Origin of the sequence: Candidatus Pedobacter colombiensis (assembly GCA_029202485.1) — a bacterium.
Lineage (GTDB): Bacteria > Bacteroidota > Bacteroidia > Sphingobacteriales > Sphingobacteriaceae > Pedobacter > Pedobacter colombiensis.
The window spans coordinates 461371-922743 of sequence record CP119313.1 but is presented as its reverse complement, the minus strand read 5'-3'; the positions used below and the strand labels follow the sequence as shown (position 1 = coordinate 922743).

The following is a 461373-nucleotide window of genomic DNA, read 5'->3' as shown; positions in this document are numbered from 1 at the left end:
TGCGGTTAGTGCTGTTGTAGCGGTTGCTGCATTACCGCCAATACTAAGGTTTGCTACAGGCGTAGTTGATGCTACAGTAAATGGCGCTGTGCCCGTAGTGGCAGTTGATATAAACACCGGAGCAGTAGCTGAAGTGGTAAAAGTAGGTGTAGCTTTTGGAGCCAAGCCACTTAAGTCCTGATCGCCTGTATTTGTACCTGATAAGTTAGAACCACTTACAGTGCCTGTTGCAGTTACTGATGTTGGAGTAATTGCCCCCAAACTTAGAGTAATAGCCGGTGTAGTACTTGCTGTCGCGACAGTTCCACTGATACCGTTAGCTGTAACTACTGATGTACTTGTCACAGACCCAGTTCCCTTACTGTTGAAGGTTGCAAAATCCGTTGCCTTCAAGTAACCGTCTACTGAGGCTGTAGCAGGTGTAAGCTTAGTTTTAATGCTGGCATTGGTTTCATCACCAGTATTTGTACCTGATAAGTTGGCTACCGCTCCATTGGCAAGCATTGCATTTGTTATTGCGCCATTTGCAATTGAAGTAGTATTTCCAATTGAAGTGACTACTCCAGTTAAATTTGCATTTGTGTTAACTGTTCCTGCTGTAGTGGCTGTTGCTGCATTACCACCAATACTCAAGTTTGCTACCGGTGTAGTCGAAGTAACTGTAAAAGGAGCTATACCAGTAGTAGCAGTTGATATAAATACTGGAGCCGTTGCAGAGGTAGTAAAAATTGGCGTAGCTTTTGGAGCCAGGCCGCTTAAATCCTGATCACCTGTGTTTGTACCTGATAAGTTGGCTACCGCTCCATTGGCAAGCATTGCATTTGTTATTGCGCCATTTGCAATTGAAGTAGCATTTCCAATTGAAGTGACCACTCCAGTTAAATTTGCATTTGTAGTAACAGAACCTGCAGTTAGCGCGGTAGTGGCCGTTGCAGCATTACCACCAATACTCAAGTTTGCTACCGGTGTAGTCGAAGTAACTGTAAAAGGAGCTGTACCAGTCGCAACTGTCGATACAAATATTGGAGCAGTAGCTGAAGTGGTAAATGTTGGAGCTGCAATATTTGCTTTAAGACCATCATTACCATTCAGTTTCTGAATAGCTTGAAGGATATTATCTCCAGCTACAATTGTTCCTGCACCGCTGGTATAACCTGACAACACCTTATTGATCACCGCACCGTTAGTAATCGTTGTGGCGTTGCCAACAGAAGTAACTTCACCTGTCAAGTTTGCATTTGTGGTGACAGAACCTGCAGTTAGTGCTGTTGTGGCTGTTGCGGCATTACCACCAATACTCAAGTTTGCTACAGGCGTAGTTGATGCTACAGTAAATGGAGCTGTACCTGTAGCGGCAGTTGAAACAAACACTGGGGCTGTAGCTGAAGTAGTAAAAGTAGGCATGACTTTTGGAGCCAGACCGCTTAAGTCTTGATCACCTGTGTTTGTTCCTGATAAGTTGGCCACAGCTCCATTTGCAAGCATTGCATTTGTTATTGCCCCATTTGCAATTGAAGTAGCGTTGCCTATTGAAGTCACTACCCCAGTTAAATTTGCATTTGTACTGACCGTTCCAGCTGTAGTGGCTGTTGCTGCATTACCTGATAAAGCCCCAATAAATGTTGGTGCTGTAACAGTTCCAGAGAAAATTGGCGAAGCAAGATTAGCTTTTAATGTTAACGCATTTTGTATCGCAATCTGTTTAGCATAGGGATTCAACATAGCAGCAGTATCTGCGATATTTACTTTTAGTGCAACTGCTGATTGAACAGCAGTAATTGCATTCTGCGTAGAGGCTTGTTTTGCATAAGGGCTAAGCATTGCGGCAGTATCAGCTACATTAACTTTCAAACCCAATGCTGATTGAGTTGCTACCTGCTTGGCATATGGACTTAGCATAGCAGCAGTATCTGCAATATTTACTTTTAGTGCGATTGCTGATTGAGCAGCAGTAATTGCACTCTGCGTCGCAGCTTGTTTTGCATAAGGACTTAGCATAGCAGCTGTATCAGCAATATTTACTTTTAGTGCAATTGCTGATTGAGCAGCAGTAATTGCGCTCTGTGTAGCAACTTGTTTAGCATATGGGCTTAACATCGCAGCAGTATCGGCAATATTTACTTTTAGTGCGATTGCTGACTGAGCGGCAGTAATGGCATTCTGCGTAGAGGCTTGTTTTGCATAAGGGCTAAGCATTGCAGCAGTATCAGCTACATTAACTTTCAAACCCAATGCCGATTGCATTGCTACCTGCTTGGCATATGGACTAAGCATAGCAGCAGTATCAGCAATATTTACTTTTAGTGCAATTGCTGATTGAGCAGCAGTAATTGCGCTCTGTGTAGCAACTTGTTTAGCATATGGGCTTAACATCGCTGCCGTGTCAGCTACATTAACTTTCAAACCCAATGCTGATTGAGTTGCTACCTGCTTGGCATATGGACTTAGCATAGCAGCTGTATCTGCAATATTTACTTTTAGTGCAATTGCTGATTGAGCAGCAGTAATTGCATTCTGCGTAGCGGCTTGTTTCGCATAAGGGCTTAACATCGCTGCCGTGTCAGCTACATTAACTTTCAAACCCAATGCTGATTGAGTTGCTACTTGCTTAGCATATGGACTTAGCATAGCAGCGGTATCCGCAATATTTACTTTTAGCGCAATTGCTGACTGAGCAGCAGTAATTGCACTCTGCGTAGCAGCTTGTTTGGCATAAGGGCTAAGCATGGCAGCAGTATCCGCAATATTTACTTTTAGTGTAATTGCTGATTGAGCAGCAGTAATGGCACTCTGTGTAGCAGCTTGTTTGGCATAAGGGCTAAGCATAGCGGCAGTATCAGCTACATTAACTTTTAAACCCAATGCTGATTGAGTTGCTATTTGCTTGGCGTATGGACTTAGCATAGCAGCTGTATCTGCAATATTAACTTTTAGTGCGATTGCCGACTGAGCGGCAGTAATGGCACTCTGTGTAGCAGCTTGTTTGGCATAAGGGCTAAGCATAGCGGCAGTATCAGCTACATTAACTTTTAAACCCAATGCTGATTGAGTTGCTATTTGCTTGGCGTATGGACTTAGCATAGCAGCTGTATCTGCAATATTAACTTTTAAACCTAAAGCTGATTGAGTTGCTACCTGCTTAGCATAAGGACTTAGCATAGCAGCTGTATCTGCAATATTTACTTTTAGTGAGATTGCCGACTGAGCAGCAGTAATGGCACTCTGTGTAGCAGCTTGTTTGGCATAAGGGCTAAGCATTGCGGCAGTATCAGCTACATTAACTTTCAAACCCAATGCCGATTGCGTTGCTACCTGCTTGGCGTATGGACTTAGCATCGCAGCAGTATCTGCAATATTTACTTTTAAACCTAAAGCTGATTGAGTTGCTACCTGCTTAGCATAAGGACTTAGCATAGCAGCTGTATCTGCAATATTTACTTTTAGTGAGATTGCCGACTGAGCAGCAGTAATGGCACTCTGTGTAGCAGCTTGTTTGGCATAAGGGCTAAGCATTGCGGCAGTATCAGCTACATTAACTTTCAAACCCAATGCCGATTGCGTTGCTACCTGCTTGGCGTATGGACTTAGCATCGCAGCAGTATCTGCAATATTTACTTTTAGTCCGATTGCTGATTGAGCAGCAGTAATTGCATTCTGCGTAGCGGCTTGTTTAGCATAAGGGCTTAACATCGCTGCCGTGTCAGCTACATTAACTTTCAAACCCAATGCTGATTGCATTGCTACCTGCTTAGCATAAGGACTTAGCATCGCAGCAGTATCTGCAATATTTACTTTTAGTGCGATTGATGACTGAGCGGCAGTAATGGCATTCTGCGTAGAGGCTTGTTTTGCATAAGGGCTAAGCATTGCAGCAGTATCAGCTACATTAACTTTCAAACCCAATGCCGATTGCATTGCTACCTGCTTGGCATATGGACTAAGCATAGCAGCAGTATCTGCAATATTTACTTTTAGTGCAATTGCTGATTGAGCAGCAGTAATTGCGCTCTGTGTAGCAACTTGTTTAGCATATGGGCTTAACATCGCTGCCGTGTCAGCTACATTAACTTTCAAACCCAATGCTGATTGAGTTGCTACCTGCTTGGCATATGGACTTAGCATAGCAGCTGTATCTGCAATATTTACTTTTAGTGCAATTGCTGATTGAGCAGCAGTAATTGCATTCTGCGTAGCGGCTTGTTTCGCATAAGGGCTTAACATCGCTGCCGTGTCAGCTACATTAACTTTCAAACCCAATGCTGATTGAGTTGCTACCTGCTTAGCATAAGGACTTAGCATAGCAGCGGTATCCGCAATATTTACTTTTAGCGCAATTGCTGACTGAGCAGCAGTAATTGCACTCTGCGTAGCAGCTTGTTTGGCATAAGGGCTAAGCATTGCGGCAGTATCAGCTACATTAACTTTTAATGCGATTGCTGATTGAGCAGCAGTAATTGCGCTCTGCGTAGCAGCTTGTTTAGCATAAGGACTTAACATTGCGGCCGTGTCAGCTACATTAACTTTCAAACCCAATGCTGATTGAGTTGCTACTTGCTTAGCATATGGACTTAGCATAGCAGCGGTATCTGCAATATTTACTTTTAGCGCAATTGCTGACTGAGCAGCAGTAATTGCACTCTGCGTAGCAGCTTGTTTGGCATAAGGGCTAAGCATTGCTGCCGTGTCGGCTATATTAACTTTCAAACCCAATGCTGATTGAGTTGCTACTTGCTTAGCATATGGACTTAGCATAGCAGCAGTATCAGCAATATTAACTTTTAGTGCAATTGCTGATTGAGCAGCAGTAATTGCGCTCTGTGTAGCAGCTTGTTTGGCATAAGGGCTTAACATCGCTGCCGTGTCGGCTACATTAACTTTCAAACCCAATGCTGATTGAGTTGCTACCTGCTTGGCATATGGACTTAGCATAGCAGCTGTATCTGCAATATTTACTTTTAGTGCAATTGCTGATTGAGCAGCAGTAATTGCATTCTGCGTAGCGGCTTGTTTCGCATAAGGGCTTAACATCGCTGCCGTGTCAGCTACATTAACTTTCAAACCCAATGCTGATTGAGTTGCTACCTGCTTAGCATAAGGACTTAGCATAGCAGCGGTATCCGCAATATTTACTTTTAGCGCAATTGCTGACTGAGCAGCAGTAATTGCACTCTGCGTAGCAGCTTGTTTGGCATAAGGGCTAAGCATTGCGGCAGTATCAGCTACATTAACTTTCAAACCCAATGCTGATTGAGTTGCTACTTGCTTAGCATATGGACTTAGCATAGCAGCGGTATCTGCAATATTTACTTTTAGCGCAATTGCTGACTGAGCAGCAGTAATTGCACTCTGCGTAGCAGCTTGTTTGGCATAAGGGCTAAGCATTGCTGCCGTGTCGGCTATATTAACTTTCAAACCCAATGCTGATTGAGTTGCTACTTGCTTAGCATATGGACTTAGCATAGCAGCAGTATCAGCAATATTAACTTTTAGTGCAATTGCTGATTGAGCAGCAGTAATGGCACTCTGTGTAGCAGCTTGTTTGGCATAAGGGCTTAACATCGCTGCCGTGTCGGCTACATTAACTTTCAAACCCAATGCCGATTGCGTTGCTACTTGCTTAGCATAAGGGCTAAGCATGGCAGCAGTATCCGCAATATTTACTTTTAGTGCAATTGCTGATTGAGCAGCAGTAATGGCACTCTGTGTAGCAGCTTGTTTGGCATAAGGGCTAAGCATAGCGGCAGTATCAGCTACATTAACTTTTAAACCCAATGCTGATTGAGTTGCTATTTGCTTGGCGTATGGACTTAGCATAGCAGCTGTATCTGCAATATTAACTTTTAAACCTAAAGCTGATTGAGTTGCTACCTGCTTAGCATAAGGACTTAGCATAGCAGCTGTATCTGCAATATTAACTTTTAGTGAGATTGCCGACTGAGCAGCAGTAATGGCACTCTGTGTAGCAACTTGTTTAGCATAAGGGCTAAGCATTGCGGCCGTATCAGTTACATTAACTTTCAAACCCAATGCTGATTGAGTTGCTACCTGCTTAGCATAAGGACTTAGCATTGCAGCAGTATCCGCAATATTTACTTTTAGTGCGATTGCCGACTGAGCAGCAGTAATGGTACTCTGTGTAGCAGCTTGTTTAGCATAAGGGCTAAGCATTGCGGTCGTGTCAGCTACATTAACTTTTAAACCCAATGCTGATTGAGTTGCTACCTGCTTGGCGTATGGACTTAGCATCGCAGCTGTATCTGCAATATTTACTTTTAGTGCGATTGCTGATTGAGCAGCAGTAATGGCATTCTGCGTAGCAACTTGTTTGGCATAAGAGCTAAGCATTGCGGTCGTGTCAGCTACATTAACTTTTAAACCCAATGCTGATTGAGTTGCTACCTGCTTAGCATAAGGACTCAACATAGCAGCAGTATCTGCAATATTTACTTTTAGTGTGATTGCTGATTGAGCAGCAGTAATTGCACTCTGCGTAGCAGCTTGCTTAGCATAAGGACTCAACATAGCAGCAGTATCAGCTACATTAACTTTCAAATCCAATGCCGATTGCGTTGCTATCTGCTTAGCATAAGGGCTAAGCATTGCAGCAGTATCTGCAATATTTACTTTTAGTGCAATTGCTGACTGAGCAGCAGTAATTGCGCTCTGCGTCGCAGCTTGTTTAGCATAAGGACTTAGCATAGAAGCTGTATCTGCAATATTTACTTTCAAACCCAACACGGATTGCGTTGCTGTAGAAACTGGTTTATTTAAATCACTTGTATTATCAACATTCCCTAATCCAACTTTTGAAGCACTGATCCCCATAGCAATCTTTGCATCAGATACACTCCCATCCAATAATTTTGCTGTTGTTATCGCATCATTTGCAATCTTTGAAGTATTGATAGCCGCATCGCTAATCACAGGTGTTGCTGCAGTACTACCAGTACCAGCCAAGTCTCCTGCAAGTTGTATTTTTCCTTTTACATTAGCAGTAGCATCAGGAATCGTGGCTGCACTAACCACAACTGCATCTACATATGTTTTTATAGACTTTACAGTTGGATATTTTATATCAGAAGCTCCATCAGCAGCTACATCAGTTGATTTATTGGCTAGTGCTTCCTTTAAATTGAGCGCAGCTTGAGAAAGTGTACTAACAGGTTTATCGGCATCGCTGGTATTATCAACATTGCTTAAACCAACATCTGCCTTTACAATTCCTGTGGGAGCATTAATAACCGGACTATTTAATACCTTATTAGCAAGGGTTTCTGCACCTGAAAGTGTAGCTAGTATTCCGGTTACAGGCAAGGTAACGGTTGTTGCCGCAGTTGTAATTAAATTAGTTGTATAAGCACCTATAGTCGATAAAGTTGAACCATCAGCCAATGTCAGTGCAGCATTATTTGCCGGTGCAGTAATGGTAACCTTGTTAATTGTCCCGGCATTAATCGTTCCGTTAAATATTGTCGGCCCATTAAATGTTTTAGCCCCTGCAATTGTCTGAGCACCTGTAGTAACTACACCTCCATTAGTAGCATTCGCCGGTGCCAGACTTAAAACGCCTGCATTTAATGTCATTCCATTAGGATCGGAAGTTCCACTAATAGGTCCAATTGAATTTAAATTACTAATTCCAGGAATCCCTTGTATCCCCTGCGGCCCCTGGGGACCGGTTGCTCCGGTAGCTCCGGTCTGTCCTGTTACCCCTTGAATTCCTTGCGGTCCTGTTAACCCAATCGGCCCCTGAGGACCTGTTGAAGATGTAGACTCATTACTCGGTGTCCAGGCACTACCATTCCATTTCAAAATTTGTCCCGTTAAAGGGGCGGTTATACTTATAGCAGATCCTTGTAATTTACTTACAGTAGGATTGGGATAATTTCCAATCAAATCTCCACCAGCGGTACCAGCAGGAGACGCCGAACTTGCATAAATAGCATAAGGAACAGATTGAAGCTGAGAAGTACCCATATCTACAAAACTACCTCCACCCGTAGGATCTATTTCTACTTGAAGGAATTTATTCCCCGTAGCCCAATTTATTGCTGTCATCGCTCCATTTTGCGAAAGGGCTCCGGTACTGCCAATCACAACTGTAAACAATCCGAATTTATTCGTGGTACGCTGCCTGGTTTCCGTATAAACACTGGTCCCATTTACTCCACCATCTCTGATGGTTAACCTTAACCGAATAGACTGATCAGCAACAGGGTTACCATCTGACTTCCTGGCTATCCCTTGATAATTAATTTGAGGAAGCTGCTGTGCCACAGCTCGGGTACAACAAATCACAGTAAATGCAAGAACAATTAAAAAAAATCGAGTTTGCGAAAGTTTAGACATATAACAATAAGTTCTAATTTAGAATAGTAATGAAGCCTTTGATGATTTCAAACTTGGCGTTCCTTTTAAGTTTGATGACATAGTAGTAAGTACCTTCAGCAAGTAACCTACCTGAAAGATACCCCGCCCAGTCATTTTGATAATTTTTGGTCTGAAATACAGTCCGACCAGAGCGGTCAAATACCGTTACCTCATTATCAGGAAATTTTTCGATGTCTTTAACTACCCATACATCGTTCACTCCATCACCATTTGGCGTAAGAATATTAATGGGAAAAACTAGGGGGGCACCAGCAATATTCAGGTTGCTAACAATTGGCTGTAATAAACCATTTGTAATGCTTACCTGCTTATTTAACATAGTTTCAACAAGCGCAAGTTCTCCTACACTCCATTCGTAAGTGATATCCTTTTGGGTATAAGTATTACCCGCTGAGTTTACAATAACCGCCCCCACACTTTGTGCCTTACTGCCGACAACAGCAAACAAAATGAATATAAAAAACAGCCAATACCTCATGCAGCAACTATAGTTTCTGGCATAACATGTTTGGTTAATTACAATAAATTGATTCTTTTCTTTGTATCCCGACAAATAAATTATAGAATTCGAAGCAAAGGTATTAAAGTTCTTGATTAGACTACTAAACGACTATATTAATTATCTCTAACTATTCAATAGTTGTATTAATTAGAGATAATAGCCCTTAATTTTATGGGACCGCATCTTTCCGTCATCGATTTTCTAAAGGACTTTTTAAGCAGCCTCAATTTAAGACACCATTTTTTGCAGGAAATAGGCTTTAGGCATCAATCCCGTTTCTTTTTTAAAGGCATTATAAAAAGTAGCCATACTTTTAAAACCAGATTCGTAAGCAATTGCTTCGATAGTCATTCTATCAGATTTTAGAGGGTATTCTGCTACAAAAAAATCAATCCGATGACTATTGATCCAATCGCGGAAATTCTTACCAATAAGATTGTTAATTACAAAAGAACAATGGTGCACAGGGATATTAAGCTCGTTAGCCAGATCAACAATTTGAAAATTCGGCTGAAGATATGGTCTTTTATGCTCCATAAAAGATTTCATCAAATCGGAATATATGGATACCTGATCAGGCAAAAGATTTATCTTCTTCGTTGAAACCACTGCCTTTGGATGTTCCATAACTACCCCAGCATCCTTTTCAAGATCTACCGCCACAAAAAGATAACCATAAAACAGTTTAGGCTGGTGCATAATAAATACAACTATAACCAAAAGCACCATGCAATTAAGTAGAATAAAAGAAGCATTAAACAATGGTTCATCTAAATTCCATATCGTCAATGGCAGAAAGCTGACCAATTGAAAAAAGGTAGCTGCCCGAAGAAAAAAGAAAATCCATTTTTTACCACTTGCATCAATGTTGATATCAATCACTTTTGATTTAAGAACGGCAAACCAGGTAGTAACTAGATATACCAACAACAAAAATGGTCTGCCCAGATAATAAAACCAGGGGGGAAATATCCCACTTCTTACTGTTATAAAAAGTTGTTTATTTTCAGTAATCTGATCGGCAATGACATCCCATTTTATCGTGGGAGAAAAAGGCAGTGGCAAAACATGAACAACAGCAAGTAAAGCCGGAATAAAATGAAGCCATTCAAACTTACGGAGCCGATTACGGCCATTGATAAAACCGGTCACATACAAATAAAAACAAGCAGGAGCGGCATAGTAAACAGGAGTAAAAATCTGGTAAAAAAATGAAAATATAGATTCATTCTGCGCATTCACAAGCAAAGAAACCAACACCTGACCAAACCTGGAAATAAAAATAACTGAGAGCAAACGGTTCAATAACTTTACCCCTCGCTTTGCGAAAAACAAGTGTAGCGAAAGCAGGAGCAAGAAAAAACAACTGATACTTGAAAAAAAGCTCAAAACCCCCATATTTGATGGCGCAAGTTATATGTTTTTATTTGAAATGAATATAAGCATTTTATAAAACCAGGCAAGAATCAGATTTTAATCAAAATAATTTTTAATGACATTTGGGCTTAAGATTAAGCGTCATTACTAATCTTTAAACGAAACAAAATGGATTTATTTAGTAACGAAATAGACGAGCACAATAACTTATTGCCATACGATGGTACAGTTAAATATTATGGAAAATTAATGTCTACCCAAACTGCCAACTATTATTTAGATATATTGTTAAATACCATCGAATGGAGAAATGACGAAGCCATCATTTTTGGCAAACATATACTTACCAAACGAAAAGTGGCGTGGTATGGAGATATGGAATTTGAATACACTTATTCTAACACCACAAAAAAAGCATTACCCTGGACCCCAGCCTTACTGGAATTAAAAGAAATTGCAGAAAAAACACTTGGAGAAACATTCAATTCCTGCCTGCTTAATCTTTACCATACCGGAGAAGAAGGTATGGCCTGGCATAGTGACGGAGAAAAAGACTTGAAAAAGAATGGAGCCATTGGCTCTATGAGTTTTGGAGCTGAAAGAAAGTTCGCCTTTAAACACAAACAAAGCAAGCAAACCATTTCTTTAATCCTGGAGCATGGAAGCCTATTGGTGATGAAGGACACTATCCAAACACATTGGCTGCATAGACTTCCTCCTACCAAACAGACACATAAACAAAGGGTTAACCTAACCTTCAGAACGATTGAACATTAGCTTAACCCCTCATTTTACAGCTAAAATTTACTTTTCTGTTTTTTCGTCAGCCGGCTTTTTCTTTTTCAGCTTCGAATAAAATTCGTCTACCTCCTTAGCTTTTTCTTTACCTAAAGCAGCTTCCATTTTCTCTTTCTTTTCCTGTCTTACTACCTTATTTTTTTCCTTTTTGCCAGCCTCATCCAATGCCTGATCATTTTTAATAGCGCTCATTTTAGGCCTAAACTCATCCTCGATGGCTAAAACAGATTCAATTTGAGTATCGGTTAATTTAACCTCATTCTTCAAACCCTCTTTAATTTCAGCTTTACGTTTAGCTGCTCCGCCCTGAGCAGATGCAAATGTTACAGCTGCAAGCAGCATGCAAATTGATAGAATTACTTTTTTCATTTTTTAGATGGTTTGATAAATATTTGTTGATTCATTGTTTTTAATTGCTCCCGGAATTAAAGATAAGGCTTTATGTACAATTTCAAGATCAGTTGCACTTCTAAATCCACTAAATCCAACTGACAATACAGTTCCATCGGCAAGGGAAATAGGCTGTCCTCCTTCCCATCCTACATAATCCGGTTTTCGAATTCCATACCTCGACTCTTCAATTTCATTGTTAAATACCAATCTTTCATACTCTCCGGTTTTAAATCCGGTAATCCAAACCTGACTGGCTTTAACCCATGCTACCCTAAAGGCCTCTCTTCCCCTTATCTTATCGGTTCCAAAAACTTTACCATATACCATACCTTCAGCGTCGACCAAACAAATTGCGACATTCCCATTTGCTTTGGCCTTATCTTCTTCATTTTCCATGTATAAAGGAACCAGATCTGATACATGATCAATTAAACTGGCAATTGTAGTTTTTAACTCTTTAGGTTTCATGGCGTCTAAATAAAGTCCTCCCTATGTGGGCTAAATACATCTATTAATACGCCCGGCTCCAAACATACCGAACCGTGTAAAGTATTAGGCGGTACATAAAAACCATCACCCGTTTTTAAGATCTGTTTTTCATCTCCAATAGTCAATTCAAAAACACCACTTTCTACATAGCTAACCTGTGTATGTGGGTGTTCGTGAATTGAGCCTACAGCATCTTTTTCAAATTTAACCTTTACCAGCATTACGCGGTCATCATAACCATAAATCTGTCTCTGGATACCTGGAGAGGCATATTCCCATGGAATATCCGCACCTTGCTGAAAATTCTTACTTTTTAATAACTCACTCATATCTTCTTTTCTCTAATTAAGTTAAACACTTTAAATTATACTTACCCGGTTTTTAGTACGTTCACTTTCAAAAATAGCATCTATTACTTTCATATTACTTAAGCTATCTTGCAAACCAAATGGTACAACGTCCCCATCATTAATTGCTTTCGAAAATGCATTTGCCTGAAGCGTATATTGATCTACAGCTTCAAAAACAATCTCCTTCATGCCATCTTTATCATAAACAATGAGCTTTGTCTGCTGATCCGGTAATGGATTAAATGGCAGCTCAATTTCAATTCGTCCCAACGTACCTAAAATATTTACACGTTGATAAGGCATCAACTGTGTAGCGCAGGTAAAGGTAGCAGTTCCTTTTGCAAAATTTAAAATTCCAGATGTCAAGCGATCAGTATTCATGATGGGGTCCCGCTCAATTGAGCCCAACACAGCTGTTGGTTCCTCTCCAAACAAAAACCGGGATAGCGAAATACAGTAACAACCAATATCCATCAACCCTCCACCACCAACATCAACCCGATTTCTTATGTTATCAGGACTGGCATTGTAATAAGAAAAAAAAGACTGGATCATTTTAAGCTCACCGATTTTATTTGCATTGACCAATCTTTTAGCTTGTTGCCATTGGGGGTGAAAATGATACATAAACCCTTCCATCACCTTAATTTTGGGATGTAGATTTGCAACTTCCTGTAACCTCAAAGCATCAGCATAAGAAAGACCAACAGGCTTTTCGCAAAGTACATGCTTACCAGCTTTAATACATTTAATTGCCCACTCTACATGCAAGTGATTTGGCAATGGAATGTATATTGCATCAATTCCTTTATCATTTAACAGCTCCTCGTAACTTCCATAGGCTTTTTCTATTTTTAAGAGCCGGGCTGTCTTTTTAACAGTTATTTTATTTCTGGAGGCAATGGCCATCACTTTACAGTACGGACTTTTCTGCAGAGCAGGTATTACCTTTTCGCGGGCAATTTTGGCATTCCCAAGTATCCCCCACTTCACTTTATTTCCCATCTTAATTTACTCTCCCTTCTTTGCCAAAGTTAGTGCTTTTGTTGTGGTGTAATATTTAGCAATCATATTTGGAACCTCCCAGGCTGGCATATCTCCATTTTTAAGGTACGATAAAAACCTATCCATCACTTGAGCAAAATGAGCTTCATGTCCATTCTTATAATGTTCCGGAATGATCACTTCCCATCCCTTATCCACTTTTTTCAATTCAACACCGGCGTACTTTGCTTTAAGCAAATTCATTTTATCAGACACCTCCTTTTCGTAAACCGTAGCATTTGCTGAACCTACAGGTTCGATATAGAGCGTAGGTTTATAACCCTGCGCTTCACCTTGTTTGATAATCAAGTTAGCTTTTGTACCCCTAAATACTGCATAATGCGAATCCCCGCCCGCATTTGCCTTGTAATCCCAGAGTGCTTTAACCTTCACATATACATCATGTAGCTTATAGTTGATCTCACCATTGGCATATACTTTTAAAACACTGTCTTTCACATCCTTTTTTAAATAATCCGGGAACGCCGTATTTTTGGTAATGGCAGTAAACTGGCTCAAGGTCATATGAGTAGACCACCTCCGGGCAGTATTTACCTGAACATCCTTCTCATAATTGATGATCTGATCAGGAAAGCAGCTCCATTGAACCAAATCTACAAGATGAACGGCCACATCAGCTATTCCTTCTCCCTGCTGACTAACATCCATAAACCAAGCCGGTCTGGTTAATACTTTTCCTGATACATATTTATAGAAGTAATGGATGCTTTCCATCTCTACAGCAGGATGTTCAGGGCTTCCCTTTTCAAGGGTTCCAAAAATTTCCGGTATCCCCACCAATTCACGCTGCAGTATATTGGTAATCTCCGATCGCTCGGTCATGATATCATACAACAGTAACTTTTTCTCCCTGGCTGTTGCAAAGGTGGTTTTCAGCACTTCAAAATTAGCCTCATCAATCGCCATTGGCTTATCTGCCAACACATTAAATCCAGCATCAATAGACGATTTAATGTATTCCGTTTTACGCAGATTGTTGCCGGAAATGACCACTACGTTACCCTTTTTATCCGCAATCATCCGCTTTAAATAATCTTCGCCCTTATATACATCCTCTTTCCAGTATGTAGGTTTTATGGGATCCTGGTTATAAGCGGTAATCTTATCCAGATGAAGATCAAGATCCTGACCCTCGGGGGCATATACATATACTGTACTATCTACATCCGGATACATTGATTTCTGAACCAATGCCGCATGAAAATGCCCTGGATCTAAAGTGATTAATTTAATTTTCGAATCGCTTTCTTTTGAAGGCATTTTACAAGACAAAGCAAACAAAGCGATCATTAGACAATTAGGTTTAATATATTTCATAGAAGTATTTTGTTTATAGAATAATTGGTTTCATCCGTTTGGTCAGGATTTGTATGATTAACCAGGCCAGGAAATAGGCACAACCACATATGATAAATAAAATATTATATGCGGCAGAAATATTTCCAATACCCTTGTAATAGGCCAACAGAGATCCAACCAGCAAAGGAAAAAGTGTAGAGGCTATTGAGCCCGACATCCCCCCAATACCTACCACTGAACTTACAGCCTGTTTAGGTACAATATCGGAAACAATAGTGAAAATATTCGCGCTCCAGGCTTGATGCGCCGCTGTTGCAATACTGATGATACCCACTGCTACCCAAATATTGGTGGCAAACTGCGCAAAGAAAATAGGGATCACCGCAATAGAAACAATCAATAAAGTTCTTTTTCTCGCTTTTAATACCGGCCAACCTCGTTTAATAAAGTAGGATGACAAGTATCCACCACCAATACTACCAAAAGTGGTAGCAGCATAAACTACCGCAAGATGCATACTTGGCTTTTTAAGATCTAAAGCAAAGGTATCAGCAAAGTAGGCGGGTAACCAAAACAGAAAGAACCACCAGATCGGATCGGTCAATACTTTACCCACAATAAACACCCAGGTTTGACGCAACCCCAATAACTGCACCCATTTTAATTTTACCGGCTTCTCCTGTATTTCATCATCAGGATCGCTGTGGATAAAATCAAATTCAGACTGCTTCAGTCTTTTTTGTTTCGATGGCACCTCATAAAAGATCAACCAGAAGATCAACCAGATAAAGCCCAATGCACCCGTAATCCAAAAGGCCTCTTGCCAGCCATAAACACCCAAAATCCAGGGCACTAAAATAGGAGCTACTACAGCACCTATGCTGGTACCTGAATTAAAGATCCCTGTAGCCAATGCACGTTCTTTTTTAGGAAACCACTCAGCCACAGCCTTTACACCTGCCGGAAAGTTTCCGGCTTCGGATAAGCCTAATAACCCTCTCGCCATTCCAAAGCCCACAGTACCTTTCACTATAGCGTGGAGCATTGCTGCAATACTCCATACCACAACAGAAATGCTATAACCAATCTTAGTACCTACTTTATCGATAAAACTCCCAAAAACAACATAACCAAGGGCATACATGCCCGCAAAAGCCATCACGATATAGCCATAATCGACTTCTGTCCAATTAAATTCCTTTTCAAGGGTAGGCTTTAACAAACCAATAACCTGCCTGTCAATATAATTAATGGTAGTTGCAAAAAAGAGCAGGCCGCAAACTACCCAACGGTAATTGCCAATTTTAGCTGTATTCATATCTGATCGTATCGGTTTATTCAACTGTTAAAAAAATAGCGACTTATAAATTGGCAATGGATACTTCAGTACCTCTCTGTTCTGCAGAAACATATCCCGCATAAATGGTAGCCATCACGTCTGCTGCAAGACTGCTGTTGCTTTCTACCGGATCGCCAAATGCTGCGGATCTGTAAAAAGCATCCATTTCATGCTGGTAACCATTAAACCAGCCCTCATCAGGTGATATGGACGACCAACCTTGCTTGGTTTCCGTTTTTTCTACCACATAAATATCTTTAAATTTTTCTTCATTTGGGGTATAGGCCTGCATGGCATTGTTAGGCCCTATGTTACATATCGTTCTATGATTACTGGTATTTACTTCGAGCTTATTATTTACCCCCCCCAATACCAACTCACTGGCAAACAAATCCGCAATCGTACCGTCTTCAAACACCAAATGTAGCATCGCAAAATCTTCAATATCCTTAAAGGTAGTCTGCAAATGCCCCTCGTCTTTAAAGCCAGGCATCCGGGTAATGGCATGTGTACGACAAGATACAGTTACCGGCCGGATAGGTTGTCCATTACGTGCTCTTCCCTCTACATGTTTTAAATAAATGGCAGCAGTAAGCGGATGACACCCTTTTCCAATCATTGATCCTCCACCAGAATATTTCCATTGACCATAAGCTAGAGAATGGGAACCCGAATGCGACTGTTCTCCGTGCATCCAAATGATCTGTGCCCCTGTTTTTTCCAGTATTTCCCGTTCTTTTTGAATGGCCGGTGCATAAACCCAATTTTCAGCATACATAATCCTGCCCTTACTTTTCTTCTCCGCATCCAGCATTCTTCTGATACTGGCAACAGTATGCTCCAACCCTACTTCCCTGGAGAAAGTATCTCCATTAAAACCTTCTGTACCATCACCAAAGTATCCGGTAAATGGTTTTTCTACAATAGCATGTTTATTTTGTTGTAAAGCTGCAATAACAATAGGTTCATGTGTTACAGGAGGCGTACAAATATGTATTAAATCGCAGTCAGCGATCAATTCATCAAGATTATGATATGCTTTAAGATTTCTCAATCGGGTATACTCTTCCAATTCTGCCGCTGCAACAGAATATACACCTACAATTTCCACTTTTGTGCTAAACACACGTTGTAATGCGTCGTAATGAAATCTTGCGGCAAAGCCCGACCCCACGATACCAGCTCGTATAATTTTCTTGTCCATATAATATTTACTTAGCTTAAGGATCTATTGATCCAACTGTATTATTTATTGAATGTTTTTATTGGTATTCGTTGGCGATGGCGGTTTTGAGTTCTTTTAAAAGTGCCGGCACCAATTTATTTGGTTCATAAGGTCTAAATGGGAATGCCGGTTTCGGCTGTCCTTTCATCACTTTATCACCCAAAGTTTCAATTGGCAGGTAACCTCTATATCCACTATTGTTGACAATACGCATTAACCTTGGCATATCAATACGGATGCGGCTAAGTACGCCAAACGGACTTTCCTTTACCTGAAAATTAACGGCATAAGGCATTACCTTTTCTATGTCGATATAAGGATCATCCTGAATAAAATATCCGGTATCTACAATAACGCCAAACCAATCCGAATCAACCATTTTAACCAGCTTAATTGTTTCATCAGCTGTTTTCAGGAAATCTCCATGATTTTGTACACCAACCAACACACCTCTCAATTTTCCATAATCCGCACATTCTTTTAGGGCTGCTGCCATGTATTTAGCCACCTCATTCCACTTGTTCTCATAGCCTGCCGGTACAGGTCCTGCAAACACTCTTACTACCGGTGCACCCAATTTTACCGCTACATCTATCCATTCCTTCACATGTTTTACATCGGCTGCTCTCTTTGCCGGATCAGGATCGGCAAAATTGTTTCTTACTGCAGTTCCGCTAATGTCAACGCCCTTTTTAAAGGCGTGTCTTTTTAAGTTATTGATCAGTTCATCGCTCGGTATAGCCGGATACCCCGGGAAATAATAACCAGTTAAATCGACTGCATCAAAGCCATGATCAGCTGAATAATCAATCAGATCAAACAAAGACATAGATTTATCGTTGAGTTTTTTGGCAAAAGAAAATGCATTCAAGCTGGTCTTTACGGCTGATTTTGTCACCTTCTTTTTTAAATCCTGTGCGTTTTTATGGATACTTGCCGAATTTACATCCAGGTTTTGGATACGAATATTCTTCCAGTAAACCTTCATCAGATTTTTCTCTGTTGTAGCATGTACCTGCAAGCCTATAAACCCTGAAGGGGTCATATCATCTACTAATGATGACGCCAATACACCATTGATCCAGGTATAGATTCGGTACCCCGAAGCTTCAATCCTGAAATGGTTCCACTCCCCCGGTTTAAAAGCTTTTCGGGCTTCTTCATTGTGGGTCAAGTCATTTAACCAGCCCCTACGCTTTTCATCATATATCCCACCTGTCCAACTCCGAGGTTCTTTTCCTGCCGGGATCACTTCTCCCCTGGCATTATAATTTTCAGGAGTTTTAGTATAAGCACTTTGAGCAGGATCAATTTCTACCTGATAACCATTTACAATACCATCTTTATAATTTTTGTCCGTTTTGCTTCTAAACTGAATCCCTGAATTTAAACCTTCATCTACTTTAAAATCCAGCTCCAGGATAAAATCACCATAATTTTTATCGGTAACCAGGAAGCTATTTGGGGAGTTTAATACAGTAGTACCGACAATCATTCCATCTTTCACTTCATACTTTGCAGTGCCCTGTATTTGCTTCCAACCGGTCAAAGTTTTACCGTCAAATAGATTTTCCCATTTTATGTTATCCTGAGCACTTACAAGTCCGCACATTGCTGTAAAGCAAATGAACATCATAATCTTATATGCAGTTATATCTTTTTTCATCAAGTTGTACATTAAGTTCTAATTAACCACCAAACTGTGCCCGTTGTGCAGCTTTAACCTCTTTAAGAAATGCCGGAACTATAGTATAAGGATCATAGGAAGCCTTATCTACCGAACTTGGTGTATTTTTCTTATTCTTATTTCCACCTTGTGGTGATAGTGTTTCTATGGGTAAATAACCGCGGTATCCTGTTCTTTCAACAATTTTCATGATCCTTGGCAAGTCAATCTTAATCGGACTTGCTGCACCAAAAGCACTTAATTTCAATTGAAAATTCACCGCATAGGGCATTGTTTTTTCAATATCAACATAAGGATCAGGGGTGATGAAATATCCTGAATCTACGATCACACCAAACCAATCAGAATTTACTCTTTTTACCAGACTAATGGTTTCATCAGCTGTTTTAAGGAAATCACCATGATTTTGAACGCCAACCAAGACCCCTCTCAATTTCCCATAATCTGCACACTCTTTCATGCTGGCAGCCATGTAGGCTTCAATTTCAGCATGTTTATTTTCATATCCTTCCGGGATCGGACCTGCAAATATGCGGATCACAGGTGCCCCCATTTTCACGGCTACATCAATCCATTCTTTTACGTGCTTTACATCAGCAGCACGTTTTGCCGGATCCGGATCGGCGAAATTATTGCGCACACCGGTACCACTAATATCAAGCCCTAGCTTAAAAGCGTATTTTTTTATAGAGTAGATAAACTCATCACTTGGCACAGCCGGATACCCCGGAAAAAAGTATCCTGTTAGGTCAACCGCATCAAAGCCATTTTTGGCCGACCAGTCCATCATTTCAAAAAGGGACATGCCTGCTCCACGTCCTCTCACCTTATCTAAAAGGGGTTTAGTAAAGGAATAAGCATTCAAGCTAATCTTTACATGCGCTTTCCCTTTTCTTTGTATCTCTAATTTATCCTGAGCAAACAGAGTGCTTCCACCTAAAAGCATACTTGCAGTTAAAATCCCGGCAGATAGGCCGCTCATTATTTTTTTCGTTCTTCTATTCATCGCTTTAATACTTTAATGTTCTACTATCCTTAATTGATTAGGTCTAATTTTGTGCTTGATACTCGTTGTGGATAGCTGCTTTTAAATCCTTTAAGAATGCAGGAACCAATACAAATGGATCATACGGAATGTCTGGAACAGGACGAGGCTCCCCTTTAATCTCCAGTGTCTCAATTGGCAAATAGCCTCTATATCCACTTTTATTGATGATCTTAAGTAATCTTGGTAAATCAGTCTTAATTGGACTACGGGGGCCAAAAGGGCTCTCTTTTACCTGAAGATTTACCGCATAAGGCATGATCTTTTCGATATCTATATAAGGATCTTTTGTAATAAAATAGCCTGTATCAACGATTACACCAAACCATTCTGAGTTTACCATTTTTACAATCTTGATCGTCTCATCAGCAGTTTTCAAGAAATCACCGTGATTTTGCACACCAACCAATACCCCTCTTTGCTTTCCATATTCTGCACATTCCTTTAAACTTTCAACCATATATTTGGCAACCTCATCCCATTTGTTTTCATAGCCTTTAGGAACCGGACCGGCAAAAACACGGATTACCGGGGCACCCAATTTTACAGCTACATCTATCCACTCCTTTACCAACTTCACATCAGCAGCCCTAACTGCAGGGTCAGGATTAGCGAAGTCATTTTTCACTCCTGTACCACTAATGTCGAGCCCCAACTCAAAAGCTCTCCTTTTTACATTGTTAATCACTTCATCAGACGGAACTTTAGGATACCCCGGAAAGAAATAGGCCGTAATATCAATCGCATCGAAGTTCTGTTCGGCGGCAAAATCCAGCATCTGAGACAGCGTCATGGTTTTACTTACCGTGATGTTTTTATTAAATGAGTAAGCATTTAAACTTGTTTTAACAGCCGAACCACTTTGCTTCACATTTTGTGCAAACAATCCCGAACTCAGGAGGCACAGGGCTACCATATATTTCATAATCAAATCTTTTTAGGTTCTAATTTTTATAAGCCTTATCAATTGCATCATTTACCTGTTTCAGAAAAACAGGTACTACCTGATAAGGATCATAAGCAGGTTTCTTAACTCCCGATTTATCGGCATCTTTTGAAGATACTTTTGCAGAAAGCGTCTCAATAGGTAGATAACCGCGGTACTTGCTGTCTTTAAGGATCTTCATCACCTTAGTCAGGTCAATGCGTACCTCGCTGCCACCTGGTACCGGGCTCTCCTTTAATAAAAAATTAGCGGCATATGGCATTACTTTGGCCATATCAGCATAGGGATCATCCGTTAAGAAATATCCGGTATCAACCACCACTCCAAACCACTCTGAATTTACCATTTTAACCAGTTTAATGGTCTCATCGGCTGTTTTCAGGAAGTCGCCATGATTCTGAACTGCAATGATCACCCCTCTTTTCTGAGCATAAGCAACGCATTCTTTAATATCAGCCGTCATATATTTCGCTACCTCATCCCATTTGTTTTCGTAGCCCGGAGCAATAGCACCCGAAAAGATTCTCAATACCGGTGAGCCCAATTTCACGGCTACATCCACCCATTCTTTTACATGCTTTACATCTGCGGCTCTTTTTGCAGGGTCCGGATTTCCAAAGTCATTCCTTACCCCTGTACTACAAATATCCAGGCCCAACTCAAATGCTCTTCTCTTAATATCGTTGATATAGGTATCAGCCGGAACGTTTGGATAACCGGGAAAATAATATCCGGTTAAACTCAGTCCATCAAAATTATTCATAGCAGCAAAATCCAGAAGATCAAACAATGACATCCCCGAACCACGACCTTTGGCATTGTCATTTAGCAGTTTGCTAAATGAATAAGCTTCCAAAGCAACCTTTACAGGAGGAGTCTCATTGCCGGATCCTGTTTTTTGCGCAACCCCTCTACTGCTTAGTCCAAAGCCTAAGCTAAGGACCATAAGCAGGGAGTAATATTTAAAATTTCTATCCATTCTGTTTTAGTTATTTCTTTACCGGTCCTAAACCTATTCCACCCATATCAGCATGTGTTAAGGTTTCCCATAACATGTGATGATCACCCCTTGTTGGTCTGTTTGTTGGCAAAACAGCTTTCATCTTCGGCAAGCTCATCCCCATCCTGTTAACGAAATGGTTGTAAGCAATTTCCCAGGTTGGTTGTAGTGCAAACTGCAGATTTTCCGGAGCAGGTACTTTATTTGGTGCCAAGTATTGAGCCTGAAACTCTAAAGCGGCTACCATTCTTTTTCCTTCTTCCGCATACAAATCAACACCTTGCTGGCGGGCAGTTTCGGCCGCATTTGCCATAGAGGCAAAAGCCATCCATGGGTGATGTGAATCACGGGCAGTTTCTTGCATCAACCCATCTACAAATTCAGGTGTAAAACCTTTATTACCCCATATTGCAGGGCCACAACCCGGAGGGTCGATTGGTTTTGGACCATCTGTCTTAAGGTAGATATAGGCAGGAGTTCTTCCCCTCCACATTTTTAAGCCCAAATCAAACACAGCGCGATCATCGTTAAAGACACCTATATTGATAATAGCTTCAGCCATTGCCAGCTCTTTGTTACCATTCTCGCAATCGCCATGGATAATTGAAGGCAGATATTGTACCCGCAGCATGTTCTGAAACTTAGCAATATCGCTATCAGACCAACCTTTATAAGTATACCTGATGATCTCGGCAGCTCGAGGCCATACCGATCCACACCATGCAGCCTGAACAGGACCATTTGCGTAATTGTGTCCACCTACTAAATTAGTAGACCATGCATTCATAATTTTAATTGCACTTTCAGCATAGGTTTTATTGCCTGTGATAAACCACAACAAAGCCTGTGTATAAGCTGCTGCACAATCATTCTGCTCATCTTTACAACCCAGATTTGGATTGGAATATGGACCACATGAAACTGTGTCACGTGGCTGTGGAGTATAACCTAAAGCACCCAGTGGGCTTTCCTTTAAAGCTTCAAAAGCCGACTTTTGCGGCTGGGTTCCTGCAGCAACTCTTTTTTTAATCTCTTCCAGTTGAGCAAGATTTACCAATACTCCTGGATGAGTAAACCCTGCTGGTTTTGCAGGCTTTCCACTTGCATCCGGAGTAATCATTACAGTTACAGCAGCGTAAGCAGGATTCTTCTCACCATCGTAATCAGCAGATGCATTTTTGTTGCTGCTTCCTTTCTTTTTGGCGGGCTTATCGCCTGCAGCAGCAAGATCACCTTCAGCACCACCTTTTTTACCGGTGCCATTCTTCTTACCACCGCCGCCTTTTCTACCGCCACCACCTTTCTTTACAGCACCGTCAGCAGAAGCCTGAACCGGTGTGTGTGCATTTTCAGTACCTTTAACAGTCTGGTCTATTACCCAAATATTTCTAAACTGATAAGCCGTACCATGTTCCTGTAAATAAATTGGGCCTACACCAGCTTCCCCTAAAATACCAGTAGCGCCTTTCACCTCTTCCATTGGTGCATCTTTATAAGTTTGCACACCATTGTGAACAATAGAAATACGGGCACTTTCTATCTTCTTAGTACCAGTGGCATCAAAGCGTGGTGCCCTGAATTCGATATCAAATGTTTGCCAAACCATTGGTGGATAAGCCATATTTACACTTGGATAGAAATCTGCCGGCTTAGAAATGTTGCCGAATGCCCCACTTGGAGCACCTCCAATTTGTCCGTAAGAATCCTTGATATTCATTTCATATCTCGACATCATGTAGATCCCACCATTGGTTACATCACCCAACAAGCGTACTTCTGCATGAAGCTTAAAGTCGCCAAACATTTTTCTGGTTATAATTGAGCCGGTCCCCACTCCAGCTTCTAAAATACCCCCTGGCAGAATTTTCCAACCTTCAACAGGGCCGTCTCCTTTTATCCATTCTTTTGGATGAAGTCTATACCATTCATCCAGATTCTTACCATCAAACAACACAATTGCACCCTTTGGTGGAGCTGCATTCATGGTTGGCGAAGTACGTACATAATGTACAAAAGTCAACTTTTCAGCCCCCTTGCTTAGGTTCAGTTTCTCTTTTTCAATTTTACCACTCCATCCATCCCCGGTTAAACTAAGCGCATTATCTCCCCCCGTTACCTCAAGCACTGCCAAAGGAGCTGCCAATGAATTTTGCTTATTATCCAGGTTAGCCTTACCTAAGCCTTCTTTTGTTAAGTACACCTGAAGAAAATACTTACCATCGTTCGTTTTCCAGTCGCCAAGATTTTGGTTCGTTTTACTAATTTGTTGACCATAACTGGTGCTGAAGGCCGTAATCAGCAACAGGGTCATCATTTTTGAAATACAATTAATCAATTTCATATGTAGTTTATTATTTAAGATTTGGTATGGTGACATTTAATTAAATCCAGGATTTTGAGGCATTTTTAAAGTTAGATTGGCATCAAGAACGGACTGCGGAATTGGTAAAAGAGTATCCCTAAGCGCCAGATTTTTACTGATGGTATTAAAAGTATTCGTTCTTCTGAAGAAAAAGTTAGCGCCTCCCATACGGAGCAGTGTATACCTGCGATGCTCTTCAAGCAATAGCTCTCTCGAACGCTCATCAAGGATATAGTCTAAAAAGGTTGTCAATGTAGCCCCAAAATTTGCAACAACTACCCGTTTAGCATTAGCCCTGTCCCTCAATAAATTAATATCATCTACAGCGCCATTTAAATTTCCTAAACGTCCTTTGGCTTCTGCACGCAATAAAATGGTTTCCGCCAAACGCATGTATATTTGGTCAAGATGCGACTCGGTAGTATTAGGGAAACCGGCATCACAATGTGCAAATTTCAAGCTATATGGCCAGTCGTTATTATTCGGTGTGGCCTCTGGCAGCAAAGCAAAATTAACTGCGCCACTTTTAGACTTCATTCCCGGATCAGCAATAATACTTTTTGAAATTCCGGTGGCAAGCCATACCGTATCCCCTAATTTCCAGGCTACTTTTGTAGCTGTATTGATTAACCCTGCAAAGTTATCATCGGCAGTTAGTACAAAATATTTACGCAATGCAAATTCAGAGCTACGTTGATCTACTTTTCCGGCAGGAACATCTGTAGATGCAGTATACCATAACAATGCCTGCTTGGTGATGGTTTGTCGGCTCCATCCTCTTCCACCACGGGCATCAGTTGCCGTAACAAAGCCTGATCTATTGATATACTTTGCAGTTGGATACCTCAACGTGGATTCATGTCGCATCAGATTCTCACCTCCCCCAATGGCATTACGTTCCCATTGCATCACCCACAGCGCTTCCGTATTTCCACTGGCAATATTGGTTTTAGCCGGATTAAACATATCCATAAAAGCCACACCCGGCTGATCTGAACCGGCACCATATCTTGCCTTTACCAAGGCATATGGTCCTTTGCTAATACATTCATTGCTCCAAAAAAGCGCCGAGTCCGGTTTCCCGATAGCCAGATATGTTTCCGCAAGGTAGGTTTGCGCCACACCGCGAGTCATACGTCCAGCTTTAGCTGGCAGCCAAGGCAGGTTTTCAGCAGCGTATTTAAAGTCTTCGATCATCAACCTTCTGATTACCGCAACCTTTTCACGAACCAGATCAGTTCTGATATTTTCGCCCGACACCTCAGCCGTCAACAACGGAACATCTCCCCACAAATAAGTTAGATGACGATAAGCCCAGGCTCGTACAGTACGCGCTTCAGAAAGTATTCTTTCCTTATTTCCCGTGCCCCATTTTACATCCGGGTTATCCGACCGTGTGATAATGGTGTTAGCAGAACTCACCACTTTATACAACCACAAGAACAGTTTATCAATATTTGGATCGGCAGCAGTATTTTTCGTCCAATCAGCGGTAATGGTTGATAAACCACCAGTATTGCTCCCCGCACCAATATTATCTGTTCCACTAATCATAATGGCCGCTCTTAAATCTATAGTACCAAATCCGTTGGTGTAGCTTAAGCCGTTTCTTTCATCCCTTACCAACGAATACAAACCATTCAATCCTGCATCAAAACCCTCTACCGTTGTGTACAATACATCAGCAGTTATAAAATTAGGCGGACTCTCAACCAATCTTTCTTTTGAACAAGCTGCCAAACAAGCCATTGATATCATTGCTAAAAAAACCTTATTTATCTTTTTCATGTCTTTTAACTTTATAATTATTAAAAACTAAGATTGAAACCCACAATATATTCGCGCTGAAGCGGAATAGCCCTTTGGGCATCCAGCTCAGGGTCGAGAGCTCCCCATTTAGTAATGGTAAACAGGTTTTTACCTGTAAGGAAAATGTTAAGTCTATTCAGACCTGCACTAGACATTAGCTTGCTTGAAAACGAATAATTAAGTGTAATGTCCTTTATCCTGATAAAGTCTGCATTCTCATAAACACTAGGTATGATCCCTTTACCCAGGTAACGGTTTGCCTGACTGGTGTTAGACCAAAACTCATTACTCCTGTTTTCCGGAGTCCAATAGGTTCTGGTGATTAAGTAATTTCTGTCTTTATAAGGATTTGCCTTCAAAACACCAGTTTTACCATACATAAATACCGAAAGTCCGAAGTTTTTATATTTAAAGTTATTGGTTAATCCCCAGGTAAAATTGGGTTCAGGAGAGCCTATCAATTGGCGGTCATCCGGATCATAAACACCATTGTTGTTCAAATCCTCATACCTGGCATAGCCCGGCTTCGCACCGTATTTTGCGGCCAGCTCCGCATCCTCGGCCTGCCACACACCTATAAATTTGTAATCGTAATTAACTTTGATCTGCTTTCCTAAAAACCAGTTGTTAGCAATATCATCCTTACCGTCTCCATAAAGATCTAATATCTTAGTCCGTATAAAGGTGAAATTGGCACTTGTGATCCAGGAAAAATCAGGCTTAGTGATGTTCCTGGTACTGATCGTAATTTCTATCCCCTCATTTCTCGTTTTTCCTATGTTCTGAAATACACTATTTACACCATGTACTGCAGAAATTGCCCTTTTTAGTAATAAATCATTGGTATTATTTCTGTAAACATTAATGTCGCCCGAAATTCTGGAATCAAAAAAGCCAAAATCTAAACCAAGATTAAGCGCTTTGGTAGATTCCCAACCCAAACCTGCTGTTCCTAATGTAGAAGGTATGTATCCCGGGGCTGTTACAGAACCGTCGATATAATCGCCTTCCGAAAGCTGGGATAAAGTTTGATAAGGACTAATGGCTTGATTACCACTTAAACCATAAGATGCACGAAGTTTAAGTGTATTTATGGTTTTCTTTGCACTACTCAAGAACCCTTCATTGGCAATATTCCAGCCGACTGCAACAGACGGAAAAACACCATATTTTCGGTTTGTTCCGAAACCGGAAAAACCATCCCGGCGAACAGTAAATGTAAATAGGTACCTACTGTCATAAGCATAATTGGCCCTAAACATCTGTGACAATAAGGTAGTCTTAAAATATTGATAGGAAGGAACAATTTTACTAGCCTGAGTGATGCCGTAGTACGATAAGAAGTCGTTGGCGAAGCCCTCCCCATTCAGAATACTATTTTTATTTTCCTTTTCTTCTATACTTAAAAGCCCGGTGAGAAAAATACTATGTTTTTTAATGTCTTTCTTATAAGAAAAAATACTCTCAATAGTATATGAATATTTGTTTCCGGAATTGGTTTCGCTTTCGCCCCTAAGCACCCCGCTTTTACCGGTATTCGTACCCTGATACCAGTTCTTTTCAGATGATTCGTACTGGACCCCCGTATTTAGACGGTAGGACAAGCCCTTAACAAAGGGCAAGGTAACATTCAGATAGTTATTACTGGTAACAGAATATTTCCGCTTAAGGTCATCATATAATAGGTTCTCAATCGGATTTATCTTTCTTGGATCATCTGCTATTGGAGTGATATTAACAGATCCATCCGGATTAAAAGGTACTGCTAAAGGTGATTTGTTAAATAAATCAATAAATGAAGGCTTGGCGCCGCTGTTATTTATATAACCCGCCATACTGCTACTACCAAGCGTAAGCCAGCTTTTAATATTTGAGGTTACATTGATCCTGGTGTTGATGCGTTGGTATTTATCGTTGATAACTATACCCTTTGTACCAAGATAAGACATACTTACATTATAGGTCGTCTTATCTGCACCACCGGAAACGGATAGATTGTGCTGCTGGCTATTCCCTCTCCTTAAAATCAGATCTTTCCAGGTCCATGAGTTATAAGAGCCCGAATTGTATACATCTAATTCAGATGGGGTAATTGCAGCTTCAGTATCATCATCTGGATTGGTTACTCCTTTTTTAAATTCATAATACTCCTGTCCATTCATCAGATGCGGAAAATTTGCAACATTCTGCAGGCCATATAAAAAGTCATATTTTATGGTAGGCTTACCTTTGGTTCCTTGTTTGGTTTGAATCAGGATTACACCATTTGAAGCTCTGGAACCATAAATGGCAACTGCAGATGCATCTTTTAAAATATCCAGACTTTCTATATCGCTGGAGTTGATATCCGACAGACTCCCATTGTAAGGTATACCATCAAGGATGATTAATGGGTCGTTACTGGCACTGATGGATTTCCGGCCGCGTATCAAAAGTACAGCTCCACTTTCAGGATTAGCACCTGCAGCAGTCGTAGACACATTTAGTCCCGCCGCAGCACCTTGAATGAGCTGAACAACATCCGTACGCACCATATTATCCAATCTTTCTTTGGATATGGAAGTTACGGCTCCAGTAATATCACTTTTCTTTTGAGTACCGTACCCAACAACAACCAATTCATCAAGTGTTTTGGTATCCACCAGCAGACTTACATCAATCTGGGTTTTGTCTTTAACTGCTATTTCTTTTAACAGGTAGCCAATACTTTTAAAAGTGAGGGTAGCATCTTTTGGCGCTTTTATCGTATAGTTGCCGCTTGCATCTGTAATGCTGCCAATCGAGGTTCCTTTTACTTTAACGGTTACCCCAGGTAACTTCTCCCCTTTTTCATCAGAAACAGTTCCTTGTATAGTGATGTTCTCATGCTTTTGAGAAAAGGCTTTGGAGGGAGCAATAACAGCCAAACCGCAATAAATAAGCAACAGCATGTAACTGTGCCTGGTGATGATTAAAATTTTAGGTAATCGTCTAAATTTCATAATGCCCGGTTAGTTTAGTTTATACTTGGTTGGTTTTGGGCAGGCCCTGGTTAGAGACCGACACAACTGCAATCGTTTGCAGTTTGCATATTTATACATTATTTATTTAAATCCAAAATAATTGTTGAATTTATTTCAAAAAAAAGCCTTGGTTACACATTCATAACCAAGGCTTTAAATACAAAAAAATGGATTTAAATGGACTTAAAAGCCACTCGACCCTCTTTTAATCAATTCAACAGGTGTAGTCAACGAAATAAAGCTTCTACCTGGATTAACACGTTTCTGAATGAGGTCCATCATCAAATTTGCAGCCTGCTCTCCCATCTCATGTGGGAATTGCTCAATTGAAGTGATCGTAGGAAATGAGATATCTGTACGGTTGTCATTTGAATACCCAACCACCTTTAAACTATCAGGAACAGCGATATTTCTTTTCTTCGCAAATTCAACGATAGCCAGAGCTGTCGTATCATTACTGGCGAATATCCCATCCGGCACAACTTCCTGGTCAAATATATGCGCACAGGTATGTAAAGCATTCTCTTTATTCAGCTCATGAAAGAAAGCTAAATCATTCTCAAATGGAACATTACCTTTCTTCAACGCATCCTTATAGCCGTCAAAACGCTCCTGATATTGGTTACAGGAAAGCGGCCCTCCTATATGAGCAATCCGTTTGCATCCTTGTTCAATTAGATGCAGCGTAGATAAATAAGCGCCATGATATTCATCTCCTTTGATCTTATGCGCGGGATAATTATTAGGCACCCTATCGTAAAATATGATCGGAATTTCCCCTTGCAATGAATTGTCAAAATGCGTAAAATCCTCTGTTTTAATACTACAGGATACGATTATCCCCTCCACTCTTGATCCATGGAGCAAGTTAACCAGCTTTTTCTCCTGCTCCGGATCTTCATTTGACTGACAAATGATCACGCTATAACCGTATTTATGAAGTGTATTTTGAATGGCTGTAATTACTGCAGCCTGAAAAAACATAGAAATCCGTGGTACAATCAAGCCAATTGTATTTGATTTACTATTGCGCAATGCCGCTGCCAGCGCATTATATCTATACCCAAGCTTCTGAACAGCCTCATTCACACGGGCTTTCGTCTCTTCACTAATATGTTCATGGTCGCTAAGCGCCCTTGAAACTGTCGAAGTAGACATTCCTACTTCTAAGGCTATATCTTTAATAGTTATTTGTTGCTGTTTCATTTTTCATAGTATATGCAAACGTTTGCAAATTAAATGATTTTTTAACAGATTTCACAGCTTATGCAGCACCCATTTTAGCCAACTTGTCACAAAAAACAACATAACAACCTAATCAACAGACAAATAAAAACAAAAACACATATAAAAAACTGATAATTGCAAGACAAACCCTAGCTTCTAATTTTCTTTTTTCAATTCAAAAAAGCAACAAAAAAACTAAAATGACAAAAACTGCAAACGTTTGCGGATTAGTTATAGAAAATAATGATCCAACATGAGGCAGACCAGCATTTTTTATAACTAAAAGAAGCAGCTTCTTCTTATTTTGTATTCACATATATCTTTATTAAATTTAATCAATCATCCTTATCGCTCTATATGGAAATACAATCTGGCTATGCTACACGCAGGCCCTTTCTTTTTATCATCCTGATCTACCTCACCGCAGGATTAGCCTGGCTATACCTTGGAAGCATCATGATTGGCATTGTAGACCGTAATAATCCACACGTAGATCTCCGCTATCTATACACAGGTAAAAACATAACTTTCCTACTCTTTACGGCCGCAGCTTTATACTTTCTACTCAGGGATTATCAAAAACGGCTATTACGTGCAGAGAATAACTATTTCAAATTATTTGAAGCTTCGCCAGGATCCATATATGTAATGGAAAAGTTTAGCTTCAAATTTCTTGCTGTAAATGATGTAATGGTAAGTAAGTACGGATATAGTAGACCACAGTTACTTAAAATGACGGCCATGGACATCCGTCCGAAGGATGAACGTATAAAATTAAAAAAATACCTGAATTCAACCCACGACGAAGGGCATGAAACCGGAATCTGGCTTCACCAAAAAAGAAATGGAGATTCTTTCTATGTCCTCATCTCCCATCATTCTATAAAATTCAAAGAAAAGGATGCTTATATTGTTATTGCGATTGACATAGACAGAGACCTAAGAAATGAACAAAGGCTAAAAGAAATAGCCTGGACAAATTCGCATGAGATCAGAAAACCGATAAGTAACATATTAGGGCTAGTTGAAATCATAAAAACTGATCCACCTAATCAAATAATTGATCCAGAACTACTCAGTATGCTTATTACTTCAGCACACGAATTGGATACAGTGGTAAAAAAGATCAATTCACATGCCGAAGAACTAGATACGCGAATCTAAGCCTTTACTATGCCTGAGTCTTGCTTTGGAGGCCTTGGTCCTCGCTTATAAATAACAAGGCCATTTAAAAAATTACGCAGAATCTGATCACCGCAAGGCTTAAAATTGGGGTGATCATTGTTTCTAAAAATATCTCCAAGCTCGCTTTTGCTGACTTTAAAATTTACCAGAGCCATTATTTTCAGTATATCATCGTTCGTAAGCGACAGTGCTACACGCAACTTTTTAAAGATATCGTTATTACTCATATTACATTGCTATTTCAATCTTTACCTTTTTGTTCTTTATTTTTTCGTTAGCAAGTGCAGCCAAAATACGCTTCACCATTTTACGCTTAACCGCCACGTAAGAGGACTGATCTTTAACTTCTATCAAACCTACATCTTCTTTCTGCAAGCCACCTTTTTTTAGCAGCAAGCCAACAATATCTATTTTATTGACCTTATCCTTTTTCCCTGCAGCGATATATAAAGTCTGCCATTCACTATCGCTTGGAAGAGAAAAACTCCCCTTCAGGCTTTCTACTTCAATATCACTTTTCAGAAAAGGATACTTTTCATCCTCAGCAATAATCAGGTAAGCAGTACCTTTTGCATTCATACGTGCAGTACGTCCGTTACGATGCAGAAATGCGTCCTCTGTATAAGGCAACTGATAATGAATGATGCATTCTACTTCCGGTATATCCAAGCCCCTTGAAGCCAAATCTGTTGTAATCAGAATTTTAATACTACCATTCCTGAATTTCAGCAGAGCCCGCTCACGCTCATCCTGCTCCATTCCACCGTGAAAAATATCATGCGCAAGATCCTGATCAATGAGTAAGTCACTAATCCGATCTACTGTTTCCCTATGGTTACAAAAAATCAGCATATTCTTATCACCAACCTTACAGATCAGCTTTAATAATGTAGACAGCTTATCTTCTGCTGTAGTGGATACACTTTTCAGCTTTAAATCCGGTGCCACTGCAGCATCTCCTAAAAAGTTAATCTCAACCGGTTGATCAATCCCCGTAAATTCAGGAATTTCCTCCATAGAGGTTGCCGATGTAAGCATCCTTTGTTTTAAAGAAAGTAACTTACGGATGATATAAGACATATCTTCCTGAAAACCGAACTCCAATGCTTTATCAAATTCATCCAGCACCAAAGTAGTAATCACTGACTCATCAAAATTTTCATGACGAAGGTGATAAGCAATCCTGCCAGGTGTCCCGATCAAAACCGCCGGGGCTTGCTCAAAATTGTTTCTCTCTGTTTTTACAGGATGACCACCATAACAGCAGTTCACCTTAAAACCGGTCGACATTTGTCTGAACACCATTTCAATTTGTAAAGCTAACTCACGCGAAGGCACCAATATCAGCGCCTGAACACCTTCAATATTTTTCTTTAAATTGTGTAATACCGGCAACAAGAAACCTAATGTTTTACCTGACCCCGTAGGAGCCAGCAAAACCAAATCGCGCCCTGTTTTAGCTGCAGCCAAAGTCTCCAGCTGCATTTGATTAAGGGAAGCAATCTTCAATTTCTCCAGTATCTTTTCTACCATCATGGCGCAAAGATAGTGGAATTAAGGCATTAAAACTTTAGATACTTCTTACGCAGGTACTTCAAAGAGCTATTTAATCGCATATCCAGATTCATTAACATATGCCCCCGCTCAGAAATCCAAGTCGTCATCTTACTATTAACCCGTTTAACGGGCATATAAACCTGCTCCTCCATTAATTCATGATAATCAACAGCAGCTCTGCTTTGCTGAAGCAGATAAAATTCATTTAATAATTCTGTCTTCATAATGCTTATATTTAGTTAACGATTTACTTATTTAACGAAAGCGCGCCTGCCATATTATAACAACCCTTCATCAAAAGGGTTTTCAAGCAACATAAACTGTTGAAAACTAAGTAATTGTTGACAATTAAACAACGACAAGTTAACGAGTTTTTAATTTTATCCACTTATTTTTAGGAAACCTGAATACGGGTTGTTTAAAACTAACACCAATAACGTATGAACTGGAAGAAATTTAGCGGCGAAATCATTCACTCTTCAATTCTGGAAGAGGTAGAAAATGCCATCATCAGAGAAATCGACAACGGCTACAAGCTTAAAGTTTGCATCGGAACAGACTCACAGGTAAAAGGCCCACACACTGATTTTGCTACTGTAATTGTTTTACTAAGGGAACAGCATGGAGGCTTCATGTACATTCATCAGGAAAAAACAACACAAAAAATGAGCATCAAAGAAAGAATGTTAATTGAAGTGCAAAAGTCTATCGAAACAGCCTACTCCATTTGCGACCTTTTAGACATGTATAATGTCGATCTTGAAGTTCATGCAGACATCAACACCAACCCAATGTTTAAATCAAACAAGGCTTTAAACGAAGCTATGGGGTATATTTTGAGCATGGGATTCATTTTTAAAGCAAAGCCAGAAGCATTCGCCAGCTCTACCTGTGCAGATAAAATGGTGCATTAATTGGAGCAAGGATTAAGGAGCAAGGAACCAAGAGCAAGGAGCAAGGATTAAGGAGCAAAGACTACCACTTCTGCTTGACTGGACTTACAGGTGCAGCTTTTACAACAGGTGACACAACAGCTTTACTCATCATCGCTACTTTAAAACGTTCTGCAACAACATTAACCTCTCTGGTTGTCGCCTTTAGATAACCGCCCCATTCAGCTGCATTTAACTTCCCCGGTTTAGTTTCAAGCGGAGTCCCAACAGTCGTCGAGGGCACAAAATTACCATAACGATCTCTCTGATAGGAAATAAAATTAAAATCGGTCAACCAGAAACGATATTTCCCAGCTCTGATCTCTACATGAAAATTATAAAACACCTCACCAGATGGATGACTTAAAACCAATGCTGTTTTATTGATAATCAATTTCCCAGCAGCTTGAAAAACCGAGTCTCCTTCTTCAGATTTCACCTTTAATGATTTAGTTGATTTTTTAAAAAACAGTGCAGCCCTTGCACTCAAAGAATCCTTAGGAACATCCTTTATTGTAACTACCTCATAATAGATCAGCTTCCCCCTATCATCGTTAGACAATGGCTTGTCTTGTGCAAAACCGACAATTGTAAAAAACAATAAAACAGCTAGAGTTAAGAATTTCATAACATAAAGATATAAAAAGGCCACCGGATATATTCCGACGGCCTAAGATTAAACGTAATAGAGACTAAAAGGCATAAACAGCGGCCAAAGAGAATTGTGAGGCTGATTTAGATGGTGTGACACCATTACTTTTAAAAAAGTCCTGGGTGTAATCTTTGTCATTATCAAAGCGTATTTCAGGAATGAAAGTTAAGCCACCTGCTTTGATGTTTGCAGATAAGGTCCCTGAAAGGATACTTGCATCAGCAGCACCGGCAGCACCTTTCATGTTAAAGTACTCTGCTCTTACACCTAAAGAAACCGCAGACGTAAATGCATACTGTGGATACAGTGCTACACCACTATATCCACCATTATCTTTAGAAACCGAGTAATTAGCAGCATTTAAACCCAATTTAAATTTATCCGTAACCTGATAGGTACTCACAAGATCAATGATCGTCCCAACTCCATCAGCACCTGCACCATGTCCCGTAAGCCCGTTTAGGTAAATCGTCAAGCCTTTAACCGGCGCAACCATCAACTGGCCTCCGACATGAGAGACGCCATTTAAATCACTGTAAACATTCCAGTCATTAAATAACCCCACCATTAAACTAACCTTATCCGAAAAGGCGTAAGTCCCCTTAATACCGGCATTCTGGAAAGGTCCTGCACCAAAAAGGTAAGAAGTCGAATAATTGAAATTGCCAACAGGCGAAATCACCTCATAACCAATAAATGTTCCCATATAACCGGCAGTCATGCTAAACTGATCTGTGAAAGCGTAATTCACATATAGGTTCTGAATATGAAAACTAGATGCAGAGATATCTCCGGCAGATGTATAAGCAAATGAAGCATTAGGTATCGATTGTTCCTGTCCACGTGGTCCAAAAGACAGTTCTCCAACAAACGATGCTTTACCTGTTGTTTTCTTTAAAGCCAGATCAATCATACCAATTGAAACCGAATTCTGCTCAGAAGCAAAATACGTTTTGATATTTGGCGCTTTTGCAAAGTCATACTTAAAGTAAGTATCTACCGATCCTGAGATCTGCAATGGAGCCTCTGTAGTCTCCTGTGCATAAGTTGCAGAAGTGATGGTCAATGTTGCGAAGGTGAATAGAGATCTTAATTTCATAATCAATTGGTTTGAGGTTGAGAATCTAAATGGTTGAATAATTCTTAATTAAAAAGTATTTTCTATTTCCTGACCGGTAGAAGCTACGACCAGCGTACCCTGAGAATATTTTTCATTGTGCTGACTTGCATCCAAACCTTCTTCTTCTTCTTCAGAAGTTACTCGGATTGGTTGTACCAGGTTAATTAGTTTAAAGATGACGAATGACATCACAAAACTGAATATGATCACTATAACAGCGCCTTTTAACTGTATTAAAAAGAACTCAACATTACCATAAAGCAAACCATCTACACCTGCAGGATTTACCGTTTTAGTTGCAAATACACCAGTCAACAACATACCAACTATACCACCTACACCATGACAAGGGAATACATCTAAAGTATCATCTAAAGATGTTTTTTGTTTCCATGAAACAACAAGGTTAGAAACTACAGCAGCAATTACACCGATAAAGATGCTTGAAGGAATACTCACAAAACCTGCTCCAGGAGTAATAGCCACTAAGCCTACCACAGCGCCTATACAGAAACCAAGAACTGAAGGTTTTTTACCTCTTGATACATCAAAGAACATCCATGACAACCCTGCTGCACCTGCTGCAATATTAGTGGTTAAGAAAGCGGAAACTGCTAAAGCATTTGCACCTAGGGCAGATCCAGCGTTAAAACCAAACCATCCAAACCAAAGTAAACCTGTACCAATTAAAACATACGGAATATTTGCCGGCGGAACTTCTTTATGCTCCATGTGACTTTTCCTTCTTTTAAGTACTAAAGCACCAGCTAACGCTGCCATCCCTGCAGAAATATGTACTACCGTACCACCGGCAAAATCAAGCACCCCCATTTTGAACAGGATACCATCTGAATGCCATGTCCAGTGTGCCAATGGAGAGTACACGAACAATGCGAACATTACAATAAATAAAATATAAGAAGTAAAGCGAATACGTTCTGCCACAGCACCAACTACCAGTCCTGGAGTAATGATTGCAAACATTAACTGGAAGACTGCAAATAACGAAAGCGGAATAGTCCCCCATGCCGGTCCTGAATTTACTCCCTGAAAGAAAAAGAATGTTGAAGGATTACCAATAAAACCACCGATTGAATCTCCGAAAGCAAGACTAAAACCAACCACTACCCATAAAACGGTGATTACACCTGCAGCGACCACACTTTTGATCATGGTGGAAAGTACATTTTTACGATGCACCATACCTCCATAGAAAAATGCAAGTCCCGGTGTCATCAAAAACACCAAAGCCGCAGCAACCAATACAAACGCAACGTCTGCCGCATTGTATTTCCCCTCATCAAAGTTAGGAAGCAAGGGAATAAATAGAGCAAGAATTGCAATTATTAATAAAACTGCAAACGGACCCCACTGTTTAAACAAAACTTTTGCCATAATTTTAGATTTTACTAGTTATAATTATCTGTTTATTTGATTTTTTTCATAAAACTACGGAATAATTATAAAAAACAATACACAAAAACACAAAACACCAAGTAAAACGTTGTAATTTTCATTAAAAATCAAACAAAAACATTAAAAATTCACAATTATAAGTTCAATATTTTAAAATAATCTAATATTAATACAAAAAACACATGTATTTTTTGACAAATAAATAAAAATTACACAAAAACATATAAAAAATAAAAAAATACAGACAAATCACCTCCACAAAATAAAGTTTATCATAAAAAACATAAAAAAAACAACAAACCATCAGCATAAAATCAAAAAACTACTCATTTAGATTAATCGTATATTTAGATAACATGAAATCATATCAGCTTACATTCAATCAAAAAATACCAATACCCCTACAAGAAGTTTGGGATTTCTTCTCTTCCCCCTTAAATCTGGCCAGAATAACTCCCGAAGAAATGGCATTTACAGTTACTTCAACCATGGATAATACGCAGAAAATGTATCCTGGAATGATTATTACCTATAAAGTGTCGCCAGTACAAGGAATAGAATTAGATTGGATGACAGAAATCACCCAGGTCCATATAAATTCTGGCACCACCAACACCATTTCAAGGCAATTGAAGGTGGAACAGAAATGAACGATATATTAACTTATGGATTACCCTTTGGCGTTTTAGGCAGAATTGCAAACACCATATATGTAGCCAGAAAACTGCAACAGATATTTGAATATCGCAGGAAGAAGTTGATAGAAATATTTGGAGCTTACCCCTATACAGGTATATAAGCAGAACCCTGCACAACCCCTCTTTTCTCAATCTCCTTATCAATATAAGTCTGAATGGCGGATTTATTCAATCCCCAATTGGGTGCAATCAGCAAATCCCAGTCAGATATCCCAAACAAACGTTGAATAACGACATCTGGTCTTAATAATGGAATCAATTTGCATAACAAATCAGTGTATTCTTCCAAAGAAAAGAGTTTAAATGGCTGTTTTTTATATTTAGCGCCCATTATAGAGCCTTCAACGATATGAAGATGGTGGAATTTCACGAATTTAATCTGAGGAAATCTATTGATCTCGTGGATATACCCTAACATCATTTCCTCAGTTTCCCAGGGAAAACCAAAAATGGTGTGCACACACAGATCCAGTTTGGAATTTTCAAGTAGCTTAACAGCTGCTACAAACTCGCCATGGCTACAACCTCTATTGATTTGATTTAAAGTATCATCATATATAGATTCCATGCCCATTTCCAAATCCACATCAAAACGATCTGTGTAGCTTTCCAATAAAGCGACCTTTTCGGCATCTATACAATCTGGTCTGGTGCCTACGGCAAAACCAACAATATCCTCGGTATTTATAGAAAGTGCTTCATCATACATCATTTTTAAATAATGTACAGGCGCATAAGTATTCGTATTAGGCTGAAAGTAAACAATAAACTTATCAGCTTTATAAAAACCCTTTCCTCTTTCCATCCCCTGCTCTAGTTGCTCGCGGATGGTAGGGAGCTTACGGGAAAGCTCAGGGGTAAAAGAATCAACATTGCAATAGGTACAACCTCCATAACCTTTACTGCCATCACGATTAGGACAGGTAAAACCTCCATCAACAATTACTTTAAATACCCGCTGTCCTTCATATTTTTGTTTAAGGTGCGTACCGTAATTATTATATCCTTTTATGCCTAAATCTAACAGAGTTCCCAATTGCTTATCTTTTATTTTTGCAAAAGTACGGCTTTTTAATTTATTCTGTTGCCCTCCCTTCCAAAGGACAACAGAATGAACCATAAAATTACTTTAGCAAGTTATTTGCATAGATTTCAATTGCTATTCAGCATCTTAGTGACATTTCTCATAAACCTTTGCAATAAAGAGCTTTCTTCAGTCACGATCTCTGCATCTCCCTGCATGCCATTCTTCAGCATAATTCTGTGTTCAGGATCCTTATTCTCAAAATGCTCGAAACTGATCTTTGCAATAAACACACTGTCTTTAAAGGCCACATCTGAAATGTAATTCACCTTACCCCTAATCAGTCCATACTGTTCAAACGGAAAGCTCCGCATTTTTATCAGGGTTCGCTGCCCAGTTTTCACCTTACCCATATTATACTGTGGAATATGAACCTCACCAAAGAAATCGGTATTATCTGGATTGATCATGAATATTTCCTGCCCTGCATTTACCGTCTGATTTTCTTGAACAATACCCGCATAGCTCAATCTGCCATCAACCGGTGCCCTTAAAATGTATAGATTAATCCAAGTATCAGTTTCATTGATCATATTGCTTAAAGATTGTACAAATTTTGCTTGCTCGTCCTGAATGGTATGGTCCAGTTCCAGTATCTCCTTTTGTTTAGCCGCATAACTACTATTGTTGTTCAGCAAGGCCGTTAAACTTTGTTGCAGGGGGTATTTGCCAGCCAGGTACTTATTTTCCTGTTGTTTGTATTCGCTGGTCGACACCATATTTTTCTGATATAGTTTTTTATAGGCTTCAAATTCATGCTCTATATTAGAAAATTCCTTTTCCTGTATTTTTTGCTGCTCTATAATTTGGACTTTTAACTTCTGTATTTCTTTTAAGTCTTGTTCCAGAAATTTCTTTCTGTTCAAGTAATACCCACCGTTCTGTGCCGAAACGTATTGCAAATATTGCTGATAAAAGTTCTGGTAAGCACCTTGTAACTCGCCCAGATTCATCCCCTTAACCAATAAACCTGGCGCAACCTTACTCGAAATTAATCTGCTATTCACGTTCATCAGTATTTCGTGCAATTTTAATACATCGCGGTGACTGGCTGTACTTTCCATAAAAGCTAAAGGCTGATACTGCTTAACAATCGTCCCCTCTTTAACCAAAAGTGCTACGATCTTGCCTGTCTGTTTAACCATTACAGACTTTGGAGCATTTAGTGAGTTGACTTTCAGACTAGTTTTTACCACATCTGGATACCGGATAAAGGCAGAGGCTAATACGATAGCCAGCAATATTCCAAAGATCAGAGTTATCCCCCTACGCAATATCCATGATGGCACAGCAGTAATGATCTCCTGTACTTCCTCACTGTTCACCTCAAGCCCATTGATCCTTTTGTCTGTTTCTTTGATATTTTCTATTTCTATCTCCATGTTGTTACACTCCAAGTTCCAACTGATTTTTTACCAGCTGATAATATTCACCGTTTGCAGTCACCAATTCTTGATGGCTACCCTGCTCAATAATTTCTCCTTTATCCAGCACAATGATATTGTCGGCATGTATAACGGTACTTAATCTATGAGCAACAACCACTACAGTACGGCCTTTAAAAAAGGTCTCCAGATTTCTCATGATAACTTTTTCATTATTGGCATCCAATGCATTGGTAGCCTCATCAAAAAAGATATATTCCGGATCCTTGTACACTGCCCTAGCAATCAGCATTCTTTGCCGCTGTCCCTGGCTGATACCATTCCCTGCGGCACCAATTTTGGTATTTAGACCAAGAGGCAATTCCTCAATAAACTCGCGGATATTGGCCACATTTATTGCGTTTAATAATTTTGGCATATCAGGGTATTCATCACCCACAGCAATGTTGCGCGCAATGGTATCTGAAAAAATAAACCCATCCTGCATCACGATACCGCATTTACTGCGCCAATAGCGATAGCCTATCTGATGTAAATAAGTACTTCCGACCCTAATTTCACCCTTTTCAGATTCATAAAACCTAAGCAGCAGTTTTAAAATGGTGGTCTTTCCACTGCCGCTCATTCCTACAATGGCCGTAGTCTTGCCTTCGGGGATATGAAGACTGATGTGTTTCAGAACAGGCTCGTTCCCCGCTCCAGGATAAGTAAAGCTGACATTGTTTAGGTGGATACTTTTATTTAAAGGTAGTTCTCTTAAAAACTGTTTTCCAGCAGGTTCTTCATCCTCCAATTCGTGAATTTCGTTTAAGCGTTCCAAACTGATCTTTGCATCCTGAAAGGATTGCAAAAAGCCAAGCAACTGCTCTATAGGGCTGTTCAACTGTCCAACGATATATTGAATAGCCATCATGGCGCCTAAGGTGAGCTGCCCGTCAATTACAGATTTAGCCACCATAAAAGTAATCAGGATATTTTTCCCCTCATTGATAAAAAAGGTACCAAATTGCTGGTACTGACCTAAGGCCAAGCTCTTCATACTAAATTTAAACAACCCCGCCTGAATTCTTTCCCATTCCCAGCGCTTTTGTTGTTCGCAATTGTTCAGCTTAATCTCCTGCATCCCGCTGATCAGCTGCACAATATTACTCTGGTTCTCGGAAGAAATGTCGAAACGTTTGAAATCCAGCTCCCGGCGTTTTTTAAGGAAAAAGATCACCCAGAGGCTGTAGAGGATACTGCTGACCAGGAAGATCACAAAAATATTGATATTGTAATAAGCCAACACAAAGGCAAATACCACCAGGTTGAACAATGAAAATATGGTGTTTAAGGAAGAGCCAGTCAAAAAACTCTGTATCCGGCCTTGGTCGCTCATCCGCTGCATGATGTCGCCGGTCATTTTGGTTTCAAAGAAACTCATAGGCAACTTCATCAGTTTGATCAAAAAGTCTGTAAGGATAGAAATATTGATGCGGGTGGTGATGTGCAGCAGGATCCAGGAACGGATAAAATCAACGCTCATCCTACCCAAAAACAGCATGGTCTGGGCAATCAGGATAATGTAAACGAAATTCAGGTTGCGGGTATTGATCCCAATATCGACTATGGACTGTGTTAAAAATGGTAATATCAGCTGCAATAAACTGCCTACCCCCAACCCAACAAAGAGCTGCACTATGAGTTGTTTGTATTTGTACAAGTACCTGAGCATATAACTCAAATCAAGCCCCTTGGATGGATCACCGCCTTGCGCATAAAATTCTGGTGCTGGGGAAAGCATCAACGCAACGCCTTCAGCATGTCCATTATTCTGTGTACTAAGCCAGCATCTCAAAAAATCAGTTTCGTTATATTCAATAAGTCCTCTAGCCGGATCGGAAATGTGATAAGTTCTTTTTGAGGATGATTTGGAACCGATCTTGTACAGGACCACAAAATGCTTTTGCTGCCAATGTAGGATGCACGGAAGATCTATTTCCAACAGCTTTTCCAAGCTTAATCTTACCCCTGTTGTGCGAAAACCAATTTTTTCGGCTGCTTCGCTGATTCCAAGCAAAGAAACCCCTTCACGATTAATACCGGAAATTTCTCGCAAACGCTGTAAGGTATAATTACGGCCGTAGTGTTTGGCAATTATACGCAAACATGTGGGACCGCAGTCCATCTGGTCGGGTTGTTTATAATGGGGAAATTTTGTCAAGATTGAGCGATTGTTAAGTTATAAATATTAAAGAAATACCCGAAAAAAGATGTTATTATAAAATTATCCAGACATCAAATGTATAGGTACTGGGGGGAAGAGTTTGCTCATTTTACAACAAGCCGTTAATCATCCCTTTCACTTTGTCATTTCCAGGAAAGGCTGTAAATTTATTGATGAGCGCACCTTTTTTATTATATAATAGATATGACGGAATACCCTCGAACTTAAAATGGTTCATGATGTATTCCCACTGAGCACCTGTCAGATAATAATGTTCATTTCCTATTCCTTTAATTTTTTCTTCCCATAGCTTTCGAGGAGAAGAACCGTTTGTTATATACACAAATGCAACATCCTTATCCCGAAACTCATTTTTTGTACTTCTGAATTGCTGCATTGCATCCAAACAAGGAGTACACCATGTTGCCCAAAGGTCAATAAAAACAACCTTACCCTTATGTTTAGAGACAATTGCTTCAATAACTTTATCTTCGGAAACTAATGATATGTCATTTACAACAGCTGGTGATTTGAATTTGTCCAAGTCAACAACCTGTTGATTTTTTCGAAATAGTATTTTTGCAATTTCTCCTTTTTTCCAATAATTTACGATATTCTCTTTTTGTTTTTCGGTTAGCGGTCTTACTTCTTCAGTTAGCTGTCTGGCATAGGCATTGGCCGCTAAAATATCATAGTATGGCCCATTGTCGAATCCAACTAAATCCGATAAAATAACTTTCGCATTTGCCAACCAAAAGGGAATATCACTTTCTCCAATCACAGGGAGCCCTAATATTTCATTTTGAAGAATTTCTTTTTGAAATTCCTGGAACGTAAAACAATTCAGATATTGTGGATCATTGAGATTAAAATCTTTCAAAAAATGATAATATGATCTGTCAATTTTTTGGATATCAGGGTTTTTACTTTTATCATCATTTGTGTTGTGATAATTAAGCATCATATATTTTTTGTAATCAAAGACGAATCCAACATATTGGAATAAACGGAAATCTTTGGACAAAACTCCTTTTAATTCTTTTGATATAGATGTATCGTTATTTACAATCTCTAATCTTTCCGATATAGCGGTTTTAGCATAATTCAGAAAATAATCCGTACTTTTATTATACAAAGGTTCCAGTGTTCTACCCGATCTATATTCAATCATTTTATTCATAACCTCAAAGCCTTGGGTCATATCATTTTGATTCATAGCAGGCGTAACGTCAATATTTTTGATTTCATTATCCGAATTATAAGCAATATCAAGGTTAGTGATACCACCACTTGTCAATTTAATAAGAAGGTACTTCACTGGATTTAAACTGGTATTTAAGCTAATCAGAGAAATAGCTGTTTCAACATCAACATCAATAGAGAACTTCCCTGATTGATCAACAAACGATTTATATTTAACAAACTCTCCGGAAATTGGTTGTGAAACAGTAATATTTACAAAAATGTTATTCTTGTTCGTGTCATTCGGACTTATTATTCTTCCTGTTATTTTAGATTTACCTGCTATTATAGTAGGTGTATCTATTGTTATACCAAAAGATTGTTTACTTGAGAACAAGGACAAAAGGCTGAATATGCAAAAAAGTTTTAATTTTATTATTTTAGTCATAGTTATCTTGATTTTATTCTAGCAGACCTTTCTCCAAGATCTGCTAAAATTAAGTGATTATTTACCTAAGATCTGAACAATGCAGTTCTCCGGCCATAAATGATCGACAATATCCCCCTTCTGGGATCCCATCATGTGACCAAACACAATAATCACCATCCTTCTTAAGTCTACAAGCTTCTATCTTACTAGTATCGACGACTATTCCAACACCTTCATCACAACCGCCCGGTTCTTCTATTGGCATACATCCACTATCGCTACAAGGGGTATAACCAGGAGGGCACACAACTAGACCTCCTACAATTTTCCTCATCTCAGTTTTGTTAAGCATTTTAAAATTTTTCATAAAATTACCTTATTTGTTTTAAGATTGTACCTCAATTACACCCGGACTACTTAAGCGGCATTAATTTTATAACTTTATGCTGGTTAATTGAACGGCATCGCCGCAACTCAACAATCCATTTTGTATACACAAACCCTTTAGCTCAACAAATATTTGATATCATCTAACCTATAAGGATCCGGTAACTTATAACCATTAACCAAAATAGTCGGTGTAAAAGTCACTTCTGTCAACTCACACCATTCCTTTTGTCTTTGGGTAACCACTTCCATCTCCTTACTAACCTGTATTGGATAATTTTTAGCCCAGGCTTCATAGTCTTTCTTAGTACTATTATACCAATCATTTAATCCTTGCTCAACCTTACCCCTGTCTTCCAGTAAGCTAAGCGCAGTTAAGTGCCTTGCAACTTTTGTTTTCGGATCGTCATCGTGGTTGGCTGTGGTAAAGACAATCTTTACCTGGATGTCGTCACGGGTGTTCAGCCACTGGTCAAGTGTTTTGTGTGTTGTAGCACATGGACCACAGAACGGGTTACTGACCATAGTAATGGTATTTTCTGCTTCAGCATTACCCAGTACAATCGGCATAATGTCATTGGGCACAGAAAAGCGTGGCTGATTGGTCAAAACCTGGTTAAACAGGTCGCTGTTGTATTTAAACTTTTTCAGTTGTTGTTTTAAAGGCGCGACCTGCTCAGCTTTCAGCATAAATGGTTTTACAAATGCCCATAATACAACAGGAATTGCAAAGCTAAAGAGCATGGCTACAATTGTAGTTATTTCAGGTGCAGGCACCACATATCCGGCACCTGTTACAAAAACGATGAACTGCAGCCACAACAGAGCCTGAACTGTACAGCACAGCACACACCAGTTTTTGGCCTTATACTGGTACCAGAGCGACCAGAAGGTATAAGGCAGGCAACATAAATTCAGGATCGCCAGATAAGGCAATGCATTGTTTACCAATAACAAACTAAGCAATGATCCTGCAAAGTAGAAAAAACCTACTTCGCTCCAACTTAGCCAATCGGTAACCTTTGCTTCTTTAGATTTTAAGATGGCATTACAGTCGTTCTTTTTACCCAGACTGCAAAGGTTTTGTACAAAGGGGTTACTAGCATTAACACTATAAATAAGCAATAAAACACTCACAGTAAGCCCTGCCAGCCCCAGTATAGTCAAAGCTGTAAACATCCAGGTAAAGTTATACTGGAAAAAGACATATATCAGGCAGCCGAAAACAGCAAAAACCAGTGCTGGCACCCGCACCTGATTTAAAGTTCCTTTAAAGCGTTGTGTTTTGTATGCAGCTTCACCACTTTCTGCTGTTGCCTCTGCATACAATACTATCCCACCCCATTGGGAAAGGAAATCCTTTTCGGGCATACTGGCGTTGCTTTTTTCCTCGTCGGTATAGCTCACTGATCCATTGCTGATGTTGTTGATCAGGATAAACTGCCCGGTTTTCTGAAGGTGGGCGATCAACGGAAAGGACAGGTCAACTGGATTGTAATCGCTTTTATCAATCTGATAAGCATTGTTGGGGATTTTCCATCCTGTCAGGCAATCGCTAAGGGCCAACAGGCTTGGGGAGTCAGGATGCTCATGCAGCGAAGATTTGATGGTTTCATAACTTACACGAACATTTAGTTTTTTTACCAGTGCCTGAAGAACAGCAACGACATTTTCTTTTTTTGAAAAGAGAAAGAGCATAATGTGGAATATTTGGTTAGTTTAAATGTAAAAAAGTAATTTGATTAATTAACAAAAAAATCACATAAATTACTCGTTTCATTTAACAGCTGAGAAGGTCTATTTATCTACCCGCATGGTTTCAATGTCGCTCATATACCTGGTCAAAGCAGCTTTATAGGTTAAATCCTGCCCAGCCATACTTGTCAGAAAGCTTTTAAAATCCTCCAGATCGCCGGCAGTAAACCCCATTCTGACAAATAGTTCCTTATCGGTTTCCCAACTGTCTAGGTTAACTTTCTTTAATGCCAGCTCTTTATAAAGAACCAATCCCTTTACAAAATCCTTATAGGCAATTGTCTTTTTATAGTCGTTAAAATAATCTATAAGCGTACGATAAGTAGCAGATTTTCCAATCCTAACCTGATCCAGCATTAAAGCACCTAGCATAGGGCCTTTTAGAAACACGCTATCAATAGTTTCAAAATTACCGCAATGTTTAAGGATGGTAATATCGCGTTTCAGCAGGCTGTCCTTTTCTGATGATTTGTGCTTTACAAAATAAGGCTCTGTGTCTAACAACTTTTTACAATCAATAGCTTCCTGTGCACTAGAAGCAGCACAAAAAAGTACAAATATGGAAAGGAACAGGTATTTTACAGGCATAACTTCGTATTGACTCACAAAGGTATAAGCTTCTCATTAAAAGCTCATATTAAAATCACGAATTGTACTTATATTAGATCATGAAAAAATCTGCTTTCCTAACTCTACTCATTACAATTTCTACTATAGCACTTAGCTTTTCTCAGACTGAAAGTCCCGCAAGTAAATATGCAATGGCTAAATTCCAGACCTATTATAATGCTGAGCAGCCAGATAGCATTTTCAACTTGTTTAGTTCAGAAACCAAAGTCGCTTTGCCATTAGAAAAAACTAAAGCATTTCTTTCTCACCTCAAAAGCAACTATGGCAATATAAAACAAACTAAATTCATCAATTACCAGGAACCATTTGGAGTTTATAAAACAGAACTGGAAAAAGGGACAATACAACTGAGCCTTAGCGTGGATAAAAACAAGGCAATTACGGGTATATATGCCAAACCATTCCAAGAGCAAAGTCCAGAGATCCAGAAACGAAATACAAGCAAGATGCAGTTACCATTTAAAGGAGAATGGACTGTATTCTGGGGTGGCGATACAAAAGAGCAGAATTACCATGTTGTTGCCAAAATGCAGAAGAATGCCTTTGACATGATCATCACCAATCCGGAAGGAAAAAGTCATAAAACTGACGGCAAAAAGAACGAAGATTATTATGCATTTGGCCAGAGTCTTACTGCTCCATGCGAAGCAGAAGTTGTATTTGCTGTTGACGGCGTAAAAGATAATATCCCTGGTTTAATGAATACCATGCATACATTGGGCAATTCAATACTTTTAAAGACACAGCAAAATGAGTATATCTTATTTGCCCATTTCAAACAAGGTACAGTAAGGGTCAAACAAGGAGACAAAGTAAAGACGGGACAGCTTTTAGGCCAATGTGGCAATTCGGGAAATTCATCTGAACCGCATTTACATTTCCATATTCAGGATACAGAAGATTTTAACCAGGCTACAGGGATTAAATGTTTTTTTGATAAGGTCACAGTAAACGGTACTGTTAAATCTGATTATTCACCTATCAAGGGTGATAAGATTAGTCAGCTCTAAACGAGTATGTAAATAAAAAGCCATCCGAAACGACAAAAGGTCTTTTCGGACGGCTTATAAAACTTTTCTTAATTAAAGAAGCTTAAACTCAACCCTACGATTCAAAGCTCTCCCCTCTTCTGTGGTATTAGGTACAGCGGGTTTTGTAGCGCCATAACCTTTTACAATTAACCGACTTCCGCTAATCCCTGCATTTACCAGGTATGACTTCACAGAGTTTGCTCTATCTACAGACAACGACATGTTGTGTTCCGCAGATCCTTCAATTGAAGAGTGACCATTGATCGCAAATTTTACCGATGGATCTTTCTTCATTTCGGCAGCAATCCTATCCAACACTTCAAATGACGCTGTCTTCAATACTCCTGAATTAAACTCAAACTGAACATTATGAAAGTTGTAATCAGGTTTTTCTTCTACAGGCGCTGGTTTTGGCTCAGGTGTAGGCTCAGGTTTTTTCTCTTCAACAGGAGGTGCCGGTTTTTCAACTGGTGCGGGTGGTTGAACAATTGCTTTCTTTGTTTTACAAGATTGCACGGACATTGTAAGCAGACCAATAGCTGCCAATAATAAACTGGTTCTTAAAAATTTCATTTGTGTTGTTGTATTTGTGTCCGTAATGATAAAAAATAAGTTTCACATCTTAAAAAGAATACTCAATTAAAACGAACAATTTATACAAATAGTGTTGATGAATTTAAGTACCTACTTCAAGATCTCCTCAAGTTTTACCGCTAAATCATCACCTCTCAAATTGCTGGCAATGATCTTTCCATCCGGACCAATCAAATAGTTTTGCGGAATTGCTCTAACCCCATAAAGACCAGCCACAGCATTTTTCCATCCCTGCAAATCACTTAATTGTGTCCATTCCAATTTATCCTTCTCAATAGCCTTCAACCAATCTTCCTTTTTCCCCGGATTATCTAAAGAAATGCCTAAAACTGTAAAGTTTTTATCTTTAAACTTGTGAAAAGTAGCTACAACATTTGGATTTTCAGCGCGACATGGACCGCACCAGCTTGCCCAGAAATCCAGCAATACATATTTCCCTTTGAAATCAGAAAGCTTTACTTCCTTACCGTTTATGTCGGCTTGTACAAAATCCGGAGCTATGGCACCTTTTGCTGTTGCTTTAGCTGCAGAAATTTGTTTAGCAAACGCTTGCCCGGAAGCACTGTTTTTTAGCGATGCCGATAAGGTATTAAAAACAGGCTCGATCTTTCCTACATCAAGCTGTGACCCACCTATTTCTTTTAAAGCCACCAAACTAAAGTACGAATCCGGGTTCTTTTGAATATACTCACTTTGAATCCTTTGTTTTTCCGCAGTAATAGGCTCAAACTTTGCCCTTAAGCGCTTCGCTAAGGTTCCGTCTTTTTTCTGCTCCTCAGTTCCAGCCGCCCACTCCTTATCTAAACCAGCTTGAGCCAATGTTTGTGCAGCAAAAAGCTGGTTATAACGTACGTATTCCACACTCAATTTAGCCCCAGAAACGGTCGCATATTTAATAGAATCCTTTGCTAACAACACAATTGCACCTTTATCTAAAAACACCTTGTAATTGTCGGGATCCTTGCCTCCTCTACCTATTCCGTCATGCGAAAGTGTTATCGTGCCAATACCTGGAGTTGCAACTTTACCCGAAAATGAAAACGCTCCATTTTTCAATTCAGCAGAATCTATTGTCCCCCTGTTGCCCCCAATCATGTATGTTAAATAGGCCTTAGCACCATTCTTTGCATTCGTCACTTTTCCTTCAATACTAAACGTATCATTTTGAGCCCAAACCAACAAAGGGAAGGACATCGCTGCTGTTAAAATTAATTTCTTCATTTAATATTAAGATCTATTTTTATACTTTTCTTTTGCATCGGTTACCATTTTGATTTGGTCGTCTATAGTCTTCGTAGAGCTCCCTTCTTTTACCAGATTCGCTTTAATTTCATCACCTACTATTAAAGCTTGATCCCAATGATAGTTGCGCCATAGGATATAAAAATAAGTGTTCAAATACTTAGGATCTCTATTCCGCTTGAACAGTTCTTCCATCCATTGTATGCCTGCAGCACCCTTATCCTTGCCACCAGTCCAATTGCCTAACATGCTGGTCAACGATACGGCATAAGCATCATTCTTTTTACCATATTTATTCAAGAAGTCTGTGCCTCTTTTCATATAGAGATTGATGTCATCTTTCCCGTCGGCACCTTTAGAGTCAAAGACAGCATAATACTCTGCATACTCATCGTAGAAAGGATATTTCTTATCTTTGAACAGCTTCATTTTGGCATTAAACTCGGTCATACCATCCTTACTGCTAAAACCTCCGGCTTGCAGCCCCTTAAAATACCAAAGATAAGCGGTAGCAATAGCGCTGTCGATTTTTGGTTTTCCAATGGACTTATAGAAGTCCTTTGTATTTTTCTCCATGTATTCAAAAGATGGGGAGAAAGGTCCCACATTAACAACTTTCATCAGATCATAGGTATTCCTGGAAGCTTTTTTGTCTTTGGGAAGCGATTCAAAATACTTTTCAAAATCGTAGTGCGCTTTATCACCGCGGTAAGATCTGATCAGCATCTGGAAGTACCTGGCCATAAAAGCCTGATCTCTATTACCAGCATCCCATTGTTTGACCAGAACCAGTTGATTTTTGTTGGGATCCAAGGCAGTCTTTCCTAATTCGATAAAGCCTCGTGTGTCCATACCACCCGCTACAGAGTGTACTGTGGTACCATTGGCATCCAGATACATCAGGGTAGGATAAGCCTGCACCTTGTATTGTTTGCCTAATTCTACTCCATAACCTGAATCGTCGCATTGTATCTTGACATTGATAAATTTATCATTGTAAAAGTCGCCCACAGATTTCTGTGGAAATATATCGGCCGACATAGCCTTACAAGGGCCACACCATGAGGTATAGAAATCCACAAAAATCATTTTGTTTTCCTGCCTGGCCAATTTCATGGCTTCTTCCAGGTTGTGCTGAAAGTTAATCCCTTGAGAAAACCCCTCATGCCCCAATAAAATAAGGCAGATACCGAATACTATTACTTTTAAACTTTTCATTTTTTGAACTGTTTTATTTTAATACTTATTTATTTTTGACTTCTAGCAGTCCTCACGTTAGTTTAGGTTTTGAAGGCCATAATACCTCCAAAACCTAAAAATGTATACTAAATCTGAATACCAAATGCAGTAATTCTTCCAAAACCATCATAGGTGCGGATGTAATCCGGATTGGTCACTAACCCTCCTACGCCTAATGTTTCAATAGGAATAGTGATAATCTTTCCTTCTTTGGTACTTTCATTATAAGTACTGAGTATGACCAATCGTTGAGCAGCATTAAGTGTTACACGCTTAGCCCAATTTGTGGGGTCACTTGTGCTAGGCAAATACATACGTCCTGCTCCTGGATCGTAAACCCCTGCACCATAATAAATATTCATACCTGTGATCTTCTCTCCCGGTTTTACTGTATACCGTAGACTGGTCGTTGAAGGCACTCCAATTTCGGTGATGGTCGCATAAACTTTGTATTCTGTGGCATAGAATAAGACCTGCTCCATATTGGAAGAGGTAAAGTACTTCGCAGTGCTAATTTCGGGATTTTGACTAAGGTCATTAACGGCTATTCCCATTGCCCCTGTAAAGGGATTTGTTAGTTTAATCTGGTAGGCGTAGTATTTATCCTGATCACGTTCTTTCATAATGGCAATAATACGTGCATCATAACCCTCAAATAAGTACCTGCAGGTCTTGTTGCCCATATTATTGGGATCAAATTTAGTTAAGGGATTGTTCAGATCTGTTGCATCAAAATTTCTGAGTGGATCGGCCATAGAGGTCATCCTCGGCAATAAAAGGAAGCGGTTGTTTAACTCATCGTACAAGACACCCCCAGATTGCACTACGCCCGGATTTTGTAATCCCAAAATTTTATTGGCCTGATAGCCCTTCTTATCAGATGCCAGGAAAGAATAGCCGAACTTTTGACTGTCGCCATACCGACCATAGCCTTTTCCATTATTGATGATATACTGGTGTTGATTTAGGTAGTGGGCTGTAGATATATCATCAGGTTGAATCTTATCCTGCGGAAGGGCAAAAAGTTCATTATCTAAACTTTTCTTCATATAAGAGTTGGGGTCAATACGGATAAAGGATTTGTCAGTCATGAAAGTAACATCCTTATAACTATTATACTTGTGGTAGCTGAGTCGTTTGACAATTCCGTTGATCTTTTGACCATTAGCAGTACTGTAAGCATTACGCATAATATTTGTGCTTGCACTGTCTTTTAATATTGACGTTGTAAAGTTAAAGGCCATAATCAGATTGACATCACTATTCTGCTCATCACGGGTATCTGCCACAATAAGGCCTTGACCAAATGGAGAAATAACGGTTATGTCCCAGGTAAAAAAAGCCTTGACATTATTTGTGGAATCTGTTGCCGTAAAAATCAATTTATACGAAATTGCTGAAGGCAACTCGGTGATGACGGCATTAAGATGCTCTTGGGTACCCACCACACGCTCATACCCTTGATAGGCATTCATTGTCCATTTGTACTTCAGACGCTCTCTGTAGGTATTTTCTACAGTTACAGTGGGTTTTACTGATAATGTGCCCTGTTGGAATACTGTATATTTTACAGGTAAACCTGCAGTATCAATGCCTATATTGGAGACCTTATAAAGATTCAGTGTTGACCTGTCCTTAATACAGGACCCCATTAGCACAGTGATACAAAATAATGTATAGATAATATGTCTCATTTCTTTTTGTTAAAATTTAGTAAAAGACAACTGGAAGGCCTTTTTTGGGACCATCATTGTGAATAAAAGGATCATTCGGGTGTTGCAGATTATACTCGATAAGTGCTTCTTTCACTTTCAATCCCCAGGCTTGTATTTCACCTGCCGACATCCACCAAGTTACAGGGTCAGAGCTCGCTAAGGTAGGATAGTAAGGAAAAGAGGTTCTTCCAGTTACCTGCATTACAAATTGGTACCAGCCTGTAGAAAAATCCGCCCCCAAATAATAGCGCATCCATGACCAGTTAACAGGTTGGATGATCTTAGCCGTCCAGGTTACTTTGGACATCGTACCAAGCATCGTACCCAACTCATTTGAAGGTAAAAGTCGTACAGTCAGGTTAACTAAAGAGGTATCTACAGTTTTATTACGTTTCAAGACAATGGCGACACGCCCTTCAGTGCTATTCTTGGGTAATACACCTTCTTTAATTTCGAACCATTCGGGTTTGGCAGTAGTTGTACTATCGAAGACCGTCTCTATTTTGAAGTTACGATCATAATTCTTCAGTTCACCGGATAGCCTGACCGTAAGGTAGATGGTCTTCGTTTGCGCTGTAAGATCCTCAATAAAGGAATACGAATAACCGGAAAGCCCATACAGGGATGGGGATTTATCCTCATAGATTTTCAACTGCTCTTTCTTGCAAGCGCCCAGAAGCAACAGAAGGAAGAGCGAAAGATTAAAAATTGCTTTATTTCTTTTCATAATATTTTGGTGCTAGAATTTTAACCATTAATTGCCCAGTTCGATTTCTCGTTGTGGAAGGGGTAGCACATATACGCTATTGTCCATCGCTTTGTTGGTATTTGGAATAGTCAAATTGCCTCTTCGTTTATAGAAATAGAAGAGTTGGCCTTCACTCACAAATTCTTTACGGTATTCCAGCTGTATTTCGGCCCGTACCTGCTCTTGATTTAAACTTTCACTGAGCTTGTAGGTCGTTGCAATCCCTCTATTGGTACGTACCGTGTTTAGTTGCTGTACCGCCAACAAACTATTACCAAGTTCATTATAACACTCAGCTAAAATATAAAACATCTCCGGCAGCTTGATCAAAGGCATGCGGTCTTTGAAAGTTGAATTGGTCACATAGGTAAATTTTAATAATAGATAATCCGTTTGAGAAATCTTTTTATAAAGCTCCTTATACCTATAATCAGAAAGAGACATCCCGTCCTTAGTACTGATTTCATATAAGGTATTAGCAATGCTACCGCTATGCGCTAACCTCTGGTTATTTGTATTTAATCCATCCGGTCCATATTGGTCAATATAAGGTTTAATATATTCGAACATATTCTGCACATTCAAGGCAAAGATATGCTCGGTGCTAAAGGTATAATCCTTGTTTACTGCATTCGGATCATTGATATTACCGTTGTTAAAGGATACCAGGGTACCCCACCCTTTGGTCGTTACGATTTCTGCTGCATCTCTGGCCTTCTCATAGTCTCCTTTCCATAGATACAAACGGGCTTGAGTGGCTTTAACCGCGTAATAATTAAAACGCATTCTTCTGTTATTGTAAAATTGATCCTGGTTTGGAATCTCAACACCCAGATCGAAACTTGATGTATTCAGAACAATGTCATACTTAGACATTAGGGCTTCAGACGCCAAAAGATCTTTTTCTACATTGTCCAGATAGTCTCTACCCGCCACTGGTTGTGTAATCTGCTTAGAGTAGGTATTGACATAAGGGAGTCCCACTACATTTAAACCTTGTGGTGCATTTTTCAAATTGCCATAGCCAAAAAGTCTATAAAGATCCAGGTGTATAAAAGCTCTTAAACCCAGAGCTTCGCCCTTAATCATGGCATAATGGGTTGGATGCATCTTATCCTTATAGCTATCAATGGTATTGATGATATTGTTCAAATTGGCAATAACCGAGTAGTTTTTTGACCAGATATTATCCTTCATGCCCATTACCGTTCCATTAAGATATTGGTAGGTAGAGACATTGGCATAAGGATGTCCGGAAGCTGTTGTTGGATATTGTTGAGCCAAAACATCTACAAAACCTATGGTGCTTTCAAATCCATAAGTACCTTTATCAGTCATCAATAAATATGCGCCCATCAGCGCATCTTTAAAGCCTTGTTCCGATTTAAAAAGCTCAGTGGAGGCAATTTCCGATTTAGGTGAAATGGAAAGCCATTTCTTGCAAGAGCTTAAACTCAGAATGGCTATAATTGCGAATATAATTCTTTTCATTTTTTTAGTTTTAAAATGTGGCAGATAAGCTAAATGAAAATTTTCTGGCAAACGGATAACTCAAACCGCGTTCAGTCGGTATGGTCGAAGCCGTGAATACATCATTCGTGTAAAAGGCACAACGCAAACGCTCAATCCCCATTTGTTTCAGGTAATTCCAACGATAAAAATCATAAGATAAACTCAAAGAGGCCAGTGATATTTCATTCTGATTCATCACAAAACGATCCGAAACCTGGGTGCGTACAAATTGTCTCAACCAGGAACCATCTGGCTGTTGAATTTCCACAGACCCTAATGCTTTAAATGGCTTAATATCACCCGGTTGATGCCATGTACTATTCAACACACGTTTGTCCACATTATAACTCATATCCACATTTTCAACACGATCTACCAAGGTTTGGTTGTACATCTGTCCACCGTAAAGGAATCTAAAATAAGCTGAAAGTCCCACGCCTTTGTATTCCCCATTCAGACCAAATGAACCCGATATTTTAGGAATCTTATTCCCAACAACAACCTGGTCGGCAGGAGAATAAGTGTAGGTCTTTTCGTTGTTTTTAGTCAAAAAGATTTCCTGACCGTTAGCCGGATCTATACCTAAAGAACGTACCGCCCAAATCGCATCCATCGAGACACCATCGTAGTATTTTGTTACAGGTTTATTGTTGAACCTATCTCCCGCAATTTTATCCTGAGCTTCGTTATAAGTTTTCAAGGCATCAGATATGGAAACAATCACATTCTTATTTCTGATTGCTGACCCCGTAACAGAGAAGAAAGAGCGCTGTTTGGGATCAGAATAAATATTATAAGTCAACATCAATTCCATACCTATATTCTTGATCTTACCTAAATTTTCTTTTACACTGGAAAATCCGGTAGAAGGAGGAAGTGTAAAGTCCACTAGTGTATTTTCAGTAATGGATCTATAATAATCAAACCTACCCGTTAATTTGCGTAGCATAGAAAAATCCATTCCTACGTTGTAATCCATTTTTTGCTGCCATTTCAAATCCGGATTAGCCAGTCCCTTCAGGTAAGACCCTAAAAACCCCTGGTACACCTTGTCCATAAAATAGCTGTATGTGGAGATAGATTGGTAAGAGCTAAAGTTTTGCGACCCCGTAGATCCCATGGAAGCTCTGGCTTTTAATCTTTCAAAAATATGAAGATCACTCATCCACTTTTCATTATGAATATTCCACCCCACTCCAGTACTCCAGAAAGTACCCCAACGTTTATTGGCTCCAAACTGTGAAGAGGCAGAACTGCGAATAGAAGCATCCGCAAAGAACCGGTTATCATAGGAATAACTGGCAATGGATAATATGCCCAAATCACGCGTGGTTCCTTCTGATCCTGATGGTCTGTTTTGATATTTACTGTATTGCTTTGCAAATAGAATATCATTCATCCGATCGTTAGGAAATCCCTCTGTATTGTATATGACTTCTTCAAACGTACGTTGACTAATAGTAGCCCCCATATTGACAAACAGTAAATGTTTTTCTCCAAATGGTTTGTTATAGTTGACATTGATATCGCCCGAATAGCGCATTTGTGTTCCTTCATTCTTCTTGTACGACCCTTTTCTGAAAAAGTCATCATCCTTATAATTATCAAACTTGAGGTGGTTGGCCGGATAGAATTCATCAGCTTGGTTTTTTGTATTGGTAAAACTTCCGCGCAAAAGCATTTTTAATCCATTCATCAGCATGATTTCGGAATAAAGATTATTGGTGAATTCCGTGTATTTTTTGGATAGCTTCGTATTTAACGTAGAATTATACAAAGGATTTGGGAAAGGTATTATAGCTGTTGAAGTACTTCCAACATAAGGAACAAGTCCGGTTTCTGCATTTTTCTTTAAATTTCCAAATTCATCATAAGGCGTCCAATAAGGATTCATTTTGGAATAATCAGCAAAAGTTCCGTATGGAGAATCGTTACTGGTCCCATCTGTATAGCTGATGATATTACGGAATAAGAACCCTTTAAATCGATAAGACATCATCGCTGAGGTCGCTATCACACTTCTGTCTGAGCCTTTCATGACACCAGCCACGTTATTATAAGAAAAGTCGGTAATTAATTTCAAATCACGGTCCCCAAGCTCCATGGATACACCATGTTTCTGACCAATGGCATTCCGGAGTGGCAAAGACATCCAATCGGTATTGACACCAGAAAGCACCGATTTGAGGCGTTGGTTATATTGCTGATCCAATGTCAATTGGGTGGCATAGTTGGGAGCGTATGGACTTATTTGGGAATACATACCATAAATCCTTTCTGCTTCCAGCTTTTCTGCAGAATTGGTCAGGTTATAACTGTTCAGATCTGGCACTTCCACATCCAAACTTCCATTGTAAGTAACCAGGACTTTATTCTCTGTGTTTTTCCTGGTTTCAATGACAACGACTCCATTGGCAGCTTTTGAACCATATATAGCTTTGGCTGAGGCATCTTTAAGGATAGTGATGCTTTCGATACGATTCATATCCAGATCCACAACTTTAGTCAGCCCCACTTCAAAACCATCTAAGATAAAGAGTGGTTGATTGGGATTATTGATATAATCACCTTTCAAATCACTTGATGCATCTTGAGGGAAGGATGAATTACCCCGAAGTGTCATTTGGGGCATAGCATTTGGATCTGAGCCGAAATTCAAATTGTCAAAGATCATTAAGGATGGCTCCAGAACCTTCAAACTCTGAACAATATTCTTATTGCTGACACGCTGCAGCTCTTCTTTGGTAATGCGATCAGCTGCACCGGTAAAGGTATTTAGATTTCTATCAACAATACCTGTAGAAACCACATTTACCCCCTCCAATTCGGCCGATTGCGTTTCCATGGTAATGTTAAAGGGACTGTGCTGATTGGCTGGTATTTCTTTGGTTTTAAAACCCAGGAAAGAAATAACCAATATGGCTTTATCGTCTACACCTTTAAACTCAAAATCCCCCTGACTATTGGTTTTCGTAATTTTATTGGTGTTTTTAACTTTTACAGTTGCATTAACCAAAGGTTTCCCCTTTTCGTCCAGGACCTTGCCTCTTACATCAATATCTTTTCTGAAATTAAATGTTGTGCCTGCCTTTTTAACAATAACCGTTTTCTCTTCTAATGCATAAACTAATGACAGATTAATAAAACAATAATCAAGAACATCTTTAAGATCAACTTTATTCATGTTGATACTGATGGGTTTCGTTGCTTTTATCAGATCAGAATCGTAGAAAAAATCATATCCGGTCTGTTTTCTGATCTCTTTAAACACCTTTTCAAGCGGTGCATTTTTTTCATTTAAGGTTACAAGTTGTCCTCTTGCTCCAAGAGAAACCTGTAGAAAGGTGGTAACTAAAATCAATATAGTCAAGTTAACTCGCATAAGCAGCTTTCTTCTATTGGTTTGCCTGACCCAGTTAAAAATCAAGCCCTTAACTGATAGGCATTTAATGACGTAGCCAGGAAGACTACATACAAATTTGTAAAAATTCATACATTTGAATAGTTTGGGTTTTGATCGTAAATAAGTTGTTTAGTCGCATCTTTGACGCATCGGCCCGAACGCCGTCAGGGGTGTTAGCGCATCCCTGACCTTGTTTTACGGGGGTGTAGTCCGTACTAAGAGAAGTTTTTTTCTTTCATTTTGTTTGGTTCGTTTGGTTTAGGTTACTGGATTATTAGCTGCGTTAATTTTGTGTTACTGTAATTTTATGTCCCTCTACTTTGAAGCTAACCTGACCGGTTGACTGCATAATCTTTAACACTGCGGATATATCTTTAGTCCTTGATACAATCCCTCCAAAGTGCATTTTTTTGCTAGGCTTTTCAGTGTAAAAGACTTCAACATCATACCACCTTGATATTTTGCGCATGATAGATTCCAGCTCATCACTATCAAAAATAAAGTCTCCATTTTTCCAGGCAATTTCATTCTCGACATCCACATTTTTCACTTCAATTTCGTTGTTTAACACAGCTTGTTGATTGGGTTTAAGAACAACGTGTTCCTGCTTTCCTGACACCATTACACTACCTTCAATTAAAGTAGTTTTTATACTCGCTTCATCCGTGTAACAATTAATATTAAAGTGTGTTCCCAGCACCTGAACTTCCTGACCTTTGCTCTTCACAATAAAAGGCTTGTTTTTGTCCTTAGTTACTTCGAAATAGGCTTCGCCAATCAACTCAACTTTCCGCTCTTTGAGCAAAGCAAAGCTTGAAGGAAACTTAAGCACAGATGCAGCATTAAGCCATACTTGGGTACCATCGGGCAAAACAATTCTATACTGCCCACCCCGAGGAGTATTTACGGTTAAATTTTTAGTTGGCATCTTGCTTTCAGAAACAGCAGAGCCGTCATTATAGGTTAATTTGCTTGCCTCTATTACGATCCCCATTTTAGCATCGCTTAAACTAATGGTTTTGCCGTCGGACAGTGTAAGCTTTGCTGTGTTCTTGCCCGGCGCAATACTTTTTCCTGCAATCAGCTTCTCATCTTCGGACACCTGTTTTTTATAGCTATAAAAGAACATACCTATACCCAAAACAATTAATATTGCAGCAGCCCCAACTGTACGATACCATATTCTTATGGTTTTTACAGGTTTATTTCTTTCTTTTACTGCAGCAAGTAACTCCTGATCCAAGCGGTGAAGCAACGATTGAACTGCAGCATGAGATTCATAACCATTCTCTTCACTTTCTAATTCATCTTGAATCATACTACTCAATTCATTTTCGTTCGCTGAATTGTAAAAATATTCCAACAACTCTTTCAGCTCTTCAGCCGTATAATCGTTATCCAGATATCTTTGATAAAGTGCTTTGGTGTGTTTCGAATCTTTCAATCTCTCTCTTTTTACAGCTAATACGTATGAACAAAAAAAAGTACTTAGCCTAAAGTAAAATAAACTGCTATTATTTTAGATTCCTTTTAAAATCAATGCTACTATAACCATCAAGCCCTTTCCGGAACCGGACATAAAATGCTGTTTTAAAAATTTATTGGCCTGAAACAAATGGCTGTTAATGGTTTTTGCATTAATCCCGAGAATTAGTTCGATCTCCTTGTACGATTTTCCCTCCAGCTTACACAAAATGAATACTTTTCTCCGCTGAAGTGGCATTAATTCAATTGCCTGTTGCAGCATCTCCGCATTTTCTTTTCTAAACAATTGCTCTTCTATGTGTGTATAGATTTCGGTACTGGCCAAAACCATTTTATCCCGCATTACTTTATCGCGGGCCGCTCGCCTATAATAATCGATCACCATGTTCTCGGCAATTTTAAATAAGTACGATTTAAAAGATTTTTCAGGATCAATCTGTGCTCTGGTATCCCAAAGCTTTAAAAACAACTCCTGTAAGATTTCTCTGGTCAGCTCCTCAGATTTCAATAACTTATATAAATTACCGGCAAGTCTTTCTTTGTATTGATTATACAACTCTTCAAAAGCGTATTCACTACCATCTTTTAACGAGGCTACCAATTCCTGATCAGAAAAATTGCTGTATATCATTTATGCCCCTAATTAATTTAATTATTGCGAGTGCAATCTTAAATAATTATTTCCACTTGGGACTCATTTATTTTTATAGATTGTAATGGCTCTGAAGAGAGCTAAATATCAGATAAAAGGATATTGGTAAAAAGAAAGGGCTAAGATTTATCGATCACACCAAAAACAGTGGTTTTCCATTTAATATAACCAAGCTTTGCACACTGATCAGCAACTTCAGACTCTATGCTTCCGGGAACATCGTTCACAATCTTCCAGCGCACACTGTATTTACTATTATAACCAATGTAAATCACTACATCATCAAATAAGGGTTCAACTGTTTCCAGCCCCTTCAGGTGTATATCCTGCAGCTCTTTGGCAAAGCGTACAAGTCTTTCGTTCATCACTTTTGCCAGTGGTGGTGCTGGCTTAACATCTGGTTCTATAATCGCAAGTACAGTTACGGTCATCGGCTAAAATCTCAGTAATACTACTATTTTTAGCAAAGCTAATTAATATTCCCGAAATAATTAACACCCATAGGTCATTACTATAAAAATTTAAGGCGAATTTCTCAAGCGCAGAACTTATAGGAAGCATAACGCATACCAGTGGTTCCATAGTGCTTCTATAGTGCGTCCTATGTGGTAGGATACCTTCTATGGTACTTCGTCGGGGTTGAGTCGTTATTGACACGGGGTTGTTTCGATTTCTATACCCGAACCAACCCCCTCTTTATTCCGGAGCAACTCCGGCGTAGGTATCCAACCATTATAGAAGATCAGTAAAGGCATTATGAAAGCATAAGTTCGGTGATACATTATCAACAATACGCACAACAGCAAAAAAATTCAATTAAATTTGTTGAATGAATAATGGCGGTTCTTCTAATTCAATTTTCGACAAGGTCCTATCTTTTATAGACTACAGCAACCAGAGTATTTTTCTTACCGGAAAGGCGGGAACAGGAAAAACGACCCTGCTAAAACGAATCAAGGAAACCAGTTCGAAAAAGATGGCCGTAATCGCTCCAACAGGAGTTGCGGCAATGAATGCTAAAGGCACTACCATCAATTCTTTTTTTCAATTGCCTCCTGGCTCTTTTTTTCCGGGAGACATTAGTCTTGAAAACCTCCAATCGGGTATACTCTCCATTCAATCGATGGTTTCTGATTTAAGTTACAGCAGAGAAAAAACAAGCCTTTTTAATGAGCTCGAACTCCTGATCATCGATGAGGTTTCGATGGTGCGTTGCGATTTGCTAGATGTGATTGATGCCATACTCCGTGCAGTAAGGAAAAACAATGCCCCTTTTGGTGGCGTACAATTACTCCTTATTGGAGATTTATATCAGCTGCCTCCGGTTACCAAAAGGGAAGACTGGGCATTTTTAAGCAGAGCATACCCTTCTCCTTATTTTTTTGATGCCTTGGTCATCCGCAAAAACCCTGTTTTGCAAATAGAGCTCAGCACAGTATTTCGTCAGACTGAGCCGGAATTCATCAATATTTTAAATGACATCAGAAACAACCAGATCGACGAAAGCGGACTGGAACTGTTAAACAAAAGATATAATCCTACCCCTAATACAGCAGATGAGGTAAGCCCTATCATCATCACTTCTCACAATGCGGAAGCCAATAGTATCAATAAAGAGAAGCTGGATGAGCTTACAGGTACTGAATATACTTTTGAGGGTGAAGTAAGTGGAGAGTTCAGAGATCTAGGCTTGCAGGCAGAGCAAAGCTTAAAATTGAAGGAAGGTGCCCAGATTATGTTCATCAAGAACGATACCGGCGAGAATCGTAAATTCTATAATGGAAAAATTGGCAAGGTAAAATCCGTTAAAGCAGGTGAAATCTACATTTCCTTTCCCAATGAAGAAGACTTTTTATTGGAAAAAACTTCATGGCAATCCTTCGAATACAAAACCGATACGGAAGAAGCTATTGTTCAACAACAGGTAGGTGAGTTTTCTCAATATCCGATTAAGCTGGCATGGGCAGTAACTATTCATAAAAGTCAGGGCTTAACATTCGACAGTGCCATTATTGATGCCGGAAAATCCTTTGTCGCCGGACAAGTATATGTAGCTCTAAGTCGTGTAAGAACACTGAACGGTCTCATTTTAAAATCAAAAATCAGTACTGAAAGCTTAAGATCAAATACAGAGGTTCTCAATTATATGAATCCTGCCAAGGAAACAGAACTTGACAACATCCTCATCACTGCGCAGGAAAGTTTTATCCTGCAGTTGGTACTGAATCATTTTTCTTTCAGCCGTATTTATACCGGATTGGAGACCATGGCTGCTAACCCTGACGTTGTGAAATCAATCCTGCCGGAGTTTAAATCTTTACTTGCCCAACTTAACAAATCAGTTACGGACTTATTGGCCCTGTCGGACCGTTTCCAAAATCAGGTAAAACAGCTGCATAAACAAAATGGCTTTAAGGAACAGCAAGCGCTTCAGGCCAGAATTGAATCTGCATTAACCTATTTCATTAAAGAGCTGAACTTACAGCTCATCAATCAGCTTAATAAAAATATCAGGATAAAACCAAAAAACAAGATCCAGCAACAGCTTCAGCACCTGATGCAAAAATACAGACAGGTCATAGAAAACAGAATCGCCTTGATGCAATATGCTTCGGGCTTGTTAAAGGACCCTATTAAAGCCGAAGATTATACTTCATGGATCAATAAACATAAAGCAAAGGCCAGTACAAAGCCCAGTTCTTCTTCGCCAGCACAACAGTCGGCTGTGAATTTGCAATTATTTTAAAACAAACCAAAGAATTTCTAATGCTAAAGTAAAGTGAGCGCTATGTGATAGCGCATCACTTTACTTTGTTTTATAGGAATGAATTCAACGCGCTTTAAATCATTAATTTAAACCGTTAAGATACTTATCAATGATTTGAGTAAAATTTTTCATAGCAGCTAAACTAATATCTGGACGAAGGGGGTGTGAGGTAATTAACCTTCCATCTTTATCAATGATTAATTGTTGTGGAGCACTATAAAAACCATAATGTTTTATAATTGGGTGTCCCAACCCTAGTCCATTCGTGTATAAATTAATTGTACCAGGCGAAGTATATAAGCCCGTTGAGATACTTGTTATCCATCTCTTTTTGTCGCTGTCAGAAGAGATGGTTAAAAAGACAATATTTTTATTGTTTTCGTACTTTTTAATGATCGTTTCCATCGTCTTATTTAAGATCTCACAATACCCACATCCTGTGAACCAAAAATCCACAATGACCAATTTACCTTTATAATCACTTAATTTATGAATATGACCTGCTGTATCTTGCAGTTCAAATGGAAAGACTTCATTTTGTTTCTTTTGCCAGGCCATCAATGTTTTTTTATAGTCAGGGTCAGTTATGGATTTCATCACTAATCCTAAACTTGATTGAATTTCAGCCGAAAAATAACGATTCAATTTACTGATACATATCATCAGCAATTGATCTCTTAAGGCACCCTGATATTTTTGTTGTAAAACATCATACAGCTTTACAAATGAATCTCCGGTAACTGCATCCTTAGCGTACAACCGATGTATGTTCCATTCTTTCTCAAAGATATATGCTGGATAATAGGCAGAATGCGGTATAAAATTTGAATCCACAGTCAATTCTGGTTCCTGATCAGCACGCATTTTATTTAAATTTCTAAACGCGGTCAATGCAGCTTCATCACGAGCAAATGTTACTAAGCCACTTTTTTCACTTAAGCCCCATAAACCAGCGTTGCCAATCGCATCTAAGTAAATTCTATTGTATATCGATTCACTAAATTCACCCTTATAGCTTTCCAATAACTTTAAACGTAATTTTGTCATTAAACTTACCTCATCAGCATTTAATTTAAATGCTTTATCATGGTCTTTAGCATTTTCCAGTTTAATCCATCTACTCGTTACAGCTTTTGATCCCCCTTCAATATTATAAATACCGAATTGGCAGTTTAATTTTTCTGCGCCTTTTCCAAAAAAACTAAGATACCCCTTCGGCCAAACATCCATAGTAATATCATCACCATTTTCAAACAAGTAATATTCTTCTGCGTCGTGAGGCCTCGCTGGAAAGATCAATGGCAGTAAATTACCTAGCCCAATTTCGTTATTCCCCTGATTTACAATCCAAAACGAAGCATAAGTTAATGCTGAAGCAGACTTCACATTTATATTGAATCTTCTTTTTGAATCCAATAAAACAGTGATCACTTCCCCTCCCAGCAAATTTTTCACCGGATCGTAGAGCTTTATCTGGATACTTTTGTTATTAAAATAGTCAACTATAGTTGAATCGACCCTACCTTTAATGTTAAAACTATAACTTTGCGCTTTCAATGAGCTGATCATGAAAACAATTGCGATGAGCAGTAAAAATTTTTTATAGTGATTCATATGTGGGTTTGTATTTATTTTCATAATAAATGGTAATTAATGCTATTAAAAATATCTTAATATGATTTGTCAAATATCAACGAGCTTTAAATCATTAATTTAAACCGTTAAGATGCTTATCAATGATTTGAGTAAAATTTTTCATATAATCTACACCCCCATCTGGACGAGGGGGGTGTGATGTAATTAACATTCCATTTTTATCAATGATTAATTGTTGTGGAGCACTATAAAAACCATAATGTTTTATAATTGGGTGTCCCAATCCTAGTCCATTCGTATATAAATTAATTGTACCTGGAGAGGTATACAAGCCCGTTGAGACACTTTTTATCCATGTCTTTTTGTCGCTGTCGGAAGAGATGGTTAAAAAGACAATATTTTTATTGTTTTCGTACTTTTTAATGATCGTTTCCATCGTCTTATTTAATATCTCACAATGCCCACATCCGGTGAACCAAAAATCAACAATGACTAATTTACCTTTATAATCACTTAATTTACGAATGTTACCTGCTGTATCTTGTAGTTCAAATGGAAAGACTTCATTTTGTTTCTTTTGCCAGGCCATCAATGTTTTTTTATAAGCAGGGTCAGTTATGGATTTCATCACTAATCCTAAACTCGATTGAATTTCAGCTGAAAAATAACGATTCAATTTACTGATACCTATCATGAGCAATTGATCCCTTAAGGCACCCTGATATTTTTGTTGTAAAACACCATACATCCCTACAAATGAATCTCCAGTAGCTGCATCCTTAGCATACAACCGCTGTATGTTCCATTCTTTTTCAAAGATATATGCTGGATAATAGGCAGAATAAGGTATAAAATTTGAATCAACAGTCAATTCTAGTTCCTGATCAGCACGCATTTTATTTAAATTTCTAAACGCGGACAATGCAGCTTCATTACGAGCATATACAATTAAGTTACTTTTTTCAGTTAATCCCCATAAACGTGCGTTGCCAATCGCATCTAAGTAAATTCTATTGTATATCGATTCACTAAATTCACCCTTATAGCTTTCCAATAACTTTAAACGTAATTTTGTCATTAAACTTACCTCATCAGCATTTAATTTAAATGCTTTATCATGGTCTTTAGCATTTTCCAGTTTAATCCATCTACTCGTTACAGCTTTTGATCCCCCTTCAATATTATAAATATCGAATTGGCAGTTTAATTTTTCTGCGCCTTTTCCAGAAAAAAGAAGATACCCCTTCGGCCAAACATCCATAGTAATGTCATCACCATTTTCAAACAAGTAATATTCTTCTGCGTCGTGAGGCCTCGCTGGAAAGGTCAATGGCAGTAAAGCACCTAGCATCAAATCGTTAACACCATCATTTACAAGCCAAAACGAAGCATAAGTTAATGCTGAAGCAGACTTCACATTTATATTGAATCTTCTTTTTGAATCCAATAAAACAGTGATAACTTCCTCTCCCAGCAAATTTTTCACCGGATCGTAGAGCTTGATCAGGATACTTTTGTTATTAAAATAGTCAACTATAGTGGAATCGAGCTTACCTTTAATGTTAAAACTATAGCTTTGCGCTTTCAATGAGCTGATCATGAAAACAATTGCGATGAGCAGTAAAAATTTTTTATTTTTCATAATAAATTGGTAATTAATTCTATTAAAAATAGTTCACAACAAATATCCCAAAGGCATTTACCCCTGTGCTTGTCCCAACCAGCCCTTTAATGATCAGGGCTACATTTTTAAATCTATTGCTAACCGTAGCATTAAACGTATAGCTCAATAGTAGGGCATCGGAACTTGCATCTCTTACTTCAAAAATGTATGCCGTTGTTGCCGTTGCTTTATTGGTATACCTGTTCCAATTACTGATCCCCTTGTAGGCCAAATTATCCACTTCATTGACCGCGTTATTTTTAATTTTAATTTTAACAGCCGGGCTATTGGGTGATAAGTTTACAAAGCGTACGTTGGTCACAAAATTTGCTGACGCGGGGGTGTTTACATCAGTTTTAATAAAAGGAAAATCAACCTCCTTAAGCAACATGCTCTCTACCTTTGCTGCGGTCCCGGAAATGTATAGGGTATAAAACCCGGATTCCATATGATGGGATTCGTTAAACAACAATTTTGTGGTATCCGCAGTGGGTACGGCAATCAATACTTTGTAGCCCAGTTCTGCATAATAAAATCGATTGGCACCATAAAGCACTTGATCTGTAGTTTTAGCGAAACTATAAGCTTTTCCTGTAGGATTTACTTTTAGCCCCCCAAGATCTACCGCTGCGTTAATCACATTTATTGAGCTGGTGGTCTTAAAAACCTCAGCATCCTTTTTACATGCAGCAAAATACATTGCAAATACTAATATCCAGATATTTTTCATTTTTCGTAGCTTTAATTGTATCTATCAAATATTCCTTTTACGGTATAAGCTTTGCTGCCATCTACTTGATCTGTAAATAACAAGACCAGCGCCTTTCCATCCTCAGACAGAGTCCAAATGTCATTCGTATTGCGCAGTACCTGATCAGGTTTATTGGTGTAGAGTAAACGAATGTTTTTAGTTGCACTTTTACGATCTGCTGAGATTTTAAAAGTTAGCCTGGCTTTAGTGCTATCCGATACCATAACTTCCGATGGCTTTCCGTCTAAAGCATATTTTTGGGGCTGCGTATTTGCCGTTATTTTTCCTTCAGCATAGCTGATCACCTGACTTACAAAAACAGAATCCCGACTTGTTTTCACAATTAAGCCCTTAGGGAAAACAAAGGCCGGATAACTTTCGAGGTTACTTTTTTGAGCGTTATAAATCCAGACCCCTGTAAGGTCAGGACTTGCTTGCTGCTGCTGTGCCTTCACTAATAGTCCGGTTAGCATCAAAACTACCGTTAAGGTGCTTAGTTTATTGATTTTTTTTAGGTACATCTTATTGATTTTTAGTATACTTTTTTTATCTAACGTTTTGCGCTACTCCACTCAGTGCCACTTCATCGTCTGGGATGGGCAGTACATATCTTGGACTATTGGGTTCCAACGTAAATATTTGATCGTCTAATTTTCTGGTTATGGTAATATTCCGCCCCTCCACATTTAACCTTTTCAAATCCGTCCATCTGATACCGCGAAATACAAGTGCTTTCCTACGTTCAATCAAAACTTTATCGAGCGCAATTTCAGGCGTATTGGCGGTCAGGTTTTCATAAGGTTTGGATGGACTAGTTGCCTTTGGATCCCATCGTTTTATACCCAATTGATTCAAATAACTCATGGATTGTAGCGTTTCGCCGCGTCTAGCCAGACATTCGGCCTTAATTAAATAAATTTCATCTGTGGCTAATCCTGAAAAAAGCGAGCTATTACCAGTGTATAGACTTCTAATATTGTAATTACCTAAAGTATTTTTCTGAAAATATATGGGTAGTCTTAAGTCCGAGGGATTATATAGATTGATCAATTCGGGAACGATTCCATAAGTTGTACTTAAACCAGGGGAAATCTCAGCATAATCACCATATCCACAGGTTAAATAAATTACCTCTTCACTATTAAAGGATAATGCCCCATCAGCAGTTTTACTAATTAGATTGTAATCTGTCAATGTTGAATACAAGGACAAGGTCTTGTCTGCATACGCCTCTGCCTCCGTAAATTTACCCATACTTAAGTATACTCTTGCCAGTAAAGCATAAGCTGCGACTTTAGAGGGACGTGATCTTTTATTGGAAATGATGTCCTGTTGCAACAAGTCGCCAGCCGCTTTTGCATCTAAAATGATTTGGTTATAGCATTGTTCCAGCTTGCCTCGCTGAAGAATTTCGTCAATATTAGCACTTAATTTCAAGGGAACGCCCAAATCTTGCGATGCGGTTAATGGATCATAGGCTTTTGAAAAAATACTAACTAAATTATAATAAGTATACGCTCTTGCAAATAGTGCCCATCCTTTAAGGATCCGCTTCTCATTATCATTGCTGATATCCTGGGTAGCCAATATATCCAGCACAGTATTGCAATAGTAAATTGTACTATAAGGTCCTGTCCAATCACCTACTTGAGTCTCTCCAGCAAATAGGTCCTTTTGCCAAACTGATACAGTTCTGGTTACAGGAGAATAGGTTGACTGCCATGCCCGTAAACTAGAAAAAAAATACTCATCAGCAGATACAAGCCCTATATTAGGGGTCATATTCATCACATCTGTATTATCTAAAATTAATTGGAGATCATTTGCTGATTTTGGTACGATTACACGACTATCAGGTTTCAGATCCAGTTTTTTGGTACAGCCTAGCAATGCGAAAATTCCTAGAATAATCATCATCTTTTTCATATATATAGCTATCATGATTTTAACTTATAAAGTAAGGTTAATGCCAAGGGAACCACTAAAAGGCTGAGGTACACTATTAGATCCAAAATCGGGATCTATATGTAATCTATTTTGTCTCCATAAAATACCCAGGTTTTGGCCATAAAAAAATACACTGGCGCTTTTAAATGGTAATTTGTTAAAATTATGCTTAGCTAAATTATAACTCAACCTAAGATCCTGTAATCTAATGTGGTCCCCCTTTCCAACAAGATCTTCTGAATAGGTAAAGAACTGATCCAGACCAGTAACCCCAGGATAATTTAGCGCCGGAATATGTGTCAAAAGTTCATCACCAGGTTTTTGCCAACGCTGATCGTAGGCTGTTAAGCGATAGTTCAACCCTGCTGCAGAACCATAATTACTGCCAGAAAAAACACCTACTCTTCTAAAATAATAGTCAAATTTGTAAATGATATTGAAGGTCAATTCAAAGTTTTTATAATTAAAAGTATTGATTAGACTACCAAAATATTTTGGAGTAGCTGAACCATGAAATATCAATTGACTGGGATCAAGCAGGTTGTTAATTTTACCGTAATCTTTACTCACCACTCCATTCAAATAACCCTGCGGTGCGCCAGCAGCATCCAATCCGGCAGAGGGGAAGCTAAAAATTGCATTGTAAGGATAGCCCACTAAAGGATTTTGACCGTTGTAGACTAGTATACTCGCATTTGAACTTTGTTTAACATCATATTTGGTCACCTTATCGGTATTAAAGTTGAATAAAAATGTACTCGCCCAAAGGAGTACCCCAGTCAAATTTCGACTATTCAACTGTAAATCAATTCCTTTTGTTTGTAGATTAGCGCCATTACCTCTAAATTGTGAAATGCCCGATTGCATGGCAATGAGGTTATTCCCAATTAAATCGAAAGCATTTTTTTGATAAAAATCAATATTTCCAGTAACAATACTACGCTTAAAGCCGAAGTCGAATCCTAAATTCCAGGTTTTCACGCGCTCCCATCTTAAAGAGGGGTTAGGTGGGTTTACGAGCTTGGCAAATGCATCACCATTGATATTTGATGAATTTTGTGAAGAAACTGCTGCAGTTGGATAAGCGGATACCGTTTTATCCACATTACCATTATAGCCATAAGTTAAACGAAGTTTCAATGTTGGTAACCATTCCAGATCATAAAATTTTTCTCTATCCAGGATCCATGCCATGCCTGTTGACCACAAAGGGACACCTTTTTGATTCGTTTTTACGCCAAAGATATTAGATTCGTCCCTTCTTGCGCTTCCAGACACCATGTACCGGCCTTTATAACCATAAGAAGCATTGATATAGTAGGATTGATTGATATCTATGCCTCTGCTCAAATCGGGTGCTGTATTAATACGCCCAGCGCCTTGCCCATAATAAAGCTTATATAGTTTTAAAGGATCTATAGTCCCATTGGCATTGGTTAATGTTTCAGCATCATAACCATAATAGGCCTGACCAGCTATATTTGAACGGCTGTCACTTCCTTCATAGCCGAGTATAGCAGTGATTTCATGATCATTTGCTATGATTTTGTGATAATTTAATTGTGACCGAAAGGATTGTGATTTGAGCACATTGTTGTTTTTACCAAAAATACCTCCCATTGGGATCACTCGGTTCAGTGTATTTCCAGAAATTGAAGAATATTGGTTAATTAAATTTCTGGCAGCGTAGCTATCCACCCCACTAAGCGTTTCAGTATTGGTATATTCATTCAAACTCATATAATTGGTACTCATGGACAAACCCGCTATAATTTTAAAATTTGCACCGACTTTTAGTCGATATTGATCTGCTATAACCTCTTGGTTGGGCAATAATTCATCAATAGGACGAAAATGCCAATCTAATAATTTGCCATTGCCTGCGGTATCTACATATGACATTCGATAATCTCTGACTACAGCTAATGAATTCCCATTTTCATCTACCAGGCGATCGTAAGGCGTATAAGGCTTATAAGGAGCTGTTTTCGCATGGGTTTTAATTGAGGCAATATTCACATCTCCTGATAATTCTAATCGATTGTTAAATAAACCATAGGTATTGTTCAGATTTAAGGTGAGCCGCTCATTATGAGCAGACACACTGCTTTCCAGATTCTTATTGTATCCTCCCGACATGTAATACCTATAATTTTCTGTTCCACCACTTAAATTGAGTTGATATTGTTGCTGTACCCTGGGTCTATACATATACCGATTTAGATCGGCTCTGATGTCGTAACTTTTCAAAGCATCAATTTTAGCCGCCGAATCGGCACTGGTAATTTTATTATTTTTTCTTTGATTAAAGATCTCCACCCCTGCCGACACTACATTATATGGGTTACTAAAATTGTAGGTAAAAAGACCTTTGGAAAAAAGGTATTGTTCCAAATCAATAAATTCAGCAGCCGACAATTGAGCTGGGTAATACAAATCTGGCTTATCCGTTATCGTTAAGGTGGAGGAGGCTTCAATTTTAAGTTTTTGATTGTTATGCCCGCTTTTTGTGGTAATCACAATCACCCCGTTTCCAGATCTACTGCCCCAAATAGAAGAGGCTGCAGCATCTTTCAAAATATTAATATCCTCTACATCAGCTGGATTAATTTGATCAATTGTACCATCATAAGGAAAACCGTTGACAACAATTAAGGGTTCTGCCCCTGCAAATAGGGTACTCCGACCATGTATAGAAATTTTAGGGTTGTTGCTGCCTAGACCTGAATAGCCACGCGTAAACAAAAGCCCACTCGTTACCCCATCTAACCGATCTAGAATATTGGTCGAAACACTACGGTTTATCGTTTTATTGTCGATGGTGGTAAAACTCCCCGTAGCCCGCTCCTTAGGAAGCTCCTGATAACCCGTACTTACAATTTGTACTTCATTGAGTTTTTCGTTTCTCCATACGAGTTTTATGGAATTAGACGATTCTGCCCCTTTAATTTCTAAAGTTTCATACCCCACAAAGGAAATGATTAAAATTGCTTTGTCATCCAGCCCTTTTAGCATAAACTCCCCATTGTTGTCGGTTATCGTAGTAGTTCTGGTACCTTTAATTCTGACAACCGCAGCCACCAATGGGTTATTATTTTCTCCCAAAACTCTACCACGCACATCAATTCGTGTAGATAAAGCCAGCCCCATGTCACGAAAGGCAGGCAGTCCTTCTCTCAGCTTAGGAACAACACTTAATCTCTTAATTACAAACACCTTACCATTAAGCACATAATCTAAATTCTGCCCTGGAAGGATATCTTGCAGAATTCTTTCAACTTCTGCATCAATATAGTCCACAGTTATGGCCCTGGTGTTTTTCAACTGTTCCGACTTCCAGACTACATCGTATCCGGTTTGCTGTTTGATCTGCTCAAAGACCTCTTTGAGTGTAGCATGCTTTTGTTTCATCGTCAGTTTTTGAGCAAAACCGCTTGCTGACACTTGAACAAATGTTATAAATAAAAGGAATGCCGTTATTCGCAAAACTCTAATGATTTGGAGAGGCCGTGACTTTCGAAACACGACATCCTTGTGAATAGTATAATTATTCATACTTTCGTAATGTTTGGGTTAATACATGAGTAGTTTCTGTAAATTTTTACCGGCTCTGCCGGTAAGGGTTGACTCAAACATTACGCAATTCCGATTCGCAGTCGGAGTTGCGTTTGTATGATAAGAGTCCCCTTATTGATCTGCTATTCCTAATCTGGTAGTTTTCTTTTCATGCTGTGTTTAGTTTAATTGTTTGTGGTTATTTAGTTCATTGAGAGACATAAATAGTTCTTCCTGATATCTTAAAGTGTATTTCTCCTGTAAGCTCCAGATTCTCCAATACTTTAGAAACTTCTGCAAACCGAGAGATTGATCCTCCAAATGTTTCTGCCGGATCAACACCCCGGTAAACGATATCTACGTTGTACCAGCGGGAAATTTTACGCATAATAGATCCGAGGCTTTCATTGTCAAATACGAATTCTCCCTTTTTCCAGGCTACTTCAGCATTAAGATTGACTTTAGCAACCTTGATAGCGCTACCCTTTAACTGTGCTTGTTGCCCTGGTTTTAATATTATTTCCTCTGCTCTATCTCTGCGATCTTTTCTACCTATTGTGGAAATAGGCCTTACAGAAGCGATCCCCTCTATAAGGCTGGTTCTAACGTAAGGCTCATCTGTATACGCGTTTATATTAAATTCTGTACCAATATCCTTAACTACCTGTCCTTTACTGTAAACTTGAAAAGGTTGTTTGGCGTTATGCTGGACAGCAAAATAAGCTTCACCTTCCAGTTGAACTTTTCTTTCCCCACCTTTAAATTGCGATGGAAAAATCAGTTTCGAAGCGGCATTCAGCCATACTTTGGTGCCATCGGGAAGTGTAAACTGATAAGTTCCACCTTTGGGTGTGGTAGCAGTCAATTCTATGGCTTCTATTTCATTCGTCGACGCAGAAGATCCATCATTATATACCAAATGAGTACCCTGAATGGCTACGCCTGTTTTATGATCACTTAGTTCAATGGTTTTTCCATTAGCCAAGGTCAACGTGGCGATGTTTTTGCCTGGTTTAATCTTAACGGTATCATTAAATTTAAAAAAATAAACCCCAACCACTATTGCCGCTACTGCCGCCGCAATAGTGGTTGCCCTTTTCCAAAGTGGGAAGATTTTAATTTTTGTGGGATGCTGGCTCTGCCAAAACCTTCTAAGAGATGCTGCCTCCATTGTAGAAAGCTCTTCATCTAGCTCCGGCCATTGCTCAGCATCTTTTTGAAAAGCCATGTGAAGCGCTTCACAACCCGCTATATAAAGGGCGAGCTCATGCGTTGTCGCTGTTCCTTCATTCACTTTTTCCGCTAAAGAAACTAGTTCTTCCTTATTCATCGTTTTGCCTGTTTGATGAGTAAGTACCTTAACTTCGCTTAATCTTTACAAAGCAGGAATTTATTTTTAAATAAAAAAGTACATCCAAAAATGCATTTTACCTAAATTGTTTTTCAGTTTATCTAAAGCTCTTTTAATTTGCACCCCTACGGTAGCTTCAGAAATCCCCAATTTAGCAGCAATCTCCTTATTGGTCATGTGCTCTTCCCTGCTCATTCTAAATATCACTGCACATTTATCTGGAAGCTGATGAATAAAACTAGCGATGACAGCTTTAAGCTCCTTAACTTCCAAACTTTCTTCATTTAGACTATAGTTATCTATCTGGTTTAAGCTCAACAAATGTGCATCACGCACTTTCCCCTTCCTAATGAATTTAGCAGCCTGAAACCTCACTGCGGTAAATAAATAAGGTTTAATACACTGAATCTGATGCTGATTCCGATGTTCCCAAAACCAAACAAAGACATCCTGAACCATATCACCACAGGCTTCCTTATCGCTTATTAGACTATATCCATAACGCAACAGCATCGCGTAATGACGTCTGTGCACTTCGTTAAATGCTGCATGATCATCAGCCTTCAATTCTTCTATAATTTCCTGATCAGTAAACTCAGTATAGTCAGCCATCGCTTATCCCGTTTTTATTATGAACATTTGACTCCAATGATAATTAATTATTTCTATACATAGCTAATGCCATAAAAGAAAGTCTGCAGCGTGTTGAATCAGCAATTGTTCATGCAGGCTACAAAATGCCTAGACAAAAAATTTTTAGTTAACCTTTCTCCAGCAGATGTCCGAAAAGAAGGAACGGCTTTTGACCTGCCCATTGCCATTGGGGTACTCGCAGCAATTGTTGGTAACTACCAGGCCATTCAGAGCTCCACATCATAGTGTTTCTGATATGGCATTGGTGCGAAATATCCCTGGCTCACAATGGTATTTTATTGTTATCTAGATTGATTTATGGATAAATCAATCTTTGGTGCCTTTCGATATTTAATTTTCCCTAAATACGTTTAGACTGCGTTTTCAACCAAATTTCAGCACAGTGAGATTTATCATGAATTATCTCGATAGGTTTGCTGAAAGGCAAGGGAAAAATGAGCGAAGAAACAGGTAGTATAAGAATTATCAATCCACTAAATAAGAAAGCACTTCCACGCTATATTGACCCTTATTCTGACTTTGGATTTAAACACATTTTTGGGAAAGCACCCAACAAGAACCTGCTAATCAATTTCATCAACCAAGTGCTAATAGGGAGGAAAGTAATTGTTGATATTCAGTATAATAATATCGAGTTTAAAGGTTCCGGTGAAGATTATAGGAAGACGGTATTGGATTTACACTGTACTGGCGACAAGGGTGAAAAATTTATGGTAGAAATGCAAAAAGCAAAAGCTATAAACTTTAAAGACCGAAGTATTTTTTATACAGCAAATCTGATTCAGGAGCAGGGCATTGATGTCGCTGCAAATTGGAATTATGAGATGCCTGAAATATTCTTTATAGGGATCATGAATTTTAATTTCGACGACAGCCATCCAGATCATTTTATCCATGATATAAGGCTAATGGACAACAATACGCACCAAGAATTTTATTCAAAGTTGTCGTATACTTTTATAGAAATGCCTAAATTTACAAAACTGGAAACAGAGTTGAAAAGTAAATTGGATGAGTGGCTTTACATCTTAAATAACCTAAAAAAATTATCTGAAATACCGCTATCTTTAGTAGGCAATACAGAATACGAAAAAGTATTTGAGCTTGCTGAAGTTGGCAATTTAACGCGAGAAGAAATGTGTGAATACAATCAAAGATTAAAAATACAACGGGACAACTATAGCGCGATGGAATACGTGAGAGAAGAAGGTCATGAAAAGGGAGTTAAAGAAGGAATTGAAATAGGGTTAGAAAAAGGAATTGAAAAAGGGCTTAAAGAAGTAGCTCGCAAATTAAAAGTTGAAAACATTCCTTTAAGCCTTATCTCTAAAACTACCGGACTCACCAAAGAAGAAATCGAAATTTTGTAGCCAAGAATTATTAAGATCTTTTATTACTACTCTACTACATTCTTTTGCTTAGTTAAATAGTAAACCGGTATTCCGATCAACATGATCAGTACTCCCCAACCACAGGTATTCGTTTTATAGATCAGCAAGGCAATACAAAGTGCCGAAGCCAAAACGATATACAGCAACGGAAGCACCGGATAACCGAAAGCTTTATAAGGACGATCGGCATCATGCATCTTTCTCCTTAGAATGAAAATCCCATAAATGGTCAGGATATAAAAGATCAAAACTATGATCACTACAAAATCCAGCAAGGCACCATAACGTCCGGTAAGACACAATACTGATGCCCAAGCCCCTTGAACCCATAAGGCCCAACCTGGCACGTCATAACGGTTCAATTTAGCCGCCCTTTTAAAAAACAGACCATCATTAGCCATGGTATAATACACCCTTGCTCCTGCCATAATCAAACCATTGTTGCAGGCAAACGTGGAAATCATAATCATTAGCGCGATGATAATAGTTCCTGCCTGTCCGAAAATATATTGGGCCGCTACAACCGCTACACGATCTGATTTGGCTGTCGTGATCACATCTAAAGGCAAAACCGCTACATACATCAGATTGGCGAGAACATAAATGACACTAACGATAAGCGTACCTAGAAATAAGCTCATTCCAACATTACGTTTTGGATTTTTAATTTCCCCGGCAATAAAGGTAACTCCAGCCCAGGCATCACTGGAAAAAATGGAGCCGACCATTGCAGCAGCAATACCTGAGAGCAGTAAACTACCACTAATTGGTGTCCAGGTCATTGTTTCCAGACTAAAAGAACGTGTTTCCCAGGCATTAGACCAGTTGGCATTCCAAACTTCAGCCTTTGCAGCTAAAGTAAACCCAAATACAATTAAGCCCAGCAGTGATAAAATTTTTATGATCGTCAAAACAGTTTGCAAAATCTTACTGTCTTTGACCCCGCGACTGTTTACATAGGTTAGGAAAACAATTGTAACAATAGAAACCAGCTGGGCAGCACTAATGGAATAATGTTCAGGCCAGAGGATGTTATTTTCACTAAAAGGCTCAAATAAATAGGCTGCAAACTTAGAGAAAGCCACTCCTACCGCAGCAATAGTACCCGTCTGTATAACAGCAAAAAGGCTCCAACCATATAGAAAAGCGATCAGTTTATTGTAGGCTTCTTTCAGGTAAACATACTGTCCACCGGCTTTAGGAAACATTGCACTGAGCTCACCATAGCTTACCGCAGCAATGATTGTAATTACTGCAGTTACTACCCAAACAAATATAAGCCACCCGGCAGAGCCTACCTGTCTGGCAATATCGGCACTAACAATAAATATTCCTGAGCCGATCATCGATCCAACGACAAGCATTGTACCATCTAAAAGCCCAAGCTCCCTTTTAAAAGAGCCATCCTGATTTTGTTTATCCATTTTTGTTTGGTTTGGTTGGTTACGTCAGGGCTTACCAAGCGATCAGCATTAGCCCTTCTTACAGCTAATATATTTAAAAATCACTGTTATACAGTAAAACCTAAGTTTTTTTGTTAAACCATTACGTTTCCTTCAGATTTCGATTAATTAACTTTTACCCGCTCTCCATTTAACCGATACGAAACGGACACTGGACGGCTTAGCCCGTCCAGTGTCCGTTCAATGTCCGTTCAACATCCGTCTATATGCCGTCCAGATTACGTTAACTATAAGGTAAATTACCCTTACTTTTCTGTTTTTTAAAAAATAGACATATTGAATCAGTTGCAAAATAAAAAATCAGCGCTAAATGCTATTGAAAGCACAAAACGTTATTTTTTTCAAAAAACATTTGCAATCAATTGATTAAAAATTTGTTAATTACATATACACAACTATTTTTGTTAAAGGCCGATTGTGAAAAAACGCATATTAAGAACCACCGCGAACCACAAAACGGAGAACCAAACGAACTAAACTAAACAAGTTAAACAACCTAAACGAGAAGCATTAAAGTATGGAGTTTTTACAAAACAATTTAATTTACATGATCCCTGTAATGGGCTTAGTTGGTATTCTGGTAATGGCAATTAAGAGTGCGTGGGTAAACAAACAGGATGCAGGCGAGGCGAAAATGCAGGAGCTTGCCCGTTATATCGCCGATGGGGCCATGGCTTTTTTGAAAGCCGAATGGAGGGTGTTGAGTGTTTTTGTGGTATTTACAGCCGCACTCCTGGCTTATTCGGGCACCGTACACGAGGTGAACGGTGTTGTCTTACATTCTAGCTGGATCATCGCTGTCGCCTTTATCATTGGCGCTGTATTTTCTGCCACAGCAGGATACATCGGGATGAAAGCAGCAACAAAAGCGAATGTTCGCACTACACAGGCAGCAAGAACCAGTTTAAAACAAGCTTTAAGGGTTTCTTTTACCGGTGGTACTGTAATGGGGCTTGGTGTTGCCGGATTGGCAATTTTGGGTTTAGGAGGTTTATTCATTGTTTTTCTACAAATATTTAATGTTGTTGAAGCCAACAGCACAGAAATGAGAACTGCAATAGAAGTCCTGACCGGCTTTTCACTGGGTGCTGAGTCCATCGCTTTATTTGCTCGTGTTGGCGGTGGTATTTATACCAAAGCTGCCGACGTTGGTGCCGATTTAGTGGGTAAAGTTGAAGCAGGCATTCCTGAAGACGATGTGCGTAACCCTGCTACCATTGCCGATAACGTGGGTGATAACGTGGGCGATGTAGCTGGTATGGGTGCCGATTTGTTCGGTTCCTATGTAGCTACCATTTTGGCTACCATGGTATTGGGCCAGGAAATTGTAGTCGAAAAAATAAATGGAATAGCTACAGATAACCTGAATGGCTTCTCACCGGTGTTGTTGCCCATGGTAATTTGTGGCTTAGGCATTATCTTTTCTATTATAGGCACCTGGTTTGTACGTATTAAGGGTGAAAATTCAAACGTACAAACCGCACTAAATTTAGGAAACTGGGGATCCATATTGATTACCGCTATTGTTTCCTACTTTGTAGTGATGGCTATGCTGCCTGCACATTTACATTTGCGTGGTGTTAGTTTTACGAGCCTGGATGTATATTGTGCCATTATAGTAGGTTTAGTAGTCGGTACGCTAATGAGTATCATTACCGAATATTATACCGCCATGGGTAAGGGTCCTGTAAACTCCATTATCCAACAATCAGGTACAGGTCATGCCACCAATATCATTGGCGGTTTATCCGTGGGTATGAAATCCACTGTTGCCCCTATCCTGGTTTTAGCTGGTGGTATCATTTTCTCTTATGCTTTTGCAGGTTTATATGGTGTTGCAATTGCCGCTGCAGGTATGATGGCTACTACCGCCATGCAATTGGCTATTGATGCTTTCGGCCCAATTGCCGACAATGCCGGTGGTATTGCCGAAATGAGCCAGCTACCTCCCGAAGTGCGCGAACGTACAGATAACCTGGATGCAGTTGGTAACACAACTGCTGCTACAGGAAAGGGCTTTGCTATTGCTTCTGCAGCCTTAACCTCACTAGCCCTGTTCGCAGCCTTTGTGGGTGTGGCCGGTATCTCTGCAATTGATATTTACAAAGCACCAGTACTAGCAGGCTTATTTGTAGGCGCTATGATTCCTTTTATCTTCTCTGCATTATGTATTGCAGCTGTTGGAAAAGCTGCGATGGACATGGTACAGGAAGTTCGCCGTCAGTTCCGCGAAATCCCGGGAATCATGGAATATAAAGCAAAACCGGAATATGAAAAATGTGTGGCCATATCTACCAAGGCCTCTATTCGTGAAATGATGCTACCTGGTGCAATTGCATTACTGGTGCCAATTATTGTTGGTTTCGGCTTTAAAGGAGTTTTCCCTTCGGTAAGCTCAGCCGAAATATTGGGTGGTTTATTGGCTGGCGTTACTGTTTCCGGTGTACTCATGGGGATTTTCCAGTCTAATGCCGGCGGTGCGTGGGACAATGCCAAGAAATCATTTGAAAAGGGTGTAGAGATCAACGGGGAAATGCATTATAAAAAATCGGAGCCGCATAAAGCATCTGTTACAGGTGATACCGTTGGTGATCCTTTTAAAGATACTTCAGGGCCTTCAATGAATATCCTGATCAAGTTAATGTCTATCGTTTCATTGGTTATCGCACCTTACATTGCAGTTAGCAGTTCGGTTGATAGCAGTACAAAGGTTAAGGAATACACAAAGAAGATTGAAATTGTTACTGATGCAAATGACTCATCAAAAATTATTTCCACAACTGAAACGATTAAAAGTGTTAAAGACACTGTAATTGTGAAGCCATAGTCTAAATAGTTAAAAAAATAAAAGGGATTTCTAAAAAGAATCCCTTTTATTTTTAGATATATTTTCTTTAGGTTTGACACTCACATGATAATTGTAAATTTTATACCTATCAACAAAACAGCAATTCAAATTAAACAGCAACATATAAAAAACTAACTTATTAAACTAAACCACAAATTATGAATTTTAGAAAGTCGATCGACTTACTCACCAAGGAAGCAGCAGAGAGCGGTGAGGGAACACTAAAAAGAACACTTGGGCCGGTAAACCTGGTTGCTTTAGGTATTGGAGCAATTATAGGGGCTGGCCTTTTTTCCATTACCGGTTCGGCAGCCGCCAACAATGCCGGTCCTGCTATTACCATTTCCTTTATCATTGCAGCATTAGGATGCGGTTTTGCAGGATTATGCTATGCAGAGTTTGCCTCCATGATACCTGTTGCCGGTAGTGCCTACACTTATTCGTATGCCACCATGGGCGAATTTGTAGCTTGGGTTATCGGTTGGGATCTTGTTTTAGAATATGCTTTAGGAGCTGCAACAGTTTCTATTAGCTGGAGCAGGTACTTAGTCAAATTTCTAGGATATTACGACCTTCACCTCCCGCCACAGGTAACCATGTCACCTTTTGAACATGTTACGCTATTAGATGGTACTATTGTTCATGGTATGTTTAATTTACCTGCTGTATTTATCATTGTTTTAATGTCCTTTGTATTGATTAGAGGAACAAGCGAATCTGCTTTTGTAAATGGGCTTATTGTATCCATTAAAGTGATTATCGTTTTCATCTTTATCTTCCTTGGATGGAAATACATCAATGCCGAAAATTATTCGCCATACTTTATCCCTGCTGATAAACCGGGCCACGAAAGTGTATTTATGCACGGATGGGGTGGTGTAATCAGGGCTGCCGGAATTGTATTCTTTGCCTACATAGGCTTTGATGCCGTATCAACTGCTGCACAGGAAGCAAAAAATCCGAAAAGAGATATGCCAATTGGTATCCTGGTTTCTTTATTTATCTGTACCATCTTATATATTCTTTTTGCTCATGTTATGACAGGTGTTGCCAATTACGATCTGTTTAAAGGTCAGGATGGTATTGCTCCTGTGGCTGTTGCAATTGACAATATGGGCGTTAAAAATGCAGCCGGAATTGTTACCCCAGCTTATCCATGGTTAAATAAATTAATCATTCTTGCCATCCTGGGTGGTTATGCTTCAGTAATTCTGGTGATGCTATTGGGACAATCAAGGGTATTCTTCTCCATGAGTAAAGATGGCTTATTACCTAAGGTTTTCTCAAAAGTGCACCCTAAATACAGTACCCCGGCAAAAAGTAATCTATTGTTCATGGTATTTGTAAGTTTATTTGCAGCCTTCGTACCAGCTACTGTCGTTGGTGAAATGACTAGTATTGGTACCTTGCTTGCCTTTATCCTGGTATGTATAGGTGTAGTTATTTTAAGAAAAAGGATGCCGGATTTACCGAGAGCTTTTAAAGTGCCATTGGTTCCGTTAATTCCAATTTTAGGCATAGCTGTTTGCTTAGGAATGATGGTGTTTTTACCTTTAGATACCTGGGTACGTTTATTGGTTTGGATGATCATTGGTTTAGATGTTTACCTGTTCTATGGTATGAAAAACAGTTTACTATCGGACAACAAACAAACTACCTTGATGAAAAGCACTAAAACCATTTCTTATATTGGTTTGGCTTTAGGTGTATTTTTAGTTCTGGTTGCCATTATTCACCATCACATTACAGATGGCGCTGACAGCGGATTATACTATTTCTCATTGATTTTTGCCGCTGCACATACTATTCTTTATGTAATTAAAGCGGCTACTGCCAGTAAGGTAACTGCTAAATAGCATATTTAACTTCATAAAAAAAGCTCCTGTACAAAAAAAGTGCAGGAGTCTTTTTTTTCCGTTACTTTGTATTCTAAATCTACCGCTATGGAATTCAATTTTCGTCAAATCCTTTCCACCTCAATGGTCTTATTTGCTATCATTGATATTTTGGGTGCTATTCCCATCGTAATAGAGCTTAGAAAAAAGGCAGGTCATATCCAATCAGAGAAAGCAACCATAGTAGCAACCATTTTAATGGTTCTCTTTTTATTTGCAGGAGAAACCTTACTAAAGGTAATTGGTCTGGATGTAGAATCGTTCGCCATTGCGGGCTCCATGGTGATCTTTTTTATTGCAATGGAAATGATATTAGGCTTAACCATATTTAAGGAAGGTGATGCCCCGGAAACTGTATCTATTGTTCCGTTGGCATTTCCATTGATTGCGGGTGCAGGAACCATGACTACCCTCCTGTCTTTAAAAACAGAATATGCTACTCAAAACATTATTGTCGGCATTCTGGTTAATATGTTGTTTGTTTATTTTGTTTTAAAGAATACAGAACGCTTAGAAAAGCTATTTGGAAAATCAGGCTTAAATGTTTTAAGAAAGGCCTTCGGAATTATCCTGTTAGCCATTGCCATTAAGTTGTTTAGAAACAATACAGGGCTATAACATATACCATTCATCTCTAAAACAACCATTAAAGAGAATCGCGCAATGTTAAATGAAAGGGAACATCAATATGTTCACGGGAATTTTCGCGGATCAGATTAGCGGCAAGATTTCCCATTCGGGAAAAATCTGTGGAAATGGTGGTGATACCATTCAATATGACTCGTTTTATAGGGGCCTCATTATAAGATATAATTCCAACTTGTTTTCCTATTTTCAACTTCAGCAATTGAATCCTTTCTATCAGAATCACCAAATCGTCTTCTAAAAGATTGATATAGGCTTCTCCTTCATTTATTGGCTCTTCAGCTATGTTATTGACCAAATGATAAGCAAATGCATAATGCTGACAAAATCTGGAAAATCCTTTTGCAATCTCCTTGGGGTAATAACTATTGGCCGGGAATATGAGTTTTAAGGTATGATATTTACTTAAAGAGGGGCAGGCTTCTTCCAGGGATCTATAGATATCATTTTCAAAATCTTCATATACACCCGCGTAATCTCCTGTAATACCGGGTATTCTCTTATCCAAAATGATGAGCTTTTGTTTTGGAATGGTATTGATCACTTCGTAAGCGTGGTCTTTTCCCTCTAAGAAATGTGGAATGATTACAAAATGCGAATAGCGATCTCTTTTATCTTCAAGAAAGTTCTTAAAAATTCTAAAATCATTGTTATAGATGAATAAATCGGTTGCGGCACCTTCACCTAAAGCAGATAAAAAGGAATCATAAACTATTTTTTTATAAACGCTTAGCTTATTAAAAAGCAGGCAGACCTTTAGTGTTTGTCTGAATGCAGTATCCAGGATATAAAAACCTCTACCCGGAATGGATGTTAATACACCTATATTTTTTAAATTCTTATAAGCTTTTTCGACTGTATCCCTCGAAATTTCCAGCTCATTACTAATGTCGCAAATTGAAGGAAGGATATCGTCCTTCTTAATGTGACCTGCCTCTATAGCCGACAAAATAGAGTTCGTAAGCTGGATATACTTTGGCGTTGCAGAATATTCATCAATACTGATGTATTTATAAGAATCCGTTAATTTCATGGTTATTTGGCTAGTCCTTTTCGGAACTCTAATATTACTAAAGAACAGCTAAATAGCAAGTTTATTTACGCAATCGTTCTCGGAAAGATTGCATAAATAATTATTTAAAAATTAAACGTTAAATTGACTATTATTCGTATTTTCAAACTAATTTACAGATACGAACCAAGTATATAAACCGAATTCATGCAACGCTATTCTAAATTCCAAAAGGTATTGATGGTTTTTTCCGTTTTAATCCTATTATTTTCTGAATCTTTCAATCCTTGTTTAGCCCAATCCAACCTGGTGTTTAAAGTAAAGACTGAACAACCTGCTGTAAAAATACCAGGGACCATGTGGGGTGTTTTTTTTGAGGATATCAATTTCGGTGCCGATGGGGGCATCTATGCTGAACTCATAAAGAACCGTTCTTTTGAATTTGGCAAACCACTAATGGGCTGGACCATACAGCGTAAAAAAGCTACGGAAGGCGAATTGTTGGTTGTAAACCGTAAAGATGACAACCCGAACAACCCAAGGTATCTTCAGGTTACTGTAAGTAATCCTGAACCTCGAAGCCTGGGCATTACCAATGAAGGTTTTAAAGGGATGGGGATTAAAAAGGGGCTGCGCTATGACTTTTCCATCTTGTACAGACAAACTGCTAAGGGGGTTAAACTTCATGTTGAGCTGCTTGGCAAGGACAATAAAATTATTGGGCAGGGTGAATTAGTTCCAGCTGAAAGCAGCAATACCTGGAAAAAACAAACTTCCAGTTTTTACGCCACGGAGACCGATCCTAAGGCCAGATTGACCATCTGGTTTGAAGGTAATGGAAAGATTGACCTGGATATGCTATCACTTTTTCCGGAAGATACATGGATGAAACGCCCCGGTGGATTAAGAGCTGATATGGTGCAAATGCTGGCAGATATGAAGCCTGGATTTGTACGTTTTCCGGGTGGCTGCATCGTAGAGGGTGTTGATCTGGCAAACCGTTACCAATGGAAAAAAACAATTGGACCGGTGGAAGAAAGACAAACGATGATCAACAGGTGGAATACCGAATTTCCTCACCGTGCAGCGCCAGATTATTATCAAACCTTTGGTCTTGGATTCTTTGAATACTTCCAGTTGTCAGAAGATATTGGTGCAGAACCTCTGCCCATATTGAACTGTGGTATGGCTTGCCAGTTTAACACGGGCGAGGTGGCCGCTTTAGAAGAGCTGGATCCTTATGTTAAGGATGCTTTAGATTTGATTGAATTTGCCAATGGCGATGTTGACAGTAAATGGGGAAAGGTGCGTGCAGAGATGGGCCATCCAAAGCCTTTTAATCTAAAAATGATGGGTGTTGGTAACGAAAACTGGGGACCTCAATACCTGGAACGTTTAAAGGTTTTCACAGACGCAATTAAGGCCAGATACCCAAACTTTAAACTCATCGCCAGTTCAGGCACTGATCCGGATAATGAACGTTTTCATTTTCTTAACAATAACCTCAGACAGCTGAACACGGATATTATTGATGAACATTATTACCGCCCGGCAGATTGGTTTCTGAAAAATGCAGGTAGATATGATACCTATGCTAGAAATGGGAGCAAAGTTTTTGCAGGTGAGTACGCCGTACATGCAGATAAGGCCATTATCGGCAGCGAAAGAAACAACTGGCAAAGTGCCATTGCTGCTGCAGCTTTTATGACCGGTCTGGAACGCAATGCTGAGGTTATAGAAATGGCATCTTACGCCCCTCTTTTTGCACATATTGATGCCTGGCAGTGGGCTCCGGATATGATTTGGGTAGATAACCTGAAATGTTACGGCACACCGGACTATTATGTTCAAAAACTATTTTCGTTAAATAAAGGTACCGAGCTTGCTTCAATTTTACTTGACGATAAACCTGTAACGGGGCAAGCCGGGCTTTATGCTTCCGCTGTCATTGACCAAAAGCGCAAAGAACTGATCGTTAAAATTGTGAACCATTCAGACAAATTACAGGATGCTGATTTCAGTATAGCCAATCCCAGTAAATTTATGATGAAGGGGCTTGTAGAAGAAATGACCGGCAATTCATTTACGGAGACCAATACCTTTAATCTGCCAACTGCAATTAGTCCTAAACAAACATCGGTTAAATTAAAAGACGGGCAACTCCACATGAAGCTCAAGCCTTACTCCTTTAATGTGATCCAAATCCCTTTTAAATAGTATGAACATCAATTTATAAACCAAATTATAAAACCATATAAACAGCACTTAAAATGAAATCATTACGTTTTACTCTTTTAGGCCTACTGATCCCTTTTATCAGCCCTGCTCAAAACACAACGCAATTAAATATTAAACCTGCTGACAAACAAATCATCAGCAAACATATTTACGGGCACTTTGCCGAACACCTTGGCCGTTGTATTTATGATGGTTTCTGGGTAGATGAGAATTCGACCATTCCTAATAAAGACCGCATCAGGTTGGATATTGTTGATGCTTTAAAAAAGATAAAGGTGCCCAACTTACGCTGGCCAGGAGGATGTTTTGCAGATGAATATCATTGGCGGGATGGCATTGGCCTAAGAAACCAAAGGCCCAAAATGGTAAATACCAATTGGGGTGGTGTGACGGAAGACAACAGTTTTGGTACACATGAGTTTTTGCAGCTCTGTGAAATGCTTAATTGTGAGCCTTACATTGCCGGAAACGTTGGTAGTGGTACTGTTGAAGAAATGGCGAAATGGGTGGAGTACCTGAATTTTGATGGGGTAAGTCCGATGGCTACCCTTCGTAAACAAAATGGGAGGGAAAAACCATGGAAGGTTTCATTCTGGGGTGTAGGCAATGAAAGTTGGGGCTGTGGCGGTAACATGACACCACAATATTATAGCGACTTATATAAAAGATACGCCACTTATGCGCGCAATTATGAGGGTGCTCCACTTAAAAGAATAGCCAGTGGTGCCAATTCTGAAGACTACAACTGGACAGAAACTTGTATGAAAAACATTGGGAACCGCATGTGGGGATTAACCTTGCACTATTATACCATACCTACAGGAAACTGGAAAGACAAGGGTTCGGCTACTGCATTTGATGAAAGCCAGTACTTCAATACCATGAAAAACTGCCTGAGAATGGACGAAATTGTGGCTAAGCATTCAGCCATTATGGATAAATACGATCCCTCAAAGAAGGTAGCTTTAATTGTTGACGAATGGGGAGTATGGACAAATGTAGAGCCAGGAACCAATCCCGGTTTCCTTTATCAGCAAAACAGTCTGCGTGACGCTTTAATAGCCGCCACAACCCTGAACATTTTTAACAACCATTCTGATAGGGTAAAAATGGCCAACCTGGCACAAACGATAAATGTATTGCAGGCGCTTATCCTTACCGAAAAAAACAAGATGATCCTTACCCCTACTTATCATGTGTTTGATCTTTATCAGGTGCATCAGGATGCCAAATATTTGCCGATAGATTTTGTAAGTCCTGACTATGTTTCGGGAGATAAAAAGATTCCTGCACTTAATGTTTCTGCTTCACAGGATGCCTCGGGCACCATCCATATTTCATTGGTAAACCTTGATCCAAAAAACAGCATTAAATTGAATACCGCCTTAAATGGTTTAACCTGGAAGTCTGTTTCCGGACAAATCATCACCTCAAAAAATGTTACGGATGTAAATTCTTTTACAGAACCCAATAAAGTGGGTATATCAAAGTTCAATGGTGCTAAAAAAAACGGGAACAATTTAAGTGTTGAGCTTCCGGCCCAATCTGTAGTTGTACTAGAACTTAAATCATAAGGACATGAACAAACTAAAGTACCTGTGCCTGCTGCTGTTCGCTCTGTACATACAACAGGTAAACGCACAATATCAGGTAGACAGCCCTGATCAACAATTAAAAGTTCAGGTTAGTCTGAATGGTAAAAAGCTCTATTACAACATCAGCAGAAAAGGCGTTCAGGTAATGAAAGATGCGGAGTTGGGTATTGTCAGATCTGACGAAGATTTTTCAAAGGATCTTGCATTGAATCAGGTCTCCGCAGTTTCGAGGGTAAGTGATAGTTATACGCTGAACAATGGAAAGCGACTTTTAAATCACTATGAAGCAAATAAGCGCATTTTTCATCTTCAAAATTCGGCAGGGAAAAAGATGGATATCATCTTTCAGGTATCGGATGCCGGGGTGGCATTCCGTTATTTTTTCCCGGAGCGCGATACTCAGCCTAAAACCATTACTGAAGAACGGACTTCTTTCCATTTTTTAACCGGAACAAAGGCTTGGCTGCAACCCATGGCTATTGCTAAAAGCGGATGGGAAAGCACCAACCCCTCATACGAAGAATACTATCAGAAGGAAATAGAAATTGGAAAGCCTGCGCCTACAGCTGCAGGATGGGTTTATCCTGCTTTATTCAATTACAAAGATACCTGGCTACTGGTTACCGAAGCTGGACTAGACCGCAATTACTGCGCTACGCGCTTACAACAAAATTCCCCCGATGGGAAGTACCGGGTTGGTTTGCCTGATCCCCGGGAGTCTTTCATCAACAAAACCGTTAACCCTGAATCTACATTACCCTGGTATACGCCCTGGCGGATAATTGCTGTAGGCAGTTTAAAAACAGTCACAGAATCTACTTTAGGCACCGATCTGGCCTACCCTGCTCTGGCCAAAATAGACCCCAGCGCTTTTGTAAAAGGGCGGGCTTCCTGGAGCTGGATCATCCTGAAGGACAATTCTATCAACTATGAGCTGCAAAAAAAATACATAGACTTTGCTGCTGCCATGCAATGGGAATATTGTTTAATCGATGCAGATTGGGACAGGAAAATTGGTTACGACAAAATCAGGGAGCTTGCTGATTATGCCAAAAACAAAAAAGTAGGATTATTACTTTGGTACAACTCTGCGGGCGACTGGAACACGGTAAAATACACCCCCAAAAATAAGTTGCTGACTCAGCAAGATCGTCTGAAAGAATTTGCGCTGTTAAAAGAAATGGGTATTAAAGGTATCAAAGTCGACTTTTTTGGTGGCGACGGACAACCTATGATCGCTTATTATCAGGACTTGTTTGAAGATGCAGCCAGATTTGGCTTGAGTGTAAACTGTCATGGTGCTACTTTACCAAGAGGCTGGCAGCGGACATACCCCAACCTGCTCACCATGGAATCCATTAAAGGAATGGAATTCATTACTTTCGAGCAGGCCAATGCCAATGAGGAACCGGCACATGCCACAACAATTCCCTTCACCAGGAATATTTTTGACCCTATGGACTTCACCCCTATGTGTCTTTATAAAATCCCAAAAATCAACAGAATAACCAGCAGTGCTTTTGAGCTTGCCCTGCCGGTTATTTTTCAGTCAGGCATACAACACCTTGCAGAAACACCAGAGGGAATGGCAACTGTCCCACTAGAGGTGAAAAGCTTTTTACAAAAGCTTCCGGTAAGCTGGGAAGACACAAAACTTGTAGACGGGTATCCCGGGAAACTCGTAGTAATGGCACGTAAAGCAGGCAACAAGTGGTATATAGCGGGTATCAATGGAGAAAAGACCGAAAAAACAATTCAGCTGGATCTTTCTGCTTATGCAAAAAAAGGCCGGTTAATTACCGATGGAGCAGCCGAGTTGTCATTTGCAACAAATGATATCGGACTAAAAAAAGAAACACAAATTACCATGAAACCTTATGGTGGTTTTGTAATTGTAACCGAATAAATCATCAATGATATTTAAATGAATTCAATGAATAAGTTTTTATTTACCGCAGTCCTTTATTGTACGGCCCTATTATCGGCAAATGCCCAATCTTCAAAAGACCCGTTTATATTCGCATACTTTAAAGGCAACGGAGAAGATGGTCTTCATTTAGCTTACAGCGAAGATGCCTACCATTGGAAGGCATTAAAAAATGACCAATCTTTTTTAACCCCAACAGTTAGCAAGGACAAGCTCATGCGTGATCCTTGTATTATTCGTGGGGCTGATGGTTTATTCCACATGGTATGGACGGTAAGCTGGAAAGATAAAGGTATTGGTTATGCCAGCTCCAAAGACCTGATCAACTGGTCGGAGCAGCAGTTTATTCCGGTAATGGCTAAAGAAGAGGGTGCAAGAAATACCTGGGCGCCAGAGATTACTTATGATGCTACTACCAAAACATATATGATCTACTGGGCGACCACTATTGTCGGCAAATTTCCTGAAACGGCTTCTAAAGCTGATGATGGGTACAATCACCGGATGTATTACGTGACAACGAAAGACTTTAAAACCTATTCCGAAACCAAACTCCTTTACGATCCGGGTTTTAACGTGATTGATGCTACCATTGTAAAGGACGGTGGAAGATTTGTCATGTTCCTGAAAGATGAGACCAGAGAACCCGCTCAGAAAAACCTTAAAGTTGCCTTTAGTGATCAGTTAACCGGGCCTTACTCTGCAGCAAGCGCTCCAATTACTGGCAATTACTGGGCTGAAGGGCCAACCACATTAAGAAAAGGAAATGATTGGCTGGTATACTTCGATAAATACAGGGATCATAAATATGGAGCGATCCTGTCATCGGACCTAAAGAACTGGCAGGATGTATCTGATCAAATCTCTTTACCTAAAGGTTTAAGACATGGTACAATTCTTCAGGTGAAACAAAAAGAACTTAAAAAATTACTGGCGCTATAACACGAAACACATGATCCAACACCTAAAATCCGCTTGCTTAACATTGCTGCTTGGCACGGCTTGTTTTTCTTTAGTTCGTGCACAGGAAATCAAGACCTTTAAGTCGACCGGCAACCCCATCATCAAAGATAAATATACGGCCGACCCTGCGGCCATGGTTTACGGTGATTCTGTCTATCTCTATACCGGTCATGATGAGGCGCCGAAAGGCAAAGAAAGATATGAAATGCACGAATGGCTATGTTATTCATCTGCTGATATGATAAACTGGAGAGCACATAAAGTACCGCTTAGTACAAAAGATTTTCTATGGGCAAAGGACGATGCCTGGGCTTCGCAGGTCATTGAACGTGACGGAAAGTTTTACTGGTATGTAGCCATTACACATAATACCATTCATGGCAAGGCCATTGGCGTGGCCGTATCTGATCGTCCGACTGGTCCCTTTAAGGATGCCATTGGCAAAGCGCTGATCACAAATGACATGACAACAGATACAAAGATCAGTTGGGATGATATCGATCCTACTGTCATCATAGATGATGACGGTCAGGCTTACTTGTTCTGGGGAAATACAAAATGTTATTATGCCAAACTAAAAAAGAACATGATTGAATTGGATGGTCCCATTAAAACCGTGGATATTCCTGAGTTTACTGAAGCGCCCTGGATTCACAAACGTAAAGGTTGGTATTATCTATCCTATGCTTCTCAATTCCCGGAGAAAATTGTCTATGCCATGAGCAAAAACATCAATGGTCCCTGGACTTATAAAGGGATATTAAATGAGATTGCCGGGAACTCTAACACGAACCATCAGGCCATCATAGATTTTAAAGGAAAGTCTTATTTCATCTACCATAATGGCTCAATCAATAATGATGGTGGTAGTTTTAGAAGATCAGTATGTATAGATTATCTATATTACAATAAAGATGGCAGTATGAAACGGGTAGTTATGACCACTGAGGGGGTAGAAAAAGCCAAATAGTTTTTATTTCATTAACCTTATCTCATAAATATTGGCAATTGAAGATCCTTCTTTTGCCATTATTTTTATTTCAGGGTTAGTATTCAATAGCTCCGCCGGAATCGCATATACTTCATTAAAAAACGTTGCCTCTTTTGTTCCGTCTAATGTTATGGTGGTAAGCGGTTTATTATTGATTAAAATGTCAAACATTTTGTTTTTATCCTTCCCAAAAAAGGTTAAACGCACTGTTTTTGCCGTCTGTGCTTTGTTTTTAAAGTTATAGCTGAACCAACCTGTACCGGCTCTGAAATGCCGATCCATGAATAAGCCTGCTTCTGTTTTTTCACCTTTAAAATTATGATCGGATTCTGGCTGCTGCTCACCTGTCCTCACTACATCTACAGTACGCTGTTCCAAATCGATTTCGGCCTGCTCCTTTTGTTTAATGGAGGCTAATCTTTCAGGCAGGTTTTCCTGACTGCTGTAAGGAAAATAGATGATGTAGCGGGTATCATTTAAAGTGTAAAATGGTACGAGTTTGAGATTTTTATATTTTGGCTGGTAAAATAAATCATCAGATCTTATCAGGTTATCCTTTGAACCAACAACTAAAGGCGCTTTATCTAAAGGATAGAGTTGTCCGGATGCAATGTGGCCCATCCTACTTCCATCTGCCCTTAACCCAGGCTGATCTAGTGTATCCATCGCTGCTGCCAATACAATTGGTCCGCGGACAAATGCTACCCAATCCGATTTATCCGGCAAAAACTCAGTACTGGTATGCATGGGCAGCTTTACCTTAACCACATCACCAGAATTCCATAAGCGGGTGATGCCGACATAATCATTACTATCTTTATTTATCGCTTGTTTCTTGCCATTTACATAGACTTCCATTTTATCTTTTTCTATCCAGGATGGATAACGTAAGTGAAGGGTAAAACGATTACTCCTTGCCAGCTTTAAGGTTAGCATTGTATTTTCGCTTTCGGGGAAGTTAGTTCGTTGTACCATTTCTACTCCTTTCTCTTTCCAGTTTAACGCAGAGGCGATATAAAGATTCACAAAAAGATCTTTATCAGTATGGGCGTAAATCAATTCTCCATATTTACCGTGATTTTCCAATCCGGAGCCCACACAACACCAAAAACTTTCCTGGGCCTGTGAGTATACCCGGTAATGAACGGGACGCATTGGTGTAAAATAAACAAAACCACCGTCAGGGTGTTGCGAAGAAAGAATGTGGTTATACAAGGTTCGTTCGTAATAATCCATATACTTTGACGATGCTTTTGCCAGAAACAGGTGATTGGTTAACTTAAGCATATTATAGGAATTGCAGGTTTCCGGTCCTTCCCTGGATTCCATCATGGATGAAAAATCATTAGCAGGATGAAAATGTTCATGCACACTATTTCCACCTATAGCAACGGTTCTGTTCGACACCACAGTCTGCCAGAAAAAATCTGCCGCCTTTGCCCAGGCCGAATCTGCTGAAACTTCAGCTACGCGTATAAAGCCAATCACCTTTGGAATCTGTGTGTTGGCATGTAACCCGTTTAGTGCATCTCGACTTTGCAGCAGTGGATCAAGAATTTTATGATCTGAGAACCGGCGTGCCAGTTCCAGGTATTTTTTATTCCCGGTAATTACTGCAACATTGGCAAATACTTCATTTAATCCACCATGTTCGCTTTTGAGCATGGTCTGAATTTGTTCATCTGATAAGTTGGCGACCAGTTTAACGCACCAATCCGTAAGCCGGATTAACATTTGTCTGGCTTTAACGTTACCTGTTTGGGCATAAACATCATAAAGCCCAGCGTAGATTTTATGGATGTTATATAAAGGGACCCATTTTCCATTTAATGAAAAACCGGAAGCTTTTATATTTCCATCGGCAATTTGTTTCCACATGGCCTTACCTCCCGGTATACCGCCAAGATAGCCGTCTCCATTACTGATCTGGCATTTATCCAGTTCATCCAACATATAGTCAATTCGGCTTTTTAGTTCTGCATTTCCGGTAGCTGCATACATGAAAGCAAGTGCGGATAAGTAGTGACCACCAATATGGCCATCCAAACCTGTGTTCTCCCAGTTCCCATATTGTTCGGCCTTTGGCTTTAAACCCGCTTCCTTCAGATATGGGGCCAGCAAACGATTTGCACTAAGGGATAGTATGTATTTCATATCCGTTTGCTGTGCCTGTTTAAATGGCCCATCGAGTAAACTTACCCTGCTTAATGGGAAGGATTCTAAAACTTTGCTTTCCTTTTGAGCGCTGACAGACAAGGTCAGTATTCCGAAAAATATACAGAAAAAGATTTTCATTGGCTTAATTTCCATCAGGTTTTACCACACTACTTTTCGGACTTTCCGGCCAGTGCCAGTCTTCAACAGCATCCGGTTTAGCCGGATCAAATTTAGCTTTTGGGTTGATCAGGTATTTTGCAAGATCGAGCTTAGCAGATTTTATCCCTTCAATCACACATTTGGAAATCTCGTAGGCACCATAGGTATTGAAATGTGTATTATCTGCCAGGGGTTTGTCCTGTCCCGGGTACGAGTTTGCAGGATAATGTACAAAAGCCTTTTTTGAAGACTCTTCGCCAAGGGCATTGAACAATGTTGTGGTCAGTGCATTCAAATCTATCAGTGCAACATTTTCTGAAGCTGCAACTTTACGTGCCGCATCCGGAAAATCGCCCAAAGAGTTTACAATCTTTCCATTTTCAAAAGACCTGCGGCTAGTGGATGTCACAATCACCGGAATTCCTCCCTTTTTCTTTGTTTCTATTACGAATGTTTTTAAACGTTCGGTGTATGATTTATATGCACCATCATTAGGTCCTTTATCTTTCTGATCGTTATGGCCAAATTCTATAAAAAGATAATCTCCGGACTTCATTACACTCAATACTTTCTTTAATCTTTTACTACCTATGAAAGAGCCCAATGTGAGACCTGATTCTGCATGGTTGGCAAATGACACTCCGGGTTTAAAAAAGCGTGGGATCATTTGTCCCCAGGAACCCCAAGGTTCATCATCCTGATTGACAACAGTCGAATTTCCCGCCAGGTAAACTGTAATCTGATCTTCAACTTTCGTAATTTCCATAGCTTTTAGGGCGGGCGGACCGGCAAATTCCAGCGTCAGTTTATCGTCCCAGTCTAGCTTTGTCAATTCGCGGGGCTTAAGCGCGACCTGCTCTCCATTATTGATATTCCTATCTTTTATATTTACAATAAAAGTCTTTTTTATGAACTCTCCTGCTTTGGCCGGAACGGCTTCCAGCATCAATCTGCGTGATTCGGCTTTAACTGTAGTTTGGGATGCCTTTTTCGGATCTCCAAGCGTTACCGTTATTTTATAATTTCCTTCAGGCACTTTAACAGAGAAATAAAATGGGGTGCCACTACCCGTCATAACAGTATTGAAATCAAAACCGTATCCATTTTCTTTTGAATAGCTCTGATCAGGTAAAACGCGGGTATAGCCATCAGCGATTTTGCCTGCACCAAAATCGAACTTAAATTTTACCTGTGCATGAATACCGGTGTTCCATAAAGTAAAGGCTAATAATACAGTTATAAAGGGTTTAAGGTTCATCATCATATTTGGTTGGTTTGGCAGCAAATTTATTCAGGTGAAAATTAGGAAACCCAATCCTAAAAACCAACATGGCCCATCCTGTCTGCTCAGGATGGAGCAGGTTGCAGGAACTTTAAAATGAGCTTACTTTAAGGCTTATTTCCTGTTTAAATTCACAAAACCAACCAAATGTATCTGTTTAAACGTTTATTATTATTCTTCTTATTTATTGCTCCATTTTATGTTGGGGCTCAAACCAATAAGAAAGCGCAAATTGTCCCTAAGCCACTTTACAGAGATCCTGTATATGATGGTGCAGCTGATCCGGTAGTCGTCTGGAATAAAGCTGAGCAAAAATGGTTTATGCTTTATACCAATCGCCGGGCTAAAGCGAAAGATTTGGATGGGGTTACCTGGGTGCATGGAACAAGAATAGGCATTGCAGAATCAAGAAATGGGGTTGACTGGAAATACAGAGATACTTGTGACATTCAATATCGCTTTCCTGATTACACGCATTGGGCCCCGGAGGTAATCGAAAATAAAGGTATATACCACATGTACCTGACCTACGTTCCCGGAGTTTTTGCCGACTGGAGGCACCCCAGAGACATTATCCATTTAACCAGCACCAATCTGATCAACTGGAAGTTTGAATCAAAGCTTAATTTAGCCTCAGAACGTTGCATAGATGCTTGTGTAGTTAAAATGCCCAACGGGAGCTGGCGCATGTACTATAACAATGAAATGGCAGGGAAATCTATCTATTATGCAGACAGCGATGATCTTTATCATTGGAAAGATAGTGGCAAACGTGCAATTGGCGACAGGGGTGGTGAAGGCCCTAAAGTTTTCTTTTGGAAGGATACTTATTGGATGATTGTCGACAATTGGAAAGGTTTAGGCGTATATGCTTCAAAAGACCTGACTGAATGGAAAAGGCAACCTGAAAATATCTTGCAAATACCCGGGAAAGGTGTCGACGATCAGGTGATGGGTGGACATGCAGATGTGGTGGTTAACAACGGAAGGGCTTTTATCTATTATTTTACCCATCCCGGAAGAATACCTGCCAACAAAGGTATCGACAACTATGAAACCAGACGCAGCAGTCTGCAATTGGCAGAACTCGAATACGTAAACGGAATGATTATATGTGATAGAGATAAAACCTTAAAAATAGCTTTAACCAAACCATAATAAATCTTGTGATGAAATTCAACTTTATATTTCCCTTATTTTTCCTGATTCAATCCTTTGCATTTGCACAATCCGAGAAAACAGTACGTGTGACCTATAATTTTAATCCAGGTTGGAAATTATATGTAGGTGATGACAGCACTGCTAAAGCACCCAACTTTGATGATTCAAACTGGAAGACCATTACCCTGCCACATGCCTGGAATGAAGACGAAGTCTTTAAAAAATCTATAGAAGAGTTACCCACCGGCATTTCCTGGTACCGCAAACATTTTAAAATTCCGGCATCAGCTACAGAAAAAAAGGTTTTTCTGGAATTTGAAGGTGTCCGTCAGGCAGGAGAGTTCTATTTAAACGGAAAATTTATTGGTCGCCATGAAAATGGTGTTATGGCCTTTGGCTTTGACATTACTGATGTTGTCTATCCCTCGGGCCAGGAAAATGTTTTGGCCGTACGTATTGACAATGCCTGGAATTACAAAGAAAAAGCAACCAACTCAGGCTTCCAGTGGAATAATAAGAACTTCAATGCCAATTATGGTGGACTTTCTAAAAATGTACGCTTACACATTACCGGTAAGTTATACCAAACCTTGCCTTTATACAGTATGTTAAAAACAACAGGTAATTACATTTACGCTGAGCATTTTGATATCCCTGGCAGATCTGCTACTGTAGTTGCAGAATCTGAGGTTAAAAACGACGACAAAACTGCGCTGTCGGTTCAGTATGAGGTAGAGATCAGGGATGCCGAAAATAAGCTGGTAAAGACTTTTATAGGAGATCAGGCCACTATTAATCCAGGTGAAACAAAAACCCTTACTGCCCGGGCTGCACTTAGCGGTCTTAACTTCTGGAGTTGGGGCTACGGCTATCTATATTCTGTAGCTACGAGGTTAAAATCAGGTGGTCGTGTGATCGATGAAGTAACTACCAAAACAGGCTTCCGAAAAGCTGAATTTAAAAATGGTATGGTCTATTTGAATGATCGTGTATTGATGATGAAGGGTTATGCACAACGTACCAGCAATGAATGGCCAGCCGTTGGTCTTTCTGTTCCTGCCTGGATGAGTGATTATAGTAATCAACTCATGGTTCAAAGTAATGCAAATTTGGTGCGGTGGATGCATATCACCCCATGGAAACAAGATGTTGAGTCCTGCGACCGTGTAGGCTTGATTGAGGCCATGCCGGCTGGAGATTCAGAAAAAGATGTTGAAGGTGTACGATGGGATCAACGCAAAGCTGTGATGCGTGATGCCATCATTTACAACCGGAACAATCCGAGCATTCTCTTTTATGAATGTGGCAATGAGTCGATCAGTGCGGCACATATGCAAGAGATGAAAGACATCCGCAATCAATATGATCCATATGGTTACCGCGCTATCGGATCACGCGAGATGCTGGACATTGACCAGGCCGAATATGGTGGGGAGATGTTGTATATTAACAAAAGCGCAGTGAAGCCGATGTGGTCTATGGAATACTCCAGAGATGAGGGATTAAGAAAATATTGGGATGAGTACACTCCTCCATTTCATAAAAATGGGGCTGGTCCATTGTATAAAGGTGCCGATGCCAGTGATTACAACCGCAATCAGGATTCTCATGCCGTAGAGAGCGTTGCACGCTGGAATGACTACTACCAAGAACGCCCTGGCACGGGGACTCGTGTCAGTTCGGGTGGTGTAAATATCATTTTCTCTGATTCAAATACACACCACCGCGGAGAAGAGAATTACCGGAGAAGTGGTGAAGTGGATGCAATGCGTATTCCAAAAGATGGTTACTACGCCCATCAGGTGATGTGGGATGGCTGGGTTGAGCCTAAAAAGACCGGCATTCATATCATGGGCCACTGGAACTATAAGGAAGGCGTAAAAAAAGATGTCTATGTAGTTTCGACTGGTGATAAGGTTGAGCTTGTATTAAACAATAAATCGCTGGGTTATGGAACACTAAGTGATGGCTTTCTGTACACCTTTAAAAATATTAGCTGGAAACCTGGAATTTTGAAAGCGATCTCTTATAGTACCGATGGCAAGAAATTAGCTGAAACCGAATTAAAAACAGCGGGGACTCCTGCTGCGCTACGCTTAACGGCTATTAAAAATCCTACCGGATTTAAAGCTGATGGTGCGGATGCAGTTTTAGTAGAGGTTGAAGTCATTGATCAGGATGGTAACCGTTGTCCAACTGCTCTTAATTTAGTGAAATTTGCACTTTCGGGGCCAGCAGAATGGCGTGGAGGAATTGCACAGGGACCGGACAACTATATTTTGGCTAAAGAACTTCCGGTTGAGTGTGGGGTAAACAGGGTAATTATCCGATCGACCACTACGGCTGGTAAAATTGATTTAAACGCAACTGCAGATGGATTAAAGGCTGCTTCTATTTCCTTTACATCATTGCCATTTAAAGTTGAGGATGGACTTGCTACTGCACTGCCTTCGGATGGTTTGAAATCGGATTTAACAAGAGGTGCTACACCGGCTGGCCAATCATATACGGTTACCCGCAAAGCTGTAAAGATTATTGCTGCTGATGCGGGTGCAAACGCAGACAAAGCAAAGCTAAGTTATGATGACAATGAGCTAACCGGCTGGGCCAATGATGGTCAGATTTCGACAGCATGGATAAAATATACTTTAGCTAAAGAAAGTATGGTTACAAGTGTGGGTATGAAAGTTAATGGTTTCAGGACTAAAACCTATCCGATCCGTATTCTGGTTGACGACAAAGAGGTTTTTAATGGCAATACAAAACCAGGACTAGGTTATTTCACGGCAGTATGTAAGCCTGCTAAAGGTAAGACGGTGACCATAATGCTAAATCATACCGGAGCAGTTAAAAACAATGGCAATTTTGGTGTTGAAATGAATGGAAAGAACCTGGATGATGGTATTAAAACGGCCAATTCTAATGCTAAAGGGGCATTGAGTATTATTGAAGCAGATATATTTGAGAACCCATAACGGACATTTTAAAATGTATCCAAATAATAAGGGAGTTGCAGTTTGCAACTCCCTTATTATTTGGAATTTTATTACTATTATGATCACCAATTGGGATTCTGTATCGCAGCTTTTTCTGCCGGTGTAAGCGGCTGATTATTTTTATAAATCACATCAAGAAAGAGTTGCGGAAGTGGTCGCAGGTAATGTTTATTGGCAAGTGGCTTCGCCTCATCATTGAATGCTGTTGCCCGTGCCACTAATGTTTTAGTCCGGGCAAGGTCTTCCCAACGCATCAATTCTCCCATCAATTCTCTGGAACGTTCATTTAAAATAAAACTCACAAACTTATCAAGCTGAGATGTAGCACCAACTTTGTCATAGAATTCCTTATTCGAATTAAAAATATCATTCTCACTATTCAAATGCATTGAACTTAATGTAGTTGCAGTAGTCGTAGCCAGGTTATTGGATTCAAAATAACTATTTTTATCAGAATAAGAGACAAATTTAGCCGTATTGGCTACCGGGTTATTTTTATAAGCAATTCCACCGTCTACATAAGCTGCACGATCTTCGCCCTCTTTATAGGCAGCGCGGTCTCTAACTTTATTGAGATAAGGTATGGCACTTCCAAATTGCCCCAATCTGCCATAAGCTTCTGCAGCAATCAAATAGGTTTCAGCTAACCGGGCCAAAATACCATCTCGTTGTCCAGGTTGTGCAGCTACTAAATTACGGGATCCATCCATAAATTTAGAAAGCGCTACATATTGACTCAGCCCATAATTACCATGACCACCTAGCATATTTTGGGCCTGACCATTAAAATACCGAACATACATAGATGGTGCCCGCATAGTAATATTTGCCGCCGTATATCTGCTATCACCTGCATTATTTACAATATATCGTATCGATTCCTCCCCACCAGCAAATTTAGGTTTGCCCACCAGATCCGGGCTAGGAGCAGTTACAGCAGTCCAAAGTGGCGCTCCATTAGGGTTATTGCAGAGATAGGTTGTTTTAAAGCTCTTCCAAAATCTGGAATCATTTACACGGTCATAAATATCCAACGCATAATCGGTTGAGCGCAACCTCTGAAACTCCCGATCTCCAGGGATATCACGCACCATACCCGGTAAAGTTTGATAAACCGAAGGGTAATATAAATGGACCTGATTACCATAACGTCCTTGTGTCGCAACGTTGTCAGAAAATTGGGCTGCTAAAATAATCTCTTTGTTGTTTTCATTAGGGCCGTTTACCGCAGTAAAATTCCAAAGGTCTTTAAAATCAGTAGCCAGTATACAGCCACTACTGTTAATCACCAGGTCGGCATACTTAATTGCATTGTTTAAATCAGCCGTCTTGGTATCACCATTCCAATCGTTATTAAGTTCACTGGCCCTAAATAAATAAGCCTTCGCAAGGAAATGCGCCGCAGCCCATTTGGTAATTCTTCCGGGCTCTGCGGCTGCAGCAGGAAGCAAGTTGTATGCCTGAATAAAATCCTGGATAACCTGTTCGTAAGTCTCCTTTGCTGAAGTACGTGTAAATTCCAACTCCACAGTCGTAGAAGGCGTTAATTTTAAAGGAACTCCTCCATATTGCTTTACCAGTTTAAAATAATCAAAGGCACGCATAAAATAACCTTCTCCCAAACGAGTATTTTTATTTGCTCCATTTCCATAAAACAATGGAATATTCTGGATCACAATATTTGCAGAGTTGATATTGCCATACATATTATCCCAAACACTACTTACATCCCCATTTAATGAATTTAAATTGGCATCATAAGAATTCCACATTTGTTCTGTCCGATCTCCACCTACTGTAAATTCATCTGTGCCATAATTGGTTGTTGAGTATGCCCACTCGTAATTAAAGTGGAACCTAAGGCTTTGATACATCCCTATCACCAACCCATCTAAACCATCAGGTTTTTCAAAATCCTGGGTATTCTTGGCTGTGATCATATTTTCGTCAAGAAAACTTTTCTTACAAGAAGTTGGTAGCACCAAAAAACAGGTCAGCACAAAGCTGATATATACTAATTTCGATATCTTTTTCATGATCAATCTTTTATCTATTATCAATTAAAATCCAACATTCAAGCCCAGCACAAAGCCTCTGTTAAAGGTTGAGTTACCTGTATCAGGATCAATCCAATCTACTTTAGAATAAATTAAACCAGGATTTAAAGCCTGGGCATAAACCTTCACTTTCGATAGTGTCAGTTTTTTACATAAAGCATCCGGCAAATAATAACCTAAAGAGATGTCCCTGATTTTAATAAAGGAACCACTCTGATAGTTCATTGAACTTTTATAGGGATCTCCGGCTGCACTACCAGTATTGGGCGCAGGATAATCGTTTGTAGGATTATTTGGGGTCCAGTAATCAACTACACGTTGAGCAAAACGACCCTGCAAAGATTCGGCACCTGCTTCAATTTGATAGCCCAAACGAGAGAATATAAAGCATGTTAAATCAAAATTCTTATAACGAAAGGTATTTGACATCCCACCAACCCAATCAGGATTAGCATGGCCTACAATCTGCCGGTCATTGTTGGCATCAATTTTATAGTCCCCATTCAAATCTTTAATTCTAATATCTCCCGGTTTGAATGTATTTCCATTGGCTTTAAATTTTGCAATTTCGGCCAAATCTTCAGGGGTATTTTGCCAGATTCCAATCTTAACATAATCATAGTAGACTTTTAGTCGCTGATTGATAAACCATTTATTACCTATATCGTCAATCTTCCCGTTCGCTAATTGTACAATCCGATCTCTGTTTGCTGATAAACTTAAAGTAGTGGACCAGGTAAAATCATTCTTTTTAATGTTGACCGTATTCAGTGTCAATTCAATCCCCTTATTAGCGGTGGCACCTATATTTACAAGAGATTGGGTATAACCATTAATAGAAGGAATAGATTTCATCAACAATAAATCCTTTGTCCGGGAGGTATATAAATCCAGTGCCCCGCTAACTCTTCCCTTTAAAATTGAAAAATCTAAACCAAGGTTATATTGTGTGGTATGTTCCCATCCTAAACCATGATTCGGTAATGGAATTGGTTTTGCCAATGAAGCATCAGAAGCTACATAACCTGGTTGCACCGAACTTCCAAAGGTATAATATAGCGTTTGCAAGATTCCTAGTGTTGAATATGGTTCAACAGCAGCATTCCCTGTACTTCCCACTCCTAATCTAACTTTAAATTGATCGACCCAGCTAATTCCTTTCATAAAATCTTCCTGATCTATACGCCAAGCTAAAGCTGCAGATGGAAAGAAATCCCATTTATGTCCATCTGCTAACACAGATGCACCATCCCATCTGCCAGAAACTGTTAACAAATATTTATTATTATAACTATAATTAAAGCGTCCCATATAGGAAACCAATGTAGATGTAATTAATCCAGAACTAAAACCATCTAAAGCGCTTACCGAATTTAACTGATACCACAATTGACTGTTGTAGGGTAGTTTTGTGGCCTTCATGTCTGATGTTTCCTCCCGATTTGAAGAAGAACTTTGAAGTAACGTTAGTCCAAAATCATGCTTACCCAGGGTTTTATTATAATAGAGCAAATGATCAAGTGTATAAGATAGCTTGGAATTTTGAGTTAACTGTGCAGAATTAGTAGAACCAGGCTCGCCCCCACCTCTAAGAATAGAATGTTCATCCATCCACCTTCCATTATTATAGTTATAGAAATCCGGTCCAAAATTCACCCGATATTTTAGGCCATCCATAATGGTTACTTCCGCATAAAGAGAGCCCATAGTACGCAATACTTTTCGCAGATTAATATTATACTTATCTTCACCAAGTGGATTTAAAATATTAATATCGCCACCCGGCAGATTAATCCTGTTGCCATTATCAGCAAAGGGAACAGTAAAAGGTAACATTGCCTGGGCAGCGAGATAAAGACTTGCCGGGCCCGTATTACCAGATGGAGTAGCATAACCATAATTCTGAAGTCCATACGCAACATTTACACTTCCCCCCATGCTAAACCATTTCACCGGTTTAATATCGACACTAAAATTTGAGCTATAGCGCTTGTAATCCTGGCCCAATTGTGTACCGAGCTGCGACAAATAACCAAAAGAACCATATGCTTTTATCTTTTCAGTTCCACCACTAACGCTTAAATTATGGTCCTGAGAAACACCTGTTCGCAGAACCATGTCCCCCCAGTCCGTTGTAGGAACCAAACTACCGTCAAATGTATCACCTACCCAACCTTTAAGTACATTAGCATAGGCGTAAGGATCCTGACCAAACAGCAGTTTATCGCTTGCTTGTGTAGGCGTAGTTACCTTATTCGCATCCCGTCGGAATTGGATATACTGTGCAGAGTTCATCATTTCTGTACGGTCATGCAGTTTTTCAATCGTACTAGTTCCTGCATAGTTCAATGAAAGACTACCTGTTTTACCTCTTTTCGTCGTAATGATAACCACACCATTCGCACCTCTTGATCCATAAACAGCTGTGGCAGATGCATCTTTTAAAATATCGATGGCTTCTATGTCATTTGGATTGATAGCTTCAATACCACCTGCTGCCAATGGAACTCCATCTACCACATATAATGGCACGTTCGTTGCAGTTAATGAACGGGCACCTCTGATCAAGATTTTTCCAACCTCACCTGGGCGTTCATTTGAAGTAACATCAACCCCTGCTGCTTTACCCTGTATAGCCTGCAAAGCATTTGCAACCGGCCTTGATCTGATGTCTTCAGCACTCACACTCACTGTCGCACCAGTCAAATCGGTCTTTTTTACTTGATTATAGCCAACCACTACAACTTCATTAAGACCGGCCACTGCACTTTTTAACTGGATATTAATCCTTGTTCTCCCAGATACAGCAACTTCCTGGGAAAGAAATCCCAGATAAGAAACTTCTAGCACAGCATTTGATACCGAAGCAGGAATGGTAATTGAAAAATCACCTGAACCTGTTGTGGATGTACCAATCCTGGTACCTTTAACCCGTATACTCACGCCCACCAATGCCTCCCCATTTTCATCAGTGACTTTTCCCGTAACAATTGCGTCAACCAATGCCTTGTTTACTTTATAGCTGTTTTCTGCCGCCTGAATTTTTTTTGGCAGCACAGCGATCAAAATCAGCTGACTGATTAACAACAATATACAATAACGTAGTTTATTATCATTTTGTAAATAAAATATCATAATTTGAAATGTTTTTTATTCTCGTAAAGATTTAGACAATAGAAAGCCACAGCACCCAATCAGGCACTTCTTTAATGGCTATTGAAATAATGTTTTTTGCTTTTTTTTTATTTCATAAATTGGGTTTAGTTATTGGATGTAATTAAGTTCTTGTCAACAGACAAATTGATTAGGGGGAATGATAGGGAGGAATGTTTGGCTTTATATTTGGTTATCGTTTTTAGTTCTTAATAAAAGTACAGCAAACATCTATGGACAGCAACCTGTACTGTCCTGCATCACCATTCTTTCGGAATAGAAATCACACAGATGTTCATGGAACGATTGTTCTCGGACAGCATCGCCGATTGAATTTGTATTTTTGTGCCATCAGGACTCATTGTGGGATGCGGATGATCGGCTGCTGTTTGTTTATGTCCGGCAGAAAGCAGTCTCATTTGATGAGTGTGCCTGTCAATTAAATAAATACTGCGCGAAAAATCATCTCCTACGGCCCATCTACCATCTGGTGAACCACTTACATGCCAAAGCCCACTTCCACTTGGTGTTTGACCGGCAATAGTCATTTCCCTGGTTCTTAAGTTTACAATGGCCAGTCCGGTCGGTTTCTCTCTTGTACCTGATGGTCCCCAGGCACTTTCCTGTCCCGGGTTAACTCCGTTTACAGCCGTTTGTGGAGCTGCAACTCCCACCGTACCGGGTATTTTCCGATGTCCCATAATCGCCATTGCCACTTCATCACGAGAGATCACTGCTTCGTGGGTAACCCATTCATATTCAGACTCCGGATACAATGGTCGTAAGCCGGTTCCATCAGCCATTACTGTCCAGGTTCTTTGTGGAGATTTACCACCTGTTTCCCAGCAAAACACAATTTCTCCGGGCATCCAGGGATTCGTTTGTATATGTCCAACCTGAAACGGAACTGAAACAACATACTTTATTTCTCCTGTTCTGATATTCATAGCTGCAATACCTGATGGCCCTGCCCCCATCTTTCTAGGACCAAAACTGGGTTCGAGTTTTGTCCCTTTGGCGAGGTGTTTGGCAGCTTCTTCTTTTCCAACTCTAAAATAAGCCCAATCTTCTGCTCCATCCAACGCCATATCTCCACCTGCACCAATTTCTTCTGGTGTAGTTCCACAAACACGCTCATAAAAAGATACTGGCTTCATCTTTCCTGCTTTACTATCTGCAAATACCTTTGCAAGGTCTACTTCGATAATTTTTACCGGGCCACCAAAACGTCTGGTGGTATCTACATTTCTCATGAAATACAATTTCATTGAATTTCTGGCGATGTTTAACATCCCGGTGTAACCACCTTCTGTTACCTGGATGAGATCGCCTGTTTGTTCATTCACAGCCATAGCCTCTCCATGTACACGGCCTGATCTGAATATCAGCCACTGCCCATCAGATGTCCATTGGTTGTGTGTTTGATAAATCTTGGAATCTCCAGCTGGGGTACTCGTTAAAAAAGTGAGTGTAACACCCGTTATCGGATCTTTAATAACCTTTCGCTCTGAAGGAAAGCGTCTGCCAATCTGTGCATAAGCTGCACCTGAACATAAGATAAAAATGACCAATAACCCACCTAAACAAATTTTATGTTTCATATACACTTATTTTTTGGCGATTTCAACTGCATAAACCTGGCTCTCCCCTTCAAAATTGGCTCTGAAGATGACCCATTTCCCGTCAGGAGAAAAGTGCACATTAGGTTCAAGTTTATAACCATGCGCTTTCATATTGACCAATCGTTCGGCTTCCAACTTATCTCCTACGGGACGGAAAAGGTAAATCCACATGCCATCCTCTGCCTTAGCCACTTGTTTTGGATCGCCTCCATCTCCGGCAAAAAGCTTTTGGTCCGGTGAGATGTTAAAATGTATCGACCATTCATTTCTTTGAAGCTGGTATTTCTTTTCCGCTCCTGTCTTTAGATCTACTCCTGTTAAGTAAAATGTGGTGCTCCTTGGCATTTGATGATCAAACCAGATTGTTTTACCATCAGGAGCAAAAAACTCGTGCCCGGCAATTTCCATATCCATACTGCGGTTATGCCTTTTTTTTACTTCACCATTGGCAATATTAATGGTCCAGATCCGATCTACTTTGTGCCATGGCCCTTCCTGGCAAAACATTAAAATATCTTTATCTGTCGGAGAGAACTGTACGTGTCCTAACCAGGTATTTTCAGTATGAATCTTATTGAATTTACCTGTTTTGAGGTCTACCGTGAATAAGGTATTTGGAATTTTAGCATCATAGATTCTGTTAAAATACTGACTTTTTTCAGGGTATTGCTTCAAAATTTCTCGTTCGGCATTCCCATCACTATACCTCCCGGCCAACACAGTCTCATCAGCATTCATAGTTGAAATAGTCGCCTTAAATTCTGCCGGAAATACATATAGTAACCTCGTTTTCTTTGTTATTGCACTACTGGCAAATACACTGTCTTGTATCTGATAAACGACTTCCTGTGATTTATGAGCAACAATTTCACCGCGCATAGGCAGTTTCTGATGCGTAATTTGCTCGGTTTTTAAGGTTTTCAGATCTACTGTAAAAACCTGTCGGTTGTTGTCGACCGTGTTATAAAAAAACATTTTATCGCCTACAAACGGGTTGTTATGGAAATAAAAGCTACCGCTACTGCCGGGTAAACGTGACAACCGAACCACCTTATGGCCTGTTTCCTGATCTACCCACTCCTGCGGCATTGGCTTTTTAGAACCTGTTTCCAAACGATCCTGGGCATGAACATACATCCCGGATAAGGCAACCATGCCTACTATAATAAAATTTGCTTTCATCTATTTATACATTTGAACTGAACTGTCATTAATTTCAAAAGGATGCTTTTGCAACATTCTGTAGGTTTCGGCTCCGGCCAAAAGTACCGGTCCATAACTATGGGCAGCAAAAACATTAACCGGACGGTAATAATAAAATGCAGGATCAAACCCCATCCCCGTACCTACGCAGGTACCTTCAACCTGACCATTTGCACTTATTTTAGTACTTACGGCATTCCAGGCCAACAAGGCCATCGGCCCATAGGCTTTTGCATCCAACCAGCCATTGTTAACAGCTCGTGCAATGCAATAAGCGTAAATTGCGGTAGCTGAAGTCTCCAGATAAGAATCATTACGATCCAGTAATTGATGCCAAAATCCGGTTCCATCCTGCAAACCAGCCAGTCCTTTTACATGCGCTTTTAACATTTTTAAAATCATTGGCCGGCCAGGATGATTAGCGGGCAAAGCATCCAGTAACTCAATTTTGGTCATCAGGCCCCATCCATTGGCACGGCCCCAATGAAATTGCGGATGTGGATCCATGTCCTGAACCCAGCCATGCATATAAAGACCTTTTTCATGATTAAACATTCTTTCAGCAAACAGTTGGTATTGCTTTACCGCTTCATCAAAATACTTCCCTTCCCCGGTTAAAACACCCATCTGTACAATTGCAGGTAAGCTCATGTATAAATCATCCAACCAGAGTGTATTAGGTTGGGGCCTATTTCTTGCCAACGTTCCGTCTTTTAAACGAAATTCTTTGGTCATGATGTAGTTCAGGTAATTCTCAATTATCGGACGAAGGTTTGATTTAATTTGTCCTGTTCTTTGTGCTTTGATCATTGAAGCAGCAATAGAGCCGGCATCATCTAGTGCGTGCGGATCCAATACCGAACGTACCGGAGTTACCGCGCCTGGATTTGTTTTTAGATAACTTTGGTATGCAGCAACTACATCTGCCAGGAAATCGATCCTTTTTATAGTGTAATCACTAAATTTCTTGTCGCCCGTTGCTGCAGCAGCTTCCAGCATCCCGGTATAAGTAACACCCCATTCATAACTGGTTAAACGATAATCCCCAGGTTTAAAAATGGTATTTGAATTTACTTGTTTTAAGTCTGAAACCACCTTTCCATTTGTCTTATCCACCAACTGAATGGGTGTAGTATTATCGAGGTAATTATAAACTCTATCCAGGGCAACCTTAATATCACTCGGTTTTGTTTCACCATAAGGGGTAATGTAAGCTGGTTTCAGCAGGTGTAAAGGTGTAGTTACGTCGTTCCCTTTTGTAGTTACATATTGGGCAAAAGAAGACATCGCAGAGAAAGCCAGTCCACAAACGCATAACATTTTAAGTCTGGATTTTTTAAATGATCGATTAGAAACAAACATAATTAGGTTGGATACAACAATACTTATCCATGCTAGTGAGAAAAGTACAGTAGGGTTTATAATTGGTTAATAAACCTAATCTAGAGATTTTTTATAGCAGCCCCATCCTGCTGTATCCTGTCCTCAAGGTAAAGAAGTCATTACAAAAACTAATCGTTTCTATATAAATAATGCTTAAATTACTTCAAATAAAAAAAATGAAACGTACCCTTATTCCAGTGCTGTTCATCAGCTGCTTATTCATTGCGTTAGAAGGTTATGCTCAGGCACCACTTTCCAATATCGATGAGACGAAAGTTCCTGCCTATACCTTGCCTGATGTTTTAAAAATGCAAAATGGCAAAACCGTAAAAAACAGCACTGAATGGGAAAAAGTACAACGCCCCTATATTTATAATTTGTATCAGACTATTCAGTTCGGCAAGTATCCGGTTAAATCTGTTCCTATCAGATTTGAAGTGATGAAAACTGATCATACGAAGGATGGTTTTGCAACCCGAAAACAAATTCGTATTTACCTGCATCCGACCGACAACAGTATCTATACCGATGTGCTTTTATATCTTCCAGCCAAGCTAAAAAAGCCGGTAGCTGTTTTTGTAGGATATAACTTTTCAGGCAACCACGCATTAGAAGCGGATAGCTCAATTTTACTTTCGCAAAGCTGGATGCCAGCCAGAGGTAAGGGCGTTGTTAATAACAGGGCTACAGACTTGTCCAGAGGAACAGATATCACTCAATGGCAGGTTAAAGAAATTTTATCGCATGGTTATGCATTGGCGACCGCATACTACGGCGATCTGGAACCCGATAACGCTGAAGGCTGGAAAACAGGAATTCGTACGACATTAAAAAATGTATTGAAAATACAACCTGAAGAATGGAGTGCTATGGGTGCCTGGGCGTATGGCTTAAGCCGTATCTATGATTATCTGGAAAAGGATAAAGACATTGATGCCAAAAAAATCGCAGTTATTGGTCATTCAAGACTTGGTAAGGCTGCTTTATGGGCTGCTGCATCAGATCCACGTTTCTCCTTAATTATATCCAATGAATCCGGAGAAGGTGGGGCTGCCCTTTCTAAACGATGGTATGGAGAAACCGTAAAAATCATCACAGAAAAGTTCCCGCACTGGTTTGGTGCTAATTACAAAACCTATGGCGATAAAGTGACCGACTTACCGATAGATGCTCACATGCTTTTATCTTTAATGGCGCCAAGACCATTATATGTCGCCAGCGCCGAGGGCGACACCTGGTCTGATCCGAAGGGTGAGTTTCTAAGTGCAAAAGAAGCAGGTCGTGTTTACGCCTTGTATGGCAAAAAAGGAATTCAGACAGATGAGCTGCCTGCCTTGCACCAGCCGGTTGGGAACATCCCTCGCTATCACATTAGAGCAGGAAAACACGATGTCACTTTATATGACTGGCAACAATACTTAAAATTTGCAGATGAGCAATGGAAATAGTTGTCGAATCAATAGGAATAACCATTTTTAATGTTCCCAAAATTGATAAATATCCGATCTAAAATAACTCCCGGATCAATCATATAAATGTGCAATGTATGTTTACCCGGTTTTAAATTCTGTATGTTTATCTTTCTGATGGCACTGTTCCTTAAAACATTCTGCTTCCATTCCTCAGATCTACCCTGAGTTTTAAAATCCAGCATATTTAAGGGTCCATTGTCTATCGAAACCGCGTATCGCATCCGGTAATTATTGTTAATTGGGTGACTTGGTAAGGTATAAATACTTATTTCCGGATTACTTGCAGTGGAGGTATTAAAGTCATATTCAACACAAGCATTATTTTCTTTTAGGGTTGTTGTATTTTGAAGATCAGGAATTTTAACTCCTTCAAGCGGCAAGGCCATCAAACTTTGACCAGTATACCCCAGATCATTGATAAGTGACCAGGTTTGGCCGTTTTTATTGTTAATCCTGTTAAATTTTGAAGCGGGAACGGAAAGATAATCATTAGCAGACCTGACATTTACGGTTACATTTAGTTCTTTTCCGTTTGCACTAAAGCTGATGTTGCCATTTTCCTTCTTTGCTTTATCCCAATCGATACTTACCCAAATCCGCTGTTCTCTTTTGCCCGGTTCAGGCTTTAAGGTACCTGAACTTTGAGACAACCTAATCCATGGTTCGGTTTTAGTTGTCCAGTTTAGTGTTTTGTCGGTACTCAGGAAAACATCGATAAAATAGCTTTTATTGCTTAACCGGTTAAATGCTGGTAAAACAAAACCAGCATCTGGCTTAGTAACTAAAGAAGAATCCTTGCTCACAAAACCTTCCGGGGCTATGCTCCAGATACCTGATTGATCGATCTTTATGCCAGGAATGTCAGGGGCCTGATAAACCGGTAAATTGCGTGGAATCATTGACATCATATTTTTCCATTTACCATCACTCAGCTCTATATTGTAGTATTGTGTTTCTTTAACAATATCATCATAAGCTTTTTTAACTAACAGGGCATAATCTGCGGCACTGGCCCTATTCTGCCTCGCATATAGCATTGCCTTATCCCGGTAAAGAAATTTTTTGTTCATCAGTGATGCACCTACTACAGGATAATACACCAATTGATAAAAGGCATCTGCATCTTTGCCACTTATTTCTGCCCGCAGGGCTTTCACCCTTTCCGTTAGCTGTTCATAATGATCTATCCGACGCTGAGCTTCATCACCATAGTAGAAATGGTTGTAGTCTGTATAATTAGTCTTTGTAGTGGGTTCGGTCTGGCTCCAGCCCATAAATTCGGGCTTGCGCTCAAAAGCAAGCTGGTAATACTGCCATAAGATATCTGTTATTTCAGTAGCCTTTTTATCTCCAAAAATGTTAACTATCCATTGTTGCAAATGGGTCTTTGAATAGTTGCTGTCTTTAAATGGTCCGACTTTATAAGCCATATCTAAAAACAGCTGCATGTTATATTCGCCTGGTTTTATATCTCCTATATTTAAAACCCATAAACGGTTTGACTTTGTTTGATAGGCCTTCATCATTTCTTCGCGGATCAACCCCGGATGCGTAGTACTTAACCAAAGGTAATCGTGTGGACGCCCCCAGTAAGAAGCATGGTAATAAACACCGGAGCCACCGGCACGCTCATTTTCTTTTTCATTATTTAAACGCTGGATATAGCCATAATTATCGTCGGGCCATACCAGGGTAATGTCCTCAGGCAATTTAATTCCTCCGTCATAAATATCCAGCACCTCTTTGTATACGGTAAACACTTGCGGAACTTTTTTTACATTGGGATTGATATATTTTTGAAGTAGTTTACGTTGATCCTCAATGATTGTTTCCAGCAAAGGGATAGCCTCTTTTACAGTTTTCACTCCTTCTATAGCCCCATCGTGCACGCCACGCATACCTACTGTATAAATTGCATCGTTATTTTTGCTCTCTTTTACTCTTGTTTCCCAATAGTTGTATACCCGATCCCGATTACTTAAGTAATTAAAATCACCCATGGTTTTCTGCCATTCGCCTACATTATTCCGTAGCATAGGTTCAGCATGTGAAGACCCCACTACAATAGCATAATCGACAGCAATCTTTTCATTACCTGGATAATGATAAAAGGCTTTGGTGCTGGGGTGCATGGCCGGCCAAATCAAGTTGGCTTTTAGCCGAAGTAGCAACTCAAAGATCCGGGCATAAGTTTTAGGGCCTATATCACCGGTTTCAGGTTCCAGCGTTTTTGCCGCCCATGGTTGTAAACCCCAATCTTCATCATTCAAAAATATCCCCCTGTATTTTACCGATGGGGACTCTGACACCACTGTCCCCTTTATAAAAATATTTTTTTTTAATACAGGATGGACGTCTGCCCACCAATACCAGGGCGAAACACCAATAAGTTCAGACAGCTCAAAAACACCAAAGGCTGTACCCCTGGGGTCACTGCCTACAATTACAAGCGTCTGTTTTACTCCCGGTAAAGGATTTTCAACTACGGAGATACTAAAAGTTTCCCATTTGTTTTTTACTTCAGCTATAGTGATCTTCTTATTGAGTACCAGTTGGTCTATCAATTTTGATTTCCCAATGGTACCAATAAGTACACTAAGCGGACTAACAACCTTGCTACTTGCGACAACTGCAGGCCCAATCCCTGAAACTAATTTAACATCGTTTTTCAGGGCATTTGCGGCAATATGTACAACTTCAGCATCGGCCTCATCAGTATAAATTGTAGCTGCCTTTCCTTTGTTTAATAAAGCAAAGCCACCTGAAACAGGCTGTTCTGAAACTACAATTCCTCCTTCTTCATTTTGCTGTGCTTTAGCAAAATGATTTAAAGACAGGAATAGCACTGTAATTACAAGAAATAGCCTCATTCACTTAATTTAATATTGATTTCTTAAAAGCAACCCAGATTGGGATTTTTACCTGCATAACTGAAACCTACATTTACCCCTTTATCAATTAAGATGCTCCCAGTCGCCAACCGCAAAAAATTATTCATAGGTAAGCTAAAATCAGCACTACGCTTCTGAGTTAAAAATGATTCCTTTAGACTTAAAAAGTCGGCATCAGTTATACTGGTATTCAACTGAAAATAATTATTACTAGCATCACATAGTAATAAGTCTACATTACTAATCTCTTTTGTACGAGCTTTATAACCCAAATTATTTTTCATGATGTGCCCATAACCCGGAACATCACTGGTAAACTCTGCGTTCCTGTTCAGCATATTAAAATTCACTCCATTTTTATAAGCCGTGTTGTTGTACCAGGTATCGCCTCCTAAATGATGATTGGCATAAAATCCTGAATTTTTGTTACCCACAGCAAGACAAAAATAAATTTGATGATGTGGAATTACAGCAGGTACTCTATTGGAACTTTTAACACCAAAACCTCCCATTTTAAATCCATTACCGTCGCCCAAATTAACAAATGATGATGAGTATCCATTGTAAAAAGCCCAACAGTTCTCAAAGGTAATAGCGGCCATTGCATTGATGCAATCAAAGCCATCGTCGCTATTAAACCATGCTCTACAACCTCTAAACACATTACCTACATATTCAGGACTATTGGGATGACAGCCAAAGCCATCTGAGTTACCTCCTTTTTTATTTTCTGAAACATCATCCCAGTTGTTATAAGCGTCGCAGTTTAATATCAGATTATTCCCACCTTTAGTTAAGTAGAATCCATTGGCTTTCCCATCATGCATACTAAGCCCTTCATAGATATTGTGGCTACCTTCATTTCTAAAACATTCGCTTTGTGTGTGGGAAGTTAAAGTGACCTGAACACCTTTTACATCCAATCCTTTAATGCTAACATAAGATGCTTTCACCAAAAAAGCTGTAATCCTTAATCCGGGAGGAGCAATATTAGAAAAATCGAATACCGGTTTTTCTCCAGGGTATGCCAAATAATTTATCCTGGCTTTTTCGGTCCCACTCTTATCGAGATAAGTTACACAAGCATATAAGTTATCAGTTTTAGCAATTTGACTGCTTTGCATCACATAGTTTCCACCCCGGATGTAAACGGTATCACCAGGGATACAAGCTGTCTGAGCCTTTTGAATCGTTAAAAATGGCGATTCAATTGTTCCAGGATTATCATCGCTGCCTTTAGGAGCAACATAATATGTCTTGGCCGGAAAGCTTTTTCCATTAACAATGCCGGTTATCAATAAGACTGTTAATATGGTAAGGTATATTTTCATGTTCATTATTTAAAAAAGATTAATCTTGTCTTTACCAATCGAGCTTTAACAGTGCTACACCTTGTGTTGGAAGCGTTGCTTTCACAATAGCTTTTCCGTTCACCAAGATTAATCTATCTGGCTTTCCAAAAATTTGCAATTGTCCACTTTTTTCCAATTCTGAGATTTGAGCTCCTGAAGGATTTTGTGGGGAGCCCATCTTTTTCCAGACTTCATAAGCGTTACTATGCTGATTGTCTATCAGGAATTGAGTTAGTTTAACCTCCTTTTTCTGTATCCCTTTAAGATTGATGGTGATCTCTGTTGGAGCTCCAAGAGTATCATCATCATGATAATTCCAAATCATAATTGCAGCCGTTTTGTTATCTATGGTTGCTAAACTGCCAATGTCTGATTGTGTATCCCTGATGCTTGTTGTTAAAACCTTATTGAGTGGATACATCAGATCAGTCTGTATTTTTACACGTGCTCCCGTCATCATTCCAAACATCCTGAATACATTCAAAACTGGTTTATCCACACCATTTGTAGCCAAGTCCCTGAATCCGTAAAACCATGGTTGATTTTCAAACTCAAAGGACCAGGATACCGCACCTACAAAATTGACACCTATGGAATCTGCAATAGCATATTTACGTGCAAAGGAGGCTGCTGTATAACTGGAGTACATAGTACCATTACGATAAGCATTTTCAGGATTGGTTGCCATACCGCAAGCGGCACAACCTTCTGGATCTGACTCTCCGATAATGATAGGAAGGTTTTTAATTTCAGGATAGCCGGCCACGATCTTAAAACCGCTATATATATCACGTAGTTGTTTGCCCATATCCATTCGGACGTGTCCATCAATTATTTTGGGGCTTCCCTTTGCATGAAAGGCAATAAAATCAAGCGGGGTACCAGTTACACCTGTTGCATAGTTTTTACCTGAAATACAGTGTTCAATGAATGCTTTTAAAAACTTAGCACCCCTGTTCCCCGCCGGACCAGTAACATGCGGTCCACCTATTTTTATAGTCGACAGGGCCTTTCTAGCCCCGTCGACTGTATAATCGTATAACTTTAAGTATTCCTCCAAAGTACCACCCCAATACGGACTATCGGGTTCGTTCCATAGTTCCCAGTACCAGCTCTCTACCTCTTTTTTTCCATAACGTGCTACAGAATGTTTTACCCATTCATATACCAGTTTGCTCCATTTGTTATAATCTTTAGGCGGATATGTCCAACCTTTAAATATTTCATTATACGGATCACCGGGCTTCCAATGATGTCGATATGGCTGTGGCTTTACAGATAAGGCTTCCGGCATAAAACCAATCTGTGCCAAAGGTTTCATCCCACGTTTAATATAGGTATCAAAAATACTATCCACTAAAGTCCAGCTGTAAACAGGATTGCCTTTCTCATCTTCAGTATACATATTAGTAGAACCCCACTTTAAAGCCGATGGAGGTCCATCATTGGTTACCATTAAACTATGTGTACGAACATAAACGGGGCCAGCGCTTAATGCAGCAATTTCTGTAAGCAATTTTTTACCGTCTTTCATATAGGTATAATTGGGTTCATCATACCCAAACCATGCCCATGCGGGATACATCTTTCCTATTTTTTGCTGAAAATCTATATGAACAGTTGCAGGTATTGCTACTTTCTGTTGTGCAAAAACAGCATAGTTCATGACAAAAATGCCTACTAGTAATAAACAAGAACGCTTTATAGATATAATTAATAGGGTCATTTAGCAGTGAAACGGATTACACTAAATTTTAACAATTGTATTATGGATTAATTCTTGGAAATACGTTAAACTCAGAACCTTGAGAATAATCATCCTGATTCCAGAATAAGATGCCAGCACTGATTTGGAGATCAGATGTACTACCAAGATCGCAAGAGCCAGCATATGAATACTCCGATGATATTGGGTAACTCTCACGTTCCCAACTAGGGTCGTTGCTATAATCTAATGGAGCATTCCACAAAACTTGTTTATTTGCGAACAGATTCATAGGACTTCCGTCGTTTGCTATAGTAGCCTGAAACTCACCTATCATATTTCCAGGATTAGATGGAATATTTTTCACTGTCACGTTGTAATGCAAGGTACGTCCATCGACATCCAACCAAAAATTAGCATAAAGAAAATCACTATTATAAGTATAAGAGGTATTATTGATCGTTGTCGTATAACTTCCGGAAGATACCCATGCAGTCGGCGATTCCCAGGTAACAGTTTGCGCTTTAACAGCAACAACAAGGAGAAGTAAAACAATAGAAGAAACAATTCTTTTCATTTTCTTAGATTATGGATAATTTGTGCCTACTCTTTTCAGGATTTTCGACCTACTCCTTGAAAGGAAAAAATACATTTTAAGGAATAATCGTAACTTGCAATCCAAGGCCTGCAGATTGAAAATAACCAGACTCACTCCAAATCAGTATCCCTTGAACAAACATAAGAGCATCTTCTGAACCAATATCAGTAGAACCTGAATAGGTATAGGTTGAACTGCTTGGATAACTCTCTCTTTCCCATTCTGAATCATAATAAGACGGCTCATTCCATATCGCCCGTTTATCCACCAAAGAGTTACCTGGCCATCTATCCACAAGAATACTTGATTGAAACTCTCCCATCATATCGCCAGGATTATAAGGGATATTCTTAGCTGTAGTTATATAATGCATTGTATGACCATCTGCGTCTAATCTAAAATCAAGATAAAGGAAATCACTATCAAAAGTATAGCTATTACTCGTGATGGTTTGTGTATAAGTCCCTGAAGATACAAAAGGGTTCATTGGATACCAAACAACGGTTTGCGCCTTCGCTGCCATAACAGCAAAAAGCAAGGCGATTGAAAAAGTAATTCTTTTCATTTTTTATTAGACTAAGAATGATTATTGCCTACTCTTTTCAGGATTTTCGGCTTACTCCGCAAAATTCACTTGCTTATTCTATTTCCACTTAAATGGCAAATACCAATTATTCGGATCCATTAATTTACCACGAACCATCGCCGCATCTGGATTGCCATCTTTAGATAATTTATCGTAGATCTTGTCAGCCAGATAAGCTGGATCATTTCTACGGCGCGCAATCCGAACAAGATCTGGCCAACGATTTCCTTCATAAGCCAATTCCAAAGCAGCTTCATTTATTATCTTATTTTCCATATGAAGAATCAAACCTTGTCTATCTGTTACTGCTTTTTTCGGATTCCCCGGAACACTCATGTCAAAAAAACGAGCCGAATCAATTGTGTTGGGTTTAAGATAACCTCTTGTCCTTACTCCAGATGAATTATGCCATGGATCTCTGAAATAAGGAATTGTTCCCATCCGTGCATCAAAATTATACGGAAAGGGAAGAAATGTTGCTTGTTTATTTGTCTGATCGCTATTGGCTGGATTAGTATCAAATGTATTTTTAATACCGTCATTTAAAAATGCGTAGGCTACCTTATCTTGATTGTCTCGATTAGCCGCTTCCGCATAACGTAAGAAAAGTGTTGCGGCCCTATATAGATACCAATACCCTCCTTTCTCTAATGGATTAATTGGCAGCCCCAAAGTAGTTGGATCCTGATAACGGTATATATATTTCATGATAACCGGTTGACCACTCACTGCACGAACTGTAAATCTACCACGTTGATCATAAGGGAATCCATTCATCTGGGTCTGACTATTCCAACGATCTATAGCCGATTGAGACGCCGTAACCTGATACTTCCCTCCTTGATTAGAGAACAATTCAACAAAAGGGTTTTGAGGTTGAAAGCTTTTATCAAATGGCAAGACCCATATCCATTCATGGTTAAAAAAAGCATCCGTCTGGGCGCGTCCGAATATGGAACGCCAGCCTTGATTATTATTATCTACCAATTGATTAATATCTTGCTCCCTAAAGCGGGTATAACTCACTCGGTTATCGTTATTATTCTGTACATCAGAAGCTGTCAGCTTATACCTATAAAAAGCAATATTTATATTACCATCTGCGTCATACAACGATAAAACTCTTTTATAATACTCTGCTGCGGTACGGTAGTCATTTTTCCATAAATGCAGATCACCTAAAAGACAGTTTTTATTGATAAAGAACTTCTCTGTTGCATAAGTATCCACCGTTGTAATTAATGATGTTCCTGTCGGATACATCTCTTTATAAGGCAGTGCATCAGTAAAAGTAATCAGCTTGTCCAACAATTGATCAAATGTCAATTTAGGAAATTTAGATTCATCCTTTAGATCATTGATATTTGAAATAGGGTCAGTAACATAAGGGATCCGGCCAAAATGAATGCCTAATTGTAAATACACAAAAGAACGAATGGCTCCGATGTCGGAATAACGCGTATTATATTCAGCTACCGTCATTTTGTTATCCCTCAACATTACATCAAAGTTCTTCAAGGCATCATTACAGTTTAGAATCACCTCATAAAAAGGCCTTGGATCTGCATAGGGATTATCTTCCGTTACATTACTTGTTGTAACCTGTTTCAGATACTGATCTGAATTTGCGGTTACATCCATTAAATCTGCACGCAATTCATTGAGCACTACGTATTGTTTTGCCAGATTCATAAACTTACCATAAATCCCAATCACGGCGGCGTCAGCGTCATATACGTTTCTGTAAGTTTGAATAACATCGAGCTTGTCTTTTGGCTCTACATCTAATATTTTTTTACAGGAAATGGATGTCAGGCTAGCTACCAGTAAAACACCACATGTTAATTTCGAGTATATTTTCATCATCATCTTTTTATCTGGTAAATTATAATCCAATTCTTACACCCAATTGCACAGAGCGGAACTGTGGTTCCAGAGTGGTATCTATCCCTTGCGTATAAATGCTTCCTGTTGCACTAAACTCAGGATCATATCCCAAATATTTTGTCATCGTAAATAGATTATTGGCTGTAACATATACTTTGGCATACTTTAAAAATTTGTCCTTCATTGGCAAATTGTAAGTAGCCGTTATAGTACGTAAACGGAGGTAAGATCCATCCTCAATCCACCGGTCAGAAAAACGTGAATTTCCCATAGGATCCCCGAAACTCGTTTTTGGTATGTCAGTTGCCTGTCCGTCAGCTTTCCAGCGATTGTTCATTGCCAATGTTTGATTGGCCATCGTACTCACAGATTCTATATTTCTACGGGTATAATTATACAAGTCATTGCCTACACTAAAAGTCATTTGTGCATCAAGCGACCAACGTTGCCAGGCAACATGGTTGGTAAAACTTCCAAAGAAGTCAGGATTTGGATTCCCAATTACCACGCGGTCTTTATCATCAATAACCTTATCACCATTGGTATCTACAAAACGAACATCTCCACCTGTAAAATTACGAATCGTTCCGTTTGAAGTTTTAATAGCTAATCCTGAGGTTGTAGCATCTGCATTACTGGCAAAAATGCCATTTGTTTTGTATCCATAAAACAAATTGGCTTCTCTACCAACCTGACTGATATAAGTTGCACCTGCATAATTATTAAAAATAGCATTTTGTGGAAGCTCAGTAATTTTAGTTTTGTAGGTTCCTAAGGTAATACCAGTATCCCATTTCCATAATCCATAATTTACAATCCTTGCGTTAATACCCAAATCAAAACCATTGGTTCGCATTCCTCCACTATTTGTCGTTGCAAATGCTAAGCCAGAAAAGGACTCTAAAGGTTCGTAAATTAGCATTTTTGATGTTTTATTATTGTATACATCCAGACTTAACGATAAACGTTCGTTAAACAGCGCCACATCAACGCCTAAATTGGCCTTGCGAACGGATTCCCATTGCAATTGAGGATTAGCAATATTTCCCCTTACCAGCCCTTGCATTCCCAATAAATTTTGAGAAATATAGTATTGACGAGCAGTATAATTCCCGATATCATCATTAGCCGTCAACCCAAAACTGGCACGTATTTTCAGTAAATCAACTGCATTCAAATCTTTCATAAACTCTTCTGAAGAAACCAACCAACCAGCAGATATGGCAGGTAAAACCGCAAATGTTTCTCCGCCTAATTTTAGCCCTTCTTTGGCATCTTTCCCAAATCTAGAAGAACCATCTAAGGAAATATTAGCAGAAATAAAATATTTGTCCTGATAGCTATAATCTGCAGTCAAATAATTATTTAACCATCGCCAGGAACCAATATCTCCACCCAATTTTCGCAGCGCATTTAAACCTGTTCCAACACTGATAAACTGATCCGTTGGTGAGTTGTAACCTAGGGCAAAATCCTGCTCTGCATCCGTGCTATTAAATCTGAAGCCAAGAGTTGCCGCCAATTTATGATCATGGTTAAATGATTTATTATAACTTAAACGGGTGTCATTGTATAAGGTAAATAAACGCTGCACCTGATTTGCCAGTCTGTTTTGCGCAATCGCATTGCTCAAGGTATCATTTACAGAACCCTTACGAGGAATGAATACATTTTCTCTGTTTTTATCATAATTTACACCGATTAGTGTAGATAAGGCAAATTCTTTGGACAGTTCGTATTTAAAATTAATAGAGCCAAAGAAGCGATACACCTTACTTTTCAATTGAGCATTTTCGATCAATGCAACCGGGTTGCTCACAGAAAAGGTATCTGCTTCTGCTAATAAAGGAGAAGCCACACCATTTCCATCAAAAATATTTGGAGCAACCAATGGGGACTTCACCAAACCAATGTAAACAGGATTAGTCTTTGGTGATAATCCCTGATCAAACAATTTTTGTTCGCTATAGCTAAAAGCTAAATTTGCATTTGCAGTCAGCTTCCTAGCCAGGTTAAAATCAGCATTAAATCGGGTGTTGTAACGTTGCTGATCCGTCTCTTTTGTAATGCCTTTATTGTTAGTAACGCCCATAGAGAGCGCATACTTGGCAATATCATCTCCTCCGGTAACTTTCAAAAAGTAATTTTGATTATAGCTCTGCTTAAACACCTTATCCTGCCAATTGGTATTGTTGTGATAATTATAATAACTCGGATTTGCTTTGTTATCATTCATATACGGTAAAGCAGCAATCTGGCTATCTGTATAGCCGCCACTTTTCAACAATTCGGAAACATAAATACGATAATCCCCAGCCTGCATAACCGGGATTTGCTTGGGTGTAAAATTAAGTCCGCCGTAAGCTGCAAAATCTATTTTTGTAGTAAGTTCTTTGGCATGTGAAGTCGTAATCACAATTACACCATTAGCAGAACGCGCACCATAAATTGATGCTGTAGCATCTTTAATGACAGTAATGTTTTCGATATCCTTGGGGTCAATGTTTTGAAGTGGGTTACTCACATGGCCCGCAATCATGGAATTACCGTAACTGGTATTATCGTAAACCATTCCATCTACAATAATCAGAGGCTGGTTTCGCGTATTTAGTGAATTGAATCCACGTAAAAATAATTCTGCACCAATTCCGGGAGTTCCTGAACGTCTAATCACATTTAAACCAGGAACCCTTCCCTGTAAATAACTATCTGGCGTTTCACTGTTCAAGGCCCAGCTTCCTTCAGTATTAATAGTAGAAATTGCGGCTGTGGATTTATTTAACTGTATAGGACCTGTTAAGAAAATCGCTTCATCATAAAATGAATTGAATGCGCTTTCGAATAAAGAAGCGGTTATCTCCTTATGTGACTTTAAAGCGATATCTTTTTGTTGGTAACCAGGACCTGAAATCATCAGCGTTACTTTATAATCAGGTACCTTAACAGAAAACCTACCTTTTTCATCTGTAAAACTAGATGAAAATCCAGGAACAGCAACAGTAATACCGTTCAAAGGTTTTCCAGTAAGCGCATCTTTTATTGTACCTGTTGCTTTGATCTGGTTCTTAGAAGTCTTTTTTACAGGGACTTCTGTTTTCAGAGAATCGGGTTGTTGTGCATACCCCGCTAAACCTATAACAACCAGCGCTGCTGTAAATAGCTTTTGTTTAATATTAATATTCAGATTGTGCATAATTTTATGGCTGGTTGAGAATTAATTGATTGGTACCAGTTTAACATAATCAAGACTGATCGTATTTAAACCAGCAGTAGTCACTGCATCACCGATGGCATATAGAAAAGTGTTCCCCCAAGTATTAACTGTAATGTCTCCAAGATAAACCTCAGCAAATGGAGCCCGAGGCCTGATTTTATCAGTAGGATCGTTATATGCCACAGTCGTATAAGGTATTATATCCACATAAGGTAGTGTTGAACCAATTGCGGATGAAAACCCTAGTTTCTGCTTAAAATTAACTGGAGCAGAAGGTGTTGCAGTAGACCAGGACTGGTCATTTAAAGCACGCCAATAAACCTGATATTTGGTTGAGTAAAGATTATTAATTCTTCCCCTTGCCCAAAATGAAGCGACGCCGGTTCCAGATATAAACTTATCAGAAAACTGCAAGCCATTTTCGTCTGATCGTATTCTGGTAAAAATATTGGCACTTTTATCGTTTTGAGAATAAGAAGTCAAACTTTCACCTTTAATTACAATAGGGCGAATTTTATCTTGAAGCACATTAAAATTGACCTTATTCATGATGTAAACGATACCGTTGCTTGCCCGATAAGAAGAAACGATTGCACTTTTATCTATAGGTATATTCACACCTGTGGAGGATAGCAAAGACGTGCCCAACTTTTCAATTGGAACAATCGTATTTGCCACCAAATCTTTAATCACATTCCAGGAGGTTCGGTAAACAGTTGTACTATCATACCGACTATCGGTCCTTGTAACCTTAAAATATTTATTCAACTTATTGTATTCCTGATCGAACGCATCATCTGTCAACAAAATATAAGTAAACTGACCTCGTTCATTACTTAGACGGGCTATTTGCTCAGAAAAATCATTTCTTGTCCCTGATACAGCATACACTTTATTACCAGCACCATCTAAATCATAATTTAAGGACTTGATAAAATTATTTTGCTTTTGCCCGTTCGTTGTTAATCCACTAACATATTCATACACATTTTGATGTACTTCGAGTGCTGCATCAATCTCATGAAATACGCCATTCTTTACTGCCAGATCAGCTTTAATCAATTTAGCTTCATCAACTCCATTTTGACTAAAAGTGATATACTTGCCATTTAAAGTTTGAATTCGTTCTTCGGATAAACCATTTAATTTAAGTAATGCCACGGAGTAATTCTGGTTAACAATATGATTCGCAACAAATAATTTTGCAAGCACATCGTCATTTAACGTAGCTGCCGGAACCTTTTGCAGCGCATCATTTGTTGGAGCCCATACGGTAAATGTCTTGGAAGACTCCAAAACCTGATCATAACCTGTTTTTACAAGAAGATCAACAAATCTACTCAATTCAGGCTGCTGCCTAACTTTATCTAGAAGGGTTATCGAATTATCTTTATTAATCAATTCAGTTCTTGCTGCCCAATTATCCTTACAGGAGATGAACATAATCATTGATGCGAAAAAAATTAGTAGCAATAAATGCTTCCGGAAACTATATATCATGTAATACATTTTAAATCGTCAATTATATTAAGGTCTATTTTGAAGTGTTCCATCCCGCCGAATACGTGGATACTGTTGATCCATATCTACCGGAATAAATTGAACCATATCGATCGTTACAGAACCAGCTTTTCCTCCAACTGAGGTTAAACGAAGTACATGTCTATCTGTTGTTTGGATATTGACTGTCCCCATCAAACGCCCGACAAAATTCGAATTTGACGAAGGATTATCTGCTGCATATCTTTTATATCCATAGGATTCCAATAAATTATCGGAATTGGGATCGCTAAGCGAAACACCTGAAGCCGTCAAGTAATCCAACCAAACCGCTACATTTGGCAAAATCTGTTCCTGTGAAGTACCTGGGTCCATACTAGCTTGTAAACTAGGTAAGTCCCCCCTTCTATAACACACCCAAACTTTATATTTGCCTTTAACCAACATCGGTGTGGTAAAATTCATCCAGGGTTGACGACCAGATCCAAATGCTAATACTAACAGATCTCCATTCGCATAAGGGTCAGCTAGCGGTGCTACTCTGTACAAATTATCAGTACCCGAACTTGAAGTTCCAAATGCAATACCAGCGCACAGACTAGTTTTAATACCAATAGATACATCCGGAGCTCCAAGCTTTCTAAATGTGGACAGCTTCATCAGCTCAGGTTGATCTGCAAGATCCCAATATATCGGAGTCGCCTGACGCACTTTTATAGCATAGTTCCCTGTTACAGAATGCAAGACTCCATTTGTCGCCGTATTATCACTTGCTAATCGATCTATTAGATAACCTGGCTCGCGCACACCATTGAACACATCGTCATTAATAAGAACATTTTGACCATCCAACTTGGATGTTATAATCTCTTGGGGTGCCAAAGTTGGGTGTGACGATGCAGTAACAATATCTGCCAAATAGCGGGCCTGAGGAGAAATCCGATAAGCAACAAATAACCATAAACTATCTGCATGATTAGTAGGGTCTCCTGATTTGCTATACTTTGCCTTGAGTTGTGCATAAGAATTAATTCCTGCTGATTTAAAAACATTATCAGTTTCAGCAATCAGTGTTTGAAAACGACGTGTAGTATCTCTGGTATTATTTGCTGGCAATACATTTAAAGAGTCGTAAAACTTAGTTGCTTTCAATGCTTCAAGAAAAATGGAATATTTAGTATCTCCTTCTATCATTTGGGCTAATGTCTTGGTAGCCGGAGTCAATACTTTATCTAATACGTGTATAATCCCATTTCCTGTGCGAATATTTGCTTGTATTACATTCGCCTGCCTGTTAATCGTATAACGGGTAACCCCATCTATGTTGGCTGCCCCTGTCAATAAGTACTGTCCAAACATTGTCAATTGCTGCAATTTTCCATCTTTAAAGAATGCCGTAGAAACTGTATCTACAATCGTATGTAATCGGACCAGATCTTTCAGCTCTGCAGCTGAAATCTGATCGATTGAAGATTTCCCTATAGCTTGGAGATACGATTTAACCGCATCATTAGTAGGTGCAAAAACAGTGTATTTTCCGTAAGCACCCAAAAAACTTGCTGTACCACTTTTTTCCAGTATTTTCTGAAATTCAGAAAATCGATCAGGGTTGTTTTCAAAATAACCTGTTATGTTTACATCACTAGTTGTTGTTAGCGTCATATGTTCCCTTTTGCAAGAAAACAACAAGACTATAGCCATAAGCAATGCACAAATAGTTGCGCAAATACCTTTTTTAAAATTTAGTGTTTTCATAATCATATTCTTTATAGATTATTTGTAAAATGGATTCTGTTTCAAAGTCTTGTCAGTATTGATTTCATCATCAAATATTGGGAGATAATGACTGTTCTTATCCTGATACTTTACAATAGCAGATTGTTGTAAATCACTAGGAACAGCCGCCGCAACCATGTTTAAAATCACGTCAATTCGCCTATAATTGCCTCTTTTCGCATTTCTCAGAATATCATACCAGCGCTTGCCTTCAAATGAAAACTCCCGGGCCCGTTCTTCCAAAATATAATCTGCAATTCCGTCTTTGTCCGTAATGTCCGGCTTTCTTTCTGTTGCAACCAGTGCACCTGCCCTATCGCGAACAACTTTAACCAAGTCCAGTGCCTCTTGTCCTCGACCTACTTGAGAGCAAGCTTCGGCTTTCATCAAAAGTACATCCGGGTATCTGTAAGCAAACCAATGTGCATAGGATATATCTGAAGTTCGAGTCGTATTGTAATCAACACCCATGTATTTGTAAATCATGTTGTCTTTAGGACGAACTGCTGCATCAAGCCCTCTCCGGTCTACATTCAAATCATTTACAAAATCTTGTGTATAGATGGTTTCCATTACATTTGGTGCAGCATTCAAACGTCGATTTGTAGGTAAGAACATTGCGTAAAAAGGATTCAACTTTTGTGCATCAAATTGAAATTCAAAAATACCTTCTGTTGAATTACCCTGATAAAATACATTATGATACATTTGTGCACCTGAGACAAGACTAAACTTCTTCGAATCGATCACTTTATTACACATCTCGATACACTCATTGTATTTTTCCATCCATAAATAAACATCTGCCAGCATGGTTTCGATAGTATATTTTGTGATCCTTCCAGTGTCATATTGTTTATTTCCATAAGTTGTGACAGCCAAACTTTCCGCCTTTAATAAATCTGCAATAATCTGGTTTAATATGGTAGCTTTGTCTGTTGTGCCAAGGTTTTGAATCTCCTGATCAGTAGAAGTTGACTTTAACTTCAAAGGAGCATCACCCCAAGTGCGCACTACATAAAAATACATCAGGCTGCGCAAAGCCAATGCTTCCGCCAGATATGCATCTAAACTTACTTGGGTAAATGTATTGTCTACCTTCTTTACATCTGGAGCAAAGTCAATCACCGTATTGCAATAATTAATGGTTCGATACAATGACTTCCAACTAGTTAAAGAATTACTAGACAATATATTAACGTTCATAATATTTTGTTCATCTATCGTAATTCCCAGACCTGGAGATACCATATCTGCCCTTAACTCTCCCCAAATAAAAAGATAGTCAACCAATGCACGATCTTTTATACCTATGGGTGCACCCAAAAGAGATGAATAACACCCAATCACCGCCGCTTGTACATCCTCTTTCGTTTTCCAAAACTCGTTACGAATAATTCCATCTTGAGGTTTGAGTGTTAACCATTTCTTACAGGAAGAAATCGAAAACAATAGGATGAGTAGTGAAACTCTATAAATATTTCTTTTCATGTTCTTATTCTTTATCAATTAAAACCGGGTAGATATTCCTATAGTAAATACTTTCGGTGGTGGGGTCATCGAATTATCGATTGCAATAGAGAATGCATCTGTAATTTTAGTCCCTACCTCTGGATCCTGTCCCAGGTATTTAGTGAACGTGATCAAATTTTCCCCTGTTCCGTAAATACTCAGTGCATTCAATTTAAATCGTTTAAGTATTTTCTTATCAAAATCATACCTTAAAGTAATCGTCCTCCATTTCAGGTAGGATCCGTCCTCTACGTAACGACTTGAACCTAACCAGTTGTAACCACTGCCATATAGCGCGCGTGGCACATCAGTTACGTCTCCCTCGTTCCTCCATCTTCTTAATACTGCAGTACTTTGATTGCCATAACCGGACATATTTGTTGTATTCATTTTAGTCCCATTGATCAACTGATAACCTGTTCTATAGCTAAAAAAAGCTGATAGCTTAATATTACCGTTAAAAGTAATAGATGGACCAAATCCACCTGTAAATTTCGGATTGCTGTTGCCTAAATAAACAATATCCTTATAATCAATCGTACCATCATGATTAATATCTTCATACTTGGCATCACCTGGTTGAAAGATATAATCTGTACCCGGATAGTTAAAGCGCATATATACTTTGTTGCCATTAGGATCTAGGATAGGTGCTCCGTTTTTATCTTTGGCCACAGTTTCTTCCTTATCTTTGTACACACCTTGAAATTTGAACCCATAAAATGATCCGAAAGGATTATTAATCTGCAGGAATTGTTTAAACTTTCCGTTTTCATTAATTTTAGCCTTATTTTCTGTTGGATAAAGTGGAGAGATTTCCCTTATCATATTTTGATTCTGTGCAATATTGAAACTGAAGTCAACCCGCCATTTTTTTGATTTCACAACTTGTGTATTGATGTTAAACTCCCATCCCTGGTTGTCCATAGTACCAATATTCATATCGACAGCATCAAAACCTGTGTAAGTCGCGAGCCTAAGCCCTGGAAGAAATAAGTCTTTAGTTCTGTTGCGATAAATATCGACATCACCAACTACACGACTGTTAAATAAAGCAAAACTTAACCCGTAATTTAGACCATGTACCGTTTCCCATTTTAAATTGGTCAACTCCATATTTTGTGTATAAACACCGGACAGTCCCATATAACTCCAATCGAAATTCCCATAGGTGTTATAAAAAGTATAGTCCTTTTTTGGGGCATTTCCAGATTGTGCATAACTCAAACGAAAACTTAAATCATCAATAAACTTGAACCGCTCCATGAAATGTTCTCCTGAGAAGCGGTACCTTCCAGATATGGACGGGAACAAGCCAAACCTATTATTTTCTCCAAAACGGGAATTTCCGTCCACCCGAAGAGATCCACTAATAAAATAACGATCCAAAAATCCATAATTGGCATTTACGAGACCAGCAACAGTACGGTATTGTGTTTGAACTGAACCCAACTTAATCTGATCATTTTGAGTTCTTCCCGGAATAGATGGATCCTGAAATAAAGAAGATGCAGTATTGGCATTCATCACATTCTGATTTACATAACGGTTGTCGGCAGTCTGAAAACTCATCAGCGCTTGAAACTTATGTTTATCGTTCAGATGCGGGGTAAAAAGTAAATTAGTTTTTGTACCCACATTAAAAACGTCGTAATCCAGATCTGTCGCTCTGTTAACTGTAATTTCTGTAAATGGTCTTCCTGTAGCAATTTGAGGCAAAAATGTACTTGTTTTTTGCGTATTGATATCAAAAACAACATCGGTTGTAGCCATCAACAAATCTTTAACGATGTCAAATTGCAGATTAAAATGTGGAATAATCCGATCCCCAAGAGACCTATTGGTAGCAGCCATAGCCATAGCGACTGGATTATAAGTTCCTTTGATGGCATTCTTATCATCAAAATAGAAATAGCCTTGAATGTTAGATGCCGGGGAAAAATAATTGGGTGTTAACAGTCCATAATCATTGTACTCCATGATGCTCATGTTTGGCATCTTACTATAGGCTACATCACGCACATTGCTATACAATTGATTATTGGAAACATGCGTATAAGCAAAATCTGTACGAAAGCGTAAACGATTAGATACATTATAATCTAAGTTGATACGTGTAGTGATACGGCTTAAATCTGTACCTATCGTTGTTCCTTGCTGACCAAAGTAACCCAATGAAGCAAAGTATCTTGCTTTTTCACCACCACCAGAAATAGAAACGTTATGGTCTTGAAGATTTCCTGTACGGGATATGGCCGAGATCCAGTCGGTATTGTTGCTATAATTTTTGTACCAGTATAAATCTTGAGGATCATATTGAAATTCTTTAACCGTTTGTGTATTTAGTGGAACCCCATTCCTGTTCATAAACTCTTCTGGTATCAACATGGAATACTGATCGCCCGTTAGCATTGGGATGGCACTCGGCTGTTGAGATAAGGAGCCTTTAAAAGTATAACTGATTTGCGGCTTACCTATTGAACCACGTTTCGTATTGATAATTAATACACCATTCGACCCTCTCGAGCCCCAAAGCGCAGTGGCTGCCGCATCCTTCAATACGCTAATATCCTTAATATCCGAAGGAGCAATATTTAAAAGTTGAGCATAACCCTGATCATCTGCCGTCGCAAAATTGAAACCTTCAGGAACAGCAGTTTCATAAGGCATTCCATCAACAACGATTAATGGCTCTGTTGCCCCATTAAGGGAAGAAGTACCGCGAATTCGGATTGACATCCCAGCACCCGGATCTCCGGAAGTAGCTGCAATATCCACGCCTGACAAACGGCCTTGCAATGCCTGATCTATAGACCCGGCTTGCATCTCTTCCAGTACTTTCGCATCTATGCTGACAATGGCTGTGGTACGATCCCTATCGTCTACATTCATTCCCGTTCCATTGTTAGTTTTACGTCTGGCAACCACAGTTACATCGTCCAAACTATTGGTACTTGGAACCAATTGAACATTAATGACTGCCCGTCCATTGATACTAATTTCTTTCTGCGTTACATATCCAATAAAGGATACCATGATCTTATTATTTGGATTGGAAATACGCAAAACAAAATTTCCATCTATATCTGTAACAACGCCATTTACAGTCCGCCGATCTTTATCAATCTCTACCACACTGGCGCCAATAATACTCTGCTTATCTTTCGAATCAGTTACTTTCCCCCGTACTGCGGTTATGGTTTGAGCATAACTTCCACTCCACATGAATAGCAGAGTCAACAGTATAGTAGAAATACGCGTAAATATTTTATTCATATACCTTCTCGTTTATAATTGGTTAATATGTATACTTTAAATAGCCATCAATTTGATGAATCAATGTTCGGTTTGACAAAACATTACTATTCGCTGTTATTACATTAGAAGTTCTTCCATTCATGTCGGTAACTCTTAAATTGTTTAATTGATTTTTGATTACAACAATTCCAGCATCCCCATTAGAATCTTTAAAAAGAGTTTCATAACTACCATTCTTCACCCCATCCGTTGCAATGGTGTTTCTATTTAAAATATGGTAGGCAATAAATTTGGTTACCTTAGCAATATCAACTGAAGTCGTTGGATTATACAATGGAGTAACAGTTGTTCCAGATACAGTCCCTGGCAATATGTCATCTTTAACAGCTTGTTTGATTGCAGCATCATTTGGAACAAATACAGTGTAATTTACACCCAGTGATACGCCTTGAATTTCAATCGTCGTTTTATTTACACAAATAGGATTATTAAAGAGAAATTGATAAAAACCATAAAATGGATCAGTTGGAAGTGTACCATATTTTTTTAAATGTTCGCCAACATTTTTTGTGGTAAAGGATAACAGACCATTAACGTAGAAATTTTTACCATTGGTAGCTTGTCTGAAATCAGCGCCTTTAATTTTAACAACAGGTATTGATTGCTTGCTGACATCTGTACTATCCATTGTTCCGGAAGAGGATATTCTATTATTCTTATAGGTTATATATTCACCGCCAATTGTTTCCAGAACCCCAGCGCCCGAAAAAGAACTTACTTCGCCTTCCAGAACATGTGTATTAAGCATCCTGATTACATTTGTGGGTGATGTTCCACCAATTACTGTAGTACCACCCGCAGGCGTATATTGAAAAGTTGAATTCAAATTATTCCAGTCATATCCTGCTGCCTTTAAAGAGGCGTCATTCATCATTAAAACAGTATACTTGAGTTTCGGCACTGTAATTCTTGTTTTCATAGCAGAGAGATCCATCGCCCTGATCATTAAAGAATAAGCCGGATTGAGATACGGAGCACCATAAACAGTATGAAAAACATTAGCCTTTTGAACCTGGTTCGTTCCATAAAAAAAACCATTACTTAGAATTTTCTTGTCAATTACATTAGAATTAGGATCAAATCTGGCTTCTTCTCCAAACATATTTACTGTGTTATTAAATCTTGTAGGCCATACAGCGGATTGCCACATGTGGCAATTCATTAAGTCTAAAACAACATTTAGGGGCAAACGATCAACTGTGCTGTAATACTCAAGAATATAGCTATTTAAATAGGCAGTAAAAGCAGCGTTATTTGGAGCAAATAATGTCCAGCCATTGCTTTGTCCGTCATTATCAGTTAATTTTAAATAATTTTCATTGTTAGGAGAAAAAGAAAGCAATGGGTTGTAAGTTTTAACTTTTACAGAATCTGAAGAGCCAGACAAAATCTGGTATTTTTTTGAAGCTTCAGGGCTATAAACATAGCTTACAAGAAACCTATCATATACTTTTTTGAATTCGCTGTATTCATTATGTGATGATAAGTATTGATCGATATTCTGCGGTGGTGTATTCACTTTATCAATTACATGAATTACTCCATTTTCGGCAACAATATTAGCTTCAACAACATTACCCCCAGGTACATTAAAGTTTGTATAAGCAACCTCCGGGAAGAAATAGTTAAAGTCGGCTGCTGAAAGTGCATTGGCTGCCATATATGATTTTATAAAATACGGATAATACTTATTATTGTTATCCGCAAATGCATAACTGCCATTTCTATTCGAGGCAATAATTTTGATATTCTTACCATTAACCACTTCGGTATACACTGAATCGTAATAAGCAGTACGTCTTTTAAATGCAGAATTAACAACCCAACCTGCATTGGATTGAAAGTCACCCAGACGATCAGTCTTAAATGCATTAAAAATAAGTGCATACTTCACAATACCGGTAGCTGTTATAGCATCTATCTGATCAACACCAGAAATCCCCTTCTCTTTAAAGAATTTACTAAAAGCATCATCATTTGGCGCAAACATTGTCCAATAGCCAGATTTACCTAATATATCCTTGTACCCCGCTTTATCAATGCAATACAATAAACTGGTAAAGTTACCTCTGGCCTGCAACTGCTGATATATGGGATCTGCCAGGGTAGCAGGCCGTCCATAATACGCATCAAATTCCTTCTTTCTGCAGCTTGCCAGAGCCACAATAAGTGTCAATATGACAATTAAACGTTTTTTGAAAAGTTTATCCATAGCATTTTTCATTGAAAAACACCTTAATAACTAAAAGTAGGTAAGCGACAAAAAATCTGTAATCAGTAATAAACAGACATTATATATTCACTGATTCCAAGAAAGAAAGTAGAGGTTTTTACATACAGTTTTATTTGGTTATTAACGGTGGTTAGCTCGAGTTATTTGGTTACTGGTTATTTGGTTAATTTATTATTTGGTATTTAAATTAAAAATATAGGATATTGATTTTTTTGGCAACCTGCTTCATCCTGTTTAGGTTCATCAAACCATTTAATTTTAAACACTTAGCATAAATAAGCGTTGTATAGACACTTATAAGCAGTTTTTCAGTCAAAAAAAATGTAAAAATATTTTTACATTTTTTTTGACTGAACTGAAATTCATGTATAAACCCGAATTTTTTAAACAAAAAAACCGATAAATACTTATCGGTTTTTCGCATAATTTTGTATGATCTTATCTAAAAGTAAGAAGAAATGGTAACAGGACCAATTAAACCGGAAGGCATCACCAACCAATTCGAAGCATCAAACGGCTTATAATTAATGTTCACAAAATTGATCTCATGATAATTTCTCCACTGGATTTTCTGTTGATCCATATAATGAATACGGTTAGCCATCAGGTTAACCACTTCGATTTTAATTGTATTGGTCCCTGCTTTCAGATATTTGCCTACCCGAGCTTGAAAAGGGATACTCCACAAGATCCCAACTTCCTGCCCATTAATCCAAACCCTTGCGCTCTCATCAACTTGATTCAGGTTTAATACATATTCCCTGGCTGCTTTCTCTTTAAGCGTAAAGCTACTCGTATATACACCTGTACCGGAGAACCGTTGCAGTTTAGGATCCGAAAGACTAGTCCAGGATACCAATTTATCTAATTTCTGAGCTGCCGGTAGTTCTGGTCCCCCGGAAGTAAAACTTAATGACCAGGCATTTGTCAATTCAATTTCTTTGCCGGGTTTACCTAAATAAGCCCAGGATACCATAGCAATTGGTTCCTTTTCTACAACCTTAAGTATCATGGCTTCACCAGACTTGATTTGTAGCCTCATTTTAAACTGTCCGCCTGCATTACTTGTAGCAGCCTTTCCGCTAGCCCCGCTTTGTGGATCCATAATCAACACCGTACCTTTTTCATTAAGCGGTAAATCCGTATCCAGATCTTTAGCTGTATGATTAACGATATAATAGTATTTACCCCCATTAAAACTACGACGAATAAACTGTAAACCTGTATCTGTTAGTTCTTCACGATGAACCGCCTTATAAGCTAAAGCCTTTTCCACATCTGAGGCCAGCAAAACAACTCCCTTACCGGTTTTAAATTGTTTTACACCATTCCCGGCATCCGAAAAATTCAATTTAGCGAGAATAGCTTTCAATTCGCTCCTCCGCTCTTCCAACTTGTTTAAACCCGGAACATCTTTCGGCAATTGCTGAAAAATAACCGTTGCGCCCTCATTTGCCAACTGAATGGCCTTATTGATTGTTTCCAGACTAATCAAGGTACATTCAGGAATGATTAGTACTTTATAGGGTGTGGCCTTAGGTTCAGTGCTAACCAACCCATTCTGAACAACGGATTGTCCCAGTAAACGGTCAGATGCAAAATCAAAAGAATAACCCGACTCCGCCATTTTCTTTGAAAGCTTATAAAATGCAGTGGGATGTAACCATTCATCTATGTTATGTACTTTAATGGCCATATCCATTCCCTTCGCACGATTCCATACATCATAAATTGGCCAGTAAATCAGTAGTTCATTATCGGCCTTCCCAGATTGAAGAACCGATTGACATCTGGTGAGGTAGGTGCTCAAACCATTAATTTGTGGCCACAAACTATTGTTCGGATTGAATTCTGCGGAAGCATAAAACAACCATCCCGGCCAAACCGCATCTTCAGGAGAATTGGTTGTACCATGATAAACGATATGGTTTACTCCAGAAAGAAATAGCTGCTCGGCTTCTGGTTTACATTGCGAATAAGAAGTTTTAAAATGCTCACTCAACCAGGTAAAGGTTTCAGAAGAAATCAAATTCTTAGCACCGGTATGGGCTGCAGAGGAAGCAAACTTACACATCATCGGATCAGGATCTACATTTCTAATATCTGCGCTATCTCTACGAAGTCCTGGAATAGGAAAATAACTAGAACCAAAAGTTTCTGTTTCCGGAATGTCTACTGCACCATAAAGGTCAAGTAAGTTTCCCGGAGAGCCATGGGATTGATTTCTGGTTATTGATCCATATTTGTGCGACCAATCCGTCCAGTTATGTGTAAAATTGAATAACAATAAATCACTCATTGTTTCCCTATAATCTGATTTCAGACGGGCGATATGCTCAGTAGTAGAGTCTTTTCCAACCAACTCCCTAAGGTGCTGTTTTAAATCATAGCCTCTGTTCTTCTTAAATTCATCAAAAAAAGTAGGTGTCCAGTTTGCCCCATAAACTTCATAACTATCGTTAAAGAAGGCTCTTACACCCTGTGATTTATTTCCAAAAGCATTGTCAAAACGACTCAAATAATTTGTCACCGCAGTTTTATCCAGATGATCAACAGTAAGTCCCTGTCCACCAGGTGCCGCACGTTTCACTTCTTGTCGAGTTTTACCCGAAAATGCAGCATACAATGTCCAATTACCATCTCCCGCTGTCCAATTCAAAATTCCACCAGCATCAACTTTATTAAATAAGTCTAACACCTCTCCGTTGCTACCATAAGCAGTAACGGCCTGCAATTTAGCGACATTCTGTCTTGCTTCTTTTACTTTGATAGCTTCCGTTAGCTTTTGACCTGGTTTCAGCTCATACTGCTGTACAATTAGCTTTGTGGCCGCATCCTCAGGTTTTACCATCGGACCACCAAAAGGCCAACCTGTTCCGGTATTCATATCCACGCCCATACCTAATGTATTGGATTTTTGAACCGTATAACGAAGCATTTCTACCCATCTTGGGGATAAGAAATCAATGTATCGTTTCTCAAAACCTACAGCCCCATATATTGGTGTAATTTCTACCCCTCCAATACCAGCTTGCTGATATTCAGTCAATACTTTATTGAGATTCCGTTCATCCACAGCACTTCCCATCCACCACCAACGGGTCCAGGGTTTCATTTGTTTTTCTACCACAGGCCATGGTCCAGATGCTTTAATCTTGTTTTGCGCTTGTGCCGTATTAAATAATAATACACCAATAGCTAATGTGGTTAGGTTTAGTTTTAGTTTCATCTTTAATCCAGGTGAAATACCTGCTCCAATTTTATACTCACCGGCGAATTGTCCGGATTAGTTTCCATAATATCGGCCATATAGGCCCACCATTTTTGTACAATAGCTGTAGTTCCCAAATCCTGAGACGATGCACCATCCTGTTGTTGTACCGCGAATAGCGTATTGGTTTCTTCATCCAAAAAAATAGAATAATCGCTTATTCCATTGCGTTTTAACAAAGTAGCCAGCTCCGGCCATATTTCGTCATGTCTTTTTTGATATTCCGCTTTGGCACCAGCTTTAAGCTTCATTTTAAATGCAATCTTTGACATATTCCTTTAATTTATTTGAACAGAATAATACCTGATTTTACTTTTTCATTTTATAAACTTCTGTACCTGCCAGCAGGAAACAACCCAATCCGTAATCTTCAAAATCAGGGACATTGGTGTAACTTACCGGTTGGCCATCTTTAGGTTCCTTACCCGTTCCTTGCACGTAACCCAAAAAACCATTCTCATGCACAGCATCTTTTGTCATGGCATTCCAGGCCTTTGCAATGATCGGCTGATAAACCTTCTGATCTAAAAGCCCTTGGTTTACACCCCAGGCCATTCCATAAACGAATAGTGCGGTACCAGATGTTTCTTTACCTCCAAAATGCGTTGGATCATGCAAGCTTACATTCCAAAATCCATCCGTACGTTGAACAGGTACCAGCGCTTTGATCATTTCATGATATGTTTTTAAGTATTCCTCTCTGTGTGGTGCATCTTTAGGCATGATATCCAAAACTTTAACCAAGGCTGCAACTACCCAACCATTACCACGAGACCAGTAACAATCTTCACCATTTGGTTCTTTATAAGGCGGCACGAAATCTTTGTCTCTCCACCATAAACCGTCTTTAGCATTGTACAAACCTCCACCTTCTACATTTTTACTATGCATATACATCTTGTACATATACTCATAATAAGCATTGTCGTTATATAGCACGCCCAATTTTGCAAAAACCGGCATTCCCATTTGCAAGGCATCAATCCAGGTCCAGTCATCAATTTTACCCGATTTCATCATCAGGTCCATCGAAGCTTTAATGTCTTTAATGCGTTCAGGTTTTTTATCAATGTTATATAAATCAAGGTATGTCTGACCACATGCCTGATTGTCAGCATTACGCGTACCTATACCATCTCTAAGCCCCCATTTATGTTTATCTCCCCATTGCACCGCGTAATCATAATAAGCCGGATCTGCCTTCAACTGGTATAAGCTCATTAGCCCTTCATAGTATACAGCTCTTGTCCAGATATTACTTGGCCGTTCCTTGTTGGTAATGATGGATTTGCCTGCATCTGGCCATTTGTTCATAAAATAAGCATTGGTCAATACCAATGATTTTAACACCTCTTTTTTTGAAGGATTTTTTTGAGCAACGCTAGTCTGCAGACTTAGTCCAAACAATGTCAGTGCAATAGCAATTTTCTTTTTTATCATCATTATTGTATTCTATTGTATTAAAGTATCAAGTTTTTTTAAGGACTGCTTTGGGCTTTAACTCATCCGGACTGTCCTTCGTATAGGTATTGAACATTTCTCTGGATGGGCTTTCAAAAAGATCTTTCACTACTTCGAACCTCAGTTCAGATTTTGGAGCAAATTGATTAGATTGCATATACTGCTGTAAACTAAAAAACAGTTGTTTTGAAGCTGGCCCATTGTCCTTGTCAGGTCCCAGATCCGCGCTTGAAACCACCAACTTACCTTTTCCTACTCTTGCTTCAAACAAAAGTGCTAATCGACGATTTAAAAACCAGGTATCAATGGGCTGGACAATTGGCTTAAATCCTGCAGGAAAATCTTCCAGATTCATTACCTGTGTCTTGTTTACAATTTCCCACCACTGCATATCACTATGATAAGAAGTTGGGAAATTTGCAAATGCAGGGTGCTTTGGATCACATACAAAGCCTAAAGTATGTGGTGGTCGCATTTTAAACCAGGAAGTATTCCAGAAAACAGGGAGAAAGGTTTGAACCACTTCTTTTCCTTTCACTACTTTATCTGCAGCATTGAGGAATACATTTCCACCCTCGTCAAGCACCTTTTTTGCCTGATCATCCAATGTGGTACAATAATAAAAACCGGTTTTATATTTTGGCAATTCTGCCGGGTATACCCAGAAGTCCCAGTCATTGGCAAATATTGTTCCATCTATGCTTACCTCCAGCTTTAAATGACTAGCCTTTTTAATACTGCTAAGTGGAAATTTAATGCTCCCAATTTGTATGCAATTGGTAATGGCCAGCGTTTTAGGTTCAAAAATACCTTTAGCGACAGCTGCACCATCCTCATTTTTTATCCGCCATGATAAACTGGCATTTTGCACTGGCGATTTACCATAATGTGCGACCTCAATGGCAGCTTCGAAAGTTTCATTATTTTGAAATACAAATTTAGCTATACGCGCAAGTGGGACAGTACTGTTGCAGAAGCGACTAAATTCCTTTGGTGTGATGTAACCTTTTTCGTCCCAGAAAGCATCTAAAACTCCGACAAGTGCAGTTCCCTGACCTGGATAATCATTTAAAGACAAAAGCTGAAAACCGCTGTAACCAGGTGTACGCAATGCTTTTTCAATTTCGTTTTTATAACAGAGCGCCTGTAATTTTCCCGATGCCATTAAAAAAGCTTCAGCCTGGTCTGCCATATCATGATCCTTCAAATCTTCCTGAAAGAGCTCAAAATTCTTAGCCCGATAAACACCTGTATATTTTTTTATTTCTTTGAAATCAGGGAACACACAATACTGACCCATTTCATGCGCTACAAAAGGGACATTAAACTGAGCAATCTGCTTACTATAATCTGAAATACTCTCTGGTCTTTTTCCCCAATCCAGCCCTCTTGCACCAGCGCGAACCATAAACTCATTATTTTCAATTACCGGCCAGCTACCACCTACCGAAGCCCCGGTATACAAACGTCTGGAGTCTTTCGCCTTCCAGTAATTGTTAAATTTTGTTAGGTACTCTACCTGTTTTCCGCGGGGTTCATTACCATAGGCAAGCATGCAGAACGACGCATAATTGCCATAGTTTTTAGACATTCTATTCGTTTCATCATAAATAAACTGGTCAATCGGCTTACCGTCACCAATAGAAGATCCATGATTGGCCCAACTTGGCCCTTCAGGTTGTAAGTAAAAACCAACCTGATCTGCAGCGATAAATGCTGCTTCAGGTGGACACCAGGAATGGAAACGCATGTGATTCAATCCATGTGCCCGCGAAATTCTAAAGATGCGCAACCATGATTCCACATCCATTGCCGGATAACCAGTTAATGGAAACTCGCAATTATTTACTGTGCCTCGTAAAAATATCGGTCTGCCATTAACTTCAAAATGTCTGCCCACAGCCTTAAATTCCCGCATTCCAAATTGTACCTGTCGCACATCTTTTATCCCATTCTTAGTCACCAAAGCGGCTGTTAAACGATACAATGCCGGATCAAATTCATCCCAGGTGACAATTTTATCTCCCATTGGGAGGTTTACTTCCAGCTCCCCTACTCCATTATTAATTGTAAATGGAGTAGTAACAGGTTTTACTTCCAGTATCGATTTGGTATTGAAGCTAGCTGCAGAAAGTGTAATCTTTCCTGAAGTGGAGGCAGCATCCCTTGATTTCAATTGAATTTTAACCTTTGCTGATTTGTTCTTCAGGTCAGGATAGATCTGGATGTCTTCGAAATATATAGGAGAGCCAGCAGTAAGCAATAGCTTACCAACAATACCATTCCAGTTTCCCTGAGTATGATCAGTTAAACTATGAGAATCCTGACCAACATTAATGGCCTTTATCGTATTGTCTATTCTAATACTAATGATGTGTTTACCTGGCTTTAAGCCCGCAGGAAGTTCAAAATTCTGAGCAACAACAAATGTATATTGCGGCGTTCCCAATTCGGCATCATCTAGCCAAACACGTGTTTCAGAATGTGGATATTCCAGAGAAAGTACTACCCGCTGCCCTTTCCAATTGGCGGGGATATCAATGTCCTTCTGATACCAGGCAGCTCCTGTATAATGTTTCGCAGGTGTTAACCAGAATGGGATTTTAATATTCCCTTCTGCTCTAAACTTGGCCAGACGAGGATTGTAATACCAGGAACTGTCGTATATACTGCCTGTCCATTTCGTTTTCAGGGTAATTTCATCCCCTTTAAAATTTTGAGCCATTGATCCTGGAAGATCTACAGACTCAGGTAATACCGTTGTAAACCATTTGTCTTTCAGCCCCAAATCATTTGCATCAATTTTAAAACGCCATTTTCCTTTCAGAGAAATTGTCTGAGCCTCCGCAACCGATGAAAGCAGAAAAAGCAAGCAAAAACAGGCAACAAGGCCTTTTATAAATTTGAATGGTGTAAAATGCATAATTCAGAAAAGAGCGTATCCGCAACTTTATATTTGGTTCAAGCCTCTATTATAGGATTAAACTCTTAGACAGGCAACCTGTAGCATCCTGCTAGAAGGAAAAATAATTTTCATGATGACAATTAATTTTTGAGATATTTAATCAGCGAGGAGCTATTCAGTACTTTTAAACCTTCAACAACTGAAACTGCATTTACTTTAGCACCGGCCTCGTTAGTATGTGTATGGTCCTTTTCTGTGAAAAAGGCATTTACTTTCTCAGCACCCAATGCGGCATATTTGTCTTTTATAATTTTATTGAGTGGAATAAAACCAACCTTTTCTGCTGTTGCCACTTCCTCGGCCCAGGCAGCATAGTCGTCGACCACCAGCGCCAACACTCCATTTTTTACTGGATTTCGGGGAATTGGAGAACAAACAATGGCTGTTGCACCTTTCGCTTTTGCATCATGAATAAATTTACGCAGGTACCAACCATAGGTATAAACCACTTCTTTCTGTTTAGTGATTGGATTAAAGATTTCCTTATGCTCCGGACCTATTCCTTTAATTGTTCCCCTGGCTCGGGCAGTATCATCAAGAGGACTGCCATCATTATGACCAAATTGCATGATCACATAATCGCCAGGCTTTAACTTTACCAGCACACTGTCCCACAAGCCTTTACTTTGAAAAGTCCGGGTACTGGTACCACCCAAGGCATGATTCTCTACATTGATCTTATTCAAATCAAAAAAATCAGCAAGGTAACTTCCCCAGCCCCATAATGAGCCGTCGCCTTTACCCTTTCCATTTTTAACAGTTGAATCTCCAATCAGAAACAAGGTGGGCTTCTGCGCTACTTTTACGACTACACATGAGGCAAGGAGGATAAAGGCTACAATTGATATTAGGTTCAGATAAGTTCTATTCGATTTCATTAATATATAAGGTTTAATCATTACTATTTAAGCAGGTACTTATTTAAAGGGCAATCCTTAAGTTCTTTTATGCCTTCAACTACTGATAAGGCATTAAACTTTGCCCCTTCCAGATTCGTATGAGTATGATCGCCCGGAAAGAATGCTTTCACCTTTTCGGAGCCCATAGCATCATACTTATCAGCTACAATCTTGTTCAGATCTATAAAGTAAGCCTGTTCTTCTTTAGCCACTTCCGCAGCCCACTTACCAAAATTATCTGCAACGCGAAGTACTTTTCCATTTTTAAACTGATTGCGTGGAATCATGGAAATGACAATAGGTATGGCTCCTTTAGCTTTTGCCTCAAGTACAAACTTACGGAGGTACCAACCATAGGTATGCACAGTTTCTATTTTACCATCAGGCCAGGTCAGCACTTTGGTTTCCTCGCCAATTCCTTTCAGCACTCCACGCCGACCTTCTTTCGTAGTATCCGGCGCACTCCCATCATTATGACCGAATTGCATTGTCACAAAGTCGCCGGGTTTTAAAGATGCTAATACCTTATCCCACCTTCCTTCGGAAAGGAAGGTGCGGGTACTTCGACCGGCCATCGCGTTGTTTTCTATATCTATCTTAACCGTATCAAAAAAATCTGCAATAGGTGTTCCCCAGCCCCAGGTTTCCTTATTGGAATTACGAACCGTAGAATCTCCGATGATGTGTAAAATTGGTTTTTCTATCTTTCTGAAAGCAAACACAGTAGCCACACACAGCAGGCCGATTAAAATGATCTTTTTGTTCATGACTTATTTTATTTTAATGGAAATCTTTGCTTCTTTCAATTCTGGTGATGTGGCTATAAGCTCTACTGAACCCGATAATGCTTTTGCCCTGATAATGGCCTGGCAACGTCCCTTAAAAGTTAATCTGTTATTTGCCTTATATTTTTCGTGGCTAGTTATATTACCATTACTTACTGCAATGAGATCCGTGTTTGGCGATGCATTGAAAGTAATCATTTTTGAAGCATTTGGACAAAGTACACCGTCTTTATCCACAACCTTAGCCTCAATGTAAACAACATCATCCCAATCACTGGAAATTGTGCTTTGATCTGCTTCAAGAATGAGTTGATAAGGTTCGCCCGCAGTTTTAAGCGCTTCTGAAGCCACTTCCTTCCCATTATTTTTACCAATGGCCTTGATTGTTCCTTTTTCAAAACTCACGTCCCAACTTCTTGGGCTATCATTTTTAGGTTTACTTTTACTTCCGAGCGATACATTATTCAAAAAAAGCTCTACGTCGTCACAATTGCTGTATACTTCTACTTTAGCCAAATCATAAGTATCAAAGTCTGTAGGTGTCCAATTGTTAACCCAATCACCCCTACCGGCATTGTCTTCTCTCCGTACAATGTGCACAACCGGTTTATTTGCCCACCAGCTTTGACGTTGCAAGCCTTCCGTTTTCCAGCTTCCGCTCTGGTCAAACAAGCCCTGGTTATTGACTACTTGGGGCCAGTCAGATTCACCCAGATAATTAAACCCTGTCCAAAGAAACTGTCCAGCCATATAAGGTTTATCCCTTAAAATCAACCAGGTTGCTAAAGTCTGACCATTTTCCGTACCTAAGGCTTTGGTATCCGGATGTGCTTCATGAAAATCGACCAACTCATTCTCCCGATAGTTCTGCCCAACGATATCCATGGTTTCTGCAAAACCATTGGTGTAAACTTTGGATGATGACGGACGAAATAATGCCATGGTAACCGGGGTTCCAGGACTCAATTGGTGAATAAGGTCTTGCAGGTCTTTGTATTTTTTGAATCCTTCCGGGCTGTCCAGGTTGTCTCTAATCTCGTTACCGACACTATAAACTATGATAGAGGGGTGGTTCCTATCCCTGAGTACCAAATCCCGGGTATCTTTTTCCCACCAATCTTTAAAATATAAATTGTAGCCCTTTTCTCCATTATTTTTACTAGCCGTCCAGGTATCGAAAGTTTCATTCATCACCATAAACCCCATTTTATCGCAAAGATCAAGGAAATCAGGTGCCATAGGATTGTGCCCTACCCTAATGGCATTTACACCTACTTCTTTCAGTAACTTAAACCTTCTTTCCCATGCTTTTAGTGGGACAGCTGACCCCAACGCACCTGCATCATGATGCAGGCAAACTCCTTTTAATTTAAGGTTTTTACCATTTAGCCAAAAACCTGTTGCTGCTTCAAATTTAAAAGTACGGATACCGAAGGTATTTACCTGAGCATCGATTACGGCATTTCCGGCTTTAATTTTAGTGATGGTTCGATATAATATTGGATTTTCTGGATCCCATAGTTTTGGATTGGCTACCTCAATATCCTGATTTAAAGCTGCATTTTTACCTGCTGCTATGCTTAGTTTGGACTGACTGCTGCCAAGCACTTTTCCTGAAGGATCTATGATGTTAGTTTCTACAGTTACCTGCGAAGCCTTTGTCGATTCGTTGACCACACTGGTTTGAACTTTCAGCAATGCCTTTTTCGTAGTAACCTGTGGCGTACTGATATAAACACCCCAATTGTCAATATGAACCGGATCTGTTGCGATTAATCGAACATGTCTGTAAATACCTGCTCCGGCATAGTATCGGGAAGCTGGCTGTACCTCATTGTCTGCCCTAACGGCAATCACATTAATTTTATTTGCGCCAAAGTTTAGATACTTTGACAAATCATAGTTGAAACTGATATACCCATAAGGTCTTTTGCCCAAATGATGTCCATTGATCCAAACGTCGCTATTGGCCATTACGCCATCAAACTGGATGATGAACTGTTTCCCTGCTTGCGCCTGATCTAACTTAAAAACTTTGCGATACCAACCAATACCTGTGGGTAGATAGCCTCCACCACGAGCTGATGGATTTGCCTTATCATAATCACCGCCTATACTCCAATCATGAGGTACATCGAGCTTACACCATTTTGAATCATCGAACTTAATCTCTTCAGCTCCCTTTTCATCTGCTTTGATGAACAGCCAATCTTTATCAAAATTATTTATGGTTCTGGGTTCTTCTTTAGCCCCTTGTGCAAAGGTAAACTGCGACAGACAAACCAAGGCCATCAACAATATTCCCGTTTTTAATTGCTTATTCATATCCTAAATTTCTTAGCTGTTGCTTATTTTTTTACGGGTTCTATCAATACAATATTAGGTTTTGGTGCCTTTTTCATCCCATAACCAAAATAGAAGCCAGGATGCGGAGGTTGGTTATAACCTACATTTTGCCACGCTACACTTAATCTATATTGGGGATCGTGCATTAAAGTATAAGTTCTGTGGGTTGTAGGAATGGTAGTGGTATAAATACGTAAGCTCTGATTGTCGTAAGCACGAAAAATAACTTCCTCCCGCCAGTCGCCAAAGAGATCGGCACTTAAAGCAGGAGTAGATTTGGTACCATTGTTAGAAACGCAACCATTTGCAGTAAACAAACGACCACCATTGTATTTATCAATATGGTTACCATCCAGCAATTCACGGGAAAGATCGGCATCCCACCAGATTAAAAAATTAGTAGAACGGGGCGCATCGCCTATCCTGTTACCTTTAATGTCATATAAGCCGTTGGATCCCGACCACCACATTTGCGCACCTACCCTCGTGTTGTCAATATTATCGGCTACGCCACGACCCACATCTACATCTTCAGATCCCTTCCATAGAATTTCACCTGTACGTGCATCAAAAACAGCCACTCCAGGCCCCTTAGTTCCGTCTTCAATTTCATGAATACCAAAAACTTCCAGTCCCGGGCGATCAGGATCCAGATCAGTAACATGAAGTGCATCACCATGTCTTAAGCCCGTTGTATATAGACCCTTTCCATTATCATCCACACACATAGAGCCATAAATAATTTCATCCTTTCCATCACCATCAACATCGGCAACGGAAAGACCATGATTTCCCATACCTGAGTAAGGATTTTGGCCATCTTTCGAATCAAACACCCAGCGGGATGTTAGTTTTCCATCCCGCCAGTCCCATGCGGCCAAAACTGTACGACCATAATATCCACGGCACATCACTACGCTTGGATGTATGCCATCGAGGTATGCAATACAGGCGGTAAAGCGATCTACACGATTTCCGTAATTGTCATTTTTACCATTGCCCCCACGGCCACCCCATGCGCCTATATCTCCGCGTCCCGGAATATAATCAGTAGTAGCCAGGGCTTCGCCTGTTTTACCGCTAAAAATAGTAAAATACTCAGGCCCGGATAAAACCCTGCCATTGGAGTTGTTCCAGTCTTTCGTGCCATCACCAATAACCTTCCCTATTCCATCCACTGTACCATCTGCAGTTTTACAGGCAAATTCAGCAATTCCATCCCCATCCAGATCATAGACCATAAACTGAGTGTAGTGCGCACCTTCCCTTATATTTTTACCTAGGTTAATCTCCCATAAAAAAGTACCGTCCATTTTGTAGGCCTGAAAAATTGGGGAATCAGTTGGCCCGTTAAAAGAATTATCCTTGCTACGGCCGGTTTGATGTACTATAAGCTCATACTCACCATCTCCATCAAGATCTCCTACCGAAATATCATTTGGTGTGTATCCTTTAGGTGTACGCAAAGGTATAGTTAGGTATTGTTGTACAGGTGCATTTGCAAGAAGTTTAAAAGGCACACTAGCAGGCTGTTCAACCCCCTTTAATATGGGCTTCACAAAATAAGCATACTCCTGAGTTGCCGGAGCATTCGAGTCTACATAATTTGTACTTTCCGTTAAAGGTTCCTTATTCAGCTTAATCGCTTCTGCATTACCGGTTTTTCGGTACAGATTAAAAGATATTTCATCGGGATCAGTTCCCAACATCCGCCAGCCAACATATACAGAGTCTGCTGCCTGTCGCACAGCAATAACACCGCGCCCCAATTTTTCCATTTGCCGCTGCGCATGTATGCTACCTTGAAGGAAAATTGTTAAAATGACTAGAATTACGCATTTACGATGCATTTGCTCGAACATATTTGATTATTTAAAATTTATCTGTCTTCCTAACCTCCAATTTTTCAAAAGGAATCACATCTGATCTGGAGGCCCAAGCTTCATACAAAGCATTCAACTCCTTTACTTTATTTTGGTTTTCACTGCTGAGATCATTCAACTCCGAGCGGTCATTAACCATATCATACAAATACCATTTATTAGCCGGGTAAGTCGAAACCAGTTTCCAATTTCCTTGTCTTACCGCCCGATTACCTTCATGCTCAAAAAACAAGGCATTATGACCTTTCCAGGCTTGCCCTTTAAACAAAGGCACCAAACTCAATCCTGCAGTAGCTTTAACTTTATTGCCATTGTAAATAGATGGGTACTTTGCTCCTGCCAGATCAAGGCAGGTAAACATGATGTCTATGATATGCCCAGGCGCTGATACCTGTTTTCCGGACTTTACTATTGAAGGACCATAAGCAATAAAAGGAGTAGCCGTACCACCTTCATACTCCCAATGTTTAAACATACGGAAAGGTGTGTTACTTACATTTGCACCCTCAAATCCATAAGCAGTAAACGAACCAGGATCGCTCGATAATTTTTTACTGCTTTCATAAACCTCAGGTAGAAAACCATTAGGATTTATGGTTTCATTACTGGCACCATTGTCTGACAGAAACATGATCACTGTATTTTCATCCTCCCCCATTTCCTTTAGTTTTTTTCTAAGTCGCCCAATGTTTTGATCCATACGGTCTATCATTGCAGCATACACCGCCATCTGATCATCCCAGCGAACCTTCTCTTCTTCACTGAGTTTATCCCACTCCGGCACTTTCCCATCGCGTGGCGAAAGTTTGATTTGAGGATCAATGATCCCTGCAGCCTGCATACGTTTAAAACGTTCAATTCTTAATTTATCCCAGCCTAGCATATATTTACCTTTATACTTTGCAATATCTGCCGGTAACGCCTGCAAGGGCCAGTGTGGAGCCTGGTATGCCAGGTACAAAAAGAACGGCTTACCTGTTTTTTTATTCTGATCAATAAACTCAATGGCATAATCAGTGTAAGCATCAGTTGAATAGTAGTCCTTTCCGGGGACAAACTCTTTGTCATCTAAGGCTATGGTTAGTTTTTGATTTGGACGATATGGGTAAGGACCAAAATAACTACCAGCACCATCAATTAAACCAAAATAACGGTCAAAACCACGTTTACGTGGCCAATGCTCTGGTGACTGGCCAACATGCCATTTACCTGCCATTAGCGTAGTGTAACCATAAGGTTTCAAGGCTTCGGCAATAGTCACACAGTTCTGGTTCAGATAGCCCTGGTAGGCGGGTTCTTTACGGGTATTCATCATATCACCTACACCAGCCTGATGCTGGTATAAACCTGTAAGTAAAGAAGCACGACTTGGACAACAGCGTGATGCATTGTAAAACTGTGTCATCTTTAAGCCCTTAGCCGCCATTTCATCAAGGTTAGGGGTTTTAGTTTCAGAGCCAAAACAGCCAATATCCGAATATCCCATATCATCGGCTAAAATCACAATGATGTTGGGCTTCTTTTTTGGGGGATCAATGGAGACTGCCTTAGCAAATGCGCTGCTAAAGAATAAAACTGCTGCAAACAAGCTAATTTTGTTCATCATAAATATTTATTTAACCTGATATTGTGTTACTCCAGAAACCGGTATTCCAGTGGCAGTGATTCCTTCTGCACGGATGGAAATCGTTGCCTGAGGATCGGCATTTAAAAAGCTAATTTTGGCTTCTCCCTGCTCATTTGTCCTTAATGAAGGGGCCCAAAAGATAGTTGTCCGAAGATCTTGTTTAGCCCCCAACTTATCCTGAAAGGGTGGGATATAAAACTCGCGAGCCTGGTAATAACCCGGCAATGTTGCGTTTAATACATCCAGACTTGAGCCTCTAAATGCCTCATCTTTCAAATCCAGGCTAAGGACATAAGCATCTCCACCGCCATTCCTAATCATATGCCGTACTACAATCTGATTAATCTGATTCATAGGTAGACTGTAATAATCCAACCTATCAAAAACATCCTCTCTTTTATTCACCAGAATACGAGGCGCGAGCTTTTTACCAGCCGCCATAAAAGCAATACCATCCGTCGTATCTGAAAGAGAAACTGCACCCGGAACTTTAGTAAGTAAAAAATGTTCAAGACCTTTATAATCATAATCAGCAGGAGTTATATTATATACCAAGTCCGGGTAACCAAAAGACATTAGGGTTTCATCCCTTAACACCAGTGATTTTTTATTCCCATCAATCACAACCTCTTTTAGATTAATCGCATCATTTGTTTTGGCAATACGATTAAGCGCCATTCGTCTCGCCGTTTCTGTATCAAACAAGGATAAATCAGGCATCTTTAAATTACTTGTAGCCACATTGATCTTCATCGGGTCTTTAAACAGAGAATCTACTGTAATCCAGCCACCTTTTTTTCCCTTCTCATCTTTCGAACTTAACTTAAAAGACTGATCACCAACCCAGTTTAGTCCATCCAGAAAATAGCGGCCATCTTCCATGCTTTTGGTCATATATATTTTACTATCAGCTAATCCGCCTCCAAACAAAGTAATGTTCATTCCCGGAAGCACCTTATTGCCTAATTTCTGACGAACTTTTCCTGAAATTGTAATTCCAGGTTCCGGCATATAACTCATTATCGGTTTCGAGTCTGCTAATTTTTTCCATAAATAATCCCGCCAGCCCTGGGTCATCAGTAAAAGATCGAGTTGTTTCAATCGACTTTGATTTTTTTCATCAAAATATCTTGCCGGGTCCTGTATCTTTCCTTTAATTTCAGATTCAAGCCATAAGTAGGAAACAATGCTATTTTCATTCCCAGGAACTATGGCATCTACGGCAGCGAGAGACAAATAGGTTCTAACTGGCTTCCCCTCCTGGTCAACGGTCTTTACACTTAGATTAACCTGTTCCTTCGGCTTGTAATTTGCCTTATCCGTTGTTACCAATAAATTAACTGACTTACCAGGAATATAAATCAACCTTTCGCAATGTGGTCGCCCCTGATCATCGGCAATAGAGAGACTTGTGATCCCTTGTGGCAACCCTTTTAAAGGGATCAATAAAGAGACCATCGGACTATTCATTCCGATGTGTTCTGTGTAAAATATGTTGCCACCGTGCTTTACAGAAATTGTAATATCCTTACCTTTAAGGTCATTTAACATCAGCTCATTTACCGAAATCACAGCTTTAGCATTCGCGGAATCCATAACCACATGTAAAGAAATTCCTTTACTCAATGCCTCAGGTAGTGCTGTGCTAAATTTCTTACCATTTGCATAAGTCCCTTCCACATGATATTTAATACCTGCAGTGGGCTTCACGGTAAAAAGCCCCATTCCCAGATCTGTACTTTCAAAACCGCCGGCTTCCTCCCCGGTACCGGAAATAACTTTTCCACTAACCCGAATTCCATTTCCCTCCCGATCAAGCGCTTTAAAGGCTACCATACCGGTAATACCTTCAACCAGCGATCCGCCCTCCGGAAATAAATAAATAGACTCATCAAATGTTGCTGCACCTGGCTCCACCGGCATTTTCTGTTTTTTAGATGATCCTGAGCTAGCTTTTTGCGGAAGGGTATTGGCTATATATATGCTTTTTTGAAAAACGAAAAGATCACCAAAGTTTCGCATCCAATTGGTGTATGCCCTTAACTGATACCATCCGCCAGGGATAGAATCTTTAAGTTTAAAATCACCTTTCCCCAACCCTTCATTCAAACGGATAACCTTGCGATCCATAATTTCAGCTGCAGGGGAGATCAGCTCCACATAAAGGTTATTGCTCGTTGCCGTTAGGCTTGCACTTCTGCCATTTACCAGATAAGCACTAAACCAGACATCCTCTCCACCGTTGTAGTAGTCCCGGTCTGTTTGCAGATAGGTCTTCTCGAAAAACCACTGAACTGTCTTTGGAGCCGTATTGGCAGACTGGACTTTTTGTTGTGCCTGACCAATGGCCGGCAGCAAGCTTAAAGAGGCAAAAACTAGAATTTTGCGAAGGTTCATTTCATCAGTATTTAGTCGGTTTGAAGTTCATAACTGATACCAGATTTGGTTTCAGCAACGATTTGATAGGTTACTCCCATGTTGGATTTCAATTGTTGATACCTGGCCCCAACTATGTTTATTTTTAAAGGCACATTTGATTGCAAGGTTAACCGCCCTCCATTTTTAGAAAAAATACGTGCCTTTTTCAATTTGCCAGCCTCCCAGTATAAATCTGTCTGAAAACCTCCTCTTGCCATTAAACCTTTGACATAACCGCTTTGCCAACTATCAGGCAAAGCTGGCAAAAGCTGCACAGGGCCCAAATGACTTTGTAAAAGCATTTCGGCTATACCTGCAGTTGCACCAAAATTACCATCTATCTGAAAAGGAGGATGGGTATCAAAAAGATTGTTGAGTGTTGAATTCTTCAACAATTCCTGATACATCTTATAGGAGTGATTGCCATCAAGTAATCTGGCCCAGAAATTAATCTTCCAGGCTTTACTCCATCCGGTTCCCTCATCCCCGCGGATCTCCAGAGTTCTGCGGGCAGCATTTGCATAAACGGTATCTATTAGTGGCGAGATCTCTCTTCCCGGATGTAGGCCAAACAAATGAGAAACATGTCGATGTTGAGGTTCAACATCTTCCCAGTCCCCGTACCATTCTTGTAAATTGCCCTTTTTGCCGATATGCAATGGATAAAGTCTGGCATATTTAGTTTTTAGCAAGGCTGCAAACTCTTTATCAGTTCCCAGAATTGCGGCTGCATCCATTACATTGGCAAACAAATCTCTAATGATGGACATATCCATTGTAGAAGCAATGGTTACAACTTCTTTACTCCCATCCGGAAGAATGTAACTATTTTCAGGGGAGGTAGAAGGTGCAGTAACCAGGTATCCATCCTTTTCAACCAGCCAATCCAAACAAAATAAAGCTGCACCTTTCATCAATGGATAAGCCGTATCCTTTAAATACTGCTTATCACCAGTAAATAGATAATGTTCATATAGATGTTGTGACAACCATGGGCTACCCAAAGACCAATTGGCCCATTTAGGGTCGCCGCTGCCTTCGCCTACAGGATTAGTTTGCGCCCAAATGTCAGAATTATGATGAACAGCCCAGCCCGCAGCATGGTAATAGTTTGTGGCTGTATTTTTCCCGTTCATAGCCATTTCCTTAATTTTCGTAATCAAGGGTTCTGTTAATTCAGACAGGTTACAAACCTCTGCAGGCCAATAATTCATCTGAAGATTAATATTGGTCGTAAAATTGCTTCTCCAGGATGGTCTGATCAATGGGTTCCAAATGCCCTGCAAGTTTGCAGGAATACCACCCGGACGGCTACAGGAAATTAACAAATACCTACCAAACTGGAAATAAAGCTCCTCCAATCCATAATCAGCTTTACCACTCTTATAGGCCAACAATCGCTCATCTGTAGGTACGTCAGCCAACAAATTACCGCTATTGTTAATAGAAAAACTCAACCTGTTAAAATAGCGTTGGTAATCTTTTACATGGGATTCTTTTAATTTCACAAAAGACTGAGCTGCTGCAGATTTAAGAAATTTCAACGCCGAAGCATTTTCATCCTTTCCATCCTTATCCGGATACACATTGTATCCATTATAACTGGTGGCCCCTGATATCAATATCAGGATTTCGGAGGCGTCGTTTACATGAAGCAAGCTATCTGTGTGCAGCTTCCCATCTGTACTAACCACTTTTATACGTGCCTGATAACGCATTCCATTATGCCCTAAACTATCTTTATAAATGAGTGGTTTCTGGTTACGCCTTTCATCAGAATAGATCCTGGCCTTACCTTTCAGCACCAGCTCATTATTTCCGGAAGAAATAACCTGATGTTCCAGTTCATTAAATAAAGACAAGCTCACATTTAACGCTTTTGGTTTACTTGCAGTAAGCCGCATCACAATCACCTGATCAGGTGCAGAAGAAAAGTATTCACGAGTATATTTGACCCCATCCACTGTAAATTTGGTGAATGATGTTGCATTTGAAATATCAAGTCCACGGCTATAATTGCTTACTACCCCATTTATCTTTTGTTTCAACCTCACATCACCCAATGGCTGATACATATTGGTATTTGGCCCTTGCATTTTACGCATCAGGCGCGAAGCCTGCCCACTTTGCCCATCAAAAAGTAATTTTCTAACTTGTGGTAAGTACTTCGGAGCATCCGGATTTGGGTTTTGATCAACAGGTCCACCCGTCCATAGCGTTTCTTCATTTAACTGTATCAGCTCCGAATCCACATTTCCGAAGATCATGGCACCTAATCGTCCATTGCCTATTGGCAATGCTTCGTCCCAGTTCTTTGCAGGTTTCTTATACCAAAGTACTTTATCGGGCTCTGTTTGTTTTGAAGTAATAGTTTGTCCTTTTGCAAAGATGCAAGTCAACAGTAAAACACAAAACGCTAAAGACAATCTTAAACTCATTTCATACCGATTAATAACTACTTCTTTGTTAAAATTACAACCTTACACCAACAGAATTGGTTACTTCCGGTTTAGTTTTATCATCTGATTTAATATCAACATTTTTAAAACTCCAGTTTTCGGCAAAATCAATCGTTCCGGCAGTTCCCCCCTCTACATTGATATTCAAAAGATTAAAATTCTTTAAAATTGTTTCTTTAAAGCCAATTGCATTAATCGCTTTCTTTGCCCCGGTAGCTTTAACATTATAAACCGTTACATTTTGGATTTTGGGAATACCCTTCGATTCAGGTGTTACCCTGTTTAACAATTTTGTCCAATGTGGAGGAATAGAATCTGGATTGTACCCTGACGGAAGTGTAGAGTAACTATAAGTTGGATTCCAGTTTGGATTAACCTGAATCACATTGCCCACACCATTCATGGTAATATTGCCAAAATAGATATCTTCCACAGTACCACCGCGTGTTCTTGCGGACTTAATATTTAAAGCATTACCTGTACCATAACCTACAAGGTCCGTAGCCCATACATGACGAATGCCACCTGAGGTTTCACTACCTAGTGTCAAAAGCCCGGCACCCTTTCTGGCTACACTCTTACAGATCACCACATATTCTGTTGGACGATTTACCCGAAGCCCATCCCAATCACGCCCTGCCTTTAAACAGAAATTATCATCATTGCAATCAATATCACAGTTTTGCACCAATATCCATGACGAAGAATCAATATCAATTCCATCGGTGCTAGGTCCATGCCCGCCAACATTGTTACGAATGGTAATGCCATCAACAGTTACATAAGAAGAGTAAAGCACCTGCACAGTCCAGAAACCGGCCTGCTGCGCATGAATACCACTTAAAATAATATTCTTAGCGTCTGAGATTAAAATCGTTCTTGGTCTTTTTGCATCATAGTCCACAATCCAACGCAATCCTTTAGGATCGTAATCTTCCTTACGGATTTTCCAATAATAGTCCCAAAAAACCTTTCCTTGTGCATTGATTAGTCCTTCCCCACTAATGCCCGCATTTTCCTGATTTAGAATATTTAACAAGGCAGCCGGCCACTTCATTTCTATACCGGCAACACGCGTGTCTATTTCCTTATAATCTTTAATGTTTTCGCTACCTAACAGCTCAACGTCTTTATCAATTTTAAAGTTCACCCCTTTTTTAATAAAAAGTGATCCAGTAAGGTATTTTCCCGGACCAAATGAAACCACTCCTCCACCTTTAGCGGCACAATCATCTATGGCCTGCTGAATAGCTTTGGTATTTAATGTTTTTCCATCATTTACAGCTCCATATTTATTTACATTATAAGTATTGCTTTTAAAACTAATGGCCCTGGCGCCGACTTTTGAAACCCAATCTGGCGCTTTAGGCTGAGCAAACGAAGAAACTGAAAAAAAGAGGGCAACGACAAACAACAGATTGTTAAAAAATCTCATAATGATTTAGAAATATATTTGGTTATTGTAAAAAGTTGAAAACAACTTTAGTTACTAGTAATTGGATAAACTTAAAAAGTAAACAGCTAAACAGCAACCTGCCTCATCCTGCTATTAGTCTACATCATCTTTTTAAAGCCTTCCCACTTTACCTTCCACGTTCCATCTTTAGGAAAACCCGGGCTTTGGATAGTATTTCCATCCCAGCCAGCACACATCATTGCAATGGCTGTGAGTAAGCCTCCGTTGCCGGGCAGGTATAAACGTAAACGTTCATCCTGATAATTATGGCCGTTAATCAGATAAGTGTTTGTTTGCACATCCATCATTAAAGCATCTATGGCTTTCTCCGGCATATTCAAACGCGCTGCTGTCATTGCCGTCATAGGAAAATCCCATCCCCAGGTATTACTCCAACTCCAGGTATCCCAAACCAGATTAAAGGTTTTTCTCATTACTTCCTTATCTAACAAACTGGTTTCCGGCAGCATTCCATACGTTCCCAAAACTGAGGGATGATCTGTTTTATATTCAGGATTGGTATAGGAATCAATCGCACTCTCAGTTGCCAGATATACCCCATCCTGCTTTGGCAATGGTGATAATTTCGCAATCACATCATCCCATTTTGCATTGCGAGACATTCCTAAACGGACGCGCCATTGCTGTGCAGTTTTTAATGCCCATTCCCAATAAGCCAATTCGTAAGTTGGATTAAAGGTAGTTTCAGCTTTAAAGCGTTCTTGTGCAGGAATTAAACCCGGTCCCAATACATAATGTTGTTTCGTCACATCATAATGGGCAAAAGAGGTCATAAAATCAGCCGTACTGAAAACCAAATCCTTATACTTCTGCAATATTTTCTGATCAGGATGAGCTCTGTATTCAAGCTCGGTAAAGGTAATGATATGTGGCTGCTGCCAAATCAGCATAGCGCCTACGGATGAAGGAGATTCATTACCTTCATTGTCCGTCATTTTTTGCCATCGCACTCCATCAAAACCTTGGCGTTTGGCAATGACAGCAGCTTTATCTTTCACTTTAAAATACCAGTCCACGCTTTTATTTAGCAATTCTGGTCTACCCCAAAGCGCAAAATGAACACCATGCCACCAATGCATCTCCAGATGCGGTTTGCCATACCAGCTATTATATGTTAAACCCGTTTCCTGTGGTGGAAAATCACCAGCGCACTGAATTTTCGTCAGGTACAGCGATAAGATTATTCGGCGTTCCAGTTCACTAGCCCGTTTATCGATACTTCCGCTGAAATCAACTGCGGCACCACTTAACCAAAATGCTTTCCATTTACTGATGCTGTTGGCCTGTACAATAGCAAATAATGGTACGGCAGGCATGTTTTTTTTATCACTGAAAAGACAACTGAAGTTAAACTCATTTGATTTTTTATCGGGTACAATCGTAAAATAATGCTTTGATTTTTCGATAATACGTCCACCTGTTTTCCATGAAAAAGAAGTAAAATAAGATGCAGAATCAAGCTGATGCCTTACAATTGCGCCATTCTGGTTACTATTTACAATCGCCGAATGATGGCGTTCAGGAGTAGCCCAATTGTTGCCCGCATCGGCCCAATCTCCGGTAGGATAAGGAAACCGCAGCTTGATTTTTAAACGCCCGAGTTTAATCAGATCCGATTTAACAGTTGCAGCAACAATATCCTGATCCTGATGTCCAACCGTGGTTACATTTACGGTAATGCCTTCAAATGTGAAAGAACTTTTTATTTCACCTGTCCAGGGATCTAATTGCTGGCTTATATTTTTAATATCCTCAGGAAGGGCAGATTTGCCATTGGCTTTTCTAAGCTCCAAACCAATGTTTCCTAATTGTAACCGGTGTACATTTTGTCTGTAAAAATTAACCGCTTCTTTAGCTCTTTTTGGTTCATTCAATTGAACAGTATATGGCACTTTACGGCCATATTGATTGTAATATTTATAAGCCTCCTCAATTTTATAATTGGCAGTATCTTTAAAAGTATCCCAGCCCCATTCTGATTGTGTACCAAGCGGTACACCTTTAGCATAAGCATCAGGAAAAGTCTGTAGCCCCGTTGCATCAACAGTAAAGGCAAATTTGCCATTACCAACCGAGAGGGATGACAATGGATCAATTTTATTAACCAGTACCTTATGTCTTTGAACTAATGCCTGCCTATTTATTTGTGCAAACAGACTGATAAAGGGGCAAAAAAAAGCTAGCAGCATAACTGCTGTAAATTTTCTTCCAGGAAATAGCATCTTCATATTCTTATCGTTTTACCAGGCTATTAAGATATAATTCAAGATTTGTGTAGCCTGTTGCATTAACTTTTGACCCATCAACAGGGTTATTAGGATTAAGTTTATTTTTCTTTTCCCAATCGTCAGGAATACCATCATGATCAGTATCTTTTACTAAAGAGCTAATTTCCTTTGGTATGTTCTGTCCACCTGCATCGGCCTCGGTTTTAAAAATTTGTCCACTTTTACCCAAACTTTTGAAATAGCCTATAATCCTATTGTCTATGGCATCTCGTTTTAATGAGGAACCGGCTTCCGCCATAATCACTTTACATGCCTCAGCAGCGGTACTTATCTTAACACTGCTTTTCGATAAAAGAGTTGGTTCTTTTAAGAGCGTAGCACCTTCTTTAACAAAATCTTCATCAATCACTAAACGTCCGTTTAATTCACCGTCTTTATTTAAATCTACAAAATTGTCTTTGTGATATACATGGTCTGTAGCAGAAAACATACTTAAGAAATTATTAGCCGAATTAGGTCCCGCAATAAAGTAATTACCCACAATGTCCTGATAATGGTCAGCACTGGAGTGACCGCCAACAAAGCCGCTTTTACCCCAATTGTAAATCACATTGTTAATGAATTCTATTTTTGCTTTTGCCTTGGGATTGCGGCTTTGATTTCCCGTAAACAAGCAGTGATGCATAGTTACATATTCTGGAACTTCAAGTAATGCACCAAAACGCTGCGGGTCTATACCCTCAGCCACCATACAGTATTGTAAGGTTACATTTTTACTTTTTTTGATGTGGAGATTATCCCAACGCCCCCATTCAATAGAGACATGGTCAAAAATAATGTCCGTTAAATCGTCAGCGATAACTGTGCAAGATCCTTTAGACATATTGATACTTCCTCTAAAGCGCATATATCTAACAATGGTACTATCACTAAAGGAAACACCATTGCCATACACCGTAATACCTTCACCTGGAGCAGTTTGACCAGCAATGGTAATTCTAGGGGAAACAGCTATTTTGGCTCCGATCTTGATTACACCAGAAACGTCAAAGACCACAGTTCTGCCTGGTTGACTCACTGCATCGCGAAAAGAACCCTTACCAGAGTCGTGAAGATTAGTTACCCGGTAAACAGAACCGCCCCGACCGCCAGTTGCAAACCTGCCGAAGCCTTCGGCTCCGGGAAAAGCAAGTTGTTGGGCATTAGCCGCAATAGTTAAGAAAAAAGAGGTAATTAAAACCGAAAAAGTACGTAGCATGTAGTTTGTTTTAGGATGATATATTATTTTATTTTAAAAGGTAGGTACCAATTGGCTTGATTGGTCAGGCGGGACCTGGCAATTGCAGCAGACGCACCATCACCGGCTGCCTCAAACTTAGCCGCAATTTTATCTGCCAGATAATTAGGATCAGTGGCATGTCTACGCAATGCAATACGTAACAAATCCTGCCAGCGATACCCTTCAAAAGCAGTTTCTAAAGCCTCTTCCTGTATAATTTTGTCTTCTGTATCTACAATGGCATTGGCGGTAAGGATTGGCACATCCTGATTCACCGCTCTGCCCCTGATTCCTGAATTCCGGTACCAATTACCCCTAATGGTACCGCCATCACCATTAAAATCAAACGGATAAATATCAGGAGCACCATTATATGTTGATTTGGTACCAAATTTGGCTTTGATACCACTGTTGATTAAAGCACCGGCCAACGCCGTGCGGTCTAAACGGTTCGCAGCTTCAGCATAACGCAGATGTAAAATTGCGGCCCGGTATAAAATCCAGATTCCTGTTTTTTCGAAAGGAAGTAGTGAACTATAATTTTGCGTGTATTTTAAAACCTCTGGTTGTCCGCCATTTAATCGGTACGACATATTTAAGCCTCTTCTGTCTGTTAGACTTCCATCTAACCGGATTTGGTTATTCCAGTTATTGATCGACAGGATTGCAGGTTTAACCAGGTAATTACCTGAAGCAGAAAACAGGGAAAGCAAAGGATTTCCAGGAGAGAATTTCCCACTAAAAGGTAAAGTCCACATCCGTTCCCAGTTTGGAATTTTGTCTGATAAGATACCTGTGAAAATCCTTGTCCAAGGGTTTAGTACAGCTGTTGTTTTTAAAGAGTGATCCGTTGAATTGTCATCACCAACCCTATAGGTGTCATACAAATCAACCTGCTGAGAAGAATTGTTACTCAAATTTGTTCCGGTTTCCATTACATCTTTGTAATAAGTTGCCGCTTTAAGGTAATTCCCTTTCCACAGATGCAAGTCGCCAAGAAGTGATCTTCGCTGAATGAAAAACTTAAAGACACCATCCTTGATTACATAGGTATCCATTGGCACAATCAATGTTGGACTGGCTTCGGCAGTATTTTGATTTAAAAACTCTCGTGGGGTGGCTTCGGTTTCCGCAATTAAGCGCATTAACAGCTCTTCGAAAGGGATTTTTTGAAACTTACTTTCGTCTTTAAGATCATCGATATTGGTGAGCGCATCTGTAACATAAGGCACATTACCGTAATGAATACCCAACTGGAGATATAACCAGCTGCGCAAAAACAAGATATCTGTATAACGCTGATAATACTGGTTGTTGTCCAACAACTTTTTGTCGCGCATGATGTTAAAGTTTTTCAGTGCATCATTACAATTAATGATTACCTCATAAAAAGGTTTTGGGTCCGCATAAGGGTTGTCGGCCGCTACAGTTTGTGTACCCAATTGTTTTAAGTAAGCATTTGCATTACCGGTAACATCAAGCAAGTCTGCTCTTAATTCGTTCAGCAAGATGTACCTGTCTGCAAGGCCTACAAATTTGCCATAAATACCAAGTATGGTCGCGTCTGCATCATACACATTCCGATACATTTGTGATGGCTCCAATGCATCCTGGGGCTTGATATCAAATGTTTTTTTACAGGATAACATGGTACTTAAGCCCAACACAACCAGCAAGTACTTTGTAAATGTGATGGATAAATTCTTATTCATATCAATGTTTTTTCTTTTCTATACTACAAACCAATTCTTACACCTAACACCATGGATCTAAAGCCAGGTTCTAATCCGATATCTACCCCACGGGCAAACACACTGGAACTTGCACTAAATTCAGGATCATAACCCAGGTATTTAGTCGCGGTAAACACATTATTAGCAATGGCGTAAATAGTAGCCGATCTGATAAATGCTGCTTTTACCGGTACATTATAGCTCAAAGAGATTGTTCTCAATTTAAGGTAAGAGCCATCCTCTATCCAGCGGTCAGAGAATCTTGAATTTCTGGAAGCATCACCCCAGGACGCCCGCGGCATATTAGTTACCTGTCCGTCTGTTCTCCAGCGATTTACTGCAGCCTGACTTTGATTTTCAAACCCTTTCATACTTTCTAAAGCTGCACGAGGTCCGTTATAAATATCATTCCCATAGCTAAATGTGAATAGCGCATCTAAAGACCAGCGTTTGTAAGTAATCTTATTGCTATACGACCCTGTGAATTCAGGATTCGGATTGCCAATTACCTGTCTATCCTGCTCATCAATTACATGGTCGCCATTTACATCCACAAACTTCATGTCTCCACCCTGGAAAGGAATAAAGGCACCGTCAGCTGTTTTATTGGTTAAACCCGAAGCTGTAGCCGCAGCATCTGATTCGTAAACCCCCTTCGTTTTATAGCCGTAAAATAAGTTGGCAGCTTTACCGACCTGGGTAATGATGGTGGCCCCACTGTAATCCGTAATCAGGCTGTTATTTCCACCCAGACTGCTGATCTTATTTCTGTTCAGCGCATAGGTTAATCCCATATCCCATTTCAAATTTCCAGCATTAATTAAACGACTGCTTACTGCCACCTCTATTCCCCTATTCTCCATACTCCCGGCATTACTCAGCGCGTAACTAAAGCCAGTTGAAGTATATAAAGGTTCATAAATTAGCATGTCGGATATTTTATTGCGATACAGATCAACACTTATATTCAGACGTTCTTTAAAAAATGAAGCATCTACACCAACATTTAGCTTCGCATTAGTTTCCCATTTCAAGGCAGTATTGCCAATATTACCCCTAACCAAACCTTGTCTGTTCAAAAAGTTTTGAGAAACATAATAAGTTTTAGCATTGTAATTCCCGATGTCATCGTTACCGGTTAAACCGTAACTGGCCCGTAGTTTTAAGCTTTCCACAAAGCGATTGTTTGCCATAAAATCTTCCGAAGAGATTAACCATGATCCTGCGATGGACGGTAAAACTGCCATTTTAATACCATTTAAGGTTAATACATTTGGAATATGCTGACCAAAACGTGAAGAGGCATCTGCAGCGATATTAAAAGATAAAAAGTATTTGCTATAGGCTTCATAATTCACATTAAAATAGGTGTTTAACCAATTCCATTTACCCAAAGATCCGCCTACAATTCTCAATGTATTTTGCGTACCACCTAAGGTTACAAAATCATCACTTGCCGTATTGTAACTTGTGCCGTTGTCTATTTCGGCATTACTGCTTTGATACCTAAAGCCCAAATTGGCACTCAACTTACTTATGCGGCTCAGATCTTTGTTGTAAGAAATCCAGGTATCTGTATTTACTGCAAACAGACGTTGTACACCCGCTGCGACTTTGTTATATCCTAAGGCCGTTGGCAATAAAACAGATGCGATTCCGAGTCGAGGACTAAAGTAATTCTCCCTGACTTTATCATAAGTAAGACCGATGATGGTATTTGCTTTAAAGGTCTTATTAAAAAGATAGGTAAAGCCAACTGAGCCAGAGAAACGATAATTGCGGTTTAGCGCCTGCACATTTTCAATAGCCGCACTAGGGTTGCTGATCCCAAAAACATCGGTATCGGCCAGGTTTGGAGATTGTATACCAGTTTCGGAAAGTTCATTAGCCGATAAAAACGGAGACTTCACTAAAGCAAGGTATAATGGATTGGTAGCATAAGCCTGCCCCTGATCTCTTAAATTCTGCTCACTCCGCGTAAAGGCCAGATTGGCTTGTGCCGTAAGTTTTGAAGACAAGTTAAGGTTGGCATTAAATCTGGTCTGATAGCGGGTTAAGTCGGTTTTATCAGTAAGTCCTTCATTGTTCAAATATCCTAGTGACAGTGCATAGGTAGCAACATCGTCACCACCGGTCACTTTCAAATAATAGTTTTGACTAATGCCATTGCTGATTACCTTGTCCTGCCAGTTGGTATTCTGATGATAGGCATAATAATTAGGACTCGGACCATCATTCATATATGGCAATTCTTTGATCAAAGCATCTGTCATACCAGGTTTCGTTTTCAGTAAATCTGATAAGAAAATACGGTAGTTGTCGGCCTGCATTACCGGCAGATTACTTACGGTACCATTGTAGCCACCATAAGCAGAGAAATCAAGGCGGGTTGCCACATCTTTTGCGCGACCCGTTGTGATGAGTACAACACCGTTTGCACCACGGGTTCCGTACATGGAAGCCCCGTCTTTAATTACCGTGACGTTGTCGATATCTTTGATATCAATGTTAGCCAACCGATTGGTTTGATGTCCGGAAATGATGGAACTGCCATAAGAATCTATATCATAAATTACTCCATCCACAATTACCAGTGGCTGATTGGTAGCATATAGGGAATTATAGCCCCGCAGGTATAAATCAGCACCTATATCTGGTGTTCCTGATCTTCTGATGACTTCCAGACCAGCAATCTTTCCCTGCAGGTAAGAGTCCGGTGTTTCATTGGCACGCTCCCAGGTCCCGTTAGGATTAACAGTAGCTACTGCAAATGGGGTTCTATTCTTCAATACCGTTCCAAAAGGAAGTACAGCGGCATCGTATACCGAAGTGAAATTTTCTTCAAATAATGCTGAGGTTACAGATTTACGTCCTTTAAGCGCTTCCTCTTTACTTTGATACCCTGCGCCAGAGATGACCAGCACCGCGCGATAATCCGGCACACTGATTTTATAATTTCCTTTTTCATCGGTAAGTGCTGCTGAATAACCTTTTACTGTGACGTTTATTCCGGGTAGTGGCTTTCCTGTAGCTGCATCAGTAACCACCCCTGTAGCTTGTGGGCCTGTGGCTCTCCTATTGATCACTATTTTCGTTGTACTTAGAGAATCTGTTTCCTGAGCCAACAAAGGGTTACAAATTGCAAGGAACAGTAAGCACGGCAAGATCCTGTTTATTACCGTTTTTATATATATATGCATAAGGTTCTTTTGAGGACTTAGTTAACTGGTTTTAATTTAATATAATCTAATGTTAGCGCTGTAGGTGTTGCGCTAGCTGCTCCTAATGATGATGCTAAAAACGTATACAGGGTTCCGTAATTATCGGCCGTATAGGTTCCGAGGTACACTTCTTTATAGGCATCTTTATAAGCTTGCGAAGTTTGGTCTAAACCAATAATAGAAGGAACTGTATGGTAACCTACTGTTGGCAGCGTGATCACTCCAGAACCAAAAGATCTGGTGGTATTAAAATCTACTTTCATATCCAGCGGCACGGTCAGGATATCATTTATTGCCCTCCAGTAAACTTCGTATTTTACGGAGTTCACAATGGATTTATACCTGAAATAGTAAAGTGGGCTTGGGCTGGAAGTAATACTTCCGGTTTGCATATCTGTAAAGCGCTTGCCCGAAGGGTCTACTTTAATCCTGATTTGAGTACTACCTGATACGCGCAATGAATCTGGCTGCTCACCCTGTATCATCACCGTAGGAATCTTATTTTCCATCAGCTTATAGCTAATGCTGTTTACTACATAGGCAATCCCGTTACTTAGCTGACGTGTTTCCACAATGGCACCTTTATCAAGGTGAATCTTTACTCCGGTAACGGTGGTCATAGAATCTGGCAACTCATCGATCTTGTAAACCTTATTTACCACCAGGTCTCTAACCACACTCCACCTGGTCAATGTATCAGCATAAAGCGGATTGAAATGTTTGTTATAAGTAGTCAATTTCGCTTTTTCGACATTGAAAGCCGTATTATTCAAAATCACATAGGTTATTAAACTGTCTTCACTGCTGATATTTGAAATGCGCTGAAAGTATGTATTTTTAAGTACTTTAAAAATAGTTCCATCCTGGTAAACACCTTTTTTCGTTACCGGATCTTTGTATAAAAGAACCCCTTTACTCGTGTCTATTTCCAAATGTTCCAATCCCTTAATGAAATTGAATTGCAGACTGCCGGCCGCAGTGGTTTGTAGAAATTCCCAGGCATTGGGTTTTGGCATAGGTGCCGCATTTATAACATGCAAAACACCGTTTTTCACATAAACATCGGCATGGATAATACTGGCATCTTCGAATGTTGTCTTGGTAAAAGTGATGTTTTTACCATTGAACATTCTAATCATCAGCGAAGGTTTTGCATTGGTAGTAAAGTAGCTTTGATTGGAGATATAGTTTCCAACAAAGCGTTTCAACGCTGCTGTATCATTCACGATGGCTGCATCCAGGCTTTTTAGCGCCTCATTATTTGGTGCCCATACTGTAAATGCCTTCGACGATTTCAATAAGTCATCGTAACCTGTTTTAACCAGGTAAGCAGTAAAAGTACTAAGGGTAGCATCTGAACTGATCTGCTCAAAAAGCGTTTGATCAAGCCTGGCAATGTTCAGCTCATTGTGGTTTTTCCAGGAATCTTTGCAGCCGACAAAGAGGATACCGGCTAACAGAAATGCTAAAATGAGATATATGGTTTTAAATTTGGTCATTTTTTCAGATGGTATAATATTTAAAAATTTCGTCTGTCTTTATACTGGTCATGGTCTTAAAATTAAAGATCCATCCACGTTGTATTTCCAGTACTGCTGGTCATCATTAATTGGTATAAACTGGATCATGTCAATGTTGTTGTAATCCTGATTTCCACCGATAGCCGTCAATCTTAACCAATAACGTCCGGTTTGATCAATATCTACGATCCCCATCATTCTTGCTACTTGTGAACCTACCGTGTTGGCCATATAGGTTTTAAACCCTATGGCTTCCTCTACATCAGAGTTAAGCCCTGGACGTTTCACACCGAAGTTTAAAGTCCTTGCATTGGAAAGAGGAGCCCGATCATCCGTGCCATCAAAACCTATACTGGCTGCAACTTCTGCAGGAGTGCTACTTTGAGTTTGTGTATAATAACCTATCCACACCTTATAACGGCCTTTGATCAGCAATGGGGTTCTGAACTCTACCCAGGATGCCCTGGAGGAACTTGAGCTGTTACCAGCTGGTGCTAAAGGAACTATTAAAATATCCCTATTGTAAGAAGTATTTGATGTTCCTGCGCTACCATATCTGTAAGTCAATAATTTCTCATTTCCAGAGAACTTAATTTCAGTAAGCGCCGCAGCTTCAGTATTGGTAAACTCGTAAGAATTCTTTTTATAATATTCTGTATTCTTAATCATTTCCGGGAAAGCACACACATCGAAATCAACCCGGAACGGAAAGCGTAGTTTAATAGCGAAATGCGCCGACGCCTCATGTACTACCCCATTCGTTGCCGTGATATCACTTTTAGTTCTAACCAAAGAAAAACCTTGCTCATGTATTCCATTAAAAGTATCATCGTTCATGAGTACTGTTTGACCTGATAATTTGGAAGTCAGCACTTCCAATGGCGCTAAGGTATTGTGCGCGCTGGCAGTAATGATATCAGCCAGATATTTGGCATCATATAAAATATGGTAATCCAAAAATAAATGTAGGCTATCTGTTACCAGCTTAGGATTCCCGGTATTGGAATACTTAGTTTTCAACTGCTCATAAGAATTTATTCCCGCAGCTTTCAATGTTACATCACTTTCAGGAATTACAGTCAACCATTTTTGTTTTTCTACAGGATTGTTGGCAGGTAAAATGTTTAATTTTTCATATAAGCCTGTTGCCTTTAGGGCCTGAGTAAAAATAGCATAGTCGGGGTTTGCCTCAATAGTTTGCGCTAAACTTAGCGATGCAGGTGTCAACGCGTGGTCAATGCTATGAATTAACCCATTCCCTACTGATATATTAGGTTGCACAACATTGGCCTGGCGGTTAATCCTGATCCTTGTTACCCCACCTGTATTCTCTGATGAGGTGGTCAGATACTGACCAAACATGGTTAGGTCAAATAATTTACCATCAGTAAATCTAGCTGTTGGGATAGAGTCTGCCAGCAAATGAAAGCGCACGAAATTCTTCCAGTCTGCAGCACTGATATCTTCTACTACAGCCTTACCCTTATCCTGTAAATAAGCCTTAATGGCATCATTGGTAGGTGCAAATAAGGTATAAGAGCCATAAGCATTCAAAAATGAGGCTGTGCCCGATATATCTAAAATCTTTGATAATTCTGAAAAATTAGCCGGATTATTTTTCAGATAAGTAGTCATATTTACAACGTTAGATGTGCCATGTACTAAGGTATTTTTACGACAAGCCCAAAGACATAGCAAGGAACTCAGTAAGCCCAATAACATTATTTTAACATTCCGTTTCATAACTTTATATTTTTGGTTAGCAGTTTATGGATAAAATGGATTTTGAACCAAGGCTTTATTTGTCTGCAATTCATAAGAATAGATCGGAAAATAATGGCTCCTATGATCCTTATACTTGTTTATAATCGTTTGTTGCTTTCTGGGGTCTGCACTTGCAGAAACTATATCCAGCAATAGCTTTTCATTGGCGTAATTGTTTCTTTTTGCATTTCTCAGGATATCATACCAACGCTTTCCTTCAAATGCAAACTCCCGTGCGCGTTCGTTGAGTATATATTGCGAAACGTTTTCTGTAATTGCCGGATCTGGCTTATCAATGGTTTTATCGCCTACGACATACAAAGCATGACGTGCAGTTCTAATTTTCTCAACCAGTGCAATCGCTTCTGCTGCATTCGTTGTATTTCCGGGTGACAGCCAGGTTAGTGCCTCTGCTTTCATTAACAGCACATCCGAAAAACGATAAACAAACCAATGCGCATAAGATGTGGCTGAGGTTCTGAAGTTGGTATATTTACAAATACTTGAGTTTGACTCTAGCATGGATGTATTGTTCCCGCGGATGTCTATGTTCTTAGAATCGAAAGCATCAGTTCCAAAAAGTCCACCTTCCGAAATCCAGTCGGCAGCTCTAACTTCTCTTCCTAGACCAAACATTGGCCAAAAAGGATTCAGCTTTTGATTATCAAACTGAAACTCAAAAATACTTTCCACAGAATTACCATTCAGGAATACATTGGTATAAAAATCAGATTGTGAGGTACCTTGCGGCAGCAATTGATATTTACCAGATTCAATTACCTTGTTACAGGCATCAATACTTTTTTGATATTCTTCATTCCATAAGTAAGCATCTGCAAGTGCAGCATAGGCAGAAAACTTAGTCATACGACCTCTATCCTCCATCATATTGCCAAAAGTAACCTGTCCATTTTCTACACCAAAGGTCAGATCAGCAATTACCTGCTGATACACTTCTTCTTTACTTTTCTTTGCAATGGCTCCTACCTGCGAATCGTCATAGGTTGGCTCCAATTTAAGTGGTACTTCACCAAAGGAACGTAATAGATAAAAGTACAATAAGCCACGCAGGGAATGGGCTTCGGCGAGATAAGCGTTTAAGGCAACTTTTGTTAAAGTTTTATCCTTATTGATTACATCAGGGCCGAACTTGATTACTGTATTGCAATAGTTGATGGTTTTATAGACTGCTTCCCAATTTACAAAACTATTGGTAGATGCTATTTGAGTTCGCATAATATCAAATTCATCTTTTTGCGTAGCACCTAAAATGGCTTCATCATCATCAGATAAAATATCCAATCCTGGCACCACCATATCTCCACGAAGCTCTCCCCAGATAAAAAGATATTTGGCCAGTGGAACTGTGCTTCCTCCTAACAGGGAAGCATAGCACCCCATTACCGCAGCATCTAATTGCTCCTTTGTTTGCCAGTACTTCTCACGGATTAAGCCATCCTGCGGCTGCAGGTCAAGCCATTTTTTGCATGAAGTTCCAAGAACGCTGATGAGTGTCATCAAAGCCAATATTGTATGTTTAATGTTTCTGTTCATATCAAATGATTTTAAAATCCAACGGCTGCACCTAATGTAAATGTTTTGGAAGGTGGAGTAAGAGAACCATCCGTTGCGTAAGAAAAAGGATTACTGCTACCACTGGAAGAATGATCCGGATCCTGGCCGGTATATTTTGTCCAGGTATATAAATTCTGGCCAGTCAAATAAATACTGGCACTTTTCATATTAAAGCGTTTCAAAATCCGTTGTGTGACATTATATCTCACTGTAACGGAGCTCAAACGGATAAAAGAAGCATCTTCTACATATCGATCGGAACCCAGCCAGTTATAACCAACACCATACAATGCTCTTGGCATATCAGTTTCATCACCGGGATTACGCCAACGCCTCAATACCGCAGTGCTCTGATTGTTTACACCATACATGTTGGTCGTTGCAATTTTTCCAATATTTACAATGTCATAACCGTATCTATAGCTAAAAAATGCCTGAATTTTGAAGTTTCCGTTAAAAGTTACGCTCGGACCAAAGCCTCCTGTAAATTTCGGCACAGAATTACCCAGGTAAACCATGTCTTTCTCGTCAATATTACCATCATGGTTTATATCTTCATAGATGGCGTCACCAGGCTGAAAGGTATAATCAACCGTTGGGTAGTTGTAACGCATATAAACCGTTTGACCGTTGGGTCCGATAATGGGATTGCCTTTCTCATCTCTGGCAATTGTTGCATCCAGATCTTTATAAACTCCTTTATATTTAAAACCATAATATGATCCAAATGGATTACCCAACAACAAAAAAGATTTGTACTTACCCAGTCCCGGAAGCCCAATAGAACTCTCACGCGGATAGAAGTCCGAAATAGATTGGAGACTATTCACATTGCGCGCAATGTTAAAATCGAAGCCAACAATCAATCTCTTAGTTTTAATTGGTGTGGTGTTGATCCCGATTTCCCAGCCATCATTATTCATCGTTCCAATGTTCATATCAATTTTACTGTAACCAGAAGTCCCAGCGATTTTCAAATCTTTATAGAACATGTCTTTAGTTGTATTCTGATAGATCTCAGCATCTATTTTGATTCTGCTGCTAAATAACCACAGGTTGAAACCCAAGTTTTTACCAATTACAGTTTCCCATTTTAAATGAGCAAGTCCGATATTGGAAGGATATACTGCTGGTTTACCAGCATATGACCAACCAAAGGGTGTATAATTGTTGAAATAAGCGTAATTACTCCCAGGTGCTTTACCACTTGCACCATAACTTAATCTTAAGCTGAAGTCTTCAATAAATGTATACTTCTTCATAAAAGATTCACCAGAGATCCGCCATCTTGTTGAAATGCCTGGGAAGAAACCAAAACGGTTATCGGGCGAAAATTTAGAGTTCCCATCTACCCGCCCGTTCACATTGATGAGGTAGCGGTCTAAAAATCCATACTGCCCCTGAAGCAATAGCCCAACACTTCTGGATTGAGACTGATCGGATTTTAAACTCAGGCCGGTACCATTGGTAACCGATGGATTGGATGGATCTTGCAATTCAGACGAAGCAGTATTGGAGGTTGTTACTGTATAAGAAGCTGACTTGGTATCGTTTGTTTGGAAGGACATTAAACCTTGAAAATTGTGCTTTTCATTTTTTAAATTCGGTCTGTAAATCAGGTTAATTTTTGACTGGATGTTATAAGAATCACCATCTGCATCAGAAGCCCTGTTTACTGAAGTTTCCGTACTTGGCTGTCCGGTAGCGATTTGAGGTAAAAATGTTTTTGACTTGGTATTGTTGATGTCAAACTGGACGTCTACAGTAGAAAACAAAACAGAAGAAATATCATATTGCAAATTGAATTTAGGAGTAATACGCTCCCCTAATAAATGGCTTGCCCCTTCATTAGCCATAGCCAAAGGGTTATAAGTCCCCTTTATTTCGCCTTTTTCATTTATAGAAAATGTCCCCTGAATATTAGAAAGCGGAGAAAAATAGGCTGTTGTTCTATTTCCATATTCATCATATTCATAAGGCGCCATATTTGGCATTTTACTGAAAGCAATGCCCCTTAGTGAATTACTATAATTCAAATTATTATCAACATGAGTATAGGTCAAATCTGTTTTGAATCTTAGTTTACTTGACACAATATAATCCAGGTTGATCTTAGTTGTAATCCTGGAAAGATCAGTCCCTAAAGTTGTACCTGTTTGTCCCAGATAACCTACCGAAGCATAGTAGCGGGCTTTATCACCACCCCCGCTCATAGAGATGTTATGATCCTGAGTATAGCCTGTCCGTGTAATGAGCTTAACCCAATCTGTATTGTTACTATAATTATAATAATAATAAGCATCAGATGGATCGTACTGAAAGGCTTTATTCTGACCATTATTACCCAAAAAATCGAGTGGTAAACCGGTAGCATTCATTACTGCCTCTGGTATCAACATCGAATATTGATCGCCTGTTAAAAAGGGAATTGGGTTGGGCTGTCTAGCCATGGTTCCTTTAAAGTTATAGGCGATTACCGGCTTACCTTTTTCTCCACGTTTAGTATTGATTAACAAGACTCCATTGGCAGCTCTTGAACCCCAAACGGCCGTAGATGCGGCATCTTTTAGTACAGTAATATCTTTAATATCAGATGGAGCAATATTCAGCAATTGTGCATAACCCTGATCATCTGCTGTTCCAAAGTTGAAGTCGGCTGGAATTTCTGTCTCATAAGGCATACCATCCAAAACAATTAACGGTTCAGCCGATCCAGTGATAGAGGAAGTACCCCTAATCCGAATTGACATCCCTGCTCCTGGATCACCCGAAGTAGTACCAAAATCTACTCCAGACAAACGTCCGGCTAAGGCCTGATCAATAGACGAAACTGCCAGTTCTTCCAGAGCCTTGCCACTAATGCTGGCAGATGCAATGGTTGAATTCCGTTCGGCAACGTTTAAACCAGTACCATTGTTAACCATCCTTTTGCCGGTTAAAACCACCTCGTCCAAATCGTTTGAACTGGGTTCTAAAATTACATTGATTACGGTACGATCGCCAATAACACCCGCTTGAAAGGTTTTATAACTCAAATAAGAAACGACTAGCTGATGTTTTGTATTTGATATCCGGATGGCGAAGTTTCCGTTGATATCTGTGCTAACTCCCGTAATTGTTCTTTTATTCTGATCTACCTCAATAACTGATGCTCCGATTACTCCTAATTTGTCTTTTTTATCCGTCACCTTTCCACGCACGGTAACGACCTGCTGCGCATGAAGCGATGCTGAATGCCCCAAAACCAAAATGGTCAGTGCAAAAAGACAGAAACTTCTATATAAAAATGTTTTCATATTAAACTCAGCTTGGCTTATTATTTATTGTAATTGAGATAATTGGTAATGGAATGGATAATGGTCCGGTTTGACAATTGATTGCTCGGGGTTAAATTAATCTGTGCAAAGCGGCCCTTTTTGTCGGTAATGATTAAGTTACCAGGTTGATTTAACACATTTACCAGAATGTTATCACCGGCCTCATTTTGTAGCAACGTCAAATAATTGTCGGCCTTTTTACCATCTGTTACAATAGATTCTCCATTGATGATGTGATAAAGGATGAACTTGCGAAGCAAATCTTTATCGGACTCACTGCTTGGTGCAGCAGTTGGTAAAGCTCCTGTAGTTTTGTTACCAGGAAGCAAACCATCTTTAATTGCCTGGGCAATAGCTGCATTATCCGGTGCCAGCATCGTGTATTTATTGTCAACACCAATGTTAACTCCACTAATCGCTTTGGTGGTTTTATTATAAATACTTGAATTTAACACGAACCAATAAAAAGAGGCGTAGTTGTTTGGATATTTAGTAGCTAAATTCTCTAAATGCTGACCCACATTTTTTTCCGTAAACGTTAAGGTCGCATCTATATAAAAAACAATACCATTTACAGAAGTTGCATCAGATTTAACAATATTAATGTCCGTACCTGAATCAACAGTTCCGCTGGTTTGTATTTTCCCGGCATTGTATTTTACGTAATCCCCACTTAGCGCTTCTACAATACCCGAACCGCTCAAACTTGTTAATTCGGATGTTGGCGTAAGCAAAATTCCAGTTCTGAACATGCGCAAAATATTGTCCTTATAGACATTACTGTGTGAGTAGCTCCCGGTAGGTGATGACCTGTATCCCCATACGGTGGTAGATGTACCTGCGCTACTTTCATTGTAACGATATCCTGCAGCAGTTAAAACGGCATCAGACATGACTAATAAGGTTTGTCTGGTACTAGTCTGAGTGGTATAAGTTTTGATTCCTGTTCCAGGATCGGAGTATCCTAAATAGGTTAAATTTGCTGCAGGGTCCAAATAGGGCACGCCAAATACGGTTCTGAATACATTAGCCTGATGTGCCTGGTTAACACCATAAAACACGCCATTGCTTAGAATTTGTTTGTCTACCGCATTGCCTATACTCAGCGTCGTATTTTCCATCTGATAGTTTGGCTCCTGGTTAAAATTATTTGGCCATAATGGTGCCGCCCACATGTGTGAGTTGATGAAATCAATCACAATGCTGGAAGGAGCAGTTTTAAAGAATGAATTACCATACTTGGCCAGTATTTTTTTACGATACGCTCTAAATGCATCATTTGTTGGTGCCATGATGCTCCAACTTGACCGCTGAGATTCATTTGCAAGGTAACTTGCAAGCCCTGGTTGTTGATAGTTTTCACTATTTATTGAAAATGCCAGCTGACCATTATACCCCTTTACATATACGGAATCAGTACTTCCCGTAGCTACAAAATTACGGTGCGTTTGATAGGCATTGGAAGTATAAAACTTTAAAGAATCCAGCAGACTTTTGAATTCACTATAATTGGCATTGGTACTGATATATTGATCGATGCTTTTTAGGGGCAATGTTACTCTGTCTACTTCATGAATCATTCCATTCTCTGCGGCGATATCCATATTTACTACTGATGCAGCAGCTACATTGAATCCGGTATAATTGGAGTTTGGATAAAATGTTTTATAGTCTGCCTGGCTCAATCCATTTCTTGATAAAAATAAGTCAATAAAATAAGGGAGATACTTATTGTTATTATCTCCATCTACATAGGCAGAAACATTAGTACTTACTGATCCACTTTTTATGCTGCGTACATTTCTATTGGTTGCAATGATCTTGCTGTGCGCAGCATCCCCCTTTTGCTGCACCCAGTCGTAATAAGCAGTTTTCCTTTTGAAGGCCAGGCCAAAGCCAGCTTCCGAACCACCACTCATCTGGTAAGTGGATAACTGATCTTTACGGTAGGCATTGTACACCAATGCATACTTCACAATAGAAACAGCCATGGAATCCGTAATTCCATTAATCCCCTCAATTCCCTGGTCTTTAAAAAACTGCTCAAATGCAGCGTCATTCGGTGCAAAAAAAGTCCACCAGCCGGTTTTCCCTAAAATATCATTGTAACCGGCTTTGTCAATAACTGCAGTTAAATGTTTAAAATTGCCCCTTGATTGAAGCTGCTGATAAATGGGAGCCCCCAGTCCTTTCGGACGTTCATAAAATGCATCAAATTCTCTTTTCTGACATCCCGATAAAATTCCCAATAGAAACAGGAAACAACATGAACTTGTAAAAAGTCTGGTCATAGCATATTTGGTTGTTAAAATTTTTGGCAATCCTGACCAGGAAGAAAAAACTGAGCTGTAACATTCTCTGCAGAAAAAAGGACACATGAATGCCTACTTTAAAGCAGCTTATTTATGGAATGCTTACATTACATTCCCCAGTAATGTTCAGTGTAAATCTTTAGGCTGTTGGCTTGCTCGGTTTAGTTATATATTTGGTTATTTGGTTATACAAATCTAATTGGAAAGCATATGTTGAGTTTTCAAAATTTGACCAAATGCTTTCATTATTTGATTAAAATCGTACTTAAAACATATTTCAGAAGGGAAATATTAAAATTAAAGGGTCTGCAATCACGATTTATGACGCAGACTCTTTTTTACTAAATAGTATTTTCTTTCATACTAATATTTGGGATGCTGCTGACCTTTTAAACCTGGATTAACATCTATAATGGAGGTAGCTAGTGGTAAAATTTCTATCTTCTCCTTTTCCAGACCGCGAAACAAGTTTGTAACCAAAGTTGCATTAGCTGTTAATTGTCCCTGAGAATTTAATATCGACGCACCGTGCATTCTTAAAACAACATTACCGCTTTTAGCAAGCGTGGTCGAATCTGCACTTGATAATACCTTATAAGCAGTATAAGGTATGGCCACGACATTATCTTCAAAACCGGTAGCTACTGTTCTTTTATAAACACGATATCTATCAATATCTATATAGTCACCGGTTTTATTGGCCATATCAATTAGTTTCTGCTTTGTACTAGCCAACGTTTCATATAAAATACCCCAACGTGCAAGATCCGTTCTTCTTAAGGATTCAAAGCCAAATTCAAATTTACGCTCATTAATAATGGCTTTTCTAAAACCTTGATAATCTGTCGGAGTAATTCCAATTTTGGAAGCGTTTCCCCCGAATCCACGTGTACGTACTTTTTCAAAATAGGTTTTGGCATCGGCTGTAGGACCATTGTTGTACTCATTTAATGCCTCTGCATACATTAAAAGGATATCAGAATAACGAAGTACAGGCCAATTAATGTCACGTTTATTGATAGCAGTCCCAATTTTTGTTCCCCAGTTTACCCTAAACTTACCGATGGTATTACTGGTATAGGAATTCATCTCCCTGCCATTGTCGCTGTTGATCGAATAATTACAAATGGTCACGTCCCTACGGGTATCTCCTTCGGCAAAATCGTACCAATAAGTGGGTGTTACCCCCATGGCTGGCTGGCTTTTACCAAACATACAATTGGTATGTGCATAGATTCCGTTCGTATAACCTATAGCCGAACCGTTGTTATCCGCACCATACTGTCCAAACTCCAGCATTGATTCATTGTTGTATTTTGCTTTAATAAGATCCCGGAATACGGTTTCAAAACTAGGCAACAAATTATTTTCTCCACGGTCAATAACTGCTTTGCAGGCATCAGCAGCAATTTTATAAAGCTCCTTAATACGTGGTATATCGGGACGTTGCGCAATTTTGACAGAGGCAGAAGAATAAGTATTTAAGTCCCATCGCAATGAATAACCTGCAGCGTAAAGGGCCACACGCGCAAGCATTCCATAAGCTGAATTTTTAGTAAAACGTTCTGTAGTGGGTACAAGTCCGGCACTCTTCCATGGCAATAATTCTATCGCCGTTTGCAGATCAGTAACACAACCATCATAAATTACATCACGGCTTACCCTTGAAGAGGTAAAAACACCTGACTGGGCAGCAGAAGTAGTTGAATAGGGAACATCGCCGAAAAAACGAACAACATTCAAATAGTTCATGGCACGAATGGCATATGCTTCCCCTAAAAGCATATCGATCCTGGTTTTTTCCGCAGCAGAAGCTGCCTTCATCTCCTTCAATCCCTTAATGGCCACATTTGCATACTCTATACCTGCATACATAGCTGTATAAGTAGATGTAGGTATATTGGCAGGGGTATATACATAATTAGCCACTTGATTTTTACTGTTTGTTTCACCTTCTGTAGATAAACATTCATCTGTTCCCATCCCCAACTGATAATAAAACTCACGATTAAAAGTTTGTGAGTAACATCCGACAACTACCATCTCAGCCCGGTCTACCGTTTCAAAAATGGTTTCACTATCAAATTGCGACTTTGAAGGCAAATCAAGGAATTTTTTGCATGAAGTTGTAGAAAGCATAATAAGAGCTACAACGGCTATATTTAATATTCTTTTCATGATCTAATGAGTTAAAATGATACGTTAAGACCAAAAACTACACTTTTTGCTCTTGGATAAGCTGAGTTATCAACACCCGATGTTAATAAGCTTGAAGTCGCAGAAACTTCCGGATCATAACCACTGTAACCTGTAAAAGTATGAATGTTGTTGAGTGTGCAATATGCACGGACATTTTTGATCTTAACTTTACTCAGCAGCTTTTTAGGCACTGTATACCCCAATGTAATTGTATTTATCCGAAGAAAAGACCCATCCTCCAGGTAATAGTCCAGTGCATCAGTTATTGCAATCTTATTATCAGAATGCAAACTCCACATTGCTTTCGGATCATTCTGTAGTGGATTAAGTGCAGCAAGCCTACTTAAATCAGTAGTTTGTTTTCCGGTAAGCGGATCAATTAAGGTAAAACGGCTATTCATTACCGTTAATGTATTCTGATTAGGCAAATAAGGGCCAATAAAACGTTGTGAGCTCATATTGAATAACTGATTTCCAACCGTAAAATTCATAAATACAGTCAGATCAAATCCTTTATAGGTAAAGGTGTTTGTTATCCCCCCTTGATATTTGGGTTGGGCATTACCAATCACTGTACGATCTTCTGTAGACCAAACCGGATTCCCATTAGCATCAACATTTCCTGCTGTGGTCACATACTTTACATCTCCGGGTTTAATATTAGCAGGGTTACCTGCTTTTGAACGAGGAACACCATTTTTGATCGTATATGTTCCATTTGAATTTTGTGTAAAATCATCTGTAGTATATACTCCGGCATATTTATAACCATAAAATTGTCCAAGAGGTGCTCCAACTTTTATTTTATAGTCAACACGACTATTGTAATTCATCAGGAAGTAATCATCCCCACCTAATCCATAAATAGAAAGTACTTTGGATCTATTGAATGCAATATTAAAACCCGTATTCCATTTAAAACCTCCGGAATTCAGGTTAACAGTATTGAGTACCAACTCCACGCCGCGGTTACGTATAGCACCGATGTTTTGATATTGAAATGAATAACCTGCAGAAGGAGGAATGTTGTTTTTAATTAAGAGATCATTAGACTCATTATTGTAAATATCTACTCCCAAACTAATGCGATTATTGAATAAACCAACATCTAAACCTATATTCGTTGATACCGTTTTTTCCCATCTAACTTTAGGATTACCAACGATATTACCCGGCACCAATGTTAAAAAGTTAGCATTATTGATTGCATAGCTTCCAGAACCATAATTAGTGGCATACCTATTTTCACCAATATCATCATTACCTGCAGTTCCATACCCTATACGAAGTTTTAAATTACTGATAACCTTTTGACTAGCCATAAATTTTTCTTCTGAAATACGCCATGCGCCAGCAGCTGAGGGAAAATAAGCCCATAGATTATTCTGTCCAAACCTGGATGAACCATCAGCCCGTAAAGTGAAATTTGCAATATATTTCCCTTTATAGTTATATGATCCCCTGCCAAAAAAAGAAGCAAGACTATATTGACTTAAGCCGGAACCATAGCTGTTTTTAACATTAGAAGCCATTCCTACATCATTCAACCCAAAATTATTCTTAGGGAATTCATAATAAGTATTGTCTAAATTCATGGACTCTTTATAATTAGCCTCTTGTCCTAATAATAAATTCACTTGATGACCATTAAAATCATGCCCCCAATTCAGGGTATTGGTAACTTGCCAGGTATATTTTTCTCTATTGTTTCGAGATCCGTAAGGCCCTCCATTATTTTGAGCAGTTTTGGTATTACCATCATCCCAATAGTCGTCACGTACTTGTTGCCACAAATAGCTACCACCAGTACGAAACACCACATCTTTTATTAAATCGAACTCGAATCCACCATTTGCAGAAAACTGACGGTTTCTGCTGATATTGGTCACTGCATTATTGGTGATAATTGGATTGAACACATCATATTGAGAATCATAGCCCAGCATATCATCACTCACATCCGTTCCTATTAACTGTTGATTCGTATATAGCTTACCCCCGGTGACCGGCTGCAATATGGTCATTTTTAGTGCTCCACCTAAAGAACCTCCGCCCTCAATCTTAGTGTCAAAAAAGTTAGTATTAAAATCGGTACGTACACCTTTCCATATTTCATGGTTAAGTTTAAGCCGGATACTGTTTTTGTTGTATCCGTGTTTAGACATAATCCCCTCTTGACCTGTATTGTTATAACTTAACATGAATTTAGTTTTCTCAGAGCCACTATTGATATTCAGGTTATGATTTCGGCTTGGCGCGGTGCCACCAAACACAAGATCCTGCCAGTCTATCCCCTCCCTTGAACCGTAATCATTATTTATCCGATTGTAAGCACCTGTGTAAAAATCCGGCGCAGTAATGTCTCCACCAAAATAGGAAGCCCAGTTACTTTCTTTTCCAGACAAGTTTTGAAATTCATACTGGTACTTTACATAATCCAGAACACCTAATACCGGGAGTTTTTTTCCAAGCTTCTCAAAGCTCATGTACCCGTTATAGGCCACTTCTGTCTTTCCGGTTTTAGCCGACCTTGTGGTAATCAAAACCACACCATTGGAACCACGTGAACCATATATAGCTGTAGCCGATGCATCTTTCAATACATCAATCGTTTCTATATCATTAATATCGACATCACGTAAAGCATTTTCCATTTGAAACCCATCTACGATATACAAAGGCGAAGAACCTCCTGTAATTGTACTCCCGCCTCTGATTGTAATGTTAATGGCTACTCCGGGAGCACCACTTTGTGTCACCACATTTACACCGGCTGCTTTACCCGTCAGGGCCTGTGCCGCTGTAGTAACCGGTGCAAATTTCAATTCCTCTCCACTAACAGAAACAGAGGAACCAGTTAAATCTTTACGCTTTACATTGGCATAACCAATGGCAACCACTTCATCCAAAACATTCACTTCTGCTTCTAATGAAACATTTAATTTTTGTGAAGATGTGATGATACTTTCAAAGGTTTTATAGCCTAACGATCTAAACGATAATGTAACAGGAGCATTTCCTGGAATCTTGATGCTATAAGCTCCAGTCTCGTCTGTTTTGGTTACCTGGTTTATTCCTTTAACGAGAATTGTTACTCCAGGAAGCGGCATCCCGTCAGTCTTTTCTTTTACAATACCAGAGACAACCCGATCCTGAGCCATCCCAATAGTAACCATAAAAAAAAGCGAACAAAGGATTAGTAATTTAATTCTTATTTTACTGATCATACATATTTGGTTATTGGTGGATACAAATCTATCCGGAATGCAAAATCCCGGTTTTCAAAATTTGACGAAATGCTTTTGTTATTTGACAAATCCCCTTTTAAAGGATCATCTATTAACCGCCTCGAGATCTTTTTTTATTCCTTTCATGTATTCTGACGGAGAGATCTTATACTTTTCTTTGAAACAAGTACTGAAATAAGGTAAACTGTTAAAACCTACCAGATAGCCAATCTCTGATACCGTTTGCATACCGGCATCCAGGAGTTGCTTACTTCGTTTCAATCGCATATCCCTCACAAATTCGACCGGACTTAAGGATGTCAAACTCTTCAATTTTTTATAGAAAGTGGTGCGGCCCATACCAATGGTAGTAGCGACTTCCTCAATATTAAAATTTGAGTCTTTCATACCTTCCTCTACAATTTTTATTGTTTCCTTTAGAAAGGTCTCGTCTTTCGAGGTGATCACAATTTCTTCAGGACCGAGGGTCACAATTTTTTTATTGAGCGCATTTGAAAGTTGTTCAAAAAGTTTCTTTCTGGAATTGATCAGGTTTTCGATGGATATCAATAAATAATCTGTATGAAATGGCTTGGTGATATATAAATCTGCCCCATATTTAAGTCCTTCTATCTGGCTCTCCACAGAAGACTTAGCCGTTAATAGTATCATAGGAATATGGCTTGTCCGAATGTCATTTTTCAGCTGATCCAGCATTTGAATCCCATCCATATTGGGCATCATCACATCACTGATTATCAGATCAGGTAGCAGCATAACTGCAGCATTTAATCCCTCTGCCCCATCCGCAGCACTTTTAACCTGGTATAATCCATCCAGTTTTACTGATAAGAAGTTACGTAGTTCGGGATTATCTTCCACAATCAATACCGTTGGGGTCTGCATATCCCTGATATTCTTCACCGATTTTTCAGGTATCATATCAGCAGCATCAATATTAATGAACTCGGTATTATGTACCGCATCGTCGAATTTCACCTCTGTCGTTTTAAAATGGCTTTTACCTGATTTCAACCGGAGGATAAATGTCATACCGCTGCCGGTATTTTTTTGCGCCCAAAGCTTCCCATGGTGACTTAATGCCAGATCGCGTGCCAGAGCTAATCCAATACCTGTACCATGCAAATGACGTTCTCCCGGAGTATTTCCTTCATAATAGATTTCAAAAATTTCTTCCAACTTGTCGGCCGGCACTCCTCTTCCTTCATCAATTATGCATAGTTCTATTTCCTCTGTTTCCGAAATATGGCTTATAGTTACTGTAATTGAGGTGTTTGCGGGGCTAAATTTGAAAGCATTGGAAAGCAAATTGTAAATTATGATGTCAATCTTTTCCTCATCTACCCAGGCATAGATTTCCTGTCCGGGAGGTGCTATATTAAAAATAATACTTTTCTCCTCTGCCATGCCGGTAAAATGATGACAAATATCTCTGACCAATGCGAGCAGGTCTATTTTAGCAATATTTAATTGCATTTTATCACTTTGTATCTTTCTAAAATCAAGTAACTGATTGATAAACCGGATCATCCTGTTGGCATTGCGATTTACAATATTCAAATATGCTGTACCTTTTACCGATAGGGTTTCAGTACGGGAAATTTCTTCAAGCGGACTTACAATTAGCGTTAAAGGGGTCCTCAGTTCATGTGAAATATTGGTGAAGAAGGATAGCTTCACTTCGGTTAATTTCTGCTCTACCACAACTTTATTTCTTAACCTGATCATGGTTAAAATGATACGCCTGGCGACAACCGCAATAGCCGCAACCAGTACCAGGTAGACGAAATAAGCCCAATAGGTTAAATAAAAAGGTGGTTTTACAATAAGATGTAAAATTTTTTCAGGGGTGTTACTAAAGAGATCCTCACTAGCCGCCTTGACTTTAAAAGTATATTTCCCGGGCGGTAAATTGGTATAAGTAGCCTTCCGCTGATCATTTACGTGATGCCAGCTTTTATCAAAGCCCTCCAATTTATAAGCATAGGTGATTTTGTTAAATGCCCGGTAATCCAACACGGCGTAATCTATGCTAATCGCATTCTGATCATGTTTTAAACTAAGCTCATTGGTTTCATTGATGGCATATTTTAACGGGGAGCCTTCGATACCCGGAACCATATCTTTATAATATAACTGCATTCTGGTCAGCGCCATTTCCGCATTGATCTTCTGATCTATAATATTTATAGGATTAAAAGAAATATATCCATCTATACAGCCAAAATATAATTTCCCATTGCCGGCACTAAAGCAGGCAGCTTCCGAAAAACCTGATTCCGGCAAACCATCATAAGTATCATAATTTTTAAATGTTTTATTTCCTGGATTAAATTGTGAAAGACCGCCTTCTGTAGCAATCCAGATGTTGTTTTGCTGGTCGCCCGTAATTCCGAGTACAACATCATTAGATAACCCATTCTCTGTAGTAAAGACCTCAAACTTAATGTCACCCTTATTAGCCCTGATCACTTTATTCAGTCCACCACCAAACGTACCGACCCACATTTGCCCCACCTGGTCCTTATAGATATACTGGACACTATTGTTTCCCAAGCTAGACCTGTCGCCCTTTACTTTTTGGTATTTCTGATAAAGAAACCCATTAGCTGATACCTGATTCGGATCAAAAATAAGCAGGCCATTGCTTGTTCCAACCCAAATACGCCCCTGGTTATCCTCATTTAAATGTCTGATTACATTAGCCCAGGAAAAAGGATAATTTTTAAATACATTGTAATAGTTTTTGAACGCAATCTTTCCTTCGGAGCTTGTCAATAAATTGATCCCTCCCCCAAGCGTTCCCACCCAAATCCTTCCTTTGCGGTCTTCAATGACCGAATAAACCAGGTCACTGCTTAAGCTGTTCTGATCGGACTTATCATTTCTAAAATTAGTTAGGGCATAAAAAGATTTCCCTGGGTCTACAGGACTTGCTTTAAACAATCCATCACCTTTGGTGCCCAGCCAGATATTACCTTTACGGTCTTCAATAATACTGTATACACACCCTAATTTCTGAGGGGGATTGATAAAAACAGATGCCGGCTTATTATTCTCATAAACATACACCATCGCATCTTTAGTGCAAATCCACAAACGGCCTCTTGAGTCCTTCATCATGGCCCGTACATTGTTTTCTGATCGGTTTTCCGGTTTTCCTACCAGCCTTCGATAATTGAACTTATCCGTTATGGGTACGACTTTATTTACGCCCCCATCTTTAGCACTTAACCATAATACGCCCGTTTTATCAATCAATAAACTGGTTATTATATTGGAAAACTTTTGGTCTTTAGTACCAGGTTCATCATAAAAATAAGCGATATCATCACTTACAGGATTGTAATAGCCAAAGCCCCCCCCCTTCATGCTCGTCCACAATATACCATTCGCATCAGTAACGACCTGGTAATCTCTGCTAGCGCTAATCACATCCTTTTTCTGAATAAAGTGCTTATAGATTCCGGTATGTGGATTATATTTTAAAACTCCATTCTTTTCGGGCTCAATCCAAACCTGGCCATCCTTGTCTTCATACAATGAAAGGTAAGTATCATTAGCTCCCAGGCCGGAATAAGTGCATTTAAAAGTTTTTAGATCGAGCGTAACCAGCCCCCTCCCAGTGGTAGAAATGTATAGTAAAGGTCTTCTGGAACTGCATATTGCATTTAATTTAGTATCCTTACCCAGAGGTCTTATCGAAAATACTTTTTTCTTAATGTGATAAGTAACCAGATTTCCATCTGTAGTTCCAAAAAACAGAAAGTCCTTATTTTTTGCAGAACAGGTAAAGGAATTGGCCGATAAGAACTTTGTAACCACAGGAGAAAATTTTACTACAATGTATTTCTTGTCTTTATTGGGCTGCAAACAATTCAATCCACCCTCTGTTCCTATCCAGATACGATTTCCCTCCCTCTGCAGGAATTTGACTGTATTTCCATTGATGTTAAATGAGCTTGTCCTCCTTTTAGCGTAATAGTTAATCTCCGGTTTGCCGGAAAAATTGTTCATGGCATGAAGTAAGCCCTGGTTTTCGGTAAGTAACCATACCCCATCTTCAGTATCGGGAATTATTCTATCGATAACCAAATCCTTAAAAAGATGCTTGTAGGATCCATCTGATATCGCAAGAAATTGCTCTGTTTTTTTATTAAAACGATAAACCTTGTTATCATAAGTCTTAACCCATAAAAAAGCCGCTTTATCCTCAACAATACTCCTGATTTTATTACTGCTTAAATTAGAACTATCGCCAGGCCGGCTTTTGTATACGACAAAATCGTGTCCATCAAAACGATTGATCCCGTCAAAGGTGCCGAACCACATAAAACCATCTCTATCTCGTGTGATACACAATACACCGTCATGCGACAAGCCATCACGTGTTGTATAACGCGTAATATTACTGTTAAGCTGGGCAACCGCTAATAAAGATTGTAGCAAAAAAACAACAATCAAAAAAAACTTATTCATCGCCGAATTCATTTAACGTACCAGTGTAAGCGCCATTAATCCAATTACCACATCATTACATAGGGCAGATAAAGTAATTTTGGACAAGGTTTTATTTGGATCAAGCTGAATACCCAAGGCTGTTGCAGCCCCGCCATCTATCTCTTTTCCATTCCATAAATTACCTTCTGTAGCCGTGATGATCTTTCCACTTTTTAAATGAATCCGTAAAGGCCTAGGTGCTCCGCTATCAAATGCAAATCTGTCTAAGTATAAATCTTTCTCAATTGGCCACCAATTTTCAGGGTTCTTTAAAGCCAGTTTTGTTGTACTACCATCTGTATAAAGAATATTGATCATTCCATTATCCATGCGGCTTTGCATAGGATTGGTTGATCCCGCCAGTAAAAAGAATGCGGCGTTTGCTTTTCCTGATAAAGGTAAACTCAGCTCCCCTGGATAATTGTCCCACTGAGAAGTATATATAATATTCTTCTGGTTAACATCACCAGGTGTTTTAAACCTAATTCCTGAAGGAAGGACAATTTCATTCTTTATTCCAGCCAGTTTCCTTAACCCACTATCGTTAATTTCAGGTTTCAATGTAGGGTGTGGCCAGTCTCCCACTCCTTGTACCGGTAATTGGAGCGTGGTAGTTTGCGGGCGTGGCGACAGATACTTATTATTAAAAATTTGTGTCACCTTATCATTGAAATAAGCAGAAAGATCTATAGCCTCCATCTTCTTGCCGGTCCAATCTTCTTTCTCCAGGTCTAGCTTAGATTCTTCCATTAGGCCATTTGATTTCAGTTCAAAACACAATGGAAACCAATAGTCAAACATTCCTCTTTTTAGCTGTACAAAAACGGTACGATTGCCCGGCTCACCAGTCACTTCAGCTTTTATTTTTCCACCAGAGATCACGGGAGATTTTAACACATTTTGTGGGTCAAACACTTTAGTGATCATTGCATCTTTAAAGCTGGTTTCAAAATTCTCTTTCTGTTGATATATTGGCTTCAACTCTGGTTTTGCCATTCCCTCACCCGACCATATCAGTTCAATCTTATAGCTTAGGGCGGGCTTACTCTGAATTTCAATTTCAGGTGCGCCAATAGCATTCTCCACATTGCTCCACTTCACTTCCTGCCCGTTTACTTTTACCGATTTCAGTGTGGTGCCTCTTACCTTTAACCGCATTTTTAAGTTTAAAGCTTTGCTGAATGAAGGGATTAAAGTATAAAGATCCTTGTTACCTGTCCTTTTAAAATCAAAAGAAAGATCCGGAATTTTTAAGGATGCATAATCCCAGGCGACAGGTAAACCCGGCCTGATCATTAGAGTATGATTTAAAGCATCTGGTACTATTCCGAAAAGGCCTTCAACAAGTGTTCTGGAATTGATTCCTATCGGATCAGCGAAATCGCGATAAGCCTCCCCGCGACTGGCATCATAATGGGATACCTGAACAAAATTTCCGGGACTCCCGCCCATATACATACTGCTCAGTATTTCGCTTTTCCATAATTTAAAAGCTTCCTCTGTACGACCAGCTTGCCAATTGGCCAGAGCAGTATGTGTAGATTCTGCCAGTACTACATTATTTAATGACCATTCATAAGGCATCCAGTTGGTGGTAGAAAGGGTATAATATCCTTCATCTTTTAATCCGCTAGCCTTGACAGCGATGTGAGGCAAACCTGTATCCACATAACGCAAACTTTGCCAGGCTTGAAAAGCATCGGGCACATCAGAGTCTATACTGTGATAAATTGTCCACAAAGCTGCTGCCGGATGGAGCTGCCTGAGGCCAAGTCCATCTTTATATTCGGCAAACCATCCTTTAGCGGGCATCCACAACTGGGCATTCATCGCCTTTAAGATCTTATCGGCCTCCTTTTGATAAGGTCTGGCATCTTCATTTAACAATTTAGCGATTTTTGCTGCTATAACATTCGACCGATAATTATAAGCCGAAGAATGTGTAACTGCTCCCCCACTATATTGTAAGGCATCACTTGCCCAAATTGCAGCATAGGCATCGTACAGGCCGTCATCATCCGGATCAAATGTTCGTTTTTCCCAGGCCAGGTGTCGTTTAATCAAGGGCCACATTTCCCTTACAAATTCCAGATCCCCAGTCCAGTTAAAATGCCATAGCAATTGATCAATATAAACCAGGTTCATATCATAGTGATGGGGTCGGATAGATTTTCCATTTGGATCACGGCTGATGTAGCCACTACTAAACATGGCTGTTCCAAGCGCTTCTTTAGATCGTGCTAAGTTTAAGGCTGTATCTGCTACAACCGGCCCGTTTTCAGGGCTCAACAACTGCGACTTTGCATAAGCAGTAAAATGTGTTCGGGCACGGTCGTGCCAACCCAGTGGATCGGCAGTATAAGCACCCCGCCAACCATTCAAACGCATGCGCCAGCCTATAGCACCATGCATATAAGAAGGGTCTTCCCAAATGCCATCTGAGGCCATACTTATCGTGCCCCCCAAAGTATTCATAAATGGATCGGGTGTATTGATTTGTACCCGGTCAGCAATTGCCAGTCGCGAAGCTTCAGCACGTTTAAACTGTTCTGCAGGAGTCCCCCCCTTTTTTACGGTATCACTATCAGGGTTTTGGATCAGGAAATAGAAATCCTTTGCATTCATAGCACTAAGTTTTCCCATTAAAACAGGATTTTCCTTATCATCTGATCGATCCAGATCAGCGGGTGTCTGTTGAAAAGCAGCATTTGCAATCTTTAAATTTGCAGATGGAAAAGTTCCTGCCAAAGATTTAGTCTTAGCATAACTAAGGGTAAAAGAGTTGACCTTGATCACATAGGTATTGTCTTTGCAATTCTCTGCTTTCAGATAAAATACAGATTCAGGATCAGGTCCCATGTCACCATTGCGACTAAAGTTTTTGCCGCTTGCTCCCCCAAAAGCCCATAACAGGGTTACTCCCGGATTGATATTATCAAATCGTGCTTTTACAATCAATCCTTCGGAGCTACTCAATGCCAACACCTCCAGCTGTAACGTTCCATTTCCAAGCAAAGGATCTTTAATCGAATAAATCATCTTACCTGCACGATACTTTGCTACAATATCTTCTGCTTCGATCAACCATTTGCTCTGAGGTCCAACCATTAGGCCAAACTTTAGGTTGCCACCCATTCCAGGCATATACATGGCAAATTCCGGAAGATCACCTGCCTCAACCCTAAAAGCGGTATTGGTACCATAAAGCGCCCGTGTAAAACGACGGTTTCCATTTTTAATTACAAAATCTGAACCCTCAGGATGATACCGAAGGCTCCGTTGTTCATTGTGCCAGTTACCCGGAATTAATTTAGGTGGATAAAGTTCCTGAGCAAAAAGTGAGGGAAGGAAAAAGAAGAGGAGCAGGAACAAGCCATAAAATTCCCGTTTTCTATATAGAAGGTACTGATTAATCATACGAAATATATCTGGTTATCAATAAAGCAACAAGATCTCAACTATCTTTTATCCGCTTTTATCGCTAACATAAGCAGTTATAAGGGCATTAGCAACCTGTTTCATCCTGCTTTAGCCCCTTTATCATTAAAATTAACAGCACTTATAAACAGGAAAAGACTGCGATTTCGGTTTTTTTGCAGGGCCTTTTTGCGGCGGATAGGACCTATTGCTATCCATACTCTGGGCTACATCTTTTAGCTTACCTTCAGATGGGTTTTTCCGAACCTGAGACGAACCAATCCCGAAGGAGATCCCTCTCAGGACCGGCAGTGTCAGCCACGACAATACCAAAGCGATACTGCTTTACTACTTACCCAAAAATTTTTCGATTTGATTTATGTTTCTGCTCTCTAAAGCAGCCAAAATGATATGGTTTGAATTTCAGTTTTAAATCCTAATACAATATAGATAAAAAAATAAAAATAACCTAATTGGTTTTAATTAGCCTTGCCACAAACATGGTGTCTGCTTTATGGGTATAACCTTTAATCAACTCCATTCTTTCGAGTTTTAAAGGAAGGTTTTCTAAAAGATAAGCAATCACATCTTCATTTTCCTGCTTAAAGACAGAGCAGGTAATGTAAATTAAAGGCTTCCCTTCTTTCAGGTACTTTACAACATTTTTGGCAATGCCTTGCTGGAGCTTCGAGAAATAACCGATCTTGTGTTGGTCAAAATAATACAGCATTTCGGGTGTACGTCCCCAAGTACCGGATCCGGAACAGGGTGCATCCAGTATAATTCCATCAAACTCGTAATGATGCAGATCCTGATCATTATTTTGCAACAGATCCAATACCTTTTTCTGGTACTTTTTTAATCCTGCTTCCCTAAAACGTTCATCAAGGTTATTTAAGCTATTTTCCCGCACATCGCTAACCAGGAGTTCAATATTAGGCTCCAGATCGTGTAACAATAGCGATTTCCCCCCTGAGGCCGCACAACAATCCCACCATTTGTCCCAGGCTTGGGGCTGGAAAAAACTACCTGTTTGCTGCGAGGAAAGATCCTGTACCTGGTAATGTTGCTGCCCCATTAAAACCTGATCTAATTTAGTCCCGTTGGCAACAGCGAGGGTATTATCCCCAATCTCCTCAGCAATTATGCCTTCCTTGCTCAGTACTTCAGTTATTTTTTTTAACTGTCCGCCTTTTACTCTTATAAAAAGATCAGGCTGTCTAAAAAAAGAGCTTAAGAACTCTTGTTTCATCACTGACTCAGAAAGCGCTTCATGAAAACTAAAAACATCGGTCAGCTCAAATGCAGGATAATTTGATTTAATCAGTTCCAGCTTTTCAGGTACCGAAAGCCCGACGTGTTGCTTCAATTCGGGTAACAACAATTCGATAACCAAACTACTACTTTGGTTACACAGAAAATCAGCAATGGCCAAACGCAATGCTCTTTCTTCTTTAATTAGCGCTTTGCCTAGTCTAAAGAAACTGTATATATAGCGAGAGGCCCAGCGCCGGTCTGACGACCCCATTTGCTTATTCCGTTTAAAATAAGCAAATAAAAAGCGATGAAGCGGCAATGCCCCATCATAACTTTTAAAGATCTGTTCAAATGCTCTTAGCTGGTGTTCTACTCTCATTCTATAATATTTAAAGCATAGTTTTTATAACGCAGCAGCATCAAACTGGTATTGATGTATCCTGAAGCACTATCATGTACAAAATGAAAGGAATTTTGAAGCCCCTTATAATTTTCTTTAGTGATATTTTTTATATAATCCTCTCCATAAGTAGAAAGTAGCCTTCCGAAATAGAAGCCAATATCAAATCCTTTGAAAGCGTATTCTCCTGGTTCAAAATTGAATTCCGCTCTGTATTTTTTGATGAAGGTATTTACCTCTGGCCTGGTGTAATCCACCTTATAGGAAGAAGAAACGATTGTATTTAAAGCCTGAAGCGTTTCTGTGTTGTAATTTTGCCTGATCCATTCCGGATGTCCAAAAAGCGAGATATTCAATCCCGTTTTTTTAATTTTCATCAGTTTATCCAGTGTAGGAACCACAAACTTTTTGTCAGGCGAACTTACAATAACAACATACTGTTTACCTTTTACAATCTTGGTTTCCATGGTAAAAGCAGATGCATATTCCTGAAAAGCAAATGGCTTTTTACTGCTCGCAAAATAAGCTCTTAAAGGTTTAGCGAATATCTCATCGCTTGCCGTCTTAGGATTGATTAATACAACTATAGTAGTTGCAGGATTATAGTTTTTACTGATGTAATTACCAATCTTTTCGGCATGAAGATCGATATTATTTACAATAGAGATGAGATTAGGATTCGCAAATTCTGCAGGCTGTGAGGCAGCAAGCGGATTTACAACGGATATTTCTCGAGATATAGAATAATTTGTAATGTATTTTAGCCCTTCAGGATAAACAGGGCCTACAATTAAATTACTGCCAAATAAACTACCATTAGCGATTAAATTAGCAATTTGCGCATTGTTATCCTGCGTATCATAAACTTTAAGCTTAAAATTGTGGCCTGATGCTGCCGCAGAGTCTATACCCAATTTAAATCCCTGATAGAAATCGATAGCCATGGCTGCCTTTTCTACATCTGCTTTAGTGGCTGTCTTAAGTTTGATTTCATTTAACCGAAAAGGAACAAGCAAAGAAACAGTAGCCTGCTTAGCTTTTAAAGCAGGCTTTTCTATTTTCTCGACGTTCTTTAGTGGTTCGGGCTTCTTGTTCTCAGTCCTTATTTTTGGTGAACAGGCTGATAGAAAAAGTACCGATAATAAAATGACCCAATATTTATTCCCACTCAATCGTTGCAGGTGGTTTTGAACTAATATCATATACAACGCGGTTAATTCCTTTTACTTTGTTAATTATTTCATTAGAAATTTTTGCGAGTACGTTATATGGTAAATGACACCAATCAGCTGTCATACCATCAACAGATTCAACAGCGCGCAAGGCTATCGCATTCTCGTAAGTACGCTCATCACCCATTACCCCTACCGATTGAACCGGAAGGAATATCGCTCCTGCCTGCCATACTTTATCATATAAACCAGCCTCTTTTAAATTGTTGATATAGATGGCATCCGCTTCCTGAAGGATGGCTACCTTTTCAGCAGTTACCTCACCAAGAATTCTGATGGCCAAACCTGGTCCAGGGAAAGGATGACGTCCGATAATAAAGTGTTCCAATCCCAATGATCTTCCTACTCTTCTTACTTCATCTTTAAACAAAGTATTTAATGGCTCAACGACCTTCAATTTCATGAAATCAGGTAAACCACCAACATTATGGTGAGATTTAATAGTCGCAGAAGGTCCTTTTACAGAAACCGACTCAATAATATCAGGATAGATGGTGCCTTGAGCTAACCATTTTACGTCTTGTACCTGGTGTGCTTCATCATCAAAAACTTCAATGAATACACGTCCAATGGCTTTACGCTTCAATTCAGGATCTGTAAGACCTGCAAGCTGACTTAGGAAACGTTCTTTAGCATCAACACCTTTGATATTTAATCCTAAATGTTTGTATTGTTCCAATACTGCTGCATACTCATCTTTACGTAGCAAGCCATTGTCAACAAAAATACAGTGTAAGTTTTTGCCTATAGCTTTATGTAATAAGATAGCTGCTACACTTGAATCAACTCCACCAGAAAGGGCAAGTACAACTTTATCATCACCTAATTGCTCCTGTAAAGCGGCAATGGTGGTTTCCACAAATGCATCCGGAGTCCATTCTTGTTTACATCCACAGATGTCTACCAAAAAGTTTTCCAACAACTGCTTTCCATCAGTACTGTGTGTTACTTCAGGATGAAACTGTATCGCATAGGTCTCTGTATCTTTAACCTGATAAGCGGCTACCTTTACACTATCAGTACTTGCGATCAGCTCAAAGTTTTCTGGCACTTTAGTAATGGTATCACCATGTGACATCCATACTTGCGAATCAATGGCAATGTTTTTAAATAATTTATTGCTTTCGGCAACATAATTCAGATTGGCTCTGCCATATTCACGCGTTGATGATGCTTGCACCTCGCCGCCAGATTGCTGAGCAATGTATTGGGCGCCATAACAAACAGCAAGCAACGGATAATTATCAAACTTTTTAAGATCTACCTGAGGGGCATCTTCCTGGCGAACTGAATAAGGGCTGCCTGAAAGGATGATACCTTTAACATTTGAGGTTATTTCAGGGATGTTGTTAAATGGATGAATTTCGCAATAAACGTTTAACTCGCGTACCCTGCGTGCAATTAACTGTGTATATTGGGATCCAAAATCGAGAATTATGATTTTTTCTAGCATGGCCAAAGTTAAGAAAACTTCTGCCGCGCTACAAGCAGGATTGTCAATTAACCTTGATTTTCGTACTTCACAACTTCTACACCGAACCTTTTTAAGAAATCGACACCTTCATCGCTGGGCAAACCTTTATAAGCTGCATACGAATCCCTATAATAAACGTTTTTAATACCAGATGAAAGGATTAAACGGGCACAGGCTATGCAGGGTGATAAAGTAGTATAGAGGGTTGCTCCTTCTATTTTAGAACCATTTTTTATCCCATATAATATGGCATTCTCTTCGGCATGTAATGCCAGTGAACAGCTTCCGCGTGAATCTCTGGCGCAACCAGATTCCGGCCATTCTTCATCACAATTGTGTGTTCCCGCGGGCGGACCATTATAGCCTATGGAAATGATACGTGTATCTTTTGTTAAAACTGCTCCTACCTGTGCACGTACGCAATGTGAACGAAATGCAAGATCGGTAGCTAAATTCATAAAAATATGATTGAAACTTGGTTTTACTGTCATTCTATTCATTTCTGCCCTGATACTTTAAAAATATCAAAGGCGTTTATTAATATAATTATAATGAAGGATAGATTTTTTTGAAGCTAATTTATGTTTAAAATTGCATATTAGCACAATATATACGTTAGCTGAATGTTTGAAGCAATATTACAAGGGATAGGTGCGGGTATTTTATTTTCTTTTTTAACAGGCCCCGTATTCTTTTCAATGATTAAAACCAGTATTGAAAAGGGATTCAAGGCCGGTTTTTCTCTGGCAATTGGAGTTATTTTAAGCGACATTATTTTTATTAGCTTAACTATTTTCAGTTCTCAGTTTGTTGATTATAATTCTGAATACAATCAATATATCGGTATCATTGGTGGGTTATTTTTATTTGGCATTGGCTTATACTACCTGTTAAACAAGGTAAAGGTTAGTTACAATATAGAGGAAGCTATAAAAATCAGAAGAAGCGGCTATATTTTAAAGGGCTTTTTAATGTGTCTTTTATCTCCTTCTACGCTGATGTTTTGGATTATGGTAGGTGGTATCGTATCCGTACAACTCCATTATGCTATAGCAGAAAAAGTAGTGTTCTTTGTCATTGCCATGACCACACAGTTGTCTGTTGATTGCTTAAAAACATATTATGCCGCTAAGCTGAGATATAGAATCAAGGAAAAATCCATTCAAAATCTGAACAGGATTGCAGGGGCAGTGATATTGATATTTGCGATCAGATTGTTCGTTCAGGTCATCATTAAGTATTATTCTTAAAAGTCAAAATAAACTCTTCTATTCATATTTGGTTAGGTAAACTTAGCATTCGAACACCTAATGCAAACTAAAAAGACTATTCATTGGTTGTAAATAAATTAATTGATAAAAATTAGTATTATGAAAACAACACAAGAAGTAGCTGACAGATTAGTTCAGCTTTGTCGGGGCAACAAAAATTTAGAGGCCATTGAGGAACTGTATGCCGACCATGTGGTGAGCAAAGAACCGAAAGGTTCCAATATGCCGCACACAGAAGGTAAAGCGAGTGTTAAAGATAAAACCGCTAAATGGGAAGCAAGTGTTGAGAAGATACACAGCGCCAAGATCTCAGATCCAATTGTGGCAGATAACCATTTCTCAGTAGCAATGGATTTTGATGCGACTTACAAAGAGCATGGCAGGATGCCAATGAGCGAGATTGCGGTATATGAAGTGAAAGATGGTAAAATTGTCTCAGACGAGTTTTTTTACCATATGCATTGAGCCCATCACTTAAGCTAGAAAGCCCTGTTACATTCATTTGCAACAGGGCTTCTTCTTTATATTTGCCTAATCTAGTAAGCTCTTTGGTTATTACCTTCTTTCCAGTTTACAAAAGCTTTGTTAACTACTTTGTTACCACCCGGGGTTGGATAGTTACCAGAGAAATACCAATCGCCGGTGTGATTAGGGCAAGCTATATGTAAGTTTTCTAAGGTCTGATAGATTACTTCTACTTCGGCATTGGTACCGGCCGGAGTAATGATCTTAGTAATCTGAGCAGAGATTTCCTCCTGCGTAAAAGGTCTGTAAATATCCTTAACGTGATTTACAATTTTGCCTTTAGGTAACAATAGGGAAGCTTTACATTTTTGATAAACTTCTTCAATTACATTTTCCATTCCTCTTTCCTTTAGCAATTGAATTGCAGCTTCAAATGCGACAAATTGTCCCATTTTCGACATGTCAATACCATAACAATCCGGATAACGGATTTGAGGAGCAGAAGAAACAATAATGATCTTTTTAGGATGGAGTCTGTCAATAATCTTAATGATGCTTTGCTTTAAGGTTGTACCTCTTACAATTGAATCATCAACTGCAACCAAAGTATCTGTATGATTTTTGATCACCCCATAAGTGGTATCGTAAACATGCGCAACCATATCCCCTCTGTCGGCATCCTGCGTAATAAAGGTTCTCAGTTTTACATCTTTGATAGCCAGTTTTTCTACTCGTGGACGCATAGAAAGCAACTCATTAAGTGCTGCATCGTCTAATATATCTTTGCGGTGTAGTAAGGCATCCTTTTGAAAATCTCTGATGTACCCATGCAGGCCGTCAACCATTCCATAAAATGATACCTCGGCTGTATTTGGTATAAATGAGAATACTGTATTTTTCAAATCAGCATTCACTGCTTTCAGGATTTGGTCGCATAACAACGCGCCCAGGTGTTTTCTTTCTTTATAGATTTCAGCATCGCTACCTCTTGAGAAATAAATGCGTTCGAATGAACAGGCTCTTTTTTCTTCCGGTTCTCTGAATACCTCTTGTGTTACCGTACCGTCTTTTTTGACGATAAGTGCGCATCCCGGCTCTATTTCCTTTACATTTTTAAACTGAATATTGAAGGCTGTTTGAATTGCAGGTCTTTCAGATGCTGCAACAACAATCTCGTCATCTGCGTAATAATACGCTGGACGTATACCTGAAGGATCACGAAGTACAAAGGCATCACCATTCCCCACAATACCGGAAATAGCGTAACCACCATCCCAATTCTTGGCCGATCTCCTCAGAATTTTAGCGATGTCAAGGTTCTGAGATATCTTATGTGTGATCTCTACGTTATCTAACCCTTCTTTTTTATATTCATCAAACAACAATTGATTTTCGTCATCCAAAAAGTGGCCTATCTTCTCAAGAACAGTAACTGTATCTGCTTTTTCTTTTGGATGCTGCCCTAATTCGTACAATTGCTCTAGTAGCTCATCAACATTGGTCATGTTGAAGTTACCAGCAAGAACCAGGTTTCTGGTCATCCAATTGTTCTGACGTAAAAAAGGGTGGCAATTTTCAATACTATTTTTACCGTGAGTACCATACCTTAAATGGCCAAGTAAAACCTCTCCAATAAAACTCACATTGTGCTTTAACCATTCTGCATCTTGCATCAATTCAGGGGTTTCATTCTGAATATCCACAAACTTGCCCTGAACATGCCCAAATATATCGGCTACTGCGTTCTGAGCCATTGACCGATATCTACTGATGTAACGGTTTCCGGGCTTAACATCCAGTTTAATTGTTGCAATCCCAGCTCCATCCTGTCCACGGTTGTGCTGTTTTTCCATCAAAAGATAAAGCTTGTTGAGTCCGTAAAGAGCAGTACCGTATTTTTCCTGGTAGTATGAGAGCGGTTTTAAAAGGCGGATAAAGGCAATTCCGCATTCATGTTTTATCGAGTCACTCATTCGTGTGTGTTGTTTGAGCCGCAAATTTACCGTTAATAATAATTAGAACCTAGAAAGAAATATAAAGAAAATTTCAGGTGACTTTATGGGTTAAAAAAGAAAAACAGGCTTAAAAACCAATTAAACAGGCATTTCTATCCTTCTACAATATTAAAAACAGGACCTTTTTCCTATTTTATGCAAGTCAATGACATGTAAATTTTATCGAAAGCAGCGTCAATCCTTTAGGATTTATCAATCTGACGTTCAACAACTTCCATTCTTTAAAGCAAAGCCTAAAAATTAAAAATCTATTTTACTGTATCATTTAACGCAGGGATGCATGGCTTGAAACAATTTCCTTCCCGAAAAAAATGGATGCACTGGCATCAAAAGATTGTGGGTCTCCGGAAGTAAAAAATCGGCTATGGCTTTCTTTTGAAATCTTTTCTTCAATTTCAGGATGCTTTCCGAGATAAAGGGCTAGACTGTCGGCTACAATATCATCCTGTCCCAGCAAATTAATATGTCCAGGTATTGCCGCTTTTATTTTAGGAATGAGCAAAGGATAATGTGTACAGGCTAAAACGATGCAATCAATTTCATCATCCTTATCCAGTAGCAGATCGACGTATTTCTTTACAAAATAATCAGCTCCTTCGTGCATGTGTTCATCATTTTCAATCAATGGCACCCACATTGGGCAGCTCTGCTGAGTAACTTTTATTTCGGGGAAAAACTTATTAATTTCCATCAAATACGACTCAGAATTAATTGTCCCCCTGGTCCCCATTACGCCTATTCTTTTGGTCTCTGTAAAATCACCTACAATCTCGGCCGTAGGTCTGATTACACCAAGTACCCGATGGTTAGGATATTTAAATGGAAGTACATTTTGTTGTATAGAACGTAATGCTTTTGCTGAAGCTGTATTACAGGCCAGGATAACCAATGGACAGCCCTGTGCGAATAACCACTCCACACATTCTAGCGTATATTGATAAATAGTTTCAAAAGAATGATCTCCGTATGGAGTACGGGCATTATCACCAAGGTAGATATAATTATATTGAGGTAGTTTTTTGACAATAGATTTAAATACGGTAAGTCCACCGTAACCTGAATCAAAAATACCGATAGCTTGTTTACTTTTCATTGTAAAAAAAACGGGACTGAGTTTTATGACTCAGTCCCGCAATTTAAATATTTTGTTTATGCTAACCTATTTTTTAGGTGCAGTAGTTGGAGCTGCTCCGATACCTAATTTAGTTCTTACTAAAGCAGTGATATCCTCACCACCATCCCAGTAAATTAAAGCCTGGTTTGCAGTATCAAATACATAAGCATAACCTTTTTCTTTAGCTACCGCCTTAATTGCATTATCAGCTTTTACTTGAATAGGATTAAACAATTCAGCATTTTTAGCTTCTAATTCTTGTTGCGCTTTAGTTCTGGCATCAGTAATACGTTTTTCTAAATCCTGAAGTTCAGCACCCATAGTTTGCAATTCTTTACCAACTACTTCTTTGTTAGCCTCACTCATTGTTTTTTCTTTGTCTTGAGCAGCTTTAAGCTTTGATTGATATTCAGTAATCATCTTTTCAATTTCAGTCTGCTTAGCTTTCTGAAGATTTTCTAATGTTGTGCGTGCAGTTTTAACCTCTGGCATTGCTTCGATAATTGTTGCAGAGTTTAAGTGTGCAAGTTTTTGTTGTGCATTTGCAATGTTAGCAGTAAACAATAACCCCGCTGCTAAAAAAAATGCATTGATTAACTTTCTCATTCTATTTGTCTTAATAATTGTTTTTAATTTATGTTTAATATCTCTCTATTTAATCTCTGATTCCGGTTTATATCCTAGCTTTCTAATTACGTCATTGCTGACATCATAAGCGCTGCTGGCATAAATCATCATTGTTGCTTCACTACTTTTATCAAAGATGAAATCCAACAATTTAACTTTGGCTATCTCGGCCACGGCCTTTGTTACGCTATTTTGAATCGGGCTTAGTAATTTAGTCCGGGCCTGAAATAGCTCTCCTTCCGGAGCAAATATTTTACGCTGAAATTCTTTAGCCTGTTTCTCCTTTTCAATAATGTCATTCTCTCTTCTTTTGCGCATATCTTCTGTCAGTAATACCTGATCTGCCTGATAAGCTTTATACATTTTATCAATTTCGACAAAGTTATTGTCTACTTGTTTTTGCCATTGTTGCGACAAAACATTCAACTGATTTAATGATGACTTATAATCCGGCAAATGCTTCAGAATATACTCTGTATCAACATACGCAAACCTTTGTGCAAATGCACCAAAGCTTACAAACAGCAAGATGCAAATTAAAAAATACTTTTTCATTAGTATGTGTTTATTTTTCAATGGTATTTAACGCTTCAATTGTCTTAAAGTTGTCTTTACCAACTTAAGGACCTGAAATTAAGATAGGTTTGCCAGGCTTCACCCAACAAACCTATCCTGATCTCAATTCATATTTTTAATTAAATCCTCCAAGTTGTTGGGCAATACTAAAGTGGAACTGTCCTTTATTAGCATCAGGTGATCCAGGGATTTTATCAAATCCATAACCCCAGTCAATTCCTAGTAATCCAAATATCGGTAAAAATATTTTTGCACCAAAACCTGCAGAGCGTCTAACATTAAACGGATTAAATTCAGAGAACGAGTTCCAGGTATTTCCCCCTTCAGCAAAAGCTACTATAAATGCTGTTGCCTGCTGACTTGCAATTACAGGATATCTTAGCTCCATTACATACTTTGAGAAGATTGGACTACCTGATTGCTGTGCAATATTAGGATTCGATCCTACCGGTATTACTGAGTTATTGGCATACCCACGCATAGCGATCAATTCTGAACCTTGCAAGAAGTCGAAACCTTGCATACCGTCTCCACCCAATTTAAACCTTTCGAAAGCAGACTGACCAACGGCACTGTTATATTCACCAAGGAAACCAAACTGTGCTTGTGCTTTCACAACAAACTTTCCTGCTAACCTTTGGAACCATTGCGATTCAAATTTCCATTTGTGGTACTCTGTGAATTTATAACGTTGCTTATCTGATGCAGTAGCATAGTTCACATTATTCAACAATGAATAAGGAGGAGTTGCCTGAACTGTAAATTTAAAGTAAGAACCACTTTGAGGGAAAATTGGGGAGTCTCTTGAATCCCTGCTTAGTTCCTGTGTTAAGTTAAAGTTATATGAAGTTCCTGTGCTGAATAAGAATCCACCATAGTTGTTCAATATGTACTGTTGTGCGTTAGCAGCATAAGTTAACTGGAAGTAGTTATCCGGGAAGTTTAATCTTCTTCCTAAGCTTACAGTAACACCATTTAAGCGGATCTTCGAATAATTGGGATCCGAAGGTGATAACGATTGTCCATAAATATTCGTACCCCCGTTAGACTGTAATGATGTAAATGCACTAAGTCCAAAGCTGATTGGTTTTTTACCACCTAACCAAGGTTCAGAGAAAGAGAAGCTATAAGACTGATAGTACTTACCATTTGTTTGTCCACGTAAACTTAATTTTTGTCCGTCTCCTTTTGGCAAAGGTTTATAAGCACTTAAGTTAAACAGGTTCCTTAACGAGAAGTTGTTGAATGTTAAACCTAAAGTACCGATGATGTTACCACCACCAAAACCACCTGAAAGTTCGATCTGGTCAGAAGGTTTCTCTTCTACGTGGTACTCAATATCTACCGTTCCATCAGCAGGATTTGGCTTAGGGACAGGGTTTGTTTTCGACTCATCAAAGTTACCTAGCTGGCCGATCTCACGAACACTTCTGATCAATAAATCCTTTGAGAATTTCTCTCCCGGTTTTGTACGGATATCACGTAAAACTACACGGTCATTCGTGATTGTATTTCCAACTACTGTAATTCTGTTGTTGGTATACTGAGGTCCTTCATAAATCCTCATTTCCACTTCAACTGTATCACCATAGATCTTTGTTTGAACCGGATCTACGTTAAAGGTCAAATAACCATCATTCAGGTAAATACTAGATACATCATCCCCGTTAGCACTTCCTCTTAATTTTTTCTCTAATTTTTCTTCACTAAATACCTCACCTTTTTCGATACCTAGTGCTCTTTGCAAATAATCAGTAGTATATTTTGCATTACCTACCCATGTGATATTACCGAAATAATACTTAGGTCCTTCAAACAGGTCGATATTAATACCTACCGCTTTAGGGCTGTATTGATAAATACTGTCTCTCAAAATTGTGGCATCGCGGTAACCTTTGTCATGCAGTTTAGCAATCAGCTTAACCTTATCCTCTTCGTATTTTTCTTTATTGAACTTTCCGGAACCGAATACTTTATAAAATGCCTGTTGCTTGGTTTTCTTTAGATACTTACGCAGCTTAGCGGACGAGAAGTCCTTATTTCCTGTAAAGTTGATGTTATGGACTTTAACTTTTCTACCCTTATCAATAATTACCTGTAGCACAACGCTATTGTCCTGACTAGGATCGGGTTTAGTTTTGTATTCAACATTGGTAAAGAAGTACCCCTTTCCCAGTAAAAACTTCTTAATGGTTGCGGTCGTACTACTGTACAAATTATCATTGATAATAGCCTTACCAGGTTTCTCATTAAGTTTTTCGAGAATATCCGTCTTTTGCGACTTGCTAATCCCTATAAATTCGAAAGAAGCTAAACGGGGACGTTCAACAACTTCAATATCGAAATATACAGTATCTTCAACGATTTTAACGATATCCAACTGAACATCATCAAATAAGCCCTGAGCCCAAAGATTTTTGATTGCATTTGCAGTTGCCTCACCAGGAAGCACGATTCTCTCGCCCTTGATCAGTTTTGAAAGTGTAATGATTACATCTTTATCCAGGTATTGTGTACCTGTTAAAGTGGTACCTCCAATGATATACTCTTTAGGATTGAAATAATCCAGTTCTAACCCTTTAACTTTTAAAGAAGGAGCTGCAGGATTGGACTGAGGACGGGTAATCTGTGCCATTGTTGGTAAACCAATCAACAACAATAATATAAGTTGGTATATTCTTTTCATTTACAATCTAAAAATCGATGCTAAGTTAATTTAAACACATGTTAAAAAGTGTTAAAAGTAAAATTAGTTAAGTTGTTCACTAATTTTACCAAAGCGGCGCTCGCGCTTTTGGTAGTCTACAATAGCTTCAAAAAGGTCTTCTTGTCTAAAGTCAGGCCACAGCGTATCCGTAAAATATAACTCTGTATAGGCCATCTGCCACAATAGAAAATTACTCACCCTGTGTTCACCACTGGTTCTGATCATCAATTCCGGATCGGGCATATTTAACGTAGTCAATTGAGCTGAAAACTGCTCTTCGTTAATATCTTCAATATTTATTTCTTCCTCTTTTACCAGCTTTGCAAGTTTCTTTGCAGCTTCGATAATTTCCCATTTAGCACTATAACTCAAGGCTAGTGTTAAGGTACAGCGGGTATTGTTCGCTGTCTTATCCATCGCGCTTTTTAAATCATCAATACATTTTTGAGGAAGCGAAGCAATATCTCCTATTGCATTGAGTCTGATGTTATTTTTGGTAAGCGTCTGTGTTTCCTGATTGATGGTAGAGATAAGCAATTCCATTAAAGCGTTAACTTCATCTATAGGTCTGTTCCAGTTTTCAGTCGAAAAAGCATAAACCGTCAGGTATTTGATGCCTATATCTACACAGCCTTCTACGATGTCTTTTACCGACAACACTCCACTTTCATGGCCAAAAGCCCTGAATTTACCTTGATTTTTAGCCCATCTACCGTTACCATCCATGATGATGGCAATGTGTTCAGGCAAGCGTGTGATATCTATTTGTTCTTTAAATCCCATTTATTTTCCGCAAATATGCTTAAAATGTATAACATTTTTGGGACACAAAGGTATAAGATATGCCAATACCTACAAACATATATGTATCTCTTTTTCTAAAATCACCTCTTTGTATACCTGGAGCACCATATTGACTAAGCGAAGGATCGGAAAGAAACTTACGTTCAGCTAAATAAGCATCATTTTTCCAGACATTTGGATCAGGATATTTGCCACTTACATCATCCAGATAATCGGTATAAGCTGTCCTGTATCCAATCTGTGAAAACATGCCCCAACGGTCTTTTAGCCGCAGCTTAATACCTACCCCATACGGTATACTTAAAGCATAGGATTTATAAGCTTCATCTTGCCCTTCGGTTTGATAAAATCTTAAATTATACTCTTTATTATCATACACAGCCTTTGGACTATAAAACACGCCTCCTACGCCTGTAAAGATATAAGGTGTGAATCTTTTGGTGCCGCCACCCGCAAAGTAATTCAAGAAGTTAAAATCAACTTGCAGACTGACTTCATTTAATGGGGTCTTGAAATTTAGATTCCGATCTCTAAACTGACTATTATCTGATTCGGCATCATTGCCTCTAATTTTTCCATAGGTATAATGGAGTCCTACAGCCCAATATGGATCAATGTTAATCTTGGCATATCCTCCAACAGAAATACCACTAATTTTTAAAGGTTTATCTGGATTGAGATCCCCCATATAACCGGCGCCCCCTCCTACTAATCCTAATTCAAAAGTTTGGGCGTGGGCACTTAATATTCCGAAAAAAAAAATAAAAAGATATACAAGCGGCCGGATATATTGCATATTAGTAATTACGGGTATCTATACCCCAAAGGAGTTTATTTCTTAACGTTGTCAGATAGCTTTCATTGTTAAGCCTGATCAAATTTACATGAAATTTCGCTTTGTTGAGTGTAAGTTTTACCGATCTGTCTACTGTTTCCGTTCTCGAATCGCAAGATACCAGAAATTTAGCACTTCTGGCTTCTACCTCAAAGGTTAAAGAAACATCATCAGGAACAATTACCGGCCTCACATTTAAATTATGTGGTGCTATCGGGGTAATGACAAAGTTTTGCGAACTTGGATAAATGATTGGTCCACCACAACTCAAAGAGTAAGCTGTGGACCCTGTTGGTGTTGCAATAATTAACCCATCAGCCCAGTATGAGTTCACAAATTCATTGTTCATGTAAGCATGAATGATCATCATCGCTGAATTATCTCTTCGGTGAATGGTGATGTCATTCAATGCAAAGTTTTCTTCTCCAAACAAGTTATAAGTAGATGCTAAACTAAGCAGCGTTCGTTTATCTAAGGAATATTCTTTATTCTTTAAAGCTTCAATTGCTTTCTTAATTTCATCTTTATTGATACTGGCGAGAAAACCAAGCCTACCAAAGTTAATTCCGATTACCGGGATTCCTGAATCCCGAACTAAAGAAAGGGTATCCAGCAAAGTTCCATCGCCCCCCAAACTGATCAATACATCAGTATGCCCAACAAGCTCTGTATGCTGTGTAAAAGCTGTGATATGCTCCGGTAGTTTAATTTTATCCTGTATAAAATCAAGGTATTTTTTATAAACAAGAATAGGTGTTTTATACTGATCAAGAACGTTAAACACTTCCTGAACATAAGGTAACACACTATTATTGAATTCCCTACCGTAAATTGCAATCTTCATTTAGCATCGATTTTGTAATCTTTATTTTTTAACGGCATTTATACGTTCAGGTAATTCATGAATGAATTAAACCTGTCTTCCGTCCCATCATCCGCCTTGGTACTATTAAACACTGCTTTTACCTGGTAGTTGTACCTTTCGAAAGAAGCAATAATCCCGGACAATTCTGTTTTATTAATTTTCAATGTTACTTCCAGCTTGGTAGAGTCAGGAAAGGCCTGTACATAGGAAGATAGAATTTGTGCATTGTCGGCCTCCACTATTTGAGCCATGTGCGCCAGGGAATTATTCCTATTGCTTATTTCCAAAACAATAATCCCCCCCGTTTCTTTTACGGCGAAAATATCCGCTGCATAGCTTAAAAGGGTATTTACTGATATCAACCCCAGGTAATTTTTCTTATAATCAAGCACCGGTACTGCTGAAAGATTGAGCTGTGTTAGCATCCTGATCACATCATAAACATGCGTATCTTCGTATACAAATGGATTTAAAAGGGATAAGGAAAGACTGCCGATAAGTGAATTTACATCCCTAACTTCAATTAATTCATCTTCTGCCAACAACCCCAGAAATTGGGATTCATTTACAATTGGCATATGAGACAGTTTGAACTCAGTCATCCGATCTAAAGACTTCTGAACGGTATCAGATGGCTTTAGAGGAGGGATTGAATACGATATGAGTTCAGATGCCAGCATTATTTAAGTAAAATTCTATTTAAAAATGTACCTAGATATTCATTAAAAATAGCTGGGCGTTCCATCATTGGGGCATGTCCACATTTATCAACCCAGTTCAATTCAGAGTTTGGCAAAAGTTCATGAAATTCTTCTGCTACTTCCGGAGGTGTTACTTTATCTTGTTTTCCCCAGATCAAAGAAACAGGGATAGTGATTCTGGAAAGATCTTTAGACATGTTATGTCTTATTGCAGACTTTGCCAGCGCTAGAATACGAATTACCCTTGAGCGATCATTTACAGTCTTATAAACTTCATCAACCAATGAGTCGGTAGCTGTAACCGGATCGTAAAAAGTGAATTCTACTTTCTCACGAATGTAATCATAGCTTTCTCTCCTTGGAAAAGAACCTCCAAAAGCATTTTCATATAAACCTGAACTACCTGTAAGTACAAGTGCTTTTACACTTTCCTGATGCGCCAGTGTAAATACAAGCCCAACATGCCCACCAAGTGAGTTGCCTATTAAAACAACCTGGTTAACTTTTTTATGTTTTAAAAACTTATTTACGTATTTAGACAAACTTCTCACACCAAGAGTTAAAATTGGAAGTTCATAAATTGGCAAAATTGGCACCAGGATGTGATAATTGTCTTTAAAATGATCAATTACCGGCTCCCAATTGCTCAGCTCTCCCATTAAACCATGAAGTAATACCAGGGTTTCACCTTTTCCGGCTTCTATATATTTAAACCCACCTTCGTCTATTACTTCGTATGTCATATATATTTTATGTAATAATTATTGCTACTAAGTTAGTAGAGTAAAATTAATTTAATGTAATTAAATATATTAATTTATTGAAAATAACACAATACATGTAATTGTGCAGCACAATTTATGCCAATTGCTTTTTCACAAGCTCTGCAATAAGTTTACCATCAGCCTTGCCAGCCAGCTCTTTATTTGCCAATCCCATCACCTTGCCCATATCTTTAACAGAAGCTGCGCCCGAATCTTTAATTATCTTTATAATGATCTGTTCAATTTCTGCCTCGTCTAGTTGCTTAGGCATAAACCCACTGATTACTGCTATTTCTTCTTCTTCAACGATACTTAAATCTTCCCTACCTTGTTGCTTGTAAATATCAGCAGATTCCTTTCTTTGTTTAACCAGCTTTTGCAAAAGTTTAAGTTCGGTTTCTTCCGTAATTTCCTCAGCTGTTCCTTTTTCAGTTTTTGCCAATAACAGGGCCGCTTTTATAGCTCTTAAACCTCTTAACCTAGCCTGATCCTTAGCCAGCATGGCTTGTTTTATTTCCTGGTCTATTGTATTTGATATCATTGTATTTCCGTTTATTTCCTATCTATTATAGTACCTGTTGCCTGTGCTGTCGGCATAATCAGCATATCATTGATATTTACATGTGGGGGTCTGCTTACTACAAACCAGATCGCTTCGGCTATATCATTAGCGACCAATGGTTCCAGACCATCATACACTTTTTTGGCTCTGCCTTCGTCACCTTTAAAGCGGACTTTAGAAAATTCTGTTTCTACCATCCCGGGCTGAATTGCAGTAACTTTTATACCATAAGTTAACAAATCTATTCGCATGCTTTTACTCAAGGCATCAACAGCATGTTTTGTTGCACAATATACATTGCCGTTGGGATAAACTTCCTTTCCCGCAATGGAACCTATATTAATGATATGTCCACTTTTTTCGTTAACCATCCAATTGGATACAATTTTAGTGGAATAAAGCAAACCCTTGATATTGGTATCAATCATCGTATCCCAATCTGTAATGCTTCCTTTATGAATAGGGTCTAAACCTTGGCTCAGCCCTGCATTGTTGATCAATACATCTACCTTTTTCCATTGCGCCGGTAAGGTTTCCAAATGATAAGACAGGTTTTCATAATCCCTGATATCTGCTACGATCCTTTTTACTTCGATTGCATATTTATCTTCCAGATGCTTCCCTATCTCAGTCAATAGTTCCTCTCTTCTGGCTATTAATATTAAATTATAACCTTGAGCTGCGAATAAATGTGCACATGCGGCTCCTATGCCCGATGTTGCTCCCGTAATTAATGCCGTTTTCATCTCAATAAGTTTTTTCGTTAGCATGGTTTCATTCGTAACTATTCTTAAATACTCAAATAGGTTCCATTGTTCGAAACCACCATAAAGATACTATATTGAATAATTAAGTTAGCTATTAATGGTCTGAACAACCTTAATTTTAATTTCCTTGGGCAAAGCTATAATTTTTTTCATTAGCTCATGCTTGTTTTTGATGTTGTACGTTACTCAAAAAATAAACTGAAAGTAACATGACGTAACATTAGCCTATCGATAGGTGCCGAATAGGGACTTGGATCATTTTTCAAAATATTATTCAAAGAATAGGAAAGCTTTATCTCTGGTGACATCTTAAAATATTCAAAATACAGATCGCACCCAAAGCCGGCTTCATAAGACAAAAAATTCTTTACATTCTTTAAGAATTTGTCCATCGGTGCATTTGGCGCATCATTGTTTCTTTTTTTAGATGCGATATCCATTGAATACTTTGCCCCGCCCAGGACATAAGCCCTGAAATTATTTCTTCTATCTGATTTTATTTTAATCCCAAGTGGCAGGTCGATCATAGTAGATTGCACCTTTCTTTCCATTGGGGTTTCCTCCCCTTCAAAATCATAATAAGCCAGGCGGTCGTTAAAGACGAGTGTTGGTGTAAGTCTTAAATCAGCATTTTCACCCAAGCGTTTGTTCACGACAAATCCAATTCCAAAGCCTGGAGAGGATACTGATGAGATTGCTCTTAGAGTTCGCGACACCGGCATTCCGGTTTCAGGATTAATAAACGGCTGTTGCCAGGTATCCTTTTTTAGGATCTTAAACTCTGAGGCCAGATATTGAAATGTAAAGCCAAAATGCAGGTTATCATCATCTACCCCTCCACCCCAATTCTGAGCATGAACCGTATTTACAGCTAAGCAGCACAAAAACAGCAGAAATGGTCTAATTTTATTTAACACCTGTATATATTGCACTTATTCCAAAAGTCAAACGAATATCTTTACTCTTTTTAAAACCTACCTTATCCATTAATTTAATAAAATCCGCTCCATCCGGAAATGCAGCTACAGATTCCGGCAAATAAGTATAGGCGCGCCTATCTTTAGAAAAAACCTTGCCAAAAAAAGGAAGAACCTGTTGCGCATAGAAATTATAGCCTTGTTTTATTGGAAATGCTCTAGGTTTAGAAAACTCCAGAATCACAATTTTTCCTTCCGGCTTTAACACTCTATACATGTCGGCAAGTCCTTTTTCCAGGTTCTGATAATTCCTTACACCAAAGGCTACGGTTATGGCGTCAAAATGATCATCCGGGAAATGCAAACCTTCTGAATCTCCCATTTGAACCGAGAAAATATGTTGCAGATTCCGCTCACTAATCTTTTTTCTTGCAACATTTAACATCCCTTCAGATATATCTACCCCTATTATTTTTTCGGGTTTCAAGATATTAATGGCTTCAAAAGCAAAATCGCCTGTTCCTGTAGCCACATCAAGCATAATCCGAGGTTTTATAGCTTTAAGCTCCTTAATGGCTTTTTTTCTCCATAAAATATCAATCCCCAGCGAAAGAAAATGATTTAAAAAATCATAAGTCCCTGATATATTATTAAACATTGTGGCTACTTGTTCTTTCTTAGTAGCATCTTGAGATTGGTATGGTGTAATGTTTTCGTTCATGGTAAGCAGCAAAGATAAGTATTGTTGAAAACTAATTTTCTACCTTTGTCAAATGATTATAAAATCAGCAACATTTATTTGTAGTAACACAAAGGTTTCGGCGCTGCCTATTGCCAATATGCCCGAATACGCATTTATCGGTCGATCTAACGTAGGTAAATCATCATTGATCAACATGTTGGTAAACCAGCATGGCCTGGCAAAAACCTCCCAAAAGCCTGGTAAAACCCAGCTTATCAATCATTTTTTAGTCAATGAGAAATGGTATATCGTCGATTTACCAGGTTATGGATACGCCAAGGTATCTAAGAACAGTCGAGAAAAATGGGAAAAGTTTATTCGTAACTACATTACGAAAAGAGAAAGTCTGCAATGTGTATTTGTATTGATAGACAGCAGATTGGAACCCCAAAAAATTGACCTTGAGTTTTGCTGCTGGATGGGCGAAATCCAAATTCCTTTTGCATTGATCTTTACAAAGGCAGACAAACAGTCTACTGTAAAAACTGATCAGAATGTTGCATTATTCAAAAAAGCACTGGGTGGATGGTTTGAAGAAATTCCTCCTTATTTTATAACTTCTGCAGAAAAGGGGATTGGAAGGGATAAAGTTTTAGATTTTATCAGTCAGGTAAATCTCGATTTTGTGATGCCAATCTTATCACCTAATGAAGATTATTAAATTATAGTTTATTCATGAAGAAGTATTTTTCTTTGGTATTGTTTGCGCATTCTATTTTTGCGCTACCTTTTGCAATGATTGGTTTTTTTCTTGGCGTAACAACTACAGAAAACCCTTTTAACTGGCTTAAACTAGTACTTGTTTTATTGTGTATGGTGTTTGCCCGCAATGCAGCCATGGCTTTTAACAGATATTTAGACAGAAATATAGATGCTAAAAATCCGCGTACGCAAATGCGGGATATTCCGGCTGGAAAGGTATCAGCGAATGAGGCCCTTATATTTGTGATTATCAATTGTATCCTATTTATCATCATTACTGCCTTTATCAATAGCCTTTGTTTTTATCTTTCGCCTGTAGCTTTATTTGTCGTCTTATTTTACAGTTTTACGAAAAGATTTACAGTACTGTGTCACCTTGTTTTAGGCTTAGGTCTTTCCTTAGCCCCGATTGGTGCGTATATTGCTGTAACCGGCGTGTTTAATCTTGTTCCTGTTCTTTACTCCTTTGCAGTATTGTTTTGGGTTAGTGGCTTTGATATTATCTATGCCTTGCAGGATGAAGATTTTGACAAAGGCGAAAAGCTACATTCCATTCCGGCGGCTTTAGGAATTAAAAATGCATTAAACCTATCCGTAGGCTTACATATTTTATCGGCAACATGCGTCATATTACCGGCATTCTTTACTACTTTTAGTTGGGTATATTACATTGGAGTAGTCTTTTTTTGTTTCATGTTAATTTATCAGCATTTGTTGGTAAAGCCTAATGACATTAGTAAAGTAAATAGAGCATTTGCTACAACTAATGGCTTTGCCTCAGTTGTTTTTGCAATTTGCTTTTTATTGGATGCCTTTTTAAGAACTCATTATAATTTTTAGATCCTATGATCAACCTTACCATACCAAAAAAAATACGCATTTATATTCCTCAGGATCTTCAAATCGAATGGAAAAACCTGGAACCCATTTTAAACGAGCTATTGTTGCGTCCTATCGACAATGTTAATGAGTTGGAACAATGGCTTAAGGATAAAAGTGAGCTTGAGGCTGCTTTAGAGGAAGATTTTGCATGGCGGTATATCAGGATGAGCTGCGATACAGCAAACGAAGAACTGGTAAAAAACTTCCAATATTTTGCTACTGAGATTGAGCCTAAAATCTCTCCGATTGCCAATCAGCTGAATCAAAAGTTTAACGACTGTCCTTTTATTGATGAACTGGATCAGGAAAAATATTTCGTTTATATCCGTGCGATTAGAAAAGCACTGGAAATTTACAGAGAAGAAAACGTTGACCTATTAACGAAGTTACAGGTTGCACAACAAAAATACCAGGCTACAACCGGAGCAATGAGTGTAACCATCAACGGTGAGGAATACACGTTGGAGCAGGCCTCAAACTTCATTAAAGACACCGACAGACAGGTAAGACAACAAGCCTGGGAAACGATACAACAACGCCGTTTAATTGACAAAGACAATTTAAACGTACTTTTTGATGAATTGATTGTAATGCGTCATCAAGTTGCTTTAAATGCAGGTTTTGAGAACTACAGAGATTATATGTTCCAGGCTTTGGGCAGATTCGATTATACGCCTAAAGACTGTTACCTTTTTCACGAAGCCATAGAAAAAAAGGTTGTTCCTATCCTTAAAGAACAGGCTGAAAAAAGAGCTGAATTACTGGGCATTGAATCCCTTAAACCATGGGACATGGAGGTAAGCACCACAGGAAAGCCGGCATTAAAGCCATTTAAAAATGGGAAAGAGTTAATTGACAAGAGTATTGATTGTTTCAATGCTATTGATCCAAAGCTGGGCCAAATGTTAGCCACCATGAAAGCCAATAACCTTTTTGATGTGGAGAGTAGAAAAGGTAAAGCTCCTGGAGGATACAATTATCCATTGGCTGAAACCGGCGCCCCATTTATTTTTATGAATTCGGCCAATTCACTTAGGGATTTAACCACTATGGTACATGAGGGTGGGCACGCCATTCATACTTTCCTTACAGCAAACCTTGAGCTAAACGATTTTAAACATTGTCCATCTGAGGTGGCCGAACTTGCTTCAATGAGTATGGAATTGATATCCATGGACAATTGGAGTATCTATTTTGACAATGAGGAAGATCTGATTCGCGCAAAAAAAGAACAATTAGCTGATGTACTAAAAACTCTTCCCTGGGTTGCTGTAATCGATCAGTTTCAACATTGGATCTATACTAACCCGGGACACAATTCAGCTGATCGTGAAGAAGCTTTCAAACAAATATATAGCCGCTTTGGTGCTGGGTTTGCAAATTGGGAGGGTCTTGAAAAGGAATTTGGAAATGTTTGGCAAAAACAACTTCATCTTTTCGAAGTGCCATTTTATTACATAGAATACGCGATTGCGCAATTGGGCGCTATAGCTATCTGGAAAAATTATAAAGAAAATCCCCAAAAAGCATTACAACAATATTTGGAGGCCCTTTCTTTGGGTTATACCAAACCAATTAATGAAATTTACGAAACTGCAGGCATTAAATTCGACTTCAGTCTGGACTATATTGAGCAGTTAGCATCTTTTGTTAAAGATGAATTACAGAAATTAGGTTAGTTTACAAACTAAATTTATAAGTTTGAGTAATACCAAACCAACCGGCGAAGCCAGCTTGAGCACAAAAGCTCAATAAAGCTAACCGAAAAAACCAATTTATGTTTGAAAAACTGTTCAGAAAAAAGTCTATTGACAAAATATTAGCGGACGCTGAAAAAGGATATGGTGATCATGAGGCTTCCCTAAACAAAACCCTTAGTGTTAGAGATCTGACTGCTTTTGGTATTGCGGCTATTATAGGTGCAGGTATTTTTAGTACAATTGGTAAAGCAAGTGCTGATGGTGGTCCGGCGGTAATTTTTCTATTTATTTTCACAGCTCTTGCCTGTAGTTTTGCTGCTTTTGCCTATGCTGAATTTGCTTCCATGGTGCCGGTTTCCGGAAGTGCTTATACTTATTCGTATGTCGCATTTGGTGAATTGGTTGCCTGGATCATTGGCTGGTCGCTTATCATGGAATATGCCATAGGGAACATTACAGTAGCCATTTCCTGGTCTGATTATTTTACGGGACTCCTCTCCTCTATAAAAATTCCTGCTTTAAATATTAATGGCATTAATCTGCCTGACTGGATGACCATGGACTACCTTACTGCCTATAATGGTCATAAACATGCAGATGCACTTATCAGTGCCGGTAAAAGCTATGCTAACCTTGATAATGCAACCAGAATAGCTAACAACGCCTGGATTACGGCTCCAAAAATTGGCAGCTTTCATCTTGTCGCTGACTTACCTGCTTTAGGGATCATTATATTCATCACCTGGCTGGTTTACAAGGGGATGAAAGAATCCAGAAATGCAAGTAATGCCATGGTTATTGTAAAGCTTTCGGTGATTTTACTGGTTCTTGCAGTTGGCGTATTTTATGTAGACACAAAAAATTGGGACCCTTTTGCTCCTAATGGAGTATCTGGTGTGTTAAAAGGTGTTTCTGCTGTATTTTTTGCTTACATCGGTTTTGACGCAATATCTACCACTGCCGAAGAATGTAAAAACCCGCAGCGTGATTTGCCACGTGGAATGATGTGGGCCATTATTATATGTACTATATTATATGTAGCCATTGCACTGGTGCTTACAGGTATTGTTAACTATAGCCTCCTGGCTGTTGGCGACCCTTTGGCCTTTGTATTTGATCAGATCAACTTAAAGCTCATGAGCGGCATCATAGCCGTTAGTGCTGTTTTTGCGATGGCTAGTGTACTGCTTGTCTTTCAAATGGGACAACCCAGGATATGGATGAGCATGAGTCGTGACGGCTTATTGCCCAAATCATTTTCTAAAATTCATCCTAAATACAAAACTCCTTCTTTTGCTACTATAGTGGTTGGCTTTGTCGTTGCGGTTCCTTCTTTGTTTATGAACCTGACCATAGTCACTGATTTGTGTTCGATCGGAACCTTATTTGCATTTGTGCTGGTATGTGCCGGGGTATTGGTTTTACAAAATAAACCGGATATAAAAAGGGGGAAATTCAAAATACCTTATGCCAATTCTAAGTATATTATACCCGTTGTATTTATTGGCTTATTGGTAATGGGTTTTACTTTGTATAAAAAAGAGACCTCTGCTTTTATCTTGAATACACCGACGATAAATAGCCCATTAAAGATCATTACTTCATTAAACGATGCCGAACGTATTGTGATCAAACAGGAGATCGCTGCTGCACAGGCAAAAGTTACACCTATTGAAACCAGCGTAGATGCTGAAGCTTACTTCAATAAGCTTACAGAACAGCAATATCAGGATTTTATTGACAAATCGGCTATCGACAATGCTAAAAAATATGAGACTGGCTGGGATCTATTCAAACATAAAATCCCGATGTGGATCTTCTTCTTTCTTAGTATTGCAATAACCTATTTCTGCATTACAAAGAACCTATCTCTTATACCTGTTCTTGGCTTACTAAGCTGTTTATATATGATGTGCGAGCTCGGTATTTCTAACTGGATTGGTTTTGGTATTTGGCTGATTGTTGGTTTAGTAGTTTACTTTTTATACGGATACAAACACAGTAAACTAAGTGTAGAAAATAATCCCCAATAGAAAAGTTTTTTGAGATTTATTATAATATATTAAGAATATACCATACATTAGAGTGGTAATCTATTACGGGTTACTAAATACTCCTTTCGCCCCAATTTGGGGAATTCAGATTGAGTATATTAAGTTGCCCTCCTAATTATCCCTATAGTTGTTTGGTTGGACGACCAACAATAAAGGCTCCTCCCCGGAGCCTTATTTGTGTATATATAAATTATGGACGTTTTACATTGGTTTAATAAACTGCAGCCTGCTAAAATTAAAGCCCCCGGTATCAGCCAAAACCTTTTAATAATACATTCTCACCTTTTTCATTTACAATTTTTTTCCATCCGCCCGCAGAAATCCTTGGGTTAAACCACGCAAAGGACACAAAACAGATAGCCATATGAGCAATAAAAGATTCGATTTTTGAAACATATAAAATTTATTTTTGATGAATTTAGCAGGCATTGAGCGTTACCTCCTGTTAAAGCAAGCCAGCCCCATCAATGGATTGAAAGGTCTTTGGCTTATTGGATGATGAATGTAGAAATGGAATGTGGCAGACTGGTAGTTTCGGCAGCTTTACCATCCATCCATAAATAATAGGGGATCTTATCGCTGGTTTTATTCATAACAATTACGGCAAGCTTTCCATCGGTATTCATAAAAGCCGTAGTGATTAACTTATCTCTGTTTGAGGAGCTGGCTACCCTACGGGCACCTGGTCTTACGAATTTCGAAAAATGTCCCAGGTAGTAGTAAGAATTGGTATAGATCAGTTTGCCGGTCTTAGTATCTGCATGAAGTGGGGCAAAGCAAAAATTACCAACATGGTTGGGCCCACCTTTATCATCTAAAAGCATATTCCAGTCTGTCCAGGCAGTGACACCGCTGTTAAAATCATTGATTAAGGAATAACCATAACGTTCTCCAAGGTCCCATCTTGAAACGCTGTCCAAATTGAATTTCTCTACACAGCCCTCAGTAAGCATCAGCTGTTTGTCTGGAAATGCTTCATGAACTAGCTTTACATTGTTAAAGAGCATATCGCTGCCTGTCCAGGTTTCGTACCAGTGATATCCTATCCCCCAGACATACTTTGATGCTTCAGGATCTTTGAGGATAACGCTTGCCCGCTGGTATATCTGATCTCTGTTATGGTCCCAGGCAATCAGCTTTTTACTAGCTAAGCCGCTTTTATGAAGGGTTGGCCCTAAATATCCCTTGATAAAATCGCGCTCTTCCTCGGCAGTAAAAATACAGGATTCCCATTTTTGCGTAGCCATCGGCTCATTTTGAACGGTTAGTCCCCATACCGGAATGCCCTGACCTTCGTAAGCTTTTATGAATTTAACAAAATAATTGGCCCAAGCCGACCTGTACTCAGGCAATAATTTACCGCCCCGCAACATATCATGATTACTCTTCATGAATGCCGGCGGGCTCCAGGGACTTACAAACATTGGAAGTTTTCCACCCGCAGTTACAATGCATTGTTTGATGAGTGGAATTCTATACTTCTGGTCATGTGCCAGACTAAATGATTCAAGCAAAGCATCATTGTCCTTCACATAGGTATAGCTCTCGCTCGAGAAATCACTGCTATGGATTGTGGTTCTGGCCATAGTATATCCTATACCTTTATCTTTATCATAATAAGCACTTAAAAATTCCTTTTGAGCATCTTTCGACAGCGCGGCATAGGTTTCGGCCGTTGCGTCGGTAATGGTCCCACCGATCCCGGTAACAGATTGGAATTTAGTTTGTGGATCTACAAACACGCACACCTGGGTTTCCAGTGGTTGCTTTAATTCTTTAAAAATAAGTGATCCGGAAGGTGTAAGTCTCAGATCTGTGTGGTTGGCCGTAGTATAAATAGTTGAAGTCTGGGCCAAAGCCGGCATTGTTTCCAGAGTGGCAAGCAACATTGGCACAAGACCAATTAGCTTAAACTTCGATAAGCGTTGCATCTTATTCATGGTTTTCGTTTGGTTTTATTTATTTTTTAATCTTAGTAAAGCCTCCAGATAATAATAATCCGCATAGTTAATTGGCACATCAACTTCAGAGTTTGCAGGTCTGTGGCCTGTGCTATGCTCCAGGATAAAACCTTTATTACTGCCGACTTTGTTCGTATAAAATTTGTTTAAATTGTACAGCAGGTGATCAGCTGATTTTTTATACCCGCCATTTGGCACATAATTATCCAGCTCGTAAAGTGCTGCAGCTGTAATCGAGGCAGCAGAGGCATCCCTTGATACATTGGGAATTTTTGGATCATTATAATCCCAATAAGGAATTCCATCAACTGGTGTAGATTTGTTATTTAGTATAAATTTTGCAATGGCTTTTGCCTGGTTCAGGTAAGTTTCGTTATGCGTTTCGCGGTAACACATGGTAAAGCCATACAAAGCCCAGGCTTGTCCCCTTGCCCATGCTGACTCATTACTATAGCCCTGAGCAGTTAACTTTTGGGTGACTTTACCTGTTAAGGTATCATAATCCAACACATGCCAGGAACTGTAATCGGGTCTAAAATGATTGCGAAGCGTTTGATCCGCGTGACTGACAGCAATTTTATAGAAAGTAGAATCACCAGTTAGCTTGGTCGCTTCAAACAGCAACTCAAGATTCATCATGTTATCAATAATTACAGGATATTTCCACTTAGCCTTTTGATGGTCCCATGATTTGATTACTCCGGCTACGGGGTTAAATCTTTTACTCAGCGACCTTGCGGCTTGAATGATAACCGAACGGTAGGCCGTATCGCCTGTTAATCGATAGCCATTACCAAAACTACAATACACCATAAACCCCAGATCGTGTGTACCAGTATTAAACTGTTCCTTTTTAATCTTTTCAGTATATACTCTTGCCAGCTCCATCCATTTAGGATCCTTAGTATACTCATAAAAATACCAAAGCTCGCCGGCGAAAAATCCGCTGGTCCAATCGCTCGACTTCACCATTACCAGTTTACCATTTTCAACTGTTCTGGGCGAAACCTGTTTTTTTCTTAAAGCAGCGGTATCTTCTTTTATTTCCCTTAGTAAAACTTCAGTTTGCTTTGCTGCATCGACAAAAGCTTTTGGGACATTTACTTTTTGGGCTTTTACCGTACAAGTTCCCAAAGCCATGTATACGCCCAATATCAATCTTGTTTTCATATCATTTGTTTGTGTTTGTTTATTTAAATTCTATCAACTTACAACCATATCAACGGGTGCCGGATTGGTAAATTTCGAATTACTTCTTCTACCCTAGGATCATGGTCGAGACTTTTCCAGGTTAAATACCAACTATTTTGTTTAAAAACATGAGCACAGAACAATAAGAAAGGTTGTGCCACCGGCCAGTTGTTCCAATACATTACATCCGGTTTAAGGGGCCATTCATTTTTATTTTTTACAAAGATTTATTAACGCCTAAATAAACGGCTTTTATTAACACCCCTTCTTCAGTATCTCCGGCATACTCCCAATACATTGCACCAAGCATTCCGTGAGTTAGAATATAATTGCATTTAATTGCTATAGATTCGGGATTTTCGTAGGAGCAAACAAATTCGCCTTTATCATTTTCTAGGAAAGGTACTTTGGCATCATCATCCCATTGATTTTTAAAACCATTTAACTTTACCACATCCTTATAATCAATAAAATTAGCGACACCATTTTTCCCATGCCCATAAAAAGGAATACCTAAAACTAATTTGTTTAAAGGCATTCCGGCATTTAAATGTGCTGTCATGCCTTCATCCACACTGATCCAGCCGGTATATTTCGAACGGTATAAACCGGCATTGTGATTTGGAGGATTACCCATATCATAGGTCATGATATTCACAAAATCAACCAGGGGCTCGATAGTTTTAAAATCGATATACTTTGCATCAGCAACGGATGCCAGCGTTAGCAATTTAGTTGTGCCAATTTTGCTTCTGATGGCCTTCATCATTAAGTTATAATTTTGTGTGTCCTCAGGAGAAGATGATATTTTAGCCGCTGCACTGGTAGGATATTCCCAATCAATATCAATTCCATCGAGCTTATACTCATTTATTATCCTAAGACAATCTTCAGCAAACTTATTCCTATTATCTTCAAACGCAGCCATTTCACTAAATCTTCCGCTACCCCAACCTCCAATAGAAATTAAAACTTTTAACTGAGGATATTTTGTCTTCAGGTCGATCAGGCTTCTAAGCCGATTTTCATTGTCTATACGAATTCCATTAAAATCCTTATCTACATGACCAAAGGCATAATTTATATGTGTTATATATGCAGGATCAGGCATTACACTGGTCCAGGAAGTAACATAAGCTACAGTTACCTTTTTAGAAACTGTTGTTTGTTGTTTTACCTTCTGCTGTCCCTGAGCAAAACAAGTGACCCCTGTAAGCCAGATCAACAATAAAGATTGAGTCAATTTTATCATGTTTATAGTTTTAAACGAATATTAATTTTTGAAAGTAAAATAGAAAATCCAATCATCGCCAATGCCCAGACCAGCGAACCTACAACCGCTAAAAGTTGATTTGTGTCTTGTTTATAGATAAAAATATGCAGTCCCATACCCCAACTTATAAAATAAATTACATCCGGTGCGAGATAAGTTGTTAAAGAATTTTTACCGGCAGCACCAAACATCCAGCCCCAGCCACTTTTACCTTTTATATCCACCAGGAAAAATAAAAATGCATAAATCAGCATGCTGATGCCATTGCAAACCATTCCCCAGCTCGGTGTACCATTTATTTTAGAAAGGATAAACCAAGTCCGTAGAAAAAAACCAAGTCCAAGACAAATTAATCCTAAAAAGGCGATGGTTAAAGCTATTCTTTTTAAACTCATATTCTTCTGTCCCAGTAACAGTCCCACTGTTAAACCTGCTAAAACAATTGAAGGTACATTTCCATCTATAATTACCCCGAATACCGGATTTAAAAAGCCCAGCCACCCCAGCATTCCAAGCTGCGAGAGAATATTCAATCCAATGAAAAATATCCATAAAGCTGCAATTGGTAACAGCTTTGATCTTAAAAACAAACAGCCTAACGCTGCTACAAAATACCCCCAGCCAATCAGGCCCAAAATACCCCACCATTCAACTTTCAACCAAGAGGGATGTTCAGTTTTCCCCGCTTTAAATGTAGCAATAAGCATAACCAAGCCAATAAAACCTAGTACCCTTAATCCAACAAACCAATATTTACGTCTCCTGTTTTCCGGATAATTATTCCAGATTAGAAAAATAGAAACATAAAGTAGTATTGCCCAAAGGTTATTATCCATACCTGTCAGCTCAGCATTCAGACGTCCGGAATTGAGCATTAATACTCCTATAACCAACAGGCTTATTGTTCTGATGATGAGGTGCCAGAAAATGTATGAGTTTGACTCCCCTTTCTTTCCACGCGATATAATTGCATATGGAATGGACATCCCAACCATGAACAAGAAACCAGGAAAAACCCAATCGGCTAAGCCCATTCCATCTACATTTTCTTCGGTATGCAACAGCCATTTAGGAACTCCCTCTTCATACAGATCATTTACAAAAAGCATGAGAAAAAGGGTCAGCCCTCTCATAATGTCAATCGATAAAATTCTTTGCATTTTTTCTGGAATAGCTTTGATCATAAGTTAAGCACTTTATTCTTCATATACTTAATACGTTTCAATTTACTGACATCCCTGCTACAACCTGTAAAAACCAGCCGCCATAGGATCTTACCTGATCTTGGGCTACACTACTCCCAAATAATAGAATCAGTAAATCAAAAATCAGCTATTCCATCCTCCTTCACCAGCATTTTTCAACTATAAACTAAAGCAATTCTATTACAAGATATATTCTTAAGACAAAGTAAACTTAAACCAAGAAATTTCCAACTGATATCGACAAATTATAGGTATAAAAAAAAGCAAGGTAACCAAGCATTAAATCCTGCTTAGCTACCTTGCTTTGGAAAAAAATTACCTTACTGGTTATTTTTTATTATACCGGCAACCTGGTTAATTCGATATCATCGGGTGTAACAAATATCAATGGAACTTTTTCCACATCCACATAGCTGGAATCTAATCCAAAACTACGTTCTTCAGAAAGACTCAAACGTTTAAGAATGAAATAATAATCCATAATGGTACGTTCATAAAGGCTCAACTTAGAAAACTTGGATAAATGTTTCTCTAATAGCACAAACCTAAAGTCTCCTGCTATTTTGTGCTTGTTTAAGGATGTATATTGACTGGTGATATCAACTTCACCATTCTTAACCAGTTCTTCAATTACCCTCCTATATAGTAAATTTACCCGTTGCTCTACCCTGAAACCTAGTTTAAAGTCTATTCTGATCAATTTATTTGGAATCAAAAACTCTACCTTATATTCTCTGGTAAATGGCTCATCAACCACATCAACGTGCACCAACCAGTAAACATCAGCTCGTTTAGGCTCTTTCTGAATAATTGAATAAATAATTTTCGACTCTATCTCCGTTTTGAAATTAGCACTCGTTAAGTACACCAATTGCGAAGAATATTTCGGCACAGAAATGTCCTCACTCAGTTCACTTATAATCTCATAATAATCTTCAATTTCAACATATTTAACAAATCTATTCTTGATTTTTCTGGATATATACCAGCTCCACATCACGGTAAATAAGGCTGAACCGATCATCACTGTTACCCATCCGCCATGTAAGAATTTAGACATATTACCTACTAAGAACGTCAACTCAATCATCACATAGATGAGTAAGAATATACCGATGATATACATCGGCACTTTTTTGCGTTTCATGTAGGCCGCAATCAGAATGGTGGTAGATAAAAATGTAAGGTTAATGGCCAAACCATAGGCTCCCTCCATTGCTCCTGAATTTTTAAATATTAAAACGACAGCTATGCAGCCGGCCCAAAGTATCCAGTTTATAGATGGCACATAGATTTGTCCTTTCATGTTACTTGGATAATTGATCCGCACTTTAGGCCAAAGATTTAACCTCACCGCTTCGGAGATCAGAGTAAAAGAACCTGTAATCATTGCCTGACTGGCGATTACAGCGGCAACCGTTGCCAAAGCAACCATAAACAACAGGTACGGAGCAGGAACAATCTCAAAGAAAGGGTTTAAACCGGTGTCGTAATTACCATGATGTAAGATCCAAACACCTTGTCCCAGGTAGTTCAAGATCAACATCGTTTTAACAAAAACCCAGCTCACACGAATATTTGAACGTCCGCAATGTCCCATATCAGAATACAATGCCTCGGCCCCGGTGGTACATAGAAACACGCCACCCAAAATCAACAATGCCATAGGATTATTGATCAGCAGATTAATTGCATAATATGGGTTTAAAGCTTTAAATATACTGAAATCCTGTACCACAAATAATATTCCGAGCAAACCTAAAGCTCCAAACCATAGAAACATGATAGGGCCAAATAGCTTACCAACAAGGTTAGATCCGAACTGCTGTATCACGAACAATCCGGTTATAATGGACAATACGATAGGTATTACACTTACGGTAGGGAATTTTAACTGCAAACCCTCTATGGCCGAAGTTACAGTAATACTCGGAGTGATGACGCCATCTGCTAATAAGGCACAACCTCCTACTATTGCGGGTATAACCAACCATTTGGCATTTTTACGCACCAAAGAATAAAGAGAGAATATCCCACCCTCACCTCTATTATCGGCTCTTAGTGTAATAATTACGTACTTGACTGTAGTTTGCAGCGTTAGTGTCCAGATAATACAGGAAAGTGCACCAAGAACAAGATCGGTTGTCACCTCCTGCCCGCCTCCAACTACAGAATTAAAGATTGCCTTAAGGGTATAAAGAGGTGAAGTACCAATATCACCGTATACAATGCCTAAACTTACTAATAAACCGCCGGCAGAAAGCGCATTAAAATTCTTTTGACTTGACACTATTTAAGAATATGATTTGATAGTATTTAATTAAAACAGAGGGCAAAAGTACAGTAAATAAACAAAATTTAACTCATTAATGTTTAAGAAGAAATTTTGACCTCCCAAAAATCGAAAACAGTATTCAACGGCGAAACATGTTAAATATTGTTAAATATGAAAATAGTAAACAAAATGATTGATTTTTTTATTTTATTATTTATATTTTTGGCACTACCAAACATGAAGATACAACGAAAAATTGTGCGGCTCTTGAACATTTCCTGCATATTATGCTTGAGTGTTTTGTGTAGCGTTAGTGTTTTCGGTCAAAGATCAGATAGTTCATCTGTTGGTATTCGTGCAAAAAAGATCAATAAAACACCCCAGATCAAAGCAAATGTTCCAACTTACAAACCAAAGTATAATTTGGGATATGTTCAATATAATGACCTGATTGCGGGTAACAAGAGCTTGAACAATCCTAAGCAAGAAAAAATCCTTACTGTTTTAAAAGTATACCCTAATCCTGTTGATGATCAAATTAATCTGATCCTGCGTTTGGATAGAGAGTCTAATCTTTCCGTTAAAATAATGGACTTACTGGGTAACGAGATCGTGACCCTCTCTAATGAGCGTGTGCCTGCTGGAGAACAAACAAAGACCTATACCATTCCCAACCGTTTAAATAGCGGTATATATTTTCTAAAAATAATGTCCGGCACTGAAACTATTGTAAAACGTATTTCCGTTTTATAAAAGGGCCATACCTTGTATCCTCCTATTTCTTTCGTATTTTTGATACCAGAAAACAACGTGGCTTAATCCTTGTTAGCTACATCATTTTATAAAATTCACATTCACAGTATGAAGATAATTGCCATAGGACGCAACTATGCCGAACACGCTAAAGAATTAAATAATCCCATTCCCGATAGCCCGGTTATATTTTTAAAACCGGATACCGCTTTGCTAAAAGACAACAAGCCCTTTTATATTCCGGATTTCTCATCAGATATTCATTATGAGCTTGAAGTTGTGCTAAAAATAAGTAAGGAGGGTAAACACATATCAGAAAAATTCGCACACAAATATTATGAAGAAGTCGGTTTAGGTATAGATTTTACAGCGCGTGACATTCAAACGGCTCATAAGGCAAAAGGATTGCCCTGGGAACTCGCGAAAGCCTTTGACCATTCTGCAGCAGTCAGTAGCTTCATTCCTAAAACCGGAATTGAAAATATCTACGACCTTCCTTTCGAATTAAAGATCAACAATAGTAGCAGACAGAACGGAAATACAAAACATATGATATTTTCGTTTGAAAAGATTATTGCCTTTGTATCACGTTACATCACCTTAAAAAAAGGCGACCTTATTTTTACGGGTACCCCCGAAGGTGTGGGACAGGTTCATCAGGGTGATAAGCTGGAAGCCTGGTTAGAGGAAAAACAGCTACTTAGTTTTGACATAAAATAACATTAATGATTAAAAAAAATATCCTTCTGGCTGTTGCAGTTATATTTTCACTAAATACTTATAGCCAACAAATATTTAGCAATAACAAATACCCTTTGGTAGACTTTAGATCGCCCTTAGATATTACCCCGCCAGCCTTAGCGGGCTCGTTTGGCGAGCTTCGTGCCAATCACTTTCATTCAGGAATGGACTACCGTACCAATCAGCGCGAAGGTTATCCTGTTTATGCAATTGCTGACGGCTACATTTCGCGCTTGCGTGTTCAAAACAGCGGCTTTGGATTAGCAATATACCTGAATCATCCTAATGGTTATACTTCTGTATATGGGCACTTACAACGATTTGGACCTAAAATAGCACAACAGGTTAAAGCTATTCAATACCAGAAAAAATCTTATGAGATTGATGAATTTCCTAATGCACAATTTATTCCTGTACGCAAAGGTGATATTATTGCTTATACCGGAAATACAGGTAGCTCAGGTGGGCCACACCTACATTTTGAGATCAGAGATACCAAAACCGAAGCGACAATCAATCCATTATTGTTTGGCCTTGAAATTCCCGACAACATCCCCCCTGTTATCCATGCTATGTATGTATACCGTTTAAACAAAAAACCATTTAATGAGTTTACCCCAAAACAGTACTTTCAGGTTATGGGAGCTAATGGAACTTATCATCTAAATAAGGTAAACACTATTAATCTGAGTGGTGAAGTAGGTTTTGGTGTAGTCACTACGGATAAACACAATGGTGCATCTGGTACCAATGGTGTTTATTCTATAGAACTGGAGCTAGATGGTCAAACCATTTATACCTCTGCATTAGAAAAATTTTCTTTTGAAAACAGTAAGGCCATCAACTCGCATATTGATTATCCTACTTATCTCACTACTAAGAAAAGTATCCAAAAGAGCTTTGTTGATCCGGGTAATCCATTAAAAATTTATTATAATTTGGTGAATAATGGAAAGCTGGAATTTACTGATGGAAAATTGCACCAGTTAAAGTACATTATTGCCGACGGTAAGGGCAACAAAAGTGTCCTGGCCTTTAATGTACAAGCTGACTCAAAAGCAGTTATCAATATTCCAGAGGAAATACCAGGGATTTTGAACTTTGCTTACAACAATGTAAATGAATTTAGCAATGCCGAAGTAAAGGTTGTGATCCCAAAAGGAAGCTTATACAATGATTTGAACTTTATTTATAAAAAATCTCCCAGGACTGCTGGTAATGCCTACTCTGCCGTACACCAAATCCATAATAACCTTACACCATTGCATACAGGTTTTGAACTTTGGATAAAAGCCGATAGCGCCTTAAATAAATACAAAGAAAAGGCACTTATTGTAAATACTGATCGATCATCGCAGGGTGGATATTTTGAAAATGGTTTTGTAAAAGCTACCCCCCGAAATTTTGGCAGCTTTTTTATTGCCATAGATACAGTTCCACCTACCATTACTCCTATTAATATTGCTGATGGCAAGAGCATGGCTGGAATGGGTAAAATGTCTTTTAAAATTAGAGATAACCTTTCGGGTATCAAAAATTTTAATGGGTACATTGATGGCAAATGGGTTTTAATGGAATTTGATGCTAAAACAGCCACTTTATGGCACACTTTTGATGAACGCACTGGTCCTGGAAAACATACGCTGGAAATCATTGTTTCTGACATGAAAGACAACAACAAGAACTATTCAATTACTTTTTACAAATAGACATTATGAGCGAATTAAAAGAAGGCCAAAAGGCACCTGCTATTTCTGCAAAAGACCAGAATGGGAATACTGTATCACTTGATCAGTTTATAGGAAAAACGGTTGTCCTTTATTTTTATCCTAAAGATGATACTCCCGGCTGTACCGCTGAGGCTTGTGACTTTAGAGACAACTATCAGGGATTAACCGCTAAGGGTATTGTTGTTTTAGGAGTAAGTGTAGACGATGAAAAATCTCATCAGAAATTTGTAACCAAACATAGTTTACCATTTACACTGCTGGCGGATACTGACAAAAAGATTGTAACAGATTATGGCGTTTGGGGTGAAAAGAATATGTATGGCAAGAAATACATGGGAACAAACCGAACAACTTTTGTGATTGATGAAAATGGCATGATTGCACATATTATCAAGAAGGTTGATACTAAAAATTCTACTGCACAAGTGTTGGAGTTACTTGCTTAACCAGGCCTGTAATCTTTTCGTATAATTCATTGGCATGAAATGGTTTTGAGATATAATCATTCATGCCAATAGAAAGACACTTTTCCATTTCACCTTTAATGGTATGGGCTGTCATGGCCACGATGGGTACATCTTTTTTATAGGATTTCAGATCACGGATATGAATAGTGGTTTCATATCCATCCATTTCGGGCATCTGCAAATCCATCAGAATAATATCAAAATCAGCAGTAGTATACTTCCTCAACGCGACTTTACCATTCTCAGCTACGGTAGTTTCATAGCCATGCTTCTGCAATAGTTTAATAACCAATAGCTGATTTATGGCATTGTCCTCAACAATCAACACTTTTATTCGCTTTCTTGACTCCAAATCAGGTTTTAAAGCCAATTCATTCTTATGGTGTTCATCCCAATCATCATCACAGATATTAGTTTTAAAAAAAGATAACTTAAAACAAAATTCTGACCCCTCGTTAAGGATGCTGCGTACATAAATTTCGCCTTGTTGCAATGTAATTAAATGTTTTACAATGCTTAGACCAATTCCTGTTCCCCCAAATTTCCGCGTCATATGGTTTGTTCCCTGTTCAAAGAGTTCAAAGATCTTTTCCTGCTTTTCTAACGGGATCCCTATTCCTGTATCTTTAACACTAAACTCGATTGCAATTTGATCATCTTCATCATTCGAAACTGCCTTTGCAGCTATGGAAACATGCCCAAATTCTGTAAATTTTAACGCATTGGAAGTTAGACTTAACAGAATCTGAGTAAGCCTAACTGAATCCCCATATATAATGGAATCAGGTATACTATTATCTATACTGTAGCTTAACCCTATTTTTTTAAGTTTAGCATTCGACTCCATCAGCTGATAGATCGTTGCTATAGTATCCCTTAAATTAAATGGTAGCCTCATAAAACTAACTGCACCCGTCTCTATATTGGAAAAGTCTAGAATATCATTTAATGTTGCCAATAAGTGTTCCCCCGATTTCACAATCATCCTGATAGACTCCTGCTCGTCTTTTCCTGTCAACGACTCCTGTAAATATCTGGCAAAGCCCAATATGGCATTCATAGGGGTCCTGATTTCGTGGCTCATATTTACAAGGAAGTGTTTTTTTGCCTTTTCGAAATGTTCGGCTCTTTCTCTCTCTTTAATCAGGTTATCTTCTGTAAGTTTAAGTTCTGCAATCTTTTGTTCCAACGTATTGGTCATGTCATTAAAAGCCATTGCCAAAGTACCTATTTCATCTCTGGAATGAACTTGAACTTTGCTTTGAAAACTTCCTTTTCTAATCAGATCGGCTCCTTTAGTGATGGCATTCAGATCCTTAATCAGGCTTTGACTGATGGTGATTACAGTAACTACCCCAATTGTCCCTAAAACCAATGAGAGCAACGACAGAGTTGTAATAGAAAGTCCGGAAGTATAAAGCGCAATGACAACCAATAAAGCAATAATGCTTATGATAAAATACAATTTCTTTGAAATTGATATATCCTTCAACCTCCTCTGTAAAATGGAAATGAACATAAATAGTATGCATTAAAGATTTTAAACTCCCGGTATTGTAATGCTAAAAATAGCAAGTATGACGCTGGTTCAGACTATTCATTTTGTTCAACTAAGGAGGTATAAAACGCTAAAAAGGGGTTGCACATTTTCATGATACACCCCCTTTTTAAACTTATATAATGAGCTTATGCTTTCTTTCCGATTCTATGTCCGGATACAGCAAAAAACCAGATGTATAAATAGCAAGGCAATACACTTACAAAAAATGCCAGTTGAAAATGCATACCTGCATAATCTTTCAGGTAACCGTAAATTAAAGGCCAGATGGCACCACCGGCGATCCCCATAATCATAATGGCAGAACCTGTTTTAGTGAATTTACCCAGTCCTTTTATACCCAGCGGAAAAATGGCAGGCCACATTAATGAGTTTGCTAATCCTAATAGACCAACAAATATTACTGATGTATATCCACCGGTAAAGTAAGCAGCACAAACGAATATTACCCCTGTAATTGCACAGATTTTAAGAGCCGCTTGTTGCGTAACATATTTAGGAATAGTTGCAATACCAATAAAATAACCAACCAGCATACTTGTTAAGGTTAATGTAGTAAAATACTTACTAATATCTGGGCTGATACCTAATTCTTTAGCGTAAACACCAATAATGTCTCCTGCCATTACTTCTGCAGCAACATAAACGAAAATACAGAATGCGCCTAAAAATAAGTGAGGAAACTGAAAGATAGATGTTTTAGCAGTCTTTATATCTTCACCCTCAATCACTTCGTCTTTATCCACATCTACCTCTGGTAAATGAGAATATTTAATGAACATCGCGAAAGCAACGAATACGATCGCCAAAACAATATATGGCGTATATACGCGGCCTAGAACTTCGGCAAGTAATGCTTCTTTCTCGGCAACGGTTGTTGTTACATCGTTAATTTTGGCCTCAATGCCTGAAGCATTTTTAAGGAACAGGGTACCCATGATAATTGGGACAATGATACCTGCAAATTTATTACACACGCCCATGATACTAATACGCTTTGCCGCACTTTCTATTGGACCAATGATACTTATGTATGGATTAGAGGCTGTTTGTAATAGAGATAGGGCTGCACCCTGGATAAAAATCCCTGTTAAAAACAAACCAAAACTTCTTGAACTTGCTGCCGGGATAAAAATTAGGGAACCTATCCCCAAAACAATTAAGCCCATAACCAGTCCATTCTTGAACCCTAGTTTTTTAAGTATCCATGAAGATGGTAATGACAGAAAGAAATAAGCAATATACGAAGCAAAAGTAACAAGGAAGGCTTCGAAATCGGTTTTAAGACCACAAGCAAGTTTTAGAAATGGGATTAGTGTACTGTTGGCCCAGGTTACAAAGCCAAAAATAAAGAACAAAGCTCCAATCGTTACAATGGGAGAAATTACTGACGATTTTGTTTGGTTTGTCATGATTAAGTTTACTGTTTTAATTTTGTGTGATGCCTACTTCTTGAACTATTTTAAAAACTTCAAGCTCTAAAAATATAAATTTCCATTGAATAACGTGCTTAATTAAATTATAGTAACACCATTTGTTAGCGCAAACGGTTGTCTTTATTGTACATTGTGACTGAAAACAACAGAGTTGGCTCCAATTACAACAGATGTAACTTTATTATTTAGTATTGATGCCTATTTTTTTCTGCACAAACGTTTGTTTTGATATTTTAAGCCCTATAAACCTAACATTTTGAACAGATAAAGAGATTTAACATTAATTATAATTGGTTATTGAGATGAGTGATATGATTAACAACAGGAAGGCGCTACTTTTGATACAGCCCAATGTATTTTTAATTACATTTGTCTTATTAATCAACAACCCCAATTAATGAAACATAAAATAAGTGAATTAGAGGATATCGCTGCTCAAGTTAGAAGGGATATTGTTAGAATGGTACATGCCTGCCAATCGGGTCATCCGGGTGGATCATTAGGATGTGCAGATTTTATGACTGCATTGTATTTTGAAATCATGAACCACTCTACTGATTTTAAGATGGATGGAAAAGGCGAAGATTTGTTTTTTCTTTCAAACGGGCACATTTCGCCGGTTTTTTACAGCGTATTGGCCAGATCAGGCTATTTTGAAGTAAGTGAACTAGCTACTTTCAGAAAGTTAAACTCAAGGTTACAAGGTCACCCGACAACTCATGAAGGACTTCCAGGTATCAGAATCGCATCGGGATCTTTAGGTCAGGGTATGTCTGTTGCTATTGGTGCAGCTCAAGCTAAGAAATTAAATAAAGATCATTCAATTGTATTTGCTTTACTTGGAGATGGTGAATTACAAGAAGGTCAAAATTGGGAAGCCATTATGTATGCTCCCCATAATAAAGTAGATAATCTGATCGCTTCTATCGATTATAACGGTCAGCAAATAGATGGTCCTACAGAAAAAGTATTGTCACTTGAAAACCTTCAAGCTAAATTTGAAGCTTTTGGATGGCATGTAATCAATTCTGATGGTAATGATATGGATGCTATCGTAAAAGCATTACATTACGCTAAATCATTAACGGGTAAAGGGAAACCAGTTTTAAACTTAATGAGTACACAAATGGGTTATGGTGTTGATTTCATGATGGGATCTCACAAATGGCATGGTGTTGCACCTAATGATGAACAGCTTGTAGCCGCCCTTGCTCAATTAAGTAGTACCCTTAAAGATTATTAAGAATGAAGAAGTATACATACACTGAAAAAAAAGATACACGCTCTGGCTTTGGAGCTGGATTGCTTGAAGCAGGAAAAAAAAATCCTGAAGTAGTAGCACTTTGTGCTGACTTAGTAGGCTCTTTAAAAATGGATGCCTTTATAAAGGAATTTCCGGAACGTTTTTTCCAAATCGGAATTGCTGAAGCCAATATGATTGGTATTGCTGCCGGTTTAACTATTGGCGGAAAAGTACCTTTCACAGGAACTTTTGCTAACTTCTCTACAGGTAGGGTTTACGACCAGATCCGTCAGTCGGTTGCCTACTCGGATAAAAATGTTAAAATCTGCGCTTCACACGCTGGTCTAACCTTAGGTGAAGATGGTGCAACTCACCAGATACTTGAAGATATAGGCTTAATGAAAATGCTTCCAGGTATGACTGTAATCAATACCTGTGATTACAACCAAACCAAAGCTGCTACAATAGCTATTGCCGAGCATCATGGACCTGTTTACTTGCGTTTTGGCCGTCCGGTAATTCCTGTATTTACTGATCCTGATCAGAAATTCGAAATCGGAAAAGCCTGGATGGTAAACGAAGGTAAAGATGTAACTATTATTGCAACAGGCCACATGGTTTGGAAAGCAATTGAGGCTGGCGAAAAATTAGCTGAGCTAGGTATCGATGCCGAAATCATCAATATTCACACCATTAAACCTTTGGATGACGAAGCCATATTGAAATCTGTAAAGAAAACAGGCTGTGTGGTTACTTGCGAAGAACACAACAAATTTGGTGGACTAGGTGAAAGTGTGGCAAGATTACTTTCAACAGAATTGCCAACACCACAGGAGTTTGTTGCAGTAAATGACAGTTTTGGCGAAAGTGGTACTCCTGATCAATTGATGACCAAATACGGGTTAGACAGTGTAAATATTGTTGAGGCTGCTCAAAAGGTGATGAAAAGAGCCAATAAATAATATATAAAAGGACGATTAATGAAGCAGGTTGAAGATTCAGAGATTTTAGAGAAATTCTTAAATAAAAAAACTCGCGATGAAGCCTTTAACCTGCTTCTAAATAAATATCAGCAAAAAATATATTGGCATATCAGACGACTGGTAATTGATCATGATGATGCCGATGATTTGGTACAGGATACCTTTATAAAGGTTTGGAAGAACCTTGACAAATTCCGCAGCGACTCACAGCTGTATACCTGGATTTACCGCATTGCGACCAATGAATCCATTACTTTTTTAAACAAAAAGAAACAACGGAACAATACTCCCTTAGAAGAAGTATCTGCAGAGCTGACTGAAACTTTAATTGCTTCTTCTCATTTTAATGGAGATAAAGTCCAGCTAAAGCTTCAACAGGCATTGCTTACCCTTCCTGAAAAGCAGCGTCTGATTTTCAACATGAAGTACTTCGACGATTTAAAATATGAGGAAATATCTGATATTACCGGCACCAGCGTGGGGGCGTTAAAAGCCTCATTCCACATCGCTGTAAAAAAAGTTGAAACTTTTATGCTAAATGAAGACATTACATTTTAAACCTTTTGGGATATAATGTATCAATATATTTGAAATGGATAATAAAGTAGAAAATAACGATTGGAAAAAGGAGGCCCCGACATTAGCTGGCTTATCTGTATACCATCCTTTTTCTGTTCCTGAAGAATATTTTGAGGACTTAACCTTTCATATATCGAGTGCCATATATCTCGAAAAAATGAGAGCTGAAGTTGATAAGTCAGGCTTTACTATACCTGCCAACTATTTTAATGAGCTTAGTACACAGCTAAATAGTGAGTTGGTTAAGGAAAAGATCAAAGCAGTAATGCCTGAAAGTAACGATTATACAGTTCCGACTAACTACTTTGAGCAACTACAATCAAATATTCTTAGCAAAACGATTAATGAAGTCAAATCGGCGCAATCGGCAAGGGTTGTTCGTTTATGGCATTCCAAGCTATTAAAATATGCTTCGGCAGCTTGTTTCGTGATATTGAGTACTGTGGGCTTTTATTTCTACCAACAGCATATACCAGCTCAAAAATTAACCTATAATGACCTTGCCACTGAACAAATTTTATATGACATCGATGAGGATGTAATTATTGATCATATAAAAGACAATGGCTTACAACAGACAAAACCAATGCCTACAGATGTAGCTTTGGAGAACTATATTCTTAACAATTATTCACAAAATGAAATTGCTTCGAGTCTATAAAAACAATATCAAATGAAACAATTACTCATTACTTTTCTATTCATCCTCCCTATCATGGTTTCGGCCCAAGGATTTGGAGATCGCAAAAATGAAATTGAATCGTATAAAATTGCATACTTAACCCAAAAGCTAGATCTTTCCGCAGACGAGGCTAAAATTTTTTGGCCGATTTATAATGATTGGCAGCGGGAACAGGATGAGTTGCGCAAAGAACGTTCTCAAAAAATGATCAGCTTTAGAAAAATCTCTGAAATTGAGGAATTATCTGACAGCCAGGTACAAACTTTAATTTCAAATGATTTTAACATGAGACAGCGGGAATTAAACCTCGACAGAAGGTATTACTCAAAACTGAGGGAAAACCTGCCAATCAAAATCGTTGGCAAGTTTTACAGGGCGCAGGAATCTTTTAAAAGAGAATTACTATCAAAATATAGAAATAACGGCAAACCGCAGCCAAATTAATTCGTAATTTTGGCGTATGCTTACACAACGTCAGTTATTTCTTCAACACAATGCTCAAACGACTTTAGAACCGCTTTTATTAGAATTTGTTAAAGCCAGTGGAATGTATCTTTATGATGCAGACGGCAGGAAATACATGGATTTAATTGCCGGCATTGGCGTAAGCAATGTTGGCCACTGCCACCCGGCAGTTGTAAGCGCAGTGCAACAACAAGCAGCAAGCTATATGCATATTATGGTTTATGGGGAGTTTGTGCAAAGTCCACAGGTAAACTTTGCAAAAGCCCTGGCTGAGGTATTGCCTGCCAATTTAAATTGCACCTACTTTGTAAATTCAGGAGCTGAAGCTGTAGAAGGTGCCATGAAGTTAGCTAAAAGGTACACACACCGTTCGGAAATAATTGCCTGCCACAACTCTTATCACGGCAGTACTCAGGGTGCACTGAGTCTGATGGGTAACGAGGAATTTAAACAAGCATACAGACCCCTTTTACCGAATATTAAGTTTATAAATTACGGATTTTTACCGGATCTGAACTTGATTACGACCAGCACTGCGGCTGTATTTATGGAGACCATACAAGGCGAAGCGGGAATACGAATTGCCGATAAGGCTTATTTTGAAGAGCTTAGAGCAAAATGTACAGAGACCGGGACCTTATTGGTGTTTGACGAAATACAATGTGGTTTTGGACGTACGGGTCGGTTATTTGGATTCGAGCATTTCGGAATAGTTCCAGACATACTTTTACTAGCTAAAGGCATTGGTGGCGGTATGCCTATCGGAGCCTTTATCAGCTCACGTGAAATCATGATATCTCTTGCCACAAACCCTATCCTGGGTCACATTACAACATTTGGTGGGCACCCCGTAAGCTGTGCTGCCGGCTTGGCAACACTGCAGACTATAGTAAGTGAAGACATTACAGATGGAGTAACAGAAAAAGGCTTATTATTTAAAAAATTACTTCAACATCCGGCTATTAAAGATGTTCGTGGCATAGGTTTGATGATGGCCATAGAATTTGAAAATTTTGAGATCAACAAAAAAATTATAGATGCCTGCATAGTAGATGGCCTGATCAGCGATTGGTTTTTACACTGTAGCAATTCGATGCGCTTAGCACCGCCACTTATTATTACCGAAGAAGAAATTGAATGGGCTTGTGAGATTATCTTGAAGAACATTGACGCTATAGCTTAAGCTTTTCAGCTTAATATTAGCTCATTTTCTGTCGTTTAATCAGATACGCCTGTAATATAGGGTGAAATCCTTGTGCAATATCGGCATCTACCATATCTATTTTGTACTGCGCACATTTTAGCCGGATAGCCTGTCGGTATTTCTCCATTCGGGAAAGATAAGCATCCTTAACTTTTGAGGTATGTGTTTTCAATATCGCTCCTGTTTCCATATCCACAAACTGATAAGGACGATTCTCGAACTTAAAATCGACTTCTTTGGCTTTATCTGTTACGTTAAAAATAATGACTTCATGTTTATTAAACTTCAAGTGCTGAAGGGCAGCAAACAAACCTTCAATATGATGCTCATCTTGTACTGTATTGAGCATATCACTAAAAACAACCACTAAAGAACGCTTATGAATCAATTCTGCAATCTGATGTAAAGCTAGTTCAAGATTAGTTTTTATATTCATTTGCTCCGTTTTCAGGATTTCCTCAAGCTTTGCAAACAAAAACTTCTGATGAGTTGTGGTAGATTTTGCCTGAGTATTTAAAACCAGGTGATCGGTAAACAAGCTCAATCCAAATGCATCACGCTGCCTTTTTAGCAGGTAGATCAACGCTGCGACAGATTGTACAGAAAAGTTGAGTTTATTGTATTCCTTAAGGGGAAAGTACATTGATGAGGAGACATCAATGATAAACTGGCAGCGCAGATTGGTTTCTTCTTCATAACGCTTGCTAAAAAGTTTGTCCGTGCGAGCATATAGCTTCCAATCTATGTTTTTAACATTATCTCCAACATTATAAAGCCTGTGTTCAGCAAATTCAACTGAAAAGCCATGAAAGGGGCTCTTATGCAACCCTGTAATAAAACCTTCAACTACCTGCCGGGCAAGTAACTCCAGGTTAGCATTAAAATGTAGATTTTGTTCATCAATGGGCGACTGCATAACGTAAATATAAAAAAAGCGTTCATAATGTTATGAACGCTTTTTTTATTGGTATGATATTTAAGCTGATTACAACTGTTTATCTAATTTCTGTGCAAGTACTGATTTAGGCACGGCACCAACTTGCTTATCTACTACTTCACCATTTTTGAAGTACAATAAAGCCGGGATGTTACGGATACCAAACTGAGTAGAAATTTGAGGGTTATTATCAACATTAACCTTTCCTACAATCGCTTTTCCTTCGTATTCTTTTGAGATTTCATCTACTACAGGACCTACCATGCGACATGGACCACACCATTCCGCCCAAAAGTCAACTAAAACGGGTTTATCTGATTTTAATACTAATTCCTCGAAGTTAGCATCTGTGATTTCTAAAGCCATAATTCTATTTTTTTATATTAGTTATCTTACTTAGTTTGCCCGAGCATTATCTGTCTCATCAACGTATAACACTTGCAGGCTGCAAATATATAATCAATTGTAATGCCATCAAGTTAGCTAATGCCATTATGACATTAGTTCAACTTTGAACTCAAGTTTAAAGCATCCAGTTGGTCAAGAAAATCATTAGTAGGGTTAATTCTAAATGATTTTGAAGGCATTTTCACCACTACATTTTGTTCTCTATCATATACATCAAAAAGCAATTGACAGTTTTGCTGCTCCGTGCTCATTTTATTATTTTCCAGAATGGCAAGAACCTGGTTCATAAAATCATCATTAACACGTTCTATTGGTACCTGGATAGTAACACTCTTGGCCAGCTTATCTCTCAATTCAGATAACAGATTGATAGAAGTAATTTTAAACTCCCAGTCGCCCTCTTTTCTAAACCTCTCCCCAACTCTTCCTCGGATCTGGAGAAAATATCCATCTGTTAAAAACTGCTTAAATTTGATAAAATCATCGCCAAACAAAGCCAGCTCACTGGTATCATCATAATCTTCAAAAACCATCGTCCCAAAAGGTTTTCCGGTTTTTGTCATACGCTGTGCAGACACGACAACCAAGCCACCAACAACAAGCTCTCTGTTTTTTATCGTTTCAAACTCGGCAAGCACCTCTTCATTGGTATCGCCTGTTCTTATTTTATTGACCAAAGCCAAATGCCTTACTTTATGCTGGCAGAACTCCTTTAGCTCTAGTTTATAGTTATCCAAGGGATGACCGGATAAAAAGATACCTATGGCATCCTTTTCATATTTAAGCCGGTCTATTAAGCTCCATTCAGGTGCGACAGGCAAAGCAGGCTCCAGAATCAGGTCAGCAACAGAACCGCCAAACAAAGAAGATTGTGAAGACGATTCATTATTCTGAAAATCATTGGCATATTTAATTACCTTTTCAATGCCATTCATCTTATCGTTAATCCCTACAAAGAAGTACTGTGCACGATGGTTACCAAAGCCGTCAAAAGCTCCACTATAAACAAAACTCTCGTAGGCCTTTTTATTTACGGTACGGGTATTTGATCTCCTCGCAAAATCGTACAAATCCTTGTACAGACCTTTTTCCTTACGATCTTCGATAATACTCTCTACCGCCTTATCTCCTACTCCTTTAATACCGGATAAGCCGAAACGTACCTCGCCATGAGTATTTACAGAGAATTTAGTGCCCGATTCATTCACATCCGGGCCAAGTACACGTACGCCCATCTGCTTGCACTCTTCCATAAAAAAGGCTACCTGCTTAATGTCACTCATGTTATTCGACAGAACCGCTGCCATATATTCTGCCGGGAAGTGCGCTTTTAAATAAGCTGTCTGATAAGCAATCCAGGCATAACATGTAGAGTGCGATTTGTTAAAGGCATAAGATGCAAACGCTTCCCAATCTTTCCATATCTTCTCTAATGTTGCCGCATCATGACCTTTCTCTGCTGCCTGTTTAACAAACTTAGGCTTCATCTTATCCAATACATCCTTTTGCTTTTTACCCATTGCCTTACGCAATACGTCGGCCTCACCTTTTGTAAATCCGGCAAGCTTTTGGGACAGCAACATCACCTGTTCCTGATATACTGTAATTCCGTAAGTTTCTTTTAAATACTCTTCACAGGCATCCAAATCATACTTAATCTCTTCCTCACCGTTCTTCCTACGTACGAAACTTGGGATATACTCCAATGGTCCAGGACGGTACAAAGCATTCATGGCGATCAAGTCACCAAATACAGTAGGCTTTAATTCCTTCATGTACTTCTGCATCCCGGTACTCTCGTACTGGAAGATACCGATGGTTTCACCTCTTTGGAAAAGCTCATAAGTCTTGGCATCATCGATCGGAAAATTATCCGGATCAAGATCTATATCATGTCTGAATTTAACCAGCTTAACCGTATCCTTAATGAGGGTCAATGTTTTTAACCCCAAAAAGTCCATTTTCAACAAGCCAGCACTTTCTACGACCGAGTTATCAAACTGGGTTACATACAGATCAGAGTCCTTTGCTGTAGCCACCGGAACGAAATTAGTAATATCGCTCGGTGTAATGATTACCCCACAAGCATGGATACCGGTATTCCTTAAGGATCCTTCTAAAATTTGTGCTTGCTCAAGCGTCTTAGCGCCAAGATCTCTTGCTTCCGCCAGATTTTTAAGCTCCAGCACCTTTTCGTATTCATCTGCACGTAAGGCTTCTTTTAAATTCTTTTCATCAAGTGTAAAGATCTTGGCCAGCTTCATATTAGGAATCAGCTTGGCGATCTTCTCTGCTTCAAATAATGGAAGATCCAATACTCTCGCCGTATCTTTAACGGAGGATTTAGCCGCCATCGTACCATAGGTGATGATTTGAGCTACCTGGTTAGCGCCATACTTCTTGATTACATAATCCATAACCCTGCCACGGCCTTCATCATCAAAGTCGATATCAATATCGGGCATGGATACACGATCCGGGTTCAGGAAACGCTCAAAAAGAAGATCGTACTTAATCGGATCTATATTGGTAATACCTAAACAATAAGCTACTGCAGATCCTGCAGCAGATCCCCGGCCAGGGCCTACAGAAACATCCAGATTCCTGGCTTCAGCTATAAAATCCTGTACAATCAAGAAATATCCCGGGTATCCGGTTTTCTCGATCGTCTGCAACTCAAAATCAAGTCGTTCCTCTATTTCAGGAGTAATTTCGCTATATCGCTTTTTTGCGCCTACATAGGTCAAATGACGCAAATATTTATTTTCTCCTCTTTTACCACCATCGACTTCATCTTCCTCCACCAGGAACTCATCGGAAATATCAAATTTTGGCAATAGAACCTCACGGGCGAGTTTGTAAATCTCAATCTTATCAATAATCTCCTGAATATTGAGAATGGCCTCCGGCAAATCAGCGAATAGGTTTTTCATTTCGTCAGGAGATTTAAAATAATATTCCTGATTCGGTAATCCAAACCTGAAGCCCCTTCCTCTTCCTATCGGCGTAGCTTGTTTCTCACCATCTTTAACACACAATAAAATATCGTGCGCATTAGCGTCTTTTTTATTAATGTAATAGGTATTATTGGTAGCGATCAGCTTTACATCGTGTTTTTTAGCAAGAGTAACCAGGGAAGTATTTACAATATCTTCGTCTTCCTGGCTATGGCGCATCAGCTCGATGTAAAAATCATCACCAAACTGAGATTTCCACCATAGTAAAGCTTCTTCAGCTTGCTTTTCCCCCAGGTTCAGCAACTTACTGGAAATCTCTCCATACAAGTTACCCGACAGCACTATAGTATCATCCTTATACTGTTCAATGATCGCCTTATCTATCCTGGGGATATAGTAAAATCCTTTTGTATAAGCTATGGACGACATTTTAGCCAGGTTATGATAACCAGCTTTATTTTTCGCCAATAGTACTACCTGGTAGCCATTGTCCTTTCTGCTCTTATCTTCATGATTTTCACACACAAAGAATTCACAACCTACAATAGGTTTAATAATGACCTCTTCCGGTGTTTTCCCTTCATCCAAAGCAACTTGATTCCTTGCTTCGACCCCTTTATTATGATTAAGCACCTGTGCAACAAAGTGAAAGGCGCCCATCATGTTTGCATGATCGGTCATGGCTACGGCAGGCATTTTAAAAGCCGCAGTCGCTTTAATAAGTGAAGGAATATTTATGGTAGATTGCAGTACAGAAAACTGCGTATGGTTATGTAAATGAGCAAAACTAGCAGCTGCCAATTCGCGTTTATTCTCATTGAGTGTGCTTTTTGAAACCTTAGGTGCTTCAGTTTGTTGCAAGCGTTTTCTGATTTCATCAGAAGCAGATTTAAGGTTAACATGGTTTAGGCCTACACGCTCAAATACCTGCGGTGTATTTTCCTTAAAACGTTGTATGTACGCCTGATCAACCTGTAATTGATCAAGTCTAAAGACCTCCAATTTGATCAGCTGTAAAAAACAGCGGGTAGTGGCCTCCACATCGGCAGTTGCATTGTGGGCTTCAGAAAATGGCTCACCAAAAAGATATTGGTGAAGTTCTGTTAGTGTAGGCAATTTGAATTTACCTCCCCGTCCGCCCGGAAGTTTTAACAGCTCGGCAGTGATTTCGGTACAGGTATCCAACACCGGCATTTGCGCCATAGGGCTCGTTACACCCAACCGGTGAAATTCACACCCCATAATGTTCACATCAAAGCCAATATTCTGTCCGACAACAAATTTAGCTTTGGATAATGCAACATTAAACTTCTCTAACACTTCTGCCAGTCCTATACCTTGCTCCTCGGCCAATTCCGTTGATATCCCATGGATCCGTTCGGCATCATACGGGATATTAAATCCATTGGGCTTTACCAGATAATCTTGATGCTCTATCAGGTTACCTAACTCATCATGTAATTGCCATGCGATCTGAATACACCTTGGCCAATTGTCTGTATCGGTAATTGGTGCATTCCAATTGCGTGGTAAACCGGTGGTTTCGGTATCAAATATTAAATACATAGCTGGTAATTATTCTCGTTTCCTGAAATCAAAATGAAGGAACAAAAATACGGATTTTTAGCTGCCGTTGATTAAAGCAATTGTAATTTTAAGCAGGTTCCTTTTCAGGTTCATGATGCACAGCCTTATGCTCCTGAAATACAAGTTTTGAGGTATCATACCCTTTTTGGCGGCAGCGGTCTACGATCTCTTTTAACAACTCTTTTGGCAACTCAGGCTTACGGGAAAGGATAGCAAGGATCTTATGTTTGGGATGCCCAATTACTACATAGGAATAGTCCTCCGCAAGTTCAATCACCCAATAATCATTCTTAAATGGCCAAACCAACTGTGATTTAAAAACAGCATTTCCTGTTCCTCTTACGACAAATAGCTTAGATCTGATATACTTCCGCTTTTGTTCTCCAACAACATTGTAGGTTGTAAATACCGCATAATAACCATCTGGATGGATCACATATGTCTCCACCTTTCTTCGCCAGTGTTTATCCATAAAAGTAGGAATGGAATACAAAGAATACCACTTCCCTACATAAGCCATTATATCTACTCGTTTTACTGGTTGGTTATCCATAAGCTCTCCGGTTGTTTAGTCTTAGGCAAATGTAAATTCTTTATCATAAAACCCCTAACGAAGAAGAAAGTTTTCAAAAGCATTTTTTAAACTCACGTAATTTTCTAACTTCGAAAGAAGGTAACATACATAAAAAAAATATTTATGAAGATAACAGTTGTAGGTGCCGGCGCCGTAGGTGCCACCTGTGCAGATAACATTGCCAGAAAAGAATTAGCTGAAGAACTTATTTTATTAGACATCAAAGAAGGTTTTGCCGAAGGCAAATCGATAGACATGATGCAAACGGCCGCTTTACTTGGCTTCGACACTAAAATTAAAGGTGTTACCAACGATTATGCAAGTACTGCGGACTCTGAAGTAGTAGTCATTACTTCGGGATTACCACGTAAACCGGGAATGACACGCGAAGAGCTTATCGGAACAAATGCGAATATCGTAAAAGGAGTTACTGAGAATATTTTAAAATACTCGCCTAACACGATCATTATTGTGGTATCAAACCCAATGGATACCATGAATTATCTTACCTTAAAAACATCCGGACTACCTAAAAACCGTATCCTTGGTATGGGTGGTGCATTGGATTCATCCCGGTTTAAATATTATCTGAGCCAGGAATTAGGCTGCTCTCCTGCTGATCTAAATGCAGTAGTTATTGGTGGTCATGGCGATACAACAATGATCCCCTTGATTCATCACGCAACATGGAACAGCATTCCGGTTACGCAATTATTAAGTAAAGAACAACAGGATAAAGTTGTAAAATCAACAATGGTAGGTGGAGCTACATTGACTGGATTAATTGGTACGTCTGCATGGTACGCTCCCGGAGCCGGAACAGCTGCCATGGTAGAAAGCATTGTACGCGACGAGAAAAAACTAATCTCTTCTGGTGTTTACCTGGATGGCGAATATGGACAAGAAGACATATCATTAGTTGTGCCTGTCATAATTGGTAAAAACGGGGTCGAAAAGATTCTTGATTTTAAACTAAGTGATGAAGAACAATCTGCCTTTAGTAAAAGTGCTGATGCAGTGCGCAGCATGAATACAGTGCTCACAGATATGAAAATGATATAATTTGATGAGAACAATTTCTGTTCCCCTAACCTTAATAAACTTACAAGACGACGGTTTCCACCTTTTGGTGGAAATTGTTGTTTTTGGACAAAAGTTATTCGCAGTAGTTGACACTGGCGCTTCCAGATCTGTTTTTGATAAAACGTTTATTCAAACTCATATTAAAGAACTGGAACACACTGAAGAAGCACATGCCACCACGCTCTTTACCACATCCAGCACCTTGCAGGCAAATATTCCTAAATTAAAGATAGGGAGTTTGGTTTTAAAAGATTATGAGACTGTGGCACTTGATTTAGAAGCCGTAAACCAAGCGTACGAAGGATTGGGGCATCCGCCAATCAGCGCCATTATTGGTGGTGACCTGTTGTTAAAATTCCATGCGGTTATCAATTATAAGAAAATGAAAATGTTCTTATATAAGAAATAAAAGGTATCCACAAATAAACAGCATCACTCACAAAAACTCCAATATAACAAGAAAAGGACCGCAATGGTCCTTTTCTTGTTATATTGGAGTAAAATCACTTTACCTGTTATGCGTCAATCTTCGCATACTTAGCATTACGCTCAATAAACTCTCTACGTGGAGCAACCTCATCACCCATCAACATAGAAAACGTATGATCACACTCAGCTGCATTCTCTATACTCGCTTGCATCAAAGTACGTGTAGCAGGATTTAAGGTCGTATCCCAAAGCTGCTCTGCGTTCATCTCACCCAAACCTTTATAGCGCTGAATATGTACACTTTCTTCTTTACCAGCACCTTTTAAACGTTGTACAGCAGCATCACGTTGTACATCATTCCAGCAATATTCAAACTCTTTACCTTTTTTAACCTGATATAAAGGTGGCGCGGCAATGTAAACATAACCGGCCTCAATAAGTGCTTTCATATATCTAAAGAAGAAAGTTAGAATAAGTGTAGTGATGTGAGATCCATCGATATCAGCATCCGTCATGATCACAATCTTGTGGTAACGTAGCTTAGTTAAATTCAATGCTTTATCATCTTCAGGAGTTCCTATACTTACACCAAGAGCGGTAAACATATTCTTGATCTCATCATTTTCATAGATCTTATGCTCCATTGCCTTCTCCACATTCAGGATCTTTCCTTTCAATGGAAGTATAGCCTGGAAGTTACGGTCGCGGCCCTGCTTAGCAGTACCACCCGCAGAGTCTCCCTCCACCAGGTACAACTCGCATTTTTCCGGATCACTATCAGAACAATCGGCAAGTTTACCAGGTAAGCCTGAACCGCCCATAACACTTTTACGTTGAACCATTTCGCGAGCCTTACGTGCTGCAGCACGAGCTGTTGCGGCAAGAATAACCTTATTAACGATCATCTTGGCTTCTTTCGGATATTCTTCAAGATAAATACCCAAAGCTTCACCAACGGCAATATCTACCGCACCCATCACCTCAGAGTTACCCAATTTGGTTTTTGTCTGACCTTCAAACTGAGGTTCCTGAACTTTGACAGAAACCACAGCCGTTAAACCTTCCCTAAAGTCATCACCTGTAATCTCAAACTTTACATTTTTAAGTAAGCCTGACTTATCAGCATAAGCTTTCAATGTTCTGGTTAAACCTCTTCTAAAACCAGCAATATGGGTACCACCTTCGTGGGTATTGATATTGTTCACATAAGAATGAACATTTTCAGAATAACTATCATTATACTGTAAAGCAAGCTCTACAGGAATTCCATTTTTAATACCTTCAACATAGATTGGTTCAGGAATTAATGAAGGACGAGTTCCATCAAGGAATTGAACAAATTCCTTCAGACCACCTTCTGAGTGGAACAATTCTGACAGAAATTTACCATCTTCACCTACTTCACGCTCATCGGTTAAAGTCAACTTAATCCCTTTGTTAAGGAAAGAAAGCTCCCTTAGCCTTGATGCTAAAGTATCATAACGATACTCTGTAGTTTGTGTAAAGATAGTCGGATCGGGAGTAAACGTTACAATTGTACCACGTTTATCTGTATCACCAATAGACTTAACATCATAAAGCGGTTTACCAATGTTATACTCCTGTACCCAAATCTTACCTTCACGATGTACCTCAGCTTTTAAATGCGTAGACAACGCGTTAACGCAACTTACCCCCACACCGTGCAAACCTCCAGATACTTTGTAGGTATCCTTATCAAATTTACCACCAGCATGCAGTACAGTCATTACAATTTCTAATGCTGATTTTTGCTCCTTGGTATTGATTCCTGTAGGAATACCACGTCCATTATCCTCAACCCTAATCGAGTTGTCTTTTAAAATACTTACATAAATAGTATCAGCATGGCCTGCCAATGCCTCATCGATTGAGTTGTCTACTACCTCATACACAAGGTGATGTAAACCTTTAATTCCGGTATCACCTATATACATCGAAGGGCGCTTACGCACCGCTTCCAATCCTTCTAATACCTGTATATTATCTGCCGAATAATTTGACTTTGGATCTTTTTCTTCGCTCATTTTTTTTTATAAAACAATAAGATTCAAATTTAACCAATTATGGTCAATTTAAGGCAAATGTGGATAACTATTTGACCAAATAATGGCCTAAAAACATTCTAAAAAACGCACTTCCTTAGGATACTGATTTTGAAATTTTATATTTGTTGAAATTTATCCATAAAAGATAAACCAAATGGGGATCAATTGAGCTCTATCAGGCTTATAAAACAGATATAAAAACTATTTTTTGACAAAAAAGAACAATTAATATAAATGAAGACAACATTAAAATTAGGCGGTATTGCTACTGCAGTTGCCCTGGTTTCTGTAATGGCATCATGCCAAAATAAGGATGATAAAGGCACTACTACTAAAAAAACTGACTCAACTACAGTTCCAAACAGTGAGAAAATTGTTTATGTAAACTCTGATTCACTACTAACCAAATATCATTACTTTAAAGATCTTAAAGTAAAATTAGAAGCTAAATCTAAAACCGCGCAAACAGACCTTGCTTCAAAACAACAGGCTTTTCAGCGTGAAGTTGCACAATATCAGCAACAGGTACAGGCAAATACCCTACCTGCTGATCAAAGAGCTTCAACAGAAGAAAGACTAGCACGTAAACAACAAGAGTTGCAAGCATATAGCCAAAATGCCGGAGCTGCAATTCAAAATGAACAAGCTGCAGAAAACGAAAAATTATACGATAAAGTTGCTGACTATTTAAAAGAGTACGCAAAGAAAAAAGGCTATAAAATGGTATTGGGTTACTCAAAAGGAAACGGTACAATTTTATTTGCTGATGAAAGCTTAGATGTAACCAGCGAAGTTATTGTTGGTTTAAATGAAGCTTACAAAAAATAATCATTTATTACAAAAATGAAATGCCCCGCTCAATCGGGGCATTTTTTTTGTGCAATTTAATTATGACAAAGATGAATCAACACGAAAAATTTATGAAAATGGCTATCCGACTCTCAGAAAAGAATGTCATGGATAGTACAGGAGGTCCATTTGGTGCCTTGGTTGTTAAAGATGGAAAAGTGATAGCTAGAAGCGCTAACAAGGTAACATCAACAAATGACCCAACCGCTCATGCAGAGGTATCGGCAATACGCATAGCCTGCAAAAGATTAAAAACGTTTGACTTAAGCGGATGCGTAATTTACACCAGTTGCGAGCCCTGCCCTATGTGTTTAAGCGCAGTTTATTGGGCTAGAATCGATGCAATCTATTATGCCAACACTAAACAGGATGCTGAACACATCGGTTTTAGTGATAAATTTATCTACGATGAATTGGAAAAGCCTATGAACAAACGCAAACTACCGATCAAACAAATGATGAGAGATGAAGCGCTTCAGGCTTTCAAATTATGGGAAAAAAGCACTATTAAAATAGAGTATTAGCGCTGGCAATGGATAGTTATAACTAATCCTCTTCAAACATCCCTCCTATCAAATCGTCTGTTTCGCGCCTGTCTTTTTTAGTAGGTCTGCCAGTACCACGGTCTCTCTTAAGTGCAGGTGCATGAAACATCGATTTAAAACTATGTGTTTCTTCAATGGGGGTAATATCTTTATACTTGGTAACGGCGATCTTCGCTTCTACTCTATTGTACAAAAGCTCCACTACCTCGATCACCTTCTTCTCTATTCCTTTAGATACCTGGTAAACATCCCCGGGTTTTACAATTGCCGAAGCCTTAAGATTTTGACCATTAAATTTTACACGACCGGCTTTGCAGGCTTCAGTAGCCAGACTTCTGGTCTTAAATAATCTTATTGCCCATAAGTATTTATCTATCCGTAATTTTTCTTGTTCAGCCATAAAAATCAAAAATACATTAAGAAAACACATCGTCAATACATAAATTTGATTTATTTTGTCAAAAAATAACAAACGATCATGATAGCAGAATTAAAAAAGTTGGTAGAAGCCGCTTGGGAAGACAGAACTTTATTAGAATATAGCGAACATTGCGAAGCAATTGAAACTGTAGTTATGCAGTTAGATAAAGGGGAATTACGTGTTGCAGAACCCGTACTTAACTCCTGGGGCATTAATGAATGGATAAAAAAAGCAGTTATACTTTATTTCCCAATCAGACAAATGAAGGAAATTGAAGTTGGTCCTTTTGTTTTTCATGATAAAATGAAATTAAAAACCAATTACAAAGAAATAGGTGTAAGAGTTGTTCCTGGTGCTAGTGCCCGTTATGGTGCTTACTTAGCTAAAGGTGTAATTATGATGCCTTCTTATGTAAACATTGGTGCTTATGTTGATGAAGGTACAATGGTAGATACCTGGGCAACAGTAGGCTCATGTGCTCAAATTGGAAAACACGTACACTTAAGCGGCGGTGTTGGTATTGGTGGCGTTTTAGAACCAATTCAGGCAGCTCCTGTAATTATCGAAGACAACTGTTTCCTTGGATCAAGAGCCATTGTTGTTGAAGGCGTTCGTGTAGAAAAAGAAGCCGTACTAGGTGCAAATGTAGTATTAACCGCATCTACAAAAATCATCGATGTTACAGGCCCTACTCCTGTTGAGTATAAAGGTATTGTTCCTGCCCGCTCAGTTGTAATCCCTGGTAGCTATGCTAAAAAATTCCCTGCTGGTGAATATCAAGTACCTTGTGCCCTTATCATTGGCAAACGTAAAGAATCAACCGACAAAAAAACTTCTCTTAATGATGCTTTGAGAGAAAACAATGTAGCGGTATAATATAATGAATATTGGTTTTGATGGAAAAAGAGCAGCAAATAATCTGACCGGTTTAGGTAACTATAGCCGCTCGTTAATTGCCCACCTGGCAAAATATTTCCCTCAAAACCAATATTTCGTTTATAGTCCCAAAGTAAAAAACATTCCTCAGATAAATGCTTTTACCAATACTAAGGGAATCTATCTCAAATTACCCACAAAAAAAAGACCTTTTTGGAGAAGTTTAGGCATTAAAGCCCAACTACTAAAAGACAGGATAGATCTTTATCATGGCCTAAGTCATGAGCTCCCGATTGGCATACACAAAACAGGTATCCCTTCTATTGTCACTATACATGATCTGATCTTCATCAAATTCCCGGAAAATTATGGAGTCATTGATCGTTTTATCTATAATCTTAAAACCAGATATGCCTGCAAGCATGCTGACAGGATTATCGCTATAAGCGAGCAAACCAAACAAGACATTATCCAGCTATTTAAGATCACTCCAGATAAAATTGATGTGGTTTATCAAAGCTGCGATGACAGTTTCAAATTGCCAGCAACGGAGGAAACAAAAAAGCTGGTTAAAACAAAATACAACCTACCTGATCAATACATTTTAAATGTAGGCACCATAGAGACCAGAAAAAATCTAATTAGCCTAATAAAAGCATTAAAGAACGTAGATGAATCATATAAATTGGTTGTAATTGGGAAAAAAACTGATTATTATAAGCTGGTGGAGAAAGAAATTCAGGAGCTCAAATTAAACGATCGTGTGCTATTCCTTCAAAACGTTCCCTTTACCGATCTTCCGGTAATTTATCAAATGGCCTCCGTTTTCGTATACCCATCTGTATACGAAGGCTTCGGTATCCCTATCATTGAAGCATTATATACGCATGTCCCTGTCGTTGCTGCAACAGGCTCTTGTCTTGAAGAAGCTGGAGGCCCGGATAGTATATATGTTCATCCTACCGATCATAATGCTATGGCAAACGCCATAAATAAGATATTGGCAGAGCCTCATCTTCAAGCAGAAATGAAAGAGAAAGGTTTAGCTTACGTTCAGAAATTTAATAATGAACATATCAGCAATCAGATGATGCAGTTGTATATTAAAACCTTGGCAGACAATCCCCCTTACTAATCCCCCTTGCACTCTAAATATATTAGCCATGAAAATCGTCTTTGATGCAGAAAGAATGAAATATCCGTATACCGGCTTATTTGAATATTGTCTTCAATTAGGAGAATCCTTGCTTCAACTAAAGCCAAAAGAGGATGAGCTTATTTTTTACATTCGCAAGGAGGATGAAAAATTCTTTAGTCAAAACATACATGGGCTGCATCAAAAAAGTTTTCATAAATTCATTTTCCCAAGGTATAAAGGCATTGACATATGGCATACCACCTATCAGTCCACACTATATATCCCTAAAAATAAACAAATTAAAAAAGTACTGACCATTCATGACTTGAACTTTTTATACGAAAAAAAATCTGTTGAAAAACAACAGAAATATTTAAAAAAGGTCCAACATAACGTCGATATGGCCGATCATATCGTTGCCATATCTGAATTTACCAAACAAGATATTTTAAAGCATTTAAAGATTGCGAATAAACCTGTATCTGTAATTTACAATGGCTGCGTAGTAAAATCCTTCCCGGAACACATTAATGTCAACATTAGCTCATCAAAACCATTCTTATTTGCACTTGGAACGGTAATCCCTAAGAAAAACTTCCATGTACTCCTTCCCCTGTTAGTGGAAAATGACTATGAGCTCATCATTGCCGGAAAGGCTGACGAAGCCTACAAAACACGGATTATGGAACAAGCGAAATTACTTGGGGTGGCAGACCGGGTAAAAATAGTCGGACCGATATCCAGCGAAGATAAATACCTCTACTATAAACATTGCAAAACTTTTCTTTTCCCCTCCCTTGCCGAAGGTTTTGGCATACCAGCCATTGAAGCTATGTTTTTTGGCAAACCAGTTTTTCTTTCTACTAAAACCTCTCTTCCGGAAATTGGAGGTAATCTGGCTTACTATTTCGAAACATTTGAGCCTGCAGATATGCAAAAGGTGTTTAGAGAAGGTTTAGAACATTATGAAAAGACCAATCCTGCAGAAGCGATCACACAGCATGCTATGCAGTTTAGCTGGGAAAAATGCGCAAAAGCCTATTGGACCATATATGAAAGTCTGCATACCTAAACAGTAAGGATAAAATTGTAATTTTACCCTATGTTAAGAACAGAAATTGAAAAGGCGCTTGCTGTTTTAAAAGACGGAGGAGTGATCCTTTATCCCACGGATACAGTATGGGGACTTGGTTGCGACGCTACAAACGAGCAGGCAGTCGCAAAAATCAATGACATTAAAGGACGTGCAGCCGATAAAAGCTTCATTATTCTTTTAGATACAGACGCCAAACTACAGAGCTATGTAAGTGAAATACCCGATGTGGCATATGACCTGATAGAATATGCAGAAAACCCGCTTACCCTCGTATTTCCCGGCGCTAAAAACCTCGCAAAAAATGTAATCAATGCTGATGGAAGCATTGGGATAAGGATTGCTAAACACGATTTCTGCCAACAACTTATTCAAAGATTTCGCAAGCCCATCACCTCAACATCAGCAAATATATCTGGTAGTCCAACACCACTCTTTTTCGACGATATCAGTGATGAAATAAAAGAAAGAGTAGACTATATCGTAGATTGGGAGCAAGAACTCAAAACCAATAAAAAGCCATCAACCATAATGAAATTAGCGCCTGGAGGTCAATTTTCCTTTATTAGAAGGTAAGTTTTACTACTTTTGCAATCTCATCAATGGAACAACATTTACAACATCCTGTTTTTAAAGCACTTGCCGGCATAGCCGACACACACCATATCGAAGCCTATATAATTGGTGGTTATGTAAGGGATATCTTCCTGAACAGACCCTCTAAAGACATTGATATTGTTGTACTTGGTAATGGAATTGAATTTGCGGAGTTTGTAGGTAAACAGCTGAAAAGTAAAGTTGCAGTTTTTAAAAATTTTGGCACTGCAATGCTGAAATTTCAGGATCTTGAAATAGAATTTGTAGGCGCCAGAAAAGAATCTTATCGCTCCGATTCGCGTAAACCCATTGTCGAGAATGGTACAATTGAGGATGATCAGCTGAGAAGAGACTTTACCATTAATGCACTGGCCATATCTCTAAATAAAACAAACTATGGTCAACTAGTTGATCCTTTTAATGGGATAACTGATCTCAACAACAAATTGATCAGGACACCGCAAGATCCTGAATTTACCTTTTCAGATGATCCCCTGCGCATGATGCGTGCAATTCGTTTTGCTTCCCAGCTTAATTTCACTATCGATGAGCAGGCTATAAATGCTATAAAAAAGCAAAAAGAACGCATTAGCATTGTCTCCAAAGAACGTATAACAGACGAGCTGAATAAGATTATACTGTCCCCAATTCCATCAATAGGATTTAAATACTTGTTTGATACTGGACTGTTGCACATCATATTTCCACAAATGGCAACCCTTTATGGCGTTGATATCATTAATGGAAAAGGGCACAAAGATAATTTTTACCATACGCTACAGGTTCTCGATAACATTTCCGAAACTACCCATGACCTTTGGCTCCGTTGGGCAGCAATTTTACACGATATAGCCAAACCCGCCACCAAACGTTTTGAAGATGGACATGGCTGGACCTTTCATGGTCACGAAGATAAAGGTGCGCGAATGGTACCTAAAATATTTGCCCAACTTAAACTTCCCTTGAATGAAAAGATGAAGTTTGTACAAAAGCTGGTACAGCTACACCTCCGCCCCATTGTATTGGCGCAGGAAGTGGTAACAGACTCGGCGGTAAGGAGACTATTATTTGATGCGGGCGAAGACATAGAAAGCTTAATGTTACTATGCAATGCTGATGTGACCACCAAAAATGATTATAAGATAAAAAAATACCGCAATAACTTTGAGCTGGTAAAACAAAAGCTCAAAGATGTAGAGGAGCGAGACAAGATCAGAAACTGGCAACCCCCTATCTCTGGTAACGACATCATGGACATTTTTGGTCTAAGTGCAGGAAGAGAAGTTGGCTTAATTAAAAACGCCATCCGGGAAGCAATTCTGGAAGGCGAAATAACAAACACATACGATAACGCGTTACAATTTATGCTTGAAAAAGCTAAAGAATTCGGGCTTCAGCCAATAAAGCGTTAACACCATTATATAAAATATATTTTATTTTTTAATTTTATACCTAGAAAAGAGGCTAAAATGGCAATTTATAGATTTAGAATAAGTTTCGAAGATTTCGATGAAGTAATAAGGGAAATAGATATCAAATCCACCCAAACATTTGAAGATTTACATAAAGCAGTACATCGCTCAACCGGATACTCTGCCGAAAAATCCTCATCATTTTTTGTAAGCACAGATAACTGGATAAAAGGTGATGAAATTGCCTATCTACCATCCCAACGCAAAATAGACAGAGGAGTAGCCTTAATGGAAGCTGCTAAACTAAATAAATTTATTGAAGACCCGCACCAGAAATTTTATTATATCTACAACTTCGACCGTCCATTTGATTTTCATGTAGAACTCATTAAGATCATTCTTGATCCGGATCCGAATATCGAATACCCATTCTTAGTAAAAAGTATAGGAGAAGCACCTAAAATTATTGAAAAGGATAACTTTGGAGCTGTTGCAATATCAGCTGCACCTGCATCTTCGGACTTTGATTTCTTAAATGAAATGGATTTTGTACCTGAAGATACTGAAGAGCTTGAAGCGATGGGTGGCAGAGGTATCAATGCAGAAGAAAAGTCTGATGATGTAGACGAAGATGAAGAATCTGACGATGCAGATGAATTTTCAGACAATGATGGCTATGAAGACGAAGAATATGATAACAAAGAGGACTACTAATGCCCAGCATGGCATTAAATAAAACATTAATTGTAATTGTTGGTCCAACCGGAATAGGAAAAACTGCACTGGCCATTGCTTTGGCCAAGCATTTTTCTACTGAAATTATATCTGCCGATTCCAGACAATTTTTTAAAGAAATGGAAATTGGTACAGCTAAGCCCTCAACTGAGGAGTTGGCTGCAGCCCCACATCACTTTATCAACTCCCACAGTATAAAGAACCTATTTAGTACCGGTGATTTCGAAGTACAAGCCATGGAATTGATAACTAAATTGTTTGAAAAGCATAAACTTTTGATCATGGTTGGCGGTTCAGGTCTATATATAGATGCGGTATGTAACGGACTGGACGACCTTCCGCAAACAGATATGAACATCAGGGAACAACTAAATCAACGATTGGAAAATGAAGGTCTGGAAGCTATAAAAAAACAGCTCAGCGGGTATGATCCCGAATACTATAACAAAGTAGACCAGGCCAACCCTCAGCGCATGATAAGAGGCTTGGAATTTTACCTATCTACAGGTACAAAACTATCAGCTCATCTTACCAACAGAAAAAAGACAAGACCTTTCAATATCATCAAAATAGGTATGAATATGGATCGTACAGAACTCTATAACCGAATAAATCAACGTGTAGATAAAATGATGGAGGCCGGTTTATTAGATGAAGTAAAAGGTCTGCAACCTTTCAGAAAATACAATGCGCTAAATACTGTAGGTTACTCAGAATTATTCGCTTACCTGGATGGAGAAATCACGTTAAAAGAAGCAGTCGATCAAATCAAGCAGAATACAAGACGCTTCGCGAAACGTCAGCTCACCTGGTTTAGAAGAGATGACAGCACTACCTGGTTTGAACCTGGACAGGATAATGCCGTCATCAATTATATCAGTCAAAAAACAGGCTAAGCCTGCGCCGTTGGTCCCCCAAAGTTCATAGGAAAGCCCGGAGGCTCCTCTTGAGTCTTGATGCGTCCATTTACAGCTTCATACTTTTCAATATTATCCTGCATTGCAGCTACCAGTCGCTTAGCATGCTCAGGCGTCAATATAATCCTTGATTTTACTCTAGCTTTAGGCACACCAGGCATAACCCGGATAAAATCCAATACAAACTCTGTATTTGAATGCGTTATAATAGCCAGATTGGAAAATATCCCTTCTGCGATTTCTTCAGAAAGCTCAATATTTAGTTGGTTGTCGTTGTTTTGTTCTTCCATAAAACAAACTTAGATAAAATTTTAGATTGAGTAGCCAAAAAAAATCCCCCAACTTAAAAGAAGGGGGATTTTAGAAAAATGTATTTAAATATTAAGCATCGATTTCTTCTTGTTTCGAAGCTAGTAATTTATCATATTCTTCCTGAGAACCTACAATGATACGCTCGTATCCACGTACACCAGTACCTGAAGGGATCAAGTGTCCAACAATAACGTTTTCTTTCAATCCAAGCATGCTATCACGTTTACCGGCAATAGCTGCCTCATTTAATACTTTTGTAGTTTCCTGGAACGATGCCGCCGAGATGAACGATTTCGTACCTAATGAAGCACGCGTAATACCTTGCAGCATTGAACTAGCTGTTGCAGGTCTTGCATCACGAACTTCAATTTGTTTCAAGTCTTTACGTTTCAATTGAGAATTCTCGTCTCTTAATTTACGTAACGAGATGATCTGACCAGGTTTAACAGTGTTTGAATCACCAGCCTCAACTACAACTTTTTTGTCATAGATCTCATCGTTCTCGATCATGAAGTCCCAACGATCTGCAGAGTTGTTCTCTAAGAAACTAGTATCTCCTGGATCTTCGATATGAACCTTTTGCATCATTTGGTGAACAATTACCTCAAAGTGCTTATCGTTGATTTTCACACCTTGCAAACGATAAACCTCCTGGATACCATTTACTAAGTACTCTTGTACAGCTGCCGGACCTTTAATAGCCAGAATATCTGCAGGAGAGATCGAACCATCTGATAAAGGCATACCTGCTTTTACAAAGTCATTATCCTGAACCAGGATGTGTTTAGACAATGGAACCAGATATTTTTTAACTTCACCATCTTTAGATTCGATAGTCATCTCACGATTACCACGTTTCACGCCACCTAAAGTTACCACACCATCAATCTCTGTTACTACAGCAGGGTTAGATGGGTTACGTGCTTCGAAAAGCTCAGTTACACGTGGTAAACCACCCGTAATATCCCTTGTTTTTCCAGTTGCACGAGGTATCTTAACTAAGATCTGACCTGTTTGAACCATATCACCTTCATCAATTGCAATGTGGGCACCAACCGGGATGTTGTATCCTCTGATCAATTCACCTTTTTTGTCAACGATTCTTACAGAAGGGTTTTTAGTTTTATCACGAGTATCTATAATTACTTTCTCACGGTGACCTGTTTGTTCATCTGATTCTTCACGGAAAGTTACCCCCTCAATGATAGCTTCAAATTCAATCTTACCGGCAAACTCCGAGATAATAACCGCGTTGTATGGATCCCATGAACAAATCCTATCACCTTTAGTGATTTTAGCTCCATCCTCAACATATAAGAATGAACCATAAGGAATGTTGTTGGTCATGATCACTTTGCCAGTACCTGGCTCAACAATCTTGAACTCACCTGAACGACCCAATACAATTTGTGTATCACCATCTTCAGTTTTGGTAGCAACAGTACGAACGTTTTCAAATTCAATCACACCATCAAATTTAGCTGTGATCTGAGATTCTGCAGCAATGTTCGATGCAGTACCCCCAACGTGGAATGTACGTAGTGTTAACTGTGTACCCGGCTCACCGATTGACTGTGCAGCAATTACACCAACAGCCTCACCTTTTTGAACACGTTTACCAGTTGCCAGGTTACGTCCATAGCATAATGCACAAACTCCTCTTTTGTTTTCGCAGGTTAATACCGAACGAATTTCAATGCCTTCTAATGGAGACTCTTCAATTGTTTTTGCAATCTCTTCAGTGATATCCTGTCCGGCACCAACCAATAGGTTTCCGTCTAAAGGATTAAACACATCATGTAGAGAAATACGACCTAAAATTCTGTCAAATAATGGCTCAACAATGTCTTCATTATCTTTCAGTGCAGTAGTATACATACCTCTCAATGTACCGCAATCCTCAGAATTAACGATCATATCCTGTGCCACATCATGTAAACGACGTGTCAAGTAACCCGCATCAGCTGTTTTTAACGCCGTATCCGCCAAACCTTTACGAGCACCGTGGGTAGAGATAAAGTACTCTAATACCGACAATCCTTCTTTAAAGTTTGATAAGATCGGGTTTTCAATAATCTCGCCACCTGAACCTGATTTCTGAGGCTTAGCCATCAAACCACGCATACCGCATAGCTGACGAATCTGCTCTTTCGAACCACGGGCTCCAGAGTCCAACATCATATATACTGAGTTGAAACCTTGGTTATCGCTCGATAACTGATTCATCACGAATGATGTCAATCTGTTATTGATACGAGTCCAGATATCGATAATTTGGTTGTAACGCTCGTTGTTGGTAATGAAACCCATGTTATAGTTATTCCTTACCTCTTCAACTTCTGCCGAAGCCTGCTCTAATAGCGCTTGCTTCTCAACAGGGATGTTTACATCCTGTAAGTTAAATGATAAACCACCGCGGAATGCCATTTGGAAACCTAATTCCTTAATGTCATCAAGGAATCTTGATGCACGTGCCATACCAGTGATTTTAACAACTTCACCAATGATATCTCTTAAAGATTTCTTGGTTAATAGTTCGTTGATATAACCTACTTCTTCCGGTACCATTTGATTAAACAATACACGACCAACAGTAGTTTCCATCAATTTATTAGCGATCGTACCATCTTCTAATTTAACATTTACCTTAACTTTGATAAATGCGTGAAGATCAATACGTTTTTCATTATAAGCAATGATTACCTCTTCCGGAGAATAGAAAGAGAAATCTTGTCCTTTAACTACACGTTTTTCATCTGTTCTACGGCCTTTAGTAATGTAATAAAGACCCAAAACCATATCCTGAGAAGGTACAGTAATAGGCGTACCATTTGCAGGGTTCAAGATGTTATGCGCTGCAAGCATTAATACCTGCGCTTCAAGGATTGCGGCGTGCCCTAATGGTAAATGTACTGCCATCTGGTCACCGTCAAAATCCGCGTTAAAAGCCGTACACACTAGAGGGTGTAACTGAATTGCTTTACCTTCAACCAATTTAGGTTGGAACGACTGGATACCTAATCTGTGCAACGTAGGCGCACGGTTTAGTAATACAGGGTGTCCCTTTAAAACATTCTCAAGAATATCCCAAACTAATGGATCTTTCCTGTCTACAATTTTCTTTGCAGATTTTACTGTTTTAACAATACCTCTTTCTATCATCTTACGGATGATAAATGGTTTGAATAGCTCAGCAGCCATATCCTTAGGTAAACCGCACTCGTGTAATTTAAGGTTTGGACCTACAACAATTACCGAACGTGCCGAGTAATCCACACGTTTACCTAATAAGTTCTGACGGAAACGACCTTGTTTACCTTTCAAGATATCAGAAAGGGATTTCAAAGCACGGTTACCTTCAGTTTTTACAGCATTTACTTTACGTGAGTTATCAAATAACGAATCTACAGCTTCCTGTAACATACGTTTTTCGTTACGTAAAATTACCTCTGGAGCTTTGATCTCGATCAAACGCTTCAAACGGTTATTACGGATAATCACACGACGGTACAAATCATTTAGATCTGAAGTCGCAAAACGACCACCTTCCAAAGGAACCAAAGGACGTAATTCTGGTGGAATAACCGGAACAATCTTGATGATCATCCACTCAGGGTTATTCTCAATACGTGATCTTGATCCACGGAAAGCCTCAACAACCTGCAAGCGTTTTAATGCTTCGTTTTTACGTTGTTGTGAAGTCTCGTTAGCAGCCTGGTGACGTAAGTTATAAGATAAAGTATCTAAGTCAATACGCTTTAATAAGTCTTCTAATGCTTCAGCACCCATTTTAGCGATGAATTTATTAGGATCTTTATCATCCAGGTATTGGTTTTCTTTAGGTAACTTATCAAGAATATCTAAATACTCTTCTTCAGTTAAGAAATCCATAAACTGAATACCTTCTTCAGCCATAAAGCCTGGCTGAATTACTACATAACGTTCGTAGTAAATGATCAGGTCAAGTCTTTTTGTTGGTAAGCCTAATAAGTATCCAATTTTATTTGGTAATGAACGGAAATACCAGATATGCGCTACAGGAACCACCAGGTTGATGTGTCCCATACGTTCTCTACGAACTTTCTTTTCCGTTACCTCAACACCACAACGGTCACAAACAATACCTTTATAACGGATACGTTTATATTTACCGCAATGACATTCGTAATCTTTTACCGGACCAAAAATACGCTCGCAAAACAAACCATCACGTTCAGGTTTGTAAGTACGATAATTGATAGTCTCAGGTTTTAACACCTCACCACTAGAGCGCTCTAAAATAGCCTCAGGCGATGCCAAACTAATGGTAATCGAGGTGAAATTGCTTTTTAATTTATTATCCTTTTTGTAAGACATAGCTCTTTTGTTTGAAAGTTGAAAAATTTAAAAAGTTGGGATGCTTTCAGAAAAGCCTTTGAGACATCCCAACAAAATAACTTTCAACATTAGTCTAACGTAATATCTAAACCTAATCCACGTAACTCATGTACCAATACGTTAAACGATTCCGGTACACCAGGAGTAGGAAGGTTCTCGCCTTTTACAATTGCCTCATAAGTTTTGGCCCTACCGATAACATCATCCGACTTAACAGTTAATATCTCTTGTAGGATATTGGCAGCACCAAATGCCTCCAATGCCCAAACCTCCATCTCACCAAAACGCTGACCACCGAATTGGGCTTTACCACCCAATGGTTGTTGTGTGATCAATGAGTATGGTCCAATTGAACGGGCGTGCATCTTATCATCAACCATGTGTCCTAATTTCAACATATAGATAATACCTACAGTTGTTGGCTGGTCAAATTTCTCACCCGTTAAACCATTATGTAAATAAGTTCTACCTGAAGCAGGTACACCAGCTTTAGCAATCCACTCTTCTACCTCGTCATGTTTAGCACCATCAAAAATCGGAGTTGCAAATTTAACACCCAATTCTTTACCAGCCCATGCCAATACAGTTTCATAGATCTGGCCCAGGTTCATACGTGAAGGTACACCCAATGGGTTCAACACGATATCAACAGGAGTTCCGTCTTCAAGGAATGGCATATCTTCATCACGTACAATACGGGCTACAATACCCTTATTACCGTGACGACCAGCCATCTTATCACCCACTTTTAATTTACGTTTTTTAGCTACATAAACTTTAGCCATTTGTACAATACCTGATGGCAATTCATCACCAACACTGATGGCAAATTTATCACGTTTGTAAGCACCTAGCTCTTCGTTAACACGAATACCATAGTTATGAAGCAATAACTTGATCTGATCATTTTTATCATCATCAGTAGTCCATTTGTATGGATTGATGTGTGCATATTCAAGATCAGATAAACTTTTCTGCGTAAACTTAGCACCCTTAGGGAACAACAGTTCTTTATAAACGTTGTATACACCTTGAGATGTTTTACCATTCACAATTTGGAATAGTTTATCTACCAGTTCGTTTTTCAAGTTTAAAACAGCAAGATCATATCTCTTGTCTAATTTCTCTATTGCCGATTTTTCTTCAGCTTTAGTAGTTTTCTTAGCTCTTGAGAATAATTTAGTGTCAATTACTACCCCTCTGATAGATGGTGGAGTTTTCAAAGATGCATCTTTCACATCTCCTGCTTTATCACCAAATATCGCACGTAATAATTTCTCTTCCGGCGAAGGATCAGACTCTCCCTTAGGAGTGATCTTACCAATAAGGATGTCACCCTCTTTAACCTCAGCACCAATACGGATAATACCGTTTTCATCTAAATCTTTAGTAGCTTCTTCAGAAACGTTAGGGATATCTGGTGTCAATTCCTCTTCCCCACGTTTTGTATCACGTACTTCCAATTCAAACTCTTCAATGTGTAAAGAAGTAAAGATATCTTCACGAACAATACGCTCGCTAATTACGATCGCATCCTCAAAGTTATACCCTTGCCAAGGCATGAAAGCAACTTTTAAGTTTCTTCCCAATGCCAATTCACCATTTTCAGTAGCATACCCTTCACAAAGTACTTGTCCTTTAACAACTTTCTGACCCTTCTTAACAATCGGTTTTAAGTTGATACAAGTATTCTGGTTGGTTTTCTTGAATTTGATTAATTTATAAGTTTTGCTATCACCTTCGAAAGAAACTAAACGATCGCTGTCGTTTCTAACATATTTAATAGTGATCTCATTAGCATCTACATATTCAACTACACCATCGCCTTCAGCATTGATCAGTGTTCTCGAATCGCGAGCTACGCGACCTTCCAAACCTGTACCAACAATCGGAGCCTCAGGACGCAACAAAGGTACGGCCTGACGTTGCATGTTCGACCCCATCAAAGCCCTGTTCGCATCATCATGCTCAAGGAAAGGAATCAACGATGCAGCGATCGAAGTAATCTGATTAGGTGCCACGTCCATTAAGTCTAATTTCTCAGGCTCAATAACCGGGAAGTCACCCTCATAACGTGCCTTTACACGTGATGTAGTGAAATTACCTTTATCATCATAAGAGGCATTTGCCTGAGCAATCGTTTTACCATCTTCATCTTCAGCAGATAAATAGATAACCGGTTCGTCCATGACAACAATACCATCCTCTACTTTTTTATATGGAGTTTCAATGAAACCTAAGTTGTTGATCTTCGCGTGTACACAAAGAGAAGAAATCAAACCAATGTTTGGTCCCTCTGGTGTTTCAATCGTACACAAACGACCGTAGTGCGTATAGTGAACGTCACGAACCTCGAAACCTGCACGCTCACGTGACAAACCACCTGGACCTAAGGCTGACAAACGACGCTTGTGCGTAATCTCCGCCAAAGGATTCGTCTGGTCCATGAACTGTGATAACTGGTTTGTACCAAAGAATGAATTAATAACCGACGATAAAGTACGGGCATTAATCAAATCAGTTGGTGTGAAAACCTCATTGTCACGTATGTTCATGCGCTCACGGATGGTACGAGCCATACGTGCCAAACCAACACCAAATTGAGCGTATAATTGCTCACCTACTGTACGAACACGACGATTCGACAAGTGATCAATATCATCCACCTCTTCTTTAGAGTTGATCAGTTTAATCAAATATTTAACAATAGCAATAATATCCGCTTTTGTTAAAACCTTTACATGATCAGGAGTATCCATTTTCAACTTACGGTTGATACGGTATCTACCCACATCACCTAAGTCATAACGTTTATCAGAGAAGAACAAACGTTCGATAATACCTCTTGCAGTTTCCTCATCAGGTGGTTCTGCATTACGCAAAGCACGATAGATGTTTTCAACAGCCTCTTTTTCAGAGTTAGAAGTATCCTTTTGTAAAGTATTATATATAATGGTATAATCAGCCTGGCTTGCACCATCATCTTTAGACAAGATGATCGTTTTAACACCAGCATCAATGATCATATCAATATGGTCGTCTTCTAAAACTGTATCCCTGTCCAGGATCACTTCATTACGATCAATAGAAACTACCTCGCCAGTATCTTCATCCACAAAATCCTCTACCCATTTCCTCAATACTCTTGCAGCAAGTTTACGTCCGATATATTTCTTCAAACCTGATTTGCTAACCTTAACCTCATCAGCAAGATCAAACAATTCAAGAATGTCTTTATCAGAATCGTAACCGATAGCACGCAATAACGTGGTAACAGGGAATTTCTTCTTACGGTCGATATAAGCATACATAACGTTATTTACGTCAGTAGCAAACTCAATCCAAGAACCTTTGAAAGGAATTACACGAGCAGAATACAACTTAGTTCCGTTAGTGTGACGGCTTTGGCCGAAGAACACTCCAGGAGACCTGTGTAACTGTGAAACAATTACACGCTCTGCACCGTTAATCACAAACGTACCTTTAGGAGTCATATAAGGTATGGTTCCTAAATACACATCTTGAATGATGGTTTCAAAATCTTCGTGTTCTGCATCATTACACGAAAGCTTTAATTTAGCTTTCAATGGAACACTATAAGTTAACCCACGGTCAATACACTCAGGTATATCATAACGCGGTGGGTCAATAAAATAATCCAGGAATTCTAAAACAAAAATGTTTCTTGAATCTGTGATTGGAAAATTTTCAGCAAACACCTTAAATAAACCTTCTGTGTGACGGTTATCTGAAGTAGTTTCGATCTGAAAAAATTCTCTGAATGATTGCAACTGCACATCTAGAAAATCCGGGTAATCTATGATATGCTTACTACGTGCAAAATTTACTCTTTGGTCGACTTTATTTGCCAATGGACTAAAGTTAATTTAGTTTAAGAATAAACTATTTGTTTGGTTTGCCGCTAAACAATTTCATCAACCAAACTAAATGAAATGTTTATAAACAGGTATAGACTCCGACTATACAGTCGGAGTCTATGTTTAATTTATATTAAAATTAAGTGATTACTTAATTTCAACTACAGCTCCAGCTTCTTCTAATTGAGTTTTCAAAGCAGCAGCTTCGTCTTTAGAAACACCAGCTTTCAATTCTTTCGGTGCACCATCAACTAAGTCTTTAGCTTCTTTCAAACCTAAACCAGTTAAGTCTTTTACCAATTTAACAACTGCTAATTTCTGACCACCAGCTTCTTTCAATATTACATCAAAAGTAGATTTCTCTTCAGCTGCAGGAGCAGCATCACCAGCAGGACCTGCAATTGCAACTGCAGCAGCAGCTGGTTCAATACCGTACTCGTCTTTTAAGATTTGAGCTAATTCGTTAACTTCTTTAACTGTTAAGTTTACCAATTGCTCAGCAAACGCTTTTAAATCTGCCATTTTTATAGATTTTTAAAAATTTACGTAAAAATAATTTGTTTAATATGAACTTTTAAGGTGTTCTTAACCTTCTCTTTCTTGAAGAGTTTTAACAATTCCTGCAATTTTGTTACCGCCAGACTGTAATGCCGATATAACGTTTTTAGCTGGTGATTGTAATAATCCAATGATATCTCCAATAAGCTCTTCTCTTGATTTCAAGCTTACTAAAGTATCTAATTGGTTATCACCAATAAATACTGTTGAATCGATATATGCAGCTTTAAGCTGAGGTTTATCAGATCCTTTTCTCAGGGCTTTGATCAGCTTAGCTGGACCGTTACCTACTGTTGAGAATAATAATGCTGATTGACCTTTAAGCGCAACAAAGATTTCTGATGCATCGCCTTCTAATCCTTCAATCGCTTTTCTGATCAAAGTGTTTTTAGCAACTTGCATTTCAATCCCGCTTTCAAAACATTTGCGACGGATACTGTTTACTTTCTCAACAGATAAGCTTGATGTATCGGCAATATAAAAATTACCGTATTCCTGCATCTTCACTTGAAGAGCCGAAACGACTTCGTGTTTTTCTTCTCTGTTCATAATTAGATCCCCGCTACTGATTTAGTTTCGATTGCAATTCCAGGACTCATAGTTGAAGAAACATGAATGCTCTTAAAATAAGTTCCTTTTGCAGCAGATGGTTTTAACTTAGAAATTACTTGAAGAACTTCTAAAGCATTTTCATATATTTTCTCTGCTGGGAATGATACTTTTCCTACTGAAGCGTGTATAATACCACTTTTGTCAACTTTAAAATCAATCTTACCGCCTTTTACATCAGTAACTGCTTTACCAACTTCGTTAGTTACAGTACCTGATTTAGGGTTTGGCATAAGGTTACGTGGACCTAAAACGCGGCCCAGTTTACCTACCTTTGCCATACAAGCAGGAGTAGTGATAATAATGTCAACATCAGTCCATCCACCTTCAATCTTGGCTACATATTCGTCTAAACCTACAAAATCTGCACCTGCCGCTTTAGCCTCTTCTTCCTTATCAGGAGTACAAAGAACTAATACACGTACAGTTTTACCTGTACCGTGTGGTAAAGTAGCAATACCACGTACCATTTGATTGGCTTTACGTGGATCTACACCTAATGCTACATCGATATCAACCGATGCATCAAATTTAGTTGTAGTAATCTCTTTTACCAAAGCAGCCGCATCCTTTAAAGAATACGTTTTACCAGATTCTAGTTTAGCATGTGCCTTTTTTTGATTTTTTGTTAATTTAGCCACTGTTGTAAACTGTTTTTTGTTAATTAATTTGTCCAAGGTGCATCACCGCTAACGGTGATTCCCATACTGCGTGCTGTACCGGCAACCATACTCATTGCCGATTCGATAGTAAATGCATTTAAATCAGTCATTTTATCTTCAGCAATTGACTTAACCTGATCCCAAGTCACCGAACCAACTTTCTTACGGTTGGGCTCAGCAGAACCACTCGTTAATTTAGTAGCATCCTTTAATTGGATAGCAACTGGAGGGGTTTTGATGATAAATTCGAAAGACTTGTCAGCATAAACAGTAATTACGACTGGTAATACTTTACCGGGCTTATCTTGGGTACGAGCATTGAATTGCTTGCAAAATTCCATAATGTTCACCCCCTTAGCACCTAACGCAGGTCCTACTGGTGGCGATGGATTTGCGGCTCCACCCTTGATTTGTAACTTAACAAGCGCACTGACTTCTTTTGCCATTTTCTGTTTTGTTAATTTGTAATACTCAATGTTATTATGTTGGAAGCATGTAACATTTAAGATCTTGATATTGTTTTAAATAGTTAAAACTATTCTTTCTCTACCTGCATATAGTTAAGCTCCAATGGAGTCTTTCTTCCGAAAATCTTAACCATAACTTTTAATTTCTTCTTCTCTTCGTTAACCTCTTCAATAACGCCAGTAAAACCATTGAATGGTCCATCCATAACTTTAACGTTCTCGCCTACATAATAAGCAACGTTCATGGTTTCGCCTTGCTGGCTCATCTCATCAACTTTACCTAAAATACGGTTAACTTCTGCCTGACGCATAGGAACCGGATTTCCACCCTTATCCCCTAAAAAACCAATCACACTATTAATATTCTTAATAATGTGTTCTAATTCTCCATCTAAAATAGCCTCGATCAAAACATAGCCCGGGTAATAATTGCGTTCCTTCGCAATCTTTTTACCATCCTTCATCTGATAGTATTTCTCCATTGGGATCAATACCTGTGGTACCAAATGAGAAAATCCTAAACGACTAATTTCAGAATCGATATACTGTTTTACTTTTTTTTCTTTACCGCTAACAGCTCTAACCACATACCATTTCAACTGATCTTCCATTGAGCTATATTAATTAGAAAGTGATTTATAAAAAGTATCTAAAACAAAAGTAGATCCCTTATCCATTGCAAATACAACACATGCAATGATTAATGAAGCTACCAAAACCAATACTGCTGAATTTTGCAATTCACCCCATGTAGGCCAGGTAACCTTATGGGTCATTTCCTCGTAGGATTCTTTAATAAATTGAACTACTTTAGCCATAATTATCTTTTTGCACGGGAACAAGGATTCGAACCCTGATCAAAGGTTTTGGAGACCTCTATTCTACCATTGAACTATTCCCGTGTATATTTAATTCTTATCTAAGAATTAGTGCTTCTTTTAGAACAAAGTACTTAGGCTATAAAGCCCAAGTACTTTGCTTTATGATCTGCTTATCTCTTAAAGAGCTAAGTGATTATTTTAAAATTTCAGTTACCTGACCAGCACCTACTGTTCTACCACCCTCACGGATTGCGAAACGTAGACCTTTTTCCATTGCGATTGCGTTGATCAATTTAACTGTAATTGTAACGTTATCACCTGGCATAACCATTTCAGTTCCTTCAGCTAGTGAGATCTCACCAGTTACGTCTGTGGTACGGAAATAGAATTGTGGACGGTATTTGTTAAAGAATGGAGTGTGACGTCCACCTTCTGCTTTTGACAATACATAGATCTCAGCTTTGAAATCAGTGTGAGGATTTACCGAACCTGGTTTACAGATAACCATACCACGGCGGATATCAGTTTTCTCAATACCACGTAACAATAAACCTACGTTATCACCAGCTTCACCATAATCAAGGATCTTACGGAACATCTCAACACCTGTTACAGTTGATTTAAGATTTTCTGCACCCATACCCAAGATCTCAACTGGATCACCAGAGTTGATTACACCACGCTCAATACGACCAGTTGCAACAGTACCACGACCAGTGATCGAGAATACGTCCTCAACAGGCATTAAGAATGGAAGATCAGTTAAACGTGGAGGAATTGGAATGTAGCTATCAACAGCATCCATTAATTCCATGATTTTAGCTACCCATTTTGGATCTCCGTTCAAGCCACCAAGAGCTGAACCTTGAATAACAGGGATATCATCACCAGGGAATTCATAGAATGATAACAATTCACGAATTTCCATCTCTACTAATTCTAATAACTCAGGATCATCAACCATATCCACTTTATTCATGAATACAACCAATGAAGGTACACCTACCTGACGAGCCAATAGAATGTGCTCACGAGTTTGTGGCATCGGACCATCTGTAGCAGCTACAACGATGATAGCTCCATCCATTTGCGCAGCACCAGTAACCATGTTTTTCACATAATCCGCGTGACCTGGACAGTCAACGTGTGCATAGTGACGGTTAGCTGTTGAATATTCAACGTGTGCTGTATTAATAGTGATACCTCTTTCTTTTTCCTCTGGAGCAGAGTCAATAGAATCAAATGAACGCGCCTCAGATAAACCAGCATCAGATAACACTTTAGTGATAGCTGCTGTTAAGGTTGTTTTACCGTGGTCAACGTGACCGATTGTGCCGATGTTTAAGTGCGGCTTGCTGCGGTCAAACTTTTCTTTTGCCATGTTTTTATACTTATTAGTAGGTTAACTTTTTATTTATTATTTGTTTTGATACTATTTCAACACGAAAAACCTTGTTCAGCTGCTCTACAACAGATTAACAAAGCATCTCTTTTTTGAGCCAAAGATGGGACTTGAACCCACGACCTCTTCCTTACCAAGGAAGTGCTCTACCGCTGAGCTACTTCGGCTTTTAATCTTAGCCTGCATTTATTTTAACCAGAAACAAAGGTTAAACTTTCACTGCCTGCAGACTGCCCAGCTTTTTTCCAATTTGAGCGGAAGACGAGGTTCGAACTCGCGACCTATAGCTTGGAAGGCTATCGCTCTACCAACTGAGCTACTTCCGCTTCTTTATTGTGGGGGGAGAAGGATTCGAACCTTCGAAGTCTTGCGACAACAGAGTTACAGTCTGTCCCATTTGGCCACTCTGGTATCCCCCCGCTTTTAATCACTGCATATCACTACACACTTCTTAAAAGAGCCTCCTATCGGAATCGAACCAATGACCTACTGATTACAAGTCAGTTGCTCTACCAGCTGAGCTAAGGAGGCTTATACAATGCATTACTTATAAATCAAGCAATGTTTTCTACAATATTAATCTTTCACAGAACACCCCTCTTTCTTACTGGGCCAACGCCCTCTCTGAATGGGAATGCAAATCTACAAGAATTTTAATACGATGCAAAATTATTTTCAAAAAAAAATTGGCAGAAGTAAATCTGCCAATTTCATATCAAAAAGCTAAAAAATATGTATCTAATAATCAGATACTTCATTCGCATTCAAAAGAACCTTGTGTTCGCTCAACTTAATTCTCGTCTTATCTTTATGTTTAGTAATTTGCTTTCTTAATGATTCAATTGCTAAATCCGTCGCCTCTTCAAAGGATTTACATTGCTCTTTTGCAAACATTGTCCCCCCCGGTACGATCAACTTAACCTCACTTATCTTATTCGCCTCATCGTCTACATTTTCTAATTTTAAATAAACTTCCCCACTAATGATCTGATCAAAAAACTGATCTAGTTTATCGACTTTTCTCTGGATAAAATCTAACAACTTCTGGTCTGCGTTGAAATGGATCGATTGAACTGTGATTTTCATATTTTCCTCCTTTTTTATGCCTTTGGATGGGCCTGTTTATATATTGTTTTTAATCTCTCTACTGAATTATGCGTATAAACCTGCGTAGCAGCTAAACTGGCATGTCCTAGCAACTCCTTGATCGCATTTAAATCGGCGCCCCTGTTCAACAAACTCGTAGCATAAGAATGTCGTAACACGTGCGGGCTTTTCTTATCTTGGGTGGATACATAAGTTAAATATCGCTGAACAATCCTCCTGATAAATTCAGGGTAAGCTTCAGCTCCTTTATTAGTAACGATTAAGCCCAATGTTTTGTTATCAAACTTTTGTAATGTTTTAAGCGCTACATAATTTTTCAACTGCTCAGCAAGTATTTTACTAATAGGAATGATCCGCTCCTTACTCCTTTTACCCATTACCCTGATCGTTGAATCATAAAAATTGATATCCTCCTCTTTCAGCGACAGCAATTCAGCCAAGCGCATCCCTGTACCAAAAAAAGTCTCGATAATCAATCTGTCCCTTACCGAAGGAAAACTATCATCAAAGAACTCTTCCGAATCCAGCAGCAAGTCTAACTTTGCATCATCTATAAACACCGGTAGTTTTTTAGGCACTTTAGGCGCCTTAACCAAAGCCATAGGGCTTGCTGGTATTAAATCCTGACGCAATAGAAATTTATAAAAACTACGAAGTGTAGACAACTTCCTGCCTACTGAATTCTCTCCAACCTTATTGTCCATCAGGTACACCATAAAATCTCTTATATGCACATGCTTAACCTCCGCCAATGGCATGTCGAATGTTTTTCCTATAAAATCTTCAAACTGAAGCAGATCTGTTTGGTAAGACTGGATGGTATGTGAAGAATATCTCTTCTCGTGCTGCAGATAGGTTAAAAATTGCTCAACAGTCATAGAAACTTTTGTATTGCTCGTTTAAGTGAATATACAAAAGATTAGTATAACAACGACCTTTTTTAACACAAAAAAAACGTCACCGGGTTTCGATGACGTTTTAATATGATATTAAACCTTCAGAACTAGATTGTTCCTTCAAGTTGCATATTTTGTTTATAAATAGCGTGTTTCACTAGTGTACGACGAGCTACAGATTTTTTCTCATAAGCTTGGCGGCTACGCAATTCTCTCAAAACTCCTGTTTTTTCAAACTTCTTTTTGAAACGTTTTAACGCCTTATCCAATGATTCGCCGTCTTTAATATTAATAATGATCATAACGTAAAATACCTCCTCTCGTTGTTTTTAGGACTGCAAAGATAGAGCTTTCATTTGATAATCAAAACAATATATCATATTTAATTATTAATATACTCAAACCTAACTGGTTATTTAGTTATATTTATGATCAAAACTTATATCTATGAAATCTAAAAAAACACTATTCATCGTCCTTGCCATCTTAATCATTGCCCTTGGTGGCTATTTTTATTACAATTACTATTTTGTATTCGGAGAAGGTGTTAAAGCCGGACAACTTAATTATGTAGTTAAAAAGGGATATTTATTCAAAACATACGAAGGCAAACTGATCCAGACCGGATTCCGCACCGGACAGCCCGGCGCTATACAGTCGAATGAATTTGAATTTTCGGTGAGTAATAAGGATCTTGCAGAGAAAATGATGCTAAACAGTGGAAAAACTTTCGAACTGCATTATACAGAATATGTAAAAAGTTTGCCATGGAGAGGTTATAGCCCGTTTGTGGTAGATCAGATCATCTCCATAAAATAATAAATCCGGGTATCTTTCGATACACCGGATTTACCAGTTTTATAATTGGTTAGCATATTCGTCTTAAATAGGACTTTAGTCTTTCAGCACTTCCCGTGCAATGACTATTTTCTGAATTTCGGAGGTCCCCTCTCCTATTGTGCATAATTTGCTATCGCGATAGAACTTCTCAACTGGAAAATCTTTAGTATAGCCATAGCCACCAAAAATCTGTACAGCTTCAGTAGCACACCTTACACAAACCTCTGAAGCAAAATATTTGGCCATTGCCGACTCTTTTGTCATAGGTAAACCACGATTCTTTAAATCGGCAGCCTGCCTGATCAACAAATCAGCAGCTTCAATTTCTGTGGCCATATCGGCGAGTTTAAAACTTATCCCCTGAAAGCTAGCTATCGGTTGTCCAAACTGATGACGCTCTTTGGAATAGGCAACAGCCGCCTCATAGGCACCCTTAGCGATACCAAGAGCCAATGCGGCAATAGAAATCCTTCCACCGTCCAACACCTTCATAGCTTGTTTAAACCCTTCTCCTACATTTCCTAAAAGGTTCTCTTTCGGAACGCGACAATTGTCAAATATCATCTCTGTAGTTTCCGAAGCCCTCATGCCTAATTTATTCTCTTTTTTACCGGCCGAAAAACCAGGTGTACCGCGTTCAACAACAATCGCAGAAATACCTTTAGCTTCCCCTTTTTCACCGGTACGGACCATTACAACTGCAACATCGCCACTTTTACCATGTGTGATCCAGTTTTTAGCTCCGTTAATTACATATTCATCCCCATCTAATGTAGCCGTGGTCATCATCCGCAAAGCGTCCGATCCAGTATTGGCTTCAGTTAAACCCCAGGCCCCTATCCATTCGGCAGTAGCCAGCTTAGGCAACCATTTTTGTTTTTGGGCCTCATTTCCAAAAGCCAGAATATGTCCGGTACATAAAGAATTATGCGCGGCAACAGATAAACCTATAGAACCACAAACTTTTGCGACTTCTACAATTACATCCACATATTCCTGGTAACCAAAACCAGATCCACCATAAATTTCCGGGACAAGAACACCCATCAAACCCAGTTCACCCAATTGTTTAAAAACTTCAACAGGAAAATATTGCGATTCATCCCATTCCATCAATTTTGGTTTGATATTTTTCTCGGCAAAATCTTTCACCATACCCCTGATCATCTCTTGATTTTCTGAGATACTAAAGTTGAATCCCACAGAATTATCCATCGTTTCTAACATATTTGATTGTTTGAATTTGAGCAATGATAAACAAATAAAACTACAGCATCACCAGTTAAAAATTCGCCAAAAGATAGAACGAAATGGTATTTAGTTCATTAACCTTACCCTATCATTTTAGACAAACGAATAAGGTCAAAAGTTTTTTTTATTATTTTTTTTCAAAATGCGCCATTCAGCAGCCAAGAGCTAAAGAAAACAATAAATCCGCCAAATTTTAATATGATGCAAGTGCAAAGATTTGCTCACTATAGGGCGCTAGTCTGACTCTTCCGTTCAAGAAATCCAAAGCAATAATAAAAGAATAACCTGCAACTTCGGCGCCCAGCTGCATCACCAATTTAGATGCGGCAACAACGGTTCCACCAGTGGCCAGTAAGTCATCATGGATCAAAACTTTTTGCCCGGCAATTAGCGCATCCTCATGCAGCTCTATAGTTGCCGTCCCATACTCAAGTTCATACGACTGCTGCACTGTTTTATAGGGCAGCTTACCCGCCTTCCTGATTGGCACAAAAGGAACATTTAAAAGTTGGGCCAACGCCGGACCAAATAAAAACCCCCGACTTTCGATACCCGCAACTACATCAATACCCACACTTTTAAGCTGCTCGGCCAGTGCACTGGTGATCTCCAGACACAATTGAGGCTCTTTTAATATTGGAGTGATATCTTTAAAAACGATTCCTGCTTTCGGAAAATCATTTACATCGCGTACTGTTGATTTTATTTTTGATTCGATCATGGTTAAAATTCAAGATAAGCAGCTAAACGGTTAATCGTTTCCTGATTTAAAATAGCTACTTTATTTAAGTCTGCAATATTACTATAATTTCCATGCTGTTTCCTATATTGTATCAGCGCATTTACTTGTTTATATCTGATATACGGGTGATTTTTAAAATCAGCCAGTTCAGCAGTATTCACATTTATCTTTTTTAGTTTACTAACATCAATTACGACCTGATCTTTAATCTCCTCGTACTTTACCGAATCCAGGCCAAATACTTCCATCAACTGCTCCTTTTTATAAAAACCTCCAATCCTTTCTCTATATTTAATGATGCGATTGGCAAACGTCATCCCAATTCCTTTTATTTGATCAAGTTCAGTAGTATCTGCGCCATTAACTTCAATAATAACAGGTGCAGACTTTATCGGCACTCGTTTGGTATATACTTTTGCAGTAAGCACTAAACTGCTTTCTAAATCATTTCCAATCCTGATATATGGTTCCAACCGCTCATACATCTGTTCGCTTATGGTGTACATTTTGCGCAAATCTGAATGCTTTCTAAACTTACCACCTTTCACCCTATATTTTAAAATAGCCTCAGCCTGTTTAGCTGACAAACCAAGTTTTACCCATTCTGCCACACTAATGGTATTCGGATCAAAAGTAAATAAGCTAGCTCTCCTTTTAACGGTCCGCGGTTCAGCATGATGTTCCTTTCTATTGTTGAGCTTTTTCTTTTCTAACAAGGCTAATTCTAAAACAGCTTGCACTTCACCTTCAGTTACTTGCTCCTCCTGTTTTATTAAACCATATATATAAGGAAAGCTCATTATTAGCCCAATTAAGACCACAAGCGTCATTAAGCCATTAAATTCCCTCTTAGTAAACCCAAAATAAACCGCTAACCATTTCTTCATCAGCTAATTTAATCAAGTCATTTAGAATTAACCAACTTATACTTTAAGAAATAATATATCGAATTAATCATCCAAGATCTATTGGAGTTTTGCTAAGTCCTTTATGGGGCCAGAGCCTCGGCCAGCCCCTCCAACATCCCAGCACTGCCCTGGCAAGCCCCCCACAACTAAGGAGCTTCAACCGCTTTACAAAAACCGCTTTGAATACTACTACACCACTAGTAAACAGCTTATATTTCTAGCTTGTAACGTGCTTTAAAAATATTAATCTTATTTTTGAATTTGCTTTACAATTCATTAATCCAATTTTAAATGAAGATTATTACTACTAAAGAGTTTGCAAAGGCCACAAAGATAGATAAGTTAGGTGTACCGGGTTTAGCGGCTTTACTTATGGAGATGATGAAACTAAATGACATCAACAAAGTTTTTTCTCAAAATGAACACTTTAACGGTCTCGAATTTGTCGACAAAATACTAGAAACTATAGGCGTAAGTATCGATTTTGATGAAGACGACCTTAAAAGCATACCTAAAAAAGGCGGTTTTATAGCCATAGCCAACCATCCTTATGGTGGTATTGAAGGCCTTGCACTTGTGAAATTGTTATGTACTGTAAGGCCAGAGGCTAAAGTGATGGTTAACTTCATCCTTAAAAAAATCCCTAACCTTAGCGAGTTCTTTGTAGCGGTAAATCCTTTCGAAAACGTTCAACATACCTCCAGCATAAGCGGTCTAAAAGCAACGTTCGACCTTCTGCAAAGTGGAACCCCCATTGGAATCTTCCCTGCCGGTGAGGTTTCTACCTTTAGTTTGGATAAACAAGAAATTACCGACCGCATATGGCACCCTGTAGTGGGTAAATTGATAGCCAGAGCAAAAGTACCAGTTGTACCAATTTATTTCCATGGCAACAATGGGGTATTGTTTAACATTCTAAGTTTTATTCATCCGACACTCAGAACGGCTAAGTTGCCATCAGAATTTCTAAACAAACAAGGTCTTAAAATAAAGGTCAGGATAGGTAAGCCGATCAATATCGAAGATATCTCTTACCGGAATAACACCAATAAACTGCTCGACTTTTTACGTGCCCGCACTTATGCGTTGGGTACCGGACTGGAAGAGGAGAAAAAATTGTTTAACCCGATTAACCTTTTCAAGATAAAGAAAAAGCCGGAGCCTGTTATCGCAGAGACAGACCGTAACTTAATTGTGGAAGAGATTGAGGAACTTGAAGGCTTTAGGGTATGGCAGGAAAAAAATTATGAGGTGTACATTGCACCAACAGTAGCCATCCCAAATGTGCTGAGAGAAATTGGCCGTTTAAGAGAGATCACTTTTAGAGAAGTTGGTGAAGGTACCAACAAAAAGATCGACCTAGATAATTACGACATCTATTACAATCACTTGTTTATATGGGATAAGGAACTACAAAATATCGTGGGTGCCTACCGTATAGGCAAGGGTGACGAGATATTAAATACAATGGGTCGCAGAGGTTTTTACCTTTCGGAACTGTTTAAAATTAAGGAGCCTTTTTACCCTTTGCTTAGAAAAGGTATAGAACTTGGTCGTTCATGGATCAGAAAAGAATATCAACAAAAACCATTGCCTTTATTTTTGTTGTGGAAGGGCATTTTAAAATACTTGTTAGACAATCCACAATACAGATATATGTTTGGGCCGGTAAGCATCAGCAACAACTTCTCTAAGTTTTCAAAATCCTTAATTGTTGATTACATCACCAAAAACCATTTCGATTATGAACTGGCACATTATGTAAAGCCTAAAAACAAGTTTAAGGCAGACCTGTCCGCCATTGATAAAGACCTGTTGATAGAAAGTAGTGAATCCTTAAAAGATCTGGACAGCTTGATTTCGGACATTGAAAATTCACACATTAAGATTCCTGTATTGCTAAGACAATATATGAACCTGAATGCAAAAATCATTTGCTTCAATATAGATCCTAAGTTTTCTGATTGTCTGGATGGCTTTCTAGTGGTTGATATGCAAAATATCCCAGCTGAAATGCTAGAGAAGGTTGGAAAAAATTTTTAAAACAAAAAGCCACGACATCCATCGTGGCTTTTTGTTATCAACTAAACCTAAACTTTATAAATACTAACCAAATATTTATGTCACAAAAGTAAGGTCGTGATGTTAAGACGTTGTTAATTATCAATTATGATAAAGTCATTTAAACCAACATTGGCATCAATACTGCTAATGATTAAATCAAACTAATCCATTTAACGATATGCATTCAAAGGCTTTTCTAAAAAACAATATCAAGCTATTTTTACTTCTGATCTGTTTTTTAGCCACCCTTCAACATACTTTCGCTCAAAAAAACTCCAATCCCCAAACAAAAAAGAGCAAACATCTCGCTACAGAAACAGAAATCCCACTGTTGGTTAACAAAGTACAAAGCTATTCCCTAACGGTGGACAAGAATAGTTTTATGCTAAAAAAGAGCTTTGATTTTAGTACCATTGAAAATACACTAACCGGCTTAGAACAAGGCGTTAAAACCTTTAAATTGAAGTTTGAACAGCAAGGTCAAAAAATGAACCTACGTAGTTTAAACAGTGCGGTTATCCTGTTGAAAGAACAATCAGACAATTTAACCGTAAATAAAAATGTACTCAGCGACTATAGCGACCAGCTCACAAAGAACAATGTAGAGGTTAAAAAATTACTCAGCGACCCCGACCTTAATGTCATCATACCAGATTCTATACTAAATGATCAACTGACCTCCCTATTATCCAAAGCCAGGTCTTTGGACACGCTACAAAGGCAAATGCTGTCTAAAGTAAACTTGCTCAAGAATAGGTTGTCCATAAACATGCTCCAGTTAAATGACCTTTCTTCAGACATGACCTATCTATCTATTTCCAAAAAGATAAATATGTTTTCTAAAGAAGAGCCGGCACTTTTTAACCTCAAATCCACACAATACCCACAAAGTTTTACCGAAACTATCGCCAACGCCTTTCAGCGCTCGGCAAGGATCATCAGTATTTATCTAGCCGGTAAAATTCATATTGTTGCCTTGTCATTCCTCGTTTTCATTTTTACCACCGTTTGGATATTGTCAAATATCAGGCGGATAAAAAAGCAGTCAGACCCATCAAGTGTACTACAGCAAGTAAACTTTTTAAAGCGTAGCGTATTGGTAGGATCTTTAATGGCGCTGTTTACCTATGCTCCGTTATTCTTTGGCAATCCAACCATGTCTCTACTGCATGCAATGGAAGCGTTGCGCTTAATTTGTCTGTTCTTTCTATTATGGCCATTTCTTACCAAAAGCTCCAAAGTACTCTGGATCGGACTTACCATCCTCTGGAGCTGCTATGCAGTTGACGATATATTACTCGACACCTCATTTGGTGAACGCTGGGCATTGCTTATTATGGGTCTTTCGCTCAGCTTCCTTTGCCTAAAAATGATTCGCCAAAACAAACCTTTCTTTATTAACATAGAAGAATCACCAGCAACAAAGGCATTACTTATTTTCACCCTAACTCAGGTCTTGCTATCCGTACTGTTTAACCTGTCGGGTATGCTCACACTGTCGAAAATACTTGGGGTAAGTGCCATACAAACCCTTCTATTGGGAATTACGTTAAAGGTTTTTTGTACCATGATACTCGAAGCGATCTATCTGCAAACTGAAGCTTACCAGGACAGTCGATTCTCTGATTTTATCAATTATAAAGAGCTTCAACATCGTTTTCAACGGAATTTATGGATTATCGCCTGTGTGATCTGGACCCTCGGATTGATCCGTAACCTAACCTTATATGATTTGATGATTAGATTGGGTTCCGACTTCTTCTATGCCCAACGAAGCATTGGCAGTTACCAGTTCACATTTGCCAGCATCGCCATCTTCTTTTGCATCATTTGGATATCTTCTTTAATCTCAGGTTTCATCAGCTTCTTCTTTGGACATGAGAAAGCAAGTTCAGGAGGTAAACGCAGCGGCTTAAATTCGATGATGCTGCTTGTCCGTTTGTCCATCTGGACGGTTGGGTTTTTAGTTGCCATTGCAGCTGCAGGTATTCCGATTGATAAATTATCTATCATGCTCGGTGCCTTAGGTGTAGGTATCGGTTTTGGCTTGCAGAACATCGTAAACAACCTTGTTTCGGGTATAATACTTGCTTTTGAACGACCTATACAAATTGGCGATCAAATTGAAATCGGCAATAAAGCCGGAACTGTTAAGGAAATTGGCGTACGTTCGAGCAAAATTCGCAGTGCGGATGGTGCAGACATTATAGTCCCCAATGGAGATCTACTTTCGCAACACCTGATCAACTGGACCATGCAGGACCGTAGTAAAAGGGTTGAATTTTTAATTGGTGTACATTATAATACCGATCTGGATGAAGCTAAAGCGTTAATTGCAGCAAAGCTAAAACAGAATAAAGATATTCTCCAAACTCCTGCACCAGCAATCATAGTGCAAGAATTTGGAGAATATGCAGTCAGCATTAAAGTTCTATTTTGGGTGGCAGATCTTGCCCTTGCAGGATCTATGCGGTCGGCAGCAATGATAGACACCAAAAAAGTATTGACTGATGCGGGGATCCAACTACACAGATCCGACCATTGAGTTTGGGGTTAGGTTTTGTAGTTGAGGGGTTGCTCCATGAGCTTCCCCACTAGATCATGCAGTGCAATATCTACAGCGGCCTTGGCTAAAGTAAACACATGATTAAAGTTGAGCGCGTAAGGTTTTATTTCAAAAAGTCTCTTCTATTGTTCATGGTTTAGTGGTTGTATATAATTCGTGTTGATCTATGCGTGTAATTTGTGGTGTTCCGATCCCGTTGAGCATACGCCTTGCTCCGACTAGTGTAGGCACCTGCGCATCTGCATAATCTGGTGCAGATGGCACTAAACTATTGATTCTGACCATACCGGCTGCCTGAATAAATTTTCCATCTTCCATATAAATCGCCGTATGTGTAACCCGTGGATTTACAGACTTGCCTTTTGCAGCTGCAAAAAAAAGTAAATCTCCTGCCTTTAAATTTTTAAGGCATTTGTCCAAACTCACTGTATCTCCTTCATAAATATCCACAGACTCGCCAATCAGCGCTTGCTGCGAAGCATCCCTTGGCAAAATGATCCCATTTAGGAAAAAGCAGGTCTTGGTAAAACCACTACAGTCTACTCCTTTCATGGAAGTGCCACCCCAGATGTAAGGTGTACCAATCAGTGTTTTGGCAGTAGCCAGAATCTGTGCGGCATCAGGATTAGGCCTTGAAACCCATTTTTTATAATTTTCGGCTGCTTTTACAAGGATATAGGCTATACGCCCATCAGGATAAGCCACTTTATAAAATCCACTTTCTTTGCCTATCAATTTCAGCAAATCTCCTTTCACCAAATCAGATACCCTTTGCGATTTCATATCCGATTTGCTGTAGGCAGTACCATAATCAGCTGTATACATTAATTTATCTGCTTGTTGCCAAGCTTCAAAGCCAGCTTTGTCCATCACAGCCAACGCATCTGTCTCTACCCAGGAGATGTACCGATCTGGCGACCTAACCAAGGAGTAGCCTTTTTCTCTTTTTAAAATTTGAACTGGAGTACCCATGAGCATCTGCGTAACCATTTCGGCCGGATGTGAAGGATGTTTTCTGTTATTTGCTACAGATAAACGCACTACACCATAGACCTGACCTTGTAAATCTGCAGCTGGCAGCAGGTTGGTAATGATAGAAATCATTAAACCTTCTCTTTTTAAGGCTGCTGTCAAAGCTGCTGCTCCTGTTGGCAAAGTAGTCTCCAATTTCAGTGCCGGAACATCATCTCCGGTAATTTCAAAATTGAAAACATCCGTTCTCTGATCTGGGGCTTCAATTTTTGCTACCCGCTCAACAATAGCCTTAATTTTATGAACCAACATGGTATCCAAAACTACAGAAGCCTGCATTTCGAGAGAAAAGAATAGGAGTAAAGAGAGTAAACAGCAGGCTTTCGATTGTACAGCAGTCATTTTAAACAAATTAAGGCGATGTTATGAAAAGTACGATAAGGATCAATATCTTAACCCAATTTTCTTACAAATAAAATGCAATAACCAAATTGGGCCGATTAACAAGAACTTGACATCTTCTAAAAATGAGGGCTTTTTTCCTTCAATTTTGTGACCTACGAATTGTCCTATCCAGGCAATCACAAAAATCACAGCACAAACCAGCCAAAGCGCAGGGCCACCTGCGGCTTCTACTTTCTCCAGCTGTACAATAAAAAAAGACATCGCAAAAATGAGTAGCAACATGAGGTAAGACATCACTGGCGACAAACGATAATAATAATATATAGAAAATGCGATCAGGAAAGAGGCCCAATTTATAAAACCATTGTACTTTCCTAAAAACTCCAGATGAGGAAATGGGATAGCCCATACCAAACCAACTAAGCTAAAGACAATTAATGGTACACAGATCCAGTGAATAAGTTCATTCGTACTGTTTTGATGACTTTCTGCATATTTATCAAAAAGAACATCTATCGGTCTCTTAGGTTCTCCCTTATTCACTTTATTTTGCTCCTTCTTCATGTCTACATTTATTTACCGTGTAAAAATAAAAAAAGCGATAGAATAATCTATCGCTTTCCCTAAATATAACAACGTTGTTGCTGTTTATTTCGCAAATGAAACTGATCTGGTTTCCCTGATCACGGTTACTTTAATCTGTCCCGGATAAGTCATTTCAGTTTGTATACGGTTAGAGATATCTGCAGCTAATAGTTCAGCCTGCTGATCTGTTACTCTTTCACTCTCTACTACTACACGTAGTTCTCTACCCGCCTGTATGGCAAAAGTTTTTTCTACACCAGGGTATGAAAGCGCTAGCTCTTCTAATTCTTTTAAGCGTTTGATATAGCTTTCAACAACTTCACGACGGGCTCCTGGGCGGGCACCTGATATCGCATCACAAGCTTGTACAATTGGTGAGATCATCGAAGTCATTTCTATCTCATCATGGTGAGCACCGATGGCGTTACAAATTTCCGGATGCTCTTTATATTTTTCAGCCAGCTGCATACCTAAAATTGCGTGCGGCAATTCAGGATTATCATCAGGTACTTTACCTATATCATGTAATAGCCCGGCACGCTTTGCCATTTTAGCATTCAAGCCTAATTCTGCAGCCATTGTAGCACAGAAGTTGGCTACCTCACGCGAGTGATGCAATAAGTTCTGGCCATAAGAAGAACGGTAACGCATACGTCCAACCATTCTGATCAGTTCTGGGTGTAGGCCATGGATACCAAGGTCTATTACAGTACGCTCACCGATCTCTACAATTTCGTCTTCGATCTGTTTCTTGGTTTTAGCAACCACCTCTTCAATACGCGCTGGGTGAATCCTTCCATCTGTTACCAAACGGTGTAAAGCCAAACGCGCAATTTCTCTTCTTACCGGATCAAAGCCTGATAATATAATGGCTTCCGGAGTATCATCTACGATGATCTCAATACCTGTTGCTGCTTCCAGCGCACGGATGTTACGTCCTTCACGACCAATTACACGGCCCTTTATTTCATCACTTTCTATATGAAAGATGGAAACCGTATTTTCAATGGCAGCTTCTACAGCAGTACGCTGTATAGTTTGAATCACTACTTTTTTAGCTTCTTTAGTTGCAGTAAGCTTAGCTTCATCCACAATATCCTTTACCTGGATCATGGCTTGAGTACGAGCTTCCTGCTTCATGCTTTCTACCAATTGGTTTTTTGCTTCATCAGCACTTAAGCCGGCAATAGTTTCCAATTGTTTAACATGTTGATTTTTTAAAACATCTACTTCTTCTTGTTTCTTTACAGCAAGTTCAGTTTGTTTCTCCAGGTTCTTTTTATGGTTATCAATTTCCTGTTCCTTACGGTTGAAATTCTCTAAGCGCTGGTTGATGCTTTGTTCCTTTTGTTTAATTGCATTTTCACGCTGGTTGATCTGGTTGTTTTTATTATTTACTTCCTGCTCATGCTCAGATTTCAATTGCAAAAACTTTTCTTTTGCTTCCAGTAACCTGTCTTTTTTCAAGATCTCAGCTTTGCTCTCTGCATCCTTAAGCATCTTTTTCACTTTGGTCTGGGCCGCAATCTCCTGCGTTTTTAGCAGGTTTCTTAGCAGGAACCTCCCAACCAGAACGCCGATTGCAAGGCCGGCCAGTACATATCCTATTATTCCTAATATTTCCATTCTCTATTTGTATTTATTGTTTAATCAGATACAATCCTTTTGATCGTTATCAATCCCACCGGGATGTTAATCCTATCTGATTACTTATATTTTATTTTGAGCAGCTCTTCATTTCTGTTTAACATGCCCATATTCGTTTCAAAAAAAAACCGCAACTAAATTTAATAAGTCCCAAGTTTTAAAAACCTCAACTAATTATAATTAGGATTTAAGTCATTTTCAGGTACATAAATGTAAATGAAATACACCCTCTTAATCCTATAAATATTGAAGTGTTAAGTTTTAAAAATAGTGAAACTCAAAAACGTAGCTGCGGCTATATCTTCGTGCTAATCTTAACTTATGTAAAGAACGTACTTATTTTGAAAAAAATCCGTTTAATAAACTATCCAATTCCTCCACCTTCTCGGCAACTGCAGTATCCTGATTCTGGACTTTATTCTCTACCCTCAATACTGCCGTTGCATAGTGCAGTACTGCCATAGAGAGCAAATCCTGCTTATCTCTAACCGCATAATTTTCCTGATAGTCCTTTATGCGCTCATTAATAATCTTGGCTGCCCGCCTTACAATTTCTTCCTCTTCAGTATTTACCTTTAAAGGGTAGATACGATCGGAAATAGTTATTTTTATCGAGATTTCTCCCATTTCTTAGCTTTGTTTCACTTTTCAGGTATTCCTTATTTTTTAAGCAATACTACACACTTGTCTATTTCACGCACAAAATCGTTAATTTTTTGCTTTATATCAAGTGTCTTTTCACTTGTACCTTCAATACTTTTCGCCAATTTCAAAACCCTTAGCTTTTCTTCCAGGTCTGCATTCTTGTTTTTTGAAGTATCAAGCGCAACTTTTATCGATTCATTTTCCAGCTTTAGCAGCTCATTTTCTTCTTGTAATGCACCACAAAGCTCTATTAAACGAGCAGTTTTCTGCAATACGGAGGTTAATTGATCTGCAACTGATGACATGAATAGTATTTTTTATTTCTTATTTTCTAATTTCTGCTTTTACTGTTTGTGCTAAGTTATGAATAATCTTTTGCATAACGGCATCAATTTGCTTATCGGTTAAGGTTTGCTCCTCATCCTGTATCGTAAAGTTCAAAGCATAAGACTTTTTACCCTCAGGTAATTTATCGCCTACATACACATCAAATACCTGTATATTTTTAATCAGCTTCTTCTCTGCCTTAAAGGCAACAGTTTTCAAAGCCTCAAAAGTTATATCAGTATCAACCAACATAGACAAATCTCTTCTTACAGCAGGGTATTTAGGAACTTCTTTATTGATAATTTTGTTCTTTCTTACCATATCAAGCAACAATGCCCAATCAAAGTCTGCATAATAAACATCTTTATCCACATCAGCTTTCTTTTTATCGGCTGCTGTTGCAGCACCAAAGCTTACAATTACTTTATCACCTCTAAAATATTTCAATCCAAAAGCAAAGCTTTCATCTTTGATCTCATCAGATTGATAGCTGGTAATCCCCAATCGACCTACAATTGCATCAACTACAGCTTTTAGATGATAAAAGCTAACCGGCACTTGTTTTTGATTCCATTGCTCTGCCTGGTTACTGCCCGAAAGCACGACCAATAAACGCGGACGCTCAACATACTTCTCGTTAATCAGGTGATAGGTTTTACCAAACTCATAAAACTTGATATCAGAAGTCTTTCTGTTTTGGTTATAGGCAACGCTTTCCAAAGCAGGCATTAATAGCTCCTGACGCATTACATTCAAGTCAGAACTCAATGGATTTAAGATCTGAACTGCTTCCGCTGGATTTTTTGAATAGGCACCTTTGGTTAATGAGTTGCACCAGATCTCTAAATAGCCATTAGCAGTAAGCATATCAGCAATCACATGCTGTGTTTGTTCTTTATCAGGTTTTGAACTGTACGATAAAGATGCATTTATTTTACTTGGAATCTCGATATTGTTATAACCATAAATCCTCAATACTTCCTCAGTAATGTCGCACTCACGTGTTACATCCACTTTAAAAGCAGGCACCTTTAAGCTCAGCCCTTCAGTAGTTTCTGCGGTAACAGCAATACCCAAGGCAACAATGATGGCTTTAATCTCTTCAGTGGCAATTTCAGCACCAATTAACCCATTGATATTTTGATATTTTACTTCAACATCAAAAGCCTGTACCGGATTAGGATAGATATCAGAAACCTGCGAAGCAATCTTTCCGCCGCCAAGCTCTGCAATCAATAAGGCTGCACGCTTTAAAGCAGTAACAGTCATATCAGGATCGGTACCACGTTCAAATCTGAAGGAAGCATCTGTTTTCAATCCATGTCTTTTCGAAGTTTTACGTACAGATACGGCATTAAAGTAGGCACTTTCCAAAAATATATTAGTCGTTGTCTCACTTACCCCAGAGTTTTTACCGCCAAATACGCCGGCAATACACATAGGTGCTTCTGCATTGCAAATCATCAGATCTTCTGAAGAAAGTTTACGCTCCACACCATCAAGTGTTACAAAAGGTGTTCCTTCTGCACATTTCTTAACATATACTTGTCCACCTTTAATCTGATCTGCATCAAAAGCATGAAGTGGCACACCAAGATCATGCAGTACATAATTGGTAATGTCTACAATATTGTTAATCGGCCTGATGCCTATCACTTTCAATTTATCTTGTAACCAGTCTGGAGAGGCCTTAACCGTAACACCACTAATGGTAACACTGCTGTATCTTGGGCAGGCGACGGTGTCCTCTACTTTCACATCTATCAGCAGACTTTCGTTATCTGTTTTAAAACCTGAAACATCAGGCATCTGTATATTGGTACGGAAATAAGCGGCTAAATCTCTCGCCACACCTAAATGCGATGCTGCATCTGCCCTATTTGGGGTAAGGCCAATTTCAAAAAGATAATCATCTTCCAAATTGAAATAAGCTTTTGCAGTTGTCCCCACTACGGTATCTTCAGGCAGTACCATAATCCCGTCATGAGACACACCCAAACCGATCTCATCTTCGGCACAAATCATCCCTTCAGATGCTTCTCCTCTTATTTTTGATTTATTAATTTTGAAAGGCTCGCCTTCATTCGGATAAACCGTAGTACCTACAGTTGCAACCACAACTTTTTGTCCCTGGGCTACATTTGGTGCGCCACAAACAATCTGCAAAGGTTCCCCAGTACCAACGTCTACAGTTGTTACGTGCAAACGATCAGCATTAGGGTGCTGCACGCAACTCAATACATGACCTATAACTAATCCTTCCAAGCCACCTGCAACAGGCTGAACCGTTTCCAGGCTTTCAACCTCCAAACCTATATTGGTTAATATTAAAGAAAGCTCCTGTGGTGTTTTATCTGTCTGAATGAACTGTTTTAGCCAATTGTATGATATCTTCATTTTTATTCTATAAAACGCAAAGATATTATTTAATGCTGAAAGGAGAAAGCTAAGGAATTAAATTAAACCCTCGTCGCCGAAACTAAAAAATACTTTATCTGTTACAATCAGATGATCCAGCACATGCAGATCAAGCACCCTCCCGGCCTCAACCATTTTTTTGGTAATATTTATATCCTGTTGACTTGGTTTTAAACTCCCTGAAGGATGATTATGGGCCAGGATTACATAAGCTGCATTGTGTTCCAGCGCAGTCTTAAAAATAATCTTTGGGTCGGCCACAGTACCTGCCATCCCACCTTTACTAATCAACTGTTTACCAATTAAATAATTGGCTTGATTTAGTATCAATATCCAAAATTCCTCATGATTCAGATCAGCAAAAACCGGCAGCAACACAGCAAATGCATCTGCTGATGTTACGATCTTAACCAGGTTACGACTGGCAGTTTCCTTTCTTCTCCTCCCAAGTTCCAAAGCCGCCACTATAGCAACAGCTTTAGCTTCACCTATCCCCTTAAACTTCGAAAGATCTTTTACAGACACTTTTCCAAGCGCATCCAGATCATTGTTATAAAACCCAAGGATGCGTTTACTTAGGTCTACCGCAGTTTCGTCCTTATTGCCGGAACCAATTAAAATAGCGATCAACTCTGCATCTGTAAGATACCTCCGACCATTCAACAATAGTTTTTCGCGGGGCCTGTCAGCTTCCGCCCACATTTTTATTCCTATTTTTTCCTGGTATCGGTTCATCTTTACAAATTCAGTTTTTGAACAAAAAAAAACGGGATATGCAATGCATATCCCGTCTATAATATTGTAAAGCTATTGTTATTTTAAGCCATTAACAAATTTAGTCAGCTTAGATTTGTTGTTAGCTGCTTTGTTTTTATGAATAACATTCTTTTTGGCTAAACGATCTAGCATAGAAATTACTTTAGGAAGTAATTCTAATCCAGTTTTTTTATCTTCAGCGCCACGCAATCTTTTGATAAACGTACGAGTTGTTTTTGCCTGGTATCTGTTACGTAAACGTTTAGTTGCGTTTGCTCTAATTCTTTTTAATGAAGATTTATGATTTGCCATTTTTTGTTATTAAAGTATTTTATAGTTAGAGCAAAGCTCTGTTATTCTTTCTGTTTTTCGGACTGCAAATATAGAATTAATGTTTTTAAAATACAAAAGCATTGTATAAATATTTTTTGGTTAATTGCTTTTTGTCCAATTATTTCAATTAACCAAGTATAATTCCTTTAGGCCTTAAACTCGTATTTAATGATAAAACCCTGTTAAGACGAAAATAGCTGCAACTATTTGACATTAAAGAAGTTTTATATATTTTTACACATAAACCATCAAAAAAGCTCAATCTATCTTGTTTTAGATTTCAAACTCTTAAAACCATAACATCATGAAACATTTACAACTTTTATTAATTCTACTATTTGCAGTGCTACAAACACGCAGTCAAATTAAAGTTGAAAAGGCAAAAGAAATTGAAGTTTACAAAGGACGATCGCTTGAAGCAGACAACAACATTAAAACCAAACCTACTGTTGTTGAACAAAAATCTGACCTAAGCTTCTTTACACGTAAATGGCGAACAGGAGTAACCAATGCTTTTTATACGACTCAAACCGGTGGATATACCTATTTACACATCAGCGCTAATGCTCAAACCAAGCCACTATACATCAATGCCGACGGAACCTATTACTGGGAAGCCTATGGTGAAAAACGTAAAGGCTACTGGCAAAAAACAGACGACAAAGATTACCCTATTGTTCTTAAAAACTCCATAGAGGGCAAGAATTGGTATGTATGCCAGAATGAAAAGAATGGCATTTATATCTGGGATAAAAATGCCATAAGCTATACTGGTGTTCCTCTATAAATACCTTTTCCCTACCAAATTCCAATCTACCGTATTCCACCAGTTGGCAATATAATCCGGACGTCTATTCTGATATTTAAGGTAATAAGCATGTTCCCACACATCTAGCCCCAACAAAGGCACTCCTTTTACTTCTGCATTGTCAAACAAAGGGTTGTCCTGATTGGCCGTCGAACATATCTTTAAAGTCCCATTATCATTTACCAGCCATGCCCATCCAGATCCAAAACGTGCTGCTGCAGCAGCGGAAAATTGTTCTTTAAATTTATCAACAGAACCAAATGCTTTAATAATTGCATCTTTTAATTTTCCTTGAGGTTCAGTTGAAGCACCTGGTTTTAAAGTCGCAAAAAAGAAATTGTGATTCCATACCCCGCCCCCATTGTTACGTGCTTTGGCCGAAAGCTTTGAAGCATTATTAAAAAACTCGATTTCTGTGGTATAGGGTATGTTTTCAGCCACAATTGCATCGTTTGCATTTTTAACATAAGCGGCAAGGTGCTTTGTATAATGAATCTCCATCGTAAGCGCATCAATATTTGGCTCCAGCGCATTGTACTCATATTTTAAGGGAAGCTGTACAAACTTCAACGGGGCAAGACCGATATTTCTTTCACCAGTTACAGCAGCGGCCAATGCAGCACCTCCATTTAACAAAACTGGGGAACCTACAGCAGCCACCAATGAGGCAGTTAACGTAGTTTTAATAAAATCTCTGCGGGTGTTTGTTTCCATGATTATGGTATTTATAGGTTTTAAACAAAAAATGAAGGGAAAGCAAAATATACTCTCCAATGAAAGTAACTTATTTCACCCCAAAATGTTCTTTAATCCTATTATTTTTACAAAGGCCGAACATTTATAGATGGTAGTGATAATTTTTTATCTTTGAGCACGAATAAAGGGGCTTATTATAGCTTTATTGCAAAAAAACATCACACTAACTGAAAAACGTCATGAAGAAGCGCATCGCCATATTTGCCTCAGGATCAGGATCAAATGCTCAAAAAATAATGGAGCATTTTAAACGAAGTACGGAAGTTGAAATCGCTTTGGTGCTGACCAACAATCCTGACGCGTATGTTTTACAGCGGGCCGACAACTTCGAAATCCCTTCTCATGTGTTTGACAGGCATGAATTTTATCAGACCGACAACATTATCGACTTATTAAAAAACCTGGAAATAGATCTGATTGTACTTGCAGGATTTTTATGGCTGATCCCTAAAAACCTCATTGCCGAATACCCTGGCCGCATTGTTAATATCCACCCTGCCATTTTACCTAAATTTGGTGGTAAGGGTATGTATGGCGACCATGTACACCATGCTGTAATGGAAGCCAAAGAAACCGAAGGAGGCATCACCATTCATTATGTAAATGAGCATTACGATGAAGGCGAATACATTTACCAGGCTAAATACCGCATAGAAAAAGATGACAACCTGGAGATGATTAAATTCAAAGGTCAGCAATTAGAACACCTACATTATCCAAGAGTGGTAGAGAGTATTTTGAAAAAGATAAAAAAATAAAAACCTCTCCTCTTAGTACGACACTGTATAGCTATAATAGAACGAGACAACACTCAATATGCGCTCGGTGTAAATCCGCAATGAGTCCGCCATGAGTCCGCGGTGAGTCCACCTTTTTCCAGTAAAAAGGCGGACTCACCGCGCTCTAATTGCATTAGGAAGGCGGAGTTACCATAAACTATTATTAAACCTATATTAATCCTAAAAAAACCGGATCCAAATCTGCTATTTATAAACACCTTTATAAACAATCATCTAACACATCAAACCTAGTTTACGACACTATAAATAAGCATTTGACATTAAAGGAAAAACAGGTAACTTTGCGGCTCAAAATTTTTCTCCAATGAGTCAATCTATAAAGATCAAAAACGCTTTAATTTCAGTTTATTATAAGGATGGTTTAGAGCCATTAGTTCGTTTACTTGCCCAGCAAGGTGTGCAATTATTCTCTACCGGAGGTACTGAACAATTTATTAAAGATCTGAATATTCCCGTTACGGCTGTTGAAGACCTTACAGGTTATCCTTCAATTTTAGGAGGAAGAGTAAAAACATTACACCCTAAAGTTTTCGGTGGCATTTTAAACCGCAGGGCTCTTGGATCAGATCAGGAGCAGATTGCACAATATGAAATTCCTGAAATAGATTTAGTAATTGTTGACTTATATCCTTTCGAGGAAACCGTTAAAGCCGGTGGTTCTGAATCAGACATTATCGAAAAAATAGATATCGGTGGTATTTCCCTAATCAGAGCTGCTGCAAAAAACTTTAATGATGTAGTGATTCTAGCTTCTAAGGATGATTACTCAACTTTACAACAACAGTTGGAAGCACAAAATGGAGAAACAACTTTAGCTCAACGTAAAGCTTTTGCTAAAAAAGCGTTCCACACTTCTTCTCATTACGATACTGCAATCTTCAATTATTTCAATAACGAAGAGCCACTTAATGTATTTAAACATAGTATCAACCAGGCGCAAACATTAAGATATGGTGAAAACCCACACCAGCAAGGTGTATTTTATGGTGATCTGGATGCCATGTTCACTAAATTAAATGGTAAAGAGCTTTCTTACAACAACCTTGTTGATGTTGATGCTGCAGTTGCCTTAATTGATGAGTTTGAAGCACCAACCTTTGCGATATTAAAACATACCAATGCTTGTGGTGTAGCTTCAAAAGCAACCATTTTAGAAGCATGGAATGTAGCACTTGCCTGCGACCCGGTTTCAGCATTTGGCGGTGTACTGATCGCCAACAGAGAAATTGATCTGGCTACAGCTACTGAGATCAATAAACTTTTCTTTGAAGTTTTGATCGCTCCTTCATATCAACCGGAAGCTGTTGAACTTTTCCGCGCTAAAAAGAACAGAGTAATTTTACAACGTAACGAAGTTGAACTGAGCAAAAAACAGTTTAAAACTTTATTAAACGGTGTAATTGAACAAGATAAAGATTTAATTATCGAGGGTCCTGAGCAAATGATTGCCGTAACAGAAAAAGTACCTACTACACAAGAGTTACAAGACCTTTATTTTGCCAATAAAATTGTAAAGCACACTAAATCAAACACTATTGTTTTTGTTAAAAATGATCAGTTATTGTCAAGTGGTGTGGGTCAGACCTCAAGAGTTGATGCTTTAAAGCAAGCGATTGTTAAGGCTGATGCTTTTAACTTCGACTTAAAAGGTTCGGTTATGGCATCTGATGCATTTTTCCCTTTCCCTGACTGCGTAGAGATTGCTGCCGAAGCAGGCATTACGGCTGTCCTACAACCGGGTGGATCGATTAAAGATGCGGATTCGATAAATATGGCTAATGAAAAAGGAATTGCCATGGTTACTACTGGTGTTAGACATTTTAAACACTAATTTATTTATCCTCGAATACAATAAAAAGCTGTAGTTTTACATTAATATAGTACATAGAATTATTAATACTTAAATTATCACCTATAGATGGGTCTATTTAATTGGTTTACACAGGAGGTTGCTATCGATTTAGGCACGGCAAACACCTTAATTATACATAATGACAAAGTAGTAGTTGATGAACCTTCAATCGTTGCTTTTGACAGACAAACAAATAAAATTATTGCTATTGGGAGACAGGCCATGCAAATGGAAGGTAAAACCCATGATAATATTCGTACCGTAAGACCCTTGAAAGATGGTGTAATTGCAGACTTTAATGCTGCTGAAGCCATGATTAAAGGAATGATTCGTATGCTGAATGGCGGTAAAGGATGGATGTTCCCTTCATTAAGAATGGTCATCTGTATTCCTTCAGGAATTACTGAGGTTGAAAAACGTGCAGTAAGGGACTCGGCTGAAATTGCCGGTGCTAAAGAGGTATACCTGATCCATGAGCCAATGGCTGCTGCAGTAGGTATTGGTATTGATGTGGAAGAGCCTATGGGTAATATGATTATTGATATCGGTGGTGGTACGACCGAAATTGCAGTAATTGCATTGTCAGGTATTGTTTGTGATCAGTCTATCCGCGTTGCCGGAGATAACTTTGACTCTGATATTGTAAACTACATCCGCCGTCAGCATAACATCATGATTGGTGACCGTACAGCTGAAAAGATTAAAATTGAAGTTGGCGCGGCATTACCGGAATTAACTGATCCTCCTGCAGATTTTGCAGTTCAAGGAAGAGACTTGATGACGGGCGTACCTAAACAGATCACAGTGTCTTATACCGAAATTGCGCATTGCCTGGATAAATCTATCTCAAAAATCGAAGAGGCGATTCTTAAAGCTTTAGAGATCACTCCTCCGGAGTTATCTGCAGACATTTATCAAACCGGTATTTATTTAACAGGTGGAGGTGCTTTACTTCGTGGACTGGATAAACGTGTAGCAGCCAAAACCAAACTTCCTGTCCATGTGGCCGAAGATCCACTTCGTGCTGTTGTACGTGGAACTGGTATCGCCTTAAAAAATATTGGCGGCTTTAAATTTTTAATGCAATAATTAAATGAATAACAGCTCAATGAAGGTTTCTAAGTCAAACTAGAAACCTTCATTATATATCTCCCTGAATATGCGTAACCTTTGGATTTTCATAAACAGATATAACGCATTTTTCTTATTCATTATTTTTTTTACAATTGGGGTTATCTTAACTGTAAAAAACAATGCCTATCAGCGCAGTGTAACGGTAAACTCTACCAATAAAGTGGTTGGCGAAGTTTACCAGAATCTGAATGTACTAAAGAAATATCTTAATCTGGGATCTGTAAATGACAGCCTTGCTGTTGAAAACGCCAAGCTAAAAACAGAACTGCTTGCACTTAAAAATATTGATAGTGCTAAGAAAATTGTAGTTAAAGACTCACTTAATAAACCGCAGTATACTTATTTATCTGCCCGGGTAATCAAAAACTCGATTACGTTACGCAACAATGTCATCACGATTAATAAGGGCTCCGCAGATGGGATTGCCCCTGATATGCCTGTAATCTCCCCAGGCAAAGGCGTTGTTGGCTTTGTGATGGATGTTTCTGAACACCTGGCTACCATCCGCTCTTTATTGCACAAAGACACTAAGATTAGTGTGAGTATTAAAAAGAGCGATGCTCTGGGATCTTTGGTATGGGGTGTTGGCAACTCAGACTACACAAAAGCTTTTGTTAAAGAGATTCCAAATCACTTTAAGATTAATCTTAAAGATACCATCGTTACTTCAGGATTTTCATCTTTCCCTCCGGGTATTCCTGTAGGACTTGTAACCAATACCGGTGTAGCTACCGGCGACAACTTCATGTCTATAGAAATAAAACTTTTCAATGATTTCAGTACCTTACAATATGTGTACGTTATTCTTGATAAATATGCCACAGAACAAAAAGAATTAGAAGCAAAGTTGCCACATGAATAGCAGATTAGCATTAGTAAATATAGTCAGGTGGTTTGTCCTACTCTTAATTCAAATCCTTTTACTAAGGAATTTGAGTTTCTATAATATGGCTACCCCTTTTGTGTATATCATCTTCCTCTTACTTCTTCCGTTTAACACACCCAATATACTGCTGTATCTCATTGCTTTTGTTACCGGATTAACGCTGGATGCTTTTTACGATACACTCGGCGTACATACTGCAGCCTGTGTGGCTCTGGCCTTTGTAAGGATTTTATTTATTTCCGTAACCATGAACCGTGATGGTTTTGATGAGCCCGAACCGACATTGGGTAATATGGGTTTTAAGTGGTTTATCATCTACGCCTTTTTATGTACCATGGCACACCATCTGGTACTTTTCTTTTTAGAAACTTTTAGATTGGCAGAGTTTTCCTATACCTTGCTGAGGTGCTTTTTTAGCATTATATTTACCTTGTTTACTGTTGTATTGATAGAATTTATATTCTATAATAGAAAAATGCGCTAATGGATAATCTGTTTAATCGGAAATATATTATACAGGGGTTATTCATTCTTATTGGCTTAATTTTACTTGGAACACTTTTTTACATTCAGGTAGCGACCGATAAATACTTCATTTCTGCAGAGAGTAATGTGTTGCGTAAGATCTATACTTTCCCTGCTCGAGGTGTTATTTTTGATCGCAATGAAAAGCCATTAGCTCAAAATGAAGCTGTGTACGACCTGATGGTTATTCCCAATCAGGTAAAAGCCTTTGATACTGCAGCCCTTTGTCGAATTATAGACATCGACAAGGAACGCTTTACACGAAACTTCAATAAAGCGACCATTCAATCAAGGTACCAGCCAAGTATTTTTGAGCGTCAATTGTCTATACAGGTTTATGCAACCTTATCGGAGCAACTGTCTCGCTTTCCCGGCTTTTTTGTACAAAGCAGAACCATCAGACATTACCCCGATAGTATAGCTGCCCATTTTCTGGGCTACATTAAAGAGGTATCCCCTACCGATATCAAAAACTCGGACGGTTATTACCGTCCGGGTGATTATATTGGTAAATCAGGTGTGGAAAAATCTTACGAAACTTTATTAAGAGGTGAAAGAGGTGTAGTAAATATGCTTTATGATGCCCGAAACGTCCCTAAGGGAAGTTATGCCGAAGGTAGATTTGATACAGCAGCTGTTTCCGGAGACCAGTTAATTTCATCATTGGACTTAAAATTACAAAAACTTGGAGAGGAATTGATGTCGAATAAGGTGGGCAGTATTGTTGCAATAGAACCAGCATCAGGAGAAATTCTCGCTTTTGTAAGCAGCCCAAGTTACGATCCAAATTTAATGGTTGGTAGAAACCAGGGGAATAATTATATGGACTTATTGACAACCCCAAATCGTCCACTTAATATCAGACCAATTCAAGGTTACTATTCGCCAGGCTCGTCCTTTAAACCTTTAGATGCACTAATTGGGCTTCAGGAAGGTGTAATTGACCCAAACACAACATTTAATTGTCCGGGCTACTTCCGTGTTGGAAACCATACTGTAAAATGTGAACACGTAGACGGCAATATCTCCTTGCGAAGAGGTTTAGCCAGATCTTGTAATACTTATGCTTGTCATGTTTTTCAACAACTACTTACCCAACGTAAATTTCCAAACCAGCGCGTAGCTTATGATGATTGGCAAAAGAAGGTTAGAAAATTTGGGCTTGGAGGAAAATTAGGAATAGACCTCCCTTCAGAGCGTGAGGGCAGGCTATATGATGCAGCTTATTATTCGGGAAAATACAGCAAATATTGGAATTATGGTACCGTAATTTCCCTGGCCATTGGACAAGGTGAGATGGATGCAACCCCGTTACAGATGGCCAACATCATGGCTATCATTGCCAATCGTGGCTATTATATCAAGCCCCACCTGGTAAAAGCGATTGGTAAGAACAAAGTAATCAAAAAGGAATACGTTAAAAAGAATTACGTTGATGTGGAAGCCCGCCACTTTGAGCCTGTAATTGATGGAATGCAGGATGCTGTAAATGCGCCTTGGGGAACAGCAATCCAGTCAAGGATAGATGGTATTCTGATGTGCGGTAAAACCGGTACGGTACAAAATCCACGTGGTAAAAATCACTCGGTATTTATTGGCTTTGCACCAAGAGACAATCCTAAAATTGCTATTGCAGTAATTGTAGAGAATGCGGGTTTTGGTAGTCAATATGCTGCACCTATAGCCAGTTACATTACCGAACAATATTTAAGAGGCCAATTACCTAAAAACAAGCTTGCTCAGGTAGAATGGATGAAGAAACAGGTGATTTTGCCGGAACCGCCTAAGCCTAAAGTTAAGCCAAAAGCAAAGGATGCAGATTCAGTCACAACTCCTACACCTTCTACAGCTCAGGTTACCACAAATAACACAACAGCAACAAGCACACCTATTCAGACTACAAAATGATCAATCAGCAAAGCAGCAACAGGTTCTTCTTTAACGTTGACTGGATTAGCATCCTCATCTACGTTGCATTGTGTACCATTGGCGTTGTAAATATTTATGCTTCTGTATATACCGGTTCAGAATCCGCTGTCTTTAACTTCACTACCAATTATGGTAAACAGCTTATTTTTGTCATAACAGGTCTGATATTGGGCTTATCTATATTGTTGCTGGATGCCAAGTTTTTCAGCATCTTTTCTCCCATCATTTATGGGATTACGATGTTTCTATTGGTAGTAGTGCTGGTTGTTGGACGTAATGTTGGCGGAAATCAGGCATGGATCCCTTTGGGAACCTTTCGTTTACAGCCCTCTGAACTCGCTAAATTTGGGACCGCACTTTTACTGGCAAGATACATCAGTTCTTTTAACCCAAAGCTAAATACTTTAAAACCGGTATTAATTGCTGCAGTAATCGTCGTTATCCCGATGTGCCTGATCATGTTACAGCCTGATGCGGGTTCAATGCTTGTGTTTCTGTCCTTTATGTTCCCACTATACCGGGAAGGGTTACCAGGTTATTTACTCGGTATATTTTGGGGGATGGTAGTTTTATTTATCCTTAACCTTTTTCTTGCTCCATGGGTATTGATATCGTCTATCCTGGCACTTAGTGGATTGTTTATCTATTTTAACAAGAAAAAGCAGCAAAGGATGATTATGATTGGCGTCATTACCCTTGCATCCATTGGCTACCTCTTCATCGCCAAAATCATGTTCGAAGATATACTACGTCCACACCAGCGTACCCGTATTGAATTGATCCTTGGTCTTAAAACCGATCCTAAAGGAGCCGGATACAATGTTAACCAGTCCAAAATAGCCATTGGTTCAGGTCAACTTACCGGTCGTGGCTTTTTAGAGGGTACACAAACGAAATATGGTTATGTACCGGAACAGAGTACAGATTTCATATTTTCTACAATTGGAGAAGAATGGGGATTTACAGGATGCTTTATTGTGATTGCTTTGTACCTATTTTTACTCCTCAGGGTCATCAACTTAGCCGAGCGACAGCGATCTTCATTCTCAAGGGTTTATGGCTACTGTGTGGCTTGCATCATCTTCTTCCACGTATTTATCAATATAGGGATGACCATTGGGATTATACCGGTGATAGGTATCCCATTGCCCTTTATCAGCTACGGTGGATCTTCATTATGGAGCTTTACAGTATTGTTGTTTATCTTCCTTAAGCTAGACTCAAACCGGATGGGCTTTATTTAGCCGGAAAACGTTGATTTAACAATTCATAAAACTGATCAACAGTAGCTTGCTTCGAGGCCCAGTTATTTTTCACTGCATAGTTCTGCTGTAAAAAGCTATCAACAGTTTTAAAATCAGGCATTTTATTGATCACATCGATGGCTTCAGCATATGCAAGATTGTAACCGTTAAATAGATCTTTGATATAAAGTAGCTTCTGATTTAGGTTTATAGCCTGTTTTAAATCCGTTATACCAGTTTTATTACTTTCTTCATTCAGACTTGCCGAAAAGGCACCTTTTCCTCCCAGCATATCATTTAATGTGGGTCTGGGCTGATTTACTTCCGGTTCTTTTACAACTTGTGGAGCTTCTTCAGCTTTATCAATTACAGGTATAGCAACAGGCTGTACAATGATCTTTTCCTCAACCTTTTCAACTATCGGCTCCTGCACAGGGATACTTTTTTCTTCTTCTGGAGCTACTTTTTCAGTCGACTGCTGTTGCAACTGACTATCTCTTAACCTTTGCTTTTCAGCAATAATCTCCTCTTCCTGTTTACTTAAAGGTCTATCGAAAATTGTACTCACAGGTTGCTCTTCAAACTCAAACTTATCCGTTAAAGGCTCATCATTTAGTAGAAATTCAAATTTTAAAGGTTCACGCGCTTCTTCTACCTCTTCATTTGCCTCAACATATTCAGCTTCCAGTTCTTCAAGTGTTTTTTCTTTAGCTATTTCAGGCACTTGAATAATTTCAGGTTCCTTTGTTATAACCTCAGAGATTGTTACAACCTCAGGGATGACCGGGGTTTGATCTTCGGCCCGCTCCGGTATTGCTTTTATAGCTTTATTGCTATTTATTTTTCTTACAATCTGAACATGATCAGATAAAAAGTTTGCATTTGCCAGAAAGAGCTCCAATTCTAACTCATTGAGTTGGCTAGGATTTTGAGCTAAAAACTCATACTGATCCTGAAGCTCATTTAGTATATGTCCTACTTTTTTAAAAATATCCTCTTGGTTCATCATAATGTAATAACGGAAGAATTGATGTTTTATGTTGGTAACTTGACGCTCAAAAGTACTACAAAATTCTGATATTAGCAGGCTCTTAAATCCTATTAAGCATGTTATTCAGCGAACAAAATTACAGACGAGGAGAGTATTGCGGCAGTATTGAGGTAATTTGCGGCTCTATGTTTTCGGGCAAAACCGAAGAATTATTAAGAAGACTAAAGCGTGCGCAGATCGCGAAGTTAAAGATCGAAATCTTCAAACCAAAAACCGATACCCGCTACGATGAAACCGCTGTAGTTTCACATGATCTGAATTCAATTGAGTCCACTCCTGTGGAAACGTCAACCGCAATCTTACTCTTAAAACCGGATACTCAGGTTGTGGGTATTGATGAAGCTCAGTTTTTTGATGATAACCTATCAGAAGTTTGTAATCAGCTTGCCCAAAAAGGGATAAGAGTAATTATTGCCGGTTTGGATATGGATTATATGGGCAAGCCTTTTGGACCTGTACCTGCATTAATGGCCATTGCCGAGCTAGTCACAAAGGTAAATGCAGTATGCGTTCGTTGTGGAAGTCCGGCCGTATACTCCTACCGTACTGCCGCCAGCGAAAGTAGGGTACTATTGGGAGAAAAAGACAGTTATGAGCCGAGATGCAGACATTGTTATCATCTGGGCGATATTGATTAAGATTAAACAGCCTGATCATATTAGTGCCATAGATCTCTTTATATTGGCTTATGATGTTAAAATTCCCGTCCTTTGCAGGTTAAGCAAATGAGATGAATATTTTTATTGAAAAAAAGGACATTAAAGAGGTTTACGAAACAGCGATTATACAACAAACAGCATTTTGGTCGGAAGTAAAAACCAAGCAAGGCCTGCAATCAAAAGCATTTAATTTTAAAGTTGAAGATGGCAACATTTACAACAACGCCTTAAAAAACTCCTATACACACGCAGATTTCCTTGTCCTGTTACAACCGTTAGACAATGAGCATTCCGTTGCTTATGTACCTTACGGTCCTGAAATAGAACCTAATGAGGAGTATCAAGGCAAATTTCTTGAAGAACTTTCTGAATCTCTCCGTTCTTACCTACCATCAAAATGTATTTTGATCAGATACGATCTGGCCTGGCAATCCCATTGGGCTAAAGAAAGTGACAGCTTTGATCAATCAGGAAATTGGACTGGTCCGCCTGAGAAGAAATACCAGGAATTCCGTTTTAACTTTAATACCACTAACTGGAATCTAAAAAAAGCCAACTCCGATATACTCCCCTCTAACACCATATTTTTGGATCTCCAGCGCGATAACGACATCATGCTTGACGCTATGAAGCCAAAAACCAGATACAATATCAATCTGTCGTTTAGGAAAGGGATCAATGTTAAAAAAGTAGGTATGGAAAACCTGCATATATGGTATGCACTATATCAGGAAACTGCGCTTAGAAACAGAATCCATATTAATGACATTAACTACTTTAAAACAGTATTAACTGCACGTGCTGAAAACACTGCCTCACCTGCGGATGTTGAATTGCTTCTTGCCGATCTGGACGGGGTTCCACTGGCGGCAATGTTTCTGGTAATATCCGGTAATAGAGGAACTTATCTTTATGGCGCCTCATCTTCTACAAACCGGAATTACATGGCTACTTATGCACTGCAATGGGAGGCTATGAAAATCGCCAAAGAACGCGGTTGTATAGAGTATGACCTGTTTGGTGTGGCGCCACGACCAGATCCTTCGCACCCCCTTTACGGTTTATACAAATTTAAAACCGGATTTGGCGGACAATTATACCATAGAATGGGTTGCTGGGATTATCCTTTGGACGATGAGCAGTATAACAGATTTATTGCTACGGAGATGCATAGTCAGGGTTATCATCTTTAGAAACAGTATACTTTGTTTTATTAACCGTTCGGGCAATTTTTACAGCGTTTTCCCGTCAGGTACTTTTCACAGCATTCCTTTTTCTTTTTATCCTTTTTTTTCTTTTTATCTTTTTTCTTTGACATGGCCTCTAGGATAATCAATAAACAAAAAAAGGTACATACTGTTTTGCTTTTCGCATAAGTATGTACCTTATATAGATACTTCCCGGAAAACCGGCAATGTTGGTATTTAATCCTCGCTATAGGTGATTTGACCAACATGTTTGTCGATCTGCCATCTGCCGGTCCCCTCTTCACCAATTATGTCAAATAACTCAACCGCTCTTCTGGCTTTATATTCTTCTTCTCTTTGTTCTTTAAAGAACCAGTTTAAAAATTCGATAGTAACAAAATCCTGCTCCTTATAGCAACGGGCAGCAATGTTCTTGATCGACTGTGTTACGCTAATCTCCTGCTCCAGGGCTTCTTCAAAAACCTCACGGAATGAATTATACTCTGCTTTAATATGAGTAATTTCCGGAGAAACTGCGTTACCTCCCATATCTAAAACATACTTAAAGAATTTCAATTGATGCAACCTCTCTTCTTCTGCCTGTGCAAAGAAATAATTTGCAGAAAAATCATAACCGTTTCTATTACACCATGAAGCCATAGATAAATAAATTGCTGATGAATGTGCTTCTTTTTTTATTTGCTGGTTTATAAGTGTCTCCACATCTGATGAGAGTAAACACTTAACACGCATAATGTCTTTCATATATTGTATGTATTAAGTTCCTGTTTTCTAATACAAAAATACGGCTAACTATCCACAATAGTTAAAATAAGGTTAATATGGAAAGAATCTAATTCCAGCGTAATCAGCTGATTATACGGTGCAGACGGTCGTAGATGATGTGGTTAAGCTCCAGCATCACAAATGTACCTTGTAGCAATTCCTTTAAAGCAATGATCTCAATTAAGGATAAAACATAGCAATGATCACAAGCACAAATGAAAAGGATCTCTACATCAGGAGACTTTGTATTATTGAGCAACAAATCCTCGATATCAATCTGGTAAACAGCTTTCTTTAACTTTAGGATATTGCGATAATCAAAACGGGCGAGTTTCCCTGCAAAATCAATATACCAGCAATTTTCCTGATCAGACTGATAGATTGCACCTGCCTTAGTGCTAAACACCTCAACAAAATCGACTGAAGACTGAATGGTTAAATTTTGCATTAATAAATATTGATTGATACAAAGGTGATTATTATTTAGATTTATTCCAAATCAAGAGAAGATATTTTATAATTTTTATTTAGCGGTTACAATAAGATATCCCTATCAACTATTTCGCCGGTATGACTTCATCTCAATCTTATAATCATTCTAAATAAAAGAAAAGTACTTTAGCACTCATAAAATTACATTGTATTTATAATGCAAGAACTAACTTTACAAAATTATGGCTTAGGGTTTGATAACATCGTTTATGTATGATACACAACCCTTTGCATTTAAGCACCGCTACTAAGATAATTATGATATTAAGCCTTATTCATGGAGAACAAAGCTGAAAATCCATCCATACCTAACGCAGAAGTTAAAGCCCCGGGCAAATTGGCACGTATGTTTTTAACTTTATATGATGTTTATAAATTCATAACCCGATTTTTTAAAGAGGGTTTTCTACCTCCCTACGAGGCAAGAGAACTGTTTCGCCAGTGTTATGAAATTGGTTACCGTTCGGCCTTGCTTATTTCTACTACAGGATTTATTACCGGAGTCGTATTTACCAAACAATCGCGTCCGTCATTATCAGAGTTTGGAGCGACTTCCTGGCTTCCTTCACTGGTTGGAATTGCCTTGTTAAGAACGCTAGCTCCTTTGCTTACAGGGCTTATTGCAGCCGGAAAAGTAGGGTCCAGCATAGGTGCAGAATTGGGTTCTATGCGAGTTACTGAACAAATAGATGCAATGGAAGTTTCGGCAACAAATCCATTTAAATTTTTAGTTTCTACCCGCGTGATGGCAGCTACCATTACCATCCCTATCCTTACATTTTATACGGCTATGGTTGGAATGCTAGGGGCATTGCTTAATGTATCCATGAGCGAAGGCACAAGTGCACGCGCCTTTTTTCAATCTTCATTAGAGCAGATCACCTTTCTTGATATTACCGCCTCAACCATTAAAGCAATTCTTTTTGGGTTTACCATCGGAATGGTTGGCTGTTACCAGGGCTATAATTCATCAAAGGGAACAGAAGGTGTGGGTAAGGCCGCAAACTCTGCCGTAGTTATTGCCATGTTTCTTATTTTTATTGAAGAAGTGGTTTCAGTACAATTTTTTGGCCTATTTAGAAGCTAATTTTAACAATGGAAGAAAAACCAACATTTAAAAGCAGCGAAAAAGTAATAGAGATCAAAGGATTATATAAGTCTTTTGGAAATTACCATGTGCTTAAGGGCGTTGATCTTGAGCTGCACAAAGGTGAAAACCTTGTTGTTCTGGGAAAATCGGGTACCGGTAAATCTGTACTCATCAAAATCATAGTAGGCTTACTTACGCCTGGTGCAGGTGAGGTGAAAGTTTTGAACCAGTACGTTGATCAGATTACCTATAAGCAACTCTTGGCTTTAAGGCTAAAAGTAGGCTTCTCGTTTCAGAATAGCGCGTTATATGATAGTATGACGGTAAGGCAAAACCTTGAATTTCCATTGGTAAGGAATCAAAGAAACCTAAGCAAGGCAGAGGTTAACCTCGCTGTTGAGGAAATGCTAGATGCCGTAGGCTTATTGCAAACAATTAATCAAATGCCTTCTGAATTATCAGGTGGACAAAGAAAAAGGATCGGTATTGCACGTACACTTATCCTGCGTCCGGAAATCATGCTTTATGATGAACCGACAGCAGGTTTGGATCCGATCACCTGTCTGGAAATTAATAGCCTGATCAATCAGGTTCAGGAAAGGTTCCATACCAGTTCCATTGTAATTACCCATGATCTTACCTGTGCCAAAGCTGTTGGCAACAGAGTCGCTATGCTTTTAGACGGACAATTCCAGCGTCTTGGAACATTTGAAGAAGTATTTAACACAAACGATAAAAGGGTTAAACCTTTTTACGATTATAATTTTATTCAGTAAAAAAATATGCAAGTAACAGACAACCGTAAACAGATAACAGTAGGTGTATTTATACTCATTGGCTTAGTCATATTCGTTTTAGGGGTATTCACTTTAGGAAGCCAAAGAAAAGCATTTGTAAAAAGCTTTTCTGTAAATGCTGTTTTCAATGATATACAAGGTTTAAAAGCCGGAAACAATGTTTGGTTTTCGGGAGTTAAAATCGGTACCATCAAAAAAATCCAGTTCTATGGCATCTCGCAGGTTCAGGTATTTATGAATATTGAAGAGGACGCCCACAAATACATCCATAAAAATGCATCAGCAGGTATCAGCTCTGATGGATTGATTGGAAATAAAATTATTGTCATTACAGGTGGTAGTCCGAAATTCCCTTTTGTAGAAGATGGTGATCAGTTGCAGGTAGCCAATACACTATCTACTGATGATATTATGAAAACTTTCCAGGTCAACAATAAAAACCTGGTTGATGTGACTTCAGACTTTAAAGTATTAGCCAGCAATCTTGTTGAAGGAAAGGGCGCCGTAGGTGCTTTACTTACTGATGAGCAAATCGCTAAGAACTTTAAAGCTATTGTAGAAAATCTTAAAACCACAACTGAGTCGACAAACAGAATGGCGGAACAAATGAATACGTTTAGCAAAACCTTGAATACCAAAGGTGGCTTAGCGGATAAATTAATGACTGATACTGCCGTGTTTGCCCAACTTCAACAGGCAGTACATGAGCTGCAGAAAACTGCACAATCCGCTTCGGCAATGACTGAAAACCTGAATAAGGCAACGTCTAAGTTTAATAAGACAGATAACGCAGTGGGTTTATTGATCAACGATCAAAATACTGCAGATCAGGTTAAAGTTATCATGCACAATATGGAAACAAGTAGCAAGAAACTGGATGAGAACCTGGAAGCCCTTCAACACAATTTCTTGCTAAGAGGATTTTTTAAGAAGAAAGCGAAAGCTGCTGCTGAGGCTCAAAAATAACCATTCTCATCAAAGACTGGAATCTTTTGCCTGAAGAAGGCAAAATTTCCTAGGTCTTTTCTGAGAAGGTAATTTTTGTCTGAAAGCATGATGCCTAAGCGGGAATACCATAGCAAGCAGGATAACAATTAAGCTTTGCAGACCCTTAGTTGATTACGGTAAATTCCTTTTTCAATCTGATGTCTTCTGATGAATTGCCAATCATGACCCGAAATTTACCGGGCTCAACTGTCCAATTCATGTTTTTATCTAGCAGTGCTAAATCGTCAGGGTGTAGGACAAATTTTACGGTCTTGGTTTCTCCAGGAGCAAGACTTACTCTTTCAAACCCTCTAAGCACTGACTCATAAGTTGTTACGCTACTCACCACATCTTTAAGGTACAATTGTACGACTTCATCGCCCTTGCGTGCTCCGGTATTTTTTACATCAACACTGATTTGGATGTCTGCTTGGTGGTGGATTTCATTTTGACTTAGCTGTAAGTTATTGAACTCAAAAGTAGTATAGCTTAATCCATATCCAAAAGGATATAAAGCTCCTAACACGCGAGTTTTACCATTTCCATTGGGATCATCATTTTTACCCTGTCCCGCTTGAGAACCCGGTTTAAAAGGGAAGTTCAGCTCAATCTGACCAATGGATTTTGGATAGGTCATAGTTAGTTTACCGCCAGGATTATTTTCACCAAACAAGGTTTCTGCAACCACTTTCCCTGCCGATGGTCCCGGGAATCCAGCTTGAAGGATTGCTGGTAAATAACGGTTTTCCCAGTTAATCGTCAGAGGACGACCATTTACCATCACCATTACGATAGGTTTTCCAGTTGCATGTAAAGCCTGCAACAATAGCAACTGACGACCCGGTAGGTTTAAACTCGTCCGTGATTTACTTTCGCCAACCTGACCGTCTGTTTCACCTACTACTGCAATTACAATGTCTGACATTTTTGCATCAGCAACTGCTTTATCGATCTGCGCCTTTTCTTCTGCTGTAAGGTCTGTAGGGATAATCTCACTTTCAGGCCATTTGGCATCAATCACATCGCATCCTTTACTATAATTTACTTTTGCAGTTTTGCCTACAAAAGCTTTAATTCCTTCCAGAATAGAGGTAATAGGATTATTAGATGGTCCGTACCTACTTGTCGTGTAATCTACTTCCGTTGCCAATGGCCCGGTAACCAATATATTTTTGTATTTGTTAACATCAAGGGGCAACAGGTTCTTTTCATTTTTAAGTAAAACCATTGACTCTCTGTTTAACTGTACAGCCAGTTCTTCATCGGCTTTGGTGTGTACCTTTTTATCGGAAGATGCAGGGTCTTTTACATAAGGATCGTCAAACAAACCCAATTTAAATTTCACTCTTAGTACATCACCAACGCGTTCATCCAACGTCTTCATGGATATAGAACCTTCTTTAACCAGCTCCCTTAGTGGAAGTATAAAATTCTCGGGCATGGTAAAGTGCGTACGCACATTCAATCCAGCCTGGATAGACTGTCTCACGGCCTCTTTGTAATCTTCAGCAACATGATGTTTACCCGAAAGAAATTCTACAGCCTCGCTATCCGAAACCACATAACCATCAAAGCCAAATTGTTTACGCAAAAGCTCGGTCAGGAAGTAATAACTTCCCGTTATTGGTTCTCCATTCCAATCGTTATAGCTACTCATGATCCCCATTGGCTTGGCTTCCTGTATCACCCTTCTAAATGGATAAAGAAACATCTCGTGCATTTCTCTTGGAGCCACATGTGGGTCAGTACGTGCCTGACCATCCCGTCCGCCTTTAGGCACACTATATACAGCATAATGCTTTAATGTAGCAGCGGTCCCCTGGTCCTGAATCCCTAATGTCATTTGCTTGCCCAACTCTGCAATCAGGAATGGATCTTCAGCATAACATTCCACTACCCTGCCCCAACGTTGATCTCTAGCCACATCAAGTATTGGTGCATACACATTGGTATAGCCTAAAGCTCTGGCTTCTCGACCTACAATACTTCCTGCCTGATACACCAGTTTTTTATTCCATGTGCTGCCAATATTTACGGGAGCAGGAAAAGGAGTAGCCCTATCGTGGCACAAGCCATGAATCCCTTCATTACTAAAATCTACAGGAATGCCCAAACGCGTTTCCTCCACAAACCATTTTTGTACGGTATTGATGGCATTGGCATGTTTGCTAAAAGGGAAAGAATATTCTGTTACAGCCTTTTTATTATATGGGAGACTGTTTAACTCCTCATCTATATTTGCAATACCATCTTTCCAGATCTTTGTTTTCCATTCGGCAGTTGGCATTTCATCTTTCAATACCCTACCATAGCCATATAATGTGGCTGTCTGACAAGTTTTTTCGTCAACGGTCATCTGACTTAATAAGTCTTTTACCCGGGCATCAATAGGTTTTGAAGGATCTTCAAAAACATCCATTTTCCCATTTTTATTAAAATCTACCCAACCTTTATGGTAGATATTTTTGTTCTGAGCAATAGCGGAATCCGCTAAAAACACCAATGCAATAAATGCAAGCGGTTTGTATTTCATCATGTATTAAAAAATTATGGCAAGTATTAGCGGTCCTAAATTACTTTTTTAAGCCAATCATAAATTGGCTAAATACTCAGGTATTTTTACATTATACTAAGTTGAACAGATGGTTCGTAGATTTATTTACCTATTAAAATCAGGTCAATGTACCAATACCCGGCAAGCACATCACCTACAGGAGACGGATAAGTTCTAAATACCTTTTCTCCAATGGTAAAGTTTATAGGCTTTTTAAATATAGGCCCATCAAAGACAAAAGTATGGAACTCCCCATTCTCCCCACATGGATCTATACCTGGCGGCAGATCTGCAATGAAACTATCATCAATTACTCTTCCACAAAAATCCTCGAGACCTTCTTTAGCACACACAACAATTGTTTTATATCCGAGGCCAATAAATTCCTTTAAAATTTCTGTAGTTTCTCTTTGCCAAAGTGGAAAAACAGCTTTCATGCCAATTTCCGCCAACTTAGCCTCCCTGTAAGCTTTTAAATCTTCCAGAAATATATCCCCAAATATAGAATGTGTAATGCCCTCCGATTTAAGCTGCATCAAATGTCTGTGCATATATTCCTCATAAACCTTCATCTCTGGTGATTCGGGCAAACGAATTTGATACAATGGAATGCCTATACTTTTGGCCTGAGCGATTAACAAGCTTTCCCTTACACCGTGCATACTTACCCGGTTATAGGCTTCATTAACTGTAGTCAATAAATAACGAACATCGAAACTTTTATCTTGTAGAATATGATGCAAGGCCAGGGTACTATCCTTGCCACCACTCCAATTAAATACACTAATTTGTTTATTCATTGCTTTAATTAACACCTAATACCTTGCTAAGATAACATTAGCCCTAAAAATACCCATAAAAAAAGGTGGCCAAACATTTAGACATGTCTGGCCACCTTGCTTTAGATTAAAATTACCTTCTCCGAAAGCGCCTAGGAAATTTTGTCCTTTTTCAGGGCAAAAGATCCAGCGATTGAGGAGAATGGTTATTTTAACCCTTTAATTTGTTGTATCTCAACAACGCCTCTAAGAAATAATAATCTGCATAAATTAAAGGCACGTCAATTTCAGATTTATGAGGAAGACTACCTACAGAATGCTTTAAGATAAACCCAGAGTTTGTCCCAGGTTTAGCTAGATACTGATCACCCGACAATGATTTCAACATCAGCTCAGCCTGAGTAAAGTATTTTTTACCATCCTTAGCGAAAGTACTCAACTCCAATAACCCTGATGCAACAAGCGATCCCGCCGAAGCATCGCGAGGGATGTAGGATAATTTATTGGCATTATAGTCAAAGTCAGGGTTATAACCTTTTTGCTCGGCGTTAAAATCCCAGTAAGGAATTTTATCCTTTGGCAAATTAGGATGGTTGATGTAAAAATCTGCAGCTTTTTCTGCTGCTTCTAAAAAGCGTTTGTCTTTTGTCTCTCTGTACATCATGGTGAAACCATAGATGGCCCATCCCTGTCCTCTAGCCCATGTTGAATTATCTGCATAACCTTGATTGGTTTGCTGGTGTAACACTGTACCATCTGGAGCGTAGTCTACCACGTGATAAGTACTAAAATCAGGTCTAAAATGATTCTTCATTGTGTTTAAAGCGTGACTTATTGCCACATCCTTATACTTAGGATTACCGGTTAATTTAGAAACATAGCAAAGCATTTCCAGATTCATCATGTTGTCGATGATTACCGGATATTGCCACATGGTCTTTTTATCCCATGACATTTTAGGGTTCCATGATTTTATCAAGCCCACTTTAGGGTCAAATCTGGTCAATGCAGACTCTGCCGATTGGATCAAGATCTTATGATATAGTTCTATTTTTTTGGGGTCTTTTTCAAACCTTAAAGCATTACCATAAGAACAGTACATCACAAAGCCTACATCATGGTGCTGTGTTAAAAATTGTGCTTGTTCAAGGGCCTCAGTCCACTTCGTAGCCGCAGCTTTCCACTCTGGCTTCTTCGTATATTCATAGATATACCATAAGCCTCCCGGAAAAAAGCCTTGTGTCCAGTCCCAAATATCTGTTGTTTTTACCGACCCATCTGTGTTGGTCGTACGTGGGAATTGGGTCAAATCCTTAGACGTTTTAAGCATTTGGCTATATTGTTTTTCGGCAACAGTAAAATCTTTTTTAATCAATTCTGTTTTTGGCGAGAGCAATAAGAATGATGATGCAGTCACAGAAACTGCTAATGCTGATGCCAGCAACAGGTTGCGTCTTTTCATTTTAAGATTGGTTAATTTCATTTGTGTGTTTTTGAATATAAAAGATTTCTAAAAAGGTTAAATAACATCTACTTTAAAAACGTATACAGGTATTCCTGCAGGCAATTTTTTAGGCATTTCAATGTATAAATGATTGCTTTCCTGTTTCCATGCAATACGGTCTTTAGCACCCAAAAGCTGTATAGACTTAATGGACTCCGCTCCTGCTTTCAAGCTTTTAACCATTAAATTGGGAGCAGTCCAACTGCGCGCATAAACGTAAATGCTCCGATCTTTTTTTGTAAAGTATATATCCGGACTAGTGGTTTTAGCCGTATTGTCATTATCTGTATCCACCAATCCGGAGGCGTTTTTTTGCTTTTCATCTGTTGCTGCAGAAACTACCTCATTAGTAACCGTCCAGGGTTGTGTACCATAAATTGCTTCCTGATTTACCTTCATCCATTGCCCTATGCTTTGCAGATTTTGAATACTCTGTTCAGGAAACTCACCGGCCCCATCAGGATTTACATTTAACAAGAAGTTCCCGCCCTTACCCACAATCTCAACAAGTTGCCTGATCAATAATTCCGGAGATTTCCAGGCTTTATCATAACGGTTATAACTCCACTTACCACTCATGGTAATACAAGCTTCCCAAGGTTTCGACAGCTTTGTAGCTGAAATTTGCTGCTCCGAGACTAGATAATCACCCAGTCCATTACCTATGCGGCTGTTAATAATGCAGTTTGGTTGAAGCCCCCGAATAAACTGTTCCAGTTCCAGACTTTCAGATTTACTGATCAGCTCAGGGGTATCAAACCAAATGATACCGATCGGACCATAGTTACTTAAAAGCTCTTTAATCTGTGGTTTTACTTTTCGTTCAAAATACCTGGCAAATACCTTTCCATCTTCATTTGGAAAATCCCAGGTATTACTTCTCCCAGCTTTTTCGGGCCAGTTTGTTGGAACATCAGGATCTTCCCAATCGCGGCCCAGCGAATAATATAGACCTAGTCTTAATCCATATTTTTTACATGCAGCAGCAAGTTCCTTTATTGGATCTCTATGCCACTTTGTAGTCTTTCCAATGTTATAGTCACTGGCCTTAGAGTCGTACATGGCATACCCGTCATGATGTTTACTTGTAAACACCACGTATTTCATCCCAGCATCTTTAGCACGCTTAACCCAGGCATCGGCATTAAACTTAACAGGATTAAAATCGTCCGCTATTTTAGCGTATTCCTTAACAGGAATACGCTCGTATAACATAAAATGTTCATTCCCCTTTGATGGTTTTCCTTTCCATTCCCCAGCAGTGACAGAATAAAGTCCCCAATGCACGAACATGCCAAATTTAGCATCCTTCCACCATTTCATATCCGCCCCTGGTCCGCGAACCTCTTGAGCAGCTAAGGAACCACCTAAGAAAATCAGTATTAAAATACCTTTTAGTACCTTCTGCATTTATCTTTTTAAATTAAGGTTTAGTTACCTTTATTGACAGTGCTTTCACTACAGTAGCAGAACCATTAACGACATTATTTGAGGCTACAAAAGTTGGTTCGGACTGAGTTACTGATGGGTATTTATATAGATATTTTTCCAATTTAGCGGAGATAGATTTAAGGCCTACTCCAACATCCGGACTAACTTTCTTTAAGTTAATTGGTCCCATGATTGCCCATGCTTCTGTTGGAGCTGTTGCCGCTCCTACAGTTGCGGCACCAGTAATGACTAAGCTGGTACCTGCAGTAAATACCCAAGGATATTTATTCATGTTTTTCGTTTCATCATAAGAAACCCACCAACCTGGACTATAAGTAATCGCACTGTAATTTTTAATTTCTGTATTTGGCGCGCCCAGATTCCCTATCGTATAAATTGACTCATCTGCTAGCTTATTTGTAAGTGTTAATAATGTAATGGTCCATTTATTTTGAATCGTTCCTGCAGTAGCTACATATTTAAACGCGATGTATACTGGCTTACCTAAGTTTGCAAAGGAAGATAGATTGATATCTCCTGAGGTGGTTGCTGCTCCGGTCGACAAAGTTGCCTGATCAGTAATATCTGACCATTGTGCATTTGCAATGTTAGCATTCGTAATAACCGTATCTCTAATTGTTGTACCAGGTTTTAATGCAATCCCCTTAAAATCAGAAGACACCATTAATGACAGAGAATTTGGCTGCATTCCATTAGCCCTTAACGAAGTAAACTGCAAAACAGGCGTTCCATCCGCAGATGTTCTATCTTTATTAATATACTGTCGACTAATTTCCCCGGAATAAAATGTAATCACGTCAGGGTTGCCCTTGAAAACAAAATTCAAAGAATCTGAAGTAGTGTAAGTATTGCTAATCACACCGTTGGTTTTGGATGCGGTAACATCAAAATTAAGCGATTTTACTTCTATTTCTTTACTACAGCTTGCAAAAGTGAATGCAATTGCTGTAACTATTATATATCTATTGATCATAAATAAGTTCTTTTATTGGTTAATGGCTCTTATACAATTACCAGCCCGAATTTTGTGTCATGTTTTTATTTACAGATATTTCTGATGAAGGAATTGGGTATAGCAAATTTCGCTCAGTGATACTTGATCCTGCTAATCCACCATAAGAAGTTGCACCAGCATTGGCTTTCATATCTAAACCTAAATCATTCATCGTTTTCACCCATTTCCCCCAACGAATCAAATCCGGCCTTCTCAAAGTCTCGTAACAAAGTTCTCTTGCGCGCTCATCTTCTATTGCCTGCTGAAAGTCATCCAATGCTGCAAAATCTACCACAGAGGTTGCAATTGTAGCGGTAGCGGTTGCTCTTGCTCCTGCATAAGTAAAGACCGCCCCTGTTACCGCAGCAGATGAAGCTCCACTTGCTTGTGTAGGAGCGGTAGCTGTTGAGGTCCCTGCTGTTGTAACAGTATACAAATTACTGCCATTAAAGACTTGTGTTCCTACTACGTAGATAGTGCTGGCCGTCCAGGCCGAACCAATAGTAACCGTTGGTGCACTTGTATAACCTTTTCCCGGTTTTGTTAAAGCTAATGCGGTCACCTTCGCTGTCGAAGCCGTAGCTGAATAAACAACTAATGCCTCTCCTGCCGCATCCGCACCTCCGCCACCAGTAATGGTCACTGGAATGTTATTTACACCTGCTGTTAGATAACCAGTGTTACCAGCGGTGGCTAAAGTTAAACCACTTACTACAGATATCGAGGTAACGGGCGTTTGAGGATTCAAACCAAAACCGCGTCTTCTAACCTGGTTTAACGCCTCATAAGCAAGTGGAGTTGCACCATTAACATGGAATTCTGCTTCCGCTAACATGAGTAACACATCAGAATACCTTAAAACAGGGAAATTTATAGGTGTAATATTTTTTCCTTTAACCGCAGAAATTTCATATTCTCTTCTCCATTTGCCTGCATTACGACCATATAGATTGGATGCTGTGAAATAGTTCTTATAAACTGTATTTGTGACCGTATTGAATCCATAGGTATAAGGACCAATGGCCCAATCCCTTCTTAAATCACCAGCAGAATAAGAATTGTATAGCTTAGCTGTAGTATTAATAAATCCATAGCTGTAGCCTATTGTGGCTACTATATTGTCAGCTGTAGCGACAATACCATTTGTATTTCCCAAACGATTTGCATTACCATAGCCATCAGATCCATTCCCCTTATTTTCAACTTCCCACATACTCTCCTTCACATCATAACGATCCTGATGTGCATTGATAAATACCTGGCTATAACTTGAGTTCAAACTATGCAATCCTGAATCTTTTACCTTTGTAGCCCATTTCAGTGCTTCAGCATATTTACTTTGATCTTTTAAAGGAAAACCAGCCATTGTTAAGCAAACTCTGGCTAAAATACCTTCAACGACTGTTTTTGAAACTCTTCCACTAAACCCAAGCTGATCAGATGTATACACCTTACCTTCAGCCAACTCCATATCTGCAAGTATTTGCGCATACACTTGTTTTGCAGGTGTCCTGGTTACAAATACATCAGTAACTGATGGCGTAGGTTCTGTTTTTAATGGCACGTCTCCAAAGTTACTTACCAACAAGAAGTGGTAATATGCACGCATAAAATAAGCTTCACCTAATATTGCATCACGTTTTGTTTCATCTAGTGAAGCTACATTGATGTTTTTGATGAGAATATTTGCTCTTTCAATACCTTGATATAGCTGAGTCCAGAAACTATTCAACTCCGCATTTGTGTAATCAAAGTTATAAACCATAACACCGGTCGTCTGTCCGCTCCTGGCATAAAAGCCTTCATCTGTTGCCGCACCCAATTGGTCGAACATATTGTCACCATATATTCCGGCGGTCCCTAAAGGTTGATACACACCAGCAAGTGCACTTATCAATTTAGATTCCGTATTGTAATATTCCTTCTCTGTTAATGAATCAGTTGGTACTGTATTTAAAAACTTCTTACACGAGCTAAGTCCAAGACCGATCAATATTGCTATTATGAATATGTTTTTCATAAACTACTTTTTTTAAAATTAAAAACTCAGATTAGCGCCAAAAGCAATTGTCCTGCCGCGGGGATAAGCACTATAATCAAATCCTGCGGTTAATGCTGAAGCATAACTATTTACTTCTGGGTCAAGGCCAGTATATTTTGTGAAAGTGTATAAGTTCTGACCTGACACGTAAACTCTCAAGGACTGAACCTTCACCTTTTTCAACAAATTAGCTGGTATGTTGTATCCAAAGGATACTGTTTTTATCCTTAGGTACGAACCATCTTCTACGGTACGAGAAGAGTAACCTCCACCAAAAAATCCATTTACCCTATAATTGGGTGCATTTTGATTATCAGGCGACCACCTATCATTATAACTGGCGAACTGTTGCAAGTATGTTTTGTTTAAGCCATTTCCTTCAAACACCATCCTGTTCGTATTTTGTATATCATTACCATAAGACCATTGTAAGAACACATTCAAGTCAAAGTTTTTATAGCTGAAGTTATTCCCAAAACCGCCAATATGTACAGGCAAACCATTTCCTATTATAGTATAGTCCGATGCATTTACAACACCATCGTTATTCAGATCTTTATACTTAATATCACCGGGCTGTATCAGTGCACGAGCATTTCCGTTTGTAGGAACATTATCTTTCAAGAGATAAGCTCCACCACTCGTAACAGTGAAGTCACTGTACTGGTAGTTACCATCCCATACAAACCCATACATATCTCCTAAAGGCCTTCCTATTTTTGCTATATAAGCAGGGGTATTCTGATAATTATTATCCCATCTTACAGCCGTAGTAATGGCCTCCTGATTTTCTGCAAGAGCCAGGACTTTATTACGATTAAATGAGATATTAAAACTACTGGTCCATTTAAAATTTTTCTGGTCAATATTAACCGTATTAAACGCAAACTCCAGTCCTTGATTTTGTACTTTTCCAATATTTTTAAATGCCCTATTGTAACCTGAAGATGTGGGAATATCAGCTGCCAGCAAAAGATCTTTTGTAATTTTCCGATAGGCATCAACCGTAAGGTTTATCCGGTTCTTAAAAAATGAGATATCTAAGCCCGCATTATACTGGTCAGTTGTTTCCCATTTTAGATCCTTATTACCGATGAAGTAATACCTGGTATCATTAATATTGTAACCTGGTATCACAGATGAAACATAGGTATCATTAAATGAATAAGATAGTGTTACCGGCAATGCTGAGGTAGACAGGTAAGAAAAATCCCCTACCCGATTGTTTCCAGTCTGACCATAACTTAATCTCAACTTACCGTCAGAAATGACAGAAATATTTTTAGCCCAGTCCTCCTGTTTAAATCTCCATGCAAATGCCGTTGCTGGAAAATAAGACCAGTGATGCTCTTCACTAAACTTAGATGATCCATCTGCACGATAAGAGACTTCTGCATAATATTTAGACTTATAATTATACTTTATACGCCCCAAAAATGACGCTGCCGTCCACAAAGAACTTACAGCCCTGGTATAGGCAGGATTTGATATCCCTTCATCCAATCCACTTAAGCCCAAAGATTCATTCGGTAAGAAATTAGAGCCAAAGCCATAAGCACTGGATGTATTCCCCTGTTGGGTAAAACCAGCTAAGACGTTCAGATTATGGATCTTATTATAGGTTTTATTCCAGGTTAATGTATTCTCATTAGCCCAATTAAACGACTTAGTTGTAAGAATACTACCGTTTACACCATTGGTCATTCCAGGATTCGTTTTGGGATTACCATAGTAAGACAGAGAGTTATTAAATGATTCGGCTACTATCGTATTGTCTGTTAAAACCCCAGTTGCACGAAATTTCAAAGTAGGAGAAAGTGTCAGTTCAGCATACGTGTTCGCACTAATGTTTCTCGTTATGTTATCCCTGATTAAGTTCTTCTGATTGAGCAGTGGATTATATTTATAATCATTAGTATTGTTAGTGGTTTCATCTATAGGCACTGTTTCCGAAAGCGACGAAGTAGGACTAGAACCCCATACACTATATAAGATATTAGTTGTGCCGCTATTTGTAGATGCCCCTACACTATTACCTGATTGTTTAAGATAAGAGTAGTTGGCATTAATACCAACCTTAAGGTATTTACTTAATGTTTGATCAAGTGTAATCCTTCCCTGGTAACGTTTGTAACTGGTATTAATAATCGTACCATCCTGTTGATTTGCAGAGCCTGAAATTGAATACAATGTTTGTTGACTACCACCCCTTATCGCAAGGTTATAATCCTGTAAACTTCCGGTTTGAAAGAATGGTGACTGCCAATCTGTAGCTGCTACATTTTTGTAATCTTCTAGTGTTTTACCCGGTCTGGTTAAGAAATAATAAGTTGGTGTAGGATTTGCCGCAGTTCCAATGGCAGGATCACGTTCTAACTGATATTTCACAAAGTCGTAGCTACTCATCAGATCCATTCTTTTATTATTATTTGTAAAACTCTGGGTTGTACTAAGCGTAATAACGGGATTGCCTGTTTTACCTTTTTTTGTGGTGATCATAATTACCCCATTAGCCCCACGAGCTCCATATATTGCAGTTGCTGCAGCATCCTTTAATACATCCATAGATTCTATATCTTGTGGATTGATCACATTGTTATTAGCCCCTTCTATTGGAAATCCATCTATAACATACAAGGGTGAATTATCCTGAGTAATAGAATTGGCTCCCCTTATTACAATGCTTACTTGCGATCCAGGTTGACCATCTGAGGAAGTAACCTGCACACCAGCAACTCTTCCTGCCAGCGCCTCGTCAAATGAACGAACCGGAGCATTTAGCATATCCTTCATGTTTACCTGACCTACCGAACTCACCAAATCCGCTTTCTTAGATGTACCATATCCAATCACCACTACGTCGCTCAGCGTTTTGCTATCTTCGGCCAGAATTACGTTAACCGTTGATCTATCGCCAACAATAATCTCTTTCTGTAAATAACCAATATAAGTAAAAACGAGTGTTGCATTTCCTGTCTTAGGAATCATAATCGAGAACTTTCCATCCTGAGCAGTTGACGCTCCCACTTTACTCCCTTTAACCAGCACACTTACGCCTATCAGGGGAATCCCGCTTCCTTGTTCTGTTACCTTACCATCTACCTTTCTTGTTTGTTGGGCAGATGCTGTAATGGCAAAAAACAGGCACATAAAAATCATGTAAATTTTTCTCATACTTCAATAAGTTTAAATTTGGTATACTCCGTTGTAACCCTGGGATTACTTCAATCAAATTTGAGCATCAATAGAATAAAAAAAGGGGCACTAATTAATTTAAAAGAGGGTAATAATTAGTTAACATAGCTGTTTTAACCCTTTATTACCCTCAATTTCAATTTACTTAAGCGTTACCGTTGAACCGGCAAATGCTTGCTGAGGGAAACTAACCGGGTAATCCGTTGTCCTTCCATCCTTAATATTTGTAATGCTAATCATAGCATTTGTTTCTTTTTGTAAGGGGTCTGCAACAGAAATCACCATCTTACTATTCAGATCTTTAATTAACAACACACAGGCCTTATCCGACTTAATGGTATAATCTGATGTTTTCAATACACCCGGCTCATAAAAAACAGCTTGCAACATATTTAATTGCTCATTACTTACTGCCTGTACTTGTGCTGTATTGGATAGAATCTTAATGCCAGATTTGTTAAAATTAGTTAAAGGTGTAGTATTCTTAATACCCGGTAAAACGACATAAGCATATTTTGCGCCTTCGGGTTTTACACCGTGATTAATCCATAACTTAAAAACACTACCGGAAAGCTCTCCCTTTGGATGAGCTTTATTGATGCGGGACCAGCTACCTTTTTGGATATTTGTACTCAAACTCACATCAGCAGCTTCTGGAAATACATAACCAATCCCATCGTGTAACATCCAGTTTTGTTGATCATTTTTAAACACCTCCATTTTCCCTTTCCCAAACTTGCCTTTTATAGCAGAACCTAGCACATCACCATTTAACCAGCTTTGGTTAATTGTAGTCACAATCGGCTCTGGTGTATTACTATGAATATCTGCCCCCAAACATACAATTTCCTGATCAAAAAAGAACCATGCCTTTTTTGCAGAAAGACTATCGTAGTTCAATGCATAAGTGCTCGCACCATACACACCATCCGAAACACCACCAGCAAATGCATTGCTTCCATCTTCCCCCCAGAATCTGGAAGTAAGGCGATCCTCCTGATAATCTCTGGTCGTTGTTCCCGGAATCTTGTCCCATTCCCAAATCGGCATAATGTTGTAGTATTCCGGTCCCCGAACCTGAATATTGGTTGCTCCGTCTGACAGGTACCTACCAAATAAATTCTCATTATTACCCGACTCACTGCGCTTAGTCCTGTTACTTACCATTCTTACGTTAAAAGAATAGCCCGGTCTAAGGTGCATCACATAGTCCCCAATCCAGAATTGTTTATGTAGTGGTTCAATCTTATAATCGGGTGCCTCAGTGCTATCAGTACGTGCAATTGCACTTTTCCACTCGTCGGCATGCATCGGATCAACCATAGCAGCAATAACCAACCTGTTTTTCTCCCCATTCTTTCTTAAAATGTTAGGTCTGCTCACCCCACGGCCCTCAACATTAAAATCCATATAACTACCCCTAATAGCTTTTAAGTAAGTCTCACGGTAATACTTGGAAAACATCTGTAATTTCTCTTTATTGATTGCATACGGCGTTCCCTGCACATAATTAATCATTTTCAACACCCCAGTAATAAATACCGCGCCATAACTTGATATTTGTAACTGCGGACCATGCTGCAAATAAGAATAATCATACTGCAAACCCTCTTTGTAGTGAACAAACTTAATCGGATCAAATAGTTCAGCAGTTGAAGTAGCCAATAAAGCTTCATTATTGGTAAGCAAAGCCCTATAAAAATAATGCAGAGCGATATCTGTCTTATTGGCTCCTGTTTGTTTTTCAGGATCTCCACGCTTCATTCTTTCAATTAACAAAGCCTCTAAATCAGCAGGTATTCTGTTTTCGCCATTGCGGAGCAGAATCAGTATTTCGCCTAAAGCCTGAGGGGTAGCAATTTCATTATGCCACCAGTTGCTACTTTTCGGATCCTGATCGTACCAATACTTAAGTGCACGGGTAATGGCATCATATGCCTGATCGCTGCTATAATAACGGCTATCTTTTGTTATATATGCCTGAGCAAGGCTTTCTAACCTTAATAAATGCTCACCTGGCTGCCAATTGGTAATCGTTGTAACTTTATAATCAATATCCTTCCAGCTTCCATTAGCCTGCAAGGTAGCCAGGTTCTTTTCTGCGGCTTTATCTATAAATCGTAGTGGCTTTTTAAGATCCAATACAATTCTTTGCATAATTAATCCGGCAGCATCACCAGACTGTGCCATTGTTAATCTCGGTATCAGCATACTCAAGACCAGTGCAGTTATTAACAATATTCTCTTCATTGAGCTATAAATTTAGTTGGTTTATTTTGTTAAGGATACATTCTTTCCATCTCACGACCTGTAGTTTCCATGCGGTGTTTCATGATCTGGTTCTGATCTCCATAAGGGCTGGTCCAATGTGGGGTATCCAGGCCTTTTTCCCATTGGGCAAGTTTAGCCAACATTTCTTTTATCTTAGCCGGGTATTTAGCGGCCAAATTGGTAGTTTCAGAAATATCTTTGTTCAGATCGAACAACAACACATTATCCTTTACACGGATCAGTTTCCAGTTGTTTTCTCTCATGGCCGCAGCAACTCCTCTTCTCCAGTAAAGAGCCTCGTGCGGAGATTTCTTATCCCGTCCACTTAAGTATGGCAATAAATTTACCCCATCTAGTTTCTTACTACCCTTCTGTTTACCATTACCCGCAGCAATTGATGTGGGTAATATATCCAATGCACTTACAGGAAGGCTATAGGTTTTATTTTCAGCAATATGTCCGGGCCATTTCATCATCATTGCTACGCGGATACCACCTTCCCATTTTGATCCTTTCATTCCCCTCAATGGTCCGTTGTCAGATGAATTTACCGTAGCGCCACCATTGTCATTCACAAAGATGATTAGGGTATTCTTATCCAGATTATACTGTTTGATGGTAGCCAATACACGGCCCACACCATCATCCAAAGAAGTCATCATTGCTGCATAAGCTCTCCTACCAGTATCAGGAATAGCTGCGTAACGTTCCATCAAATCTTTCTTTGCATTCATCGGTGTATGAACAGCATTATAGGCCAGATACATGAAAAAGGGTTTATCCTTATTCTCCGCGATAAAGCTGGTTGCCTTATCCGTAAACATATCCGTTAGATAAGTGATCTTACTTTCCGGAACAATCTCATTATTGTTATACAAAGCATGTTCGTTAGTCCGTTTGCCCTTGTAGGCAAAGAAATCTCTATGTCCGCCGGTAAAACCATAAAATTCATCAAAGCCACGTTTTAGGGGAAAATGCTTTGGCTCATCCCCCTGATGCCACTTACCGATGGCGATGGTTTTATAACCATTGGCTTGCATCTCATTACCAATCGTTTGCTCAGAAGGATCCATACCTACATCAGTAATTTTATACCCTGGGGCAACTAAATCAGAAGTATTGTGTTCAAAACCAAAACGCTGCTGATAGCGGCCTGTTAAAATACCTGCTCTGGAAGGTGCACATACCGAGGCTGACACATATGCATCAGTAAAACGAATCCCCTGACGGGCTATAGCATCAATATTTGGTGTTGGAATTTGTTTACCTCCGTAACACCCAAAGTCAACATACCCTGCATCATCACTAACAATAACAATAACATTGGGCTTGTTTGATATCTTACTTTGTGCCCCTGCAGTACTTACTGAAAATATGACCAGTAAAGCACATAAGATCGTATTCTTCATTTTATATTCTCCTTTTACTTTCTTTTAAACAATTCAATTTTTGAAGCTACCCCGTCTGCGCATTTTACACTAACCATTGTATTCCCATCAGACTGCAAGGTTACCTTCAAATCATCTTTACCTGTTTTCACTTCCCAGTTGCCTTTTATCAACAGTTCTACAATTGATGGTTTAGCCGGTGAACGGTACCATTTACGGGAGTAAATGCTCACTTCTTTTCTTTTACCATCCGCCGTTAGCGGACTATCATCAGGCCCTTCATAAAAGGCAAGATCAGGATCGGTAACCGACATAGACAACTGCTTTTCCTTTTGTTGGTACATTAGCAAGCATGGTCTGTTATTACCCATTAGTAAAGAATCCGAGAGTTTGTTGTTACTTCCAAAAACAGCGAGTGCGGTAATCTGTTGTGGAGCATACCATACAATATGCGCAGCACTATCCTTTTGCAAGACTTTGTATAAAGGTTTAGTGCTTTCCTGCGACAAAGCTAAAGTTTCCAGCGCTTGTTTATTCGTTTTTATCAACATAGCATACTCGTACCCAGCGTTTATAGGTGCATTTCCATGTTGCAAGATCAACTTAGCAAAGTTACCGGTAGTTTTACGGCTATCCTTTTGATCACGAGAAACCTGCGTTGCTTTCGTTAACAACGTATTTCCTGCATTTGGAATATAATAACCAATATTTCGGTTGTCAATAATCGTTAAGGACTTTCCAGCTTCTCCCTTTTTTGTGTATGGAAATGAATTTACTGCTGCACCATTTATAGTGAGCACATCAGTTGAATCTTTCAAATAATTTTGGAATAATGTAGTTTCTGTAGGATAGGCAGCTATGGTATTTTGAATGCCGGAGCCCAAACTTACCACCAGGTTATCAAACATAAACCATGATTTAATAGCCCTAAAACTACCCATATCATATTTATCATGACCATGCAGTTTCATGGCAAACATACCCTGTTTATTAAATGTTGTACCACCTGCAAAACGCTCGTCCGAGATCAGCATTTCTTCTATTCCACTATAATCATCAGCATTGATAATGTTTGCTCTCAACTTATTTAGAGGCAGATGCAAGGTTGTGGTCCCCGGAATGTTGTTCCAGTCCCAACCCTCATCTTTAAAATTGCTGCCATCATCAGCTTTAGTATCCGGATACAGTACTTCCAGCTGTCCATAGGCAATATATCGACCGTACATATTTGCACCTGGATATGATTCATTACTAATAAAATACCGATTATGACTGCGTATAGTGAGCAACCAATCCTGACGACGGTGTATATCAAACAAACCATAATTAAGGTTCCAGTGACCATTGGTATAACCTATGGGTTTGATCTGGCTATTTTTAAAAACCGCAGTCCATTTATTCTGCTTACTTCCGTTTAGTTTAAGGTATATTGATGCCATTAGCGTATCTGTTTTTGAGCTCCCATCAGGCGTTCCGGCCATAGCCATATAAGCATAAGGGACATCTGGAATACGCCAGTTTCCTGTCGGATGACGACCAGACACACTAATTGGCCATTTATAAGGATTGGTATAATAGTGGATCATTAACAAACTATTTCGTAAACTTTCATGGGCATACTGCTCAACCCTAAATGAAGTTCCGCTAAGTGCATATACGATTGGCGCAATACCGGTATAACCACCAATACCATAAGCCGGGTAAAGATTACCATGATGAAAAACTGCTCCATCAGGTTTAAAAGCCCCCTCAATAGTGTGATCAGGTTCTATATTTTTAGATAGCCAGTTCGAGAAACTATGCAGGTACTGTAGTTTTTTTGGAGAATCATCCATTATTAAAATAGCCGACAGCATGCTCTCCAGTAGGGTATTGAATACGTCAATATTAGAAGCCGGCAATTGATCAGGGAGTTGTAAAGTACGCCCCAATCCGCTAAACCAGGCCATACTTTTAAATGTACGGTCTAGCTTATTATGCTTTTTAATAACATCTTTCATCAGCAAACAGGCCGGATAGTAGCCTCCAAGGTTATAACCATGATGATGCAATGCACCCATACCACTACCAAAAGCCCAACCTTGATCTTCAAGATGATCAAGCAAGTCCATAAAAATCTGCTCCATTCTTTGTTTATCTGCAATTTCCGGAGAAGTATGGTAAGCCTGAGCAACCTGTAACATCAATTGCGTATAGGCTTTTATACCTGATAAGCGGTTGGCTTCTTTCACGCCCTCGTCTGGCGACAAAGACACCAACTCTACATCATTCATAGAATAAACTGGTCTCCCTGTTATTCGATCACCATTCCTGCTGATGTTCCAATAGCTAAAGGCCTTTTCAATATTTTGCAGTGTATTTTTTCCGGGATTTTTTTCTGAAGGAAGTATCTGTTCCTTAAACCTTTGACTGATCTGATCCAGATCAACCCGATCAACCTCCCCTAATTTTGCTTGCAATGGCAGGTACTGGGGCGTTTTATTAAACAAATACAATGAGGTCCAATGGGCATTCGCAGCTTTATCTGCATCCGGATTGATAAAAGGCAATTGCTCATCTCGCATTGGTGAGCGTGGATTGATGGTTACATCATACATCAACTGATCAATAAACAAGCTCCCCTTTTTGATAGTTGCAGGTGCAGCTATAGTCAACAGATCCATGTCCGCCTGAGGCCTGCCCACCATATCTCTGTGATACATTACCCAAGCCGTTCGCCACCCTTTAAAATTAAGTTTAAAATCAAAGCTACAGGCTGTTTTGTCATTAGTTCCAAATTTAAATACCAACCTATCATTTACAGGTGTTTCATTATATATCCATACTACAAAGGTGCTTCTTGGATTTGCCGCAACAGCTTTGAAAGCAGAGTTCTGAATTTTCAATACACTTTTCCCGGCAGTTATCCAGTCCCACTTTATGGCCTCTTCACCTAATTTAAAGTGGTCAGTGGTAATAGATAACCTGCCATTAATGGTGCTCCAATTATTTGGTACGCTATTTTCACAAATGTCGGTTTGTATTTGTGCATAGCTGCCTATAGATTGACAGCAAACAAATAAAAAAAAGAAAAACAAACGGCTCATATTTGGTCTTTTCTGAAATAGTGGTTCATACAAGATTCAAATATTCATTTTAATCTGTCTAAAAAAGGCGACAAATCAGTTCAAAAGGGGGGTCTAATCTGTTTTTTGATGATAGTCTGATGGGGCTACCCCAAATTGTTTACGAAACTCTTTACTAAAATACTTTCTATCATTAAAACCAACAGAGTAAGCGACTTCAGCAATATTCAATTTATTTTCAGACAATAGCTGGGCTGCCCTTTTTAATCGCTGAGATTTGATAAAATCTGTGATAGATAAACCCGTGATGGCTTTGATCTTTTTGTACAGTACAGTCTGACTCATCCCAATATTATCAACCAGGCTACCTACATTAAAATCAGGATCTTCCATATTCTCCTCAATTAAAAGCATCAGCCTATTTAAAAACTTCTCCTCAGGTGATTCGGTTTCAAGCTTCCTTGGGGTCAGCATCACCTGACGCATGTATTTCTGCTTAAGCTCTTCGCGCCCCTGTAAAATATTACGTACACTCAGTTCCAAAACCTGAATACTGAAAGGTTTAGTAATGTAAATGTTAGCTCCAGCCTCTAATCCATTAACCTGGTGTAGCTGTGATGCCATGGCGGTAAGCATGATTACCGGGATGTGATTGGTTCTTTCTTCCTTTTTTAATCTGATACAAAGTTCCAGGCCGTTCAACTCAGGCATCGTCACATCACTAACAATCACGTCAGGAACATGCGTTATGGCTATTTCCCAGCCCTCTAATCCATTAACTGCTTCCAGAATGTGATAAGTATTCTGCAACGATTGTACAATAAATCCTCTTAATTCGTCATTATCCTCTACAACCAGAATGGTATATTTTTTCTCTCCGGCTACAGACTCCCTTTCCTCATCAGCTTCGGCTACCGTTGATATAGAAATGTCGCCAACAGCCTTCATAACCACATCCGGGTTCAGCATTTCGTCGTCAGTAAAATGAGCTCTGCCCAGTAAAATGGCAACAGTCAAACTCGTTCCACCGTCTTTTCCATTGATAGCAGGCACGCTGGAAACCGAGATCTCTCCTTTATGCAGATCTACAATATTTTTAACCAATGCCAAACCAATCCCCCAACCTTCGGCTGTAACAGCATCCGATTTCACCTGATAAAAATTGGTAAATATCTTTTCTTGTGCTGCTGCAGGGATACCTATACCGGTATCAGCAATCACCACCTTTACCTGCTCCTTTTCCAAACGAACAGAAAAGCTTATTTTACCCCCATCAGGGGTATATTTAAACGCATTGGAAAGGATGTTATAAAACACTTTCTCCATCTGGCTGACATCAAAATATACCGGGATTTGCGGTTCAGTACAGCTAAAGCTATAATCTATATTTTTAATCTCGGCCAAACTCTTGTAAGCATCATAAATGTTGCGACAAAAGGCAACCAGCTCATGCTCCGAAACCTGCAATTTGGCATGTCCTGTTTCGATCTTCCTAAAGTCCAGCAATTCACTAATCAACCGCAGCAACCTGTCTGTATTCCTCTTAATCCCTACCAACTGTTGGTTAACTGTATTGTTTTCCTTGGTTAGTTTGATTAGCTTTTCAAGTGGTGCAAAGATCAAGGTAAGTGGTGTACGGATTTCGTGAGATATCCGGGTAAAGAAATCGAGCTTCATCTGGTAGAGCTCCTGCTGCCGCTCGTTGTTCAGATGTTCATAATACAACTCCGATTCCAGTCTCTGTTGTCTACGGGTAAAGCGCAATACGAAATAAAGTAGTACAGTACCTGCAATAAAATAGAGCAGGTATGCCCACCAGGTACGCCATACCGGGGGTAAAATACGAATCTCCAGACTGGCTGGCTTATCGTTCCAAAGGCCATCATTATTACTCCCCTTTACTAAAAACCTATACTTACCGGATGGCAGGTTGGTATAGGTTGCTGATGGAATGCTTACATAATTCCAGTCCTTTTCAAAGCCTTCCAACTTATAGGCATACTTGTTACGCTGTGGCTGTATGTAGCTTAATGCCAAGAAATCAATGGTAAAAATATTCTGCCCTGCCGAAAATGTAATCTCTTTGGTGAAGCTAATGTCCTCTTTTAACAAATGATCCGGGCCATTGATAGCGACCGGTTTGTTAAATAATTTTAAACCGGAAAATACAACTTTCGGCACATAAGTATTCTCCTTAATATCACGGGGTGTAAAAGTCACTAATCCATTGTAACTACCAAAATAAAGCTTTCCACTTTTATCCTTGTAAGCCGAGTTAAAATTGAATTCATTAGCCGGTAAGCCGTCCGTAATGTTATAGTTTTTAAAGAACTTCCGTTGCTTATCAAACTTAGTCAAGCCACGGTCTGTACTCAACCACAAGTTCCCCTCATTATCCTCTAAAATATCAATAATATTATCACTAGCCATACCGTCTGCTTTGGTATAGGTAGTAAAAGAATTGGTTTTAGGATGAAAAAGACTAAGTCCACCTCGCAAAGATCCTATCCAAATATTATGCAAATGATCCTCTTTGACACAATTAATCTGACTGGATCTCAGACTATCCTTATCCTTACTTTTAAAGAAATGCTTAAACTGCGAGCTTTGATAGTTAAGTAAATTAAGTCCTCTAGGCGTACCTACCCATAAGTTTTTCTTTGAATCGGTATAAGCTAAACGAATGTAACTACTGCTTAACCGAGGTTTTGAGCCTGGAAGATCACTAATCACCGAAAAGCGCTCCAGTTGCGGATCAAATACATTTAATCCTTTTGATGAGGTCCCAATCAATAAACGTCCCTCAGCATCTTCAGCAATACTACTCACATAACCATAGCTTAAAGAATTGGGATTATCAGCATCATGAGTATAGTGTTTGAACTTTCCCGTAACGGGATTAAAAAGCTCAAGTCCACCCTGAAACAAGCCTACCCAAATCCGGTTCTTACTATCTTTAAATATAGCCTTAATGGTATTGTTACCTAAGCTACCCGGATCACGTGGATCATTCACATACTTTTTAAATTCGCCGGTTTTGGTATTGAAATAATTAAGTCCCTGCCCTTCGGTACCAATCCACAGGTTTTCTTTTTCATCTCCGGCAATCACACTTATAATATCGCTACTAATGCTATTCCGATATTTACTGTATTTATATACCATGAAAGGAATGGTATTGCTGTGTGTTACATTTACGCCGCCAAACATAGTGCCTACCCATACAGAACCTTGGTTGTCTTCGTAAATATCTTTAATAGAGTTATCACTTAAGCTCTTACGGTTATCCGAATCGTGCTTAAAGCTGGTAAATCGAAAGGTATGAGGGTCTAAAATATTCAGCCCGTTCATGGTAGCAACCCATAGCTCACCCTTTTTACTTACTGTTATTTTACGGACAATATTGTTACTTATACCATAGGTATCGGCAAGACTATATTTAAAACGAAGAAAAGACTGTGTTTCCGGCACAAAGAGATTTAATCCATCATTGTCTGTTCCTATCCATATTCTTCCTTGTTTATCCTCAGCGATGGTTCTTATAAAATTTCCACTTATGCTCCTATGATCCGTAGGATTGTTACGAAATGTAGTAAATGTGTATTTGCCATTTTTTAAGCTCATCCGGGTCAGCCCTTCTGTAGTACCTATCCAAATACCACCTTTACTATCTTCAAAAACTGCATATATAGAATTTCCTGCGAGCCCATCTTTTTGAAAAAACTTTTTAAACTTCCTCGAAGCAGCATTCTCCAACATACTTAAACCCAGATTGGTACCAAACCAGACTCTTCCTTTGCTATCGGCAAACATTGATAGTACAATCTTGTCACTGATGCTATTCGGATCTTTAAGATCATAAGGGATGCGTTCAAAAGCATCTTTCTCGGGGATATACCTATTCAATCCGTTTTGAGTACCGATCCATAAGTTTTGCTTTTTATCTTCTAAAAGTGCATAGATGTAATCTTCGGAGCTGATTGTTGAAGGATCACCAGGATCTGAATGATAAATTTTAACCCCTCTTCCATCATAACGGTTCAGACAATCACGGGTACCAAACCACATGTATCCCCTGCTGTCTTTGCAGATAGATAATACTGTACTTTGAGACAGTCCATTGGTTACCGATAGATGATCAAAGGATAATTGGGCAAATGAGCGCATGAAAAAGCAGCTGAGCATTACGGTTAATAATACTCGCATGGCTATTTTATGAAGGTTAATAGGTTTAGTCATTTCCGCTTTAAAGATACAAAATAAACCACTCTGCCCGAAGGCCGGCATTTAACTAGCTCCTCAGCCTTTACACAAAAGATATATTTTGTGTTGACTATCAAATAATACCTTAATAGTATGCGAAATTAGCATATCTGCTTAATCAGTTGAAAGGAATTAAAAAATAGTATAATTTAGATAAGGAGATTTTTCTTTGGAAACCAAAACATATACATGAAAACCTTATCAATTGGTCTGCTTTTATTTTACTTTTTATTACAAATTTCAACCGTTTCAGCTCAAAGTGAAGCCAGGGAAGCCGTTCAGGAGATACTCGGCCGAATGAACAAGTCTGCCGAGACTAATGCAATGGAAAAGATCTACCTGCATATGGATAAACCTTATTATGCACCTGGCGATACCTTATGGCTTAAAACCTATTTATTCGACGCTGGTTATTTATCGCCTGCAAAAAAAAGTGGGATTGTCTATGTAGAAATTGCGGACGACCGGAATCAGGTGGTCAAACGAATTATGATTTCTATCTTTATGGGGCTTGGAATAGGCAATATTCCACTTATCAGAGATGATTTTCAACAAGGAGCTTATACCATTCGCGCATACAGCAATTGGATGCGAAATTTTGATGAGCATTATATATTCAAGAAACAGTTTTATATTGGTTCACCAGATGCCCAGGACTTACTCATCAATTCAAAAATAGCGGCCAGCCCTGCTGTAGGAAAAGCTCGAGCAGTTATTGACTTGCAACTTAAAACAATAGACTTACAACCACTAGCTTCAACAGATCTTCAGCTTAAAGTTACCGAAGGTACCAAAGTATGGTATAAAGATAACCTGAAAACATCGGTAAACGGCAGTGTGGATTTTAATTTTAGCATCCCGGAAAAGGCTAATGCCAATCAGTTAACACTTTCCGTTCAACCGCTAAAAAACAATGCCCACACGGCCGAATACAGAATTCCAATCCTCTATAATGGAGATGATCTTGTTGATTTACAATTCCTGCCAGAAAGCGGTTCATTAATTGGCGGTATTGATTCTAAAGTGGCATTTAAAGCAATTACAGAAAATGGAAAAGGGAAACCAGTTTCAGGCGAAATATTCAACAGCAAGCAAGAAGTCGTAGCTTCTTTTGTAAGTAACCAGCTTGGTATCGGAAAAGTGAACTTGCATACTCAGGTAGGTGAAATCTATACAGCTAAAATTAAGTTCTCCAATGGAACTTACTCTAAATCATATCCCCTGCCTGCCGTAAAACCCTCAGGATTGGTGCTTAGTGTGACTAATGGTTTCAATAAAGATTCTTTAGACGTTACAGTTAACCTAAGTCCCGATTTATTAAGTATCAACAAAATTTACTTTTTAATAGGTCAGTCTAACGGAATTCCAAACTATGGTGCTGTATTTAAGATGAGCAAACCACAATACACTACTAAAGTAAGTAAATCAGTCTTTCCTACTGGTGTATCACGGCTTACCTTACTCAATAGCACCAGGCAAGTTGTAAGTGAACGCATTGTTTTCATCGACCATAATGATTATCTACGCGTTAAACTGACTCCAAATAAACAATCCTACACAAAAAGAGATAGTGTAGGTTTCGACATTGTGGTAACCGATAAATCCGGAGCTCCGGTTAGTGGCAGTTTTTCCATTGCAGTAACAGATGATGCACAAGTAAAAAGCGATAGTCTGGATCGTTCTTTAAAATCAGATATTTTCTTGACTTCCAATTTAAAGAGCAAAGTAGAAAGTCCAGGATATTATTTCCCTGCAGTTACAACAGAGAAAGTATGGACAGATCTAGACAACCTCTTACTGGTTCAAGGATGGGTAAATTATGATTGGGATAGCATATTTGGTACGCAAAAACCTATGCAAATCTCCGCTGAAAAGAGTTTCTCCATAAATGGCAGGGTACTCAATTTCTTTAACAAACCCGTAAACAACTCCAAAGTAATTCTCCTTTCTAAAAAACCATCATTTGTTCGGGATACCGTCACAAATCAGGAAGGTAAATTCAATTTCACTAGAATTTTCCCTATTGATACCGCTGTTTATCTCATTCAAAGCAGAAATAAAAATGGGAAGAGTTTCAATGTGGGCATAGAGATTAATGAATTCAAACCACCGCTGTTAAATCCGATTAAAGATCGAATCATCCCCTGGTATTTAAACATTGACAGCGGTCAAATGAATATGGTGAGTAAGACAATTACTTACCATAATGAATATGAGAAAGTAGTGAACCCCAATATGCTTAAAGAAGTAAAAATAAAAGGCATTAAATTTATCAGAGATTCTAAAAATCTAAATGAAGACGGCGGTTCAGACTTCGCCCTAAACGAACAGGAGTTACAAAAAGCCGGTAAAACAACTCTTGGAGATCTACTTTGGAAAAACATTAAAGGATTTAGTCTTGGCTATGGTAAGCAACGTAATCTATATTTTATCTATAGTCAACGTGTCCATCTGATTATTGACGGGGTAGATATAGACTTTTCAAAACCAGAAGGAGGCATAGAGGAATACAAGGAGTATTTTCAATACTTCCTGGATTATTATACTGCCGAGGATATTAAGGGAATCGAAGTCATGAATTCTGCAAAATACGTGAGCAATTATGCACAAGCTTTTATGAATCCAATGGCGGAACTCGCTTATAATTCTTTTATAGAGGTTACTACATACGGTGGCCAGGGACCTTATTTAAAGAAAACAACCGGTGTATTTCTTTATAAACCTATGGTGTTTAGTTCCAATGTCCAATTCTATTCACCAAAATATAACATGAAAAATAATGATGGAGGTTTTGATATTCGCTCAACCATTTACTGGGCACCAAACATAGTTACAGATAAGAATGGAAAAGGAACATTCTCCTTTTACACTGCAGATAAACCAGGGGCTTATACTTTAAAACTCGAAGGGTCAAATATGAGCGGGGGCATCGGAAGTATGGAGCAAAAGCTATGGGTCAGATGATACTGCAATGCCCCCATAAAGTTAGACACTTTATGGGGGCATTGCAGTAATCGGCTAGCCCTGTTTTCTGAAAATAAGATATTTCTTAATCTGTACACTACTTCACCCGCAAAATCATTTATGGTAGCTACTTCAAAAAGCTTTAAATCATTAATTTAAACCGTTAAGATACTTATCAATGATTTGAGTAAAATTTTTCATACGATCTAAACTCGCATCCGGACGAGGGGGGTGTGCTGTAATTAACATTCCATCTTTATCAATGATTAATTGTTGTGGAGCACTATAAAAATCATAATGTTTTATAATTGGATGTCCCAATCCTAGTCCATTCGTATATAAATTAATTGTACCTGGAGAAGTATACTTGCCCGTTAAGATACTTGTTAACCATGTCTTTTTGTCGCTGTCGGAAGAGATGGTTAAAAAGACAATATTTTTATTGTTTTCGTACTTTTTAATGATCGTTTCCATAGTCTTATTTAATATCTCACAATACGCACATCCGGTGAACCAAAAATCTACAACGACTAATTTACCTTTATAATCACTTAATTTACGAATATGACCTGATGTATCTTGTAGTTCAAATGGAAAGACTTCATTTTGTTTCTTTTGCCAGGCTATCAATGTTTTTTTATAAGCAGGGTCAGTTATGGATTTCATCACTAATCCTAAACTCGATTGAATTTCAGCTGAAAAAAAACGATTCAATTTACTGATACATATCATGAGTAATTGATCTCTTAAGGCACCCTGATATTTTTGTTGTAGAACATCATACATCCCTACAAATGAATCTCCAGTCACAGCATCCTTAGCGTACAACCGCTGTATGTTCCATTCTTTTTCAAAGATATATTCTGGATAATAGGCAGAATGAGGTATAAAATTTGAATCAACAGTCAATTCCAGTTCCTGATCAGCACGCATTTTATTTAAATTTCTAAACGCAGTCAATGCAGCTTCATCACGACCATACACTAATAAGTTAGTTTTTTCAGTTAATCCCCATAAACCAGCGTTGCCAATCGCATCTAAGTAAATTCTATTGTATATCGATTCACTAAATTCACCCTTATAGCTTTCCAATAACTTTAAACGTAATTTTGTCATTAAACTTAATTCCTCAGCATTTAATTTAAATGCTTTATCATAGTCTTTAGCATTTTCTAGTCTAATCCATCTATTCCGTACAGCTTTTGATCCCCCTTCAATATTATAAATATCGAATTGGCAGTTTAATTTTTCTGCGCCTTTTCCAGAAAAAAGAAGATACCCTTTCTCTCCAACATCCATAGTAACATCATCACCATTTTCAAACAAGTAATATTCTGCTGCGCGGTGAGGCCTCGATGGAAAGGTCAATGGCAGTAAAGTACCTAGCCCAATTCTATTATTCACCTCATTTACAAGCCAAAACGAAGCATAAGTTAATACTGAAGCAGACTTCACATTTACATTGAATCTTCTTTTTGAATCCAATAAAACAGTGATCACTTCCCCTCCCAGCAAATTTTTCAGCGGATCGTAGAGCTTGATCTGGATACTTTTGTTCTTAAAATAGTTCACTATAGTGGAATCGACCGTACCTTTAATGTTAAAACTATAGCTTTGCGCTTTCAATGAGCTGATCATGAAAACAATTGCGATGAGCAGTAAAAATTTTTTATAGTGATGCATATGTAGGTTGTAAAGTCCCAATTAAGGGCTTTTGGTTAACGGTTCTATTTTTACAATTATATTTAGCTTAGGGTTTAACTTATTATTATATAAATATGGACTTAAACAAATCCAGACAAGAACCGCTTCAGCCTGTAAAAATTGCTACTAAATATTATTCAGAATGTCAATACGCCCTATCTCGGGACCTTACTAAGATACTTATCAATGATTTGAGTAAAATTTTTCATAGCCTCTAAACTCATATCTGGACGAAGGGGGTGTGCTGTAATTAACATGCCATCTTTATCAATGATTAATTGTTGTGGAGCACTATAAAAACCATAATGTTTTATAATTGGGTGTCCCAATCCTAGTCCATTCGTATATAAATTAATTGTACCTGGAGAGGTATACAAGCCCGTTGAGACACTTGTTAACCATCTCTTTTTGTCGCTGTCAGATGAAATGGTTAAAAAGACAATATTTTTATTGTTTTCGTACTTTTTAATGATCGTTTCCATCGTCTTATTTAATATCTCACAATACCCACATCCGGTGAACCAAAAATCAACAATGACCAATTTACCTTTATAATCACTTAATTTACGAATGTTACCTGCTGTATCTTGTAGTTCGAATGGAAAGACTTCATTTTGTTTCTTTTGCCAGGCGATCAGTGTTTTTTTATAAGCAGGGTCAGTTATGGATTTCATCACTAATCCTAAACTCGATTGAATTTCAGCTGAAAAATAACGATTCAATTTACTGATACATATCATTAGTAATTGATCTCTTAAGGCACCGTGATATTTTTGTTGTAAAACATCATACATCACTACAAATGAATCTCCAGTAACTGCTTCCTTAGCGCGTAACCGCTGTATGTTCCATTCTTTTTCAAAGATATACGCTGGATAATATGCAGAATGAGGTATAAAATTTGAATCAACAGTCAATTCTAGCTCTTGATCAGCACGCATTTTATTTAAATTTCTTAACGCGGACAATGCAGCTTCATTACGAGCATATAATACTAAGCCACTTTTTTCACTTAATCCCCATAAACGAGCGTTGCCAATCGCATCTAAGTAAATTCTATTGTATATCGATTCACTAAATTCACCCTTATAGCTTTCCAATAACTTTAAACGTAATTTTATCATTAAACTTACCTCCTCAGCATTTAATTTAAATGCTTTATCATAGTCTTTAGCATTTATTAGTTTACCCCATCTCTTCACTATACCTTTTGATCCCCCTTCAATATTATAAATATCGAATTGGCAGTTTAATTTTTCTGCGCCTTTTCCAGAAAAAAGAAGATACCCCTGCTCTCCAACATCCACAGTAATATCATCACCATTTTCAAACAAGTAATATTCTTTTGCGTCGTGAAGCCTCGCTGGAAAGGTCAATGGCAGCGAGACACCTAGCGCATTTTTGTTATTCCCTTCATTTACAAGCTCAAATGAAGCATAAGTTAATGCTGAAGCAGACTTCACATTTATATTGAATCTTCTTTTTGAATCCAATAAAACAGTGATCACTTCCCCTCCCAGCAAATTTTTCGCCGGATCGTAGAGCTTAATCTGAATACTTTTGTTATTAAAATAGTTAACTATAGTGGAATCGAGCTTACCTTTAATGTTAAAACTATAGCTTTGCGCTTTCAATGAGCTGATCATGAAAACAATTGCGATGAGCAGTAAAAATTTTTTATAGTGATGCATATATAGGTTTGTATTTATTTTCATAATAAATGGTAATTAAATAGTAAATGGTAATTAATGCTATTAAAAATAGTTCACAACAAATATCCCAAAGGCATTTACCCCTGTGGTTGTCCCAACCAGCCCTTTAATGATCAGGGCTACATTTTTAAAGTAAAGTGAGCGCTATGTTATAGCGTATCACTTTACTTTGTTTTATAGGAATGAATTCAACGAGCTTTAAATCATAATTTTAAACCGTTAAGGTACTTATCAATGATTTGAGTAAAATTTTTCATATAATCTACACCCCCATCTGGGCGAGGGGGGTGTGCTGTAATTAACATTCCATCTTTATCAATGATTAATTGTTGTGGAGCACTATAAAAACCATAATGTTTTATAATTGGGTGTCCCAACCCTAGTCCATTCGTATATAAATTAATTGTACCTGGAGAGGTATACAAGCCCGTTGAGACACTTTTTAACCATGTCTTTTTGTCGCTGTCAGATGAGATGGTTAAAAAGACAATATTTTTATTGTTTTCGTACTTTTTAATGATCGTTTCCATAGTCTTATTTAATTCCTCACAATGCCCACATCCTGAGAACCAAAAATCTACAATGACCAATTTACCTTTATAATCACTTAATTTACGAATATTACCTGATGCATCTTGTAGTTCAAATGGAAAGACTTCATTTTGTTTCTTTTGCCAGGCGATCAATGTTTTTTTATAAGCAGGGTCAGTTATGGATTTCATCACTAATCCTAAACTCGATTGAATTTCAGCTGAAAAAAAACGATTCAATTTACTGATACATATCATTAGTAATTGATCTCTTAAGGCACCCTGATATTTTTGTTGTAAAACATCAATACATCACTACAAATGAATCTCCAGTAACTACATCCTTAGCGCGCAACCGCTGTATGTTCCATTCTTTTTCAAAGATATATTCTGGATAATATGCAGAATGAGGTATAAAATTTGAATCAACAGGCAGTTCTAGTTCTTGAGCAGAACGAATTTTATTTAAATTTCTTAACGCGGACAATGCAGCTTCATCACGACCCCATGCTATTAAGTAAGTCTTTTCAATTAATCCCCATAAACGAGCGTTGCCAATCGCATCTAAGTAAATTCTATTGTATATCGATTCACTAAATTCACCCTTATAGCTTTCCAATAACTTTAAACGTAATTTTGTCATTAAACTTAAATCATCATCATTTAATTTAAATGCTTTATCATTGTCTTTAGCATTTATTAGTTCAATATATCTAAGCAGTACACCTTTTGATCCCCCTTCAATATTATAAATATCGAATTGGCAGTTTAATTTTTGTGCGCCTTTTCCAGAAAAACTAAGATACCCATTCGGCCAAACATCCATAGTAATATCATCACCATTTTCAAACAAGTAATATTCATTTGTGCGGTGATTCCTCGCTGGAAAGGTCAATGGCACTATGTTACCTAGCTCCATTTTGTTATTCCCGTCATTTACAACCCAAAATGAAGCATAAGTTAATGCTGAAGCAGACTTCACATTTATATTGAATCTTCTTTTTGAATCCAATAAAACAGTGATCACTTCCCCTCCCAGCAAATTTTTCACCGGATCGTAGAGCTTTATCTGGATACTTTTGTTCTTAAAATAGTTCACTATACTGGAATCGACCGTACCTTTAATGTTAAAACTATAGCTTTGCGCTTTCAATGAGCTGATCATGAAAACAATTGCAATGAGCAGTAAAAATTTTTTATTTTTCATAATAAATGGTCATTAATTCTATTAAAAATAGTTCGCAACAAATATCCCAAAGGCATTTACCCCCTGTGCTTGTCCCAACCAGCCCTTTAATGATCAGCGCTACATTTTTAAAGTAAAGTGATACGCTATGTTATAGCGTATCACTTTACTTTGTTTTATATGAATGAATTCAACGCGCTTCAAATCATTAATTTAAACCCTTAAGATACTTATCAATGATTTGAGTAAATTTTTTCATATAATCTACCCCCCCATCTGGACGAGGGGGGTGTGCTGTAATTAACATTCCATCTTTATCAATGATTAATTGTTGTGGAGCACTATAAAAACCATAATGTTTTATAATTGGGTGTCCCAATCCTAGTCCATTCGTATATAAATTAATTGTACCTGGAGAGGTATACAAGCCCGTTGAGATACTTGTTAACCATCTCTTTTTGTCGCTGTCAGATGAGATGGTTAAAAAGACGATATTTTTATTGTTTTCGTACTTTTTAATGATCGTTTCCATCGTCTTATTTAATATCTCACAAAAGCCACATCCGCTGAACCAAAAATCTACGATGACTAATTTACCTTTATAATCACTTAATTTACGAATATGACCCGCTGTATCTTGTAGTTCAAATGGAAAAACTTCATTTTGTTTCTTTTGCCAGGCGATCAATGTTTTTTTATAAGCAGGGTCAGTTATGGATTTCATAACTAATCCTAAACTCGATTGAATTTCAGCTGAAAAGAAACGATTCAATTTACTGATACATATCATTAGTAATTGATCTCTTAAGGCACCCTGATATTTTTGTCGTAAAACATCATACATCACTACAAATGAATCTCCAGTAGCTGCTTCCTTAGCGCGCAACCGCTGTATGTTCCATTCTTTTTCAAAGATATATTCTGGATAATATGCAGAATGAGGTATAAAATTCGAATCAACAGGCAATTCTAGTTCTTGAGCAGAACGAATTTTATTTAAATTTCTTAACGCGGACAATGCAGCTTCATCACGACCCAATCCTATTAAATTAGTCCTTTCAATTAATCCCCATAAACGAGCGTTGCCAATCGCATCTAAGTAAATTCTATTGTATATCGATTCACTAAATTCACCCTTATAGCTTTCCAATAGCTTTAAACGTAATTTTGTCATTAAACTTAAATCATCATCATTTAATTTAAATGCTTTATCATTGTCTTTAGCATTTATTAGTTCAATATATCTACGCAGTACACCTTTTGATCCCCCTTCAATATTATAAATATCGAATTGGCAGTTTAATTTTTGTGAGCCTTTTCCAGAAAAACTAAGATACCCATTCGGCCAAACATCCATAGTAATATCATCACCATTTTCAAACAAGTAATATTCTTTTGTGCGGTGAAGCCTTGCTGGAAAGGTCAATGGCAGCGAAACACCTAGCATATATTTGTTATTCCCTTCATTTACAAGCTCAAATGAAGCATAAGTTAATGCTGAGGCAGACTTCACATTTATATTGAATCTTCTTTTTGAATCCAATAAAACAGTGATCTCTTCCTCTCCCAGCAAATTTTTTACCGGATCGTAGAGCTTGATCAGGATACTTTTATTCTTAAATAAGTCAACTATAGTGGAATCGACAGTACCTTTAATGTTAAAGCTATAGCTTTGCGCTTTCAATGAGCTGATCATGAAAACAATTGCAATGAGCAGTAAAAATTTTTTATTTTTCATAATAAATGGTAATTAATGTTATTAAAAATAGTTCACAACAAATATCCCAAAGGCATTTACCCCTGTGCTTGTCCCAACCAGCCCTTTAATGATCAGGGCTACATTTTTAAATCTATTGGTAACCGTAGCATTAAAGGTATAGCTGAATAGCAGGGCATCGGAACTTGCATCTCTTACTTCAAAAATGTAAGGCGTTGTTGCCGTTGCTTTATTGGTATACCTGTTCCAATTACTGATCCCCTTGTAGGCCAAATTATCCACTTCATTGACCGCGTTATTTTTAATTTTAATTTTAACAGCCGGGCTATTGGGTGATAAGTTTACAAAGCGTACGTTGGTCACAAAATTTGCTGAGGCGGGGGTAGTTACATCAGTTTTAATAAAAGGAAAATCAACCTCCTTCAGCAACATGCTCTCTACCTTTGCTGCGGTCCCGGAAATGTATAGGGTATAAAACCCAGATTCCATATGATGGCTTTCGTTAAACAACAATTTTGTGGTATCCGCAGTGGGTACAGCAATCAATGCTTTATAGCCCAGTTCTGCATAATAAAATCGATTGGCACCATAAAGCACCTGATCTGTAGTTTTAGCGAAACTATAAGCTTTTCCTGCAGGATTTACTTTTAGCCCCCCAAGATCTACCGCTGCGTTAATCACATTTATTGAGCTGCTGGTTTTAAAAACCTCAGCATCCTTTTTACATGCAGCAAAACACACTGCAAATACTAATATCCAGGCATTTTTCATTTTTCGTAGCTTTAATTGTATCTATCAAATAATCCTTTTACGGTATAAGCTTTGCCGCCATCTACTTGATCTGTAAATAACAAGACCAGTGCCTTTCCATCCTCAGACAGGGTCCAAATGTCATTCGTATTGCGCAGTACCCGATCAGGTTTATTGGTGTAGAATAAACGAATGTTTTTAGTTGCACTTTTACGATCTGCTGAGATTTTAAAACTTAGCCTGGCTTTAGTGGTATCCGATACCATAACTTCCGATGGCTTTCCATCTAAAGCATATTTTTGTGGCTGCGTATTTGCCGTGATTTTTCCTTCAGCATAGCTGATCACCTGACTTACAAAAACAGAATCCCGACTTGTTTTCACAATTAAGCCCTTAGGGAAAACAAAGGCCGGATAACTTTCGAGGTTACTTTTTTGAGCGTTATAAATCCAGACCCCTGTGAGATCAGGACTTGCTTGCTGCTGTGCCTTCGCTAATAGTCCAGTGAGCAGCAAAACTACCGTTAAGGCGCTTAGTTTATTGATTTTTTTTAGGTACATCTTATTGATTTTTAGTATATATTTTTTTATCTAACGTTTTGCGCTACTCCACTGAGTGCCACTTCATCGTCTGGGATGGGCAGTACATATCTTGGACTATTGGGTTCCAACGTAAATATTTGATCGTTTAATTTTCTGGTGATGGTAATATTCCGCCCCTCCACATTTAACCTTTTCAAATCTGTCCATCTGATACCGCGAAATACAAGTTCTTTCCTACGTTCAATCAAGACTTTATCGAGCGCAATTTCAGGCGTATTGGCGGTCAGGTTTTCATAAGGTTTGGATGGACTGGTTGCCTTTGGATCCCATCGTTTTATACCCAATTGATTCAAATAACTCATGGATTGTAGCGTTTCGCCTCGTCTGGCCAGACATTCGGCCTTAATTAAATAAATTTCATCTGTGGCTAATCCTGAAAAAAGCGCGCTATTACCAGTGTATAGACTTCTAATATTGTAATTACCTAAAGTATTTTTCTGAAAATAGATGGGTAGTCTTAAGTCCGAGGGATTATATAGATTGATCAGTTCGGGAACGATTCCATAAGTTGTTCTTAAACCAACGCCAAGCTCAAAATAATCAGGATATTGATAGGTAAAATAAATTACCTCTTCACTATTAAAGGATAATGCGGCATTAACTGTTTTACTAATTAGATTGTAATCTGTCAATGTTGAATACAAGGACAAGGTCTTATCTGCATAGGCCTCTGCCTCCGTAAATTTACCCATACTTAAGTATACTCTTGCCAGTAAAGCAAAAGCTGCCACTTTAGAGGGACGTGATCTTTTATTGGAAATGATGTCCTGTTGCAACAAGTCCCCAGACGCTTTTGCATCTAAAATGATTTGGTTATAGCATTGTTCAAGCGTGCCTCGCTGAAGAATTTCGTCAATATTAGCATTTAATTTCAAGGGAACGCCCAAATCTTGCGATGCGGTTAATGGATCATAGGCTTTTGAAAAAATACTAACTAAATTATAATAAGTATAAGCTCTTGCAAATAGTGCCCGTCCTTTAAGGATCTGCTTCTCATTGTCGTTGCTGATATCCTGGGTAGCCAATATATCCAGCACCGTATTGGCATAGTAAATTGTACTATAAGGTCTTCTCCAATCACCTACTTGAGTCACTCCGGCATATATGTCCTTTTGCCAAACGGATGCAGTTCTGGTTACAGGAGAATATGTTGACTGCCATGCCTGTAAACTGGAAAAAAAATACTCATCAGCAGATACATGCCCTATATTAGGGGTCACATTCATCACACCTGTATTATCTAAAATTAATTGGAGATCATTTGCTGATTTTGGTACGATGATACGACTATCAGGTTTCAGATCCAGTTTTTTTTTACAGCCTAGCAATGCGAAAATTCCTAGAATAATCATCATCTTTTTCATATATATAGCTATCATGATTTTAACTTATAAAGTAAGGTTAATGCCAAGGGAACCACTAAAAGGCTGAGGTGAACTATTAGATGACAAATCGGGATCTATATGAAATCTATTTTGTCTCCATAAAACACCCAGGTTTTGGCCATAAAAAAATACATTAGCGCTTTTAAATGGTAATTTGTTAAAATTATGCTTAGCTAAATTATAACTCAACCTAAAATCCTGTAATCTAATGTGATCCCCCTTTTCAACAAGATCTTCTGAATAATTAAAGAACTGATCCAGACCAGCAACCCCGGGATAATTTAGCGCTGGAATATGTGTCAAAAGTTCGTCACCGGGTTTTTGCCAACGCTGATTGTAGTCTGTTAAGTTATAGTTCAACCCCGATGCAGAGCCATAATTACTGCCAGTAAAAACACCTACTCTTCTAAAATAATAGTCAAATTTGTAAATGATATTGAAGGTCAATTCAAAGTTTTTATAATTAAAAGTATTGATTAGACTACCAAAATATTTTGGAGTAGCTGAACCATGAAATATCAATTGACTGGGATCAAGCAGACTGTTAATTTTACCATAATCTTTACTCACCGCTCCATTCAAATAACCTTGCGGTGCACCAGCAGCATCCAATCCGGCAGAGGGGAAGCTAAAAATTGCATTGTAAGGATAGCCCACTAAAGGATTTTGACCGTTGTAGATGAGTATACCCGCATTTGACCTTTGTTTTACATCATATTTGGTCACCCTATCGGTATTAAAATTGAATAAAAATGTACTCGTCCAAAGCAGTGCCCCGGTTAAATTCCGACTATTCAACTGTACATCAATTCCTTTTGTTTGTAGGCTAGGGCCATTACCTCTAAATTGGAAAATGCCAGATTGCATGGCAATGGGGTTATTCCCAATTAAATCGAAAGCATTTTTTTGATAAAAATCAATATTTCCAGTAACAATCCTATGCTTAAAGCTGAAGTCGAATCCTAAATTCCAGGTTTTCACGCGCTCCCATCTTAAAGAGGGGTTAGGTGGATTTACGAGCTCGGCATATATATCACCATTGATATTTGGTGAATTTGGTGAAGAAACTGCTGCAGTGGAGTAAGCGGATACCGTTTTATCCACATTACCATTATAGCCATAAGTTAAACGAAGTTTCAATGCTGGTAACCATTCCAGATGATAAAATTTTTCTCTATCCAGGATCCATGCCAGGCCTGTTGACCACAAAGGGACACCTTTTTGATTCGTTTTTACGCCAAAGATATTAGATTCGTCCCTTCTTGCGCTTCCAGACACCATGTACCGGCCTTTATAACCATATGAAGCATTGATATAGTAGGATTGATTGATATCTATGCCTCTTGTTAAACTGGGTGCTGTATTAATAGACCCAGCGCCTTGCCCATAATAAAGCGGATATAGTTTTAAAGGATCTATAGTCCCATTTGCATTGGTTAATGTTTCAGCATCATAACCATAATAGGCCTGACCAGCTACATTTGAACGGCTGTCACTTCCTTCATAGCCGAGTATAGCAGTGATTTCATGATCATTTGCTATTATTTTGTGATAATTTAATTGGGACCGAAAGGATTGTGATTTGAGCACATTGTTACTTTTACTCAAAAGACCTCCCAGTGGGATCACCCGGTTCAAGTTATTTCCAGAAATTGAAGAATATAGGTTAATTAAATTTCTGGCAGCGTAGCTATCCACCCCACTAAGCGTTTCAGTATTGGTATATTCATTCAAACTCATATAATTGGTACTCATGGACAAACCCGCTATAATTTTAAAATTTGCACCGACTTTTAGTCGATATTGATCTACTATGGCCTCCTGGTTGGGAAATAATTCATCAAGGGGACGAAAATGCCAATCTAATAATTTGCCATTGCCTGCGGTATCTACATACGACATCCGATAATCTTTAACTACAGCTAATGAATTCCCATTTTCATCAACCAGGCGATCGTAAGGCGTATAAGGCGTATAAGGAACTGTATTCGTATGGGTTTTAATTGAGGCAATATTCACATCTCCTGATAATTCTAATCGATTGTTAAATAAACCATAGGTATTGTTAAGATTTAAGGTGAGCCGCTCATTATGAGCAGACACACTGCTTTCCAGATTCTTATTGTATCCTCCGGACATGTAATACCTATAATTTTCTGTTCCACCACTTAAATTGAGTTGATATTGTTGCTGTACCCTGGGTCTATACATATACCGGTTTAGATCGGCTCTGATGTCGTAACTTTTCAAAGCATCAATTTTAGCCGCCGAATCTGCACTGGTAATTTTATTATTTAACCTTTGATTAAAGATCTCCACCCCTGCTGACACTACATTATATGGGTTACTAAAATTGTAGGTAAAAAGACCTTGGGAAAAAAGGTATTGTTCCAAATCAATAAATTGAGCAGCGGACAATTGAGCTGGGTAATACAAATCTTGCTTATCCGTTATCGTTAAGGTAGAGGAGGCTTCAATTTTAAGTTTTTGATTGTTATGCCCGCTTTTTGTGGTAATCACAATCACCCCGTTTCCAGATCTACTGCCCCAAATAGAAGAGGCTGCAGCATCTTTCAAAATATTAATATCCTCTACATCAGCTGGATTAATTTGATCAATTGTACCATCATAAGGAAAACCGTTGACAACGATTAAGGGTTCGGCCCCTGCAAATATAGTACTCCGACCATGTATAGAAATTTTAGGGTTGTTGCTGGCTTCACCTGAATAACCACGCGTAAACAAGAGCCCACTCGTTACCCCATCCAACCGATCTAGAATATTGGTAGAAACACTACGGTTTATCGTTTTATTGTCGATGGTGGTAAAACTTCCCGTAGCCCGCTCCTTAGGAATATCTTGATAACCCGTACTTACAATTTGTACTTCATCCAGCTTATCACTGCTCGATAGTAATTTTATAGAATTAGAGGCTTCAGCAGCTTTGATTTCTTTAGTTTCATACCCCACAAAGGAAATCACCAGAATCGCTTTATCATCAACTTTTTTCAAGGTAAACTCCCCCTTATTATCCGTCAGTACAGCCCTGGTCGTTCCTTTGACTTTTACAATGGCCCCCACCAATGGTGCATTATTTTCATCAAGCACACGGCCAGAAACATCAATTCCCGCAAAAAGGCCGCTAAGCTTATCAAAAAGACTTTTTTCTGCTGGTTTGATGATGACATTTTTTTCGTCTATGGTAAATACAAACTGTTCATCAGCACATATTGTTTGAAGAACTACGATTAAATCCTTTTCCTTAAAATCGACATTAATCCGCTGAGTAGCCTTTACTTTTTCGGGTGCATATAGTACATTATAACCTGTTTGTATAGAAATTTCTTTGAAAACTTCACGAAGTGTTACTCCTTTTTTTGCATACGAAATTTTTTGTCCAAAACTACTGGCAGATACCTGTAGTAGACTACTGATTAATATAAGTATGACAAGATTAACTCGCATAATTAGTATTCGTTTATCAATTTTTGCAACTCCAAAAAATGCAGAGTTCACAATCTTAAATATTTTCGGCAGGAGCCAATACAGGCAACTACCTAATTTAAAAGTATTTTTTTTCATACCTTTAGTTAGTTTTGAGTTATTACATGAAATGGTTCAACAATTATTTATCCCGGTAATTTTATCGGGAATGGGTTAACTCAAGATAATGCTGGGTAGTGCGTCGAACCACTACTCAGTTTTTTCTGTCTCCCCAGAAATCTTTCGATCTCTTATTCTTTTTGTAGTAAAAATCTAGTCATTTAGTTTAGTGTTTAATTAGGTTTGTGTTGATCTATTTATTGGGTGCTTTAATGTTTTATTACAATAATTTTACGACAATCTATTTTAAATCTGGCTGCTCCTGTTTGCGTGATTGCATTCAATATTCCTGCAATATTTCCATAACGTGATACAGAGCCATCCAATAGTTTACGCCTTAAGCTTTCATCTTCGTACTCCACCTCTACATTATACCAGCGCGAAATTTGGCGCATCACAGTTTCCATATTAGCATTATTAAAAGTAAACAGACCATTTTTCCATGCAATTGCATCGGCAATATTGACTTCTTTTACTTTCATTTGATTATATCCACTTACAGTTGACTGTTCCCCAGGCTTAAGAACAATAACGGATTCAACCTCACTACCAACTCTCCCCTTGGGTATCCCTCCTGATTCATGAGGGGACTTAACTGTTCTAACTTTTACTGAGCCCTCTAATAGCGTTGTCATCACCCCTCCCTCATCCTGATAGGCGTTTATATTAAAATGCGTGCCCAACACCTCTATTTCCTGCTTATCTGTGGTAACAATGAAAGGATGTTTTTTATCTTTAGCTACCTCAAAGTATGCCTCGCCACTAAGAGCAACCTTACGAACAGCACCACGCTCATTAAGCGCCATACTATAAGATATACTCGAAGCAGCATTGAGCCATACTTTTGTTCCATCGGGTAGTGTAATTTGATATTTTCCTCCTTTCGGGGTTGCTAATGTTATATTCTTATCTCCTCCTGGCTCAGCAGGAGTATCCTTTATTGGGAGCTGCTTACCAGAGGTTAAAACTGCTGTACCGTCATCATAACTCAATTTATCTAAGTCAATCACTACCCCATTTTTCGCATCACTTAAGGCTATCTTTTTGCCATTGGCAAGTGTTAGCGTTGCCGCATTTTTACCTGCAACGATATCAAGGCTATCAGACAGTTTATCATCTGATAAGTTATGATGTGCATAAAACACTGCCCCAAGCCCTACAACTAAAATAATTGATACTGCTACTGCAACTTTCCTCCATAATTGCAAACGTTTCGCTTCTTGTGGCACCTCTGATATTTTAACAATCTTTAAGTCGTTAACTAGTCGTGAGTACAACTTTTCAGTATATGCTGCTGAAATTGGAAAATCTGTTGGAAGTGAATTCCAATCATTATCCAATACTTCATGCATTTCCTCAGTTATACCATTTTGACGGATATAAGCTAAAAGCTGATCATATTCGTCTTTGCTGATCTGATGATCTGCATAAAGCTGCAATAGATACTGAAAATGCTTAACGTTTGTGGTTTCCATATTGCTTATTGTATTCCATCAGTAATGCTGATTTACTTGTAATACACCGCAAAATGAAACAGGGAGTAGTGAGATATGAAAATAATTAATGTTTATACAAATAAAACATAAAAAACCAAAGTAAACCATAAGCATCAAAATGGATGCGTAACGATTTTAAAGCTTCTGCACTGTGCTTTTTTACGGTTTCTTTAGAGATTTGAAGTTCATCTGCAATTTCCTTGTGAGATAAGCCCTCATACCTACTCATTCTAAAAACCAATTGCTGCTGTTTGGGTAATTGCTGTAATGCTTTTTCTGTAAACACTTCTAGCTCTGCTAAATTCAGCGCATCTTCAGTGCTATGACTAATGTCCAGATAATTAGCCCATAAGGCATCGGCTGCTGCTTTTAACCTGGCTGCTTCGCGAATTCTGTTCAAACACAATCTTTTGCAAATCGTGTACAACAATGATCCTATTGGATATTGAATATCAATATTTTGCCTATTACTCCAAAAGCTAAGTAAAGTATCATGAACAACCTCTTCAGCCTGCTCCCTACAATTCAGGTATCGTAAGCTAAAATGAAACAACTTTTTATGCCAGCTATCAAACACTTGTTTAAAAGCGGCTTGACTATCCTGTTTTAACAAGGTAGTTAATTCTTGATCAGTATGTATTTTATAAGCATTCATGTATCCCATTTTTTATTAATAAATAATTAAAAACTTGCAACCCATAAAAGCAATCCCGGATGAATATCAACAATAAATTAATTAGTTACCAATAAAAAGTAGAAATTGATAATTTTTAATTATTTATTGGGTAACACAATATCTAACGCTTATTAAACGCTCTACTGAAAACCAGTTAAGCTTATTTATTTTTAAGACGTGTCTCCAATTCCTCAATATATTTACGTTGCGTCATCAACAACTCTTCCTTATTATCAATCACCTGCTTTTGCAATTCGATTTTATCTGTAAGCAAACGCAGAGAATCTTCCTGTACTTTTTTTTCAGCTTCTAAAAGTGCTTTTAATGGTTCGAGTGTGTGATAATACTCCAAGAGGTTTTCTTGTAGTAGTCCTGATAGCTTAATTAACCTAGAAGGATATATATCGTCAAGCTTCAGCACTTTGTCAAAAGCCGATTCAGATAGACCGATATAAGCGGCAGCATCTTTATTTAAAATGTTTTTACTTCTAAGCCTTAACCTCAGATACTCACCTATTGAATCACTCATATACAAATTTTCTTAAAGCTTATGAATAATACACATAGTTAAGGCTCCAAAATTAGGGTGTTTATCTATCAATATTTGGAAGTTGTCGATTTAATAATTACATTCGCTTATGATTAAAAGTATGACAAGCAGTTAGATAAGGTTAATGTCTAGTTAATTTTTTTTAAGAGTCTTGCGGCAAACTTTCTGAAGCCGTTAACGCAAGACAGCAGTTAACCCATAATCTATGTGTAGATATGCTATATTTGTATATCGAGATAGATTTGGGGTCTGCTGTAATTCCGTGTTAACGTAAGGCTTCAGAAACTTTAATTGCCACGGTTGGCAGATCCCAAATGTATCAATCTCCAGCACCCAAGACTCATTTAAACTGTCACCAATTAAATGAGATCAATATGGAACTACAAATTTTATCACAAAAAGAAGATCATGCGATTTACTTTAGAGAGTTTATCCATCAGCTTGTCCAAAAGTTCAAGCCTCTTCAAATCTTTAGCTTTTTTAAAAACAGTTACACCCAAGGTGATCAGGGCTGTTTTAAAGAAAAAGCCGCAACCTTTCATTGTAATTATTGCTTGCTGCTAATTACTGATAGTAACACACGAATTGAACATGAGATACAGGATTTTACAAATGGAAATTACAAACAGGTACAATTACAATCCTCAGTCACGGGAAAGAAACCATTGAGGAAGCTATTATGGCTAATAATCGCTTTTTTATTACGGTTTGCAGCACGGCTACATTAATTTATAGCCATAATGGAATGACAACTTTTGATTTCCCCAATCGTTTTATTCCAACTGAGGCAGCTATAAAAGCAAGAGCACATTTCAACCACAGAATGATATTAGCAGATGGTTTCTTAACCGGAGCACACGAGTGCATCATTACTGAACAGCATAATGTATGTGTATTTATGCTGCATCAAGTTGTAGAACAAACCTGTATTGCGCTGATCAGGGTGCATCTGGCCTATAGATCAGATATTCATAATTTACACCGCCTTTTAAGGCTGTGCTGCTGCTTTTCTGATGCCCCCATTAAAATGTTCCTATCTGGCAGCCCTGATGACGAAAGGCTTTTTGAAATATTACTTAAAAGTTATTCGGCAGCGAGATACAAAGATACTTTTAACGTTTCCGAAGATGACTCTTGGCTTTTATATAATAAGGTTACAGAGTTTGTAGCACTTGCCAAAGTAATGTGTGAAGAGAATATAGCACAATTAGCGCAACAGGCCATGCGATATAATGAATTTGTTAACCCAGCCAGTGTCTCCAATTAGCAAGACAGTCATAATCCATTAAAAAAGGCCTTTTTCTTATGAAAGAAGGCCTTTTTTCGGAAGTGGTATGGGCCGGGATCGAACCGGCGACACATGGATTTTCAGTCCATTGCTCTACCGACTGAGCTACCGTACCATCTTATTTAAACATGATTTCGTAATCATGTTCCCCTCGGTTGGGATTGCAAATGTAATACCTTTTCTGTTAACAACATATGCTAACGAGCGAAATAATCTTTAATCGCTCGTTCTCACATAATTAATTTTTAAAAACACTACACTTCACTGCTCAAAAGGTTAAAGTCTTTCATCATTCCAGAAATTACTTTTTCATGAATTTGGAGCTCAACAGCTAACTGCTCCCACTGTGTCGATTCCTAAAAAAGCTATACACCGAAACCCATCTGCTTAGTATAAAAGTCCAACTATAGTCCAAGTATACAGCAACAAAATTCTAACTTTTAATGGCAAAACATGGAATCTTACTACTGTTCCAATTCTTTCAATTTGAAATTTTCTAAAACGTTATCCAAACCTTTTCTTATTTCAGATAAAAGATCACACTACAGTGCGGAAAATATTTATAATGAAGGGTATGGGAATGATGACTAGTAAAAACAGCTAACAAACCACTAACTTAAAAGATTATTGAACTCGAAAAGTACACTTCGCCCAAAAAGATTGCAAAACCTGTGTTGTGTGCTCTTATTAATAAGCTCCTGTAAGTCTCACTCCTTCATCAGCTGAAGAACTTCCGTCAATAATCAATTTCACATTAGATCCATCAACGTTGCAAGAATAAATATGGGCTTTGCCTTTGTTGTCATATACTTGAAAAATTAATAATAATCCGTCGGGGCTTAATTCAACATTGTCACCAAGAGTTAAGTTAGTTGGAAGTGAAATATTAATTTTTTTCTGGTTGGTTCCGTCGTAGTTTGCTGACCAAAATTCATTGGATGATGAATTTGAGGGTCTTTTTGTGTATATTATTTTGTTTAATCGTGATGAATTACTTGTAGAGCTTACAGATAGTGTTCCGTCGCTTGTTACGCTAAGTCCATTACCAACTATAATACCACCCAATTTTGAAGTTGATGCAGGAGAAAGGGTGTAAATGTTTGATTGTGCACTTACCTCTTTTTTACAGCTTATTTGGAATAAAAGCATGGAAACAGAAAATAATAATAATACGGCAGAGCTTAATAACAGTTTTTTCATTTAAATATTTTTTTGCCTACTCTTTCAATATGCAGTTTTCGGCTACGCTGGTGTGTCCCGTTAGGGGGCGGAATGTCGGATTTATTTGCTTGTCGAGACCGTTCATTCAATGCTGTGTCCGCTAATAGCACACAACTCCCAAATATATAAATGTATGTTGAATTTTAAAAGTGTAGAATACTGCATGTGAATTCTATCAATTAGGTATTTATGTTTTGTTGTGATGCGTTTACGAGTAGAATTTCAGGTAAAGCATACTCACAAAGCGCAAGTTTGTTACTACATATTTTAGCTAGTATTACTATTTTATTGATGATAATCGGGACTACAATGATAAGTGGTTGGATGGCAATGATTTCTCTTCACTTTTTAGTTTACATAAAAAAACAGTAAATGCTTAGGTAAACGAATAGCAAAAAAGAAATGTATAAATTTATATATCTGAAACAGTAGTTATTGAAAAACTAGAACCAGAGATGGTGAGGATTTTATCTAAAACTTTTAATGCGGCTAGGCAAATGTGTTTGGAATAATAATAGCACTAATGTGTTAAGTTAAAAAAAATCAGTCATTAATCAAATTACTGTATCAGCTACAAAATAGCCGTGTAAAAGGACTAAATATATAAAAGTTGCAGGGCTTATTTCATACGATATAATTAAAAAATTTGCACAAATTCGGAGTGTATATTTTGAAAAAAGTGAGATATTTCATTCATTTATATCATAGCATTTGCAGCTATTCTCTATTAAAAAAAAGGTGCGTTATTCGGGGAGTCGAATTTCAAAACCATCCATATACTGCCTAATCGCTAATTTTTGTATTAGGTTCGAATCCCAGCGGGGATCACAGAGAATAGTAACGAAACCACATAAAACCATGCAAATAAAATGATTGGGTGATTTTTCTGTTTTTAGCCCGAACCCCAAAATATGCATTAAATCGGATCAATGCCATAAATTCTTAAAGGAAACGAAGCATAAGCTTCCAAACACTGCTTTCTTTTAATTTTGATTACCACTTTATCTTTTCACATTCTATTTCAGCAATCTGCTCACCCTCAGTAGGAAGATATGGCATGTATTTAGTAGCAAACAATATTGGGTGATTGCATTGAGTTAATACATATACTATCCTCTATTTATATTTAAACTGCTATTATACTGCTATTATACTAGTAAAGCAGTAGCATACCAGTATAATAGCAGTACAAGACCAGTAGGAGACCAGTATATATTATACACCAATACAGTTCACTTGACACTCCCGTTTAATGGTGTTCGTTTGAGTATTGCTTTTCCTTTTTGAATGATAAATATAGGCGCAACCACAGGAAACTGTATATTTAAAATCAAAAAAACATATTCTCTCCCCAGCATTTGGCATTGATCCCCTATAGTTAACGCCACGCCCGGCGCACGCAAAAAAGGCCCAATTTCGTGTGAAATTGAGCCTTTTTGCAGTGGTATGGGCCGGGATCGAACCGGCGACACATGGATTTTCAGTCCATTGCTCTACCGACTGAGCTACCGTACCATCTTATTTAAACATGATTTCATAATCATGTCCCCCTCGGTTGGGAGTGCAAATGTAGTGTCTTTTTTTGAAAAGCAAAATCTTTTTTAAAAATAATACGATTTTATTTAAATCTGATCTAAATTTTCAACTTTATGCATGCATAATAATCTGTTTTAAACGAAATACTTTAACTTAGCCTCACGATAAGAGATATTCAAATGGTGTCACAAATCCTATTCATAGCCATCACACTGGCTGCAATAGCCCTATTTAGCTATAACGTAAAGAAAGTTATCCGCAACATTCGCTTCGGAAGAGCCGTAGACCGGTCAGACCAACCTCAAAAAAGGCTAATGACCATGCTCAAAGTTGCATTCGGACAAACGAAAATGTTTTTCCGTCCCATTCCGGCCTTCCTACACCTCATTGTATATGCAGGCTTCGTAATCATCAATCTCGAAGTATTAGAGATCATGATCGACGGAATCTTTGGTACACACCGTGTATTTGGAGGCTTGGGTATCTTTTATGATGTCCTTATAGGCTCATTTGAATTTCTTGCCTTAGGCGTATGGCTAGCCTGTGCCATCTTCTTAATCAGAAGAAACATCATCAAACTAAAAAGATTTAGTGGCGTTGAAATGAAAAGCTGGCCAAGATCAGATGCCAACTATATCCTGATCTCTGAAATCTTATTGATGACGGCCTTCTTGTTCTTGAATGCAGCAGACTCCAAATTGCAGGCTATGGGCGCAAGTCATTACATTATTGCCGGTGCATTTCCGGTAAGCCAATTTCTGCATAATCTTTTACCAAATACAGAAGCTGGCCTGATTGTAATAGAAAGGACCTGCTGGTGGTTCCATATTGTAGGCATATTTGCTTTCTTAAATTACCTACCCTACTCTAAGCATTTCCACATCATATTTGCCTTTCCAAATACTTATTTCTCTAACCTGGAACCAAAAGGTGAGTTTACAAATATGCAAAGTGTAACCAATGAAGTAAAAGCGATGCTAGATCCTTCATTTACACCTCCCGAAGCCGCGCCAGGTCGCTTCGGAGCAAAAGATGTAAACGATTTAACCTGGGTTAATCTCATGAACGCCTATACCTGTACAGAGTGTGGAAGATGTACTTCCGTTTGTCCGGCCAATATTACCGGAAAACTATTGTCACCACGTAAAATCATGATGGATACCCGCGATAGAATGGAAGAAGTGGGCAGAAGTCTGGACAAAGGTGGCAAGGGGCTTGACGATGGTAAATCTTTAATTGACGATTATATCAGCAGAGAAGAAATATGGGCTTGTACCAGCTGCAATGCCTGCACACAAGCTTGTCCAATCAATATCGACCCTCTGGCTATTATTACCGACTTGAGAAGATACGCAGTAATGGAAGAATCACAATCTCCTGCAAGTATCAATGCTATGTTGGGTAACATTGAAAATAACGGAGCACCATGGAAATATTCTCCAGCCGACAGATTTAATTGGGCTAAGGAGGATTAGGGAACCAAGAGCAAGGAACCAAGAGCAAAGATTAAAGATTTAAAGAAATAGCTTAAAAATCAATATATGAGCGCACAACTAAATTTTGAAGTGCCGACAATGGCAGAAATGATAGCCAAAGGCGAAGAACCTGAAATTTTATTTTGGGTAGGCTGCGCTGGTAGCTATGATGAAAGAGCACAAAAAACCACACGTGACATCTGCAAAATATTACATCATGTTGGTTTAAAATATGCTGTACTTGGTACAGAAGAAAGCTGTACTGGTGATCCGGCCAAGCGAGCAGGAAATGAATTCCTGTTTCAAATGCAGGCTATGACCAACATAGAAGTACTCAATGGCTACAACATCAAAAAAATCGTTACTGGTTGTCCACACTGTTTCAACACCATAAAAAATGAATATCCGGGATTAGGTGGCAATTACGATGTAATACACCACACCCAACTCATACAGCAACTTATTGACGAGGGCAAGCTTAAAGCTGAGGGCGGAGAGAGTTTTAAAGGTAAAAAGATTACTTATCATGACCCATGTTACTTAGGCCGTGGAAACGATGTATATGAAGCTCCAAGAAAAGCGTTAGAAGCACTGGATGCACAGCTCGTAGAAATGAAACGCTGTAAAACCAACGGACTATGCTGCGGGGCTGGTGGTGCACAGATGTTTAAAGAACCTGAAAAAGGAAACAAAGACATCAACATTGAAAGAATTGAAGAAGCCCTTGAAACCCAACCACAGGTGATTGCTGCATCATGCCCTTTTTGCATGACCATGCTTAGCGATGGGGTAAAGATGAAAGATCAGGATCAGAATGTAAAGGTTTTAGACATTGCTGAAATCACAGCCAGAGCCAATGGATTGTAATCATCTTTTTATAGCCTCCTTAAACTCCGGCAGCAACGGAAATTGCTACTATGTTGGCAACAGCAAAGAAGCTATACTTGTTGATGCCGGGATATCGTGCAGGGAGACAGAGAAAAGAATGCTAAGACTAGGCCTTTCCATGCAAAAGGTAAAGGCCATATTTATTTCACACGAACACACAGACCACATTAAAGGCCTGGCTAACCTCGCTGCGAAATATAATTTACCCATCTATATCAATCCTGGCACTTTAGCAGGCTGCAGGTTTAACCTCAGGGAAGACTTAATCAGGCAGTTACACTACGACACTCAGGTACAAATAGGCGGCCTTCAGGTTACGGGGTTTCCTAAAATACATGATGCTTCGGAACCTTACAGCTTTGTCATTACCTGTGGTAAAACCAAAGTTGGCGTATTTACTGATATAGGAGCAACCTGCGAACAGCTCACCTACCACTTTCAACAATGCCATGCCGCATTTCTAGAAGCCAATTACGATGATGAACTGCTGCAAAAAAGTGCCTACCCGTACTTTTTAAAAAAACGCATCAGCGGAGGAAGAGGTCACCTGTCCAACAAGCAGGCACTGGAACTCTTTACAAGCCATAAACCGGCGTTCATGACACACCTGCTATTGGCTCACCTTTCTAAAGACAACAATTGTCCGGAACTGGTGTCCGATTTATTTACACAGCATGCAAATGGTACAGAAATTATTGTAGCCTCCAGATATGAAGAAACAAAGGTTTACACTATTTTTGAGCCAGAGCCTGCAGTTGTGCATTCATCTTAACCAGGCGCTCCGAAAGATCTAAAAGATCCTGGGGTTCTACATTTTTTAAGGGAATAACCATGTAGGTTGCCATGCTATCCACATCCCCCTCCTTTTTATCATTGTAAGTTTGTACGATTACGTTTTCACCTTTAGTGCGCAAATAAAGCTGCCCATTCTTATCAGTTCCATAATAGTCCAGATCCTTAAATTTAACCAGGTTGAAGGAAAAATATTCGACCTTACCACTTAAATAATAACGCTTGTACCTACAAAACCCTGTGTTGGTAACATTTAATTCATAACGTTTAATCTGCTCCCCGCTATGCTCATTATCATGATGCTCCGAGAGCTTCTTCTGGATATAAACCAGCTCTTCATCCAGAACAGTATGTGCAGTAAAAGCCATTAATATTAGGCTCAGCGATAGAATGAGGGACATTTTTAAGCTTAATGTAAACTTATTCATCACGTTAATATTTTAGCTCCAACAAATTAAATAATTTATTAAATTTGGACTATGAGTTTTTCTCCACAATCTAAAGTTTGGATCTACCAAAGTAACCGTGCATTTACAAATGACGAGGTATCCGCTATACAGCAAAAGCTGGATGACTTTACTTCGCAATGGAAAGCCCATGGTCATCAGCTAAAAGCGGCTGCGCAAATTCTACATCAGTTTTTTATTGTTTTTATTGTCGACGAGGCTTCAGCTGGGGTTACCGGATGTTCTATAGATGCTTCAGTAAGAATAATTAAAGAGATTGAACAAACTTATAATGTTGACCTGTTCGACAGGTTTAACATTGCCTATAAAATAGATAACAAGGTTATTGTAACCAATAAAGAAGATTTTGAGACACTGGTAAACATTAAAACTGTTGGACCAAAAACCATCGTCTTCAATAACCTTGTACAAACTTTAGAAGAGTTTGACAACAAATGGGAAACTCCTTTTGAGCAAAGCTGGCACAGCAAAGTTTTCGCACATTTGCTGTAACCAACCTTTATTTTAAGCTAAATTGATCTCCTTCTGTATATAAACTAAAGCGAAGATCGTCCATTTTAATCAATTGCTTTCCATTCGTTTTCAGGTTAACAGGATCTGAAATTTTCAATACCTGGCTTACTCCTGCAATGGTTACCTTTTTACCGTGTACAATAATAGCTGTCCCCTCATCAATTCCTATGCATTGATATCCGGGATAAGCATTAAGTGCAGAAATCAATCGGTTAAACCTGCTCCGTTTCAAAAAGTGTTGATCAATAATCACAGAATCCAGCAAGCCCATCCCCTCTTCAAACTCTATATTTTTTGTCCACAACTTATTAAATGTCTCTTTATAAGCTGTATCTAACAACTGCTTCCCTGTTATCATATGTTTGCTCATTACAGCAGCGCCGGCGCTGGTGCCAGCGATTGTAGCACCATTTCTATATGCTTTATGGATAGCAGCATAAACCGGAGTATTTAAAACAGCCTTCATAAACCGAGTCTGATCTCCACCGGTAATGAATATCAATTTAGCCCTTGTTAAAGAATCCAGCCATTTTTGATTATTAACTGTTGAAGCATCAAAATTCAAATACCCCACAGTATTCTTCGAAGCCGCATTGAGTTGTTTTTTAATGGCCTCATAAGAAGCCTCCGGCTCGCCACTCGACATAGGCAGAACAATAATATAATCCTTTGCACCCATGCCAGCAGTTTTAATAAGCGACTGGATCAATGCCGGTGATCGATCTCCACCCCCAATAATAAACAAACTCCCTTTTTGTGCCATTGCAGGAATAGCGACAGCAAACACCAGGGCAAAAAACAAAATCTTAACACCAACTTTATTTGACATCTTACCAGGCTATTTATAAATTAACACCTCAATTTTACCATCTGCTGTAACTGTGCCTCTGTACATACCCTCTGTATTAAAAGGCATAGCAACATGACCATTTTTATCCAGCGCAATTAAGCCACCATCGCCCCCCATTTTACCTACTTTATCTAGAACAGCTTTTGAAGCATCTGCAACAGACATCTTCTTATATTCCATCATCGCTGAGATATCGTGTGCCACTACATTGCGGATATAAAACTCACCCCAGCCGGTACAAGAAATACCTGCAGTCTGATTGTTGGCATAAGTTCCGGCTCCAATGATTGGCGAGTCACCTACCCTTCCATATTTTTTATTCGTCATACCACCAGTTGAAGTTCCGGCAGCCAGATTGCCAGCTTTATCGAGGGCCACAGCACCAACAGTACCGAACTTATAATCCCTATTGATGGTACCCAATTTCATCGACTTCTTATTGCCGTGGTCCAATACAGCCTTAGTAGAATCTTCTTTAATCGCTTTCTGTAATCCTTCCCATCGCTCCTTAGTGTAGAAATAAGACGGGTCAACAATCGTTAAGCCTGCTTGCTTTGCAAAAGCTTCTGCCCCGGGACCAACCATCATCACATGTTCAGACTTTTCCATTACCGACCTTGCAGCAGAGATAGGATTTTTAATAGTAGTCACCCCGGCAACAGCCCCAGCCATAAGGGTTTTACCATCCATGATAGAAGCATCCATTTCATTTCTGCCATCATGAGTAAAAACAGCACCTTTACCTGCATTAAATAAGGGCGAATCTTCCATGATGTGGATAGTAGCTTCAACTGCATCTAAACTGGTTTTCCCTGCCTTTAAAGCATTGTATCCTGTTTGCAAAGCCAATGTTAAAGCCGTACGATAAGCGGCCTCCTTTTCTGCACTCATGTTTGCTCGGGTAATCGTCCCCGCACCACCATGAATAACCAAAATATACTTTTCTTCTTTCTTTTGCGCATTTACTGTTGTTACAGATAAACAAAGCAGCAAAGCGACTATAGCTTTCAAATTCTTTTTCATATTATAAACATCAATTATTGGAGCACTTTCATCAGCTGTCCATTATCCACACTCCACCAGTACCAACTGCCACCAGCAGCATCCGCTACATTAAAATTAGCCAAATTAAAATTACCATTACCAAGCTCAGACGCTTGAATTTCATATACAGGTATTGCTTTGTTATCCCGTTTCCAAATTACAGGCTTACCGGATACAAATTGTTCGGGCAACTTAGTCTCAACCGGAAGTATAAAATAGGCCTTACTTCTCCCCATCACTACTGCTTTTCCGTCTTTGTCTATACAAACCGCAGTTTTCTCATCCGCTGCAATTCCTTTGGCCAGCACATTCCAGTCTTTATAAATCCGGCCGAGAAATGCAACGCTTCTACCTTCCCGATTACGGGTCAGATAATGCTGATCAGTAATCACATTTTGCAAATACGGGGCATGTAAAAAATCATTGTTATAGAGATTAATGTTATTTCCATAGGGATTTGCCAAAGCTTCATCAGAAACAACACTTCCGTTTTCGCCGCTAAAGTAAAAACCACCAAGTATAGCACAACCGGCGCTGGTTCCCCCCAAAGGAGCTTTCTTTTCATTCAAAAGATAATTCAAAGCTGCTTCCGTCTTAGTTCCCTTCCAGTATTTCATGTAGTCTGATTGATCCCCACCTGCAATAAATACCATTTCCGCATTACGTATGATGTAGGCTACGACATCATCATTTGCCAATTCTCTACTGTTGATTAATAGCGTTTCAACAGAATTTACATTACCCAGCCCCTTGATATAAGGGTTGTAAGCATCGGTTCCACTTGCGCGAAGAACCACTACATCACCTCCACCACTCCTTTCAATCATCCACTTAAATGCTTCATCAACGTCAGTTCCGCCACCCATCAGCACCATCCCTCCTTTAACCGGTGTAACTACATTCGCCGTATCCCCGACAATACCAATAGAACCTGGACGATTGGGATTAGGCCCTCCGGTTACAGGAGGCTTAACTGGGCCTTCCGGACCACTGGTACCTGATTTACCACATCCGACAGTGGCAATAAAAAAAGTAAATATGATGGTGAAAACGGTGTACTTCATAACTAATAATGTGGATTCTGAATTGCATTTTTATTTACAGACATTTCCGTTGCCGGAATAGGCAAAGCATACTGTGCTTGCGAAGGCGTCAAAGTAAGTGCACTACCTGCACCAGCAGCATCTGCGGCTAATCTTACGATGTCCATTTTCCTTCTTCTTAAATCGAAGAAACGATGCCCCTCCAATGCCAGTTCTTTAAACCTTTCATCGTAAACTGCAGTGATTAACGCAGACTTATTAGCAAAATTAGCATTAACGTAACCGTCAATTCGGGCTCCACGTAAGGCATTAATATCAGCAGCAGCATCGCCAGTCGACTCTGCCCTTGCTTCTGCCCTAATCAGGTACATTTCTCCAACTCTAAACTGTTTCACATCTGCCAAACCGGGTGCTGTTGAGGTACCTCCAATATATTTATTAACCAAATATTTAGATTTTGTCCCTGTACGGGTAGCATCAAATTTAACATAGGCTGGGTAGCGAATATCGTTTGCCTGATCAAATGCAGCAATTAACTTAAATGAAGGCGCATACAAAACATAACTACCTGATTGTCGGAAAAAGAAATCTCCGGTTCTGGAATCTCCAACAACACGTTTCAATTTCCAAATCACCTCACTATCATTAGCGTCCGTCCATAACCCAGGAAACTGAACTTTAGTAGCAAGCGGAACTGCATTAATTACTTCTGTAGCATAAGCTGCAGCATCGCCCCAGTTTTTTTCATATAAAGCTACACGAGCCTGAATGGCAGAAATAGCCAACCTTGTCATTCTGGTCTTATCTGTAAAAGTAACTGGGATTAAAGCTTTTGCAGCAATAAGATCAGCTTTAGCCTTTGCGATCACCACCTCAAAATTATCCCTTGCAGGGTAAATAATTGCAGATTTTTCCATGTAGGTTACACCCAATGCGCCATTTTCATAAGCTGCAGCATAGGCCCTTAACAATTCAAAATGCAAGTATGCACGTAAACCAAGCAATTCACCACGATAACGATCCGCAAGCACAATATCAGTACCTGTAAAAACCAACTTATCCATAGCTTCCAAAACTCTATTCACCCGATCAATCGCCTGATAATTGGTGTAATAAAGTCCAGTTACAGATCCATTTGATCCTGTGTACAGCCACCTAAAGGCATCAGAATTACCTACAGTGTTTTCTGCAGGGTAGGTTGCCTCATCCGAAACAATTGCACTATAGCTTAGTGTCGAATAATCTATCGGCGCATAAGCACCAATAACGCCCAGGTTAATATCCGTAATATTTCTAAACGCATACTCTGGGAGTATCATATCAGTCGGTTTGAAATCTAATTTGGTACAAGATGTCGTAAATATCACCATTACAAAAAGCATGGCAGATTTTTGATATATTTTATTAATCATGGCGGTCATTATTAAAAGTTAACATTAAAACCGAAGGTATAAGTTCTGGTATTGGGATATTGGAACCTTCCATACACTGAATTATTTTCAGGATCCAAACCTCTCCAACTTGTCCAGGTATATAAATTTTCGCCCTGAACAAAAACCTTAAAGCCCTTGATGAACTTAGTTTTATCTAAAATGCTTTTTGGAAGCGAGTAGCCCAGGACTACGTTTCTTAACCTTAAATAAGAAGCATCTTGAATATCCTTAGAAGTAAAGTTTCTAGGAATATCATATCGTTGAAGGATCGCCTGATCGCCCGAATCTCCCGGCTTTTTCCAGCGGTTCTCTAACATCCTAACCGACTGATTACTGGTTGCATAACGTTGATTTTCATTATAAAGATCCTCATTGTTCCAACGCATCACATTCGATACAAAAGAGAACAATGCCGATGCACTGAACCCTTTATAACTTAAAGAAGTATTAAAGCCACCCGTAAAAGTTGGAAAGAAGCTTCCCGACTTAGTTGTACTTTGCGTATTTACATTATAATCTGTAGTAATTGTTCCATCAAGATTATAATACTGTGCTTCTCCGGTTTGCGGCTTCACCCCCGCCCATTCTGGCGCATAGTAAGTACCATAAGGCAAGCCTACCTTTATAATCCGAGTATCCCCATCTGGAAAATTATCGACAACATCGCTTACACGCAGGATCTTATTTTTATTGTATCCCGCATTTGCACCAATAGTCCAGGTAAAATCTTTCGTTTTAACAACATCGCCACTAATGTCGAATTCAACACCCCTATTCCGCATTTCTCCCGAGCTTAATGGCAATATTTCAAAACCGGCTACAGCTGATGGTGGCTGATTGATAAACATGTTGTAGGTAGTTTTATTGTAGTAATCAGCACTTAAACGTAACCTGTTGGTACTAAACAAATTTAAATCGAAACCAGTATTAAATGTTTTCACATATTCCCAGTCGTAGTCTATATTTCCCGCTAGCCCAGCACGTATCCCGGTATTACCACCATAAGTTGTATTACCGTAAGAAGCCTGGTAATTAAAACTTCCTTTAAAAGGACTAGCTGTTGTACCATAACTTGCTCTAACCCTTAAATCCGAAACCATCTCTACGTCTTTTAAAAAATCTTCTCGTTTAGCATTCCAGTTGGCGCCAATAGAATAAAATCCTTTCCAATGATTTTTGGGCACCACCGTAGTAGAGCCATCGTAACGATAACTTCCCGTAAGTGTATATTTACTATCAAAAGTATATCGGGCAACTCCCATAAATGAAATTAATGCATTTCTGTCCTTGCTCCCACCTAATGAAGGCAAAAAGACAGTACTAACATTCACACCGGCAGGGGTCTCAGGCAAACGCCCATCAATACCAAACCCAGTATAACCGAAAGATTTATAATTGTTGTATAAATATTCGTAAAAACCAGAAACCTCTAAATCATGAACGCTATTGAATGTTTTGGCATAGGTTAAACCTGTTGTGGTCACGATATTAAAATTCCTGCGGCTGGTTTCATCCAATCGCCCCTTTCCACCAAGGGTATTGCTGTTAGATCTCGAACCATAATAAGAATCCGGATTAATAAAGGCTTCGTCAGATGAGTTTCTATAATCAATCCCCAACCTTGTCGTTGCCTTTAAGGAAGCTAAAATCTGATAAGCAAAAGACATCCCAACAATAGATTTAAACTGATCAGTTTTATTACTCGAGTTTAACAACCTTTCTAAGGCCAGCGTACCTTCACGTTGATCCAATATGTTGTATTTAGCTTGTCCACTGATTCCCGGATGTACCAATGTACCATCAGAAGCATAAGGATATTCATAGGGCAATGCATAATATACAGCCGACATTGGTGTTCCTGCACTGGTACTACCGTCTCCATCTATAAAACTAGATTGAGAATAACCTAAAGATAGATTTACGCTTCCACTAAATTTATCATCATGAAAATCTAAATTGCTTCTCAAAGCATAACGCTCCAAACCAGTACGCTTTGCAACTCCATCCTGCTTGTAATAATTTAGAGAGTTGTAAAAACGGATCTTATCATTTCCACCGCTCACACTTACCTGCTGTTCCTGAAATTTCCCCTTTCTAAAAAATATATCACGCCAGTCTGTATTGATATGTCTTAAACTATCCAGTACAAAATCCGCGCGTGCACGCGTTGCCGCCGTCCCCGCTGCATAACTAGGATTATTTGGAGAATAAGTCCATCCCGGACCAATATTTCGGCCTATTTGCATTCCAATTTCTTCCTCAAAGCGCAAACGTTGATCGGTATTCATCATCACAAAATTAGGTCTGCTCAGGTTAGAAAAACCATATTGCGAAACATAGTTTATCGCAACTTTACCCGCTTTACCCTTTTTAGTTGTATAGACAATTACACCATTTGATCCTCTCGAACCATATAGCGCAGTAGCAGAAGCGTCTTTTAAAACTGTAGCCGACTCAATATCCTCTGGATTAATCGTTTGGAAATATCCAGCCTCAATTGGCACACCATCCAAAATCATCAGTGGGCTTTGAGAACCATTAATACTACTAAGCCCCCTTATAACAATTGCTGCGCTTTGGCCAGGCTGTCCAGATGATGAAATCACACTCATTCCTGGTACCCGTCCCTGTAAAATCTGATCTAAGGTTAGCCCAGGAACCTGATTGATCTTGTCTGCCGTAACCAATGTAGTGGCACTGGCAGATTGATCCTTTTTATAATTGGTGTAACCTGTTACTACTACCTCTTGAAGTCCGCGGCTATCCGCTTTTAGCGTAACATTAATTACAGTTTTATTCCCAACAGTAACAACTTGCTTTAAAAAACCTACGGATGAAAACTCAAGACTTGCAGTTGCATCAGGAACCCTGATGGTAAATGCACCATTGCCATCCGTTGCAGTGGCAACCGATAAACCGGAAACCTTCACAGAAACACCTGGCAAATTCATTCCATCCTCATCAGTTACCTTTCCTTTCACTATAATATCTCTTCTTTCCTGCATAGCAGAAGGATATATAATCACCAGATTACTTTCTTTTAATGTATAAGTAAGTACCGTCTCTTTCAGTAAAGACCGCATAGTTTCATCAAGTGAAGCATCATTCACATTTAGTGTGATCCTTTTGTCATTTGACAAGGTATTATGACTGTACACAAATCGGTATTCCGTTTGTTTTTCAATCTCTTTAAGCAGGCTTTTGATACTAGCCTGGCTCGCATTAATGCTTATTTTTTGCTGTGCAAAGCTCCCAGCAGATACCTGCATACACATCATAAGCACAATAAAACCAGTAAGCTTAATTCTTAAGAGTAAGTCACTGGTTATCGAACACTTACCCAAATGTTCTAGAAGTAGAGTTTTTCTCATATTGTTTGGTTTAAGGCGGTTTATAGTTGTTTAGTTTAATTGATCTTTATTTACTGATAATGATCTTATCCTGTTCCATTTTGAAAGTAAATGGATAAGATAACTGGAGCGCCTCTAATGTTTTCATTAAGGTCTCATTTTCAAAAATGCCCGAATAGCGATAATCCTTTACTTTGTCATCCGTAATCAGAATTTCAATACCATACCAATTCTGAAGTTTGCTAACAATGACAGATAATGGCTGGTTATCAATATCCAGACGGGTCTTAACCCATTTCAATTCAACAGGCGGCTGGTCAGGGCGCCTATTTTTAAGAGATGAAACGACAAAATGTGATTTAGGGTTATTGTCAGCAACCAGATCCGTTACCTTGGTACTGATTAGCTTCTGATTGGGTTTTAGTATCACAGAATATCCCGCATATTGCTTTGAGTTAACCTGTACACTTCCTTTAATCAATGAAGTTTCCATAGCCGGAGACCCCGGGTATGCTTTTACATTAAAAGTTGTACCCAATACCCTTACTTCATCAAAAGGAGTATGTACCGTAAATGGCCTTGAAGCATCATGCTTCACATCGAAAAAGGCTTCGCCATTAAGCCAAAGTTCTCGCTTATCTGTATTAAATCGCTTTAGTACCTTAATAGAGCTCTCTCTTGCCAGTGTAATTATAGTCCCGTCTTCCAACACCACAGTTTTCCTTGCTGCACCACCCGAATTAACAACCAGCATAGCTTGTTGTTCTGTATCTATTGGTAAACGTGGAATAGAAGATTGGTTGCGGATAAAGTAAAATGAAATCAAAATGGCTACGGCAGCAGCAACGCCACCGATATATTTATAAAGTTTTGTTCGCTTAGGCTTAACAACGCTCAAATCATTACCTGAAGCATTATCAAACGATAAATTACGCTGGAATACCTCATGTTGTTTAATCCCGGACCGCAACTGTTTTAGCTGTTCAATGCGACTGCCCTGATTTAAGCTTAACAAACAAACTATTTTTTTTGCATATTCAATATCTTCCAAACGCCCCGGATGTTGGGCAATCCATTCATTCCAGGAAAGTTGTTCAGCCAAACTAGCTCCAAGACAATATTGCTGAAAAGACTCGCTGCAAACTAAGTCTTCAACCAAAAAATTCTCATTAGGAAACTGCATAATAGTGGTTTTTATTATACAGACAGAAAAAGCACAAGCTTTTCCTAAGGAAATAACAATTATTTTATATTAATTTTATTTTAACAGCCTTTTTAGTGTTTTAATTGCATCGTAAATGGTATTATATGCTGTTTTTACCGTTTGAGAAGTCCTTTCTGCGATTTGTTCGTAAGTTAAACCCTCAAAAAACTTTAGTTGGATCAATTCCATTTGTCTAGGTGTAAGTTGTTTAATGGCTAGCCTCAGTTTACCTTTCAATTCATCATCCTGTTGTAGTCTGATCATGATTTCTTCATAAGATAGTTCAGCCCATTCTTCTTCAGCCCCCATCTTATTCATCGCTGTATTCATCTTATCAACATAAGCCAACTGATCCAGGATACACCTTTTTAAAGCAGTCATAAGGTAAGATTTTACATGATCAACGGGGGTTAAACGCGCTCTTTTATCCCATAAATTTAGAAAGATCTGATTTACGCAGTCCTTTACCAACTCATCATCAGCACTAATCTTCAATCCGAAACGGATGAGGTGGAAGTACATATTATTGTACAGTTCAAACAACGCCTGCTTATCTCCAAGGCGCATTTGTTCCCAATAATAGCTATCATCTTCCTCAATCAGCATAATCAGCGCTGAATATATGAATTATTTTAAGGGAACTTATACTCAGTATTAAAAATCTAACGGCCCCAATCTCTTCATGTTTTTCATAATCAGATACTGGCGGTGTTTGATGTAGCGTGTTGGATTTCTTGGCGTCCATCTTCTTGGATTTGGGAAACAAGCAGCAATCAAAGCAGCCTGAGAACGACTCAATTTGGAACACGATTTACCAAAATAAGCTTGTGAGGCCGCTTCGGCACCATAAATACCATCCCCCATCTCAATTACATTCAGGTAAACCTCAAGTATCCGTTCCTTACTCCATAACATTTCTATCAGGAGGGTAAAATAAGCTTCAAAACCTTTTCTAACCCAGGAACGTCCAGGCCATAAAAACACATTCTTTGCCGTTTGTTGTGAAATAGTACTACCACCTTTTACTTTTTCGCCCTTTTTATTCGTCTTAAAAGCCTGCTCTATTGCCTTAACATCAAAACCAATATGCTTTAAAAACAGCTGATCTTCTGCCGAGACAGCGGCACGCTTCATGTTATCGGATATATCATCAAAATCTACCCATTTCTTCTCCATTTTTGATGGTTTTCCTTCGCTCTTGCGTTCTATATTCCGCAATACCATCAATAAGGTGATAGGTGGATTAACGAATCGGTAAATTAACACCCACAATACACTAACCAATAAAAACCAAAGGAAAAGCCTGGTCGCTATCGAAGATATTTTTTTTGTAAATGATTGTTTTGATTTACTGTTCGAACGTTTCTTTTGTGCCATCAGTCAAAGATAATAAAAACATTAATTTCAACTTACAACCAATTCTATCAAATGAAAGAATTAAATAAATTACTTAAATTTACTGCATCATGAAATTTACAGCATCCAGACTATCAGAAGGCAACAAGGTATTTCCAACGGAAATTCACCTGGAAGAAAACAGTATAGAAATCAAATCACCAGGCTTATTTAGCGGAGATTCGAAATATCTGAACTATGAAGACATTACTTCTATTGAAGTAGATTCACCTATGATTGGCTTCTCTACTTTAAGGTTATTTTTAACCGGAAATAAAATTGAGGTCAGTGGCTTTTCTAAAAGTGACATCAAACAAATCCGTCAGATCATTGAGGAAGCCAAAAACAGAAGGAGAAAATAAAATTAAAAGCGCATAAAAAAAGCTTCCTGAAATTCAGGAAGCTTTTTTTATATCGAATAAGTAAGATTACTCAGCTACAACTTCGAAAGAAACTTTAACTTTCACTTCTTTGTGTAAGTTTAAGTTGGCAACATATTCACCAACAAATTTAGGTTCAGTTTCGAAAGTAATACGGCGACGATCAACATCAAAACCTTTTTGTTTCAATGCGTCAGCAATCATAATGGTATTTACAGCACCAAAAATCTTACCTGTTTCACCAGCTTTAGCACCGATAGACAATTTAACATCAGCTAAACGCTCAGCAATGCCTTCAGCATCTTTCTTAATTTTATCTTGTTTAAAAGCAGCTTGCTTTAAGTTTTCCGCTAATATTTTTTTAGCTGAAGGAGTAGCCAAAGCACCAAATCCTTGAGGGATTAAGTAATTACGACCATATCCTGGCTTTACATTAACGATATCATCTTTCTCCCCTAGGGATTTGATATCTTGTTTTAAAATGATTTCCATCTCTCAGCTCCTATTTTAATTGGTCAGCAACAAAAGGTAACAAACCAATGTGACGTGCACGTTTTACCGCTTGAGCCACTTTACGTTGAAATTTCAATGAAGTACCGGTTAAACGGCGAGGTAATAATTTACCTTGATCATTGATGAATTTTAACAAGAAGTTTGCGTCTTTGTAATCAATATATTTAATCCCGTTTTTTCTGAAACGGCAATATTTTTTTCTGTTATCGTCCACTTTTGGAGCAGTAACATATTGTATTTGATCTTTAGCCATTATCCTGCAACCTCCTCTTTCTTAGGTTTTTTGTTAAAAGCACCACTGCGTTTCTTCTCATTATAAGCAACCGCATGACGGTCTAATCTAATGGTAAGGAAACGTAGCACACGCTCATCACGCTTAAGCTCCAATTCCAATTTACTAATTAATTCACCAGAAGATTTGTACTCTGTAAGGTGGAAGAATCCGCTTGCTTTTTTCTCAATCGGATACGCTAATTTTCTCAAACCCCAATTGTCCTCTTGAACAATTTCGGCTCCGCTGTCAGCGATGATTTTGCTGAATTTGGCAATTGCCTCTTTCGCAACTTCTTCTGACAACAACGGGGTTAGAACGATAACAGTTTCGTACTGATTCATTGTTATTTTGTTTATTTTTTAATTAATCCGCTCTTAATGCGGGATGCAAAAATAGTAATAATTTTCTATTAATCAAACACATAATAAAAAGATTAATATTTACCAAACAGATAGTTAAATCCAATTTTTACCCGCTGCATATTCACATTAAAATAGCTATAACTAGTGATTGCCGTGGGTGGTACAAAACCGGCAGCAATTTCAAATCTTTTATTGATCACCACTCCAGTCTTAAGCTGTGCAGCAAAATAAAATTTCTTGAAATCCATCTGAATATAAGGATCGTATACCCGATCCTCTGGAGTTACGCTCAGATAGTATTTATTATTGCTAGTAGACGTAAAATTAAATCCAAGTCCAATTCCCACAAAAGCCTTTGTCTTCACCGTATTATAAAAATTATAAATAACCTGAGGCATAATTTCAAAACTAAAATTATCAAAAGAATGCAGTGCATACATATCTGGCTGCCTCGATGTTGAAAATACTGAAAGTTCATTTTTATTGGTTAATAAAGAAAGTTCAGCACGAATGATCATCTTTCCAATATCAGGATTTATAAGAAAATCCATCCCTGTAGTCAACATAGGGGAATAAGATGTTTTTGACTTCGTGCCGGGGTCAGCCAGACGATGGCTTCCAGTGTAACTTGCATTACTTATATTTAATCCGGCACCGGCAAAAAAGCGCATGCTTTTAGACTTTGCTTTAACCAGTTTTTCATCATTGATAACCGAAACCACTTTTAAAAGATTTTTTTCCTTATATGGCAGACGCAGCAATTTGCCTTCGTCAATTGCGGAGCCAAACTTTCTCGCTTCTGCAGCTATTTGCCTAACATATTTAACATCTGCAATGATTTCGCCCTGCTTAACAGGGTCTAAATACAAATTATTTAATAGCTCTACCGGCTCATTAATATCTTTATCCTGAATGTAAAAACGAGATTTAAGCACATCTACATAAGAAAATAAGGTCATGTTTTTACCCGCTTGCAAAAGCCTTAAAAAAACAGTTAATCGTTGGCTTGTCATATCCGCCCCTACACTAAGTGATGCGGGGTCTATTCGACTCATACTAACGCTAACTGTATGACGCTGATAGGTACAAACACCATCAATACCATAACCGGCACAATCTGCCAGCCCATAAACCTTTACCTCCCCCTTAGGTTCGATAACAAAATTGATAGTAACAGGATTAAACCTACGTTCCTTATAATCAATGTAGCCTTTTACAGTATCTTTTGAATTGGTTAGGATATAACCTTTTTGAAAATTGGCTTGCGAAAATCCAAGAACAGGCAAGGTACAAAACAATAGAAATAGAAAGCGTCTCATAAATAAAAATGTTAATTTTAACAAAAATAACATTTCTCACAAATAAAACAAAAAAAAAGAGGCAACCCTTTCGAGACCACCTCTTCAAAGTATAAAAACTAATTACTTATCGCATTTGAACCACTTTGCTAAACTCTTGATTGTCAGATTTAATCAAAAAAATTAAATCACCCAAACCTACTTTAGATACGTTAAACCTTTTTATCACTGTTGCCTCCCCCTCAAAAACTTCATTATACAATTGATCATTGTATTCGTTTAAAATCCGAAGTTCGATTGGTCCCTTAGCAGCGTTTTCCAGGTTTAGCGTTATCGTGTTATTTTCCTTGGTTAAAACCGGCTTAAACTTTTCAATAATTACAGGATTAGACACTAAAGTTTTACCTTGCTCAATCAAAATCTTATATTCAGTTACTTTCGATTCTGTTGCCATTTTAAATGTATAACTTCCATCCGGGAAAGAACTTAAGTCATAAGTTTTGGTCGAAGCGCCTTTTGCTTTGATTCTTTTCTCATATACAAGTTCATTTTCACCCCCATAAATAGAAACATCTACATTTTGCGCCTCATCAATATAAAAAGTAACTAATTTTTCATCTACACTCTTAACTTTTAATACAAACGAGCCCTCACTTGCATACAAACTAGCAGAAAACAATAGTGAAACTGCTATTAAACTGATTTTTAGTAATTTTTTCATGATAAATATTGTTTAAAAGGTTAACAATTATTTTATACCCCAAAATTACTCCCCCTTTCAATTAAAACTTTATTGCATATTCTCCGATATCTATGCTATATTAACAGCTTGTAAGTTCTTTTGAGACAAAAAAGCAACAAACATGATTTTTAAGTATTTTTGATTTGCAAAATATGAAGAATATAAAGCCAGGATTTGAAGTTATTGAACCCTCTTTTGGAAGTTCGTTTTACTATTCAAAATATATAGAAAATCTGAACAATAAAGCTCATGTTTGGCATTATCACCCCGAAATTGAGATGGTTTTTGTAAATGGGGGATCAGGAAAGCGACAAATTGGAAGCCATATATCTTATTATACTGAGGGTGATCTCATCTTGATTGGTAGTAATTTACCTCATTGTGGCTTCACCGATACCAATACCGGAAATAAAAACGAAACCGTTATTCAAATGAAACCTGATTTTCTTGGAGCCGATTTCTTAGCTCTCCAGGAAACAAGATACATGTCCGACTTATTTAATAAGGCAAAAGGTGGTATTGCTTTTGGACAAAAAACAAAAGATGCTGTAGGTGATAAAATTGAAATAATGGATGAACAAGAGCCTTTTGAAAGACTTTTAACCTTATTAAACGTTTTAAAAGAACTGGAGCACGCTACAGATTATAAAATTTTAAATGCAGCTGGGTTTTCAATGGAAATGCAAATCCAGGACAATGACAGAATTAATATGGTCTTTAATTATGTTAAAGATCATTTTCAGGAAGAGATCAATTTACCGGCTATTGCAGAAATGTCGAGCATGACTGTCCCCTCTTTTTGCAGATATTTTAAGAAAATCACAAAAAAAACGTTTACGCAATTCGTAAACGAATATAGAATTGTACATGCATCTAAGCTTTTAGCAGAGAAACAAATCAGCATTGCAAATATTAGCTACGAAAGTGGTTTTAATAATTTCAGCCACTTTAATAAGGTGTTTCAAGAATTTACCGGCAAAAGTGCCTCGCAATATCGAAAAGAGCTCAAGGCTGTTTTCAAATAAAATCTTTCAATCTACCTGCCAATAGTACTTCTTTCTTCATTTTTTCAACATTAAAGGCTTCCGGTATTCCAACCTCAACAAAAATTCCTATTTTCGTGGACGAATGGAGAATTTTATAGTATCAGCCCGTAAGTACCGCCCGGCAACGTTTGAAACCGTTGTTGGTCAGCAGCATATTACAGGTACGCTAAAAAATGCTATAAAAAACAACCAGCTGGCACAGGCCTTTCTATTTTGTGGACCAAGAGGTGTGGGTAAAACCACCTGCGCACGTATCCTTGCAAAAACAATTAACTGTACCAACTTAACACCTGAACAGGAGGCCTGTGGTACTTGTGATTCCTGCGTTTCTTTTCAAACTGGTCACTCTTTCAACTTCCATGAGCTCGATGCTGCATCGAACAATTCTGTTGATGACATCAGAAGTTTGATTGAGCAAGTACGTATACCGCCACAAGCAGGAAAATATAAAATCTATATCATTGATGAGGTGCACATGCTATCTGCAAATGCCTTCAACGCGTTCCTAAAAACGCTTGAAGAACCACCTTCCTATGCTATTTTTATATTAGCCACAACAGAAAAACACAAGATACTGCCTACAATATTATCGCGATGCCAGATCTTTGATTTCAACAGGATTCAGGTAGATGATATTTCAGGCCATTTAAATAAAATAGCTCAACGCGAAAACATAGCTGTAGAAGCCGATGGCTTGCACATCATTGCCCAAAAAGCAGATGGTGGACTAAGGGATGCCCTTTCTATGTTTGACCAGATTGTAAGTTATACCAATAAAAACCTAACTTATAAATCGGTAATCGACAACCTTAACATACTTGATTACGATTATTATTTTAAACTTACCCAATACCTTACTACTACCGATGTAAGCAATACTCTGATATTGTTTGATGAAATCCTAAACAATGGTTTCGATGGCAATAACTTCATCAATGGATTAGCCAGTCACCTGCGCAATCTATTGGTAGCTAAAGATGCGCAAACCACTAAACTTCTAGAAGTTAGTGAAAACATCAAACAGAAATACATCAGTCAGAGCCAGCAAACACCGGTATCATTTATCCTGACCGCCTTAAATCTGGCCAATCAGTGCGATCTGAATTACAAAAACAGTAAAAACCAACGGTTACAGGTTGAGATGGCTTTAATTAAAATGTGCCACATTCCATCGGTACTTCAACTAGCCAGCCAACCGCTTACCAACGCAACTGACAACGATCAGATTAAAAAAAAAACTAATGTAAGTTCTGCTGCAATACCTATAACCCCGCAAAGTCCTGTTGCCAACGCAACACCAGCTATACCGGTTATGGAGACAAAACCGGTTACTACACCATCGGCAAGTATTCCACTTCCTAAAAAAGCAGTACCATCGGCTAAAATTGTACTTAAGCCATCCTCTTCTGCTCAGCAGAATAATGCAGCAATACTAATTCCATCCTTAAACGGTATAGAAAAAAAAGGAGAAGGTCAAGCTAGCGACGAGCCACAATACATTACCGGTAGTGATCGTGAGCCCTTCACTCATGAGCAGTTATTATTTTACTGGAACGAATACGTTAACATCGTAAAAGTAGCTAACAGGATCAATGTGTATACGCTAATGAGTACCTCACCGCCGATATTAGAAAGCCAGGAAGAAATTATGGTGCATATTGAGCATAAGCTACAAGAAGGTATACTTCAGGAGGAAATGATAGATCTGCTTAATTTTTTAAGGCCAAGACTTAAAAACTTTAGCATTATGATTAAGACCAAACAAGTCGTAAAAGAGGTGGTCAACCGTTTGTACACCAGTGTCGAAAAATATCAGTATCTCATAGAGAAAAATCCCAAGTTAGATGATATGCGCCGCAGGTTTAATTTAGATGTAAATCCTTAATTTTTTACTTACCAGGTGTATCATTAACCGGATATCCTTCTTCATCCAGGTCATCGCGCTCATCCTCAGGAGTACGGGAAAGGATTTCATCCTCAGGGCTCACTTCCACTACATTGCCACTATTATCTATACGCATTCCTGCCCCATCTAACCTTTCTTTCATCTCACCCTCGTTATCGTATTCCAATCCATTATAAGGGTTAGACTCATCATAAGTAGAAATACTATCCTCACCATTAGGTGCTGAAGTATCGTATGGAAGTGGATGATCGTAGTCAGTATCTTTACCCTTCACATCAAACTCGAAGCTATTCTTTTCTTTATCAAAAGATAAATTATTAAAGTCCTTTGTTTCACCCAAATCCGTTGGATGAAGCTTGTCCATTGCGCGCTTAGCTCTTGGCTTATCATTTTCGCCGGTCTTCATATTGGTTACTTTTATATCAATACAACACAAAAAAGCCGCTAAATGTTTTGAATCATTAGTATAATCACATAAAAAAGGGTCTGTATCATGATGTGATGATACAGACCCTTTATAGGAAGACTAACTTTCGCTTATAAACTCGCCAAAGCAGTATTTAATGTTTGACTTGGGCGCATTGCTGCTGATGCCAGATCATCATTTGGATGATAATAACCTCCAATATTTTGCGGCTTACCTTGTGCTCCGATCAGCTCGCCCATAATCTTCTCTTCATTTTCTGTTAAAGCTTTAGCCAATGGTGCAAATTTAGCCTGCAATTCTGCATCTTTAGTTTGTGCAGCTAAACCCTGTGCCCAATACATTGCTAAATAGTAATGTGAACCTCTATTGTCAATCTGTCCAACTTTACGAGCCGGTGATTTATCATTAGCAAGGAATTTCTCAGTTGCCTGATCTAATGTTTCGGCCAATACTAAAGCTTTTGGATTATTTTGTGTTTGACCTAAGTGCTCCAGAGAAACAGCTAAAGCTAAAAACTCCCCTAGTGAATCCCAACGCAGATAACCTTCATCCAGGAATTGCTCTACATGTTTAGGTGCAGAACCGCCAGCTCCCGTTTCAAACAAACCACCACCATTCATCAATGGAACAATAGATAGCATTTTTGCTGATGTACCTAATTCTAAAATCGGGAACAAATCCGTTAAATAATCACGTAGTACATTACCTGTAACCGAAATTGTGTCTTCGCCTTTACGGATTCTGTCTAAAGTGAATTTAGTGGCTTCAATTGGTGATAAAATACGAATGTCTAAGCCCGTAGTATCATGGTCAGCCAGGTATTTTTTAACTTTTTCAATGATTTGTCTATCGTGCGCTCTGTTTTCATCCAACCAGAAAACTGCCGGCGTAGCCGACAAACGAGCCCTGTTTACCGCTAATTTAACCCAGTCCTGAATTGGAGCATCTTTGGTCTGACACATACGGAAAATATCGCCTTTTTCAACCTTTTGATCGAAGAAAACGTTACCATTTGCATCTGTCACACGTATTGTACCATTTGCAGTAGCCTGGAAAGTTTTATCATGAGAACCATATTCTTCTGCTTTTTGCGCCATTAAACCAACGTTTGGTACAGACCCCATCGTGGCTACATCAAAAGCGCCATGAGCTTTACAATCCTCAATCGTAGCAGTATAAACACCTGCATAACAACGATCCGGAATGATAGCAATGGTATCTTGTTGTTTGTTATCTTTATTCCACATCTGACCTGATGTCCGGATCATTGCAGGCATTGAAGCATCAACAATCACATCAGAAGGTACGTGTAGGTTGGTAATTCCTTTATCTGAATTTACCATAGCTAATGCCGGACCGTTTACAATGGCGGCATCAATAGCCGCTTTTACTTCCGCTTCTTTTGCATTACCTGCGATTTTAGCATAAACATCGCCTAAACCATTACGGGTATCAATGTTTAATTCTTTGAATAAATCGGCATATTTAGCAAAAACATCAGCAAAATAAACTTCCACTATAGCACCAAAAATGATCGGGTCAGAAACCTTCATCATTGTTGCTTTCAAATGCACTGAAAGTAAAACGCCTGCTGCTTTTGCTTCTTCAATAGCTTTTGCTACGAAAGATTTCAATGCCGAAAGGTTCATTACAGAGCTATCAATCACTTCACCTGCTTTTAACGGCGATAATCCTTTTAGCTCAACAACAGCTCCGTTTGCATCTACAAATTCTATTTTAAACTGACTGGCTTCTGCAACGGTAACAGATTTCTCTGACCCGTAAAAATCGTCTTCAGTCATACTTTCTACTTTAGTTTTAGAATCTGCAGACCAGGCACCCATCGAATGTGGATTTGCTTTTGCATAATTCTTAACTGCTTTGGGTGCTCTACGATCTGAGTTACCCTCACGTAAAACAGGGTTAACAGCAGAACCTAAAACTTTTGCATATTTTGCTTTGATTGCTTTTTCTTCTTCCGTCTGTGCATTATCCGGATAATTAGGAATAGCATATCCTTGTGATTGTAATTCGGTAATTGCACCCACTAATTGTGGAATAGAAGCCGAAATATTAGGCAACTTGATAATGTTAGCCTCTGGCGTAGTTGCCAATTGACCAAGTTCTGTCAACGCATCTCCAATTTTTTGGTCTTCCTTTAAAAACTCTGGAAAGTTGGCTAAAATCCTTCCGGCTAAAGAAATATCCCTGCTTTCTACGTCAATACCAGCTGAGGCTGTAAAAGCTTGTACAATTGGTAAAAATGAATAGGTTGCCAACATTGGCGCTTCATCTGTTTTGGTATAGATAATTTTTGATGTGTCTGACATATTTTTATAAATACGATTATATGTATGAAAAATAAAGCTTATTGTTTATGATAAACATGCTTTTGATTAAATCGCCTAAAGATAGAATAAACTGAGTAATAATAGCACATATTGGATCGTAAATAGCCAAATTATGAGTTAAAATTATTCGTTCTAAATTTTAGCTTTGTTTTAAATGAAAGTAATTTTTACAGGCTGTTTGATTGTGCTTAGTTTTCTGGGCATTGCACAAACGAAACAAGACACCACAAAAAAACTAAGTGAGGTTGTTATTCGCCCTTATTTCTCCTCACAACCTTTATTAAGATCAACAGGCTCGATCGGTTTAATAGATCAGGCTGTTCTGGACAAGCAACCTTCCGCTTCATTTGTTTCTACAATGAATACCATACCGGGTGTACGCATGGAAGAGCGCTCGCCGGGTAGTTACCGTCTTTCTATTCGTGGGAGTTTATTGCGTTCGCCTTTTGGAGTAAGAAATGTAAAAATCTATTTTGATGACTTTCCTTTAACTGATGCTGGTGGGAACACCTATTTTAATGCACTGGATGTCTCTGCGGCACAAAGTTTACAGATTTTAAAAGGTCCACACGGCAATATCTTTGGCGCAAATTCCGGTGGTGTAATATTAATCCAACCACGGGGTACCCTGCAGGATAGCACAGCACTTGGCTTAAAACTTGAAGGAGGTTCTTATGGCCTCTTCAGAGAAAATTTAATTTTAAACAAACAGTTCAACAAATACAGCTTTAACCTTACCCAATCTTATCAACGTAGTGATGGCTATCGTGCTCATAGCGGGATGGAACGTAAATATTTCCAGACTTACCACAAATGGGATTATTCAAAAAAGGCAGTCTTAAAAGCATTTCTATTTTATTCAGATCTTCATTACAATACCCCCGGGGGACTTACAGAAGCTCAGTATTTGGAGAATCCCCGGTTATCCAGACCTGCTGCAGGTTCCTTAAAAAGTGCCATTCAACAAAATGCCGGGATCTATAGCAAGACATTATATGGAGGTGTTTCCAATAGCTGGCAGATCAATGATCAGCTTAAACATGTAGTAGCTGTTTTTTCTTCTTATACAGACTTTAAGAACCCATTTATTACCAATTATGAAAAACGTAAGGAATTTACACTTGGTCTGAGGTCTTATCTTGAGTATGGAAAGAAACAGGCTGATTTGAACTGGAAATTCGATCTCGGTGTTGAAAGTATGCAAACCTCATCCAATATAGACAATTATGTAAACAATTTTGGTGTTCCCGCCGCATTGCAGGTTTCAGATCAATTGAAAGCTGCATCTAATTTTGCTTTTGCTCATATCACAGCAGACCTATTTGACAAATGGCTGTTAGAACTTTCTGCCAGCGCTAACTTGTATAACTATGGTTATGAAAGCTTTGCTCCTGTTGCTATTCCAAAAAAAACAAATAGCTTTGATATTCAGGTGATGCCCAGGGCCGCATTATCTTACCTTATCGACCCCCATTTATCCTTAAGAGCTTCTATAAGTAAAGGTTACTCACCTCCTACGCTTGCAGAAATCAGAGCCTCGAATAATGTAATCAATGTTGACTTGCAACCGGAATATGGCTGGAATTATGAAACCGGATTAAAATATCAAACCCTAAACAATAGGTTATTTATAGATGTAGCCGGTTTTTATTATCATCTGAAAAGTGCTATTGTAAGACGCTTAGATGAAAATGATGCAGAGTATTTTATCAATGCCGGTGGTACCAGACAATGGGGATTGGAAAGTACGGTTGCTTTTTGGATGATCCCTGCTAATGCTTCAAATTTTATACGAAGCTTGCAGTTCCGTAATGCCTATACTTTAAGCCATTTTATATTTGATAAATACCAGGATAAAACGACTAATTTTTCGGGGAATGACCTTACAGGTGTGCCGAAAACTACAGTAGTGAGCAGTATTGATGCACAATTACCAAAAGATCTTTATGTTTTCCTGCAGCACAACTTTACTTCGCGAATTCCATTAAACGATGCCAATACCGCTTATGCTAAAAAGTACCATATTTTGCAAGCTAAAGTTGGCTACAGAAACTTACATATTGGCCACATTCCTTTAGAGATTTTTGCTGGAGCAGACAATATATTAAATGCAAACTACAGTTTGGGCAACGACCTCAACGCTTTAGGAGGTCGTTACTTTAATGCAGCCGCTAAACGCAATTTTTATGGAGGCTTAGCGGTCCGGTTGAATAAGAAATAAGTCACTCTCCTCTTTATTTTCCTTTTGCTTATTCTCTTTCTCTTTGGTTTCCTTGACCTCCAACTCAATCGTATTTACGATGACCTCAGTAGTATACCGCTGCTCCCCTCCTTTAACTATATGACTCTGAGTATTTAATTTCCCTTCAATACTAAATCGAGTTCCTTTTTTCACTATTTTTTCGACTAACTCTACTTTTTTATTCCAAAATATTAAGCTAAACCATTGTGTTTGGTTTATAGCTTCCCCCGAGCTGTTTTTATAAACCTCATTAACTGCAATACTGAGACGAGCCATTCTTTTTTCATTTGCAAAATTGATGACAACCGGATCAGCCCCTGCAAACCCTGTTAATCTAACACTGTTTTTTACTTTTTCCATTTCTTTAGATATTTAGTTAGTATTTACTTCATTCACAGCTAGTACTGTAACCGTCAATAAAAACAAATGTGAATAGAATGGCTACAATAAACCTGACCTTACACGGATATATCCGATTACATCCGTATAATTAAGATAATTGCACAGCAACTGTGTATATTTACAATAATTAATTTGAAAAATAATTAACCAATTGTATTGTTGTTTATATGACCTAATCTTACGATCAGATTTTCGATAGCGATTAAACGTTTCAAGTGTAAATTAAAAATATGACTTCATCAATAACCCGTTTATGTTTGGATTGCGGTAGACCACTACACGGGCGGATTGATAAGAAATTCTGTGATGATCATTGTAGAAGTAGCTACAATAATAAGATAAAGGCTGAAAACAATGGCATGATCAAATCAGTTAACCTCATCTTAAAAAGAAACCGGGATATCTTGCAAAAGCTTAATCCGGAGGAAAAAACAAAGGTAAGCGGCAGTAAATTAATGGCTTCAGGTTTCAATCTTAATTATCATACACACAGTTATGTTGATCAAGAGGGCGATACTTACACTTTTTGCTATGAATATGGCTATCGACAGTTAGCTCCGGACGAATTTCTTTTGGTTAAGAGCGTATTAAAATAATGGGTTATTTTTTTAAAACTATCGATATTTTAAAATCGTATTATTATTAACTTAGCATAAAACTATTAAACTATGTCTAAGATTTTCTCCTACTTTATTGCAGCCAGTTTATTGATTTTGTTTTTTGTAAACCCTGTAGCTGCAAAGAAAAAAATCCTTGTATTTTCTAAAACCGCGGGCTTTCACCACACCTCAATAAAGGCTGGAATTGCTGCCATTCAAAAGTTAGGACTTGAAAATAAATTCGTAGTTGACACGACTATTGATGCCACAAAAATCAATTATCAAAATCTTAAAAAATATGCTGCCGTTGTTTTTCTAAGTACAACAGGAGATATCTTTAATGATGAACAACAGGCCGCTTTTGAGCGATACATTAAAAATGGCGGTGGCTACGTAGGCATACATGCTGCTACGGATACAGAATATGGCTGGCCTTGGTATGGAAAACTTGCAGGTGCTTACTTTAGCAGTCACCCTGCCCAGCAAATGGCCGATCTAATTGTGGTCAACAGAAGTACCATTGCCACTCAACATTTACCTGAAATCTGGAAAAGAAAAGATGAATGGTATAATTTTAAAGACATTGGAACGGACTTAAATGTATTGATTAAAATTGATGAAGGCAGTTATAATGGCGGTACTAATGGCAATAATCATCCTGTTGCCTGGTACCATAATTTTGATGGAGGAAGAGCATTTTATACCGCATTGGGCCATGTAGAGGAATCTTATACTGATCCTCTTTTTTTAAAGCACATTCTTGGTGGTATTCAATACGCGATGGGCATAAAAAAGATGGAACTATAGTCGACGCCTTCTCTTTAATATGGGTGTTGAAGGGTATTTTCGATGCCTTAAATTGTTAAAGATCAATGCAACAGCAAAGAGAATCAACACACCTGATAACACCGGCGACAGCACATACATATAGCCCAACTCTCTAATTTTTTCGCCACCTGTTACCGCAATCAATGCCGTAGCTCCACCTGGGGGATGTAAGGTTTTGGTAATTTGCATGGCTACAATGGATAAAGAAACAGCTAAAGCGCAGGCAAGCCAAAGCTCGCCTGCAAAGAGTTTAAAAATAGTAACCCCTATAATTGCGGAGATCACATGACCTCCAATCAGATTACGCGGCTGAGCTAGCGGGCTGTTAATAATGCCATACACCAGTACAGAAGATGCTCCAAACGAACCGATAAGAAATAAATTCTCACTCGCAACCAGATACTTACTGTTTAATAATCCTATTAAACCAATACCAACAAAAGATCCTATAAAAGTAAGTACATGTTCCCTGGCATCGATAAGTGTTTCGCGATACAGAATATATCTCGCTTTACGATATTGTTTTCTAATTATTCTTCTTGGCATCTATCTTTTCTATATTCGCCGCAAAAGTAACACAATATCAAGTCATATATTAGTCATTACTTATCTTCTTAGTAACCAGCAGTAAATCTTTGTTGAAGATGTTTATTCTGTTCCAGCTCATCAACAATTGCTACTGCTAAATCCTGAACAGAAAGTGAGCTTCTACCGGTTTCATCAAATACAGGACTATTCTGACCTAAGCGATACTGCGCGGTACGGCCTTTGTCAATTCCCGGATGCATTTCAATAGCCGGACTAAAGAATGTCCATTGCAAATCCTTTTCTTGTTTAATTGTATTTAAGTAATCCCTGGCAGCTGTTGCTCCTGCTTTATAAGCTTCGGGAAAATCAGGCCCATCAACCAGCTGTTCACCGTCAATTTCTAAACTGCCTGCACCACCAATTATGATCAATCGCTTTACACCAGATGCTTTTACGGCTTTCTGTATCGCTTCAGAACCCGCAATAAAATCAATGTATAGGCTAGGATTGCTCCAACCTGCGTTGTAAGCACTAATTACTGCATCAGCACCTTGTATGGCTGCGGTTAATTCATCTGTATTTAACACATCTATTGCCTTTACGATTAGTTTATCGTTTTTGGTCGTTATCTTTTCAGCATGACGTACAATTGCAGTCACCTCGTGTCCACGGTTTAACAATTCATTTAAAATGCTGGCCCCTACAAAGCCACTTGCTCCTATTAATACTGTTTTCATATTCTTTTTATTTGTTATTCTTTGCTTTATATTGTAATTTATTTTATTACAGTTTAACCTAAAAAAAATCAAATGAACGCTCTGCTGAAATCAGCTAGTGTTTTACCTGACAGTTCTTTTAACAATACCTTTTCCGTTGATTCGTATAAATCATCTAAATGCTTATTGATCTGTTTGCCCACCGGACATTGCGGATTGGGTGTATTTTTAGAAACACCTAGCAGATTATTTTGTTTTACAGCACTATAAACCTCAGCTAAAGAGATATTATCGGCAGATTTAGCCAAAGAGCTACCACCATTCTTCCCTTCTTTACTGTTTACAAAACCATGATTGCGCAAATTGATCAGTTCCTTTCTTACCAATACCGGGTTGATATTGATGCTACCGGCAATATAGTCGGAGGACAAAAGTTCTTCCTTCGCTTTTTCCAGCAGGGTAAGGATATGTAACGATATGGCAAATCTTGAGTTATTCATTCTGTAACTACAAATATTACAGTACAAAGGTAATGTCATTATTTTAATTTCCAAAAAAAATTATGTCCTGCACAATATTCTCCTTTATAAAGCGTCTATGTATTTGAGAGCGTTAATTTAGATGAGCGGGAATGGTCGGTAGGATCATTCTCGCTTTCTTTTTATCTGCTAAAATTATTGCACCGGCAATGTAAACTCTACCACGCCGGCTTTTAAAACAAATGCCGGTTTATCAAAAGTATCCAGCGATTTCAAAGGGTCAGCATTTAAAACCAGTAAATCGGCTCTTTTACCTGTACGAACAACTCCTCTGTCACTTAATCCGGTTACCAGTGCACCATTTAAAGTAGCAGCCTCTATTACCTCCAGGTTAGTCAATCCGCATTTACGAGAAAGCAGTTTCATTTCCTCAAGTAATGGAATGCTTTCATTTTTAGTAGGATAAACCCAATCAGTCCCTGTAACCATCTTTATTCCCAGTTCATTTGCCCTACGGGTAATTAATGCAGCATTGACCATCTTGTTATTTTCGGCATGAAAAACGGTAGGATCTAAAAATGTTTTACGCCTTTTCATTTCCAGCAGCATCTGATCACGAACATTACTATCCAGCTTTAACCTTTTATACAATTGCGCCCAGGCTGCACCAATCTCTATGGTATCACCCTTTATCTGTTGAAAGACGAGATCGTTAGCATGAGACATGCTATTTACACCAGATTGTGCTACATCCATTGGTTTAGAAGGAAAAATTGCCGCATGAGCCCAGACTAATAATCCTTGCTTGTGTGCCTCATCAGTAATTTCCCTGATCAGCTTTTTATTTAGGTTGGCGTAAACCTTGATTCCCGTAGCGCCAACTTTTTTAGCCGCAGCAATGGCAGGTTTTACATCTGCTTCAGTGCTAATTGCACGATACCATGCGCTAGTCCCCAGGTCTCTTTCTCCTTTTCGACCACTGCTCATCATTTTAAAATAGCTGGGACCTGCAAATTGTGCAGCATAAAATATGTCTGGTCCAGATACTTTACCTTCCTGAATGGATTTCTTACAATCAGCCAAATAAGGTGCATTACCAGCCATGTCTCTTACAGTGGTTATTCCATGTATGAGTAAGTTTTTCAGAATACTATCGGTGGTAGCGTGGGCTTTTTTAAGATTGCTTAAATCACCTGTCCCTAAATGCACATGTGAATCCATCAACCCCGGAGTAACAAACTTACCGGTACAATCAATCACTTTGGTTTGGCTATTTACACCTTTCAATGATGTATAAGATACAGATTTAACCAGTCCATTTTCTATCAACACTGATCCAATGCGTGGTTTTACACCAGCATCACCATCAATAATGGTCGCATTTTTTAGTAGAATAGATGTAAGATTTTGGGCATATAAAGCTCCTTGCCACAGCAATAGTGACACCAATATTTTGAATTTAGTCATTGGTTATTTATTAAAATTTAGACCCAAGACTATTGATAATTCTCTCATCAGGATCGTTGTTATTTTAAGTTTGTATGTAAAATCTCTTCCAATTCTTTTTCAGAGATATTTTGAGCGATCACTTTACCACTTGGATCAAGCAAAAACACAGTTGGCAAGCTGCTAACGCTATATTTTTTAGCTACTTCAGAACCTTTTATCCCTATCAACTCAGATACTTGAAGCCATGGTAATCCATCCTTTTTAATCGCATTAACCCATAGCTCTTTTTTATCGTCCATGGAAACAGAGATCATTTCAAATCCCTTGTTCTTATATTTATCGTAGAGTGGTTTGATCTTTTGATTAGCTGCACGGCATGGCGTACACCAGGATGCCCAGAAGTCAACAACCACATATTTACCCTTTAAGGAAGATAAGGCAATCGACTTACCAGATAAATCAGGCAGACTGAAATCGGGAGCTTGTTGCCCAACCAAAAACTCAGCTTTCTTTTTTGCCAAAAGTTCTGTCAGATGCTGGTACACATCCGAATAAGCAAGAAGAGGAGAAAACAGACTTTTCATTTCTTGCAACTGCTTATAATTCATGACATCAAATTGGGGCCGCATGATGTGTAAAACAGCAAGCGAGGCTGGATACTTCTGAATATAGCTGCGCTGTATACGCCCTATTTTTTCATTTAGCTTGTTCATCTCCTCCCCCTCATTAATCCTTTCCTCCTTACCCAATTTACTATAACGTTCGGCAAGCACTTGCATTTGTTTCATCAGCTCAGCAGTGTCTTTACCATAAGCCCGTTCAATCCGCATTTCCTCTCCGCCACTAATGCTATCCTTATCCTTCCAGTCCTGATGCATAACCAAAACATAATTGTCGTTCTCTAGAAATAGAGAGAGTGACTTCCTGATTTTTTTGATTTGTACAGAAGCAGATAAAGGATGCTTTACCTTCCCTGTAAAAGTAAAACTACCATCTGTAACCACTGCACTATCCAGTAGATTCCGGCCTTTATCAAAACTATACAAATAGGCCATAGATGGTTGGGTTAGCCCAACCATCCGTCCTTTAATCTGATATCCATTCTGAGCAATAGCGCCTATTGTTGTAAAGCACAGCATGGTTGCTAAACCAGCAATCTTTATAGAAGACAAGTTCATTTATCTGGGATTAGGAAGAATACCAGGATTTAACAACATCACTTTACCTGGAATTTGTTGTACGAAAATATTAGAACCAGCCTCCAATTTATAGCTCGCAGCAGTATTGGCCCGGGTATAAGTTTTTCTAAAACGACTATCGCTATCTAATCGTCTCATATCAAACCAACGCAAACCTTTACCAAATAACTCTCTTCGACGTTCATCAATCACTAGTTTTAAAGCATCATCGGGTGTTGCAGCAGTTAAATCAGTGTAATCTGCCGGCTTAAACCTTTTCTTCCTTAAATTATTCAATTGGTTAAGCGCAGGAGCTATTTGACCTGCACGAGCTTCAGCTTCAGCTACGATCAACATCATTTCCGGAACGGCGATGTTATAATTCAGCTCAAACCTCAGGTATAGAGGATAAGGTTCAGCTGTCGGTTTCCCATTGGTTTCTAAGTTGGTAAAATTAAATACATACCGAAGATCTTTCGTACCTAAAACACTTAAAAAATCTGGAGAAATGGAAACACCTGTTAAAATAGTTCCAAAACCGGTTACTTTATAAGATAGCATTTCAGGATGCAGGTAATAGTTCGAAGTCCGGTTGTTAACTCCAGAATACGGTAATAAAGGATTAACAAAACTGTAGGTATTATAGTCTAACAAAGTACTTTTAATCTGCAGGGCCATGTTGGCATACTTTTTAGCCTCTGGATAGTTATCCATACTCTGATAAACTCTGGCTAATAAAGCAAATGCAGTCGTTTTATCATTGCGGAATACGTTTTTAGCTACATCAGGTAACTGGTCTTTCGCTTTCAGTAAATCCTGAAGTATCAATTCATAAACAGCCGCAACTGTAGCTCTTGTTGGTTTTGCTTCCAGATCTGCAACCGTTATCAATGGCACACCCAAATCTGTAGCAGCTGTACTGGCGTCGTAATCCTTTGCGTACAGATTAACCAGGTTCCAATACGCATAAGCCCGGTTAAAAAAGGCATCTCCAAGTACTTCTTTACGTTGTTGTTCAGTACCATCTGTCATTTTTTCTACATCATTAATAATGATATTGGTATTGTAAATATTGTTATACATAGGGTCCCATCCTCCATCTGTCTCAGTTTCAATATAAATTTCAGGCTTCCATTGATAAGCCTTAGTTGTACTTTGTGTTGAAGAAGTGGATATTTTGGCGTCACTAAAATAGATATTGTCAGATAAACGTTCCAAAGCTGCATTACTATTGCTGCTGTATGAAGTATTTGCAGAAAGTTCCTCATAATCTTTAATGTACCTGGGAATAAATTTCCCTTTAGGCACTACATCCAGAAACTTCTGACAGCCGGATAATGCAAATACTGTTAAGATTAAAATGCTATATTTTTTCATCGTGATATTCATTGATGTTTTCATTATTAGACGTTTATTAAAGACTGAAATTAAGGCCGATTGTGGTAGTTAAAGGCTCTGGCAATGCATATATCGAAGCAATATTGGATGTAGAAGATGCCCCAGTTAAAGCCTCAGGATCAATACCAAACTTATTTTTCTTAAATAAGTAAAGGTTATTCATCTGCGCTACTGCCCTAATAGATTTAAATGGTGTTCCTTTTAAGAAAGCTGGCTTAAAGTTATAACCAAACTGCACTTCCCTAAGTCTAACGAAGGAGGCATCAATAATGCTGTTAGTCGATAAAGTTGCAGATCTCATATAACTATCACTTTCGTTAACAAAAGCCATATCCACTAATGTAGGAATATCAGTAGTTAACTCGTCGCCCGGTTTACGCCAACGCTGTGCAATCTGATTGTTATACGCACCACTCCAGTCGAAAACATCCATTCTTGGCATTTCCCGGCGTGCAACATGGCCATAGTTAAATACTAAGAAAGCCATTGCTTCAAAGCCTTTATATCTAAAGATATTGCTCCAGCCTCCACTTAATTTTGGTCTGACGGTACCACTGTAAATCAAGGATCCAATATTCGGAATATAGATTTTGTTACCATCCCCATCATAAACCTGTGGCCTGCCGGTATTGTCCAATCCAGCCCATTTATAACTCCAAATTGACTCACGAGGATAGCCTTCCAAAAAAGGAACAGTACCATTGGGGCGATTAATTGCAGGACTGCTATCTGTAATTTTATTGCTCGTCACTTTATTTTTGTTATAACCCAGGTTCAGGTTACTGATCCAGCTAAAATCTTTAGTTGTTATAATACCAGCCTTCAAACTCAACTCAACTCCGTGATTAATCATATTAGCAGAATTGATGATTGCCGAGGTCAATCCAACGGTAGGATCAAGATCCTGATTACCCAATAAGTCATAGCTATATTTCCTGTAGTAGTCCAATGACATCGTAAAACGGTTTGTCAACAACCCAAGATCTGCTCCCAAATTAAATGTTTGTGAACGTTCCCAACGAAGCTTAGGATTTGGGGGGGTACTTAACCTCGCCCAATAGTCATTGGTAATAGTGCTGAGAAACCGTGAAGCTACTAAATACGTTGTAGTTAAACTACTTCTATCAAAATTCCCTGTTAAGCCATAAGTTGCCCTAAAGCCTAAATTAGAAACTACGTTCGACTTAAAGAAATCCTCATTACTGATATTCCATTGCCCTCCAATAGACCACAAAGGTGTTCTTTTAAACTTAGGGTCTGCCCCAAACAAATTAGAATGGTCCGTTCTGTAACTCGCGCTAAAATTATAGCGCGTATCATAAGTGTAGGTGAAAGTCGAATAAAAAGAATACTCGCGATTGTCAACAAATTTAAAGCCGTCATAAGAAGCAGGATCATATTTTTGGGTTGAGCCATCCCACCACTTGATACCTGTAGCTGCCAATGTCTTTCCATCTACATTTTGGAAACTTAACAAATCGTCATTATAGCCCAGGTGTCGCCCATTGTTAGCTTCAGTTATTGTTTTGCGTAAGTCAAAACCTGCGATTACATTTACATAATGCTTTTCTTTAATTGTATTGATGTAATTCAGCTGATTGCGGAACGCGTAATTATTATATGTTGTCGTATTTAAATCCAAAATATCACCTTTAGGAATATTGAGTATCAACTTCTTAGTAATAGCGTCTACTGAGGTCAAACGGTTAATTAATGTTCTCGCATCATATCCTGTCTCTACATATCTGTTTCTAATGGTATTTGTGGTACGCTCATAAATAAAATCGTTAGATAGGCTCAATCCTTTAATTATTTTCCAATCCGCACCAACCCTTGTTTTCAGTCCCCATCCTTTGTTTGTATTATTGGCTTGACGATTTTCTTCGAGCAGGTTAAAACCGTTATCCAAATATCCCAGACCTTTTAACCTATCGTTCTCTGTTTTGTTGAAATTTATATAATCATAAACATAATTACCTTGGTTGTCCTCTAACATTTGATAAGGCAATAGTTTTCGGATATTGCTTTGCATATCCGAATAGCCGTTCTTTCCTGAAGAATAATTGAATGAGAAATCCGTTCTCATATCTACAAAACTGGCCAGTTTAAAAGTGTTTCTGGAGTTTATGGTCATGACATCGGAATTGTTTCCCTGGGCACCTCCCAGGTTAGACTGATAATTTCCCGATAGGAAATACAGCATCTTATCAGATCCTCCCGAAAAAGACATAAAATGACTTTGACTAGCTGCCGGACGCAACAATAAATTATCAATCTGCTCTTTATTAGATAAGCTGGCTAATGCAGCCAGTCTTTGGTCGCGTTGGGCCAAAGTGATGTCCTTTCTGTCGTAATCACTTATAATGCCTATAGACTGAGAATAACCAGTCTTGTAGCCATCAAAAAGATAGGAACCAATATACCCTTTATCATACTGTTCTTTTTGATAATCTATCACTGATGCCGCATCTGCCCTACGTAGCTCATTGTAATCTGGACGATTTGCAATCCTAACATTACCGGAATAGTTAATTTGTAATTTTCCAGCCTTACCTTTTTTTGTAGTGATAACAATTACGCCATTGGCTGCCTGTGAGCCCCATACAGCTGAAGCTGAAGCATCTTTTAGTACAGTAATATTCGAGATTTCGTTGATATCCGGAAATAGAGTACTTACGAAACCATCAATTACCAGAAGCGGCTGGGTACCTGCGCGTAGTGAGCTACCCCCTCTGATTCTTAAGTCGTCTAATCCTTTTGCATCTTTATAAATGACCAATCCAGGAACAGCCCCCTCCAATAATCTATTTAGTGAACGATTATTATTTTGTTCAATTTCTGATTCAGGAAGGACAAAAATTGCCCCTGGTGCATCCTTCTTTTTCAAAGTTTGATAACCCGTAACCACTACTTCGTTCAAAAAAGCTACATCCTCTTTTAATAAAACATCTATCCTGCTTTTTCCCTTTACACGCTGTTCTTGTTTTTCGAACCCCACAAATGAAAACTCCAAAACATCCTCGTCATGTACGCGAATTGCATAACGACCATTGATATCTGTAACCGTTGTTGTTTTTTCAAGCTTAGCTTTTACCAATACTCCGGGAATTCCACTTCCTTCTTTGTCTGTAACGATACCAGTAATGTCATGCGAAACGCTTTTCACAGTGGCAAGTTGATTCCCCGAAATCCTTGGCTTTATAACCAAATGATTATCAATAAGCTGATAACTATAACTCGTATTGAGTACAATCTTCATCAGCTCATCGAGCGAAACATTTGAGACGTTAACATCCACTTTCCGGGATGCATCAAATTCATCATTGCTATAAAAAAAATCGAGATCTCGCTGCTGTTCCTTCATTTTATGGAACAGCTCAGTTATGCTGATTTGTTTACCGGAAATGGTAAACCTTCCTGCTTGCGCAAATGCACTGACTGGAAGTGCGCATATAAAGGTGAGGTAGAACAGACAGAAAAGTCTGGCAAGTTTAGACAAACGGTGTTTATAACCGCTTTTAGTAAAAGTTTGGTTCATAAATTAAAGGTTAGTTGATTAAAATTTAAGGTTTAGTGATGTAAAGTGTTCCATTCCGGATTTCAAATTTCACATTGGTTGATGTACTGATCAGGCTAAGTACAGTATTTAGTGTTTTATCCTTTTCTATGGATCCTGTGAAACGTAATTGTCTGGCCTCCTGATTTGTAAATACAACTTTAACATTATACCATCTGCTAATACGCTCACTAATTTGTGCTAAAGGCATGTTATCGAATACAAATACACCATCTTTCCAGGCATAGTCACCATAAATCAATTCTGTTTTTTGTAAGACAGGTAAGGTATTTGGCTTTTTAGTACCGATTCTGATTTTAGATCCTGCAAGCATACGTTGCTTGTTGCCATCTCGATCACTGACATTAACAATTCCTTCCACCAGAGTAGCTTCGGCATAATCTGCATTTTTATAGGCTACCACATTAAATGCCGTACCCACAGCCTCGACATCCATATGATCTGTTTTAACAATAAAGGGATGTTTTTTGTCTTTTGCTACTTTAAAGTAAGCCTCACCCACCAGCTTCACCTCTCGAATGCCGACGTTGTTAAAATCGACGCGATAAGTTAATTCAGATCCAGAATTAACCCATACATGAGTCTTATCCGGTAAAATAATTTCATATTGTCCACCATCAGGAACGATGAGTTTATGATATCCTTGCTGCCCCGAATTGGCTGTATAAATCAAAGTATTCCCTTTATTGGTCGCTACCAGGGTATTCTTACCTCCAGAAATATCAAGGGTAGCTTTACTTTGCAAACTTATGCGCCTTCCATCAGGAAGTACAAGCTCTGCCCGATTCGTCCCAGGCTGTATAACTTCGGCAACCAGCTCTGCTTTCTGATTTTTATTTGTTATTGTATAAAGCAGCAAGCCAACAGCGGATAGCAAAACAACAGCTGCGGCATGTCTAAGCCATGATAAAGATGTTTTTTGAGCAATCTGTCTTATAGCTACCTCCGATATCCGGTGACTTACTTTTCCCCAAGCCACATCTGTATTTGGCCTTTTAGCAGATTTATCCTTAAAAAGACTTTTCACAGCAACCAGATCATTGTATTCTTGTTGGTTTTTAGCATCCAATGCTAACCATTTAGTTAGTTTATGCTGTTCTTCAGGACTCAATTCTCCCATAGTAATGCTTCTAACCATTAGCTCCTGCATGTATGCTTTGCTATTCATTTGCTCCATATAACAACATGACATCCCAAGAGAAAAAAAGGGTGATGTTAAACTGAATTATTTATTTTTATTCCCTAAACACCTCTTTTACAAGAAGAAAACCAGGAATGTCAGATCTTTTAACTTTGGTCTGAGTGTAGAAAAGGCTTTGGTCATCTGGGTTTTAACGGTATTTACAGAGATAGAGAGCTCCTCTGCGGCTTCTTTATAGCTTTTATCTTCAAGCACACATAACATAAATACTTTTCTGCATTGCGGCGGTAGTTCATCTATTGCATTCATAATCCTTTCTCTGGTTTCTGTTGCTATAAGTGAGTCACTGATTTCCTCAGCTTCAGTATAAGTAGCTCCATATTTATCAGCATAAATCTTCCTTACCTTTTGAGATTTTATATGATTCAGGGCCGCATTTTTTACAGAACGATATAAATAATGCTCTTGCTGAATTTCCAGACTATCTGTCTTGACAGCAGCCCAGCATTTTACAAAAACATCCTGTACGATGTCTTCAGCAACCTCCATATCCTTGGTAACGATATTGGCATAAAAACACAACGTTTGATAATGCTCACGAAAAAGTTGTTCAAACTGCTGATACATGATGCTTTGATTTCCATTATTTAAGGCAGCCAAAAATACATAAAAAACCAGATCAAATGACAAGGCTTTCATGATGCTTTGGTACTATTTATCAGCCAAAAAAGTATTTTAGGAAACAACTAACCTATTGACTTGTTATAACCCGATAACGTTTTATTATGAAATCAACAATTCTAATAATGGTAGCCTTTTCATTGATCATGGCAGCCTGTAACAGTGAAAATAAAAATAAGCAGCCTGCTGACAACGAAAAAATCGCGGCTACCAATCCGCCTACTGACCTTGCAATAAGCACTAGCGATTGTTATGTGCACATCAAAAACAGAGATACTGCAACGCTTAAAATAAATATTGATGGTCAGAACCTCATTGGAGAACTCAACTATAAATTATTTGAAAAAGATAGCAACAAGGGTGAGATTACAGGTCAAATAAAGGGTGATACCATTATTGCTGAATACACCTTCAATTCCGAAGGAATGAAATCGGTGAGAGAGGTTGCTTTTGTAAAAAAAGCAGATGGCAACATGTACGAAGGTACCGGTGAAGTAATGGAAAAGAATGGCAAAATGGTTTTTAAAGACCACTCTGCCCTAAAATTCGATGATTCAATGGTATTTACGAAAACAGCCTGTAAATAGAGGTCTTTATCCTCTTATTTTTAATGCCTTCTCATTGGCTCCTGCTCTATAAATCACCTGTTTTTTTGCCTTCCTTAAATCACCGCCATCAATCATAATTCCTTCATTTGATGCCCCTTCTAAGCTTAATAAGGTCTGGCAAGGTGTTAAAGATCGGGTTGCAGTAAACAACAGATCTTTCGAGTTTACAACTCTTAACAACGACTCTGCGCTCATGCTACCTTGCACGCTTAAACCGTTTATTGCCGCATCCTTTACATTATCCAAAACGATTGCCGGACGGGCATCATCAGCTTCAAATTCAAAACGTACGTTCTGAAGGGTTAATCCTTTTACATTCCGTGCATACAAGCCATAAGCCGGAGGGCCACCGGGAGCAATATCCCATACCCCAAAATACTCTGCAGCTACTTTTGGTATATCTCTTTTACCGGCCTGGGCTTCAGTACCACCTCCGGCATATTTTACATGAACATCGGTAAAACTGATATTTTCAAGATAATGATCGCCCATGGCATTTAAAGTAATGCAGGAGTTTTTTTCACCTTCCCAGGTATGAAGATCAAAATGAATATCAGGATGTGGAACTGGTAAAGCAACGACCGAAGCCCTGATGCCATTAAATGAAATATTCCGGATAAAGGATTTTTCGCCTCCGCTAAAACCAATGCCAATGGGTCCTGTCACATTCTTCATGATGATATTCGAGAATGAAAAATTCTCTATACTCGCTTTTCCGGCACTAATCTTTATCGGGCAACCATAAGTATCATAAATAAGGCAATTGGAAATCGCTATATTTTGAGAGTCGCCCCCTCCAAAACGAAATATAGACCATCGTGTACTAAAGCTACAGTTTGTAATGGTTACAAACCGGTTACTACCAAATAATGCACAGGCATCATCCTGACATTGCACGTCACAATTTGTAATATGCACATACTGACAGCTATTAAAATGAAAACCATCATTATTTTTATTTACACGGTTATAAATTCTTACCCCATCAATATAAACTTGTTTGCATTGCAATAACCGGATACAATGATAGGCGCTGGCTTGTAAAAAAACTTCATGAAGACGAAGTTCGCTACATTGATAGAAAATGAAAAGATGCGGACGGTCAAAGTTGCCATCCACTCCTTTCTGACCTGGCCCGGTATTGTCTCCTTTACCTGTGTAAAAGGCCAAACCATTACCATCTACTGTACCTTTCCCTTCAATACTTAATCTTTCTGCGTTTACCGCATATAGAAAAACGATATTCCCATTGCCAGATGGCACACCTTTTCCTGCAGTATAATCTTCTCTTTTAGGACTGCCCAACAATTTCCCTCCGGCCGACAAATGAAATGTCACATCTGATTTGAGCTGCAGTGTACCTGACAAAAAAACTCCGGCAGGAATCAATACTGTCCCTCCTTTAGCCATACTGCAGGCATCAATTGCTGCTTGTATAGCCAATGTATCCAATGTTTTCCCATCACCTTTTGCGCCGTAATCCATTACATTATATATATTGAATTTGTTGGGTTCAACGCCAGGTACTTTAGCACTAATCATTGCAACACCCGCTACGGTTAAGGCAGGGACTGATACTTTACCTAACCAAGCACGGCGGGACAGCTGATCTGAGGATTCTTTGTTCATCATTGCTTATTAAATTTGAGGGTTAATTCGGCTTTAGGAGCCTCCAGAATTTCTCCGGTATCCTTATCTTCATATTTAATGTTGGTGAAATTCGCCTTCCAGGTCATCTCACTCCCCGTTACATCTGTTAACTTCCATACATTAGCGTTAAATATTTCGGCATCATTCAATTTCATATAAATTAAGCTATCCTCTTCCGCCAAATCATAGGGTGTATCAACTACTGCAGAATCTTGGGTTTCGATTTTAGCTTTTGAGCCCTTCACAAAACTGACATTAGTAGCCAAACTGGTAGTATTTAAGATTTCTTCGTATTCTTTTTGCCCTGACTGATCAAAATAAATAATACTGTTGGATTGAACGGACCATTTCCCTATCAGGTTATCGCTGATTTTTTCCACCTTCGAACCATCCCTTTTGCATCCAACAACAACTGTTGCCATAAATGCGACTAACAACAACCTAATCATTCTCCTTACTTAACAGGAAATAATTGAACCATTACTACACCATGTTGAGCCACATCGGCAGAAAATTCCTGATCAAAAGTTCCAAGGTTCTTTTGGCGCCATAAGTCGCGCACAACATACTTCCCTTTAATACCCAAATCCGACCACTTTAACACCATCTTTTGAGTCCCATTATCAGCAAGATTAAACAACCCTACTGCTTTACTGCCATCCTCCATATTTTTTGCCATTACACCAACATCTCCGTCTTTTGTGATTACAGTTGCTTGTTTCCCCAATGGGTCCTGATTTACGGCATTTACTTCATCATTTGTGAGTAAGCCCAATGTAAAATCATCCAGTTTAGAAATATCATTACCCAACAATAATGGCACAGACATTAGGCACCAGGCACTCATGTGTGTGTACTGCTCATCAGGAGTTAATTTTGAAGGCCACTTTTCCGGAGTATTCCAACCTACAACTCCCACGATCATCATATCAGGATCATTCCAATGACCAGGACGGGCATATTTTGCCCATTTGTCTTGCGTAAAGATTCTGCTCTTTAAACTTTTCCAGTTGTCTTTAATATCACCGCCTGTCCGCCATGCATTTGAAACTTTCGACAAGTCGGCAATAGTTTCAAACGGGGTGCTGTTGGATAAACTATACACAACATCACGCCCGCTTTTTCTGAGCGCATCATACATCGATTTTGTCTCGGTTAATTCTATCGGATTCCAATCGTACTTTAAATAATCAAAGCCCCAATCGGCAAATTGTTTAGCATCATTATCCCAAAAATGGTATGTTCCAATTGCATAAGGCAATAGTTTCTTGTTACGTGTCACATTTTCCTTTGTCCGCTCAAATGTTCCTTCGGGGTTCATAGCAGAACCACCAATACGATGTCCATACGACTCAATCCATGGTGTAGAATAAGTACCGATTTTAAGACCGAGGTTATGTACCTGATTTACCAGTTGCTGCATATCCGGGAAACGGCTACTATCCGGAAGAATAGCATGATACTTCCCTCCTCTTTTCCCTTGCCAACCATCATCGATATTCATATAAGACCAGCCGTAGTTAATTAAGCCTGTCTCCGCCATAGCCTTTGCTTGCGTTAATACCTGTTCCTGAGTAATCCTCGTACCGTATATGTTATAATGGTTCCATCCCATTGGAGGGGTAAGCGCAATCTCTTCTCCAACTACTATTTTTAAATCCCGTTTAGCTTTGCCGAGAGAGTTTGAAGCTTCAATGCTGATGACATAACTACCTGCTTTAGCAATTGATCCCGAAATCTGTCCTGTCTTAGAGTCAACCTTAACACCTTTAGGCAATTGACTTGCAGAAAAAACCATAGGCCTGTTACCGGAAGCAGGTATAGTGAATAAAATAGGATGCTTCGGGCGAACGCCAAATACTTTAGGCCCGTTTATTCGGGGTTCTGGCTTTGCTTTAGGCGTTAAAATAACTGCAGAATTTACTTCCTGAGCAATTACGAAAGAACTGTAACAACTCATAAAAAGTACAGCTACTAACAATATTTTTTTGGCAGAAATTAGTTTCATTTACACTTGTGTTAATGAAACTAAAATTAAACAATGGCCTAATGAAATAAGTGTGTCTTATACGCTTAATTGTCAATCATCTTGACATTAGAAAAACCTGCAATAAAAAAGGGATTAATTAAAATCCCTCAAATTTTTCCCAGAAGCCATCAACAGGCAACTTCGCGAAGATATTTATTGGTTCTTTTTTAACCGGGTGAATAAATTGAAGTCTGCGTGCATGTAGACAAATACTCCCTTTGCGACTACCACGGGGATAGCCATATTTATTATCACCCACAATTGGACAGCCTAATGTAGACAGCTGTACTCTGATTTGATGTGACCTCCCTGTTAGTGGATCAACTTCTATTAAATAATAGCCGTTTAACTCACCAATAAGCTTATAGCTTAATTCGGAACGCTGACTGCCCGGCACCTCTGTATTATAAGGAGTAACAACGTTTTTTTGTGGGTTTTTAATCAACCAATGAACCAAGGTACCGGATGACTTTGCAGGTTTATTGCGTACCACTGCCCAGTAAGTTTTTTTAACCTCCCGGTTTTTAAACATTGCATTCATCCTTTCCAGTGCCTTGCTTGTTTTAGCAAACAGGATTACACCGCTCACTGGTCTATCCAGGCGATGTACTACACCTAAAAATGCACTATTGGGTTTATTATACTTTGCTGCCAGATACTTTTTAACCTGTTCATCTAATGGTTCATCACCGGTTTCGTCAACTTGTACAATATCCCCGGCACGCTTCATTACGGCAATAAGGTGATTGTCTTCGTAAAGAATGTCTTTATCAGTTACAGGCATTAATATTGTTCCTTTTCGTTTGGAAAATCATTCCCCTTAACATCTCTGATATAGGATTGTGCAGCTTCTTTAATCCCATCATATAAATTCAGATACTGACGTAAAAAGCGGGGTTTAAATCCTTTAGTTAAACCAATCATATCGTTGATTACCAAAACCTGTCCATCACAATCAGGGCCACCACCGATTCCAATAGTTGGAATATGTAAACTCTCTGACACTTCTTTACCTAATTTGGCCGGAATTTTTTCCAGCACTATAGCAAAACATCCAGCTTCCTGTAAAGCCAGGGAATCAGTTCTTAATTTTTCAGCTTCAGCTTCATCTTTTGCCCTTACTGTGTAAGTCCCAAATTTATATATAGATTGAGGCGTAAGTCCCAGGTGACCCATTACAGGAATACCGGCTGTAATGATGCGCTTTACAGAATCTACGATTTCAGTTCCACCTTCCAGTTTCACGCCATGTGCACCCGATTCTTTCATGATGCGAATAGCAGAGTTTAAGGCTTCTTTTGAATTACCCTGGTAAGAACCAAAAGGCAAATCAACCACTACAAAAGCACGAGCAGCACCTCTAACTACCGACTGTGCGTGATAGATCATCTGATCTAACGTAATAGGAAGCGTAGTTTCGTGACCAGCCATAACATTGGAAGCCGAATCGCCAACTAGCAATACATCCAATCCTGCATCATCCAGAATGGTTGCCATTGAATAATCGTAAGCAGTTAACATAGAGATCTTTTCTCCACGTTGTTTCATTTCCTGTAATATATGAGTCGTTATTCGTCTTACTTCTTTATTTACCGACATGCTTTTATAGTTTTGTTAAAGCAAAATTAGGTTTTACATTCGGAATAAAGGGATTTTTATTGTTTTTGTGACATTCTGCTTTTCTCCTCCACTTATGAAAGTGCCTGTAAACATTCCAAAGTAATAGTCTATCGGGATATTCTGAAAGGCTATTCCCCGCTCGTATGCAGCTAGATTTACGAAATCTCAAAAAAAACCTTGAATAAAACCTGCAAAACCCTATCTTTGTACCCCGAAATGAAGGGCTTAATTAACAGCACATTTGTTAAAGACATATTCGGTGTAAAAACCGAGCCTAAATCCTCATTTTTCCTTTTTTTTACACCCATAATTTCTCATTATAATTACCATGACTAACTACACCAAGTTACCTGCGATCTTGTTATTGGCTGATGGAACCGTATACTATGGCAAAGCTGCTGGAAAAATAGGTACAACCACCGGCGAGATTTGTTTTAACACCGGAATGACAGGATATCAAGAGATTTTTACAGATCCATCTTATTTCGGTCAGATCATGGTAACAACCAATGCGCACATTGGAAATTACGGAATACATAAAGAAGAGATCGAATCTGACAGCATCAAAATTGCCGGACTGGTTTGTAAAAACTACAACATCGGTTTTAGCCGTAAAGAGGCTTCAGAGTCTATTCAGGATTATTTTCAAAATGAAAACATTGTAGGTATTTCAGACATTGATACTCGAGCCCTGGTACGTCACATCAGACATAAAGGTGCTATGAATGCCATTATTTCTTCTGAAATCACTGATTTAGAAGAATTGAAAAAGAAATTAGCAGAAGTACCATCTATGGATGGTCTTGAGCTTTCTTCTCAGGTATCAACTAAAACGCCATATTTCTATGGTTCTCCTGATGCTACTTATAAAATAGCAGCCTTAGATCTTGGTATTAAAAAGAATATCCTTCGCAACTTTGAGCACAGAGATGCTTATGTACAGGTATTCCCTGCAAAAACTACTTTCGAAGAAATGGATAAATGGGGCGCTGATGGTTATTTCATCTCCAATGGTCCCGGCGATCCTTCGGCAATGCCTTACGCTATTGAAACCGTTAAAAAAGTTTTAGCTGCAGAAAAACCTATGTTTGGTATTTGCCTGGGTCATCAATTACTTGCAGAAGCTAATGGCATCCGAACCATGAAAATGTTTAACGGTCACAGGGGCTTAAACCATCCGGTTAAAAACATCATTAAAAACCACTGCGAAGTAACTTCTCAGAACCATGGTTTTGGTGTAATTCCTGAAGAGGTTAAAAAATCTGATAAAGTTGAAATCACCCATATTAACTTAAACGACCAGTCTATTGAAGGTATCCGTGTAAAAGGAAAGAAAGCATTCTCGGTGCAATATCACCCTGAATCTTCTCCAGGTCCTCACGATTCGCGTTACTTGTTCGATGATTTCATCGAAATGATTAAAGGTGAACTGGCCTGGTAATGTCAACTAAAAACGCCATTATCAGTGTAAAGGACCTGGTGAAAAAATATGAAGATTTCACAGCGGTTCAAGGCATTAGCTTTGATGTGTATGAAAATGAAATCTTTGGCCTTTTAGGTCCTAACGGTGCCGGAAAAACCACCACCTTAGAGATTATTGAAACACTTCGCGAAAAAACTTCAGGAGAAATTCTGGTAGATGGCTATTCTGTAGATAAAGACGCCAATAAGATCAAAAGAATTATTGGCGTACAATTGCAAGCTGCAGGCTATTATCCAAACCTGAACCTGATTGAGCTAATGGAGCTTTTTTCAGGTTTATATGGAGTAGACATTAAACCGATGGAAATGCTTGAAAAAGTAAACCTTCAGGATAAAGCAAAAGCAAAATACAAAGCACTTTCCGGTGGTCAGAAGCAACGTTTTTCTATAGCGACGACTTTAATTAATGCTCCAAAAATAATCTTTTTGGATGAACCAACTACGGGCTTGGATCCCCAGGCACGTCGCAATTTATGGGACCTGATCATCGATATTAGAAATAATGGAACGACAGTGGTGATCACTACGCATTACATGGACGAAGCGGAACAATTATGTGACCGCGTTGCTTTTGTAGAACGTGGAGAGATCATTGCGCTTGATACGCCGGATAATCTGATAGACAACCTGGTAAATAGTGGATTCGAAAGAAAAAAAGAAGTTAAAAAGGCCAACCTCGAAGACGTTTTCATTAACCTGACCGGTAAGGAATGGCGGGAAGATAATTAAGATAAACATGGGCAAACCCTACAACAATACCAAAGCTACACTGGCACTTGCCAAAGCAAGCTTCCGTTCAATTATGCGGAGTCCGTCTGCAGTTGTTTTTACACTTGCTTTTCCTTTAATATTTATCCTTGTTTTTGGTTTTCTAGGCAATGGGGGTGTAAAAGTTAAGCTCGCGGTTGCGCCGGATTCTGATCTGCAAAATCCAATCATACAAGCATTGGAGCATGCTCCCGTAATCAACCTGATTAAAGATAAAGATACGGCAGACATCAGAAAAGGTCTGGAAAAAGGGAATATTGATGCCCTGATTAACGTAAAAAAGAATGAGGCTGGCACTCCCGCTTATTTAGCAAATGTTGAATATACCTCAGCATCTATTGATAAGGGCAGCATACTTAAATCTGTGCTCAACAATTTACTTTACACGCTAAATGCCAAAGATGTAAAACCTACTGTTGCCGAGCTTTATGAAAGTACGCTACAAGGTAGAATTTATCGTACCATTGACTTTATTTTACCTGGTCAATTGGGCTTTTCACTGCTTAGCACAGGAGTATTTGGTACGGCATTCGTATTTTTCAGTTTGCGTCAAAATCTGGTGATCAAACGTTTTTTTGCTACACCTGTTAAAAGATCAAGTATTGTTTTTGGAGAGTGTCTTGCCAGGATAGGCTTTGCCTTATTGGGCGCCGTTTTCATCATCCTTATTGGCCATTTCTGCTTCCATTTTACGTTGATACACGGTATAATTACCGTCTTAAATATGCTTTTGTTATCGGTTATAGGACTTATAGTATTTATGGGTTTCGGCTTTGTCGTATCAGGCATCGCTAAAAGCGAAAGCACCATCCCTCCTATTTCCAACATCATAACCTTACCTCAATTTTTATTGTCGGGAACCTTTTTCTCTATCGAAGCGTTTCCTTCCTGGCTTCAGCCAATCAGTCATGCTTTACCCCTAACCTACCTAAATGATGCTATGAGAAAGGTGGCATTTGAAGGTGCCGGTCTATGGGATGTAAAACACCAGATTTTGATCATGATCATTTGGGGAATTGGCATATATGCCGTTGCTGTTAAGGTGTTTAAGTGGGAGTAAACCCCTCCTGAGCATATAATTTCCCTATAGGAATATTAAACATTTGTAGTTAAATTCATTGTAAACAAAAACACTGAAAATAAACTACTTATGAAAAAACTAGCAGCAGAATTTATTGGAACATTTTGGTTAGTATTAGGCGGTTGCGGGAGCGCCGTTTTGGCCTGTAATTATCCGGGTGCCGGCATTGGCTTTTTAGGTGTTGCTCTTGCATTTGGACTAACGGTAGTCACGATGGCTTATGCTATAGGACACATTTCCGGCGCACACTTAAACCCAGCCGTTTCAGTTGGGTGTTGGATTGCCGGCCGGATGGATGTCAAAGACCTTATTGGCTATATTGTATCACAAGTTTTAGGCGGTATAGCCGCAGCATCTATTCTGTATGTCATTGCTACGGGTAATGGAAGTGCTATTGGTAGTTTTGCCAGTAATGGTTATGGTGATCACTCTCCGGGCAAGTACAGTATGGGTGCAGCTATGGTTTGCGAAATTGTAATGACCTTTATCTTTTTGCTGGTTATTCTTGGCGCTACAGACAATAAATCACCAAAAGGCTTTGCAGGATTAGCGATTGGTTTATGTTTAACCTTAATCCACCTGATCAGTATCCCGGTGACCAATACTTCTGTAAACCCTGCCAGAAGTACGAGTCAGGCATTATTTGTTGGTGGTGAGGCATTAAGCCAGCTTTGGCTATTCTGGTTTGCTCCAATTGTAGGTGCAATTTTAGCCGGGATAGTTTATAAAGCCTTCTTTGCTTCATCTCCGGAAACAAAATAATCCTTCATAAAAGCATTAAAATAAAGGGCCGTAAGTAATTACGGCCTTTTTTGCTGATAATTTAAAATTTATTATAACTTTGGATATTGTCTTAGTAATTGTACTTTTTACACTAAGGCAGATTTACTAATAAAAACCAACTAATAAAATGAGTTTAATAATCGATGTTCATGCACGGCAAATACTTGACTCCCGTGGCAATCCTACAATTGAAGTAGACGTAATGACAGAAAATGGTGTTCTTGGTCGTGCAGCAGTACCATCAGGTGCTTCAACAGGTATGCACGAAGCAGTAGAGCTTCGTGACAATGATAAATCTGTATACATGGGTAAAGGCGTTTTAAAAGCTGTTGCCAACGTAAATGATAAGATTGCAGGTGAATTAAGAGGTGTTGATGTATTTGAGCAAAATGCCATCGATAACTTAATGATTAAATTAGACGGAACAGAAAACAAAGGTAACTTAGGTGCCAATGCTATTTTGGGTGTTTCTTTAGCCGTAGCTAAAGCTGCTGCACAAGAAAGCCGTCAGCCTTTATACCGTTACATCGGCGGTGTTAATGCCAATACGCTACCTATCCCGATGATGAACATCGTAAACGGTGGTTCTCACTCTGATGCTCCTATTGCTTTCCAGGAATTTATGATTATGCCTGTAGGCGCTTCTTCATTCTCTGAAGCATTAAGATGGGGAACAGAAGTATTCCATAACTTAAAAGCGATTTTACACGACAGAGGTCTTTCTACTGCTGTAGGTGATGAAGGTGGATTTGCTCCAACTTTTGAAGGCACTGAAGATGCTGTAGAAACTATTTTGAAAGCAATTGAAAAAGCTGGTTACACGCCAGGTAAACAAATCGCTTTAGCATTTGACTGCGCTGCTTCTGAGTTTTACAAAGACGGCAAATACGATTATACTAAATTTGAAGGTGATAAAGGAGCTATTCGCACAAGTGCTGAACAAGCTGAATATTTAGCTTCATTAACTGAAAAATATCCTATCATCTCTATTGAAGATGGAATGGGCGAAGACGACTGGGCTGGCTGGAAACTTTTAACTGAGAAAATCGGCGACCGAGTTCAGTTGGTAGGTGATGATTTGTTTGTAACCAATGTTAAGAGACTACAAACAGGTATCGATAGCGACACTGCAAACTCTATTCTTGTAAAAGTAAACCAGATTGGTTCTTTAACAGAGACGATCAATGCAGTTTCTTTGGCACAAACCAATGGTTATACTTCGGTAATGTCTCACCGTTCGGGTGAAACTGAAGATGTTACTATCGCTGATTTAGCTGTAGCATTAAACTGTGGTCAAATTAAAACAGGTTCGGCTTCACGTTCAGACAGGATTGCAAAATACAATCAATTGTTACGTATTGAAGAAGAATTAGGTTCTGCTGCCAGATTTATTGGTAAGGACTTTAAATACGCTGTAAAGTAATTTAGAAACAAATATTTTGAAGAGGTTGTGTCATCGATAATGATGACACAACCTCTTTTTTTATGCTTAATGCTCATTCCAGTTTTATTTTTGCTACATTTAGGTTCCAAGCGGCAAAAGCTCCGCAAAAAAAACTTTTCAAATTTCTTTTAAGAACGAAATGTGGCCTGCAGAACCACAGTACCGCGCTTAATAACATAGCCGTTCTTACGCCGGGTCTGGTTCGTCTCTGCTTCGGACCTCGTTCGAGAAAATCCAATTGAAACATCATGCGTAGACGAGGAGCAGTAAAACCATAGTAAGGTGTACTATCCGGGCAGAAAAAGCCCCGCCAAAAATCTGAAAAAAATAAGATTTCTTGTTAATAAGCACTAATCCCGGAAGGTCTGTCGACAGCCTTTGAAGCCCAATCTTTATTTGGAATATTTTGAAGATAAATTTCTAGTTTTCCACCTTTCATCAATTCTTTATGAGCAATATAGCCTTTGGTATAGCTCTGTCCATTTAGCTTCACTTTACTAATGTATTTGTTTTCTGGGCTGTTGTTATAGGTCGCAATTTCCAGCGCTTTATTTCCGCCCAGATTGATTCGAATATTATCAAACAGAGGTGCACTTAAAATATACTGTCCAGATACCGGATCAACAGGGTATAAACCGACAGCACCAAATACATACCAGGCCGACATCTGACCAGTATCATCATTTCCACTCAATCCTCCAGGTCCTTCAGTATATTCCTCAAATAAGATACGCCTAACTTCCCGTTGCGTTTTCCATGGAGAAGACGTATAGTTGTACATAAAAGGGATTTGATGTCCCGGTTCATTTCCATGCCAATATTCTCCTTTGCTAAACAGATTATCCAAAGCTGTTTCCAACTGCTTTGTGCCACCCATTAATTTTGCCAAACCAGGTACATCTTGTGGCACGTACAATGAATATTGGCGCGACGTACCTTCTGTAATGAAAGAAAGCTTTTTATCCGCATCAAAAGGTGTATACCAAGTCCCTTTTTCAGATTTCCCATTCATGAAACCAAGTGCAGGGTCAAATACATTTTTATAGTTCTGCGCCCGCTTAATCAATGCATTATAGTCAGCCGTTTTATTTAAATCTTTGGCAACACAGGCTAATGCATAGTCATCAAAAGCATATTCCAACGTCCGGGACACTTGTTCTCCTTTATGAAATGCCTCCAACACAGGATCTTCAAGAGGCACATAACCATATTTTAAATATGATGGCAAGGCACGCCTTCCTTTACCATCAACATAATCCGTCTGCGATGGTGAATCAAAAGCATTCTGACGCATGAGGCTATATGCTGCATTTACATCATAATTTTTAATTCCTTTAAGATAAGCAGAAGCAATAAAAGCCGTAGCATGGTCGCCAATCATAGCTCCGGTATAACTATTCCAACAAGGGAATATAGGCAACCATTTACCTTGCTGGCCTTTTAATACAATGGAATTAACCATGCTGTTTACCAGTTTTGGTTGAATAATTTCTAATAAAGGCAGCTGAGCACGGTAAATGTCCCACATAGAGAAATCATCGTAATAATTACCCTGTTCCAGCTTTGCGTTTTCATATTGGTGCGCAAATTTGGGATAAGTACCATCAACATCGTTAAAAAGACGCGGATGCTGCATACTATGATATAAGGCTGTATAAAAAATTCGCTTTTGCTTTGCGTCCTTTCCCTGGACGCTTATTTTTTGCAATGCTTTCTCCCAAATTCCTTCAGCCTGTTTTTTTACGACTTCAAAATTCCAGGCAGGAATTTCAGCATCCAGATTTTTACGTGCCTGCGCGATACTTGTAAAAGAAGTTCCAATGCGTAGTTTGATCTGCTCACCCGACTTTAGATTAAAACCAATAAATGCACCCAGATCCTTTTGGTTCATTATACTATCCGTCAGGTAAACCTTCTCTTCGCTAAATGTACCTTTTGCGGTAAATGCTTTCTCTACCCGGATTACAAAATAGCCGCTAAAGCCTGCTGGTTTACCAAGTCCCTGATAGATACGATGAGCAGGATTATAGCCAACAATCTCCTGTCTTTGCTGGTCTACCTTAACATAACCTTTGCGCTTATCGCTATTTGGGGTAACCAGAATATATAGACTATCTGCTTTGTTCATCGTAAACTGCATCATGCTACTTCTGGCAAGGGCTGTAAATTCGGCAGTTACCTGATAATGATCCAGTTTTATACGATAATAATTTGCAGTCGAAACTTCCTGTTCGTGTGAATAAGGAGTCATATAGTCATCCGCTTTGGTTTTTAGCCCACCAGTAATGGGCATAATGGTAAAACTGCCATAGTCTTGTGTACAACTGCCGCTTAGCCAATGTGTCCCTCTAAACCCAGACAATTTACTATCCTTATAATAGTAAGGAGCAAGGCATTTTTGTTCTGTACGTTGCGTCTGTGGAGTCCACTGCGTCATTCCAAAAGGAACACCAACTGCAGGAATGGTATTAGCAAGCTGTTCGGTACCTTCCCCATGCTTTAAGGCTGCGATAGTGGTGCTATTCGAAGTCCCAACCATAGGCTGAACATAGGGTAAAACACCAGGGCTTTGAGCTTTTAAAGCAGCAGCCCCCCAGATAACTATCGTGAACGTCGAAAGTAGTAAACACGTTGAACGGTAAATACTTTTATATTGCATAATTGATTAAGCTTAACCAGTTAGTAATTTGATAATTTTAGAATATTTTTTTGATTTACCTCTTTTTCAGCATTAAAAACAGACTTTACATTGCTAAAGTTATTATTTATAAATCTAATCGCATCTGTGCGATCCCCCTCTATTTTTGCAAACAATTGCAATGGTTTAGCAGAATTATAACCGGAAAAAGTTGCATTGGTCACTTGTTTTAACCACAGCATAGATTGGTTCTTTTCCGGAATATCCAACTGAAACTGATTTAAGGTTAGGTTATCTACATCTTCAAAAATCATGGCCGGCCGGGCATCAGGATTTAGCAGTTTAACCTGTATATTATTCATGGTAAGATTTTTCACGTGTCGAACATACAACCCATAAGCAGGGAGCGTAATGCCAAACATCCTGTTTTCGGGATATCCGTTGTCCTTTTCAGGAACGGGAGCATTTGCATGTTCAATCGTACCCAAACCTCTTGCATGAATTAAAATATCTCGAAGGATTACATTCTCGACATAGTTCCCGGCTATACCAGTTATTGAGCTTGGTAAATAGCTCTCTGTTGTGGCTACTATATTGCTGATGATGATATTTTTCACCGTACTTTTTATTCCCTTGCGATTACCCAATCTGATGAAAATAGGCGTTTGTATATCTTTCATGCTAATGTTAGTGATCGTTACCTGATCCATTGTCCCGCCATCAACCACTTCAAGTGCAATACCGGAAATACCAAGCGAGTCTGAACTGGCATTCACCTTAGTTTTCCATTTCTGACTTGGGCTGCTTTCCGAAGCTTTACGAATGATGCAATTACTGATTGCAATATTTTTGAACCCTCCTGTTGCAGCTGTTCCCATTTTGATAGGATTACAATCTGAAGCAATCACACAATTGGAAACGACTACATTTTCGCAAGGTAATTCCCGGTCACTTTTAAAACACAAGGCATCATCTTCCGAATCAATAATGCAGTTGGAGACTACAATATTCTTCCCATCAATGTCTAATCCATCGTTATTGGTTGCACCATGGTTGTATATCCGCACACCATTCACAATCACTTCTTCGCTACCCAAAATACGGAACGCCCAAAAGGCAGCGTTTTTCAAGGTAACATCTTTTACCGTTACATTCTTTGAATTGCGTAGCCACAATACATGTGGACGCACCCGGTCTTTGTTAGACTCCTGAAATACCTCATTTTCTCCATTCCCATTAATCATACCCTCGCCTGTAATAGAAACATTTTCTACAGCGTCACACATCACTAAACTTCGGGCAGTATAATCAGCCTTCAAAAGGCTACCCGAAATCATTGCATTCCTGTTTAGATGAAGCTCTACATTACTTTTCAAATACACAGTTCCTGACAAATATTTACCTGAAGGGACAATGACAATACCACCCCCATTTTTACTACATTCGTCAATTGCCTTTTGAATAGCGGCAGTGCATTTAGTTACACCATCTGGTTTTGCGCCAAAACTAATGATGTTGTATTCCTGGGCATTGACTTTTAAAATGCTGCAAAATAGAAGCAGGCATATCGTAAAACAGGCTTTAAAGTTCTTCATATTATTAACGGCGATTGTTTTCAAAATAGATTTCATTACTCTTGATAATTTGTGCGTCATCGGCATTTATCCAACGGATTTTGCCTTCCTTATTTTTAACAGAAACACCTTTTACAGTACCATATTCAGTATCGTCAAACACAATTGGATACCTGGTATCATTTCCAAACAAGTTAATTTGCACATCTTCTATAGTTATTCCTTTAACATGGCGCACATAAAAACCATTTGCCGGCGAAACCTCGCCCAACATATGTGTAGACGGATAACCACCTTCATTCTCTTTTACCGGTTGATCTGCTCCTTCGCGTGTTGCAGTGCTTACTACATCAAATATCATGTGATGTAATTTCACATTCTCTACATAAGTACCTGGATAAGCGGTAATAGAGCTTGTTCTGCCACTGTGTACTTCTGCAATAATATTACTGATCATTACATTGCGCATACTGCCTTTTTTAGCTTGATCTTTATTCAGGCTTTGACGGTTACTTATTTTAACAAAAATTGGAGTTTGTGTACCCTTCATCGTAATGTTGTTGATCATGATGTTTTCTACCGCTCCACCATCTGCACATTCAAGCGATATACCCGATACCATGGATGGATCGGCAGTAATGTTTTTATAACGTTTTGTCCAGTTTCTGAAATTGCTGAATTTACTTGCATTAACACTACAGTTGCTGATGGTGATGTTCTTAAATCCTCCAACTCCCGGGGTGCCAAATTTGATAGCATTACAGTTTGTAGAAATTACGCAGTTGGTAATCGTTACATTTTCAACGACCTTATCATCAATGTAGCTTTTCAGGCAAATTCCATCATCATCACTATCGATGATACAATCCGAGATCACTACATTTTTACTGTCAATATCAATCCCATCCTGGTTCCAGTTGGAATGATTAAGGACCCTAATTCCATGTATAATTACACCATCACAGCCCAGGTAATCCTGCATCCAGAAAGCTGAATTTGTCAAGAAAACATCCTTTACGGCCACATTATTACAAGAAATAAAGAACAAGAGTTTTGGTCTGTCAGATCCATTATCACCTTTCTGATAAACAGGATCGCCCCCATTGCCATTTATGGTTCCTTCACCTGCAATGGCAATATTCTGCTGGGATTCTGCATAAATCAAAGCCCTGTTTGCTTTTGATTTTCCGTTACCGCTATGTGTATCTCCACATACCACCGATGTTGGTGAATTTGCAGGATAGTCTTCGGGCTTTGTACTACCAAATATCGTCGCCCCTTTTTCCAAAAAAAGGGTCACATTACTCTTCAAATATAATGTCCCGCTTAAAAAGGAACCTGCAGGAATAATGACAGTGCCCCCCTCTTGGGTACAGGCATCAATTGCTTTTTGTATCGCCTTCGTATTGATCGTGACACCGTCACCCTTAGCACCAAACTTTGTAATAATAACGGTTTTAGAAAAGAGTGGGCTGCAAAAAAATAAAATGCTAAGTTGAAGAAAAATTGTCTTATAGATATTCATAATTGGTTATTGTCGGTTTTGGTATTTGATGACTAGATCTGCAAAACTTTGCGATTGGACCTTGATATTTGAAACTTTAAATATTCCTCCGGTTCCATCTGCACGAAGAAAGGCATATACATCTCCATTTACAAGAGCAGCTGTTTTAGTAGGATTTGATACCGAATTCTGAATAAATGAAGATAGCTCATTATCATGTGTAATCTGATCAAAATCATCAGAAGTAAGTGTTAGTTTTTTAAACTGAATTTTCTGCAATGCGCTGTTACCTTTAAATGCTGCAAATTTTACTTCATCAGTAACTAGCTGATCCGTTGGCGATACATAGATGTAAGTTGTCCCGGAGTGGTAAGCAATCAAATCGATATCCCCCAGCTTCGGAAGCACATCCAGTGAAAAAAAATAACCTAATCTTTTAGTAGTCGATAGTAATGGCATGAAGATATTGGTTAAAGTAGAGTTAACACTTCCCGGTGTTATATCAAAACACGACTGCTCTCCAGTTCGTACAGACCATACATTAAAAATCTTTCCATTTGTACTACCTTTCTTTATTGGCCTGATGATATTTTGCTTAATCGTTTCTGCATTCTTTTGATCAAGTGCATCAAAAGTTAAGGTAATGGGTATACCTGCTACATCCTGATCAATAATGTAATAAGCATAATAAATGGTCACATCTTTTACCGCAATCGTAAAATTACCCATAGCATCAAGTGCATTTTCAGGTATGGTTTTTACCACACCGGATTGTAAAGATCTATTTAAAGAACTTGTCGTTACGGTAAACTTTTTAAGGTTGTCATTCGCATGCAGATTAAACTTAAAAACTACTTTACTTGATTGCTCATACTCTTTTTCCGGACCTACTGCAATGGTTGTACTACCTACCACATCAGCTGACTTAGCCACTGTATAATCCAATACTGGTTTTATCAAATTCTCTGGTCTTTCATCCTGCTGCTTACAAGATGAATAACCAATTGCAGCAGCCAGTGCCCATACATATATTATTTTGTTCATCGGTTTCATCATGATTAATAAGGTTTTTGGATAAGTAGTTTATTTGCATCCACATTTCTTTGGTAATATGGCAAGTACCAATAGGTTGGATTAGATAATCTTTGCCTGATTGCATTTCTTTGAGCCAAAGGATATTTTAAAGCTATTCGGTTGGCCAGCAATGCGCTATTGCCACTGTTTTTTGCCATGCGAACCATGTCAAACCACCTATTTCCTTCAAAGGCAGTTTCCAGAGCCCATTCATCTAAAATAATATCATCAACCTGAGCTGCAATGTTGGCAGTACGGTCGACAATTAGTTTAGGCATTACCCTTACGCGAAACCTTACCCCCATATAAGCCGTTACCGAACCATTAATCAGTAATAATGCTTCTTCAGAGCGGCCTAACCTATTTAATATCTCGGCCATTAAAAGTGCGGTATGCCCGTCGCGAGCTAAAATAAACGACATGTCATCTTTATATGAGTCTTTACGTGTTCCCAAATTGTCTTTAATTAGATATTTATAGATAAGCGTATCTCTCCCGTCTATCAAAAATGAGCGCCCATTGGCACGCCAGATATCACCATCAACTCCATTTTTTGCCGGCAGTCCGGCACCGGTAAGTACATCTAAAGTGCCTTCCTGTTTACTCCAGTTTTGTATGGCATTTACACTTGGCTTAAATGCATAAATCCCGTTTCCTTGATTATTTGTCCATTGCATAATATGATGCGTCTGATTGCGGTTCACATCAAATTTTATGCATTGCACCCACGATTTTACCTGGGCACCTGTTACCACATTTGTTGCAAACTGAGTAATCCAATCGGCCTTTACATAAGTATCCATCCTAAAAGTCTGACCGTTCATATAATTAAAAGGGACAAATGTCGACAGTATCTCGTAGGCCTTTTGGTATTCACCTGTATTCAGGTACATCTCTGCCATCATGTACCGGATAGAATAGTAGTTAAACCGCTCTGTTTCTGCTGTTCCTCCTAAAGCGGTAACAAACAACCCTGTGTTTACAGCACCTTCCAGATCTTTCGTCAACTTTTTAAGAATCTCATTGCCTTTTAGTGGTGCAATATTGGTTACCTGATCAAACGTGCTCACAAAATTTTCTGTGTAGGGTACATCCCCCCAAATCTTCACCAATTGAAAATATGCCCAGGAGCGAATGGCAATCACCTCACTAATGTCTGCTTTCATTGCATCCTCACCATAGTTTTGAACAGTAACGTTTAGCTTTCTTAAACCCGCAATTGCACCATTGCAGGCATTAACCAACCTATAAAATTTCGTATAATCTGCATAAGGATTTTCGGGTGTAACCTGATGCGTCGAAACATCGTAGAGATACTTATCAGCACCCCTCGCCGGAACAACTAAATCTCCCTGGGCTTCTCCCATCAACCAGATTTGATCAACTACATCCTGCATCAAACCATAAAGGCCGTTTATCGCAGCAACGGCATCATCCTTAGAAGTAAAGTTATCTTTGGTCGCTACTTTTCCCTCAGGTGCCACGTCAAGGTAGTTTTTGCAGGAAGAAGATGCCAGCAGCATTATGGCAAAAACAACATATATAACCCTCATTTTTTTCATAGTTTTAATATTATAATCCTAATTTGATGCCTAACAAAAATGTCCTGGATTGCGGAACATTTCCAAAATCATATCCATTGGTAAATACGCTTGTTCCGGTGCGCACCTCCGGGTCCCACCCCAGGTAGTTGGTAACGGTGAAAACATTGTATGCACTTAAATAAACCTTTGCATTTCTAATGAATGAGAGCTTTCTGTTAATATTATAAGCCAATGTTAATGTTCTCAATTTGAAATAAGAACCGTCCTCGACCCAATTTGAAGAAGGACGACTGTTATTCATCGGATCACCATATTGCGACTTAGGGATATTGGTCTGATCCCCATTCTCCTTCCAGGCGGTAAGTACAGCTATTGATTGATTCTCATATCCTTTGGCGACCTCCAACTTAGACCTCAACACATTCATGACATCATTGCCATAAGAATAAGAGAAAACAGCATTCAAGTCGAAGTTTTTATAAGATACCCCCGCTGTTGCTCCCCCATAAAAATCGGGATTAGGATCTCCTATCACCTGCATATCCGCTTCGCTAATATATCCATCCTTGTTTAAATCGTCATAATGAAAATCTCCAGCCTTAAATTTCTGACCCTTATCCCCTATTAAATTTGCCGCAGCTGCATCAGTCTGATTGGTAAATACACCTAATGATTTATATCCGTAAAAAAGCCCCGCAGGCTTGCCAACCATAGCAATTGATTTATAGCCATAATAGCCGCTGATTAAAGGTTTCCCATTTGGCAGACTGGTGATTCTATTTTTATTCGTAGCGATATTAAATCCAAAATTCCAGTTTACCTTACCTGCATGGCCTGTTACATCAATGCCGGCTTCAACCCCATTATTTCTGAGACTACCGCCATTGGTCCAATAAAACGTTGATCCGCTGGCACCATCAAGTGCAACCGGGGTTAACAGATCTGTTGTTTTATTTTGGAAATAATCAAACTTTAAACGTATCGTTCTACTTAATAAACTGAGATCAAAACCGGCGTTGTAATTGTAATTTGTTTCCCATTTAATGGTGTTATTGGAAAGATTTGATGGAATTAATCCCGGCCCATTCACATAATACCTTGCTTCATACAATGACTGACTAAGCCGCGGATCAATATCCTGATTGGCGGTAACTCCTGCCGAGACGCGAAGTTTTAATTCATCCACAGCTTTAAGGTTTTGCATCCATGGTTCGGAACTGATTTTCCAGGCAATTCCGCCATAAGGCATTACAGCTGTTGGAGAAGAGAAGATCCTTAGACCTACATCTGCGTTTTTACCAAACCTCGAAGATCCATCCAATCTGGCCCCGGCTGTAAAAGTCAGTTTATTTTTAAATTCATAATCCACATTTCCAAATGCCGACATATTGTGAATTGTCATTCCCTCCCCACCAAGTTTCACTTTGGTACCATCTTTTAAACCTGTAAAATCATCTGAAGGTGAGTTCACGGTATAACCGTAATAGCTATTCAGCTTTGTATTTTGCAGATTATAGCCTCCATAAGCTCTTAAATGATGAATATAATTAAAGCTCTTTTCATAGGTCAGCGTATGTTCTACCCAAATATTAGTTTCTTTAGCTAACTGCTGCTCTGATGAACGAATGTATCCTTCCTTACTCAAGACAATCCCTGCTGAAGGAAGAAAACGGTTAACATCTATATTTTTCCAATCCAGCCCCATATTGACTTTAGTCTTGAAAGCTGAATTGAAATCATAATTAAGAAATACATTACCCAACAACCAGTTGGTGTTCATCTGATTTGAAGCCAGATTGGTTACTGCAAGCGGATTACTCAATCCATCAAAAGTTCCTGAATCATAGGCCGCCAAATTTACCCCTTCATTATTTTTCCTATATGGGGCAAGGATAGGAGATTTCACCAGGCTGAGGTACAAAGGGTTTGTTCTTTCCTCTACTCCTTGATCCATCAGATTTTTATTCGTTCGTGAATAATACACACGTGTACCTACACTTAATTTCTTAAGCAACTTAAAATCAAGATTAAACCGTGTATTGATACGACTTACATCTGTACCCCGGATTGTACCTTCCTGATCTTTATAGCCAATACTAAATAAGTACTGAGAGGTACCATCTCCTCCTCTCAAACCCAGGTGATAATCCTGAGCCAACGCCACTCTGCTAATCTCTTTTTGCCAATCTGTATTGTTGGCATATCTCCAATATTCTGAGGTTTGGGTATTTGTATTTGTAAAGAATGGGTATTTCTGGCTAATTGTCGCTTCGTCATACCCCTGCCCATAAAGTCTATCAGAAAGGTAATTCCTGTAAGACGACGCATCCATTACCGGAATTTCTTTAAACCTTTCCGCTACACTTAACTGACCATTAAAATCAAGAAAGGTTTTTCCACTTGTTCCACTTCTGGTTTGAATAACAATAGCACCATTTGATGCACGCGATCCATAAACTCCTACCGCAGCAGCATCTTTCAAGATGGTTATAGATTCAATATCCTTTACGTTTATATCGGCTAAAAAATTATAAATATTGCCTTTTATGATGGCGCTTTCATATAAGGTTTTTACAATTGGAAATCCATCTACCACCAGTAAAGGATTGTTGGTGGCATATAAAGAATGGATACCACGAATATCAAACAAAACACCCTCATCTGGCACACCGGAAAAAGAAGTAGACTGTAACCCCGCTACAGTTCCCTGCAGCATTTGAAATACAGATCTGTTCTCGGCGGTCTTGTCTTGTGTGGTCGCCACCACCGCATAAGCCCCATTTAAGCTATTCTCACTCTGCGAAAAATATGGCAGGTTCACCACAGACTCACCTAAGTTAATTCCGTCTTTTACCAGGGCCACGTTAATTTCCCTTTTACCAATTAGGGGGACTTCTTTGGTTTGGTAGCCTGGATAAGATACCACAAGCACGGCATAAAGGGAGGGTACTTTTATTTCGAACTCACCATTGACGTTAGTCTCCGCAGTAGTTGTCCGGATATCCTTTAAACTAATACTGATTTTACTTAAAGTTTTTTTAGTTTGTATATCTATTATGGTACCCTTTATTTTGGTAAAGGACGGAACGACAGATTTTTGTGCTGCTACCTTAACCGGCTTTTGCGCCTGCACGGCAAAGGTGCAAAATGCCAGGAGTATAAATGTATATGATAATTTCATCAAAGAATGGTTTTCAAATTTAAAAATCAATTTATCTTGACAGCTAAGGGGCTATAATGGGGCTTAATACAATCTGATCCATATTCAGTTCAAACTTGCCCGCAGTTCTGGTACTACTCCCCGTACAAATAAACCTAAGCTGTACATCCCCAAAAGCCAACACCCGTATTTTCCCAATAAGCATATTTTGTTTCACCAGCGGTTGCATATCCGATGCGTTGATCTCCACGGCATTAAATACCTGGTTGTTATAAGCTACATTAAACAACCCACTATTGGCATCAATGGCGACATTAAGTACAACATTGTAATACCCCGGAGCAACCTTCGGTATTTTAAAACTCGCTGCATTACCCACTTTTACAAAATTCAATTTCATCACCTGTGCTGCATAAGTTCCTGAAACAGGTGTGGCCCTACTGCTAATTGTAGTTCCTTCCAACGTAACCAGGTTTAAGGTGTCCACATTACGGGCGGTTATTTTATACGATTTCTGGAATAAGAATTCAGGTGCAGTGATGTCTTTAAGTTCGTAATAAATCCCATTGCTGGCCTGTTGATCTACTTTCTGAAACTGACTCGCATTTACCACATAACTAGTTCCCAATACACTCCTTAATGATGGAATACCGGCAAGTTGAGCAGAAGTATAAGCTTTCCCTGATACCACCACATGTTTAAATAAATTGGTGTAAAAGTTTATGCTATCAGCATGTGTAATCTTCGAAGGATCATTTCCAACTGAGGCCAAAAGTGTGGTCGAAATCAATTTTTTAACCAGCGTATTGGTCGGAATAAAAACCGTAGACAATCGGGATTCATCATTAATCAGTGCACTGGAGAGGTAATAATTCTGATTAACGAATATCGAATCATAGATTGGTCTGGCCAGGGAGTCGACCCCGATTTTGGTGCTATTTGCCTTATCAAATACCCGACCGTTGGCCTGATTTATATATCCCTTAAATAAAGAATAATCAGGATTTGAAGCAATCACTTCATAAAGATTCTGCAATGGAAGAATTGGACCCTCGATACCATAAATGACCCCATTAGCTGCTTTTAGTTCAAACCCGCCTAGTTTAATCCCATTTACAAAACGTTTACCGTTGAGTGTGCTGATATTGAGATATTTATTATTGACGGTTTTTACATAATTCGAGTCCATTGCCGATTGGTAGATTGGAGAATAGACAATATGCATAGCGATCAACTGCTTAAGCTTTTCTATATCATTCAAATCTACGCTGCTAAAGGATCCGTTTTTAGGTGCAAAAACGGTGTATTGCTTATTCAGCTTCAAGACCTGATCATAATTTGTTTTTTGAAGCATGGCCACAAATTCAGAATAATCTGCGTTGGCCTGTAATTGCTCATATATATTTCCCTTAATGTTATCAGGAATATCATAATGCTGATCAAACTTACTTTTGCAGGAGAACAACAGCAACAGCAGACAGATTGAGAGGAGTTTAAGACTCTTATTTTTATGGACTGGTTTCATAATACACAGGCGTATAATTTCTATCATCGGTTTATTATCTTGGTCTGAACTCAATGGCGTCAAAAAAGCCAATTCCCGCAGTAACACAAACTATTTTTATTTTATGTTCGCTGATGTCGTCAAACTTTAAGGTCGTTAACAACATGTGCTGTGCATAATTTGGATAATTAATACCATTCTGAAGTGTAACCGCCTGGTTAATTGGATCACCTGCTTTTACACCATCAATATATACCTGAACTGTTGGCTCACTAGCTTCACGCTCCCAATTATACAGTACATCATAGGTACCTTTAAATATTTTAGGTGTAGTCAGTTCTATGTATGCTGTAGTGCTCAACATTTGCATTCTGAAGCAACTTGGTCCAGAAAGCAATATACCGGGCGGAGTAGTGGTCAGATTTGACTTGGCTGCAGTTCTGGTATCTGCATCATAAGGGAACCAGATAATCCATGGAAAGGGTGCTTGTTGCGCTAATGTCTTAAATCCGGTAGCTGCATTACAGTTTGGCCAAAGCGTACAATCCTTAATAAAGGATACCATCACATACTGCGGTGTTGGCGAATAAACAGAAAACAATTTATTTACCGAGTGCACCACACCGTTTTTGGTTATTGTATTGCTTTTTGAGAGTAAGAGCCCGGTTTTAACAAAAATAGAGTCCGTTTTTACTCCGCCTACTATTTTATAATCATAATGAGGATTAAGGTAGATACCATTGCTGGTAGAAAAAGTAATAAAATCTGTAGCATGAACAGATTCCAGGTAATCATCCCTAAAATCTGAAATGAAAAGGTTTTTCTTCAGCAAATGATAACGCATAAAAATATTCAACGAATCTTCCAGATTTGTATAATTACCCGTCTTAGAATACTTTGCAGCTAATTTCGCAAAAGAATTAATACCCGATAAAGCCAGAACGGAGTCGGTTTCCAGAAAGGCTGTATATCTTACTCTTGCTTTTGTTGGATCGTTATCCTCATAAACCTGGTTCAATACAGCATCAACTCCCGTTTTCTGGAAAGCTTCGGTAATAATGGAATATTTTGGCTGGGCTTTAAGCCAGTCCATCGTAGTCTGAGCAGGTGGTTCAAGGATGTCATCAATTTCATGGATTACACCATTCGTCGCTGAAACATTTAGTTCTTTAACTTTAACGGAACCATTCAAAACCGTATTCGAAACCCCTTTTGAGATATCCATACTGATATACTCACCCAAAGCGGTAAGTGCAGGCAAAGAACCAGCAATGAAAGATGAGGTATTATACTGGTTACTGTACAGATGGTACAATAAAGTTTTCTTTAGGGCATCTGCAGAGATATCGGTTATACTATTCAAATTCTTACGCTGAAGGTATTTTTTAAAAGCGTCATTATTGGGCGCAAATAAGGTATAGGAACCATAAATATTTAATAACCCACTTAATCCGGCTCTGTCTAAAGCTTGAACAAGGCTTGTATATTTATCATCCTCCTTAAGAATCTGCGTAATTGCTCTATCTGCTTTAACAGGTTTTAATAATATGGCTTCATTTTTACATGAACCCAGCCAAAGCGTTAAACCTATCCAAAAAGATAATTGGACAAGGATTATATTCCATTTTGTTTTCATAAACCGCTTCATAATTATTGATAGTAAGGATTTTGAACTAATAGTGAATTGGAAGAAAGGGCATCTACGTGTAAAGGAAGATACCAGCTTTCAGGATTGTCAACTCTTGTTCTGATCACGAGCTGATCAACCCCATTTACAGCGGAGACAATACGACTGATCAACATATCTTTACCGGCGAAGTTATTTCTCGATGCAAACCGAACGAGATCAAACCAACGCTTCCCCTCAAAGCAAAGCTCACGACCTCTTTCATCCAATAGGAACTCATCTGCCTGCTGCGTATTGCTGATTACAGGAATCAAGGCAATACCCGCCCGGGAGCGGATCTTGTTAATTTCTTTAACAGTCAGAGATAGATTAGCCACATTATCCGGAACCAGATGGGCCAGTGCTTCAGCTTTCATTAAAATCACATCAGCATAACGGTAAAAAATCCAATGTGCATCATTGGTACTGATGTTATATTTTTGAACAGATCCCCCCGGCGTAATAGAAGTTACTATTCTAGCATCAACCGGATCATCGAACAGGCTAAACACCGGATTTCCGCTAAAGTATGGTTTGTTATTAAACCATGTATACAAAGAATGGGTTTGATTCAGAGAATTATTGTATTGAAGCTCCCAGATAGACTCTCCTGTATTTCCAGGCGTAAAAAGATTACCTAAATTGGTCGGTGTCAATAAAGCAAATTGTTTAGAATTAATCACCATATCACAGGCCGCAATAGCCTCCTGATTCTTACCCAGCCACAAATCAACATCTGCTTCAAAGGCATAAGCGGCATATCTGGTTGCCCTTCCTTTGGTCTGAACATCGGAATCGTAAGCAACCGGCAAGCTATTCTCTGCGAGTTTGATGTCGGCCAATACCTGTGTCATAATTACCTCAAAGGGTGATTTAATAACATTATAATTTTGTCCGTCAGATTCTGAAGGCTCCAGTATTAAAGGGACTTCTTTAAAAGTTCGAGCCAGCCAGAAATAGGTGAATGCCCTTAAAAAATAAGCTTCTCCCATAATCTGATTTGCATTTTCTGTGCTAAAAGAAGGATCCTTGGCTACAATGCCTGGTATATTTTTTATCACCAAATTGGCCTGATTAATAACTTTATAGAAGTTGGTGTACTTATTCATCACATTTGATGGCTGTATTAAAAACACATCAATCGATTCTTTATCAGTACCGGCCCCTTTTCCCGGAATGGAGTTCAGCAGTTCACCTCGAACCTCTCCCCAATACAAAAAAGCTTCCTGATTACTTCTGAGAGTAGAATAAGTTCCAATGATTGCAGAAACTGCATCTTCCTTCTTTTGCCAGAATTTCTCTCTGGTCAGCTTATTTTCCGGAGCGATGTCAAGCATCCGATTACAGGATATGGCCTGAATCGAAAATACTGCGATGAGCAAGAACAAGTATATTTTATCTGTTTTCATAATTAAAAACTTATGACGGTATTGAATGTATAATAGCTCGCTGGTGGCGTTAATGAGTTGTCCTGCCCAACTTTAAATGGATCGGTATTACTGCTGGTACCCACTTCAGGATCTATACCACTGTATTTTGTAAATATGGCCAGGTTTGAAGCCGATAAGGAAAAGCTAAGTCCTTTCATCCGTAAGCGCTGTACGACCTTTGCAGGTACCCTGTAGCCCAATGAGATTGCTGATAAACGAATAAAAGATCCATCTTCAACATATCTGTCGCTTCCTACCCAATTGTAACCAGCTCCATACAATGCTCTTGGGATGTCTGTAACATCACCCTGTTTCCTCCAGCGCCTCATCACAGCAGTAGTCTGATTGTTCTCATTGTACATATTGGTGGTATTCATCTTGGCAACATTAATCACATCATTACCATAGCGATATGTAAATTGTGTGTTTAACGTAAATGATTTATAAGTAAGGTTAAGATTTAATCCACCAGCAAAATCAGGACTGGAGTTACCAATTTTAGTCACATCTTGTAAGTTGATCACACCATCATGGTTAAGGTCTTCGTAAATGGCATCACCACCTTGAAATGCATAACCATCTTTGTTGTTCCACCTTATTGGAATTTTTAGGCCATTCAAATCAGTTACGAAACTGCCATCCGCATTTTTGACAAAAGCATCTTCATCTCTTGCATACACTCCCTTATATTTAAAGCCATAGAAAGCACCTAATGGATCACCCACTCTAATTCTTTGAATGATTTGTCCATTTCCGATAGTATTTTGTTTGGATATCTCATTTCCGTCAGGTAGGGAAAGGACTTTACTCACATTTTTATAAATATTAAATGAAACTGTTAACATCCAATCCTTTGTTTTAAGAGGTATGCCTGTAATTTCAAACTCAATTCCACGGTTCTGTATACTTCCAAAATTCTGGTAAACACTTTCGAAACCGGAGTTATTTGGAATGGGGCGGTTCCAGAGCAAATCGCGGGTAATGTTGTTGTAAACATCTGTAGTGATGGATAACCTGTTTTTAAAGATCGATAAGTCCAATCCCAGATTGGCTTGTTCAGTTCTTTCCCATTTTAAATTTGCCAGATCAATGTTATCCGGAGTAACCCCCTGAAGATCTCCGTATGCCGCATTTGCACTAAAGGTTGCTGAATTTGAAGCCGAAATGTCTGGAGCGCGCCCTGTTATTCCCCAACTAGCCCTGATTTTCATATCATCCAACCAGGTAAATTTCTTCATAAAAGGTTCTGATGATGGTCTCCAGAAACCCGAAATCGAAGGAAAAGTTCCGAACCTGTTGCTCCCTCCAAATGCAGAGCTACCATCACGTCTAATTACCGCCTGTACCGAATAACGATCCCCATATATATAAACCATCTGGCCTGTAAGGGAAATAGTTCGCTTAAATACATTCGAAGATTCCTGTTGCAGAATCGCCGGACTTGAATAAGGGTCAGTAATAAATTCTGAAGCAACATTATCAGCCTTCAGATTTAAAATCCTTGCCCTGTTTTCGGTGTATATTGTTCCACCACCAATTAAAAAAGTGTTTTTATCATTATTAAAAGAATAAGTAGCCCAATTCCGCTGATAAAGCGTAAGTCCATACTTTGGTTCCGAATAAGCTGTATTTACACCACTTTGTATATTGGTTCTGGTATAATCCTTACCTGTAGCCGAATGTGGTAGAAAGGTGTCAAAATTAGCATTTTCATATTGCAGGGAAACTACGCTTTGTATATACAGTGTTTTAGGATCATTTAATGGCCTAAATTGAGCCTGCACACTGCTGTTTAGTAAATCTGATTGCGTTTTAGCCGAAGCAAGATTAGCCACGGCTACCGGATTTGCGACATTACCCTGAAAACCTGTAGGCTGAATAAAATACTCATGTGTCGAATTTCCATATTGATCCTGAGCAAAAACTGGAATTACAGGAGCCTTGTAAATCCCAACAACCAGCAAGGATGGTTTTGTGGTATTACCGATATTATCCAACTGGATATTCTGGTCTCTGGTGCTGCTGGTATAAGCTACATCAGATAAAAACTTGAGCTTACTCGAAACCTTATAATCAAAAGCCAATCTACCATTTGCACGCCTAAAACCTGTTCGAATGGTGGTTCCTTTCTCATCCAAATACCCCAAGCTAATGGCATAACCTGTCGCATCACCACCACCCCGGATTGAAATATTCTGATCACTTTGAAAGCCATTTTTAATCAGTTGCTTTGGCCAGTTCGTATTGTTATTATAATTTTCATAGTCTGCATTACCCGGCTCTAAAAATAAACTGGTAGGTGTTGTGGTCATGTTGTAGCGGTTTTGATAAGCCTCTAAAACCATGGTTTTGTATTGAGTCCCATTTAGCATAGGCAGCATTCTCGGTGCCTGTGTTAAAGATAATTTAGAAGTTGCTGAAACTGTCGGACGTATATTGCTCCCCCGTTTGGTGGTGATAGCAATTACCCCATTGGCACCGTCGGCACCATACAATGCAGTAGCCGCAGCGTCTTTTAAAATATCAACCGTAGCAATGTCTGTAGGAGAAATATTCAAAAGGTTACTTAAACCCTGTGGGCTCGACAAATCGCCATTATCAGGAATGTTATCTGTCCATGGAATCCCATCTACTACAATCAATGGTTTAGTGTTTAATCCCAATGATGAAGCACCACGAAGTTGTATTGCAGCTCCTGCACCAGGATCTCCGGAAGACATCGTCACCATTAATCCCGGAACCCTTCCTTCCAAAACATCTTCTATTGAAGCCGCAGGTAGATTTTCCAGATCGGCCATCTTCACAGAAGAAACAGATGAGGCCATATCACGTTTATCAACATCCAAAAAACCAGTATTTACAGTTGGCTTCTTCATTTTGGAAGTAATGGCAACTTCTTGCATCATATTATTCTCGTCCTCAAGGGTGATATTGATGACCTGGCGGCCATTCACTTTAATCGTTTGGGGTTTGGACCCGATGTATCTGCAAATCAGCGTCGCATTAGCATTGCTGATTCTTATTTGATAATTACCATTTACATCGGTACTTGTACCATTGATAAGCCTGTTATCTTTGTCCTGCTCAATCACGCTTGCACCAGGTATAGGTTCATTCTTTTTATCCTTTACCTGTCCCCTGATCACAATTGAAGGCGATGTTTGCGCTATAACCTGCTGAGCACTTAACATTAAAAGCACAGCCATTGTTAGCCTGAAAAATTTCTTTAAGGTCTCGTGTAGCATTATTTAATATTCTAAAACTTTATCAATCGTCTGAATTACACCGTCTTTTGTGATCTGGTTAGTCGGGCTTGTTGTTGAGGATATGGTGTTTTTATTATCCGTCACCTTAATCGCTCCTGCAGAAAAACCAAGTTTAACAGCAACATTAACCTCTTTAACAGGACTGGACAATGCCTTATCTACCATACAGCTGTTGTATGTGCCTATCGTTTTCCCATCTGTAAATGCAGGTATTTTAACAATGTGATACCTGATAAACTGCTTCATTTCTTCAATCTTGGCAGCATAAGTAGGCGCAGTGCTGGCTGGAATAACAGGAATTTTACCCTGTGTTTTAGCCGTTGTAATGGCTGTATTGGATGGAACAAAAAAAGTATATTTATTCCCCAGCAGTTGATCAATAAACGGGAAGCCGGTTATTGCAAAAGTTGGATATACCTGAAGTATCAATTTATAGAATTCGCCATACTCTGCTTGTTGTACCAGATAGGTGTCAGCCGTTAAAGGCGGAACTATAGCCAGGTTTGTTCCGTAAAAGAAGCCATTGGACATCTGCTTTTTTGGACTCAGAACCGGTGTAACTGTCTTATCCGCTCCATAAACCTTTCCACTCCTTATTTCAATTTTACTTCCATTAAACGTATCATAAAAACCATCGGTAAATCCACCTTCAGGTAAGGCCTTTAAAATGATATTGTTGCCTACCCAGTTATTGATATCTGCCAATGTCATCGGTCTTGCCACCGTTGATCCTTTATCTATAATTTCAAAAATTGGATTTTTAGTTGTGCTCAATGCACTTGGCCTAATTCCGGCCTTCTCCAGGGCAACATTATTGGGAGCTAAAAAAGTTAAAGACAACTCTTTACTCACCAACGAAGCATACAACTTACTCTGAATTAGCAGTTGGGCCATATAAGAATACTCCGAGGCAAAGAAAACAGGCCCCGGTACAGCAAGAAATGCTTCCGGCTCTAATACCGTGTTGACCTGATAAAACAATCCATTACTCAACATTTTAGTCTTTAAAACACTTCCTGCCGGAAGCACAACTTTATCACCTAAAATATTCACAGCTAAACCCTTACTGATCATAGATGGCCAGCTTATCACATTTGAGTAGTGGCTTTTGTATAATAAATCCAGCGTATAATCAGGAACGGCATTGACACTACTATAGCTAGCCAACAATTTTGTGTTCAGGTAATTGTTAAATGCATCTGCAGTGGGCACATAGGCCGTTAAGGAAGCCCCCTTTTCATAATCCAATGTGGGAAGGAAACTATACACCCTTCTAAATAATGAATCCAATACGCCGGTATTATTTACATCTCCGTTATTACCTTGAGATTTGGTTCCACTAAGGTCAAATGCATAAGAAAGAAATCGCTGCTTCAGGATTTTATTATAGTCCTTGTACTCAGGGTCGGTATCTAATTCCTGTGCAATATTCTGAGGGGTAACCAAAACTTTATCTATGGCATGAATAACCCCATTACCCGAAGCAATATCAGTTTTGACTACCGAAGCGCCCATTACATTAAATACTGAGCTTACTGCACTTGCATTACCGTAAACACTAGTATAATCAGCAGGCGTTACTCCATAGTAACCAAAAAAGGGGGCAGTATAAACCTGTATATTTTTATTGTCGTAATAGATATTTACATCCTTTTTTTTTAGATCCGAGTATTCTTTATAAACTACCGAAGCTCTGGTCTCATATCTAAAAAGGTCAAAGGAATTTTTGCTTGGCCCTGGGGCTTGAAACTGGTAACTAAAGATCATCCATTTGAGGATGTGAAACTTTATAATTTTCGTAAGTTCAACAACCGGTATGTCATCCAGTGATTTGAATTTACCATTGGCCTCAAAGTACTTATTAAAAGCATCATTAGTTGGCGCAAATACAGTATATAGCCCTGATGAACTTAATTCATCTTTTAAGCCGGGCACTTTATCTATAGCTGCTACAAAAGTTGAAAATTGTGCATCGGCACTAAGCTGCTTATAAATTTCACCCTCCAGATTATCGGGCAGTCTATAAAATTTTTCGCGCTCCTTTTTGCAACCTGCTATTGCAAGGATTGAGAGCAAACAGAATAGAATTAATATTCTTCTCATAAAAAGTTACAGGTTTATAATATTTGGTTAAAAACACACAATAAGGCGCTATGACAGGCAAATGAAATACCTACCCATGATCACAACACAGCTTTTTGAGTAAAAAAGATTAGACTAACAGGAATAGATTCAGGCTAATTGCATAATGCCTAAAATGCTCCCCTTATCCGAATGCTAAGTAAAAATTGCCATATTTTAAATTGATTAGTGGTTTAATTATTTAAGCTTACCTATCCCCCGGTTCGCTTGTCTCTATTTATATCTGTCTGCCTTAAAATCAATATTATTATTGCCGGCCGGATCTGGTTTAATATAGTTTGGTTAAATCAAATATAATAAACTAAATCGTTTTAGCAAAAAATATAAAAAATAATATTCATCAATTCAATTCACTGTATAATAAGCCATTATTCCCATTACCAAGAGGATAATCAAACCATAAACTTGCCGAACCTAAAAGTGGAGCCTGCTCTCCCAAATCAGCCAGTTTCACATCTACCTCTGGAAATTTCACAGCCACAACTTTCAACAGCTCGTCAATAAAAAGATCGAAAGCTTTGGCTATGTTACCCCCAATTACAATCAATTCGGCTTTCTCCTGCTCTATAAACCTGTTCAAAAAATCCCCCAGATTACGCCCAAATTCATCAAATACGACTTTAGCTGAAGTATCCTCCGAAATACATGCTGCCAACTCTTTTACATTACTAACCTCAATAGCTGTTAGCTCATAATAACGTTTTACAAACCAGCGTGTAGACAGGTATTCTTCTGCATAAGTATCTTTAAATGGCATTTTCCAAAGATCTGCATCCTCAGCTACTTCACCATGATAGCTTGCCGAGCCTAATCCGGTTCCCAATGTTAATCCAATCACGTTTCTGCATTCAGTTGCAGCACCACTAAATACCTCTCCCTGTAAAAAACAGGCGGCATCATTCATTAATAGAATATCATTCGGACTGATTTCTAACTTCTCCGCCAACATTTCCTTGATATTTAATCCGTAAAGCGCTTCATATTTTTCCTGCCCTTTAATCAGACAAATACCTTTGGCATAATCAAATGGCCCAGGCATAGCGATTCCTATTTTTCCCATCGAAGTATTTGAAATGCTAAAAGACGCTTTCATTATCTTACTCCATTGCGCAATAATATCAGTTGCGGTTGAATAAGCATCAATGGCTTCCCGAACCATAGATTCGGGAAGTATAGTTCTGGATTGCATATCGACTAAAGCCGCTGTAATATGTGATCCTCCGATATCAACACCGAGGATAATTGAGTCATTCATCTATTTTAAATTATAAGTATCTGATAACAGCTGTTAAATTCCTTTACCTGATTTATAAAACTTAAATCCGAACATGAAAATAACGAGATAACAAATGATAGGTAAATAATAGGCCGCCGCAATATTGTGATTTGCTACCAAACCCATTATTGGTGGAAATACAGCTCCCCCAACTACCCCCATTACAATAAACGAAGAGGCTTGCTGCGTATGTCTACCAAGATCCTTCAGGCCCAGACTAAAGATTGTAGGAAACATGATACTCATAAAGAAGTTGAGCATAATTAAGGCAATAAAGGATGTCAGGCCGAAGCTTTGCGCTATGATAACGCATAAAACGATATTAGCCAAAGCATAAAATGCCAATAACCTATTTGGGGCAATATAGCGCATTAAAAAAGTACTGATAAAGCGTCCGGCCATCATCATTACCATGCTGAATGCAAAATAATAAGCTGCTTTTTCGTCTGTAAGTCCAATTTTTTCGTGACCATAGTTGATAAAGAAGGCCCAGGTTCCACCTTGAGCAGCAACATTAAAGAACTGTGCTACAATAGCCCATACAAAATGTCTATGCTTAAACAATCCTTTAGTTTTTTTAAGATCTTCCACGTCAGTAGCAACAGCTTGTGCATCAGTGTCAACAACATGGGGATCTGTTAAAGGCGGTACCTTAACAAAAGAAAACGCAATAGCAATACAAGTAATGACAACACCAATTACAATGTATAAGATTTTAACTGTATACAAATCATTGGAGTGCTCCTGACCAGAACGAAGAATAAAGTATCCGCCAACAAGTGGGCCAATTACAGCACCCAACCCATTAAATCCCTGCGAAAAATTTAAGCGCTGATCACTGGTACGCTGGTCGCCCAGCGCAGCGGCAAAAGGATGTGCTACAGTTTCTAAAGTAGCCAATCCGCATGCCAGGATAAACAGGGCAATTCTAAAAAACAAAAATGACTCTGCATTTGCAGCAGGCACAAACATAAATGCCCCGCAAGCATACAGTAATAAGCCAAATAATACTCCTTTTTTATAACCAAAACGCTTCATAAACAGCCCTGCAGGAATACCCATTATCGCATAAGCCCCAAAAATCGAGAACTGTACCAATCCTGATTGAGATTTTGAAACATGTAATACATTTTGGAAATGCTTGTTTAATACATCCCCCATGGTTATGGCTACCCCCCATAGCATGAATAAAGAGGCAACAAAAATGAACACCAGAAGAAACTTCCGTTCTGTAAAATTAGCTTTGGTCATAGCTCGGATTAGTAAGGTTTTATATTTGGTTTATTAATTATTAATAGACAAATAAAAACAAACTAAAACGTTTTAGCAACTTTTATCAAAAAAATATTTTAATCAGGATAGAAAAAATATACAAATGTGTTGCTACGTTAAAATTCAAGGCTTATTTAGTTAGTCTCAAAGATGATTCTCTTACAATCAACCTGGTTTGTAAACTGTTAATTTCCTGAGCTCCATTTCTATGATGACCGGACAACTTGCCCAACAATATACTAATTACCAATTTGGATATTTCTTCTATAGGCTGGGCCACTGCGGTAATCGTTGGATTATACAAACGGAAAAGATCATGATCATCAAACGAAATCACACCAATATCTTTACCTATTTTAAGTTTAGTACTTTTTAAGGCTTCAAGACCATTTACGCCAAGATAATTTGTGGCAAAAAATATAGCATCTATTTTTTTGTTCCTTTTTAAGAGTTCAACAATTTGTTTAACCGCCTGTCCGGATGTTTCCTGATAGGGTATTCGTTCAATAATCTGTGGAATATGATACTTGTCCATCACATTTTGATATCCTCTTAAACGATCTAGCATTTGCGTCTGATCAGATTCAATCGTGACGAATGCTATATTTTTAAATCCTTGTTCAATAAAATGTTCTATGGCTTTACTCGTTCCCTCATAATTATCAACGACAACATAATCTGCTTCCAAATCCGGGTAATACCGATCAAATAAAACTACGGGGCTATTCTCCTTGTTGAGCAGAAGAATATCTTTTTTTATCCCTTTAGGTGGAGTAATGATATAACCATCAATGCGGCGATCAATAAACATCCTAATCAACTCTTTCGTTTTTTCTGTACTATTTTCTGTACTGCAGTACAATATTTTGTATCCTTCCTTATAGGCATTCTCTTCAATCAATCGGGCTACATTAGCAAAAAAAGGATTGGCGATATCTTCTACCATAAGTCCAAGGATATTGGTTTTACCGGTACGTAAACTTTTCGCAAGCTGATTTGGTTGATAATTTTTCTCTTCAACTAACTTAAGTACCCGATCAACTAAGCTATCACTGATTCTTTTTTCTTTCGCTTTACCATTTATAATAAATGAAACCGTGGTGATGGATATGTTCAATTCTTTCGCGATATCGGAAATAGATACTTTTTTTTCTTCCATTCGGGGAGGGTTATTTATAATATTCTTAACAAGCGTATTTTGATTTAAAAGTACATTTTATAACGTTCGGATTTTTATTTTTTGCCTTAAGCTGTCAAAACTTATACAAATCTTTCTATACATCACGAATAAGTATATATCTTCTATTTCTTTCAACCCCATCAAATACCGTTCCTTCTGTCGTTTTTAAAAATCAAATAACCACATTTGAAGTGAATACTTAATTTTATTTATCTTTGTATACCATGAAACGCATATTAGAACTTGTCCGCAACAAATATTTTCTGTCTGTAGCAGCGTTTATAGTATGGATGTTGTTTTTCGACAGAAATGACATGATCTCTCAATATGAGTTCAAATCTGAAGTAAACAAGCTTCAGGAAGAGAAAGACTTCTATGTGAAAGAGATCTCCCAGGTAAAAAAAGACTTAAACGAGCTAAATACCAATTTAAACACCGCTGAGAAATTCGCTCGTGAGAAATACTTTATGAAAAAAGACAATGAAGATGTCTTTGTCATCATTAAAGAAGCTCCTAAAGATTAGTAACCAAACTTAGGTAAAGCTAGCTTAAAACGGACAACAACCACTCTTAATATAAAGATAAAAGCGATTACAATCACTGTAGCTCCACTATCTGTAACATTAAAATATTTCAAAGCATAAAATAAGATACCGCCTAAAATACAAGCCGTAGCATATATTTCCTTATGAAAAATTAACGGAATGGTATTTAACAGGGTATCTCTGATCACCCCTCCAAAACATCCGGTAATGGTGCCTAGCGCCACACAAATACCCGGACTTAGCCCAAACATAATTCCTTTTTGAATACCCAGCATTGTAAACAAGCCCAGCCCTAATGAATCGAAAAGAAACAGTGTTACCTTAAACTTTTTAATATGAGTTTTAAAAAATATGGTAGCGATACTGGTCAATAAAATCAGCAGGCAATAATTCACATCCCTCATCCATGCAACCGGCGTATCACCCAGTAAAAGATCCCTAACCGTACCTCCCCCAATAGAAGTTACAAAAGCAATGATCAATACTCCAAATGGATCTAACCTTCTTTGCATAGCTGCAAAGGTTCCCGATATCGCAAATGCGACGGTACCCAGCGTTTCAATGGTTTCCATTGTATTGATCTGCATAGCTTTTAGTTGTTAAATTTCGCCGTTTCTTTTACGGAAGAACCATTCCATAGTAAGCAATGCCATAATCAGCACAAACAGCCACTTAAAGTTAATTAATTCTTCGTACTTACGATCTTCATAACTTAATGTTTTGATCTGATCATTCGACTTGATTGCATCAACCAATTTCAATAAATCCTGAGGCATATACATTTTTCCACCGGTTTGTGCCGACATTGTATTTAACAACTGATGATTAGCTACCGTCTGTTGGTATTCTGCAACCATTGCATTCACATAAAAAACACCTTGCGCAGTATAATTTTTATTTCCCAGAGCCGTTGTTGCCACATAGGTATAATTACCAGCAGGCAATGTTCCTGCATCAAGCTGATAAGCCGCATCTGTCCTGGAAAAAAGGAATTTAAAAACCTTACCAGCATCATTCTTAATAGTAATGCTCACTTCGGGAGTATTTACCGGGACATAACTGTCATTATACAGTACCACATTGAGCAATATATTTTCATTTTCGTCGAAAGTATTTTTAGCCGCATATACTTTAAATTTCCGTTTATCATCTTTAACAGAAAGGTACTGAACAACTTTAGAGATCAAACTGTTAAAAACAATCGGCTCCTGCTGCGTATCTCCAGCTTCAGAAAGCTTCCATCTCCACAATCCCTCCCCTATTAAAAAGCCCGTCTTTCTACCATTATCCACCGTAAAAAACAACTGTGGATAATCTGTACTGATTTTTCCTATGCGTTGGTTCAATACAACCGAGCTACTCCCATTTATAATGGCTTTACCAAAGGGAACCTGTAAAGGATCAAAACCTGCAATCTGTTTGGCCATTGCCTTATCCAGATCAAATGCAGTAAAAGCGGAGTTCACATCACTAAATGCCTCCTGTAAAGTATTGTTGCTCCCGCTAAACCGAACTTGTTTTTGCAGCTGATTAAATGCATTTAAATTACTTTGAGCACCTAATATATACCATTCCGCGACATTTACAGCGCTCAATTTATTGATAAATGACGAAGCATCATAGACGAGAGAGGGCAGCTGATATAAGATAACCAATCCATAATCTCCAGGATGTAAGGCATTCAATTCTTCTCCGACCGCAACCTTTACCTCAAAATTCTTATGAAGAGCAATGGCCTGCTTTAAAGCAGTAATATCAGGATGTGGCGCAGCGGCAGCAATAAGCACTTTTTGTTTCGCATCGATTACATCAATAAAAATGTGCTGAACGTTATTCTTTTCCGAAGCCTCATGCTCTACAGGACTTAGCTGCACAGTATACTTCTGCAAGCCTAAAGCAGTTGCTTTAAGTTTAACCGGTATATGCTTAACAAAGGCATCAGAAGTAACCACCACCCGCTCTTCATAAACTTTTTTGCCATTAGTGATCACGGAGAGCTGACTTTCAGCTCCTCGCGCCTCAAAAGCCTGCACCTGCACCTCAATCGTAAAATCATTGTCCAGATAAACCAAACTGTTATGATTGATATTGGCAATCAATAAATCCTTTTTAGGAACGGTATCACCAAGCGCAATTGTGTAAACCGGAGCTTTTAATTTATTCAGCTCGTAAAGCGGACTTCCGCCACGATTAAAGATCCCATCAGAAGCCAAAATAACGGCACCAACATTCCTGTTCAAATATTCGTCATTCAACTTTGTAATCAGCTGTGCCGCATTACTCAGCTTACCTCTATTAGAAAAATCAAAGCCCGATTTAATGCTATCACTAAAATTATAAATCCTTACTTCATACTGTTCTGATAGTTCCCTTGCAAGGCGCTGCATTTGCTCTTCATACAACGACTTATTAAAACCCACAGGCGTAATATCACCTACAGAAAGCGAATTATCCTGCCCGATCACAATAATGGGCTTCTCGGGATTATAAGAAATACTCCTGATCAATGGAAAACACAACAAAAATCCAATTGTAGTAACAACAATGGCACGAGCAGCAGCCAATCCATAGCGCAGCTTTTTATCCAGTTCTTTTGTTTTACCATACAATAGCCAGGCAAACAACATACCTATAAGCAGGCAGATAAATAGGGACAAAAAGGTATAAAAGTTAAAAGAATCGCTCATAAGTAATCGGATAAAGATGCTAAATTTTAAAAGAAACTACTAAGCATTTTGTCTAAGTTTGTTTTACCAAACTCTTGCTAAATATGAAAACCTATTTTAAGCTCATTTTATTATTAAGCATCACCTCACCCGTCTTTGCTCAATCGGGTTTTAAAACCCATCAACTAACATTTGAAAGGGTAAAGACTGCATACGATGAGAAATGGGACAGCTTACAAAGGGAGTTAAGACAGACTGGAATCAAAGGTTCTTTTAATCTTTACCTGGCTGCTTACAAAAGCGAAGGAAAATTAGAATTGTGGTTACAATCCGGAAACGAGAAAAGGTATAAACTGTTCAAAACCTATGACTTTTGTGCCCATTCGGGTATCCTTGGGCCAAAAATAAAAGAAGGAGATCTACAAACGCCGGAGGGTTTTTATTACATCAATGTCTTTAATCCTGAGAGTAAATTTCATTTATCACTGGGGGTAAATTACCCAAATAAGATCGATTTATTAAGAAGTGGTCAGGAAAAGCCCGGTGGCGATATTTATATCCATGGAAATTGCGTAACTGTTGGCTGTATTCCGCTAACTGATGAAAAAATCAAGGAAATCTATGTATTGACTGTTGAAGCAAAAAATGGAGGACAATTAGAAATCCCTGTGCATATCTTCCCTTTTAAAATGACCCACAAAAACCTTAAAAAATACCTGGTTCAATTTCCAGCGCAAAAAGCTTTCTGGAAAAACCTACAACCGGGCTATGCCTATTTCGAACGACACAATGTGCCGCCAAATGTGGTATTACAGGAAGATAAATACCTCTTTAAATAAAAAATGGGCTGCATCATGATGATACAGCCCATTTTTCTTATTATTTTTTCTTACAGCATTCCGCCGCAAACCGACAGTACTTGCCCGGTAACATACGAACTCATCTCTGAAGCTAGGAATACACATACGTTAGCTACGTCTTCAGGCTCTCCAGCTCTTTTCAGTGGAATACCTTCTTCCCAGCCTTTAACAACTTTAGGGTCCAGTACATCTGTCATTTCCGTACGGATAAAACCAGGAGCCACAACATTGGTACGGATGTTACGTGAACCTAATTCTTTAGCCAATGATTTAGAGAAGCCAATGATCCCTGCTTTAGAAGCAGCATAGTTAGCCTGTCCTGCATTTCCCTGAACACCTACTACAGAGCTCATGTTGATGATAGATCCTTTACGAGCTTTCATCATTACCTTAGAAGCAGCCTTGCACACGTTAAATACCGACTTCAAGTTTACATTTATCACATCATCCCAGTTCTCCTCGCTCATGCGCATCAATAAACCGTCTTTAGTAATCCCCGCATTATTAACAACGATATCCAACGCGCCAAAATCCGCTACGATATCATTAATCAATTGATCTGCTTCATCAAATTTAGAAGCATCAGAACGATACCCCTTTACTTTTGTTCCAAAACTTTGTAATTCCTGTTCTAAAGCCTGTCCCTTTTCTACAGATGATAAATAAGTAAAAGCTACATTAGCACCTTGTTCAGCAAATTTCTCCGCTATTTTGCGGCCTATTCCTTTAGAAGCACCAGTAATAAGTGCTGTTTTTCCTTCTAATAATTTCATCTGGTTAATATTTTATTCTGTTATATTTTGATGCAGGTTCCTGCTGACTTAAACAATGAAAACTACCTAGTCCCCAGATAATGTCCGTTGAATCTATGCCTACGACCTTTCTATCCGGGAAAACACTCTGAATAATCTCCAACGCGATCTCATCATTCACATCCCTAAATGTCGGCACAATAACAGCCGCATTGGCAATGTAAAAATTAGCATAAGAAGCCGGTAAACGGGTATCTTCATGAATAACCGGCGAAGGCATTGGCAGTTCCACAATTTTTAATGGCCGACCGTCAAATAAGCGCATCCCTTTTAAGGTCTCCAGGTTCTCCTGAAGAATAACATAGTTTTCATCCAGTGGATTACTTTCTACAACGGTCAACACCGTATCCTCGCTCACAAAACGGGTAATATCATCAATATGGCCATCGGTATCATCTCCAACGATCCCCTCACCTAGCCATAATATCTGCTCTGCACCATAAAAATTAAGTAAATACTCCTCTATCTCTTCCTTACTTAAATGTGGATTTCTATTTTTATTTAACAAGCAGGCAGTGGTGGTTAAAATAGTACCATCTCCATTAAACTCAACAGAACCACCCTCCATTACAATCTCCGGATAGTATAAAGGCAACTTAAAATGCTGTGCAATCTTTGTTGGAATATCATCATCCAAATCATACGGAGGATATTTATCCCCCCATGCATTGTATCCCCAATCCACAACGGCTTTTTTATCGCGATAAACATCCATTAAAAATGCGGGGCCATGATCTCTGCACCATGCATCATTGGTTGGAAAAAAATAAAACTCAACATTATTCATATCAGCACCAACCTTTTCCAGTTCTGCAATAGCAAAAGCCTTGGTTGCTTCATCATTAATGTTAATTCTTACCTTTTCACCTTCGGCAATAATTTTAATAAACTGACAATAGGGACCATAGATCTTATCTATTTTTCCCGGCCATGAGGCTTCTTTATGAGGCCAGCTTAGCCATGTCGCTTCATGCTCTGTCCATTCGGCAGGAAAGCTAAAGCTTCTGTTTCTTGGGCTGTTGTAAAATTTTACGTCGTTAAATGATGACATCTCTGCGTTTTAATCTTCGTCAATAAACCTTTTAGTAATCGGCTGATAAGAATCTATTCTACGATCCCGTAAGAAAGGCCAATGTTTACGGAAGAAATCAGATTCAGATAAATCCAACTCTACCACTTTAGTTTCTTCATTATCATGTGAACCTAAATAAAGTAATCTGCCCTGTGCATTTGTTGCAAAACTTCCACCCCAAAACTTCATGGCTCCGTCTTGCTCAAGACCTACACGGTTTACACTTACTACAGGCACTCCATTTGCTACAGCATGAGAACGCTGGATAGTTTGCCATGCATTATATTGATCTTTATTTGTTTCTTCATCCTGATCAGTCGCCCAGCCAATAGCGGTTGGATAAAACATAATCTCAGCACCCATCAACGCTGTGATGCGCGATGCTTCAGGATACCATTGATCCCAGCAGATCAATATACCGATTTTAGCAAATTTTGTCTGAAAAACCTTATAACCTAAATCGCCCGGAGTGAAGTAAAATTTCTCATAGTAAGCCGGATCATCCGGGATATGCATCTTGCGATATTTACCCAGGTAAGCACCATCGGCATCTAAAACAGCTGTGGTATTATGATACAATCCTGCTGTACGCTTCTCAAACAACGAGGCAATAATCACCACGCCCAATTCTTTTGCAACAACTTGCAAAGCATCTGTAGACGGGCCAGGAATAGCCTCAGCCAAATTGAAGTGCTCGTAATCTTCAACATCACAAAAATATAGAGAAGTAAAAAGCTCTTGCAAACACACAATTTGCGCGCCTTTTGCCGCTGCTTCTCTAATCTTTAAAATTGCCTTATCTAAATTTTCTTGTTTATTAGCGGTACAACTCATCTGCACCAGTCCAACCTGTACTTTAGCCATTCTTCAATATTTGAAATGCAAAGTTAAAATAAAAAACGAAGCAGTTCTTCTACTCCATCACTACTTTTTGAACTTTAGCCTCAAACTGATCCAATATTGATGGCTCTTCTATCCAAACGGTATATTTTCCCTTTTGATCAGAAGAGAAAAAAGATACATTGGCTTCCCCTTTTCAAGCAAATTATATCATTTAAGATGTAACATCGTCCCTATACTCCTGTTGCAATTCAAATAAGCACTTAGCACATAAGCAGCCATCATATAGCTCACTAATGTATTGTACCTCATTTAAATCAAGATGAACTACACTGCACTGGCATTTGGTATATGCGTTCGCCTTACACTCAATAGAAGTGTTGCAACGCTCGCAAGGTATAATTTCATGTTTTGCCATTCAACGAGTCAGGATTAAGGAGCAATCATTATAGTGCAAATATACCATAAAAAAGGAGTGAGAATCGCTTCTTACTCCTTTGAGATATATCAATCTGAATGATTAACCTGAACAGCTGATACAGCCTTCCTCCATTGAGCAAACAGGACCTTCTACAATTTCTTCAGCACTTTGTTCGATGTGCTCAGGAATTACCGGTTCCATGTTTTTACCAGCCTGATTTTCTACCGTAAACTTAACAGCTTGAGAGGCTGCCTGAGTACGTAGATAATACATACCAGTTTTCAATCCTTTCTTCCATGCATAGAAATGCATTGAAGTTAGTTTTGAAGTATTTGGAGCATTGATAAACAAGTTTAGTGATTGCGACTGGCAGATGTAAGCACCCCTGTCGGCAGCCATATCAATAATGCTACGCATTTTGATTTCCCAAACTGTTTTGTATAAATCTTTGATGTAATCAGGGATCTCAGCAATGTCCTGAATAGAACCATTAGCCAAAATAATCCTGTCTTTCATAGCCGGAGTCCATAAACCCAGTGCCACTAAGTCTTTCAATAAATGTTTATTTACTACGATGAACTCACCGCTCAATACCCTTCTGGTATAAATATTAGAAGTGTAAGGCTCAAAACATTCGTTGTTACCCAGAATCTGTGAAGTAGAAGCCGTAGGCATTGGTGCAACCAATAAAGAGTTGTAAACACCGTCTTTCACTACTTTCTCACGTAAAGATTCCCAATCCCAACGGCCGCTATCCGGTTGTACATTCCAAAGATCAAACTGGAACTTACCTTTAGATAAAGGAGAACCTGCAAAAGTCTCATACGGACCATGCTTAACAGCCAGATCATGAGAAGCAGTCATAGCTGCAAAGTAGATCGTTTCAAAGATCTCTTTATTTAAGATACGGGCACCTTCACTTTCGAAAGGCAAACGCATTAAAATAAAGGCATCAGCTAAACCCTGTACACCTAAACCAACCGGTCTGTGACGCATATTAGAGTTTCTGGCTTCTTCTACCGGATAGTAGTTATAATCTATAATTTTATTCAGATTTATTGTAGCCTGATAAGTTACATCGTATAATTTTTGGTGATCAAACTCACCGTTGATTACATATCTTGGCAATGCAAGAGAAGCCAAATTACAAACCGCAACTTCATCTTTAGAAGTGTACTCAATAATTTCGGTACAAAGGTTAGAACTTTTTATGGTACCCAGGTTTTGTTGATTCGATTTGCTGTTGGCAGCATCTTTATACAATAAATAAGGTGTACCAGTCTCAATTTGTGAGTCCAGAATAGCAAACCACAATTCCTGAGCTTTAACAGTTTTACGTGCTCTTCCTTCTTTTTCGTAACGCTCATACAAAGCATCAAACTCTTCACCAAAGCAATCTGCTAATCCTGGTGCTTCATGCGGACAGAACAAGCTCCAATCGCCATTTTCTTCCACACGTTTCATAAACAAATCACAAACCCAAAGCGCATAGAACAAATCACGAGCACGCAATTCTTCTTTACCATGGTTTTTACGCAAGTCTAAGAAACTAAAAACATCGGCATGCCATGGCTCCAAATAGATCGCAAAAGCACCTTTACGTTTACCTCCACCTTGATCTACATAACGTGCAGTATCGTTAAACACTTTCAACATTGGCACAATACCATTACTGGTACCATTGGTACCACCAATGTAAGAACCTGTAGCTCTGATGTTGTGAATACTTAAACCAATACCGCCAGCGCTCTGAGAGATTTTAGCAGTTTGTTTTAAAGTATCATAAATTCCCTCAATGCTATCATCCTGCATGGTTAGTAAAAAGCAAGAAGACATTTGAGGTTTAGGAGTAGCCGCATTAAATAACGTTGGTGTGGCATGTGTAAACCAACGCTCACTCATCAGGTTATAAGTTTCAATAGCGCTGTCAATGTCACCTTTGTGGATACCTACAGCAACACGCATAAACAAATGCTGAGGACGTTCAACAATCTGCCCTTCAACCTTTAACAGATAAGACTTTTCTAAAGTTTTGAAACCAAAGTAATCAAAACCAAAATCCCTGTCATATATAATTGTACTGTCTAAAATGTCTGCATTCTTCTCAATCACTTCCCAAACATCATCTGCAATCAACGCTGCTGGTTTGCCTGTTTTAGCATCAATATAATTATATAACATCTCCATCGTTTTGGAGAATGACTTCGTTGTGTTTTTATGAAGATTAGACACTGCTATACGAGAAGCCAGCAGGGCATAATCCGGATGTTTTGTAGTTAAAGAGGCTGCGGTTTCTGCTGCAAGATTATCCAGTTCTGAAGTAGTAACACCGTCATATAGTCCCTCAATTACCTTCTTGGCAACATCGATCGGATCTACAAGCTCAACATTAAACCCATAGCACAACTTCTCAATACGAGCCGTTATTTTATCAAATCTTACCGCTTCCTTGCGGCCATCTCTTTTTATTACGAACATATTTTCAAGTATTTAAAGTGCATATTGAGTTTTAGAGCAGAAACTCAGCATCGGCACCGAATTACAATTATTATTTATTTTCTTATCGTCTAACCCCGATAAGTACTAAAAATCTTCATCTAATGAGAATGCGGCTGCTTTATCCTCTGTTGAAGTCAACACGCCACTCTTCTGATAGTCACCCACCCTTTTTTCAAAGAAGTTGGTTTTACCTTGCAATGAAATCATCTCCATAAAATCAAATGGATTAGTAGCGTTATATATTTTGGCATATCCCAATTCCTGCAACCACCTGTCGGCCACAAACTCAATATATTGCGACATTAATTTAGCGTTCATTCCGATCAGGGCAACAGGCAATGCATCAGTAATAAATTCCTTCTCGATTTCTACAGCATCACTAATAATAGCATGAACCTGTTCCTGGCTTAATTTGTTTTTAAGCATTTTATATAATAAACAAGCAAATTCACAATGTGAACCCTCATCTCTTGAGATCAACTCATTACTAAAAGTAAGCCCCGGCATTAAACCACGTTTCTTTAACCAGAATATAGAGCAGAAACTACCGCTGAAGAAAATTCCTTCTACCGCAGCAAATGCCACCAAACGTTCAGCAAAATTACCATTGTCAATCCAGCGCAATGCCCATTCTGCTTTTCTCTTTACTGCAGGAACAGTATCAATAGCATGGAACAACCTGTCCTTTTCTTCCGGATCTTTAATATAAGTATCAATCAACAAAGCATAAGTCTCTGCATGAATGTTTTCCATCATGATCTGGAAACCATAAAAGCAACGTGCTTCAGGCAATTGTACCTCACTCATGAAGTTTACAGCAAGGTTTTCATTTACGATACCATCGCTAGCAGAAAAGAAAGCAAGAATATGCGAAATAAAATGTCTTTCCCCATCATTCAGATTATCCCAGTGCTTCTGGTCATCCGAAAGATCGATTTCTTCGGCAGTCCAGAAACTTGCTTCAGTCTTCTTATACATTTCCCAGATTTCAGGATATTTAATCGGCAAAAGAACAAATCTGTCTTTGTTTTCTTTTAATAATACTTCTTCTTCTTGCATAAGGATCTATTTTAATAAGGTAAATGTATATTGACTTCATAAAGCCCTGATAAATCTGGTAGCCAAGCAATCCACATCCAGTTATTAAAAGTTTAAAAGACATAAAATTATCCAACAACCTTAAGCAACTAAATATGACAACTTTAACTAAAAATCTTTGAGTGATTTACTAAAGTACTTTATGTAAACAAATATAAAGTCTGAAGCTCTGATAAGAGAACAATAGTTGTTAACAAGCCGTCATTTTTATCAACACTAAAAGACAAAATTGACACACCAATTACCCTGAAAAGTTGGTATTTATTTCTTTTTTATAAAGAGAAAAACTATGGAAACTGTGTTAATAAATTCAAGAAACTGACTATAACGCAGTTAAAGTTAAAAAGGCTAATCTGTATCCGGGAGGTAACTAATTTCAACTTTAGCCGCACCTTTTCCATAAATACCAATTGCTCTGGCTGCCGCTTCAGAAAGATCTATTTTGAATTTTCTGGAATGAGGCCCCCTGTCATTCACCTCAACATTTACAGACTCTCCATTTGCCGGATTAGTTACCGTCACAATAGTTCCAAGAGGTAAGCTCATGTGGGCAGCTGTCAGCTTCTTCTTACGATACCTTGCGCCACTTGTTGTTTTACGACCTTCAAATTTTCTGTGATAATATGTTGCGTAAACCGTTTTTGAGATTAATTTAGAAGAGTGATTGGATGAGGATGCCAGCGGCTTATCAAGAACCGTATTTAAACCCGGTTCATCTGAAATATCCTGAGAAAAACCCAGAAAAGAAATTAGCATACCGCATAACAATAAACAATACTTCATATTTACTATAGTTGGTGAAGGGACAAACATAAGTAAACTAAGTACTTAAAAACAAGAAATGTCCGACAAGTTATCATCGGACACTATAACAATATCATTGTTAAAAATATTATTTCTTATCGGGCACAAAATCCATAGAAATAGAGTTCACACAATTGCGGGTATTTTTTTCTGTGAAACCTTCTCCAATAAATACATGCCCCAAATGTGCCTTGCAATTCGCACATACAATCTCCGTACGCATCCCATCTGCATCGGGAATTCTTTCTACCGCACCTTTAATCTCATCATCAAAACTCGGCCATCCGCAATGCGACTCAAATTTAGATTCAGACCGGTACAGAGGGGCATTACAACGCCTGCAGGTATAAGTACCCTTTTCCTTATTGTTCAGCAACTTACCCGTCCCCGGATATTCAGTCCCCTTACGAACAATTACATCTTCTTCTTCCTTAGTTAATTTATTCCACTCCATATTCTTCACAGTTTTTTTTGTATCCCCTTTTTTAGACTGCTGTGCACATGCTGCTAAGCTACTTAAAGCTAACAATCCCGCAAACATAAATGTTCTTGTCTTCATTATCTTATTGTAAAACGTATTAACTTTGAGCCATACACTTGTAATCCAATATGGCAATCCCCAAAGTTATTTATCAAACATTCAAAACAAACAAATTACCATTGATCAACAGATTGTCGGTTAAATGGCTAAAGTTAAGAAATAAAGATTATAGCTATGAGTTTTATGACGACGAGCGTATCATTCGTTTTTTAAAAGAAGAATATGAACCTGAGGTACTCCAGGCTTACAACCAACTAAATATCGGTGCAGCGAAAGCTGATTTTTTTAGGTATGCCATATTATATAAAAAAGGTGGCGTTTACCTGGACATTGACGCTTATGTACCTGGGCATCTGGATGCCTTCATCAAACCGGAGGATGTCGCAATAATCTCTAAAGAAAAATTCCCAAACATTTTTGTACAATGGGCGCTAATCTTTGAAGCAGGACATCCATTTTTAAAGAGAACACTGGAGGTGATCATCAACAACATCAAAGAAAACTCCTACCCAAACAGTGTACACTGGATGACGGGCCCTACAGCCTATTCTAAAGCGATACTGGAATGCATTGCAGAAAACCCTAATATTCCTTACCGCATCTTTGGCCAGGACTACAAAAAAGCCATTAAACCCCGTTTGCCATTTAGCAAAACATTGTATAAAGATTCACAACACTGGAAAAAAATGGAAAAAACGACGAGCGTATTAAAACCGTTATAAGCGTAAAGCAAAAAACTCCGATGAACGAATTCACCGGAGTTTTTAATTTATACAAGAAGATCTTTATGTAACAGGCTTATTTTTTCAATAGCTCAGCCATTGCTGCGCCAATCTCTGCAGGGCTTTCCACAACGCGGATACCACACTCAGCCATAATTTTCATTTTTGCAGCAGCAGTATCATCAGCACCACCAACAATGGCACCAGCATGACCCATTCTACGTCCAGCAGGAGCAGTTTGACCAGCGATGAAGCCAACTACCGGCTTAGTACCGTTTTCTTTAATCCAACGTGCAGCTTCCGCTTCCATACCACCACCAATTTCACCAATCATGATGATACCTTCAGTTTCAGGATCGTTCATTAACAATTCAACCGCTTCTTTAGTAGTTGTACCAATGATTGGATCACCACCAATACCAATTGCTGTTGTGATACCTAATCCAGCTTTCACTACCTGATCAACAGCTTCGTAAGTTAAAGTACCCGATTTAGATACAACACCTACTGTACCTTTTTTGAAGATAAAACCTGGCATGATACCAATTTTAGCTTCGTCAGCTGTAATCACACCTGGGCAGTTAGGACCGATTAAACGGCAATCTCTGTCAGAAATATATTCTTTAACCTGAATCATATCCTTAGTAGGGATACCTTCAGTAATACAAACAATAACTTTAATTCCAGCTTCAGCAGCTTCCATGATAGCATCTGCTGCAAATGCAGGTGGAACAAAAATGATAGATACATTTGCGCCAGCTTGATCAACCGCATCCTTTACCGTATTAAATACCGGTTTATCTAAATGAGTTTGTCCGCCTTTGCCCGGTGTTACGCCACCAACAACATTAGTTCCGTACTCGATCATTTGAGAAGCATGATAAGTACCCTCATTTCCAGTAAAACCCTGAACAATAACTTTTGAATCTTTATTTACTAAAACACTCATGTATCTTTATTTTTTTGTGCAAAGCTAAGCTAATTGAAATGCAATGTCAAATGCAATCCAAATTTTATTGCATTTATTCCGGCTCTTCCTTTTGAAGTCTTTTCTCTACCCTTGTATCAGGGACAAACCAAATAATGGCGACCAACACATAGCCTGCTATACCAATCCATGAACTCATAAAGCTTCCTGCAATACTCACAATATAAATAGCCGACGAAACCTTCCCTTTAATATCAAGCCCATAGGTCTGAGCAATTACAGAATCAGCACCGTGTAACCTCACCAACGTCCGCTCCAAAATAAAATAAGCAACCGAAGCCATAAATACCACACAGCCATAAATAATTACAGGCCAGGATTCATAATGATTTTCACCCATCCATGCTGTAGCAAAAGGGAACAAAGAAAGCCAGAAAAGTAAATGTAAATTTGCCCATAAGGCCTTGCCATTAACCTTTTTTACCAGCTGCATCATATGATGATGGTTATTCCAGTATATACCTACATAGATAAAACTCAACAGATAACTCATCAACACAGGTATCAATGGAACTAAGGCCGCAATGGTAGTCCCATGCGGGGTTTTCAATTCCAGAACCATAATGGTAATGATAATCGCCATCACCCCATCACTAAAAGCTTCCAACCTGTTTTTATTCATAATTAAAGATAATATTTTGTCCAGTCATTAAAAGCAGAAGTTTTATATATTTGGCCGCGATGCTTCAAGTCGTCAATTCAACCTCACATGAAACCATTAAAAATCTACTTTAAAATATTAAAAGTTGGCAACGGGAAACTTCTGAAAAACAGAGATGAAGTAAACAACCTCATTGTAGATCTGATCAATAAAAACCCAAGTCAGCCTGCATCAGGACTAAGAGCTATCGCTCTGGAGGCGCTTAACCATACAGCTTTAGGTCAACAATCACTACAAACCAGTGATCGCTTCTTTATCAGTAGAGCAACAGACATTGAAGTAATCATTACTTTTTTACCTGAAGAGAAAGCAATCCAGGATCAATTTTACACCCAATGGAGATATATCCAAATATCAACACCTTATCGATTGGTACAATATCTGGACGAAAACAAAGTAGTTGTCTATAGCGAAAAAACAAAAGTCCTACACACCATAAAGCTCGATAAAGACATTACCGTTGTAGTCGACGAAGACTAAAACTGTATCTCGCTAAACCATTTTTTATAGATATTCTGGTAGGTGCCATTTTCTTTAAGCAGACTCAGTACTTCGTTAAATTGAGCTTTAAGTTTTACATCTCCTTTTTTCATAGCTATAGCGTAAGATGAATCCGTTTTAGGCAGGAACATTCCTATTTTTAGCTTTTTATTCTTTTGCAGGAAGCCGCCCGCTATTGGCGAATCGTCAATCAACAAATCAATTTTTCCAGACTGTAGCTTTCTATAAAGTTCTTTATTGGTAACCGCATATACAATGTTGTTTGCTGGAAACTGTTCCCGTACATACCGCTCTGCCTCTGTCGCCTCCCTCACCCCTATCGTTTTATTTTTAAAATGGTGTAAACCAGATAACGAATCGTTCTCTGACACTACTGCACATAATCTGAAATATAAATAAGGATTACTAAATTCAAGAATATGTTGACGAGAGGCCGTTACCGTTACAGCAGAACAAATGAGATCGAGTTCGCCTTTAAACAGCTTTTCCAGTATGGTAGACCATAAAGAAACTTCATATTCAACTTCTAAATTCAGATGACTGGTAATGGCCCGGAGTAAATCAACCTCAAATCCTTCAAAATTTTCAGCATTGTAATCAGAATGCATTGGAAATGGAGCTGCAGAGTCCAATCCGACTTTTAATACTTTCTTGTTGGTCATACAATAAGATTTAAATTCCAGTTTTCATTCAAAAACAACAAAAAAACCAGATTTCTTTACAAAGAACAGCAAAAAAATCCAAACACCACTCACTTCAAGACAACTTCAACCAAAAAAACTAAGACTTAACACAAAAACACTCCTCCAAACCACACATCAAATACAAAAAAATACAATCACCTCAATATCCTCATCAAAAGCACAACCACAAAGCATCAAAAAGACCAAAAGCAATACAAATTCCAGCCCATAGATTCAAATTCATAAATTTCCCACAAAAGGATAGTCTGGATATTGTTTCCCTATACTTTTGGAATTTCTTTTCAAAAAAGGCAAGAAAAAATAAACTAAAAAAAATTCTAATTGTTTATTAGCCACAAAAAGAATTTGATCAAAAATAAAACGAAAAAAAATTAACCAGATAAATACTTAATCTGATATATTTACATCAAATTATGCCAAATATGAATTACCCATACGAAAACCTTTCACCTGAAGCGCTCCCAGGTGAATTATGGTCCTCAATTCCAAAACTGGATGCGCCATACGAGGTTTCTAGCTTAGGGAGAGTACGTAGATTGGAGAAAAGCTCTATCGATAAAAAAGGTATTGCCAGACAAAAACCTGGCATGATTATCAAAACAATAATCTCTGAAAGCAAAAACTCTCAAACCGGCGATACTGCAAAATATGCAGGAATTACTTTATCCGCCAACAAAAGAAGGTACTATTTAAGTGTTGCCCGATTGGTCTATTATTGTTTTGTCGACGAATTCGACCTAAGTGACAAGCAACTTCTGGTATTTCCAAAAGACGGGGACAACCTTAACTTAAGAGCAGAAAACTTGCTCTTAGGCACACCAAAAGACAAAGCGGCAAGGATGATGGCGTCCGGAAGAAGAAGATCATTTTTCCCGGAGTTTAGTGAAGAAATAAAGAAAAAGAGTCGTGACAAGATCACTGCAACGAAAAAACAAAAAGGCACTTACAATGTCAGCCGCTATTCTTTAACAGGGCAATTACTGGAAACTTATTCCAATGCCAGAATTGCAGCAGAAGCAATGAACACTGCTCAAGGATATATTTCTATTGCAGCCAGAGATACAGGAAAAGTGGTTACCGCTTGTGGATATTTATGGAGGCGAGGCAATGAGCTCGAGCTTGACCTAAAGCCCATGTTGAAAGAAAGATGGTATGGACATTCCCCACTCGCAAAACAACAACACATCATAGGGCAATATGATCTTGAAGGCAATCTGGTTGATACACATATCAATACCGTAGAAGCCGCAAAAGCAGTTAAAGTCCACAAAAATGGTATCCGTAATGTAATTAATGGCCGAGGCTTAACTTATGGCGGTTTTATATGGAGCAAGGTGATCAAGAAAAAGATCGCTGTCGACCCAAAAATAACCCTTAGCAGATCGGGGATATCCCAATATGATTTAGATGGCCGCTGGATTCAATCCTTTAAAAATTGTGTAGCCGCAGCAAAAGCAACACAAGTTGACAATACCAACATCCACCTGGCAGTTAACGGGCACACCCTAACAGCCGGAGGATATTTATGGCGTAAAGGACAACAATTACGGATCAACATCAATGAATTGCGCAAGCATCCACATTATGCCGGATCTGGGTTACAAAGGCACATGAAAAGAAAAAGGGAACTAGCCATTCAATAAGTTCAAAGCCCTGTTGAAATTCAACAGGGCTTTTCCTTTAAAAGATATACTTTGCTTAAGTATTACCCTCCTATTCTCCGATTAAAATCTAACTTTGTTTTTAGGGGAACTGACTATGCCATCTTACAATTCAATTTCTGATCAGGAACTTATTGATCTGTTAAAACAGGACAACAGGGAAGCTTTTGCAGAAATATACAAAAGACATGCGCCCCAATTGACAAGCTTTGCAACTGCAAAACTATTTTCAATGGATGATGCCCGTGACCTGATACAAGACCTCTTTACAAGTTTATGGACAACACGTGAGAAAATTTTCATTACCTCTTCTGTCCAAACCTATTTATTTGCATCCGTAAGACACAAGGTGATTGACAAAATCCGTAAAAATATAACCAGAGAAGAATATGCGATCATTTTACAGTCCTTATCTACGTACTCCTCTTATAATCCGGAAAAGGAACTAGAAGCAAAAGACCTTAAAAAAATAGTCGATCAAGCCATTGAAAAACTTCCCCCGCGCACCAGAGAAATCTACAAATTAAGTAGAGAAGACCATCATAGCATTACTGATATTGCCAGCAAACTAAATTTATCAGATCAAACTGTAAAGAATCAATTAACAGCAGCCATGAAGTCACTGAGAGAAACACTTGATAAACTTTCGGTACTCTTACTTTAACAAAAATAAAGTAAAATATATTTTAAAATCTTACGGTACCAAAGCGTAGTTGATACGACTATACCCTTGAAAGCGCATTTATATACAGATGAACAAAACGAAAGATTTACTAGACCGATATCTGAACGACAAATGTACTCCACTTGAGCAACAACAGGTAGAAAACTGGCTGGCTGCATATCACAACGATGATAACGGCTGGCAAAAAATGAATATTCAGCAAAAAGAAATATGGCTGGATGCGCTATTTACAGATATCAACAACATTATTGATACCCCACAACAACAAACTAAGACCTTAAATAATTACCGCTTTATTCGCAGAAAAATATTTACTGCGGCAGCTGCAATTTTAATACTATCTACAATAGGAATCTACTTTTTCGCAATCAGAAACCAACAACCCCATTCCAAATCTGATATAACGTATAAAAACGACATTGGTCCCGGTAAGAACCAAGCCACATTAACATTAGCTGATGGCCGTAAAATTATACTATCTGATACAACAAAAGGAGAACTTGCTACAGAAGCTGGAGTAAGCATCACAAAAACTAAAGACGGACAAATAGTCTACCAGGTCAATTCTGAAATCTCTGATAAACAATATACCAAGCTTGCAACTAAAACCAACACAATAGCTACACCTCGCGGGGGGCAATACCAGATTAACCTTCCGGACGGAACAAAAGTATGGCTAAATGCTGCTTCAACACTTCAATACCCCACATTCTTTGGCCCTCTGAAAGAGCGAAAAGTTATACTTAGTGGCGAAGCTTATTTCGAAGTTGCTAAAGACAAAACAAAGCCCTTTATAGTAGTTACCGCACGGCAGGAAGTTGAAGTATTAGGCACCCATTTTAATGTCAACAGCTATGAAGACAATGCCATTGTAAAAACGACATTACTAGAGGGTTCTGTACGCATTTCCCCTTATCACCTAAGCAAAGGCTCAAAACTTTCAATGCTTGCTCCACAAATCTTAAAGCCTAACGAACAAGCCATTTTAACCGATGGCAACCTAAAAATTCAGGAAGCAGACATCAAAGAAGCGGTCGCCTGGAAAAATGGTTATTTTATATTTAATGATGAGAATCTGGGCAGCATCATGCATAAAATATCCAGATGGTATGATGTTGATGTATCCTTTCAAGACAATACAACACAAGTATCATTCATTGGCGTGGTATCAAGAGCAAAAAATATTTCATCAGTACTTCAGCTGATCGAAGAAACAGGAAATGTTCATTTTAAAATTGATGGAAGGAGAATCACCGTTATGAAGTAAAAATTACTAAAAGAATATTCGGAAATCCGAATAAAGAATGGGAAATCAAAAGAACCAGGAGAGATCCGACCCTCCCCTGGCTAACGCTTGAGTTCACCCATTAAAAATCGTAAGCACAATTATCAACAAACCAAACCCAAACAATCAAATATATGATTTATTACAATCTTAGAACTAAGCTTATGGCTTATGTTCGTAAGGAAAAGAAATGGATAATGAGGATTAACCTGACCGTCTTCATAATGACTGTGTCTCTACTTCAGGTAAATGCGAGCAGTTTTGCTCAAAAAATCACTTTACATGAGAAAAACACTTCTTTTGAAGCCATCATCAATAAAATACAAAGCCAAAGTGGTTACGACTTTATTGGCAATACCATACTGATCAGAAATGCCAGGCCGATTAGTATAAATATAAAAGCAGTAAGCTTGACAGATGCCCTGGAATTGTGCTTTGCCAATCAGGAGCTAACTTATACATTAAAGGACAAAACTGTAATCATCAAACACCGACTACCATCCCTTTTGGATAAGGTTGTTGATTTTTTTACGGCCATAGAAATCAGGGGAAAAGTACTCGACGAGAAGGGATTTCCACTGCCTGGCACTACCGTTAAAGTTAAAAGCACAGGAAAAACAGCATTCACAAACACCAATGGTGAATTCGTTTTAGACAACCTCAACGAAAAAGACATCGTGCAATTTTACTTCGTAGGCTATAAAACCAAAGAAATTGCAGCAACTGCACTTAAAACCAATCCTACTATAAAACTAGAAGTAAAAACCGGGGAACTTGATGAGGTAGCAGTTGTATTTACTGGTTATCAAAAAATAAAAACAGAGCAGCTTACAGGTGCTACAAGCACCATTAACAATAAAGCCTATGAGTCACCAATTGTGACCAATAACTTCTTACAAGGCTTACAGAACAAACTTGCAGGGGTTTTAATTAATGGAGACTTAAAGTTTGAGGGCAACTCCCTGTTCCAGATCCGCGGTATTTCAACAATTTCGGCTACCAAACAACCTTTAGTTGTTGTGGACGGCTATCCTACGGAATTAAGTTTAGATGGCATTAATCCAAACGAGATTGAGTCGGTAACAGTACTAAAAGATGCAGCCGCAGCAGCAATTTATGGGGTAAGGGCTTCAAATGGGGTAATCATTGTAGAGCGTAAAAAAGCGGTAAAGGGCGATCCCAAATTTGCTTTCAGAAGCACCTTGAGTATAACCCCTAAAGAAGATTACACCACCTACAGATTCGCACCTACCTCTACAAAAATGAGATATAACATAGATGCCTATGATAGATATCCGTATCCAAAAAATTTCTATCCCAATAGTCCGCAAAGGTACTCGGCAGGCGATGAACCCTTACTCGACCTATCTGATGGCTTAATTACACGAGCGGAAGCTGAAAAAAGGATGGCCGATCAATATGCTTATGACAATACAGCTGATTACAGCAAATATTTTGAGCAAAACAAAGTCACACAGCAATACGATTTCAACTTATCCGGTGGAACAGAAAAAGCATTATACTATGTTTCCTCTAATTTCACCAGAAACCAGAACAGCAAAATTAAGTCAAATGATCAGCGGTTTCTACTTTCTGGGAGAGGCAGCTATAATTTCAATGATAAATTGTCCTTTATCATGACTACCGATTTCATCCAGACTAAAAACAACAGTGTTCCTGTATTCGGATTAAACGATTTTTATTCTTTTGAACGCTTTCAGGATGATAATGGAAATCCGAAAGCTACATTTGCCGGCTCTCCGATCAATCCTCTTTTTAGCAATGCTATGATCGCTCAAGGCTATTTCGACAACATGAGTTACCCTTTAAGAGATATTAATGAAGTGAGTGACAGAGGCATGACGACTTCCAATAAAATTGTAGGAGATCTTTTATACAAATTTATACCTGGCTTATCCTTAAAAGTGGGTGGAGTCTACGAATTCAGCACAACCACAAATAAGCATATTGCAACCGAAAATGCCTCAGAAATTAAACAATACGTGAATAACTATTCAGAAGTTGGAACCGATGGCATCATTAAATTCAATTTACCTAAAGGTGGCTATAACAAGACCAAAGTAGCAACCACAACCGGCTACACCTTACGTGCGCAGTTGAACTATGATAAAAAACTAAGCGAAGATCACGCAATCAATGTAATTATAGGTGCAGAGACACGCAAAGTAACTGCCGAACTCAATGGTTTTGCAAATTTTGGTTATAACGATCAAACGCTGCTACAACAACCGGTAGATTACAATAAAATCCTTACCGGAACTTGGTCTAACCCACTTTACTACCCTAATCCACAACTATCTTTTACAGACCTTTTTCAAAAAACATTTGAAGACAACCGCTACGTATCGGCCTACTTTAACGGAGTCTATACCTTTAAGTCTAAATACACCCTATCGGGAAGTATGCGAATTGATCAGTCAAACCTGTTTGGTACTGATCCAAAGTATCGTTACAAACCGCTATGGTCTGTTGGAGCAGCATGGAATGTTGACAAAGAAGCTTTCATGGAGCAATTGGCATGGGTAGATCATTTAAAACTAAGGGCATCCAAAGGATTTAACGGAAACGTTTCAAAAGTCAGCTTACCACAAATTATTGCCAATTACGCCAATAATCTCCGTACCAGCCCTACATCCACAGGATTAAATATTTTGAGCCTGGAAAATAGCGCATTACGTTGGGAAGAGACAAACAACTTCAATGCCGGATTAGATTTCACCATCTTTAAACGCATTACCGGTAGCATCGATTTTTATAGTAAAAAGAGTAAAGACCTATTAGGCAATACCGGAATAGATCCGACTAAAGGGGCTTCTTCAGCTGTGCTTAACTCTGCAAAGCTCGACAACAAAGGTTTTGAGATTGCCTTAAACAGTGACTGGATACAACGCAAAAGCTTTAACTGGAATACTGGAATTGCATTTTCTTATAATACCAGTAAAGTACGTGACGTATATCAAAACAGCACAAAATTCAACTATAACTACGTTGACGGTTCGAATATTAACAACTACATCGTTGGTTACCCTGTTGGCTCATTATTTAGCTATAGAGCAGCAGGTTTAAACGCAGATGGATTGCCAACTGTTTATGATAAGAATAATAATATTAAAAAACTGACTTCTAGCAATGACGAAGGTCTTAATGACCTGGAATATTCAGGCAATGGCATTCCTCCTTATGCGATAGGCATCAGTAACCGTTTTGATATAGGTCCATTTTACTTTTATGCGATGATTGATCTATATACTGGCTTTAAAACGCGAATTCCCAGACCTAGCCCTTCCAGTAATCGTCCACAGGAAGGTGCCGAAAATTACTTCAAGACGCCAGGAGACGAAGCTAAAACTGATGTAATGGGGTTTTATAACATCAGCACAATCGACTTCAGCCATGATTTCCCGGCCTACAACAACTCAAACAAATATGTTGTGAACGGCTCTTATCTGTTGTTAAGAGATGTAACCGTATCCTACAGGCTAAACAACCAGTTTTTAAAAACCATAGGCTTTAGCAATTTTGAAATCAAGGCACAAGGCTCTAATTTATACACCAAAGGCTTCAACAAATACAATTACAGCCCGGCTACAGGAGATTATATGAGAAGAAATCTTGTACCAACATTCACCATTGGTTTATTTACTAATTTTTAATCTGCAATCATGAAAACCAATATCTATCAAACCTTAATTATAGCATGTTCATTAATCCTCTTCACTTCCTGTGGGAAGTTTCTTGAGGTTGAACCAAGAGGTAGAGTACTTTTAAAAACGTTTACAGATTTCGACCTGTTACTTAATAGCCAGTCTTTAACTAGTAGTGCGGAGCAGCTGCTAAATGTAATGACAGATGACGCTGATGATGCTGCGGTAAACCCAACCAAAATTGACACAAAAACTTTAAGTTACTTGTGGGCAAATCAGCTAAATCCAACAATCAACGAACGTCCATTGGTTTGGGGTTTCCATTATGCAAACATTTACGCTTACAATGCAGTAATTAATCAGGTTGAAAATGCAACAACAGGTTCAACACAAGATAAGAACAGATTAAAGGCAGAGGCATTGGTAGGCAGAGCATTTGAATATCTGTATTTGGTTAATCTATATGGCAAACCTTATAACCAAGCAACAGCAAGTACTGATCTAGCCGTTCCATTTATCACTTCAACCGATATCATGGAGCAAACTCCTGAAAGGGCTACAGTGGGCTTTATCTATGGAAAAATTATTGAAGATCTGAATGCAGCATTACCCAACCTCAATAAAAACAACAATACCAATAAATTTAGGGCTGCTGCAAATGCAGCTTACAGTGTATTGGCCAGAACCTACTATTATATGAACAATTATACTGAGGCGGCTAAATTTGCGAACAAAGCACTGGAAGAAAGTGGAACGATGCTTTTAGACTTAAATGCCTTTGCCAGCAAAACGGCCATTCCGGCCATGACCATCAACAAGCAAGAGATTTATGCCCGTTATGGTACAAACTCAACATTGACTGTACCTGTTGCTCTAGATTTTTTGAAGTCATTTAATAAAGCGGATTTACGTTTGAAGCTGTTTTACACCAATCTTGGAGATTTCAGCTTCCTAGTCCGTAGCAAAACGGTGTTCTCACCAGCGGGAGGTGTAGTTAGTTTTGGAACATCAGTATCTGAAATGAAACTGATCATCGCTGAGGCTGCAGCAAGAGCAAACAACTTGCAACTTGCACTAGATCAAATGAATGATATTCGCAAATTCCGGACAGCGACAGCCTCTTATCAGGCTTTCTCGTCTACCGATCAGGAAACTGTATTACAACGTGTCTTGTTGGAGCGTCGGTTTGAGTTGGCTTTTAAAGGAATCAGATGGATGGACATGCGCAAACTGGATGCAGAAAATAGAATGCCTGTAGTTATTCGTCTAAGTACCACTGGAGAGGTGATCACAATTTTGGAAAAGCATAGTCCGAAATACACCCTTAAAATACCAGCGAGTGTGATCCACTTCAATCCAGATATGCCACAAAACTAACAGGTAGAAATTCAACGATGAAATTAAATACGAACTCCATTTTAACATTTGTTCTGGCGCTTGCTCCCTTTTTGGGAGTAGCCCAGAACAATATAGACTTTAAACCTGGCACCTTTACATTGAATGGTAAAGTAGCGGACAGCAAAGGTATTGTTGACAACCTTGTTTATTTGCAGTTTAAGCAAAACGGAAAAGAAATAAAAGACAGTACTCAGCTGATTAACGGAACTTACAGTTTTAAGGGGCTAATTTCCTACCCTAGTAAAGCTACCATACAATTAAAAGTGGCTGACAGTGTTGAGCAATACCACAAGCAGACCAGATTATTAAAAGACTACAGTCATGAGTTCTATATCGATGCGGGGAAACTGACGGCAGTTTCAGCAGGAAAACTGAACAAAACGACTATAAGTGGTTCTGCTGCCGATAGCGACCGCCAAAATTTAAAAGCAAAGTTAGCTCCATTGTACCAAGCGAGCAGCGAGCTATACGCCCAGGAAGGCAGTCTTGCTTATAAAAATAAGGACAGTCTGGCCATCGCAAGCTTCACAAAAAAGAGTACTGCTATACAAGATCAAATAGATGCGGTAAAAAAAGACTTTATGTTTAGTCACCCACAATCAGGTATGATGCTCGATATGCTGAACGAGTATACCCGTACTATACTGGAACCATCCGAAATCGAACCTCTTTTCAAAAAAATTCAGCCTGCATTAAAATCATCACTTGAGGGCAAATTGTATGCAGCACGAATTGAACGATCCAAAAACACAGCTATAGGTGCATTACCTCCTGACTTTGTATTAAAAGACAGGGATGGAAAAAAGATTCGCCTGACATCACTTAAAGGAAAACTGGTATTGCTGGATTTCTGGGGTAGCTGGTGTTTCCCTTGCCGGCAAACACACCCACACCTGCGCGAGCTATATGCAACTTATAAAGCTAAGGGGTTTGAAATTTTAGGTGTTGCTAACGAACGAGGTACTCCCGAAGAACAGTATAAGAAATGGACAACTGCCCTTGAGGAAGATAAAATGAGCTGGATCAACGTATTGAGCGAAAAGGCTGAGCAAGGAAAACCCGCTGTACCTGGTTTATACAATATAATGGCCTATCCTACCAAGATTCTCATCAATCGTGATGGTAAGATTGCAAAAATATTTGTCGGAAGTGGAACCGCAAGCGCTCAGGCTCTTGACCAAATGATAAAAGAATTGCTTTAACAAAACCAGCACCCGGCAGCAAAATCATTTCTAAAAGCCCCTTCATCATACGTGATGCAGGGGCTTTTGTGTCATTTTACTTCATATTAATCAACAAAATTCACAATTTCAGAATAATTATTTAACAATCAGCTTTCTAATACCTAATTTTACTTCAGGGAATGGATCCGGGTGCAATGAACCCGGGAGATAAAATGATACAATTTAAACGTAAAGAAAATCTTTTTGATGAAAAGGCAGCACTACTTCTGGTTTCAACAGGTAATGCAAAAGCATTTAGCGAGCTCTTTCACCATTATAGCCCCAAAGTTTTCCAATACGCTCTAAAGATTGTAAAAAGCGATACCCTTGCAGAAGAAATTGTGCAGGAAGTATTTGTAAAAATATGGAACCTGGAGGCACAACTTTCTCATATTGAAAATCTAGATGCCTATCTCCGTGTGCTCACCAGAAATCATACCTTAAAAGTTTTGCGCAGAATAGCATTGGAGATTAAAACCAACCGAATGATGGTTCATGATTACCATGAAGACCATAATGATACAGAAGAATATATCATATTTAAAGATTCGGAAAAGATCTTAAACGAGGCCATTGAAAAGCTACCTGCACAGCAAAAACTGGTTTACTGTTTATGCCATCAGGAAGGCCTAAAGTATGAAGAAGTCGCCCAAAAACTCAATATATCTAAACTTACTGTAAAAACGCACATGCAACATGCCCTACGTTTTCTACGCAATTATGTAAGTACACATACAGACATTGCCATACTGGTTATCCTAATGACTTTCCTCGGCGAAAAACATTAATTAACTTTTTTTTCAATTCCACTACTCCACACCTCTTTCTTAGGGGTCTTTACAATAAAGGCAGGATAAACATCATCCCATGAACACGAGATTAACATATTTATATCAGCAATATATTGATAACACCTGCACTGCTGCCGAGCGGGAGGAATTCTTATCCATGATCGCTCAAAAACAAGAGGATCGGACAATCACCGAACTACTTGACGGTACATGGAATACCATGAACACAACTGAAGAATTAATATTTCCTGCAGCCAACAGTGTCCTGGAAAACATATTAACACATCATAAAAAACCTGTTGTCAGAAAAACCTACTGGTATCGTTATGCTGCAATAGCAGCAGCGATACTGGTAGTGGTTTCAGCCGGAATATATTTCGGCATTAAAACTAAATATAACAGTAAATCGAAGGATGCAAACTACACCGTCGATATTCCAGCGGGTAAAAATAAGGCTACACTTACACTTGCAAATGGAGCTGTAATTAACCTCGATAGTGTAACAGATGGAGAAATTGCGCAACAAGCAGGAATTGCTATTAACAAAACAGCAGATGGACAGTTAGTTTATAACATCACTGCCAAGGCAGAGAAAGACGCTACAGCCTCAGAAGCCTATAACACCATCGCTACCCCACGCGGAGGTCAGTATCAGGTTAATCTACCGGATGGCACTAAAATATGGCTCAATGCAGCATCATCCTTAAAATATCCTGCCGTTTTTGGTAAAGATGAACGCAAAGTTGAACTAATAGGTGAAGCTTATTTTGAAGTAGCTAAAGTGACCATTGAAGAGCAAGGAATAAAGAGCAAAGAACAAGGATCAAGGAACAAGGATAAAAGAGTTCCTTTCATTGTAGTAACAGATAAACAGAAGATTGAAGTATTGGGTACACATTTTAACGTGAACAGTTATCCGGATGAAAATAACACCAAAACTACATTACTGGAAGGCTCTGTTCGTGTAAATACAACCGTGACACAGGAACAAGACAATGTGATCTTAAAACCAGGACAACAATCACTTTTAAAAAACAATCGCTTAACAGCTTATGCGGTAGATATAGACGAGGCCGTAGCCTGGAAAAATGGTTACTTTCAATTTAACGAATCAGATCTGGGTACGATCATGAGGCAATTATCCCGCTGGTACAATGTAGATGTGGTATTTGAAGGCAGATCACCTGAAGATCTTTTCCACTTTAAAATCCCAAGAAATCTGAGTCTTACAGATGTGTTAAAAATATTTGAAATCAATGGTATTAACTTAAAAATAGAAGGGAGAACGCTTATAGTAAAATCATAACAAAGTCGATTTTACCAGGGTAAAAAAAATCCGAAAGTGTTTCGACCACTTCCGGATAAATGTTCCCGGTAAATAAAAAAATGAATCCTGATAGACCACATTAAATTATCAACCAAATCGAGGCGTAACTAACTGAATCTCTTAAATAAGGGAGTCGGTATCGCCACGACTAAACCTAACAAAAATATGAATAAAATTTTAGACGCATTAAGGGTCATGAAATTAATTATATGCTTACTTATCATCAGTTTACAGGCAAGTGCGGTAGCATTTAGCCAAAACATTAGCTTGAGTGAAAAAAACGCAAGCATAGAAAGTGTAATTAAAAAGATAGAAAAACAGAGTGGCTACTCCTTTTTCTACAAGATAGATTTATTAAGAAACAACCTATCAAAAGTAAACCTGTCTTTAAAGAATGTGACCGTTGACCAGGCACTTCAACAAACACTAAGCAACCAGCCTTTAACTTTTGTTATTGTAAACAAAACAGTTATCATTAAACCAAAACCGGCCGTAGGCGAAAAAAACGACAGTCCGGAAGCCAAAAAACCGGTACGTGGAAAAGTAACGGACAGTAAAGGCCCTATACCCGGCGTGTCTGTTAAAATTGATGGAACAAACCTGGCAACCATGACTGATGCTAATGGTTCTTTTACCTTAAACCTTACCCCAGGTACCTACCGCATTGTTTTCAGTTCCGTAGGTTATGAAAGCAAACGCATCGAAAAAGTAGTGACCGAAACCGACGATTCAGAGATCAATGTAGTATTGAATGTTGCTATTGCACAATTACAGGAAGCAGTGGTGCTGGGCTACACGACTAAAAATGCCAGTGAGATTACCGGTTCCCTGCAAACTTTTAGCGCACGTCAATTGGAAGGTGTAACTTCAAACAACCTGATTTCTCAGTTAAAAGGAAAAGTTGCTGGTATGTACATTACTGAACCATCTGGCGACCCGAATAAAAAAGCTACTTTCGTGGTACGCGGACAAGGTACTATACCTGATGCGAACTTACGTGTCACCAATAACCTTAATCCTTTAATCGTAGTCGATGGGATTATCTATTCGGATGTGATGTATCCAAGTGATATTGTTTCCTCAACAGATATTGAAACCATATCCTTGTTAAAAGACGCCGCGTCTACTGCCATATTTGGTTCACGTGCCAGTCAGGGTGTATTGGTAATTACCACCAAAAGAGGTCTTGCCGGGCAATCGCAGTTAAACATCAATGGTAGTTTTGGTATCAGCCAAAGATACATGGGCAAAATTGAATTCATGAACAGCCAGGAGCTGTATGATTATCAACGCAAAATGCTCTTGAACTCTTTCGCGATTAAAACAGAAAACTTGACTCAGGATGCTTATATGGCTAAGTATTTACCACCAGCTTCTGTACTAGGTACTAATACAGACTGGAATAAACAACTGTATCGCAACGGCTTGACAAAAACTTTAGACATGTCTTTGTTAGGAGGAACCGAAAAAACACGTTATTATTTTGGTGCCAACAATTATGATGAACAAGGACCATTAAGAGGCAATGATCTAAAAAGAAATAGCTTTAAACTGAATCTGGATCAAAACATCACCCCTAAACTAACTTTCAGTGCAAACTTAAGTGCCATTTTTGATAAAGGGGATGGAAGTCAGATCACTGGTTCTCCTACCTTGCTGCCGTGGTACACACCATACAATGACGATGGAACACCTAAAAAGGTAATGGGAACCGATGTATTGAACAACATCACTCAAAACCCATTATATGACATGCCCTTCAATTCCACGATTACCAATACTCAACAAGTTCTGGGTGTATTTGCTGCAAAATACAAAGTGTATGACTGGTTAACGTTATCATCAAACAACTCGTACAATACGACTTTCATCACAAGCAACGATTATAAAGATCGTCTGTCTCTTAGTGGATTAGGTAATAAAGGAAGTTTGACGCAGCGAAAAACCAATTCTTACTCCTTCTTAACTTCCAACTTAATTACTGCACGTAAAAAATTCGGTCTGCATACAGTAGGTGGCATAGGTGGTTTTGAATACAACAAAGGTGGCAGCGAATATAATGCGCTTGCGGTTAGAAACATGCCAACAGGCATTAAAGTTCCTTCTTCGGCTTCAGATGTATGGAATACATTTTCGGGGGGTAAATCGTTCATTGGAGAGAAATTTGTAAGAGGGTCTTACTCTCTATTTACTGAGGGAAACTACAATTACGACGATCGTTATTTTGCAAATGCATCTTACAGGATGGACTACTCTACCAATTTTGGTATAGACAACAGAGCGGGAAATTTCTATTCTGTTAGTGGCGCATGGTTAGCCACCAACGAGCAATTTCTACGTGGCAATAAATACCTGACCAATTTAAAAATCAGGGGCAGTTATGGAACAAATGGAAAAATTGCCGGTGAAGATTTCCTGACAGAAAGTTTCTATAATTTCGCTTACCAATATAGTGGCGATCCTTCGGGTATAATCAATCAATTGGGAAACCGACAGATTACCTGGGAGCATGCTCATGTTGCCAACTTAGGTATCGATCTAGGCTTGTTTAACCGCGTATCCCTTTCCACTGATTTTTACCGCAAACGCACTACAGGTCTGTTGCAAAAAGTAGCAACTTCATCTTTATTGGGTGTACCTAGCCAATACCAAAACATAGGTGCTATATTAAACCATGGAGTTGAAATTGTGCTGGATAGCAAAAATCTGGTTGGCGCATTTAAATGGGAAACAAGCTTAAACCTGACCTTCAACAAAAACAAAGTTGAAAAATTAAATGGTGGAAAAATCATTTTTGGAAATGCAGGAGTCGTCAAAGAAGGTGATGACATTAGCAGTGTACATACATACAAATGGCTGGGTGTAGACCCCCAAACCGGCCAACCTCAATTTGAGCGTCTGGAACGTGATCCGGTAACCAATGCCATTACCAGCAAAGTTGTAAACACTTATGATGACATTTCTAAAGGTTTAACTGGTGATGACCTGAGCAGACAACAACAACTGATAGGAAATACCACACCTAAATATTATGGCGGTATGCTCAATACATTCGGTTATAAAGGCATTGAACTATCCGTATTGTTAAACTTTGCAGCAGATTACTTAGTATATAACAACTCAAGACCTACTTACTTCTCTTCTGAGGGGAATGACCTATTGAAAGGCAACCAGATTAAACCGAGTTCAGGACAATCAATTTGGGAGAAACCAGGCGATATTGCTACAGAGCCTATGATTTATCGTAACCGTACTGATGGTGCCAATCAATCAACTTCAAGATTCTGGGAAGATGCCACTCATATCAGAGTACGTAATGTTCGTTTAAGTTATTCACTACCGGCACAACTAATTAGTGCGGTTAAGTTAAAAAGAGCTAACATCTATGTTAGCGGCGACAACCTGTACATCTTTACTAAAAAGAGCTTTTATGGAGTAGATCCTGAAGGCGGATTGGCAACTGATCAGAACAATTACGGCGTAAGTGCCGGCTATGGCGCCAGTCGTAAATATCTTTTAGGCTTACAGTTAACCTTTTAATCATTCAGACAATGAAGAATTACATTTTATCCATATATATAGGTTTTGCAGCAATGGTTTTATTTAGCTGCAAAAAAAATATTGACGAAAATATCCGTCCATTTAACGATAAGGCTGATACGGAGCTGTTAACCACCCTTGATGGCCTTTCATTGGCTACCAATGGCAATTATACATTATTGGTAGGCACGGCTAGTGATATACAATATGATGTGAGCTGGTTTAACGTGAGCGAGCTAAAAGGAAATAACCTCTTTTCTGTTGTTCAAGCCTATCCGGAAACCAGAAATGACAGCTATATTTTTAAAAATTCACCAAGTCAAGGCGCCACAACCAGTTTTTGGCGCGTATCCTATCGCCTGATTTTTGGTACCAATAAGGTTATCGACGCAGTAAAAGATGGTGTAGATGCAGCTCATGATCAGGTTAAAGGCGAGAACTATTTCCTTCGTGCCCTGGCCTATTTTAACTTGGTACGCGTTTATGGTCGTCCATATTATCAAAACAACGGCGAGAGTTTGGCAGTTCCCCTTTCCTTAAATTCTTTAGTAAGTAAAGATTACCAGCCAAAACGCAATACGGTTAAAGAGGTATATGCACAGGTCATTTCAGATCTTGAAAAAGCAGCAACCCTCATGACACAAACTCGAGGTAACAATTATGCATCTAGGGAAGCAGCATGGGCACTATTGTCACGTGTTTACCTTTACATGGGCGGCACACCAGGAGCACCCCAAAACGCAAATAACGCCAAAGCTGTGGAATATGCCGACAAAGTGATTACCTCAAATAAATACACACTAATCACAGGAACTGCTTATAGTACTTCTTTTGCTTCAGACAGTAAAGCCAATAAGGAGTTTATATTCAGTTTCAGACATGACGATGCCAATGGAAATTATATCAATGAGTTCTTAACACCAAGAGATGTATTTGGTAATCCTTATCAGGGTGAGTATTCAGCATCACCGGATTACATGGATCTATTGAAGCAAAATCCGGCAGACTTAAGAATGAATTTCATTACTGTTGAAAATGACAAAAGGATCACTACAACAGACAAAACCAGATATTCTGTAAACAAATATAATTATCAGCAGATTGCTCCTGTAGGTGGCTTCGATTTCAGCGCGAGAAGCAGAAGTGGAACAGCTTACCTTCGTTTAGCGGAGCTGTATTTAAACAAGGCGGAGGCTTTAGCCAAATCAGGAAACAATACCGATGCATTAATTGCCCTGAATGCGGTTAGAGTTAGGGCCAATGCGCCAGGATGGACTACTGCTACTTTAGCAACTGCGGGTTTAACTGTATTTCAGGCAGTATTAAATGAGCGCAGACTGGAACTAGCCTGGGAAGGACATTCTTCGTTTGACAATTTCCGTAATGGATTGCCAATGATAAGAAAGTATATAGACTACTCTGTCACTACTCCATTAACAATTCAACCGGATGACAAACTCGTAGTTTATCCGCTTCCACTGATAGAAATTCAATTGAATCCAAATTTAGATCAAAACCCATTATAAATACTAGGATGTCCGGAAAATCCGGACATCCTAAATAACAACCACCCAAATAGCTGACTAAAAATGAAAAAACTATTCATCGGATTAACTTGCCTGGCTGCCCTATCCGCCACTGCCCAAAACCGGGAGATCGCGTTTAAAGATGGTGACTGGAAATCGCAATTAGCCCTGGCAAAGAAAGAGCACAAGGTTATCTTTTTCGATGCTTACACCTCCTGGTGTGGCCCATGCAAAATGATGGCAAAAGATGTTTTCACCAAAGACAATGTGGCCGACATGTTTAACCAAACCTTTCTGAACGTTAAGTTCGATATGGAAAAAGGTGAAGGTCCTGCCTTAAAAGATAAATATGGTGTAAGCGCTTTTCCTACTTACCTTTTTATCAATGGTGATGGGGAAGTAATACATAAAATTGTAGGTAGCATGTCTGCCCCCGAATTTATCGAAGAGGCAAACAAAGCCTTGAAACCAGAAAGCACTGCATTTGGACTGGCAAAGAAATTTAACAGCGGCGACCATTCCGAAGCTACAGCTATAGCCTATATGGAAGCATTAGATAAAGCCTACGAAGCTGATAAAATGGGGATTGCAGCAAAGGTTTATTTTGACGGCTTACCAAAAGCTTCATTATTGGAAGCTCATAACTGGGAATTGGTACTAAAATACCTGAACAACCCGGCGGCTCAATCTTTTGCTTATTTATTTGACAATAAAACTGCGTTAGAAAAGAAATATGGTGCAGAGAAGGTTAACATGTACTTTCAACGCACGATGAACATGTCAGTATATTCGGTTAAAAGGGCTTATGAGAAAAAGACTGATATAAAGGACGCAGCCGAAAAAGCTGTAGCAATCAGAAAAATATTAAGTAGCGAAACAGCATATTCAAAGCCAATGTTGGCACAACTTGACCTTATCGAATTTGCTGCTGCAAACAAATGGGATAAATATGTATCAAAGGTAGATGCTGTTTGGGGAGATGAAAATTTTCAAGGCAAACCAGGTTTTGTAATTAGTGCAGCCAATGATGTAGTAACATCTGCTCCGGCACAGTATTACAAAGATGCCTTAAGATGGGCAGATCAGGTAGAGAGAAACAATCCTAACTTATTTGCCAATATCCAACTTGCAGACCTTAGAAAAAGAGCACTAAAAAAACAAGGCAAAACTGCTGAAGCAGAAGTAATGGCCGCTAAAGCAGAAACCCTGAGGAAAGAGGCTGCCCAAAAAGGACAGATGACACCTCCAATGATGAAAGACTAAGAGTAACTTAAAAATAAAATACAAAAACACCATGATTAAAAAAGGTTTAACACTGGCAATTGCCGCGTTGTTAATGGTAAGCAGTAGCTTTGCCCAAAAAGGAAAAACAGTGACATTCACCGGTCACGTAAAGTTTCCCGACACAGAAAACAAATACCCTATTTACCTGGGTAAATATGAAGGAGAAGGATTTAAAAGAGCATTTAAAGCTTATGATAGTACAAAGGTAGATGCCAACAACAATTTCTCATTTAAAGTACCAGCCGACAATCCTGACTTTTATCAGGTAAGGGTTTATTACTTCGACCGCATTGATTTCTGGGCAGATAAAGACAATATCCACGTTAACGTAAGAGGTATTGATACTGCTAAAATGAAAATCAAAAACCCACCCTACATCTATATGGAAAATACTTCGGCAGCGAACGACGTAATCAACGATGTAAACCTGGTGAGCTATCTTGATTATCAACAAATGATTGCTGTGGGTCAGGAGCAGTACAGAGCAGGTTTGTCTAAAGATTCTTTATGGATCAACTACATGAAAGATGGCTTTGATCGTATCAGTAAAGATCGCGACTTCCGCGTCAAATACCTGGTTAACAAATACAAAGACCAGCCATCTGTTTTATATGCATTGAATTCCCTGAATCCTAAGCGCGACCAGGAGCTGATCATGTCGACCCTTGATCACCTGACTAAAAAATTCCCTAACCTGACACAGGCAAAAGAAAGAAAAAAAGAAATTCTGGATGGTATTGCTCAGGCTGCAAAAATTGCTGACGGACAAAAAACACCTGATTTTGCTTATCCGGATCTGAACGGCAAAAAATGGGGACCAAAAGATTTCAGAGGCAAATATCTGATCATCGATTTCTGGGCTTCATGGTGCGGACCTTGCCGCCAGGAAATCCCTCACCTGAAAGAAGTTTACAAAAAGTACAAAGATAAAGGTCTGGAGATCCTTTCGGTATCCGTAGATGCTAAACCAGCCGACTGGAAAAAAGCAATGAATGAAGAGCGCATGGCCTGGCCACAGATCAATGCAGTAGAATCTAAACCGGTAATGGCCTCATATATGTTCAGTGGTATTCCTTACCTGGTTGTGGTAGATAAGGACGGAAAAATTGTAGAGAAAAACGTTCGCGGAGAATCTCTGGACAAAGCCATGAAAAAAATATTTGGCATGTAAAAATTAAAGGGCCAGATTTATGATTTGGCCCTTTTCTAGCATTTTTAAACAGAAAATAAAATGAAGAAGATCATATTATCATTGTTGCTTTTAACAGGTTTATCTGTTTTAAAAGCCAATGCACAAATGGAAGCTGCGCAAACGGTTAAATGGGATGTCAACAAAGATGTCACTGTAAATATGGAAGCAGATGCCGTATGGAAAATTTTGAGCGAACCTGAGCTATTGAAAAAAGCTTCGAACGGTTATGTAACAGGAATTGAAGTTGTTGATGCCAATATGCCCATATCCAGAAAAATTACTTTCGCCAATGGTGGCAGCCGTTTAGAAAATGTTGTTCAAAATGAGCCTCACAACAAGCTGATGGTTATGGAATTTGCTGATACCGCTTTACCGAAAGGAATTAAATCAGCCCAGATTGCCATATTTACCAAGGCTAAGGACAACCAGGCTTCAGTGTCCTGGAAAGCTATGTTTAAAGGTGATAGTGAAGCCAAAAAAGCACTAACAGCGCAGTTAACTGCCGAATTTGACAGCTATGCTGCCGGTCTGGAAAAAATGACAAAGAAAGTTATTCCGGCAGCCCGTATGAATTAACAATATAGGAAGATTCGAATTCCGTTTCCAGGAAAACGAAAAGTAACCGTCTCATAACTAATTTATGAGGCGGTTTTTTTATGCTGTCTTATTTTTTCCAGACATGCCAAAACTGAATAATAAAATTATTTCGCAATTCACACACCATGAAACCGATTGAATTTGTTCCATACTTCAGACGTTTTTTAGTGAATCAACTAGAGTGAAAGCCGGCTTTTTTCGCCGGTTCAAAGAACTTTTTAATGCTATTTCCGCTCACAGCCAGGTATTTCCTTAATGCTAAGCAGACCTCAATAAAAAAAATAAACAGCTTATTATAAGCTAATTACCAATTAAAACCTCCTTCATTTAGTACCATAAGATCAACTTAATGTTCTATAAAACCGGGTTTAAGAGAAATTTTTAAAAAAAATATGCAACCGATTGCATTATTAAAAATAATTCCTACTTTAGTATCATATTATGAACCAACCAGATGAATATCTGGAATAATAGATCTAATCAAATATTAACCTTGTATTAACCTAATTAAACGTAAGCTTATGCGAATGGCAGTTTACTCAACAAAAAAGGTAACTATCAACAGCGGGTCTCACTATAAAAGTACATGTGCTTTTATAGTTGCAGCCTTCCTGATGATGTTTTCCCTGTCGCTTTATGCGCAAAACATTAGGATCCGCGGAAAAGTGATCGACGATTCCGGCCTGCCCATACCCGGCGCCTCTGTTAAGGTGAAGAGCACCAAGAATGGCACGGTAACGAACAGTAGTGGTGAGTTCCAGCTTACTGCTCCGGGCAATGCAATACTGGAGATATCCTACATAGGCCACACCACCCAGGAAAAGTTGGTAAACAACCAAACCAATCTGGTGATCACAATGGTACCGGAAACAAAAAATCTGCATGATGTGGTCGTTATTGGTTACGGTACCCAGCGTAAAGAAGCAGTGACAGGTTCGGTCGCTTCAATTAGCGGTGCTAGCTTGAATGAAGTACCTGCACCCAACATCTCGCAGGCCCTACAGGGTCGCATTGCCGGTGTCGAACTCGTTCAGACTTCTTCAAAGCCCGGCGCAACAATGCAGATCAGAATCCGCGGCACACGTTCCATCAACGCTGAGAATGACCCCTTCATTGTGCTTGATGGAATACCATTCGGTGGCTCGATCGCCGATATCAACCCTGAGGATATCAAAACCCTTGACATCCTCAAAGATGCATCTGCAACTGCCATTTACGGTTCCAGAGGTGCTAATGGCGTAATCCTGATCACGACAAAAAAGGGTAACCGGAATCAGGATCCTCAGGTCACATACAGTGGTTATTATGGTGCCAAGAGTGTCATGAAGTATCCAATGATGCAAGCCAACGAATATATCGCCTTGCGGGCAAGAGCCGGATTGAATAAAACACCTGGTCTTGATGAGGACCCTACGGGCGCAACCAATACCGACTGGCAGAAACTTTTTTACCGTCCAGCAAGCGTACAGAACCATGATGTTAGCGTAGTTGGTGGTACCGCCAAAGGCAATTATAAATTTGGTGCAGGCTACTACCAGGATGAAGCCCCTATCCCGCTGTCTCAATATAGCCGTATCTCATTGCGTGGGGCACTTGATCAGGAGATTGGCAAATTGTTCCGTATAGGCTTTACAACCACAAATAACTATAGCATTACCGATGGCGCCAACTTAGGCATGTATGGTGTACTCAGCATGTCGCCGATCGCCAATCCTTTCAATGCCGATGGCAGCACCAAAAGAGTCGTTGCCATGCCGCAAGATGTTCAATGGGTCTATACTCGAAAAACGGTAGAAGACCTGGGCGACAAGTACGCCAATCGCTCGAAAGACTTCGGTTCCTATAACTCCTTATTCGGTGAAATGAAGATCCCTGGTGTGGACGGACTGAAATATCGCCTGAACCTTGGAGGTAACTTTCGCTCCGGTAATTCGGGCAGCTATACCGGTATCGGTGTTTTCAGTTCAGACATAAACAATCCTAATACCGCGTCGATCGGTAATTCAAGGACCACTCAATGGACAATGGAGAACCTCCTTACTTATGATAAGACCTTTGCCAAGAAACATAACATCAATGTCGTGGCCTTATATTCATCAGAGCAAACCAGTTACAACAGCTCTTCAATCGGACGAAAAAACCTGGCAGGCGATAGTTTCCAATATTTTAACTTGGGTGCGACCTCTACCGGCAATAATGATGACATTACAATTAATCCTGATAATCAAGGCTATTATGTAAGTGGCCTGATGTCATATATGGGACGTATCATGTACTCTTATGATGACCGTTATATGCTAAGTGCAACCTTCCGCAGTGACGCTTCTTCCAGATTGGCTCCAGGCCATAAATGGCACAGCTATCCGGCCGTATCTGTTGGTTGGAACATTGCCAAAGAATCATTCGTAAAAGACGTCAACTGGATCAATTCCCTGAAGCTACGTGCCGGCTATGGCCAGACTTCCAATCAATCTATAGCTCCTTACGCTACCCTTGGACAATTAAAAGTACGTCCCTACAACTTCGGAGCTACAAATGCTAATGGTTACTATGTATCACAACTTCCGAATCCACTGTTGGGCTGGGAATATTCCAAAACCAAAAACCTCGGCCTCGACTTTGCCTTATTCAACAACCGGTTGAGCGGCACTGTAGAAGGGTACATTACAGATACCAAAGACTTACTATTGGCTGTAGGGCTACCAGCAACATCCGGTGTAGGCTCTTATACCGGCAACGTTGGCTCTACCCAAAACAAGGGATTTGAAATCTCGCTGAACGGTACAATCATCAACAACAAAAACGGTTGGACCTGGGAAGCCGGTGTGAATCTTTACCGTAACGTCAATAAGATTGTTGCGCTGGCTTCCGGACGGACCCGTGACGAAATCAACTGGCTTTTTGTGGATCATCCGCTGAACGTAATTTATGACTTTCAAAAAGTCGGTATCTGGCAGGCAAATGAAACTGCCGCCGTGAAGCAATATGAAGGTAGCGGTGGTCAGGTCGGCATGATCAAAGTGCTGTACACCGGCGGTTACAATCCTGACGGTTCGCCTACCCGTCTCATTGGCTCAGATGACCGTCAGATCCTAAATGCGGATCCAAAATTCCAGGGTGGTTTCAATACCCGGGTCACTTACCACAACATCGACCTGACGGTTGTCGGTGCTTTTGTGAACGGTGGTATTCTTAACAGTACACTTTATGGTGCCAACGGTTATCTCAACCTGGAGGACGGCCGCCGTGGACAGATCAATATTGATTACTGGACACCGGATAACCCGAACGCCAAATTTCCTGACCCGAACGGACCCAAGAATAGCAACAACCCTAAATATGGCTCGACACTCGGCTATTTTGACGCATCTTACATGAAGATCCGCGCCTTTACACTGGGCTATTCCGTTGATGGAAAATGGATGCAAAAAATGGGAGTTAAAAAGCTTCGTGTTTATGCTACTGCCCAAAATCCATTTATCTTCTTCTCGCCTTATTACAAGCAGTCACATATGGATCCTGAACCTAATAGCTATGCAAATGACAGTGCCAATATGGCTGTGACCTATGGCGATGGACAGCGTAGGTTGCTGACAGTAGGCTACAATACACCTAACACACGCAACTACTTATTAGGCCTTAATGTAACATTTTAAAATATACGGCAATGAAAGTATATACTAAACTATTCAAATTATCAGTGCTTACTATATTTGCGCTGACCAGCTGCAAAAAGGTCCTGGATGAAAATCCACGTGGCATCTTTACGCCGGAGTACTTCAAAACACAAGCAGGTGTACAGGGCGGCATTACTTCCCTCTACGGCCACCTGCGCTTGATGTACGGTAACGGCTACTTCCTTAATTCCAACGAAATCAGCACGGATGAAGCGACCTGGGGTCAGAACTCTGACGGCAACGTCAGGAACCTTGACTTTTCCGGCGTTGGGACTATCGATCCCGCAACCAGTAACACGGGCGTCCTATGGGGCGCAGCATTCCCCAATATCAATACCGCTAGCGGTGTGATCGAGAATGGTGCAGCTGTGGGTGTTTCCGATGCACTGATTGCTGAAGCTAGATTTTTCAGGGCCTTCGATTATTTCCTGCTGGTTCAGACC

At 38.9% G+C, this 461373-nt stretch carries 335 protein-coding genes, 7 tRNA genes and 1 pseudogene (2 of these 343 cut by a window edge); 101 read left to right on the top strand and 242 right to left on the bottom strand.

Going from position 1 to position 461373, the window contains the following annotated elements; genetic code table 11:
- The 3 genes from P0Y49_03720 to P0Y49_03710 all read right to left on the bottom strand — a co-directional run.
- Positions 1 to 8349 carry the 5' portion of a hypothetical protein gene (locus P0Y49_03720; protein ID WEK20257.1) on the bottom strand. The gene continues 678 nt to the left of window position 1, outside the view, so 8349 of the gene's 9027 nt are visible here — the first part of the coding sequence; the start codon lies at positions 8347 to 8349; its stop codon lies off the left edge, out of view.
- A gap of 13 nt (positions 8350 to 8362) precedes the next feature.
- Positions 8363 to 8869, bottom strand: a complete 507-nt coding sequence (locus P0Y49_03715) for a gliding motility-associated C-terminal domain-containing protein (protein ID WEK20256.1) — start codon at positions 8867 to 8869, stop codon at positions 8363 to 8365.
- A 252-nt stretch (positions 8870 to 9121) separates the two neighbouring features.
- A complete protein-coding gene (locus P0Y49_03710) occupies positions 9122 to 10198 on the bottom strand; it encodes a helix-turn-helix domain-containing protein (protein ID WEK20255.1) in 1077 nt (358 codons plus the stop codon).
- A gap of 240 nt (positions 10199 to 10438) precedes the next feature.
- Here P0Y49_03710 and P0Y49_03705 point away from each other — a divergent pair, with 240 nt between their 5' ends.
- Positions 10439 to 11047: an alpha-ketoglutarate-dependent dioxygenase AlkB gene (locus tag P0Y49_03705; protein WEK20254.1), complete on the top strand. Its 609-nt coding sequence runs from the start codon at positions 10439 to 10441 to the stop codon at positions 11045 to 11047.
- Positions 11048 to 11074: 27 nt separating this feature from the next.
- Here the strand turns inward: P0Y49_03705 and P0Y49_03700 are convergent, their stop codons facing one another.
- The 15 genes from P0Y49_03700 to P0Y49_03630 all read right to left on the bottom strand — a co-directional run bounded on the left by P0Y49_03700 (position 11075) and on the right by P0Y49_03630 (position 30285).
- Complete coding sequence (locus P0Y49_03700) at positions 11075 to 11437, bottom strand: hypothetical protein (GenBank protein ID WEK20253.1); 363 nt, start codon at positions 11435 to 11437, stop codon at positions 11075 to 11077.
- 3 nt (positions 11438 to 11440) lie between these two features.
- Complete coding sequence (locus P0Y49_03695; GenBank protein WEK20252.1) at positions 11441 to 11929, bottom strand: heme-binding protein; 489 nt, start codon at positions 11927 to 11929, stop codon at positions 11441 to 11443.
- A 5-nt stretch (positions 11930 to 11934) separates the two neighbouring features.
- Positions 11935 to 12279: a cupin domain-containing protein gene (locus P0Y49_03690; GenBank protein WEK20251.1), complete on the bottom strand. Its 345-nt coding sequence runs from the start codon at positions 12277 to 12279 to the stop codon at positions 11935 to 11937.
- A 30-nt stretch (positions 12280 to 12309) separates the two neighbouring features.
- Positions 12310 to 13305 carry a Gfo/Idh/MocA family oxidoreductase gene (locus tag P0Y49_03685; GenBank protein WEK20250.1) on the bottom strand — a complete coding sequence of 332 codons (996 nt, stop codon included), beginning with the start codon at positions 13303 to 13305 and terminating at the stop codon, positions 12310 to 12312.
- Positions 13306 to 13311: 6 nt separating this feature from the next.
- On the bottom strand, positions 13312 to 14682 hold the full coding sequence (locus P0Y49_03680) for a putative oxidoreductase C-terminal domain-containing protein (GenBank protein ID WEK20249.1): 1371 nt from the start codon (positions 14680 to 14682) through the stop codon (positions 13312 to 13314).
- Between the two features lie 13 nt (positions 14683 to 14695).
- Entirely contained in the window at positions 14696 to 15982 is a 1287-nt protein-coding gene (locus tag P0Y49_03675; GenBank protein WEK20248.1) for an MFS transporter, read from the bottom strand.
- Positions 15983 to 16025: 43 nt separating this feature from the next.
- On the bottom strand, positions 16026 to 17207 hold the full coding sequence (locus P0Y49_03670) for a Gfo/Idh/MocA family oxidoreductase (GenBank protein WEK20247.1): 1182 nt from the start codon (positions 17205 to 17207) through the stop codon (positions 16026 to 16028).
- 58 nt (positions 17208 to 17265) lie between these two features.
- Positions 17266 to 18894: a DUF1080 domain-containing protein gene (locus tag P0Y49_03665; protein WEK20246.1), complete on the bottom strand. Its 1629-nt coding sequence runs from the start codon at positions 18892 to 18894 to the stop codon at positions 17266 to 17268.
- Between the two features lie 22 nt (positions 18895 to 18916).
- Positions 18917 to 19921, bottom strand: coding sequence for a sugar phosphate isomerase/epimerase (locus P0Y49_03660; GenBank protein ID WEK20245.1), 1005 nt, complete (start codon positions 19919 to 19921; stop codon positions 18917 to 18919).
- 43 nt (positions 19922 to 19964) lie between these two features.
- Entirely contained in the window at positions 19965 to 20885 is a 921-nt protein-coding gene (locus P0Y49_03655) for a sugar phosphate isomerase/epimerase (protein ID WEK20244.1), read from the bottom strand.
- Between the two features lie 19 nt (positions 20886 to 20904).
- On the bottom strand, positions 20905 to 21885 hold the full coding sequence (locus tag P0Y49_03650) for a sugar phosphate isomerase/epimerase (protein WEK20243.1): 981 nt from the start codon (positions 21883 to 21885) through the stop codon (positions 20905 to 20907).
- Between the two features lie 10 nt (positions 21886 to 21895).
- Positions 21896 to 24247, bottom strand: a complete 2352-nt coding sequence (locus P0Y49_03645; protein WEK20242.1) for a DUF1080 domain-containing protein — start codon at positions 24245 to 24247, stop codon at positions 21896 to 21898.
- A gap of 36 nt (positions 24248 to 24283) precedes the next feature.
- Positions 24284 to 26056: a RagB/SusD family nutrient uptake outer membrane protein gene (locus P0Y49_03640; protein WEK20241.1), complete on the bottom strand. Its 1773-nt coding sequence runs from the start codon at positions 26054 to 26056 to the stop codon at positions 24284 to 24286.
- 20 nt (positions 26057 to 26076) lie between these two features.
- Positions 26077 to 29058, bottom strand: coding sequence for a TonB-dependent receptor (locus P0Y49_03635; GenBank protein WEK20240.1), 2982 nt, complete (start codon positions 29056 to 29058; stop codon positions 26077 to 26079).
- A 204-nt stretch (positions 29059 to 29262) separates the two neighbouring features.
- Entirely contained in the window at positions 29263 to 30285 is a 1023-nt protein-coding gene (locus P0Y49_03630; protein ID WEK20239.1) for a LacI family DNA-binding transcriptional regulator, read from the bottom strand.
- Positions 30286 to 30663: 378 nt separating this feature from the next.
- Here P0Y49_03630 and P0Y49_03625 point away from each other — a divergent pair, with 378 nt between their 5' ends.
- A complete protein-coding gene (locus P0Y49_03625; protein WEK20238.1) occupies positions 30664 to 31470 on the top strand; it encodes a PAS domain S-box protein in 807 nt (268 codons plus the stop codon).
- Here the strand turns inward: P0Y49_03625 and P0Y49_03620 are convergent.
- From P0Y49_03620 to P0Y49_03610, 3 genes are read right to left on the bottom strand one after another with little or no spacing between them, the layout of a single operon-like run.
- Positions 31467 to 31718, bottom strand: coding sequence for a DUF1456 family protein (locus P0Y49_03620; protein WEK20237.1), 252 nt, complete (start codon positions 31716 to 31718; stop codon positions 31467 to 31469). The two genes, P0Y49_03625 and P0Y49_03620, sit on opposite strands and share 4 nt — an antisense overlap.
- 1 nt (position 31719) lies before the next feature.
- Positions 31720 to 33027 carry a DEAD/DEAH box helicase gene (locus P0Y49_03615; protein WEK20236.1) on the bottom strand — a complete coding sequence of 436 codons (1308 nt, stop codon included), beginning with the start codon at positions 33025 to 33027 and terminating at the stop codon, positions 31720 to 31722.
- A 26-nt stretch (positions 33028 to 33053) separates the two neighbouring features.
- Positions 33054 to 33272 carry a hypothetical protein gene (locus P0Y49_03610; protein ID WEK20235.1) on the bottom strand — a complete coding sequence of 73 codons (219 nt, stop codon included), beginning with the start codon at positions 33270 to 33272 and terminating at the stop codon, positions 33054 to 33056.
- Between the two features lie 216 nt (positions 33273 to 33488).
- On the opposite strand from P0Y49_03610, the gene P0Y49_03605 reads away from it, so the two are divergent.
- Complete coding sequence (locus P0Y49_03605; GenBank protein WEK20234.1) at positions 33489 to 33962, top strand: ribonuclease H-like YkuK family protein; 474 nt, start codon at positions 33489 to 33491, stop codon at positions 33960 to 33962.
- Between the two features lie 61 nt (positions 33963 to 34023).
- Here the strand turns inward: P0Y49_03605 and P0Y49_03600 are convergent, their stop codons facing one another.
- The 3 genes from P0Y49_03600 to P0Y49_03590 form a co-directional block, all read right to left on the bottom strand.
- Positions 34024 to 34608, bottom strand: coding sequence for a DUF4468 domain-containing protein (locus tag P0Y49_03600; protein WEK20233.1), 585 nt, complete (start codon positions 34606 to 34608; stop codon positions 34024 to 34026).
- Positions 34609 to 34672: 64 nt separating this feature from the next.
- Positions 34673 to 35731 (bottom strand): porin, encoded by a 1059-nt coding sequence (locus tag P0Y49_03595; protein WEK20232.1) that lies wholly within the window; start codon positions 35729 to 35731, stop codon positions 34673 to 34675.
- Positions 35732 to 35779: 48 nt separating this feature from the next.
- Positions 35780 to 37147 (bottom strand): ammonium transporter, encoded by a 1368-nt coding sequence (locus tag P0Y49_03590; protein ID WEK20231.1) that lies wholly within the window; start codon positions 37145 to 37147, stop codon positions 35780 to 35782.
- A 377-nt stretch (positions 37148 to 37524) separates the two neighbouring features.
- Here P0Y49_03590 and P0Y49_03585 point away from each other — a divergent pair, with 377 nt between their 5' ends.
- Positions 37525 to 37818: a hypothetical protein gene (locus P0Y49_03585; GenBank protein WEK20230.1), complete on the top strand. Its 294-nt coding sequence runs from the start codon at positions 37525 to 37527 to the stop codon at positions 37816 to 37818.
- Positions 37815 to 37967 carry a hypothetical protein gene (locus tag P0Y49_03580; GenBank protein ID WEK20229.1) on the top strand — a complete coding sequence of 51 codons (153 nt, stop codon included), beginning with the start codon at positions 37815 to 37817 and terminating at the stop codon, positions 37965 to 37967. The genes P0Y49_03585 and P0Y49_03580 overlap by 4 nt, the downstream gene beginning before the upstream one ends.
- On the opposite strand, the gene P0Y49_03575 is transcribed toward P0Y49_03580, so the two are convergent.
- The 6 genes from P0Y49_03575 to P0Y49_03550 all read right to left on the bottom strand — a co-directional run bounded on the left by P0Y49_03575 (position 37952) and on the right by P0Y49_03550 (position 46901).
- On the bottom strand, positions 37952 to 38902 hold the full coding sequence (locus tag P0Y49_03575; protein WEK21770.1) for a TIGR01212 family radical SAM protein: 951 nt from the start codon (positions 38900 to 38902) through the stop codon (positions 37952 to 37954). The genes P0Y49_03580 and P0Y49_03575 overlap by 16 nt on opposite strands.
- 116 nt (positions 38903 to 39018) lie before the next feature.
- On the bottom strand, positions 39019 to 40332 hold the full coding sequence (locus P0Y49_03570; protein WEK20228.1) for an HlyD family efflux transporter periplasmic adaptor subunit: 1314 nt from the start codon (positions 40330 to 40332) through the stop codon (positions 39019 to 39021).
- 4 nt (positions 40333 to 40336) lie between these two features.
- Positions 40337 to 42538 (bottom strand): peptidase domain-containing ABC transporter, encoded by a 2202-nt coding sequence (locus P0Y49_03565; protein WEK20227.1) that lies wholly within the window; start codon positions 42536 to 42538, stop codon positions 40337 to 40339.
- 112 nt (positions 42539 to 42650) lie between these two features.
- Positions 42651 to 44171: a TlpA disulfide reductase family protein gene (locus tag P0Y49_03560; protein ID WEK20226.1), complete on the bottom strand. Its 1521-nt coding sequence runs from the start codon at positions 44169 to 44171 to the stop codon at positions 42651 to 42653.
- Positions 44172 to 44657: 486 nt separating this feature from the next.
- Positions 44658 to 46238 (bottom strand): cysteine peptidase family C39 domain-containing protein, encoded by a 1581-nt coding sequence (locus P0Y49_03555; GenBank protein WEK20225.1) that lies wholly within the window; start codon positions 46236 to 46238, stop codon positions 44658 to 44660.
- A 99-nt stretch (positions 46239 to 46337) separates the two neighbouring features.
- Entirely contained in the window at positions 46338 to 46901 is a 564-nt protein-coding gene (locus tag P0Y49_03550) for a hypothetical protein (protein ID WEK20224.1), read from the bottom strand.
- A 62-nt stretch (positions 46902 to 46963) separates the two neighbouring features.
- Here P0Y49_03550 and P0Y49_03545 point away from each other — a divergent pair, with 62 nt between their 5' ends.
- Positions 46964 to 47935 (top strand): peptidoglycan DD-metalloendopeptidase family protein, encoded by a 972-nt coding sequence (locus P0Y49_03545; protein WEK20223.1) that lies wholly within the window; start codon positions 46964 to 46966, stop codon positions 47933 to 47935.
- A gap of 72 nt (positions 47936 to 48007) precedes the next feature.
- Here the strand turns inward: P0Y49_03545 and P0Y49_03540 are convergent, their stop codons facing one another.
- The 10 genes from P0Y49_03540 to P0Y49_03495 form a co-directional block, all read right to left on the bottom strand.
- Positions 48008 to 48529: an OmpA family protein gene (locus tag P0Y49_03540; GenBank protein WEK20222.1), complete on the bottom strand. Its 522-nt coding sequence runs from the start codon at positions 48527 to 48529 to the stop codon at positions 48008 to 48010.
- A gap of 111 nt (positions 48530 to 48640) precedes the next feature.
- Complete coding sequence (locus P0Y49_03535; protein WEK20221.1) at positions 48641 to 49771, bottom strand: TlpA disulfide reductase family protein; 1131 nt, start codon at positions 49769 to 49771, stop codon at positions 48641 to 48643.
- Between the two features lie 6 nt (positions 49772 to 49777).
- A complete protein-coding gene (locus P0Y49_03530) occupies positions 49778 to 51010 on the bottom strand; it encodes a thioredoxin family protein (GenBank protein ID WEK20220.1) in 1233 nt (410 codons plus the stop codon).
- Positions 51011 to 51117: 107 nt separating this feature from the next.
- Complete coding sequence (locus P0Y49_03525) at positions 51118 to 52725, bottom strand: PKD-like family lipoprotein (GenBank protein WEK20219.1); 1608 nt, start codon at positions 52723 to 52725, stop codon at positions 51118 to 51120.
- 16 nt (positions 52726 to 52741) lie between these two features.
- Positions 52742 to 53473 (bottom strand): DUF4843 domain-containing protein, encoded by a 732-nt coding sequence (locus P0Y49_03520; GenBank protein ID WEK20218.1) that lies wholly within the window; start codon positions 53471 to 53473, stop codon positions 52742 to 52744.
- A 27-nt stretch (positions 53474 to 53500) separates the two neighbouring features.
- The gene (locus P0Y49_03515) at positions 53501 to 54985 is read right to left on the bottom strand and encodes a RagB/SusD family nutrient uptake outer membrane protein (GenBank protein WEK20217.1); all 1485 of its coding nucleotides are present in this window, start codon (positions 54983 to 54985) and stop codon (positions 53501 to 53503) included.
- A gap of 10 nt (positions 54986 to 54995) precedes the next feature.
- Positions 54996 to 58367, bottom strand: coding sequence for a SusC/RagA family TonB-linked outer membrane protein (locus tag P0Y49_03510; GenBank protein WEK20216.1), 3372 nt, complete (start codon positions 58365 to 58367; stop codon positions 54996 to 54998).
- A gap of 325 nt (positions 58368 to 58692) precedes the next feature.
- A complete protein-coding gene (locus tag P0Y49_03505; GenBank protein WEK20215.1) occupies positions 58693 to 59853 on the bottom strand; it encodes a FecR family protein in 1161 nt (386 codons plus the stop codon).
- Between the two features lie 75 nt (positions 59854 to 59928).
- The gene (locus P0Y49_03500; GenBank protein ID WEK20214.1) at positions 59929 to 60525 is read right to left on the bottom strand and encodes a sigma-70 family RNA polymerase sigma factor; all 597 of its coding nucleotides are present in this window, start codon (positions 60523 to 60525) and stop codon (positions 59929 to 59931) included.
- A 140-nt stretch (positions 60526 to 60665) separates the two neighbouring features.
- Positions 60666 to 60977 carry a hypothetical protein gene (locus P0Y49_03495; GenBank protein ID WEK20213.1) on the bottom strand — a complete coding sequence of 104 codons (312 nt, stop codon included), beginning with the start codon at positions 60975 to 60977 and terminating at the stop codon, positions 60666 to 60668.
- A gap of 398 nt (positions 60978 to 61375) precedes the next feature.
- On the opposite strand from P0Y49_03495, the gene P0Y49_03490 reads away from it, so the two are divergent.
- The gene (locus P0Y49_03490; GenBank protein WEK20212.1) at positions 61376 to 63292 is read left to right on the top strand and encodes a DEAD/DEAH box helicase; all 1917 of its coding nucleotides are present in this window, start codon (positions 61376 to 61378) and stop codon (positions 63290 to 63292) included.
- Positions 63293 to 63394: 102 nt separating this feature from the next.
- On the opposite strand, the gene P0Y49_03485 is transcribed toward P0Y49_03490, so the two are convergent.
- The 8 genes from P0Y49_03485 to P0Y49_03450 form a co-directional block, all read right to left on the bottom strand.
- Positions 63395 to 64927 (bottom strand): TlpA disulfide reductase family protein, encoded by a 1533-nt coding sequence (locus tag P0Y49_03485; protein WEK20211.1) that lies wholly within the window; start codon positions 64925 to 64927, stop codon positions 63395 to 63397.
- 94 nt (positions 64928 to 65021) lie between these two features.
- A complete protein-coding gene (locus P0Y49_03480) occupies positions 65022 to 66551 on the bottom strand; it encodes a TlpA disulfide reductase family protein (protein WEK20210.1) in 1530 nt (509 codons plus the stop codon).
- A gap of 22 nt (positions 66552 to 66573) precedes the next feature.
- Positions 66574 to 67302, bottom strand: coding sequence for a hypothetical protein (locus P0Y49_03475; protein ID WEK20209.1), 729 nt, complete (start codon positions 67300 to 67302; stop codon positions 66574 to 66576).
- Between the two features lie 11 nt (positions 67303 to 67313).
- The gene (locus tag P0Y49_03470) at positions 67314 to 67844 is read right to left on the bottom strand and encodes a hypothetical protein (GenBank protein WEK20208.1); all 531 of its coding nucleotides are present in this window, start codon (positions 67842 to 67844) and stop codon (positions 67314 to 67316) included.
- Positions 67845 to 67869: 25 nt separating this feature from the next.
- Positions 67870 to 69264 (bottom strand): RagB/SusD family nutrient uptake outer membrane protein, encoded by a 1395-nt coding sequence (locus tag P0Y49_03465; GenBank protein WEK20207.1) that lies wholly within the window; start codon positions 69262 to 69264, stop codon positions 67870 to 67872.
- 9 nt (positions 69265 to 69273) lie between these two features.
- Positions 69274 to 72681, bottom strand: coding sequence for a SusC/RagA family TonB-linked outer membrane protein (locus P0Y49_03460; GenBank protein WEK20206.1), 3408 nt, complete (start codon positions 72679 to 72681; stop codon positions 69274 to 69276).
- 352 nt (positions 72682 to 73033) lie between these two features.
- The gene (locus P0Y49_03455) at positions 73034 to 74155 is read right to left on the bottom strand and encodes a DUF4974 domain-containing protein (GenBank protein ID WEK20205.1); all 1122 of its coding nucleotides are present in this window, start codon (positions 74153 to 74155) and stop codon (positions 73034 to 73036) included.
- Positions 74156 to 74221: 66 nt separating this feature from the next.
- Positions 74222 to 74788, bottom strand: coding sequence for an RNA polymerase sigma-70 factor (locus tag P0Y49_03450; GenBank protein WEK20204.1), 567 nt, complete (start codon positions 74786 to 74788; stop codon positions 74222 to 74224).
- 65 nt (positions 74789 to 74853) lie between these two features.
- Here P0Y49_03450 and P0Y49_03445 point away from each other — a divergent pair.
- The 3 genes and pseudogenes from P0Y49_03445 to P0Y49_03435 all read left to right on the top strand — a co-directional run bounded on the left by P0Y49_03445 (position 74854) and on the right by P0Y49_03435 (position 76200).
- Positions 74854 to 75013 (top strand): annotated as a pseudogene (locus tag P0Y49_03445) (magnesium chelatase domain-containing protein).
- The gene (locus tag P0Y49_03440; protein WEK20203.1) at positions 74955 to 75119 is read left to right on the top strand and encodes an ATP-binding protein; all 165 of its coding nucleotides are present in this window, start codon (positions 74955 to 74957) and stop codon (positions 75117 to 75119) included. The pseudogene P0Y49_03445 and the gene P0Y49_03440 overlap by 59 nt, the downstream one beginning before the upstream one ends.
- A gap of 145 nt (positions 75120 to 75264) precedes the next feature.
- Positions 75265 to 76200 (top strand): Rpn family recombination-promoting nuclease/putative transposase, encoded by a 936-nt coding sequence (locus tag P0Y49_03435; GenBank protein WEK20202.1) that lies wholly within the window; start codon positions 75265 to 75267, stop codon positions 76198 to 76200.
- A 26-nt stretch (positions 76201 to 76226) separates the two neighbouring features.
- Here P0Y49_03435 and P0Y49_03430 read toward each other — a convergent pair whose 3' ends face one another.
- On the bottom strand, positions 76227 to 77645 hold the full coding sequence (locus tag P0Y49_03430) for an amino acid permease (GenBank protein ID WEK20201.1): 1419 nt from the start codon (positions 77643 to 77645) through the stop codon (positions 76227 to 76229).
- A gap of 556 nt (positions 77646 to 78201) precedes the next feature.
- Between P0Y49_03430 and P0Y49_03425 the strand changes: the two genes are divergently transcribed.
- The 3 genes from P0Y49_03425 (at position 78202) to P0Y49_03415 (ending at position 83045) form a co-directional block, all read left to right on the top strand.
- The gene (locus P0Y49_03425; protein ID WEK20200.1) at positions 78202 to 80511 is read left to right on the top strand and encodes a sodium-translocating pyrophosphatase; all 2310 of its coding nucleotides are present in this window, start codon (positions 78202 to 78204) and stop codon (positions 80509 to 80511) included.
- 179 nt (positions 80512 to 80690) lie between these two features.
- The gene (locus P0Y49_03420; GenBank protein WEK20199.1) at positions 80691 to 82388 is read left to right on the top strand and encodes an amino acid permease; all 1698 of its coding nucleotides are present in this window, start codon (positions 80691 to 80693) and stop codon (positions 82386 to 82388) included.
- 87 nt (positions 82389 to 82475) lie between these two features.
- A complete protein-coding gene (locus P0Y49_03415; protein WEK20198.1) occupies positions 82476 to 83045 on the top strand; it encodes a MarC family protein in 570 nt (189 codons plus the stop codon).
- 28 nt (positions 83046 to 83073) lie between these two features.
- Here P0Y49_03415 and P0Y49_03410 read toward each other — a convergent pair whose 3' ends face one another.
- Positions 83074 to 84105 (bottom strand): GntR family transcriptional regulator, encoded by a 1032-nt coding sequence (locus P0Y49_03410; GenBank protein ID WEK20197.1) that lies wholly within the window; start codon positions 84103 to 84105, stop codon positions 83074 to 83076.
- Positions 84106 to 84291: 186 nt separating this feature from the next.
- On the opposite strand from P0Y49_03410, the gene P0Y49_03405 reads away from it, so the two are divergent.
- The 5 genes from P0Y49_03405 to P0Y49_03385 are packed head-to-tail and all read left to right on the top strand — an operon-like array spanning position 84292 to position 91777.
- A complete protein-coding gene (locus P0Y49_03405) occupies positions 84292 to 86301 on the top strand; it encodes an alpha-L-arabinofuranosidase C-terminal domain-containing protein (GenBank protein ID WEK20196.1) in 2010 nt (669 codons plus the stop codon).
- 53 nt (positions 86302 to 86354) lie between these two features.
- Positions 86355 to 87896: an alpha-L-arabinofuranosidase C-terminal domain-containing protein gene (locus tag P0Y49_03400; protein WEK20195.1), complete on the top strand. Its 1542-nt coding sequence runs from the start codon at positions 86355 to 86357 to the stop codon at positions 87894 to 87896.
- Between the two features lie 4 nt (positions 87897 to 87900).
- Positions 87901 to 89823 (top strand): glycoside hydrolase family 97 catalytic domain-containing protein, encoded by a 1923-nt coding sequence (locus P0Y49_03395; protein ID WEK20194.1) that lies wholly within the window; start codon positions 87901 to 87903, stop codon positions 89821 to 89823.
- A 27-nt stretch (positions 89824 to 89850) separates the two neighbouring features.
- Positions 89851 to 90786 carry a glycoside hydrolase family 43 protein gene (locus tag P0Y49_03390; GenBank protein ID WEK20193.1) on the top strand — a complete coding sequence of 312 codons (936 nt, stop codon included), beginning with the start codon at positions 89851 to 89853 and terminating at the stop codon, positions 90784 to 90786.
- Positions 90787 to 90796: 10 nt separating this feature from the next.
- Positions 90797 to 91777 carry a glycoside hydrolase family 43 protein gene (locus P0Y49_03385; GenBank protein WEK20192.1) on the top strand — a complete coding sequence of 327 codons (981 nt, stop codon included), beginning with the start codon at positions 90797 to 90799 and terminating at the stop codon, positions 91775 to 91777.
- Positions 91778 to 91780: 3 nt separating this feature from the next.
- Here the strand turns inward: P0Y49_03385 and P0Y49_03380 are convergent, their stop codons facing one another.
- The gene (locus P0Y49_03380; GenBank protein WEK20191.1) at positions 91781 to 94108 is read right to left on the bottom strand and encodes a glycoside hydrolase family 127 protein; all 2328 of its coding nucleotides are present in this window, start codon (positions 94106 to 94108) and stop codon (positions 91781 to 91783) included.
- A complete protein-coding gene (locus tag P0Y49_03375; GenBank protein ID WEK20190.1) occupies positions 94098 to 95378 on the bottom strand; it encodes a rhamnogalacturonan acetylesterase in 1281 nt (426 codons plus the stop codon). Before P0Y49_03375 ends, P0Y49_03380 begins: the two co-directional genes overlap by 11 nt.
- 165 nt (positions 95379 to 95543) lie before the next feature.
- Between P0Y49_03375 and P0Y49_03370 the strand changes: the two genes are divergently transcribed.
- Both P0Y49_03370 and P0Y49_03365 read left to right on the top strand, forming a co-directional pair.
- Entirely contained in the window at positions 95544 to 96554 is a 1011-nt protein-coding gene (locus P0Y49_03370) for a family 43 glycosylhydrolase (GenBank protein WEK20189.1), read from the top strand.
- A gap of 11 nt (positions 96555 to 96565) precedes the next feature.
- A complete protein-coding gene (locus P0Y49_03365) occupies positions 96566 to 99532 on the top strand; it encodes a DUF4982 domain-containing protein (GenBank protein WEK20188.1) in 2967 nt (988 codons plus the stop codon).
- A gap of 83 nt (positions 99533 to 99615) precedes the next feature.
- On the opposite strand, the gene P0Y49_03360 is transcribed toward P0Y49_03365, so the two are convergent.
- The 5 genes from P0Y49_03360 to P0Y49_03340 all read right to left on the bottom strand — a co-directional run bounded on the left by P0Y49_03360 (position 99616) and on the right by P0Y49_03340 (position 108908).
- Positions 99616 to 101589: a RagB/SusD family nutrient uptake outer membrane protein gene (locus tag P0Y49_03360; protein WEK20187.1), complete on the bottom strand. Its 1974-nt coding sequence runs from the start codon at positions 101587 to 101589 to the stop codon at positions 99616 to 99618.
- 24 nt (positions 101590 to 101613) lie between these two features.
- On the bottom strand, positions 101614 to 104745 hold the full coding sequence (locus P0Y49_03355) for a TonB-dependent receptor (GenBank protein WEK20186.1): 3132 nt from the start codon (positions 104743 to 104745) through the stop codon (positions 101614 to 101616).
- A gap of 278 nt (positions 104746 to 105023) precedes the next feature.
- A complete protein-coding gene (locus P0Y49_03350) occupies positions 105024 to 106364 on the bottom strand; it encodes a hypothetical protein (GenBank protein WEK20185.1) in 1341 nt (446 codons plus the stop codon).
- Positions 106365 to 106370: 6 nt separating this feature from the next.
- On the bottom strand, positions 106371 to 107567 hold the full coding sequence (locus tag P0Y49_03345; protein WEK20184.1) for an oligogalacturonate lyase family protein: 1197 nt from the start codon (positions 107565 to 107567) through the stop codon (positions 106371 to 106373).
- Positions 107568 to 108908: a glycoside hydrolase family 88 protein gene (locus P0Y49_03340; GenBank protein ID WEK20183.1), complete on the bottom strand. Its 1341-nt coding sequence runs from the start codon at positions 108906 to 108908 to the stop codon at positions 107568 to 107570.
- 239 nt (positions 108909 to 109147) lie between these two features.
- Between P0Y49_03340 and P0Y49_03335 the strand changes: the two genes are divergently transcribed.
- Complete coding sequence (locus tag P0Y49_03335) at positions 109148 to 110419, top strand: acetylxylan esterase (protein WEK20182.1); 1272 nt, start codon at positions 109148 to 109150, stop codon at positions 110417 to 110419.
- A gap of 8 nt (positions 110420 to 110427) precedes the next feature.
- On the opposite strand, the gene P0Y49_03330 is transcribed toward P0Y49_03335, so the two are convergent.
- The 41 genes from P0Y49_03330 to P0Y49_03130 all read right to left on the bottom strand — a co-directional run bounded on the left by P0Y49_03330 (position 110428) and on the right by P0Y49_03130 (position 191740).
- Positions 110428 to 113313, bottom strand: a complete 2886-nt coding sequence (locus P0Y49_03330) for a glycosyl hydrolase 115 family protein (GenBank protein WEK20181.1) — start codon at positions 113311 to 113313, stop codon at positions 110428 to 110430.
- A 23-nt stretch (positions 113314 to 113336) separates the two neighbouring features.
- Complete coding sequence (locus tag P0Y49_03325; GenBank protein ID WEK20180.1) at positions 113337 to 114665, bottom strand: right-handed parallel beta-helix repeat-containing protein; 1329 nt, start codon at positions 114663 to 114665, stop codon at positions 113337 to 113339.
- Between the two features lie 31 nt (positions 114666 to 114696).
- Positions 114697 to 116352 (bottom strand): beta-xylosidase, encoded by a 1656-nt coding sequence (locus P0Y49_03320; protein WEK20179.1) that lies wholly within the window; start codon positions 116350 to 116352, stop codon positions 114697 to 114699.
- 100 nt (positions 116353 to 116452) lie between these two features.
- Positions 116453 to 116968 carry a hypothetical protein gene (locus P0Y49_03315; protein ID WEK20178.1) on the bottom strand — a complete coding sequence of 172 codons (516 nt, stop codon included), beginning with the start codon at positions 116966 to 116968 and terminating at the stop codon, positions 116453 to 116455.
- A 76-nt stretch (positions 116969 to 117044) separates the two neighbouring features.
- Entirely contained in the window at positions 117045 to 117554 is a 510-nt protein-coding gene (locus tag P0Y49_03310; protein WEK20177.1) for a hypothetical protein, read from the bottom strand.
- A gap of 78 nt (positions 117555 to 117632) precedes the next feature.
- Positions 117633 to 119444: a RagB/SusD family nutrient uptake outer membrane protein gene (locus tag P0Y49_03305; protein WEK20176.1), complete on the bottom strand. Its 1812-nt coding sequence runs from the start codon at positions 119442 to 119444 to the stop codon at positions 117633 to 117635.
- A gap of 16 nt (positions 119445 to 119460) precedes the next feature.
- Positions 119461 to 122655, bottom strand: coding sequence for a SusC/RagA family TonB-linked outer membrane protein (locus tag P0Y49_03300; protein ID WEK20175.1), 3195 nt, complete (start codon positions 122653 to 122655; stop codon positions 119461 to 119463).
- A gap of 21 nt (positions 122656 to 122676) precedes the next feature.
- Positions 122677 to 124125 (bottom strand): fasciclin domain-containing protein, encoded by a 1449-nt coding sequence (locus tag P0Y49_03295; GenBank protein ID WEK20174.1) that lies wholly within the window; start codon positions 124123 to 124125, stop codon positions 122677 to 122679.
- Positions 124126 to 124203: 78 nt separating this feature from the next.
- Positions 124204 to 125931, bottom strand: a complete 1728-nt coding sequence (locus P0Y49_03290) for a fasciclin domain-containing protein (protein WEK20173.1) — start codon at positions 125929 to 125931, stop codon at positions 124204 to 124206.
- A gap of 18 nt (positions 125932 to 125949) precedes the next feature.
- Positions 125950 to 127443 (bottom strand): RagB/SusD family nutrient uptake outer membrane protein, encoded by a 1494-nt coding sequence (locus tag P0Y49_03285; GenBank protein WEK20172.1) that lies wholly within the window; start codon positions 127441 to 127443, stop codon positions 125950 to 125952.
- An 18-nt stretch (positions 127444 to 127461) separates the two neighbouring features.
- Positions 127462 to 130740 (bottom strand): SusC/RagA family TonB-linked outer membrane protein, encoded by a 3279-nt coding sequence (locus tag P0Y49_03280; GenBank protein ID WEK20171.1) that lies wholly within the window; start codon positions 130738 to 130740, stop codon positions 127462 to 127464.
- Between the two features lie 22 nt (positions 130741 to 130762).
- A complete protein-coding gene (locus P0Y49_03275; GenBank protein ID WEK20170.1) occupies positions 130763 to 132994 on the bottom strand; it encodes a fasciclin domain-containing protein in 2232 nt (743 codons plus the stop codon).
- 463 nt (positions 132995 to 133457) lie between these two features.
- Positions 133458 to 136244 carry a glycosyl hydrolase gene (locus tag P0Y49_03270; protein WEK20169.1) on the bottom strand — a complete coding sequence of 929 codons (2787 nt, stop codon included), beginning with the start codon at positions 136242 to 136244 and terminating at the stop codon, positions 133458 to 133460.
- A 2-nt stretch (positions 136245 to 136246) separates the two neighbouring features.
- Entirely contained in the window at positions 136247 to 136558 is a 312-nt protein-coding gene (gene rhaM / locus P0Y49_03265; GenBank protein ID WEK20168.1) for an L-rhamnose mutarotase, read from the bottom strand.
- 37 nt (positions 136559 to 136595) lie between these two features.
- On the bottom strand, positions 136596 to 137729 hold the full coding sequence (locus P0Y49_03260; protein ID WEK20167.1) for a glycoside hydrolase family 88 protein: 1134 nt from the start codon (positions 137727 to 137729) through the stop codon (positions 136596 to 136598).
- 25 nt (positions 137730 to 137754) lie between these two features.
- Entirely contained in the window at positions 137755 to 140670 is a 2916-nt protein-coding gene (locus tag P0Y49_03255) for a beta-glucuronidase (protein WEK20166.1), read from the bottom strand.
- A 122-nt stretch (positions 140671 to 140792) separates the two neighbouring features.
- Positions 140793 to 141590 (bottom strand): rhamnogalacturonan acetylesterase, encoded by a 798-nt coding sequence (locus tag P0Y49_03250; protein ID WEK20165.1) that lies wholly within the window; start codon positions 141588 to 141590, stop codon positions 140793 to 140795.
- Between the two features lie 23 nt (positions 141591 to 141613).
- Positions 141614 to 142378 carry a rhamnogalacturonan acetylesterase gene (locus P0Y49_03245; protein WEK20164.1) on the bottom strand — a complete coding sequence of 255 codons (765 nt, stop codon included), beginning with the start codon at positions 142376 to 142378 and terminating at the stop codon, positions 141614 to 141616.
- Between the two features lie 3 nt (positions 142379 to 142381).
- The gene (locus P0Y49_03240) at positions 142382 to 144721 is read right to left on the bottom strand and encodes a glycoside hydrolase family 2 TIM barrel-domain containing protein (protein WEK20163.1); all 2340 of its coding nucleotides are present in this window, start codon (positions 144719 to 144721) and stop codon (positions 142382 to 142384) included.
- 23 nt (positions 144722 to 144744) lie between these two features.
- Positions 144745 to 146604 (bottom strand): rhamnogalacturonan lyase, encoded by a 1860-nt coding sequence (locus P0Y49_03235; GenBank protein WEK20162.1) that lies wholly within the window; start codon positions 146602 to 146604, stop codon positions 144745 to 144747.
- Between the two features lie 10 nt (positions 146605 to 146614).
- The gene (locus P0Y49_03230; GenBank protein WEK20161.1) at positions 146615 to 148231 is read right to left on the bottom strand and encodes an arylsulfatase; all 1617 of its coding nucleotides are present in this window, start codon (positions 148229 to 148231) and stop codon (positions 146615 to 146617) included.
- 6 nt (positions 148232 to 148237) lie between these two features.
- Positions 148238 to 150649 (bottom strand): hypothetical protein, encoded by a 2412-nt coding sequence (locus P0Y49_03225; GenBank protein ID WEK20160.1) that lies wholly within the window; start codon positions 150647 to 150649, stop codon positions 148238 to 148240.
- Between the two features lie 11 nt (positions 150650 to 150660).
- Positions 150661 to 153108 carry a glycoside hydrolase family 95 protein gene (locus P0Y49_03220; protein WEK20159.1) on the bottom strand — a complete coding sequence of 816 codons (2448 nt, stop codon included), beginning with the start codon at positions 153106 to 153108 and terminating at the stop codon, positions 150661 to 150663.
- A gap of 34 nt (positions 153109 to 153142) precedes the next feature.
- Positions 153143 to 154564 (bottom strand): glycosyl hydrolase family 28 protein, encoded by a 1422-nt coding sequence (locus tag P0Y49_03215; GenBank protein WEK20158.1) that lies wholly within the window; start codon positions 154562 to 154564, stop codon positions 153143 to 153145.
- A gap of 119 nt (positions 154565 to 154683) precedes the next feature.
- Positions 154684 to 156834 carry a hypothetical protein gene (locus P0Y49_03210; protein WEK20157.1) on the bottom strand — a complete coding sequence of 717 codons (2151 nt, stop codon included), beginning with the start codon at positions 156832 to 156834 and terminating at the stop codon, positions 154684 to 154686.
- Between the two features lie 4 nt (positions 156835 to 156838).
- On the bottom strand, positions 156839 to 158092 hold the full coding sequence (locus P0Y49_03205) for a hypothetical protein (protein ID WEK20156.1): 1254 nt from the start codon (positions 158090 to 158092) through the stop codon (positions 156839 to 156841).
- A gap of 23 nt (positions 158093 to 158115) precedes the next feature.
- Positions 158116 to 159825, bottom strand: coding sequence for a RagB/SusD family nutrient uptake outer membrane protein (locus P0Y49_03200; GenBank protein WEK20155.1), 1710 nt, complete (start codon positions 159823 to 159825; stop codon positions 158116 to 158118).
- Between the two features lie 23 nt (positions 159826 to 159848).
- The gene (locus P0Y49_03195) at positions 159849 to 163046 is read right to left on the bottom strand and encodes a SusC/RagA family TonB-linked outer membrane protein (GenBank protein ID WEK20154.1); all 3198 of its coding nucleotides are present in this window, start codon (positions 163044 to 163046) and stop codon (positions 159849 to 159851) included.
- A 17-nt stretch (positions 163047 to 163063) separates the two neighbouring features.
- A complete protein-coding gene (locus P0Y49_03190; GenBank protein WEK20153.1) occupies positions 163064 to 164566 on the bottom strand; it encodes a fasciclin domain-containing protein in 1503 nt (500 codons plus the stop codon).
- Positions 164567 to 164614: 48 nt separating this feature from the next.
- The gene (locus tag P0Y49_03185) at positions 164615 to 166330 is read right to left on the bottom strand and encodes a fasciclin domain-containing protein (GenBank protein ID WEK20152.1); all 1716 of its coding nucleotides are present in this window, start codon (positions 166328 to 166330) and stop codon (positions 164615 to 164617) included.
- Positions 166331 to 166354: 24 nt separating this feature from the next.
- Complete coding sequence (locus P0Y49_03180) at positions 166355 to 167905, bottom strand: RagB/SusD family nutrient uptake outer membrane protein (protein ID WEK20151.1); 1551 nt, start codon at positions 167903 to 167905, stop codon at positions 166355 to 166357.
- An 11-nt stretch (positions 167906 to 167916) separates the two neighbouring features.
- Complete coding sequence (locus P0Y49_03175; GenBank protein ID WEK20150.1) at positions 167917 to 171222, bottom strand: SusC/RagA family TonB-linked outer membrane protein; 3306 nt, start codon at positions 171220 to 171222, stop codon at positions 167917 to 167919.
- Positions 171223 to 171242: 20 nt separating this feature from the next.
- Entirely contained in the window at positions 171243 to 173534 is a 2292-nt protein-coding gene (locus P0Y49_03170; protein WEK20149.1) for a fasciclin domain-containing protein, read from the bottom strand.
- A 384-nt stretch (positions 173535 to 173918) separates the two neighbouring features.
- Positions 173919 to 175733: a RagB/SusD family nutrient uptake outer membrane protein gene (locus P0Y49_03165; GenBank protein WEK20148.1), complete on the bottom strand. Its 1815-nt coding sequence runs from the start codon at positions 175731 to 175733 to the stop codon at positions 173919 to 173921.
- Between the two features lie 11 nt (positions 175734 to 175744).
- On the bottom strand, positions 175745 to 178981 hold the full coding sequence (locus tag P0Y49_03160; GenBank protein ID WEK20147.1) for a TonB-dependent receptor: 3237 nt from the start codon (positions 178979 to 178981) through the stop codon (positions 175745 to 175747).
- Positions 178982 to 179086: 105 nt separating this feature from the next.
- Positions 179087 to 183481, bottom strand: coding sequence for a two-component regulator propeller domain-containing protein (locus P0Y49_03155; GenBank protein ID WEK20146.1), 4395 nt, complete (start codon positions 183479 to 183481; stop codon positions 179087 to 179089).
- Positions 183482 to 183493: 12 nt separating this feature from the next.
- Positions 183494 to 186919 carry a DUF4450 domain-containing protein gene (locus P0Y49_03150; protein ID WEK20145.1) on the bottom strand — a complete coding sequence of 1142 codons (3426 nt, stop codon included), beginning with the start codon at positions 186917 to 186919 and terminating at the stop codon, positions 183494 to 183496.
- A gap of 469 nt (positions 186920 to 187388) precedes the next feature.
- A complete protein-coding gene (locus P0Y49_03145) occupies positions 187389 to 188555 on the bottom strand; it encodes an RsmB/NOP family class I SAM-dependent RNA methyltransferase (protein WEK20144.1) in 1167 nt (388 codons plus the stop codon).
- Positions 188552 to 189778 (bottom strand): ABC transporter substrate-binding protein, encoded by a 1227-nt coding sequence (locus P0Y49_03140; GenBank protein ID WEK20143.1) that lies wholly within the window; start codon positions 189776 to 189778, stop codon positions 188552 to 188554. Before P0Y49_03140 ends, P0Y49_03145 begins: the two co-directional genes overlap by 4 nt.
- Entirely contained in the window at positions 189735 to 191261 is a 1527-nt protein-coding gene (guaA, locus tag P0Y49_03135; GenBank protein ID WEK20142.1) for a glutamine-hydrolyzing GMP synthase, read from the bottom strand. Before guaA ends, P0Y49_03140 begins: the two co-directional genes overlap by 44 nt.
- 47 nt (positions 191262 to 191308) lie before the next feature.
- Positions 191309 to 191740, bottom strand: a complete 432-nt coding sequence (locus tag P0Y49_03130; GenBank protein ID WEK20141.1) for a dCMP deaminase family protein — start codon at positions 191738 to 191740, stop codon at positions 191309 to 191311.
- A 165-nt stretch (positions 191741 to 191905) separates the two neighbouring features.
- Here P0Y49_03130 and P0Y49_03125 point away from each other — a divergent pair, with 165 nt between their 5' ends.
- Both P0Y49_03125 and P0Y49_03120 read left to right on the top strand, forming a co-directional pair.
- Positions 191906 to 192532 (top strand): LysE family transporter, encoded by a 627-nt coding sequence (locus P0Y49_03125; GenBank protein ID WEK20140.1) that lies wholly within the window; start codon positions 191906 to 191908, stop codon positions 192530 to 192532.
- Between the two features lie 120 nt (positions 192533 to 192652).
- Positions 192653 to 193018 (top strand): nuclear transport factor 2 family protein, encoded by a 366-nt coding sequence (locus tag P0Y49_03120; GenBank protein ID WEK20139.1) that lies wholly within the window; start codon positions 192653 to 192655, stop codon positions 193016 to 193018.
- Between the two features lie 71 nt (positions 193019 to 193089).
- Here P0Y49_03120 and P0Y49_03115 read toward each other — a convergent pair whose 3' ends face one another.
- The 14 genes from P0Y49_03115 to ubiE form a co-directional block, all read right to left on the bottom strand.
- Positions 193090 to 194991 carry a class II glutamine amidotransferase gene (locus P0Y49_03115; protein ID WEK20138.1) on the bottom strand — a complete coding sequence of 634 codons (1902 nt, stop codon included), beginning with the start codon at positions 194989 to 194991 and terminating at the stop codon, positions 193090 to 193092.
- Between the two features lie 307 nt (positions 194992 to 195298).
- Positions 195299 to 196126 carry a glutamate racemase gene (gene murI / locus P0Y49_03110; protein ID WEK20137.1) on the bottom strand — a complete coding sequence of 276 codons (828 nt, stop codon included), beginning with the start codon at positions 196124 to 196126 and terminating at the stop codon, positions 195299 to 195301.
- Between the two features lie 66 nt (positions 196127 to 196192).
- Positions 196193 to 196753 (bottom strand): OmpH family outer membrane protein, encoded by a 561-nt coding sequence (locus P0Y49_03105; protein WEK20136.1) that lies wholly within the window; start codon positions 196751 to 196753, stop codon positions 196193 to 196195.
- A gap of 45 nt (positions 196754 to 196798) precedes the next feature.
- The gene (locus P0Y49_03100; GenBank protein WEK20135.1) at positions 196799 to 197329 is read right to left on the bottom strand and encodes an OmpH family outer membrane protein; all 531 of its coding nucleotides are present in this window, start codon (positions 197327 to 197329) and stop codon (positions 196799 to 196801) included.
- Between the two features lie 136 nt (positions 197330 to 197465).
- Positions 197466 to 200036 (bottom strand): POTRA domain-containing protein, encoded by a 2571-nt coding sequence (locus P0Y49_03095; protein WEK20134.1) that lies wholly within the window; start codon positions 200034 to 200036, stop codon positions 197466 to 197468.
- Between the two features lie 63 nt (positions 200037 to 200099).
- Entirely contained in the window at positions 200100 to 200840 is a 741-nt protein-coding gene (locus P0Y49_03090; protein ID WEK20133.1) for an isoprenyl transferase, read from the bottom strand.
- Positions 200841 to 200859: 19 nt separating this feature from the next.
- A complete protein-coding gene (locus tag P0Y49_03085; GenBank protein ID WEK20132.1) occupies positions 200860 to 201657 on the bottom strand; it encodes a DUF6089 family protein in 798 nt (265 codons plus the stop codon).
- Between the two features lies 1 nt (position 201658).
- On the bottom strand, positions 201659 to 202540 hold the full coding sequence (locus P0Y49_03080; protein ID WEK20131.1) for an NAD kinase: 882 nt from the start codon (positions 202538 to 202540) through the stop codon (positions 201659 to 201661).
- Between the two features lie 38 nt (positions 202541 to 202578).
- Positions 202579 to 203241, bottom strand: coding sequence for a CBS domain-containing protein (locus P0Y49_03075; GenBank protein ID WEK20130.1), 663 nt, complete (start codon positions 203239 to 203241; stop codon positions 202579 to 202581).
- Positions 203241 to 204005, bottom strand: a complete 765-nt coding sequence (locus P0Y49_03070; protein WEK20129.1) for an alpha/beta hydrolase — start codon at positions 204003 to 204005, stop codon at positions 203241 to 203243. Before P0Y49_03070 ends, P0Y49_03075 begins: the two co-directional genes overlap by 1 nt.
- A 115-nt stretch (positions 204006 to 204120) precedes the next feature.
- Positions 204121 to 204567 (bottom strand): GatB/YqeY domain-containing protein, encoded by a 447-nt coding sequence (locus tag P0Y49_03065; protein WEK20128.1) that lies wholly within the window; start codon positions 204565 to 204567, stop codon positions 204121 to 204123.
- 11 nt (positions 204568 to 204578) lie between these two features.
- A complete protein-coding gene (locus P0Y49_03060; protein WEK20127.1) occupies positions 204579 to 205334 on the bottom strand; it encodes an SDR family NAD(P)-dependent oxidoreductase in 756 nt (251 codons plus the stop codon).
- A gap of 203 nt (positions 205335 to 205537) precedes the next feature.
- Positions 205538 to 206272, bottom strand: coding sequence for an outer membrane beta-barrel protein (locus P0Y49_03055; GenBank protein WEK20126.1), 735 nt, complete (start codon positions 206270 to 206272; stop codon positions 205538 to 205540).
- Complete coding sequence (ubiE, locus tag P0Y49_03050) at positions 206262 to 206993, bottom strand: bifunctional demethylmenaquinone methyltransferase/2-methoxy-6-polyprenyl-1,4-benzoquinol methylase UbiE (GenBank protein WEK20125.1); 732 nt, start codon at positions 206991 to 206993, stop codon at positions 206262 to 206264. The genes P0Y49_03055 and ubiE overlap by 11 nt, the downstream gene beginning before the upstream one ends.
- A gap of 52 nt (positions 206994 to 207045) precedes the next feature.
- Here ubiE and yihA point away from each other — a divergent pair, with 52 nt between their 5' ends.
- The 4 genes from yihA (at position 207046) to P0Y49_03030 (ending at position 212331) form a co-directional block, all read left to right on the top strand.
- Positions 207046 to 207675: a ribosome biogenesis GTP-binding protein YihA/YsxC gene (gene yihA, locus P0Y49_03045; GenBank protein WEK20124.1), complete on the top strand. Its 630-nt coding sequence runs from the start codon at positions 207046 to 207048 to the stop codon at positions 207673 to 207675.
- Between the two features lie 14 nt (positions 207676 to 207689).
- On the top strand, positions 207690 to 208556 hold the full coding sequence (gene ubiA / locus P0Y49_03040) for a putative 4-hydroxybenzoate polyprenyltransferase (protein WEK20123.1): 867 nt from the start codon (positions 207690 to 207692) through the stop codon (positions 208554 to 208556).
- Positions 208557 to 208561: 5 nt separating this feature from the next.
- Positions 208562 to 210277 (top strand): M3 family oligoendopeptidase, encoded by a 1716-nt coding sequence (locus P0Y49_03035; GenBank protein WEK20122.1) that lies wholly within the window; start codon positions 208562 to 208564, stop codon positions 210275 to 210277.
- A 98-nt stretch (positions 210278 to 210375) separates the two neighbouring features.
- The gene (locus tag P0Y49_03030; GenBank protein ID WEK20121.1) at positions 210376 to 212331 is read left to right on the top strand and encodes an amino acid permease; all 1956 of its coding nucleotides are present in this window, start codon (positions 210376 to 210378) and stop codon (positions 212329 to 212331) included.
- Positions 212332 to 212840: 509 nt separating this feature from the next.
- Here the strand turns inward: P0Y49_03030 and P0Y49_03025 are convergent.
- The 5 genes from P0Y49_03025 to P0Y49_03005 all read right to left on the bottom strand — a co-directional run bounded on the left by P0Y49_03025 (position 212841) and on the right by P0Y49_03005 (position 220272).
- Positions 212841 to 214241: a glycoside hydrolase family 30 protein gene (locus P0Y49_03025; GenBank protein ID WEK21769.1), complete on the bottom strand. Its 1401-nt coding sequence runs from the start codon at positions 214239 to 214241 to the stop codon at positions 212841 to 212843.
- A 66-nt stretch (positions 214242 to 214307) separates the two neighbouring features.
- The gene (locus P0Y49_03020) at positions 214308 to 215483 is read right to left on the bottom strand and encodes a glycoside hydrolase family 88 protein (GenBank protein WEK20120.1); all 1176 of its coding nucleotides are present in this window, start codon (positions 215481 to 215483) and stop codon (positions 214308 to 214310) included.
- 238 nt (positions 215484 to 215721) lie between these two features.
- Positions 215722 to 216756 (bottom strand): glycoside hydrolase family 18 protein, encoded by a 1035-nt coding sequence (locus tag P0Y49_03015; GenBank protein ID WEK20119.1) that lies wholly within the window; start codon positions 216754 to 216756, stop codon positions 215722 to 215724.
- Positions 216757 to 216758: 2 nt separating this feature from the next.
- Entirely contained in the window at positions 216759 to 217937 is a 1179-nt protein-coding gene (locus tag P0Y49_03010; protein ID WEK20118.1) for a DUF5009 domain-containing protein, read from the bottom strand.
- Positions 217938 to 218319: 382 nt separating this feature from the next.
- Entirely contained in the window at positions 218320 to 220272 is a 1953-nt protein-coding gene (locus P0Y49_03005; protein WEK20117.1) for a KUP/HAK/KT family potassium transporter, read from the bottom strand.
- A gap of 222 nt (positions 220273 to 220494) precedes the next feature.
- On the opposite strand from P0Y49_03005, the gene P0Y49_03000 reads away from it, so the two are divergent.
- The 4 genes from P0Y49_03000 (at position 220495) to bcp (ending at position 223927) form a co-directional block, all read left to right on the top strand.
- The gene (locus P0Y49_03000; GenBank protein ID WEK20116.1) at positions 220495 to 221010 is read left to right on the top strand and encodes a T9SS type A sorting domain-containing protein; all 516 of its coding nucleotides are present in this window, start codon (positions 220495 to 220497) and stop codon (positions 221008 to 221010) included.
- 108 nt (positions 221011 to 221118) lie between these two features.
- Complete coding sequence (locus tag P0Y49_02995) at positions 221119 to 221730, top strand: fumarylacetoacetate hydrolase family protein (GenBank protein WEK20115.1); 612 nt, start codon at positions 221119 to 221121, stop codon at positions 221728 to 221730.
- A gap of 5 nt (positions 221731 to 221735) precedes the next feature.
- Positions 221736 to 223460, top strand: coding sequence for a M23 family metallopeptidase (locus tag P0Y49_02990; protein ID WEK20114.1), 1725 nt, complete (start codon positions 221736 to 221738; stop codon positions 223458 to 223460).
- A gap of 5 nt (positions 223461 to 223465) precedes the next feature.
- On the top strand, positions 223466 to 223927 hold the full coding sequence (gene bcp / locus P0Y49_02985; protein ID WEK20113.1) for a thioredoxin-dependent thiol peroxidase: 462 nt from the start codon (positions 223466 to 223468) through the stop codon (positions 223925 to 223927).
- On the opposite strand, the gene P0Y49_02980 is transcribed toward bcp, so the two are convergent.
- Together P0Y49_02980 and P0Y49_02975 are read right to left on the bottom strand one after the other, a co-directional pair.
- Entirely contained in the window at positions 223896 to 225413 is a 1518-nt protein-coding gene (locus tag P0Y49_02980) for a response regulator (protein ID WEK20112.1), read from the bottom strand. The genes bcp and P0Y49_02980 overlap by 32 nt on opposite strands.
- 221 nt (positions 225414 to 225634) lie before the next feature.
- Entirely contained in the window at positions 225635 to 226918 is a 1284-nt protein-coding gene (locus P0Y49_02975; protein WEK20111.1) for a sugar MFS transporter, read from the bottom strand.
- 400 nt (positions 226919 to 227318) lie between these two features.
- Between P0Y49_02975 and P0Y49_02970 the strand changes: the two genes are divergently transcribed.
- The 6 genes from P0Y49_02970 to P0Y49_02945 are packed head-to-tail and all read left to right on the top strand — an operon-like array spanning position 227319 to position 232077.
- Positions 227319 to 228185: a transketolase gene (locus P0Y49_02970; GenBank protein WEK21768.1), complete on the top strand. Its 867-nt coding sequence runs from the start codon at positions 227319 to 227321 to the stop codon at positions 228183 to 228185.
- A 2-nt stretch (positions 228186 to 228187) separates the two neighbouring features.
- On the top strand, positions 228188 to 229147 hold the full coding sequence (locus tag P0Y49_02965) for a transketolase family protein (protein ID WEK20110.1): 960 nt from the start codon (positions 228188 to 228190) through the stop codon (positions 229145 to 229147).
- Positions 229148 to 229165: 18 nt separating this feature from the next.
- Complete coding sequence (locus P0Y49_02960) at positions 229166 to 229726, top strand: sigma-70 family RNA polymerase sigma factor (protein ID WEK20109.1); 561 nt, start codon at positions 229166 to 229168, stop codon at positions 229724 to 229726.
- Between the two features lie 34 nt (positions 229727 to 229760).
- Positions 229761 to 230408 (top strand): hypothetical protein, encoded by a 648-nt coding sequence (locus tag P0Y49_02955; GenBank protein ID WEK20108.1) that lies wholly within the window; start codon positions 229761 to 229763, stop codon positions 230406 to 230408.
- 12 nt (positions 230409 to 230420) lie between these two features.
- Positions 230421 to 230873, top strand: coding sequence for a hypothetical protein (locus P0Y49_02950; GenBank protein ID WEK20107.1), 453 nt, complete (start codon positions 230421 to 230423; stop codon positions 230871 to 230873).
- A gap of 16 nt (positions 230874 to 230889) precedes the next feature.
- On the top strand, positions 230890 to 232077 hold the full coding sequence (locus P0Y49_02945) for an aspartate aminotransferase family protein (protein ID WEK20106.1): 1188 nt from the start codon (positions 230890 to 230892) through the stop codon (positions 232075 to 232077).
- A 16-nt stretch (positions 232078 to 232093) separates the two neighbouring features.
- Here the strand turns inward: P0Y49_02945 and P0Y49_02940 are convergent, their stop codons facing one another.
- The 4 genes from P0Y49_02940 to P0Y49_02925 form a co-directional block, all read right to left on the bottom strand.
- Complete coding sequence (locus P0Y49_02940; protein WEK20105.1) at positions 232094 to 233014, bottom strand: DUF58 domain-containing protein; 921 nt, start codon at positions 233012 to 233014, stop codon at positions 232094 to 232096.
- Between the two features lie 69 nt (positions 233015 to 233083).
- On the bottom strand, positions 233084 to 233401 hold the full coding sequence (trxA, locus tag P0Y49_02935) for a thioredoxin (GenBank protein ID WEK20104.1): 318 nt from the start codon (positions 233399 to 233401) through the stop codon (positions 233084 to 233086).
- Positions 233402 to 233535: 134 nt separating this feature from the next.
- Positions 233536 to 237966 (bottom strand): DNA polymerase III subunit alpha, encoded by a 4431-nt coding sequence (gene dnaE / locus P0Y49_02930; protein ID WEK20103.1) that lies wholly within the window; start codon positions 237964 to 237966, stop codon positions 233536 to 233538.
- A gap of 88 nt (positions 237967 to 238054) precedes the next feature.
- A complete protein-coding gene (locus tag P0Y49_02925) occupies positions 238055 to 238540 on the bottom strand; it encodes a lipocalin family protein (protein ID WEK20102.1) in 486 nt (161 codons plus the stop codon).
- A 144-nt stretch (positions 238541 to 238684) separates the two neighbouring features.
- On the opposite strand from P0Y49_02925, the gene mdh reads away from it, so the two are divergent.
- Together mdh and P0Y49_02915 are read left to right on the top strand one after the other, a co-directional pair.
- Positions 238685 to 239623 (top strand): malate dehydrogenase, encoded by a 939-nt coding sequence (mdh, locus tag P0Y49_02920; protein WEK20101.1) that lies wholly within the window; start codon positions 238685 to 238687, stop codon positions 239621 to 239623.
- 4 nt (positions 239624 to 239627) lie between these two features.
- On the top strand, positions 239628 to 240053 hold the full coding sequence (locus P0Y49_02915) for an aspartyl protease family protein (protein WEK20100.1): 426 nt from the start codon (positions 239628 to 239630) through the stop codon (positions 240051 to 240053).
- 106 nt (positions 240054 to 240159) lie between these two features.
- Here the strand turns inward: P0Y49_02915 and gyrB are convergent, their stop codons facing one another.
- Positions 240160 to 242118 carry a DNA topoisomerase (ATP-hydrolyzing) subunit B gene (gene gyrB, locus P0Y49_02910; GenBank protein ID WEK20099.1) on the bottom strand — a complete coding sequence of 653 codons (1959 nt, stop codon included), beginning with the start codon at positions 242116 to 242118 and terminating at the stop codon, positions 240160 to 240162.
- Between the two features lie 255 nt (positions 242119 to 242373).
- Between gyrB and P0Y49_02905 the strand changes: the two genes are divergently transcribed.
- Positions 242374 to 242967, top strand: a complete 594-nt coding sequence (locus P0Y49_02905; GenBank protein ID WEK20098.1) for an OmpH family outer membrane protein — start codon at positions 242374 to 242376, stop codon at positions 242965 to 242967.
- Between the two features lie 62 nt (positions 242968 to 243029).
- A complete protein-coding gene (locus tag P0Y49_02900; protein ID WEK20097.1) occupies positions 243030 to 243512 on the top strand; it encodes a nucleoside deaminase in 483 nt (160 codons plus the stop codon).
- A 22-nt stretch (positions 243513 to 243534) separates the two neighbouring features.
- Here the strand turns inward: P0Y49_02900 and P0Y49_02895 are convergent, their stop codons facing one another.
- Positions 243535 to 243933, bottom strand: coding sequence for a S4 domain-containing protein (locus P0Y49_02895; protein WEK20096.1), 399 nt, complete (start codon positions 243931 to 243933; stop codon positions 243535 to 243537).
- 78 nt (positions 243934 to 244011) lie between these two features.
- Here P0Y49_02895 and P0Y49_02890 point away from each other — a divergent pair, with 78 nt between their 5' ends.
- Genes P0Y49_02890 through miaA form a run of 7 tightly spaced genes read left to right on the top strand, consistent with a single transcriptional unit; the run spans position 244012 to position 250701 of the window.
- The gene (locus P0Y49_02890; protein ID WEK20095.1) at positions 244012 to 244830 is read left to right on the top strand and encodes a 2,3,4,5-tetrahydropyridine-2,6-dicarboxylate N-succinyltransferase; all 819 of its coding nucleotides are present in this window, start codon (positions 244012 to 244014) and stop codon (positions 244828 to 244830) included.
- 4 nt (positions 244831 to 244834) lie between these two features.
- A complete protein-coding gene (locus tag P0Y49_02885) occupies positions 244835 to 245965 on the top strand; it encodes a glycosyltransferase family 1 protein (protein WEK20094.1) in 1131 nt (376 codons plus the stop codon).
- Positions 245966 to 245993: 28 nt separating this feature from the next.
- Positions 245994 to 247040, top strand: coding sequence for a glycosyltransferase family 1 protein (locus P0Y49_02880; protein WEK20093.1), 1047 nt, complete (start codon positions 245994 to 245996; stop codon positions 247038 to 247040).
- A gap of 30 nt (positions 247041 to 247070) precedes the next feature.
- Positions 247071 to 247637, top strand: a complete 567-nt coding sequence (locus tag P0Y49_02875) for an L-threonylcarbamoyladenylate synthase (GenBank protein ID WEK20092.1) — start codon at positions 247071 to 247073, stop codon at positions 247635 to 247637.
- 26 nt (positions 247638 to 247663) lie between these two features.
- The gene (locus P0Y49_02870) at positions 247664 to 249070 is read left to right on the top strand and encodes an HD domain-containing protein (GenBank protein ID WEK20091.1); all 1407 of its coding nucleotides are present in this window, start codon (positions 247664 to 247666) and stop codon (positions 249068 to 249070) included.
- A gap of 57 nt (positions 249071 to 249127) precedes the next feature.
- Positions 249128 to 249784, top strand: a complete 657-nt coding sequence (locus tag P0Y49_02865; protein WEK20090.1) for a hypothetical protein — start codon at positions 249128 to 249130, stop codon at positions 249782 to 249784.
- Positions 249784 to 250701: a tRNA (adenosine(37)-N6)-dimethylallyltransferase MiaA gene (gene miaA, locus P0Y49_02860; GenBank protein ID WEK20089.1), complete on the top strand. Its 918-nt coding sequence runs from the start codon at positions 249784 to 249786 to the stop codon at positions 250699 to 250701. The genes P0Y49_02865 and miaA overlap by 1 nt, the downstream gene beginning before the upstream one ends.
- On the opposite strand, the gene P0Y49_02855 is transcribed toward miaA, so the two are convergent.
- From P0Y49_02855 to rpsU, 18 genes are all read right to left on the bottom strand, one after another.
- Entirely contained in the window at positions 250698 to 251012 is a 315-nt protein-coding gene (locus tag P0Y49_02855) for a DUF3467 domain-containing protein (protein ID WEK20088.1), read from the bottom strand. The two genes, miaA and P0Y49_02855, sit on opposite strands and share 4 nt — an antisense overlap.
- Before the next feature lie 91 nt (positions 251013 to 251103).
- Positions 251104 to 255390: a DNA-directed RNA polymerase subunit beta' gene (rpoC, locus tag P0Y49_02850; GenBank protein ID WEK20087.1), complete on the bottom strand. Its 4287-nt coding sequence runs from the start codon at positions 255388 to 255390 to the stop codon at positions 251104 to 251106.
- 89 nt (positions 255391 to 255479) lie between these two features.
- The gene (rpoB, locus tag P0Y49_02845) at positions 255480 to 259283 is read right to left on the bottom strand and encodes a DNA-directed RNA polymerase subunit beta (GenBank protein WEK20086.1); all 3804 of its coding nucleotides are present in this window, start codon (positions 259281 to 259283) and stop codon (positions 255480 to 255482) included.
- 153 nt (positions 259284 to 259436) lie between these two features.
- Positions 259437 to 259811: a 50S ribosomal protein L7/L12 gene (rplL, locus tag P0Y49_02840; GenBank protein ID WEK20085.1), complete on the bottom strand. Its 375-nt coding sequence runs from the start codon at positions 259809 to 259811 to the stop codon at positions 259437 to 259439.
- A gap of 63 nt (positions 259812 to 259874) precedes the next feature.
- On the bottom strand, positions 259875 to 260396 hold the full coding sequence (gene rplJ, locus P0Y49_02835; protein WEK20084.1) for a 50S ribosomal protein L10: 522 nt from the start codon (positions 260394 to 260396) through the stop codon (positions 259875 to 259877).
- 2 nt (positions 260397 to 260398) lie between these two features.
- Complete coding sequence (gene rplA / locus P0Y49_02830; GenBank protein ID WEK20083.1) at positions 260399 to 261097, bottom strand: 50S ribosomal protein L1; 699 nt, start codon at positions 261095 to 261097, stop codon at positions 260399 to 260401.
- A 23-nt stretch (positions 261098 to 261120) separates the two neighbouring features.
- Positions 261121 to 261564, bottom strand: coding sequence for a 50S ribosomal protein L11 (rplK, locus tag P0Y49_02825; protein WEK20082.1), 444 nt, complete (start codon positions 261562 to 261564; stop codon positions 261121 to 261123).
- An 89-nt stretch (positions 261565 to 261653) separates the two neighbouring features.
- Positions 261654 to 262196 carry a transcription termination/antitermination protein NusG gene (gene nusG, locus P0Y49_02820; protein ID WEK20081.1) on the bottom strand — a complete coding sequence of 181 codons (543 nt, stop codon included), beginning with the start codon at positions 262194 to 262196 and terminating at the stop codon, positions 261654 to 261656.
- Positions 262197 to 262205: 9 nt separating this feature from the next.
- Entirely contained in the window at positions 262206 to 262403 is a 198-nt protein-coding gene (gene secE / locus P0Y49_02815) for a preprotein translocase subunit SecE (protein ID WEK20080.1), read from the bottom strand.
- A 13-nt stretch (positions 262404 to 262416) separates the two neighbouring features.
- Positions 262417 to 262487: transfer RNA gene (locus P0Y49_02810), tRNA-Trp, on the bottom strand.
- Between the two features lie 112 nt (positions 262488 to 262599).
- A complete protein-coding gene (gene tuf / locus P0Y49_02805; GenBank protein ID WEK20079.1) occupies positions 262600 to 263787 on the bottom strand; it encodes an elongation factor Tu in 1188 nt (395 codons plus the stop codon).
- A 116-nt stretch (positions 263788 to 263903) separates the two neighbouring features.
- Positions 263904 to 263975 (bottom strand) — tRNA-Thr (locus tag P0Y49_02800).
- Positions 263976 to 264061: 86 nt separating this feature from the next.
- Positions 264062 to 264134 (bottom strand) — tRNA-Gly (locus tag P0Y49_02795).
- Positions 264135 to 264144: 10 nt separating this feature from the next.
- Positions 264145 to 264227 (bottom strand) — tRNA-Tyr (locus tag P0Y49_02790).
- A 39-nt stretch (positions 264228 to 264266) separates the two neighbouring features.
- Positions 264267 to 264339 (bottom strand) — tRNA-Thr (locus P0Y49_02785).
- Positions 264340 to 264546: 207 nt separating this feature from the next.
- Positions 264547 to 264894: a ribosome-associated translation inhibitor RaiA gene (gene raiA / locus P0Y49_02780; protein WEK20078.1), complete on the bottom strand. Its 348-nt coding sequence runs from the start codon at positions 264892 to 264894 to the stop codon at positions 264547 to 264549.
- Between the two features lie 14 nt (positions 264895 to 264908).
- Complete coding sequence (locus tag P0Y49_02775; protein ID WEK20077.1) at positions 264909 to 265793, bottom strand: tyrosine-type recombinase/integrase; 885 nt, start codon at positions 265791 to 265793, stop codon at positions 264909 to 264911.
- 125 nt (positions 265794 to 265918) lie between these two features.
- Positions 265919 to 266113 (bottom strand): 30S ribosomal protein S21, encoded by a 195-nt coding sequence (gene rpsU / locus P0Y49_02770; GenBank protein ID WEK20076.1) that lies wholly within the window; start codon positions 266111 to 266113, stop codon positions 265919 to 265921.
- A 145-nt stretch (positions 266114 to 266258) separates the two neighbouring features.
- Here rpsU and P0Y49_02765 point away from each other — a divergent pair, with 145 nt between their 5' ends.
- Positions 266259 to 266630, top strand: a complete 372-nt coding sequence (locus P0Y49_02765; protein WEK20075.1) for a hypothetical protein — start codon at positions 266259 to 266261, stop codon at positions 266628 to 266630.
- A gap of 75 nt (positions 266631 to 266705) precedes the next feature.
- On the opposite strand, the gene P0Y49_02760 is transcribed toward P0Y49_02765, so the two are convergent.
- From P0Y49_02760 to P0Y49_02750, 3 genes are all read right to left on the bottom strand, one after another.
- Positions 266706 to 267878: an acyl-CoA dehydrogenase gene (locus tag P0Y49_02760; GenBank protein ID WEK20074.1), complete on the bottom strand. Its 1173-nt coding sequence runs from the start codon at positions 267876 to 267878 to the stop codon at positions 266706 to 266708.
- 217 nt (positions 267879 to 268095) lie between these two features.
- A complete protein-coding gene (locus P0Y49_02755; GenBank protein WEK20073.1) occupies positions 268096 to 268623 on the bottom strand; it encodes an adenine phosphoribosyltransferase in 528 nt (175 codons plus the stop codon).
- A gap of 2 nt (positions 268624 to 268625) precedes the next feature.
- Entirely contained in the window at positions 268626 to 269531 is a 906-nt protein-coding gene (locus P0Y49_02750) for a helix-hairpin-helix domain-containing protein (GenBank protein WEK20072.1), read from the bottom strand.
- Positions 269532 to 269843: 312 nt separating this feature from the next.
- On the opposite strand from P0Y49_02750, the gene P0Y49_02745 reads away from it, so the two are divergent.
- Both P0Y49_02745 and P0Y49_02740 read left to right on the top strand, forming a co-directional pair.
- Positions 269844 to 271595, top strand: coding sequence for a GNAT family N-acetyltransferase (locus tag P0Y49_02745; GenBank protein ID WEK20071.1), 1752 nt, complete (start codon positions 269844 to 269846; stop codon positions 271593 to 271595).
- Positions 271596 to 271998: 403 nt separating this feature from the next.
- Entirely contained in the window at positions 271999 to 274161 is a 2163-nt protein-coding gene (locus P0Y49_02740; protein ID WEK20070.1) for a mechanosensitive ion channel, read from the top strand.
- 150 nt (positions 274162 to 274311) lie between these two features.
- Here the strand turns inward: P0Y49_02740 and P0Y49_02735 are convergent, their stop codons facing one another.
- The 8 genes from P0Y49_02735 to rpsT all read right to left on the bottom strand — a co-directional run bounded on the left by P0Y49_02735 (position 274312) and on the right by rpsT (position 282249).
- Complete coding sequence (locus tag P0Y49_02735) at positions 274312 to 275556, bottom strand: C40 family peptidase (protein WEK20069.1); 1245 nt, start codon at positions 275554 to 275556, stop codon at positions 274312 to 274314.
- Positions 275557 to 275598: 42 nt separating this feature from the next.
- Positions 275599 to 276123, bottom strand: coding sequence for a DUF962 domain-containing protein (locus tag P0Y49_02730; protein WEK20068.1), 525 nt, complete (start codon positions 276121 to 276123; stop codon positions 275599 to 275601).
- Between the two features lie 84 nt (positions 276124 to 276207).
- Positions 276208 to 277770, bottom strand: coding sequence for a ribonuclease Y (rny, locus tag P0Y49_02725; GenBank protein ID WEK20067.1), 1563 nt, complete (start codon positions 277768 to 277770; stop codon positions 276208 to 276210).
- Between the two features lie 357 nt (positions 277771 to 278127).
- The gene (locus P0Y49_02720) at positions 278128 to 278418 is read right to left on the bottom strand and encodes a cell division protein ZapA (GenBank protein WEK20066.1); all 291 of its coding nucleotides are present in this window, start codon (positions 278416 to 278418) and stop codon (positions 278128 to 278130) included.
- A gap of 32 nt (positions 278419 to 278450) precedes the next feature.
- Positions 278451 to 278741 (bottom strand): hypothetical protein, encoded by a 291-nt coding sequence (locus P0Y49_02715; protein WEK20065.1) that lies wholly within the window; start codon positions 278739 to 278741, stop codon positions 278451 to 278453.
- 19 nt (positions 278742 to 278760) lie between these two features.
- The gene (pheT, locus tag P0Y49_02710) at positions 278761 to 281160 is read right to left on the bottom strand and encodes a phenylalanine--tRNA ligase subunit beta (protein WEK20064.1); all 2400 of its coding nucleotides are present in this window, start codon (positions 281158 to 281160) and stop codon (positions 278761 to 278763) included.
- A 57-nt stretch (positions 281161 to 281217) separates the two neighbouring features.
- Positions 281218 to 281916, bottom strand: a complete 699-nt coding sequence (gene radC, locus P0Y49_02705) for a DNA repair protein RadC (protein ID WEK20063.1) — start codon at positions 281914 to 281916, stop codon at positions 281218 to 281220.
- Positions 281917 to 281994: 78 nt separating this feature from the next.
- On the bottom strand, positions 281995 to 282249 hold the full coding sequence (gene rpsT, locus P0Y49_02700; protein WEK20062.1) for a 30S ribosomal protein S20: 255 nt from the start codon (positions 282247 to 282249) through the stop codon (positions 281995 to 281997).
- Positions 282250 to 282574: 325 nt separating this feature from the next.
- Here rpsT and P0Y49_02695 point away from each other — a divergent pair, with 325 nt between their 5' ends.
- Positions 282575 to 283057, top strand: a complete 483-nt coding sequence (locus tag P0Y49_02695) for a hypothetical protein (GenBank protein ID WEK20061.1) — start codon at positions 282575 to 282577, stop codon at positions 283055 to 283057.
- On the opposite strand, the gene P0Y49_02690 is transcribed toward P0Y49_02695, so the two are convergent.
- Positions 283052 to 283792: a superoxide dismutase gene (locus tag P0Y49_02690; GenBank protein WEK20060.1), complete on the bottom strand. Its 741-nt coding sequence runs from the start codon at positions 283790 to 283792 to the stop codon at positions 283052 to 283054. The two genes, P0Y49_02695 and P0Y49_02690, sit on opposite strands and share 6 nt — an antisense overlap.
- Positions 283793 to 284013: 221 nt before the next feature.
- Between P0Y49_02690 and purN the strand changes: the two genes are divergently transcribed.
- The 7 genes from purN to rodA all read left to right on the top strand — a co-directional run bounded on the left by purN (position 284014) and on the right by rodA (position 292204).
- The gene (gene purN, locus P0Y49_02685) at positions 284014 to 284592 is read left to right on the top strand and encodes a phosphoribosylglycinamide formyltransferase (protein ID WEK20059.1); all 579 of its coding nucleotides are present in this window, start codon (positions 284014 to 284016) and stop codon (positions 284590 to 284592) included.
- 346 nt (positions 284593 to 284938) lie between these two features.
- Positions 284939 to 286465 (top strand): bifunctional phosphoribosylaminoimidazolecarboxamide formyltransferase/IMP cyclohydrolase, encoded by a 1527-nt coding sequence (gene purH, locus P0Y49_02680; protein WEK20058.1) that lies wholly within the window; start codon positions 284939 to 284941, stop codon positions 286463 to 286465.
- Between the two features lie 87 nt (positions 286466 to 286552).
- The gene (locus tag P0Y49_02675; protein ID WEK20057.1) at positions 286553 to 287575 is read left to right on the top strand and encodes a rod shape-determining protein; all 1023 of its coding nucleotides are present in this window, start codon (positions 286553 to 286555) and stop codon (positions 287573 to 287575) included.
- Between the two features lie 70 nt (positions 287576 to 287645).
- Positions 287646 to 288482 (top strand): rod shape-determining protein MreC, encoded by an 837-nt coding sequence (gene mreC / locus P0Y49_02670; protein ID WEK20056.1) that lies wholly within the window; start codon positions 287646 to 287648, stop codon positions 288480 to 288482.
- Positions 288475 to 288990, top strand: a complete 516-nt coding sequence (locus P0Y49_02665; protein ID WEK20055.1) for a rod shape-determining protein MreD — start codon at positions 288475 to 288477, stop codon at positions 288988 to 288990. Before mreC ends, P0Y49_02665 begins: the two co-directional genes overlap by 8 nt.
- Positions 288990 to 290939 carry a penicillin-binding protein 2 gene (mrdA, locus tag P0Y49_02660; GenBank protein WEK20054.1) on the top strand — a complete coding sequence of 650 codons (1950 nt, stop codon included), beginning with the start codon at positions 288990 to 288992 and terminating at the stop codon, positions 290937 to 290939. Before P0Y49_02665 ends, mrdA begins: the two co-directional genes overlap by 1 nt.
- Positions 290936 to 292204 carry a rod shape-determining protein RodA gene (gene rodA, locus P0Y49_02655; GenBank protein WEK20053.1) on the top strand — a complete coding sequence of 423 codons (1269 nt, stop codon included), beginning with the start codon at positions 290936 to 290938 and terminating at the stop codon, positions 292202 to 292204. Before mrdA ends, rodA begins: the two co-directional genes overlap by 4 nt.
- On the opposite strand, the gene P0Y49_02650 is transcribed toward rodA, so the two are convergent.
- Positions 292197 to 293213 (bottom strand): hypothetical protein, encoded by a 1017-nt coding sequence (locus P0Y49_02650; GenBank protein ID WEK20052.1) that lies wholly within the window; start codon positions 293211 to 293213, stop codon positions 292197 to 292199. The genes rodA and P0Y49_02650 overlap by 8 nt on opposite strands.
- Before the next feature lie 98 nt (positions 293214 to 293311).
- On the opposite strand from P0Y49_02650, the gene P0Y49_02645 reads away from it, so the two are divergent.
- Positions 293312 to 293893: a thymidine kinase gene (locus tag P0Y49_02645; GenBank protein WEK20051.1), complete on the top strand. Its 582-nt coding sequence runs from the start codon at positions 293312 to 293314 to the stop codon at positions 293891 to 293893.
- Between the two features lie 92 nt (positions 293894 to 293985).
- The gene (locus tag P0Y49_02640) at positions 293986 to 295107 is read left to right on the top strand and encodes a peptidoglycan bridge formation glycyltransferase FemA/FemB family protein (GenBank protein WEK20050.1); all 1122 of its coding nucleotides are present in this window, start codon (positions 293986 to 293988) and stop codon (positions 295105 to 295107) included.
- Between the two features lie 231 nt (positions 295108 to 295338).
- Here P0Y49_02640 and P0Y49_02635 read toward each other — a convergent pair whose 3' ends face one another.
- Positions 295339 to 295866: a ferritin gene (locus tag P0Y49_02635; GenBank protein ID WEK20049.1), complete on the bottom strand. Its 528-nt coding sequence runs from the start codon at positions 295864 to 295866 to the stop codon at positions 295339 to 295341.
- Positions 295867 to 295969: 103 nt separating this feature from the next.
- A complete protein-coding gene (locus P0Y49_02630) occupies positions 295970 to 296335 on the bottom strand; it encodes a hypothetical protein (protein ID WEK20048.1) in 366 nt (121 codons plus the stop codon).
- 321 nt (positions 296336 to 296656) lie between these two features.
- Between P0Y49_02630 and P0Y49_02625 the strand changes: the two genes are divergently transcribed.
- Genes P0Y49_02625 through P0Y49_02615 form a run of 3 tightly spaced genes read left to right on the top strand, consistent with a single transcriptional unit; the run spans position 296657 to position 299232 of the window.
- A complete protein-coding gene (locus P0Y49_02625) occupies positions 296657 to 297466 on the top strand; it encodes an ABC transporter permease (GenBank protein ID WEK20047.1) in 810 nt (269 codons plus the stop codon).
- An 8-nt stretch (positions 297467 to 297474) separates the two neighbouring features.
- Positions 297475 to 298245, top strand: a complete 771-nt coding sequence (locus P0Y49_02620; protein ID WEK20046.1) for an ATP-binding cassette domain-containing protein — start codon at positions 297475 to 297477, stop codon at positions 298243 to 298245.
- Positions 298246 to 298251: 6 nt separating this feature from the next.
- Positions 298252 to 299232 (top strand): MlaD family protein, encoded by a 981-nt coding sequence (locus P0Y49_02615; GenBank protein WEK20045.1) that lies wholly within the window; start codon positions 298252 to 298254, stop codon positions 299230 to 299232.
- 145 nt (positions 299233 to 299377) lie between these two features.
- Here the strand turns inward: P0Y49_02615 and P0Y49_02610 are convergent, their stop codons facing one another.
- The 11 genes from P0Y49_02610 to P0Y49_02560 all read right to left on the bottom strand — a co-directional run bounded on the left by P0Y49_02610 (position 299378) and on the right by P0Y49_02560 (position 322702).
- A complete protein-coding gene (locus P0Y49_02610) occupies positions 299378 to 301789 on the bottom strand; it encodes a glycoside hydrolase family 3 N-terminal domain-containing protein (protein ID WEK20044.1) in 2412 nt (803 codons plus the stop codon).
- Between the two features lie 119 nt (positions 301790 to 301908).
- Positions 301909 to 302607 (bottom strand): diphthine--ammonia ligase, encoded by a 699-nt coding sequence (locus P0Y49_02605; GenBank protein ID WEK20043.1) that lies wholly within the window; start codon positions 302605 to 302607, stop codon positions 301909 to 301911.
- 190 nt (positions 302608 to 302797) lie between these two features.
- Positions 302798 to 304048, bottom strand: coding sequence for a glycoside hydrolase family 88 protein (locus tag P0Y49_02600; GenBank protein ID WEK20042.1), 1251 nt, complete (start codon positions 304046 to 304048; stop codon positions 302798 to 302800).
- Between the two features lie 57 nt (positions 304049 to 304105).
- Positions 304106 to 305500 (bottom strand): alpha-L-fucosidase, encoded by a 1395-nt coding sequence (locus P0Y49_02595; protein ID WEK20041.1) that lies wholly within the window; start codon positions 305498 to 305500, stop codon positions 304106 to 304108.
- A gap of 13 nt (positions 305501 to 305513) precedes the next feature.
- The gene (locus tag P0Y49_02590) at positions 305514 to 306515 is read right to left on the bottom strand and encodes a DUF5017 domain-containing protein (protein ID WEK20040.1); all 1002 of its coding nucleotides are present in this window, start codon (positions 306513 to 306515) and stop codon (positions 305514 to 305516) included.
- A gap of 37 nt (positions 306516 to 306552) precedes the next feature.
- On the bottom strand, positions 306553 to 308556 hold the full coding sequence (locus P0Y49_02585; GenBank protein ID WEK20039.1) for a RagB/SusD family nutrient uptake outer membrane protein: 2004 nt from the start codon (positions 308554 to 308556) through the stop codon (positions 306553 to 306555).
- 18 nt (positions 308557 to 308574) lie between these two features.
- The gene (locus tag P0Y49_02580; GenBank protein ID WEK20038.1) at positions 308575 to 311751 is read right to left on the bottom strand and encodes a TonB-dependent receptor; all 3177 of its coding nucleotides are present in this window, start codon (positions 311749 to 311751) and stop codon (positions 308575 to 308577) included.
- A 162-nt stretch (positions 311752 to 311913) separates the two neighbouring features.
- Positions 311914 to 314022: a polysaccharide lyase 8 family protein gene (locus P0Y49_02575; protein ID WEK20037.1), complete on the bottom strand. Its 2109-nt coding sequence runs from the start codon at positions 314020 to 314022 to the stop codon at positions 311914 to 311916.
- A gap of 29 nt (positions 314023 to 314051) precedes the next feature.
- The gene (locus tag P0Y49_02570) at positions 314052 to 315452 is read right to left on the bottom strand and encodes a sulfatase (GenBank protein ID WEK20036.1); all 1401 of its coding nucleotides are present in this window, start codon (positions 315450 to 315452) and stop codon (positions 314052 to 314054) included.
- 14 nt (positions 315453 to 315466) lie between these two features.
- Positions 315467 to 318517: a chondroitinase family polysaccharide lyase gene (locus P0Y49_02565; GenBank protein ID WEK20035.1), complete on the bottom strand. Its 3051-nt coding sequence runs from the start codon at positions 318515 to 318517 to the stop codon at positions 315467 to 315469.
- Positions 318518 to 318610: 93 nt separating this feature from the next.
- Complete coding sequence (locus tag P0Y49_02560; GenBank protein WEK20034.1) at positions 318611 to 322702, bottom strand: two-component regulator propeller domain-containing protein; 4092 nt, start codon at positions 322700 to 322702, stop codon at positions 318611 to 318613.
- A gap of 246 nt (positions 322703 to 322948) precedes the next feature.
- On the opposite strand from P0Y49_02560, the gene P0Y49_02555 reads away from it, so the two are divergent.
- Positions 322949 to 325723 carry a hypothetical protein gene (locus P0Y49_02555; protein ID WEK20033.1) on the top strand — a complete coding sequence of 925 codons (2775 nt, stop codon included), beginning with the start codon at positions 322949 to 322951 and terminating at the stop codon, positions 325721 to 325723.
- 150 nt (positions 325724 to 325873) lie between these two features.
- Here P0Y49_02555 and P0Y49_02550 read toward each other — a convergent pair whose 3' ends face one another.
- From P0Y49_02550 to P0Y49_02495, 12 genes are all read right to left on the bottom strand, one after another.
- Positions 325874 to 327406 carry a TlpA disulfide reductase family protein gene (locus P0Y49_02550; protein ID WEK20032.1) on the bottom strand — a complete coding sequence of 511 codons (1533 nt, stop codon included), beginning with the start codon at positions 327404 to 327406 and terminating at the stop codon, positions 325874 to 325876.
- Between the two features lie 176 nt (positions 327407 to 327582).
- Positions 327583 to 329142 carry a TlpA disulfide reductase family protein gene (locus tag P0Y49_02545; protein WEK20031.1) on the bottom strand — a complete coding sequence of 520 codons (1560 nt, stop codon included), beginning with the start codon at positions 329140 to 329142 and terminating at the stop codon, positions 327583 to 327585.
- Between the two features lie 200 nt (positions 329143 to 329342).
- Entirely contained in the window at positions 329343 to 329861 is a 519-nt protein-coding gene (locus P0Y49_02540; protein ID WEK20030.1) for a TlpA disulfide reductase family protein, read from the bottom strand.
- A 112-nt stretch (positions 329862 to 329973) separates the two neighbouring features.
- Positions 329974 to 330876: a hypothetical protein gene (locus P0Y49_02535; GenBank protein WEK20029.1), complete on the bottom strand. Its 903-nt coding sequence runs from the start codon at positions 330874 to 330876 to the stop codon at positions 329974 to 329976.
- 187 nt (positions 330877 to 331063) lie between these two features.
- Entirely contained in the window at positions 331064 to 332593 is a 1530-nt protein-coding gene (locus tag P0Y49_02530; protein WEK20028.1) for a TlpA disulfide reductase family protein, read from the bottom strand.
- Positions 332594 to 332614: 21 nt separating this feature from the next.
- On the bottom strand, positions 332615 to 333343 hold the full coding sequence (locus tag P0Y49_02525) for a hypothetical protein (GenBank protein ID WEK20027.1): 729 nt from the start codon (positions 333341 to 333343) through the stop codon (positions 332615 to 332617).
- An 11-nt stretch (positions 333344 to 333354) separates the two neighbouring features.
- Positions 333355 to 333882: a hypothetical protein gene (locus tag P0Y49_02520; protein ID WEK20026.1), complete on the bottom strand. Its 528-nt coding sequence runs from the start codon at positions 333880 to 333882 to the stop codon at positions 333355 to 333357.
- A 26-nt stretch (positions 333883 to 333908) separates the two neighbouring features.
- Positions 333909 to 335303 (bottom strand): RagB/SusD family nutrient uptake outer membrane protein, encoded by a 1395-nt coding sequence (locus P0Y49_02515; protein ID WEK20025.1) that lies wholly within the window; start codon positions 335301 to 335303, stop codon positions 333909 to 333911.
- Between the two features lie 9 nt (positions 335304 to 335312).
- Positions 335313 to 338774 carry a SusC/RagA family TonB-linked outer membrane protein gene (locus P0Y49_02510; protein WEK20024.1) on the bottom strand — a complete coding sequence of 1154 codons (3462 nt, stop codon included), beginning with the start codon at positions 338772 to 338774 and terminating at the stop codon, positions 335313 to 335315.
- A gap of 347 nt (positions 338775 to 339121) precedes the next feature.
- Positions 339122 to 340387: a FecR domain-containing protein gene (locus P0Y49_02505; GenBank protein ID WEK20023.1), complete on the bottom strand. Its 1266-nt coding sequence runs from the start codon at positions 340385 to 340387 to the stop codon at positions 339122 to 339124.
- 85 nt (positions 340388 to 340472) lie between these two features.
- Complete coding sequence (locus P0Y49_02500; protein WEK20022.1) at positions 340473 to 341063, bottom strand: RNA polymerase sigma-70 factor; 591 nt, start codon at positions 341061 to 341063, stop codon at positions 340473 to 340475.
- Positions 341064 to 341244: 181 nt separating this feature from the next.
- Positions 341245 to 341613: a hypothetical protein gene (locus tag P0Y49_02495; protein ID WEK20021.1), complete on the bottom strand. Its 369-nt coding sequence runs from the start codon at positions 341611 to 341613 to the stop codon at positions 341245 to 341247.
- A 700-nt stretch (positions 341614 to 342313) separates the two neighbouring features.
- Between P0Y49_02495 and P0Y49_02490 the strand changes: the two genes are divergently transcribed.
- Positions 342314 to 342901: a HEPN domain-containing protein gene (locus P0Y49_02490; GenBank protein ID WEK20020.1), complete on the top strand. Its 588-nt coding sequence runs from the start codon at positions 342314 to 342316 to the stop codon at positions 342899 to 342901.
- Positions 342902 to 342964: 63 nt separating this feature from the next.
- Here P0Y49_02490 and P0Y49_02485 read toward each other — a convergent pair.
- From P0Y49_02485 to P0Y49_02475, 3 genes are all read right to left on the bottom strand, one after another.
- Positions 342965 to 343037: transfer RNA gene (locus P0Y49_02485), tRNA-Phe, on the bottom strand.
- 572 nt (positions 343038 to 343609) lie between these two features.
- Positions 343610 to 344122, bottom strand: a complete 513-nt coding sequence (locus tag P0Y49_02480; GenBank protein WEK20019.1) for a hypothetical protein — start codon at positions 344120 to 344122, stop codon at positions 343610 to 343612.
- Between the two features lie 1463 nt (positions 344123 to 345585).
- A tRNA-Phe gene (locus P0Y49_02475) sits at positions 345586 to 345658 on the bottom strand.
- A 200-nt stretch (positions 345659 to 345858) separates the two neighbouring features.
- Between P0Y49_02475 and P0Y49_02470 the strand changes: the two genes are divergently transcribed.
- The 3 genes from P0Y49_02470 to P0Y49_02460 all read left to right on the top strand — a co-directional run bounded on the left by P0Y49_02470 (position 345859) and on the right by P0Y49_02460 (position 348814).
- Positions 345859 to 347154 (top strand): 4Fe-4S dicluster domain-containing protein, encoded by a 1296-nt coding sequence (locus tag P0Y49_02470; GenBank protein ID WEK20018.1) that lies wholly within the window; start codon positions 345859 to 345861, stop codon positions 347152 to 347154.
- Between the two features lie 66 nt (positions 347155 to 347220).
- A complete protein-coding gene (locus tag P0Y49_02465) occupies positions 347221 to 348021 on the top strand; it encodes a (Fe-S)-binding protein (GenBank protein WEK20017.1) in 801 nt (266 codons plus the stop codon).
- Entirely contained in the window at positions 348011 to 348814 is an 804-nt protein-coding gene (locus P0Y49_02460; GenBank protein ID WEK20016.1) for an MBL fold metallo-hydrolase, read from the top strand. The genes P0Y49_02465 and P0Y49_02460 overlap by 11 nt, the downstream gene beginning before the upstream one ends.
- On the opposite strand, the gene P0Y49_02455 is transcribed toward P0Y49_02460, so the two are convergent.
- Positions 348774 to 349262: a hypothetical protein gene (locus tag P0Y49_02455; GenBank protein ID WEK20015.1), complete on the bottom strand. Its 489-nt coding sequence runs from the start codon at positions 349260 to 349262 to the stop codon at positions 348774 to 348776. The genes P0Y49_02460 and P0Y49_02455 overlap by 41 nt on opposite strands.
- Before the next feature lie 51 nt (positions 349263 to 349313).
- Here P0Y49_02455 and P0Y49_02450 point away from each other — a divergent pair, with 51 nt between their 5' ends.
- Positions 349314 to 349793 (top strand): ABC transporter ATPase, encoded by a 480-nt coding sequence (locus P0Y49_02450; GenBank protein ID WEK20014.1) that lies wholly within the window; start codon positions 349314 to 349316, stop codon positions 349791 to 349793.
- A 7-nt stretch (positions 349794 to 349800) separates the two neighbouring features.
- Here the strand turns inward: P0Y49_02450 and P0Y49_02445 are convergent, their stop codons facing one another.
- The 8 genes from P0Y49_02445 to mtgA all read right to left on the bottom strand — a co-directional run bounded on the left by P0Y49_02445 (position 349801) and on the right by mtgA (position 360115).
- A complete protein-coding gene (locus P0Y49_02445) occupies positions 349801 to 350643 on the bottom strand; it encodes a cyanophycinase (GenBank protein WEK20013.1) in 843 nt (280 codons plus the stop codon).
- Positions 350644 to 350652: 9 nt separating this feature from the next.
- Positions 350653 to 351687, bottom strand: coding sequence for an isoaspartyl peptidase/L-asparaginase (locus P0Y49_02440; GenBank protein WEK20012.1), 1035 nt, complete (start codon positions 351685 to 351687; stop codon positions 350653 to 350655).
- Positions 351688 to 351701: 14 nt separating this feature from the next.
- The gene (locus P0Y49_02435; protein ID WEK20011.1) at positions 351702 to 352772 is read right to left on the bottom strand and encodes a cyanophycinase; all 1071 of its coding nucleotides are present in this window, start codon (positions 352770 to 352772) and stop codon (positions 351702 to 351704) included.
- Between the two features lie 2 nt (positions 352773 to 352774).
- Positions 352775 to 354163 (bottom strand): RagB/SusD family nutrient uptake outer membrane protein, encoded by a 1389-nt coding sequence (locus P0Y49_02430; protein ID WEK20010.1) that lies wholly within the window; start codon positions 354161 to 354163, stop codon positions 352775 to 352777.
- Positions 354164 to 354174: 11 nt separating this feature from the next.
- On the bottom strand, positions 354175 to 357555 hold the full coding sequence (locus P0Y49_02425; protein WEK20009.1) for a TonB-dependent receptor: 3381 nt from the start codon (positions 357553 to 357555) through the stop codon (positions 354175 to 354177).
- Between the two features lie 46 nt (positions 357556 to 357601).
- The gene (locus P0Y49_02420) at positions 357602 to 358717 is read right to left on the bottom strand and encodes a DUF4974 domain-containing protein (GenBank protein WEK20008.1); all 1116 of its coding nucleotides are present in this window, start codon (positions 358715 to 358717) and stop codon (positions 357602 to 357604) included.
- A gap of 75 nt (positions 358718 to 358792) precedes the next feature.
- On the bottom strand, positions 358793 to 359344 hold the full coding sequence (locus tag P0Y49_02415) for a sigma-70 family RNA polymerase sigma factor (protein WEK20007.1): 552 nt from the start codon (positions 359342 to 359344) through the stop codon (positions 358793 to 358795).
- A 48-nt stretch (positions 359345 to 359392) separates the two neighbouring features.
- Entirely contained in the window at positions 359393 to 360115 is a 723-nt protein-coding gene (gene mtgA, locus P0Y49_02410; GenBank protein WEK20006.1) for a monofunctional biosynthetic peptidoglycan transglycosylase, read from the bottom strand.
- A gap of 89 nt (positions 360116 to 360204) precedes the next feature.
- Here mtgA and P0Y49_02405 point away from each other — a divergent pair, with 89 nt between their 5' ends.
- Entirely contained in the window at positions 360205 to 360495 is a 291-nt protein-coding gene (locus P0Y49_02405; protein WEK20005.1) for a hypothetical protein, read from the top strand.
- 66 nt (positions 360496 to 360561) lie between these two features.
- Here the strand turns inward: P0Y49_02405 and rplI are convergent, their stop codons facing one another.
- The 5 genes from rplI to P0Y49_02380 all read right to left on the bottom strand — a co-directional run bounded on the left by rplI (position 360562) and on the right by P0Y49_02380 (position 363681).
- The gene (gene rplI / locus P0Y49_02400; GenBank protein WEK20004.1) at positions 360562 to 361005 is read right to left on the bottom strand and encodes a 50S ribosomal protein L9; all 444 of its coding nucleotides are present in this window, start codon (positions 361003 to 361005) and stop codon (positions 360562 to 360564) included.
- A 10-nt stretch (positions 361006 to 361015) separates the two neighbouring features.
- Positions 361016 to 361279 (bottom strand): 30S ribosomal protein S18, encoded by a 264-nt coding sequence (rpsR, locus tag P0Y49_02395; protein WEK20003.1) that lies wholly within the window; start codon positions 361277 to 361279, stop codon positions 361016 to 361018.
- On the bottom strand, positions 361279 to 361641 hold the full coding sequence (gene rpsF / locus P0Y49_02390) for a 30S ribosomal protein S6 (GenBank protein ID WEK20002.1): 363 nt from the start codon (positions 361639 to 361641) through the stop codon (positions 361279 to 361281). Before rpsF ends, rpsR begins: the two co-directional genes overlap by 1 nt.
- 92 nt (positions 361642 to 361733) lie before the next feature.
- Entirely contained in the window at positions 361734 to 362981 is a 1248-nt protein-coding gene (locus P0Y49_02385) for a hypothetical protein (GenBank protein WEK20001.1), read from the bottom strand.
- A 106-nt stretch (positions 362982 to 363087) separates the two neighbouring features.
- Positions 363088 to 363681 carry a hypothetical protein gene (locus P0Y49_02380; protein ID WEK20000.1) on the bottom strand — a complete coding sequence of 198 codons (594 nt, stop codon included), beginning with the start codon at positions 363679 to 363681 and terminating at the stop codon, positions 363088 to 363090.
- 173 nt (positions 363682 to 363854) lie between these two features.
- On the opposite strand from P0Y49_02380, the gene P0Y49_02375 reads away from it, so the two are divergent.
- Entirely contained in the window at positions 363855 to 364727 is an 873-nt protein-coding gene (locus P0Y49_02375; GenBank protein WEK19999.1) for an AraC family transcriptional regulator, read from the top strand.
- A gap of 103 nt (positions 364728 to 364830) precedes the next feature.
- Entirely contained in the window at positions 364831 to 366633 is a 1803-nt protein-coding gene (locus P0Y49_02370) for a DNA polymerase III subunit gamma/tau (protein WEK19998.1), read from the top strand.
- 4 nt (positions 366634 to 366637) lie between these two features.
- Here the strand turns inward: P0Y49_02370 and P0Y49_02365 are convergent, their stop codons facing one another.
- Both P0Y49_02365 and P0Y49_02360 read right to left on the bottom strand, forming a co-directional pair.
- Positions 366638 to 367060, bottom strand: coding sequence for a hypothetical protein (locus P0Y49_02365; protein WEK19997.1), 423 nt, complete (start codon positions 367058 to 367060; stop codon positions 366638 to 366640).
- Between the two features lie 131 nt (positions 367061 to 367191).
- Positions 367192 to 369411, bottom strand: a complete 2220-nt coding sequence (locus P0Y49_02360) for an NADP-dependent isocitrate dehydrogenase (protein ID WEK19996.1) — start codon at positions 369409 to 369411, stop codon at positions 367192 to 367194.
- Between the two features lie 175 nt (positions 369412 to 369586).
- Between P0Y49_02360 and P0Y49_02355 the strand changes: the two genes are divergently transcribed.
- Positions 369587 to 371653: a TonB-dependent receptor gene (locus P0Y49_02355; protein WEK19995.1), complete on the top strand. Its 2067-nt coding sequence runs from the start codon at positions 369587 to 369589 to the stop codon at positions 371651 to 371653.
- Here P0Y49_02355 and P0Y49_02350 read toward each other — a convergent pair.
- Entirely contained in the window at positions 371627 to 372034 is a 408-nt protein-coding gene (locus P0Y49_02350) for a single-stranded DNA-binding protein (GenBank protein ID WEK19994.1), read from the bottom strand. The genes P0Y49_02355 and P0Y49_02350 overlap by 27 nt on opposite strands.
- A 272-nt stretch (positions 372035 to 372306) precedes the next feature.
- Here P0Y49_02350 and P0Y49_02345 point away from each other — a divergent pair, with 272 nt between their 5' ends.
- Together P0Y49_02345 and P0Y49_02340 are read left to right on the top strand one after the other, a co-directional pair.
- Complete coding sequence (locus tag P0Y49_02345) at positions 372307 to 372672, top strand: hypothetical protein (GenBank protein ID WEK19993.1); 366 nt, start codon at positions 372307 to 372309, stop codon at positions 372670 to 372672.
- 72 nt (positions 372673 to 372744) lie between these two features.
- Positions 372745 to 373482, top strand: a complete 738-nt coding sequence (locus P0Y49_02340) for a ThuA domain-containing protein (GenBank protein WEK19992.1) — start codon at positions 372745 to 372747, stop codon at positions 373480 to 373482.
- Here P0Y49_02340 and P0Y49_02335 read toward each other — a convergent pair.
- The 9 genes from P0Y49_02335 to P0Y49_02295 form a co-directional block, all read right to left on the bottom strand.
- A complete protein-coding gene (locus P0Y49_02335) occupies positions 373477 to 374049 on the bottom strand; it encodes an HPP family protein (GenBank protein ID WEK19991.1) in 573 nt (190 codons plus the stop codon). The genes P0Y49_02340 and P0Y49_02335 overlap by 6 nt on opposite strands.
- A gap of 68 nt (positions 374050 to 374117) precedes the next feature.
- Positions 374118 to 374768 carry an NAD(P)H-binding protein gene (locus P0Y49_02330; protein WEK19990.1) on the bottom strand — a complete coding sequence of 217 codons (651 nt, stop codon included), beginning with the start codon at positions 374766 to 374768 and terminating at the stop codon, positions 374118 to 374120.
- A gap of 68 nt (positions 374769 to 374836) precedes the next feature.
- Positions 374837 to 375247, bottom strand: coding sequence for an Rrf2 family transcriptional regulator (locus P0Y49_02325; GenBank protein ID WEK19989.1), 411 nt, complete (start codon positions 375245 to 375247; stop codon positions 374837 to 374839).
- Between the two features lie 174 nt (positions 375248 to 375421).
- Positions 375422 to 376693 carry an amidohydrolase family protein gene (locus tag P0Y49_02320; protein WEK19988.1) on the bottom strand — a complete coding sequence of 424 codons (1272 nt, stop codon included), beginning with the start codon at positions 376691 to 376693 and terminating at the stop codon, positions 375422 to 375424.
- A gap of 59 nt (positions 376694 to 376752) precedes the next feature.
- Positions 376753 to 377853, bottom strand: a complete 1101-nt coding sequence (locus P0Y49_02315; protein WEK19987.1) for a TlpA disulfide reductase family protein — start codon at positions 377851 to 377853, stop codon at positions 376753 to 376755.
- Complete coding sequence (locus P0Y49_02310) at positions 377854 to 379254, bottom strand: RagB/SusD family nutrient uptake outer membrane protein (GenBank protein ID WEK19986.1); 1401 nt, start codon at positions 379252 to 379254, stop codon at positions 377854 to 377856.
- A gap of 13 nt (positions 379255 to 379267) precedes the next feature.
- Complete coding sequence (locus tag P0Y49_02305; protein WEK19985.1) at positions 379268 to 382789, bottom strand: SusC/RagA family TonB-linked outer membrane protein; 3522 nt, start codon at positions 382787 to 382789, stop codon at positions 379268 to 379270.
- 25 nt (positions 382790 to 382814) lie between these two features.
- Positions 382815 to 383996 (bottom strand): DUF4974 domain-containing protein, encoded by a 1182-nt coding sequence (locus tag P0Y49_02300; GenBank protein WEK19984.1) that lies wholly within the window; start codon positions 383994 to 383996, stop codon positions 382815 to 382817.
- An 87-nt stretch (positions 383997 to 384083) separates the two neighbouring features.
- A complete protein-coding gene (locus P0Y49_02295; GenBank protein WEK19983.1) occupies positions 384084 to 384668 on the bottom strand; it encodes an RNA polymerase sigma-70 factor in 585 nt (194 codons plus the stop codon).
- A gap of 86 nt (positions 384669 to 384754) precedes the next feature.
- Here P0Y49_02295 and P0Y49_02290 point away from each other — a divergent pair, with 86 nt between their 5' ends.
- Positions 384755 to 385237, top strand: a complete 483-nt coding sequence (locus tag P0Y49_02290; protein WEK19982.1) for a hypothetical protein — start codon at positions 384755 to 384757, stop codon at positions 385235 to 385237.
- A 6-nt stretch (positions 385238 to 385243) separates the two neighbouring features.
- Here P0Y49_02290 and P0Y49_02285 read toward each other — a convergent pair whose 3' ends face one another.
- The 5 genes from P0Y49_02285 to panB form a co-directional block, all read right to left on the bottom strand.
- Complete coding sequence (locus P0Y49_02285) at positions 385244 to 386890, bottom strand: glycosyl hydrolase family 28 protein (GenBank protein ID WEK19981.1); 1647 nt, start codon at positions 386888 to 386890, stop codon at positions 385244 to 385246.
- A complete protein-coding gene (locus tag P0Y49_02280) occupies positions 386887 to 387357 on the bottom strand; it encodes a hypothetical protein (protein ID WEK19980.1) in 471 nt (156 codons plus the stop codon). Before P0Y49_02280 ends, P0Y49_02285 begins: the two co-directional genes overlap by 4 nt.
- A 5-nt stretch (positions 387358 to 387362) precedes the next feature.
- Positions 387363 to 388916, bottom strand: coding sequence for a putative Ig domain-containing protein (locus tag P0Y49_02275; GenBank protein ID WEK19979.1), 1554 nt, complete (start codon positions 388914 to 388916; stop codon positions 387363 to 387365).
- A 118-nt stretch (positions 388917 to 389034) separates the two neighbouring features.
- On the bottom strand, positions 389035 to 389721 hold the full coding sequence (locus P0Y49_02270; GenBank protein ID WEK19978.1) for an RluA family pseudouridine synthase: 687 nt from the start codon (positions 389719 to 389721) through the stop codon (positions 389035 to 389037).
- Entirely contained in the window at positions 389721 to 390536 is an 816-nt protein-coding gene (panB, locus tag P0Y49_02265; GenBank protein ID WEK19977.1) for a 3-methyl-2-oxobutanoate hydroxymethyltransferase, read from the bottom strand. Before panB ends, P0Y49_02270 begins: the two co-directional genes overlap by 1 nt.
- Before the next feature lie 349 nt (positions 390537 to 390885).
- On the opposite strand from panB, the gene carA reads away from it, so the two are divergent.
- The 5 genes from carA (at position 390886) to eno (ending at position 396094) form a co-directional block, all read left to right on the top strand.
- Positions 390886 to 391998, top strand: a complete 1113-nt coding sequence (gene carA / locus P0Y49_02260) for a glutamine-hydrolyzing carbamoyl-phosphate synthase small subunit (protein WEK19976.1) — start codon at positions 390886 to 390888, stop codon at positions 391996 to 391998.
- Positions 391998 to 392768 (top strand): ABC transporter ATP-binding protein, encoded by a 771-nt coding sequence (locus P0Y49_02255; protein ID WEK19975.1) that lies wholly within the window; start codon positions 391998 to 392000, stop codon positions 392766 to 392768. Before carA ends, P0Y49_02255 begins: the two co-directional genes overlap by 1 nt.
- A gap of 7 nt (positions 392769 to 392775) precedes the next feature.
- Entirely contained in the window at positions 392776 to 393867 is a 1092-nt protein-coding gene (locus P0Y49_02250; protein WEK19974.1) for an ABC transporter permease, read from the top strand.
- A 90-nt stretch (positions 393868 to 393957) separates the two neighbouring features.
- A complete protein-coding gene (gene aqpZ, locus P0Y49_02245) occupies positions 393958 to 394650 on the top strand; it encodes an aquaporin Z (protein WEK19973.1) in 693 nt (230 codons plus the stop codon).
- Between the two features lie 148 nt (positions 394651 to 394798).
- Positions 394799 to 396094 carry a phosphopyruvate hydratase gene (gene eno / locus P0Y49_02240; GenBank protein WEK19972.1) on the top strand — a complete coding sequence of 432 codons (1296 nt, stop codon included), beginning with the start codon at positions 394799 to 394801 and terminating at the stop codon, positions 396092 to 396094.
- Positions 396095 to 396455: 361 nt separating this feature from the next.
- Here eno and P0Y49_02235 read toward each other — a convergent pair whose 3' ends face one another.
- The 14 genes from P0Y49_02235 to P0Y49_02170 all read right to left on the bottom strand — a co-directional run bounded on the left by P0Y49_02235 (position 396456) and on the right by P0Y49_02170 (position 421324).
- A complete protein-coding gene (locus P0Y49_02235; protein WEK19971.1) occupies positions 396456 to 398774 on the bottom strand; it encodes a GH92 family glycosyl hydrolase in 2319 nt (772 codons plus the stop codon).
- A gap of 20 nt (positions 398775 to 398794) precedes the next feature.
- The gene (locus P0Y49_02230) at positions 398795 to 400348 is read right to left on the bottom strand and encodes a glycosyl hydrolase family 28 protein (protein WEK19970.1); all 1554 of its coding nucleotides are present in this window, start codon (positions 400346 to 400348) and stop codon (positions 398795 to 398797) included.
- 4 nt (positions 400349 to 400352) lie between these two features.
- Positions 400353 to 401852: a glycosyl hydrolase family 28 protein gene (locus P0Y49_02225; GenBank protein WEK19969.1), complete on the bottom strand. Its 1500-nt coding sequence runs from the start codon at positions 401850 to 401852 to the stop codon at positions 400353 to 400355.
- A 6-nt stretch (positions 401853 to 401858) separates the two neighbouring features.
- The gene (locus P0Y49_02220) at positions 401859 to 402875 is read right to left on the bottom strand and encodes a hypothetical protein (GenBank protein WEK19968.1); all 1017 of its coding nucleotides are present in this window, start codon (positions 402873 to 402875) and stop codon (positions 401859 to 401861) included.
- Positions 402876 to 402889: 14 nt separating this feature from the next.
- Positions 402890 to 404458 (bottom strand): RagB/SusD family nutrient uptake outer membrane protein, encoded by a 1569-nt coding sequence (locus P0Y49_02215; GenBank protein ID WEK19967.1) that lies wholly within the window; start codon positions 404456 to 404458, stop codon positions 402890 to 402892.
- A 19-nt stretch (positions 404459 to 404477) separates the two neighbouring features.
- Complete coding sequence (locus P0Y49_02210) at positions 404478 to 407630, bottom strand: SusC/RagA family TonB-linked outer membrane protein (GenBank protein WEK19966.1); 3153 nt, start codon at positions 407628 to 407630, stop codon at positions 404478 to 404480.
- A 43-nt stretch (positions 407631 to 407673) separates the two neighbouring features.
- Positions 407674 to 409134 (bottom strand): fasciclin domain-containing protein, encoded by a 1461-nt coding sequence (locus P0Y49_02205; GenBank protein ID WEK19965.1) that lies wholly within the window; start codon positions 409132 to 409134, stop codon positions 407674 to 407676.
- Positions 409135 to 409168: 34 nt separating this feature from the next.
- Complete coding sequence (locus P0Y49_02200; protein ID WEK19964.1) at positions 409169 to 410749, bottom strand: fasciclin domain-containing protein; 1581 nt, start codon at positions 410747 to 410749, stop codon at positions 409169 to 409171.
- Positions 410750 to 410763: 14 nt separating this feature from the next.
- Positions 410764 to 412188, bottom strand: a complete 1425-nt coding sequence (locus P0Y49_02195) for a RagB/SusD family nutrient uptake outer membrane protein (GenBank protein WEK19963.1) — start codon at positions 412186 to 412188, stop codon at positions 410764 to 410766.
- Between the two features lie 2 nt (positions 412189 to 412190).
- Positions 412191 to 415454 (bottom strand): SusC/RagA family TonB-linked outer membrane protein, encoded by a 3264-nt coding sequence (locus P0Y49_02190; GenBank protein ID WEK19962.1) that lies wholly within the window; start codon positions 415452 to 415454, stop codon positions 412191 to 412193.
- A gap of 3 nt (positions 415455 to 415457) precedes the next feature.
- The gene (locus tag P0Y49_02185; protein ID WEK19961.1) at positions 415458 to 417578 is read right to left on the bottom strand and encodes a fasciclin domain-containing protein; all 2121 of its coding nucleotides are present in this window, start codon (positions 417576 to 417578) and stop codon (positions 415458 to 415460) included.
- A gap of 379 nt (positions 417579 to 417957) precedes the next feature.
- Positions 417958 to 418872: an ROK family protein gene (locus P0Y49_02180; protein WEK19960.1), complete on the bottom strand. Its 915-nt coding sequence runs from the start codon at positions 418870 to 418872 to the stop codon at positions 417958 to 417960.
- A 33-nt stretch (positions 418873 to 418905) separates the two neighbouring features.
- Positions 418906 to 420144 carry an L-fucose:H+ symporter permease gene (gene fucP, locus P0Y49_02175; protein WEK19959.1) on the bottom strand — a complete coding sequence of 413 codons (1239 nt, stop codon included), beginning with the start codon at positions 420142 to 420144 and terminating at the stop codon, positions 418906 to 418908.
- Between the two features lie 151 nt (positions 420145 to 420295).
- Positions 420296 to 421324: a substrate-binding domain-containing protein gene (locus P0Y49_02170; protein WEK19958.1), complete on the bottom strand. Its 1029-nt coding sequence runs from the start codon at positions 421322 to 421324 to the stop codon at positions 420296 to 420298.
- 245 nt (positions 421325 to 421569) lie between these two features.
- On the opposite strand from P0Y49_02170, the gene P0Y49_02165 reads away from it, so the two are divergent.
- Positions 421570 to 421869 (top strand): septum formation initiator family protein, encoded by a 300-nt coding sequence (locus P0Y49_02165; protein WEK19957.1) that lies wholly within the window; start codon positions 421570 to 421572, stop codon positions 421867 to 421869.
- On the opposite strand, the gene P0Y49_02160 is transcribed toward P0Y49_02165, so the two are convergent.
- Both P0Y49_02160 and P0Y49_02155 read right to left on the bottom strand, forming a co-directional pair.
- The gene (locus tag P0Y49_02160; GenBank protein WEK19956.1) at positions 421866 to 422477 is read right to left on the bottom strand and encodes a trimeric intracellular cation channel family protein; all 612 of its coding nucleotides are present in this window, start codon (positions 422475 to 422477) and stop codon (positions 421866 to 421868) included. The genes P0Y49_02165 and P0Y49_02160 overlap by 4 nt on opposite strands.
- 12 nt (positions 422478 to 422489) lie before the next feature.
- Positions 422490 to 424577 (bottom strand): hypothetical protein, encoded by a 2088-nt coding sequence (locus tag P0Y49_02155; GenBank protein WEK19955.1) that lies wholly within the window; start codon positions 424575 to 424577, stop codon positions 422490 to 422492.
- Positions 424578 to 424660: 83 nt separating this feature from the next.
- On the opposite strand from P0Y49_02155, the gene P0Y49_02150 reads away from it, so the two are divergent.
- Entirely contained in the window at positions 424661 to 425395 is a 735-nt protein-coding gene (locus P0Y49_02150) for a L,D-transpeptidase family protein (GenBank protein ID WEK19954.1), read from the top strand.
- A gap of 50 nt (positions 425396 to 425445) precedes the next feature.
- Here P0Y49_02150 and fabG read toward each other — a convergent pair whose 3' ends face one another.
- The 8 genes from fabG to P0Y49_02110 form a co-directional block, all read right to left on the bottom strand.
- Positions 425446 to 426189: a 3-oxoacyl-[acyl-carrier-protein] reductase gene (gene fabG / locus P0Y49_02145; protein ID WEK19953.1), complete on the bottom strand. Its 744-nt coding sequence runs from the start codon at positions 426187 to 426189 to the stop codon at positions 425446 to 425448.
- Between the two features lie 4 nt (positions 426190 to 426193).
- Complete coding sequence (locus P0Y49_02140) at positions 426194 to 427279, bottom strand: agmatine deiminase family protein (protein ID WEK19952.1); 1086 nt, start codon at positions 427277 to 427279, stop codon at positions 426194 to 426196.
- 9 nt (positions 427280 to 427288) lie between these two features.
- The gene (locus tag P0Y49_02135) at positions 427289 to 428164 is read right to left on the bottom strand and encodes a carbon-nitrogen hydrolase (GenBank protein WEK19951.1); all 876 of its coding nucleotides are present in this window, start codon (positions 428162 to 428164) and stop codon (positions 427289 to 427291) included.
- A gap of 190 nt (positions 428165 to 428354) precedes the next feature.
- Positions 428355 to 428558, bottom strand: coding sequence for a cysteine-rich CWC family protein (locus P0Y49_02130; protein WEK19950.1), 204 nt, complete (start codon positions 428556 to 428558; stop codon positions 428355 to 428357).
- 102 nt (positions 428559 to 428660) lie between these two features.
- Positions 428661 to 431039, bottom strand: a complete 2379-nt coding sequence (locus P0Y49_02125) for a ribonucleoside-diphosphate reductase subunit alpha (protein ID WEK19949.1) — start codon at positions 431037 to 431039, stop codon at positions 428661 to 428663.
- Positions 431040 to 431144: 105 nt separating this feature from the next.
- On the bottom strand, positions 431145 to 432119 hold the full coding sequence (locus tag P0Y49_02120) for a ribonucleoside-diphosphate reductase small subunit (GenBank protein ID WEK19948.1): 975 nt from the start codon (positions 432117 to 432119) through the stop codon (positions 431145 to 431147).
- A gap of 387 nt (positions 432120 to 432506) precedes the next feature.
- The gene (locus P0Y49_02115) at positions 432507 to 432914 is read right to left on the bottom strand and encodes a septal ring lytic transglycosylase RlpA family protein (GenBank protein ID WEK19947.1); all 408 of its coding nucleotides are present in this window, start codon (positions 432912 to 432914) and stop codon (positions 432507 to 432509) included.
- Positions 432915 to 433050: 136 nt separating this feature from the next.
- Entirely contained in the window at positions 433051 to 433521 is a 471-nt protein-coding gene (locus P0Y49_02110; protein ID WEK19946.1) for a methionine-R-sulfoxide reductase, read from the bottom strand.
- A 50-nt stretch (positions 433522 to 433571) separates the two neighbouring features.
- Here P0Y49_02110 and P0Y49_02105 point away from each other — a divergent pair, with 50 nt between their 5' ends.
- Positions 433572 to 434225, top strand: coding sequence for a glycosyltransferase (locus P0Y49_02105; GenBank protein ID WEK19945.1), 654 nt, complete (start codon positions 433572 to 433574; stop codon positions 434223 to 434225).
- A 76-nt stretch (positions 434226 to 434301) separates the two neighbouring features.
- Here the strand turns inward: P0Y49_02105 and sucD are convergent, their stop codons facing one another.
- A complete protein-coding gene (gene sucD / locus P0Y49_02100; GenBank protein ID WEK19944.1) occupies positions 434302 to 435174 on the bottom strand; it encodes a succinate--CoA ligase subunit alpha in 873 nt (290 codons plus the stop codon).
- Between the two features lie 73 nt (positions 435175 to 435247).
- Complete coding sequence (locus tag P0Y49_02095) at positions 435248 to 435835, bottom strand: TMEM175 family protein (protein WEK19943.1); 588 nt, start codon at positions 435833 to 435835, stop codon at positions 435248 to 435250.
- A gap of 87 nt (positions 435836 to 435922) precedes the next feature.
- On the opposite strand from P0Y49_02095, the gene P0Y49_02090 reads away from it, so the two are divergent.
- Entirely contained in the window at positions 435923 to 436354 is a 432-nt protein-coding gene (locus P0Y49_02090) for a hypothetical protein (GenBank protein ID WEK19942.1), read from the top strand.
- Here P0Y49_02090 and P0Y49_02085 read toward each other — a convergent pair.
- A complete protein-coding gene (locus P0Y49_02085; protein ID WEK19941.1) occupies positions 436351 to 437037 on the bottom strand; it encodes a transporter substrate-binding domain-containing protein in 687 nt (228 codons plus the stop codon). The two genes, P0Y49_02090 and P0Y49_02085, sit on opposite strands and share 4 nt — an antisense overlap.
- 464 nt (positions 437038 to 437501) lie before the next feature.
- On the opposite strand from P0Y49_02085, the gene P0Y49_02080 reads away from it, so the two are divergent.
- The 15 genes from P0Y49_02080 to P0Y49_02010 form a co-directional block, all read left to right on the top strand.
- Positions 437502 to 438722, top strand: coding sequence for an NUMOD1 domain-containing DNA-binding protein (locus P0Y49_02080; GenBank protein WEK19940.1), 1221 nt, complete (start codon positions 437502 to 437504; stop codon positions 438720 to 438722).
- Between the two features lie 94 nt (positions 438723 to 438816).
- Positions 438817 to 439404, top strand: a complete 588-nt coding sequence (locus P0Y49_02075; GenBank protein ID WEK19939.1) for an RNA polymerase sigma-70 factor — start codon at positions 438817 to 438819, stop codon at positions 439402 to 439404.
- An 88-nt stretch (positions 439405 to 439492) separates the two neighbouring features.
- Entirely contained in the window at positions 439493 to 440692 is a 1200-nt protein-coding gene (locus P0Y49_02070; protein ID WEK19938.1) for a DUF4974 domain-containing protein, read from the top strand.
- A gap of 152 nt (positions 440693 to 440844) precedes the next feature.
- A complete protein-coding gene (locus tag P0Y49_02065; protein WEK19937.1) occupies positions 440845 to 444384 on the top strand; it encodes a SusC/RagA family TonB-linked outer membrane protein in 3540 nt (1179 codons plus the stop codon).
- Between the two features lie 9 nt (positions 444385 to 444393).
- Positions 444394 to 445752, top strand: a complete 1359-nt coding sequence (locus tag P0Y49_02060) for a RagB/SusD family nutrient uptake outer membrane protein (GenBank protein ID WEK19936.1) — start codon at positions 444394 to 444396, stop codon at positions 445750 to 445752.
- Between the two features lie 17 nt (positions 445753 to 445769).
- Positions 445770 to 446975 (top strand): TlpA disulfide reductase family protein, encoded by a 1206-nt coding sequence (locus P0Y49_02055; GenBank protein WEK19935.1) that lies wholly within the window; start codon positions 445770 to 445772, stop codon positions 446973 to 446975.
- Between the two features lie 194 nt (positions 446976 to 447169).
- Entirely contained in the window at positions 447170 to 447784 is a 615-nt protein-coding gene (locus P0Y49_02050) for an RNA polymerase sigma-70 factor (GenBank protein ID WEK19934.1), read from the top strand.
- 79 nt (positions 447785 to 447863) lie between these two features.
- A complete protein-coding gene (locus P0Y49_02045; GenBank protein WEK19933.1) occupies positions 447864 to 449093 on the top strand; it encodes a FecR domain-containing protein in 1230 nt (409 codons plus the stop codon).
- A 186-nt stretch (positions 449094 to 449279) separates the two neighbouring features.
- Entirely contained in the window at positions 449280 to 452654 is a 3375-nt protein-coding gene (locus P0Y49_02040) for a SusC/RagA family TonB-linked outer membrane protein (GenBank protein WEK19932.1), read from the top strand.
- Positions 452655 to 452665: 11 nt separating this feature from the next.
- Complete coding sequence (locus P0Y49_02035; GenBank protein WEK19931.1) at positions 452666 to 454180, top strand: RagB/SusD family nutrient uptake outer membrane protein; 1515 nt, start codon at positions 452666 to 452668, stop codon at positions 454178 to 454180.
- 63 nt (positions 454181 to 454243) lie between these two features.
- Positions 454244 to 455443, top strand: coding sequence for a thioredoxin fold domain-containing protein (locus P0Y49_02030; GenBank protein WEK19930.1), 1200 nt, complete (start codon positions 454244 to 454246; stop codon positions 455441 to 455443).
- Between the two features lie 31 nt (positions 455444 to 455474).
- Positions 455475 to 456635, top strand: coding sequence for a TlpA disulfide reductase family protein (locus tag P0Y49_02025; GenBank protein ID WEK19929.1), 1161 nt, complete (start codon positions 455475 to 455477; stop codon positions 456633 to 456635).
- A gap of 60 nt (positions 456636 to 456695) precedes the next feature.
- Positions 456696 to 457232 (top strand): SRPBCC family protein, encoded by a 537-nt coding sequence (locus P0Y49_02020; GenBank protein WEK19928.1) that lies wholly within the window; start codon positions 456696 to 456698, stop codon positions 457230 to 457232.
- Between the two features lie 638 nt (positions 457233 to 457870).
- Complete coding sequence (locus P0Y49_02015; protein WEK21767.1) at positions 457871 to 460909, top strand: TonB-dependent receptor; 3039 nt, start codon at positions 457871 to 457873, stop codon at positions 460907 to 460909.
- 11 nt (positions 460910 to 460920) lie between these two features.
- Positions 460921 to 461373, top strand: partial view of a RagB/SusD family nutrient uptake outer membrane protein gene (locus tag P0Y49_02010; protein ID WEK19927.1) — the 5' end (the start) only. 1524 nt of this gene lie beyond the right edge of the window; 453 of the gene's 1977 nt are visible here — the first part of the coding sequence; the start codon lies at positions 460921 to 460923; the stop codon falls past the right edge of the window.

Coding starts and splice junctions, on each gene's coding strand:
- P0Y49_03715 (WEK20256.1), bottom strand. CDS start 8,869: ATGAGGTATTGGCTGTTTTTTATATTCATTTTGTTTGCTGTTGTCGGC.
- P0Y49_03705 (WEK20254.1), top strand. CDS start 10,439: ATGGATTTATTTAGTAACGAAATAGACGAGCACAATAACTTATTGCCA.
- P0Y49_03700 (WEK20253.1), bottom strand. CDS start 11,437: ATGAAAAAAGTAATTCTATCAATTTGCATGCTGCTTGCAGCTGTAACA.
- P0Y49_03695 (WEK20252.1), bottom strand. CDS start 11,929: ATGAAACCTAAAGAGTTAAAAACTACAATTGCCAGTTTAATTGATCAT.
- P0Y49_03690 (WEK20251.1), bottom strand. CDS start 12,279: ATGAGTGAGTTATTAAAAAGTAAGAATTTTCAGCAAGGTGCGGATATT.
- P0Y49_03685 (WEK20250.1), bottom strand. CDS start 13,305: ATGGGAAATAAAGTGAAGTGGGGGATACTTGGGAATGCCAAAATTGCC.
- P0Y49_03680 (WEK20249.1), bottom strand. CDS start 14,682: ATGAAATATATTAAACCTAATTGTCTAATGATCGCTTTGTTTGCTTTG.
- P0Y49_03675 (WEK20248.1), bottom strand. CDS start 15,982: ATGAATACAGCTAAAATTGGCAATTACCGTTGGGTAGTTTGCGGCCTG.
- P0Y49_03670 (WEK20247.1), bottom strand. CDS start 17,207: ATGGACAAGAAAATTATACGAGCTGGTATCGTGGGGTCGGGCTTTGCC.
- P0Y49_03665 (WEK20246.1), bottom strand. CDS start 18,894: ATGAAAAAAGATATAACTGCATATAAGATTATGATGTTCATTTGCTTT.
- P0Y49_03660 (WEK20245.1), bottom strand. CDS start 19,921: ATGAATAGAAGAACGAAAAAAATAATGAGCGGCCTATCTGCCGGGATT.
- P0Y49_03655 (WEK20244.1), bottom strand. CDS start 20,885: ATGAAATATATGGTAGCCCTGTGCCTCCTGAGTTCGGGATTGTTTGCA.
- P0Y49_03650 (WEK20243.1), bottom strand. CDS start 21,885: ATGGATAGAAATTTTAAATATTACTCCCTGCTTATGGTCCTTAGCTTA.
- P0Y49_03645 (WEK20242.1), bottom strand. CDS start 24,247: ATGAAATTGATTAATTGTATTTCAAAAATGATGACCCTGTTGCTGATT.
- P0Y49_03640 (WEK20241.1), bottom strand. CDS start 26,056: ATGAAAAAGATAAATAAGGTTTTTTTAGCAATGATATCAATGGCTTGT.
- P0Y49_03635 (WEK20240.1), bottom strand. CDS start 29,058: ATGAAATTTAGACGATTACCTAAAATTTTAATCATCACCAGGCACAGT.
- P0Y49_03630 (WEK20239.1), bottom strand. CDS start 30,285: ATGAAACAGCAACAAATAACTATTAAAGATATAGCCTTAGAAGTAGGA.
- P0Y49_03625 (WEK20238.1), top strand. CDS start 30,664: ATGGAAATACAATCTGGCTATGCTACACGCAGGCCCTTTCTTTTTATC.
- P0Y49_03620 (WEK20237.1), bottom strand. CDS start 31,718: ATGAGTAATAACGATATCTTTAAAAAGTTGCGTGTAGCACTGTCGCTT.
- P0Y49_03615 (WEK20236.1), bottom strand. CDS start 33,027: ATGATGGTAGAAAAGATACTGGAGAAATTGAAGATTGCTTCCCTTAAT.
- P0Y49_03610 (WEK20235.1), bottom strand. CDS start 33,272: ATGAAGACAGAATTATTAAATGAATTTTATCTGCTTCAGCAAAGCAGA.
- P0Y49_03605 (WEK20234.1), top strand. CDS start 33,489: ATGAACTGGAAGAAATTTAGCGGCGAAATCATTCACTCTTCAATTCTG.
- P0Y49_03600 (WEK20233.1), bottom strand. CDS start 34,608: ATGAAATTCTTAACTCTAGCTGTTTTATTGTTTTTTACAATTGTCGGT.
- P0Y49_03595 (WEK20232.1), bottom strand. CDS start 35,731: ATGAAATTAAGATCTCTATTCACCTTCGCAACATTGACCATCACTTCT.
- P0Y49_03590 (WEK20231.1), bottom strand. CDS start 37,147: ATGGCAAAAGTTTTGTTTAAACAGTGGGGTCCGTTTGCAGTTTTATTA.
- P0Y49_03585 (WEK20230.1), top strand. CDS start 37,525: ATGAAATCATATCAGCTTACATTCAATCAAAAAATACCAATACCCCTA.
- P0Y49_03580 (WEK20229.1), top strand. CDS start 37,815: ATGAACGATATATTAACTTATGGATTACCCTTTGGCGTTTTAGGCAGA.
- P0Y49_03570 (WEK20228.1), bottom strand. CDS start 40,332: ATGGAGATAGAAATAGAAAATATCAAAGAAACAGACAAAAGGATCAAT.
- P0Y49_03560 (WEK20226.1), bottom strand. CDS start 44,171: ATGACTAAAATAATAAAATTAAAACTTTTTTGCATATTCAGCCTTTTG.
- P0Y49_03555 (WEK20225.1), bottom strand. CDS start 46,238: ATGCTCTTTCTCTTTTCAAAAAAAGAAAATGTCGTTGCTGTTCTTCAG.
- P0Y49_03545 (WEK20223.1), top strand. CDS start 46,964: ATGAAAAAATCTGCTTTCCTAACTCTACTCATTACAATTTCTACTATA.
- P0Y49_03540 (WEK20222.1), bottom strand. CDS start 48,529: ATGAAATTTTTAAGAACCAGTTTATTATTGGCAGCTATTGGTCTGCTT.
- P0Y49_03535 (WEK20221.1), bottom strand. CDS start 49,771: ATGAAGAAATTAATTTTAACAGCAGCGATGTCCTTCCCTTTGTTGGTT.
- P0Y49_03530 (WEK20220.1), bottom strand. CDS start 51,010: ATGAAAAGTTTAAAAGTAATAGTATTCGGTATCTGCCTTATTTTATTG.
- P0Y49_03525 (WEK20219.1), bottom strand. CDS start 52,725: ATGAGACATATTATCTATACATTATTTTGTATCACTGTGCTAATGGGG.
- P0Y49_03520 (WEK20218.1), bottom strand. CDS start 53,473: ATGAAAAGAAATAAAGCAATTTTTAATCTTTCGCTCTTCCTTCTGTTG.
- P0Y49_03515 (WEK20217.1), bottom strand. CDS start 54,985: ATGAAAAGAATTATATTCGCAATTATAGCCATTCTGAGTTTAAGCTCT.
- P0Y49_03500 (WEK20214.1), bottom strand. CDS start 60,525: ATGATATACAGCAATTTTTCTGATCAGGAATTGGTAGCCTCGTTAAAA.
- P0Y49_03495 (WEK20213.1), bottom strand. CDS start 60,977: ATGACCGTAACTGTACTTGCGATTATAGAACCAGATGTTAAGCCAGCA.
- P0Y49_03490 (WEK20212.1), top strand. CDS start 61,376: ATGAATAATGGCGGTTCTTCTAATTCAATTTTCGACAAGGTCCTATCT.
- P0Y49_03485 (WEK20211.1), bottom strand. CDS start 64,927: ATGAATCACTATAAAAAATTTTTACTGCTCATCGCAATTGTTTTCATG.
- P0Y49_03480 (WEK20210.1), bottom strand. CDS start 66,551: ATGAAAAATAAAAAATTTTTACTGCTCATCGCAATTGTTTTCATGATC.
- P0Y49_03475 (WEK20209.1), bottom strand. CDS start 67,302: ATGAAAAATATCTGGATATTAGTATTTGCAATGTATTTTGCTGCATGT.
- P0Y49_03470 (WEK20208.1), bottom strand. CDS start 67,844: ATGTACCTAAAAAAAATCAATAAACTAAGCACCTTAACGGTAGTTTTG.
- P0Y49_03465 (WEK20207.1), bottom strand. CDS start 69,264: ATGATAGCTATATATATGAAAAAGATGATGATTATTCTAGGAATTTTC.
- P0Y49_03460 (WEK20206.1), bottom strand. CDS start 72,681: ATGAAACAAAAGCATGCTACACTCAAAGAGGTCTTTGAGCAGATCAAA.
- P0Y49_03455 (WEK20205.1), bottom strand. CDS start 74,155: ATGAATAAGGAAGAACTAGTTTCTTTAGCGGAAAAAGTGAATGAAGGA.
- P0Y49_03450 (WEK20204.1), bottom strand. CDS start 74,788: ATGGCTGACTATACTGAGTTTACTGATCAGGAAATTATAGAAGAATTG.
- P0Y49_03440 (WEK20203.1), top strand. CDS start 74,955: ATGTCCGAAAAGAAGGAACGGCTTTTGACCTGCCCATTGCCATTGGGG.
- P0Y49_03435 (WEK20202.1), top strand. CDS start 75,265: ATGAGCGAAGAAACAGGTAGTATAAGAATTATCAATCCACTAAATAAG.
- P0Y49_03430 (WEK20201.1), bottom strand. CDS start 77,645: ATGGATAAACAAAATCAGGATGGCTCTTTTAAAAGGGAGCTTGGGCTT.
- P0Y49_03425 (WEK20200.1), top strand. CDS start 78,202: ATGGAGTTTTTACAAAACAATTTAATTTACATGATCCCTGTAATGGGC.
- P0Y49_03420 (WEK20199.1), top strand. CDS start 80,691: ATGAATTTTAGAAAGTCGATCGACTTACTCACCAAGGAAGCAGCAGAG.
- P0Y49_03415 (WEK20198.1), top strand. CDS start 82,476: ATGGAATTCAATTTTCGTCAAATCCTTTCCACCTCAATGGTCTTATTT.
- P0Y49_03410 (WEK20197.1), bottom strand. CDS start 84,105: ATGAAATTAACGGATTCTTATAAATACATCAGTATTGATGAATATTCT.
- P0Y49_03405 (WEK20196.1), top strand. CDS start 84,292: ATGCAACGCTATTCTAAATTCCAAAAGGTATTGATGGTTTTTTCCGTT.
- P0Y49_03400 (WEK20195.1), top strand. CDS start 86,355: ATGAAATCATTACGTTTTACTCTTTTAGGCCTACTGATCCCTTTTATC.
- P0Y49_03395 (WEK20194.1), top strand. CDS start 87,901: ATGAACAAACTAAAGTACCTGTGCCTGCTGCTGTTCGCTCTGTACATA.
- P0Y49_03390 (WEK20193.1), top strand. CDS start 89,851: ATGAATAAGTTTTTATTTACCGCAGTCCTTTATTGTACGGCCCTATTA.
- P0Y49_03385 (WEK20192.1), top strand. CDS start 90,797: ATGATCCAACACCTAAAATCCGCTTGCTTAACATTGCTGCTTGGCACG.
- P0Y49_03380 (WEK20191.1), bottom strand. CDS start 94,108: ATGGAAATTAAGCCAATGAAAATCTTTTTCTGTATATTTTTCGGAATA.
- P0Y49_03375 (WEK20190.1), bottom strand. CDS start 95,378: ATGATGATGAACCTTAAACCCTTTATAACTGTATTATTAGCCTTTACT.
- P0Y49_03370 (WEK20189.1), top strand. CDS start 95,544: ATGTATCTGTTTAAACGTTTATTATTATTCTTCTTATTTATTGCTCCA.
- P0Y49_03365 (WEK20188.1), top strand. CDS start 96,566: ATGAAATTCAACTTTATATTTCCCTTATTTTTCCTGATTCAATCCTTT.
- P0Y49_03360 (WEK20187.1), bottom strand. CDS start 101,589: ATGAAAAAGATATCGAAATTAGTATATATCAGCTTTGTGCTGACCTGT.
- P0Y49_03355 (WEK20186.1), bottom strand. CDS start 104,745: ATGATATTTTATTTACAAAATGATAATAAACTACGTTATTGTATATTG.
- P0Y49_03350 (WEK20185.1), bottom strand. CDS start 106,364: ATGAAACATAAAATTTGTTTAGGTGGGTTATTGGTCATTTTTATCTTA.
- P0Y49_03345 (WEK20184.1), bottom strand. CDS start 107,567: ATGAAAGCAAATTTTATTATAGTAGGCATGGTTGCCTTATCCGGGATG.
- P0Y49_03340 (WEK20183.1), bottom strand. CDS start 108,908: ATGTTATGCGTTTGTGGACTGGCTTTCTCTGCGATGTCTTCTTTTGCC.
- P0Y49_03335 (WEK20182.1), top strand. CDS start 109,148: ATGAAACGTACCCTTATTCCAGTGCTGTTCATCAGCTGCTTATTCATT.
- P0Y49_03330 (WEK20181.1), bottom strand. CDS start 113,313: ATGAGGCTATTTCTTGTAATTACAGTGCTATTCCTGTCTTTAAATCAT.
- P0Y49_03325 (WEK20180.1), bottom strand. CDS start 114,665: ATGAAAATATACCTTACCATATTAACAGTCTTATTGATAACCGGCATT.
- P0Y49_03320 (WEK20179.1), bottom strand. CDS start 116,352: ATGAACTATGCTGTTTTTGCACAACAGAAAGTAGCAATACCTGCAACT.
- P0Y49_03315 (WEK20178.1), bottom strand. CDS start 116,968: ATGAAAAGAATTGTTTCTTCTATTGTTTTACTTCTCCTTGTTGTTGCT.
- P0Y49_03310 (WEK20177.1), bottom strand. CDS start 117,554: ATGAAAAGAATTACTTTTTCAATCGCCTTGCTTTTTGCTGTTATGGCA.
- P0Y49_03305 (WEK20176.1), bottom strand. CDS start 119,444: ATGATGATGAAAATATACTCGAAATTAACATGTGGTGTTTTACTGGTA.
- P0Y49_03300 (WEK20175.1), bottom strand. CDS start 122,655: ATGCACAATCTGAATATTAATATTAAACAAAAGCTATTTACAGCAGCG.
- P0Y49_03295 (WEK20174.1), bottom strand. CDS start 124,125: ATGATTATGTTCATCTCCTGTAAGGATAATTGGGCAGCAAGAACTGAA.
- P0Y49_03290 (WEK20173.1), bottom strand. CDS start 125,931: ATGAAAACACTAAATTTTAAAAAAGGTATTTGCGCAACTATTTGTGCA.
- P0Y49_03285 (WEK20172.1), bottom strand. CDS start 127,443: ATGAAAAGAAATATTTATAGAGTTTCACTACTCATCCTATTGTTTTCG.
- P0Y49_03280 (WEK20171.1), bottom strand. CDS start 130,740: ATGAATAAAATATTTACGCGTATTTCTACTATACTGTTGACTCTGCTA.
- P0Y49_03275 (WEK20170.1), bottom strand. CDS start 132,994: ATGGATAAACTTTTCAAAAAACGTTTAATTGTCATATTGACACTTATT.
- P0Y49_03270 (WEK20169.1), bottom strand. CDS start 136,244: ATGAAACTAAAACTAAACCTAACCACATTAGCTATTGGTGTATTATTA.
- rhaM (WEK20168.1), bottom strand. CDS start 136,558: ATGTCAAAGATTGCATTTAAAATGAAGCTTAAAGCTGGTGCCAAAGCG.
- P0Y49_03260 (WEK20167.1), bottom strand. CDS start 137,729: ATGATGATAAAAAAGAAAATTGCTATTGCACTGACATTGTTTGGACTA.
- P0Y49_03255 (WEK20166.1), bottom strand. CDS start 140,670: ATGCATTTTACACCATTCAAATTTATAAAAGGCCTTGTTGCCTGTTTT.
- P0Y49_03250 (WEK20165.1), bottom strand. CDS start 141,590: ATGAAATCGAATAGAACTTATCTGAACCTAATATCAATTGTAGCCTTT.
- P0Y49_03245 (WEK20164.1), bottom strand. CDS start 142,378: ATGAACAAAAAGATCATTTTAATCGGCCTGCTGTGTGTGGCTACTGTG.
- P0Y49_03240 (WEK20163.1), bottom strand. CDS start 144,721: ATGAATAAGCAATTAAAAACGGGAATATTGTTGATGGCCTTGGTTTGT.
- P0Y49_03235 (WEK20162.1), bottom strand. CDS start 146,604: ATGTTCGAGCAAATGCATCGTAAATGCGTAATTCTAGTCATTTTAACA.
- P0Y49_03230 (WEK20161.1), bottom strand. CDS start 148,231: ATGATGAACAAAATTAGCTTGTTTGCAGCAGTTTTATTCTTTAGCAGC.
- P0Y49_03225 (WEK20160.1), bottom strand. CDS start 150,649: ATGAACCTTCGCAAAATTCTAGTTTTTGCCTCTTTAAGCTTGCTGCCG.
- P0Y49_03220 (WEK20159.1), bottom strand. CDS start 153,108: ATGAGTTTAAGATTGTCTTTAGCGTTTTGTGTTTTACTGTTGACTTGC.
- P0Y49_03215 (WEK20158.1), bottom strand. CDS start 154,564: ATGAGATTTTTTAACAATCTGTTGTTTGTCGTTGCCCTCTTTTTTTCA.
- P0Y49_03210 (WEK20157.1), bottom strand. CDS start 156,834: ATGAAGATGCTATTTCCTGGAAGAAAATTTACAGCAGTTATGCTGCTA.
- P0Y49_03205 (WEK20156.1), bottom strand. CDS start 158,092: ATGCTACGTACTTTTTCGGTTTTAATTACCTCTTTTTTCTTAACTATT.
- P0Y49_03200 (WEK20155.1), bottom strand. CDS start 159,825: ATGAATAAGAATTTATCCATCACATTTACAAAGTACTTGCTGGTTGTG.
- P0Y49_03195 (WEK20154.1), bottom strand. CDS start 163,046: ATGCATATATATATAAAAACGGTAATAAACAGGATCTTGCCGTGCTTA.
- P0Y49_03190 (WEK20153.1), bottom strand. CDS start 164,566: ATGACCAAATTTAAAACCATATATCTCATTTTAGCATTTCTGTTAGCC.
- P0Y49_03185 (WEK20152.1), bottom strand. CDS start 166,330: ATGAAACGGAATGTTAAAATAATGTTATTGGGCTTACTGAGTTCCTTG.
- P0Y49_03180 (WEK20151.1), bottom strand. CDS start 167,905: ATGAACAGAAACATTAAACATACAATATTGGCTTTGATGACACTCATC.
- P0Y49_03175 (WEK20150.1), bottom strand. CDS start 171,222: ATGAAAACATTTTTATATAGAAGTTTCTGTCTTTTTGCACTGACCATT.
- P0Y49_03170 (WEK20149.1), bottom strand. CDS start 173,534: ATGACCAGACTTTTTACAAGTTCATGTTGTTTCCTGTTTCTATTGGGA.
- P0Y49_03165 (WEK20148.1), bottom strand. CDS start 175,733: ATGAAAAGAATATTAAATATAGCCGTTGTAGCTCTTATTATGCTTTCT.
- P0Y49_03160 (WEK20147.1), bottom strand. CDS start 178,981: ATGATCAGTAAAATAAGAATTAAATTACTAATCCTTTGTTCGCTTTTT.
- P0Y49_03155 (WEK20146.1), bottom strand. CDS start 183,481: ATGAATAAGTTTTTTTTGATTGTTGTTTTTTTGCTACAATCTTTATTA.
- P0Y49_03150 (WEK20145.1), bottom strand. CDS start 186,919: ATGATTAATCAGTACCTTCTATATAGAAAACGGGAATTTTATGGCTTG.
- P0Y49_03145 (WEK20144.1), bottom strand. CDS start 188,555: ATGAGAGTAGAACACCAGCTAAGAGCATTTGAACAGATCTTTAAAAGT.
- P0Y49_03140 (WEK20143.1), bottom strand. CDS start 189,778: ATGATATTAGTTCAAAACCACCTGCAACGATTGAGTGGGAATAAATAT.
- guaA (WEK20142.1), bottom strand. CDS start 191,261: ATGCTAGAAAAAATCATAATTCTCGATTTTGGATCCCAATATACACAG.
- P0Y49_03130 (WEK20141.1), bottom strand. CDS start 191,740: ATGAATTTAGCTACCGATCTTGCATTTCGTTCACATTGCGTACGTGCA.
- P0Y49_03125 (WEK20140.1), top strand. CDS start 191,906: ATGTTTGAAGCAATATTACAAGGGATAGGTGCGGGTATTTTATTTTCT.
- P0Y49_03120 (WEK20139.1), top strand. CDS start 192,653: ATGAAAACAACACAAGAAGTAGCTGACAGATTAGTTCAGCTTTGTCGG.
- P0Y49_03115 (WEK20138.1), bottom strand. CDS start 194,991: ATGAGTGACTCGATAAAACATGAATGCGGAATTGCCTTTATCCGCCTT.
- murI (WEK20137.1), bottom strand. CDS start 196,126: ATGAAAAGTAAACAAGCTATCGGTATTTTTGATTCAGGTTACGGTGGA.
- P0Y49_03105 (WEK20136.1), bottom strand. CDS start 196,753: ATGAGAAAGTTAATCAATGCATTTTTTTTAGCAGCGGGGTTATTGTTT.
- P0Y49_03100 (WEK20135.1), bottom strand. CDS start 197,329: ATGAAAAAGTATTTTTTAATTTGCATCTTGCTGTTTGTAAGCTTTGGT.
- P0Y49_03095 (WEK20134.1), bottom strand. CDS start 200,036: ATGAAAAGAATATACCAACTTATATTATTGTTGTTGATTGGTTTACCA.
- P0Y49_03090 (WEK20133.1), bottom strand. CDS start 200,840: ATGGGATTTAAAGAACAAATAGATATCACACGCTTGCCTGAACACATT.
- P0Y49_03085 (WEK20132.1), bottom strand. CDS start 201,657: ATGCAATATATCCGGCCGCTTGTATATCTTTTTATTTTTTTTTTCGGA.
- P0Y49_03080 (WEK20131.1), bottom strand. CDS start 202,540: ATGAAGATTGCAATTTACGGTAGGGAATTCAATAATAGTGTGTTACCT.
- P0Y49_03075 (WEK20130.1), bottom strand. CDS start 203,241: ATGCTGGCATCTGAACTCATATCGTATTCAATCCCTCCTCTAAAGCCA.
- P0Y49_03070 (WEK20129.1), bottom strand. CDS start 204,005: ATGACATACGAAGTAATAGACGAAGGTGGGTTTAAATATATAGAAGCC.
- P0Y49_03065 (WEK20128.1), bottom strand. CDS start 204,567: ATGATATCAAATACAATAGACCAGGAAATAAAACAAGCCATGCTGGCT.
- P0Y49_03060 (WEK20127.1), bottom strand. CDS start 205,334: ATGAAAACGGCATTAATTACGGGAGCAACATCGGGCATAGGAGCCGCA.
- ubiE (WEK20125.1), bottom strand. CDS start 206,993: ATGAACGAAAACATTACACCATACCAATCTCAAGATGCTACTAAGAAA.
- yihA (WEK20124.1), top strand. CDS start 207,046: ATGATTATAAAATCAGCAACATTTATTTGTAGTAACACAAAGGTTTCG.
- ubiA (WEK20123.1), top strand. CDS start 207,690: ATGAAGAAGTATTTTTCTTTGGTATTGTTTGCGCATTCTATTTTTGCG.
- P0Y49_03035 (WEK20122.1), top strand. CDS start 208,562: ATGATCAACCTTACCATACCAAAAAAAATACGCATTTATATTCCTCAG.
- P0Y49_03030 (WEK20121.1), top strand. CDS start 210,376: ATGTTTGAAAAACTGTTCAGAAAAAAGTCTATTGACAAAATATTAGCG.
- P0Y49_03025 (WEK21769.1), bottom strand. CDS start 214,241: ATGTTGCTTGCCACTCTGGAAACAATGCCGGCTTTGGCCCAGACTTCA.
- P0Y49_03020 (WEK20120.1), bottom strand. CDS start 215,483: ATGAAAACAAGATTGATATTGGGCGTATACATGGCTTTGGGAACTTGT.
- P0Y49_03015 (WEK20119.1), bottom strand. CDS start 216,756: ATGATAAAATTGACTCAATCTTTATTGTTGATCTGGCTTACAGGGGTC.
- P0Y49_03010 (WEK20118.1), bottom strand. CDS start 217,937: ATGCAAAGAATTTTATCGATTGACATTATGAGAGGGCTGACCCTTTTT.
- P0Y49_03000 (WEK20116.1), top strand. CDS start 220,495: ATGAAGATACAACGAAAAATTGTGCGGCTCTTGAACATTTCCTGCATA.
- P0Y49_02995 (WEK20115.1), top strand. CDS start 221,119: ATGAAGATAATTGCCATAGGACGCAACTATGCCGAACACGCTAAAGAA.
- P0Y49_02990 (WEK20114.1), top strand. CDS start 221,736: ATGATTAAAAAAAATATCCTTCTGGCTGTTGCAGTTATATTTTCACTA.
- bcp (WEK20113.1), top strand. CDS start 223,466: ATGAGCGAATTAAAAGAAGGCCAAAAGGCACCTGCTATTTCTGCAAAA.
- P0Y49_02975 (WEK20111.1), bottom strand. CDS start 226,918: ATGACAAACCAAACAAAATCGTCAGTAATTTCTCCCATTGTAACGATT.
- P0Y49_02965 (WEK20110.1), top strand. CDS start 228,188: ATGAAGAAGTATACATACACTGAAAAAAAAGATACACGCTCTGGCTTT.
- P0Y49_02960 (WEK20109.1), top strand. CDS start 229,166: ATGAAGCAGGTTGAAGATTCAGAGATTTTAGAGAAATTCTTAAATAAA.
- P0Y49_02955 (WEK20108.1), top strand. CDS start 229,761: ATGGATAATAAAGTAGAAAATAACGATTGGAAAAAGGAGGCCCCGACA.
- P0Y49_02950 (WEK20107.1), top strand. CDS start 230,421: ATGAAACAATTACTCATTACTTTTCTATTCATCCTCCCTATCATGGTT.
- P0Y49_02945 (WEK20106.1), top strand. CDS start 230,890: ATGCTTACACAACGTCAGTTATTTCTTCAACACAATGCTCAAACGACT.
- P0Y49_02940 (WEK20105.1), bottom strand. CDS start 233,014: ATGCAGTCGCCCATTGATGAACAAAATCTACATTTTAATGCTAACCTG.
- trxA (WEK20104.1), bottom strand. CDS start 233,401: ATGGCTTTAGAAATCACAGATGCTAACTTCGAGGAATTAGTATTAAAA.
- dnaE (WEK20103.1), bottom strand. CDS start 237,966: ATGTATTTAATATTTGATACCGAAACCACCGGTTTACCACGCAATTGG.
- P0Y49_02925 (WEK20102.1), bottom strand. CDS start 238,540: ATGGATAACCAACCAGTAAAACGAGTAGATATAATGGCTTATGTAGGG.
- mdh (WEK20101.1), top strand. CDS start 238,685: ATGAAGATAACAGTTGTAGGTGCCGGCGCCGTAGGTGCCACCTGTGCA.
- P0Y49_02915 (WEK20100.1), top strand. CDS start 239,628: ATGAGAACAATTTCTGTTCCCCTAACCTTAATAAACTTACAAGACGAC.
- gyrB (WEK20099.1), bottom strand. CDS start 242,118: ATGAGCGAAGAAAAAGATCCAAAGTCAAATTATTCGGCAGATAATATA.
- P0Y49_02905 (WEK20098.1), top strand. CDS start 242,374: ATGAAGACAACATTAAAATTAGGCGGTATTGCTACTGCAGTTGCCCTG.
- P0Y49_02900 (WEK20097.1), top strand. CDS start 243,030: ATGACAAAGATGAATCAACACGAAAAATTTATGAAAATGGCTATCCGA.
- P0Y49_02895 (WEK20096.1), bottom strand. CDS start 243,933: ATGGCTGAACAAGAAAAATTACGGATAGATAAATACTTATGGGCAATA.
- P0Y49_02890 (WEK20095.1), top strand. CDS start 244,012: ATGATAGCAGAATTAAAAAAGTTGGTAGAAGCCGCTTGGGAAGACAGA.
- P0Y49_02885 (WEK20094.1), top strand. CDS start 244,835: ATGAATATTGGTTTTGATGGAAAAAGAGCAGCAAATAATCTGACCGGT.
- P0Y49_02880 (WEK20093.1), top strand. CDS start 245,994: ATGAAAATCGTCTTTGATGCAGAAAGAATGAAATATCCGTATACCGGC.
- P0Y49_02875 (WEK20092.1), top strand. CDS start 247,071: ATGTTAAGAACAGAAATTGAAAAGGCGCTTGCTGTTTTAAAAGACGGA.
- P0Y49_02870 (WEK20091.1), top strand. CDS start 247,664: ATGGAACAACATTTACAACATCCTGTTTTTAAAGCACTTGCCGGCATA.
- P0Y49_02865 (WEK20090.1), top strand. CDS start 249,128: ATGGCAATTTATAGATTTAGAATAAGTTTCGAAGATTTCGATGAAGTA.
- miaA (WEK20089.1), top strand. CDS start 249,784: ATGCCCAGCATGGCATTAAATAAAACATTAATTGTAATTGTTGGTCCA.
- P0Y49_02855 (WEK20088.1), bottom strand. CDS start 251,012: ATGGAAGAACAAAACAACGACAACCAACTAAATATTGAGCTTTCTGAA.
- rpoC (WEK20087.1), bottom strand. CDS start 255,390: ATGTCTTACAAAAAGGATAATAAATTAAAAAGCAATTTCACCTCGATT.
- rplL (WEK20085.1), bottom strand. CDS start 259,811: ATGGCAGATTTAAAAGCGTTTGCTGAGCAATTGGTAAACTTAACAGTT.
- rplJ (WEK20084.1), bottom strand. CDS start 260,396: ATGAACAGAGAAGAAAAACACGAAGTCGTTTCGGCTCTTCAAGTGAAG.
- rplK (WEK20082.1), bottom strand. CDS start 261,564: ATGGCAAAAGAAGTCAGTGCGCTTGTTAAGTTACAAATCAAGGGTGGA.
- nusG (WEK20081.1), bottom strand. CDS start 262,196: ATGGAAGATCAGTTGAAATGGTATGTGGTTAGAGCTGTTAGCGGTAAA.
- secE (WEK20080.1), bottom strand. CDS start 262,403: ATGGCTAAAGTAGTTCAATTTATTAAAGAATCCTACGAGGAAATGACC.
- tuf (WEK20079.1), bottom strand. CDS start 263,787: ATGGCAAAAGAAAAGTTTGACCGCAGCAAGCCGCACTTAAACATCGGC.
- raiA (WEK20078.1), bottom strand. CDS start 264,894: ATGAAAATCACAGTTCAATCGATCCATTTCAACGCAGACCAGAAGTTG.
- P0Y49_02775 (WEK20077.1), bottom strand. CDS start 265,793: ATGACTGTTGAGCAATTTTTAACCTATCTGCAGCACGAGAAGAGATAT.
- rpsU (WEK20076.1), bottom strand. CDS start 266,113: ATGATCATTATTAATATTAAAGACGGCGAATCATTGGATAAGGCGTTA.
- P0Y49_02765 (WEK20075.1), top strand. CDS start 266,259: ATGAAATCTAAAAAAACACTATTCATCGTCCTTGCCATCTTAATCATT.
- P0Y49_02760 (WEK20074.1), bottom strand. CDS start 267,878: ATGTTAGAAACGATGGATAATTCTGTGGGATTCAACTTTAGTATCTCA.
- P0Y49_02755 (WEK20073.1), bottom strand. CDS start 268,623: ATGATCGAATCAAAAATAAAATCAACAGTACGCGATGTAAATGATTTT.
- P0Y49_02750 (WEK20072.1), bottom strand. CDS start 269,531: ATGAAGAAATGGTTAGCGGTTTATTTTGGGTTTACTAAGAGGGAATTT.
- P0Y49_02745 (WEK20071.1), top strand. CDS start 269,844: ATGAAGATTATTACTACTAAAGAGTTTGCAAAGGCCACAAAGATAGAT.
- P0Y49_02740 (WEK20070.1), top strand. CDS start 271,999: ATGCTAAAAAAGAGCTTTGATTTTAGTACCATTGAAAATACACTAACC.
- P0Y49_02735 (WEK20069.1), bottom strand. CDS start 275,556: ATGACTGCTGTACAATCGAAAGCCTGCTGTTTACTCTCTTTACTCCTA.
- P0Y49_02730 (WEK20068.1), bottom strand. CDS start 276,123: ATGAAGAAGGAGCAAAATAAAGTGAATAAGGGAGAACCTAAGAGACCG.
- rny (WEK20067.1), bottom strand. CDS start 277,770: ATGGAAATATTAGGAATAATAGGATATGTACTGGCCGGCCTTGCAATC.
- P0Y49_02720 (WEK20066.1), bottom strand. CDS start 278,418: ATGGGAGAAATCTCGATAAAAATAACTATTTCCGATCGTATCTACCCT.
- P0Y49_02715 (WEK20065.1), bottom strand. CDS start 278,741: ATGTCATCAGTTGCAGATCAATTAACCTCCGTATTGCAGAAAACTGCT.
- pheT (WEK20064.1), bottom strand. CDS start 281,160: ATGAAGATATCATACAATTGGCTAAAACAGTTCATTCAGACAGATAAA.
- radC (WEK20063.1), bottom strand. CDS start 281,916: ATGAACCGATACCAGGAAAAAATAGGAATAAAAATGTGGGCGGAAGCT.
- rpsT (WEK20062.1), bottom strand. CDS start 282,249: ATGGCAAATCATAAATCTTCATTAAAAAGAATTAGAGCAAACGCAACT.
- P0Y49_02695 (WEK20061.1), top strand. CDS start 282,575: ATGAAACATTTACAACTTTTATTAATTCTACTATTTGCAGTGCTACAA.
- P0Y49_02690 (WEK20060.1), bottom strand. CDS start 283,792: ATGGAAACAAACACCCGCAGAGATTTTATTAAAACTACGTTAACTGCC.
- purN (WEK20059.1), top strand. CDS start 284,014: ATGAAGAAGCGCATCGCCATATTTGCCTCAGGATCAGGATCAAATGCT.
- purH (WEK20058.1), top strand. CDS start 284,939: ATGAGTCAATCTATAAAGATCAAAAACGCTTTAATTTCAGTTTATTAT.
- P0Y49_02675 (WEK20057.1), top strand. CDS start 286,553: ATGGGTCTATTTAATTGGTTTACACAGGAGGTTGCTATCGATTTAGGC.
- mreC (WEK20056.1), top strand. CDS start 287,646: ATGCGTAACCTTTGGATTTTCATAAACAGATATAACGCATTTTTCTTA.
- P0Y49_02665 (WEK20055.1), top strand. CDS start 288,475: ATGAATAGCAGATTAGCATTAGTAAATATAGTCAGGTGGTTTGTCCTA.
- mrdA (WEK20054.1), top strand. CDS start 288,990: ATGGATAATCTGTTTAATCGGAAATATATTATACAGGGGTTATTCATT.
- rodA (WEK20053.1), top strand. CDS start 290,936: ATGATCAATCAGCAAAGCAGCAACAGGTTCTTCTTTAACGTTGACTGG.
- P0Y49_02650 (WEK20052.1), bottom strand. CDS start 293,213: ATGATGAACCAAGAGGATATTTTTAAAAAAGTAGGACATATACTAAAT.
- P0Y49_02645 (WEK20051.1), top strand. CDS start 293,312: ATGTTATTCAGCGAACAAAATTACAGACGAGGAGAGTATTGCGGCAGT.
- P0Y49_02640 (WEK20050.1), top strand. CDS start 293,986: ATGAATATTTTTATTGAAAAAAAGGACATTAAAGAGGTTTACGAAACA.
- P0Y49_02635 (WEK20049.1), bottom strand. CDS start 295,866: ATGAAAGACATTATGCGTGTTAAGTGTTTACTCTCATCAGATGTGGAG.
- P0Y49_02630 (WEK20048.1), bottom strand. CDS start 296,335: ATGCAAAATTTAACCATTCAGTCTTCAGTCGATTTTGTTGAGGTGTTT.
- P0Y49_02625 (WEK20047.1), top strand. CDS start 296,657: ATGGAGAACAAAGCTGAAAATCCATCCATACCTAACGCAGAAGTTAAA.
- P0Y49_02620 (WEK20046.1), top strand. CDS start 297,475: ATGGAAGAAAAACCAACATTTAAAAGCAGCGAAAAAGTAATAGAGATC.
- P0Y49_02615 (WEK20045.1), top strand. CDS start 298,252: ATGCAAGTAACAGACAACCGTAAACAGATAACAGTAGGTGTATTTATA.
- P0Y49_02610 (WEK20044.1), bottom strand. CDS start 301,789: ATGATGAAATACAAACCGCTTGCATTTATTGCATTGGTGTTTTTAGCG.
- P0Y49_02605 (WEK20043.1), bottom strand. CDS start 302,607: ATGAATAAACAAATTAGTGTATTTAATTGGAGTGGTGGCAAGGATAGT.
- P0Y49_02600 (WEK20042.1), bottom strand. CDS start 304,048: ATGAAAAGACGCAACCTGTTGCTGGCATCAGCATTAGCAGTTTCTGTG.
- P0Y49_02595 (WEK20041.1), bottom strand. CDS start 305,500: ATGCAGAAGGTACTAAAAGGTATTTTAATACTGATTTTCTTAGGTGGT.
- P0Y49_02590 (WEK20040.1), bottom strand. CDS start 306,515: ATGATCAATAGATATATAATAGTTACAGCAATTGCATTCACTTTTGCA.
- P0Y49_02585 (WEK20039.1), bottom strand. CDS start 308,556: ATGAAAAACATATTCATAATAGCAATATTGATCGGTCTTGGACTTAGC.
- P0Y49_02580 (WEK20038.1), bottom strand. CDS start 311,751: ATGAGAAAAATTTACATGATTTTTATGTGCCTGTTTTTTGCCATTACA.
- P0Y49_02575 (WEK20037.1), bottom strand. CDS start 314,022: ATGAAGAGAATATTGTTAATAACTGCACTGGTCTTGAGTATGCTGATA.
- P0Y49_02570 (WEK20036.1), bottom strand. CDS start 315,452: ATGAAGAATACGATCTTATGTGCTTTACTGGTCATATTTTCAGTAAGT.
- P0Y49_02565 (WEK20035.1), bottom strand. CDS start 318,517: ATGAGCCGTTTGTTTTTCTTTTTTTTATTTGTTTGCTGTCAATCTATA.
- P0Y49_02560 (WEK20034.1), bottom strand. CDS start 322,702: ATGCGAGTATTATTAACCGTAATGCTCAGCTGCTTTTTCATGCGCTCA.
- P0Y49_02555 (WEK20033.1), top strand. CDS start 322,949: ATGAAAACCTTATCAATTGGTCTGCTTTTATTTTACTTTTTATTACAA.
- P0Y49_02550 (WEK20032.1), bottom strand. CDS start 327,406: ATGCATCACTATAAAAAATTTTTACTGCTCATCGCAATTGTTTTCATG.
- P0Y49_02545 (WEK20031.1), bottom strand. CDS start 329,142: ATGAAAATAAATACAAACCTATATATGCATCACTATAAAAAATTTTTA.
- P0Y49_02540 (WEK20030.1), bottom strand. CDS start 329,861: ATGAAATCCATAACTGACCCTGCTTATAAAAAAACATTGATCGCCTGG.
- P0Y49_02535 (WEK20029.1), bottom strand. CDS start 330,876: ATGAAAAATAAAAAATTTTTACTGCTCATTGCAATTGTTTTCATGATC.
- P0Y49_02530 (WEK20028.1), bottom strand. CDS start 332,593: ATGAAAAATAAAAAATTTTTACTGCTCATTGCAATTGTTTTCATGATC.
- P0Y49_02525 (WEK20027.1), bottom strand. CDS start 333,343: ATGAAAAATGCCTGGATATTAGTATTTGCAGTGTGTTTTGCTGCATGT.
- P0Y49_02520 (WEK20026.1), bottom strand. CDS start 333,882: ATGTACCTAAAAAAAATCAATAAACTAAGCGCCTTAACGGTAGTTTTG.
- P0Y49_02515 (WEK20025.1), bottom strand. CDS start 335,303: ATGATAGCTATATATATGAAAAAGATGATGATTATTCTAGGAATTTTC.
- P0Y49_02510 (WEK20024.1), bottom strand. CDS start 338,774: ATGCGAGTTAATCTTGTCATACTTATATTAATCAGTAGTCTACTACAG.
- P0Y49_02505 (WEK20023.1), bottom strand. CDS start 340,387: ATGGAAACCACAAACGTTAAGCATTTTCAGTATCTATTGCAGCTTTAT.
- P0Y49_02500 (WEK20022.1), bottom strand. CDS start 341,063: ATGAATGCTTATAAAATACATACTGATCAAGAATTAACTACCTTGTTA.
- P0Y49_02495 (WEK20021.1), bottom strand. CDS start 341,613: ATGAGTGATTCAATAGGTGAGTATCTGAGGTTAAGGCTTAGAAGTAAA.
- P0Y49_02490 (WEK20020.1), top strand. CDS start 342,314: ATGGCTAATAATCGCTTTTTTATTACGGTTTGCAGCACGGCTACATTA.
- P0Y49_02480 (WEK20019.1), bottom strand. CDS start 344,122: ATGAAAAAACTGTTATTAAGCTCTGCCGTATTATTATTATTTTCTGTT.
- P0Y49_02470 (WEK20018.1), top strand. CDS start 345,859: ATGGTGTCACAAATCCTATTCATAGCCATCACACTGGCTGCAATAGCC.
- P0Y49_02465 (WEK20017.1), top strand. CDS start 347,221: ATGAGCGCACAACTAAATTTTGAAGTGCCGACAATGGCAGAAATGATA.
- P0Y49_02460 (WEK20016.1), top strand. CDS start 348,011: ATGGATTGTAATCATCTTTTTATAGCCTCCTTAAACTCCGGCAGCAAC.
- P0Y49_02455 (WEK20015.1), bottom strand. CDS start 349,262: ATGAATAAGTTTACATTAAGCTTAAAAATGTCCCTCATTCTATCGCTG.
- P0Y49_02450 (WEK20014.1), top strand. CDS start 349,314: ATGAGTTTTTCTCCACAATCTAAAGTTTGGATCTACCAAAGTAACCGT.
- P0Y49_02445 (WEK20013.1), bottom strand. CDS start 350,643: ATGTCAAATAAAGTTGGTGTTAAGATTTTGTTTTTTGCCCTGGTGTTT.
- P0Y49_02440 (WEK20012.1), bottom strand. CDS start 351,687: ATGAAAAAGAATTTGAAAGCTATAGTCGCTTTGCTGCTTTGTTTATCT.
- P0Y49_02435 (WEK20011.1), bottom strand. CDS start 352,772: ATGAAGTACACCGTTTTCACCATCATATTTACTTTTTTTATTGCCACT.
- P0Y49_02430 (WEK20010.1), bottom strand. CDS start 354,163: ATGATTAATAAAATATATCAAAAATCTGCCATGCTTTTTGTAATGGTG.
- P0Y49_02425 (WEK20009.1), bottom strand. CDS start 357,555: ATGAGAAAAACTCTACTTCTAGAACATTTGGGTAAGTGTTCGATAACC.
- P0Y49_02420 (WEK20008.1), bottom strand. CDS start 358,717: ATGCAGTTTCCTAATGAGAATTTTTTGGTTGAAGACTTAGTTTGCAGC.
- P0Y49_02415 (WEK20007.1), bottom strand. CDS start 359,344: ATGCTGATTGAGGAAGATGATAGCTATTATTGGGAACAAATGCGCCTT.
- mtgA (WEK20006.1), bottom strand. CDS start 360,115: ATGGCACAAAAGAAACGTTCGAACAGTAAATCAAAACAATCATTTACA.
- P0Y49_02405 (WEK20005.1), top strand. CDS start 360,205: ATGAAATTTACAGCATCCAGACTATCAGAAGGCAACAAGGTATTTCCA.
- rplI (WEK20004.1), bottom strand. CDS start 361,005: ATGGAAATCATTTTAAAACAAGATATCAAATCCCTAGGGGAGAAAGAT.
- rpsR (WEK20003.1), bottom strand. CDS start 361,279: ATGGCTAAAGATCAAATACAATATGTTACTGCTCCAAAAGTGGACGAT.
- rpsF (WEK20002.1), bottom strand. CDS start 361,641: ATGAATCAGTACGAAACTGTTATCGTTCTAACCCCGTTGTTGTCAGAA.
- P0Y49_02385 (WEK20001.1), bottom strand. CDS start 362,981: ATGAGACGCTTTCTATTTCTATTGTTTTGTACCTTGCCTGTTCTTGGA.
- P0Y49_02380 (WEK20000.1), bottom strand. CDS start 363,681: ATGAAAAAATTACTAAAAATCAGTTTAATAGCAGTTTCACTATTGTTT.
- P0Y49_02375 (WEK19999.1), top strand. CDS start 363,855: ATGAAGAATATAAAGCCAGGATTTGAAGTTATTGAACCCTCTTTTGGA.
- P0Y49_02370 (WEK19998.1), top strand. CDS start 364,831: ATGGAGAATTTTATAGTATCAGCCCGTAAGTACCGCCCGGCAACGTTT.
- P0Y49_02365 (WEK19997.1), bottom strand. CDS start 367,060: ATGAAGACCGGCGAAAATGATAAGCCAAGAGCTAAGCGCGCAATGGAC.
- P0Y49_02360 (WEK19996.1), bottom strand. CDS start 369,411: ATGTCAGACACATCAAAAATTATCTATACCAAAACAGATGAAGCGCCA.
- P0Y49_02355 (WEK19995.1), top strand. CDS start 369,587: ATGAAAGTAATTTTTACAGGCTGTTTGATTGTGCTTAGTTTTCTGGGC.
- P0Y49_02350 (WEK19994.1), bottom strand. CDS start 372,034: ATGGAAAAAGTAAAAAACAGTGTTAGATTAACAGGGTTTGCAGGGGCT.
- P0Y49_02345 (WEK19993.1), top strand. CDS start 372,307: ATGACTTCATCAATAACCCGTTTATGTTTGGATTGCGGTAGACCACTA.
- P0Y49_02340 (WEK19992.1), top strand. CDS start 372,745: ATGTCTAAGATTTTCTCCTACTTTATTGCAGCCAGTTTATTGATTTTG.
- P0Y49_02335 (WEK19991.1), bottom strand. CDS start 374,049: ATGCCAAGAAGAATAATTAGAAAACAATATCGTAAAGCGAGATATATT.
- P0Y49_02330 (WEK19990.1), bottom strand. CDS start 374,768: ATGAAAACAGTATTAATAGGAGCAAGTGGCTTTGTAGGGGCCAGCATT.
- P0Y49_02325 (WEK19989.1), bottom strand. CDS start 375,247: ATGAATAACTCAAGATTTGCCATATCGTTACATATCCTTACCCTGCTG.
- P0Y49_02320 (WEK19988.1), bottom strand. CDS start 376,693: ATGACTAAATTCAAAATATTGGTGTCACTATTGCTGTGGCAAGGAGCT.
- P0Y49_02315 (WEK19987.1), bottom strand. CDS start 377,853: ATGAACTTGTCTTCTATAAAGATTGCTGGTTTAGCAACCATGCTGTGC.
- P0Y49_02310 (WEK19986.1), bottom strand. CDS start 379,254: ATGAAAACATCAATGAATATCACGATGAAAAAATATAGCATTTTAATC.
- P0Y49_02305 (WEK19985.1), bottom strand. CDS start 382,789: ATGAACCAAACTTTTACTAAAAGCGGTTATAAACACCGTTTGTCTAAA.
- P0Y49_02300 (WEK19984.1), bottom strand. CDS start 383,996: ATGAATAGCAAAGCATACATGCAGGAGCTAATGGTTAGAAGCATTACT.
- P0Y49_02295 (WEK19983.1), bottom strand. CDS start 384,668: ATGAAAGCCTTGTCATTTGATCTGGTTTTTTATGTATTTTTGGCTGCC.
- P0Y49_02290 (WEK19982.1), top strand. CDS start 384,755: ATGAAATCAACAATTCTAATAATGGTAGCCTTTTCATTGATCATGGCA.
- P0Y49_02285 (WEK19981.1), bottom strand. CDS start 386,890: ATGATGAACAAAGAATCCTCAGATCAGCTGTCCCGCCGTGCTTGGTTA.
- P0Y49_02280 (WEK19980.1), bottom strand. CDS start 387,357: ATGATTAGGTTGTTGTTAGTCGCATTTATGGCAACAGTTGTTGTTGGA.
- P0Y49_02275 (WEK19979.1), bottom strand. CDS start 388,916: ATGAAACTAATTTCTGCCAAAAAAATATTGTTAGTAGCTGTACTTTTT.
- P0Y49_02270 (WEK19978.1), bottom strand. CDS start 389,721: ATGCCTGTAACTGATAAAGACATTCTTTACGAAGACAATCACCTTATT.
- panB (WEK19977.1), bottom strand. CDS start 390,536: ATGTCGGTAAATAAAGAAGTAAGACGAATAACGACTCATATATTACAG.
- carA (WEK19976.1), top strand. CDS start 390,886: ATGACTAACTACACCAAGTTACCTGCGATCTTGTTATTGGCTGATGGA.
- P0Y49_02255 (WEK19975.1), top strand. CDS start 391,998: ATGTCAACTAAAAACGCCATTATCAGTGTAAAGGACCTGGTGAAAAAA.
- P0Y49_02250 (WEK19974.1), top strand. CDS start 392,776: ATGGGCAAACCCTACAACAATACCAAAGCTACACTGGCACTTGCCAAA.
- aqpZ (WEK19973.1), top strand. CDS start 393,958: ATGAAAAAACTAGCAGCAGAATTTATTGGAACATTTTGGTTAGTATTA.
- eno (WEK19972.1), top strand. CDS start 394,799: ATGAGTTTAATAATCGATGTTCATGCACGGCAAATACTTGACTCCCGT.
- P0Y49_02235 (WEK19971.1), bottom strand. CDS start 398,774: ATGCAATATAAAAGTATTTACCGTTCAACGTGTTTACTACTTTCGACG.
- P0Y49_02230 (WEK19970.1), bottom strand. CDS start 400,348: ATGAAGAACTTTAAAGCCTGTTTTACGATATGCCTGCTTCTATTTTGC.
- P0Y49_02225 (WEK19969.1), bottom strand. CDS start 401,852: ATGAATATCTATAAGACAATTTTTCTTCAACTTAGCATTTTATTTTTT.
- P0Y49_02220 (WEK19968.1), bottom strand. CDS start 402,875: ATGAACAAAATAATATATGTATGGGCACTGGCTGCTGCAATTGGTTAT.
- P0Y49_02215 (WEK19967.1), bottom strand. CDS start 404,458: ATGAGGGTTATATATGTTGTTTTTGCCATAATGCTGCTGGCATCTTCT.
- P0Y49_02210 (WEK19966.1), bottom strand. CDS start 407,630: ATGAAATTATCATATACATTTATACTCCTGGCATTTTGCACCTTTGCC.
- P0Y49_02205 (WEK19965.1), bottom strand. CDS start 409,134: ATGAAACCAGTCCATAAAAATAAGAGTCTTAAACTCCTCTCAATCTGT.
- P0Y49_02200 (WEK19964.1), bottom strand. CDS start 410,749: ATGAAAACAAAATGGAATATAATCCTTGTCCAATTATCTTTTTGGATA.
- P0Y49_02195 (WEK19963.1), bottom strand. CDS start 412,188: ATGAAAACAGATAAAATATACTTGTTCTTGCTCATCGCAGTATTTTCG.
- P0Y49_02190 (WEK19962.1), bottom strand. CDS start 415,454: ATGCTACACGAGACCTTAAAGAAATTTTTCAGGCTAACAATGGCTGTG.
- P0Y49_02185 (WEK19961.1), bottom strand. CDS start 417,578: ATGAGAAGAATATTAATTCTATTCTGTTTGCTCTCAATCCTTGCAATA.
- P0Y49_02180 (WEK19960.1), bottom strand. CDS start 418,872: ATGAATGACTCAATTATCCTCGGTGTTGATATCGGAGGATCACATATT.
- fucP (WEK19959.1), bottom strand. CDS start 420,144: ATGACCAAAGCTAATTTTACAGAACGGAAGTTTCTTCTGGTGTTCATT.
- P0Y49_02170 (WEK19958.1), bottom strand. CDS start 421,324: ATGGAAGAAAAAAAAGTATCTATTTCCGATATCGCGAAAGAATTGAAC.
- P0Y49_02165 (WEK19957.1), top strand. CDS start 421,570: ATGAAACGCATATTAGAACTTGTCCGCAACAAATATTTTCTGTCTGTA.
- P0Y49_02160 (WEK19956.1), bottom strand. CDS start 422,477: ATGCAGATCAATACAATGGAAACCATTGAAACGCTGGGTACCGTCGCA.
- P0Y49_02155 (WEK19955.1), bottom strand. CDS start 424,577: ATGAGCGATTCTTTTAACTTTTATACCTTTTTGTCCCTATTTATCTGC.
- P0Y49_02150 (WEK19954.1), top strand. CDS start 424,661: ATGAAAACCTATTTTAAGCTCATTTTATTATTAAGCATCACCTCACCC.
- fabG (WEK19953.1), bottom strand. CDS start 426,189: ATGAAATTATTAGAAGGAAAAACAGCACTTATTACTGGTGCTTCTAAA.
- P0Y49_02140 (WEK19952.1), bottom strand. CDS start 427,279: ATGTCATCATTTAACGACGTAAAATTTTACAACAGCCCAAGAAACAGA.
- P0Y49_02135 (WEK19951.1), bottom strand. CDS start 428,164: ATGGCTAAAGTACAGGTTGGACTGGTGCAGATGAGTTGTACCGCTAAT.
- P0Y49_02130 (WEK19950.1), bottom strand. CDS start 428,558: ATGGCAAAACATGAAATTATACCTTGCGAGCGTTGCAACACTTCTATT.
- P0Y49_02125 (WEK19949.1), bottom strand. CDS start 431,039: ATGTTCGTAATAAAAAGAGATGGCCGCAAGGAAGCGGTAAGATTTGAT.
- P0Y49_02120 (WEK19948.1), bottom strand. CDS start 432,119: ATGCAAGAAGAAGAAGTATTATTAAAAGAAAACAAAGACAGATTTGTT.
- P0Y49_02115 (WEK19947.1), bottom strand. CDS start 432,914: ATGCTAATTTCTTTTCTGGGTTTTTCTCAGGATATTTCAGATGAACCG.
- P0Y49_02110 (WEK19946.1), bottom strand. CDS start 433,521: ATGAAGACAAGAACATTTATGTTTGCGGGATTGTTAGCTTTAAGTAGC.
- P0Y49_02105 (WEK19945.1), top strand. CDS start 433,572: ATGGCAATCCCCAAAGTTATTTATCAAACATTCAAAACAAACAAATTA.
- sucD (WEK19944.1), bottom strand. CDS start 435,174: ATGAGTGTTTTAGTAAATAAAGATTCAAAAGTTATTGTTCAGGGTTTT.
- P0Y49_02095 (WEK19943.1), bottom strand. CDS start 435,835: ATGAATAAAAACAGGTTGGAAGCTTTTAGTGATGGGGTGATGGCGATT.
- P0Y49_02090 (WEK19942.1), top strand. CDS start 435,923: ATGAAACCATTAAAAATCTACTTTAAAATATTAAAAGTTGGCAACGGG.
- P0Y49_02085 (WEK19941.1), bottom strand. CDS start 437,037: ATGACCAACAAGAAAGTATTAAAAGTCGGATTGGACTCTGCAGCTCCA.
- P0Y49_02080 (WEK19940.1), top strand. CDS start 437,502: ATGAATTACCCATACGAAAACCTTTCACCTGAAGCGCTCCCAGGTGAA.
- P0Y49_02070 (WEK19938.1), top strand. CDS start 439,493: ATGAACAAAACGAAAGATTTACTAGACCGATATCTGAACGACAAATGT.
- P0Y49_02065 (WEK19937.1), top strand. CDS start 440,845: ATGATTTATTACAATCTTAGAACTAAGCTTATGGCTTATGTTCGTAAG.
- P0Y49_02060 (WEK19936.1), top strand. CDS start 444,394: ATGAAAACCAATATCTATCAAACCTTAATTATAGCATGTTCATTAATC.
- P0Y49_02055 (WEK19935.1), top strand. CDS start 445,770: ATGAAATTAAATACGAACTCCATTTTAACATTTGTTCTGGCGCTTGCT.
- P0Y49_02050 (WEK19934.1), top strand. CDS start 447,170: ATGATACAATTTAAACGTAAAGAAAATCTTTTTGATGAAAAGGCAGCA.
- P0Y49_02045 (WEK19933.1), top strand. CDS start 447,864: ATGAACACGAGATTAACATATTTATATCAGCAATATATTGATAACACC.
- P0Y49_02040 (WEK19932.1), top strand. CDS start 449,280: ATGAATAAAATTTTAGACGCATTAAGGGTCATGAAATTAATTATATGC.
- P0Y49_02035 (WEK19931.1), top strand. CDS start 452,666: ATGAAGAATTACATTTTATCCATATATATAGGTTTTGCAGCAATGGTT.
- P0Y49_02030 (WEK19930.1), top strand. CDS start 454,244: ATGAAAAAACTATTCATCGGATTAACTTGCCTGGCTGCCCTATCCGCC.
- P0Y49_02025 (WEK19929.1), top strand. CDS start 455,475: ATGATTAAAAAAGGTTTAACACTGGCAATTGCCGCGTTGTTAATGGTA.
- P0Y49_02020 (WEK19928.1), top strand. CDS start 456,696: ATGAAGAAGATCATATTATCATTGTTGCTTTTAACAGGTTTATCTGTT.
- P0Y49_02015 (WEK21767.1), top strand. CDS start 457,871: ATGTTTTCCCTGTCGCTTTATGCGCAAAACATTAGGATCCGCGGAAAA.